The organism is Pseudomonas sp. WAC2, assembly GCF_030403525.1.
GTDB classification, from domain to species: Bacteria; Pseudomonadota; Gammaproteobacteria; order Pseudomonadales; family Pseudomonadaceae; genus Chryseomonas; species Chryseomonas luteola.
In genome coordinates this window covers 1-339,116 of record NZ_JAUEPD010000006.1, presented here as the reverse complement: position 1 = coordinate 339,116, position 339,116 = coordinate 1, and the positions used below count along the sequence as shown (strand labels likewise).

The following is a 339,116-nucleotide window of genomic DNA, read 5'->3' as shown; positions in this document are numbered from 1 at the left end:
TAGCGCCGTAGGGCCCCAGCCATTCCAGTCGCTTGATGTAGGTATCGCGGCGGAAATCGCCCTGCGCATCGAAATCGGTTACCGGAAAGGACAGCAATCCGGATGAAAGGGTGTGCTTGAGTTCTTGTGGAGTCATTTTTGTTGCACCTTGCTTGATGGCGTACGTGGCTAAAGAATAACCGTTACTTGTTGTACGACATCGTATGACTATGGAAAGCAAAGTGCAACCTAGACGAGAGTCTATGTCTGAGTGAAAAGGCGCAATCTAGAGCAAGTGGCTGAAACAAAAGAATAATTTCTTACAATTAGACGTTCAGCAGGCGCTATGACTCGGCTGCATGGAGAACCTAGCTGCTTTTAAGCAATTGGTAGAGCTGGCCTCCTCCCAGCCCTGTCTACAGGCAACATGGCGATTTACGCTTCCAACCGATTAACTATTGCCCAGTACCTTGCCGCACGGCTGTAATTACCCTTCCCGTTAAAGCAACTCCTCCATCAGGGCATTGCCGCGCCGTATTGCCTGTGGTGGCATGCCGAAGCCACGTATAAAGGCCTCTCGCATATGGCGGCGATCACGAAAGCCGGTTTCCTTGGCAATCACATCCAATGAATGACGACTTTGCTCGATCATGAGTCGAGCCGCTTCCAGGCGAAGACTCTCGATAGCCTTGGCAGGTGATTGGCCAGTTTCCGCAGTAAAGACACGGCTGAACTGACGCGGGCTGAGGTAAACGGATTCGGCCAGCCCTTCCACGCTCAAAGGGCGGCTCAGGTGTTGTCGGGCATAGTTCAGGGCGTTCTGGATACGATCAGACTTAGGTGCAAGGTTTAGCATTTCGGAATGCTGACTCTGACCACCGGCACGTCGTTGGTGCATGACCAGCTTGTGTGCTACCGACCGGGCAACCTCATTACCCAAATCCTTTTCCACGATTGCAAGTGTCAGATCAAGCCCTGCCGTCATCCCGGCTGACGTCCACATCGGACCGTCCGTGATATAGATACGGTCTTCCTCGACACGGATATCAGGATAACGCCGCTGCAACTCCCGTGCATATGCCCAGTGGGTGGTCGCACGTCGTCCCGCCAGTAATCCAGCTTCCGCCAGTACAAAGCCACCGGTACAAATTGCGGTCATCCGGCGCGCCTGGGTACTGGCGTCCTGAATAAAACCAAGCACAGCGTCAGGTGATGGTGCAGCCAGTGGATTGTTTACCCCCGCCACGATCCAGGTATCCGCCTGGCTATGGGGTCCGAGCGCATGGGAACCCACCGTCAGGCCAAGCGAGGAGCGGACCTCGCCACCCTCCAGCGAGAAGTTCTCGACTTCGTAGAACGGCTCGCCTGCCACCACGTTGGCATATTCGAAAACCGTTTGCGTCGCCAGTGAAAGGATCTGGAACCCGTTTGACAGTATGTAGCCTACCCGGTGCATGATCGTCTCCCTGACGATGTCCTGAAAACGCACCATAAACGTCATTTAGGTCGCGGTCAATTCACTGCATGATGCCTCCACACCCACCCAAACGGAGCAGCATCATGAACACTCTTCATCAAGGCACTGCACTCATCACTGGCGCCTCTTCCGGTATCGGCGCGGTATACGCCGAGCAATTGGCCCGTCGCGGTTATGACCTGATTCTGGTTGCCCGCAACCGTGAGCGACTCAACACTCAGGCCGAGCGCATTGCCACGCTGACCGGACGAGCTATGGAGGTCCTGCCTGCCGATCTCAACGATAAATCATCTTTAGCAGCCGTTGAGGCAAAGCTCAAGGAAGACGCCAGCATCACCCTTTTGGTGAACAACGCGGGAATCGGTACTCACACCCCATTGCTCGGAAGCGATGTCGAGCAGATGGTGCGAATGATTGACCTGAACGTGACGGCACTCACTCGCCTTACCTACGCTGCCGTTCCGGGATTCGTCCACCGCGGCAAGGGCGCCATTATCAATATCTCCTCCATCGTCAGCCTTGCACCAGAGATCCTCAATGGCGTCTACGGCGGTAGCAAGGCGTACGTGACGGCGTTCTCTCAGTCTCTGAACCATGAGCTGGCCGACAAAGGCATCCGCGTACAGGCCGTACTGCCCGGCGCTACGGCCACTGAATTCTGGGATATCGGCGGTCTGCCGCTGGAAAACCTCGACAAAGGCATCGTCATGTCACCGGAAGACCTGGTGAAAGCAGCGCTGGCCGGCTTTGACCAGGGCGAGCTGATCACCATTCCCTCGTTGCACGCCCTCGAACGCTGGGAAGCCCTTGAAGCGGCCCGCCAGGCCTTGGCCACGCAGCTCTCCAGCAATACGCCTGCCTCCCGCTACGCCTCGTACTGATCACTTCTACATTCAACCAGGAGACTTCACCATGAACACAAGCGGAAACACTATCTTCATCACTGGCGGTACGTCTGGTATTGGTCGTGCACTGGGCGAAGCCTTTCATCAACGTGGGAACAAGGTCATCGTTGCGGGCAGACGCCAAGCACTGCTCGATGAAGTCGCCAGGGCTAATCCCGGTATCGACACCATCGCGCTGGATATCAACGATCCCGAGCAGATCAAAGCCGTTGCTCAAACAGTCATCGAACGCCACCCTACCCTTAACATCATCATCAACAATGCCGGCGTCATGCCGTTCGATAATGCGGCCTCCGGCGCACTGGACGATGAACAGGCGTGCAGCTGCTCACGACCAACCTCCTGGGTCCGGTCAGGGTCAGTGCTGCATTTGTAGAACATCTAAAGCGGCAGCCCGAAGCGTACATCATCAACAACAGTTCGATTCTGGCCTATGTACCGCTGGCAGTTACCGCACTGTACTCCGCCACCAAGGCGGCGATTCACTCTTATAGCCTGTCGCAGCGCTTCATGCTTCGGGATACGTCAGTAAAGGTGCTGGAAATCGCACCGCCATGGGTCGATACCGATCTCATTCACAAGAGTGGTGATCCACGCGCCATGCCGCTGGATGAATTCATTACAGAGATCCTGGAGAAGCTGCAAAGCGCTGAAACGGAAGTCATTGTCGATCGTGTTGCGGCCTTCCGCGCCAATCCCGGCCCTAGTGAACATGCCTTGGTAGAGCAATTCAACCAAGCCCTGATCGCCAATCCCATTCCTGTCGGCTGACCATGCTAATCAGGCCACTCGTCACGGGTGGCCTGAATGATTCACTGGAGACGCTCATGAAAGGTCTTATCGTCTCACCCACCTTACTTGCGCTGCGGTCCTTGAGTTTTGCGTATTTCGTCCAGGCGGTAGGTGCTCTGTCCGTGGTTGGCTGTCTGCAGCAAATTTCCCAGGAATGGGCGCTGACCGATACCCAAAGCGCTTACCTGATCTCCCTGTTTGGCATCACCTTTGCTCTGGCTGCGCCCCTGCTGCAGGTCGTTCAGGGACATCTACCCAGACGGCGGCAGGTTCTGCTTGGCCTGGGCCTGTTCAGCAGCGCTTCGCTTCTATTCGCACTGGCGCCAAATTACGGCGTGCTGGTGCTGGCTCGCGTTCTTATGGGATTGGGCGCAGGCTTTATCGGTCCGGTATTGGGTACACTGGGCTCAGCTCTGGTTGACCAGGCCCAGCAAGGCCGCGCCATTGCCATTGTATTGTTGGGATTGAGCGTGGCGGGGATGGCAGGCATTCCCTTGGCCGCCTGGATTGCTCAGCATTGGGGCGTACGCTCGCTTTATCTGATGCTGAGCGTCGCGGGCTTCATGACTGCCCTTCTGATTGCCCGATTCGTTCCCGACCATGTGCAAGGTGAGCGCATTGCGGTTTCAACGGTTGTATCCCTGCTCACACGCCTTGGTACGCTCAGTACCTTTCTGGTGGTGTTTTTCATCACTTCAGGCGTGTTTTCTACCTATGCGTTTCTGTCCCCCATCATCCGCGATGTGTATCACGGTGGGCCAGAAGACGTGTCTGTTGCCCTGGCCGTGCTGGGCATAGCGGGCGTAGCAGCCAACCTGTTCGTGACACGGGCTGCCGGACGTTACAGTGCAGAGCATATGCTTCTGTCCGGAATCAGCCTCCTGGCCTTAACACTTCTACTCTTGGGATACGGTCCCGCTCGCCTGGGCTGGCTGCTGCCTGTGCTGGTTTTGTGGGCGTTCGCTACGGATGTGGTATGGCCGTCACAGCAACGGCGGGTAGTCGAGCGTATGCCGGAACGACGCGGTATCGCCCTGGCGTTGACAGCATCCTTTATGTTCTGCGGCATCGGATTTGGATCGGCAGTGGCAGGCTGGGTCTATCCTGCCTATGGCTATACAGGCGTGCTAAGCACCTCATTACTGTTCTTTGTTATGGCAACTGTCTGCCTTGCGGTGTCATACAATCGGACCAGGGCCGCTATTCCAGTAGCGTAAATCCTTATGAAAGGTTGAACACAACATCCAACCCTGCAAGACCTACCGTAGGAGAGCCGTATGGATACGATGATACTCAAACCGACTTCAGAAGCGGATGTGCCCTTTCTTCTCGATTTGAGGGGACGCGCGCTCGTACCTTAGAAGTCGCAGCCGGTATGCAGCGCTCCCAAGAGGAGCACAAGGCGCGGGTACGGGCGCACCTTGAAAGCGGTCAACTGGTATTGCTCGAGAACACACCCATAGGGCTCATCAAGGTAGTGAAATCGGACCGTGCGTGGACTGCTTCAGCTCCAAATCATCCCGGAGCAACAGGGCAACGGTATTGCCACTACCCTGGTGACAAATCTGTTGCATGAAGCGCGGTGTGCATCTATACCGGTGGCCTTGACCGTACTCTAGAACAACCCAGCCAAGCGGCTTTACGAACGGCTCGGCTTTTCCGTAACCGGGGAGCGGGAGTTTGTATACGAGATGCAGGCGGGATAGTACGGCACCGTAAAAGACGGTCAAAAATGAAAAGCCGCCCCGGAGGGCGGCCTTCGCGGTTACACCTTGAACTGATCCATTAGGGTCTGTTGATGGTTGGCCAGAGCATTCAGCGATTGGCTGACCCGAGCGGACTCTTCCGCCTGCTCTGAAAGCGACTCTGTTACCTCACGGATACCGCTGACGTTACGGTTAACTTCTTCTGCCACGGCGCTCTGCTCTTCAGCGGCGCTGGCAATCTGGAGGTTCATTTCGGTAATGACCGAGACGGCGTCACCGATCTGACGCAGGGCCGACACGGCTTTACCTACATGCTCGACGTTACCCTGAGCCTGCCGGTGACCATCGTGCATGGAATCCACTACGCTCCGCGTACCCTTCTGCAACCCTTCGATCACCTGACGAATCTCCTCGACCGACTCCTGGGTCCGCTTGGCAAGGCCACGCACCTCATCGGCCACGACCGCAAAGCCTCGGCCCGCATCACCAGCCCGTGCCGCTTCGATAGCAGCGTTCAGCGCCAACAGATTGGTCTGCTCGGCAACACCCCGGATGACCTCCAAAACGCTGCCAATCTGCTCGCTGCTTTCCGCCAGACCTTCGACCTGACTCATGGACGCGCTCATATCAGCTGCCAGCTTTTCGATGCTGCGCGTGGTCTCGGTAATGATGTCCAGACCTTCATGGGTCGCATGGTCAGCGCCACGCGCAGCCTCTGCGGCCTGCGCAGCATTGCGCGCGACATCGTGGGCCGTGGCGCTCATCTCGTGAGATGCCGTTGCAACCTGCTCCACCTCGTGGAACTGGTGCTGCATGCCCTCACTTGTACGAGTCGCAATGGCCGCAGACTGGTCCGCCGTTGTACGCGCATCCTGAACCGAGCGCTTTACGTCCGCAATAATGGGTTGGAGCTTGTCGAGGAACCGGTTGAACCAGCCCGCCAACTGTCCCAATTCGTCCTGCTTGGCATATCCCAGGCGGCGGGTCAGGTCACCCTCACCACTGGCGATGTCCTTGAGCATGGCGGCAACGGCCAGAATCGGCCGGGTTACGCTGCGGGCAGCGAACCACATCAATACCAGACCGCTCAGCACCGCAATCAGGCCCACCACAACCGAGAACACACTGTCGGAAACGCGCCGTTCGTCCAGCTCATCGGATAGTTGAATGGCACGGGACAGAACCAGCTTCTTGGGCGCCTCAAGCAGGATGCCCCACGGCTTGGCTTCCGGGATGGGCCTGATCGGCTCGATGACACGTACCAGATCATCATGGGACAACATGGCAGACTCTCCTGTCGCCAAAGCCTGCTTCAGCTCACCTGCCTGGCTGGCATAGATCTTGTCCAGGGACTCTCCCAACCGCTTGGCATCCAGGCTGTGACCCGCCAGGAGACCAGCTGGGCTGATGATGCTGACCTCGCCCTCCCCCTTGTACAGCTTGTCGCTGGCTTTTTCGGCAATCTGCTGAAGTGTGTTCAGGCTGATATCAATGCCGATAACACCGGTCACCTTGCCGTTTTGCTCGATAGGCAGGGCGATGCTGGTCATCAGGACCTGCTGCTCATTCACCTCATCGAAATAAGGGTCCAGCAGACAGGCCTTACGCGTATCACGAGGACAAGTGTACCAGGCGTTATAGGCTGCACCACTCGGCCCGGGAGTCGTCTTGGTAAGCTCCTCCTCGGTCATCGATTCGAAATCGAATGTTCCCGGCTCCCCTTGAGACCAGTACAAGGCAAAACGGCCACTTGCGTTGCTGCTTTCCTCTTCCGCATTGATGAACTGTCTGTCCTGTCCGTCTAGTGCGTTGGGTTCGAAGGCAATGTACAGCCCCAACAGGTCAGGGCGTGCCTTGAGTGCGTTACCCACTACCTCAACCAGCTCCTGACGCAATTCACGGGCACTGATAGCCCCTCTTGCCTGCTGCTCACTCAGCAGCTTGACCTGGCCTGACAGGCCCAGTCCGTAGTGATAGGCACTCATGAAGTCTCGCTGGATGCGCAGCGCCTGGGCTTCGCCTGAGGTTTGCAAGCGAAGCTCCGCGGACTGCTCAAGCATGCTGGAACTGGTCTGCTTGACCACCTCACCGCTACGCTTGGCCTGGTAAAGAGACGCACCGACCAGCAGTGTCACAATAGCCAGCAGGCATAAGCCTGCCAGCGCAGTGATCTTCAGCTGGATTGAAAGACGGTTGAACATAGTAAAGGCCTGATTAAATTGATGCCTTTGCTATCGGCCTACTCCCGCTGCGCTTGATTAGATTATTCCTATGAAGGATTTAAACATTCCTATTGCAGGGTTACGGTTTAACCTTGATGGCCCGAAGCCTTCGGCCATCCACCGGCCAATACCTTGTACACCTGCACCAGATCCGTCGAGACGCGGGTAGCACTGTCCACCAGGGCGCTTTGAGTCTGGATCAGCTCACGCTGGACATTCAGCACGTTGATGAAATCAATGGCGCCTTCCTTGTAGCGCGCCTGGGCTGTTTCCAGCGCGATACGGTTTTGACTGACCGCTTGTGCAAGCGCCGCATGGTGACGTTGCTCAGCACTGTAGGACGTCAGTGCATCGTCTACTTCATGCCAGGCAGCCAATACGGTGCGTCGGTAATTCAAAGCCGCTTCCTGCTGCTGACGTTCGCGCAGCTCCAGCGTGCCGGTCAGGCGTCCACCTTGGAAAATAGGCAGGTAAAGGCTGGGACCGATCGAGAACTGGCGGGCGCTCCATAAACCGAGATTAGAGCCTTCCAGTGCCTGGAAGCCAAAATTGCCGCCCAGGCTGATGCGTGGATAGAAATCCGCCTGGGCCACGCCTACGGCTGCTGTAGCCTGATGCAGAGCTGCTTCGGCCTTCTGGATATCCGGACGACGACGGGCAAGCTCCGACGGCAACCCCACCGGTACGGCTGACGGCGGCTCTGGCAAGTCTCGCGGCTGCCCCAACTCCTGGCCGAGCGCATGGGGCTCCTGGCCAAGCAGATAACTCAAGGCATTGATGAGACGGGCCTCCTCTGCCTCTAGCAACGGAATACGGGCTTCGATCGTGGCCACCTGGGCAGCCGAGTTGGCAGTATCCAGGTTGGTTGTTACACCATTCTCAAAACGGGTTTTGGTAAGTGCCTGACTTTGCCTGGCAATATCCAGGTTCTGCCGGGTAACCGCCAACGTTGCCTGAACACCCCGCAGACGCAGGTAGTCCGCTGCGGTTTCTGTCGCAATGCTCAAGGCGACGCCATTCCGTTCAGCCTCGCTCAAGGCAACGCCTGCGTTGGCAGCCTCCAGGGTACGCCTGACATGGCCCCAAAGGTCTACCTCCCAGCTCGCCTTAAGACCGTACTGCCAAAGGTTGAAGTCGGACTTTCCATTATTGCCCGAGGCATCCATAAGGCCTTGCTCGCTGTTGCGTGCACGTTGGTAGCCTCCTGTGGCCGAGACGTCTGGCAGTACATCGGCACCGGCAACCTGCAGCAGCGAACGACTCTGCTCGAAGCGGCTGCTGGCAAGGGCCAGGTCCAGGTTGGTGGAGGCGGCCCGCTCAACGAGTGAGGTCAGGAGTGGATCGTTGAACTGTGTCCACCACGCCTTTTCAATGGGATGGCTAACCGTCACGCTACCAACGGCCTGTGATGGGCCTTGCCAAGCCTTGGGCAGGACCGCCTCAGGTTTATGAAAATCAGGTCCCACGCTGCATCCGGAAAGCACGGCCAACGTGATAGCCAATAGGGAGCGGCGCATCAGTGAACCTCTCCCTGCGTATCGACAGTCGCCACCACCGACAACCCTACACGCAGATTGGCAACGGCTGGCTGATCAGGCTCGAACACGATCTTGACCGGGACCCGCTGGGCGACCTTGGTAAAGTTGCCGGTGGCGTTATCGGGTGCAATCGCTGAAAACGCAAGCCCCGTAGCGGGTGCGAGACTGTCGATATGGCCATGCAGGACCTGATCAGGGAAAACATCAACCCGCACATCGACCGGCTGATTGGCCTGCATCCTCCCCAGCTGCGTCTCACGGAAATTCGCAACCACATAGGCTTCACTGACCGGTACCACGGCAAGCAACGGTTTGCCCGGAGCCACGTAGGCACCTACCCGAACCGAGCGTTGGGCAATCACGCCATCGCGAGGCGCTACGATATGAGTATATGACACATTCAGGTCGGCTTGTTCGCGTGCTGCTTCGGCCTTTGCTTGAGACGCGGCCGCTACATCACGCTGTGCCTTGAGTACTGCCAGATGCTTCTGGGCAGCGACACGGGCAGCACTGTCCCGGTCCCTGGCGGCCTGCCATTGCAGGAGTTCGGCCTCAGCCTTCTGCTGCTCCTCGACGGTACCGGCCCCTGCCCTGGACAGGTTGCGATAGCGCTTGGCATTGGCCTGGGCGAATGAAAGGGACGCATCAGTGGCACGTACCGTCGCCGCTGCCTGATCGATGATGGCAGCCTGACGATCGATTTCAGCAGTCAGGTTAGCCACCTCGGCCGCAGCAGCCTTCACAGCCGCCTGAGCCGAAGCCTGCGCCGCCACGAAATCCCGGTCGTCGATACGGGCCAACAATTGGCCTGCCTTGACTGGCTGGTTATCCGAGACAAGCACCTCGGACACCAAACCTGCGATCTTGGGCGCGACCAGTACTGAATCAGCGGTGATAAAAGCATCGTCTGTGCTTTGCGTTCCATCATTCTGGGCGACATGGACACAGGCATACAGGGCGCCAAGCACAACGGCGACGCCGACAAGAGAAAACGCGGTTTTATGACTCATGGCATTACCGGAGGTTGAGGTGGATAAGCCCGCTTGGGCAGGGTCAGCAGGACCAGCAGCATGAATGCCGCGACGCCGATCAGCGCCAGATAGGCGTCGCTGAACGACAGGACGAACGCCTGCTCGCGAACGCGGTGGCTCAAGGCCGACATCGAGTCGTTGGTCAGCAGAGGTGATAGCTGGGCCTGCGCCGACCCGAGCCGGTCAAGCAGGACATTGGAATGAAAGTGCTCACGCACCGTGATGAAATGCTCCAGCAGCGCCGCACCGATTACAGAGAAAAGACCCCGTACGGTATTGACGGTGGCAGAGGCAAAAGGACCTTCAATAGGCTGTACCACACCCGTGGCGCACATGAGCAGCGGAACCACAATCATCGGCTGCGCCAGGGTCTGCAGGATTTGCAGGATATAGAAATCGTCCCGAATCCAGTCGCTTGTCAGCTGTGAGCCACCCAGGCAGGCCAGCGTCATCAGGCCAAGGCCACAGGCAATGACCCAACGGGAGTCCACCCAGTTGCGATTGATGACAGTGGCTACCAACGGCGCCATAAGAAGCTGTGGCAAGGCGATCATCAGAGCAATCGGCATGGTTTGCAGGGGACGGTAGTCATGCACGTGGGCTAGATAAGCGGACGGAATCGCCACACCCGACATGCCCAAGATCAGAAAACTGGCCAACGTAATAATGCCGAACGAGAAATTGCGTCGACTGAGCAATTGCAGCTTTACCAGCGGAAGCGGGTGAAACCACTCGTTGATCAGAAACAGAGGAAACAGGATGGCAGCGCCGATGAACAACGTGCGGATCAGTGGCGAAGCCAGCCAGTCCAGCCGCTCCCCCTGCATCAGGGCAATCACAAACATAGCCACACTTCCACACCCAAGCAGTGCACCCAGCCAGTCGGCTTGTTTGAAGCGCTCAAGGCGCAGCGGGTCCTGCGGCAAGCCATAAGCGATACAGGCGGCGGCGATCAGGCAGGAAGGCACCACCTGCCAGAACACCAGATGCCAGTCCAGATAATCCGTCCAGACGGCAGCCAGCGGTACAGCAAGGTTTGGGCCGAACGTCGCGGTCAGGGCATAGGCTGAAAGACCATACAACTTGATATGCCAGGGCAGGAAGCGTAGCGCCGCCGTCATCAGGAGCGGCGGCAATGCCCCTCCGGCCAATCCCTGGAGGACGCGTAGAAACAGCAGCGATGGCAGATCCGGTGCAAACGGACACAGCAATCCCAGGAAGGCAAACGCCAGTGTAACCCCGATAGCAAATCGGCGCAGCGAGAACGTGACCGCCAGCCACGGTGAAATGAGCATCGCCGACACCTCGGCGGCTCCGTACAATGCGCTGATCCAGGTGCCTTCGTCATGACCGATTCCAAATACGCCCCGTATATCTGCAAGGGCGATTTCCGTTACGCGGTCATTGAGACCTGAAGTCAACGCTGCAATCAGGACGCCGATAAGTCCAATAGCCAAACGCCAGCCAAAGGGTGCTGGAGCTGGCGCCGGTGGCGCAGTAGGAGACATAGAATTTCCAGAAACGAAAGGGCTCGAAACTGAGCCTATGGTGCAGAAGCAATATGCGGTACAGTGTACCGAACAGTGATACATAGGACAATATCCATGACGACCTCTGAGCCGGAACGTGGTGCCATTCAGGTCATTTCACGGGCCGCGGCCATCCTTCGGTGCCTTGAAAATGAACCCGCAGGGCTAAGCCTTGGCGCTATCGCCAAACGCATCGACCTGCCCCGCTCCACCGTGCAGCGGCTGGTGGATGCACTGGCATTGGAGCAGCTGCTCGAGGTTCATGGCGCTGGCGGCGTGCGGTTAGGACCAGCCCTGATCCGGTTGGCGTCCCGGAGCCATGGCGATATCACCCAGCGGGTGCGCCCCTTTCTGGAAGAGTTGTCCAAGCACACCGGCGAGACGGCTGTACTGGTGCATGCCAATCGCGCTGAATTGATGGTGCTGCACTCGGTTATATCCAGTCAGGAACTACGAGTAGCACCCACCCCCGGTAACTTTCTGGCCATTCACGCTACTTCGGGTGGAAAAATGCTGCTGTCGGGCATGACGGACAGCGTAGTAACCCAGCTGCTTGGGCCCGAGCTAAAAGTGCTTACCCACAAGACACTTTCCACCCTGCCCGCCTTGCTCGATGAATTGCAGCAGATTCGGGAGGATGGCTTTTCCTATGATCGCGAAGAGCACATGCTGGGTGTCCATGCCATGGCTATCGGCATTGAAACGCCTCAGGGCAGGTATGCCATTTCCCTGGTTGGCCCTGCCTGGCGGATGGAGGCAAATGACGAGGGCCTGCGCCGCGCGTTAACAGATTGCCGTAACGCACTAGCCGACGCGCTGCGTAGCCCTCAGGTCGATCATCCGCCGGCTGGATGAGTCAGGCGAGTTCTGTACCTTCTGCAACCAATGGATCGACTCCAGCATTTTTGTCGGCCAACTGAAGCACCTCGCTGATTGCCTGACTGACAATGCTCGGGTGGTCTTCAGGATTGAAATGTCGCCCGCCGGGAATGGATACCAGAGAGGCGTTCAGCTCAGCTGCCAACTGCTGGCCCGAAGCGAACGTAATGGAGTCCGAATCTCCCCAGACGATCCGCTTGGGCCCACGGATGATGGACAGTTTCCCCGCCAGTGCCTGGGTGTCTTTCGAGTCCAGACAACTGATCTGATGCGCAAAGGCCTTGGGGCCGATGGTTCGCGAGTACGGCTGCCAATGCAGGCTGATCGACTCCTGGCGGCGAGCCTCATTATCGTGTCCCAGGTTGTACACACCGCTTAAAAAGAGTGGCTTGAACAGACTGGGTGGAAGCTGTTCGATGACCGACGCCTTGAGTTTGGCCAGGCGCACCGTAGGAACGGGCCAGTTGTCATACGCGACGCTATCGACTAGCACCAATCCGCTACTAAGCTCAGGATGCCTGACCAGGAGTTCCTGAAGTACGCCCCCGCCCAGATCATGTCCGACGAAGACGGCTTGGGTGATATTCATGTGCTGCAGCCAGTCGTACAGGTAGTCCGCTTGTTTGGGGAGCGAAATGTCGCGCTCAAGGCCCTCTTCCATCGACCAGCCAAAGCCCACCAGCTCCCAGGCAAGGCAACGCACACCCGGCTTACAGACCTGTGGAATCACATAACGCCACAGACGTGGATGAGTAGGAATACCATGTACCATGATGACGGGTACTGCACCTGGGTCGGAATCACCGTGCTCCTCCCACCGCATAGTGATGCCATTGACGAGGGCTGTACGAATAAGCTCGGGCGCTGCCTGCTCATTCGCATCGATTGACGCCTCATTGGCACTCGGCTTGAGCAACGCGCTACCCAGCCCCAACGCCGCTGCAGCCGACACCATACTGCGCAGTCCTCCACGGGGCATGGCCAGTGCACAGGCTGCCGCCACGCTACTCAAGATCAAGCGTTTCTTGTCGAAATTGAAAGATGACTTGTTCATGTGACCTCCAAACCTGTTCAAGGTGTGGGCCACAATATGAGACCGGAGGTTCCGGTCAGAACCAGAGAGACGACAAAGGGCGTGTACTGGCAAGGCAGACAACACCCTCTGAATAATCGGAGCCTAACGCTGAAAGGCGCCGTGTAGGACCTTACTGGTTAGGCGCGTGGCCATATTTCTTGATGAACTGCTTTTCCATTTCCTGGCAGGACTGCTGAATCGAGAGACGCTCCCCTGAGCCAGCGGCGGCAGCATCAGCGCGCTGATGACAGGCTTCGATCGTACTCCGTTCGTTGGCTTCAACCTGAGGCGAAGGTCCGCGGGTAAAGAGATAGATCATGCCGCCAAACAGTGCGAAGGCAAAGGCAATGGCACCGACGGTCATCCAGAGGCAACCGGCCTTACTGGGCGGCGGCTCGGGCTCATCGGTATTGAGATGGGTATGGGGGCTTTTATCTTCTTTCACAACGGGACCTCTAGCCGTGGGAACGCGAATCTAGCATGTCTTTAACGCTTCGATAACTGAAAGGATGTGCAGGTTCTCCTTATCCTGTCCTGGTCAGCCCATAAACCAGCGGCTGATGACTGTACGCTTGGGCCTGGAGGCGTTTGCGATGACGAAACCACACCCTGCAGAACGCAACGGCCAGTAGCACCTCTGCCAAATCGCCACCGTAGTACATCCATTGAGCGGCAGATTCGATCTCGGTACGCGCATAACCAAGCCCACGGGGATAACCAAACCCGTACATGATCTTGGCCAGCCCTGCATGGGCGGCCATTGCGATGAACAGCACAACCAGCCGCAGGCGCAGCGTAGGCCGATGAGGCGCGGAATCAGGTCCGGCAATGGCCCAGGTAAACAGATACCCCGACAGGATAAAGTGCAGATGCAGCCAGGTATGAACCCATGGGCTGCTCTGGCTTAGCGCAAAAAATGAGGTCAGATACAGAACATACATACCGCCTATATCCAGAAGCGCCGCCGTAATCGGATGAGTCAGCACACGCATGAAGCGCGTCGCCAACAGGCGAACCAGTACCCGTGCCGTATCAATGGGTATAGTACGCAGTACCAGCGTACCCGGTGCGCCAAATACCAGGCCCAGCGGCGCAAACATGCCCAGCAGAAGGTGCTGGAGCATATGTCCGCGAAGGTCCTGATGAGCAAAGCTCGATACCGGTGGCATGAAGGCGACTACGATCAGGACGATGCCAACCGCAAAGCTGAGCGTACGCCAGCCGGACCATGTCCGCCCTTGTCGCTGCAAGCAGATTACACCGAAGCAGTAGAACAACCAGACGATGATAGCCAGCAGGATCGGGAATACCGCTACGTGGCCCGGCCCCAGGAAATAGGCATGCATTATCAGCAAGGCTCCTAGGGGTTATGGTCTGACGTAGGTGCGTCGGGCTCTTCTCAGGAATAAAAGGCCAATCAGCAGCAATACGATACCTGCGAGGTTCCAGAGCAGGTCATACAGCATTAGATTGTCGACGTATCGGACCTGATGCAAGCGCAGGACTTTGTGATCGATCAGGCCATCGAACAGTTGAAATGCCCCCATCCCCATGAAGAAGCCGGCCCAGGCCTGAGATTTGGCAAAGGCTTTACGCTCCCGCAGTTCGGCCACCATGAAAAACCCGACAATAATCAGAATGAGTTCGGCCGAATGCAGGATGCCATCGGAAAGCAAGGCGAAAGCGCCCGTGCCACGATCCACAAAATGATGCCAGGCCAAGACCTGGTGAAAAATGATTTCATCGATGGCGGCCATGAAGCCGATCCCAATAAGCAACGCAGCTGTCAGGGATCGGCGCGCCAGAAGCGTGGCTGATGTTCCGGTAGCCATGAGCATTCCTTCTTGTCTCGGTCACTCACTCGTCTTATCCAGTGGTCTGGACAAGCCTCTGTGAAGTAAGACGCAAGACAAGCGGGATCGTTCGAGGAAAGCCACTGGTTCAGCGCAGGCAGCAATTACCTGTCAGGCGATTTATTACTCTACTCGTATGGCGGAATGCACATCCTTGCTTTCAATCCATCCTTCCACCGGCTGCTGATCACCCGTAGAGATCTGGATCTTTTTCCAGCGCTTGTATTCACGCGTATCCACTACCCGTACGGATGTGCCAGCTGCCAGACGAGTCTGCACATTCCCCCGCCGAGCCGCTGCTGTGTCATACACAACAGGCCATTTACGCACCAACACGTTGTCTGTCTGCACATGCCAGGTTTGCTCAGGCCCGGCTTCACGAAACGAGACTTCAGCCGCGTGCACTGTGATCGAGGAGAAAGAGGCACCCAAAAAAGCCAGGCTTAACATGAGGGTTTGCGTGGCCTTCAGCCTGTGATTCGGGTGTTTCCTTGGGGTTACCATTAAGTCGCTCCATGCAATGATGGCGCTATGACAGTGTTCTATGCAGCAGGTTCGATGCAATTAATCATTATTTGAATGAATTAAGAAAGGCGGTACGGATCATAGCCGTAAGAACGCTGGCATCGAGCCTGGCCCTGATCCTGCCAAGCTGCCATGATGAGTCAAAACAACAAGGACGCAGCGGTTACCGTGCTACAGATACTGTCCATCACGACCCCTATCTTCATCCTGATTGGTCTTGGCTTTTTTGCCTCCAAGAGCGGCATTCTAGTGCGGGAGCAGATCCGTGGCTTGGGTAGCTTCGTCATCACATTCGCGATGCCGGCCCTGATCATCCGGGCGTTATCCGAAAGCCCGATCGATCAGGTGTTCAATAAATCCTATCTGATCGCCTACGCGGTAGGATCGCTTTTGGTATTCACCGGCGGCTTTTGCTTTACCCGCTACAAGCTCAAACAGACCCTGGATGTCAGCGCCATTACAGGCATGGGCATGTCTGTGTCCAACAGTGGCTTCATTGGCTATCCGATTGCCGTATTGGTACTGGGACAACCGGCTGCGGTAGCGTTGGCCCTCAACATGCTGGTGGAAAACATGCTGATGATTCCATTGGCGCTGGCGCTGGCTGAAGCCAGTCGCTCCAGCGAAGGCGGTGTGTTGAAAGTGCTCTTGGACATCGTCAAGCGACTGGGCAAGAACCCGATGATCATTGCGATTCTTGTCGGGCTCCTGCTGTCGGCGCTACAGATCAAACTGCCTATCGCGATCTATACGGTGATCGACATGCTGGCCCACGCCTCGGCGCCCACTGCGCTCTTTGTAATTGGCGCCACGCTGTATGGCCTGAAGGCAAAAGGCATGCTGGTCGACGTCGGCCGGATTGCGGGCAGCAAACTCATTCTGCATCCGCTGGCCGTCTTTCTGATGACCCTGATGCTGCCCTCCATTGATCCAACGCTCAAGCTCGCAGCCGTTTTGTTCGCCAGCGCGCCGATGATGAGTATTTATCCGATCATAGGACAACGCTATGGACTGGAAGGCCGTTGCGCGGCTGCGCTTATGGTTGCCACTACCGCTTCATTCTTAACGATCAGCGCCCTGCTTATGTTTATCAGCCCTGTACCGTGACGCGGGGCCGCAGCGGAAAATAAAACGCCTTGGGGATATCCAGGAGCCAATGCAGGTCTCATGTGTAGACTCGATCATTGGAGGACGAGATGAATATCAAAGCACTATCGGCCGTTGTAGCCATCAGCGCATCCCTTGCAAGCGGTGCCCTCTTCGCCCAGCAAGCCGCTGGCGATCACCAGCCTTCCAACAGCAAGTACCAGTCCGAAGTAATGAAAAAGGCACCTAATCAGTCAGAAGATGCCACCGTCAAGGACCCGAACAGCAACAACGAATATAAGGTAGGCAGCGAAGCGCCTGATAAATATCAGCGTGATACCTACCGAATCAAGGATTGGAAAGCCCACGGCCTGAGCGCTCCCGAAGAGAACCAGCACTGGGTCAAGATCGGTAACGATTATGTGCTCCTGAAAGACACCGAAGGCGCGATCATCAAGATCGTCAAAGGGCAGGACTCGAAGAAGTAACAGCGGGCTGATCAAGCCTGTCAGTACTACGCATAAGGGCCGGAACAGTCACCGGCCCTTATTGTTTGCACTCTTCATACGTTTGGCCTTTATCGACTTACTCCTTAGCCTGCGCCTTTGTCTATCAGCTAAATCAGGCGAGCACCTACCAGAATGTCCGCCACGGCCTGAAAGGTCGCTTCCGGCACCCCTTCTCCGGCTGTCCGCTGGGCAATGCGCTCAGCCAGTCCTCCGTTGACCGCATAAGGGAGCCGCAACTGTTGTGCGTCCTGAATCATTTGTTGGGATTGCTCGGGTTCTGCACGGCAGACGATGACCGGCACCGGTGTCTCGCCCCTGACATATCTCAACCCTACGACCCACTGCCCAGGCGCACCAATAATGAGCGAGGCATGCTGCAGGCCACGCTTGGCTGAAAGGCTCTGCATGTCGCGGCGTAACCGCTGGCGCTCACGCTTGACCATCGGGTTGCCGTCAGTGTCTTTGAGTTCGCGCTTCTGTTCGCTCTTGGTCATGCGCATTTCCCGGGCAAAGAGCCAGCGCTGCATCAGCACATCGAAACCGCCTACGATCAAAAAAGCGATGATAGCCGTGATGACCAACGGTTTTAGAAGCCCCAGGAACGTGGCATACAGGCAGGAGGTACCGCAGTAGGAAGACTCCATTAGCCGCTGCAGCCCCAGCCGGTAGACGATGATGAACGCCACCGCCATTGCGCAGAGCTTGATAAGCGCCTTCAGAAATTCGATAACGCTGCGCATGGAAAAAATACGCTTGAAGCCGGCAACCGGATCGATCCGTTCATACGTTGGCTTCACCGGCTCGGCCGAAAAGACCATACCGCGCATGACTACAATATTCGTCAGAATCACTGTGACTACCGTGACAGCAAACAGCGGTAACGTAGCGGCCATCAGGACATCAAGCCCCAGCATTTGCAGCCTTGGCCAGACCTGGGTGAATGGCTCGACGTAGATTCGGCCTGCCTCAAGCAACAGCGCCTCCACACGCGCCTCGATATCGGGCGCTATCACGACCACGCACAGGGTGCAGGCCAGGATAACCATACCGGTTACCAGATCCTGGCTTTTGGGTAGCTGCCCTTTCTTACGTGCATCACGCAGTTTCTTGGCTGAGGCCGGGAGGGATTTTTCCTCAGTCTGCTGACTCATGACACCACTACCTGAAAGCGCCTGTTCATTGCCCTAGCCCTCAGAGACGGCCTGTTCCAACCAGTCGAACACCTCATACAGGCTACCCAGCTCCGATAACATGAGCGGCACAAGGAAGGATGCGTAAAGCATCATCAAGAACGAAAACAGCAGATTCTTTACCGGGAGAGACAGATCGAATACATGCAGCTGGGGGGCCATACGGGAGAGATAGGCCAGCATCATGTCAGCCACTAGCAGCGCCACGACAATGGGTGCGATCAGCAACACCCCGATCTGCATCACACGGTCCAGTATCCGCACGATCTCCAGCGCCGTGTTTTCTACCACGATCGGGCTAAAGGTCAGGGTCGGCCAGAGGCCATAGCTGCGGTAATACCCATCCACCATGAGCGTAAAGCCCCCAGACATGAAAAACAGTGTGATCAGGGTAACCGTCAGGAGCGTGGAGGAAATGCTCGTCTCACCGGCGCCCAGTGGATCTACCAATTGGGCCATGGTAGACCCGCGCTGAAGATCGACCAGCTCACCTGCAACCTCTGCAGCCCAGAACGGAATACCGAAGGCAAGACCAATCACCAAGCCAATCGCCATTTCCTTGATCAGCAGCCCTGCAATGGCAAAACCAGTCGGTGCGTCTGCCAGCGAAAGCCCGGCATAGATGACTGGCGCCACCGGAATGGCCAGCACGACGGCTACCGCCGAACGGATCATGCCGGTCAGTCCCAGGCGATTGAATGCCGGACTGATAATGACCATGCCCAACGCCCGTGCTACTGCCAGGCCAAAGGCCGCGAGGAAGGGGTAGACATAGTCCAGAAGCGCCTGGGCAACGGCAAAATTCACGTCAGTGCCTTACCGTGTCCAGGCTGCGAAATTATCGAGCATCCGTTCGGCCAACTGCCCCACTTGCCCGGCCAGAAGCGGGCCGACCAGGATCAGCACAAGCAGCACAGCCACCAGCTTGACGGCCTGCGGCAGCGTTTGATCCTGAATCTGTGTAAGAGCCTGCATGAGCCCTACCCCAAAGCCGATCACGATGGCGACGATCAGAGCCGGCGCCGACAGGAGCAACACGGTAAGCAGTGACTCCTTCATCAAGGAAAGAAACAGATCCTGTCCCACCTCAGCCTCCGTAACTCATGATCAATCCGTGCATCAGGCGTGACCATCCTTCAACCGCCACGAACAGGAAAATTTTCAGGGGAATGGAAATCAACGTAGGCGACACCATCATCATGCCCATGGCCATGAGGGCATTGGAGACGATCAGGTCAATCACCAGAAACGGGATATATAAAAGAAAGCCGATCTCAAATGCGCGGGTCAGCTCCGAACTGACAAAGGCGGGAATGAGTACAACCAGATCATCGTCCCGTAAGTCTGCCCGCGCTTCCTCCGACCAGATGCTCTCTGTCGCCTGCATGAAGAATGCGCGCTCATTATCATTGGCGAACCTCGAAAGATGGTTCTGCAATGGCTGGCGAAGCGCTCCAGCGGCTGCTTTGACACCGTCCACGCTCTCCAAACTGATCGGTTGATGCTCCAGCTGCCGGTACATCTCACCTACCAGCGGAGTGGTCACATACACGGTCAGAATCAAAGCAATACCGTACAAGACGAGGTTCGGCGGCGTTTGCTGAATGCCCAAGGCGTTGCGGATCAGAAACAAGACGACAGAGATCTTGAGAAATCCCGTCATCGTGACGACTGCAAGTGGAACCAGCCCGATCGTCGCAACAACAATGATGATCTCAATCAGGTTGGGCTGAAATTCATCCATGCGTTGATAGGCTCGTGATCCGTACGCCTAGCCCTTCGCCAATCCTGACCAGGGTACCGCGGCCGAGTCGGCGGCCGTTCACAGTGATTTCAACGGCCTCATCAGTCGAGTCCGGAAACGCAAGGATGCTTCCTTCCGACAGCGCCTTTACCTCACCTAGCGGCAACTCCAGCCGCCCCGCCTCACATACCAATGTAACAGGCACCTCCCCTAATGGATCATCCTCGGCGGTTGTTTTATGCATGGACGTATCACTCATGTCCCATTCCTTACTGACAGACGTTAAAACCAATGCGGTTTGCAGCTGGTATCCCGAGGCCACTCCTGCCAGAGGCGCCCTGAGCCGGTTTTCAACCGATATCCAGGCGCCCTGGTTCGAGCGCAGCATCACTACATCACCAGGCTGTAAACCTTGCAGTTCACTCAGGCGCACCTGCTGGCTGCCGATGCAGAGCGTTACGGGGAGCCGCAGCTGAGAAAGAGGCAAATCACTGGCAGGAAATGTTTGATCGAGGCATGGCAAGAGCGGACCAAGGGTTATGGCTGAAAGATCCAGCATCACGGGATAGGTCTTGTCCCGCAGCGTTACCTGAAACAAGAGCCGTATGGGATGAGGAATGTCCACGGGACCGGCTGCGAACCGAATGGAGAATCCGGTGGATTGCTCAATGGGCTGAATAGAGGTCAGGAGCGCCTGCTCGATCAGCAAGGCCCGGAAGCGCGCCGGAGCGCCGATGCCCTCCAGTAGCGCTCCGCCAAGTGCCTGAGCCAGCGATGATGGCAGCTGCAGACAGGCTGGCTGCTCATCGAACATGAGCGGAAACGATAAGGCGGACTGGATGGGCTGGGAGTTCCATGCAAGCCGAACGCTGACGGGATGACCTGTAATCTTTCCCTGCCAGTCTTCACGCGAGCGATACACACGATTGGCAAGCCTGACGTCTTCGAGTGTGACAAGGGGAAACACCAGAGGGGCAACCTCTTCACTCGTGCAAAACTCATCACCAGCTGATGTATCGGTCATCCACATCACGGGGCCTTCCTGGCTTGCGGGCGATCTTCCGTCTCGATATCAGCCTGCATCTCTTCTGCAAGACGCACGTTTTTATGCTCATTGGCCAGTAAAAGGCTGACGGCCTGCCTCGCTTTCCAGCACTGGTTACGCGTCTGCAGGGCTTCGCTACGCCTGAGCAGCGCCATGGCATGCTGCTCGTCCAGTCGGCGGAGTTCGTCCTCCAGATCCATCCGACGTCCGGTCAATGCCTTGAGCGCCTCGTCCACCTGCTGTACTTCACGATGCCCAAAGGCTCCATGAGCCAGAGTGGCCATCAGCTGCGCCTCCTGCTGATGCTGGTCGACGCAATGGGCGTGATGCTGTTTCCGGGCATTTGCAGCTGCCTTCTGCGCCTCGCTGGAGCGCTGTGTAGCAGCTGCCAGTGCTGCCATGGCACGTTCTTCACGCCGTGTGCGCAACGCAATCAACACATTCAGACGGCTTCTGGAATGGGTCATGATGCAAGGCTCGCCAAGCGCCGCACGGTTTCGGCGAACGCCGCGCGTTCCTCGGTAGGCTGCCGTAAAAAGGCTTCGATCGCGCCCTGTTGCGTAATGGCTTGATCTGTCATGGCGTCGCTGCCAGTCGTGTATTCACCCACCTTGAGCAGTAACTCGATGTCGGCATAGCGCGCCATCAGTTCACGTACCTGGCCCGCCCATCGGCGGTGCGCCTCGGACGCAACCGTGTCCATCAAACGGCTACGACTACGCAACACGTCGATGGCTGGGAAATGATTGCGTTGAGCCAACTCTGCACTCAGCACGATGTGTCCATCCAGAATGGACTTGGTTTCTTCGGCGACGGGATCAAGGGTGCCGTCCCCTTCAGTCAGGACGGTATACAACGCGGTGATCGTTCCGTGCGGCCCGGGGCCTGCCCGTTCGAGCAGCCGTGGCAATGCGGCAAAGAAGGATGGCGGGTACCCTCGTCGAGTAGGCGGCTCCCCTGCCGCCAGGCCGATCTCCCGCTGCGCACGGGCATACCGGGTAATGCTGTCCATGAGCAGCAATACATTCTTGCCCTGGTCACGGTAATACTCGGCAACGCTGGTCGCCACGTAGGCGGCCTTGACGCGCTCGATGGCAGGCCGATCCGAGGTAGCCACCACCGCTACGGTACGCGCCCGTGCCCGCCTGCCCAATTGAACATCCAGCAGTTCGCGCACTTCGCGGCCACGCTCGCCAATCAATCCCAGAACAATGATGTCCGCCTCGGTACCTTTGACAATACTGGCCAGCAGAGAAGACTTGCCGATACCGGGTTCACCAAAAATCCCGACGCGCTGACCCCGGGCAACCGTCATGAGTCCATCAATGGCACGAATACCTAATTGCAAGGGCTCCTTAATCAGGCTTCGCTCAAACGGCGCTGGCGGCTCGGCCTGAAGCGGATAGCGGCGCGTATCATGCCTATCAGCTGTTCTTTCGACACGATCCAGCCGCTCGCCGGTCGGACTGATAACCGCACCGAGCAAATGATCACCTACGGTGATTGTCATCGCCTGACCGGTGGAGATGACTTCTGTCCGGGTCGACATACCCTCCAACTCACCCACCGGTGTCAGCAGCGCCTCGTCATGCTCGAAGCCGATGACTTCAGCGGGAATCGTGCGTCCCGTGAGCGGGTCGCGTAGGTAGCAAAGTTCGCCAACCCGAGCCTGGGTCAACATGGCGTGCACCATGATCCCGCGAATACACTTCACACGTCCGCGTACCGGACGCGACTCTGCCCGATCCAGGCGCGCTTTCAAGCTGGGGATGATCGTCTGGAGATCTAACACTTCCAACACCGACTCCTGCATTACACCGCCTCAGACTCGCCAGGGCTGACCAAGGCGATACGAAGCGCCTCCAGTTGCATGTCCAGGCTGGCATCCACCACAGCGACAGGACTGGCGATAACGCATTGAGTCGCTGTGAGCTGGGCATCGGGCTCGACGCGAAACGAGGCTGATGGTCCAGCCCCCTCCAGCAGCATTGCTTCCACGTGGGCCACATGCTCTGGCGCTACCCTCACAGTTATCGAGTGCTGACCGCGAAAGGTCGTCAGGGCTTCGCGAGCGAGACGGGCCACCAGCTCGCCGGGCTCAAACTGGCCCAGAACGCGGCGGACCACATCCAGAGCGAGGTCGGTCAAAGCCTCCGGCAGACTGGCCAAATACTGGTCCATCTGGCGGGTGGTATTCACCAGGATCTTGTTTGCCGCCTCGATGCCGGCGCGCTGGCCTTCAGCGTAGCCTTGAGTGCGGGCGGCATCGACTTGCGCCTGTGTACTGGCCAGCAGGGCATCCGCTTCCTGTCGGGCCTGCTCGAGAAACGTGTAGCCATCCATCCATTGGGCGGCCTCAGCTTGCCGAAGAATGGTTTGGGTAGGTTGACGGGGCAGTTCGCTCAAGAAGCCTTCCTCACTGTTGCATAGGCCTGAACGTGCGGCGCTATACGCCTGACGATGGCGGGCCCGCGTTGCAGCAGGTCCGTCGAAAGCGCGCGGCTGTAGACAGGCTCATCCGTCGCCTTCAGTCGCAGCCAGGCGGCGAGCGAGGTAGGTTGAGCGGCCAGCCAGGCGGCAATACAGGCCTCTCCATCCAGCTGAACGGCCCGCTCCAGTTCATCGAGATCGGTCAGAACGGTGGAGGTGCTGGTCAGGTCGGCATTGGTTACGGCCAGGGCAAATAAGTTCTCACCAAAGCGCGCTTTCAGCGCACGCAAGGCCGACGCTCTGATCTCCTGGGTGAAGGAGCGTCCATGAAGGACCACTCCACACGGCACCGCCAGTGCAGCAAAGTGTTCCGGGGCTAGTAACGCAATGGCCAAGTCCTCTTCAACGGGCGGCTCTACCTCATTTAATGGCGGCAGCGCGAAGTGATCCTGGAACAAACGCTCAAGTCGAGACTGAAACCGTTGTTCGGCCTGGATGGCAGCCACGATGGAATACTCGCCCCACTCACTGAAGCACTCAGCAACGTGCTTGCCGTGTACGAAGCGCAAAGGGTTGGTCTTGAAGAGGCTCCACCCGTTTTCACCACGAAACAACGGCAGTTCTGCAGACTGTGTCAGGCTCATTTCAATGGCACCAATTCGTAGGGTTGAGTACGCCGGGACTGCCACACTACGTAAACCAGTGAAGTGGCCAGCGCCAGCACGAGGAAAAGCAGCCCGCCCATGATCCAGGCGGCCTTGCCGACGTTCGACTGAAGCATCCAGACCCCCATGAACGAAGCCAGGGGTTCGCCCTCTTGGGAGCCTTCGACCCGCTTGACCGCCTCGACCGGTACGACTGAAACGTTCTGATAAGTCAGGCCCGAAATGCCATTAGCGACCAGAGTCTTGATCTGTGGAATCAGCGGATTGATATCGAGCCCCGGTTCATACCGGATAAAAACCGATGCGGAAGATGGCGTGACATTGCGTTTAAGCAGGTCATTATCGGGCAATACCACATGCACCCGGGCCGACAGCACTCCATCGACCTGCGATACGGTATGCGAGAGCTCTTCGCTCAGGGCATAGATCATCTGAGCACGCTCCTGAACAGGCGAAGACACCAGCCCATTGCTCTTGAATACATCGCCCAGGTTGGCAAAGGATTGCCCTGGCAAGCCGGCTTCGTCGAGGATATGCATGGCCTCGGCAAAGCGTGCCTCGTCTACCTTGACGGTAAGACGGCCGTCCTTCTGAACGACGCGTTCAGCAGAAATGCCGCGCCGCAACAACTCCGCCACCATGCTGTTCGCATCGCGTTCTGAGAGGTTGGTATACAGGTCCGTTTTACATCCCTGCAGCAACGCCACCAGCGTGAGCAGTACTACCGCTTTTGCAAACCATCCGTTCCAACCGGTCATCTTATTGACCACGCAGCAGGGTATTGGCCGCCCCGGAAACCTGGGTCGCGCCTCGGACAACCATCTGGGTTTCGATCGAATGATCGAACATGCGGCTCAGTGCGGTGACAACCTTGTCCATCTGGCTGTCCGGAAGCGCCGTGCCTTCGGCCTGGGGGCTACGGAGCACCGGGCTGAAAGTCTGCGTCTGATCGACACCGCCATTGGCCCGTTCAGCGAAGCGATGGGAACGATCCAGAAAGCCATCCAGCCGCTCCATCAATCCCTGGCTCAGTTGAGCCGGGCTTGCTCCCTGAGGAAGGCCCTGCGCATGCATCGCCATGTGCTCGAAGAGATTCTGGGCAGCCTGCGCGGCAGGTTCCGGCATGGGCTGCGGGGCTACAGGAGGAATACTGACAGTCATGAATATCTCCAGACACACGTCGATAATGCACAGGGCCGCCAGACTTACTCGTCCGACATCGCCTCGTTCAGGATTTCGTTCGCACGGGGCATGATGATCATCTGCCCGGCGACGGTCACCGCACCGTCCACTAACTGCTGGGTGAACTCTTCATCGGTCATGCCGGTATCAGACGACTCGAGCGCAGCGTCGAATGTCTGCTCGCTGTTAGTGACGCTGCCGGTACTGCTGTTATCTATGGGTGCTGTTGCCATGTCCTTCTCCTTGTCTGTGAGGGCCAAAAGGCCAGATGTTCAACCCTGTCCGCTAAAGACTTCGGTTTCCGCGCCGCCCCGAAAGATACGAATGCCCTGGCTTTTTCCCCTCGAAATAACGGGCCTTTCCAGGCCTTCGAGACTGCGCTGCACATAGCCAATGTAGGCAGGCGGCCCGGATACGCTCAGAACCGAGCGGCCGGGGTTGAGCTGTATCGATACGTTCTCGCCTACCAGGCCCAGCTGGTCGAGCACGCCTCTCAAAGCCTTCTGATCGAACCGGCGGGTATCGATGATCTGACTGATCAGCTCGCGGTTGGCGTTCACATGCAGGGCGCTGCCGTCGTAGTACCAGACCAGCCCTTGGGTGGCGCTGATACGCGAGAGAAACTCACCCGCGTGCTCCGCCCGCACATGACCCTGTACCCGGCCCTTGACCTGATCGGACAAGACCACGGGCAATGACAGATTGCGGCCGAACTCCATCAGTACGCCGCGTACATCCTGATCAATCACAACGTAGTGATAGGGCTGGTCCAGCCAGGCAGGTTTCGCTGTCTGTGCCCAGCCATCAAGCGCAACCCCTGCAAGCGCAAGCAGGCAACACAGTGAACGTAAACAGCGAGCGGTAAAAACAGGCAACGGCATGGCTTGCTCGTTCTTCTTCATCTCTTCCATACCCGGCTCGATGCCACATACGACTCGAACCGATGGCAGACAGTGATCCATCCCTGTACGAAGCAAACCAAACGACGACTCCGGCTTATCCTTTATCCGGAACGTTCGGACACTTTCTCGATGCCCCGAGTATGGTGAGGCTTTGTGACAAGCCCGTTGCAAGTCACCCAATGAGTGTTGTCTGTATCACAGAACCAGGGCGGTACAGGATAAGCCTCAAACACAGCCGGGCGCTGTCATCGCGCTGTCATGTTTGTCCGGCCAAATGCGCAGGATGTGGCTCTTTGCAGTCAAAACATGGAGTGTGATTTTGCCTACCTCCCGCCCTATCCGGCTTGCCCTGGCTGTTTTGTGCTCCTGGCTGGCCGGTTGCAGCTCCGCACCTTCCAATCCCCACTCTGATCTTCAGCTGGACAAACTGGCATCCGACATCGAACGCCGGGGCGACCCTGCCACCGCGTCGGCCCTGTATGCACGCGCGGCTCAACAGCAGCAGGACGCTCCCGCGTTCATTCGTCTGGGTAATGCCCGGCTTGGCAGCGGAGATGCCAACGGTGCCGCCCAGGCCTTTCGCGAGGCTTTGATAAAGGAACCCCATAATCCCGACGCGCTGTTGGGATTTGGTAGTGCCCAGCTACGACTCGGCAATGCCAGCAGTGCGGCCAATGCACTGAAGGAAGTTGCCCCGCTCAAGAGAACGGCCAGCACCTATAGCAAGCTGGGCACGGCCTACAGTCTGTTGGGCCAGTCAGCCGCAGCGGAAACAGCCTTTTCCCAGGCGCTTGAATTGGCGCCCGGCAATCTGGACATCCAAAGCAATCAGGCCGTGGCCATGGCGTTGGGAGGCTCACCGGATCGTGCCGTCACACGGCTGCGTGAAGTCACCCGCTCCCCTCTGGCCATGCCAGGCCATTACCGCAACCTGCTTCTGGCACTGGTACTGGCCGGTCACGAGCAGGAGGCTACGGGCTTGGTCATTCCCCAAACGACACCGGCTCAAAAAGCCCGACTGCTCGAACAGGCCCGGCAGATCAAGTCCTTGCGCGACCCGATGCAACGCGCCCAGGCGGTAGGGCTTATCGCCACTTAACCCAATTAAAAATGTTCGCCAGAACCGATCTGACGAACATCATCACATTCCGGCAGCGTTACGGTTTGCCGCTTCCTGTTCGAGCCGTTGCCGCCTGATGTCATCGGCGGTGTGGCCGGTGATATAAGCTTCTGCCGCACGCGCTACCGGAGCGGCCATGGCAGGTCCCATTGGACGACCACGCTGTAGGTCAGTAGGTCGCTCGATCATTCTAGCCAGATTAAGCGCATTGGCGCAGCCCATGGGTAAACGATCGGGCGCTGCCGCCGTTTCGGGACTCAAGCACACACGGGGCACCCATACCGCCTGACCGTTGCGATCAGCCAGACGGACATAATCCGATGCATAGGACACCGGCTCCAGTGAGCACCCCGCCAGCAGCATGACAGCCGCGCCGAGCACAGCAAGAGAGTGTCTTGAATCAATCCACATAAAACCCAAACTCCGAGTAAGGCTTGGTGGGCACGGTAGACGTTCGCGCCAAGTGCTGTGCAGGATTGGACGCGCTCGGATCAAGTGGCGTAGCCAGCGTGTGGTCTGACTCAGGCTCGACAAGGTACGGCGTGATCAGAATGACCAGTTCGGTTTCGTTGCGCTGAAAGCGTTTGGATTGGAACAATGCGCCCAGGATCGGAACGTCACCCAGCATGGGAAGCTTGTCCATGTCCTGCGCGCTGTTGCGCTGGAAAAGACCGGCAATGGCAAATGTCTGACCACTGCCTACCTCAACACGCGTATCAGCCCGCCGGACCTGGAACGTTGGCACACTGGTGCCCGCTATCTGCACGGCACTGGTCGTTGAAAGACTGCTGACCTCGGGGCGAACCTGCATAGCAATACGCCCACTGGGAAGCAGCGTAGGCGTAAAGAGCAGCGATACACCAAATGGCTTGTATTCAATACCTACCAAGTCACGACTTACAGGAACCGGTACCGGCACTTCGCCCCCTGCTAGGAAACTGGCCGTTTGCCCCGTTACCGCCGTGATGTTTGGCTCTGCCAGAATTTCGAGAATGCCGTTACTTTGCAGCGCATCGAGTAGCACATCGATATTGGCGCTGCCGGAGCTGTAACCTGCCGAGATCAGATTCGTGGCCCCGGCTACTGCCGACTGTGCCAGCGGACCGCCTGTCACCAGCCCGAACGAAAACGAACCACGGGTAATGAGCGCATTCCAGTTCACCCCATACCGCAGCAACTGCTCGCGTGATACCTCGGCGAAACGTACCCGGATATTGACCTGGGGCGACTCAGGATACGTCGTGGTGTTCAGGGGTGGCGGGCCACCGGCTGGTGTCTGGCTATCGAGTAACGCATTTACATCCAGCGCCGACGCAACGTCCTGGGTGGTTCCCTTGGCTATCAGCCGCTTGCCGGATTGCGCCACCGAAACGCTGCTGCCTGGCTGCAATGCCTGTACGGTCTCCTTGATCGGCCCGACATTGGGCTGCACCTTGAGCTGCCAGGTGCCTTGAATGTCCTCGCTTGCACTCAGGGCAATCAGATTAGTTTCGCCACTGGTCTTGCCATAGACATACACCACTCCCGGCGAGACAACGCGCAGATCGGCAATGGCAGGATCAGCGACAAATACCGACTCTACCGGCGCCTTGAATTTCACAATCTGGCCCTCCCCTGTGGCGAGGTAAAGCACACGCCCCTCAGGACTCGCCCCCTCAACAGGTTGCGCAACGGCCCACCCGGGAGCCAGCCAGCCGCCGGACAGTAAAAGACAACCGAAACCAATAATCAGCCATTGCTTTAACGTCGGTCTCGGCACATATCCTGCCTGCCGGTAATCCTCAAACACCCTCACCATCCTTTCTGTTCCCTTACAGCGGTTGTGGAGCCGTCAACGATTCCGTTACGGAGTGTGGCAAGGCCGCATTGGCCTCCGGTAGCGTGAGCGTCGTCAGAGACTGCACGGTGAATTCCCGGGTCAGGTCCTGGTAGCACAGCACGGGAACATCCAGATCATGCCGGGTCAGCAACTGCCGGAGCGGGCGACGGATATCCGCCGTCACCATGACCACCGGATTCAGATCATGGCTGGCAGCGTCATATGCGTGCTGAAGCTGGATCGTAATGGTGCGGGTCAATTCGGGTGGCAGTACCGTAGGGCGGCCTTTATCACTGCGGCGCAGTGGCGCCCGTACTGCCTCCTCCAAATCCCGGGAAAAGACATAGGCCGAAATGACGCGATGACTGTCGGCGTACGCATAGCAAATCTGCCGGGCTAGCGCAGCACGGACGTGCTCGGTCAGAATGGGCGTATCCAGATCACGCGGTGCCCACTCCACAATCGCCTCAAGAATGGCGCGGCGGTTGCGGATGGAAATATGCTCACTGACCAGCCGCCTCAGCACATCCGCGATTCGCTGCAAGGGCAGCACACGGAGGGCCTCCTTAACGAGCTCGGGATATTGCTCTTCCATCTCGGTCAGGATCTGACGGGCCTCCTGGATACCCAGGAATTCAGCCGCATAGCGGCGTAAGGTCTGATCCATGCAGGCGTCAAACGTCTGCGCCAGATCCAGATGCCCTACCCCAGCCTCTACCAACGTGGCAGCCTGTTGTGCATCCACCCACAGGGCAGGCTTACGGCGTAACAACGGGGCCGAGGCTGTATGCTCGATTGCCAGCAGTTCGAGATGAACTTCATCGTCCTGCAGCAGCACCGCATCAGGGCGGATAGCTCCCTCCATGACGGGCACGCCCTCCAGATCAATCCTGAACCGCTCCGCCACGGCGTTGCGGTCAATGCGCAAGCCAATACAGGGAAGCTCGACACCCAAGTCCTCACTGATCTCGTAACGAGTACTGTCCAATCGCTGCCTGAGCGTATTGAGCGAGAGCTGTGCCACATGGGCTTCACTAATCCATAGCGTAATGCGGAAATGACCCGTGTCCTCCACGTCTTGTATTGGCTCAGCCGTAACCTCACGTGGTTCCGGCTCCTCCTGAGCAGCCGGAACTTGTTCCGCGATCTGTTTACGCCGATGCATGTAGAAGGCCGTTCCGCCCAGGACCAGCGAAATGGCGATGAATACAGGCGCCGGGAATCCCGGAATAAACGCAACGCCCAGCAGAATGGCAGACGTCAGTGCCAGAGCCCGCTGGTTGGCGCCTAGTTGACTAATAATTTCCGTGCCGAGATCCGTCTCTGCATCGGTTGTGACGCGCGTGACTACCGTGCCTGCGGCAACCGCAATCAACAGGGCAGGAATCTGGGCGATCAACCCATCGCCTACGGTTAACAGCGAATAGGTATGCACCGCCTCGCCAAAGGGCATGCCCCGCTTGATCATACCGATCAGCAAGCCACCCAGCAGGTTCACGCACAGGATGACCAATCCGGCGATCGCATCTCCTTTCACGAATTTCATGGCACCGTCCATGGCCCCATAGAGCTGGCTTTCCCGCTCCAGGCGTGAGCGACGCCGACGGGCTTCGGCCTGATCGATATCACCATTACGCAGATCGTTGTCGATACTCATCTGCTTGCCTGGCATCGCATCCAGAGTAAAGCGAGCCGCCACCTCGGCCACCCGCTCGGCGCCCTTGGTGATAACGATGAACTGCGCCACGGTAATGATCAGAAAAACTACCAGGCCAATGACCACCTCACCGGCAATCACGAAATTGCCAAATGCCTCGACAATATCCCCCGCTTCTCCGTTGAGCAGGATCAACCGGGTAGTGGTAATGGAAAGCGACAGGCGAAACAGCGTACTGAGCAGAATTACCGGCGGGAGTGCAGAGAAATCCACTGAATGCGACACGTAGAACGCAACGACCAGAACCAGCAGACTGAACGCGATATTGATGCCGATAAGCACATCGACCATTACTGTGGGTAGCGGGATGATCATCATCACGATGGCCAGCATCATGAACAGTGCAATGACGATATCGGTACGCTGTGAAGCCATTACAGCCAGGCGGTTCAATCTGGCGAGCACGTTACGGCCCTCCGACTATCCAGATATTCACGAAAACAGCGTCGTGCCTCGTCTTTGGCACCCAACGCCCATAATGCGCGGCTACGCAGAAACTTGAGCGGCATGCTTGGCCCTTCAAGCTGCTCCAGCCTTCCGATAGCAGCCAGTGCCCGCTCCCCATCACCAGTGGCAATAAAGCCATTGGTGAGCGTACGCAGCAAAGCGGTATCTGCCGGGTCGATCTGAATAGCCAGAAGCAGATAGATCAGCGCTCGTCGCTGTTGTCCGCTGCGTAGATACAGAGCGCCAAGCGAGTGCAGCAGCTGTACTGCCTCGCGATCCTGTACGTTCATAAATCGTCGATCTCGCTCAACCGCATCCCAAGCTCCCGACGTTGCTGGATTTCCTGCTCAAGCAGGCTGGCAGCAAGTGCTTTGATCTCCGGCTCGGCGTCCAGCCGAGGCAACACCGTATCAATGATGTGTTCCAGCACCTGAAGCGAATGGCCAGGGCTGAAGATGCCAGGGTCGTTAACGGGAGGGCCGATCAGCTCCGCCAGCTCGTTACGCAGGGATTTGAATGGAGTCCGGTTGCGCAGGCGCAGCAGCGAATCGAACACCTCACTCTGCCTGGCCCTGGCAACCGAGCTGGCCCGACGTAAGGATTCGCTGGACGCCTCTTCAGGCCGCTGCAGATCCAGCGGTCGGCTGGTATCGATTCTCATCGAAAAGGCCTCCCACCCAGGGGTTGTGTAAGCAATGGCAGCGTCATAGCGTCAGGGCAAACTCGTGGCCGTTGCGACTCAGGACAATCCGCTGCGGCTCTATCCCCTTGAGCACCCAGCCGTCGTCCAGCGATGCGCCGGGGTAAAGACGTGTACCAGACTCACTAACCACATAAGGATCCTGTCCCAGCCATACCGCCTGGAACCTGACACGGGGAGAAACCGGCGCCTTGCGTAGCGTGACCGAGCTGACCAGTACATGGCTGCTGCCATATTCACCATCGAACCACTTCTGGATATCGACCCAGGCTGGCTGCTGAGCAGTATCAATTTCACCAGAGAGCATCAGATGACGGCCTTGCGATTCGACATGCACCGAAGAAAGTCCAGCGGCCTCAAGTCGGGACAGCAATTGCCGGGCAACCTGATTGTCCCGCACTACGGGCTCCTGACCAGCGCCGCTGTCGAGTGCCGGGCTAACTGGCGCGTTGGCAATAGGCAATAAGCGATCTTCGGCTTCGCTGGTGCCAATCAGCGTATACAGGCCTAGCAATACCGCCGCGCCAAAAAGTGCCATCATACCGGCGTGGGTAACAGGCCATCGTTTGGGAGGCGCAACCAACTTTGTCAGCGGAGCAGATAAGCGGATTCGAGCCTCCCCAACGGATAACTCGACCGGTAATGGCAGGCGCAGCCCCTTGCCCAAAGGGATTCGTTTTTCAGCCGTGAGTACATCACCTCCAACTGCCTCAACGGCAACTGTATTTTTCTCCAGACGCAACACGGCATGGCGAGGCGCAACGCCTGCATCCCTGAGCACCAGATCCACCTCGTCGGAGGCGCCCAGGCAATAGGCAGGTTCATCCAGCGATACCGATACGCCGGTATGCAGTCCCGCAATGACCTCAAGAGTAGGCACTGCAGGTTTTGAGCCGGGAAGAGAAGACATTGCGGACATCATTGTTTTGCCTGACCCGGCACGCATGGCAAGGCCAGCCTGCATGCAGGTCCAATCTGGAAAGCTGTCTGAACAAACAGACGGCGCCATAAGGCGCCGCCCGTCCACACCTTAGTTCTGAGGACGCTGTTTGGTCGCGTCAAGCTCAGTTTTCTTCTCGGTGGTGATCTCAGTGATCTTCGCGGATTTTTCGATGGCGGCATCGAAAGCGGCAGTCATTTTGTCGATAGCAGCGTCGGAAGAACTGGTGCTGGTCGGAGTAACATTACTCATATCAATATCTCCTTATTGAAAGAAATTAGACATGCGCCAACTGCTACTACACGGCTGCAGAGAAGAGCATATTTCCAGCAACGTCCTGATTCTTTCGAACCCCAATCGCTGCCAGACGAGTGAATGTTGCCCCGCAAGGCATGAACATTTAATTACACGAATATTAAGAGTTATAAATAGCTGCAAACCGACCCTTCATATAATGAGCTTTAATGTCTTAACACCATGATTTCCAAGCAATTAAGGATTCTTTGTCACTTTATCGGTCAAGATTGCAACGCACTAATTATGCGAACAGATTCACTAAACAGCATATTCAAACAGTTAATTGAGTAAATATTTGTAAATAAACGCTAACTAGCAGATGCTTATATATGAACTGAGCGAGTATTGCTTTGTATAAAGTATTACTCGCTTAGCAAACAGCATAGGAATAAGATTTGGCAATGCCCCGCATATGAATTGAAAATAGAGCCTTTCAGTCATCGAAACGGAACATATTCCATTCAACCAATGCGTTAGTCTGTTAACCCTTATTTAATCCACCGTATGCGTACATATTGGGAGTGACCGTTTACCACTCAACGCTTTTGATAAGTAGACGAGACTAACGCTCGCGCCACGGCGGTCGAGTCCCCACGGGCCGTCCTGGGGCTGCGCTTACGGTCGGGCGCGGTTTTAAGGTACAGCCCCAGGCGCGGAATGATTTCCTGGCGGGGTACCTTGTCCGAGCGCTCAGCCTGAGCGTTTTCTGCATCAAACTCTTCGAGCGCATCGACCCGCGGCCACGGCTGCTTCTCATCCAGTGAAACAAAAATCGGCAGATTGGCGTGAGGCATGGCGTCATAACGAGGGCTTTTGGAGAAATACAGCATCACGCGCGGATGGGGCGCAATAGGACGGTAGCGATGCAGTTCGGCCTTCGCATCCAGAAACCCCAACGCCTTGAGCTCAAGCCTCAGATTGCGTTCCTTGTCCATATCAGCCTTGGCCACGGCATCAGCCAGCTGCGTTTCGATCTTTTCGATCACATCCTTGACAGGGATGCTTTCGGGGGCCGCCGTTTTGCCCGCCCAGGTGAACAGGATACGCCGTGGCACCCCTTCAAACACCTGGATATGGCGTTCGATCTGCTTGATGACGATCGGCAGCTTGAGAATGCTCCGAAGATGCTTTCCCTTGGATAGAGATTTCAGGTTCATGGAGGCCGTTTCCTGAGCCAGAACCTCAAGAAAACGATCACGTGCGGCATTGGCCTCGCGGGCGTACTCCAGCACTGACTGCGAAACGCCGATCCACCCTGGAAGCCGCATGACGGTACTAGGGTGCTGCCCCTCCTCCTGCTCGAATTGCAGGATGGCCTTTTTCGCAGCCTCGATGGCAGGCTCACCCACTAGCTCCATCGGAGTGATTTTAGTCTGGCCTTTGGGCTCCTTGTTGATGGGAAGCAACCAGACTTGTGCATGAACCACCGCCGAAGGCCACGTTGCGTTGAAGGCTCGCTGAGCCTCTACCATTTCCTGCCACGCTTCGCGCACGTCAGTGATCATGGGCACCTCTTTCCTCAATAAGTAATACCAACAGTCATTATAGCCGTCTTATCCCAATCTGACCGATTAAACATATTCACAATCAGATAAAGCCCTTGTCGATGCGCCTATTAACCTGCATTAAGCTGCAACAGGCTGGGAATCCGGCTCGCTTACTTATTATCAGGCTGGTATTACAAGACAGTATTCCGTTTACCTCTCTAGTTAGCTTCAACGTATCGTTTGATCGGCTCCGTCATCGTTTTGCAAGGGATAAAAGGTACTCACGTTCGTCGCTTCCAAGGCACTTTTTCTTTTCCAAACTATCGGTCATTAAGCAAGGCATACATTTGCTGACCTTGCCCTTTTCACATTCGAATCGGTACGAGCTTATGCTCAGGCCGATGGTGATACGCCGTGACATGAGGAGTCTTGAGATGTGCAGCCCCATTTATTTCAGCCGCTATTCACTGCGGAACCTGCTCATCATCATTGATTGCTTCCCGGCAAGAACTTCCCCTCTGGGCCCTTGATGGAACGGGCCCTTTCGCGGCAGCGAGCTGTTCAAAGCTCGTTTTGGCCCGCTCTGCGGGCCTTCTTTTTTCTACATGTTCAGACGACATTTACAATGCTCACGCCCAGGAGCCCGCGCATGCCGCATGATTGGCTCATGATGCTTTCAGGCACGCTGCGACCTGGGCAAGGCTCGATATACATGGGAGCTGTCCCTTATGTTCAAACTCGCTTACGCCCCTTACAAAACCTGGACGACTATTCCTTCGCTCGGCATTCGCATGCACGCCCGCACCTGGCTAGCCCATGAAGACGATCCACATCAGGTTCCAATCATCCTGATTCATGGCTTGGCGCTTTCAAGCCGCTATATGGTCCCGCTGGGGAGACGTCTCGCATCGATGGGTCATGACGTCATGGCACCCGATTTGCCCGGTTTCGGGCGTTCGCCTGCGCCGCGGATGTCCAAGTGGCCGGCAGGCCCGGATGTTAGAGAGCAGTCGAATCATCTGCTGGCCTGGATGGACGTCAACGGAATCCACAAGGCGGTGCTGTGTGGCAACTCCGTAGGCGTACAAATCGCCGTTGAAATTGCGGCACGCTTTCCGGATAGAGTGGAGCGCCTGATCCTGATCGCACCTACGCCAGACCCGGCCTATCGGACACCGGCGCGGCAGTATGCCCGCCTCGTCTTGAACATGCCGTTCGAGGCACCCTCGATCAACCCGCTAATGCACATAGAGTATCTTTCCAATGGCCTGCCACGCATGGTTCAGCAGCTTCGCAGAACGGTGGACGACCCCATAGAAAACCGTCTGTCCCACGTGCATGTTCCTGCCCTTGTAATCCGTGGCCAATACGACAAGACCCTTACCCAGCAGTGGGCAGAGGAATTCACCAGTCTACTTCCCAACGGCAAACTGGTGGTTGTAGAAGGCGCGGCGCACAACGCGCATTACACCGCCGCGCCGCTCATGTCGCAGCTGGTCCATCGGTTCATCACCGGTCGTTTCGATACCCGGGCAACCGACATGAGTAATGAAATTGTCGTCTCTGGCATGGATCAGGGTCGTGATCGGCTGGCGCCAGCCAAATTATTATCACCTCGCATGCACGGCCTTCTGGACTATGCCTCTGCAGGCCTCTGTCTGGCGTTGGCAGGTGTCAACGAGTGGGGACCGCGCACCCGCCAACTGTTTGCCGTTGCAGGACTTTCAACCGCAACCTACAGCCTTCTGACCAACTACGAGTATGGTCTGGTGCGCAAGCTGCCCATGACGGTTCATCTCAATATCGATACCTGCAGCGGATTGAAGCTCCTTCTGGCCGCCGCTACCTTGCTTCGCGGCGAGCCCGTAACCGGACGCTGGGCCGTTGCGGCTCAAGGTACGTTCAATCTGCTGGCTGTGGCGGCAACACGAGTTCCAATGGGCCCGGCTCGCCTGGTACCGGTGCAAAACCTGAGCCTCTGCGCTCCTACGGACTACCACCCGGCTACCGCCGATGAGAACACCTACTCCCAATGACGTAAAACGCAGCTCACAACTTACAGGGAGACATGGCGCCTGCGCCTAGCCACAACAGGCATAGGAGGCGCAACCAGGCGAGCTGAACCGTGGAGTTGCCCAACGATAGGCGTTGGGCAACTCGTTACCTTCGAACGTCATGAACTCCATACGGGCCGCAAGGGAGCCATTTACCAGGCGCATCCACAGCTCGGCTGGAAGCGTGTTGAAGTAGCTGTCCATATCCGACTGCGACTGCCATTGGCCATACACCAACCAGCAGTTTTCCTCTTCCGGCGATGGCATGACGGTAAAGGTGAGACACTTCTGCCCTGGATAAGGCAATCCCCTGAGACATGCCCTGAGGGCTGCGGAGCGTCCGGTGCGGGCATGGATCAAGAGCAACGATGTACAAGGCGATGCGGACATGAGTCCTCCTCCGAGATGAAGTGCCACGGGTTGAAACCGGAAGCCCTTAATAAGGGCTCGCGGTCGGCCTGACGATAATCTCGCTTACGTCCACTTCAGCAGGCTGTTCAATTGCAAACGCAATGGCACGCGCGATGGACTCCGGTGAAATAGCCCCTCGGCGAAACGCGTCCATGGCTGCCTGAGCGGTTGGATCGGTGATGGTGTCAGCCAGCTCAGACTCCGTTACCCCGGGCGAGATCACAGTGACGCGGATATCGGCCCCTACCTCCTGACGCAACCCTTCGGAAATGGCCCTGACGGCAAACTTGGTTGCACAGTAAACCGCGGCAGTAGGGCTGACAGCATGCCCGCCAATCGAAGACAGATTGATGAACTGTCCGCTACGCTGCTGTTGCATGACCGGCAAGCCCGCCGCTATCCCGTGGAGCACGCCCCGAATGTTTACATCGATCATGCGATTCCACTCGTCAACCTTGAGCGCTTCAAGCTTGGAAAGCGGCATCACACCCGCATTGTTGACCAGTACATCCAGACGTCCGCCCTGCTGCTGAGCGAACTGCACAAACGACTCCATATCTTCCAATGCGGTAACGTCGAGCCGGCGGTAGTCAGCCTTGCCGCCCTGAGCCCTGATTTCAGCTGCCAGCGTTTCAAGCCGCTCTGTACGACGCGCCCCTAGAATGACGAAGCCGCCCTGTGCTGCCAGATACCGTGCGGTTGCTTCGCCAATGCCACTGCTTGCGCCGGTAATTGCGATGACCTTGCCTTCTAGACCTTTCATACGAATCTCCTTGCCTGTCAGTGAGAGCGGCCAGTGTTGCCGCGTTAGTGACAAGGCTAGAGCCGAAGGGCATTCAGACGTTAGACGGATCCTGCTCGCTTCTTGCCTGATCCTGCACGGAGAAGAATGCAGTGGGCCAGGGAGCGCCTATCCAACACGATTATTCGGGCTCTGCAGGCAAGGTTGGACTACGCTGGCTTTCACAATCCTGCGGACCGCGGGCATACCATGACAGGATCAGGCAAGAAGTCAGCAGAATTGATATAACCCTGCATTGCCACTTTTGGTTATCGTGACGCCTGACTTGATCGGTACGCCTGTGCACGCCGATACAATGGGAACCGCTAGCTTCAGGGGATCAGCATGGACTGTGTAACGCATGAATCCACTCATAGTCGAGACACGCTTCAGCAGCAGGAACTGGCAGCGCTGATCGATCAGCTTACGTTGACCGATGGCGCTCATACCACCCGGATCGACGATCTCTGCTTGATGCGTGCAAGCCAGCCCTCAGACCCTGTGCATGGGATCAGCAACCCCAGCTTCTGTGTCATCGCACAGGGTCGCAAGCAGGTTACGCTTGGCGATGAATGCTTTACCTATGACCCGCTGTATTACCTGGTGGGCTCTGTCTCGCTTCCTGTGACCGGCCAGATTATCGAGGCTACCCCCGAGCGCCCCTATCTCTGTATTCGGATCAACCTGGACCCGGCAGAAATTACCCGCCTGATAGCCGACGCCGGCCCGACAGGTGTTCCCGTCGTACCAGCTCACCGGGGCCTGTACGTCGAGCGCGTGGACAATGCCATGCTCGATGCCGTAACTCGACTGGTTCGTCTCTTGCAGACCCCGCGTGACGCGGCGATGTTGGCCCCTCTGGTGCTACGGGAAATCTACTATCGGCTACTGCGAAGCCCGCAGGGATATCGGCTGTACGAAATGGCAATGACGAACAGCCAAACCCACCGCGTGAATCGCGCCATCAACTGGTTGAATCAGAACTACATCGAGCCGTTGAAAATCGATGAGCTGGCCCGGCGCGTCAATCTGAGCCCTTCAACGCTGCATCATCGCTTCAAGGCGGTGACTGCAATGAGTCCACTGCAATATCAGAAGCAGCTACGCCTTCAGGAAGCCAAGCGCCTGATGCTCCATGAGGGCATCGATTGCTCGTCGGCAGCGCACCGGGTGGGTTATGAAAGCCCCTCCCAATTTAGCCGCGAATACAGCCGGTTGTTTGGCGCGCCGCCCATGAAGGATATGGCCCGCTTAAGAGCGAGCGCGTAGTAACACCTGACGTCCTACCGCCTGCACTCAGAACCTTGCGCGTACCTAGCACGGCAGGCTACCCGGCGGGATTAGACCTTTGTCTAACCAATAGCAATGACCTATCGGTCAAACCCAGCATTTCTCTGCTCCGCTCTTATCAATCAGGTCATTACGCCACTATAGGGCGCTTGTACCCTGGGTTTGAGCTTAATCGACACCCTTAAAAGCTTGTAAGAGAATGTTTCCAGCGAAGGGTTTCCTTACAGGAGTCTTGGCGAAACTCGTAAGATACGACAACTTACCGCCTCCAAGAAAAAGGCGTCGTTGACATCGCAGGTAAGCACTGTTAAAAATTTCGCCATCTAGTCGTATGATGTCTTACGACTCAAAATAATACTAATAACCAGGAAACTGACATGGCGACCAGTTCTGTAGAGAATCAGCGTTTGAACCGTATCCTTCTCACCGGCGCCGCAGGCGGTCTCGGGAAGGTACTCCGCGAAGCCCTCCGCCCTTACGCTGAAGTGATTCGGCTTTCCGATATCGCCAACATGGCACCCGCTGAAGGCCCCCATGAAGAAGTCGTTCCGTGCGACCTTTCTGACAAAGCCGCCGTCGATGAGCTCGTCAAAGGTGTAGATGCGATTCTGCATTTTGGCGGGGTTTCGGTTGAGCGTCCTTTCGAGGAAATCCTAGAAGCCAACATCAAAGGCGTCTTCCACATTTACGAAGCGGCACGCCGCCATGGCGTCAAGCGCGTCATCTTCGCCAGCTCGAACCACGTCATCGGCTTTTACAAGCAGACCGAACGTATCGATGCCAGCTCGCCGCGCCGCCCAGACAGCTACTACGGGCTGTCCAAATCCTATGGTGAAGACGTCGCCAGCTTCTACTTTGATCGCTATGGCATCGAAACTGTCAGCATCCGTATCGGTTCCTCCTTCCCCGAGCCACAGAACCGCCGCATGCTGGCTACCTGGCTGAGCTACAACGATCTGACCAATCTGATCGCCCGCTCCCTGTTCACGCCCAATGTTGGCCACACCGTCGTGTTTGGAGCGTCCAAGAACCGTGACGTGTGGTGGGATAACCGCCTGGCCGCTCACTTGGGCTGGGAGCCACAGGACTCCTCCGAGCAGTTCCGCGAGAAAGTCGAAGCAGAGCCGGCTCCGGCTGCGGATGATCCGTCCATGGTGTATCAGGGCGGCGCTTTCGTTGCCTCGGGTCCGTTTGAATAAGTACGCCGTTGCTTGCGATGGATCAGGACGATCGGACTGAACAAGAGAGATAAGAATGATGCAAGCTGAACTGATTCTGGATGCCCGCAACGGTACGGGAGAAAGCCCGGTCTGGAACCCACGGGAACAGGCGCTCTACTGGGTCGATATCCCTGCTCGCACCCTCAACCGCTGGAGTGCTGCCGATGGCAGCACCCGCGCCTGGCTGGCTCCGGAAATGATCGCCTGCGTGGCACGCTATGACGGCAGTGACACTGCATGGTTGGCAGGCCTTGAGAGCGGTCTGTTCAAGGTAGAGATCACCGACGGAGACACCTTGCAAGCCACAGCCCTGGCCAACGTGACGCACCCGACCGGAAACATGCGTTTCAATGATGGACGCTGTGACCGCCAGGGTCGCTTCTGGGCGGGAACTATGGTCATGGATATGGCAGCTGCAACACCGGCGGGAAAGCTATACCGCTTCCCTGAGCAACACTCGACCGCAGCCGATGGCCTGACCCCGATTCTGGAAGATCTCATCGTGCCTAATGGCCTGGGCTTCAGCCCGGACGGCCGGACCATGTACCTGTCTGACTCTCACCCCAATGCACAGCTGATCTGGGCATTCGACTACGACACGGATACCGGCACGCCCCACAATCGTCGTCTGTTCGTTGACATGAACAATCATCCCGGTCGCCCTGACGGCGCGGCGGTGGATGAAGACGGTTGCTATTGGATCTGCGGTAATGATGCTGGCCAGATCCATCGCTTTACCCCGGATGGGAAGCTGGATCGTTCGCTGACCGTACCGGTAAAAAAACCGGCCATGTGCGCCTTTGGCGGACCGGGCCTGGATACGCTGTTCGTCACCTCCATCCGACCTGGCGGTGATCTATCTGATCAACCTCTGGCGGGCGGTGTGTTTGCCTTGAGGCCTGGCGTGAAAGGCCTGGAAGAGCCGACGTTCAGAGGATAGAACAACGCCTTCTACTACCGCTGTACTCCTCATAACAAAGACAAGATGTACTAAGGAGTTATCTCATGAATTTCAAACGTAACCTGTTGGCCGCTGCATGCTGTGCGCTTCTGACTCCCGCGATCGCACTGGCTGATATCACCCTGAAGTCTTCGGACGTTCACCCGGCGGGCTACCCGACGGTCGTTGCCGTCGACAACATGGGCAAGAAACTCAAGAAGGAGACCGACGGCGAACTCAGCATTCGCATGTTCCCCGGCGGTGTTCTGGGTAGCGAAAAGGAAGTGGTCGAGCAGGTTCAGCTGGGCGCGATTCAGATGGCTCGCATTTCCATCGGCTCGGTAGGCCCAGTGGTACCGGAAGTCAACGTATTCAACCTGCCCTTCGTCTTCCGCGACGAAGCACATATGCGCAAAGTGATTGATGGTGAGGTAGGCCAGGAGTTGCTGGATACCGTAACCAACTCCAACTTCAATCTCGTGGCCCTGGGTTGGATGGATGGCGGTACCCGCCATCTGTACACCAAAAAGCCGGTGCGCAATATGAATGATCTTAAGGGCATGAAGATCCGCGTTATCGGCAACCCTATCTTTGTCGATACATTGAACGCTATGGGCGGTAACGGTATCGCCATGGCTACAGGAGAGATCTACAGTGCACTTCAAACTGGCGTGATCGACGGTGCGGAAAACAATCCGCCTACCGTAGTAACCCAAAACCATTATCAAGTTGCCAAGTACTATACCCAGACCGGCCACCTGATCCTCCCGGAGATGCTGGTGATGTCCAAGGCTACTTGGAACAAGCTGACACCTGATCAACAGGCATTGGTCAAGAAAACCGCACGTGAAGCTCAGATGGAAGAGCGGGAACTGTGGGACAAATACAACGCAGAAAGCGTTACCAAGCTAAAAGCTGCTGGTGTGGAATTCATTGACATTGATCGTAAGCCTTTCGCTGATGCAACCGCGCCTGTACGAGAAAAATACAGCCAGCAATATGGCCCCAAATTCGCTGCGCTGGTTCAGCGTATCGAAGCGGTGCAATAACGCCTGAGCGTCATAACAAAAACAGACATTGCCCTGCCCGCTCCGAAATATTCGTAGCGGGCTTGAGGCCGCTATGGAGCTTTCTATGAAACATGCTCTTCTGCGCGTTAATGATGCGATTTATACCTGTTGCGTGTGGGTGGCGGGTCTGTCAATTCTCGCAATTGCACTCATCATCCCTTGGGGTATTTTTGCTCGTTACGTGTTGGGTACCGGCTCGTCCTGGCCTGAGCCGATCGCCATTCTGCTCATGTCGATATTTACCTTTATCGGTGCAGCCCCTAGCTACCGAGCCGGGGCACATATGGCGGTAGCCATGTTCACGGATCGCCTGCCACCGCTACTCAAGAAATACGATGCGGTGCTCGTCAATCTGTTAATGGCCATTGTCAGCTTGTTTATGACCATTTGGGGCATCAAGCTGTGTCAGGCTACTTGGTATCAGTTCACGAGCGACCTTTCATGGCTCCGCGTGGGCATAGCGTATGCACCAATCCCTATTGGCGGTGCCCTGACATTCTGGTTCGTCTTAGAAAAAATCGTATTTGGCGACCAAAGCCACCGTCGCGTCATTCAGTACGATACGGTTGAAGAAGCTGCTGAAGGAGCTGCCTGATATGGACGCCTTTGTTCTACTCGGCAGTTTTATACTGCTCATCGTACTGGGGATGCCTGTAGCTTATGCCTTGGGGCTGTCTGCACTTATCGGCGCCTGGTGGATCGACATCCCTTTTGATGCCTTGATGATCCAGATCGCAGGTGGCATCAACAAGTTTTCATTGCTTGCCATTCCTTTCTTCGTACTTGCAGGCGCCATCATGGCGGAGGGGGGCATGTCTCGACGACTCGTTGAATGTGCTAACGTACTGGTAGGGTTTATCCGTGGTGGGCTTTCACTGGTAAACATTCTGGCATCAACCTTCTTTGGCGCCATTTCAGGCTCCTCACTGGCAGATACTGCGTCGGTTGGCTCCGTCTTGATTCCAGAGATGGAAAAGAAGGGCTATCCGCGTGATTATGCCACTGCGGTCACCGTCAGCGGCTCCATCCAGGCATTGCTCACTCCGCCCAGCCATAACTCTGTACTGTACTCCCTGGCAGCAGGCGGTACAGTTTCCATCGGCTCGCTGTTTATTGCAGGTATTGGCCCGGGCCTTTTGCTCAGCGCCATCATGATGGGAATGTGCTTGTTCTTCGCCAAGAAGCGCAATTACCCCAAGGGCGAAGTTATTCCGCTCAAGCAAGCCATCAAGATCTGTATCGAAGCACTTTGGGGCATGATGACTATGGTCATCATTCTAGGCGGCATCCTGTCCGGCATCTTTACGGCCACCGAATCTGCTGCCGTTGCAGTGCTCTGGGCGTTCTTTGTCACGATGTTCATCTATCGCGACTACAAGTGGAGCGAGCTGCCTAAGCTGATGCACCGTACGGTTCGGACCGTCTCGATCGTGATGATCCTGATCGCCTTTGCCTCAAGCTTCGGCTATATCATGACACTGATGCAGATTCCGTCGGATATCACCGCAGCGCTTATGAACATCTCGGATAATCGTTATGTGATCCTGATGTGCGTGAACGTCATGCTGCTGATTCTCGGCACCGTTATGGACATGGCGCCACTGATCCTGATTCTGACCCCGATCCTGCTTCCGGTGATGCTTCAGATTGGTGTAGACCCGGTCCATTTCGGCATGATCATGCTGGTCAACCTGGGTATCGGTCTGATCACCCCACCGGTAGGCGGCGTGCTGTTCGTGGGCGCAGCTGTAGGCAAGGTGACTATCGAGCAAACCGTAAAGGCACTGTTGCCGTTCTATGTAGCCCTGTTTGCTGCCCTGATGGCCGTAACCTATATCCCCGCAATCTCTCTCTTCCTACCCAGCCTGATGGGTAACTGATCCATCGCATGACTGCTGGTCTCATCGGGACCAGCAGCCCCTCTCTACTGCCGACTGGCAGCTCATCGGATCACCCCTGCAATTCGCTTCGTTTCCCCGCAATTTTTCCTATAGTGAACGTGCCATTATTGATAGCCTTTCAGTACGTTAATGCCTGCATTAATGGCCTGAGCCTGTTGAACCTATAAGAACGATAAAGCCCCACCCGGAGGATGCCTTGATGCAACATGCCGAACGGCTGCCTGCCGCTCTCATCGATGAGGGGCAGTATCGTCTGCTCGTGGAAGCCGTTTCTGACTACGCGATTTTCATGCTGGATCCGGACGGTTTCGTAGCAAGCTGGAATCCCGGCGCTCGCCGCTTCAAAGGGTACGAGACAGCAGAAATCCTCGGTCATCACTTTTCGTGCTTCTATACCGCTGAGGACTTGCTGACCGGCCTACCCGGCCGGGCACTTGAGCAGGCCCGCTGTGAAGGCCGGTTCGAGCAGGAAGGCTGGCGTGTACGCAAGGATGGCACACGCTTCTGGGCGCATGTTGTAATCGACCCTATCCGTAACGCACAAGGCACGCTGTTGGGCTTTGCCAAGGTGACGCGCGACCTTACCGAGCGAAAGGCGGCGGAAGACGCCTTGAGAAAAAGTGAAGAGCAGTTCCGCCTGCTGGTTCAAGGCGTCTCCGATTATGCCCTTTACATGCTGGACCCGACCGGTCAGGTGACTAGCTGGAATGCCGGTGCCGAGAAGATCAAGGGTTACACCCCACAGGAAATCATCGGTCAGCATTTCTCACGCTTCTACACCCCTGAAGATCGGGAAGCAGGCCTGCCCCAACAGGGGCTGGAAACGGCTCAACGTGAGGGTCGTTTTGAAAAGGAAGGCTGGCGAATCCGCAAGGACGGTACACGCTTTTGGGCCAATGTTGTCATCGATGCAATAAGGGACGACAACGGCACCCTCCTCGGCTACGCCAAGGTCACCCGTGACATCACCGAGAAACGGGAAACCCAACTGGCTCTGGAGCAAGCCCGGGAGGCCCTGTTCCAGTCACAGAAGATGGAAGCCCTGGGCCAGCTGACCGGTGGGATTGCCCACGACTTCAACAACCTGCTCATGGTGTTCATTGGCTGCCTTGAGCTGGTTCGCAAGCGTCTGCCGGATGATCCCAAGGTTACACCGCTGCTCGACAATGCCATCCAGGGGGCACAGCGAGGCGTTTCTCTGACCCAGCGCATGCTGGCCTTCGCACGCCGTCAGGAACTGAATCCGGAGACCATTGAGCTGCCTACTCTGGTCCGCGGTATGGCCGAACTGCTTCAGCGCTCCCTGGGCCCGTCGATCAAGATCGAAACCCGCTTTCCGCTGATTCTCAGACCCGCCCACGCCGACACCAATCAATTGGAGCTAGCCCTGCTCAACCTAGCCATGAATGCACGAGACGCCATGCCAGAGGGCGGCTCCATCATCATCTCGGCCCGTGATGAACTGATCTCCCAAGGCCATCCCAGCCACTTGAAACCGGGGGCCTACGTCTGCCTATCGGTACAGGACACCGGCCAGGGAATGGATGAAGACACATTGTCCCGCGCCATGGAGCCTTTCTTTACCACCAAGGGCATCGGCAAGGGAACGGGGCTTGGACTGTCCATGGTGCACGGCCTTACCGAACAATCCGGTGGCAGGCTCATCCTCAAAAGCCGGCTGGGCGAAGGCACTACAGCCGAAATCTGGTTACCCGCCGCGCACGTATCTGATGCCGGCATGCAGACCACTGACGATCCTCTACCCGCGCCGTCAACAGACAAACCCGCAAATACCTTTCATATTCTGGTGGTAGACGATGACCCACTTGTTCTGACCAGTACCGCCGCCATGCTGGAGGATCTCGGAAATACCGTTTACAAGGCCTCTAGTGGTGCCCAGGCGCTCGATATATTGAGGAAGGCATACCCTCTTGTGGACTTGGTCATTACCGACCAAGCCATGCCTTACATGAGCGGCACTCAATTGGCAGAGGCCATACGGGCTAATTGGGCGGACCTTCCCATAGTGCTCGCATCAGGGTATGCCGAGTTGCCAGCAACGCTTTCGGTTGATCTGCACAAGCTAGCTAAGCCCTTCCGCCTGGAAGAGCTGGCCAAGGCCATTGATCAGGCCATGCGTCCGGACGCCATAGCCTCGGCTTGATGCTCTCACGCCGGGTGGCCATCGCACACCCGGCCTTCCATCGGCTCGATACCTTTCAATAGAAACTCCACACCAGCGAAACAGCTCCTATAAAACGTATCCGAATCAATAACCTGATCTGGATTACCACCCTCTTCTCAGCTTATACCTCATTCGCCTTAACCTGACATGGCAAGTATCGCCTCACATTCAGCAGGAAGCCGCACAGTCGAATAGAGCATTAAATCTGTCTTGCGGAGTTATCTATGGATGCTCAGTGTGAAGTTTGTTATTCAATTTTCCCTCCCATCGAGAACCCCAACCGAAGCGGGATGCTTCAGGTTGACGACACCCATCAACTCTATTGGGAGGAGTCCGGCAATCCTGAGGGGTTACCCGTCGTCTATCTGCACGGCGGACCTGGCGAAGGGGCCCCGCCCTCCAAGCGCCAATTCTGGGACCCAGACTATTACCGCATCATCCTCTTCGATCAGCGTGGCGCGTTACGCTCCACTCCCCTGGCCGAGGTTAAAAACAACACGACCCAGCATCTGATCGATGACATCGAGACCCTGAGGGAGATGCTCGGCATTGACAAATGGCTTGTCAGTGGCGGCTCATGGGGAACCACCCTGGCACTTGCTTATGGCGAAGCCCATCCTGAACGTTGCCTGGGTTTTGTCCTGCGTGGCATCTTTCTGGGCACAACCGACGAGATCAACTGGTTCGTTTACGGTATGCGCCTGTTTTTCCCAAAGGCCCATGAAGACTTCGTCAAATGGCTACCGGAGGAGGAACAAGGCGACCTGTTGGAAGCCTATTGCAAGCGAGTGATCTCGGAAGACAAAAATGTCCGGAAGGAGGCCGCCCGTTACTGGGTAAAATATTCCGGCAGCTGTGCGCTGCTGCGCCATGATCCTGAAGGCGTTGAAGAGCAAGCCGCTGACGATACGACCATGATGGGCATGGGTATCCTGGATCCGTATTACTTCAAGCACAGCATGTTTCTGGAAGACGACCAGTTGCTTCGCAACATTGACCGTATCAACCACCTGCCGTGCGCCATTGTGCAAGGTGGGCACGATATGATCGCAACGCCTCATGCTGCCTATCGGCTGCACAAATCCTGGCCTGGCTCCGTGTTGAATATGGTGCCTGATGCAGGCCACTCACCAATGGAACCCGGAACGCTGAGTGGGCTGATCCAGGCGTTCGAAGTCTTCAAGAAGACCGGCGACTTCCACCAGCCTTGATAGCTCTGTCACGACACAGATACCGCTGGAGCGCTTGCAATAGACCACGCCACACAAGACCTGTGGCGTGGTCTAGGCTGCTGGCAGGGTTTGCCACACCGGCAACCACACGGCAAGCCTTTCTAGAGAGCAGTTAGAACATTAATCCATACCCCATCGGATACAGAGGTTTGCGGTTGCCTTCCTGGCTGGTTGAGTGACGGTTGATTACCTGTTCCATGGAAAGCGGCAGATCAAACGGTAGCTTGCCTTTGAAGCGGGTCGGATTGACTACCGCGTCCAGAAGGATCTCGTCGGATACACCAAAGTTGCCGATCAGGGCGCCTACCTTCCCCTCAAGCTTGGTCAGCACGGCCGGACGATCCAGATACACACTTACAACGGTCGGCACACCCTTTGCGCTGGCAGCCTTGATCTGGATAAGGTCTGGATTGTCCTCCGGGTAGTCCAACGAACCCTCATGCTGCATGCTTCCGAACAGATAATTCGGATGTAAGAGCTCGTAGGGCGCTGTGGAACGCATGATCGCAACGTCCGCCTTGTCCAGCGAATCCACGACATTCAGACCGGCCTTTTGCGCCGCAGTGGCATCGACGTTATACAGATAAACGTTTCGGCCCTGGCCGATAGGCAGCAATTTGCGGTTCTTGAGCAGTACCAGCGAGTTCTTTTGCGCGTCATCTGCCAGTTGCTGATGCTCTGCACTGCCTACAACCTCAGCGGCCTTGGATTCATCCACATACGGATTCTCGAAGAGTCCCTGCTCGAACTTCTGCTTCATGATGCGGATGACCGCCTCGTCCACACGACGCTCGGACACAAGCCCCTGCTTGACTGCACTTACTACGAGACTGCTGTCATCCACTCCGCCAAGCTGGTCGACCCCGGCGTTGATGGCCTTGGCGGTACGCTCAAGCTCAGTCAACGACTCGACACCCCAGGGCATTCCCAGCGAGAACGGCTCACCCGGCTTGCTGCCGTTCTGGCAAGCCTCGTTACAGTCTTTGGTGATCAGCCAGTCGCTCACGACGACGCCCTTAAAGCCATAGCGGTCCCGCAGGAGATCCTGCAACAGGAAGCGATTGAATCCTGCTCCCACCTGCTCTTCAATCGGCCGTCCCTGGTGAGAGGCGTTCTGCAGAATCGAATAGGTCGGCATGACGGAGCCTACATTCGCCTCGAATGCCCCTATGAACGGAACGATATGCTGGCGAATGTCCTTGCCGTAGAAATCCGCGTATTTGCCATAGGCATTGTGGCTGTCCCAGCCATCCTTCGCCTCTCCATAGCCTACCCAGTGCTTGACCACCGTCACCACACTGCCAGGGTTTAGGAAATTACCATTCTGCATGCCTTGAACATAGGCGCGAACCAGACGCTTGGCCAACTGGGCATCCTGTCCGAAGGTACCACTGCCGCGGGGCCAACGCGGCTCGGTATAGAGATCCGCCTGTGGAGATAGCGCCACGTTGATGCCTACCGCGCGATACTCATCGCGTACGACCTCGGCAAAGGTCTTGACGACCTTAGCGTCCCCAATGGCGCCCAACCCCAAGGCTTCCGGCCATTTGGAGAACGAACCGGACTGGTTGCTGGCGCCTGGTGTGTAGAGGAAAGAGTTACGGGGGTCGGTGCTGATGCTCAGGGGAATCGCCAGCCGCGATTGTTCAGCCAAGACTTGCAGCGCATTGTTCTGTTTGGCGAAATTCTCGGGGTCTGTATCCAGGCGCGTGATATAGGTGTTTACCTTCTTGGTTTCGATCGTCTTGGCAATCGCCTCCTGATCATAGACGGCACCGCCACCCAGCCCACCGGCATCCGCTACGGTCGGAAAGGTGCCATGCATCATGGCTCCTGCCTTCTCCTCAAGCGTCATCCAGGTAACCAGATTGCGGGCACGGTCCTCGGCAGGCAGTCGCCAATCCTCATAACGATCCAGCCGACCGTTACGGTTCATGTCCTTGAACTGCAAGCCGCCCACCGTTAGTACAGGCAGGTCTTTCTGCTCAAGTGTTACACCGTGCGAAGAAATACCTTGCGCCGAGACTCCTGTCGCCAGTGTGGCTAAGCTGATTAAAGCAGCGGCCTTTTTCATCGAACCCTCTCTTTTCCTTGTTATTGGTTAACGTAGCGCACTAATGATCTAGGGCACTGGAACTATAGAGCAGGTTTTACGAATCCGCTTGCTAACCGCACCGATTTGTCTGGCGCAGGTATTTCAACAAGCTTATCTATGTCTTGGCGCGCCCCAGAATCTGGTCCATTACCCTGTCCGTCTTAACGGCTTCCCGCGCCAGCGCAGCGTAGTCACGCTCACCTCGAATATGCGCATTCATACCCAGCACGTGATACCACTGGATATGCTCAGGGTGCTGGATGTACTCGCTAACGGTTTCTTCAGCGTCCAGCCGGACCGGCTCATCACCAAATACTGAAAAGAGAATACGCCCCCGACTGCCAATGATTTCGACTCGATCTTCATGGCGGTCAGCCACAAAATTCCAGCACCCCATGCCGAGCGCGCCGGATGAGAAACGCCAGCTTGCAACTACTGCATCTTCCGCCGCATAGAGCCCTGCCTGTCTTGCAGTGAAACCGCTTACAGCCACGATATCGCCCAACAGGTACTGGAACAGGTCAAGGCCATGACTGGCCAGATCGGCAAAGTATCCACCCCCTGCGACAGCCGGGTCGGTTCGCCAGTTGGCCTGCTGCTCCAGATCTTTTTGCGAAGGCGGCTTTATCAAGCTCCAGGTCAGCTGCCTGACCTCGCCAATATGGCCCTGCGTCAGCCATTCGCGTATCCGCTGAAACCGGGGCAGTGACCGACGGTAATACGATACGAAAAGATGGCGACCAGCCTTGTCGAATGCCTGCTGCATCTCCTCGCTCTGCGTACTACTGAGCGCCATCGGCTTTTCGACACAGCAATGTTTGCCTGCAGCGGCCACCTGCATGCTGTAGGCATGATGGCTATCGGGAGGCGTTGCGATATAAACAGCGTCCACGTCTGGATCATCGATCAAGACCTGCGCATCGGTGTATACCCGCGCAATGCCATGACGCGCCGCATAATCGGTGACTGCCTCGGCACGGCGGCCCATCACCGCTACCAGCGCAGAGCCAGGCGCCTTGTAAAAGGCTGGCCCGCTTTTCCGCTCCGTCACATCCCCACAGCCAATCATTCCCCAGCGCACAACATCCATGAATTCTCTCCCGTTTAAGGAATCAATAGGTTCGGCACCTTTTTCTCTTGTCTTCGTGCGATACGACCACGCAGACTCAGGACTACCGTATAAAACAGGTGTGTCGGAATAGTAGTCACTGCATCCTATGCTGCGAACTGTTAGTTGGTAACGGCGCGGTGACAAACCATCTGCCCAGGCATACAGCACGTTCGGCATAGACAATCCATCCGCAACAAGAAGCGAGCCACGATGACCAGCAGCCAACGCCCGGTAGCGGGCCTCTCCTTACCTAAACCCATTATCGAGCGGGCCGAAGCCCTTTTGCAGCAAGGTGGTCGTCGCCTGCTGGGAATCGCTGGCCCACCGGGTGCTGGCAAGTCGACCGTGGCGGATCTGCTGGCGGCTGAGCTGGGCACGCAAGCATTGGTCGTACCCATGGACGGCTTTCATCTGGCCAATCGGGAGTTGGCTCGCCTTGGCCGCGCGGAACGCAAAGGGGCACCGGATACGTTCGATGTGTATGGATACCGGGCCCTGCTGGAGCGTCTCAGGCACCAGCAGGCAGACGAAACGGTCTACGCGCCCTCGTTTCATCGTGACATCGAGGAAGCCATTGCCGGATCGATTCCAGTCTCATCCGAAGTGTCGCTGATCATCAGTGAGGGAAACTATCTGCTACTTGATGAGGGCCCCTGGCAACCCGTGGCCGAACTGTTCGACGAGTGCTGGTACGTTGCTGTCGACCCTGATGAACGCCGTACCCGGCTGATAGAGCGCCATATGCATTTTGGGCGAAGCCGCGAAGCTGCTCAGGCCTGGGTTGAGCAGACCGATGAGCCCAACGCTCTGCGTATCGACCAGTACAAGGATCGAGCCCATCTTCAGATTCCCTGGTCTGATGGACCGGCCCGGTAAGTGAGCTGCGTAATGAATCAAGGACCTGGCTGATGCGTTTCAGACAGGTTCGTGAGGTAGTAGTCACTAGAATAACATCCCCAACAAAGACGCTTTGACCGCCGCCTCCGCCTTATTGGATGCATGAAGTTTCCGCATGGCATTTACCAAGTGAAATTTAACGGTACGCTCGTCGATATTAAGAATCAGTCCAACTTCGATATACGTCTTGCCTACGGCTGTCCATTTGAGAACTTCCCGCTCACGGCAAGTTAGTTCACTCGTACATTCAGGCATGGTTTTCGGAGCTAGAAAACGCACCATTGAAGAATGAACAAGCGTAGTCAGCCATATAAGCTTGGCTTCTTTTTCATCGAGTTCTGTAACGGTAAGTTTTTCCGAAGAACGAACCAGCGACAACAGCCCCATCGTCCCAAACTGCCCTCGCGACGACAGGCACCAGCCATGCCGAATGTCATGCTGCATCGCCTCTTCCCAGAAATCATGCTCCACCGCTGGTTGCTCCGCTGACCAGATCAGAGGGGACTGTTCCCGGATACCGTGCCGTACGGTTGGGTCGATACAGTAATAATTATTAGCTACATACTTACTTTTCCAGGCATCAGGAAATGTTGTAAGAAGTTCTATTTTTGGGCTAGAAACAGGAAGTGGCGCCTGAAGGCCATAAGAACAGAATTGAAACCCCAGACCTGAAATGATCTTTCCAAGCTCATTGAACAATTGATGTTCGGATTTAGCCGCGGAGCATAAAGAGAGATAATCCTCACGCCAGTCTTTCACATTACTTCAACCTTTGTAAAAGATGCCCAAATGGGCAGTGGTTTGTTTCTAACAGGCTCCGTACCATCATCTATTGGTGATGACTTAATTATTGCGAAACAACTTGTAAGGTGATGAATCTTGGTCGATTTAGGTATTCTTTCGTCGCATCCCAAGGGCGCTGCCATGTCTTTATTAGCACCAGATCATTTCATCCGCATGTCTTACAAGGAGTTCAGCGACGTCACCTTTTACCAATACATGGCCTGGATGGACATGGATCTCGTCGAAGAGCTGCACAGCCTTGGAATAGACGCCGCTTCTGCCGGATTTTGCGAATGGGCCAGCACGACACATTCACCCTCCATCAGCATTGGCTGGACCTGGTTTAGACAAAGTTCAATTGGAAGTCCCTACCTTGCTCCCGGTGGAATCAGCACCAATCTGATGCTGCGATGTGCAACCGGTTACGATCTGGGGCCACGAGCAACAGAAGAACTACTAATATCCTGGCTCTCTCGACAAAACTGGCAGTCCGGAATTCCAGTCACCTTATAAGCAGACCTGTCCAGATGGGCAGCTGTCCAAAAAAACGTCGCTCTCTTGTAATGGAGTAAAGACACTTACGGAGATGCGATATGCTTAATATGGTAACAGGGACGGTTAAAGATTTAAAACCGGCCATGGCACAGGCCCTTTCGGTATATCGATACAACATTTTTGTTGAAAAGATGGGTTGGCCTCTCGAGTGTCAGGAAGGTAATGAACAAGATGAGTTCGACCGTGAAGACACCCTTTATGTAGTGGCACATGACAGCAACAACGAAGTCTGTGGCTGCGCCCGCTTACTGCCTACCCATAAACCGTATCTGCTGGGTGAAGTTTTCCCCGAACTAATGGAAGGCGCGGCCTTACCGCACTCTTCCGATATTTGGGAACTGTCTCGCTTTGCCTTGAGCACCCCTAAAAATAAAGTATTAACCGCTGCGCAATCATGGCAAAACAATATCGCCTTGATGTCAAAAGTAGTTGATGCTGCAAGTGCTCGGGGAGCGCACCGCCTGATCGCTTTTTCCGGTGTTGGCAACGAAAGACTGCTCAAACGTGCCGGCCTGAATATTCACCGTATTTCCAAACCACATCTTATTGATAACAAACCGGTCGTCGCTTTCTGGATAGAAATCGACAACCAGACAAGAAATGCATTAGGTCTTCAATAAAACGACCTGATTGCCATGCGTGCTTAATAAAAAGATGGATAGACCAATCAATAAAAGGACGTTGATAAAAAGGCCCTAGTTTGGCTTTAAAAACACATCAGGTGATCCCTGCCTTTCAACACCTGAAAGCCAGCTTGACCTTGAACATACGCTTCCCAATCATTTAGATGACTTAAACTCATGACTCAGGCAATCAGATCTTATTCCAGCCGTACAGCAGACAAATTTGTCGTCCGTCTTCCTGAAGGAATGCGCGATCATATTGCGGATGTAGCCCGTCACCATCACCGGAGCATGAACTCAGAAATTATCGCTCGCCTTGAGCAGAGCTTGATCCAGAATGGTGAAATGGACGGTAGCGCCAGAATGCGGCTGGATAGCCCTGAGCTGAGCGCCCATGAACGCGAACTGCTGCAGCGCTTCAGGGGCTTGTCAGGACGTCAGCAGAACGCCTTGATTTCACTGATCGCCGATAACGCAGCGACAGCAGCACGCGAATAGGCACTCTTATCCGGGCCTGTCTTCCGCCATAAAGGCGGGTCCGGATCTTTTCAGGTACAGCCCAAGGCTCATCCCTACCTCCCCAGCCCCGCCCTAGGTTCATCCCCTCTAAAAACAAGCGAACCGCAGATGACAACAGCGCCGCATTATCTATAATTGGATTCTGCCTTTGCTCTCTTCTTGTCATCTTTAACAGGCTGCAATGTTTGCTTGCTTCTTCGCCCTTGCGTGCCTGTATGTTCAGAGGCTTTCGCCATGCGCGTCTTTTACTTTCTCTTGATTCTTACCACTGGTCTTGCATTTCTCTGGTTATCACTCTCTGATATCCCCGGCCTTATCACGTTCTCGTGAATACTTCTGGTGCCTGGGCTTTATCAGGCGCCAGGCTAACCTCACCTTAAGCACCACCTGACCGTAGCGCACGATGTTGCTGATAGCGCCCCAGCAACGTACCTATCGCGACAACGATCAGCGCGCCTGTTACACCCGCTGCGTAATGCGCCCATGAAGGCAAGGCAGGCAGGCTGGTATCGGCCACCGCCATTCCACCCGCAATCCAGCCCAACAGCGCCGCGCCCAATTTGATGATGATTGGAAAACGCTCCATCAGGCGCAACACCAGCTTGCTCCCCCAAATAATGATCGGGATGCTGACCACGATTCCAAAAATGACCAGTTCGAGCTGGCCATGGGACGCCCCTGCCACCGCCACAACGTTATCCAGGCTCATAAGCGCATCTGCCACGATAATGGTCCAGATAGCGCCCAGCAGTTTCGGGCTTGCCTTCAAATCAGCATGTTCGTCCTCACCCTCGGGCAGCATCAGTTTTACACCGATCCAGGCGAGCAGCAGCGCACCAACTAGCTTGAGATAAGGCAACGTCAGCAATTCAAGAGCGAAAAAGATCAATACGATCCTGAGCAGGATGGCACCGAGCGCACCGCCCAGAATGGCTTTATTTCGCTGCGCCTCGGGCAGTTTTCTACAAGCCAATGCAATTACCACGGCATTGTCGCCACCCAGGAGGATATCGATCAGAATGATCTCCCCAACAGCAAGCCAAAGATCAGGATTATTCATTAGCTCATTCAACATTATCTCCCTTGAAACAAGGACGGCCGTAAGGTGCCGGAGCCAGAAGACGCGGAGTCTGCCGGTGAGGATTTACACCTCTTGTGGAGCCTCAATGTATCCAAAGGTTTCATGAAGAAGTGCAGACGACTGGAAAGAACACCTGCTGCCGAGGTCATACGCCTATCCCTACAACGCATCGTGGATGACATTACCGCTACAAGGAGCTCTTGTGGAACCGCTGAAAATCGCCACATTCAATGTGAATGGCCTGCAGGCACGACGTGCTCATCTGCTCGAATGGCTACACCGTGAATCCCCTGACATTGTGTGTTTGCAGGAATTGAAAATGGCTGATGCCAGTTTTCCTGTCGATGAGATCCAGCATGCCGGTTACGGTGCGTTATGGCAGGGCCAGAAGTCCTGGAATGGAGTGGCTATCCTGGCAAAGGGCGAAATGCCCCTGGAAAGTCGACGCGGCCTCCCGGGTAATGAGAACGACCCCCAGAGCCGTTATCTGGAAGCGGTCGCTCATGGAGTCGTCGTGGGTTGCCTGTATCTTCCCAATGGCAACCCACAACCAGGTCCTAAATTTGACTACAAGCTGGATTGGTTTAGAAAGCTGAATGCTCATGCGGCCCAGCTGCAGGCAAGTGGTCATCCGGTCGTTCTTGCAGGCGACTACAATGTCATTCCTACAGATGAAGATATCTATAGCACGCGCTCCTGGCAGAAAGATGCGTTATTGCAACCGGAAAGCCGAGCCTGCTTCGAGCAGCTTCTGGAACAAGGCTGGACCGATGCCCTGCGCACCTGCCACCCTAACGAGCGCATCTATACATTCTGGGATTATTTCCGCCAGCATTGGCAGAAAAACTCGGGCATGCGTATCGATCATCTCCTGCTCAGTGCATCACTCGCGCCACGCCTGCTGGATGCCGGTGTAGACCGCTGGGTACGTGACCAGCCCCATGCCAGTGATCACGCTCCTACCTGGATTACGCTCAAGGCTCCATAGACGAAGACACGATTCGGTCATGGACACCATGCTACATTCGAGATCTGTCCATCGCCGCAAAACAGACCGTGACTCAGCCTACCCTCCTATCGGACCGTTTGCTATTAAGCCCGCTCCTGCCAAGTGATGCGCCACGCATTCAGTTTCTGGCCAATTCGCCTCTGATTGCCGATGTAACGGCGCACATTCCCCATCCGTATCCCGACGGATTGGCCGAATCATGGATCGCTACTCACACCGCTCGCTGGGAAGCCGGCGAGCTGGCTGCCTTTGGCATTCGATTGCAACAGACAGAGCAGCTGATTGGCGTCATTTCGCTGAATCATATCCGTGACCGACGCGCTATCGTTGCCTATTGGATCGGCGTGGATTACTGGAATCAGGGATACGGCTCCGAAGCCTGCAAGGCTATTGCAGACTTTGGCTTTCAAACGCTGGACCTGATCGAGATGCGCGGCAATCACCTTGCGCGCAATCCTGCCTCAGGCAGAGTTCTGGTCAAGAGCGGCTTCGAGTATCTGTTTTCCAAAACCGCTTCTCTAGGTTTGAAAACGGAAGACGAAATGATGATGTTCTATCGACTCACCCGTAGCCCACAAGGTGAGGCAGCCAGCGTCTGAACGGATGCCCTACGGGGCAGGCCGGACGGCATCCGTGTTAGAGGTCAATGCGCTACTTCGTCGAGCTCATTGCTTTTGATCCGCGTCAGCCGCCCTTCGAACAGGCGATACACCTGATCGGCCACATCAATCAGTGCAGGCCGGTGCGATACGGCAATTATGGTAATACCAGGGGTTAGCGCTTTCAGGGTATGGCTGATCGCGGCTTCGGACTCAGGGTCTAGCGCACTGGTGGCCTCATCCAGAATCAACAAACGAGGGTTATGCGCCAGGGCACGGGCAATAACGATACGCTGACGCTGCCCACCTGAAAGACGTCCGCCCCGCTCCCCTACGACAGCATTCATACCGCCCGTGAGTTTTTCCACGAACTCCCATGCTCCGGCCTGCTTCAGCGCCCGCTCGGCATCAGCAGCCGTAAGTTCGGGATCACCCAGCGTAACGTTAGCCAGAACGGTGTCATGCAACAGTAAGGTTTCCTGCGGCACATAGCCAATCAGGCGACGCCATTGGCGCTTGTCGAGCTCCTCAATCGGAACACTGTCGATCAGGACACGTCCAGACTGGGCAGCCAACAGCGCACATATCAGATCCAGAATGGTGGTCTTTCCCGAGCCAGACGGCCCGATAAGACTGGTGAATGTTCCGACCGGAATAGTAAGGTCCACCTCGCTCAGGATCGGTTTGCTTCCGTAATGAAAGGACACCTGCTCGAACACGATAGCGCTTTTCAGAGACGGTGTGCGGGTGCCGCCATTGGGCTCAGCATCCGCCAGCGCCGCGTTGATGGAATCCTGTAACGCCCAATAGGCGCTCTCCTGTGCGGCCATCCGATGATAGCGCTGCTGTGCCTTGTGAAGCAGACCCAGTACCCGCACCACCAGAAAGATGAGCACCATGACAGACGACAGAGGCAGATTCCAGACCACTAGCGCCGCATACAACCCAGCGGCTGCCAGGATGGCAAGCATGGGCTCCTGAAGCGCACGCAACGCTTCACGGCTCATGACCTCACGTTCCATCGCCTTGTTGAGCTCGGCTGCCTGATGCCGAAGCAGCGAATCGGCAATGTCATAACGCGCCATGGCTTTGAGCGGCTTGACCGACCCCAGCGTATCGGTCAGATGAGCCAGCAGCTCGCGCATGAGACTGGTCTGACTCTTGCCGGCGCGCCGGGACGTCTTTACCAGGCGCTGCAGGGCCATCAGGAGAAAGCCTCCAAGGATGAGCGAAACCAGCGTTGCCTTCCACGAAACGATGAACGCAATGACGGCATACACCACCGCCTGGATGACCAGCGCCAACATGTTGGCCGCATGCTCATACCCTGTCGAGGCACGGTAGGCTTCGGTCGCTACAGCATTGGCCAGCGCACCGGCAGGCTGACGCAGGTAATATTCCCAGCGACTCCCCAGCAACGCACGAATCAGATCGATTCGAAGGTCAGTGGCCACATGGGCTACGGCATAACCGACCTGACGGTTACCCAAGAGCACCAATGTACTGCTCAGCGTCAGCCCAACAACGATCACGACCAGCATCGTTACCAGTGTAGGCTCAAGACCCACCAGCCCAAGGACATGAATGACCTTATTGGCCAAGTCAGAATGCGCCTGATCACCCAGGGCAATAGAGAGTAGCGGCAGTAAGGTCGTCAAGCCGACCCCTTCCGCGATACCTGCCAGCAGCAGGCTTATCAACATCAGAAACGTACGCACCGGGTAAGCCCGGCCGTAAGCAAAAAGAATCCGCATGGTATATCCGTTAGCGATGGGCTCGGTTAACTGGATAGAGAGCGCACGGCTCAACCTATCGCCAGACTACAAAGGGGTAATCCAGCTCCGTATCCCTGTGAGCCTATAGCTTGGTTCATAAACTCTCGATCTGCCTTACCCCTGTGAAAGCGGCGTAAGGCAGACACGTCAGCCGACTTGCGCCACGGTCGAAAACACATCACGTAGCGTTGCAAAGGCAGCAATGATCTGGTCGATCTGTTCTGGCGTATGAGCGGCGCTAACACTGCAGCGAACCAGCGCATCCCCGTTGGGGCTGGCCGGAGGCAGCACCAGATTCACATAAACGCCCTGCTCGATCAGCGCTTCCCAGAAGGCCACGCCCTCCTTGGGCGAACCCAGCATGACCGGAATGACAGGACTCGGCCTTGAACTTACCCGATAGCCTAACGCCGACAATCCCTTGTGCAGCTGTCGTGCATTGTCCCAAAGCTGCGTTCTAAGCTCGGGACGGGTACGCAGGCTACGTAACGCCGTACGCACGGAGGCAATCACTGAAGGCGAAGGTGACGCTGTAAAGATATAAGGGCGACTTGCATAACGAAGCAGATCGAACTCAGCGTGCTGGCTTGCTGCAAAGCCGCCAATCGCACCCAGACTCTTGCTGAACGTACCCAGGATGACATCTACTTCGTCCTCGACGCCCAGCTCCTCGGCCAGACCGCGGCCGTTGGCACCCAGCACCCCAACGGAATGCGCTTCATCAACCAGCAGATATCCGCCCAGACGACGCTTGATCTCGACGATCTCCTTGAGTGGCGCCTGATCACCCATCATGCTGTAGATGCCTTCTACAATGATGATCGCATCACGGGCCTTTTCGCCCAGGCGAAGCATGCGCTTTTCCAGGTCGGCGGCATCGTTATGCCGGAAGCGAATGACCTGTGCCCCACCCATGCGGCAGGCATCATAGATACTGGCATGGCAATCGGCATCCAGCAGGACGATGTCGTCCGGCCCCGCCAGGGTGCCGATAATGCCTAGGTTGGCCAGATAGCCTGTCGAGAATACGATGACCGAGCGGCGCTGAAAGAAATCACCTAATTCCTCTTCAAGTGCCATGTGGCTGCCGTAGCTGCCATTAGCCATGCGCGAGCCGGTCGTACCAGTGCCTTCATGTTCCAACGCCTGCTGGGCAGCCTTGATGCATTCAGCATCGAAGGTCAACCCCAGGTAATTGTTGGTTCCCGCAAGCACTACACGCCACTGCCCAATACGTCCTTCAGTAGGTGTATAGATTTCGTCGATGCGCGTACCAAAGGGACTGGGCTCCGCCTGGATCAGAGCGGTACGTTCCTGTGCCAGCTTGTTGAACTTATCGAACAGTGCCATCTGCAGGCTCCAGCAAGGCGATGACAGCATGTGCCAGTTGCGCGGGGGTTCGGACGTCGGTCAGGACATTGAGCGGGATGGAGATATCGAACTCGTCTTCCATTTCCATCAGAAGATCCATGACCTTGATGGAGTCCAGGCCAAGCTCCTGAATCAGATCTATGTCGGGATGAATAGGCGTACCGGGAGGCGCAAGGCGATTGAGGTAAGCAAAGATCTTTTCTAGTATTTTTTCTTGGGATGTCATGACTAAGTCCCTAAACGGAATGAATGCCCTAGGCCTTTCAAAAACTACGCTCTTGCAAAGCCTTTTCCAGCAGGATATTTGGATGCCATCCCAGTGCCTGCTCAACGGCTGCATTACTGCATGACCAGTCAGGATGTCTCAACTCACCTACCTTGGCGGGTGTCAGCATGGGTGCACGTCGTGTCAGGCGGGAAAGGGACAGATTGACCTGTGCCATTCCCTCAAGCACTGCGGCAGGCACAGTAACCTTACGCACCGGCCCTTGGCGAACTCTTTTAGCAATCTCGGCAATGCTCTGCCAGTCATAGCCGCCAGGATGACCATCACTGAGTTCATAGGTAGCCGAGTGTACCTGTGAGGCACCGACCCAGGCCACCACAGCGCGAACGAGATCTTCCACATGGATGAATGACAAGCGTGCGGATTGCTCACCCAGCGTCAATAGCCAGCCACGCAGCAACCACTGGAATAGTGGCCGTATCTCCTTGTCGCCAGGCCCATAGACCGCGGTAGGTCTGAATACCGTAACCGGAAGGTCGCCGGCCCGTTGCTGGATAGCCTGCTCTGCCTCACGTTTGGAGGCTGCATACCAGGACAACTCTGGATGCCGAGCCGCTAAAGAAGACATCAAAAGAAACCGCCGGCCTGCGCCAATCCGCCGTACAGCCTCCATCAGATGGGCGCTACCGTCGACGTTGATCCGGTTGAACTGATCGGGAGTGCTGCCTCTAACGGCACCGGCAAGGTGGATAACAATACCCGCCCCGTCTACCAGACGCTCCAGTGAGTCAGGCTCCTCAAGCGAACCCTTAATCCAGGTGACGCCGTCGCAGGGGCCGTCTTCGCGTCGGTTTAGAGCGCGTACCGTGAGATTCGCTTCAACCAGACGCTTGCGCAAGATGGTTCCGATGAAGCCTGTCGCCCCCGTGAGGGCGACAACCTGAGCGGTCAAAGGCTTATCCAGCAGCAAGAGAGAGGCCGCAATCAGCCTCGATCTGCTGGATAAACCGCTTGCGTGCCTCGGCTCGCGAGGGCTTGCCGGATGACGTACGCGGTAATGAATGGGGCGGCACCAGCTCCACCCGGCAGGTAAGGCCAAACTCGCTGTTGATGAGCTTGGTCAGCGAATGAGCAAAATGCTCACGCTGTTCCGTATCCATGATACGGCACTGAACCTGGACGATGACCTGAGGCTCTTCTTCGCCTGGGATAAGAAAGGCAATGACATCCCCAGGACGAATATCCGGCTGACATTCGGCCAGGTACTCAATGTCCTGAGGCCAAATATTACGTCCGCGCACAATGATCAGGTCTTTGCGGCGACCGGTAATATAAAGCTCACCCTTGGAGAGATAGCCCAGATCTCCTGTATCCAGCCCATCACCTTCAGGGCTCATGACTGCCTGGGTAGACTCTTCGTCGCAGAAATATCCCGACATCAGGCTCGGCCCTTTCAAGGTAATACGACCGATTGCACGCTCAGGTAAGGCATGTCCATTGTCATCACGGATTTCAAGCGTATGTCCGGGCAGGGCCGCACCACAATTGACAAAGCTGCTGGCGTTGCTGTCCGGCCCGTCGAAAGGAATGGCCTGGGAATGGTGCTCAAGCTCCCAGCGATTGATACGGTCCGTCTGGATACCGGTATCACGACGCGCGAAGCTGACGCCCAGGGTGCTCTCCGCCAGTCCATAACAGGGCAAAAACGCCTTGCGATCAAAGCCCGTCCGTTCAAACTGCATGGCGAAACGGTTCAACACCTCTGCCCTAATGGGCTCGGCGCCAATACCTGCGATGCGCCAGCTGGACAGGTCAAAACGCTCCATATCGCTTTCGCGAACACGGCGCGTGCAAATGTCGTAACCAAAAGGAGGCGCAAACGAAATCGTACCGCGGTTCTGGCTGATCAGACTCAGCCACTGCCTGGGACGCATGGCAAAGTCCTGGGTCCGCAGATAGTCAACGGACAGCTGGGACGCCATCGGGCCAAGGACAAATCCGACCAACCCCATGTCATGATAGAACGGTAACCACGAGACGCAGCGATCACCCGGCTGAACGCCCAGCCCATCTCGCGTAATGCCTTGCAGATTCGCCATCACAGCCCGCTGCGTTACAACGACACCACGGGGGAAACGGGTACTGCCAGAGGTGTACTGCAAATACGCAACCTCATCGGCACGGGAAGGCACCAACTCGACTGCTGGCAGCGTGCGCAGGGAGAGCTCCTTGGCCGTACCGATGAATCGCATCGGCTGCTCAGCAGCCTCCTCGGCAAACTTGACCAACTCGGCCGGTGCGAATACGGCAGAGGCCTCGCAACTCTTGAGAAGTCCCTTGAGTTTCTTGACGTAGATATCGTGACTGCCTAGCCCCGAGGGAATCGGCAGCGGAACGGGCACAAAGCCACCGTACTGACAGCCGTAGAAAACCTCCATAAAAGACAGGTCGGTGTCGGCGATCAGGGCAACCCGGTCTCCCCGCTCAAGTCCCAAACCATGAAGCCTTTTAGCGACCTTGAGAGCCTCTCTTCTGAGGGCACCGTACTGTACAACAGCCGTCAGGCGGCAACGGCCATCATAGAAATTCAGCCCTGTCTCCCCTTCAGCTGCATAATCAAGCGCTTCCGACAACGTCGAGAAATCAGCCAGGCGCTGGGGTAAACCATGTTGAGTTAGTGTTGCAGACATGTACAGTTCGGCCATCCCTTTGGTCCTGCTCTCAGCACATCGCATGCAGCGGGCCGATCAGCAAGGCCAGCAATGCATCAGTTCATCACGTAATTTAACGCTGTCGACCTTTTGAAACTCAATTGATGAATTCAACTGAGGGGGTCCTGGCCAGGCACTATCACTGAACTCCCGGTCAGCCCAAGTACGGGGACTGTTGTAACGAGGTATTACATGAAAATGGACGTCTGGATCGACCATCATTAACATTAGATAGTTCAGTTTGTCGTAGTTGAAAACACTTTTTAAAGTATTTTCTATATCGACAGTAACGTTCTTCAGTTCTGCAAATGCCGCCGGACTCAATTCGGCAAATGCCGTGACCCGCTCCTTGGCGATCAATACCAGAGAGCCTAATGTTACCTGCTGGGGTCGCAACAGCACGGACCAGTAGCGGTAATCACGAATCACCGTATCAGGAGCGCCAAACTTCTTCATGGTGGCGTTCAACGCATCAGTCGATTCCATCCAGATCCCATTGATCATCGTATGATTAGGTTCGGCTACGGAAGTTAAATGTTTATGCGCTGCTTTGAAAGCCTATTCTTAGCATTAATTCTTGTTATTTTTTGAAACATTCGCAATACCATAAGCGCATAATCATGCTTTAGGAAGAAGAACGAGTGTATGTAAGGAAGCATGTTTCTAGCGCAATCCGAAGCATTATTGTTCAGCTAATCAAGCTAAAGGTCTTCATGTGGATCAACTTACTTCCGGGATCAAACAAACAATTGAAGTCAGGCCGGTTGGCAGCAAGGCGGATATGGCGACTTTTATCGGTTTCCCGGGCCGCCTCTACAAGAGCGATCCGAACTGGGTCGAACCTTTGCATTTCGAGCGCCACGAGCACCTCTCTCGAAAAAATCCCGTATTCGAACATTTGAAATGGCGGGCCTGGATCGCCTGGTCAGGTCATGAGCCGGTAGGACGTATCACGGCGCAGGTAGACACGCTCCATCGAGAGCGCCATGGTCAGGACACCGGTCACTTCGGCATGCTCGAAGCCATTAATGATCCGACCGTCTTTCAGACACTGATCGATACGGCTGAAGCCTGGCTGCTTGAGCAAGGCGCTCATCGTATTACAGGCCCCTTCAGCTTGACCATCAATGAGGAGAGTGGACTTCTCGTCGAAGGCTTCGATACACCGCCGATGTTCATGATGGGCCACGGCCACCCCTACTACAGCCAGCAGCTGGAGAACAATGGCTACCAGCCCGCTGCCGATCTTCTAGCGTACTGGATGCGTACGGACGAGCTCAACTTCACGCCGACCATGCGCCGTATGATGGATCGCTACCGTGGGCGTGTTCACATCCGAACGCTGGACCGTAGCCGTTTCGCCGAAGAAATGCAGACGCTGCGCGACATTTTCAACGATGCCTGGGCTAATAACTGGGGCTTCGTTCCCTTTACCGAAGCCGAGTTCCGGGAGATGGGTAACAACCTCAAGCTGCTGGTGCCCGATGACCTGCTGTACATTGCTGAAGTAGATGGCAAGCCCAGCGCATTCATCATTGCCCTGCCCAATCTGAATGAAGTGATCAGGCCACTCAACGGCAAACTCCTGCCCTTTGGTTGGCTGCGTCTGCTGTGGCGACTCAAGATTCGCAAGCCAACCACGGCTCGTGTACCGTTGATGGGGGTACGCCAGGAGCATCAATTCAGCCGCCTTGGCCCTACGCTGGCATTGCTTCTGATCGAAGCGCTCAAACCACCCTTCGTCAGGCACGGCCTTGAAGCCCTGGAGATGTCCTGGATTCTAGAAAGCAATACCGGCATGCGCACTATTCTCGAGCAGATTGGCACCCACCAATACAAGCGATACCGCGTCTATGAAAAGCAGCTATGAATCCAAACCCTTTTCGGCACTGGTTCTGGCCGCTGACCGACATGACGGGGACGCAGTGGCAACGGCGGCCGGTGTGGACTGTAAGGCATTGGCAACCGTAGGCGGCATTCCGATGGTTCGCCGTGTAACTAGCACCCTGCGCTCAAGCCCTCTGGTGGAGCGCATTACGCTCATAGGCCCTACCCGCGCCCTGTTGCGCCAGGAACCTCAGATAGAAGCATGGCTGCAAGCCGGTGAAATCAACTGGCTGAGCCATGCGAACTCCCCCAGCGCCAGCGCCGCGCTGGGCCTTGAGGCGGAGGATCCAACGCAACCGGTGTTATTGACGACTGCCGACCATGCGCTGCTGACGCCAGATATGGTGGACTACTTCCTGACCGAGGCCCGGCGCAGCGGATGTGACTTTATAGTAGGCGTCGCTCGCCTGGAAACAGTCAAGGCGCGCTTTCCCGGAAATCGCCGCACGGCGATCAAGCTCAAGGACGGCCCTTTTTGTGGCTGTAATTTATTTGCATTCATGACGGAGCGCGGCCATCAGCTGGCCCCTTTTTGGCGGCGTATCGAGCAGGAGCGCAAGCGACCATGGCGAGTCATTACAGGCGCCCTGGGCTGGACAGCAGTGCTTCGTTACCTGGCGGGGACGTTGACCCTGGAGCAGGCACTGGAGCGGTTGTCACGTAAACTGGATATGCGAATTGGCGCGGTGGTGCTGCCCTTCGCCGAAGCCGCAGTCGATGTGGATACGCCGGCGGACCGCCAACTGGTAGAGACGATCCTGGCGGAAAGAGTCGGGAGTGAAGCGGCTCAGTGTTGAGCCGCTGCTGATGTCGCCATCTGCCACGTATGCACCTTATGCTTGGCAGCTTCGAGATCCTGGGGAAAATCCAGCTCGCCCCAGCTCAGCCCCTCAATAGACTGTACGAAAACCTGGCCGGTCTGCTGAGCGATTTCATCGATAATACTCAAATACCAGCGCTGCAGGGCTTCCGGCCTACGCATGTTGTCTTCAAGCGCCTTGTGAAACAGAGCGGCTCCCTCCGGCTGGAAGTACATCATGCCGATTGATTCACCATTGACCGTTGGCAACGGCAACGTCTTGCCCACACGCATCAGCTGATCGCCTTCGAGACAGACCTTCATATCATCACTGTCATAGGAAGGCTTGCGGTCGATAGCCAATGTGATGGGGCGCGGCGACGCACTCAGAAGACGCTTGAGTACCGGCAGATCAAACAGCGTATCGCCATTGAGTAGCAGAAAAGCATCCCGCATGGCCTCTCGCGCCATCCAGCAACTGGCCAGGTTATCCGCCACCTCATAAAAAGGGTTAAACAGCGTGTGGATGACGCCTGCACCATAACGGTCACCCAATACGCGCTCTACCTGACCCGCCTCATAGCCTACGACAACCGTAATATCTTCTATTCCAGCCGCCATCAATCCGTCGATTTGCCACTCAATTACCGTCCGGCCTTCGAGTTCTATAAGGCACTTGGGCTTGCTTTCGGTATAAGGAAGAAGCCGACGTCCTTGCCCTGCACTCAAAATAATTGCCCGACGGGGCTCGTTCCGTTCAAGATTCAATGCCGTCTCCTAACAGGAAGGAACTTAACCACCTCGAAGCAGCCAAACTCGGCCACAACATTTAAGGATGGTTTTTCAGCCAGTTACGTATGAATAAGCGGTATAGTAACCAGCGGGTGTTTTGGAACCACAGAAGGCTCCAGAGTTCATGCGTTTAATTGAGCGTTATATTATCTCTGAAATATGCCGTCCATTAATGGTCATGGTGGGAATTCTCACCTTTATCTTTGCCAGCTATTCCTCGGAGCGTTATCTGGCTGAGGCGGCAAATGGCACGTTGGCACTGAGTGTCGTTCTGGATATCGTCTATTACAAGGTACTTATTGCGCTCGAAGTGCTTGTCCCTGTAGCGCTTTATGTCGCGGTCGTCCTGAGCCTGGGACGTTTGTACCACGATACGGAAATGACGGCTATTGCTGCATCAGGTGTCAGCCCGCTGCGCCTGTATAAAGCCATCCTGTTGATTGCGCTGCCCGTTGCGATCGCCGTTGCCTGTCTTTCCCTCTATGGCCGACCCTGGGCATATGACAACGCCTATCGACTTGAACAGCAGTCCAGAACGGATCTGGACGTCAATCATTTGCAGGCCGAACGCTTCAACGTCAATGAAGACAATGGCCGGATGATCCTGGCAAAACACATCGAGCCTGACTCAGGCGCGTTAAAGGATGTGCTGATCTATGACAGCGGCGCAGAAAGAGCCCACCTTTTCAGGGCCCGCCAAGCATTGATTACAGACCCTAATCCGGAAGACCCTGTTCTGTCCTTAGAACAGGGTACTGCCTACTCATTGGAGCGCAAGGGCAGCCGGGACCAGACCATGCTTTTCAAGAATATGACCCTGCACCTGGCGCCGGTTGCACAAACAGCCGAGTATCGCCGCAAGGCCGCACCCAGCAGTGCCCTCGCAACTTCGTCAGCCTTATCTGATCAAGCAGAGCTGCAATGGCGCCAGACCCGAGGCATCACCACCCTACTGTTGGCACTTTTTGCCATACCACTTAGCTATACCGCTCCCCGCAAGGGCCGTTTTGCGAGAATGCTACCGGTCACGGCGGCATTTGCTCTGGTTTTCTATGCCAGCGACATTTGCCGGAGCATGGTTGGCAATGGCTCGTTGCCCCTCTTTCCCGGCATGTGGCTGATCCCTATTCTCATGATGCTGGCGCTGTTTGTCGCCATCCGGCGGGACGTAGGCAAGAAGCGGATCCGCACGGCATGAAGATCATTGATAAATACCTGTTGCAGTCCCTCTTCATGGGCTTCATAGCTGCTGCCGCATTGTTACTGCCACTGTTCAGTACCCTGGACCTTGTCGGGGAGCTTGATGATATTGGCGGAGATTACCGGCTTGTCCAGGCCATTGAGGTAGTCGCCATGACGCTGCCTCGACGCATGGTAGAACTCGGCCCCTTCATTGCCTTGCTGGGCGGTATCGCTGCACTAGGGCAGCTGGCTCTGACGCAAGAGCTCAACACGCTGCGTGCTGCTGGCATCTCTGCTGCTCGTATCGGACTGAGTACCGTGTTAGCCGGCGCGCTGCTTGCGGTAGCACTGGCGGCAGTCGATGAGTTTGCTGCCTCGCCTCTTCAGCAAAGCGCTATTCAGCTACGTGCACATGCCATTGCCTCAGTCGAAGGGAACGGCAAGGATGGCAGCATCTGGGGGCGTAAGGACCAGCAGTTCGTTCGTGTAGGCGGGCTGCGCCTGGGACGGATTCCTACCCATATCGAAGTGTTCACCTTTGACGGCAACCAGATACTCACGGAATATCTGTTCGCTAACTATGCCGACATTCAGCCCAAGGGGATATGGCAGCTGCATGATGTGACGGTAAAGCGCTGGGTCGATGGTGACGAGACGGTCGAGCACATGGATCAGATGATTTGGCAATCAGTGCTGCCTGAAACACGCCTGCAGGAGGTTGCGCTTCCGGCGTACAGTCTTTCCTCCCGGCAGCTTTACCACTACATCGAATTCCTGAAGGGCACCGCGCAACCAGCGGCCCAGTATGAAGTGGCCTTATGGGAAAAGCTTGGAACACCTTTGCTGACCCTGGCCATGATACTGCTGGCCGTGCCTTTTTCATTTAGCCAGGTACGCTCCACCGGGCTGGGCGGCAAGCTGGCCCTTGGCGCAGTGACGGGGCTGCTGGTTTATCTGACTAATCAGATTATTGTAAACCTCGGCATTCTGTTCGGACTTGTTCCTGTTCTGGTGGGAACCGTTCCGGCGCTGTTAATGCTGGTATTCTCGATGAGCCTGATTTTTCGGTTCGACAGAAAACGATAAGGCGGTACGAAAGGCTGCCAAACAGGCTGCGGCCCTCGTCAGACAGGGCTCGCAAGGCTTAATAATTTAAATAACACATCCATTGCGTGGACTAAGGCAGAACTTATGACGATACAGGTCCATCTGGTAGGCCGTTGCGAGGTGATCTTGTGGGGCCTGACCTCACGGGAGCGGCTGCGAAGAATCCTGAAAAAATTTCCCAAGGCGCATCTGGCCAGCCCCGGCGAAGCGCTTCCTGCTGAAGGTGATGTTCTGCTGCTGCGCGAGGATTACCTTTACGATGACCGGGTATTGAGAGGATTGCTGGATACCCAAGACGTTGCCTTGCAGGACCCTCGGGATGGCGCGGTTGTCGCGGCCCGACTCTCCGCCTCGCGCTTGTCTGGCGTGGCCGACCTGAATGCACCTGCTGTCGCTCAGCTACGTCCTGCGCAACCTGACACCGTAGCCTCCGGCCTACAGACCCAGCTGCGCAAGTTCGATCAGCCTTGGGTAGCAAGAATCACCCAAAGCAACCGCCAGCATCTGGAAAAGTCCTTGTTCAATGGTGCGTACAAGGGTGTAACGGACTTTATCACCCGCGGCGTCTGGCCTGTGCCAGCACGCTGGGTAACTCACCTGTGTGTTCATCTGGGCCTGAGCCCCAACCACGTCACGACCGCCAGTTATGTGCTGGCCATCCTGGCCGGTTGGTGGTTCTGGAACGGGCAGTTCGGCCTGGGGCTGATCGCAGGCTGGATCATGACCTTTCTCGACACCGTGGACGGCAAACTTGCCCGCGTAACGGTAACCTCGACCCGCTTTGGCAATATTTTCGACCACGCCCTCGACATTGTGCATCCCCCGCTCTGGTATATCGCCTGGGGTATGGGGCTTGCTGCAACCTGGAGCTACAGCCTGCCGCTTTCTTTAGTGTTCTGGGCCATCTTTATTGGCTATGTAGCAGGACGCCTGTGCGAAGGCTCGTTCAAGTTTGCCGCCCCTTTTTCAATGTTCCTCTGGAAACCCTTCGACTCGCTGAACCGACTGGTTACGGCCCGTCGCAATCCCAACCTCTTGCTGCTCACGCTGGCATGGGCTGCTGGGGCCAGTGATATGGGCCTGCTACTGGTGGCAGCCTGGACAGTTATTTCGACGCTTGTTCTGGCGTGGCGCGTCATATGGGCCATTACGTTGCGGCGACGCGGTGCAGAATTGCAGCCGTGGTTAAGCCAGATCGATCTCAAAGCTGAAGGGCATCGTCCGGTGGTTCGGCTGTTTGCTCCCCGCTCCGGGCTAGCCGATGCCTGAATACGAACTTCCCGTACCGAAACGGATCGGGATACTCATGAATCCATTGAGCGGTCGTGTTCGTCGACGTCTGCAGCCTTTACGTGCATCAATTGCCACCCTGCCTGGTGTCATGTTGCATGAGGCTTCAGAACCAGCGGATATTACCCGCGCGCTGCTTCAATGGCAGGGAAACTCACCAGAACTTGTGGTTGTAATCGGTGGCGACGGCACGTTACAAGCCGTCCTGACGGCTCTGCTGCAAACGTCTTCCACGCCCTTACCTGCCTTGTTGGTAATTGCCGGTGGCACCACAAACATGAGTGCCGCCGACCTGGGCACACGGGCGAAACCTGAGGCCGTACTGAAGGCCTTGCGCGCCTGGCTGGAGGGCCAGGGAGCGGCGCCGCGCCAGGTGGAGCGGGCCGCGCTAAAAGTCGTGGGCGACGAGACGAACGGGCCACAGTACGGAATGTTTTTCGGCACGGGAGCGATTCTGAGCGGTGTCCGGTATTTTCATCAGCATGTTCGCCCAACGGGTGTACGCGGTGCGCTAGGCCCTGCCCTGGCCTTTATCCGTATGCTGCTGTCGCTGCTGCGCAGCAAACCCCATCCACTTCTCCCAGCCACACCCGCGTCACTGAGAACCGATACGCATGACTGGAGTAGCAGCTGGCTTCTGGTACTCGCGTCAACGCTCGATAATCTGTTGATCGGCTGCCGCCCGTATTGGGGCACCGAAGCGGCTCCTATGCATTTCACAGCCGTCGAGCATCAGCCGCGACGGCTGATGCGCGTCCTACCGTTCCTGCTGTGCGGTCGCGGCAAATCGGTCGCGCATGAGCGGGACGGCTATATCAGTCGTAACCTCAGTACGCTCAGTCTTGAGGGCAGCTCACATTTTCTTCTGGACGGCGAACAGTTCGAGGCTACTTGCCCGATTCGTCTTTCAACCACCGCTCCCCTGCGCTTTCTAACTTACTGAGGCCGGCCATGCCAGATCTTGCCCCGCTCCCCCGTCCTTCACCGGCATTGCTTGAGGTGATCGCCAGGCAAAGCGGGCAACCGGTACGCCAGGAACTCGATTGCCTGTGTGAAGCGGTCCAGAGAAGGTTTGGCGCGTCCGTTGTTGGCGTACTGTTTTATGGCTCCTGCCTGCGAAGTGGCAATCCGGCCGAAGGCATCGTTGACCTGTATGCCGTTGTCGATAGTTACGCAGAGGTACATGCCAATGCGCTGCTTAGGGCCGCTAATGCATGGCTACCGCCTAATGTCTTCATGCTTCAAGCCCGAACGCCAGAAGGAGAAGTGCTGCAAACCAAATGCGCTGTGCTCTCGCTGAAGGATCTGGAGCGCGGCACTGCCCGCTGGTTCCAGAGCTATCTATGGGGCCGGTTTGCGCAGCCGTCTCGCCTGGTGTACTGCCGGGACGACACGATACGGCAGCGTATTTATCAGGCACTGGGCTACGCCGTCTTGAGGTTAGTGGAACAAACACTGCCCTCGATGCCGGAACGCTTTAGCAGTGAACAGTTATGGCAAACGGGCCTTGCCTTGAGCTACGGTACTGAACTGCGTCCAGAAGCCGCAAGCCGGCCTGCCGAGCTGGTTCATTATGATAAAACCTACTACCGTCAGTTAACGGCAGCCGTTGTCAGTGACTTTTCCGGCATGCATCGAATAGCGTCTGAAGAGAATCTTTATTCGCATATGCCTTCCCGCGAGCGCTTGCAGCAAAGCCGACAGATGTGGAGCACCCGGCGGCGTCAGGGACGAATGCTGAATATTCTTCGGCTGATGAAGTCTGTTTTCACATTCGAGAATGGAGTGGATTACATCGCCTGGAAGCTGGAACGGCATATGGGCCGGCCAATCGAGGTAACGCCTCGGCTGCGCCGCTACCCGCTGATCTTCGGTTGGCCGTTGCTGTGGCGGTTATTGAGGGAACGTCGTTTACGCTAAATCGAACGCAAGCGGAGCGCTCTTCGTTTGCATCAGGAACCATGCGGCACTGCCTACGAGGTGAAGAGTGGAAAAGACCCAGGACAACGCCACGCTGTCTACTCAGAAACGTAAACGCAAAAAGCACCGCCCCAGTGTGGCGATCGGTCTATGGATCATCAAGCGCCTAGAAAAAGCGATCAAGCACTACTCTAAGGTAGAAACGACACCCTTTATCGATGCCGGCCAGTTTGCCTGGGTGCCTGAATTGGAAACCCATTGGGAAACGATTCGTGCCGAGCTGAACGAAGTCCTGCAAAACAAGCACAAGATTCCTAATTTTCAGGACATCTCCAAGGACCAGAAAAACATCACCCAGGATGATCGCTGGAAAACCTTCTTCCTGTACGGATACGGCTACAAGATGGATGGCAACTGCCTGCGCTGCCCGGAGACTACTCGCATCATCGAGTCCATCCCAGGCATGTTCACGGCGTTCTTTTCCATTCTGGAGCCTGGAAAGCACATCCCATTGCACCGCGGTCCCTACAACGGACTGCTCCGGGCTCACCTAGGGCTAGTCGTCCCCGAGCCGAAAGAAAAGTGCCGTATTGAGGTGGGCGGCGAGACCCGGCACTGGGAAACCGGTAAGTGCATGATCTTTGACGACACCTACCGGCATCAGGTCTGGAACGAGACCGATGGTGTTCGCGTAGTACTGTTCCTGGACATTCAACGACCCCTGGCTTGGCCGGGCTCGCTGCTTAATCGGATCATCCTCCGATTGATTCGCTGGTCACCCTTCATTCAGGATGCGCGGCGCAACCATCGCGCCTGGGAACGTGGTTTGGAGCCGTAACGATAGAATAACGGCTCGGCGTTTCCTGGCGTCGAGCCGCCACTCAAACGTAGTTATTCATCCAGCAATTTCTGAGCATCGTCCCACGCAGCAAGATTGCGACGTGCTTCCTGAACGAATGGGCTCCGCTTTACTGCACCTAAAAACAGGTCGCCCAAGAGCCGTCCCGGGAGGCGCAATGGCCGTTTGAACTGGATTAGTAGCACGACCCGCGTCTGATCGGTTTCATTCCAGACCTCATGGGGATAGGTGTCATCGAACACGATACATTTGCCATCATCCCAATGGACCATTTCATCCCCTACCTGAATGCGGCAGTTTTCACGTGGAGTAGGCGTCAGCAGTCCCAAGTGACACGTCATGATGCGCTTGGTCACTCCGGTATGCCGCGGAATGTGCGCACCCGGCGTCAGGATAGAAAAGAAAGCACTGTTCAGACCAGGCACTACAGACAAGGCCTCGGTGGTCTTTGGGCAACGCAGGCAGTTTTCTTCGATCTTGTAGCCATACCCCCACAGAAAATAGGAGCGCCAGCTATTACCCTCGGCGATCCTGCGGTGATCAGGCGAAATATCGCGAAGCGCAGGAATTGAATCCATGCCCTTCAAGAGCTGTTGTACCTCCTGTCGTATACCCTCCCAATGCTGTTCCAGCGAGGCCGTCCAGGGAAACAGCTGCTTATCGAATACAGGCGGATCGCCGACCAGAGAATTTTTGGCCAGATAGCTGTTAAGCGCGGGCCGCAGCTTTTTACCGGTCCGGTAGAGGGCGCTGCGTTTGACTTTTGTTTTAGCGGCAACAGGAGGTGCGGCGTTGGTCATTGTACGTGTGTCCTGACGGTATTCGATGCGGCCCAGCGGACCGCCTGCATGTATGCCTAGATGCGATTTGCCGACAAGGCCCGCTCGCCTGTAATCACAGCCCGTACGGCCTCGATAGCACGCTGGCGCGAGGTAGCCATAAGCGCTGGCGACAGACCTGGCACTTGATCAAGTCCCTGCGGCAAAGGCAAAAGCCCCAGCGCTACATGAACTTCCTCGATTCTTCGCTCACGCTTGATGAGTCCTTCCTCTACAAGACTGTCGTAGAGTCGTCCGGTCTTGTTCTGCTGCCGGGGCGTGCCACGGCTACCTGCCACCCGGTCAATCACGCCCAGCTTGCGTTCAAGCGCATGATGCACACGTGCCTTGAAATGGCGCCGTACCGGTAATGGGAAAACTGCAACCGGTTTGCCGGTCAGGGCAGCCTCCGTCAGCATCGAGACACTTTCGCCGGTCACGATGAAGGCATCGGCCAACGCCAGCAATGCCCGGTAGGGATTATCGCTACCCTTTTCAAAACGGTAACACCAGTGCGGCGTCTCGATGGCCTCTAATAGCGACTGGGTAACCGGCTCTGCGGTACGGGGGCTTGTAGAAATCAGAAGCGATCCCCCCTTGGCCCCGACAGCAGCGCTGGCCTGGGCACCCAGTGCTCGCCCTGCGGCCTTGTCCAGTTCGTAAGGAATACTGCTTCCCCCTACCAACATGGCGACCCAGGGCCGCGGCAGATGCGCAAAACGCTCTTTCCAGACCGCCAGCTCTTGGTCAGACGGTATCTGATTCTGGATAAAGGGCACAGGTAAATCCACTACGTTGTCCCGCAGTGGCAGGCTGTATTGAGGTGTGGTCAGGACCAGATCAAAGCTGGATAACGGTGCGCGTGGGCGCCCAACGACTACCAGACGGCTCCGCCCTTCGGAACGGCGCTGGATCCAGTGCGCCACCGGGGCTGTACGCCGGCCCGAACTCAAGACAAGATCCGGCCAGGGCGCGGCAAGACCCGGCGCGGACTGAGCCATCTTGCCCTGCAACAAGGCACCCGGCACATACTTGGCCGGCTTGAACCGCGTTTCCTTGCATTCATATGGCCAGCCAAGCGACTCGGCAATGGCAACCAGCTGTGCATTATCGCCCGCATGTTGGCCCAGCAGTACCCACACCTTGGGCAGCGCCTCTGCCCGTCGGGAACGTAACGGGAAGTCCGCCAGATAACGCTGCAAAGTGCCGTTACCGTCTTCGCAGTCAAGCTGCCAGCAACGATCTGGATAGCGCTGGGACACACGGCGCAGCAGTGCCCGCCATCCCTTGATTGAGCTGATGAGTGACTCATCCGTCCCCAGTCCTGCCCGGATGTAGACAAAACTACGACTAAGTCTGAACAGCCGGTCCACGAGCCAGGGCACATCTTCCGGTGGCAGATGCTCAAGACCACTGACCGCCAAAAGGTCATGGCTGGGCAGGTCTGGTTGGCGCAATTGCTCGAAGCGGTAGTGAGTCGTAGCCAGTGAGTCCTTATGAACATCGGTCCAGTGCCCTACGAAGGCGATATCGTTGCCACTCAGTGCGCTTGCAAAGGACAAGACATCCGATGGCAGAGACGCAGGAGGCGACGCCAGCGTCTGACAGGCTGCGTTGAAGCCCGAGCTCGGACTCGCCATGGTGTAAGGCTCGTAACCTTTAGCATTGGCCGCCTGCTCAAGGCTCAGGAAATACTCGGCATACGGGTTGATCTGATAGGAGTATTGCTCAGGTGTTGGCCGCCAGGGCTGCAAGTGCAGTGTGGTGTAGTGCAGCAATCTGGAACGGCCATGCTCATACTCAAGGTCACGCGCATGCCAGACGGGGTCGAGCTGTCCCCATAGGCCGGGCTTCTCGGCAGCCTGGGCGTGCAAAGCCTTCTTGCTTTCACAACGTGCCTTTTCAAAATTCCAGACCTCGATCATGCGCTCGCAATCGATCAAGGCGACGGCCGTGTCGTTTGGGGTTAACGCCAGATAACCATGCTCACCCATAGGTTGATCAAAGAGGTCCGCCGGATCAGCCGTATAGATCTGATCCACATCGTTATAAATGGCGCGCCCGTGACGTCCGGCCAGATCCGGAATGGCAAATCGATAATTCGTAAACCCGGTACGCCAGCGGCTTTCATCGAAGCCCGGCAGACGGGTCATGCGGTAGACCTCGTAACGCCGGTTAGGACTGCGTACCTGTTCCAACGAATACACGAAGATCCGCTCGGCGCGGTATTGTGCTGGCTCGGTTCCCAGGAAAATGCGTACAGCTGGCCGCTCGGGCGCCCCTGCCCTTGCTTCCAGCACAATCGGCACAATATTCGGAACCGCCATAGGCGCATGGGCTGCCTGACTACCGGATGTTCCGGCCGAAGCGGTGGAGGGAGACACTCGTTTTTTTTCCGAACGGGGCAGTTTCCACTTACGTATAGCGCGCGGCGCTTTCCAAGCGAAGAAAGTCATGCGTCCTCTTATGCTTCGATCTGAGGCAGAACAGCTGTACAACCTGCCTTGGTTGCTAACGGAAGAACTATAGTTCCCCTGTTCGGGTTGAACAGGTTTCTGCATACATTAAAAACTCATGGCTGGCCCTTTGTTGTCACTGCTTTTTCTATACTGCCAGCCCGTGAAGCCAACCCGCGTTCTATCAGCGATTCGTGTTGCAGACAACCGCTTTTGCGCGTTTGCGCGTAGCGCTGGCATGTACCTTGAACATCCGGTCAGGTTTATCACGCTCACTCTATAAGAGGCTATTCCATCCCATGCTGAAAAAATCCCTCGCAAGCGCGCTAGGACTGGCAGGTCTGCTGGGCGGGCTTACCGCAGCGCCCCAGGTATCTGCAGCGGAAAAACCCATTGCGCCCAAAGTCATGCTAATCGCTATGTTTGGCCCGGAAGCCAAGACTTGGATCGAGCAACTCAAGCTCGATAGGAAGGTGCCGGTCGAAGGGCTGTCTGCCGAGTATCCGGATGTGCTCTGTAATGAGGCGCAGGTGTGTCTGATGACGACCGCAATGGGGCACACCAATGCCGCGGCCTCGACCATGGCATTGGCCTTCTCGCCCAAGTTCGATCTGCGCAAGACCTATTTTCTGGTCGCTGGTATTGCAGGAATCAACCCACACGAGGGCACCATTGGCACTACGGCATGGGCGCACTATCTCGTGGACTTCGGCATCCAATGGGAGCTGGACGCTCGAGAAGCTCCGGCTGACTGGAAAGGTGGCTACCTGGGTATCAATACGCGTCATCCCACTCAAAAGCCTCCTCTGGACTACAAGACCGAAGTGTTCGAGGTTAACCAGAAGCTGATGGAAAAGGCTTATGCCCTTTCCAAGGACGTCAAGCTCATCGAAAGCCCCGAGTCTACTGCGTGGCGCAAGAAGTACAACTATGCGCCCGCCAACCAGCCTCCTGTGGTTACCCGCTGTGACACCGTCGCCGGCGATACCTGGTTCTCCGGTACGCTGCTCTCCCAGCGCGCCGAAGAATGGACGCGTACGCTGACGGATGGAAAAGGCCGTTACTGCACTACGCAGCAAGAAGACAACGCCACTTACGAGGCGCTGCTACGGGCCAGCCGTACGGGCCGTGTCGATATCCAGCGCCTGGCCGTAGTGCGTGGCGGCTCTGACTTCGATCGCCCTTACGAGGGTTATTCAGATGTTGAAAACCTGATCGATTACGCCAAGCAAGGCGGCTTTGAACCTGCCTTGGAAAACCTGTTCCGTACAGGCAATCCTCTGGTACAGGACATCGTTAAGAACTGGATTACCTGGGAAAAAGGCGTTCCCTCCTCCTGATTAATGAAAACAGGACCGGGCATAGATGTTCGGTCCTGTCAGTCATCCTAGCCGCACCGTTAACGTGCAGTGTCGCCCGTAAACGGACCATTCCCGTAACCATTCCAGAAATCGGTTCGCATAGAGACTGAACCAATGCCAGATCATCCCCTACTCCCTGCCTCAACACCTTTGTACCAAAAGCCTGACACGCCTGTAGTCATAGCCTAAGCGCCCGGTCATAACCGTTTCGCCAGTATGAACCAATCGCTATTGGCATCTCGCTTGCAAAACTGCCTGTAACTGTTGCGCCCTACTATCAAGCATATACGAGGCGCACAGACAGACATTCATGTTGGCCTGAGAGAGCGTGATGCAAACGTGCAAAACGGAAACTCCTATCGATCAATCAGCCCGGATGGCACTCGATGCCCTTCGCCAGCTGGTGGCACAGCATTCGGCATTTCCGGAACGACCTCTGCCTCCGGAGCGTGATCTGGCTGCTGGCTTTGGCGTTAGCCGTCGCTCGGTTCGCCGCGCCCTTTCAGTGCTTGAAGCAGAAGGACAGGTGTGGCGCCGCCAGGGCAAAGGCACCTTTGTAGGCCCAACCCCACCCAGTGCGTCCCTGAGCTTTACCAAGCTGTCCAGCCGAACCAACTTCATCGAAATCATGGAGGCCCGCCTTTACCTGGAACCTGCTCTTGCCTCACTGGCTGCCATTCGCGCCAGCGGCGAGCAGATGGCAATGCTGCGGAGGCTCGCTGAACGTACCGGCCAACAACTCAATGCCCAGACGCCCGATGCAGAAGCACTGGAACTCTGGGACAGTGCCTTTCATAGAGGCATTGCGGAAGCCGCTGGCAACCGACTGATGCTGGATATCTTCGAAATGTTCGATGCCATTCGCCTGGACTCTGTTTGGCGCGACCTGCGCCAGCGTGCCCGCAACACTGACCGCATGCATGCGTATAGCCATGATCACGACGACATTGTGTCCGCGATCGAACAGCGTGACCCCGGCAAGGCGGCGATGGCCATGCGTGGCCATTTGCGTGCGTTGCAACAGGCGCTCGATACCGTTATCCATCACGATCTGGTGAACAGTTTATGAGCGAATCCCCATGCTCTGTATTGAGTATCCGTAACCTGACCGTTCGCTTCAAAGGTGCAGCGGCCAATGTGGTGGATGGCTTGTCATTCGACATTGCGCCGGGTCGAACCCTGGCCATTGTTGGTGAGTCCGGCTGCGGCAAGAGCGTAACATCCATGGCGCTGATGGGGCTTCTACCGGATAGCGCCCAAGTGCATGCCGATACTTCGACCTTCCTTGGTGAACCTTTGCTGGCAATGACTGAGCAGCGTCGCCTGGATATACGCGGTAACCGCCTGGCAATGATCTTTCAGGAACCCATGACGTCACTCAATCCGGCATTCACCATAGGTGATCAGATCACCGAGAGCGTCGTGCGTCACCAAAACCTGTCTCCCCAACAAGCCCGCCGCCGGGCATTGGAGATGCTGGAAAAAGTCCGTATACCCGCAGCGGCTCAACGGCTGGAGGCTTTTCCCCACGAATTGTCAGGTGGTATGCGCCAGCGGGCCATGATTGCCATGGCGCTTGCTAACGACCCAGCCCTCATCATTGCCGATGAACCAACCACTGCACTGGATGTAACCATTCAGGCGCAGATTCTTTCCCTGATCGCAAACCTGCAAGCCGAAACCGGAACAGCCATGATGCTGATTACCCATGATTTGGGCGTCGTTGCAGAAGTAGCTGACGATGTAGCGGTCATGTATGCGGGCCAGGTTGTCGAAAGCGGTCCCGTTACTGCGCTGTTCGATGACCCTCAGCACCCCTATACCATTGGCCTGATGGGCTCGATGCCCTCGATGGGCCCGCGTGAAGATCGCTTGGCCACCATTGCCGGCCGTGTTCCCACGCCTGCAGAAATGCCCAGTGGCTGCCGCTTTGCCAGCCGCTGCCCTTTTGTGATTCAGGCGTGCCGCGCAGATCGTCCCCCGCTACGCGAGATCACACCAGGGCATCTGGCAGCATGCATTCGTACACCGCTGGAGCAGCACTTGGGAGTTAGCGCATGAAAACGCCCGAACGCCCTATTCTTGAAGGCCTTCATCTGACCAAACACTTCACGTCATCTACAGGCTTTCTGCAACGCAAGAAGGCTCCTGTTCAAGCCGTCACGGATGTTTCCCTGTCGATCAGACGAGGCGAGACATTAGCCTTGGTAGGCGAGTCGGGCTCCGGCAAGTCAACCCTGGGGCGATTGCTGCTCAACCTGCTGGCGCCTACCGCTGGCGATGTCATCTACGAAGGCAGAAACCTGGGAAACCTGCCTGCGGATAAGCTCCGGCAGGCAAGGCGGGAATTGCAGATCATCTTTCAGGACCCCTTTGCCTCACTCAACCCCCGGATGACAGTGGCCTCTATCATTGGCGAACCCATCTGGCTGCACACCGATAGCCACCGCGCAGATCGCGCAGCACGAGTAGCAGAACTCTTGCATACCGTGGGCCTGGCCCCTGAACATGCCAACCGTTATCCCCATGAGTTTTCCGGTGGGCAACGCCAGCGTATCGGTATTGCTCGTGCCTTGGCCTCCAATCCACGCTTGATCCTAGGGGATGAACCGGTTTCGGCATTGGATGTGTCGGTCCAGGCGCAGGTCGTCAATTTGCTGGAAGACCTCAAGCATCAGTTTGGGCTGACACTGCTTATCGTCGCCCATGGACTGGCCGTGATCCGCCATATGAGCGACAGAGTCGCCGTGATGTATCTCGGGGAGATCGTGGAGCTGGCCGAGGTCGATACACTGTTCGAAACGCCACTTCACCCGTATACACAAGCGCTGATGGCCGCTGTGCCTGTCAGCCACCCCGGTCTGCGACGGGCTCGCCCCGTATTGGGTGGGGATATGCCAAGCCCGGCCAATCCACCGCCCGGTTGCCGTTTTCACACGCGCTGCCCCCATGCCCGCCCCCTCTGCAGAGAGGCAAAACCTGTTTTTGAATCTGTCGAAGGGGCGCGTCAGGTTGCCTGCCATTTCTGGCGCGAAGTTGCGAATGCCGGTGCAGGAAATTTGATTGTGCCAGCTCCCAGCCCCGCCTTCTCCCAACGCCTTCATCTATTCAAAAGCCATCAGCCCCTTGCCCTGGAGAGCCAGCCTTGAATCCTGTACGCCTGTTGACTGGAGCCTTGTTATTGACGATCGGCACTACGGCATTTGCCGAAACCATCCTGCGCATCGGCATCCAGGACGACCCGGATGTTCTGGATCCGCACCGTTCACGAACCTATTCGGGACGTCTGGTATACACCGCCCTGTGCGACAAACTGGTGGATGTTGCGCCGGACCTAACCTTTGTACCGCAACTGGCCACAGGCTGGAGCTGGAGCGACGACAACCTAACCCTAACCATGACGTTACGTGAAGGTGTGACCTTTCATGATGGCGAAGCCTTTGATGCCGCCGCGGTCAAATTTAATCTGGACCGAGCTCGTACCTTGCCCGATTCACTGCGCAAGAGCGAACTGGCCTCTATCGAACACGTGGATGTAATCGATTCCAAGACCGTAGCGATCAAGGTGAAGCAACCGGATGCTACCCTAATTGCCCAGCTTTCCGACCGGGCCGGCATGATGCTTGCCCCCAACGCCTCACAAGGCGATGTCGGGTCCAAACCTGTCTGCTCCGGACCCTATAAATTCGTGCAGCGCGTACAGCAGGATCGCATCGTGCTGGAGCGCTTCGATCATTACTGGAACAAGCAGGCCTATCACTTTGATAAAGTGATTTTCCTGCCCATACCTGATACGTCGGTTCGTCTCGCAAACTTGCGCTCTGGAGACCTGGACATCGTCGAACGTGTTGCTCCCACGGACATCAAGGCGGTCAAGGATGACCGGAATCTTACGGTCTACAACACGCCCGGCCTGGGGTATATGCAACTGATGGTCAATGTCGCCAATGGTGACAAAGCCAAAAATCCGTTGGGACGTGACAAGCGTGTCCGCAAGGCCTTCGAGCTGGCAATGGACCGGGACGCTATCAACCAGGTGGTATTCGAAGGGCTCTACGCGCCGGGCAATCAACCCTTTCCACAAAGTAGCCCCTATTTCGATAAGGAGCTACCACTCCCCTCGCGAGACATTGCCAAGAGCCAGGCGCTGCTGGCGGAAGCAGGCGTGAAGCTCCCGGTAAACGTTGAGCTCAAGGTTGGCAATACACCTGTCTCTCAGCAGGTAGGCCAAATTATCCAGGCGATGACGTCCGAAGCAGGCTTCAACGTCAATCTGGTCGCCACTGAGTACGCGACGCTTCTTAACGAGCAGCAATCCGGAAACTTCCAGGTAGGTATGAGCGCCTGGTCCGGTCGTCCTGATCCAGATGGCAACCTCCATCAGTTCGTGACCTGCAAGGGAAACCAGAACGATGGCCATTACTGCAATCCAAAGCTGGATGAGCTGCTTAATAAGGCACGTACTGTCAATGACCAGGCCCAGCGTCAGGATCTGTACCGCCAGGCGATGACCATCGTGGCGGACGAAGCGCCGAACATTTACCTCTACTTCGAGCCTCGACTGATTGTGGCGAATCGCAAGGTGACAGGGTATGTCTCCAACCCGGACGGACTGATCCGCCTGGCCAACGTGTCATTCGCGCAATGATCGATACGGCCCGCTGCAGTAAACCGCACGGGCCGGTAATCCACGAGGGTTATGCATGCTGACGTTCATCCTTCGCCGCCTGTTCAGTGCCATCCCAACACTGATTCTGGTCTCGCTCTTTGTCTTCACGCTGCAAAAACTGCTGCCCGGCGATCCGGTGCTGGCCATGGCTGGGGAGGAGCGCGACCCTGCTGTCATCGAATACTTAAGAGACAAGTATCGTCTTAACGATCCCGTACCGGTTCAATACCTGAACTGGGTGGGCAATGTCTTGAAAGGTGATTTCGGTACTTCCTTGCGCACCGAGCAACCGGTGACCGCGCTTATCGTCTCGAAACTGCCAGTCACCCTGGAATTGTCGGTTTTCGCCTTGCTGATTGCGCTGTTGATAGGTATCCCCACCGGTATTCTCTCGGCGGTGCGTAAAGGGAGCGCGGTAGATTACAGTGCGAACATCGTTGCCCTTTCTGGCATCTCCATTCCGCACTTCTGGCTGGGGATACTGCTCATCATGGTGTTTGCGGTAAAGCTGCGCTGGCTGCCTGCCTCCGGTTTCGTACCGTTCAGTGAAAACCCGCTGCAAAACCTTAAAACCTTGTTGTTACCGGCCTTCGTGTTGGGTGCAGGTCTTTCCGGAACCCTGATGCGTCATACCCGCAGCGCCATGCTTGAAGTGCTGCGCTCAGACTATGTGCGGACAGCGCGCGCGAAAGGGCTGTTTCCCAGAACAGTCATTCTCAAGCACGCCTTTCGTAACGCGCTGATGCCCATCGTGACGCTGACTACACTGCTGTTCGGCGAACTGCTTGGGGGCGCAGTCCTGACTGAGCAGGTGTTCAGTATTCCCGGCTTCGGCAAGATGATCGTCGATGCCGTTTTCAACCGGGACTATGCCGTGGTGCAAGGGGTAGTGCTGTGCGTAGCCATTGGATTCGTGTTGATGAATCTGCTGGCCGATGTGCTCTATCGCCTGATCAACCCGCGCCTGAGGACTGCCGCATGAATGCCATTGCCACCCCTCTTCTCCCTGTCATACAGCCTCGTCTACAGTCTCGTTTCCTAGCAAAGTTTTTGAAGAACAAGGGTGCTGTTATCGGTGCAACTATCCTCTTGTTATTTGTCCTGGCAGCTGTTCTGGCACCCTGGATTGCGCCCCATGATCCACTCAAGGCGAACTTTCTGGCCGTTCGCAAGGCACCTTCGGCCCTGTATTGGCTAGGCACGGATGAGCTGGGCCGCGACCTGTTCTCACGCCTGCTCTGGGGTGCGCGCAGCTCGTTGCTGGCGGGTGGAGTATCGGTCGCCATCGCCATGGCCATCGGTGTTCCGCTAGGTCTTATAGCTGGCTATTTTGGGGGCGCGCTGGATGCCCTTATTTCCCGGATCATGGAAGCACTGCTGTCTTGTCCGTTTCTGGTGCTGGCTATCGCGCTGGGGGCATTTCTTGGCCCTAGCCTGACTAATGCCATGATCGCCATTGGCCTGTCTGCCATGCCTATCTTTGCGCGCCTGACGCGCGGACAGGTCCTTTCGATTAAACATGAGGACTACCTGGAAGGTGCCCGCGCCATTGGCCTGCCGGATCGCTGGATCATTCTGCGCTATGTGTTACCGAATGTCCTTTCGCCGCTGGTAGTCCAGGCAACCCTGACCATTGCCTCAGCCATTCTCGCAGAAGCGAGTCTGTCGTTCCTGGGCCTTGGCCAGCAACCGCCAGCGCCCTCCTGGGGCTCCATGCTCAACACAGCCAAGAATTTCATGGAACAGGCGCCCTGGATGTCTATTGCTCCAGGCGTGGCCATCTATATCACGGTGCTGTGCTTCAACCTGCTGGGCGACGGCTTGCGCGATGCGCTGGATCCCAAAGACTAACCGTCAGACAAGAAGAGAGTGATCCCATGTTCGATCATCTGGATTATAGCCAGCCTTACGCCTCTGCCCGCTCCCCTGTCATGGGACGGAACATGGTAGCGGCCTCCCAGCCACTGGCTGCCCAGGCAGGCCTGGACATGCTGCGCCGTGGCGGTAATGCGGTAGATGCGGCAATTGCTGCTGCCATGGTGCTTACGGTAGTAGAGCCAACAGGGTGTGGTATCGGCAGTGATGCCTTTGCCATCGTCTGGGATGGCAAAACATTACAGGGCCTGAATGCCTCTGGACGCGCACCGGCAGCGTGGTCGCCCCAGTATTTTGCAGGGCACAAACACATGCCGGAGCGCGGCTGGAATGCAGTGACCGTGCCCGGTGCGGTTTCCGCCTGGGTCGGGCTTTCCGAGCGTTACGGCAAGCTGCCTTTCACCACGGTGGCTGAACCTGCCATACGCTATGCGCGAGAGGGTTACCAGGTAACGCCTATCATTGCTGAACTCTGGCAGCGAGGCGGTCAGCTCCTGAAAGATCAGCCCGGCTTTGCCGAGTGTTTTCTCCCCGATGGCCGAGCCCCCAAAGCCGGGCAGAAGATTCAACTCAGGGACCATGCCAAAACGCTGGAGCTGATCGCCGAAACCCGCGGCGAAGCGTTCTATCGAGGCGCCCTGGCCGAAGCCATGGTTGCTCATGCCAGAGCCAACAACAGCGTTATGAGCCTGGATGACCTGGGCAATCACTCAATTGACTGGATCGATACCCTATCCACGCCCTTTGCAGGCGCCATGGTCCATGAGTTGCCTCCTAACAGCCAGGGCATCGCTACGCTCAGCGGCCTGGGGATTCTGGAGGCCATCGGTATTGGCGATCATCCTGTCGACAGCCCCGAAACCCTGCATGTGGTATTGGAAGCGATGAAGCTGGCCCTGGCGGACCTCAATCATCACATTACAGATCGGGACCATATGCGCGTTCTGGCTCACCATCTGCTTGACCCAGCCTATCTAAAGGAGCGCGCCAGGCTGATCGGCGAGACTGCTGCTGACCCAGGCCATGGCTCGCCCAAGCCCGGCGGTACGGTGTACCTGTCAGCGGCAGATGAAAGCGGCATGATGGTGTCGTTCATTCAATCCAACTACATGGGTTTTGGCTCCGGCGTAGTGGTTCCAGGCACGGGAATCAGCCTGCAAAACCGCGGGGCGGGCTTTTCTCTGGACCCAGAACACGTCAACACCGTCGCTCCCGGTAAGCGTCCCTTCCACACCATCATCCCCGGTTTTGCCATGAATGCCGACGGCACGCCGTTGATGTCGTTCGGCCTTATGGGCGGTCCCATGCAGGCGCAGGGACACTTGCAGATGATGTTGCGTATCCTGCGCTACAAGCAGAACCCGCAGGCGGCGGCCGACGCGCCCCGCTGGCGGATCGAGTCAGGTCGGAAGGTTGCCGTTGAGCGACAGTTCGACTCACAGACCGTAGCTGCCCTACGCGCCAAAGGACATGATATCCAGGTTGAGGCACCAAGCGGCGTGTTTGCATTCGGTGGTGCTCAGATCATTCAGAAAACGGCCGATGGTTATGTCGGTGGCTCTGATCCACGCAAGGACGGTCAGGCCGTCGCGTTCTGACCTTGCCGGAGGGAGGCCGCGCAGGCCTTCCTCCCATTCCTTACACCTGATCGAGCCTTAGCTCATTCCAGGTCTTCACGAAGGTGCTAGTCCTGATAGTTTTCTTCTTCTGCATAAGCGAACTGGATGAATCGCTTGGCCTCGTCGAGGCTGCCGACGCGCTTGACGCAGCGTGTGCCCATTCTGATTTCATAACAGCTGCCGCCAGTCGCATCTGCGCATTCGAACACGTAGTAACCATTGGAACTGCTGACGACTTTCTCTTGCATGAGTGCGCTCCCTTTCTCAGGACGGTGAATTCGTTATCGTCACGCCCTCAGTACATGCAATTGGGCGCCCTTTTAATGGGACCGAAATATTCCCTGGCAATTCGCTTCAATCACGGCAACGACCTTTTTGTTCATACAACAGGTTTATGCTCAATCTGGTACAGGCAACCGTCGTGCCTTAACCGTCGCTGGAGGATTTTCCTACTAATCACTGGTCTCGGCAGCTCCGCCCGAATCTGGCTGCTGGCCCATGTGAGTAAACTGAAGACGACTGGCCAAGTTAGCGCTGCTGTGTTTGTTTCGCTCCGTCACCGATCAGTTTTTCTAATATCACCGTGCCACAGCACCAAAAGAGCGCACCATTAAGCGAAGCGCATCACACTTCATCACCCGCATTGTGTTAAATGATATTGATTTTCATTCAATACAGGGTCTACTCTGAATGGGCTTTGCGATAGTAATGAACACTTACTTTTAATGCGTTATTACTGCTTTTAAATTATAAAGGCTAAGCCGTTTGATAATGGCATATAGCTAACTATTAATATCAAACTACCGTGAGAGCCCGGCGAGGCATATATCCCGACAACATGTTGGGTTATTGCAGAATTGTTTAATCAATTGCCGAGGTTCCATTCGTGAATAATCCATTGCATTCGTATGCGGCCATTACTGCATACCCTTCCGCTCGCCTACAGGATGATCAGGCGACTTCGCATCTTTTCAACGAAAAGAATGCGCAGGCCTATGAAAGCCTTATGGTTCAAGGGGCTGAATGTATAAAGGAAACATTGCTCGGTATCGATAAGCCTTATACCGGCATATTGCCGCATGAACTAAAGCGGCAGTTCGACGAAGTGAATCTGGATGAAAAACTGGGTAACGTCAACGAGGCACTGGAAGAATTAAAAGCGTTGTACCTGAAAGATGCTGTTTACTTCCATCATCCTCACTATGTTGCTCATCTTAATTGTCCTATTGTTATTCCGGCTATTCTTGCCGAACTGGTACTTTCTTCTATCAATTCCTCACTGGACACATGGGATCAAAGTGCCGGCGGCACGTATATCGAACAAAAGTTGATTGACTGGACGGCTGAGCGCATCGGCCTGGGCAGCGAAGCCGATGGGGTGTTTACCAGTGGTGGTACTCAGTCCAACCTGATGGCCATGCTGTTGGCCCGTGATCATGTGTGCAACCGTCAGCCCGGTCACGCCAGCAACAAGACGCAAGGCTTGCCGACCGATTTCAAACGCCTGCGCATCCTGTCATCCGAGGTCAGTCATTTCAGCGTACAGAAATCCGCGGCCATCCTGGGCCTGGGCTATGACGCCGTGATACCGGTACGCAGCGATGCGCGCAAGAAAATGGACTTGAGCGATCTGCGCCGCGTGCTGGAAGAATGCGAAGCCGAAGGGCTGATTCCGATGGCGGTAGTGGCTACTGCCGGTACTACGGATTTCGGCAGCATCGATCCATTGGAAGACATCGCGGCAATCTGTCGCGAAAAAAAAATCTGGATGCATGTCGATGCCGCCTACGGTGGCGGACTGCTGATTTCGCCTAAATACCGTAACCGTCTGACCGGTATCGAACATGCCGACTCGGTCACCATCGATTACCACAAATCATTCTTCCAGCCGGTCAGTTGCAGTGCGTTTCTGGTACGGGATCGTCGAGAGCTGGGCCATGTCACCTGCCATGCCGATTATCTGAACCCCAAGAGCCAGACCCAGGAAGGCACACCCAACCTCGTTAACAAGAGCATTCAGACTACACGCCGCTTTGATGCGCTCAAGCTCTGGATGACGTTGCGCACCATGGGTGCGAATGCCTTGGGTAGCTTGTTCGATCACGTAATCGACTTGACTCGCGCAACCTATCCGCTTATCGAGCGTGACCCACGCTTCGACATTGCCCATGTTCCTGAACTGAGCACCCTGGTCTTCCGCTATATCCCCGAGGAGCCGCTGAGTGCCGAGCAGATCGATGCGACCAATGCAGCCATTCGCAAAGCGCTCTCTCGTAGCGGACGCGCCATCGTCGCGGGCACCAAGGTAGGCGGCCAGCAGTACCTCAAGTTCACCCTGCTCAACCCCATGACCACCCTGGACGACCTGCGAGGCATTCTCGACGCCATCAAGCATGAAGGTGCCCGTTACGTTAACCAACAATCTGCCCTGGCCACGTGCTGATCTGGAGAACCACCATGACGGCTTCAACCTACGATTTCATCGCGATTGGTGTTGGCCCCTTCAACCTGGGCTTGGCGTGCCTGACTGCTCCCATCGACGAGCTCAATGGGTTGTTTCTCGACAAGAACGAGTGCTTCGATTGGCATCCCGGCATGATGCTGGAATCTGCAACCCTGCAGACGCCCTTCCTGGCCGATCTGGTCACCCTGGCGGACCCGACCAGCCCGTTCAGCTTCCTGAATTATCTTAAATCCACAGGCCGCATTTATGCGTTCTACATCAAGGAAGACTTCTTCCTGATGCGCCGCGAGTACAACCAGTACTGCCAATGGGTCATCGATCGGCTGCCCAATATCGAGTTCAACCGATACGTCGAACGTATCGACCATGATCCGGCAACCGGTCTCTATACGGTGAACTGTACCTGCACCAAAACAGGAGAACGCCTGGTTTATCAGGCGCGCCGTCTGGTCCTGGGAACTGGCACGTCACCCTACATCCCTGACTGCTGCCAGGACGCCAGCAGCCACTTGTCCCACACGTCGACCTACCTGACCGACAAACAGGCTCTACAGGCAAAAAGCACCATTACGCTGATCGGCAGCGGTCAGAGCGCGGCGGAGATCTACTATGACCTCTTGCAGGAAATCGACACGCGCGAGTACACCCTGAACTGGATCACCCGCTCGCCTCGCTTCTTCCCGCTGGAATACAGCAAGCTGACCCTGGAGATGACATCGCCCGAGTACATCGACTACTTCCATCAGCTGCCTACCCACAAGCGTGACGCCTTGATGCGCAGTCAGAAGGGGCTCTACAAGGGGATCAACAGCGCCCTGATCAATGACATCTACGACCTGCTGTACAACAAGAGCCTATGCGGTCCGGTCAGGACCAACCTGCTTACTAACACGGAACTGCAGGACTGCCGCTACGATGAGCGTACCGGCACCTTTACGCTTACCTTGTTTCAGGAGGAACAGGAGAGCCGCTATACGCTTCAGACTGACGGGCTGGTATTATCCACTGGGTATTGCTACAGAACTCCTCCTTTCCTTCAAGGGTTACGCTCACGCCTGCGCTTCGATGAGCGTGGCCGCTTCGCCGTCAATCGAAACTATACGATTGATACCGCCGGCCAGGAGATCTTCGTCCAGAACGCCGAGCTTCATACGCATGGCCTGGTAACGCCCGACCTGGGTATGGCGTGCTACCGCAACGCCTATATCATTCGCGAGATGCTTGGCCGCGAACATTACCCCGTCGAACGCAAGATCGCCTTCCAGCAGTTCACGGCGCCCTCTTCGACACTGCTCCAGCCGGAGCCGGCCAAGACATGACGCTGCGTACCTCGTTGATCGCCATGACGGCCCTGGCCGTCATCAGCGATACCATGCTGATTCCGTTCTATCCGCAGTACTTTGCCAGCCGTTTCGGTGAAACGCGGCCGGAGCATGTGGGGGCCTATCTGGCCGCCATCTGCTTTACGGTCATGCTCGCGCTGCCCCTCTGGGCGCGCGTGGCGCGGCGGGTGCACCCGATCCGGCTGCTGATCTGGACGCAGCTCGCCGCCGGGTTGCTGTGCCTGTACTGCTATTGGGCATCGGCGCTCCTGGAGTTCTGGCTTGTCTCGCTGGGGATGATCGTGTTCAAGGGCAGCTACCTGCTCATGTACCCCTACGTGATGAGCCTGGAGGACTCCAGGAACCATACCCATACCATCGGCATGCTGTCGGTTGTCGTTCACTTCGGCGCCATCCTCGGCGCCGTGGTGGGCGGCCTGGTCCTTCAGGTACTGGAGCCACGAGATGTCTTTGTGGTAATGGCCGCGGGGGATTTTCTGCAAATGGCGATCTGCCTGCGCCTGCTACGGCGGGAACCACCCCATGCCAAGCCGGAACAAGCCATTACGAACCGTACCGGCAAGGCATGGCCTATCTACCGGCTCTGCCTGCTGATGCTGCTGTTCTATTTCAGCGGCTACCTGGTAAAGCCGTTCTTTACGGTGTACTGGGAGCAGGTCGCTCAGCTGGACCACGCCGCCCTGACCGGACTGGTGTACGCCATTCCTGGTGGCATGGCCCTGCTCGGACTCTGGCTGAACCGGCGTACCGGCAGCCGACAACAGGCCCTGAGCGGTGCGCTGCTGCTGGGTGTGTGCGGCCTGCTGCTTCAGGCTGGTGAGCAGACCGCCCTGATCCTGACTGGCCGCTGCCTGTATGGCTGGGCCATGTTCCAGGTCACGGTACGACTGGATGCCCTGCTCTTCGAGCTGAGCACGCCCGATGCGTATGCCGCTGACTTCAGCAAGATCAATTTCTTTCAACAACTCGGTGTAGTGGGCTCGTCCTTTGCGGCGGGGTCCCTGGTCAGCACGTTTGGCCTGACTGTGCCCTTTCTGATCGGCGCGGCGGGCTTTGCCCTGACCGCCCTTGCCTATCCGCTGCTGGTCCGCACGGCCCAGCCCACAACAACACCTGTTATCGACAAGGGGGTCTGATATGACTGCCATTGCCTTGCAAACACCCATCGATACCCGCCCGTGCTTTAGCAAGCCACAGCATGGACTCGGCCACTTCAGCCTGCGCCCACTCAGCCTGCCAGAGGATACGGCGCGACTACATGATTGGCTGACTCGTGACTATGCACGCTTCTGGGGGATGCAGAATGCGACCCAGGCAGAAGTGGAAACATTCTACCGCGACCTCATGGCCTCTCCTCATGCCAACGCCTACCTGGGTTTACATGATGGCGCACCGGCTTTCCTGGTCGAATGCTATATGCCGCTTCATGACCCGGTAGGCCAGCACTACGACGTGAAGCCCGGTGACCGGGGCATGCATTTTCTTGTCGCGCCGTGCGAGAAACCTGTTTCAGGTTTCACCCTGGCCGTGATGCGAACCATCATGGAATTCATTTTCAGTGATCCCTTTGCCCGCCGCGTTGTCGTCGAGCCCGATGTCCGTAACGACAAGATCCACGTGCTCAATCAGCGTGTCGGTTTCGAGTACGACCGTGTCATTCAACTGGGCGAAAAAACTGCCCACCTCGCCTTCTGCACTCGCGAGCACTACGCCGCCAGCCTTGTAATGGAGAACCGCCCATGAACCAGATGATCACTACTCTGCCCACCGCCACGCCCGGTCAAGCCGCATTGCACCTGACCCCCGAACGTTGGAGCAAGGTCAATCGCCTGCTCGTGCGCAAAGCCCTGGCGGAATTTGCCCATGAAAAGCTTATCGAGCCGGCCTTGATCGCGTCTGAAAACGGTTGGGAGCATTACCGTCTGGACAATGGCAATCCGGCACTGGAGTACCGCTTCCGAGCTTGCAAGCTGGCGCTTGATCATTGGCTGATCGACACCGCCTCGATCGAAAAGACGCAGGACGGCAACGCTGCGCCGCTGGATGCGCTGGAGTTCATCATCGAGTTCAAGGATCAACTGGGTATTCAGGAAAGCATGATGCCGGTCTATCTGGACGAGATCAGCAGCACGCTGTATGGCAGCGCCTACAAGCATGCCAAACCAGGATTAACTGCCGAAGAACTCACCCGTGCTGACTTCCAGTCCGTAGAAACCGGTATGATGGAAGGCCACCCGGGGTTCGTCGCGAACAATGGCCGCATGGGCTTCGACGCGAACGATTACCGCGCCTATGCACCTGAAGCCGCCTCCCCGATCCAGTTGGTCTGGCTCGCTGTACGCAAGACCAAGGCAACGTTCTCATCGTTATCGGACCTGAGCTATGAACGCCTGCTCGAGGAGGAACTAGGCAGCCAGACGGTTGCTGATTTCACTGCTCAGCTGACCGAACAGGGCTTGAATCCGAACAATTACCTCTTCATGCCGGCTCACCCGTGGCAGTGGTTCAACAAGCTTTCCATGGCCTTCTCGGCCGATGTTGCCAACCGCAATATCGTCTGTCTGGGCTTTGGGGAGGATCAGTACCTGGCGCAGCAGTCGATCCGCACCTTCTTCAACGCAAGCCACCCTGAAAAGCGTTATGTGAAAACGGCACTGTCCATTCTGAACATGGGCTTCATGCGCGGTCTGTCGCCTTACTACATGCTGGCGACGCCTGCTATCAACGAGTGGCTGAAAGCATTGATTGAAAGCGATCCGTTTTTGACCGAAAACGGCTTCAGTATCTTGCGTGAAGTAGCCTCGGTGGGCTATCGCAACCACTACTACGAGACGGCACTGGTCAACGATACCCCTTACAAGAAGATGCTCTCCGCCCTGTGGCGCGAAAGTCCGGTTCCACAACTAAAGCCCGGCCAACGCCTGATGACTATGGCCTCGCTGCTGCATCTGGACGCCCAGGGCGACTCGCTCCTCACGGCGCTGATCGCCTCCTCCGGCGTGGATACGGACACCTGGTTGCGCCGCTATCTCAACGCCTACCTGACGCCCCTGCTGCACTGTTTCTATGCTCACGATCTGGTGTATATGCCTCACGGGGAGAACCTGATTCTGGTGCTGGATAACAACGTTCCGTCGCGGGCAATCATGAAAGACATTGCGGAAGAGATCGCCGTGCTGAACCCTGATGCCAAGCTGCCGGAAAAGATCAAGCGATTGGCCGTCTCTGTACCCGAAGAGCTGAAAATCCTGTCGCTCTTCACCGACGTGTTCGACTGCTTCTTCCGCTACATGAGCGCCATTCTGGTGGAAAAAGCCGACTACGCTGAAGACCGTTTCTGGTCGCTGGTAGCCGAGTGCGTCAGCACCTATCAGCAGAGCCACCCTCAATATGCCGAGAAATTTGCCCGATACGACCTGTTTGCGCCCGAGTTCATCCGCTCCTGCCTGAACCGTCTTCAATTGGGCAACAACCAACAGATGGTCAATCTGGCAGATCCGGCTGGAAACCTGAAGCTTGCCGGAACCTTGATCAATCCGATCGCACCATTTAAGCGTTAACGCGAATAAATCCGCTACGGCTGCCTGCACAGACAGCCGTAGCGGACAGAATGGGAAACCGTAGAAACAGCCAGACGTTGCACCCGTTAATGGTATCTCCACGCAGTGCGCTTAGGGTGTAACACCTTCTGCATCACTACTGATGTCGCGTTGTGTTAATTGGATCAAGTAACTTACAGGTGTACGTTCGTCCACCCATAAAGCGAAGTGTCCTGAAATTTGAGAAAATACGGGATTGCGCATGAAGCGCGCCTGATCTGGGCTGGCAAAGCTATGAATGGTGTTATCGAAGAGCCTAAAGCTTTGCTTGAAGGCCACTGGCTTGTCTTGATTGAAGATGATCCACTTCTGCAAAGTATTTTATCGGGCTTCGTGGAAGAACTGGGCGGTCGTGTCAGCAGCTTCGAGACGGCTGATGATGCGTTGGTTTACATGCTCAGTGCAGGTGAAAAACCCTCTCTGGTCGTCACCGATCATCTGGTGCCTGGGCAGATCAAGGGCGCCGAGCTGGCAACCATGGTTGGCGCACGCTGGCCAGGTCTTTCGGTCATTGTGACCACCGGACGTGACCTGGAGACCATTCCTGAGCTACCAGACGGCATGCTTTATCTGCAGAAACCATGGGATCTGGTGCAGATGAAAAAAGCCATTATCCAGATGCTAAATAAAACATCCGTCAGTCTTTGAATAAAGCCTATGGCTACAGTAGGACTAATTCGCTTGTTTTGAGCGCCCGTTAAAGAGACCAAGCGCGCAGTCTTGCCCTTGCCTACCCTTCCTCTTTCCGAGCAAGACGAACTTCCACTACTTGTGGAAGTGACACGCTATGACAGTGCCGGTCGACATTACCTTTCCGAGCAGACCGCCATGATGAGAGACACTGCCACCCACATGTCGCCTGCTCAATAGTAAGGGTCGGTGGCAGACCACCGCGCTTGGGAAACCGCCTCTACAGTTCAGAACGGTAGCGTTTGATACCACCAGGCCACCTATCCTCACTATCCTAATAATCCGTGCGCCTGCTCTTTCCTGCCCGTTGCGAATCCCTTTCCTCTGGAGCGTGATCATGACCCAGGCAGCACCCGGTTCCGTCGACACCCATACGTTGCGAAAAGTCATTGCCGCCGCCTCGATCGGTAATTTCGTCGAGTGGTTCGACTTTGCCATCTATGGCTTTCTTGCAACGATCATTGCCGAGCAATTCTTTCCCAGCGGCGACGCGAAAGCCGCTTTGCTCAAGACCTTTGCCGTATTCGCCGTCGCCTTTGCCTTCCGGCCATTGGGCGGCATCGTTTTCGGCATGCTGGGCGATCGGATCGGCCGCAAGAAGATACTGGCCCTGACAATCCTGATGATGGCCGGTGCCACGACGTTGATAGGCCTGTTACCTACCTATGCCGCCATAGGCATGGCCGCTCCGCTACTGCTGACCGTTATCCGATGCGTCCAGGGATTCTCGGCCGGAGGCGAATACGCTGGTGCCTGCGCCTATGTCATGGAGCATGCACCACGGGAAAAACGCGCCACGTACGGAAGTTTCGTACCCGTATCGACGTTCTCGGCCTTTGCCTGTGCAGCCGTATTGGCCTACGGTCTGGATGCTACGCTTACCAAAGACGCCATGGCCAGCTGGGGCTGGCGTATACCCTTTCTTATTGCAGCGCCTCTGGGCCTCGTAGGCCTATATTTGAGGTTGCGGCTAGGCGAGACCCCGGCGTTCCAGTCTGTCGAGGCTCAACACGCAGTAGCACATGCGCCACTGCGTGAAACGCTCAAGTCCAATGGCGGAGCTATCTGTCGGCTGGGCGCGTTTATTTCCGTAACGGCCCTGTCCTTCTACATGTTCACAACCTACTTTGCGACTTACCTGCAGGTAGCCGGTGGGCTTGATCGCGCCTCCGCCCTTCTGGTTACCGTCATTGCCCTGGTTTTTGCAGCCATGCTATGCCCATTCGCAGGTCTCTTTTCAGACAGGGTCGGGCGCAAGGCTACAGTATTTACAACCTGTACCTTACTGATCGTTGTGGTCTATCCGTCGTTCTGGATGGCCAGCTCAGGCAACCTGCTGCTGTCGGTTCTGGGTGTACTGCTGTTGGCCGTCGGAGCGGTACTGTCCGGTGTCGTCACCGCTGCACTGCTGTCTGAAGTCTTCCCCACCCGGACGCGTTACACCGCCTCAGCCATTACCTACAACATGGCTTATACCGTTTTCGGCGGTACTGCGCCTCTAATGGCAACCTATTTGATTGCACAGAGCGGTAGCAACCTGGCACCAGCGTTCTATCTCATCGCGATATCCGTAATGGCGTTGATCGGAGGTCTGCTGCTACCCGAGACGTCAAAGGTTGAACTGAGCGAGGTAACCGGGCGTGTGCCCGCTGCGGAGACGGCTTCCTTGACCAGCATAACCACCTGAGACGCTTTCAGCGTCAGGCGGCAAACCTGTCCATCGCCTGAACGTTTGTCAGCCTTTGTAACGACCAGGGAACAGGACGTCTCGCAGTGGAGTCCCCTTTAGATACCGATTGGTTCTATATGGAGATAACACACGATGAAAGCCCTGCATGAACCACTAATGGCCACACGCAAGTCCCAGCAGTCACTCAATGAGCCTAATGTACAGGGAACCGAGCGCACCCTTTCCCTTGTAGGTGGTAGCTTACTCCTGGCAGGCGGCCTGCGCCGTGGCGGTCTTCTGGGGCTGGCACAAATGGCCTTGGGCGCACTGGTAACAGCCCGTGGCGTCACTGGTCGTTGCAAGGCCAAGGCAGCGCTTACGCCTACACCATACGAATCGCTTCTGCAGGAAGAGTACGGCTGGACCAATGCCGAAGCAATTTCCCGCACGATTACCATTGGCAAACCGCGTGCCGAGGTCTACGACTTCGTACGCAGCATTGAAAATCTCCCCCTCTTCCTGCGTCGCCTCGAACGCGTCCAGCAGATGGACGCCACTCACTATCGCTGGGTTGCGGTAGGCCCACAGAATCGGACAGTAGAATGGAATGCGTTCCTAGAGGAAGAGATTCCGCAGGAACGTATTGTCTGGAGCACCGAATCCACGGCATACCTTCAGCATAAAGCCACCCTCACCTTCAGAGATGCCCCCAACGGCATGGGAACGGAGTTGCAGGTCGTTCTGGCGTGCGAACCGCCAGCCGGCCGGGTGGGTTATGCCGCAGCCAGTCTGATCAGCCAATTCTCGGGACGTGAGCTTAATCTTGATTTGCGTCGCCTGAAGCAGCTCCTAGAGACCGGCGAGATTACCAACAATCTCATGAGGACAGGTGCTGTCGAACGGGTCCCGGTGGATGAAGTGTCAGCAACCGTACCGTTGGAAGGCGAAGTGATCAGCGAGCCGCGCACTATCGCGTCACATACCGATGAGACTCGTCAGGGAGGGGCTTACTAATGCGCGCGCTCACCTGGCAAGCCCCTAACGTTCTTCAAGTAGAAACCGTACCGGACCCGGAAATCGTTAATCCACGCGATGTCATTCTTCGCGTCACGATGTCGTCAGTATGCGGCTCCGACCTTCACCTACTAGGCGGTTACGTGCCGGCCATGAAGCCGGGAGACATCATCGGCCATGAATTCATGGGTGAAGTAGTTGAAGTTGGCTCCGGCATTAGCCAATTCAAGAAGGGTGATCGCGTTGTTACCATATCCATTATAGGGTGCGGCAACTGCGAACACTGTCAGCGTAGCGATTTTTCCTGCTGCGACAACTCCAACCCGAATCCGGAAACGACAGATCTGGCCTACGGTCAACCGTGCTGCGGCATTATTGGTTACAGCCATGCCTTTGGCGGATATGCGGGAAGCCATGCGACGTATATCCGCGTGCCCTTTGCCGACGTCAACCTGTTCAAGGTGCCCGACGGCGTTACCAATGAGCAGGCAGTCTTTGTGTCGGACGCTGCGCCGACTGGCTATTTTGCTGCCGATAATGCCGATATCCAGCGGGGCGATACTGTCGCCGTCTGGGGCTGTGGCGGTGTTGGCCAGATGGCCATTCGCATCGCCTACCTAATGGGTGCCGAACGGGTTATTGCTATCGACCGCTTCGCCTCTCGCCTTGAACTGGCCGAGAAGAAGGCCGGGGCGATTACCATCAATTACGAAACCACGAATGTCCACGAAGCCTTGCTGGAGTTGACCGGTGGGCGCGGGCCGGACCGCTGCATCGACTGCGTCGGCATGGAAGCGCACGGCACCGAGCTGGATTATGTATACGACAAGACTAAACAACTGATGCACCTGCACACTGAGCGCGGCACTGTGCTTCGTCAGGCCATTCGGGCCTGTCGCAAAGGCGGGACGGTATCCGTGGTGGGTGTTTACGGCGGCCTCCTGGACAAATTCCCCATGGGCGCCATCGTCAACAAAGCCCTTACGGTTCGCTCCGGCCAGCAGCCAGGCCAGCGGTATGCCAATAAGCTGTTCGAGCACATTCAGAAAGGCGAGCTGGATCCGTCCTACCTGCTGACGCACCCGATGAGTCTGGAAGATTCACCGCGCGGTTATGCCATGTTCAAGGAAAAGACCGAGGACTGCATGCGCGCGGTATTCATGCCGTAAATGGGAGTTGTGCATGGACGACGAGAAGGATCACCCACCTCCAGAACCCACCAAGCTGACCCAGTCCAAAGAGCGCTGGGTCAGTGAGGGGCGCTATCTGACAGGCCGTATTTCACGGCCCGAAGAGGAGCGTTTACCGCCCGGTCAGCATCTGGTCAAGAACTGGCCCATACTGGATCTGGGCGTCAGGCCCACCGTTACTCGGGAACGTTGGCAGCTAAACGTAATCGGCGCAGTGAAAAACCCGCAGAACTGGAACTGGGATGCCTTCATGGCGCAACCCCAGTCTCGGTTGGTCAGCGATATTCACTGTGTAACCAGCTGGTCTCGCTACGACAATCAATGGCAGGGTGTAACCACGCAGGACCTGCTGGATCGTGTACAGCCGCACCCGGACGCGCGTTTTGTACTGCTCTACTCCAACGACGGGTATACCACCAACCTGACGCTGGAGGATTTCGCAGCTCAGGGTGCCCTGCTTGCCCATTCCTGGGAAGGCAATCCCCTCTCAACCGAGCATGGGGGGCCGGTACGCCTGATCGTACCCCACCTGTACTTCTGGAAAAGTGCCAAGTGGATCAGGCGAATCCAGTTTCGGGTCAGCGATGTGCCCGGCTATTGGGAAGAACGCGGGTACCACAATCGTGGTGATCCCTGGCAGGAAGAACGTTATTCCGACGATGAGTGATGCCTTCAGGCATCACTCACTCCTGTTTTCATCAAGGGAAGTTGGCCTGTAATGCCCTTTCCAAATCGTCAGGCTTGAACGGCTTGGCCAGAACCGGCCGATTTTTCCACTCTTCCGGCAACCCGTAGGCCCCATAACCAGTAGAGAACATAAAGGGGATGTCGCGCGCGGCCAGCTGCTCGGCAATCGGAAAAATTTCACGGCCACCTACATTCACATCCAGAATGGCCAGATCGAAGGTTTCTGAGCTGGCCAGCCGCATGCCTTCATCAAAATCAGCCGCGCTACCTGCTACGTCGTAGCCAAGCTCATCCAGGATATCTTCAAGCAGCATGGCGATCAGTGTTTCGTCTTCGACAAGCAAGACACGTTTACGGGTAGTGGTCAAACGAAGCTTCCTTTGGGCCTGACCTGCAGGCACAACAGCGGGATGGATAAATGACATTCGAGGCCTTGCGGTACGAATGTAGTTACGACGCGCCCTTTCAGTTCACGCGTAATGCTGCGATCGATCAGGCGAGAGCCAAAGCCTTTGGTCTGGGGAGTCTCGACAGTGGGACCGTCGCGCTCCAGCCAGCTGAGTTCCAGGCAATCATGCCCCGTATGTTCATCTTTACCGACATACCACTCCAGCTGCAAGCGCCCTTCCGGGACGGAGAGTGCACCGTATTTTGCGGCATTGGTGATAAGTTCATGAAAGACCATGGCCAAGGCCAGTGCTTCTCGGGGCTCAAGCGCATAATCACTGCCAAGAAGCGCAATGCGGTCAGACTTTTCCTGCTCAGTATAAGGTGCAATCTCCTGCTCGATTACCGCTCGGAGTTGAGCCCCTTGCCATTGCTCATGGGTCAGCAGGTCGTGGGCCTTGCTCAAAGCCAGCAAACGGGCATCGAATGTTTCGCGGAATCGAGACTCGGCATTTGCACTACGCAGGCTATAGGTTGCAATGGACTGCACCGTCATCAGCGTGTTTTTCACCCGGTGGTTCAACTCGTTGATAAGCTCACGCTGCTGAGCCTCCGCCTTCTTGTGGCGGCTGATATCTACACACATGTTGACGGCGCCAGTGATTTCACCTTGCGCGTTACGCAAGGGGGACGGGTACGCCGCAAACGGAACACGCGAGCCATCCTGCCGCAGAATAAAGCCCTCTCCGCCCTGTATGGCCTCACCGTTGTTAAGCACTGAGGCCATGAAGCATTCATCATGGTTCAGCTCACGACCATCCGGCCACTGCATCTTCCAAGAGCCGCACCACTGGGCCTTACCCAATCGGGGACGATACCCCCAAAGCTCCACTGCGGCTTCGTTGTAAAAGGTCAGGTAACCCTTCGCGTCGGTGGTGTAAACGGCCACGGCAAGCCCATCGAGCAGCTCACTCAAATGCCGCTCGCTTTCGCGCACGGCTTGCTCGTCTTTTATCCGCTGGGTGATGTTATGGGTCACGGCCAGATGAACTCTACGACCATCCGGCAGGCGCAGCGGAACCGCATGGGTTTCCATGTTTACCCGGGAGCCAGCCAAGCCAATGATGTCGTAGGTCCAGCTGAGCTGCTCACCGTTGCACACGCGCAGGTGATTCGCGATCCATATCTCCCGATGCTCGGGCACGATGAGATCGAATACGCAAGACCCCTGTACCGCTTCAAGGCAGTCGGCCTCAATCATGGCAAGGCCGGCCCCGTTCATCTGCATCAGCGAGCCGTCTTCGGTTACGATCTTGATGCACTCGGGCGTTGCATCAACGATAGCCTGTAAAAAGGCCTGACTTTCCTGCAGTCTTCGCTCGCTTTCCTTGCGCTCGGTGATGTCCTGAAAACAATTGATGGCGCCCTGGATCTGTCCGACCTCATTAAAAATCGGCGAGATGTTAACCAGCACCCAACGCTTATGCCCCAGCAGGTTCTGAACCTGCAACTCATGGTCGCGCACCGGAGCACCAGAGCGCAGCACACTGGCCATAGGCGACTCTTCCGGTCGCATCACGCGCCCGTCGGCATGGAAAACCCGGTCGATTCCAATGTAGTAGGTTTCACCAGGAACGAGCTCCCGTCCCCACAATTCTGCCGCCTTGCGGTTGTAGCGAACAATGGCTCCCGTCGCGTCACACACGAACGCAGCGGCAGGCAGAAGCTCGAAGACCATGTCGTTCAAGATATCTGATGATAGCGGTGGCATTGAAGCAGGATCAGGGGAAGAGACTTCCAGCGTGCAGTTCATAATCCAGGAGGTGCTCAACAAGCCGGCCATAAAAGGTCTGTATTTTACAGTTTTGTGCCTTAAGCGCGTCATGCCCGTCTCGACAAATGGTCATTAACCGATCAAAGGATTATCGCCTCGTCGGAACAAGCGAACCGATTTGCCATTTTCTGCTTCAAACATGGCGTATTGATGTTGAGGCCGTTATGCAAGCTAAGCAATTTTCCCTGGCAGACTGGCACCGCATACTTTTCGGCGAAACACCTTGGACGTTTCTGATAGAAGTAGTCATTCGGGCTGGGCTGACTTATGTTCTGATTATGATGGCCATGCGACTCCTGGGACGACGCGTGGCCTCCCAATATACCCTCTTCGAACTTTCCGTGGTCGTTACCCTGGCCGGTGCGATTGGTGTACCACTACAGTCTCAAGAGCGCGGAATGTTACCGCCTCTGATCATCATGGCAGGCGTCATTATCTTCCAACGAGTGACTGCGCGCCTGACCATGCGCCATCCCAAGGTAAACCATGCCGTCTCGGGCAGTGTGATGACTGCCATCACCAATGGGCGACTGGAACTGGCTGTCTTGCGAAAGACTGTCCTGTCTCGAGAAAAAATCTTTGCACTACTGCGCATGCGCAATATTCAGCACCTGGGCCAGCTCAGCCGCGTCTATATCGAGCCTTCCGGCTCCATTTCCATCGTGCTGACTGACCAGCCCTGCCCTGGGCTTTCTATTATTCCGGAGATCGACACCGAGTTGCGGGAAGCAGTAGCCAGCCGGGACCATTTTTCCTGTACGAGCTGCGGGTACACACTCAAGACTCAGCAAGAACCGCAATGTGCCTGCGAATACTGTAAGGCTGAGCGCTGGATGCCAGCCGCTGTAGAGCTGGAGGACTGAATGCTGAACGTTACATCCTGGGATTGGCACCGTATTCTGCTGGGCGATACGCAGTGGTCGTTCATGATTGAGGTGGTGCTGCGTACCGGTGTGATCTACCTGCTTCTGCTCATGATGATGCGCATGATGGGCCGCCGTGTCGCCGCTCAACTCAGCATCTCGGAACTGGCCGTCATGATTACGCTGGGTGCGGCGATTGGTGTGCCCCTGCAGACACCTGAAAAAGGCATCCTGCCTGCTGCGGTCCTCTTGCTGACGGCTCTGATTTTTCAGCGAGGCCTGTCGTTTCTGTCATTCAAGAGACGCTCGGTAGAAGTGGCGACCCAGGGGGACTCAACCATTCTCGTCAAGGATGGCCGTCTGGTCATCGACAACATGGTCAAGGCCCGCCTCTCGCCCGAACGTATTCACTCGGAGCTGCGCGCGCAGAATATCCAGCATCTGGGCGAGGTTCGCCGTGTCTACCTGGAGTCATCCGGCCACTTCAGCCTGATTAAATACCGTACGCCGCACTATGGACTCTGGCTGCTGCCAACGCCAGACGATGAAATGAGTGAGCGTATCCAGGTCAATAGCCACTATGCCTGCTCACGATGTGGTCACGTAACAGAGTGCAACCCTGCGCCTGAAGATCAGGAGTGCGACTGCTGCGGCAACAAGGAATGGCTACCTGCTGTGAGGCGTCTAGGGGTAAAGATGCAGGAGAAAGAAGACGATCAGAAAGCGTCGGAGTAACCCTACCGCATGCCAGACAATGATAATTGTGGAGAACTTTCAAACGTGCGCAGCCTTCTATTTCTCATAGGTGGTCGACAGCCCTACTGGGTGTGATCTTAACCATACGCAACAGGGCCTCTCCATCATGAAAGATTATGAGCAAATATTTGACCAACCTGAGTCCATTACGGGTGCCAGTGCAGCCGATGAACTGGATTGCATTATCGTGGGCGCAGGGCCAGCGGGCCTTACAGCTGCCATCTACCTGGCACGCTTTCACCGCAAGACGCTGATCGTCGACGACGGTGCCAGTCGTGCCGCCTTGATTCCCCTCTCTCATAACTATCCCGGTTTTCCACCCGGCATTTCGGGCAAAGGTCTGCTGGAGCGTTTGCGGGAGCAGGCAACGACCTATGGTGCCCGTTTCGAAAATGCCCGAGTCGATGACATCCAGCAGCGCCCGGAAGGCTTTGAAGTGTTCTTCAACGGTCAGAGCGTGTTGACGCGTCGCGTATTGCTGGCCACCGGTATACAGGATGAATTGCCCGATATGCCTAGCGTGTACGAAGCCATCGCAGCATCCTCTGTACGCTTGTGCTCGATCTGTGACGGTTACGAAATCAACGGTGACAACGTGGCAGTGTATGGCGAGGCGGAGTGCGCCATCTCACACGCCGTATTCCTGCGCACGTTTACGAACCGGGTGACTGTCGTCATACATGGAGAGCCGAAGGCCTGTGAAGAAGCGTTTGCTCTGGCCGAGCACTATGACATTCGTTTGATCAGCGACCGTGTAGAAGGCATCCGCCTGCTGGAAGACCAGCAGGTAGAACTCAGGACCTGCAAGGGCGAGATCCATCGGTTCGACATTGTTTACCCGTCTTTGGGTTCTAGAGTCCGTTCCGAGCTGGCCATACGCCTGGGCGCCGAAGCAGACGATACGGGAGCATTAATTGTTGATGAACACTTGCGTACTTCTATTCCAGGCCTGTATGCCGCAGGCGATGTCGTCAAATCACTCAAGCAGATCAGCGTAGCGACCGGCCACGCCGCGCTCTGTTCGACGGCCATTCATAACAGTCTTGAGACCAATCCCTGGACAGCTAGGAACGCGGCACCGACACGGTGAGCAGGCAACAAAAAGGGCCAACCGTGTGGTTGGCCCTCGATACAACAGAATGCTTACTTCTTGGCGGTTTCACCGGCTTCGGAACGCGCCATGAACGCCATGGTGACTTCCGGCAGATGCTCTCTCACCCACTCGGCCATGGCAATTTCCTGCGGCAGGATCTGCTCGCACACTCGCTTGGTTTCAAGATCGCCAGCCGCTTCGGCGGCAGAGATCAGCACGGTGTACATGGCGATCTCGACGTTCTCAAAGACATAACTGGCCATGGACCCCTTGACCACTTCGTCAGTCATGAACATGCCGCCCATCGCTTGCCCCATGGCCATGAACTTACCGGTAAAGTCCTTCATGGTGGAGGGGCTGGTCCCTAGACGGGTCAGGCAGCCTTCAATCAGCTGAAGCTGGGACTGGGTTTCTTCAATGTGCTGCTGAATACGGGCGGAGAGCTTAGGATAATTCTCAAGACGCTCCAGCTGGCCCTTCAGCATTTTGTCTGCCTGCTGTTCCATGCCGTGGGCATCTTTGAGCCAGTCGATCAGATGTTCTTGACGAGTAGTCATGTCTCTTCACCTTTTGGTCAGGGTAGAAGTTAGTTAAGCGAAGCGAGCTTTCCAATTTAAGCGGCTAAATCCGAAATACATAAGCGGCTGTTATTACTTAAAGTTTTACAACTCTTGTATTAAGTAATGCACAACGCCTTAGTTTCTTCGCTATCCACTTCTGTTTAGTCAACTGCCCTTCTCACAAAGTTCTCGCCAACCATCGCATTATGACCGGCTGAAAAATACATACCCACAGACATAATACCCTTAAATCGCATTCTAGAGCGTTCCGTCAGTAATGAAGCGCCATATGTCCATAGCGAGACGACTTTAATTTATACAAGATTTATACAACAGATCTAGTAGACTCTTTAGTCATAAATGGACTAATCAAATCTAAAAATAAAGTTTCCTCAAAGTACATTCCACTGGTCAGTTATTTTGTGACGAGAGGAATGCTATGACGCCTCAAGAGTCCATCCTCAGGTGCCACTATTGTGTGCAACCGTGACTATTACTGACGAGGCGATAAAGGGAATTAACCCTCTCCCGAAGCGATTAAACCTGGGGGACAAGATGGATACATTTGCTGGACTTCTGGATATGAAAGGCACGCCGCTGGATAAGCAGCGGTTTACCTGGCGTGAAATGGCCACTCGGCCGATCAGCAAGTTGGATGACGATGCGACGACTCGCATCCGCATCATTCTCATGAACGGCATCGAAACCGAGGCCCTTCGGCTCAAGCATATCGGCGCGCGATTCCACAAGGAGCTGCAACCTCATCTGGCCCATATCCGCCGCGTAGAGCAGCATCAGGCTACCGCCATCAACTGGCTGATCTCGGGTGACCACTCCCCGCTGGAAACGACCATTGCCTACGAGCAGGTGGCTATTGAAGTCACGGCGGCAGTCGCCCAGAACGAGCCTGATCCCTACCAGGCACAGTCATACCGCTTCGGACTTCTGGAAGACTTCGATCACCTGTATCGCTACTCGGCCATGTACGACCGACTGGAGGGCAAGGATCCGAACAATATCCTACAAGGGTACACGGACATCATTCCGGGTCGTCCGACCAGCCAGCATCACCGGAATCCCAGTGACGATGTACGCGACAGCTATGACAAAACCACCGCGCAGCTGATCACCAAGATTCATGCGGCGATGATTACCAGTTCGGAATACCAGACTCACGACTATTACATGAACGTCGGCAACACCTTTGCCGATCCGGTTGCACGTGCGCTGTATGCCGAAATCGCTTCGGTTGAAGAGCAGCATGTGACCCAATACGAGTCCCTCATGGATGCCAGCGAAACCTTTATGGAAAAATGGCTGGTACATGAGGCGATGGAAGTCTATGCCTACGCAAGCTGTGCCGAACAGGAAGAGAACCCGCGCATCAAGGCCTTGTGGGAGCGCTTCCTGGATTACGAACTGGGTCATTTGGAATTTGCCTGCGACCTGTTCAAAAAGTACGAGCGTCGCGATCCGGCTGAAGTGCTGGTTGGCGAGCTGCCCAAAATGCGCCCCTTGAAGCGCAACCGCGACTTTGTACGCGAGACCCTTTCGAAAGAAATCGACCTGCGCGCCCACGGTATTCACTACGTACCGAAGGAGAAGGAAGATAAGGCCTCTCTGGATTATCGCAACCACCTCAACTCAGAGGGTATCCCGGCGGATATTGCCTCGGCAGGTTATATCTGGACACCCGGTACCGAACTCTTCCGTAAACCTTGAGGACTTGCCATGACTACTTCTGCACCCATGGGGTTGAATCGCACCGGCGCACAGATGTCCCCCGAGGACACCAAAAGACAAATTGAGGCTACTGAGCAGTTCCGCCAGGATATCCCCCCAGGCGATGCCTCGCGCATTACTGAAGAGCGCGTCAAGTTCATTCGTGAGCATGAGGCTATTGATGAGCAGGTCGGCTCCGTTCCTCCACCCGGCTCGATGAAAGGCGTACTGAAAACAGGCTTGGACAAGATGATGGGTAAAAACCCTGAACTGCTTCTCGACAAGCTGGGCGAGCGCCTAGCCTACGAGCGCACCGGGGTTCGTCTGTATGAAGCCTTCATTGCCAAGGTCGTTGCAGCACCCGATGCCCGCCCGGAGCTTCTGGAAACGCTCAGGACTATCCAGCAGCAGGAAGCCGAGCACATGCAGCTGTTGCGTGAGTCCATCGAAACACTGGGTGCGGACCCTACCGCCATGACGCCCTGCGCCCATGTCTCTGGCACCATGGCTCAGGGGATTATCCAGGTACTGACCGATCCCAGAACCAACATGGCGCAATGCCTCAATGCCATGCTGACCATCGAGCTGACAGACAATGCTGCATGGGAGTTGCTGATCGAGCTGGCTCGCCAGGCGAACCATCCCAATATTGCTTCCAGCTTCGAAGTGCCCATGCGCCATGAGGAAGAACACCTCGTCAAGATCAAGACGATGTTGCGTGACGAACTCAAGGCCCAGCTCAGCTGATTGAGTATTGCCTTAACAAAAGGCCCGCATGATGCGGGCCTTTTGTTTGGTCTCAGGAATACGGGGTGACAGGTAAGGCTCGCTTGTGATGCGAACCGCTGTAGTATTTGAAAATAACCTGATAGGCATGGTCACTGACCTTCTTGCCTTCAAGGAAATCATCGATTTCGGCGTAGCTGATGCCAAACGCCTCTTCGTCCGGCTTGCCGGGCGACAGTGATTCCAGATCTGCCGTGGGCACCTTGTGCACAAGATTGTCAGGCGCACCCAGGTATTCGCAAATCATGCGTACACGGCGCTTGTTCAACCCATGCAGCGGAGTCAGGTCGCAGGCACCGTCGCCAAACTTCGTGTAGAACCCCATCAGTGCTTCAGCACCATGGTCAGTCCCGATAACCAGCCCCTTGCGGGCCCCCGCCACCGCATACTGGGCAATCATACGCTGACGCGCCTTGACATTGCCCATGACGAAATCCTGCTGCCCTTCATCACGAAAGGCCAGTTTGCTATCCTGCAAGCCCTGCAGCATCCCGTCGGTAGCCGGCTTGATATTCACGGTCAGCACTTCGTCCGCCTGAATGAAGCCCAATGCGCGCTGGGCATCTTCTTCATCCTTCTGCACACCATAGGGCAGCCGCATGGCAATGAAGCGGGCATTGTGACCTTCACTACGAGCCTGCTCGACGGCCAATTGGGCGAGACGGCCGGCAGTCGAGGAGTCTACCCCTCCGCTAATGCCCAGCACATAGGCCTCCATGCCGGTCTTGATCAGGTAATCCTTGAGAAACTTGATACGCAGCTCGGCCTCACGCTGGGCATCGAATTCGGTGGGTATTTCGAGTGCCTTGATAATGTCACGCTGAATGGATTCGTAATCGTCTGACATGCGTTTAGCCTCTCTCTCCGCGTAATAGTCGTGCATGGAATAATGGAATATTCGTCAAACTGTAGACGGCTGCTGCCAATTGCACGTCCTCCCGGCCACCAAAGAACCGTTCGGTTCGGGAGAAGACAGCCAGCTCGCCCTGATAACGAAAGCCCCAGCCAAAGCATACGGTGCCAGGGGGTATTCCATCTACTCCATCCGGGCCTGCAAGCCCCGTGTTAGAGATGGCGACCGCTGCATCACTGTCATGCAGGGCACCGATGGCCATTTCCCGTGCCACCTCTTCACTTGTCAGGTTGAACGTATCGATCGTGTACGGGTGAACACCCAGCAAACGCTGCTTTGCAGCAGGAGAATAAACGACATAACCGGCATCAAGACAGGATCCGCTGCCTGGAATTTCAGACAGCAGGTGAATGACCCGCCCTGCCGTGCAGGACTCGGCTGTCACCAGCAGCATGTCGTACTCTTTCAAATAATCGAGAACCGGTTGGATATCTGACCTCATGGATGCTCCCACGAAACGAAGTGCGCATTTTCGTTATGAAAGGCAGCCGCCGCGCAAGTTCGATTGGAAGAAGCATACGTACCGTCAGGTGCGCTTCAAATCGTCAGGCACATCCACGTCACGATAGATGCCGGGATCACTGCACTCTACCCAGCGTAGCTTACCTTGCCCAAACAGCCCTCGCCCGCCACGGTCGCCCGTGAGAGCACACAACGCCTTGAAGTAACGACGGCCAAACGCCACCGGATTGCCGGCCACCGGAGTGCCGGCCACCGGGTTACCAGCCACAGGAGTGCCGTCTGGAGAATTACTGGATGCTTGTGAAACGCTGTTCTTTAAAGGGCAGAACGGCACGGCAATTACGTCCTCTGACACCACCTCGGCTATCTGGCGGAACGTCTCCGGCTGTACAAACGGCATGTCGCCCAAGGCGATCAACCAGCCCCGATGATTTGGCTCGGCCGCAATCGCCTGCGCCAGTGTTTCGCCCATCCCCTGGGTTTGTACGGCCAGTACGTCAAAGCCTTCGCGTCTGGCGAGTGCCGCCACCTCTCCATTATTCGGTCGGGTCACGACCACCTGCCGCTGCCCGATACCCTTGAGATTGCGCAAGGTTTGCTGAAGCACGCGGGTCGACTCGCCTACCCCAGTTTCATACCTGGCCAGCAGCTTGTCAGTCCCGCCCTGGGCGCGAAAGCGACTGCCCTGCCCGGCCGCCATCACGATCACGCATAGCGAATCAGCCACGTCAGGCCACTTGATCGACAACAGGCTTGGGCTGTTTCTTTTGTGTCAGCGCAACACCATTTTTTACAGCGACCACTTCGGCCAGCAGTGAAACAGCAATCTCGGCTGGCGTATGGCTACCGATATGCAGGCCAATAGGGCCGTGCAAGCGATTGATTTCATCCTCGCTCAAATCAAACAAGGCCAAGCGTTCCCGACGCTTGCGACTGTTACCCAACGAGCCCAGCGCGCCGACATAGAAAGCCGAGGACTTGAGCGCGGTTAGAAGCGCCATGTCATCCAGACGCGGATCGTGAGTCAGCGCCACGATCGCCGTCCGCTCATCAGGAACAATGGAAAGCACCGCATCGTCTGGCATACCCGGGACGAAACGCGCCTTTGAAGTCTCCCAGCCGTGGTTGAATTCCTGCCGCGGATCGCAGATCAACACGTCGAAATCCAGCATATGAGCCATTTCGGAAACGTAGCGGGACAGCTGACCTGCGCCAATCAACAGCAATCGCCAACGCGGGCCATAAACGACACGCAAGGTCTGCCCATCCAGATGCAAGGCGTCGTCCGCCTGCGCCGGAAATAACTGAACGGCTCCGGTGCCGAGCTCAAGCTGCCGGGCCACCAGCTCGTGATTGTCACAGCGGCTCAGTAGATCGGCAATCCACTGCGGATCACCTAAAGGCTCCTGCACCAAACGCAGCGTTCCGCCACAGGGAAGCCCGAACCGAGCGGCTTCCTCCTGCGTCACACCGTAGGTGATGAGTTCTATTCCGGTTTCGGGAATCCGGCCATCATGCATGCGTGCAATCAGATCATCTTCGATGCAGCCGCCAGAAACCGAGCCGGCAGCACGACCATCGTCCCGCAGAGCCAACATGGCACCCGGTGGACGCGGGGAGCTTCCCCAGGTCTGAACCACTGTAAACAACACAACGCGATGCCCTTCCCGACGCCAAGCCAAGGCGCTGCGCAACACGCTCGAATCCACACTATCCATTCAATTCACTCAATCGGTAAGCCAGGAGGCCATGCGCTGCCAGTGTATAGCAGGCGCGCTTTGCCTCGACAGTCACGGGTAGAGCCTTTGAAACGTATCTGGTTCCCCGTCCGTCATGGCGCTTTGGAACCTCGGACGCAGCGGCCAACTCAAAACTGGAAAGCACACACCTGGAGGTAACCGGTATGCCACGTTCGATTTGGAAAGGCGCCGTCAGTTTTGGACTGGTCAATATTCCGGTTTCCCTGGTATCCGCCACCTCCAGCCATGGAATCGATTTCGACTGGCTGGACAAGCGCAGCATGGACCCGGTGGGCTACAAGCGCGTCAACAAGAATACGGGCAAAGAGGTCTCCCGGGAAAACATCGTCAAAGGTATCGAGCACGAGAAAGGCGAGTATGTCGTGCTTAGCGACGAGGAGATTCACAACGCCCTGCCGGAAGCCACCCAGACGATCGACATTCTGGCGTTTGTAGAGGCCAGCGAGATTTCCATCCTGCACTTCGAAAAGCCCTATTTTCTGGCCCCTGAAAAACACAGCGAGAAGGTATACATCCTTTTGCGAGAGACACTCAAACGCACCGGCAAGGTTGGCGTAGCCAACGTCGTGATGCACACCAAGCAGCACCTTGCTGTGATCATGCCCTTGGGCGATACGCTCGTGCTCAACACCTTGCGCTGGGCCAACGAGGTTCGCTCAGCCGAGGACGTGGGTCTTGAAGACCTGGACGTCAAGGTGTCCAAGCGCGAGATCGACATGGCCGAGCGCCTGGTTGAAGACATGACCGAGTCGTGGGATCCGGAACAATACCACGACACCTTCGAAGACAACGTCATGAAGCTGGTTGAGCGCAAGGTGCGTGAGGGCAAGCTCGAAACGCTTGAAGCGCCTGAACAGGAAGCACCCAAACGTACGGCCGATGTCATTGACCTTACCGAGCTGCTCAAACGTAGCCTGAGAGGCACACGCACGCCGCCCGAGAACGACGACGAAAAAGCCCAACTCGCCAAGGCAAAGCCAAAGCGCACCAGCACCACCCGACGTTCGTCAGGTACCGCCTCACCCAAAGGCCGTAAAGCAGCCAAATAAGGAACCCGGCCATGGCTAACCCGTTGAGCGAGTACTCCCGTAAGCGAAACTTCAAGGTGACTGCAGAGCCTGAAGGCAATGCGCCCCACGCGCGCACCTCGCCCGAAGCGCTACAGTTCGTCATTCAGAAACATGATGCACGCCGGCTGCATTATGACTTTCGTTTGGAGCTGGACGGCACCTTGAAGAGTTGGGCCATTCCCAAAGGTCCCAGCTATGACCCCAAGGAAAAGCGCCTGGCTGTTCACGTTGAGGATCATCCGATCGAATACGGCACCTTTGAAGGCAGCATTCCAGAAGGCGAGTACGGTGGCGGAGACGTCATCGTCTGGGATCGTGGCATTTGGATACCCCATGGCGATGCAGCTACCGATTATGCGGCGGGCAAGCTCAAGTTCGAGCTGCAAGGCGACAAGCTCAAGGGCAACTGGACGCTGGTACGCACGCGCCTGCATGGCAACGGCAACAAGGAGCAGTGGCTGCTGATCAAGGAAAAAGACGCTGACGCCAAACCTCATAGCGAATATGACGTAACCGAGGCTCTACCTGACAGTGTACTGAGCGAGAAGACTTTACCGCGACTGGGCAAAACAGCGGCGCCTGTTGCCAAGGCAGCAGAGCCAGCAAAACCCAGGCGGCCCCGTACCACGGCGGCAAAGGCAACATCTTCCGCTGCGCCTTTGGCACTGCCTGAAATGGTCGAAGCCCAACTGGCCACGCTGGTCGACGCGCCCCCAGCAGGCGATTGGCTCTATGAAATCAAGTTTGACGGGTATCGCCTGTTGACCCGTATTGATGATGGCAAGGTCAGCTTTATCACACGCAACGGCAAGGACTGGACCCATCGTCTGCCAGAACAGGCAAAGGCTCTCTCAGCACTTAGCCTGGATAATGGTTGGCTTGATGGCGAAATTATCGTACTCGACGACAATGGCGTCTCTGATTTCCAGGCCCTGCAAAACGCTTTCGATACCGGCCGAAACACCACCATCCTCTACTACCTGTTCGATATGCCGTTCTGTAACGGTACGGACCTGCGCAGTTATCCACTCGAAGAACGTCGTCGTGCTCTCAAAGCCGTACTGGATACCACCCAGTCTAACGTCATACGGTATTCGGAAGCCTTCGACGTACCCGCCGACAAGATACTGGAAAGTGCCTGCGCCATTGGCCTGGAAGGCGTCATTGGAAAACGTGCTGGCAGCCCGTATACCTCCAGGCGCAGCAACGACTGGATCAAGCTTAAGTGCAAGCGCCGGCAGGAGTTCGTCATTGGCGGCTATACCCAACCCCAGGGAGCAAGAAGTCATTTTGGCGCGCTGCTGATCGGCCTGCATGACAAGGACGGCTCACTACGCTTTGCAGGAAAGATCGGAACGGGATTTACCCGGGAAAGCCTGGCTGCACTCCATGAGCATATGCAGCCCTACACAACTGACACCTCCCCCTTTAAGAACCCGCCTCGGGGTGCTCAAGCCCGCGGCGTTACGTGGCTCAAGCCGGAATTACTGTGTGAAGTAGCGTTTGCAGCCATCACCAACGACGGAATTGTACGCCAGGGTGTTTTCCATGGGTTGCGGCAAGACAAGCCGGCTCAGGATATTGGGCTCGAACAGGCGCAGGTCGTCCCGCGCAAGGCTTCGTCCCTTGCGCCAAAGAAAGCGTTAGCCTCAACGAAAAAAGAGGGCGCTGAAGTCGCAGGCGTGCGCATCAGCCACCCAGAGCGCGTTATCGATCCGTCTTCAAAAACCACCAAGCTAGGCGTCGCAGAGTACTATGAGCGTATTGCGCCATGGATGTTGCCGCACCTAAAAAACCGGCCGGTTGCCTTGGTACGGACTCCTGAAGGCATCAAAGGCGAACAGATATTCCAGAAGCACAAGCAAACCCTGGCAATCCCGCATATCCGCGAATTGGACCCGGCTCTGGATCCAGGCCATGCACCGCTTATGGTGATTGACAGCCTTGAGGCACTGCTGGGTGCTGCGCAGATGGGCACGGTAGAACTGCACACGTGGAACGCCAGGGCTGACCAGATCGGTAAACCGGATCGCATGATCTTTGATCTTGATCCTGATCCCAAACTGCCCTGGAAACAGATGCTGGAGGCAACGGAGCTGTTGCTGACCCTACTGGATGAGCTGGGCTTCAAAGCCTTTATCAAGACTAGTGGCGGCAAGGGCCTGCACATTGTTGTTCCTCTGGAACGCAGAGATGACTGGGATAGCGTGAAAGACTTTGCACAGGCCATTGCTCAGCATATGGCGGCGGTTATTCCAGAGCGCTTCTCCGCCAAGATGGGCGCGCAGAACAGAGTCGGCAAGATCTTTATCGATTACCTGCGCAATCGCGAAGGTGCTACCACGGTATCGGCCTATTCGCTACGGGCACGCCCGGGTCTGGGCGTATCGGTCCCTATAGGCCGTGAGGAGCTGAAAACACTTGAACGAGGCGACCAGTGGACACTGGAAACGCTGTTCGACCATTTGGATCATCGGCAAGATGATCCTTGGGCAGATTACGCAACCGTGCGCCAGAGGATTACCGCTGCGCAGCGAAAAACGTTAGGTATGGAGTAAATGATTCGCCTGTACTGTTGATGTGCCTCAAAAGCGCCCAATATCAGTTCGGCATTATGCGAGGTAGTGGCCTCGCACGAGGAACAGCGATATGACGACGCTCAATACCCGCACCCTAGAGGAAAAAAGCGCCTCTGCGCAGGAGTGGGCCGCCTGGCCCCGATTTGCCGGAATTCCGGAAGTCGATGCCAATCATTTGGTCCCGCCAGGTCGACGGGCCGTAATCATTGCGCCTCATTCGGATGACGAAATTCTGGGCTGTGGCGGCTTGTTGGCCCAGCTTGCCGAGCTGGGGCGCAAAGTTCTTTTAGTCAGCGTAACGCGGGGTGAATACAAGCAAGGACTGGGCAGCCAACCGGTTTTCCATGTACCTACCCTGCCGGAAAGTCGTGAAGCCAGCCGACGGCTGTGCCTGGAGTCCGTAGACATCTGCCGGCTGGACTTTTCCGACGGCATCGCCAGCAATGAAGAACAACGGCTTAGCGAACAACTGGCGGCACTCATCAAGTCGACCGATACGGTGTTCACCGCCTGGCGCGAGGATGGTCATGCCGATCACGAAGCGACAGGCCGTGCCGCCAGCTTTGCCTGTGTAGTCACAGGGGCTCGCTGTATTGAAGTGCCGCTTTGGGCATGGCAATGGCTCCGTCCGGGTGATGATCGCTTTCCCTGGGAGCGGGCCCGACGGCTGCCGCTGGATGAGTCCAGTCTTGCCGCTAAGCGCTATGCTGTCGAGGCGTTCAACACAGCCAACGGCCTGGCGCCGGAGCCTATCCTGCCATCCCATGTATTGTCGCGCCTGTTTCGGCCCTGGGAGATCTTTCTGGTTTGAGCGCTACCGGTTACGGTCAAGCAACTGCATGCGAGGCAAGGCGAAATGCCAACGGATCGCGGCAAGGCGAATAAGAAGCACCACTAGCATTCCAACGCCTGTGACCAGCTCTGCCGGCAGCGCCAAGCGGTTCAGCCCGATGTATACCAGCGAGCCGAGAATACAGGGTGTGGCGTAGATCTCCTTATGAAAGATCAGTGGAATGTCATTGCAGATAATGTCTCGGATGACACCACCGGCCACACCGGTCATGACACCCATAATGACGGCTGTGCTCAAAGGCACCTGCTGACGCAGGGCGACTTCCGTTCCGATCACGGTAAACACTGCCAGACCAAATGCATCGGCGATCAGAAGCGCTTTTTCCGGTATCGGTCGCGTCAGACGTACCCACAGCACCGTACCTAAAGTGGCAAAGACAACTACTGCAATGTAGGTGTCGTCCCGTATCCAGCTTACCGGATGCAACCCTAGAATCACGTCCCGCAGGGTTCCGCCACCCAGTGCGGTTACCAGGGCCACTACCAGAACACCAAACAGATCCATTGCTTTGCGCCCGGCCATCAGGGCGCCGGTAATAGCGAAAACGGCAACGCCAAATAGATCGCACAGATAAAACAGCGAAACCATCGAGGGCTCCATCAGAGAGTAAAGAAGTCACCAGGCGTTGTTCCGAACTGCGCTCGAAACGCAGCGATAAAGGCTGACGGCGAATCATAGCCGCAACTCAAGGCTACCGCCGTGACACTGTCTCCTCGCTCAAGCAGGGTCAGCGCGCTTAGCAGACGCAGCTTCTGCCGCCAGGCTCTGAAGGTAAGACCGGTTTCCCGCTGAAAATGTCTACTCAGGGTTTTTTCGGAAGCCCCCAGCAGTAACGCCCATTCCGCCAGGGTGCGCTGATCATCCGGCGCTTGCTGCAAGTGTTCACACAATCGGCGCAGTCGAGCATCTGCTGGTAATGGCAGCGATAACGCCATATGAGGCGCGATTGCCAGTTGATCGATCAGCACCTCGACCAGGCGTCCTTCGCTGCCTTCTTCATCGTACTCGACAGGAAAGGTCGTAAACGTTCGTATCAGTTCGCGCAACAGCAAACTGACGCTCAGTACCCGACACTCGGCCCCCCGGTTCGGCAATAGCTGCGGTCCTAGGTAGAGGCTGCGCATTTCAGCCTCGGCTGAAGAGCGCACCTCATGCTCCAGCCCCGCCGGAATCCACACGGCCCGCTGAGGAGGTGCGACAAAACTACCCGCGCGAGTGTGCACCGAAAGCACCCCCTTGATGGCATAGGAGAGCTGCGCCCATGGATGACTATGCCAAGGCGTCCAGGAGCCACGTGCCAGCGACTCGGCCCGGGCATAAACCGGGCGAGGCAGCGCTTTGAGAGAAGGAATCTGCCGGCGTAACTCAGCGGATTGTCCGTTAGGCGACATTGAAAGCCTTTTTGACGTTAGTCGGAATAATCACACCACAGTAGACTGCGAAGTCAGACTCAACAACTGTTCGAGAGATGTGAATGGCTCGTCCACGCTTTTTACCCGACAACTTTACGTTGTACCTGATAGCAACCGTCACGTTGGCTAGCATTTTTCCCTGTAGCGGAACCGCTGCCGGGGTACTCAATGTGATCACCAACATCGCCATTGGCCTGTTGTTTTTCCTGCATGGCGCCAAGCTGTCACGCGAGGCCATTGTAGCGGGCGTTACCCACTGGCGCCTTCATCTCCTGATCTTCTGCTGCACCTTCCTGTTATTCCCGCTGCTGGGCTGGGCGCTCAAGCCGCTGCTTTCGCCCCTCGTCACGCCTGAGCTTTACATGGGCGTACTGTATATGTGTGCCCTACCGGCAACCGTACAGTCTTCCATCGCCTTTGTTTCGATGGGCCGCGGCAACGTGCCTGCCGCCGTGTGCAGTGCCTCGGCGTCCAGCCTGATTGGTGTGTTCCTGACGCCGCTACTGGTAAGCCTGCTGCTGGACACGCAAAGCAGTGGAGACACCAATGGCATGTCCACCCTAGATGCCATTACCAAGATTTTCCTTCAGCTTCTGGTTCCCTTTATTGCGGGTCAAATCCTGCGCCGCTGGATTGGCGGATGGGTCGACAAACACAAGTCCAGCCTCAAGTTTGTCGATCAGGGTTCCATTCTGCTCGTTGTCTATACCGCGTTTAGTGCTGCTATTCTCGAAGGCCTCTGGTCATCCATTCCACTGACCGCTTTGCTGGGTCTTGCTGCAGTCTGCTCGGTAATCCTCACCCTGGCGCTGCTGATCACCCGCTATACGGCGCGCCTGTTGGGCTTTAACAAGGAAGACGAAATTACAGTAGTGTTCTGCGGATCCAAGAAGAGTCTGGCGACCGGCGTTCCGATGGCCAAGGTGTTGTTCGCTGGCAGTAGCATGGGTGCCATTCTGCTACCCATTATGCTGTTCCATCAGATCCAGCTGATGGTGTGTGCGGTATTGGCACAGCGCTACGGGCGGCGTGAAGAGACAACCGCCAGTGAAACCAAGGTAGCCAAGGCGCACTGAATTCTTTTGCTTCACCTATAAAAAAGGCCGGTCACTGCCGGCCTTTTTTATGTATTACGTAAATCAGTCTTGCCTTACTGGTGAGCGCATGGTCACCCACTCTTCCGCTGCTGTCGGGTGAATACCGATGGTGTCATCAAAGCAGCTTTTGGTTGCACCGGCCTTGAGAGCCACTGCCAGACACTGGATCTGCTCGGGAGCATCGGGCCCGACCATATGGCAACCCAGCACCCTATCAGTCTCGGCGTCTACGACCAGCTTCATGAGCGTACGCTCCGTCTCATTGGTCAGGCTGAGCTTGGTAGGCTTGAAGGTCGTCTGGAAAATCCTAAGCTTGTAGCCCTTTTCACGGGCCTGCTCTTCACTCAGTCCTACCGTTCCGACGTTAGGCAGGCTGTAAACCGCGCTAGCGATGAGGTTGTAATCAAGTGGTTTGTAACTTTCAGGCTTGTACAGGCTGCGAGCCAGCGTCATGGCCTCTGCCAGGGCAACAGGCGTCAGCTGCACACGGCCAATGATATCCCCAATCGCATACACTGAGGGCTCCGTGGTCTGGAAGGTTTCATCCACCTTCACAAAGCCACGTTCATCGAGCTCGACGCCAACGTTTTCCAGGCCCAGGTTATCCAGCATGGGGCGACGGCCTGTCGCATAGAACACGCAGTCAGTTTCCTGAACACGGCCATCCTTGAGCGTAACCTTCAAACTGCCATCGCTCTGCTTGTCGATACGGGCAATTTCCGCATTAAATTGCAGATCGTGGCCTCGCTTGAGCAATTCATCCCGCAGATGCACCCGTACGCAGTCATCAAACCCGCGCAGGAATAACTCCTTGCGGTACATGAGAGTCGCCTTCACACCCAGGCCGTGAAAGATCGATGCAAATTCAATCGCGATATAACCGCCACCCACGATGATCATTCGCTCGGGCAGCTTATCCAGATAAAAGGCTTCATTGGACGTGATGATGTGTTCACGGCCAGGCAACTCAGGCACTGACGGCCAACCGCCGGTAGCGATGAGGATTCGCTCGGTGGTGTAGCGCTTGCCCGTTACCTCGACAGTATGCGCATCAATGATTCGCGCATGGTCTTCCAGCAGTGTCACACCGCTGTTGATGAGCAATGCACGATAGATGCCGTTCAGTCGACGAATCTCATGGTCTTTATTGGCTAGCAGATTCTGCCAATCGAACCCCTGTTCCTCGACCTTCCAGCCATAACTGCGCGACTGCCTGAACTCGTCGTGGAACGAAGCCCCGTAGACGAAATACTTTTTCGGCATACAGCCGACGTTTACGCAGGTGCCGCCCAAGTAGCGGCTTTCCGCTACGGCCACGCGAGCACCAAAATCGGCGGAAAAACGCGCTGCACGAACACCGCCCGAACCCGCACCGATGATAAAAAGGTCAAAATCGTATGTCATGACGAATCCTGATCGGCTCAACTGCTCACCAGCTTAACGCACCTGCATCGCTGCTGACGAAAATACTGTTGCCTTAAACGACAGAAGCCACCCTAAGGTGGCTTCTGTCAAACACAGGCTAACAAGGAGATCAGAGCTCCTTGTAGACGTTCTCGAAGCAGAAGTTGGTTGCTTCAACGAAGCCTTCCGCACTACCGCAGTCGAAACGCTGACCCTTGAACTTGTAAGCCAGAACACAACCGTCCTGAGCCTGCTTCATCAGGGCATCAGTAATCTGGATTTCACCGCCCTTGCCCGGCTCGGTCTGCTCGATCAGGTCAAAAATATCAGGCGTCAGGATGTAACGGCCAATGATCGCCAGGTTGGAAGGTGCATCTTCCGGCTTAGGCTTCTCAACCATGTTGTTCACACGGTAGATGTCATCACGGATCATTTCGCCCGAGATCACACCGTACTTGTGTGTTTCGTTCGCAGGTACTTCCTGGATAGCCACGATGGAGCAGCGGAACTGGTTGTACAGCTTGACCATCTGCTTCAGAACGCCATCGCCTTCGAGGTTCAGGCACAGGTCGTCCGCCAGCACAACGGCGAACGGCTCGTCACCGATCAGAGGACGGCCAGTCAAGATGGCATGACCCAGACCTTTCATTTCGATCTGACGGGTATAAGAGAAGGAGCATTCGTCGATCAGGCGGCGAATCCCTGTCAGATACTTTTCCTTCGCGGTGTTCTTGATCTGGCTTTCCAGCTCGTAGCTGATATCGAAATGGTCTTCCAGAGAGCGCTTGCCACGCCCGGTGACCATAGCAATTTGCTTGAGCCCAGCGTCGAGTGCCTCTTCAACGGCGTACTGGACCAGGGGCTTGTTCACGATGGGCAGCATTTCCTTCGGCATCGCTTTGGTTGCTGGAAGAAAGCGAGTGCCGTAGCCGGCGGCCGGGAACAGACATTTGGTGATCATGGGCGTCCTTTGATCTGTGGGAGCAATACTATGGCAGTCTAAACAGCCGTTCATCGGGTTACAATGCTCAGCATGAGGCTCTCAGTGACCGATTAAATGGACGTCTAAAAGCGCTCGACCCCGAGCGTTGGGAGATCCGACCACGAAAGCGCCCAGCGGTTCGATTATAAAGCGCTTTTCCGCAGACGAGATATGATGAGTAGTGAACTCGTTGGCACCACCACCGTCGAAGACAAGCTGCTTCAGATGGTTAGACAAGGGATCAAACGATCTATTATGAAAAAATGGATTCCTCTTTTCGCTACCGCATTGCTGGTAGGCTGCGCCAGTAAATCCCCTCAACTTACTCAGGAAGAACTGCATCTGCTCACCCAGAATGACCTCCTCCAGGCAAAGATGCTTGTAGTATCCGGAGGGGAAGATGAACTCAAACTGGCTGACGCCTTGCTCAATCGCGCCTCGATGCAAACCGACAAAGCTGAAGAAGGCACCGGCGAGATCGAGTTCTACAAGGCGCTGGTAATGATCAAGCAAGGCCCGCAAGCAGATGACGTGCTGTCCCTGCTGGAAACCTCAGCCAAGAAAGAGTATCCGCTGGCCTATGCAATGCTCTATCAGGTCTATTCCAAGCCTTACCTGGTAACTGAAGCAGACCCTATTCGAGCGGAAACCTACAAGGACAGCTACAGCGATCTTGACGTTGCCAAGAGCGGCTATCCTTCTTTCGAGAAGGCATTGGTATTGGTGGAGCGTCTGAGCAGTGACAAGCCTTCCGAAACAGCGGCCATGACTCACTGACGACGTTCAAGCCGGTTGGTTGTAGAGCCCGGCGTCCGTTCAATTTCGATTCCGCCAGGGTATTCCGTGCTCTGGCGAATCGAGCCTCGCTGTTCATACTGTCCGCTGGAATAAGAGCGGTACTCCCGAACCGTTCCACGCGGGACAGCCTGGCCACCGTATAGATTATAGTGCTGGCTACGCTGCTGCGTCTCGATGCTTCCGGACGCTCCGGGGCTTATATAGGTTCGGGGTATCGCACGTCTATCAAACTCGTCTGCAATACCTGTATTGGCGGCCAACACCAACGCCAGCCCAAGCCCGCACGTTGCTATTTTAAATACACTCATTTCGATCTCCTGCCCTTCCTCCACATTAAGACCTCTACGAAAGGGCCTGTTCAAACCATTGGTCCCGTCGCACACCTTTTCAGTTTTTCGGTGGTACCGGGTAGGACCTGTGAAGCCAGGAGGGCGTTCGTAGACAGAGTATTCTGGAGGACTCAACAAAGTCCCAACAAAGGCTTTCTATAGACGAAAAAAAGAAAGGGATACGAGAAGGAGTGGATCGTGAGATATCGATTGCACGTTCGTGCCTCCGTTAGAGGCCGCTATAGCCGATACGATTCAGGAATATCCAATCAACAGCTAGAGAAATTCTAGCGGCCTACCAAGCGCAGGCCGCTAGCGGGAAAGCACATATCACATGGAGCGTGATGCGCGCTGTGGCTCTTGTTCCTGATGCTTGGAAGACATGTGATCGGCTTCTTCCTTAACACGATTTGTCGCCTGATCAGCCAGATCCTGCCCTACTTCAGCTGCCTTGGCATAACCCTGCTCGGCTTTCATCTTCACTTTGTCAGTGATCCGATCACTGGTCTTACCCATCAAGCGATTTTCACGCTCGGTTGCAGGCAAAGTCGCTCCAAGTAGCGCACCTACTGCAATCCCAATGGCACCCAGCGCCAACGGCTGCTCTTCCAGCATATACTGGAAACCACTTTTGGCCTTGGCCGTCTGGCTACGCATGGTTTCGGATGCAGTCTGAGCTTTTTCGCTTACAGTCTGACGGGCTGAACTTATGGAGTCAGACGTACTGCTGCGCATGTCCGCAGCCTTCTCCTTAAAGCCCTGAGTTTGCGTTCTCATACTGTCTGTCTTGTCATGTACCGCGCCGGACATACTGTTGACCTTGTCGTGTAATGTGTCGCTCAGGCCTGAAGCTTTGTCCCTTAGCGAATCGACGATACCAGTGGAAGACGTGCCTGTAGAAGACATGCTCGCATTGGTATAGGCCTGACTGCGATTCTGACCCATCATCATCCACATGAGCCCAACCGAGGTAAGCAGTGTCGGCACCGGGTTCGCCTTGATGGTCGAGCCCAGATTATTGATAAATTCGCCTCCATTGCCCTTGGCATAGGTCATTGCCTTGTCAAGCAACTCGCCGGGAGAAAGGCGGCTTTCCAGCGCATTCACGATATCGTTGATACTGTCACGCTGCTGATCGATTTCACGCTCAAGAGTCGCAGGATCTTTTTGCGATTCAGCGTCTAGTCGGCTATGGGTATCGGTGCTCATGCTACTTTCCCCTTCACGGCTTCTTTATCTTTCTGCATGCTATTAATGGTTCGCTCTGGCTTGAACGCCGCAGGGTCAAGTTTCTTCTTGCCCGCAGATACCATTATCAGACCCACTATGCACACCACACCGCCCACGATCAGGGCGGCCAACCAGGGTGCCATGACCTGGCTCAGCCCAAGAACGGCTGAAAGCAGCAGCATGATAAAACCGGCCATCAAAACAATACCGCCTGATGCCATGCTGATTGTGGCAGCCTTGGTAGTATTCAAGGCTTCGGTAATCTCAGCCTTGGCTAGTGCTAATTCCTTGGTAAACAGAGAAGGCACTTCGCGTGTCAGCTGACGCACTAGACCTGCAATCGAGGTTGAATTTGAATCGATGCCAGTCTCTTCTTGATAGGTAGCATCACGTAGGTTCGGTTGTTCTTTCATGATTACAGACCTCCGTTAGTGTCCTTCTTGGTATTGCCTAGCGCTGTGGTTGATGCACGATCAGGATCAAGCGCGGGGGAACCATAGGGTGGGGTATCGCCCAAGTCGGATGTAGGCACTGGACGGACAATTGAGGTAGTGGCCGTGGTATCACCTTTAGGCGACTGGGAGGTACTGTTCTGATAGGTGCTTTCCTGTTCGGCGATAACAGGTGTGCTGGTCTGGGATGCCGGATCTATAGTCCGCGTGCCATCTGAATGCTCAAAGCCACCCATACCGGCATGGTTAACCGAAGATGTAGTTCCCATGGCCGCACTGGAGCCCATTACACGACAGGATGTTTCCTTGTCGCTCTCGCCCAGCGTTGGCGGTGTGGTTGTGGTTTCACCCGTTGCACCTGCCCGAGCGGTATAGGACGAACCGGAGGACAGATCGGAACCTACTCCGGAGCCGCTGGTGTTCGAGGACGACATCTCCATGCCGGAGGTATCGGCTTTGCGGCTGCTGGCCTTGGCGAAGCGAGACAGTCCAAAGCCAATAGCGATGCTGCTGGTCAAAAAGAGTGCCGGGTTTTCACGGGCCAGTCGGCCTGCTTCCTGGATCAACTCGTCAGCGCTTTTGCCACGTAGCGTATCAGCTAGCCCGGCCATGCTTTGGGCGATATCGGAGACATAGCCTGAAAGACCGGCACGATCCTGGTCGCTCAGCTCCGACGCTGCCGCTTTGAAACTGTTAGCGACGGTTTCGATTTCATTGGCGGCTTTGTCGCTGTAACGATCAATCTGACCTTTACCTTGCACCATTGCATTGTCCGCCACACTCCGGGCCTTATCTTTCATGGCTTCGGCCTGTTCTTGGGCAGACGGCATACTCTGCTGCTGGCTTTCTCGAGTATTACTCTCGTAGGGTGATGTCATAGCTTGGTCCCACCATTTTTACGTTTTTCCGCACAATAGCGGCTGGTAAGCGCAGCGGTGACTCAAAAGACATAAAACTGCGCGTTAATAAGGTGACTTCAGCGGCACGGAGGAGTTCGTTTCGATTTTGTCAAGTAGCACTATTCACGATAACCGGCATCGGTATACGCCGCCTTTAAAGGTTTTTCTGTGAAATGTTGGAAAAATCGATTACCTCTGGTTTTCGCATCAATGCGTCATACCCCAGCTGCACATAGGGCTGGTCAGTACTGACCAAGGTGCGGACAATAGCGGCCCTCTTCCAAGACAAGGATGTGCTATGCCTATTATTCGCCTAAAAATTGCCGCCGCCTGCCTGCTCAACCCAGCAAACGAATTACTCGTGGTACGTAAACGACATACCCGATTCTTCATGTTGCCTGGCGGCAAACTGGAGTCAGGCGAGAGCGGTCTCGAAGCACTTGCACGAGAGATTCAGGAAGAATTGAATCTGCTGCTGGATACCGAGATCTGTCAGCCGCTCGGCCTCTTCCAGGCGCCCGCTGCCAACGAGCCAGACACCATGATTGAGGCTGAGCTTTTCATGGCTTATGTAGATACACCCTCGCTGGCTGTAGCGGCGGAGCTTGAGGCGCTGGCCTGGATACCGCTGACACCACCTTATGAGGTTGCTCTGGCGCCCCTGCTGTCTAAACACGTTCTACCGCTATTGCAGCGGAATACGGGCCTTTCCCCTGCGAACCGACAGGCATAGCGAGAGTCAAGAGTCTACGCCTGTCGTTCCTGCAAAGAAGAGTCCTATGAGCACACTGCCTATCCATATCGATGTCTGGAGCGATTACGTCTGCCCATTCTGTTATCTGGAATTGCCGCTGCTCGATCAGCTGAAGGCGCATTATGGCGACAGGCTGACCGTTACATGGCATGCCTTCGAATTGAGACCAGACCCCATCCCAACCCTTATCCCGGATAGCCATTACTTACGCAGCACATGGGCGCGAGCGGTATATCCCATGGCGGAAGAACGGGGATTGACATTGCGCCTGCCTCCCGTGCAACCCCGTAGCCGACGAGCACTGGAAGTGGCTGAACATGCCCGGCAATCTGGACAGTTCGATGCCATGCATCGAGGGATATTCAAGGCCTTTTTTGAACAAGGGCGCGACATCGGTCGTGACGACATACTGCTGGATATTGCGAACCTGCAGGGCATCGATACATTCGAATTAGGTGTGGCGCTTGAAGAAAATCGCCATACCCAGAGCGTGCTCGACGATGAAGCGCTGGCCCAGACACTGGGTATTACAGCGGTACCCACCTTACTAATCCGTCTGGAAGGCCAAGCCTACGAAGAGGCAACCCAGCTTAGCGGCGCGGTGGACTATGAGCGTCTCACACGGGCAATCGAGACGCTCACGACTCAACGCTGAGCCTGCTAGCGTTGAGCTGCCGGTGAGGTTTCCGGAAAGAGGACATCCGTGAACCCGAACCGGGAAAAGTCAGTGATACGCGACGGGTAGAGCCGCCCGATCAAATGATCGTACTCGTGCTGAACCACGCGCGCATGAAAACCTTCAGCGATCCGATCAATCGTTTCGCCTCTCGCGTCCACTGCCTCGTAACGGATACGGGCATACCGATCAACGACACCGCGCAGGCCGGGGATGGAAAGGCAGCCTTCCCACCCCTCCTCCATCTCTTGTGACAACGGCGTTATCACAGGATTGATAACAACGGTTTGGGGCACTGCCGGTGCATCCGGGTAGCGTTCGCTGCTGTCGAAGCCCATTACGAACAACTGCAGATCCACGCCGATCTGCGGAGCAGCCAAACCCACACCACCAGCTTGTTCCATAGTCTCGAACATATCCGCCACCAGCGCATCCAACTCCTGGCTGCCAATCATGGATGCCGGCACAGGCTTGGCGATGCGCAACAAGCGCTCATCACCCATTCTCACCAGTTCACGAATCATTTCTGCCTCCGTCAATGTTCAGGTGAGGCGGCTATCAATCGTCCGTCTCAGGTAATTCGATCCTGTCGTCGTATATAACGATCAGCCCCTGTTTGTACAAACCGCCAATGGCCTTCTTGAACGTCCCCTTGCTGACGCCGAACAGCTTGCTGATCAGTTCTGGCGAGCTTTTGTCGCTGACTTCGAGAACGCCATTGCGGGCTTTAGCCAGCCCAAGTATCTGCTGACCCAGCGCATCGACAGCCTGACGTCCCAACGGTTGCAGGGAAAGACTGATCTTTCCATCGGGGCGCACGTCCTTGATAAAGCCCTTTTCCTGCATACCGCTGCGCAGAAATTTGAAGACCTCATTTTGATGAATGAGTCCCCAATGCTTCCCTTCGATAATGGCCTTGAAGCCCATGGGCGTTTGTTCGGCCACCAGCAGATCGACTGCCTGACCGCTTGTGTAAGACGCCGGTACGGTATCCAGGTATCGATCCAGCCGCGCCGTTGCGGTAATTCGGTGGGTGCGCTGATCTATATAGACATAGACCACGCAGTAATCCCCAACCTGCAACGGGCGCTTTTCTTCTGAGTGCGGCAGCAACAGGTCCTTGGGTAGGCCCCAATCCAGAAAAATTCCGATACGGTTGACCTCGACCACTTTCAGACTGGCGAACTGCCCTACCTGAACCTTGGGCTTTTGAGTCGTCGCAATGATCCGATCTTCACTGTCGAGATAAACGAATACATTGATCCAATCACCCGCCTCGGTGGGCTGATCCTTCGGGATATAGCGGTTCGGCAACAGGATTTCACCGTCCTGCTCGGCATCCAGATATAAGCCAAAGTCCGTCCGCTTGATAATTTGCAGACTATTAAAACGCCCGATTAAAGCCATGCTAGTACCTCATTGAGAAGCCACTATCATACCTGACATATTCTGCTCAACCGATAAACCATGAAATGCCCTGGCAAAAGGGCTAGACAAAATCTTCGAAAGCGTTACAGTGCCTGCACTGTGTTGCACGTGTACCGTTTATCGGCGAGGCCATGGCCACGCTTAGCAGTGGTGACTCTTTGCACTCAGTTGCAGCCTGGGCAGTTCCAGCGCTGTCAAAAATCTTTGTTCAGGGAGCAATCCATGTCTACTCGCCAAACCGGTACCGTCAAGTGGTTCAACGATGAAAAAGGCTTCGGCTTCATCACTCCGCAGAGCGGCCCGGACGTTTTCGTACACTACCGTGCCATTCAGAGCACTGGCTTTAAGAGCCTGAAGGAAGGTCAAGCTGTTTCCTTCCTGGTCGTGCAAGGCCAGAAGGGCCTGCAGGCTGATGAGGTTCAGGTAGTCTAACTACCCCGACTTCTCGAAAAAGCCCCGCTGCAAAGCTGGGCTTTTTTTATGCCTGCACGACAGACAACAGGATGATATATGCTTCGTAAACTGGGACTCGTTCTGCTTCTGACCCTATCAGGATGTGCGGTGTTTCCAGGCGATCAGGTCGCCCCTACACCAGCGCCCATCGCTTCGCCGTCTTTCGCCCGTCCTGGATTACACGTGGAATTCAATTTCTACCGTGGCGAACCCGACGATGGGGATGCCCGATCCATTCCAGTAGCGCGTGAAGGCCTGGAACCGGCCCTCATCCAGGCATTGCAGACCTCGGAGCTCTTCAGTCATTACAGCCTGGCGCCTGATCGTGCCGAGCCTGGTGATTACGTACTCAAGTTGAAGCTATACAACCACAGCGCCATGGCAGCTTCTGTTGCTAGCGGCATGCTTACCGGCGCAACGCTATTTATTGTCCCCGGCGTGGCCAAGGACAACTTTACCCTGACAGGCGAGTTATTCGACCCTAGCCTGCACCCAGTTGCCCGGCACCGTAACGATGATTCCATCAAGACCTGGATGGGTATCTGGTTTCTTCCCTTCATGGGACATACAACCGGCGAAGCGATTACCGATACCTTTACTCGGCAGGTCAACGAGCTGCTAAAGACCTTGATAGCTGAGCAGCCAACGTTTCAGACACTGCAATGACCGTTGGCCGAAAACATTGAACGGGTCTGTATAAGTTCAGTCACACCTTATGAGCCATTCATAACCACGCAATGCGAGGTGAGCCATGACTGAACAAACGCGAAATGCCGAAAACGAAAAAAGAGATCAAGCAGAAAAGCCACGCCGCACAGAACATGCCCAAGTGGATTCGGAGCGTAACCCGCCCTCTCCCAACAGCCCTGATCGCATGAAAGACGGCACGGGTTATAACTGAGAAAGGGCGCGTATGCGCCCTTCTTCATTCAAGCCCTATTTTCAGCACTTCCCCTTCTGACGAATCCGTTAATACGTACAGATAACCATCAGGTCCCTGGCGAACGTCCCGGATACGTGCCCCTTTTTCTTCCAGCAAACGCTCTTCATGAACAACCTTGTCACCCTCTAGCTGCAGCCGGATCAGACTCTCTTGAGCAAGAGCGCCAATGAAGAGGCTGTTTTTCCAGGCGGGAAACCGATCGGCTGAGTAAAAGGCCATGCCGCTGACGCCCGGCGACTTCTCCCATACATACAATGGCTGCTCTGTCCCTGGTACGTCCTTGCCCTTTGCTTCCGGAATGGGTGTATAGGAGTAGTTGATCCCGTGGGTAGCCAAAGGCCAACCATAGTTTTTACCTGCCAGCGGAATATTGACCTCATCTCCTCCACGAGGCCCATGCTCATTCGTCCAGACCTGTCCGGTCCAGGGATTCAGGGCCGCGCCCTGCTGGTTGCGATGCCCATAGGACCAGATCTCCGGGCGAGCACCTGACTGGCCTACAAAGGGGTTATCGTTCGGAACGGTGCCATCGGCCTTGATGCGAACAAGCTTGCCCTGGAGCTTATCGAGCTCCTGCGCCGTGATACGCTGGTTGTTCTCACCCAGCGCAATGAATAGATAGCCCTGCTGATCAAACACCAGCCGCGAGCCGAAATGCGCACCGGTAGAAAGTTTGGGCTCTTGCCTGAAAATCACGGTAAAGCCTTCCACACGGGTCATGTCAGCAGAGAGCGTGCCTCGCCCAACCGCCGTACCAGCCTTGTCATCCTCGCCTCCCCCTTCGGAGTAGCTGAGATAAATAAGACGATCTTCAGCAAAAGAAGGAGACAAAGCCACGTCCATCAAGCCGCCCTGGCTGCGATTGTAGACATCTGGCAAGCCTGCAATAGGGTTAGATACAGAGCCGTCGCTATTGAGTACACGTAGGCGCCCGGGCCGCTCGGTTACCAGCATTTCCTTTTGATCAGGCAAAAAAGCCAGCCCCCACGGATAGTCCAGGCCTTTCTTGATGACCGTAACGCTAACCTTGCCTTTCTCACTTGGATAGGTAGCGACCTGTCCCTGAGCAATGACTACATTACTTATCAGTAACACGCCCACTGCCAACGCCCACTTAAACATAGTGTTCCCCCTTTTTAACCGGAGAACTGACTGTAGCGCTTTACTTCGGCTAAAAAGGCCCACTCACATAGACAGTTACAATAAGCGAGTGCTTACAGACGTAGTCCGTTTCGGCACCTTTGAACAGGGATGGTATTACCCTATAACAGATCAGTACTATGAAAGCAGTGTTAGCGATTCAGGTTGCAGGGGTTAATCAGGGAAGAGGAGCCGTGATCAGCGTCGACTCCTGCATTGGACGTTGCCATTACCGACTTGACTATATGGACTACGGCAAAGACAAGCGTTCAATGCATAGAATTTAAGTAGGGTTAGCGACGACGTGCGCGACGACGCTGCTCTTCTGCCAAACGCTCCCGCTCGCGGCTGCGCACAGGAATAGGCTGAAGACGCGGCTGATCAGCCAGGCCCAGCGCCTCGATCAATTTGGACGCCAGCTCTTGAATACGTTCTTTCATCACCGATCTCCTGAGATCTACTACCTGTAATACAAAGACTACGTGTCTGCCGGAAAATTGCCTGAATAACGCACTCAACAGATTATCGGCAGGCTTACCTTAATATTGAGTCAATTTTGCCCTATTCAATTCCAGAACTATTGCCCCAGCCGTAACACTATATTTCGCTTAACCCAAACGGCCTGTGCGCTACGTTGCAAACAGACAAGCATGCAACCAGAGCGTGTTTCTGAAGGACTAAACAGTAGTGCTCTGGAAGAGGCAGTATTCATGCGTGTTCCGCTTTCACCCTGGTTGGTCATCTTTGCGATCGCTCTGAGTATCGGGGCGTGTACCCGCGTCGGTTTTGCCTATAAGCACCTCAATACGCTTATACCGTGGTCGATGAATGATTACCTCGACATGAACTCCGAGCAGCGTCGTTGGTTTGACGAACGGTTGGCGGACCATCTGCGTTGGCACTGTAGCCACGAGCTGCCTCGCTATCTGGAGTGGATGGATGGCATCAAGACTATGGTGCGTAACCAGCAGGTATCCCCAGTAACGATCAGGGCTCGCATGGATGAACTCAAACAGGCTGTCGATACCCTGGCGGTTGAAATAACACCGACCAGTACCGATCTGTTAAAACAGCTGACCGATCAGCAGGTCGCAGAGCTGAAGGAAGAGCTGGACCGTGACATCAGGGACCGTCGTAAAAAGTACCTCGACCCTTCTCGCGGCGAACAGATTCGAGATCGGGCCGCTCGTATGGAGGAACGCATCAGCTTCTGGACAGGCTCGCTCAATCCGGCTCAGAAAGACCGAATCATGCAATGGTCGGTGCAACTTGGTGATCAAAATCAGGCCTGGGTCGGCAATCGGATTCAGTGGCAGCGAGAACTGCTCGAGGCCTTGCAACATCGCGGCGAGCCAGATTTCCCACAGCGCGTCAAACAGCTGCTGCAGGATCGGGAAAGCCTGTGGACGCCTGCTTACCGGGAAAGCTTTTCGAAAACTCAGGAGGCAGCGATTTCGCTTATTGACGACGTGTACAAAACCACGGATGAAACACAGCGTAATCAGATCGTCAGTCGATTAACGGATATACAAAAAGACCTTGAACCTCAACGGTGCGATAGAACGAAAAATTAGCACGATCAGCGGAACTGTTGAGTAATTACCTGAGGTCTTATTCCTAAGTTTGTAATATTGGTCAAAATTTAACCGACGAATGACCTTTTCCAATTCGGCTAGATCGATATTATTCCCCTGAGCCTGTTTTACGTGCCTGAGTGCCCTGGCTCCTCCTGTCATAACAAGAACGTAGCGTGTTCCACGTGGCGGACTTTTTGAATATTAACTACCTGCTCAACCACGGATGAATGTTGACGTCAGGCATTGCTTTGGCCTCTGGCTGTTTGCCTGCTAGTGCAGGCTGCTGAGCAATCGCCGCTCCTGTTAAACCTAGGGGAGTGAAACCCATGCCAAACCCTTCATGGCTTGTTTTTATTGTGGCGGCTCTTGCCTCCGGTACTGCTACAGCCCAGACGCTCTTGCAGCGTGACCTGGGCGGCTTCGATATGACACTGGGAACGACCCAGACGCGCACTATGGCCCAGGGGCTCGTCAAGCCTTCTAACGGCGCAGTAAATGGCGGTCTGGATTTCACCCATGACACTGGCTTGTACTTTGGCCAGTGGACGGCGAACAGCGGATCCTCCGCAGATAACCTGTCCATTGAAATGGATACTTATGCGGGCTACAAGCATCGCTTTGCCAGCAGCGGATACGGTTATGAATTCGGTCTGATCAATTATGATCACGTCACGCAGGACGTAGAACCCAGCCGGGAAATCTACTCTGGTATTAGCATCTTCGGTAGCCGCTTTGGCGCGGCGTTCGCCAATGATCCCGACCGTAGCAACACATCTCTTTACGCGGACCTGGGTACTACTCCGATTCTCGGAATGGGCCTTTCCATGCGTTATGGAAATTACATGCTGAACTCGCCGGTGACGCTGGCAAGTGGCGACATGGTTCGCTCGTATAATGATTGGTCGGTAAATCTGACCCGCAAATGGGCTGACACCCAGTTCAACTTTTCTTACACCGGAACCAGTCTTCAGGGACAGGATTGCTCATCCTATTCAGGACACAACGCCTACTGCGATACCGCTTTATTGCTAAAGGCGTCGCACCCTCTGTTTTAAGTCATCCAGCGGTCATAGGACCGCTGGATGCAATAGGTTAAAGGCTGGTTTTGAAAACACTACTCAATTGATGGAACTGCTCTGAGAGGCTTTTCAAACGCTGGCTTTCATGCTCAAGCCCTTCCGCTTCTAAAGCATTCTTTTCGGTGATTGTCCGTACAGAGTAGAGGTGTTTACTTACCTCGCCAGTGACTTCAACCTGATGACAGGAGGTAGCTGCTACTTGCGCATTGATATCGTTAATGGCACGGATGTCGTCGGAGATCAATTGCAAGGACTGAGCGCTCTTGTGCACATCGCTAGCGCAGCGAACCGCGCGCTCTCGGCTTTCCTGCATGGCTTCTACTGCACTTCTGCTTCCCATCTGCAATGAGCCAATGATGTTTTCGATCTCTGAGGTCGAGGCCGCTGTCTTCTGCGCCAATGCCCGCACCTCATCTGCCACCACCGCAAACCCTCGACCCTGATCTCCAGCCCGGGCCGCCTCGATGGCTGCGTTAAGCGCCAGAAGGTTAGTTTGCTCGGCAATCGCTTTAATAACTTCCAGCACTTTTCCGATCTGTTGAGAGTGAGCGGCCAAAGCGCGCATTTCCTCATCGGTTCCCTCAAGATGCTCAGCCAGAAGACTGAACTCCTTTTGCATGGCATTCAGGTCGGTACTGCCTTTATAAGCACGCTCAGTCGCCTGGCCGGCTACTTGAGCAGCCTGCTGAGCCTGTTCAGCAGCCACACCGATTGTAGCGCCCATCTGATCAATAGCAGATGAAACCTTAGTAATTTGCTCATGCTGTATGCGTGAGCCCTCACGCATGTGAGAAGTGGCTTTAGCCATACCCTCACCTGCAACAGAGAGCCCTTGGCTGTTAGAAACGACACTTCCAACAGTGTGGTCGAGCGAGTCAAGAAATCCGTTGAACCGGTCTGTCAGTTCGTTTTTCAGTGAAATCCGATAGCTCAGATCAACCGCCTGACCATGACGTGTCAGATAGTTTACTGCCAGTAACAAGGATTCACTGACAACCGCCTGCTTACGGGTATGAAGCGACAGATAGATAAGAATGGCGCTTTCCAACACCACATAAAACGCATGCAGGAAAATAACGCCCCATGTTTCGCTACGATGGATGACATGCAGATCCCATCCTGACGCTTGGATTGCATAAAATGCAACATGATGAACAGCGATAACGCCCGCCGCTATGAGAATAGGTAACCAGTCCCGGTAATACACCAGAAACGCCAACAGTACAAAGACGCCGAAGTGCATTTCTTCCATGCCTCGCAAGAGGTGGATCTGCAATGCAGCAAAACCCATGAATACAACGGCTATGGTGCAACGCATCAGGCGTGAGCCGGGTGCAACGCTATAAAGCACTGTGGGCAAAGCAGCCAGTGCTCCACCGACAAGCAGGGCCTGCGTAAGACTTCCTTCCCAGTAGGTCAGGCAGAGCGAATAGACGAACATGACCCAAACCACAGCCAACATCAACTTATCGGCCTTGCGGTAGTAAGTAGTTAGGGAGTAAACGGACTCGGACACAGGCATGCCCTCTACCAAGAAATAATTGTTTAATGGGTCGACACAGTCGTGTCGTAGGAGGTATCGACCTGCTGCCTGAATTTATTGAGTAAGCGCCTAATTAAACTTATCTAATCACGACAAATGGCAAAGTAATGAGCACACTATTCATAAACGCTGCTTACGCCTGTCTGTGCAAGGTAGGCGTCACCTCGAATCAGCAGTAGCCGGGCCTTTTGCTCTTCCTCTGGTTCTAGGGCGATCAGCGTCTTGAACTTACCGGCCACCCAGGCCGCAATCGGTACGCCATTTCTGAACAGCAGCCGATTCCCCATGACCGCAGGAACCTTGGCTCCAGGTAGCAGTGTACCGGCAAGATTGAGTGGGTCTACGGCGGCAATACGCACATAGCGTTCAGTTGCGGCACGTGTTCGCACGGCGCGTAGTAGCGCAACAGCTTCCGGCAAGGCGAACTGCTCACCGGAAAGACCCGCTATGAAACGCCCACCGCGTATATCTCCTCGCGCTTCGAGACGGTGATAGATGCGCAGCAGTTCGCGCCAGGGCGGCAAGGCGTCTGCCTCCCGTGCCAGCAGGTGCCAGCTGATGACGCCATATCGCCTCAGCAACACCCAGGCAATGTGCTCCATGACGTCATCACTCCAGCGTGGGGGTTTGGATACCTGCTGCACGGCTTCTGCTGCAGGCCGCCGAATCAATGCCCAGCGGCCTGCATCGTCCATCCCGCCATACAGCGGCACCCTGCCCCGACGACTCGTGGTACGGCTGCCTCGCTTGGCGGCTGGCAGTAATAACGCCCTTAGTCCGGCAAAGCTGTCTGCATTGACCATCCCTGTATTGACCAACTCGCCCAAGGCATTTTCCAGCTCTGTCCGCAACAAACGGGCTTCGCTCATCAGTTCGTCAAAAAACAGCGCGCCGCGACGGGACAGGACATCCATGACCTTTTGTGCCTTAGGTGAAAGCTCCGGCTCGGCCGAATGAGCAGACAGCGCATTCCAGACAGCCAAGTCGCGTCTGGGCAGTAGCATAACAGGAGAAGCCCGTACAGGTCCGCCAGCAGCCTTGCTCACGAGATCCAGACGCATCCACACCATACGCCCGCTACGACACAGATCATCCAGCCAATGAAAGCCATAATCCGGCAGGCGCGCAGGTAATATCTCTCTTTCCCAGCCTGCAGCAGCCACCTGATACCCTTCCAGCTGGGTCAGTACCGCTGACAAGGCTTCGATCCCTCTGGCCTGGGTCTCAGGTGTGACGTGCTGCCAGTCAAACAGGAACTGCATGAAATCCGTACAACTCACCGGCTCGATCTCACGACGTAGCCGGTTGACGGTATAGCGGTGGATGCGAGCCAGCAGATGACGCTCACACCATTCCTCTTCAGCAGCGACAGGCGTGAAACGCCCCCGCAAGACATAACCTTCCCGCTCCAGTGCAGCGAGTGCCACCATGAGCTCTGAGGCTGAAAGTCCCATGTGCTGGCTCAGCGTTGTTAACGTCAGCGGACCAAAGCCTGTCAGCCGGGCACGTATGAGCTCTACCAGCGCCTTTTCCCGAGTGCATATCTCATTAAGTTCGACAGGCAGTGAGCCATCAGGATCACGTGTCATTCCCGGATAAACCAGTTCCAAAAGGCGTACACGCTCAACCGGGGCCCAAAAGACCTGATGTGGGGTAACGACATGGCATACCCGACCTGCCTTGAGTAACTTGGCCAGAAACGGTTTCCAGCTGTTTTGCGCAGACATCTCTTTTTCAGTCATGCACCCCAGTCCTGTGAGCGCTTCGTGCAGCTCATCGGCATCACGTGCCTGCGGCCAGGCCTGCTCCCGTACTGAGTCAATCGCCTCGGCATCGAGCGCACCCAGGTCATCGCCAGTCGCGGAATCCAACCAACGCCGATTCATCACAGCCAGCGTTCTGCGCTCCTCTAAAGGAGCATCGTCCAGAAAGGCATAGGGGCGTGCGGTAAGAATTTCGGCTGCAAGGGGTGACGGTGCAGGCAGATCGCAGACCTTTGTCGCGACCGTACCCGCTTCGATATTCCCGAGCAGCTCCAGCCAGGCGCGGCTATCCATGGATACCTGTAGGCAGTCATGCAGGGTCTGCTTGACCAGCGGATGCTCGGGAACCTCACGCTCGCCAACAATGTTTTCCAGACAAGCCACCTGATCGGGAAAGACGGTTGCCAGCAGATCATCGCTGCGCATCCGCTGGACCTGAGTCGCGACCTTCCGACCTGCCGTGAACCGCGGCAAGGCCAATGCGGTAGTGGCATTCCAGCGCCAGCGAATGCCAAAAAGCGGTGCCTCAAGCAGGGCCTGTATAAGAATGTGCTCCGCACTTGCTGAGTGCAGGTACCGCCACACCTCTTCCAGCGGAAAACTATGGCTCGTAGAGAGCGAAAGGATGAGAGCATCCTCTGTCGCCGCCGCTTGCAGCTCCACATTGAAACGGCGGCAGAATCGCTTGCGCAGCGCCAGTCCCCAGGCTCGGTTCACACGGCTTCCATAAATCGAATGGATGACAAGCTGCATGCCGCCTGCCTCATCGAAAAACCGTTCCATTACCAACGTCTGCCGGGTCGGTAACGCACCCAGCATCTGTCGAGCACGTCCCAGATAGTCGACGATCTGCTCAGCCGCCGCCGCTGGAAGCTCTTTTTCCACTTTCAGCCATTCGATGACCGACGCCGTATCGGATAAGCGTAGCTCCAGCTCATGACGCAAGCGCGAAACACCGTGTGAGAGCTCATCTGTTCTCCCAGGTGCTTCGCCGTGCCAAAATGGAATATTGGGCGGCTGACCCTGTGCGTCCTCAACGCGGACACGTCCACTTTCGATCTTGAGAATTCGATAGGACGTATTGCCCAGCTGAAAGATATCGCCAACCAGTCTCTCGACCGCGAAGTCCTCATTGACCGTCCCGATCCCATGCCCCTGCGGCTCCAGCACGACAGAATAATCGCCGGTTTCAGGAATGGTCCCACCGCTCATGACCGCAGTCATCTTGCCACCACGACGACCGCGCAAGAGCCCGTTCACGGCGTCGCGGTGCACATAGGCGGTCCGAACACCTCGCCGATGGCTATAGCCTTCACACAGCATCGTCACTACCGCGTTGAAGTCAGTTCGTGACAGTGCCGCATAGGGCTCGGCACATCGGACCAGCGTAAACAAGGCGTCCTCGTCCCACTCACGGCATGCGGTTTCCGCTACGACCTGTTGTGCCAGCACATCCAGCGGCTGCCTAGGAATAACCAACGTATCCATTTCGCCACGTCGGATGCAATCAAGCAGCGCTGCACATTCGATCAGATCATCCCGAGACGTTGGGAACAATCGCCCTTTCGGAATCCCTTCGACATGGTGACCCGAGCGGCCTACACGCTGAAGAAAAGCGGCAATGGAGCGAGGTGACCCGATCTGGCAGACCAGATCAACCTCACCAATATCGATGCCCAATTCCAGCGATGCGGTTGCTACAAGCACCTTGAGTTCGCCACGCTTGAGGCGCTGTTCGGCGTCGAGGCGCTGCTCCTTGGCCAGACTGCCATGGTGGGCGGCCACTGCCCGACTGCCGAGCCGGTCCGTCAGATGCCTGGCCATGCGCTCGGCCATACGGCGCGTATTGACGAAAATCAGCGTCGTTCGATGGGCCTCAGCCTGCTCGGCCAGACGATCATAAAGCCCTTCCCACGCTTCATTGGACATCACAGGCTGCAGCGGAGCGGGCGGTACTTCAAGAGCAAGATCCCGAACACGATCATGGCCGATATCAACGACCGCACAAGGTCTTTCCTGCCCTACTCTATCGCACCCCACCAGAAAGCGCGCGACGGCGCCGATAGGCTTTTGTGTAGCCGACAATCCAATACGCACCAGAGACCGCTCGCATAAGGCCTCCAGGCGCGCAAGAGAAAGGCTCAGATGACTGCCCCGCTTTCCGTCGGCGATGGCATGAATCTCATCCACAATGACGCTGCGGACCGTACGTAGAAGCACGCGTCCAGAGTCTGAACCCAGCAATACATAAAGCGACTCTGGCGTCGTCACCAGGATGTGTGGCGGCCGTTTACGCATGGCATTACGCTCGCGCTGCGGTGTATCGCCTGTTCTGACGGCCGTTCGGATCGCTACAGGCGGCAAACCACATTGTTCAAGCTCAGCCGTGATACCTGCGAGCGGCTTTTCCAGATTGATTCGAATATCGTTCGATAACGCCTTGAGCGGTGAAACGTAAACAACCCAGGTCTCATCCGGCAAGGCACCGTTGTGTTCAACACCCAGGCGTACCAGGTCATCGATTGCCGCCATAAAGGCTGTCAGGGTCTTGCCAGAGCCGGTAGGCGCTGCGACCAACGTCGACTGTCCTGCCCTGATGGCAGGCCAGGCATGCTGCTGGGCTTGGGTTGGATAGGCGAAGGTACGCGAGAACCAGGACTGCACGGCAGGATGAAAACCTGCCAGAGTCTCTTGGCTGGAAGCGGGACGTAAAGGATAAGTCATGACCCCACTATGGGAGCGACTTCGATAACAGACAAGGCGGTATAAACGAAGCCGGACGAGTGGATTTCTCCACTTCGCCCGGCTTAGTAACAGACGATTGCATCAAGCCTTCTGACTCAATTGTCTGCCAGCGACAGCGGTCGCGCGACTGACTCGAGTGACTTGCGTTCGGCTGCCACGCCCCAGATCGACTGCACTATCCCTGCTGCAATCATGAGGCTAGCGCCAATGGCGTAGCCATAGAAGACGTTGACTCGGCTACCACTCTCAATCAGCTGACCAAACAGGGTTGGGCCAATAATTCCACCAAGTCCCGTACCAAAGGCGTAGAACACTGCAATCGCCAAGGCGCGGATTTCCAACGGGAACGTTTCAGCAACGGTCAGATAAGCCGAGCTGGCTGCCGCCGATGCAAAGAAGAAGATAACCATCCAGGCAATCGTCTGAGTCGTTGCATCCAGCATACCCTGCTGGAACATATAGCCCGTGATGATGAGCAGGACACCTGAAATAGCGTAGGTGGAGCTAATCATAATCCGGCGGCCAACTACGTCGAACAGTCGCCCCAGGAGCAGTGGACCACAGAAATTACCGAGCGCAAATGGCAGTACATACCAGCCGACATTTTCTGAGGGTACATCATAGAAATCTGTCAGTACCAACGCATAGGTAAAGAAGATTGCATTGTAGAAAAAGGCCTGAGCTGTCAGTAGGGTCATGCCTACCAATGCGCGTTGGCGATGCACGACAAACAAGCTCTGGAAGACTTCTTTGAGCGGCGTATGGTCCCGACCGCGCATGCGCAAATGGAATTTGGGATCGACCGGCTCAAGCTTGTAGCCTTCGGCTTCGAAGCGTTTTTCGATGTTATCGACAATGCGCTTGGCCTCTTCCGGCTCATTATGAATCATGAGCCAGCGCGGGCTTTCGGGTATCCACATGCGCATGAATAGAATGATCAACCCGAGCGCCGCTCCAATGCCAAAGCACACTCTCCACCCCAGGTCGCCTGGAAGCAGTTCGGGGTCTAGAAACACAATGGAGCCCATGGCACCCAGGGCTGCACCTACCCAGAACGAGCCGTTGATCGTCAGGTCAACCCAGCCGCGATAACGCGCTGGCGTAAATTCCTGAATAGTGGAATTGATGGCGGTGTACTCGCCTCCAATGCCTGCGCCTGTCAGGAAGCGGAACAGCAGAAAGCTCCACAGGTTCCAGGAAAACGCCGTCAGAAACGTTGCACCTACATAGAGAAACAGTGTGATGAAAAAGAGCTTGCGACGCCCTAGCCGGTCCGTCAGCCAGCCAAAAAATAACGCACCCAAAACTGCACCGGCGATGTAAACGCCACCTGCCAATCCAACATCAGCATTGGTCAACTGAAGCGCGGGACTCGCCTTCAAGGCGCCCGCTACCGAACCCGCCAGCGTGACCTCAAGACCATCGAGGATCCAGGTAATACCCAAGGCCATGACCAACAGGGTATGAAAGCGCCCCCAGGGCAGGCGGTCGAGCCGGGCCGGAAGGTTGGTTTCGTAAATGTGCTCGTGCAGTTTTTTGCCAGAAGGGGAATCCGTCTCTTGGACAGCGGAAACATCTGAGGCCGCCATATTTCTTGTCCTCACTATTTTTATAAAGGGGCCGCACAGCGATGCGACTGGCACTTTTGTACAGCTCGTCTACAAATTGAGAGCTAGGTCATACAAAACTAGTTCAGCGAGGCGCTACGCAACTCGTCGAGAAACAGCGAGTCCGAGAAAAGCTTTTTTTAAAAAAAGAACTATTGCGCTATCGGGATAGAGAAAATAACTAATGAAAACAATGATTCGCGGCACCTCTGCGGCTTTTTTAGCCTGCATCTTTCCGCTCACAGGGCAGGCATTCGAATTTGATGGGTACGGACGTGTTGGTATAGGGGGTGCTGATGCAGGCGGTAAGCAGTCCTGCTTTCAGCTTCCGGGGGCACCTGCCAAATACCGCTTGGGTAACGAGTGCGAGACCTACTGGGAGCTGGAGGGTCACCAGGAACTGTACAAGGGCGCTGACGGGACGCTCTGGAAGCTGCACGGCATGGCAAGCCTTTACAATGTCTATGACCAGTCGCCAACGTTTAGCGGCGACAATGGCAATGTCCGCTTGCCGCAAATCTGGACCAGTCTGGCGTTGCCCGAACTGAACGGCGGTGGCCTCTGGTTCGGTCGCCGCTACTACAAGCGTCACGACATTCACATCAATGACTTCTACTACTGGAACCCAAGCGGCACAGGCGCGGGTATCGAGGACTATGGCCTGGGTGACACGGGACTACGCCTGAGCTATGCCTTCTCCCGAGAAGACAATATCGAACAGAAGCACAAGGCCAGCCGACACGACATCAACCTGGGCGGCATCAAGGCCAACAAGGACGCCGAGATTGAAATTGGCCTGAGCTACATTCAGAAAGCCGGACATGTTGAAGACTCGCATAGCGGCTGGTCCATCTCAGCCGAACATAAGCAGGTGAACTTCTTTGGTGGCGAAAACCGGTTTACGGTTCAATATGGCGAAGGTCCCGGCATCGGGCTTGGCCAGACCGGTAACGTACAAGCCGACAAGGATGTAAAGAGCATAAGGGTCCTTGAATCGCCCCGCTGGCAGATTACCCCGCGTTTTGGCGGAATGCTGCTGGCATTGGTACAGCGTGACCGCGCGCCTAACAACGCTGGCCAGACCTGGTACTCCTTTGGTGTCCGTCCGTCCTATGCATTCAGCGAGCATTTCAAGCTGTTGGTAGAAGCAGGCCATGATCAGATCGATCCTGAAGAAGGCGGCACACGCAAATTGACCAAGTTCACCGTGGCGCCCACCCTTGCGTTAGGCGGGATGGGCCTGATGGATCGTCCCGAAATCCGATTCTATTGGACTTATGCGCAGTGGAACCGCGCCGCTCAGCTAAGCGCAGCGCAAGACACCGCGCTGTCTGATTCAGGAGCATTTGGCTCTCAGCGTCACGGCTCAAACTTCGGCGTGCAGCTGGAAACCTGGTGGTAAAGCAGTAGCGTTATAGCCGTATCCTGGCATTAGCCCCCGATACGGCTATAAGCCTTCTACCATCCAGAAACAATCGATCTTAACCGCCCCTATTCTAGAAAGAACTTTAAGTTTCTCTCCGGGTCCGTTCTACGAAGCCCACCTCCGGCATCTGTCGGAACGACCTGGAGATAACGTCATGAGCCATCTCGCCCGCGAGATGAACACTGTGGATGCCTTCGCTCTCGACACCCCTGGCTGCCTCATCGAACGCTTTAAACGGGTTCGATCCGCTACTGAAAAGCTTTGTGCTCCCCTTCAGACCGAAGACTACCTGATTCAAAGCATGCCAGACGTCAGTCCGCCCAAGTGGCATCTGGCCCACGTGACCTGGTTTTTCGAAGCGTTCATTCTCAAGCCCTTCCTGTCGGGCTACAAGACGCTGGATCCCGCCTACGATTACCTGTTCAACTCCTATTACGAAACCCATGGCACCCCATTCCCACGAGCCAAGCGCGGACTGATCTCCCGTCCAACCGTTGTAGAGGTCTATGGCTTTCGCCAATGGGTCGATCAGGCCATGCTCGAACTGCTAAACCATCTGCCGGAACAGCATGCTGAAGAAATCGCCCGTCGCACAGAACTCGGGCTACACCATGAGCAGCAACATCAGGAGCTGCTGCTCATGGACATCAAGCACATCCTGGCCCAGAACCCTCTCCATCCGGTATATCGGCACGACCTCAAGCCAGCCATACACGCTGATCCCACTCCGCTGACATGGCATTCATACCTGGCTGGCGTACGCCACATAGGCCATAGCGGTGACGGTTTTGCCTTTGATTGCGAGACACCATGCCACCGCGTCTTTGTCGATGAGTTTCAGCTGGCGAGTCGCCTAGTCACCAACGGTGAGTACATGGCCTTTATCGAAGATCAGGGCTATAGCCGCAGTGATCTCTGGCTATCCGACGGTTTCAGCCAGGTGCGGCAGGCCGGTTGGCAGGCACCGCTCTACTGGCAAAAGCTGGATGGCCGCTGGTACGCCATGGGATTAAGCGGCCTGCAACCTGTCGATGAGCAGGCTCCCGTCTGTCACCTGAGCTTTTACGAGGCGGATGCATACGCCAGTTGGGCCGGCGCCCGCCTGCCAACCGAAGCCGAATGGGAAGTGGCCGCCGCCGGTCTTTCACGTACAGGCAACTTTGTCGAGCAGGACCATCTCTCGCCTGTGGCCTGTAGGACTCACACGCCCGATCAACCCTGCCAGCTGTTTGGGGACGTTTGGGAATGGACCGGCAGTGCCTATCGCCCCTACCCCGGCTTCAAGCCGCTGGATGGCAGTCTGGGCGAGTACAACGGCAAATTCATGTCCGGGCAGATGGTCTTGCGGGGCGGCTGTTGCGCTACCCCTGCCGATCATATTCGCGCGACCTACCGTAACTTCTTCTACCCAGCCATGCGTTGGCAATTTGCCGGCCTTCGCCTTGCCAAGGAGATCTGATCATGGCTCTAGCGGTTCGCTTCTACGATCAACAACCGGACGTCGCCAGCGACTCCCTACGTGAAGATGTCCTGAATGGTTTGGCAGCCGAACCCAAGGCCATTCCGCCCAAGTACTTCTATGATCAGCGCGGCTCCGAACTGTTCGAAGCTATTACCGGTACGCCAGAGTACTACCCGACTCGTACTGAAGAGCGCATCCTGACCGAAGCGGCTGGCGATATCGCTGCTATTGCAGGCTCCGGCATGACGCTCATGGAACTGGGCAGTGGTGCCAGCCGCAAGATTCGGCTCCTGCTGGAAGCCCTGCGTCCTCAAAGCTACCTGGGTGTGGACATTTCCCGAGACTTTCTTCTGTCCAGCACGCACCGCCTGGCCGCCGACTACCCCTGGCTGGACGTAAGTGCGCTGTGCACGGATTTCACACAGTCGATGGAGCTTCCACAAACGCTGGGAAAAGCGCCCGTGCTGGCCTTTTTTCCCGGTTCGAGCATTGGCAACTTCACGCCAACCCAGGCATGTGCCTTTCTGCGTAACCTCCATCGATTGCTGCCACCGGGCAGCGGGCTGTTGATCGGTGTGGATCTGGTCAAAAGCAAGGCCCGCCTGGAGGCGGCCTATAACGATGCTGAGGGCATTACCGCGGCGTTCAACCTCAATCTGCTGGAGCGTATCCGTCGCGAGATGGATACCGACCTTGATCCTTCGCGCTTTAGCCACTACGCCTTTTACAATGAACAGCAGTCTCGCATTGAAATGCATCTGGTCAGCCGCCGCGCCCAGACGATTCGTGTCGAAGACCAGCGCTTCATGTTTCGTCAGGGCGAAACGCTGCACACCGAAAACTCTTATAAATACAGTTTGAAAGGATTTGAAACCTTGAGCCGGGAAGCTGGCTTTTCCCCAATAGCCGTATGGAAAGATCCCGCGGCCCTCTTTAGCGTGCACTATCTGGGACGATAGCGCTCAAGCAGCGGTCAGCCGCGTCGTTAAGAGCTGACCGTTAGGGTACTCATGATGCCGATGCGCCACTCTGGCGCAGATGCCTAGGCTAAGCTATTCCTATAGTTGTACTAAACCGTTGCGATTACTAACTGTTTAGTGGAAATGAGCTGTAGAGCGCTCATGCGAAAGTATGGGTGTGTTATTTAGCAGACATGTCTGCAGGATTTAGCTTATGAGTAATGGCGCTGCCCTTCCGCCTAATGAAACAGAGCGCTTGGCTGCTTTGCGCAGTTCAAACTTGCTGGACAGCCCAGCTGACCCCGCATTTGACCACATAGCCGAAATTGCTACCGAACTCTTCGACGTGCCTATCGCCATCGTTTCGCTGGTGGATGAGCATCGACAATGGTTCAAGTCTATCCGCGGACTCGACGCGCAGGAAACGCCTCGGGATATCTCGTTTTGCTCTCATGCCATCCTGGATGAAAACATCATGCAGGTGCGTGATGCACAGACCGACCCACGGTTCAAGGATAATCCACTGGTAACCGGTAACCCTGGCATACGCTTCTATGCCGGCATCCCGTTACGGACCCACGAAGGTCTGGCCTTAGGCACCTTATGCCTGATAGATACCAACCCACGGTCTGAGCTCAGTGGTGCCCAGGTACGACTCCTCAGTAAATTACGTGATATGCTAATGGAGCGCATCGAGACGCTGCGTTCACTCAGCTACGTAGACCCTATTACCCAGCTGCCTAACCGCAGCCGTCTGCTCGAAGACGCCGAATCGATGCTGCGCAGCTCCGAAGAGCTACTCGCCGTATCCATGGACGTGTTCGACCCGTTCTATCTCAATGGCCTGCTCAATGCGCTGGGCCAGGACCACTACGAAGGACTGCTCCAGTCCATCAAGGAGCGACTGCTTTCCCTGCTGCCCTCGGGAATACGGCTGTACTCCATCGGTACGGCCCGCTTTGCATTTCTGGTCCACGGCATGACCGATCTGCAAGGCAAGGAAGTGCTTGATTGCATTGAGCGCGGCATGACAGGACTTATCGACTACAACGGCATCCCGATTGAAACCCGTCCCGGTCTGGGGATTCTCAAGCTCAAGCCCGGCGACACCCGCGACTGGCTGAGGGCGCTGATCTCGACGGCCGATGTAGCCCGCGAACGTCGAATGGGGAGCCGTTATTACGACTCGGCCCATGATCTTGCTCAGCAACGGGCTTTTGCCCTGTTGAGCAGCCTGCCGGTCGCCCTGCACAGCGAAGGTCAGCTCTCCCTGTTTTATCAGCCTCGCGTAGACCTCAAGTCGGGCACCTGCCGCTGCGTGGAAGCCCTGTTGCGCTGGGCTCATCCCAAGCTGGGCGCCATTGGGCCTACCGAATTCATAGCACTGGCTGAGAAAACGGCCCTGATTCGCTCCATCAGTTACTGGGTCATCGATGCTGTCTTGAGCCAGTATGCGCTTTGGAAAGCAGACGGCCATTGTTTCAATGTGTCGATCAATATTTCATCCCACGACCTGGACGATCCAGACTTTGCCGAACGTGTAGCGGAGAAGATGGCCAAACATGGCGTACCGCCCTCCTGCGTGGAGTTCGAGGTGACGGAAAACTCGCTCATGTGCAATTTTGAGAATGCTCGAACCCAGTTGGACGCACTCAGGCACCTGGGGTCATCCATCTCGATCGATGATTTTGGAACGGGATACAACAATCTGATCTATCTCCGCCAGATACCGACGGATTACATCAAGATCGATCAGAGCTTCATTCGCTGCCTACCGGGCGATGACAAGGACGCGCTGATCGTTCGTACCATGGTGGAGCTCGCGCATGGATTGGGGTATGAAGTCACCGCAGAAGGCGTGGAAACGCCGGAAATCCTGGATAGTGTACTGGCGCTAGGCTGTGACGAAGGCCAGGGCTACCACATTGCCAAACCCATGGGTGCGCTTGAGCTTGAGCACTGGCTCAGGCGACCCGTAACACCTCAGACCTCTGGCCAGGGCGGCTCGCCTTTCTCCTCGTCTTACGCAACGAACTAACCCTGATACGAAATTGGCCCTGTAATCAACAGGGCCAATTCGTTTATTCCGCGTCCGTCTTCTTACGCCGTAGAGGCGCCATGCCATCCTGGCTGACCACCTTTGAAGCGCTGGGGCGCTTGGGCCGCGGCGATGTCTTGGCTTTCGTCACTGGCTTCTTAGTGTCGGTCTTTTTCTTCTTGGTGCTGGCAGCCTTGCCAGACGCCTTGAGCTTCTTCGGCCCTTGATAGGTGCCTTTAAGCGGTTGCACCACGCGCCGCTCGAAACGCAGTTTCAGGTAGCGTTCGATGCTGGACATCAGGTTCCAGTCGGTATGGCAGATCAGCGAAATCGCCGTACCCGCCTCGCCGGCACGTCCGGTACGGCCAATACGGTGGACATACTCATCCCCGCTGCGCGGCATATCAAAGTTAATGACCAGATCCATGCCTTCCACATCCAAGCCACGGGCCGCTACATCCGTAGCAACCAGCACGGACACGGCGCCCTGCTTCAAGCGCTCCATCGCCAGCTTGCGGTCTTTCTGGTCCTTTTCGCCATGCAGAACGAAAACCTTGATGTTGCTGGCGGTCAACACGCCACCCAGGCGGTCGGCCTGTACACGGGTATTGGTAAAGACAATGGCCTTGCGATAGGTCTCGTGGGCCAGCAACCATTGCAGCAGGCGCTCCTTGTGAGCCACGTCATCGGCAGTGATGATCTGCTGGGTGACCGCCTCGTTGAGTTCCCCGGTGCGATCAAGCATGAGCACTTCCGGCTCACGCAGGACATGTTCTATGACAGTACGCAGGGAGCTACCGCCGCTGGTAGCCGAGAACAGCAACGTTTGTCGGGACTCTGAAGTGCACGCGTCGGCCAGTTTAAGCACATCTTCAGAGAAGCCCATGTCAAGCATCCGGTCGGCTTCGTCCAGGACGAGAAAATCGACATCGTCCAACTCAAGGCTACCGCCATTCAGATGCTCGATCAGCCGTCCGGGCGTTCCGATAAGAATCTCGGGATTCTTGCGCATCGCCGCGGCCTGCTCCTTGAACCCCTCACCTCCGGTAATGAGTCCGGCCTTTAGAAACGTGAACTGGGCAAACCGCTCGACTTCCTTGAGCGTCTGCTGGGCCAGCTCGCGGGTAGGCAACAATATCAACACCCGAGCACCCACCTGGGGTTTGGGCTCGGACAACAGACGATGCAGAATCGGCAGGACAAAGGCAGCCGTCTTGCCACTGCCGGTACGGGCAGTCACACGCAGGTCTCGCCCATCCAGTGCCGGGCCGATGGCGGCCTCCTGAACCGGCGTGGGCTTTTTGAATTTCAGCGTGTCCAGTGCCTTGAGCAGACGCTCGTGCAGGTCGAAATCGGAAAACAAGGACGCATACCTCAAAGAAAATCGTAGTTCTGCTGTATAGCCTACCGGTTACGCAACAAAATCGCTGCCTTATTTAGAGCAACGGATGTTTCAGCTTCCCAATGGGTAGCTCATCGACGTGGCAGTAGACGGCTTGTAGATCAGCTGCCAGCTGACGCGCACGTCCAACGCGAACCGGAGCACGCTCGGTATCGATGACAAGGACAGACGCATCAAGACGAGGCAATGAGGTCCAGGCGCGTACCCGGCCATCGGTCATCACAACGATACTTACCGGCTCATTGCCGAGACGACGCTGGTGTTGCTTTAGCCACTCATGTGCGTGCTTCAGGGATTCAAGCAAGGGAGTACCGCCCCCTGCACCCAGGTCTTCAAGCCAACCCGGAACCTGCTGACTGGCTCGACGAGCCTGGGCAAGCCAGTGCGGCTGTACGCCTGTTGCGCCCAGCACCGCTACGCTTGCCCGTGCACGGTAAGCCTGCTCGAGAAAACCCAGCAATACACCTTTGGCTTGCACCAAGGCGCCATGACGTCGCATGGACGCCGAGGCATCGACAATGAACAACCAATGCTCTCGTGGCGACTGAGAGCGAGGCCGGCGTATCAGGTCAGCCTCACGTAGAGGAAGCCCCTTCAGCAGAGTCGGTACCCAGGCAACTGCCCCTGCCTCACCTGTGCGAGAAGCACCGTGCCGACCACTACTGGCATTCCCCGGTAAAGGTCGAGCATCCGCCACTTGGGTTACACGCGGGCGAATGCTCAGCGCTTTTTTGGCCAACCCTCACCTGAGCGTTTTTCGCCAATCGCCGTCGCCTGAGGCGGTAGCTCACCCCATTGCCCTTCACTCTTCGAATGGCTTGAAGAGGGTTCGGAGACGGGACGATCAGAAGATGGCGGTGGCGGTAACTCCGAAAGGGGTTGCTGTCGTCGGCGATGACGCAACGCGAACTCTTCCACCGCATCGATATCATCTTCAGTAATCATTTCGTTACCGCGCCAAGCCGCATGGGCGCGTGCTGCCCTTAGCCATACCAGATCCGCACGCATACCATCCACTGCCGCTGCAAAACAGCGCTCGGCAATACGCGACAGCGACAGATCATCCAGTGCGACCCTTGCCAACCGGCTACGTGCAGCTTGGCAGCGCTCGACAAGGTCCGCCTGGCTTCCGGCCCAACTGGCAATAAAACCAGGCGGATCAAGGTCGAACGCCAGACGGCGGCGCATGATCTCGGCTCGCTCCGCTGGCGCAGGATGGGCATTCAGCACCACATTGAAACCAAACCGATCCAGTAATTGGGGGCGTAACTCCCCCTCCTCCGGGTTCATGGTGCCAATCAGTACAAAGCGCGCCGGATGTCGATGGGAAATCCCGTCGCGCTCCACAGTGTTTACACCACTGGCGGCTACGTCCAACAACAGGTCAACCAGATGATCCGGCAGCAGATTGACCTCATCCACATACAATACTCCGCCGTCCGCCTTGGCCAACACGCCAGGTGAAAATGCAGCGCGCTTTTCACCCAGGGCGGCGTTCAGGTCGAGTGTGCCGGTAATACGCTCTTCACTGGCCCCCAATGGCAAGGTCACGAATGAACCACCCGGCATCAGAGCGGCCACGCCGCGAGCCAGGGTGGACTTTGCCATACCGCGCGGACCTTCGATCAATACCCCACCGATACCCGGATCAATGGCATTGAGGCACAGCGCCAACTTCAAGGAGTCAGCTCCTACAATGGCAGCCAAAGGAAATTGCAGAGTATCAGTCATAGAAGGCTCATTAATGGGCTGGTATTATAAGGAAACACCTACTCAGTTTTCCTCGCTGTCCATCAGAATGTTTTCCAGCGCTTCCCGATAATGCCCCGGCTCCTGCCAGAGCCCGCGTTGCTGGGCCTCCAGCAATCGCTCGGTCATTTCTCGCAAGGCATCAGGATTGTGTTGCTGGATGAATTCGCGGGTGGCCGGATCGAGCACATAGGCATCGGCCAACAGCGCATACTGGTGGTCATCGATCAACGCTGTCGTGGCGTCGAAGGCAAACAGATAGTCCACCGTGGCCGCCAGCTCAAAGGCACCTTTATATCCATGCCGCTTCACGCCATCGATCCATTTGGGATTAGCAGCCCGGGAACGAATGACGCGGTTGAGTTCTTCCTTGAGTGTACGGATACGAGGCGACTCCGGCTGACTGTGGTCGCCGTGATAAGACGCTACTGCCTCGCCCTGCAGTGTTTCTGCGGCGGCCAGCATTCCACCCTGGAACTGGTAGTAGTCGTCCGAATCCAGCAGATCGTGCTCACGGTTATCCTGGTTGTGCAAGACAGCCTGTAGATGGCCGAGCCGCTCGACAAAGCGCTCCCGTGCAGGCGTGCCTGGGTCGTCTGCGCCATAGGCGTAGCCGCCCCAATTAAGGTATACCTCCGCCAGATCGTCGCGAGATTGCCACTGACGCTCATCGATCGGGCCTTGCAGACCCGCCCCATAGGCGCCGGGCTTGGAACCAAATACCCGCCAGCCAGCTTGGCGCCGCGCCTCGTCAGTCGCCAACCCCTTCGCTTCGAGGACACGCTGCTCATCACGGACCCGGGCGGCCAATGGATTCATATCGTCCGGCTCGTCCAGCGCTGCCACCGCCTGCACCGCAGCATCAAATAGCCTAATCAGGTTGGCGAAGGCGTCACGGAAAAAACCCGAAACCCGCAACGTGACGTCTACACGCGGCCGGTCCAGGATTGTCAAAGGCAGGATCTCGAAATCACTGACACGCTGGCTACCCGCCTGCCAGACGGGGCGCACGCCCAGCAATGCCATGGCCTGGGCGATATCGTCGCCACCTGTTCGCATGGTAGCGGTTCCCCAAACGGACAGCCCCAGCTGCCGCAGGTAATCGCCATGATCCTGCAAATGACGCTCCAGCAAGAGGCTGGCTGATTGCCAACCGATCCGCCATGCCGTTTGGGTTGGCAGGTTGCGGACGTCTACCGAATAGAAGTTGCGGCCCGTAGGTAACACATCCAGACGGCCTCGACTAGGTGCTCCGCTAGCGCCTGCCGGGACAAACCGTCCTGCCAATGCACTGATGATTCCTGCGATTTCCGCCGGACCGCAGGCGTCAAGAAGCGGTGCTATATGGCTTTTGAGCTGGGCCAGCACCAGCCCCGCATAGGGCCACTGCGCCTCATTCAACTCACCACCCAGTGCCTGCTCAATCAGTCGACCGGCCAGTAATTCCAGGCGCTCACGCGTGTCACCGGCGATACGCCAAGGCTCCGTACTGACTGCCCGTAACGCTTCAGGGTACGGCCCAGGCCAGGGCTCTCCCAACGCAGCATCAAGGGGATCAATATTCAGGTCCAGGTCTTTAGCCAATGCCTGAAGCAGGCTGGCATTACCGCCCTGCCCGTTACCGCGGGGAATACGAACCAACGCCAGCAAGGTATCAAGCCGCAGGCGCTCCTGCGGAGACTCACCAAAGATATGGAGCCCGTCGCGGATTTGCGATTCCTTCAGCTCGCACAGGTAGGCGTCTACCTTGGGTAACCAGTCTTCGGGCGCTTCGGTATCCGAGAGTTTCAGCTCCTGGTCCAGACTGGAGCGGCGTAACAGCTTCGCGATATCGCCTTGCAGCTCGCGGGCGCGACGCGGATCAAGCAGTTGCGCTTCATAGAACTCATCGGCAAGCCGCTCAAGATCGCGCAAAGGTCCATAGCTCTCGGCGCGCGTCAGCGGAGGCATCAGATGATCGATGATAACCGCCTGGGTACGACGCTTGGCCTGCGCCCCTTCGCCCGGATCATTGACAATGAAAGGATAAATGTTGGGCGTCGGGCCAAGCACGGCATCCGGCCAACAGGTTTCAGACAGACCAACACCCTTCCCTGGAAGCCACTCAAGGTTGCCATGCTTGCCGACATGCACCAGCGCATGGGCGCGATAGACGTGCCTCAGCCAAAAATAGAACGCCAGATACCCGTGCGGCGGTACAAGGTCCGGATCGTGGTAAACCGCACTGGGATCAAGGTGATAGCCCCGCGCCGGCTGGATACCTACAAACGTCAGTCCGAACCGCAGCCCAGCAACCATCATGCGGCCGCGGCGAAACATGGGGTCCTGCTCGGGATCGCCCCAGCGTTCCCGCACCGCGTCCTGGTTCACCTGCGGCAATTCGGCGAAAAAGCGCAGGTAGTCCTCCATCCCCAGGCTTTGATGGCATGGCCGTAGATCCAGGCTTCCCAGGTCATTCGTCACGCCGCCCAGGAGAGAATGGACCAGGGCCGTTCCGCTCTCGGGCAGGCCTTCGACCGGATACCCTTCGGTCTCCAGCGCTTTGAGAATATTGAGTGCAGCGGCAGGCGTGTCCAGCCCTACACCATTACCAATCCGGCCGTCCCGGGTCGGGTAATTGGCCAGGATCAGGGCGGTACGCTTTTCACTATTTGGCAATCGAGCCAACATGATCCAGCGCCGAGCCAGTTCAGCCACAAACGCCATTCGCTCATGAACGGGCTGATAACACACCACATCGCTCTGGCTGCGCTCATCTCGCCAGGCCAGACCCTTAAAACTTACGGGGCGCGTGATGATCCGCCCATCCAGTTCCGGTAAGGCAATGTGCATCGCCAGATCGCGTGGGCCAAGTCCTTGGGCATTCTCCCGCCATCCCGACTCGTTATCCTGGGCACAAATAGCCTGTAATACCGGCACATCGCGACGGAACGGGCGAAGATGAGGAGAATCCGGATTGGACTGGGCAAAACCTGTCGTATTGATGATCAGCTCGGTCTCTGTCGCCTCCAGCAGTGCCTCGACCTCAGCAAGGCACTCCGGCTCCTTGAGACTGGCTACGGCAACAGGTAACGGATTGATCCCTTGAGCTATCAACGCTTCGCAGAACGTATCGATGAACCCTGTATTGGCCGCTTGTAGATGACTGCGGTAGAACAACAGGGCCGCTACCGGCCCATCCTCCTGCCAACGCCGCTGCCACGAGCCCAGCGCCTTTTCTTTATCACGCTCTGGCGCATACACCGCAACACGCGGTAGCGGCTGAGGCTCGACCCACATCGTCTCACGTCCAAACCATCGCTGGCCGATGAAGCGATACAGCATGCGGGCATTATCCATGCCGCCCTGTCGCAGGTACTGCCAGATCCGCTCGGCATCCTCAACGGAAGAGTTACCCAACGCCATTAGCTCAGGATCGGGTTTGTCATCTCCGGGTACAAGAATCAGCCTGGCACCTTGTGCGGCCAGCTGGGCCAACTGATCTACACCGTAGCGCCAGTACGCCGCGCCGCCCAGCAACGAGACAATGATGACCTTGGCATGCTGAAGCACCTCATCGGTATACAGATCGACCGAGGCGTGATTCATCAGCTGCATGGGGTTGGCCAGGCGCAGGCTTGGAAAGTCCTCAGGCAGCCCGCGCGCCGCTTCGGCCAGCAGCGCTAGATGAGAATCGGCACTGCACAGGATCACCAGGTCGCCCGGGGTCTGTGCAAGATGAGCGATTCCGTCGTCGGGCGTAAAGCCGCCGGGCTGAGTCCTGAGGAGATGCATCGTATTAAGCCAGTACGCTGCGGAGTTCAGCGCTGATGGCAGCCTGATCCAGATCCTGGCCAATCACGACCAGACGTGTCTGCCGAACCTCATCCACCTTCCAGGCACGATCGAAGTGCTTGTCGAAGCGGGTACCTACCCCTTGCACCAGCAGGCGCATCGGCTTGGCCTTGATGGCGACGAAGCCCTTGATACGCAGGATGCCGTGGCGCTGCACCAGCCCGGTCAATGCGTCCAGCAAGACACTCTCCTCCACCTCTGGCAGATCGACCGCAAACGAGTCGAATTCGTCATGATCATGCTCCTCATGAGGCTCATGGTCGTGATGCGTCTTTCGCGCGTCGATATGCAGCTCAGCCTCGGCATTCAGCCCCAGCAGGACAGACAACGGCAGCTGTCCGTTGCTGGCTTCAATGATTTTGACGGACGCCGGCAGTTCGCTTTCGATCTGGCTACGGACGGCCGCCAGGGCCATTTGCGGCATCTGGTCTACCTTGTTCAGGATGACCAGATCGGCACTTGCCAGTTGATCCTCGAACAGCTCATGCAGTGGGGACTCATGATCCAGATTCGGGTCCAGCTGACGCTGGGCATCGACCTTTTCGGGATAGGCCGCAAACGTACCCAGGGCAACCGCCGGGCTATCCACCACGGTGACAACGGCATCCACGGTGCACGCATTACGGATTTCCGGCCACTGGAAGGCTTGCACGAGTGGCTTGGGCAGCGCCAGACCAGACGTCTCGATCAGGATGTGGTCGATATCGGCACGTCGGGCCACCAGGTCGCGCATCACCGGAAAGAACTCTTCCTGCACGGTGCAGCACAGACAGCCGTTAGCCAGCTCGAATACCCGGCCTGCGGCTTCTTCTTCGGTACATCCGATGCTGCACTGCTTCAGGATTTCACCGTCGATACCCAGCTCACCGAACTCATTCACAATGACAGCGATGCGCCGCCCCTGGGCATTTTCCAGAATATGGCGCAGCAATGTGGTTTTGCCGGCGCCGAGAAAGCCGGTAATGATTGTGACAGGAATCTTGGCCAAGGTTTTCATGAGCTGCCTTATGAAAAAGGGACAGGCAGGCATGACGAAGACGCGCTCATACGCAGTCCAGACGCCACATCGGATCACCCCGCCCGGTTGTCGGAAAGAATACGGCTCACACGTGCAGCCGCATTCTGAAATGTGTTCAAGGCAGGTCTCCTGGCTCACGGCAACGCTTCTCGCCTTCCCGCCCAAGAGCAGTGGCTTCCTGAAAAGCATCGATTAAACAACCGTTTACAGTTGCGGGGGCAGCTGCGGTCTCGCACCGCATTCCCTCTTAGCTTTGGTCATGTGCCAAAGCACCCTGAAGGCGCAAAGGCTACGAGCGACACTCTGGAGTGTCAATCGATGAAGTTGACGCTTCGCCCGTGTTCGTGGTCTGCTTGCGCCTGATTTCAGGTGTCGCCACGCGGTTCGTGGCGGTGAAACGGGAAGCCGGTTCAAGTCCGGCACTGCCCCCGCAACGGTACGTGAGTGTAGATCGATATCCACTGTGCTCGGCTGTAGAGCATGGGAAGGCCGATCTTGCAGGCGTTGGAGCCCCTTGCTCCACCCCCTTCACAAGTCCGGAGACCGGCCTGATTGACGATTGAGCAACCCGCGGTGGGCGGGCGCAGCTGAATGGCGTGGCGCGCAAGCGACCGCGCCTTCGTGCGTTCCCTCATCCTCGCCACACTCCTAGGAGGGAATCCATGAATAGCCAATCCCTGTCTCATGTGCCTACGGCATCCGGCACCCTGACTCAACGCCTGACTGCCGCCGCCCTGGCGTGCGTGTTGGGAGCAGGCCTGGTCTTTCTAGCCGGCTTCTCACACATCGACGCCCTTCATAATGGCGCTCATGACACCCGTCATAGTGAAGGCTTCCCCTGCCATTGAGGCTGTGACATGTACAAACGGATTGCCTTTACAGCCAGCTTTGCCGGACTACTGGCGGCACTGCTCCTGAGCGTGCTGCAGGGTCTTTGGATCACGCCGCTTATCCTGGAAGCCGAAACCTATGAGGTAGCGGGTGAAGCGCACGCGCATGCCGCTGACACGCCTGCTCACCACCATGACGACGAGGCCTGGGCGCCTGAAGACGGCTGGCAACGAACGCTTTCGACACTCGGCGGCAACCTGGTCGTTGCGGTTGGATTCAGCCTGATATTGGCAGGCCTGTTTACGCTACGAGCCCCGCGCCACGCCTGGCATGGCTTGCTTTGGGGCGCTACCGGCTATCTGACCTTTTGTCTTGCGCCCTCCCTGGGGCTGCCACCGGAACTGCCCGGCACCGCAGCGGCTGAACTGACCGCACGGCAAGGCTGGTGGATCGGCACCGCGGCTGCCACAGCCTGCGCCCTGGCCCTGCTATTTTTCACCCGCCATAGGGTGTTGCGTCTGGCCGCATTGGCCCTTTTGGCGCTGCCCCATATAATTGGCGCACCACAACCTGCCGAACAGGCAAGCCTGGCCCCTGAATCCCTGCAGCAACATTTCCAGTTGGCAGCACTTGTCTCCAATGCCGTTTTCTGGATTGTGCTGGGCTGGCTGAGCGCCTGGTTCTACACCCGTGATACAGCTGAGAACACCTGATGACTTTAAGTAACAGCGCACCCGCCATTCTCGTCGTGGGGCATGGCACTCGCAGCAGGCCGGGCGTCGAAGAGTTCTTCCGCCTCGCCGAACACCTCAAGAGCCGCTTTCCGGATCGTCTGTGCACCACAGGCTTTCTCGAATTCGCCCGCCCGACCATTGCTGAAGGCCTTAACAAGCTGATCGCAGAAGGTGCTCGCAACATTACCGCCATTCCTGGCATGCTGATGGCCGCCGGCCATGCCAAGAACGACATTCCCAGCGAACTCAACGAGTTCATGGCCGCGAACCCGGAAGTCAAGATCACCTACGGAGTGGAACTGGGCGTCAACGCCAAAATGATGCGCGCTGCACGCGATCGTATCGAGGCGGCCGAAGCGCAGTTTGGCGATGGTTACCGTCGCGATGAAACCCTCCTGGTCGTTGTCGGGCGAGGCGCGTCCGATGCTGACGCCAACTCCAACATCACCAAGATCACGCGCTTCCTGTGGGAAGGCATGGGCTTCGCCTGGGCCGAGACCTGCTATTCCGGCGTAACCAAGCCGCTGGTAGCCGACGCGCTGCCTGTCGTGCATCGCCTGGGCTACCGCAATGTCATCGTATTCCCCTACTTCCTTTTCACAGGACGCCTGATCGATCGCATCTATGCAGACGTAGATGCCTATGCCGAGGCGCATCCCGAGGTACGGGTTGTCAAGGCCGGTTATCTCAACGACCATCCCTTGGTCATCGAGGCGTTGGTGGACAAACTCCATGAAACCGAGGAAGGCACTGGCAACATGAACTGCCAGCTTTGCCATTACCGCGAGCAGATCATCGGCTTCGAAGACCGTGTCGGTGCTCCCCAGTTCGGACACCACCACCATGTGCGCGGTATTGGCACCGATGCCGATCATGACCACCACCATCATCACCATCATCACCATCATGGTCATGACCATGGCCACAGTCATGATCATGCTCTGTCACCTGCCCAGGCAGCGCCGCTCAAAGGTGTTCAGAAACTGACCCCGGCGGATTGATTGCATGCCCTTCGATTATCAGCGCGACCCGGAGGCCATCGAGCGTCAGTCCTTTGAACAGATCAGGACATTGACCGACCTCAGCCGCTTCGACCCTGACCAGGCGCAGATTGCCATGCGCCTGGTGCACACCTGTGGCGAACCGGAGATTGTGGAAGCACTGCACTTCAGCCCACATGCCATGGAAGCCGGTCTTGCCGCCGTGGAGGCGCAGGCCTCTATCCTCTGTGATGTCGAAATGGTCAGGCACGGCCTGACCCGACGCCTGTTCGGTGAACGTCCCTTATGCTTTCTGAATGACGAGCGTGTCCCGGCGCTGGCAAAAGCAACGGGTGAAACGCGCAGCATGGCGGCGCTGTCGCTGTGGGAGCCCTATCTGCCCGGCAGCATTGTAGTCATTGGCAACGCCCCGACAGCCCTGTTCAGACTGCTTGAGCACTTGGAAACGGGTGGCCCCAGGCCCGCCCTTATCATCGGGATGCCGGTTGGCTTCATTGGTGCAGCAGAATCCAAGGATGCGCTCATGGCTCATGGGCAAGCACTCGGCATCGAGTGGATAGCACTCAGTGGCCGACGGGGCGGCAGCGCGTTGGCCGCCGCTACGCTCAATGCACTGGCACGTGTGCAGCAAGGGATACGCTGGTGAGCGAACGAACCTGGAATGGCCCTACGCTGGAGGTCATCGGCCTTGGGCTCGCAGGCGAAGCCCTTTCGGCCGAGGCGCGACAGGCACTGGACTCGGCTGAGCTGGTTATTGGTGCACCGCGTCATTTCGAAGCGCTTGAGCAGCAAGGTCTCGCTGTTCCTCATCGAGCCTATTTTCCAAGCCCGTTTTCAGCGCTCTGGTCGCTTCTGGCAGAGCACTCCGGCCAGCGCATCGTCCTGCTTGCCTCTGGCGACCCGCTTTTTTATGGCCTTGGCGGACATCTGCGCAAGCACCTCACCGCTGAAAAGCTTCGCTTTTATCCGGCAGTGTCCAGTATCCAGGCCACCTTTGCCCGGATCGGCCAACCCTGGCAAGAGGCTGAAGTGGTCAGCCTGCATGGTCGTCCCCTTTCCAGTCTGCGCGCCGCCCTGAAGGTCAACCGCTGGTTTGCAACGCTCACCGATGCCCACAGCCATCCTGCCGCGATCGCAGACGAGCTGGTTGCCGGAGGCTTTGGTGATTCCACCGTTTGGGTAGCAGAAAACCTAGGCACCCATGAGGAACGTGTGTCCACTCATACGGCCAGCCTTCTCAGTGAGTCGACTGAAGTCTTTTCTCCCTTGAACGTCGTGATCTTCAGGACTCAAGGTGCAGGTGGCGTACTGCCTGAATTCCCGGGCATCACCGACGCCGCGTTCAGCACAGACGGTGACGAGGCCGGCAGAGGTCTGCTGACCAAGCGCGAGGTACGGCTGTGTGTTCTTTCGCTGCTTGAGCCCCGTGCAGGTGATATCGGCTGGGATATTGGTGCAGGGTGTGGTGGCGTAGCGGTGGAATGGGCCCGATGGAACCCCTATGGGCAGGTTCATGCCCTGGAGTATCACGCCGAGCGACTCACCCATCTTGCTACGAACCGTGACCGCTTCGGCGTCGTCAAGAATCTGCATATTCATGAAGGCCGTGCGCCTGAGCATATCGCTAAACTGCCATCGCCGACCGTCGTATTTGTAGGCGGTGGCGGCCGTGATCTGGCTGCGATTCTTGACGCATGCTGGGCTCGACTCCCGTCAGGAGGACGCCTGATTGCCAGTGCCGTCACCGAGGATGCGCGTATGGCCTTGCATGGTTTTTCACAAATTGAGCCTGCCCAGGACGACGAATGGATTCAGCTGGCCGTTTCCAGAGGCGACCGTCTCGCCGGTCAACGCCTCATGCGCCCGCACCTGCCTGTACTTCTTTTCAAGCGAATCAAACCATGACTGGTACACTTTATGGCATCGGTGTCGGCCCCGGCGACCCCGAGCTGCTTACCTTCAAGGCTGCCCGCCTGATCCGGCAGTGTCCGGTAGTAGCCTATATTGCCAATCAGCAAGGTGCCTCCCAGGCGCGGGTCATTGCCCAGGAACACCTGATCGATCAGCTGGAGCTGCCTATTTACATGCCGTTCGAGCGTCAGCGCGATGCGGCGCTCTCTGTCTATGATCAAGCTGCTGCTGATATTGCCCATCGGCTTGAGCGTGGGCAGGACGTGGCGGTTCTATGCGAAGGCGATCCTCTACTGTTTGGCAGCTTCATCTATCTACATGACCGGCTGGGCGAACGGTTTCCCTGCCAAATTGTGCCGGGCATCAGTTCGATCATGGCCGCCGCCGCTGCAGCGCGTCACCCGCTGACGCGACTCGAACAAAGCCTGCGCATCCTACCCGCCACTGCCGGCCCGGAGCGGCTGGCCAGCGCCCTGCATGAGCCCGGACCGCTCGTGATCATGAAACCCGGCCGCCAGTACGGTGAAATCATGCGCTTGCTGCGACGTACCGGACGTGACGCTGATAGCGTTTATGTCGAATACGCCAGCCGTGACACACAGCGGATCATTCGATGCCATGAAGCGATGCCTGATGGAGAACAAGGCCCCTACTTTGCCTTATTCCTAATCGGGGCACAGCCATGCTGACCATCGTCAGTCTGACGGATGCCGGCGCTGCGCTCGCTCAACGCTTGCAGTTACTGGACCGAAGTGCCGAGTGGCTGCATCGTCCTCAGCCTTTTATCGAAACCGTACAGCAACGCTTCCAGGCCGGACATCGGTTGGCATTGATCTGTGCCAGCGGTATCGCCGTACGCACCCTGGCGCCGGTGTTGCAAGACAAGTACCGCGACCCGCCGGTGCTGGTGTTGGATGAAGCCGGTCGGTTCATCCTTCCCCTGCTGTCCGGCCATGAAGGCGGCGCCAACGCCTGGGCGCAGGAATGGGCGGAGCAGCTGCAGGCTCAATGCGTTATCACCAGTGCCCGGCGCTACACCCGTCCTCTCTACATTGCTGGCCTGGGATGCGAGCGAGGCTGCCCGGAATTAGTTCTGCATACACTGATGACAGAAACCCTGGCTGCCCATTCGCTGACCGTAGCCGACATCAATGGCTTCGCCAGCATCGCATTGAAACACGACGAAGTCGGCATGCTGGCATTGGCTGAAACATTAAATGTACCTATTCGGTTTTTCGAAACCGACACGCTCAACCGGTACGAAAACCAGCTCACTCAACGCTCCGCTATCGTTTTTCGCGAAACGGGCTGCTATGGCGTGGCAGAGGCAGCGGCCCTTGCAATGGCCGAGCAGGTAACGGGCGGTCCGGCCGAGCTGATCATTCCCAAACACAAGAACGCCCGTGCGACCTTTGCTCTTGCACGCGCCTATCAGGATCCTTCATGACTGGACGTTTAGTTATCATCGGTACCGGCCCAGGCGGGCTGGAGCACTTGAGCCCCGCTGCCAGCCGCGCGCTGGAAGGCGCTACAGACCTGGTTGCCTACCCGCTCTACGTCGACCTGCTCGGCGAGATCGTGGCCGGCAAGGCACGTCACGATAGCCCGCTGGGTGATGAAATCGGCCGTGCCCGCCGCTCCCTGGAGCTGGCCGCCGAAGGCCGAAGCGTGGCGCTGATTTCCAGCGGAGATGCAGGCATCTATGCCATGGCGACTCTGGTGTTCGAGCTACTGGAGCACGAGGCGCTGCCCGCCTGGCACGAGGTGGAGATTGCCGTAGTGCCCGGCATTTCAGCCCTGCAAGCCTGCGCCAGCCGTGTGGGCGCCCCACTGGCCCACGATTTCTGCACCATCTCGCTTTCAGACTTGCTCACTCCTTGGGAAACCATCGAGACACGCATCCGTGCGGCAGGTCTGGGCGATTTTGTGGTGGCCTTCTACAACCCGGTCTCCCAAAAGCGTACCTGGCAGTTGGCACGTGCCCGTGAGCTGTTACTGGAAAAACGTCCAGCAGACACGCCTGTCATTATCGGTCGCAACGTCACCCGGGCAACAGAGCAGATCACTGTCACTACACTAGGCGAACTGGACCCAGCGCAGGTCGATATGCTGACCATTGTGCTGGTGGGCAACAGCGAAACCCGCCGAGTTGGCCAATGGGTGTACACGCCCCGCGGCTATGCCAAAAAACTGGGAGCCGATGCATGACGGTTTATTTCATCGGCGCCGGTCCTGGCGACCCTGAGCTGATCACCATCAAAGGCCAGCGACTGATTCACAGCTGCCCGGTCATTCTCTATGCAGGCTCCCTGGTCCCCGAGGCTGTTCTCCAAGGCAACACAGCCGAACAAGTCATCAATACTGCCGAACTTCATCTGGCGGAAATCATGACGCTGATCGAAGCTGCCCACGCCAAGGGCCAGGATGTAGCACGCGTGCATTCAGGCGACCCGTCACTCTATGGCGCAATTGGCGAACAGATTCGCCGTTTACGTGAGCTGGACATTCCGTTCGAAGTGATACCGGGCGTCACAGCCACGTCTGCTTGCGCTGCCTTGCTCGGTACAGAGCTGACGCTCCCGGATATCTCTCAAACCATTATTCTCACGCGCTATGCAGGCAAGACAGCCATGCCCGAAGGTGAGCAACTGCCAGACCTTGCTCGGCATGGCGCAACCCTTGCCATACACCTGGGAATCAACCGACTGCACAAGATTGTCGAGGACCTGATCCCGCACTATGGCGCCGATTGCCCGGTGGCTGTGGTGCACCGAGCTACCTGGCCGGATCAGGACTGGGTAATGGGTACGCTGGAAGACATCCTGGCTAAGGTTCGCGCCAAAGGCTTCCACCGCACGGCGCTGATTATTGTCGGGCGTGTGCTGGCACCAGATGATTTTTCCGAATCCTTTCTTTACCGGGAGGACAAGGCTCATGTATATCGTCCGGCATACAAGCGTCGCAAGAAAGCCAGCGAGGAGCCGCCTGCATGAGACCGTTCACCTGCCCGTTCGTCCATTCCAAACCTGACGCACTCATGTCAGTGGTGGGCTGAAGGACGCCTCAACGCCCATGCGCGAGGAATCTCCCGAGCGTAAAGGTCCGCTGCGCAGCGGCTTTACAACAGGCAGCTGCGCCACGGCCACAAGCCTGGCAGCGGCACGCCTGCTCTTGCGTGGCGAAACCTGTGACGCCTTGACTATCGACTTGCCCAAGGGCGGGAAAACCCTTCTGCTTCGCATCGAGCATTGCGAGCGTAGTGCTACGGGTGCCACCGCCTCGATCATCAAGGATGCTGGAGATGACCCGGACGTTACCCATGGCGCACGGGTTTTCGCTCAGGTCGAGCTGACGGCCGAGCCCGGTATTATCTTTCTAGCAGGTCCTGGTGTTGGCACAGTAACCCGACCAGGTCTGGTACTGGAGGTTGGTGAGCCCGCTATCAACCCGGTACCCCGGCAGATGATGCGCCACCATCTGGAGCGGCTCGCCCTTGAGGCTGGCTACCCTGGCGGGTTCCAAGTGACTATCAGCATTGAAAACGGTGAGGTATTGGCGCAAAAGACCATGAATGCCCGCCTGGGCATCCTGGGAGGGCTGTCGATTCTGGGTACCAGCGGCATCGTTCGTCCCTTTTCCTGCGCAGCCTATATCGCCTCAATTCAGCAGGCTATTGATGTTGCCCGCGCCAACGGGGAGTCTCACCTGGCTGCGTGTACCGGCAATGCCAGCGAGGCGGCCATGCGGACCCACTTCGGTCTGCCTGAAATTGCCTTGATCGAGATGGGAGATTTTGTCGGCGCGGTCTTAAAACATACTAAGCGCGTTCCAGTGCCACGACTGTCTCTCTGTGGCGGTTTTGGCAAGATCAGCAAATTGGCAGCCGGACACATGGATCTCCACAGCCGTAGCTCCAGCATAGACCTGCCCTGGCTGGCTGAGCAGGCGGCAGCTCTCGGCGCAGGCGCCACCTTGCAAGCGGCTATTGCTTCCTGCACTACCAGTCAACAGGCGCTCAAGCTTTCCCATGAGGCCGGTTTCCTCCTGGCTGACCATATCTGCCGACTCGCTCGTAATGTGGCGCTCAGTAAACTGCCCGCTGCCACGGCACTGGACGTTTTTGCCATCGACCGCGCCGGCAATCTGATGGGAAGCGCGTCTTGAAGAAAATTCTGCTGCTGGGCGGCACTCGCGAAGGTCTGCGCCTTGCCTATCAGCTTCCCGCTGATGCCATCTATAGCCTGGCTGGCCTGGGTCAGATACCCGATGACTTACCCTGCCGCTGCCACGTGGGTGGCTTTGGCGGTATCGATGGGCTGGTTCGTTTCATTCATGAACAACGAATTGATTTGCTGCTCGATCTAACCCATCCTTACGCTGAACAGATCAGCCGACATGCTCAGAAAGCCGCTAGACAAACAGGTACCCCATACTGGGTGCTGCATCGTTCGGCCTGGCATCCTTGTGCGGGTGATGACTGGCGGGAATGGCATCACTGGCCCGATCTGACGGCCCAGCTTTATCCCTTTGCCCGCGTCCTGATGGCGCTCGGACGAGAGCCGCTAACCCATATCGATGAGATACCCCCTCACCAGCATTGGTGGGTTCGCTGCCTGGTCACTTCGAAGCAGACTCGTTCCAACGTTACGCTCCTGAACGCACGAGGACCATTCCAGATAGAAGACGAATACACCTTGTTGAAAGATCAAGAGATCGAGGTGATTGTATGCAAGAACAGCGGCAGCAGCGCCACCGAGGCTAAACTGATCGCTGCGCGCGACTTGAAAATTCCTGTCCTGATGCGTGCTCGCCCCCCATTGCCACAGGCGGACCAGACATTTACTGCAATCGATTCCCTGATGACGGCGCTAGGCCTAGGCCAGTAGTCAGGACTGAGCAATATCTGCATCGGCAACAGGCGCATCTTCGCCTCGGGCCCGTACATGAATCGCTGCAAAGGGCTCGTTCTGTACCAACTCGATCAGCGATTCTTTTACCAACTCCAAGATAGCCATGAATGTCACCACCACACCTAAACGGCCTTCTTCGACGGTAAAAAAGGCAATAAAGGGTACGAACTGCCCCCCCTTGAGGCGTTCGAGCACATCGCTCATGCGCTCACGAGTCGATAAGACTTCCCGTGATACCTGATGGCTCTCGAAGAGATCCGCCCGCCGCATAACCTCACTCATGGCCAGCATCAGCTCGTTCAGACCCACATCCGGCAGGAGCTTGCGCGCCTTGGCGTCAGGTGCCGGTAAAGTAGGTACGGTAATGTCACGCCCTACCCGAGGCAAAGTATCTATATCCTCAGCAGCTTTTTTGAAGCGCTCGTACTCCTGCAACCGGCGAATCAATTCAGCTCGAGGGTCATCCTCTTCCTCTTCTACCTCCGAAGAGCGAGGCAGCAACATGCGCGACTTAATCTCCGCCAGCATGGCTGCCATGACCAGATACTCTGCAGCAAGCTCCAGACGAACCGATTTCATGAGTTCGACATAACCCATGTACTGCCGCGTGATCTCGGCCACTGGAATGTCAAGAATATCGATATTCTGTTTGCGGATCAGATAAAGCAGCAGGTCAAGCGGTCCCTCAAAGGCTTCGAGGAAGACCTCCAGCGCATCTGGCGGGATATACAAGTCCTGTGGCAGCTCGGTAAAAGCCTGCCCGTAAACCAGCGGTACTGCCGCCTCTATGCGTGCCGAAGGCTCGTTCACGTCAGGACTGCCTGGCTCGCTCATGCACGCTCACGCTCAAACGGCTCTGGATCACCAGCGCCAACACGTAGAACTTCCGGCTCGCTGTCGGTCAGGCTGACCACCGTAGAGGGCTCAAGTCCCCCCATTCCACCATCAATGATCAGGTCAACGAGATGGTCCAGCTGGTCTCTCATCTCATAAGGGTCGGATAGCGACTCTTTCTCGCCGGGCATGATAAGGCTGACACTCATCAGCGGCTCCCCCAGCTCTTCCAGAAGCGCCTGAGTAATTGGATGTTCGGGCACTCGCACACCAATGGTACGGCGCTTGGGATGCAGCAGAATGCGTGGCACCTCACGGGTGGCGTTGAGAATAAAGGTATAGGGCCCTGGCGTATGCGCCTTGATCAGTCGAAAGGTGCTCGTGTCGACCTTGGCATACAAACCAAGCTCGGAAAGATCGCGGCATACCAGAGTGAAGTTGTGCTTGTCGTCCAGCTGGCGAATTCGCCGGATGCGTTCTACGGCATTTTTCTCACCGATCCGACAGCCCAATGCATAGGACGAGTCGGTGGGATAGGCGATCACGCCGCCGCTTTGAATGATATCCACGGCTTGACGGATCAGCCTCGGCTGGGGATTTTGCGGATGTATCTCGATGTACTGGCTCACGTTGGCTCCTGACTGGCTGGGTAGATGGCATGGCCGAATCGTGCCCACAGCGGAGGCAGGTCTTCAGGGACCGGGCGGTACATGCCCAGGTCAGACCAGTCACTCGGTGTATGGAAATCACTTCCGGCACTGACCATCAGACCAAATTCACGCGCCAGAATTGCCAACATGCCAACCTGTTCGGCCGGTTGGACTCCATTGACTACCTCTAGGGCATGCCCACCGGCCATGATGAAGTCACCGATCAGCTTGCGCCGTTTAGTCCGTGTAAAGTCATAAGCCAATGGATGAGCCAGACTGATCCACGCCTTGGCCGCACGCAGGGTTGTGACTGTTTCCTCCAGGGTCGGCCAGTGCTGCTTGACATCACCGATCTTGCCTCCGCCCAGCCATTTGCGGAATGCTTCGCCCCTGTCCTTCACATAACCTGCCTGCACTAGAAACTCAGCGAAATGAGGGCGGGAAGGCGCATTACGGCTATCACCTAGCGCCTGCTGAATAGCCTGAGCACCTTCAAGCGCCCCCGGCATGCCCTTGGCAGCCAAACGTCGATCAATTTCTTCGGCCCGCGCCCAACGCCCCGTGTAAAGGGCCTCCAGCGCCTGCTTCAAGTCTGGAGAGTCGCTGTCAAAGCCGTAGCCCAATACATGGATGGTCGCGCCGCCCCAGGTACAGGAGAGTTCAACGCCTGTCAGCAACGTCAATCCCAGCTTATCGGCCGTCTGTCGCGCCTCGGCAAATCCTTCCAAGGTGTCATGATCGGTCAGGGCCAGTAACCGAACGCCCCGCTCATAGGCGCGTGCAACCACCTCGGCCGGGGCCAATGTCCCATCGGAAGCCGTACTGTGGCAGTGCAGATCGACACGCATCCTGGTTCCTCGTCTTGATTCGTCTGTTATTATGCCCGGATGTCTTGGCTCCGGCTGCTTAAATGAAACAACTTATCGATTTCATCCCCCTGCTTCTGTTCTTCATCGTCTTCAAGCTTGAACCTCGAACCGTCGAGTTCGCAGGTCATGCTTTCTCACTGGGCGGCATCTTTAGTGCAACAGCAGTTCTGATCATTGCGTCAGTCATCGTCTATGGCATCCTTTTCATCCAGCAGCGACGTCTGGAGAAAGGCCAATGGCTGACGCTGGTGGCCTGTCTGGTGTTTGGTGGCATGACCCTGGCGTTCCACAGCGAAACCTTCCTGAAATGGAAAGCGCCTGTGGTCAACTGGCTGTTTGCCCTGGCCTTCATCGGCAGTCATTTCATTGGTGACAAACCGCTGATCGAGCGGATGCTGGGCCATGCCATGACCCTGCCCCATGCGATCTGGGTACGCCTCAACATTGCCTGGATCATCTTCTTCTTGGTCTGCGGCTTTGCCAATTTGTTCGTCGCCTTTACGTTCGAGAGCATCTGGGTGGACTTCAAGGTGTTTGGCAGCCTGGGCATGACGCTGCTCTTCATGATTGGTCAGGGCATTTACCTGTCCAAGCATCTGCATGACAGCGACTCCAAGAAATCCTAGAACCGCTGAAGTCTTCATACAGCTGCCGGCCTGTCATACGTCGGTAGCCTGCTTCCGGTTCCCGACGAGCCTAACGTAATGAGCCAAATTCTTCTGATCGATGACGATCGTGAGCTTTGCGATCTGCTAAGTGCTTGGTTGCAGCAGGAAGGATTCGAAGTGCGCGCCAGCCACGATGGCGTGACTGCACGCCAGGAACTGGCTGCCCACACCCCTTCTGCAGTAGTACTGGACGTCATGCTGCCTGATGGAAGTGGTCTGGAGCTGCTCAAGCAGCTACGCAGCGACTACCCCGAGCTACCTGTCGTGATGCTGTCCGGCCGTGGCGAACCCCTGGATCGCATCCTGGGCCTGGAGCTGGGCGCGGATGACTATCTGGCCAAACCCTGCGACCCGCGAGAGCTGACTGCGCGCCTGCGCGCCGTTCTACGCCGCAGCCATCCGGCGCAGCCCGCAGCCCGTTTACAGCTGGGTGATCTGTCATTAAGCGTTGCCCGAGGCGTCGCTAACATCGGCGAGCACGAGGTCAACCTGACACTTACCGAGAGCCGCATTCTGGAAGCCCTGCTTCGCCAACCCAGTGACCCTCTCGATAAACAGGCTCTGGCCCAGATTGCCCTGGGACGTAAGCTTACGCTTTACGATCGCAGCCTCGACATGCATGTCAGCAATCTGCGCAAGAAACTGGGTGCCCATGCGGATGGCAGACCCCGCATCATGGCCATTAGAGGCCGCGGCTATTACTACAGTGAATAGCCGGCACGGTACTGACACAGTTTACTGACTGCGTATTTACCCAAGCTTTACCTTGATTGACGGCGCCTGACCTTGCCTCCGCTAAAGTGGACTCATCCGGTCGATACCGGCTCTCAAAAAGGAGAACCTTATGCGCAAGATGATTCCCGCCCTGCTGTTCGCTTCCCTGCTGCCTACTTTATCTTTTGCAGCGCCTGCGCCAGCCGATGACATGCCGCCGCCCCCGCCCGGCATGCATATGGACGGTTCCAAGGGACATCGCGACATGATGGGCGGCCCGTTCCGGGAACTTGATCTGACGCCTGAGCAGCACCGTACTATCGGTAAGCTGATGGGTCAGGAGATGCACGATCGCCAGGACATCATTCACAAGTACTTGGACAAGCTGCCAGAAAAAGAGCGCCAGGCCATGAAGGATGAGCTCAAGGCCAACCGCGAAAAGACGCAGAAGACCATTCGCGATCAGCTCACGCCTGATCAGCGCAAAAAGTTCGACGAGCTGGCCAAGAAGCAGGAACAGCGCAAAGCGGAATGGGCTGAATTCCAGCAGTGGAAGAAAGAACACAAATCCAATTGATGCCTAAAACTGCCCAGCCCAGCTGGGCAGTTTTCCATCCAAACCAGGGTTCCACATGGTATTGAGAACATTGTTCTGGCGAATATTCGGTACCTTCTGGCTGGCAATCCTGTCGGCAGTCGGCCTGACCATGCTCCTGGGGCATATTCTCGATCAGGACTCCTGGATCCTTTCTCGCCATCCCGGTCTTCAACAACTGCCCGCCAAGTGGGTCGAGCGCTACGAGCATGAAGGCGAGGATGCAGCCCAACGACTGCTTGAGCACCGTAAGCGCCGCTTTGGCGTCGACATACAGGTACTGGGCGAGAACGGGACGCCACTGGTGCCCGGCACCCTCCCCCCGCATGTCATGGAAATGGAAAAACGCGGCCCCAGAAGACCGCCGCCCTGGCGCCGGATTACTACGGAATATACCAGCAGCGAAAGCGGGCGCAGTTACCTGTTTATTTACCATATCCCACTGCCCGAGCTGAATGCCTGGCGGCGCGATTCAGTGCTCTTCCCTATCAGTGTATTGGTCATTGCCTTTGTGGTTCTGACGCTGTTCAGTCTGCTATTAACGCTGGCGATTACCCGACCCTTGAACCGCCTGCGCAGCGCTGTGCATGATCTGGGACGTACGGCCTATCAGCAGGACAGCCTTGCCAAGCTTTCTCGGCGAAGAGACGAGTTTGGCGTACTGGCGCAGGACTTCAACCGAATGGGCGACCGCCTGCAAAGTCTCATAGTCAGCCAGCGTCAACTGCTTCGAGACGTCTCTCACGAGTTACGCTCGCCTCTTGCCCGACTTCGCATTGCCCTTGCGCTGGCCGAGCGCGCGACCCCTGAAGATCGCGCCGCCATGTGGCCCAGGCTGGAACAGGAATGCAATCGTCTGGAAACGCTGATCGGTGAGATCCTGGCGCTGGCCCGCCTGGACGGCGAATCTGGCGACAGGGCAGACATCCCTCTGAATGCACTCATCGAACACCTGTGCGATGACGCTCAGCTGACCGCACCCGAGCAGCGGATCGAGGTAAATGTACCCGCCACCCTGATGCTGCACGGATGGCCTGATTTGCTCGAACGCGCCATCGATAACCTGATCCGTAATGCACTGCGCTTCAATCCACCTGAAACGCCTCTGGAAATTACAGCCCACCAGACCGGGGAAACACTAACTATCGCAGTGCGCGATCACGGCTCAGGGGTGGCGAATGAAGACCTACCACGGTTGGGCGAACCCTTTTATCGTGCGGCCAACCAGACGAGTCAGGGTTACGGCCTGGGCCTGGCCATCGCCCGGCGCGCGGTCGAGCGACATGGGGGAAAGCTCGTGTTCGCCAACCATCCCGAGGGTGGGTTCGTCGCCACACTGGAGCTTCCCGCAAGCCTGATTACGCCGGCCAAGTCTTGACGAATTGCTTCGTTTCCAACGCTACCGGCTTGCGCGGAGTAACGTCCGGCGTCCCCAGGTAAATGAAACCGACGATTTCCTCGTGAGCACCAATGCCCAGTCCTTCGCGTACGACAGGATCATGCGTGAGATCGCCGGAGCGCCATATAGCGCCTAACCCCATGGCATAAGCTGCCAACTCCAGACCGTGAGCGGCACATCCTGCTGCCAGGATCTGCTCCTGCGCAGGTACTTTAGGGTGCTCTTGAATGCAGGCCACAGCCACCACCAGCAAAGGCGCACGCATAGGCATGTTGCGCGCCTTGGCCAAGGCTTCGGGCGGACTCTCTGGGCGTTGAGCCAGAACCGCCCTTGAAAACAACTCGCCCAGCGCCTGGCGCCCTTCCCCCTGAATCGTCAGGAAGCGCCAGGGGCGCAACTGCTTATGATCGGGCGCCCTTAACGCGGCAGCAAAGAGGGTTTCCAATTGCTCTGCCGTAGGGGCGGGCTCGGTCAAGCGAGCAACGGAAACGCGGTTGAGCAGCACATCGAGTGCATCCATGAACACCTCTTTTCATCAAAACGATCGTTGTTGTACAGACCGGCTGAATTGTGCCATTACTCCATGCCAAACTTCTGCTCATCGGTAACAAGTAAAGACTTTGGACGAGAATAACGACCTCAGCTAAGATCGCGCTCGCCAGCGACGCTATTCTGGCACAGCTCTTTGCAAGACTTTTTGAGGGTTACTATGGCATCACTTTTTCTTCCAGATGGTTCGACTCTATGAAGTTTCTGACCCATCGACACGCCAACAGCCCATCCGAGTACCTAGGCGAATACTATTCTCGCGCATTGGCCTATCTTGCCCTGGCAGCTACCATTGCCGCAGGCGCCTATGCCCACCACTTCGCATACAACATTTTGTGGCTGGTGCCTTACACGCTGCTGTATCCCCATGTGGCTCAACAGGTCAGCATACGCTTCCGCCGCAACCGCAACCAGGAAACCGACCTGATCCTGCTGTTCATCGACTCGGTGCATGCGGGTATCAGCATTCTGCTGCTGGGCTTTTCGCTGGTACCCAGCTTCATGGTCCTGCTGCTATTGACGTTTACCTCCCTGCTGATGGGAGGGGGTCGCTATGCTGCTATTGCATTGCTGACAGCCTTCAGCGCTCTACTGGCGACCAGTGCGGTCGCGCTGGAGCACATCGAACCGCACACACCGCTTCTGGTTACCTTTGTCAGTATCGTAGGCACCAGTCTGCACCTCTGCATGACAGCGTACTTCATGTATGAACAGCGGCTTCGCCTGCGCCAGGCGCAGGAAGAACTCAAGCTTGAACATGAAAAAGCCGCGAACCTGGCCCACAATCTTTCCAAGTACCTACCTTCTCAAGTATGGGAGTCGATCTTTACCGGCAAAAAGAACGTCATTCTGGAGACCCAGCGTAAAAAGCTCACCGTGTTCTTTTCCGACATCAAAGGGTTTACGGAGCTGTCCGAAGAGCTTGAAGCCGAAGCGCTGACGGACATGCTCAACAACTACCTCAACGAGATGTCGAAAATTGCCATCAAGTACGGTGGTACGATCGACAAATTCGTAGGGGACTGCGTCATGGTGTTCTTTGGTGATCCCAATACCCAAGGCGCGAAGAAGGACGCGGTTGCAGCGGTATCCATGGCCATCGCCATGCGCAAGCACATGAAAGTTCTCAGGCAGCAGTGGCGTAGCCAGGGCATTACCAAGCCTCTGGAAATCCGAATGGGCCTCAATACGGGTTACTGCACGGTCGGTAACTTCGGTGCCAGCACACGGATGGACTACACGATCATCGGCCGTGAAGTAAACCTTGCCAGCCGGCTTGAAAGTGCGGCCGATGCCGGGGAAATTCTGATCAGCCATGAGACCTACTCGTTGATCAAGGACGTCATCATGTGCCGGGATAAAAGCCAGATCAGCGTAAAGGGCTTCAGCCGCCCGGTTCAGATCTATCAGGTCGTGGATTTCCGCCGTGATCTGGGCGCTTCACCCAGTTACATGGAGCATGAAGCCCCAGGCTTTTCCATGTACCTGGATACCAATAGCATCCAGAACTATGACAAGGAAAAAGTCATCCAGGCCTTGCAGCAGGCTGCTGAAAAGCTGCGAGACAAAGTCATTCTCTGACTCAGGGGCAGCGCATTGCTGCCCCCCTTTCCTACCGACTGATTCGGTACACCACCTCATCAAGCCGGATCACCCTCTGCCGGGCGAATTTGGCGTTTTCCGCCAGTACATCATTGCGCTCCAGACAGGTCAGCCCCCAAGCAGAGCCATATAAGGCATGGAGTTCGTGCTCTGACACTGAAAACGGCGGGCCCGCGCGCTGGTCCTGGTCATATTCAAGAGTTACGAGGAGTCCCTTCGCCTTGGCTGGCATAAGCCTGCCCATTTGCTTAACGTAAGAAGGTCTCATGTTTTCCGGCAAGGCAATTAAAGCTGCTCGGTCATAGAAGCCAGCGCATGCCGCCACTTGCTCTGCGCCTACCTTGAAGAAATCACCTTGCACAATTTCATAAGGTCCCGCCTTGTAGAGCACCAGATCACCGCGCTTTTCCTGCATCGGGCTTAGTCCCTGCTCGGCAAAGAATGACTCGACCGCCACCTGGGAGAGTTCAATGCCCACGACCTGATAGCCCTGCTCTGCCAGCCAGACCATATCCATTGTTTTTCCACAAAGCGGAACCAGTACGCGCGACCCGGCAGCTAGCTCCAGTGACGCCCAGTTTCGTGTGAGATAAGCACTGACTTCAGGCACGTGAAAACCGATCTCGTTGCGCTCCCACTTGGATATCCAGAATGCTGCTTCCACATGACCTCCTTGCTGATAACTAGACAGTAGGCATCCAACACCCGAAAACAAAAAGCCCCGGCACAAGGCCAGGGCTTTTTGCAGATCACACTGCTTAGTCTTCGCGATAACGACGCAGACGCAGCGGCTTGCCACCTACACGCGTATCTTTCAGACGATTCAGCAGCCCTTCAAGTCCCTCTTCCGGCAACTCGATCAGGCTGAAGGATTCACGGATCTGAATACGACCAATCGCCTCGCGTTGAACGCCACCCTCATTAAGGATAGCACCCAGCAGGTTTTTGGCAGCGATGCCATCACGTGCACCAAGGGCTGTACGGCAACGCACGCGACCCTCCGGCAGTGGCGCCATCGGACGACGATCACGTGGCTCGCCACGCTCACTGCGACCACCACTGCTCTGACGCTCGCCACGATCGGAGCGAGGCGCCGGTGTCAGCGGCTGCTCACGGCGAACCGTGTCGATATCCAGCGCACGGCCAGCAGTCAGCTTGGCCAATACCGCAGCGGCCAATGTTGTCGGATCACACTGCAGACGCTCGCACAGCTCGTCACGCAGCGCACCGCGGTTTTCTTCTGCGTCCGCGAGTAGCGCACCCAGACTGTCCGCCAGGCGGGAAATGCGGGCTTCCAGTACCGCTTCGGCATCAGGCAGGCGAATCTCGCCAACCTTCTGACCTGTTACACGCTCGATGACCTGCAGCATGCGACGCTCACGCGGCGTTACTAGCAGCAGCGCACGACCTTCACGACCGGCACGACCTGTACGACCGATACGGTGTACGTAGGACTCTGGGTCATAGGGCATGTCGATGTTCAGTACGTGCGTGATACGAGACACGTCCAGACCCCGCGCAGCAACGTCTGTTGCAACCACGATATCCAGCGATCCGTCCTTGAGCGACTCGATTACTTTTTCTCGCTGAGCCTGGGGCATGTCGCCGTTCAAGGCACTGACGCGATAGCCTTGACGCTCGAGCATTTCAGCCATGTCCAGCGTGGCTTGCTTGGTACGCACGAAAGCAATCAGGGCATCGAAGTTTTCCACTTCCAGCAGACGCAGCACGGAGGCTGGCTTCTGATCAGCGTGAACCATCAGGTGAGCCTGTTCGATACGGGCAACTGTCTGGGTCTTGGCTGCAATGCGGATGTGCTTGGGCTCTTTCAGATGACGCTCGGCGATCGCACGGATCGACGGCGGCAGCGTAGCGGAGAACAGCACGGTCTGACGCGACTCAGGCATCGCTTCGAAAATGAATTCGAGATCGTCCATGAAGCCCAGCTTGAGCATTTCATCCGCCTCGTCGAGTACAAGACGTCCAACAGTGGACAGTATCTTGTCATCCCGACGAAGGTGATCACACAGGCGGCCCGGCGTAGCAACCAGAACCTGAGCGCCCAAACGCAGCGTACGCAGTTGTGGGCCCATGGGCGCGCCACCGTATAAAGCAACGACCTTAACGCCCGGCATTTCTGTTGAGTAGGTTTCGCAGGCTGTTGCCACTTGCAGGGCCAGCTCACGGGTTGGCACCAATATCAGGACCTGTGGCTCACGGCGAGCAGGGTCGATACGGGACAGCAACGGAAGCGCAAAAGCGGCTGTCTTGCCAGTACCCGTTTGAGCCTGGCCGATCATGTCGTGGCCAGCCAGAATGACTGGAATCGACTGGGCCTGAATAGGAGAAGGTTCTTCGTAGCCAACGGACTTGATTGCCGCCAGTACGTTAGGATTAAGATCGAGAGCGGCGAAACCGCCGATTTCCTGGGTCATTGTCTTGCCTCTGTACATCGCAAAGACCCAAGACCTAGTGCTGCTAATTTCCGATAGACCGAAGTCACCCAGGCAGACGAGGTGAGGATTTGCGAATGAGTAAATTACGTGGTGTTACATCTGGAATAGTTCGCACTGCAAGGCTATGGCCGGTGCGAACCGGGAAAATGCAGTTCCTGAACGGAAAGGTCTGAAAAGACCGAGGCGTATCATACCGGAAAACTCAGGATTAGCCCAGCCTTTCTCAAAAATGCTTTCAAGGCTAAGCATTTAGCTCGCCGGACGAATCAGATCGACCAGATGGCCCAGTGAGTAACCAGTCTTCTCCTCCATGGCACCGACACGTACCGACAGTCCGCTCCGGTCCAGGGTTTGCTCGAAGCTGGCCGGCACCAGAATGATGACATTGCCCTCAGGCACCGGGCACTCCCAATAGTGGTGCCTGAACATGCCGCGCAGGAATGCAGATCCCAGGGGCTTGTCGTCGGTACTGCTCCACTGGTTGATGATGAGCCAGCCACCAGGATTGAGGCGGCTCTGGCAGCCTGTCAGAAACCCCCATGCCAAGTGAGCGGCTGAGGGGCCTACATCCGTATAGAGGTCGACGAAAATCAGATCGGCTGGCTCGCAGCTGTCCAGCAGATCCATCGCATCGCCAATGCGGATATGCAGGCGCGGATCGTCACCAAGACCGAAATACTGTCGAGCCAGCGGCGGTACCGCTTCGCGCAGCTCGATTGCCTCGACATCCTGCAATGGCAGATGATCAAGGCAGGCACGCGTCAGTGTTCCGGCACCCAAGCCCATGAATACCGCCCGCCGTGGTTCAGGATGGCAAAGCGCGCCCATCAGCATGGCCCGGCCATACTCATATTCCAGCCAGCCGGGATTGGCAGTCGATACGCAACTCTGCTCGATTTCGTCTCCAAACTCGAGAAAGCGGTATTCCCCTGCTTCCACGACTCGAATACGACCATGTTCGTCGTGTACTTCCGCCAGTAACCGCTCCTGAGTATCCATGTCGACTCCTTTATACAGAGCACACCATCTTAGGCAGACTGATATAGCACGTCTATCAGCGCCAAAGGCTGTTAATCGGTTAACATGCCTGCCCGATTGGATAATCCGTAAAGCAAGTAGCCATCATGACTCAACCTTGGAGCCCTGACAGCTGGAGAGCACTGCCCATCCAGCAACAACCCGTCTACCCCGATGCCAAGCGTTTAAACGACGTCGAGCGTACTCTGGCCGGTTTTCCACCGCTTGTATTTGCAGGTGAAGCCCGTGAATTGCGTCGCCAGTTTGCCGAAGTTACCCATGGCCGGGCGTTTCTGCTTCAGGGCGGTGACTGCGCGGAGAGCTTTGCGGAGTTCTCCGCCGGCAAGATTCGCGATACGTTCAAGGTGCTGCTACAGATGGCCGTGGTGATGACCTTTGCCGCCGGGTGCCCTGTGGTCAAGGTGGGTCGCATGGCCGGCCAGTTCGCCAAGCCTCGCTCTTCAGGTGAAGAAACCCAGGATGGCGTCACGCTGCCAGCCTATCGCGGCGACATCGTCAATGGCATCACCTTTGATGAAGCCAACCGCGTACCGGATCCTCAGCGTCTGCTGCAGGCCTATCACCAGGCGACGGCAACCCTGAATCTGTTGCGTGCCTTCGCCCAGGGCGGCTTTGCCGACTTGCATCAGGTACATAAATGGAACCTAGACTTCATTGCGAACTCGGCTTTGGCCGAGCGCTACCATCAACTGGCGGACCGTATTGACGAAACTCTCGCTTTCATGCGTGCCTGCGGACTGGAAAGCGCACCGCAGCTTAAGGAAACCAGCTTCTTTACCGCTCACGAAGCCCTGCTACTCAATTATGAAGAGGCGTTTGTCCGTCGTGACAGCCTGACGGGTGACTGGTATGACTGCTCTGCGCACATGCTCTGGATAGGCGACCGTACCCGCCAGCCCGACGGCGCGCATGTGGAGTTCCTGCGGGGTGTCAATAACCCGATCGGCGTAAAGGTTGGACCGACGACATCAACGGAAGACCTGATACGCCTCATCGATACGCTGAACCCGGACAACGATCCTGGCCGTCTGAATTTGATCGTACGGATGGGTGCCAACAAGGTGGGTGATCACCTGCCTCGCCTGATTCAGGCTGTACAAAAAGAGGGCCGCCTGGTGCTCTGGAGTTCGGACCCGATGCATGGCAACACGATCAAGGCCTCCAGTGGCTACAAGACACGTGACTTTGCCAGCGTTCTATCGGAAGTTCGCGAGTTCTTCCAGGTGCATCAAGCTGAAGGCAGTTACGCGGGCGGCATTCACATCGAGATGACCGGCCAGAACGTGACTGAGTGCATTGGGGGTGCGCGACCTATTACCGAGGCCGGCCTGTGCGACCGTTACCATACCCATTGTGACCCACGTCTGAATGCCGACCAGTCTCTGGAACTGGCCTTCATGATTGCGGAAACCCTCAAGCAGGTCCGCCGCTGACCTCAGCCAGTGGTGCCTTGAGCACCGCTGCACTGCCATGCAGACTGATCTCCGCCAAGCCAAGCCAGTTGGCCAACTGGCGGAGATTGGTTGCCAGCGAATGACCAGCCTCCTCGCTCAAGTGTCCCTCCTCACCATGCAGGGCATGTACCGCCAACCGGTCATGGGCGCGCTCAGCCCGTAGATCTACCCGTGCAACCAGGCGCTCATTGAAGAGAAAAGGCAAGACATAGTAGCCATACACTCGCTTATGAGCAGGCGTATAGAGCTCCAGCCGATACTTGAAATTGAACAATCGCTCCGTACGGGCGCGCTCCCAAATGAGCGAGTCAAAAGGTGATAACAGCGCGCTCACGTGTCGCGCGCGCAGGGATTGCTGCGGCTCGCCAAGGCTAAAGGCCGGCTTTTTCCAGCCCTCTACAGTCAGCATCAGCAGCTCGCCGGATTCTACCAATTCTGCGATACGCACCTTGGCATCAGCAGGATCGAGCCGGTAATAATCTCGTAGGTCCTTTTCGGTCGCCACCCCCATGGCTGCTGCGCTTCGGCGGATCAACTCGCGCTGGGCCTCCGCCTCACTCAGTAGCGGTTTTTCTCGTATGGCCTTTGGGATCACCCTTTCAGGCAGATCGTATAGACGTTCAAAGCCACGCCTGCCTGCCACCGTTACTTCTCCAGCCGCAAATAACCATTCGAGTGCCTTTTTTTCGACGCTCCAGTCCCACCAGGGTCCCGCCTTGCCGACTCGGGTCGTCAGGCTTCCCGCGCCAAGCGCGCCCCGTTCCCGTACCGCCTGTAGCACCGCTTCAATCACGGCGCGCTGCTCACGCCCAACCCGTGCCAGCTCCCGATAGATGCCTCGCCCCTGAGCGGCCCGCTCCATACGCCAGCGCATCAGCGGATAATCCTCCATAGGCATCAGGGAGGCTTCATGCCCCCAACACTCGAAGAGCTGGTGCGGTTTATCCAATGACCATGCCATCTCATCCAGAAGTTTTCGGGGATAGAACCCAAGCCGTGAAAATAATGGAAGGTAATGTGACCGCACGAGCGCATTGACCGAGTCGATCTGCAGGATGCACAAGCGCTTCATTAACGCTTCGATATGCCGATGCCGCACCTCGCCCCTGGGCTTGAAGCCGTAAAAGCCTTGGGCCGTCAGGGCGAGTCGGCGAGCCTCTTTCAACGACAGGGACAAAGGGACAGACATGATGAATTCCAAGGGCCAGGTACGGACACCCTAGTCAACCCTCTGCCAGACATCAACGTGAAAACGGTCCCTCCCAGAACCATTTGGAACCCTCCCGCTCTGCATCCGCCCGGCTCAAGCCCAGATCCTTCAAGGCGTCATCACTTAACATCGCCAGGGTTTGGCGTTGCCTGGCCTGCTCACGCCAAGCCCTGATGACTCCATGTGTTTTCTGCCAGAACAAGAGAGCCGATATTTTGCGGCGCGCACTATCGAAAGCCTGGATAACCTCATGAGCGTTCATACTGATACCTCCTCTTCATGTAGTGGCATCATTCTTGGCCCGCGTCTAAGATCAATCCAACGAATAGTTCTGATGCCTTGCATTCAGGAGATTGATGCTTTGAGCCTTTTCCCCAGCATTGACAGTGAACTCTTGCGCACCTTTATCGCCATTGCTGACAGCGGTGGCTTCACGCGTGCGGCCGAGGTCGTCAACCGAACCCAATCTGCCGTTAGCATGCAGATGAAACGTCTCGAGGAGGATATCGTTCAACGTCAGCTGTTCGATCGAGAGGGACGCCAGGTTCGCCTCACGGCTGAGGGTCAGGTGCTGCTGGGATACGCTCGCCGTATCATGGCGTTGCACAGTGAAGTGCTGAATACGTTACGCGAGCCCCATATGGTAGGTACCGTTCGCATCGGGACTCCCGATGATTACGTTATGCGCTTTCTGCCCGGCATTCTGTCACGCTTTGCTCAGGCCTATCCGCTTGTGCAAGTCGAAGTTCAGTGCGAGACATCAGCGCAGCTGTTGCAGCGGCATGACCTTGATCTGAGCATCGTGACCTGCGAGCCCGGCCACGAAATCGGTCAGTTCCTTAGAGAAGAACCCGTTCGCTGGATGCAGGCCATTGGCAGCTCCGCTCTTGAGCGAAGCCCGTTGCCTGTAGCGGTCTTCAATCATGGCTGTTTTTGCCGTCTATGGATGTGCAATGCCCTGGAGACAGCGGGCATCGATTACCGGGTTGCCTATAGCAGCCACAGCCTGTCGGCCATCCTGGCCATGACCGGCACCGGCCTTGCCGTAACCGCGCAATTGCACAGCCTGGCTACGCCAGAACTGGAAATCATCAACGAGGAAGAGGCCGGTCTGCCCCGCCTGCCCTCCGCCCGGATCATGCTGGTTCGTAATTCGAACACTGAGTCCCAGGTTACGGAGGCCTTCGCAAACTTCATTGTCGAAGGCTTCCGTCTTGGCTGATCATTTGAGCGCAAGCAATATGGCGCATACCAGAAGAAAACCACAAAACAGCCCACGCAGCAGACGCTCCGGCAAGGCGTGGGCCATTCTTACACCCCACCCGACGCTGAAGAAACCACCGATTGCCAGTGGTATGCCAATAAGCCAGTCGACCTCATGGTGAATCGCATAGGTTGCCAGCGTAATGCTGGTGGCCGGGAGCGCCATGGTTAGCGAGAGCCCCTGCGCTACGACCTGGGACAAGCCGAAGACACTCGTCAACATGGGGGTCGCAATCACCGCGCCGCCTACGCCGAAGAGACCTCCTACCAGACCGGCAAACACGCCCAGCACTGCCAACCAGGCGACTCCAGGTGGATTGGTCACCGTATGGCTCTTCATGCGCAGCTGCCAGAGATTGTAGGCCACAAGAAACAGCAGGAAGACTACAAAGCCTTTTCTCATCAGGTTTGCATCCAGCCCTACCGCCAGCATCGCCCCTGCAATGGCTGACAGGATACCCGCTCCCGAGAGAATACCTGCACGGCGCCAATCGATGCGATTGCGTTGGTTGTACTTGATGATTGACACCAGCACATTAGGAACGACCATGACCAACGCTGTGCCTTGTGCCAACTGCTGATCGAGCCCGAAGAGCAGCCCCAGCACAGGGATCGCAATCAGACCACCCCCAATTCCAAAAAGACCACCCACTACGCCCAGAACACTACCCAGCAGGATATCAAGCACAATCGCCGTTACATCCATACATCATCCTGTCCATCACTGTGCTTTGGGCCAACGAAACACGGCCCACAAAAAAGCCCGGCATCAGCCGGGCTCTTGTGACACTCGCCGATCAAACCTTGGCGCGTGACTTGTACTCGTTGGTACGAGTATCGATTTCGATATGGTCGCCGATATCGCAGAACTCGGAAACTTTCAGCTCGAAACCGGTGTTCAGACGAGCAGTCTTCATCACCTTGCCAGACGTATCACCACGAACAGCCGGCTCGGTGTAAGCGATCTGACGAACGATAGTGGTCGGCATCTCGATGGAAATTACACGATCATTGTAGAAAACAGCTTCGCAGACGTCAGTCATGCCGTCTTCGATGTAGTTAACCGCATCGCCCAGGTCGTCTTTTTCGATCTCGTACTGGTTGTATTCATTGTCCATGAACACGTACAGCGGATCGGCGAAGTAGGAGTAGGTTACTTCCTTGCGATCCAGAATGACTGGTTCCAGCTTGTCGTCAGCACGGAATACCGTTTCGGTACTGCTGCCGGAAAGCAGGCTCTTCAGCTTCATCTTGACCACTGCAGCGTTACGGCCGGACTTGTTGTACTCAGCCTTCTGGATGACCCAGGGAGCGTTGTCGATCATGGCCACTTGGCCGGCACGGAACTCTTGTGCGGTTTTCATGCGGTTATCCGTTTGGAAGAAGATAGAAAATCAAGCGCCGTATAATAGCCGCTCTGTATGGAATTGTACTAGCGTTGACGCCAAGTCATTGAGTTCACTCTGTCGGGCACACCAGTTTTCCGCATGAGCGGTCATTTCGGCTTCATGTTTTGACCATTCACGCCAGGCCTGCCCAAGAGATCCTTCTCCGTTCCATGCGTGCCATAGCGTACGCGTAGCTATCTGCGCAGCCGGGCTTGCTCCGACGAGATACCGGTCCAGGAACGCATCCAGCTTGAGCATATGGGCACGCTCTTCCTGCGGATAGATATGCCAGATAAAGGGTCGACCAGCCCACTGCGCTCGAATGAATGACTCCTCGCCCCGTGCAGCATTGAAGTCGCAGCACCATAAGAGCAGGTCATAGTCATCCTGCTGGCGGAACGGAACAATGCAGAGCCGCAATGCGCCTCGGTGATATTCCTCGCCTGCCTTTAACGCTTCAGCCTCCAGCCACTGGGACACGTTGCTTAATACACGGCCTTCAGGAATGAGCAGCAAGGTGGGCTTAGCGCCCTGGGCTAGTTCATCCAACCACTCCGATAGTGCTGGAATCTCATAGCTGAATAATGAAAGGATGCGCTCGCTAGGCGTCTGGGTAACGCCCAGGGCAGCCAGAAACTGTGCCCGTGCGTCAGTAGACGCCTGAAAGTGCAAACGCTTATCGAGCAGGTCCTGCTCTCTGAGCAGCCCTCCCGTTCCCTGAGTGAAGCCGGGAAAGAAAAAGTATTTCTGCATCCCCTGCTGCGGCGATGGAAGGCGATGGCAGCTCTCCACCCAGGCTTCGGCGCTTAGGTATTCAAGGTTGATCCAGAGGGGATGGGAGGCACGTCGAACCATTGCGTCGATGTAGGGAGCCGGCAATGGACAGCCAAACGCTTCGACAACGACATCTGCCGGAATGACATCGTCGGGCCATACGGCTGTCCACCGATGCACTTCGACGCCCAGATGACGCTGGACAGGATCATTACTAATGCCTGCGGCTGGATGAATACGTGCAAAGGACGACCAATCATCCACCCACAAGCGTACCTGCTGACCATGCTCGGCTACCAGCTGACGCGCAAGGCGCCATGTCACACCAATGTCGCCATAATTATCGACGACACTGCAAAAGATATCCCACGAAGCGTTCATTCACCCTCACTGCTCAGCGGATGACGCACTCAGCGTCACAACCGGACGGCATTTAGCCAGACACAGCGCTCAGGTCAACCAGAAATGAGGGAAACAGACAGATGCTATCAAAACGCCATTCGTCCTGAGAAAAAATCGTTCGGTCAGAAGGCGCCAGATAGACCTTTAAGCAGTGGGAATAGCCGCCGATAATTTGCACTGGTTCACAAAATGAATCGAGTGGATTAAGGAAATCAAATTCAAGGCATGGCTGCGACTGGACAGACTGTTTTCAAGACACGGATCGCAGGCGGTAGTGGGGCAACTCTATTATGGCGGCCCTTGATGACGCTTTTATTTCCAAGTGCCTTATCCATTGCACCTCACGCCGCTGGGTGCACCAGAAATAAACGCGGCAAAGCCCAGATGCTTTGCAAACAGGAGCAATACCAGAATGGCTACACTGCCCGTTACTGAGATCGTTTCCACAGGTACCAGTGGTCGTGAAGACGTTTCCACGCTAATTCGTCATTACGATTTGCAAAATTTCCGCTACGCTGAGATTCAGACTGTACAGAATCTGAATAAAGCGTTGGCCGAATGGCCTCTTCTCCTGGAGACGCTTCAGGTCGTACTACCGACTCAAGAGCAAGCCAAACTGAAGAATGCCTCATAAAATATGCACGTTATAGCCGTCCAGGGAATACGGGGCGGCTGTGGAACCACCTCAGTAGCCGCAGGCCTGGCAGCTAGTCTAGCCACCTTACAGAAGCATGTTCTGCTGATTGATCTTTGCCCCAGCAATCTACTGGGACTGCACTTTGGCTTATCCGTTACAGAGGATGCCGGATGGGCACAGGCCCTCGCCGAAGGCTACCCCTGGCAAAGCACCGCTTTCCTTTATAAGGAGAACATCTGGCTGCTGCCCTTTGGTCGTCCGACCTCGCTGTCCCATCTACATGAGCTGGCTGCAGACTGGTTGCCTACATCCCTGCGCACACTTGCGATGCCGGACGATACCTATGTGATTTTTGACGTGCCACAGCATTCGAGCTTTCGCGAGGCACTAGGTCAGATTACGGACCTGCAATGGATTCAAATCGTGCAGGCTGACCCGGCCTGCCATGCCCTGATTAATCAGCAATCACTGGTCGGCCAGCTGAATACACCCAACCGCTTCTGGCTGGTGAACCGTTACCAACCCGCTTACAAGCTCTCTCGGGATCTCATACAACTCTGGCGCCTGGTCCTGGGCAAAACACTGATTTCAACCATCATCCACGAGGATGAAGCTGTACGCGAGGCCCTGGCCCTGAAGCGGCCGCTCGCAGATAGCGCTCCGGCCTCTCTGGCCAGCCACAATTTCCTCTCGCTGGCTACATGGAGCGTGGCGCAGGCAGGCGCCACATGATCCTGGCACCGGCTGCCAAATCCTGGCTTTCGCTGTACTACCACAAGAGCCGTGAGCGCCATCGCGCGCCGGTTGCCTTACTGATGACGGCATTGTGGCTACTGGGCTGGACATTCCTGCGATTCGAGCGCCCCACCTGGCAATGGGTCGCCATCAACTGGCGTGCGCTGTACCCTCAGTTATCCACGCGGCGCCTGGGCAATCCTCTCAGAACTGTCATGCAAAGTATCTGGCTTATTCTGGTCAGGCCCGTCAATGGCAAAGGTCCCGATTACCTGGCTGCTCTCTCCAAGGGTTTTCAACGATTTCCTGCCCTGCTTGAGCACCGGCGTCGCCTCTATCGTTCAGCCGCACGTCTGCCGGAACGTTTGCCACTCGCTACTCTGAAGGAAGAGACCTGGTCGTCTCTTTCGGTTAGAACGAAATGTATCTTAGGTGGTGCCTTTGCGCTTATTGCCACGCCGCTTTTACTGCTTTGCGTAACGCAGCCATTCGAGATCGGCCAGCAGATCGTTTTTATCGCCATGCTATGGGCGCTGGCAATGGTCATTCGCAAGATGCCGGGGCGCTTCCCGACGTTAGCGCTTATCATCCTTTCGCTGCTCGTATCGTGTCGGTATTTCTGGTGGCGCTATACGCAGACGCTAAACTGGGAAAATCCGCTGGATGTCATCTGCGGCCTGCTCCTGTTGCTGGCAGAAACTTATTCCTGGTTGGTACTGATCCTTGGGTACTTCCAGACAATCTGGCCGCTGGATCGCAAGCCCTATCCGCTCCCCCTCAACATTGCCGAATGGCCTTCGGTCGATATTTATATTCCCACCTATAACGAAGACCTGTCTGTCGTTCGGTCGACGGTACTGGCCTCCCTGGGTATCGACTGGCCAAAAGACAAGCTGAACATCTACATTCTTGATGACGGTAAACGGGAGTCATTTCGCCAGTTTGCCGCGGAAGTTGGGGTGCACTATCTGATTCGCTCGGATAATCGCCACGCCAAGGCAGGCAATCTGAATGCGGCCATGAAAGTCACCAAAGGTGATTTCCTGGTGATCTTTGACTGCGACCATATTCCGACCAGCTCTTTTCTACAGATGACCATGGGCTGGTTCCTGAAAAGCCCAAAGTTGGGCGTTATGCAGACGCCTCACCATTTTCTGTCGCCAGACCCCTTCGAGCGCAACCTGGGTAACTTCCGGCGTACGCCGAACGAGAACACCCTGTTTTACGGTCTGGTCCAGAACGGAAACGACATGTGGGACGCCACGTTCTTCTGCGGCTCCTGCGCCATTTTGCGGCGCACCGCCGTGGAAAGCATTGGTGGTTTCGCCGTGGAAACTGTAACCGAGGATGCCCACACGTCCCTGCGTCTGCACCGCAACGGCTGGACGTCCGCTTATATTCGTATTCCCCAGGCGGCAGGACTCGCTACTGAAAGCCTGTCAGCCCATATCGGCCAGCGAATTCGCTGGGCGCGGGGCATGGTGCAGATCTTCCGCCTGGACAATCCGCTGATGGGCAAAGGCCTCTCGCTTCCCCAGCGACTCTGCTACTGCAACGCAATGCTGCATTTTCTCGCTGGCGTGCCTAGGCTCATCTACCTGCTTTCACCATTGGCCTTCCTGATCCTGCATGCGTATATCCTGTATGCCCCGGCGCTGCTGATTCTGCTGTTCGTTCTGCCTCACATCGCCCATGCCAGCATTACCAATTCGCGCATCCAGGGTCGGTACCGTTATTCCTTCTGGAGCGAGATCTACGAGACGGTGCTGTCCTGGTACATCGCCCGGCCTACCACAGTGGCGCTGATCAATCCGCACAAGGGTAAATTCAACGTAACGGCTAAAGGGGGACTGGTTGAGGAAAACGTCTTTGACTGGACGATCTCGAAGTCCTTTCTGTTCCTGGCTGGATTGAATGTGGTAGGCCTGCTGTTTGGTGTCTATCGTTACGTTACCGGCCCAGCCGTCGAACAAGGCACTGTCATCATCAGCATGCTCTGGACCGTCTATAACCTGATTATCCTCGGAGGCGCCATTGCAGTTGCCGCAGAAGTTCGTCAGGTTCGTCGCACCCATCGCGTCGACTTGAGACTACCTGCCGCCATACGCCTGACGGGCGGCCACGTTTATGCATGTACGCTGACGGACTACTCCGACGGCGGTGTGGGACTGGAGCTGCCGCCAGAGCTGGACCTCAAGTCGGACGAGCAGATCTTTTTGCAACTAAAGCGCGGCCTTGAGGAGTACAGCTTTGCCACTCGCGTTCGGAACCAGCGAGGCCGGGTTGCAGGGCTAGAGCTTGATCCGATGGATGTTCAGACACGCATCAATTTTGTGCAGTGTACGTTTGCACGTGCCGACACTTGGGCCCAATGGCAGGAAAGTTTCGTGCAAGACAGTCCGCTACGCAGCATCCTGGCCATTATCCGGGTCGGATTATCAGGTTATAAACGCATGCTGCAGCACTCCCCCAGGCTTTCCCGTCCTCTTATCAAGGGCTCGGTGTGGCTGGTGGAGAAACTCGTGTCGTTCATACCTGTAACCCCTGTCCTACCGCCAAAACGAACACAACAGCAAGGATAAGCATGAAAGGCGTAATCCGCTTTCTCATCGCAGCGGCTCTGCTGGCCTGCGCCCCCTGGACTACCGCGGCGCCTACGGTTGCGCCTGCTCCCAACACGACACCCGTTGCCCCACCGGTACAGGAGCGGCAGCTGGGCTTCAATCAGATCTCATCAGCGGGAAACCTGACGACCCGTAATGTCTTGAGAAATCTCTACGCATCGTTTGGGTTACGTAGCGATGAGGTCGTCACAGGCGCTCGACTCCATCTGGTGTATACCCCCTCGCCGGCGCTGATTCCGGTGCAGTCGCACCTGAAAGTCTATCTGAACAATGAGTTGATGGGGGTATTGCCTATCAATCAGGCGGATCTGGGCAAGGAAATTACTCGGGATCTACCGCTCGATGCCCAGTTTATTTCTGATTACAACAACGTGCGCTTTGAGTTGGTTGGCCACTATGCCCCCATTTGCGAAGACCCGCTGCACTCCAGCCTATGGGTTGACTTCAGCGCGAAAAGCCAGCTGCTCCTGAGCACTCAGGCACTAAAGATCCAGAATGACTTATCCAAATTACCAGAGCCCTTTTTCGATCAGCGCGACCCGGCGGCCCTGAGCGTTCCATTCATCTTTGCAGATCGGCCTAACAGTGCCGAGCAGACTGCTGGGGCAGTAATGGCGTCCTGGTTTGGAACGCTGAGCGGCTGGCGAGGCGCCAGCTTTCCAACCTCATTTGGACGCCTGCCCTCTCAAGGCAATGCCGTTGTGTTTGCAACGAATGCACAGTTGCCTGCATTGATTGAAGGCCATGCGGAGGTGACAGCACCGACCATTGAGATTGTCGAGAATCCGCAAAATCCTTATGGGAAGCTGTTACTGATCCTTGGGCGTGACGACAACGACCTGCTGACTGCAGCGAAAGCTGTCGCCCTGGGCGCTGTTACGCTACGAGGGCAATCCACCACCGTGGACTCTCTGCAAACCCTGGCACCCCGCCAACCCTACGATGCCCCAAATTGGGTTTCACTGGATCGCCCTACTCGATTGGGCGAGCTAATGGATTATCCCAACCAGCTGGAAGTCACCGGCATGGTGCCGCGACCGGTTACGCTGGCGTTCAATATTCCGCCGGACCTGTTCGTGTGGCGTAATCGCGGTATCCCGCTGGATCTTAAATACCGCTACACGCCCCCGCTCCGTGACGATACAGCCCTGTTGACGGTCAACGCCAACAACCAGTTCATCAAGGCCTTTACGCTGAGCAAGAATGCCAACCAGAGCATGGGCGGTGTTAATCTGCCGATTCTTAACGAAAATCTGCTAGGGACCAGTACCGGCTTTCAAGTGCCGTCACTCAAGCTAGGGGCTCGCAATGAGCTGCGTTTTGATTTTTCTTTCGGCGCCTTCCCGGCCAATGGCGACAATACCAGCTGTACCACGACGCTTCCGCTCAATGTTCAAGCCGCAATCGATCCGGACTCGACCATTGATTTTTCTTCGCTCTATCACTACAAGGCCATGCCCGATCTACGCGCCTTTGTCAGTGCCGGATATCCCTTTACTCGCCTTGCCGATCTATCCCAGACGCAGGTAATGATGCCCTCGCAGCCAACGCCGGAACAGACAGGCCTTTTGTTTACGTTGATGGGACGCATGGGGGCCATTACAGGCTATCCCGCGACACAGGTCTCCATTGGTGATGATTGGTCAGCCGTAAAGAAAGGCGAACGCGACGTTCTGATAATAGGTGAAATTCCCGAGCAGGCTCGGACCGAGTTGGACAAGAATATGACAGCGTTCGTGGATGAGACCCGAACGTCGCTCATGCTTCCCAACCGCAAGACATCCCGCCTTGAGTCACCGCTACAGGACACCGGGTCTGCCATGGCAGACACACAATTGCAAACGTCGTCGTCGGGGCCGATCTCGGCGCTGGTCGGGTTTGAATCCCCATACGCCAGCTCGCGCAGCGTAGTCGCTCTGATGGGTTATGGCGAAAACAGCTATCAGCAGCTGCAAGAGGCCTTGAGCCAGAATACCGGGCTTGAGAATGTCACCGGGTCCGTCAGTCTTTTCCGCGGAGACCGGATCGACAGTCATATCGTAGGAGAGCCTTACTACGTAGGTAGCCTGCCCTGGTGGCTGCTTCTCTGGTATCACCTGTCCGCACATCCGCTACTACTGGCATTCATTGCAATCGTGACCACACTGATATTGGCTGCCCTGCTCTGGAATGTCCTCCGCTGGCTGGCGCGCCGTCGCCTGCAGGAACAGGAGTAACCTTCATGAAAAAAGTGCTTGCCTCCCTCTGTCTGATCAGTCTCGCCAGCCCCGTCTCGGCTGCCTGCCAGTGGCCGGCTTGGGAAAGTTTCAAGCGCGGGTTCATCGAAAATGGCAGGGTGATTGATCGCAGCGACGAGCGCGCAATTACGACATCGGAGGGGCAATCCTACGCGCTCTTTTTCGCCCTGGTAGCAGGTGACCGAACCACGTTTCAGCGTTTAGTCAACTGGACGCAGGGCAACCTGAGCCAGGGAGACTTTTCCAAACACCTGCCCGCCTGGCTCTGGGGGCGTGCGGAAAACGGCAACTTTCAAATACTGGATGACAACGCAGCTTCCGATGCCGACCTCTGGATTGCCTACAGCCTTCAGGAAGCCTCGCGCCTCTGGCGAATTCACCACTACCAGACGTTATCCAACCGGCTTCTTCAGCAGGTCGAAAAGCAAGAAGTCGCGCGAATCGAGGGGCTTGGTCCCATGCTTTTGCCCGCCCCGGTCGGTTTTACCGACGAGGACAGCTGGACGCTAAATCCTAGCTACACGCCGCTCTTTTTGCTCAGCAGCTTCGCATACAAGCATCCGGAAGGCCCCTGGCAAGGCATGATTGCCCCTACGCTGCGACTGCTGAACGAAACCGCACCCAAAGGCTTTGCACCCGACTGGATTGACTGGCGATCAGGCGCCTGGCATGGCTCCGAGCGGAGCGGCTGGCAAGGCAGTTATAACGCCATTCGTGTTTACCTGTGGGCAGGTATGCAGGCGCCTGGATCAGCCGGCCGGGATAGCCTGCTTTCGCGCTTTCAGCCCATGCAGACTTATATCTCGCAACGGGGGTACCCGCCCGAAGAGGTCAATGCCGAGACAGGGACTACTCAAAACCGCGGGCCTTTAGGCTTCTCGGCAGCTGTACTTCCGCTTCTGGCAAGCCTGGGTGACAAGGCGGCTCTCGACGCTCAGCTAACCCGTTTGAAGCAGGAGCCGCTCGAGGCAGATGCCTATTATGGCAATGTCCTGTCGCTGTTTGGACGAGGCTGGCAAGAAGGTCGCTTCCGCTTCAACGTTCATGGTGAATTGCAGTTGCCGGATACCGCTGCATGCCCACGCTGATTGTTCTGCTGTCTCTTCTATTGGTTAGCCTGTCGGCCCAGGCCGAGGGGCCCGTTACGCCGGAGGATCGGCTAATGGCGCAAGTCAGGGCTGGCGAGGCGCGTAACAAAGATGACCTGATCGAAGACAGCCTTTACCGCCTCTTCAAAGTTGCACCTGATCATCCGGAAGGCTTGGCTGCCCTCGCCCGCCTGAGGTTAAGACAGAACAAGCCGCAGGAAGCACAGGCCGCACTGGAACATCTGGAGAAGGTTGCTCCAGGTTCGCAGGCGTTGAGTCTGGTACGGCTTGATATCGAGCTTGATCAGCCACAGAAAAAATCGCAGCTTCTTCAAGCCAGGCTGCTCGCACGGGCGGGTCGCTATGACGAAGCCCTGAAGCTATACGATGAGCTATTCAAGCCAGGCCTGCCGTCGCCGGAATACGAGCTGGAATACTGGCAAGCGGTTGCCAATACGCCGCAGGGTCATACCAGAGCCCTACAGGGAATTCAGTCGCTGGTAAACCGCTATCCACAAAGTGGCAACTATCGGCTGGCGCTGGTCAGACAGCGACTTGATCTGAATCCGTATGATCCAGAAGCCTACAAGGATCTGGAAAAGCTCAGTCAGGACCCCTACGCCCGCCAGGGCGCCTCTGCTGTATGGCTGGACCAGCTTCAGCGAATGCCAGTTGAAGATCGGGCTGTCACGCTCTGGAAGCGTTACCTTGAGTCCTACCCGGATGCAGCTCCTATTGCCCGCGAGGGGTTAGCCGCGCAGCACCAACTGCTGGCAAACCCAGCGTTCAGAGCCAAACAGAGGGCGCAGCAGCTCCTGGAGCAAGACTCGCAGGACTATGCTGCTATCGAGCGCGCCCTGCAGCAGGCCCTCAAGGGCTTTCCCAATGATTCAGATGCGTTAGGCAATCTGGGAAGACTACGGCAGCGCGAAGGTAGGCATCGAGAAGCGTTGGCGTTTTACCAGCAGGCCCTGGCCAGCGAACAAAACATCGACCAGCGAGCCAAGTGGCAGAACCTGATTGCAACAGCCCAATTCTGGGCAACCCTCAATGACGGGGATACTGCACTGCGTGCAGGCAATTACACTGCAGCGACAAAGGCCTACCAGAACGCTGCCAGACTGCAACCTCGCGCCGTAGAGCCCTTGACGGGCCTTGCCGATGTCTATGCAGCGCAGGGCGATACGAACAGAGCCGAGCAGACCTACAAGCGGGCGCTGGCCTATGACCGTCGAAACGGTCCAGCACTACGCGGCCTCATCAACCTTTATCTTCAGCAAAACCAGATCGACACGGCCAAATCTCTCATCGCCTCCCTTCCCCAGGATCAGCGTCAACGTTATATACCTGAGTTGAACCGGATTCAGGCGAACATCTTGTCGCGCGAGGCCGATGCCCATGCCGCCAAAGGTCAATGGGCAACCGCTGAGCACAAGCTGACAGAAGCCCTTGAGCTGCAGCCGCAGGATCCCTGGCTGGCCTATAATCTTGCCAGAGCGCGCGCAGCACTGGGTAATCCAAAGGCAGAAGACGCCTTTGCAAATCAACTGCGTCAGCGCTCCACTGATCCGGTCCTGCGGTATGCCCATGCGCTCTTTCTCGACAGTCAGAACCAGGCGCAACGGGCGCTTGATAGCCTGCGTCAAGTCCCTGCCAACCAGTGGAGTGAGGATATGCACAGCCTTGCCTATCGACTAGATTATGGCCTGACTCTGGCTCAAGCGCGCGATTTAAACAATCAGGGCCGCACCCAGGATGCGACCGCCCTGCTTGAAAAGGCACGTACGCGCTTTCCCAAGGAAGCGGGTATTCCTCTCCTGCTGGGCGAGTGGTCGGTATTAGGTGGACATCCTGGCGAGGCCAAACGTTATTACCGTGCAGCTCAGGTACTTGAGCCCGACAATATAGAAGCCGGACTCAGCCTGGCAGAGCTTGCCCATCAGCAGAGCCTTGATATCCAGGCACGGCGCCAGCTGGCCGAGCTGTCCTCCAAAGCAGCCACTGCAGGACAACAACGTCGAATGGCCAATTTGTGGTCGGAACTGGGAGAGCCGGAGAAAGCCGCTGCCTACATGGCTGCCGCGCTAGAGGTCGAGACCCGTGATCCGCTCCTATGGCGCGACGCGGCGAGGCTCGCCAGGCGCAATCAACAGCCGGACCTGGCGCTTGATCGCTATCGCCAGGCCATGCGCACAAGCAACATGGGCGATCCGGGCGAAAACGATGCGCAGTTCACCTGGCAAACCCGAGTACAACCTGATGACGACTGGCTCAAACGCAGCATTCGCAGCGATACCGCTGAGCTTTATCAACAGCAGACCGCTACTGCGACACTGCAGTATGACGCATGGGACAGTTCAGGCACACCGGGTATATCGGACCTCAAGGCCCATGATCTACGCTTTGAAGCTGATCATCCCCTCAGGGATGGCAAAGGCTTTTTCCGGGCGGAAACCATTACGATGGATAATGGCAGCCTGGGAAACATTATTGAGCAGAACAACTTTGGAAGTGTCGCCCTCTGCCAGACCCGTGAGGAATGCAGTCGCGGGCATGTCAATCAACGCGCCCAAGGTACCAGCCTGGCTGTTGGCTGGCGTGGGCAGGACACCCAGTGGGACGTAGGTACTACGCCCCTGGGGTTTCCAGTACAGGATATCGTGGGAGGTGTACGCCTGAGCGGCGATCTTGAGTCCCTTGGCTGGACAATGGATATCTCCCGCCGCGCCCTGTCCACGTCCTTATTAGCCTATGCAGGTACTGAAGACCCTCGCACAGGCAAAACCTGGGGTGGCGTCCGTACCAATGGGGTATCGCTTGGTTTAAGCTACGACCAGGGCGGCTTCTACGGCATCTGGTCGAGCCTGCAGGCCCATCGCCTGACGGGTAAAAACGTGGAAAGCAATGATCGCCTGCGCCTGATGAGCGGAATCTACTTTCGCCTGATCGACGAACCCAATCGACGCCTGCGGGTTGGCAGTAACGTCATGTACTGGCACTTCAAGGAAAACCTGAGCGGTTATACGTTCGGCCAGGGAGGCTATTATAGCCCACAGCAATACCTGTCCTACTCTGTCCCGATCAACTTTGCGCAACGCTGGGATGCTTGGTCGTTTTACGCCGAAGCATCAGCCAGCTACTCGTGGGTGAAAGAGGATGATGCGGATTACTTCCCGACAAAGTCCGCCTGGCAGCGCGGAGCAGGAAATCCTGTACTGACGGGAGGCCGCAGCAAAGGCCTTGGCTATCGAGCCAGCTTTTCGCTGGAGCGTCGTCTTTCGCCCAGCTGGTTCATTGGTACATCTGCCGGAATCGAGCGCTCTGTGGGGAGCGACTACAAACCCAACCAGGCACTCCTGTACCTGCGCTACAGTTTTGCTCCCTGGGAAGGCGATCTCAGGATGCCGCCCGAGCCACTTCAGGAATATGCACAGTTCAATTAAACCCAGGCCAGCCTGAAAGAGATTTTCAGGAACCCTGGGCATCTGGGTCAGTCCCTTCCCTGTAACCAACAGCCCGCCTGCTCTCGTTGAACAGGCACAGCGCTGACCCTGGATGATCCACAGGAGTGAGACATGACCCAATCCCAAAACGAAAATCGCCGCATCGTAATGGCCTCGCGCCCGCAAGGCGCACCGACGCAAGAGAACTTTCGTCTGGAGCGCGAGCCTCGCCCTGAGCCAAAAGACGGTGAAGTATTGCTGCGCACGGTCTACCTGTCTCTCGACCCCTATATGAGGGGCCGGATGAGCGATGCGAAATCTTATGCCGATCCGATGCAAGTGGGCGATGTGATGGTGGGAGGCACGGTTTGCCGCGTGGAAAGCTCCCGACATCCGGATTACAAGGAAGGCGAATGGGTATTAGCTGCTAATGGCTGGCAGGATTATGCCGTCTCCAATGGCGATGGTCTCAACAAGCTCGGCGATAATCCGGAGCATCCCTCTTGGTCATTGGGCGTTCTTGGAATGCCTGGTTTTACTGCTTACATGGGGCTGCTTGATATTGGACAGCCCAAGGAGGGTGAAACCGTTGTGGTTGCCGCGGCCACCGGTCCCGTTGGCTCGACGGTGGGACAGATTGCCAAGCTCAAGGGCTGCCGCGTTGTAGGAATCGCGGGCGGAGCCGAAAAATGCCAGCATGCCGTAGAAGCCCTGGGCTTTGATGAATGCATCGACCACCGGAGTGAGCATTTTGCCGAGGCACTGGCCAAGGCCTGCCCCAAAGGTATTGATGTATATTTCGAAAACGTAGGCGGCAAGGTATTCGATGCGGTTCTGCCTCTCCTGAACACCAAGGCACGCGTACCGGTGTGCGGTCTGATCGCCACTTACAACAAGGATCCAAAGGATCTGCCTGACGGCAAGGATCGCCTCCCGATGCTGGAGGCTACGTTCCTGCACAAGCGCATTCGCATGCAAGGCTTCATCATCACCATGGACTACGGCGACCGTTACGGTGAGTTCCTGGAAAACATGACGCCCTGGGTAAGTGAAGGCAAGATCAAATATCGCGAACAGATCGTGGACGGCCTGGAGAATGCTCCTGACGCGTTTACGGGCCTCCTGGAAGGCAAGAACTTTGGCAAGCTGGTCGTCCGGGTCGGCAACGACTGAAGCTAGCGCCAGAAAGGCCAGCCGTACATTACGACTGGCCTTTCTCGCTTACTTTCCCCGCTCCGGATACTTGATCCAGCTTTTACCATCCAGCCTCAAATAATGCGTGTTGTTGAAACGCATCATCACACTGCCTTCGTTTTCCGCCACCACATGATCCAGCTGCGGCAGGCTGGTAATGACCGCATTCAGGTCGAAATTCGGATTTTTCCAGGCAGCGCCATCCACCAGGTGATTGATCAATTCCGACAACGCAAAGTAGCTGGCAGGCGTACGGATATGAACAGGCGCCCCACTCAACGTCGCCTTGGCATTGATGAGTTTGACGCCGGCCGGAATGTGCGTCACGGTAGGGCTTGGAATTTCTCGCATTCCCTTGATCTGCATGAGATCGCCTCGCAATGCGGCGCCATGCTCGGACACGATCACCAGCAGAACCGGCTTTCCAGAAGCCTGGAGGCGATCAATAAATCCGCTCAGGTCATCTAGTACGTTCTGCAGACGCGGCTTGTATTCTGCTGTGACCGTCTTGCCGGACGTTGGATCAATGACCCGATTCCCGTCGTGCAACGAGATCGTGTTATAGAACATCGCCTCGCGCGCTGACGCATTGTCTAGCCGCTGTTGCCACCATTTGGAGAGCACTTGTCCATCACGGTAAATGGGCGAGCCATCAAAGCCCGTCATGACAGGCCGCAAGTCCCCAAACGGGAAAAGAGTCGCCTGCATATCACCGTTGTCTTTGACCTGCCCGATCAGATTATCGAAGCGACCGGTATGGTTCATGACCATGGCCTCGTCAAAACCCAACTGCTTGAGATTTTCGAAGAGAAAGCACTGCTTGCTGGCAGGCTGATATAACCCGGCATTAGGCAACTGGCCGCAGCTCGCTCGAAGCAGCCTCAATACAGCTGGTCCGCTGTAAGTAGCGGCCGAATTGAAGTCATCAAACAGCACGTCCATCTTGTTCCAGAGCGGATGCTGACTGAGTCCGACATCCTCCATGTCGTCCCAGGCCAACGAGCAGATATTCAGGATCAGCACGTCAAAGGGGGCCGCGTCGCTACCTAGAGCTGGAGGGAACTGGCTGACCAGAGTGCTCTGATGGGTATAAAAATCACTGAGTGTTGCATTGAGATTGGTGTCGGTTGGCTCTACCGTTCCGCCCGCCACCGGCCTGGGCACAGGCGACGCCTGTCCTCCAGGCTGTACAGCCGTGGTTGGGACGTCTACAAGTGTTGGTCCCGCGGCAGGGTTTGATGAACGCCAGAAGGTTGTCTGGCCAGCAATCAGAATCGCTACCAAGGCTACAACCGTTACCGCCGTGAAACGTATCCACTGACTGAAGAACAGGTACCCCACCAACAGCACGAGACCTGCGGCCAGCCAGGAAGTATTAATGAACCGCCCTACCAGCTCAAGGATATAGTCAAAGCTGAACGCCGATATCTCAGCAGACTGGGCAAAGAGCCGGCTGACAGGGGGTAGCCAGGTGTCATATAGATAAAGCGACACGCCAATGGGAATCGCCACGACATGCCTCAGACGGTGCAGCCATACCGGCGGCAGCGGCACCAACAGAAAAGCCGCAAAGGCCAAATTCTCCAACGCATGAAAATTTAGCAGGCCTTGCCAGACCAGCACGAATTTGGTGAGGAAGTAATAATTCCAGAAGCCCAACCCTCGCCAGTATTGAAGCGCGGTGGGTGGCGGCAGCAGTGGTCTATCGGTCATAAACACATCTTCAATCAAGGCGTCCTGCCCGCTCAAGGCGATAGCGAGGCGTAGTCGAATGGATGACGGAGCATAAACGTCCGTCAGGTTTACTGATTACCCCGCCCTTTTGTCTCGCCATCACGAATCTTGCCCCCTTTAAGCTCTATCGAGGGTTTCAGGTAACGAGGCCTTTGTGTCTTGTGAAATATCCAATCCAGTATGGCCTTCCAAGCCGAGCGCAGCAAAAAACCCGCCAGAAAGGCCAGAATGCCGGTCAGAATGATGGCGTAGTGAAACAGCTCATCGCTCATGGGTTGCAGTCCTCTTTACCATAAGCGAAACACGCCTCAATACAGGCTGTGGCTCACCTGATTCGGGAGAGACATCTTTGATGTCAGCCGGCTCGGCAATACCTTTGAGCCGGAAGGCAAGGTCATCCGTATAGTCATGCTGGGCCGGTAGCGCATTCATTCGACTCAGCTCCAGCCCCAACCGCTCGGCGCTGTCATAAATCTCGACACTCGATGCCAGCGTATCGACAGAAACACGAAAAATATTTCGCAAGGCCGGTTCGATATCGTTAAGGCGACACGCAAACAGATACAGGTACAAGCTTTGCTCGACCACCGTCACGAAATCGCCACGACGCTTCATGTCGCACTGTGCCAATAGATCCAGAGCGGTCAGACCATGGGCGGGCTTGAGCTTTAATACCATGCCGGGCAGCTCATCCTGTACGATGCGCTCCAGCTCGGCCTGTACACTGCCAATAAAAGTCTCTGCAGCCACATAGCCACGCATGAATTGGGGACGTAATGCCTGCAGGAGCTTATCGAAGTCCGTATCGCCCGTTCGCCGATAAATCTGTCCTTGTACACTTTGCAACTGACTAAAGAAACGGGATACATCGTTCAGGTACGGCACAACGAGGTTGGTACCCGCTGAAAAGAACAGCCGTTCATCCACGTGGCGAAGACACTGACTGATTTCACGAATCACAATCTTGAGCCGATTGCCTCGGGCAGCGCGTAAGCCATGGATCTGTCTTGCGAGTTCCTCTACCTTGCCCGCAGTTGCAATGCCCAGCACTACCGTAGCGGCATGGGCGCCATGGGCTGCATTAAGCAGATCTTCCAGTGAGTCAAACAGCTGCCAATGCCGGGAGGGTGCCTGTCGGCCTGCCAAGCATTCTCGCCAGGCCAGAACCACCTCGTCATCACGGTTACTGGTAGACACCTCCACATCAGCGGCATTGGCCAGTCGCAGGCCGGACTCACTCAGCTCAAGTGAGAAGTCAGCATGAAAAACACCACCCTCCCCGCTACGCCAGTGATCAATATGGTAATGCACATGAAAGGCATGACGCTCCATTTCACCCAGGCCGGATAACTCATCACTCAGCGGCGCCAGACGTGTCCGCTGCTGGACACCATCTCCTACCCCAATCATGAGCCATGTAGCCTTGTGCTTACGGACCCATCCGGTCAGATGAGTTAGCCGCTTTTTCAGCGCAGCCTCGGTCAGACTGTCCAATTGGCGAACATCGTACTGCACCACGATCAGCCGGCCGGCCAACCTGCCATACCATTCAAGCTCTTCGGTCAACCGCTCCAGCCAGCGCTCATGGTTCTGTTCAGCTAGCGTATAAAACCGGACGTTAGTTTTATGAGCCAGCAGAACGTCGATCCAGCTGTCCTTGGGCCGGTCAGGCAATACGCAAATTGACGATACGTCCGAAGCCTGCTCATGGAGGGTTGACAGCAGCAGCGTATCGGCCACCAGTGCCTGGTTAACCAACAACCAATACAGGCCTGGCTGGCGCATATGGCCATATTGTTGAGGTAGGGAATGAATAGCGAGGTGCAAACTGTTCGCCTTTGCCTGAAGATAAACACAGCATTGCAGACAACCCAGCGAACATCCAGTTGGCTACACGCCACAATCCCGGTTTTTGACAGTACCCAGGGGAAAAAGTCAGCCTAGCCATTCAATAGCCAGCAAATTGGCAAACAATAGTCGAGCGATTAAGCAGCGACCTCATAACCGCACCTACCACCATCCTTCCCGTACAGCCTTCAGGCCATCAGAAGTTTTGGCCATAAAAGGCAAGTCGCGGCGGACATGTCGCCACGACACGCTGCGGCTTGAGTCAACAGCGTCGGTGAAACAACCCCTTTCTTGATCTAAATCAAGACGTAAGACAGGAAAAGAAGATCTGACAAACGGTCAAGCCGTGCGGGAATGTTTGGGAAATTCCGTATCTAATACTCATCACGGAAAACGCTGCTCTTTGATCATGAAGTCACTTCTTCACCTGTCGGATCTCTCGCTTGGACGCTACCAGGTCAATACAGTGGTCGATTGCGATGGTAGCCTGACCATTACTGCAGCTCCTGTAACGGGGAATTCTCCGCTCACCTGGAAGCTGACCTCAGCGCAAGTCCAGAACCCTTTGCTGATGGACACTGTGCTAACAGACATAGAGCGTGAACTTCGCAAACCACCTTCTTTCAGCGAACCCTGCCTGCCAGATCTGACACTCGCAACTTACGCCCCAAGCGCTCGGTATCTAAAACGCTGACATCCTGCCCGTATATTCGGCAGAAATTTCACCCAGAATGCACAAAACCCCTGGAGCTTTCGCTCTCAGGGGTTTTGTTAATCTGGCGGTGAGGGTGGGATTCGAACCCACGATACGATTTCTCGTATACACACTTTCCAGGCGTGCTCCTTCAACCGCTCGGACACCTCACCAGAATTTATCTCAACGTCTGCGTCGTTGAGGTGCGCTACTATATCCATGTAGTTTTGAAATGGCAAATTTTTTTTAATGTATTCATGCATTTAAATCAGAAAGCCCAGTTCATGCGTGACCAAGCAGTCAACCAAACGGCTTTACGTGACTCGAAACAGTCGTTACGTTCGCCACAATATTAATAACGACAACGGCTCACTCATGAACGCACTTATTTCTTATCGCTATGAATCCCCTGTTGCAACGCTTACGCTGAATAACGGCAAGGTCAATGCGCTCTCGCCAGCTGTTATCGATGCGCTGAACGAGGCCCTCGATCAGGCCGAAAAGGACAAAGCCATTGTGGTCATTACAGGCCAACCGGGAATCCTCTCCGGGGGCTTCGATCTGAAGGTCATGATGAGCGGCCCGCAGCAGGCGATCGACCTAGTCACAATGGGGTCTCGTCTGTCACGCCGTCTGTTGTCCCACCCCTTCCCCGTGATAGTTGCATGCGGTGGTCATGCCGTTGCCAAAGGTGCCTTCCTGTTACTGTCGGCGGACTACCGGATTGGCGTCAAAGGCGCCTTTACCATAGGGCTGAATGAAGTCGCCATTGGTATGACAATGCATCAGGCGGGTATTGAAATCGCACGCGACCGGTTGCCCCGTCCCGCCTTTCAACGAGCCGTGATTGGTGCTGAAATGTTTTCACCTGAAGCGGCTGTCGAAGCAGGCTTTCTGGATGAAGTCGTAGCGCCAGAAGCGTTGGAAGACGCTGTTCACCGCGCCGCTATGCGCCTGAGCAAGCTCAACATGTCAGCCCATGGGAACACGAAGGTAAAGGCCAGAGCGCCATTACTGTCCGCACTGGATGACGCTATCGCCCTGGACGCCCAACACTTCGGCCGCGCCTGACAATCATCAGACAAACGGCACGCTGTCACGAAACCTCTGTGAAACGCGTCTATAACAGTGAAAAGACGCTGTACAGCGCTCCTTTTAATCGCTAAACACCATTAAGTAGGAGATTTAGAAAAGCTTTAGATCTAAACAGGCTGTAACTTGCGACCTAGTCTCGACTCAATGTGATATGGCCCTTGCGAGGGCCATAATAAATGCCGACAGAGCAATCGAGCTTCTCCCTATAAGAAGAAAGGGCTTGAGTCATGTTAAGAGAACCGACACCCAAGTGGCGGCAAGCGAGTCTTGTGCTGATCATCACCACCATCGTACTTGTACTTCCCAACCTGACCCGCCTGCTGGGGGGCTGATTATCCTGTGGCAGGCAGCCACCATGCCAGCATCAGCGGCAAGAACCCAAACGCCAGTATGGTTGAACACAATACGAGACTGGCTACTTCCTGGGGAGACCGGTTAGCGCGTAGGGCATAGAGATAGTTGAAAACCGCTACGGGCATGGATGACTGGGTGACGAGGACAGCATGGGCCAGAGGTGGCAGATGTAGCGCCCAACCCACCAGCCAGCCCACAAGAGCACCCAGACATAGCCGGATTCCACCGAATAGGAAGCCGGACCCCAGGTGTTGTGGCCGTATGCTGGCCAGTGACACGCCCAGCGTAATAAGCATGAGCGGAATGGCAAGGCCGGACATGAGGTCGACGGTATTGGCAATCCAGCGCGGCAGTTGGGCATCAAGCATCATGAGTGATAATGCAATCGCTACGCTGATCATGATGGGATTTCCCAGCAGCATCTTGAGCGAGCGCTCGCCGGACATCCAGAAGATCCCTAAACTGAAATTACCGATCGACAAGACCAGATAAAATGCCACGGCCAGCGTCATGCCTTGCTCGCCAAACGCATACAGGCACACCGGCAAGCCCATGTTGCCTACATTGGGAAACATGAATGCCGGGGCTAATACCTTCCAGTCTCGCTTGAAGACACGGGCAAGCCCATAGGCTGCCAACCCCATGATCGCGCAGATAACCACGCAGGCCAGGGCCATTTGCCCAAAGCTGTGCTTGTCGATGTGTGCATGCCCCAGTGTCGCCAGGACCAAACAGGGAGAGGCTACGTTGAAGACCAGGCGGGAGATGAAGTCAGTGGGATATTCATAGCCCCAGCGCTTCCAGAAATAGCCGATACCTGCGCCAATGAGCACAGGCGCCATGACCGCGAATAACTCTGACAGCATGCCTTTCTCCCCTGAATCAAGAGTTCATTATGCCCTCTTGGGCAAGAACGGGGAGTAGTAAATCGGTAGTGCAGGACGTGAGATCAAACGGAGCATATGGCAGAAACTAAAATGAGGCATGACACGAACGGCCATGCCTCGACGTCAGGATCAGGTCCTCCTGATTTCCTGGGTTACGCCCCAGCCATCCAACGTTCCGCCAAGAGGACTGACGACGGCCTCAAGATCAGACTCGAAATCGTCAATTGTCGTATAGGTAGCAAACATGACCTTACTGACCTGTAAGTGCCACCCGCCCTCTTCGTGTGGGATTATCTGAGCGTTCAACGACTCTCCCTTGAATTGACATGCGGCCTCTCGGGCCTGTTTTTCATCAGGAAAAATAGCGAAGAAATCGATGGGATGTATGCGTGAGAAGTCGAAACCACCCTCCTTCATCTGCCGGAGCACAGTAAGGCTTACATCATCGGAGATGTTTAAAGGCATAGGGCACCTCCTGCTCATTGAATGGGATTTTTAGTTAATGCGATAGAGCGTGATAGAGGCGTTGCAACGGTGATCGCCGGTATCAGCGAAGCCACCCGCAGAGCCCTTTCAACTAAAAGAACGCCAACACAAACGCCTGACGTATAGCATTGCACACAACTAAAAGAGAGCTTTGAGGCGGCACCGGTTCCTTGGATAGCGACGAGTGGTGCGTGCCCTGCAAATGATCACAGGGCACCTTCCGAAAGTATCAGGCGTTGGAAGTCTTGCCAATGGCGCCTAGTACATATTGAGGCAGCGCAAAGGCACCAATATGGATGTCGGCATTGTAATAGCGCGTAACAATGCCGGAGACTGCGAACCGTTCGCGTAGGGTATCTACCGGCACGAAACGTTTGCCAGCGTCTCGGCTGCCCCAGGCAAAGGTCATCGCGCCGCCAATGTAGGTCGGTACGGCAGCCTGATAAAAATGCCAGTCAGCAAAGAGCCCGTTGACCCGGCTTGCTGTGGTCTTCACTTCGTCAAGCTGCATGAAGGGCGTGCCGTTCTGCGTGACCAGGATTCCACCTTCATTCAGGCAGCGATGGCAGGCCTGATAAAAGTTTTCCGAGAACAGTACTTCACCCGGGCCGATGGGATCGGTCGAGTCGGAAATGATCACGTCGAAACGGTCAGTGGTATTTGCCACGAAGCGCATACCGTCATCGATGACAAGGTTGAGACGCGAGTCGTCAAATGCGCCATTGGAGTGATTGGGCAGATAGGTTTTGCACATGTCGACCACGGCCGCATCGATTTCCACCATGGTGATGTGCTCGACACTCTTGTGCTTGGCCACTTCACGCAGGATGCCGCCGTCACCGCCACCGATGATCAGGACACGCTTGGCCTGACCATGGGCAAACAACGGCACATGGGTAAGCATCTCGTGGTAAATGAACTCATCGGCTTCGGTCGTCTGGATTACGCCGTCCAGCGCCATGACGCGTCCCATGCGGGCATTCTTGAAAATAACGAGTTGCTGGTGCTCGGTACGAACCTCATGGAGCAGCTCGTCCATGCGAAAGCGTTGGCCATAGCCGTCATATAGAGTTTCTAGATAATCTTTCATTGAGAGGTCTCCCGTTCCTCGGATGGGCGGAACGGAAAACGCCCGCCCTGGAAAAGGCGGGCATTGTAAGGGCAATGCGTGACGGTCTCCAGACGCGTTCTATTACCCTTTATGCGTTGGCGCCGATACGGACGTACTTCCGCGAGGACCCGCAAGCCCCCAGGCAATCAGCCCCACGACTGGCAGAATGATGATAAGCAGTGTCCAGAAGATCTTCTTGTTACTGGTGCTGTCGCTGCGAATGACGCTGACGATAGCCCAGATATCCAGCAAGAAGACGATGAAACCGATGACACCGCCTATAGTTGAGTTAATCATGGGTGCTCTCCAATTCAGTTCCGGTAAAATTGGGACTGCGCACCCGAGGCGGTAGTTCGCCTTAAACGACCGAATGTCGCTGATATCCCTTTTGTCAGAGCGTCAGAGGGTCGATTTCAGCAAAGCTTTTCACGCAAGGGTGACCGGCCAGCTCGCCGCCCTCGCGAACCAGGCCACAGGTTTTCATACCGGCAGACCGGGCAGCATCCAGCTCCTCGACAACATCCGATAAGAAGAGAATTTCATCTGCCTGATGCGTGGTTGCGCTGGCGATACGGCTATAGGAAGCGGCTTCACGCTTGCCTCCGGTCATCGTATCGAAGTAGCCGGAAAACAGCGGCGTCAGGTCTCCAGCCTCGGAACAACCGAAGATGAGCTTTTGCGCCTGTACAGAGCCGGAAGAATAGACGTAAAGCGCAATCCCCAGCGCATGCCAGCGCCGAAGGGCTTCGACGGCATCCGGATAGACGTGCCCTTTCAGCTCGCCGGCCTTGTAACCCTGTGCCCAGATCATGCCCTGCAAGGCCTTGAGCGGTGTAGCCTTACGATCCTCAGCGATCCAGCCCAGCAGAATCTCGATGACGCGCTCGGTATCGGCAGTCAGCTCCCCGGCCTCGGCGCGCACCGCATCCAGCTGCTCTGCCACTGCCACCTCCTGAGCATGCTCACGCACATAGCCCGGCAGATGCTTGGCCGCAAAAGGAAACAGGACATCAAAGACAAAGCTGACCGCGCTGGTCGTGCCCTCGATATCGGTCAGGATAGCGCGAATGGTCATGCATCTGCCTCCAGGCGTGGAAAACGGGAAGCAATGTCTTCCCCGGTGAACTGGGCGATCCATCCCTCAGGATTATTGAACAGCCGGATCGCAACGAAGTTAGGCTCTTCGCTCATATCGAACCAGTGCGGTGTACCGGAGGGCACTGAAATCAGGTCATTCTTCTCGCACAGTACGGCATAGATATATTCGCCGATATGCAAGGTAAAGAGGCCACGCCCGGCCACGAAAAAGCGGACCTCATCCTCTGCATGACGATGCTCGTTCAGAAACTTGGCGCGCAGCTCGGCTTTCTGAGGATGATCAGCCTTCATGCTGATCACATCCACGGTCTGATAGCCGCGTTCCTGGATAAGACGATCGATCTCGGGACGATAGGCAGCAATCACTTCTTCCTGGCTCGCCCCCGGCGCTACAGGCGCCGTGGCCTGCCAGCGTTCGAATCGAACGCCTACTTCGGCCAGCGTTGCCGCGATATGATCACCCTGGGTAAGCACCTTGTTGGGCTGCTCGGGATGGGACTCATGGTAGACAGTCAGGCGGCTCATGTCCGGATACTCAATATTTTAAGTTCACATTCGAAAAGAAACTCGAACGCCTCGATCTGGCGCAAGGCATCGCTCATACGAGCCCCCCAAGTATAGAGGCCATGACCACGAATCAAATACCCCACGCAGTCTGGATGCGTGTCGAGCCATGTCTGAACATGCATGGCAAGCCGGGCGATGTCCTGATCGTTTTCAAAGATCGGCACCAGTACCCTGCCCTCGTGGGTCGTGATACCGCTGAAGGCCTTCTGCAGCTCATAGTCATGCAGTACCAGCGCCTCGTCGGCAACCATCCGGGACAGAACCGTGGCATTAACCGAATGCGTATGCAGCACCGCGCCAATCTCCGGCTTCCATCGATACAGCTGGGTATGCAGCAGCGTTTCGGCCGACGGCTTCTTGCCGGGCTCCAGGCTATTACCTTCCAGGTCCGTCACGAGCACATCATCCAGGCCCAACTGTCCCTTGTGCTTGCCTGAGACTGTAAGCAACGCGCGGGTCTCGGACAGCCGGGCAGAGTAATTGCTACTGGTTGCTGGAGACCATCCCCGACTGTAGAGAAACTGACCCGCCTCAATGATTTGCTGCGCCAGCAGCTCCCGATGATTCATCATGATGTCGATCTTCCAAACGCGTAATGATCATGCATGCCCCCACCAGCGCTGCCAGGCTGGCGAAGCCGAATGTCCAGGCAGGACCCAACACCTGCCAGCTATAACCGGAGTAAAACGCCCCCAAGGCGCCTCCGGTTCCCGACAGTGCAGCATACAGTGCCTGCCCCTGCCCTTGATGTCTGTTTCCGAAACGGCGCTGGATGAAATGGATCGCCGATGCATGAAAACAACCAAATGTAGCCGCATGAATGACCTGGGCAAAGAGCAGAACCCCCAGGTGATCGGCAAGATGACCCAACAGCAGCCAGCGCAGCGCTGCAAGCAGAAAGCTGGCCGCAAGTACCTGTCTCAGGCTGAACAGGGTCAACAAACGAGGCATGACCAAAAAGATCAGCACCTCCGCCACAACCCCTACTGCCCACAAGAGACCGATCGTGCCGCGAGCATAACCCAGGTTTTCCAGGTGTATCGTTAGAAAGGTGTAATAAGGCCCATGGGAGAGCTGCATGAGGCAGGCCCCCAAATAAAAAGCCATGACGCCCGGTTGACGCAGACAACCTATGAGTCCGCCTTCGCTTCCGCTGTTTTCCAGTTTTACCGCAAGAGGCGACGGAACCCAGATACTGCCTATGACAATACCGGCCATGATGACCAGCAGGCCGGCTGGGTACAGATCAAGACTGAAATGCTCGAACAGCTTGCCCAGCCCTACCACTGCTGCAATAAACCCGACGGATCCCCAGAGGCGAACGCGGCTATACAGCGAAGCCTGTTCACGCAGGTGTGCCAGGGTAATGGCTTCAAACTGTGGCAGCACCGCGTGCCAGAAGAACGCATGGGCCGCCATGACCAGTGCCAGCCAGGCGTAGCTATGACTGAGGTAAATCCCTGCAAAGCAAATGAGCGTGCAGCAGGCGCCGAAACGAACAATGGTCAACCGCTTACCGGTACGGTCGCCCAGCCACCCCCAGAGATTGGGCGCCAAGCAGCGCATCAGCATGGGAATAGCGACCAGTTGACCGATATGCTCGCTGGAAAACCCCAAATGATGAAAGTAGAGTGACAGAAACGGCGCCGTTGCGCCCAACAAGGCGAAGTAGAAGAAATAGAAGCTGGACAGACGCCAATAAGGAATCGGCATTGACTCATGTGTATTCATGCAGTACCCGAGTAGGCCGGTACAGCTGATCAGCGGCGTGCCTATTCATGCAGCTGCCCTCAACGGGCAGGCTGCAGTTGAACCTGTCTATAGGCTGATAAGCCCGCAATCAGAGCTGACCCAGGACAGGCGTTCCTACGTGTACATCCGCATTCTGGGCACGATGTCGCAGGTAGTGATCCATCAGGACGAGCGCCATCATCGCCTCGGCAATCGGGGTGGCCCGAATACCAACGCAAGGATCGTGGCGGCCCTTGGTTATCACATCAACGGGCTGGCCATTCACATCAATGGAGCGGCCAGACGTGGTAATGCTTGAGGTAGGCTTGAGCGCCAGATGCGCTACGATCGGCTGCCCGGAGGAAATGCCTCCCAGTACACCGCCGGCGTTGTTGCTGAGAAAGCCTTCGGGGGTCAGCTCATCGCGGTGCTCGGTGCCCCGCTGCGCTACACTGGCAAATCCGGCACCAATCTCAACGCCTTTCACGGCGTTGACGCTCATGAGTGCATAAGCCAGCTCGGCATCCAGGCGATCGAAAATCGGCTCACCCAGGCCCGGCGGAACGCCGTCGGCCACGACCGTGACCCGGGCACCTACCGAGTCCTGATCGCGACGCAGCTGATCCATGTACGCTTCCAGCTCTGGCACCTTGTCTGGATCAGGACAGAAGAACGCATTCTCCTCCACACTATCCCAGGTCTTGAACGGAATTTCGATAGGACCGAGCTGGCTCATGTAGCCCCGGACACGGATGCCCTTGGTCGCCAGAAACTTCTTGGCAATGGCGCCAGCCGCAACCCGCATGGATGTTTCACGAGCAGAGCTGCGGCCACCGCCACGGTAGTCACGCAACCCGTATTTATGGTGATAGGTATAGTCCGCGTGAGCTGGGCGGAACAGGTCCTTGATGGCAGAGTAGTCCTTTGACTTCTGGTCGGTGTTGCGAATCAGCAAAGCGATAGGCGTACCCGTGGTGACGCCTTCGAACACGCCAGACAGGATCTCGACCTCATCCGGCTCCTGGCGCTGGGTAGTATGCCGACTGGTGCCCGGCTTGCGACGGTCCAGATCATGTTGAAGGTCAGCCAACGCCAACGGCAGCCCCGGTGGGCATCCGTCTACAATCGCGACCAGCCCGGGCCCATGGCTCTCGCCAGCCGTGGTAACAGTGAACAATGTGCCAAAGGTATTGCCGGACATGTCGCAAAGCTCCGCAGAATCGATGGACCGGAGCCTATCCAGCGCCGGCACAGAAAGCGAACGAGTATACCTTCTGGCTTTCCCGAGTTCATCTTTAGAACCCTAACCGTTACGCTGCGTCCAATTACGGGTTACCGGAACCGTCCGGTGCCCTTTGTTTATGGTCATGAGTGTTGTGATGTCCCGTCTGCTTGTTCTGCTGTGTTGCCTTCTGACGCTACCCGCATTCGCGGCCAGGGGGCCGATCCTGTATCACCCTATCAACCTTGAGACGGCCAACGGAACGCTGTATGGCAGCTTGGTCATGCCGGAAAGTCACAAGCCACAGCCGGTAGCTCTTATCATTGCAGGTTCCGGGCCTACAGACCGTGACGGCAATAACCCCATGGCGCGTAACTTTGCCTTGAAACGCCTGGCCGAGGCCCTGGCTGAGAACGGTCTTGCCAGCGTTCGCTATGACAAGCGTGGCGTTGCACAAAGTACGCCTGCTGCGCCACGGGAAGAAGACTTGAGCGTCCCACGCTATGTTGCAGATATCGTCGCGTGGTCGAAAAAGCTCCACTCAGACCCGCGTTTTACAAAACTGATCCTGATCGGCCATAGCGAAGGCGCCCTCATGGCCAGCCTCGCTGCCAACGATGCAGATGCCGATGCCCTGATTACCTTGTCGGGAAGTGGCCGCCCCATCGACGACGTGTTGCGCGAGCAGTTAGCAACCAAGCTATCCCCTCCGCTGCTGGCCAGCGCACAATGGATCATGGATCAGCTGGATAAAGGCCAGATGCAGCTTCAGGTACCGGAGCCCCTGATGGTACTGTTCCGCCCCAGCGTTCAGCCTTACCTGATCACCCTCTTCCGGGAGAATCCCGCCCTGGCCTTCGCTCAGGTCAAGGCTCCGGCATTGATCATCCAGGGCAAGCATGACATTCAGGTAGACATCAAGGATGCCGAGGCGCTTAAACGGGCAAGGCCCGAGGCCGAGCTGGCACTGATTCCCGGCATGAATCATATGCTCAGAATCACGCCAGCCAATGTCGAAGCTCAGCTTTCCACCTACAACAACCCCAATCTTCCATTAGCGGGCGAATTGGTGGAGCGAATGACCGCCTTCATTCAGGAAAAAGTCTCTAGTCCACGCTAATTTGGCCGATATAGCGATTTGAATTACCCCATGCGGAGGTAGAAAAGGATCGCGGCTATGACTGAAACCGATATTGAAGAACCCACTACCGCCGAGGAAACCGCCCCTGAGAAGCAGACGCATCCCTGGGCCGAGCTCGGACCGGAACATTTTTACCTGCTGCGTCTGACACCATTGCCCACGGATCGTATTACCGGGCCTCGCCCGCTGCGCTTTGTGCAGTTTGGCAAGGCCGAACGGCATGGAGACGATCTGAGCGTTTTGTCGTTGAGCATTCAGCTGCCCGGACAGCGCGTTCACCGTGATCAAAACTTCCTGAATATCTGGGCTGATCACGAGAACAAAGAGATCCGCTTCACCGCCGAACCCGGCGGACTTGAAGGCGGACTGTTGCAAGTCGAACCATCCAATCGTGGCGTGGGACGCTTTCTGTTGGCCCAGGGAATTGCATGGGCCAAGGCCAAATGGGGGCACTACAAGGTGGCCAACCTTGACCTGCCAGCCCGTGATGGATTCGTAGAAGATATGCGCAAGCGCCGCGACCATGCGCTGGAAGCCCAGGGCTTTACCCTTACCTATCTTGAAGGGCAAACACTCAAGGCCATTTGCAGCGCGCCCAAGGCCAGCGAGCTGAAAAGCGAATGGAACATGGATAAGGTGCAAGTGCTTTCTCTGCTGGATGTAGGTAGCATGCTGGAACAGGCCGACAAGAACCTGCATGAGCGTGACCTCAGCCTGTTCAAGCTGCAGGAGCAGATTGCCGCCTACCGTCGTGACGACGCGGGCCTCAAGTTCACCATGGCGTGCCTGACGGCGTTCTGTCTCTTCGAGGCCGGGCTGCTGATCTGGATGGTGTTTCATTGAGCCAAAAGGCTTCAGGCGTTACAGCTACGCCTGAAGCCGATGTTTTCGGCACATGCTTACCGGGGATTGAAAACCCTCTTTCCACGGCGGGCCGATCCAGGGATAAAAGCTATGCTTTGGTTAAATCTCCGACCGCATTGTGGGCACTTTAGCGTCCAAGTGTTTTCATGAGCATCAACAATCACCAACGCTGACCGTTGCGCTGCAACTCCAACCGGCGGATGAACTCCTCCAGGATCAATGCATACAGATCATCCTTCAGGACGGCATCCTCGATCCCTGAGTCGATATTGGGATTGTCGTTGACCTCAATGACCGCCATTCGCTCGCCCGCCTGCTTGAGGTCAACGCCGTACAGGCCGTCGCCGATAAGGTTGGCAGTACGAACCGCCAGCTCGACCACTTCATGAGGTGCCTCCTGAATCGGTACGGTACGAAAGTCACCACTGCTCTCGACCGCACCGGCGCTGTGATCGTAGATCTGCCAATGCCCTTTCGACATGAAGTACTGACAGGCAAAGATCGGCTCCTGGTTGAGCACGCCTATGCGCCAGTCATAGTCGGTATAAAAGAACTCCTGGGCCAGGAGCAGTACGGAGCGCTCGAACAACTCGGCGCTCGCCTTGTTCAACTCCTCCTGATTGGAGACCTTCATAACGCCACGCGAGAACGAGCCATCCGGAATCTTTAGCACCAGCGGAAAGCCCAGCCGCTCCCCTACCGTTGCCAACTGGGCGGCATTGTCCTTGTACAGGATTTCCGTCTTGGGCATGTCCAGCTTGTGTGCTTTGAGCAAATCCGCCAGATAGACTTTATTGGTGCATCGCAGGATCGAGCGGGGATCATCCATTACCACCAACCCCTCGCTTTCCGCTTTTTTGGCGAAACGATACGTGTGGTGATCAATGGCAGTTGTCTCACGGATAAACAGCGCATCGAACTCCGAAAGACGCGAGTAATCCTTTTTCTCGATCAACTCAACATCGATTCCCAGACGTTTGCCAATCCGGACAAAGCTCTTCAGAGCCTTGGCATCAGAAGGCGGGAACGCTTCTTTCGGGTCATGCAGAATGGCCATTTCGAAACGATATTTTTCTCTTACGCGCGGCTTGAGCCAGACCTGCCGACTAAAACCATCCAGGGCATTGGCAAAAAGGTCTTCCTGAGCTTCGTGCAGCTTGTGTATGGCTCCCAGCTTGACGCCCCCAATATGCCAGCCCTCACGATTGCGGCGAAAATCCACGAGCAGCAGTGGACTGGGGAAGGCTTCAAACAGCTGGCGGGCCAGATCCTGCAAGGCTTCGATATCGGTTCGCCCAAAGTACAGGGTCAACGTGAATCCATCAGCACTGGCGTAGGGATGGCCTTTCAAGGCCTTGCTCAACAACCTGTCGAGATCTTCCAGAGCCAAGTTATAGATGGATTTACGGGAGAGCTCACTGATGGTGCGAACGGAGGGAATTACCTTGTGACCCCGGGCCTCTGCCAGTAATGAGCAGTAATACCCGTGCCCCAGGTACTTCTGGTTACGGCACAGGTTGATGACCTGCACGCGCTTGCCGTTATCTTGCTCATTTGACTGCTCAAGGTATTCCTGGGCAGTGATAACGTCTTCGCTCGGATAATAGGATGACCAATCCTCCTTGCGCTCGACGATGATATACAGCTTGCTCACGACACCTCCTCGGTGCAGATAATCGCCTTGGGAGCCTATTACCAACGTTCCTGTCAAACGACTCAGGTTCGGTCTGTACCAATAAGGTGGACAGACGAAAACTACGTAACACAGCCTCCATTAACCGCGGCTTAACCGCACTGCTGAGGACCGAGCGACTGTCTCTGAGGCGCTTGACCTGGCTAGGGATTCACACAAATGAATTTCACGCTACGCCCTGCTGTTCATGAGGACCTCAACGCACTGGTTGAGCTGGAGAAACGGTGCTTTAAATACGACCGCCTTTCGCGGCGCAATTTCCAATGGATGCTGACTCGAGCCAATGCCTCTCTCACGCTGGTGGAAGAGACTGGAAATACCCTGGGGTACGCCTTGGTTCTGTTTCACCAAAACACCTCCCTGGCGCGGCTGTATTCCATTGCCATCGACCCGGCAGCTCGAGGGCACAAGCTTGGGCAGCGCCTGCTCGAGGCGGCGGAGGCCTGTGCCATTGAGCGGGACTGTGCGTACATGCGTCTGGAGGTGCGCCCGGACAATACTGCAGCCATTGCCCTGTATGAACGCAATGGCTATCTCCCTTTTGCAACCGTCGATGACTATTACGAAGATCACAGTCAGGCGCTGCGCTTCGAGAAACGTATCCGGCAGCCCGGTGAAGGCCGGCTACGCAAGGTACCCTTCTATAGACAGACCACGGATTTCACTTGCGGCCCGGCCTCGCTTCTGATGGCCATGGGCGCGCTGGAGCCTGGACGCCCGCTGGAGCGCTGGGAAGAGTTACGTCTCTGGCGTGAGGCTACCACCATTTACATGACTGCCGGCCACGGTGGCTGCGGGCCACACGGCTTGGCCCTGGCCGCCCGACGCCGCGGCTTTCGTGTGAAGTTGCAGGTTAACACCCGCGGCCCTCTTTTCCTGGAAGGCGTACGCAGCGAAGAAAAACGTGACGTGATGCGGCTGGTGCATGAGGACTTCAGCCGGGAACTCAAACAGACTGATATTGAACGCCTGATTCGAACAAAGCTGAATATTCCACAAATCATTGCCGACGGTGGTCTGCCATTGGTGTTGATCAGCAGCTTTCGCCTTATCCAGACCAAAGGCCCTCACTGGATCGCTGTAACCGGTTGCGACGAAGACTTCATTTACTTCCACGACCCAGACGTAGACCATAGCCAACATCGTCGGGAGCTGGACTGCCAACACATTCCGGTCAGTCATGCCGAGTTCGACAAACTCAGCCGCTTCGGCAAGAGCAAGCTGCGGGCTGCGGTGATCCTGTATCCTCCAGCCCCAGTGAAAAAGCCGGCAGCGTAAGGCAGTAGCGTACCGCTTCAGCGCCATAAGCCGGCTTCAATTTTAAGGTAGAAAAAGACGCTTGGTAACAACATTGACGCTGTTTCTAAAACGGAGCTCCTATGAGCACTTGGGTTCTTCTTGTGGTGACCCTTTTGAATACAACCAATCCTCATACCGATAAGGGCAGCTCGCCCATGGTCGCCATGCAGGAGTTCAATTCCCAGAAGACCTGCATGGATGCGCGGACCCAGCTGATAAAAATGAACCCCTCCATTAGTGCGTCCTGCGTTCTCAAGTAACCAGCTCCTCTGACATAGCATGGTAATCTGCCGCAAAAGCGGCTAGGACGCCTGTCAGACGAGTTCTGGCAAATGAGTCAGCACACTCGACACCCTTTTCGGGTAATTTCCACCGTTTTGTATGCTGCTGGCGGTACGCTGCCGGATACATGCTGCACGAAACGCTCTGGATCATCGAAAGGAAGCTGCCTGAGCGCCTCCGGGCTGAGCGTCCACCATTGAGACGCCAATAATCGTTCAATAAGCTCAGGCGCAAAGCGGTATCGAATGATCCTGGCCGGAGAACCCCCTACGATGGCATAAGGCGGCACATCCTTAGTAACCAGTGCTCGGGCAGCGATAACCGCACCGGTACCCACCGAGAGCCCATCCATAATCATGGCATCACGGCCAATCCATACATCATGGCCAATGACGCTCATCTTCTGCCTGCCTTGGTAAGGTAGCCCCGCCTCATCGGACGCGAACGGATGAGAAGTTGCCCAATGAACGGGATGGGTATCCCGCTCCTGTCCGATCAGAACGTTGTTGCCAATCGAGCAAAAACGCCCGATAGACTGGACCAGATATAGCTCGCTGCCGCCTCGAATATAGGTATAGGCTCCAACAGAAAGATGACGGGCAGCCACATCCACAGGACCGATCGAAACATGCTCTTCCAGTAGCAATGTGGTTCTGCTACTGAGGCCAAGAGGTCCGTTCGACAGCTTGCAGCCCTGCTTTCTGAGCCAGCGTTTCCAGTAGGCATTTCTGAATTCTTTTATCACGGCACCCTCTCAACCACCCGACACGCAAGCTGGAGCGTTGGCTTGACCCAGACACTCCGTCGCTAGCTAGTATTACCCAGGTTGCACCGTCAAAGGTAAAAAGCGTCCCGGCCTATCGTATGGTCAGATGCTTGTCATCCAGCGAAGTTACCGCGTTGATCGGATGATCCGACGTCAGAAAGGCACGCATGTCCGCCCCGCTGGGTTGTTGATAGATACGAAGCCCAAACTCCGGCAGGATCGCCAGCAAATGATCGAAAATATCGCTCTGGATATTCTCGTACTGCGCCCAGATCACCGTATTGGTAAAGCAGTACACCTCCAGGGGTAAACCGCTGGAAGTAGGATCGAGCTGGCGAACCAGTAGGGTCATGTCCTGCCGAAGCCCGGGATGACTACGCAGGTAACGCTCCACATATACCCGAAATGTACCCAGGTTGGTAATGCGACGCGTGTTGACAGGCTCCTGACCGCGCTCAGCCAGCTTATCATTCCACTCCTTCAGCTCCTTCTGCTTGTTGTCCAGGTAGTCCGCCAGCAAGCTGAAACGATGCAGATGTCGATACTCATCACCATCGATGAAATGCACGCTCTGCTGATCCAGAAACAGGCTGCGCTTGATGCGGCGACCGCCGGATTCTTGCATGCCGCGGTAGTTCTTGAACGCGTCGGAGATGAATCGCTTGGTAGGAATCGTGGTAATCGTCTTGTCGAAGTTCTGCACTTTAACCGTGTGCAAAGCGATATCGATGACATCCCCACTGGCGTTGAGCTGGGGCATCTCTATCCAGTCACCGATGCGCACGATGTCCCCGGATGAGATCTGTACGCTGGCCACCAGTGACAGGAGCGTATCCTGGAAGATCAATAGCAGCACAGCAGCCATCGCGCCCAGTCCAGACAGAAGAATCAATGGCGAGCGATCAATCAGCGTGGCGATGATCAGAATGGATGCCAGGCAGAATATGCCGATCTTGAGGACCTGGATGTACCCCTTGATCGGCCGAAATCGCGCATCGGGACGGCGCTGGTAAACCGCATTGACAATATCGAGCAGATTACTGATCGCCAACACGATAGTAAGGATAATGAACGCGCTACACACGTTCCCAACTACTGTGACCAACGCCTCCGGCAGGCCGGGCACTGCGAGTATACCTGTCGAAAGGATCAAAGCTGGCACGACATTAGCCAGGCGCGCGATCATCGGGGTATTGGTGACCTCGCTTTTAAGACCCAGCGAAGCACTGCTTAATAGCCGGTAAACACCCTTCACTAGAATACGCTTCACAATCCAGTTACATAACCAGGCAGCCAGCAGCAGCAAGGTCAGGCAGAACAGCGTGTAGAGCTCGGGATAGTTCCTGAGCCAGTTTAACGAGGCATCTAGATAAGTAGTCATAATCTTTGCTTTTTAGAGTCGCACCATCCTGATCCGGACGGCGGGGAGGCGTTACGGTAGCAAAATGCAACCGGCTTCTGTATGACCGGCGACAAACCGGCGTTACCTGACCCGGCATGGCCGTATCGTTGAGTCGCTAAAGACATTTCGGAGGAAGCGGACTATGCTGCGGTGGCCTTTTCCGTATAACCACAACACCACGGACCCGGCCATGACTCGACCTTTGCGCAAACGCGATCCGTCGTATGAACTGATGGACGACCTTAGCGGCCATTCGGTGATCTACCGCGAGCACGGTTTCCCCTGCCCTCTGGTTCGCTGGCATTTTCACAAGGAATACGAGCTGCATCTGATCATAGCCAGCTCGGGCACAGCCTTCATTGGCGACTATATCGGCAGCTTTTATCCTTACAGCCTGTTCTTGACCGGTCCTAACCTGCCCCATAACTGGATCAGCCAAGTAGCGGAAGGTGAGGTCGTCGACAAGCGCGACATGCTGGTTAACTTTACCGATGAGACGCTTGAAAACGCGGCGACAGTCTTTCCTGAACTCAATGCACTGAACCCGCTGCTTGAGCGCGCCCGTTTCGGCATTCAGTTCCACTGTTCGCGCACCATCAATGAATCGGCAGATCTTCTGCAGCGTATTGCCGAGACGCGGGGTGCCAGCCGTCTGGGTCACTTTTTCGTACTGATGGAACTGCTGGCGACCTGTGAGGATTATCACCTGCTGAGCGGCGCGCCGATTCGTTCGGAAGACGACGAACATACGCTGGACCGTACCAACAAGGCGCTTAACTTCATCTTCGAACGCTACACCAGTGAGCTCACGCTTGAGGAAGCAGCAGAGCACCTGGGCATGACGCCTACCTATTTTTCCCGCTTCTTTCGCAAGGCTACCGGGCGGTGCTTTATTGAATTTGTGAACAGCCTGCGTATCAGCAAATCCTGCGAGCTGTTATCGCAAAGCGAAAAGGCCGTGACAGACGTCTGTTTCGAGTCAGGCTTCAATAACATTTCCAATTTCAATCGCCGCTTCCAGCAAATGAAAGGCATGACGCCTACGCATTATCGGCGCCTCACGGTAAAACGCTTGACCGAGCAGAACGTATAAACCGGGTCCAGGCGACTGCTCATTGCCTGCCAATACCTTGCAATTTCTGTCACGCAGGCTCAACGCCAAAAACGCGCCAAGCCCTACTGCAGAGCGTTCTGTTGCTATTTCACACGCAAAAATCACTCGCTAACAAGTGCAAAAAAGTATCAGTCTGAGTGTGTTTTCGCATTTGTCTACCGCTTAACTTAAGAGGTGTAATCAATCGAACACGCTCCTCCTGTTTCGCAGTCTGGGGGTTAAAACAACAATAAGAGCTTCTGTCGCTACGGCGCAGAAGGGAGTGCGACATGAACATGCTATTGAAAGCGCTTTTCGCTACAGCCGGAATTTGTGCCGTCACCTATGCTCAGGCCGCCACGGTCACCATCGCCACCGTTAACAACAGCGATATGATTCGGATGCAACGGCTCTCCAAAACCTTTGAAGAGCAGCATCCGGATATCAAACTCAATTGGGTAGTCCTTGAAGAAAACGTACTTCGCCAACGCCTGACGACTGACATTGCCACGCAGGGCGGTCAATTCGATGTGCTGACCATTGGCATGTACGAAACCGGTCTCTGGGGCGCCAAAGGCTGGCTGGAACCTATGAAAGACCTGCCAGCCGACTATGATGTAAACGATCTGTTTCCTTCGGTACGAGAAGGTTTGTCCGTCAAGGGCACGCTGTATGCCTTGCCGTTCTATGCGGAAAGCTCAATTACCTACTACCGTAAGGACCTCTTCAAGGACGCCGGGCTGACCATGCCCGAGCAGCCAACCTGGGAACAGCTCGGTGGATTTGCCGCCAAACTTCACCATCCTGACAAGGATCAGTATGGCATTTGCCTGCGCGGCAAGGCTGGCTGGGGTGAAAACATGGCGCTGATCGGCACCATGGCCAATGCGTTCGGTGCACGCTGGTTCGATGAAAAGTGGCAGCCGGAATTCACTGGCCCGGAATGGACCAAGGCCGCCAACTTTTATGTCGATACGATGAAGAAGTACGGCCCTCCCGGTGCGTCCAGCAACGGCTTCAACGAAAACCTGGCGCTGTTCAACAGCGGCAAGTGCGCCCTATGGGTGGATGCCAGCGTGGCCGGGTCTTTTACGACCGATAAATCGCAAAGCAAGGTGGCTGACCAGGTGGGCTTTGCCGCCTCCCCAACGCAGGTAACCGATAAAGGTTCGTCTTGGCTTTATGCTTGGTCCCTGGCGATTCCTTCCAGCTCCAAAAACAAGGAAGCTGCACAGTCCTTTGTGACATGGGCGACGTCCAAGCAATACGCCACCTTGGTAGCTGACAAGGAAGGTATTGCCAACGTCCCGCCAGGTACGCGCAAGTCTACATACAGCGAGGCCTATATGCAGGCCGCACCCTTCGCCAAGGTATCCCTGTCCATGCTGGAAAAGGCCGACCCGGCGCATCCCGCTGCCAAGCCTGTTCCTTATGTGGGTATTCAGTACGTAACCATTCCTGAGTTCCAGGCTATCGGCACCTCGGTGGGCAAGTTGTTCTCGGCGGCACTGACCGGACAGATGCCCGTGCAACAGGCGTTGCAGGCTGCCCAGCAGTCGACCTCTCGCGAAATGAAACGCGCGGGTTATCCCAAATAGCTTAACCGGTTCGGCGTGGCCGTAATGGCTGCGCCGCTTCAGGACAAGCCTGGCCTGACAGCTCTCTGGATGGCCGCCCTGTAGACCTCTCGCTGCAACGGTTCGGAGCGACTGTCATGAGTACAACCACGTTGAAAAGCCCCGTCTCTACCCAGGCACGAGCTCGTGAGCACACCGCCCGCAAGCGCCGGACCAGCCCCGGCTGGTTTCTGGTCAGCCCGTCGGTCCTGCTACTTCTGCTCTGGATGATCGTGCCACTGGGCATGACCATCTACTTCTCGCTAATTCGCTATAACCTGCTCTACCCCGGTGAGAATGACTTTGTCGGTCTGGAGAATTTCGAATACTTCATCACCGACACCGGTTTCATGCCGGGCATGACCAACACCCTGCTACTGGTGGGCAGTGTCTTGTTGATCAGTGTGATACTGGGCGTACTGATTTCAGCGCTTCTGGAAGCCACCGAGTTCTGGGGGCGCGGGATTGTACGGGTCTTGCTGATTTCCCCTTTCTTCATCATGCCTACCGTCAGCGCACTGATTTGGAAGAACCTCATCTTCCATCCGGTTTCAGGCATTCTCGCCGCCGTCTGGAAGTTTTTTGGCGCACAGCCAATCGACTGGCTGGCAAATTATCCATTGCTGTCGATCATCTTGATCGTGTCCTGGCAATGGCTGCCCTTCGCCATTCTTATCCTGATGACCGCCATGCAGTCGCTTGATCAGGAGCAGAAAGAAGCAGCACGGCTGGACGGCGCCGGCCCGCTTGCCATTTTTTGGCACCTCACCCTGCCCCATCTGGCGCGTCCCATTGCCGTCGTGGTGATGATCGAAACGATCTTTCTACTTTCGGTCTTCGCTGAGATCTTTACCACCACCAGTGGCGGCCCTGGCTTCGCGTCTACCAACCTTGCGTATCTGATCTATAACCAGGCACTTCTGCAATTCGATGTAGGCATGGCCTCGGCAGGCGGATTGATCGCTGTCGTGATCGCCAACATTGCCGCCATCATCCTGGTTCGGATGCTTGGCAAGAACCTGACCCAACAGTGAGGATGCGACCATGATGACGCTCAAGCAATCTCGTCGCCTGCACAGTGCCATTCTCGGCACGCTGGCCTGGATCATTGCGCTGGTGCTGTTCTTTCCAATCTTCTGGATGATCCTCACCAGCTTCAAGACTGAAATCGATGCCTTTGCAACCCCTCCGCAGTTCATCTTCATGCCCACGCTGGAGAATTATCTGCACATTCAGGAGCGCAGCGATTACTTTCATTTTGCCTGGAACTCCGTCGCTATCTCCTTTGGTTCTACGGTGCTGGGCTTACTGCTGGCGGTTCCAGCGGCGTACTCCATGGCCTTCCATGAGACGCGCCTGACCAAGCAGACATTGCTCTGGATGCTTTCGACCAAGATGTTACCGGCCGTAGGCGTTCTCATGCCGATCTACCTGATGACCAAGAGCCTGGGCCTGCTCGATACCAAGCTTTCGCTGATCATCATCTATACGCTGATCAACCTGCCCATCATGGTCTGGATGGTCTACACCTACTTTAAGGATATTCCCAAGGACATCCTGGAAGCCGCTCGCCTGGATGGCGCCACCACCTTTCAGGAAATCGTCAGGGTTCTTCTGCCCATCAGCAAAGGGGGCCTGGCGTCGACGGTCCTGCTGTCGCTAATCCTGTGCTGGAACGAAGCGTTCTGGTCACTCAACCTCACATCGTCCAACGCCGCGCCACTGACTGCCCTGATCGCGTCCTACTCAAGTCCGGAAGGCTTGTTCTGGGCCAAGCTGTCTGCCGTCTCGACACTGGCCTGCGCACCTATCCTGATTTTCGGCTGGATCAGTCAGAAGCAACTCGTACGCGGCCTGTCCTTCGGCGCCGTCAAATAAGAACAAGAGGATTTTCCATGGCTACGTTAAAGATTCGTAACCTGCGTAAAGGCTTTGACTCCATCGAGATCATCAAGGGTGTCGACCTGGATATCAACGACCGTGAATTCGTGGTGTTTGTCGGTCCTTCCGGTTGCGGCAAGTCCACGCTGCTGCGCCTGATTGCCGGCCTTGAAGATGTCACCAGCGGCACCATCGAGCTGGACGGCCGTGACATTACCGAAGTCAGCCCCGCCAAACGGGATCTGGCCATGGTGTTCCAGACCTATGCGCTTTACCCCCATATGACGGTGCGCAAGAACATGTCGTTCGCGCTGGATCTGGCGGGAATTGCCAAAAGCGAAATAGAGAAGAAAGTTGACGAGGCGGCACGTATCCTCGAATTGGGTCATTTGCTTGAACGCAAGCCCCGCCAGCTCTCCGGCGGCCAACGCCAGCGTGTCGCCATTGGCCGCGCCATCGTACGCAATCCAAAGGTCTTTCTCTTCGACGAGCCCCTGTCCAACCTGGACGCTGCCTTGCGTGTCCAGATGCGCCTGGAACTGGCCAGGCTGCACCAGGAACTCAAGGCGACCATGATCTATGTCACCCACGATCAGGTCGAAGCCATGACGCTGGCAACCAAAGTGGTAGTGCTCAACGGCGGCCGTATCGAACAGGTCGGCTCGCCGCTGGACCTCTACCATCACCCTGCCAATCTCTTCGTCGCAGGTTTTCTGGGCACACCCAAGATGGGCTTCCTGAAAGCCAAGGTCATCCATACCAGCGCTCAGGTGACGGAAATCGAGCTGGCCAGCGGACCTCGACTGCGTCTGCCACGTGACGGCAGAGCATTGGCAGTCGGCCACGAAGTCACCCTAGGTATTCGTCCTGAGCATCTCGTCATAGACCCTCATGGTCAGCTGCCCGTGGTCACGGACGTAACCGAGCGCCTGGGCAGCGATACGTACTGTCACATGACCACGCCGTCTGACGAACCCCTCACCGTACGCGTACCGGGAGACTTTTCCGGTGCCTATGGCGAGCGGCTCAAGCTGGCCGTTGATGTGAGCCACTGTCATCTCTTCGATGAGCATGGGCAGGCCGTAAGCCGTGCCCTGCAACAAGCCGCCTGATCAACTGAATTCGCGTGGCTCAATAGGGCCACACCTGGAGACACCTGCATGAAACTCAATCGCCAGAATCTTGCACAGCTGACAGACCCGATCCGCACGCCAAGCTACGTGCCATGTCAGACCCGGCATGGCATTGCTCACATCGGCGTTGGTGGCTTTCATCGAGCCCATCAGGCCATCTATACCGAAGCCCTTCTCAATCAGGGCGAGGCGCTGGACTGGTCCATTTGTGGGGTGGGATTGCGCAGTGAAGACCGCGCCATGCGCGACACTCTAGCCGAGCAGGACTATCTCTATACGCTTTTCGAGCTGGGCGACACGCCAGATCTTGAAGTCCGTGTTGTGGGGGCAATCAGCGAGATGCTGCTGGCAGAAGACAGTGCCCAGGCACTGATCAATAAACTGGCCCATCACCATATTCGCATCGTTTCGCTGACCATCACCGAGGGCGGCTACTGCATGGACGATAGCACCGGCGAGTTCAACGATGAACTTCCGCTGGTCCAGCATGACATCGCCCACCCGGAGGATCCTAAAACGGTTTTCGGATTTCTGCTGGCGGCCTTGTGCAAACGCCGTTGCGAAGGCATACCCCCTTTCACCATCATGTCCTGCGACAACATTCCTCATAATGGCGACGTCACCCGGCGAATGCTGCTGTCCTTTACCAAACTGGTAGACAAGGAGCTGGCGGACTGGATCGCCAAAAACGTCTCCTTTCCTAACGCGATGGTCGACCGTATCACCCCTATGACCAGCACCGCGCACAAGCAAAAGCTAAAGGACAGCTACGGCATCGAAGATGCCTGGCCGGTTGCGTGTGAGCCCTTCATGCAATGGGTACTGGAAGACAAATTCGTCAATGGCCGACCGGCTTGGGAAAAGGTAGGTGTTCAGTTCACTGACGACGTTACGCCCTATGAGGAGATGAAAATCAAGCTGCTCAATGGCAGCCATCTTGCCCTTACCTACCTGGGTTTTCTCAAGGGATATCGTTTTGTTCACGAGACCATGAATGACCCACTATTCGTTCAGTACATTCGTGATTACATGAACAAGGATGTTACCCCGCAGCTCGCCCCTGTTCCCGGTATTGATCTGGAAGCCTACAAGGACAAGCTGATCGAGCGCTTTTCCAACCAGGCGATTGCCGATCAGCTGGAGCGCGTCTGCTCGGATGGATCGTCCAAGTTTCCCAAGTTCACCATTCCCACTATCAATCGTCTGATTGCCGACAAGCAGAACCTGGATCGCGCCTCCCTCGTCGTGGCCGCCTGGGCGCTTTATCTCAAAGGCGTAGACGAGCGCGGTGAAACCTATCGTATTCCTGATCCCCGCGCCGACTTCTGCCAGTCCCTGGTCAGAAACGATCAGCGCCTAACCGAGCAGCTGCTGGGGGTTGAAGAAATCTTTGGAACCTCTATTCCAAAGTCCGCCGCTTTTATTGCCTCCTTCGAACGTAACCTCGCCAGCCTGAAAACCTTAGGCGTAGAGAAAACCCTGGAAAATCTTCTGAAGTCAGACAGGTGATCCCTAGGCTCTAGAGACAAACGCGTCCGGAGCCTCTCAGTACGAACAACAGCGAGACTACACATGTTTCTTGGTATTGATTGCGGTACACAAGGCACCAAGGCCGTCATTCTCGACTCAGCTACGGGCCAGATCCTGGGGGAAGGCTCCGCGGCCCACGACATGGTCAGCGGGCCCAACGGTCGTCGTGAGCAGTTGCCTGAACAGTGGGTCCAGGCATTTGAAACGGCTACACAGCAAGCACTCGCTCATGCTGGCCTGCCAGGAAACGCTCTCCGGGGTATCGGAATATCAGGTCAACAACATGGGCTGGTATTACTTGACAGTGAAGGCCAAGTGCTCCGCCCTGCCAAGCTGTGGTGCGACACCGAGTCAACACTAGAGAACGAGGAGCTGCTTGATTACCTGGGCGGGCCTGCCGGTTCGCTGGAACGTCTTGGTATAGCCATTGCGCCGGGCTATACCGTATCCAAGCTTCGATGGACACAAAAATACTTTCCCGACCTCTTCGCCCGCATCGCTCATATTCTGCTTCCCCATGACTACCTGAATTACTGGCTCACCGGCCGTTGCTGTACCGAGTTTGGCGATGCGTCAGGGACAGGCTACTTCGATGTGCGGTCCCGGCAGTGGGATAACGACCTGCTTCTGCACCTTGATCCGACTGGACGCTTGATGAAGGCTCTGCCTGAACTCATCGAGGCCCATCAGCCTGTCGGCACGCTGCTTCCACCGGTTGCCAAGCGGCTGGGTCTGAATGAGCACGTCATCGTGTCCAGTGGCGGTGGGGATAACATGATGGGAGCAATCGGCACCGGAAACAGTCAGGAAGGCCTTATTACCATGAGCCTGGGCACTTCCGGAACGGTATACGCCTACTCTGCTAGCCCCCGCGTCAGCCCGCATGCATCTGTCGCAACGTTTTGCTCTTCGACTGGCGGCTGGCTGCCGCTGATCTGCACCATGAACCTGACAAACGCAAGCGGCGCGCTACGCGAGCTTTTGGACATCGACCTGCATACCTTCAACCGCCTTGTCGAACAGGCACCCATTGGGGCTGAGGGTATTACGGTTCTACCTTTCCTGAACGGCGAGCGCGTCCCTTCCCTGCCTACTGCTACGGCGAGCCTGCTGGGCCTGACCGCCTCCAACCTTACCCGTGCCAACCTGTGCCGTGCGATGATCGAAGGCGTAACCTTTGGCCTGCGCTATGGGCTGGACTTGCTGCGCGACACCGGCATGCACAGCCAGACCATTCGCCTGATTGGCGGAGGAGCCAAAAGCCCTGTCTGGCGGCAGCTGGTGGCAGATATCATGGATACGCCGGTCATCAGCACCCTTCACACCGAAGCGGCGGCCCTTGGCGGTGCCATACAGGCAGCATGGTGCTGGTCTTCTCAGCATGACTCGGCAGACACCCTTGAATCGCTGAGCAAACGCTGCGTGCAGCTGGACGAAGCATCGCACGTCTCTCCTGATCCCGACCGTGCGCGTGCCTATGAAGCTGTCTACCAGCGTTATCGGCACCAGCTCCATGCCTTGCATGGCGAAGTACTTGGCATCCATTAGTCTTTAAAAGATGAACCTCCTACTGCCGAGCCCGTCCTATTAGATAGGCACGTCAAAAAACATGAGGATGTGGTATGCAAGTCCAAGTGAACACCAATCAGATCGAAGGCAGTGCCGAGCTGCAAGAATGGGTAGGTTCTGCTGTTGTCGATCGCCTGGAGCGTTTCGAAGATCTCTTGACCCGCGTTGAAATTCACTTGAGCGATGAGAATGCTCAAAAATCCGGAGCGGAAGATAAGCGTTGTCAGATCGAAGCCCGTCCCAAGGGGTACCGCTCGATCTCAGTGACTCATAAAGCCGAAGCGCTAGACCTTGCCGTAGATGGCGCTGCAGAAAAAATGCGACACGCCCTTGAACACCTCACCGGAAAACTTGATGCAAAGGTTACGTCTACCGGCCACATCGACGACCCGATTAATCTGGAAGATTCACAGGAATTTACCGACTCGCTTCTGCAGGACGACTTCCTGGCCAAGCAGGCAGCGTTAGGTAAGGAATAACGTATCTCCTACCTTGCCGCGGGAGAGAATTGTTTCCTCCCGCGGCTTTCTTATCGATAGTGTCCAGCCTGGCTATACTGCGACTTCATCTCAGTCAATGTATTAGTTCATCATGGATACGCAGGTTCGAGTTGCTCTCATCGGTTATGGCTTTGTAGGGGAAATCTTTCATGCCCCTCTCATCGAAAGCGTCGATGGCCTTCTTCTGACGCATATTGCCTCTCGCCAGCTCGATAAGATTCGCTCTCAACGCCCTCATACCAATGTCATCAGTGATTATCACGCTGCAGTAACGCATCCTGAGGTCGATCTGGTGGTCCTGGCCACGCCCAACGATACCCATGCAACACTGGCTGAAGCAGCCTTGCGAGCGGGTAAGCATGTTGTGGTGGACAAGCCCTTTACACTGACGCTTCACGAAGCACGCCAGCTGGCAGACATTGCTCAGGCAGAAAATAGATTTCTGTCCGTTTTTCAGAATCGCCGCTGGGACAGTGACTTCCTGGGCGCTCAGGAGCTGATAAACAGCAATCGTTTGGGTGAGATCGCCGTGTATGAATCGCGTATCGAACGCTTCCGGCCCGAGGTTAGGCAACGCTGGCGTGAAAGTGATGGACCGGGCAGCGGCCTGTGGTACGACCTGGGGCCGCATTTGGCGGATCAGGCACTCTGCCTGTTTGGTGTACCGCACCGTGTAACTGCCCAGCTTGTAAAGCAGCGGCAAGGCGCACTGGCGGATGACTGGTTTCACGTCGTACTCGACTATGGACGTACTCAGGCGATCCTGCAGGCCGGAATGTTGAGCGCTGGAGGATCGCCCCGTTTCATGATCCAGGGTACACAGGCCAGCTGGCTGAAGCGTGGCGCTGATCGTCAGGAGGACGCATTACGTCAGGGTATTTTGCCGGGCGGAGAACATTGGGGCCTGGATGAGGATGCCGGACAGCTGTTCTATGCCGACGGCACTCAAGAGCTTGTAGCGGTGCCCACAGGGGATCATCGTCGTTATTACCAAGGCGTGATCAGTGCGTTACGGGGTGAGGCAGAAAACCCGGTTACGCCAGCCCAGGCGTGCTCACTCATGGCTGTCATCGAGGCTGTCCAGCGCTCTGCAAAAAAAGGGATCAGCGTTGTGCCCGACTTTAGCGAAGCCGAGCGCAACGCTTGGCGCTGATCAGCGAGCCCGCGATTCCAGGGTCTCGGCAATACGCGCCGGGACCGCTTCCAATGCCGTCTTAACCTTGCGGGTCATTCGACGCTCGATGAATTCAAAACTGAGCCATGACAACACGAGAATGATCGGCAAGCACAGCAGCAGGGTTTCATAGGGATTCAACCCCACCTGATGATGTAGCCAGTAGTCGCCCAGCCATAGGACGATGACGTGGATGAGATAGACCGAGTAGGACCAATCACCCAACGCCTTGAGAACCCGATTACCCGCAAACAGTGGCTCCATTGCGATGCAGCTGGCTACCAGCAAGGCGCTGAAAACACCCCAAGTCAGCAAACGCCAGTCATTACCGGCATCAAAATGCAGAATCGTGGCTATCGAAAATCCTGCAACCAGTGGCGCTAACTTCAGACTTTGCGGTATGAACCCCTTTCGGTACAGCACACCGATACCCATGCCCAACAAGAACTCATACATGATGGGATTATGGTAGAAATGGCTGATAAAAGGCTGCTCTGCTGACGCAACGCTGACCCCAACCACCAGAAGCGATACAACCCAGAGTCGCCAGCGTTCCGGCACTTTGAATGACAGTGCAAACAGCAGATAGAACAGCATTTCATAATTTAACGTCCATCCTACCGGCAGCGTGGGATACAAACCGAATCCTCCGGGATTCTGGCTCGGAATGAAAAACAGCGATAGCAATAGCTCCTTGCTTGCCACTCCATAAACAGGCATCACATCCGCCGCAAAATAAATGATGGCAGCGGTAATACCGGTATAAAGCCAATAGGCGGGCACTATTCGCGCGATCCTATTCACCATGAACCGGAACGTGGGCATGGCTCGACCTGCTGTCGAGATATAGATCACGAACCCACTGAGCACAAAAAAGATATCGACTCCCACTTGCCCTCGCGTCGAGAGCAGATGGCCGACCAGGGTGTCGGACCGGAAATCAAAGAAGACCTGCATGAAGTGATGAAACACCACGAGCCAGGCTGCCAGAGCCCTTAGCGCTTGAAGCGAAACCAACATTGAAAGCGTTTGCCTCCTTGAAGCCCATTGATGCGGATAGGACTGCTGCAGCATCAGCCGCTCTGACAGCACATTTTCGGTACTGATTAGGCAACGCTGACCTGTTCAGACAAACCTTAGAGGCTATATCCGCCCAGGGTCGACTCTCATCGACCCTCAGGGTTTCAAGTTTTGGCCCGCTTCATGACAGAAGTCACAAGCGAGCGCATCATTATGCTTTTGGCTTAGCCGAAATCCGCCACGCTCTGTGAATCTTGCTGTTCCGTGCAAAATCCGGATCAAGTGTCTCTTGCGTAATCTCTTCTACCTGGTAGCGTGCTGAGAGCGAAGCATCCAGCTCAAACTTTCGGAAGTTGTTCGAAAAATAGAGGAGGCCTCCCCGGGCAAGCCGAGCCATGGCCATATCGATCAGTGAAACGTGATCACGCTGAACATCGAACACGCCCTCCATACGCTTGGAGTTGGAGAAGGTTGGCGGATCGATAAAGATCAGATCGTACTCTCCCCGGTTCTCATCGAGCCACTCCATGACATTGGCTTGTTCCAGACGATGCTTGTCAGAGAAGCCATTGAGCGCCAGATTGCGACGTCCCCAGTCCAGATAGGTCCGTGACATGTCTACGCTGGTGGTGCTGCGGGCACCGCCAACCGCTGCATGTACAGTCGCCGTCGCGGTGTAACAGAACAGGTTCAGGAAACGCTTGCCAGCGGACTCCTGCTGGATACGCAAGCGCAAGGGTCGATGATCCAGGAACAGGCCGGTGTCCAGATAATCGGTCAGGTTGACCAGAAGCTTCACACCCCCTTCGATCACCTCCATAAAGTGACCCTGCGCAGCCTGACGCTCGTACTGCTTCTTACCAGTCTGGCGCTCGCGACGCTTCACGACCACACGAGAAGGATCAACATTCAGCGCCTGCGGAATGGCTGCCAATGCGTCCAACAACCGCGACTGCGCCTTTTCCGGGTCGATAGTCTTCGGCGGTGCGTATTCCTGCACATGAACCCAGTCACGGTACAGATCGACGGCAACAGCGTACTCGGGCATGTCCGCGTCATACACGCGATAACACTCGATCTCTTCCTTACGCGCCCATTTGGAAAGTTGCTTCAGGTTCTTTTGCAGGCGATTGGCAAACATCTGCCCGCCTTCGCTCAGCTTGGCAGGTTCCGCTGCTACCTGCGCCTCATCACGGGATTTTGACGATGTGGAAGAACGTTCACCAGTCACAAATTGCCGTGGTTCGATCTCGAACATGAGCAGCTTGCAAGGCAGTGCACCGTTCCAGAATGCATATTGCTTGTGGCTGCGGATACCCATGCGCTTGCCCAGCTCCGGTGCTCCCGTAAACACACCGGCACGCCAGTTCAAGCAACTCATGCGCAGACGCTCACCCAGGTTCTGATAGAGATACAGCAGGCTTGCCTCATCCCCTAGGCGCTCGCCATAGGGTGGGTTGCAGATGACCAGACCAGTCTGGTTCTTATCTGGTCGCGGTTCAAAACTCGCTACTTCTCCCTGATAAACCTTGATCCAGTCGCCCAGCCCTGCCCGTTCGATATTATTGCGGGCGGGTTGAATAAGCCGAGGGTCTGCTTCATACCCGCGAATCCATAGCGGTGGACGCGCAAGCCCGGCGACAGCTCGATCCTCGGCCTCGTCAATCAAGCGATTCCACACCGCCGGGATATGCCCCAACCAGTTCGAGAACCCCCAATGTTCCCGCTTCAGATTGGGCGCGATGTCCGCAGCCATCAACCCTGCCTCAACAAGGAACGTCCCTACCCCACACATCGGGTCAGCCAACGCGCCGCCCTGCGCGGCCAGTTGCGGCCAGCCCGCACGAATCAGAATGGCCGCCGCCAGATTTTCCTTGAGCGGTGCAGCACCCTGCTGCAGACGGTAACCTCGCTGGTGCAGGCTGTGTCCGGACAAATCCAGCGATACCGTCGCTTCACCTCGATCCAGATGAACGTGAATGCGAACGTCCGGCCGCACCTTGTCAATCGACGGACGCTGCCCCGATACCCTGCGCAGCCCATCGACAATAGCGTCCTTAACCTTGAGCGCGCCGAAATGTGTGTTATCAATCCCCGAACCCTTTCCGGAAAATTCAACGGCCAATGTCCCGTTGGGCTCAAGGTGTTCGCTCCAATCAATAGCCGCCACCCCGTCGTAAAGGGTATCGGCATTGGTTACTGTAAAGCGCGACAGTACCAACAGCACCCGGTTTGCCAAACGTGACCAGAGGCAAAGCCGATAGGCTGTTTCCAGCGTGCCCTGTCCACGTATGGCAGAGACCTGAGCGCGTGCCTGCTCCAGACCAAGCGCTTGTGCCTCGTCCAATAGCAGCCCGTCCAGCCCTTTAGGGCACGTCAGAAACAATTCGTATTGATTGGTCATGAATCGTCATTACTCATTGATGGCAGGTTTACTGACCGGCCAGAAAACTGAAAACCATAAAAAGCCCTATTACATAAGGCTTTGACTGTTAGGACCGGCCTGGTACAGGTCTTTCTTAGCCGGTCGTTATGGTTAGATTTGATAAAAACACTATGGTTATGCCAAAACGATCATTCACATAGCTGTAACCATTGGTTAGAACTTAACCAATCCCGATTCGCAATGAGCGGGATGAGAAGCGTCACGCCGGCAACGCTTCCACGAGGCCCAAGGGCCATTGGAAAAACAGTCAACAAACGAGGGCAACACCCTATGAGAAGACTTAAGCGTGATCCGATGGAACGAGCTTTTCAACGTGGTTATCAGCACGGCGTTAGCGGAAAATCCCGCGATCTTTGCCCCTTTAACCATCAAAAAATCCGCCAGGCCTGGATGAACGGCTGGCGCGAAGGCCGCGGCGACCACTGGGATGGCTTCATCGGCACAGCAGGTATTCATCGCTTAAATCAACTCAACGTAGCAGGCTGATACAACCTAATTCGTTTTGGATGGGTGACTTAACGCCCTCAAACAGATCGCACTGGTGAACACCAGATACGCCTCCAACGAGGCACAGGGCTCCTTAAGGAGCCCTTTTGATTGTCGAAGCGATAGCATCTACCGACTCGCGAATGAGTGCCGGTCCCTTGTAAATGAAGCCGGTATAGATTTGAACCAGGCTCGCACCCGCCGCTATCTTCTGCTCTGCGTGGATACCCTCGGTAATGCCGCCTGCCGCAATAATGGGCAGTTTGCCCTTTAGCTCCGACGCCAGCACACGTACCGTATGCGTACTCTTATCACGCACCGGCGCACCGGAAAGACCGCCCGCCTCGGCAGCATAGGGAAAATTCTCCACGCCGTCCCGGCTCAGAGTCGTGTTCGTCGCGATGATCGCGTCCATGCCTGCCTGATGAATGGCATGAGCTACCAGTACAGTCTCTTCATCCGTCATGTCCGGCGCGATCTTGATGGCAATCGGCACTCGCTTGCCGTAACGCACCGCCAGATCCTCCTGACGAAGCCGAAGCGCTTCCAGAAGCGCTTTGAGCGAGTCACCAAATTGCAGGCTGCGCAGTCCGGGTGTATTGGGCGAGCTGACGTTGACGGTCACGTAGCTGGCATGCGCATAGACCTTGTCCAGGCATAGCAGATAATCGTCAGCGGCACGCTCGACAGGCGTATCGAAATTCTTGCCGATATTGATTCCAAGAATGCCTTTGTACCGGGAGGCCCGAACCCGCTGAATCAGATGGTCGACGCCCAGGTTATTGAACCCCATGCGATTAATGATGGCCTCAGCCTGGGGAATACGGAACAGTCGTGGCCGAGGGTTACCCGGCTGTGGCCTTGGCGTTACCGTACCCACCTCGACAAAACCGAACCCCAACTGTGAAAAACCGTCGATGGCAGCACCGTTTTTATCCAGTCCAGCCGCCAGGCCTACAGGGTTGGCGAACTCCAGCCCCATGACCGTGACGGGGAACGAAGGCTGGCGATGAAACAGGCCATTGAGACCCAGCCTGCCACCAGCACCAATCAGATCAAGGGTCAGATCGTGGGACGTTTCCGGAGAAAGCTTGAACAGTAGGTTACGAACCGTGGAGTACATGGGCAAGGGCTGTTCGAATGGAAGGACCGCCCATTATACAGCTCAACAAGTCGCGAGTCTCTCCATGCCCGTAGTGGGAATAAGCCGTACAGCTCTTTTGTAATTGCAAAGCAGTTATCAGTAACGAACTGAACAAGTTATAAAATGTCAGAATAAAAAGAGTATTTTTCAAAACCCGCTCGTATTTGGCTGGTGCCTTTCAACGTGTGCTCTACTTCCCCGGGTTATTCCAACCGTTCGGAAGAAAATCGCGCAGACTTTCCTATGCATGCCATAGTGAATTGTTAGTGCAATCAGTGAATCTTTATCAGTCGGCAGGGTCCGATGGCCCGCCGTTTATCAACGGGTCTTTGAATACGAATGGAGCGCCAGTGAATTGTCCCACGGAGGGAAAATGAGCCCGCGGAATGCGCTAAGCCTCAGTGCTCGGTTCATGGCGCTTACCCAGCGCTTGAAACTTGGTCAGTCGGCCAGTCGAGTGCTGCATCGCGCCAGCCGTCTGGATCTTGATTTTCAGCCACTCCCGAAGGATGTCGAAAGCATCTGGTGGGATGAAGGGCTTCCCCTGTATCAATTGATTTCCCTGTCACGTGGAGCACTTTCAGGTCCGGTTCAGGAAGACAAGGCGCCTGCCTATGAGCTTCTCAGCCAGCTCATCAAGACGCGGCAGATCAATTACTCCAGCTTCGACCTGCGCTGGATCAACGGCGTCTATACACGCCACCCCGCCGTCAGCACGGTCTCGGCGAGCAGCTTTGAAGAGCTGGCCGCTACACCCTACTGTCGCCGCCATGTACGCATTATCAGTTATCGCGACTTTGAGTCCACACTGGGCCAGGCCCTGGCAGGAAACCGCTTTTCACTGCAGCTTCGTGAAGCGAGCTGGCGCGGCTCACGGCTGTTCTGGTATGGCGATGAGCAGCAGGTTTGCGCTTTTGCAGGCGCAGTAGCCTATGCACGCTTAAGAGGCCTTGAATATCTACTGCCCGCAGAATTGACGACCTATCAGCTCGATCCGGCTGCGGTAGAGACACTCGGTGAAGCCTTCCATGTACTTGCCGTACCTTCGGAGTGCTGGAACGAGCGAGGGTTTGTAAAACTACTGATTGATAACGCCATTCCCTATGCCCGACTTACTCTTCCCGGACACCCGGAGCAGCTAGAATGGCTTCTGCTGCCCCGTCAGTCACCGTTAAGCGATGCGCTAGGTCAGGGACTCAAATTGGCAGGCGCTCCCGATCTGTTGGTTCGCCTACGCCAGATTGGAGCGATTCCTGATGAAAGGACACCCACAGCGCCGTTACCGCCTGAAGAATCAGGCGGTGCTTGAGGCGACCGGTTGAAAGCGTTGCCCTGCCTGTAAAAACAAGCCAAAGGCTTGAGATTGACCGCTGAAGAGATCGTCTTCTTTCCAATGTACCGCCCGATGCTCCAGCTCTGCCAGAAAAGCAGGCCATCCGGCCGGCCCGGAGTCAGGAACATGACTTAGATAATGAGTTGCAGCCCGAATCAATGGCTCATCACTACTAGCCACATAGCGGGCAATCATCTTGCCGCCGAGCCGTGACCCTTCAAGCACATAGGCATATCCCCAAAGGGTGGCCTCATTACTGCAGGCCTGCAAAGGCTTATATTCAGGTACAGACACACCCAGCATGGCCAAATCTTCGGCCAACGCAAACCGACGCCGACGCTGCTTCCAGTCAGGCATCATCGCTTCGATGCCGGAGGACTCAAGCATCTCCTCCATGGGAAACAAGGCCCATGCATGGGCAACCAGAAACGTCTGGTAGCCATCCAGATCCGTTAGTCGATAGGACGAAAACAAGGCGTCCACCTGCTGATGCAATTCGCCACCGGCCTGTCGTAAACGCTCACGAATAGAGGACGTACTCATGTCTGCTGTACTACTTTCAAGGGATTGGAGCCTTTCAGGGCTGAATGAACCTTGTTCGCCAGGTCATTCTCTCGAAAGGGCTTGGGCACGATGAAATATTCCTGCTCGTCCAGCTCACCGAGTTCGGCGTATCCGGTAATGAAAACTACGGGAAGATCGGGCTGGCGTTGACGCAACGTCCGGGCGAGCTCGGCGCCGTTCATGCCCGGCATGGCAAAGTCAGCCAGCAACAGATCAATCTTGGCCGTACGCTCTATCACCGCCAATGCAGCAAAACCGTTCTGCGCCTCGATGACGCTATATCCCAGCTCCTGAAGCAGCGTTGCGGTAACCTCCCGAACAGCACTGTCATCATCAACCAGCAGGATCGTACGCCTGGGCCCATCCATGCGGCTCTCGGAGGCTGCCTGGATATCCGACGCCGCATCATCCAACTCCACCTCGGCGCGGGGTAGAAATACTTTGACTTCGGTGCCTACACCCAATTCGGTTTCGATGCGCACTCCACCACCGGATTGCTTGGCAAAACCAAACACCTGAGCAAGCCCCAGGCCAGAGCCCTTGCCTACTTCCTTGGTAGTGAAGAACGGCTCGAATGCCTTGGCCAGCACCTCATCTGTCATACCCGTGCCAGAATCCCGCACGGACATCATGACGTAATCGCCCGGCTCTGGCTCTTCAGGCCGCGAAGGTGCGGCTGTAATCGTCTGGTTGGCCGTGGTCAGACGCAGCGACCCGCCTACGCTCATGGCATCCCGAGCATTAATTGCCAGATTCAGGATGATCAACTCGATCTGGGTCGGATCGACCAAGGCATGCCAAAGCCCCGGCTCCAGGGAGGTCTCAATCCACACGCTGCCGCCCATGGTGCTTTGCAACAAGGCCAGCATGCTGTTGACCGTCTCGTTCAATTCAACAGGCTTTGGCGCAAGGCGCTGGCGTCGTGAAAACGCCAATAACTGACCAATCAGCTTGGCGCCTCGCTCTCCCGCCTCGCGAACATTCTGCAAACGCGAAGGCAATTTTTCTAAAGTGCCCTTTTCCAGATCGCGCCCCATGAACGCCGCACTGCTGAGAATGACAGTCAATAGATTGTTGAAGTCATGCGCAACACCGGCCGTAAGCTGACCCACGGCTTCCAGGCGCTGCATTTGCTGCAGCGTCGCCTCTACGCGCTCCCGCTCATTGATCTGCTCACGCAACTGCCGGTTGGCTGTCGCCAGTTCTTCCATGGCATCCACTTCGGCGGTGATGTCGCGCCCCGAGCCATACAACTTTCCATCTTCGGGCACAGCCGTCCAGGAAATCCAGCGATAGCTGCCGTCTCGATGCTGAATACGATTAACGAACCGGTTGGTTATCCGGCCGTTACTAACACTGTTCAGCTCAGCCTGGGTAATGCTGCGATCATCACTATGCACCAGCTCAATGAACGGCTTGTCGATCAAGGCCTGGCGATCCCATCCTAGGGTCTCAGCCCAGGCCGGGTTCAATGCCAACAGACGACCTTGTGATCCGGTTACGATCAACAGGCCTCGTGACAGATCCCAGGTACGGTCGCGCTCGCGTGTACGTTCCTGTACACGTTCGCCCAGCAAGGTATTGAGTTGCTCCAGCGCTTCGGTGGCCCGCTTCTGCTGGGTGATATCCATCATTACCCCGAGCAGGCGGGTGCAGATGCCATCCTCGAAGAATGCCTTGCCTCTCGCCTCGATCCAGCGCTGTCCTCCAGTAGGGAGAGAAATCCGGTATTCCGCATGATATTCCTGATCATTGCTGTGCTCGGTAGCACGGCGGACCGCGTCAAACATCTTCTGGACTTCGTCCGGATGCCCCAGTCGAGCAAACAACTCCAAATCGACCTGTGCGTCCGAAGGCAAGTCGAACATGGCCTTGCAGCGCTCGTCCCACAGCAGGCAGTTGGTCTCGGGTTGAAGCTCCCACATGCCCAGGCGCGCCGCATCGATTGCCAGCCGGGAGCGCACTTCAAGCGTTTGCAGAGCCTCTTCGGCCTTGCGGCGCTCCCGTCGTTCATGCACAACAGTCAATGCACGCTCTACGGAAGTAGAAAGCAGCTCCAGACTCTGCTTGAGCACGTAGTCATTCGCGCCCAGGCGCATCATCTCGACGGCATGTGCCTCACCAAAAATGCCGGAAACAAAGATGAACGGCGTATCGGGAGCCGCCACGCGCGCCACTTTGAGCGCCTCGGCTCCAGAGAAGCCAGGCAGGATGATATCCGACAGGATAAGATCGAACGGCTGGCCGCACAGTGCTGCGTCAAGCCCCGCTCGGTCATACACAACCGTTGGCTCAAGACTAAAGCCGTTGCGCTCCAGTTCGATAAGGATCAGCTCGACGTCGAGCTTGCTATCCTCGACCAACAATATCTTGATGCGTTTCGGTAAGGACATATTGCTTCGCCGAGCAGGTTCCACGAGCATGGAACGTGAAATCAGGCCGTTCGGGTCATCTGCAGTATAGGATTTGATAAGGACCTCTCTATGAGCCAGGGCGACGGGTTAGACGGAACGAACCGGGCGGCGGCTCGTTGAGCACAGCCCAAAAGATGCCTAGGTCGCTGATGGCCGCTACGAAATCACGGAACTCGACAGGTTTTACCACATAAGCATTGACACCGAGCTGATAGGCCCGCTCCAGATCAGGCTCCTCGCGAGAAGAGGTCAGCATTACAACCGGTATGCTGCGCAATGACGGGGTATCACGCACTTCTTTGAGCACCTCAAGGCCATCGACCTTGGGTAATTTCAAGTCCAGCAGTATTACCGCCGGATTTCCCTCAAGTCGCTCAGCATGAGCGCCCCGGCGCATGAGATAGTCCAACGCCTCGGCACCGTCGCGCAGAACAATGACCTCGTTGGCCAACTGGCTCCGTTCAAGCGCAACCAGCGTCAGCTCGAGATCGTGCGGATTATCCTCGATCAGAAGAATCGGCTTAAGCATAGAAGGAGTCTCAACGTTTCTGTGTGGAAAGGGGGCGCTGTTTCGGTAAAGCAAAATAGAACGTGGCACCTGTGCCCGGCTCGCCCTCAGCCCAGACCCTGCCATCATGGCGTTCTATGATACGGCGGACAGTGGCAAGGCCGATACCGATGCCTTCGAACTCGTCCATATGGTGCAGTCGCTGGAAGACGCCGAACAGCTTGCCCACGTAATCCATGTTGAATCCGACCCCGTTATCTCTGACATGGAAAATGTCTTCCTTGTCGGTTGATTCTGAGCCGATCTCGATAACCGCTTGCTCGCGGTTGCGGGTGTACTTGATCGCGTTGGAAATCAGGTTGCGGAGCGCCAGATGAATAAAAGCCGCATCTGCAATGACCATCGGCAATGGCTCGACCTTCCACGCGATGTTGCGCCCGGCAAAGTCAGGCGCCATCTCCTGACGAATCGCTTCGATCAAGGCTGCGACATTGACATCGGAATAGCGGATCGCAGCCCTTCCCATCTGGGAAAAGCTCAGCAGATTATCAACTAGGGTTCCGGCAAATCGTGCTGAAACGCCAATGTTCTCAAGGAAGCGCGCTCCACGATCAGAAAGCTTGTCGCCCTCAAAGTCATTGAGCAGCTCTGCGTAACCCGCGATGTGCCGCAGAGGCGCACGCAGGTCATGTGAGACACTATAAGAAAAGGCTTCAAGCTCTTTATTGGTTCGCTTGAGCTCCTCCGCCAATTCAGCCAGTTCTTCAGCCTTGCGCAAGACGATACCGCGAACAGCATTACGCAGCTCGATGCTGCCCTCGATCTCGAGTGGGTCCCACGGCAACGAGAAGCCCCGGACGGTTTCCTGCCATGTGCTAAAGCTCAGACGGGGGTTGAGCATCCCATTGTCCTGCACCGCCTTGTGCGGCGGTCCGGCCCAATTGACGACCTGAATCTGCTCAGGCCTGAACCAGATCAGGTAATGGGAGTGAAGCTCGGAAATCGGCACCGCCAGCAAACCGGCAACATAGCCGCCCAACTCCAGCTCGGGAATATCGCGTGTCACATTGTTGGTATGAAAATCATCTTCAACGTGCGTCGAGAGCCACATCACCAACGACTCGACGACCGAACGCGGGGGCGTCTGACCAATCAGGTCACAGCGCTCAGCCGACACGATAGCGCCACCCGATGCACTGGCGAACCGGAGGAAAACATCAGGCATTTCGGCAATGCCCTCGATCACACTATCGCGGTCAGCCATTGCGGCCAGCAGCTGCACGATCATCTGCCGAAGCGACAAACGACGATCAGATAGTTTATGGGACTCGCCTGCCTCGATCTGCAAGGACAGCATACGCCCCAGGAGCTCACAGCCAGTGCGTTTCTGGAAACTGACCGGCTTTGACCCCGCATCGTGGCAGGAAATCAGCCCCCAGAGTTCATTGTCCACCAGAATGGAAATGGACATAGAGGCCTGCGTCCCCATGTTACGCATGTACTGGATATGCACTGGCGACACGCTGCGTAGCATTGCAAAGCTCAAGTCCAGCGGGCGCCCCGTTTCTGGATTGACGGAAGGCTCGATGATGGAGGGCTTGTAATAGGCGTCCTGAATGACGCGAATCCGGTTTTCACGATAGAGCCGACGCGCCTGAGCCGGAATATCCGACTCGGGAAAGACATGGCCAAGGTAGCGATCGTAGCCCTCGTCTGCCTCTTCGGCAATCACCTGGCCGTGGCCGTCGCGATCAAAGCGATACGCCAGTACGCGGCCGAACTGCGTAATGCGTTTAACCTCTCGCACCGCCAACAGACAAAGCGCCTCGATGGACTCGGCATGCTGCAGCTGCTCGACAAAGGTACGCACCAACGGGTACATCGTCGTGTAGGCCATTGCCGCCGTGCCGGCCGCTTCGAACTCGGCGATCAATACATCATCGAAACGATGCACGAACATGGCAAAACGGTAGCTGTTATCGCCAAGCCGCAAGGTTACATCACCTAGATAGAAGGGATTGTGGTCCTCGACGACCAGCTCTTTCAGCCGCTCGGACAGATCCGTCTCTGGCAGAAAATCACTCAGGCACTTTCCTAGCAGATCGGCAGGGCTGGCACACAGATAATCCTGTACGTTTTGGCTAACCTGAGTAATCGTCAGGCTCGGCTCGCTCAGGGCCAGCAGAAACCCATGTGGCTGGATACTACCGGGAATGTGTATCGGTTCTTTCGCACATTCCGTCAGCGTGCTGGCTGGAAGCGAGGAACTGGGATTGTCGGCGACGGCCAAGCATCCTCTCCTGTCGTTACGTATGGATGTTTTATCTATGCCTATTGTGCCTGCATAGGTACGTTATTGTACAAGTGTGATTGATCGGGATAGCGCTAAAGATCTATGATCCGCCCGCTAGAGCTTTCCTGTTGTACATGTCTTGTCAAACAGTGCTGGTGGACTACGGAACTATTAGTTGCCTAGGGTAAGTCGAAACGGCTGAATCATCCCAAGGAGCAAGTTATCCATGTTCGCGCGCCTCGCCCCTGCTTTGCTGCTAGCTACCCTGACACATTCGGCATTGGCTGCCGATGCCGCCTATGGTCCACGCCTGGAAGGTTTCGAATACGCTTACCCGGTAAGTGAGTTTGAGTTCACATCCCAAAATCAACGCCTGCAAATGGCTTACATCGATGTGAAGCCTACCGCAACACCTAACGGGCGTACCGTGGTGCTGATGCATGGAAAGAACTTTTGTGCCGGAACCTGGGAAACGACCATAGCCCAACTGAGCGGGGCCGGTTATCGGGTCGTAGCGCCGGACCAGATTGGTTTTTGTAAATCCACCAAACCTGAACACTATCAATATACCTTTCAGCAGCTGGCGGTGAATACCCACGCGCTTCTCGAGCATCTGGGTGTAGACAAGGTCACAGTTTTAGGTCATTCCACCGGCGGCATGCTGGCTACCCGCTATGCCCTGCTCTACCCCAGCCAGGTCGAGCAACTGGTCATGGTTAACCCCATTGGCCTTGAAGATTGGAAGACCAAAGGTGTGCCTTACCGTAGTGTTGACCAATGGTACGAGCGGGAGCTGAAAACAAGCGCCGAAGGTATTCGCAAGTACGAGCAGAACACCTATTACGCCGGCCAGTGGAAGCCTGAATACGATCGCTGGGTCGATATGCTGGCCGGGCTGTATCGTGGTGAGGGCAAGCAGGTCGTAGCCTGGAACTCGGCCCTGCTGTACGACATGATCTATACCCAGCCTGTGGTCTATGAATTTGATCAGCTGCGCATGCCAACCCTGCTCATGATAGGCACCAAGGACAATACCGCCATTGGCAAGGACGCAGCCACTCCAGAAGCACAGAAGGCACTGGGTGACTATACGACCCTAGGCAAGCAGACAGCCAAGACAATTCCCCATGCCACACTAGTCGAATTTGATGACATGGGACATGCACCACAAATCCAGGATCCCGAGCGCTTTCACAAGGCGCTGCTCAAAGGATTGGCTGAAATTAAATAAGCTTATAAAAAACCCCGCCGAGGCGGGGTTTTTTATCGATGGTGCGACTTACATCGTCGAACTCGTGGCAGAACCCAGACTAGCCAAGTCCATTAGTTCACGGGCTGCCACCGCATACATGGCGAAATCCTTTCCGCTGGCGGCACGCACATCACTGAGCATACCTCTCCAGCGTTCCACCATGGTACGGTTGTGCTCCATCCATAGGGCCAGCCGCGCAGCGTTATCTTCAGGTGCCTCAGGCATCTGCAAAACCGCAATCGTGATGATGCGCTGCTGTGCATCCAGTTCATCTCTGAACGCTTCACGCGCCAATGCTTGCCAGGCATTTTCAACCGGCAACTCGTTGAGCTGTTGCTGATACCAGGTCAGGTCGAGCGCATTGCCAACAGCGAACCAGGTAGAGGCCACCTGAATTGGGTCATGCCCGGTCACGTCAGCCGCCTGGATGATGGGCAAAAGCGTGTAGATATGCGTCGTACCCGCCACCACACGCGCCAGTAGCTCCGGCGTACCCTGATCGATGTAATGCTGATACCGCCCTTCCCACTGGCTGCGTGGCTCGCCCTCGAGCAGTTCGTTCAAACGAACGCCCAGCGCGGCAATACGTGGCCCGAAGTGAGCAACATCACGCGCAGCATCCAGCTCACCGCGACGGCTGCGCAGGAACCAGCGCGTCGCACGACGCCCCAAGCGCATCAATTCATCCATCAGACTCAACTGAACATCTGCCGGAACCTTATAGTCTAGCGCTTCGATCTGACGCCACCAATGAGGCAAATGCAGGACATCTCGCATCACAACATAGGCACGCGTGATATCCGCCGCGCTCATGGCGGTGGACTCCTTGAGGCGCTGGATAAAGGTGATACCCATATGGTTGATCAGATCGTTGGCGATCTGGGTACTCACGATCTCGCGCTTCAGACGATGCCGCTGCATCGCCTCGCCAAACTCCTCAGTCAGGCGCTGCGGGAACGCAGTATGCATGTCGCGGCTAAGGTACTCATCGTCCGGCACGCTCGACTTGAGCAATTGCTCCTTCAAATCGATCTTGCTGTAGGAGATCAGCACCGAAAGCTCGGCGCGGGTCAGGCCTATACCCTGGCTGGCGCGCTCTGTCAGAACATCATCAGAGGGCAGGAACTCCAATGCGCGGTCAAGTTTGCCACGGCCTTCCAGGTCCACGATGAGACGCTTGTACTCCATGAGATGCGTCCGTGCACGACGCTCCGCCAGAGACAGCGCTTGGGTTTGCATGTAATTGTTGTTGACGACCAGCTCACCGACTTCATCGGTCATCTCGCCCATAAGCTGATTACGCTGTTTCAGGGTCATGTCGCCAGAGGACACCACATCGCCCAAGAGAATCTTGATGTTGACCTCATGGTCAGAGCAGTCCACGCCGCCGGCATTATCAATGAAGTCGGTATTGCACGCGCCACCATTGAGACCATACTCGACCCGTGCCAGCTGGCTCATGCCCAGGTTACCGCCCTCACCTACCACCTTGGCGCGAAGCTCGTTGCCGTTCACCCGTAGCGCATCGTTGGCCTTGTCTCCGATATCCGCATGGGATTCGAAGCTGGCCTTGACGTAAGTACCGATACCGCCGTTCCAGATAAGATCGACCGGAGCCTTGAGCAGTGCATGAATCAGCTCGTTGGGCGTCAGCTGATCGGCCTGGATATCGAAGCGTTCCTTCATCTGCGGCGAAATTTCAATTCGCTTGGCACTACGCGAGAAAATGCCGCCACCCTCGGAAATCAGGCTGGCGTCATAGTCCGTCCAGCTGGAGCGTGGCAGGTCAAACAGACGCTGGCGCTCGGCAAAGCTGCGGGCAGCGTCGGGGTTTGGGTCGATAAAGATATGCAAATGGTTGAATGCCGCCACCAGCTGAAGGCTTTCCGAACGCAACAGACCATTGCCAAAAACATCGCCCGCCATATCGCCGATACCCAGCACGGTGACCGGGTCTTTCTGGACGTCAATGCCCCGCTCGCGAAAATGCCGCTGTACGCTAACCCAGGCACCCCGCGAGGTAATACCCATTTTCTTGTGGTCGTAACCTGCCGAACCGCCAGAAGCGAACGCATCACCCAGCCAGAAGCCGTATTCAGCCGCAATACTATTGGCAATGTCCGAGAAGGTCGCCGTGCCTTTATCGGCTGCCACGACCAGATAGGGATCGTCATCGTCCTGACGCACAACACCCGCTGGCGGAACGATTTCACCCTCTTTCAGGTTGTCCGTGATATCCAGCAAACCGGAAATGAAGATGCGGTAGCACGCAATTGCCTCGGCCAGGATTTCATCCCGGCTACCGCCTACAGGCAGACGCCGCGGTACGAATCCACCTTTTGCTCCTACCGGTACGATTACCGAGTTCTTAACCTGCTGCGCCTTTACCAGGCCCAGCACCTCTGTACGGTAATCCTCTTCCCGATCCGACCAACGCAGACCGCCACGAGCAACCTTGCCGCCTCGCAGGTGGACGCCTTCCACACGTGGCGAGTAAACGAAAATCTCAAATCGCGGTACAGGCTTGGGCAGTTCGGGAATTGCACGCGGATTGAACTTGAAGCTGAAATAGCCCTTGGGCTGTCCATTTTCGTCTGGCTGGTAAAAGTTGGTTCGCAGCGTTGCCTTGATCAGATCCAGGTAACGACGCAGGATACGGTCTTCGTTGAGCACTGCCACGTTATCCAGTGCTGCAAGGATTGCCTGCTCCAAACGCTGTTGCTTGTCTTCCAGATCTTCCGGACTCATGCGGCGCGCCAGATAGAAGCGCATACGGAACAGGCGTGTCAGCTCGCGTGCAATGTCCACATGATTGTTCAGCGTACTGGCAATGTAGCCAACGTCGAACCCAATGCGAATCTGCTTGAGATAACGCGCGTAGGCACGTAGCAGGGCCACATCACGCCAGGGCAGCCCGGCCGTCAGGACCAGCCGGTTAAAGGAGTCATTCTCGGCGCTGCCATTGACGATATGGATGAACGCATCCTGGAAGGTGTCGTTGAGCTGTTGCAGGTCCACATGCAACCCTGCCACCGTGGTAAAGGCAAAATCGTGGATCCAGTATTCACGCCCATCTTTCTTGCGCAGGTGATAAGGAAACTCACCCAGTACGCGCAAGCCAAGGTTTTCAAGGATTGGCAGCACATCTGACAAGGCCAGCGGCGTATCCGCATGATAGAGCTTGCAATGCAGGACATTGTCGCCGCCGCTGTAACCGAGCGGCTGATAGAAGCTCATGATCAGCGGGCGGCTTTCCGACAGGTTCAGCAGATGCCGCATGTCCACCACCGCCAGATGCGGCGCGAAACGCTCACGATAACCGGCCGGGAAACCCTGAGGGAAATCGGCCAGTACAGCTGTACCCTGCGCCTCGCCCAAGGTATCGATGATCAGGCTGGCATAGTCGTCCTTCCAAGACCGGCACGCCTGTACCATTTCCTTTTCAATACGCGAAGGATCAATTTCCGGTTTCTGGCCTGGATCGATACGTAGAATGAACTGAACACGCGCCAGAACGGATTCGGAGAAATAGGTCCAGAACTCGCAGTCGGTGCCATGCAAGCGCTCCATAAGGATCTGCTGCATGCGCTGACGGACCTCGGTGGAATAAATGTCGCGCGGTACATAGGCCAGGCAGTAATAGAAGCGTCCGTAGGGATCGCGGCGCAGGAAGACGCGAACCTTGTTGCGCTCCTGGATCTGCACAATGGACATCGCCGTAGCGAAAAGATCATCTACCGGTGTCTGGAAGAGATCATCACGAGGCAGTGCTTCAAGCACCTGCGCCAGTTCCTTGCCCAAGTGTGCACTGGCACCGAAATCCGCCCGACGTCTGACTTCCGCCGCCTTGCGCCGGATAAAGGGAATGGCTTCGACGCTCTGGTTATAGACGTTGGAGGTATATAACCCCATAAACCGGTGTTCACGAATGACATGCCCCTGTTCGTCGCACTGACGGATAGAGACAAAATCGGGATAGGCCGGACGATGTACACGGCTTGGCAACGCAGCTTTGGCAAACGAGAGCAGCAACGGCTCACGGAAATACTGCAGCGACTCGGTCTGGATATGAGCGTCTTCGGCAGTAAGGCCTATGCGCAGCTGCCGCGAAAGCCCCAGCAGAGAGGACTCGTCATAGAAGATGCGGCCACCCTCACCCTCGTTCTCGACGGTAAACTCTTCATATCCCAAGAACGTGAAGTGGTTGTCGTTGAGCCAGGCCAGGAAGGTCTTCACCTCGTCCAGCTCTTCTGCTGCCACATTTGGCCCCGCCATGGTGTCCAGCTGATCGAGCAGATGCGCTACACGCTGTTTCATGGGGTTGAAATCGTTCACGGCCAGGCGCACCTCGCCCAGCACTTCAAGCAGGGCTGATTCAAGCGCCTTCATGTCACTGGCTGAAGCACAGCGATCGATCTCAAGAAAAATGACTGATTCCTGGCTGACTCCCTCTCCCTGGGTACCTTTGGGCAGTACCTCCAGCAGACGGCCTGTCTCATCACGGCGTACGCTCAGTACACTGTTCTGCAGAGTATGTACGCTGTGTCCGGATCGATTGATCTGCATGCGGACCGAGTCAACCAGGAACGGGATATCGGCATGCAGGACCTCTACCGCCGTGTGGGCAGACTGCCAGCCATGCCGCTCGTATTCAGGGTTGAATACATTGACCTGCGGCTGAGCCGGATTGAAACGCTCCAACAAGCGCCAGGCCGAGAGTACACAACCAACAAGGTCCGAAAGACGGCGCTGGGTCAGTTCTTCCAACGCGACAATTCCGAAGAACTGGTCAGCGAAGGGTGTCAGCCTGGAGAGCGTCGGCTCGTCCACATGCTGAGCAAGAGCAAGGTGTAACTGGTGTTGAAAGTCCGCTTTGCTGGCAGCGGTAAAAAACGCCATGGTTGTACTCCATCTGGGCTTTATTCGTTTTTTGCACGCCTGGTGCCTACATACAAGGACGAGGACCCAGGGTGTTCAGCTCGAGTTCAACTTTATTGCAACTGAAGCCCCTGACATTTTTGGCAGCAGCGACTTCAGCCGGGTAAAAGCTTAAAACGAAGCTGCCGCCGCTGCATTCGGTGCCGCGACATCTTCGTTCATACCTGTTGCAGATGGGGTTTGGGAAAGGGCTGGCGCAGCGTTTGCCGCTGCGCCAGAGCGATTACTTCGAGGAGGGAATCTGGAGCGCCGGCGTCACACCGGTCGTGTTATTCAAAAGGCTGTCGGTTGCGGTTTGCAGGAAGGCATCCAGCTTGTGCTGCATGGCAGAGGCCTTGTCCGCATCATTGACCACTTCCACACGGCGGATAGCGCCCAACTCGTATCGATACAGGCGTGCGTCAAGATCCTTGGGCTTCACCAGAATATCGTCACCCGACACGATAGCCACGGTCTGCTCGCCTCCTGACGGCTTGATAACCGCAACACCAGGATCGCCTGCTGGCAGGTCCAGCAAATCCCGGCCCCAGCATTGATGGCGGGCCGGTTCGCCCAAGCGCCCGAGGATGGTGGGCACTATGTCGATCTGGCTACCAATCGTATCGCGGCGGCTGCCAAAGGTTTCCTGTACGCCAGGCCCAATCAACAGCAGCGGTACGTTGAAGCGGAAAAGATCCATTTCCGTCAACTGTTCCGGCGCACCAAAACCGTGGTCGCCCACAATGACGAACAGCGTGTCCTTGAAATAGGGCTGCTTGCGCGCCTCGGCAAAGAACTGGCCCAGCGACCAGTCCGCGTAGCGCATCGCTGTCAGATGCTCGTCCAGCGAACCGTGTCCGGTTACACGCTCAACCGGCAGGTCTTTGGGTAACGCGTAAGGGGTGTGATTAGAAAGAGTTTGCAGCAGGGCATAAAACGGCTTGCCCTGCTTTTCGAGCTTGCTGAGTTCTTCAGCCGAGCGGGCAAACATGTCCTGGTCAGAGACACCCCAGGTTGGATCGATAAAGACCGGATTGACAAAGTCGTCACGCCCTACGAAAGAGGTCATACCCTGGTTGCTAAAGAAGCCAGACTGATTGTCCCAGGCGAAACTTCCGTTGTAGACATAGACATCATTATAGCCGCGCGGGCTGAGCATCTGCGGCAGTCCCGAAAACTTGTTACTGCCCTCTGGCATCCGCATGAGGTATTCGAAAGCCGGCAAGTTCGGGAAGCATGCCATGGTGGCAAACATCCCCTGGTGGGTGTGAGTGCCGTTGGAAAAGAAACGGGTAAACAGCAGGCCGTCCTTGCTTAGCGCATCGAAATTGGGCGTGATGTTATCCGTACTGCCCAGCGCACCAATGTACCGGCCCGCCATGCTCTCCATCAGAACGACGACAACATTGCGTACACCCGGCAGCCTGGTTTCGGGCGCCGGTGTATAGTCGCGACGAATGGCAGCGGTATCGGCATCCACCAGCTGATCACGAGGTGTGAGCAACATGCTGCGTACGGTCTTCAGCGCCTCATCCTCGGGCAGGGTCGCTTTCCAGGTGTTGTCCCGATGGTCAGAGAAGGAGTGCTCTGCCGCGTTGATAAGCGTCAGAGTGCCATTGAGCCCCAGATGATTGGCAAACATCGACTCCGTTGTATAGGCATCCCCCCAGCGCAACGGTGGGCCATGGCGCAGCGTGCCACGTACGGCAACGACCGCCACCAGCAGACAGACTACGAATACCGCGCCCCGCGCATACCAGGCAGGTGAAGCGACCGGGCGGGCTCCCGTGCTGTCCGAAGCGACAACCTTCGGCCGCGTCGCCCGCTCGATACGATGAAACATCCATCCCAGCAATAACGCTGCTACCAGCCAGGCCAGCAGAAGGCGAACAACAGGAAAGCCGTACCAGATCATACTGAATACGGTCTTGAGGTCTTCCTGCATGTACTGGAACACCAAGCCGTTCAGGCGCTGATGAAATTCTCGGTAGAAGTTCAGCTCCACCACACCCAGGAACAGGCAAAGGCTTGCAGCGACCGTAAGCCAGACGCAGTGCAGGCGGCGAGCCGCCATGGCACGCACGCTGAGCAGTGAAAGCAGTAGCGGCACACAGATGTATGCAATCAGGCGCAGGTCGAAGCGGGCACCGTTGATAAACGCCTCGATGAACTCGCCGGCAGGCGTATCGCCAATGGATTCATGATTGTAAGCCAGCAAGGCCAGCCGCAGCAGGGCGAACATGACCAGCAAGGCCAGCGCACTCCCCAGCGTAAAGGCCAGATGACTGGCAATGGTTGGCTGTATAGGCCTGCGCCCTGGATTAGCGGGTCGTTTGGCGTCCGGTTGTTGCATTGTTTAAGCGCCTTCTTTGGTGCGTTGGAGTTTCAGGATGCGGTTGCGTCCCTGCTCGGATAGCAGAAAACTGCCGTCAGGTGATGGCAGAAGGGTCTGGGCAGAGCGAAGATGACTTAGAACCACATGCTCTTTGCCCTGTCGATCGAGCAGCAGCAGCCGGGCCATGTGCGTGGCGTCTTCCGTAATCCAAACACCCTCCGTGGTACACACCATAAAGCCAGGCGCATTCAAACCGGTGAGCACTATAGGGTCCTGGCCATCGGCTTGCCATTGGTGGATTTCACCCTTCTGCTTTTCGAGATAGAACAGCGAACCGTCCGGGCAAGGTGCGACGGCTTCTGCCTGATCAAGGCCCTGCCGCAGAATGGTCACCGCCTGGGTGCTTGGGTCATAGCGCAGCAATCGCCCGTTGCCATGCAAATCTTCGATGGCGTAGAGGTAGTGTCCGTCGGTTGAGACTTCTTCGACATCATTACCCATGAACAGCTCGCGTCTTTGATCGCCCTTTTGCCAGATGACGGGATGTCGGTCGGCCTCCTGGCTATACACCACCCCCCCTTGAAAGAAGGTCAGACCATCAGGCTTGGAAAGACCTTCGACATAAGGATTTAGCATCCCATCGGGAGAAAGCGTCATGATTCTTCCCTTTCCATCCTGGAACTCTTCCGTTACATACAGAGTGCCTGCCTCATCCCTGATCAGCGCACTGACGTGAGGAATATCCTGGCGGTAAATTGAGTACTCCCAACCATTAGCGGCCTGGACAGGGAAGAAGTGTTTCCAAAGTGGAACGCAGGCCGCTGCAATCAGCGCAATACCTGCAATAGCAGCCAGCTTTCCGGCGCGCCTATTCAGCGTCATTGATACGAAACCCGTTCAAAAAGCGTAAGAATGCCGGATCAGGAATCAAAATTTCGTCAAAATACCGCCTGCAGCCTTTGCAAGACCATTGATCTTCCGTGTGCTAGCCAAACGCCGCTAGAGGTTAGGTGTAGTGCATGGGAATGGATTAAAGTAACGCTCTGCCGAGGCTTTCATCCTTGCCATTTTTCCAGGAAGTATTAATGGAACACCGTGAAGCGCTGATCTCGCTACGCAATTACCTATCCAGCCAGATCCTAGGCCAGGAAAAGCTTATCGAGCGTTTGTTGATCGCACTGCTCGCCGACGGGCATCTTCTTGTAGAAGGCGCTCCCGGACTTGCGAAAACCAAGGCAATCAAAGATCTCGCCGACGGACTGGAAGCCGAGTTTCATCGTATCCAGTTCACTCCGGACCTATTACCGGCCGACATTACCGGTACAGAGATCTATCGAGCCGACAGCGGTAACTTCGAATTCCAGCGCGGCCCTATCTTTCACCATCTCGTGTTGGCAGACGAGATCAACCGAGCACCGGCCAAGGTACAGTCCGCCCTGCTGGAAGCCATGGCGGAGCGCCAGGTCAGTATTGGCCGTACCACCTATGACCTACCGCCGTTGTTCCTGGTCATGGCTACACAAAATCCTATCGAACAGGAAGGAACCTACCCGCTGCCGGAGGCCCAGCTCGACCGGTTCCTCATGCATGTCAAGATTGGTTACCCGGATTCCAGCGTTGAACGACGGATCCTGGCGCAGGCACGAGGCGAGGCATTACACGGGGAAACGAAGGCGCCTAATCAGGTGACGCAGGAGGCCATCTTTGCGGCCAGACGGGAGGTTGTTTCGCTGTATATGGCCGACGCGGTCGAGGAGTATCTTGTCCAGCTCATAATGGCGACACGGACACCGGCACGCTTCGATGCCGAACTGGCACAGTGGCTCAGCTATGGGTCGAGTCCGCGGGGCTCCATCGCGCTGGATCGTTGCTCTCGCGCACATGCCTGGCTTGCGGGACGGGATTTCGTCAGTCCGGAAGACATCCAGGCGGTACTGTTCGACGTTCTGCGACACCGCATAATCCTCTCCTTCGAGGCCGAAGCGGCCGGCGTCGACCATGATCGCGTAGTGCAACGTATTCTCGACGTTGTGGCCGTTGCATAGCACCATGGGCACGCCGCGCAGCGTCAGTATCAGCCTGACCGAGCTGATCGACATGAGACACCGCGTTCCAGAGGTCAAACTGTTTGCGGCCGCCGGGCGACGCAGCCCGCTCATTGGCGTTCACCATTCACGCCTACGGGGTCGCGGCGTGGACTTCGATCAGGTACGGGTGTATCAACCAGGCGACGACGTCCGCACCATCGACTGGCGTGTGACCGCCAGAAGCCGCGAGCCACATACCAAGCTGTTTCACGAGGAGCGTGAGCGCCCTGTCTATCTGCTGATTGAACAGAGCCAGCGCTTGTTCTTTGGCTCAGAGCGCGTGTTCAAATCGGTATTAGTGGCACAGGCAGCCGCCCTAATCGGCTGGTCCGTACTGGGTCACAGCGACCGCGTTGGCGGCATGGTTTTTGGTGATGACGGCTTTCACGACGTGCGTCCCCGGCGCAGCAAGCAAAACCTGCTGAGGTTGTTCGATCATCTGATCAAGGCCAATCACAGTCTTATGGACCAGACCGAACCCAAACTTCCGAGCGACGCCTTTTCATTGGTGCTGCGGCGCGCACGTGAAGTACTGCGTCCAGGCAGCATGGCATTGATCCTATGCGATGAGCGTAGCCTGAGCGAGGCCGCGGAGCAGCAACTGGCCCTGGCGTCTCGCCATACGGACCTGGTTCTGTTACCGGTCTCCGATCCGCTGGACCACCGTTTACCAGCAGCCGGATTTCTTCGCTTCGCCCAGCACGACACCGAGCTTGAAATCGACACCCTGAACGGCACGCTGTCGAACGCCTACCTGCAGCAGGCAAAACAGCGTCGGGAGCGCTGGACACGCCTAAGCCAGCGACTGGGTATCCCGCTGCTTCCGCTTTCTACTTCCCACGACCTGATTGAGCAGCTGCGCAAGCATCTGCACCAGCATCAGCCTGGCTACCAGCAATGAACCCGCTCGATCAATTGGCCCCTCTGGTCAGGCCCGAGCCCGTTTCGCTCTGGCCGTTGGCACCCGGCTGGTGGATAGCGCTGGTCATGTTAGTGGCGTTACCTACTGCAGCATTCATGGTATGGCGGCATCGGCGCCAGACGTCTGTGGAACAGCCTGTTTCAGAAGAAGAGCAACTGGAGGGGCCTCGCCGGGCGGCACTGCTTGAGCTGGCACAAATGCCCCGTCCCTATGGCGAATCCGCCGGGCCCTGGCTGCAAAGTCTCAATGCCCTGCTCAAACGGCTGTGCATGACCCGCTATCCCGACAGCCACTGCCAGACATTGAGCGGGCGCGCCTGGCTGGCCTTTCTCGACACCCGGTGTACGGCAGCTGGCCTGACACGCTGGATGGTCTTGGTAGAAGGCGCTTATCGCCCGGACTGCCGGTTGGACGACAAGACCATCGATGGCCTTTACGCCGCGGTCAGCATATGGATTCGCAAACATGTTTGAATTTGCCTGGCCGTGGATATTTTTCCTGGCACCCTTGCCCTGGGTGGCCAGGCTGATATTGCCGCCTACGCAAAGCCAGGAGTCAGCACTCAAGGTCAGTTTTCTGAAAGAACTTGAGCACCTTGCAGGACACCGCGCCCATACACGTCTGCCTGCCCTGAAGCGGCAGTTGCCGTTTGTATTGATCTGGGTGCTGCTTCTGGCAGCAACAGCTCGTCCCCAATGGGTGGGTTCACCCCTTCCGCTTCCTACCAGTGGCCGAGACATCTTGCTGGCCGTTGACGTGTCTGGCTCCATGGATTATCCCGACATGACCTGGAAGGGAGAAGACATCAGCCGCCTCACCCTGGTAAAGCATCTGATCGGCGATTTTATCGAAGGCCGCACGGGTGATCGCATCGGTCTTATCCTCTTTGGTTCGCAAGCTTATGTGCAGGCGCCGCTCACCTTTGATCGCCGGACGGTCCATGCCCTGCTCGATGAGGCCCTAGTAGGTATTGCAGGCAAGAACACCGCTATCGGTGATGCCATTGGCCTGGCGGTAAAGCATTTGAGGATGCGTCCGGAAAATAGTCGAGTCATGGTCTTGATTACGGATGGCGCCAATAACGGTGGCCGCGTCGATCCACTGATCGCTGCTCGCCTGGCCGCCGAAGAGCATGTACGGATCTATGCCATCGGGATTGGTGCCGACCCACAACAGGCCAGTCTCTCGAGCCTATTCGGTTTCAGCAGCCTGGATCTGGATGAGGACACACTAAAAGCCATTGCCAAGGAAACCGGAGGCCGCTATTTCCGTGCCCGTTCGCAGGAAGAGCTGTCTGCCATCTCGAATGAACTCAACAGCTTCGAGCCGATTGCACAACAGCCCACCCGTGTACGTCCAGCCAAAGCGCTCTTTTACTGGCCACTGAGTCTTGCTCTTCTGACCAGCCTGATCGCCGCTGCCTTGCATATCTGGCCGAAACCCTGGCGGCGTATTCCCCGGCTGCGTGCCTACGCACAGGCGCGCGGGAGGAGACAGACATGATGTCGCTGATTCCACACCTGTCGCGTCCTCTCTGGCTTCTGGCATTCCCCGTGCTGCTCTGGCTACTCTGGAAGCTGTGGCATCGTCCGCGTCGCGTAGGACATTGGCAACGGCTTTTGCCAACGGCATTTCACGAATGGCTGCTGACCACACCGTCCAGAGATACCCAACGCCTTCCGTTGTTACTGTTTAGTCTTGGCGCTGCGCTGGCAATCCTGGCATTGAGCGGCCCCAGCTGGCAGCGCGCCGAGCAGCCGGCTTATACACGTACCGATCCGCTGGTTATCGTGCTCGACATGACACCGGACATGCTGGCTTCGGACGTTTCCCCTTCTCGCCTGACTCAGGCCCAGCACACTATTCTGGACCTGCTGGCGGCTCGTCGGGATGCTGAAACTGCCATTGTCGTCTATGCCGGCAGCAGTCATGTCCTGGTCCCGCTGACCAACGATCTGCATACAGCACAAAACCTGCTGGAAGCCGTGCGTCCGGCGATCATGCCAGAAGCCGGCGAGCGTGCGGACTTAGCGGTACGCCAAGCACTGCTGCTACTCCGGCAAGGCAGCGGTACAGGAGGACGAGTCCTACTGATAACCAGCCAGCTCAGCACCCAGGAACAGAAAGGCATACGTGAAGCGCTGTCCAGCTATCGGGTTCCCTTGCTTATGCTGGGTATGGGGACACTTGAAGGTGCGCCGATGGCGCGGGAAGAAGGCGGCTATCTGACCGACAATCAGGGTAATATTCTGCTGTCACGCCTGGATGAGGCTACCTTGCTCCGCTTCGCTCAATCGGTGGGTGCGCAGTATCAGCGCCAACAGCCCAATGAGCGTGACCTCCGCGCGTTGGGTCTGCTCGACACACCAGACACCGTAGCCGAGCGACAAGAACAGGTACGCCTGGATGCCTGGGTCGACCAAGGCTACTGGCTGCTTATCCCCGTGCTGATTCTGGCTGCATGCGCAGGGCGAAAAGGCTGGCTCTTGTGTATACCGCTTTTGCTGTTTGTCATGCCACCTCCCGCTCACGCGTTTGCGTTCGAAGATCTCTGGTTGCGCAAGGATCAGCAAGGCGCCCGTTTGCTTGAAGCACAACGTCCTGACGAAGCCGCTCGACGGTTCGAGAATCGTGAATGGCGTGGTGTCGCCCAATACGAAGCAGGTCAATATGAAGAGGCTGCCAAAACCTTTGCCCAGGGCAACAGTGCGGTAGATCACTACAACCGCGCTAACGCCCTGGCCAAAGCCGGTCAATTGACTGGCGCGCTGGACGCTTATGACCAAGCACTCAGGCTGCAAAGCAATTTTCCCAAGGCCCTCCATAACAGAGCCCTGGTAGAAGCCTTGCTCAAACAGCAACAGGAACAGGCAACCGCTCAGGACACCACGCCCAATGAAGCAGGAAGTGACGACCAGCACAGTCAGTCCGACACCCAAGCCCAACCCTCACCGCAGAACAGTGACGCCACTGATGAGCCAAAGGCTGCGTCGAACCATGACGAATCAGGGCAGCCCGTTGGCCAAACCCCAGGCGAAGCCAGCGATAGCGAGGCCGTCGAGACCGAGGAAGAGAACGACGACCTTCTGTCCCAGCCTCACTCGAACGTACTGAGCGAGGAACGCAGGCAGTCACTGGAACAATGGCTAAGGGAAATACCAGACGATCCCGCAGAGTTGTTACGCCGCAAGTTCTGGTATCAGCAGCAACAAAAACAGGAAAATAGAACACCATGAGCCTAGTCCGTATTGCGCTCACCCTGCTTCTGCTGGTCAGCCTGGCTGGCTGGGGGGCAGACTTTACGGCTCGCGTGGACCATACCCAACTCGTACCTGGCGAGACCTTCGAGCTTGTCCTCGAATCAAGCGATCCGACGCTTTTCGGCAAACCGGATCTGTCCCCTCTGGAACCCCAGTTCGATATTCTCGGCACACGCCAGATCAACCAGTTGAGTACGGGACCCGATCAAAGCGAGCCTATCACCCGCTGGATCGTGACGCTTCAACCGCGGCAGCGCGGAATCGTAGTGATTCCCCCGCTGACCCTCAGTGGGGTGCGAAGCCAGCCGATTACGCTGCATGTCAACGAAACGTCGACACTCACCCCCAGCGCCCAGAACCTTGAGCCGGTCTTTATCGATGCTACGGTAGATCAAGAAACCGTTTATGTGCAGGCGCAGCTGGTCCTGACGCTACGCATCCTCCATTCCGTACCGCTTTACGATGACAGTAACCTCAGTACGCTGAGCATGCCATCAGCGCGCGTCGAGCCCTTGGGAGAGCCCAGGACGTATGAGCAGACCATTGGCGGCGTGAGACATGGTGTTATCGAGATCCGCTATGCCATTTTTCCGCAGCAAAGCGGTCCATTACGCATTCCCAGCCTGTCGTTCAGTGCCACGGCGGTTGATACCTCAACCAGTGGTCAGCAGTCGTCTCCGTTCAGCTCAAGGCCGGGTCGGGTAATACGCGTGGATACCAGCGAGATTCCCATTCAGGTCAAAGCCAAGCCTGCCGATTATCCTGCTGACGCACCCTGGCTACCGGCACGCCATATCGAGCTGAGCGAAGCGTGGAATCCCCAACCGGAAGAAGCGCGCCAGGGCGCCGTATTGACACGCCACCTTCTTCTCAAGGCAGAAGGCCTGTCCAGTGCACAGCTGCCGCCTCTGCCGCAGCCGACTGTAGACGGGCTTCGCCGCTATCCAGACCAGGCCAAGCTGACCAACGAAGTGCAGGACCAAAGCCTGGTCGGCAGTCGCGAGGAGCGGGAGGCGCTCGTACCCAACCGGAGCGGCGACATCACTCTACCTGCTCTGGAAGTTGTCTGGTGGAACACTCGGACCGACCAACTTGAGCGTACACAGCTACCTGCCCATACCCTTACCGTCGCTGCCGACCCGGCCCTAATGTCACCATCCCCAGGACAGGCCTCTACCAGTGTGAACGGGAAGCGACTACCTCTCTGGCCATGGCAGCTGGCCAGTTTTATTCTGCTTCTAACCACACTGTTGGGTTTCGGGCTATGGTGGCGAGCCCGCCAACTGCCCGCCATTATTAAAATGGCTCCTGCCGGCCCGAGCCCACGCACGCTGCTCGATGATTTGCGACGCGCCTGCCAGGCTAACGATCCGCATGCCACGCGTCAGGCGCTCGATGCCTGGGCTCGACAACAGCCAGAAACCCTGGCAGAAATGGCAGCCCGCTTCGATCCGCTTTCTGTCGCTCTGGATGACCTTAACGGCGCGCTTTACAGCGAAAGCGGACAGCACTGGCAAGGCGAGACACTGTGGCAGGCGTTCCAGGCTTTACCGCCCTCTACACAGCCCGTACAACAGGAGCCTGGCTCACTGCCACCGCTATACCCGCGCTGATGGTCCGGACGCAACGCCTCGACCACACGCCTGAACAGGAACACCATGCGTATTCTTCATACTTCCGACTGGCATCTTGGCCAGACTCTTCATGGTCAGGATCGCGACTTCGAGCACGCCTGTTTTCTCGATTGGCTGTTGGCACAACTCAAGACGCGCCGCCCCGATGCCCTGCTCATCGCTGGCGACGTCTTCGACACGATCAACCCGCCGGTCAAGGCGCAGGAGCGCCTCTATGACTTTATCGTACAGGCACACCTGGCGCTTCCTACGCTAACGGTGGTGATGATTGCAGGCAACCATGACTCCGGAGCCCGGATCGAACTTCCCGCTCCGCTCATGCGCAGCCTGCGGACCCATGCGTTAGGCCGAGTGCTTTGGCTGGATGACGGCTCGCTGGATGCCAGGCGGCTAATGGTTCCGCTTACCGATGCAAACGGCGCGATTAGAGCCTGGTGCCTAGCCCTACCTTTTTTACGACCGGCAGAAGTAACAGGGGGAAGTGACGGTACCTATATGGAGGGTATCGCCAAGGTACACGCAGAGCTGATTGCCCACGCTGAAACACGTCGCACACCAGGCCAGGCTCTTATCGCCATGAGCCACGCACACCTGGCGGGAGGCCAGATATCGGAGGATTCAGAGCGCAACATTATTGTTGGTAATGCCGAAGCTCAACCTGCCTCTCTGTTTCCCCCAAGCATTGCCTATGTGGCATTGGGTCATTTGCATAAGCCGCAAAAGGTAGCCAAGCAGGAGCGTATCCGGTACAGCGGATCTCCCCTTCCCCTCTCGTTCGCGGAAATGGACTATCCTCACCAGATTCTTGATGTTCAGTTCGAAGGAGAAGCGCTCAAGACTGTCGAGAGCATTCGGATCCCGCGAGCCGTGGACATGGTGCGCCTGGGCCCTGCACCACTGGCAGATATCCTTGAGCATCTCAAAAGCCAATCCGAAATCGACCTCTTCAATACCCCCGAAAGCCACTTGGCTCCCTGGCTCGAAGTCAGAGTCATACTCGACGCACCCCAACCCGATCTACGGCAGCGGCTGGAGTCTGCTCTTGAAAGAAAATCGCTGCGCCTCGTACGGATCGGCGTGCAATACGCGGGAGCCGTCAGTACTTCCAGCGAGTCGCCGGAGCTGGTGGCGCTGGAGCAACTGACGCCACAAGAGCTTTTCAGCCGTGCCTGGCAGGATACCTATGGGCAAGTGCCAGAATCGTCCACACTGGACGATTTTGCCCAGTTGCTTGAAGACATCGCACTGGGAGAACAGGCATGAAGATTCTGGCCGTTCGCCTGAAAAACCTCGCCTCTCTTGCCGGCCCGCATGAGCTGGACTTCACCGCTGAACCCCTTGCCAGCACCGGCTTGTTTGCCATTACCGGCCCAACCGGTTCAGGCAAGAGCACACTGCTGGATGCCCTTTCGCTAGGGCTGTTTGGTGAGGTGCCACGCCTTAGCAATGTGCGCAAGGAAGCCAAGGTGCCAGACGGCGATAACGAGATTGCTACAGGCGATCCGCGTACCCTTCTTCGCCGCGGTAGCGGTGCAGGCTATGCTGAAGTGGACTTTCTGGGTATCGACGGTTACCGCTACCGTGCACGCTGGGAAGCCAATCGCGCTCGAGACAGAGCGGATGGAAAGCTGCAGCCCAGCCGCCAGAGCCTGCGGAACCTGGACACGCAGCAGCTGTTGGCAGCCGACAAGAAAGCCGAATTCAAAACCCAGCTTGAGCAGCGCCTGGGCCTTACCTTTGAACAGTTCACCCGCGCAGTGCTACTGGCGCAAAGCGAGTTCAGCGCCTTTCTGAAAGCGGACGACAACGGCCGCAGCGAACTCTTGGAAAAACTGACCGATACTGCGATCTATAGCCAGCTTGGCCGACGCGCCTTCGAACGGGCGAAACAGGCTCGGCAATCCCTTGATCAACTGGAACAGCAAGCAGGTGGTATCCGCCCCCTGGACGACGCTGGCCGCACAGCACTCGAAACCCAATGCCAGAGCACGCTGGAAGTCTTGGCCCGCATTCAGGTCGAGCTTGGTGAGGTGGAACAGCAGCAGCGCTGGTTAAGGGATTTGAAGCGATTGGAGCAGGAACTTGCTCAGGCCCAGACAACGCGTACAACAGTGCAGCAGCAACACGATGAGCATACAGAGGTGCGCCAGACGCTTCATTGGCTTGATCAGTTGCTACCACAGCGTCATCGCTATCAGCAGAAGGCGCAGCTTGAGCATGACATGGGCCAGCTGGCGGCCCACCTCATACAGCTTGAACAGCAGAAGCAAGCGCTTGAACAACGCCTGGACGAGTTGACAGAACGCCAGCAGCACGCTCAAACCCGTCGCCAAACCGCGGAAGAAGCCCTGCATCAAAGTGCCGATTCACTGCAACAGGCTTTTCAGGAAGAGAACGACCTCAGCCGCCTCAAGATCGACGTCCAGCAGACCCGCGAGGCGTGGCGTCAAGAAGACTCGTTTCAACGCGAATCCCTGACAAGGATCAATGCCTTGGCAACTACCGAGGTGGAGCAACGTCAGGCACTGGAGCAGATAGCCACACAGCTCCAGGCAAGCGAGACACTGTCAGCATTATGTGATGCCTGGTCAGCCTACCGCCCCCGCCTTCAGCAGAACCTGCAGCTCGGCGAGCGCTTGGCGGGGTCCCGCCTGCGCATTCCCCAGTTACAGGCTGCTGTAAAAAAAGCCCAGGAAGAGGCCGATACTTATCAGACAGCCATCCAGACGCTCCAGCAGGAATCCGGCGCGGAAGGCAACCTGAGCGAGCAAATCCAGGCGCTGACGCAACAGCAACAGGCCAGCCGCCCCCTGCTCAGCTCACTGGAACGACTCATCTATCTCTGGCAACAAGGAGAAGAGCTCGAAGGCTATTGGCTCAGTAATCAGGAAAAGCAGACAGCGCTCTTGCAGGAGCGGGCCCACACCATAGCCGAGGGTAAACGCGCCGCTGCAGAGCACGCCGAAGCCGAGCGCGACCTCAAGCTCACCCTTGCCGTACTTGAGCGGCAACGGCTGATGCGCAGCGTAAGCGTGGAAAAGCTGCGTGCCCAACTCGTAGAAGGCGAGCCCTGCCCTGTGTGCGGCAGCCAGGAGCATCCTTTTCATCAGGAGAGTGTTCTGGCAAAGGCTATAGCCTCCCATGAAGCTCGGGAAGAAGAGCAGGCTCGACTGCATGTGCAACGGCTGTACGAACGCCTGATTGGTCTACGAAGCGCTGTTGCCGGTCTGAATGAACGACTCAAGGATCTCAAGCAGCAAGAAGAACAGCTGACCGCACAGCAGTTGGGAATACATGAGCAGCTGCGAGGCCATCCGGAAGGCAAGACACTTCTCGCCCAACCTGAGGAGCATCGCTCTTTCTGGCTGAACGAACAATTGACAGCACTCAGCAAGCGCATCCAGACCGAAGAAACGCGCCTGCAGTTCCTATTGAATCATCAGCAAAAAATCGATGGCTTACAGGAGCGTTGGCAAACCGCCCGCGAGCGTAGCCAGCAGGCCGCATGGGAGTTGGAAGAACACCTGAAAGCCATCCAGCAGGATGAGCTTCGACACGCTCAGGAGCTGGCTGAGCTCACTGCACTACTGCCTGCACCCTGGCTGGAACATTGGCAACAGCAGCCCCAGTCTACGTTTACGCGCCTGGAAGCGCTTATAGAAGCCCGACACCATCACCTGCTACGCAAACAGGAGCTGGAAAAGACGTTGACGACCTGCACGTTCGACCTCGAGCGTGAGCGTTATCAACAGCAGACCAGACTTCAGCAGCACGAAAAGCTTTCCAGTCTGCTGGCAACACTGGAAGAACAATTGACGAGTGGTCAGCTGCGCCTTCAGACAACATTGGGTGAACATGCCAGCCCCCATGCCTGGCAACAGGCGTTGAACCAATCCGTTGAACAGGCACGCCAAGCAGAGAGTCAAGCCAGGGAAGCCTGGAGTGAGGCCAATCTGAGCCATGAGCAATTACGCCATACTGTTGAGCTCAAGCGAGGCGAAGCGCAAAAGCTGGACTCCGCACATGGTCTACTTCTCGTCGAGCTTGAGGCCTGGCAGGCCCAGCACAGTACGCTTGACGAGACACTGCTGACTCGACTGCTGGGTATCAATGACCGTGAGCACACTGCCTTACGCCAGCAGATGCAGACCCTGGAACGGGCTGTCAATGAGGCTGACGTGGTCGTTCAAGAGCGTGAAAAACGTCTGGCAGCCCACCGGACCGAGCGGTCCGACATTCCTGAGCAGGAGACACTGGAGCAGCGCTGGACAGAGCTGAGCCAACTCAACCAGGCCTCTCAGGAACGCCATGCCGAACTACGGGCTGAAATCGCTGAAGACAACCGTCGGCGCACACAAAGCGCTGAGTTGCTGAACGCGATCGGGAGCGCTCGCGCGGAGTACCTGCGCTGGGCCAGGCTGGACGAGCTGATCGGCTCTGCCGATGGTCATACCTTCCGCAAGATTGCTCAAGGCTACAATCTGGATCTGCTGATCCATCATGCCAATGCTCAACTCCAGCAGCTGGTCCGCCGCTATCGGCTCAAGCGAGGCGGCAGTGCGCTAGGGCTCTTGGTTATGGATACCGAAATGGGCGATGAGCTGCGCTCGGTACATTCTCTGTCCGGTGGAGAAACATTTCTCGTTTCACTGGCACTGGCCCTCGGTCTCGCCTCCATGGCGTCGACTAACCTGAAGATCGAGTCGCTGTTTATTGATGAAGGCTTTGGCAGCCTTGACCCTGATTCGCTACAGCTTGCCATGGACGCGTTGGACGGACTACAGGCTCAAGGCCGCAAGGTTGCTGTCATTTCCCATGTCCAGGAAATGCATGAGCGTATTCCTGTCCAGGTACAGGTATGCAAACAGGGCAACGGACTGAGCACGTTAAGAATCCAGGGGCCGACGCCTCGCTTTATTGACTAAGCCATGCTGCCAGGCATCACCGTCCAGTGGCGCTCACACGAACCGAGCGTCACTCGTGATCGTTTTATTTTTTTCAAACGTCTGGCTATCCGCTGGGCGCACATCCGGGAGCAGTGACTGAAGCACGATTCCTTTAGGAAACGTTTCTTAAACGTATGTCCTACAGGTTTTTGCGGTTTCGAACAGATTGCAATCAGCCCCGCTGACGGGTCAGCTGTACGGCGATTGGCGCAAAGGTATCTCATGTCGATACCCAAGCGTTATGGAGCGACACCAGGGAAAGTCCGCGCGACCAGAATGCTAGGAAAGAATAAACATCACTTATGGCAGAAGCGTGCAAGCGGTAGCGAACTCGCCGGAACTGTCACGGCAAGCGCCCGCCTGCTCATCACTCTATAGGCATCAGCCGGAAGTAGCAGGCCCATCCTTCAGGCCTGCTACCCAAGCATTTACGTTATGCCAAGCTCTTGCTTACCACTTCATACACATCGCTCGAGAGCTGACCGCTTGCCATGATCCGCTCCAGTTCCCCACGCATGAGTTGCTGGCGGGATTCATCGTACTTGCGCCAGCGGGTCAACGGCGTTAGCAGGCGGGATGCAATCTGCGGATTCAAGGCATTGAGCGTAATGATCTGATCAGCCAGGAAGCGATAACCGCTGCCGTCCTTTTGATGGAAATTAATCAGGTTCTGGTTGGCGAAGGCGCCGATAAGTGCACGAACCTTGTTGGGGTTCTTCAAGGTGAAGGCAGGATGCCCCATCAATGCCTTGACGCGGTCCAAACCACCCGGACGGTAACTGGCCGCCTGCACACTGAACCAGGAGTCCATGACAAGCGGATCATTCTTGTAGCGCTCGGCAAAGCGCTCCAGCACCTCGGTCTTCTCTGCCTCGAAGTCGGAGTTTACCAAGGCTGACAGCGCCGCCAGGCGTTCCGTCATGTTGTCACAGTTGTCGAACTGCTCCTGAGCCGCTGCAACCACTTCCGGCTTGCGGCTCAGCATGAGATAGCCTAGTGCGATGTTCTGCAAACTGCGGCGGGCAATATGATCCGCCTGGGCAACATACGGCGTATTGCGTGAGGTTTCGCGGTTCGCCTGATAGCGCTTCCAAAGCGGCTCATACAACGCCTTAACCAACTCATTACGAGCGAAGTCACGGGCAGCATGGATAGCATCGATATCGGCGACCTCAGACAGCTCGACCAGATACGCCTCCGTTGGAAGCGCCAGCATTTCTGCCACCATAGCCTGATCCAGGCGCTCGTCTTCCAGTACCGTGCGCAGCGCCTCGACAAGACGCTGGTCGAGTACCATCACCTCACCCTTCTGCTGTTGAACGATCAGCTCCTGCAAGACCTGTACAGCCAGTTGCTGACCAGCATCCCAACGATTGAACCCGTCGGAATCGTGCTGCATGAGGAACATCAGCTGCTCACGCGTATAGGGGAAGCTAAGCTTGACCGGTGCGGAGAATCCGCGCAGCAATGAGGGCAGCGGTTTTTCCGTAATACCTTCGAACGTAAAGGACTGCTCGGCCTCGGTTACGGCAATCACGCGATCCGTTACAGCGTCTTCCGTCTCACCAGCAAGGCGTAGCGGCAATTCTTGCCCTTGCCCTCCCAACAGCCCTAACTTGACCGGAATTACGAAGGGCTCCTTGGTGGGCTGGCCAGGGGTTGGCGGGCAGCTCTGGCGGAAGGTCAGCGTATAGGTTTTGGCCTGTTCATCAAAGGCTTCAGCCACCTCCAGACGCGGTGTACCGGACTGGCTGTACCAGCTTTTGAACTGAGTGAAGTCGGCGTCGTTAGCATCTTCCAAGGCCTTGACGAAATCCTCGACAGTGACCGCCTGGCCATCATGGCGCTCGAAGTACAGATCGGTCCCCTTGCGGAAACCATCTGCACCTAACAGGGTGTGCAGCATGCGCACCACCTCAGCACCCTTTTCATAGACAGTCAGGGTGTAGAAATTGGAGATCTCGATAAAGGAATCCGGGCGCACCGGGTGTGCCATCGGACCGGCGTCCTCTGCGAACTGATTGGTCCGTAGAAAAGCCACGTCCTCGATACGCTTGACTGTTTCCGAGTTCATGTCGGAGGAGAATCCGGCATCACGGAATACGGTGAAGCCTTCCTTCAGGGACAGCTGGAACCAGTCACGGCAAGTGACACGGTTACCCGACCAGTTATGGAAGTATTCATGGGCAACGATAGCCTCGACCCGCTGATGCGCGGCGTCTGTGGCAGTGTCCGGGCTTGCCAGAACAGCGCTGGAATTGAAAATGTTCAGCCCTTTGTTTTCCATGGCGCCCATGTTGAAGTCGTTCACCGCAACGATCATGAAAATATCCAGATCGTACTCGCGGCCATAGACTTCCTCATCCCAGCGCATTGAGCGCTTGAGGCTGTCCATGGCATGCTGCAGCTTGCCTATGTTTTCCGGCTCCACATAGATCCGCAGGGCTACGTCGCGTCCGCTTCCTGTGGTGTATGTATCCTCAATACACCAGAGGTCACCGGCTACCAGCGCGAACAGGTAGGACGGCTTCTTGAAGGGATCTTCCCAGGTCGCCCAGTGACGTCCGCCCTCTTCCTCACCGTTGGCAATCGGATTGCCATTGGAAAGCAGGATCGGATACTTGACCTTGTCCGCCTTGATGGTTGTGGTAAATACGCTCATCACATCCGGGCGGTCGAGGTAGTAGGTGATCTTGCGGAAACCCTCGGCCTCGCACTGCGTACAGAACATCTTGCCAGAGGTATACAGGCCTTCCAGCGCCGTATTGGTTTCCGGATGGATGCGTACAGTGGTGCTGAGAGTGAAGTTGTTGCCACAGGGCTGGATCGTCAGGTGATCGGACTCGATCTGATACTCATTAGGCGTCTGGGGCTCGGCATTGACCGATAGGCTCAACAGCTCAAGCTCTTCCCCCTGCAAAACAAGGGGTGGCAGACCGGCGCCTCGGTCAGGGTTACGCCGCATATGCAACTCGGCATGAACGAGCGTATGGTCATCGAACAGCTCGAACGTGAGATGCGTCTCGTCAATGAGGTACTCAGGGGCCTGATAGTCCTTGAGATGTATCGTCTTCGGTTGCTCGGTGCGCATGACGTAACCCTTATGCTAATTCACGACGGCGGTTGTACCGCGGCGGCTTAATGATGCACGGCCAGCTGGTAAGCTGTGTATTTGCGAATATTAATGACCCCGGTATCAAACATCAGATATTGACCCTTGATACCAAGCAGTGTGCCTTCTACTACAGGCGTCTTCTCCAGATCGTGGCTAACAATCTTGGCGGGATACACCGTAACCGGATAATGAATCTGAAGCGGCTCCATGTCGACTATTGGTTGGATCGCCTGCAGGCCAAAACGCTCCTGAAGCACGTGCATCCCTTGCGCACAGGCATCCAGAATCTGGTCGCGCAGCGCAGCGAGGTCCGCCTGCTCTGCCTCTCCCTTGAGCATAGCGCGCCAGTTGGTGCGGTCTCCTACCTGGCTACGAAAAAGATCCTCCACCAGACCCGATTGCTGCCGGGTAGCCACACGCAAGATGGCTAGCGCCTGATGAGCACCCTGGTCGATCCAGCGAGTAGGTATCTGATTGGCACGCGTAATACCGACCTTAAGCCCTGAGGAGTTGGCCAAGTAGACGATATGGGGCGTCATGCAAAAAGACTCTCCCCACTCCGGCTCGCGACAGGTGCCATGCTCGAAATGGCACTTCTCAGGACTCATCATGCAGCTATCGCACTGGGCAAGGGAGGTAAAACAGGGATAACAGTAACCCTGACCGAAGCTCTTCTTGGTCTTGCGGCCACAATGGGTGCAATGGATTTCACCCAGGTACTCCAGACGGATTCTTTCGCCAATCAGCGGATTGACGGGAACCTCTGTTTCGCCCAGGCGAAACGAATACTGCACGGGCTCGCCGAGACGCACCGTCATCTTGCTTAGCGCGCCGCGCCCTAACTCTGTCATGGTGTTGCACTACCTTTTAAAATGAAAGCGCCACGGCTGTAGGGCCGCGGCGCTTGGAACTGCGGTGATGCGAAGATCAGTGAATCGCGTCGGACTTGAAGAGAAGATTGGGAATCGGCTCGGACTTTGAGCTGCATTCCTGTGGTCCCATGTAGCCGACTCGCTGGTCCTCCGGGACATGCCTGGCCTCATAGGCAATGACTGCCTGCAAACTGAGCTCGACCTGCTCGCGCGTCAGCTTGCGGCCATCCGGCCATTTACCGATTTCTACGGCGCGTTTTAGGTTCTCGTAGATTTCCGGCGTGATGTTATCGAGCATCTGGGCAAAGGGTGTGGACATGCTCCCGCTCCTGCTAAGTAGAAATACCGGCAAATAAAGGCTTAAGTGTAGCGGGAGGCGAATGCTTGCGCACAGCCATCCGGCAAGGCATGGCCCCTCCTGCAAGAAGCCATGCAAATATTCTATTTGGCGTCGGGCTGCGTTATTTTCAACTGCTGCGGCTGGGCATCTTTCACCGCAATCGGCTTGCTAAGCGCAACCCACTCACCTGACGTCGGATTTCCCTGTCGAGAGATACGCGCAACCAGCTGAACCTGATCAAAACCTGACAGCTTCAGCTGCGGCATCATCGCATCTGCGTCACTCAGCGATACCCTGGCAGGCAGGTCCGCTACTGTCAGACGCTTTACTGCCAATGGCATGGGTGGCCCTGATACAGCGCGGGCAAACACGAACACGGTATCACTCGCCTTGACACGTGAGCTCACGCCTGGATCAAGACTTACCGTGACGCTCAGGGTAGCTGATTGAGTAGCACTGACTGAAGATGCAGCTTCGCCGCTAGCGGCCATATAGCGCCGGGCCCGCTCGATACCACTTTGGATAGCCTTACGGGACGGATCACCAGTAGGCAGCTGATCGACCAAGGTTTGCCAATGAGTGATTGCACCGGCGTAATCCTTCTGCTCGAACGCCGCTATGCCCAGGAGCCCAAGCGTAGTCACCTCCTTGGGATTGGCCTTGAGCGCTTCGTCAGCCAACGTCTTGACCTCCGGGGTCAAGACTTTACCGTCCGCAAAATACTGCGCCTGCGCCAGCTGCCCTAGCAGCTCAGGTTGACGTCCGGCCTGCTGGACTGCCTGGGTAAACGCATGAGCAGCCTCGCTAAAACGCTCCTGGCTCATATAGGTACGACCCAGCAGATACCAGCCTTCAGAAGACTCAGGCTGGACGGCAACCGCGCGCTCTAGCCGGGAAGTCATTTCATCCATGGAGCGCGGCGGCTGGCTGAACTCGCGAGTGAGCTCGACCCGGTCGCTGGCACCCCAATGCAGGTAGAGTCCAAGCCCAACGAGCGGAACGATTAACGCCACAATCAACGGCGCAGCGCGCCCGCCTTTAGCGCTTGTGGCGTCAGTGTCTGCCTGCTGAGTGTCGGAAAGCAGCTCACGTGTAGCTTCGGAGCGGGCTTCTTCCCACTGCTCAGCAGTCAACAAGCCTGCAGCGTGTTGCTGGGAGAGCTCTGTCAGTCGCTCCTCGTAAAGCTCAACGTTGACGGCGGCACGGTCTTTACCAGAGGCAACGTGCTGACGGCGTATCGCGGGAATCAGGAGGAAGCCCAAGGCAACGAGCAGCAGCAGCCCTATGGCGAGCCAGAAATCGATCATCAGGAATCTTTCTTTTTCAGAAGTGATGCAAGGCGTGCCTGCTCATCGGCAGACAATGGAGCATTGGATGGCAAGGTTTGTTGCTGGCGACGTCGAACAATGATCAGGATGATACAGAACCCTAAGATTAAAAACGCAGCCGGCCCATACCAAAGCAGCCAGGTCCGCTGTTCAACAGGCGGCCTGTACATGACGAACTCACCATATCGCGCCACCAGATAGTTGATGATCTGCTCATCGCTTTTACCTTCGCTCATCAGACGATGAATCTCTCCTCGCAAATCAGCGGCGATGGGTGCATTCGAGTCGGCAAGGTCCTGGTTCTGGCACTTCGGGCAGCGCAATTCACGCGTCAGTGCTTGAAAGCGCTCGCGCTCGGCATCGTTTGTGTACGCGAAGGTTTCGATGGCGGCCTGTGCAACGCCTATCCATACAAACAGCAATAATAACGATGCTCCTATCCGGCGGATCATGGCGCCTCCATGAGCTGCTGGTAACGCGGCGCCAGCTCATCACGCCACACCTGTTGGCTTACAATGCCTACATGTTTGTAGCGGATGACGCCTTTGCTATCGATCAGATAGGTTTCCGGTGCGCCGTATACACCCAAGTCCAGACCCAGGCTGCCTTTGTCATCGCGAACGTTGAGCTGATAAGGGTTGTGGAATTCCTTCAGCCACCTTAATGCGCTGGCATTATCGTCCTTGTAATTGATGCCGTAGATGGTGATGCCCTGATCCTTGAGCGTATTCAGAACAGGATGCTCCTCCCGGCATGCGACACACCAGGTGCCCCATACATTGACCAGGGCTGGCTTGCCTTGAAAATCAATCTGAGTCAGGGTTCGGCCGGGGTCGTCAACAGCAGGCAATGAGAACGCCGGCAGTGGTTTGTCGATCAGTGCGGACGGTAGCTCGGATGGATTCAGATACAGGCCCTTGAACAAAAAGCCAGCCATGGCGAGAAAAAGGACGAGTGGAATCAGCAGAACCAGGCGACGCTTCATGCCTGCGCCTCCTTGAGCCCCAGGGACCGACTGGCACGCTGGCGCACCTTGAGTCGATAACGTTTGTCCGACATGGAAAGTAGTCCACCTAGCGCCATCAGCACGCCTCCCAGCCATATCCAGCGTACGAATGGCTTGATATGGATGCGGACTGCCCAGGCCCCGTCTTCCAACGGCTCACCAAGCGCCACGTATAAATCACGCATAAGCCCTGCATCGATGCCTGCCTCGGTCATGACCGAGCGCTGTACTACATAAAGACGCTTTTCCGGATGCAGAACCGCAACATTCTGATTGCCTTTCGAGACCCGCAGAGTGCCATAGTCCGACTTGAAGTTAGGCCCCTCGAAATGCTGAGCGCCATCGAAAATGAAGTGATAACCTGCCAGCTCGACCGACTCCCCTGGCACCATGCGCAGGTCGCGCTCAGCGGAGAACTGGGTAGAGAGCACTATCCCTAATGCCGACACCGCAAGCCCCAGATGGGCAGCCTGCATCCCCCAGTAACTGCGGCCGAGGCTGCGAATACCCTTGAGCCAACCTTTATGGCGCGTCTTGTCCTGGAGATCGCGAAGGCCAGCCAGTACAACCCAGGACGCCAACGAGCACGCCGCCAGCACCACCCAATGAAAGTCGCCCAGCATGAACGCTGCCAGCACGCCGAGAACAACGCTGACAATAAGTATTGGCATGAGCATGCCCTGCAACCAGCGCACAGGGGTGCTCTTCCAGCGCACCAGTACGCCGATTGCCAGTGCAATCATCAGTATGACCATTAGCGGTACAAACAGGGCATTGAAATAAGGCGGACCAACAGACAGCTTGGCACCGCTTAGCGCATCAATGACCAGCGGATACAGCGTACCTAGCAGGATCATGGACGCCGCTACGACCAGAATGAGGTTATTGATCAGCAGGAGCGTTTCCCGAGACCACAACTCAAATCCAACCTGACTTTTAACAACAGGTGCCCGCAGGGCAAACAGGGTTAACGAGCTGCCTACCACGACCAGAAGGAAGGCAAGGATAAACACCCCACGGGTGGGATCTGAAGCAAACGCATGGACAGAGGTCAGCACGCCTGAGCGAACCAGGAACGTACCCAGAAGACTCAAGGAAAACGCAGCAATTGCTAGCAATACCGTCCAGCTCTTGAAGACTCCACGTTTTTCCGTGACGGACAACGAATGGATAAGCGCTGTCCCGACCAGCCACGGCATGAATGATGCGTTTTCTACCGGGTCCCAGAACCACCAGCCCCCCCAACCCAGCTCGTAATAGGACCACCAGGAACCCAGGACAATACCAATACCTAGGAATGTCCAGGCCACCAGCGTCCAAGGCCGGGACCAGCGGGCCCAGGCCGCGTCTAGACGCCCGCCCAGCAAGGCCGCGATGGCAAAGGCAAAGGCGACGGAAAACCCCACGTAGCCCATATACAACATAGGCGGGTGCACAATCAGCCCAACATCCTGCAACAAGGGATTCAGGTCATTTCCATCCACAGGCGACTGGGGCAGCAGGCGTGAGAATGGATTGGACGTCATGATCAGGAACAATAAGAAACCTGAGCTGATCATTCCCATGATGGACAGGACCCGCGTCAGCATGTCTTCGGGCAATTGCCGGGAGAAGATGGAAACAGCAAACGTCCAGCCGCCAAGGATCAGAGCCCATAGCAGCAGCGATCCCTCATGCGCACCCCAGACTGCACTGAATTTGTAGTACCAGGGCAATAGACTGTTTGAGTTCTCCGCCACATAGGTCACTGAGAAGTCGTTCGTCAGGAATGACCAGGTCAGGCAGCCAAATGAAAAAAGAAGGAAAGCGAATTGTCCCCAGGCCGCCGGCCGCGCAAGCCCCATCCATTGCCGGTTGCCTCGCCATGTGCCCAGCAAGGGAAACGTCGACTGGACCACAGCCATGCACAGCGCAAGTATCAGAGCCAGGTGGCCTAGTTCAGGAATCATGAATTTCTCGCATTACACTAAAAACAAAAATGCAGAGCCCGGCAGCATCAGCTGCCCTTCTGGTTACTAAACTGCTGGTAGGCGCCACTGTCCTTGAGGGCCTTGGTTACTTCAGGCGGCATGTAATTTTCGTCGTGCTTTGCCAACACTTCGTCGGCATCGAGCACACCGGATGCATCGAGCTTGCCTAACGCGACGATCCCCTGCCCTTCGCGAAACAGATCCGGCAGGATGCCATGGTACCTGATGGAAATGTGTTGAACGCCATCACTCACGATGAAGCGCACATCGAGCGAGTCGGCCGATCGCTGGAGAGAGCCCCGCTCGACCATACCGCCCGCCCTGATACGAGTGCCCACGGGGGCTTCCCCCGAAACGATCTGGCTGGGCGTGTAGAACAGGTTGATGTTCTGTTGCAATGCCGACAAAGCCAGGGCCACGGCGACCCCAACGCCAGCCAGAATCGCCAGAATGATCAAAAGACGTTTTTTACGGACAGCATTCACGGGTTCATCTCCCGACGCAGGCGGCGTGCTTCGCTCTGCAGATAACGACGGTGTGCCAGCCGTGGCATCACGATATTGATTATCAGGACCAGTGCAGTGATTCCATAAGCTGACCATACATAAGGTCCGTGATGACCCATGGCCAGAAACTCGCTTATCGAATGAAGCGTCATGTTTTACCCCTTTTACCAAGGCTCTCTTCAACCACTGCCTTGGCCCAAGACGTTCGTGATTCGCGGCGTAAGATTTCAAGACGCATGCGCATCAGGACAACAGCGCCGAAGAAACAATAAAAACCAACCACCATTATCAGAAGCGGAAGCCACATCTCGATGGGCATTGCCGGTTTTTCGGTAAGCGTGAACGTGGCAGGCTGATGTAGGGTGTTCCACCATTCAACGCTGTATTTAATGATTGGCAGGTTGATAACACCTACGATGGCGAGTACCGCGCAGGCCTTGGCCGAACTTTCCCGATTGGAAATAGCCTGCCCCAACGCAATGATGCCGAAATACAGGAACAGCAGGATTAACATGGAAGTCAGCCGTGCATCCCACACCCACCAGGCACCCCAGGTTGGCTTGCCCCATATCGACCCGGTTACCAGCGCAACAAAAGTCATCCAGGCGCCTACGGGCGCTGCGCATTTGAGTGCAACATCGGCCAGCTTCATTTTCCAGACCAGGCTTACTACCCCGGCAATTGCCAGAAGCAGATACCCCGACTGCGCCAAAAATGCAGCAGGTACATGGATATAGATGATGCGAAAGCTATTACCCTGCTGATAATCCTGCGGCGCAAAGACCAGGCCCCATACCGTGCCTACTATAACGAAGCATGCCGCCGCCCACGCCAGGATGGGCAACCACCGGCTACTGATCTCGTAAAACCATTTGGGCGAGCCCAGTTTATGAAAAAACGTCCACTTCATGACTGTTCCACATTATTCACCCACACTGATCCGTAACCCAGCGCCAATAGCGAACGGAGAGAACGTCAGCGATAAAACCATCAAACTTCCCAGCCACAAAAGCTGTCCTGCGGCGGGCATTCCATGAAGAGAGGCTTGCAATGCACCGCTGCCCAGAATGAGCACCGGAATGTAAAGCGGAAGAATAAGCAGAGCCAGCAGCAACCCGCCCCGCTTGAGCCCTACAGTCAGCGCTGCACCTACAGCACCCAGCAAACTCAGTACAGGCGTACCGAGCAGCAACGATAGCAGCAGCACCCCCAAACACTGGACAGGAAGCCCTAGCATGAGCGCCAGGACAGGCGAGAGCACGATTAGCGCCAGCCCGGTAAACATCCAGTGCGCCATCACCTTGGCTAATACCAGAACAAAGAGTGGATGCGGCGAGAGCACCCATTGCTCAAGTGAGCCGTCTTCAAAATCGCTACGAAACAGGCCGTCCAGCGAAAGCAATACCGCCAACAAGGCAGCGACCCAAATCAACCCTGGCGACAGCTCTTTCAACAGCTGGCTTTCAGGTCCCACCGCCAGGGGAAACAGGGCAATCACGATCGCAAAGAACACCAACGGATTGGTCAGCTCCACCGGGCGTCGGCATAGCAGTAGCGCTTCACGTTTAAGCAGAAGCACGAAGAGCCCGCTCATGAGACTCCCTGCCCTAGCTCTAGCTGGCGATAGCGCGTCGGCGTTTGCGTCATTTGATGATGCGTAGTAAACACCACTGCTCCACCCTGTTCACAGTGCTGGCTCAAATGCCGCTCAAGATGCTCCACCGCTTGGCGGTCGAGAGCCGTAAACGGCTCATCGAGTATCCACAAGGCAGGAGGGTCAAGATACAGGCGAGCCAATGCGACACGACGCTGTTGTCCGGCAGAGAGCGTATGGCAGGGAACATCCTCGAAGCCAGACAGCCCTACGCTGTCCAGAGCCTGCCAGATCGCTTCCCGAGTGGCGGGCTTGTTCAAAGCGCACAACCAAGTAAGGTTTTCCTCGGCAGTCAGGAGTCCCTTGATTCCAGTCGCATGGCCAAGCCAGAATAACTGGCTGAACGGCTCGTGTCGCTGCCTACCAGCCAGACGCACCTCACCGGCCGTTGGAGCCATAAGCCCTGCCAGAAGACGTAGCAGACTGGTTTTACCGCTGCCATTCGGCCCCATTATCTGCAGCATTTCACCAGATTCGAGCACAAGATCCAGCTGCTCGAACAGCACGCGCTCGTCACGCTCACAGGTGAGCGCAACGGCTTCAAGACAAGGGGGTATCACTACACGCAACCATTGGCATCAAGTCGGAACGGAATCGGCCGCTATAGTAGGCTGGAAACAAGACCAAGCCCGTCAATTGGCCAGCATTATACACATCACGCCAGCCTGGACGACCGACTGCATGAAACTATCAGAGTGGCTACATGGCTGACATAGGCACTATCCGCCCCGCTTCTGCCCCAGTTGTCCCAACGCGGGCAGCGTTACCCGCCGAGCCGGTCGTGCGGATTACCTTGCCGACAGAAAGCCCTCTGCTGCCCGGCGAAACAGCCCAGGCGCAAGTTGTTGCCCTTAAGCAGAGCCTGCAGAGTTTTCAGTTATTGCTGCAGTTGACGCTTGCCAATGGACGTCAACTTACCCTACCGGCGGAAAGCACTTCACCCCTGCCAACCGGTTCGCTACTAAACATCATGGCGTTATCGTCTACCCGCCTGGCTGTACAGATCGAGGCCAAGGCAGAGACGCCTTTGAAAAGCCTGGATACCAAAGCGCTTCCGCCAGGCACCCTGCTGCAGACGCGAGTGGTAAGCAGTCAACCAGCCGACGCCTCTGAGGGGCAGATATCCTTCAAATCCGTTGTGACATTGCTCAACGGTGCCCTTGCAGGCAAACAACTGATAATCGAATCGCTAGATGCCCTTAAGCCCGGCAGCCTGATAACGGTTGCGGTACGCGATGTACAGCAGGTTGCTCTGGTGCCCTCCAGCGGAAGACTCGATCAGATTGAGCTGGGACACCAGTTGACGGCTCAGTTCCAGCGACAAGGCTCGCTGGCCCAATTGTTTCAAGCTCTGCCGCTACTCACGGACTCGCCCGCCACGCGCGGCGTGTTGCGCGATACGCTTGGTCAGCTGCTCGCCTCCGTACCCGAGGTTGAAGAACTCAAGAACCCGGATGTCGTAAAAACCTTGTTCGAGCGAAGCGGCATTTTGCTGGAGCGACACCTTATTTCAGGTGAGACCGAACGGCTGCCGCAGGATTACAAGACACTCCTGCTCCGCCTAATCGGTCAACTGAGCCAGACTACAACTACTTCGGCCACTTTTCCTCCTCAAGCCACGATGCCAAACCTGCCAGGAAGCCTGCGTAATGCTCTAACGGCATTAGGGCAAGGGAACCCCAAACATGCTGCGTTGAGCTTTCCTCTGCCGTCACGGATAGTTAGCTCGCTGCTGCAGGAAGGCATAGAGCTTGAAGAGTTGCTCAAGTTGGCAACAGCAGCCCTATCACGCCTGCAAACTCATCAGCTGTCTGGCGTTGAACAGACACAGCATTACTCGGACGGGTCCATGCTGCTTACCTGGCAAGGGGAACTCCCCATGCGTAACGGTGAGCGCATCACCTGCCTGCAATACAAGCTGCAGGAGGAACGCCCTTCCAAAAGCGCTAGCGAACTGCGTGACAGCATCTGGAAGCTCGACCTTGCCTTTGATCTTGAGCCGCTCGGCAATATGCAGGTCGAGGCCAAACTTGCTCGCGGTACGCTTTCGAGCCAGTTCTGGGCCGAGCAGAAGGAAACCGCCGCGCTCATTACCCATGAGCTGGAGCATTTCAAGGAGCGATTGCTGGAGGCCGGGCTTCTGGTAGGCGAGCTGCAATGCACGCTGGGAAAACCGGTGCGTGGACTACGCACGCACATTGAAGAACGCTGGATAGATGAAAACGCATGACTACTTCGAAGCAGGCTATCGCACTGGTCTATGACGGCCAGACCGCTCCCACCCTAACAGCCAAAGGCGATGCAGATCTTGCCGAAGCCATCCTGGCGTTGGCCAGAGAGCACGAAATCCCTATCTATGAGAACGCTGACCTGGTACGCCTGCTGGCACGCCTTGAGCTTGGCGATGCCATTCCTGAAGCGCTGTACCGCACGATTGCCGAGATCATCGCGTTCGCCTGGTATCTGAAAGGCAAGCATCCGCAAAACATGCCCTGCAGGCAGGAAGGCCCCACCCTACCGGCGCTACCCGTCAAATACTGAGCACTTTATCCTGAGCATAAAAAAGCCATCAGTAAATAACTGATGGCTTTTCGGTAAATGAAGAAATGCGAAAGGCCTGTCGGATATAACGCCAGACCTTATGACAGGCGTGCAAAGCACACTCTGTCAGGATTGCTGACGCGCCTTATGCATCTTGCTGATCAGCTCGGCCTCGGCTCGTGAAAGCCCGCAGGACTGGGTCAGATCATCGACGCTGGCACCCAGTCCCACAAGACGGGCAGCCTGACTGAACGACAGGCTTGCCGGATCGCTTTGTTCGATACGAGTCAGCCTGTCAGGCAGGGGTCCAACAATCTCATTGATCTCATGCAATTGCTCCCCCATACGGACCGTGCCGGCCTGATAGGTTTCCAGCCGCTTGGCTAGAGCCCTCAAGCGCTTTTCGGTTGTTTCCTCATGCTGGGCAAGCTTTGACGCCTGCCGTTTAAGCTCCTGCCATAGCAGAAAGCAAGCACCTGCCAGCCCGAGACAAATGAACACCAGCACGATCAACGCTGCCAACATTAGATACTTTCCAACTCAGACCATTCTTCTTCGCTCATCATCTTATCCAATTCGACAAGAATCAGCAGCTCGCCGTTCTTGTTGCAAACGCCCTGGATAAACTTGGCGGATTCATCGTTACCCACGTTTGGCGCGGTTTCGATTTCAGACTGACGTAAATAAACGACTTCAGCCACGCTGTCGACAAGAATACCAACGACTTGCTTGTCGGCCTCGATAATCACGATACGGGTGTTATCCGTGATCTCGGCAGAGTCCAGGCCAAAACGCTGACGTGTATCAATTACCGTCACGACATTACCGCGCAGGTTGATGATACCCAGCACGTAGCTTGGAGCACCTGGCACCGGTGCTATTTCCGTATAGCGCAGCACTTCCTGAACCTGCATGACATTGATACCGTACGTCTCGTTGTCCAGACGGAAGGTCACCCACTGCAGGATTGGATCTTCGGAACCTTGTGCAGACGTTTTCTTCATTTTCCCAGCCTCGTTGATACCGCCTTGGCGGTCTTGGCGGTCTTCCCGCCTTGGTTGATCCAGAATCGACCCCTTAAGCGTAGGCCAACCCTTCTATTGTTTCCTTTGCTTTGCAGCACCGCTTTCAATCAGCGCCGCAAGCGCCGATACATCCAGCAAGGCACACATATGCTCAATTACCGTTCCCGCCAGCCATGGCCGCTGGGATCGTTGCGTTCGCCACTTGACCTCGGCAGGGTCCAGGCGTATCGAACGACTGACCTGATGTACCGCAATTCCCCAGTCATACCCTTCAACCGAGATAACGAACCGGAGGCCTTCCTTGAAGTCTTCGCGGTAGCGCTCTGGCATGACCCAGCGCGCGGCATCCAATACCTTCAAATTACCCTGCGGGCTGGGCAGGATGCCCAGGAACCAATCGGACTGACCAAACAATGGCGTCAGCTCGCGGCCTTCCAGTGAATGAATCGTTCCCAAACATATCAGCGGCACAGCAAGGGTCAGCCCCGCCACGTCGAACAACAGACATTCAAACGGCTCTTCAGCCCATTCCGGCCTTCCGTCGTCGCTTACCTTGAAAGGCTGCACCTGCTGCTCGACAGCCTTAACAGTTCTTAACGGAATAACGGTATCGACAACTTTTTCCGGCTCTGCCACTACAGGCTTAACAACCGGCACCACAGGCAGGCTGGCGGGCTCGGCAAGCTTCTGGGCAGGCGTTTCCCTGACTTGGGCATCGCGTGCCTTCTCCTCACGTACAGCCGCCTCGAACTCGTCCAAAGACACGCTCTGAGCCGTAGGCACAACAGGATCAGGCGCAGCCACGGGTACCACTTCAACCAACGAGACGATAACCGCCTCATGCTGGAGGACGGCAGGCGTCTCTACCGGCAGCTCGAGTGTCGCCTCCATCAGCAGCGCATCCAGATAGGACTGCAAAGCCAGCTGTGGACGAATTTCAGTGCTAGTAGAACGGTTCATGTCACGTATCACACTTCAAGATTGAAGAAACTATCGGCTGGATACCGCAAAAACTTGAGTACTGCATCACTATGTCTTCACGCGACGTTCATTGAGGCAGGCTGCATATCAAGCAGATGCTTAAGCAACGCCCTATATGCAATGACACCACGACTATTCGCATCGTTCTGCGAGGGGGTTACCCCTGCACGGCTGGCATCCCGCAGCTTGGTATCGATGGGAATGAACGCTTGCCACAGGTGCTCGACATAATTGTCCCGGAGGTACTTAAGCGTCCCCAGCGAAGCCTGGGTACGCCGGTCGAACAGCGTCGGTACGATCGTGTAAGGAAGCGCCTGCTTTCTGGAGCGGTTGATCATGGCCAATGTATTGACCATGCGCTCCAATCCCTTGATCGCCAGAAATTCCGTTTGCACGGGAATGACCAACTGCTGGCTTGCCGCCAATGCATTGACCATCAGAATGCCCAACAAGGGCGGACTGTCGATCAGGGCATAATCAAAATCATTCCACAACTGCGCGAGGCTTTTGGAAATCACCAGCCCCATGCCATTCTGTCCTGGCGATTGCCGCTCCAAGGTCGCCAGCGCTGTACTGGCCGGCAGCATTGAGATGCGCTCATGGCTGGTCGGTAGCAGAAGTTGTTTGGGTAGCCCGTCCGGAACCTGCCCCTGATGCAGGAACAGTTCGAAGGCGCTGCGCTCCAGTCGATCCGGATCCTGTCCAAAATAACTCGTCAAGGAACCATGGGGGTCAAGATCGACTATCAGGACACGCTTGCCCGAGTCAGCCAGAAGCCCTGCCAGCGAAACAGACGTTGTTGTCTTGCCTACCCCGCCCTTTTGATTGGCTATTGCCCAAACTCTCACGTTCTACCCTCCCCAGGCAGCGTACTGCATTGCCAAGGCCAAGCCGCTGGACATACCAGCGGCGAAGATTTGACAGCGATTAGTTCTACCGCTTACTTGGAGGGAGCAGGTGCACTTTGCGTGCCATTTCTGCCAGAAGCGGAGCGCTCCTGAAAACCACTCACGCCACGGTGAATGTCGACATTTCGTGAAATGAGCAACACCACCCGACGGTTCCGCGCCCTGCCCTCAGGGGTGGAGTTATCTGCTATTGGTTGATAGCTGCCATACCCGACCACAGCGAGCCGTTCGGGTGTAACGCCATCACCAATCAGCAGCCGAGCAATACTGGCGGATCGCGCCGCTGAAAGCTCCCAGTTGGTAGGATATTGGGGCGTACTGATGGGAATATTGTCAGTAAACCCTTCTACTTGAATCGGGTTCTTGTAAGGCGCCAGAATTTTGGCAACCTTCGCCATCAAGCCAAAGGCTGGATCGCCTGGAATGGCATCCCCGCTAGGAAAAAGCAGATTGGAATTCAGCTCGATTTCCAACCAGGTCTCGGTTGCCCTTAGAGTCATCTGATCTGAATTGATGAGATCGCCAAAGGCGTTCTGCATACTAGTTGCTATCTGCTCAAGCGGATCGACTGCTTGAGTAGTCGCCGGCGCGTTATCTGATGCAGGCGTATTCTGCTCGATGGTAGGCTGAACGCTGCGAGGCACCTGATCCCCAATGGGAATAGGTTTCATGGAGCGGTCCGGCTCTGTAAAGATACCGGTCAGCGTCTCGGATAGAATCTTGTACTTGCCCTCATTGATGGATGAGATGGAATACATCACAACAAAGAAGGCAAACAGCAAGGTGATGAAATCCGCGTAGGACACCAGCCAGCGTTCGTGATTTTCATGCTCCTCGTGTCGACGGCGACGCATCGGTTACTCCATGAAGCCTTGCAGCTTGAGTTCGATGGAACGAGGGTTTTCACCTTCGCCAATAGACAGCAAACCTTCTAGAAGCATTTCTCGGTAGCGAGTTTGACGCAGCACCATGCCTTTGAGCTTGTTGGCAATCGGAAGCAGTAACAGGTTAGCGAATGCAACCCCATAAATTGTGGCTACGAATGCAACAGCAATCCCGTTACCCAGCTGGGAGGGGTTTGCCAAGTTCTGCATGACATGGATAAGCCCCATCACGGCACCGATGATACCAATAGTAGGCGCATACCCACCCATGGCCTCGAACAGCTTGGCCGCCTGGATATCACGATCTTCCTGGCCATACATATCGACCTCTAGGATACTGCGAATGGCTTCAGGCTCGGCGCCATCGACCAGTAGCTGCAGACCTTTGCGGGCGAATGGATCACGTTCGGCATCCACGAGCGGCTCAAGCCCCAGCAGACCTTCCTTACGGGCGGACATGCTCCAGCCAATGATGCGATTGATACCGGCTGGCATGTCGACTCTTGGCGGCAGGAAAACCCAACTAAGCATTGTCAGGGAACGCTTGAGAACACGGATAGGCGTCTGCAGCATGGCTGCACCGCATGTGCCGCCCAGTACGATCAGGGCAGCAGGCCCGTTGAGTAGAGCGGCGATGGTGCCGCCCTCAAGAAAATTACCTCCAATGATGGCGATAAAGGCCAACAGGATGCCAATCAGGCTCAAGACATCCACACATCATCTCCCTAAGGCATGGCAGCAAGCCAAAACCTGTCAAATTCAAATCCGGCGCCGCTCCTGTCTAGCAAGAGCGGTACCATTACATGCACGCGTCAGTAATGTGTCGACCGATGTCGTCAAGACTGTAGACGGCATCTGCCAGATTTGCCTTGACCACGGCCATGGGCATGCCATAAATCACGCAGCTGGCCTCGTCCTGCGCCCAGATCTGGCTACCAGCCTGCTTGAGCAGGCGAGCACCTTCACGGCCATCGGAGCCCATGCCGGTCAGCACCACCGCCAATACCTTGTCCGGGAAAACCTTGGCCGCCGAGCCAAAGGTGATATCTACGCAGGGCTTGTAATTCAGTCGCTCATCGCCCGGCAATATCTTCACGCCGCCACGCCCATCCAACATCATCTGCTTGCCGCCAGGCGCCAGTAGCGCCAGCCCAGGACGAAGCTGATCGCCATCCTCAGCTTCCTTAACAGAAATCTTGCACAATTTGTCCAGACGCTCTGCAAACGCCTTGGTAAAGGCGGCAGGCATGTGCTGAATCAGCACGATTGGCGCTGGAAAGTTGGCAGGCAATTGGGTCAGTACCCGTTGCAACGCCACAGGACCACCGGTCGACGTACCGATGGCCACCAGCTTGTAATTCTTGCGCCGTGGCGCAGCACTGGTCACCGACGCTGAAGCCGAGGAGCCTGCCGGATGTGCCGAAGCAGTCCGCGCCGCCGGGCGAGGGGTTGTCGAGGTGGGTGCAGGCGCATGGGCCGACACATTTCCAGACGATAACCGGCGGTTGCTACGCGCAATGGTATGGATCTTCTCGCACAACAAGCGCTTTACGCTCTCGGGATGGCGGGAAATATCCTCGAAATTCTTGGGTAGATAATCTACCGCACCCGCATCCAGCGCATCGAGCGTAACCCGAGCGCCTTCATGCGTCAGCGACGAAAACATCAGAACAGGCGTCGGGCACTTCTGCATGATGTGCCGAACGGCCGTAATGCCATCCATGAAGGGCATTTCATAATCCATGGTAACAACGTCGGGTTTCAACGCCATCACCTGATCAATCCCTTCACGCCCATTGGTCGCCGTACCGACGACCGTAATATTGGGATCACCCGCCAGGATTTCAGTCAAACGGCGGCGGAAGAAACCCGAATCATCCACCACCAACACTCTTACAGCCATATGACACTCCTAACGGCGGGGCTTCGACTCAAATACCGCGGCGCGCGTAGCGCTTGAGCATGCTCGGTACGTCAAGGATCAATGCGATCCGGCCATCACCTGTAATGGTAGCTCCCGACATACCCGGCGTTCCTTGCAACATCTTGCCTAATGGCTTGATGACTACTTCTTCCTGACCTACCAGTTGATCCACAACAAAACCGATGCGTTGCGTACCGACCGACAGGATAACAACGTGACCTTCCTGCTGTTGCTCATCGTAAGCCGCATCCTTGACCAGCCAGCGCTTGAGGTAGAACAGCGGCAGTGCTTTGTCGCGAACCACGACCACTTCCTGACCGTCGACCACATTGGTGCGCGAGAGGTCCAGGTGGAAGATCTCGTTCACGTTGACCAGTGGGAATGCAAAGGCCTGATCGCCCAGCATTACCATCAGGGTTGGCATAATCGCCAGGGTCAGCGGGACCTTGATCACAATCTTGGAGCCCTGCCCCTTGTTGGAGAAGACGTTTACCGTGCCGTTAAGCTGGGTAATCTTGGTCTTCACCACGTCCATGCCCACACCGCGACCGGAAATATCGGAGATTTCGGTCTTGGTTGAAAAGCCTGGTGCAAAGATCAGGTTGTAGCATTCAAGATCGGTCAGACGTTCCGCCGCATCCTTGTCGAGCAGGCCTTTTTCAACAGCCTTGGCGCGCAGAGCGTTGGGGTCCATCCCTTTGCCATCGTCGGAAATGGCCAACAGGATATGATCGCCCTCCTGCTCCGCAGACAGAACGACACGGCCGGCACGGGCTTTGCCATTCTTCTCGCGCTCGGCGGGCTCCTCGATTCCATGGTCAACCGCGTTGCGCACCAAGTGCACCAGCGGGTCAGCCAAGGCCTCTACCAGGTTCTTGTCGAGGTCGGTTTCTTCACCCACAAGCTCAAGGTTGATTTCTTTCTTCAGGTTGCGTGCCAAATCACGAACCAGACGCGGGAAGCGTCCGAATACTTTCTTGATTGGCTGCATGCGCGTCTTCATGACCGAGGTCTGAAGATCCGCTGTCACAACGTCCAAGTTTGATACAGCCTTGGCCATGGCCTCATCGCCGCTGTTCAGCCCAAGACGAACCAGACGATTACGCACCAGCACCAGCTCGCCGACCATGTTCATGATCTCGTCGAGACGGGCGGTGTCCACACGCACGGTTGTTTCAGCTTCGCTGGCAGGCTTCTCGCCTGCCGGGGCAGCCGCCGCACGTGGTTCAGCCTTCGGTGCTGCGCTGACCGCCGGTGCTGGGGCCGCTGCAGGCTGGGGCTTCGCCACAGGAGCAGATACCGCCTTGGCAACCGGAGCGGGTGCTACAGGAGCAGCCGCAACACCACCATCGAAACGGCCTTTTCCATGCAGCTCATCCAGCAGAGATTCGAACTCGTCATCCGTGATTTCATCACCTGACTTGGCTACCGGTGCAGCAGCCTTGACAGGTTCGGACGGCGCTGCAACAGCAGCATCAAACTTACCTTTGCCGTGCAGCTGATCCAGCAGGGATTCAAACTCGTCATCCGTGATCTCGTCACCTGACTTGGCTACCGGAGCAGCAGCCTTGGCAGGCTCGGACGGCGCTGCAACAGCAGCATCAAACTTACCTTTGCCGTGCAGCTGATCCAGCAGGGATTCAAACTCGTCATCGGTGATTTCGTCGCCAGATGCAGGTACGGCCGAGCCAACGGCTGCCACAGGTGCAGGCTCATTCCCGATTGCATCGAGGAGTCGGTCAAACTCATCGTCACTTACATCACTGGCAGCAGGTGCCTGGGCAGCAACCACAGGGGCCTGAACCAGCTCCACAACAACGGGAACAGGTTCGGCGCCTTCAGGCTCCGCCAGACGTGCCAAGGCAGCCAGCAGCTCAGGAGTAGCCGGTGTCGGCTCAGTACGCTCACGTACCTGGCCGAACATTTCGTTTACCGTATCCAGAGCTTGAAGGACAACATCCATCAGCTCGGCATCAACGCGGCGCTCACCCTTACGCAGGATGTCGAACACGTTTTCGGCAATGTGGCAGCACTCAACAAGGGCGTGCAGCTGGAGGAAGCCTGCCCCTCCCTTTACCGTGTGGAATCCACGGAAGATGGCGTTGAGAAGATTCATATCATCCGGGCGGCTTTCGAGTTCCACCAATTGCTCGGACAACAATTCGAGAATCTCGCCGGCCTCTACCAGGAAATCCTGGAGGATTTCTTCATCGGCGTCGAAGCTCATTCATGCACTCTCCAAAAAGGCCAGGTTTAGAAACCAAGGCTGGACAGAAGGTCATCTACGTCATCCTGGCTGGATACGACGTCTTCTCTTTTATCGGCATGAATCTGCGGACCTTCACCCTTCGAAGACTTTTCTTTTTGAATTTCTTCGATGGCCTTGACGTGGTCGTGGCTAATTCCTGCATAACGATCCACCTGACCGGCCATACGGACCAGCTTGACGAGATCGCGCTCGACTTGTGTGACAAGGTTCGTCACACGCTTGATGACTTGACCGGTAAGATCCTGGTAGTCCTGAGCCAGCAGGATGTCGTTCAGCAGTGAAGACAGCTTGTGTGCGTCCTCATCGCTGCGCCCCAAAAACGCACCGACGCGCTTAGCCAGCTCGCGGAACTCCTCGGCACTGAGCTCGCGCCGCATGAAGCGGCCCCACTCGGCGTGGAGGTCATGAGCATCCTTACCAAATGATTCGATAAGCGGTGTGCTGGCATCGACCAAGTCCATGGTACGGTTGGCAGCACGCTCCGTCATTTCCACAACGTAGCTTAGGCGATCGGTAGCGTCTGCAATGTTTGTGACTTCATTGGCATAGGACGCCTGGGGATCGATCTGGAAGTTGACGATCGCGTTGTGCAACTCTCGCGTCAGCTTGCCGATTTCCTGATACAGACCACGATCTCGCACCTGATTGAGCTCATTGATGAGCTGCACTGCCTGGCTGAAATTGCCATTCTCAAGGCTGGCAACCAGCTCTTGGGCATGCTTTTTCAGGGTCGATTCCAGGTCTTCGAATGATTTACTGCCAAGGTCCATAACATCCTCGAGATGGTTATCAGCCGTTGACCCGCTCAAAGATCTTGTCGATCTTTTCTTTGAGCACCTGGGCAGTAAACGGCTTTACAACGTAACCATTCACACCCGCTTGAGCTGCCTCGACAATTTGTTCGCGCTTGGCTTCGGCCGTTACCATCAGAACAGGCAGGTTCTTCAGGCGTGCATCGGCACGGACTTCCCGTAGCAGGTCGATACCGGTCATGCCGGGCATGTTCCAGTCCGTTACCAGGAAGTCGAAGTTGCCGCTTTGCAGCATCGGCAACGCCGTCAAGCCATCATCGGCCTCGGTAGTGTTGGTGAACCCCAGATCTCGCAGCAGATTCTTGATGATGCGTCTCATGGTGGAGAAATCGTCCACGATGAGAATTTTCATATCTTTGTCCAAGTCGACCTCCATCCTTACCCCAGACATGCCTCTTCAAAGGCATGCCATACATGCTTAGTGTTTTGCCTTAGCGCGAACGCCATTCAGCCAGACGAGCCCGCAAACGTGCTGCGCACTGACTGTGCAGTTGACAGACTCGGGATTCACTTACCCCAAGCACCTCTCCGATTTCCTTTAGGTTCAACTCCTCGTCGTAATACAGCGACAAGACGAGACGCTCACGCTCTGGAAGATTGGCAATGGCTTCCGCCAGGGCCCGCTTGAAACGCTCATCTTCCAGTCCTCGACCTGGCTCGAAATCATGGGCTCCGCTCTCCTCGAGACCGTGCTCACCCTCTTCCATCAAGTCATCGAAGCTAAACAGACGACTCCCCAATGTGTCATTGAGAATGCCGTAATATTCTTCAAGGCTTACACCAAGTTCGGCAGCAACTTCAGGATCTTTAGCGTCACGACCAGTTCTTGCTTCAACAGCACGAATCGCGTCGGCCACCATACGGCTGTTACGGTGCACCGAACGAGGTGCCCAATCACCTTTGCGAACCTCGTCCAGCATGGCTCCGCGGATACGGATACCGGCATAGGTTTCAAAGCTTGCACCTTTGCCGGCATCGTATTTCTTAGAGGCCTCAAGCAGGCCGATCATGCCGGCCTGCATAAGATCCTCCACCTGTACATTGGCAGGCAGACGCGCCAGCAGGTGATAGGCAATGCGCTTGACCAGCGGCGCATACTGATTGATCAGTTGCTCCTGCTGTGAATGGGTCTGAGATTTACTGTACATACGGAGACCGCTGGACGCTGTCATACATTTGGCCCTACAGTGGGTTGCACCAATCGTTCGACGAAAAACTCCAAGTGACCGCGTGGGTTGGCCGGCAAGGGCCAAGCGTCCACCTTCTGGGCAATGGCCCGGAAAGCCAGAGCGGCTTTAGAGCGCGGGTATGCTTCGTATACGGACCGCTGCTTCTGGACGGCTTTCCGTACACATTCATCAAAAGGAACCGCACCCACATACTGCAGAGCCACATCCAGGAAACGGTCAGTTACCTTGGTCAGCTTAGCAAAGAGATTGCGACCTTCCTGGGGCGTCAATGCCATATTCGCCAGTACGCGAAACCGCGTGATTCCATGATCGCGGTTGAACATCTTGATAAGCGCATAAGCGTCCGTGATCGAAGTAGGCTCGTCACAAACCACCAGAAGCACCTCCTGGGCAGCCCGTACAAAGCTCACAACCGAATCACCGATGCCGGCAGCCGTATCGACAACAAGCACATCGATATCGTTGCTGATGTCACTGAATGCCTGGATCAGACCGGCATGTTGAAGAGACGACAACTGCACCATGGCTTGCGCACCGGAAGCGGCCGGAACGACCCGGATACCGCCAGGGCCTTGCAAAATCACGTCGCGAAGATCACATTTACCTTCGATCACATCGGCGAGTGTCTGCTTCGGAGTCAACCCGAGCAAAACGTCGACGTTTGCCAAGCCCAAGTCGGCATCGAGCAACATGACACGTCGGCCCAGTTCAGCCAACGCTAGCGAAAGGTTTACCGAAACGTTGGTTTTCCCAACGCCTCCCTTGCCGCCTGTCACTGCAATTACCTGTACGGGATGCATACCCATTGCTGTACACCTATGAAAAACCAGCCAGCCCGTAGAGGGCACTTATGGTGTAGCCAGATCGTTATGCTAACGAGCCAGCTGGCACTAAACCTGAAGCGTGTACTGCTTTCTGACACTACGACGCCTGTAAACCTTCTGTTGCAAAAACCTTACCCAACTTGCAAAAAACTGTAACTTAACCGACGCGCTTGACCGGCTTTTGATAGAGCTCGGCAAACATATCCGCCATGGTTTCCTCTGCAGGCTCCTCGGTCAGCTGACGATTGACTGCACGGCTAACCAGCTGATGCTTGCGCGCAATATGCAGGTCGTCAGGGATGCGAGGACCGTCGGAGAGATAGGCTACCGGGATATGATGGCCAATGGCTATACTGAGCGCTTCACCTAACGTCGCGGATTCATCCAGTTTGGTCAGAACACAACCAGCCAGACCGCACCCCTTGTAGTTGTGATAAGCCGCTTTCAGCACTTGGCTCTGGCTGGTTACAGCCATAACCAGATAGTTGCGAATCTTCAGTTTCTCATTAGCCAGCGCTTCCAGCTGCAGACGCAGGGAGGGGTCATTGGCCGGGATACCTGCCGTATCGATCAGGACCATACGCTTGCGAGCCAGTGGCTCAAGCGCCTGAGCCAGCGACTGACGTGGATCTACAACGGTAACCGGCACATCGAGAATATGACCCAACGTCTTGATTTGCTCTTGGGCGCCGATGCGATGGCTATCCATGGTGACCAGCGCAAGACTTTGCGCGCCATACTTCAGAACATAGCTCGCTGCCATTTTGGACAGCGTAGTGGTCTTACCCGATCCGGCAGGACCGACGAACGCGACGATACCGCCCTCTTCCAGCAGATCAACCTGGGGCGTGTCAATTGCCTGAGTCAGATGGGCCAGCAACATACGCCAGGCCTGACGTGGCTCGTTCACACTTGCCACACGTGCCATCAGATCACGGCACAGATCAGCCGGAAGCCCCATGCGCTGCAGGCGGCGCCAGAAATTTGCTTCGTCTGGACGCTTGTCCTGCATCTGCCCCCAAGCGATGGAGCCCAGCTGCACTTCGATCAGCTCACGCAGTCCGGTAATTTCGGAGCGCATGGCATCCAACGCGCGGCGCTCTTCGGCAGAAGGCGCTGCGGCAACGGCAGGTGCCGGTTGGGCAACTTTGGGCTCGGAGATAACGGGTTCCTGGCGAGCGCTGATCTGTTCACTGCCAAAGAGTTGACTGGCGTTGGCTTGCGGCACAGCGATGCTCTGGTTAGGCGAGCGAATGGCCAGCTCGGCATGGGCTTCGGCGATACGCACTTGGGTTTTACGCAGCTCGGCTTCCAGCGCAACATTCGGCGCAGTGGGAGTCGGCGCTTGATAATCCAGGGCAGCGGTCAGCTCAATGCCACCGGCAACACGGCGATTGCTCAGGATCGCGGCATCTGCACCCAGTTCGTCACGAACCATTTTCATGGCTTGACGCATATCAGCAGCAAAAAAGCGTTTAACTTGCATGGTTCAAACCTCAGCCGTTCTGGCCAACCGTTGCGATAATGGTGACTTGTTTGTTATCCGGAATTTCCTGATAAGCCAGCACAGACATCGTGGGAACTGCCATTCTCGCGAAGCGGGACATCATCCCGCGAATCGCACCAGCTACCAGTAACACGACTGGCTTACCCATCATTTCTTGACGCTGTGCTGCATCTACCAGAGAGCGTTGCAATTTCTCGGCCATTCCTGGTTCCAGGAACATGCCATCTTCAACCCCCTGTCCGGCCTTCTGCATACCATTAAGCAACATCTGTTCCAATCTCGGTTCCAGCGTGATAACAGGCAGCTCGGGCTCCAGTCCAATGATGTTCTGGACGATTGCACGGGACAGCGCCACACGAACCGACGAAACCATGACGGCGGGATCTTGACTACGCGGCGCCACATTCGCAATAGCCTCAGCAATCGTACGAACATCACGTACCGAGACCTGCTCCTGCAGCAATTGCTGCAATACCTTAAGAAGCGTAGACAAGGAAATCATGCTTGGCACCAGTTCTTCGGCCAGCTTGGGCGAACTCTTGGCCAGAAGCTGCAGTAATTGCTGCACTTCTTCATGCCCCAACAGCTCGTGGGCATGCTTTTGGAGAACCTGGTTGAGGTGGGTCGCAACGACCGTGCTGGCATCGACCACGGTATAGCCCAGGGACTGCGCCTGATCACGCTGACTGACGTCAATCCAAACCGCATCAAGGCCAAACGCCGGATCTTTGGCAATCACACCATTCAACGTGCCGAATACCTGACCCGGGTTGATAGCCAGTTCGCGGTCCGGATAGATTTCGGCTTCCGCAACATTCACGCCCATCAACGTCAAACGATAAGCATTGGGCATCAGTTCCAGGTTGTCGCGAATATGCACAGCGGGCATAAGGAAGCCAAGATCCTGGGACAGCTTTTTGCGAACACCCTTAATACGCGTTAGCAGCTCACCGCCCTGGTTGCGATCCACCAGGGGAATCAGGCGATAACCTACTTCCAGGCCAACCATGTCGACAGGCGTTACGTCATCCCAACCTAGCTCCTTGGTTTCAGCGGGGCGCTGTACGGGGGCCAGCTCCTGCTGACGCTTAGACTCCAATTCTACTGCTTGCTTTGCTTTTCTCTGACGATCCCAGATCATATAGGCGGCACCAGCCGCCAGAAAACCCAGGCCCAGAAACGGCACATGTGGCATGCCGGGAACCAGTCCCATGGCGATAATGATACAAGCTGAGACCATAAGCGCTTTGGGCGAGGCGAACATCTGTCGGTTGATCTGCTGACCCATGTCTTCCGAAGAAGAAACACGCGTCACCATAATGGCCGCTGCAACGGACAACAGCAGCGAAGGCACCTGTGCTACCAGACCGTCACCAATAGTCAGCAGCGCATAGATACGACCAGCGTCAGCAATACTCAAGTTATGCTGCAACATACCGATAGCAATGCCGCCAAACAGGTTGATGAACAGAACCAACAAACCGGCAACGGCGTCGCCACGCACGAATTTACTCGCACCATCCATAGAGCCGTAGAAATCAGCCTCCTGCCCTACTTCGGCACGACGCTTCTTGGCTTCGGCCTGATCGATCACACCAGCATTGAGGTCGGCATCGATGGCCATCTGCTTACCGGGCATGGCATCCAGGGTAAAGCGTGCTGATACTTCAGAAATACGACCGGCACCCTTGGTCACTACAACAAAGTTGATGATCATGAGGATGGCGAACACAACTGCACCGACGATGTAGTTGCCGCCAACAACAACGTCACCAAAGGCCTGAATCACCTTACCGGCAGCGGCATGTCCATCATGACCATGCAAAAGAACGACACGTGTAGACGCCACGTTCAACGCCAGGCGCAACAACGTGGCCACGAGCAGAATCGTCGGAAACACCGCAAAGTCTAAGGGCCGTAGCGCATAAACGCTTACCAGCAATACCACGATCGATAGCGCAATATTAAAGGTAAACAGCACGTCCAGCAGAAACGGCGGAATCGGCAATGTCATCATGCCGAGCATGGCCAGAACCAATATCGGTACAGCCAGGTTACCGCGGCTCAGGCTGCGAACATTGGTCAACATTTGCCCGTGATTAACTTTCACAGTCGTTCCTCTTGAATGCCTTGCATATCAATCTTTTGACGTCAGAGCGTCTTGATACAGGCTATTCAGCAAGCAACGGGCCAAGTTCCTTTTTTGTTTGAATTTGTTGCGTTTGCGCCTGTTATATCGGCCTGCCAGGCTGTTTTCTTGAGGTCGGCCTTTAGCCACTGTTGATACGAGCGCCGTAATAAGGAAACCTGAACACGCATATGAGGTCCCTTCACAAGACGCGCATAAAGTGGATAACAGGAGAACCCGATGAAAAAATGGATTGCCGTAACGCTGATGTCAGCAGGACTCGCTGGTATGGCCCAGGCGGATGACGCCGTGACTGTTCCATTAAATATCGCAACAGAGAAAGGTCCGGGCGAAAGTGTAGGCAGCGTCACCATCGTAAGGACTGACTACGGCTTGGTATTTACACCTGAGCTAAAAGGTCTGGAGCCAGGGGCACATGGATTCCATATTCATGCCAAACCCAGCTGTGACGCTGCAGAAGTCGATGGCAAGAACACACCGGCAGGCGCCGCAGGCGGTCACTGGGACCCTGAGAATACCGGCAAGCATGACGCTCCCTGGGGCGACGGCCATAAAGGTGATCTGCCCGCCCTTTATGTCACAAGCGACGGAACAGCCTCACAGCCTGTGCTGGCGCCGCGTCTCAAGGACTTGAATGAAATCAAAGGTCACGCCCTCATGGTTCACGTAGGCGGCGATAACCACTCGGATCATCCCAAACCGCTAGGCGGTGGTGGAGCCCGGATGGCGTGCGGGGTTATCAAGTAACAAAAAGGCCCCGTTCAGCGGGGCCTTTTCTTATCTACTCGTCACGCCGTAATTCCGGCGGGATAGGCGGCTCATGCGGTTGCTCTGGACGCCGACCCTGACCAGCCTTGTACTGCTTGAGCTGATAAACGTAGGCCAGCACTTGCGCCACAGCGATGTAAAGCCCTGCCGGAATCTCTTTATCGATATCAGTGGAATAGTACACTGCTCGCGCCAGGGCGGGTGATTCAAGCGTCGTAACAGCGTGCTCCTGGGCAAGCTCACGAATCTTCAATGCCACAAAGTCGCTACCCTTGGCTACCAGGATCGGCGCCCCACCGGTTGCAGCGTCATACTTTAGCGCCACAGCATAATGTGTTGGGTTGGTGATAATGACGTCGGCCTCTGGCACGGCGGTCATCATGCGACGTTGCGCCATTTCGCGCTGCATCTGGCGCATCCGCCCTTTTACTTCGGGCTTGCCTTCGCTGTCCTTGTATTCATCCTTGATCTGCTGCTTGGTCATCATCAGCTTTTTCTTGTTGCTATACCATTGGAACGGTACGTCAATAGCTGCGATAAGTAATAGCCCTAAAGACACCATCAACGCTGCATGCCCCGCCACTTTTATACTATGGATAATGGCACTGCCCAAAGGCTCCTTTGCAATGGACAGCAAAGCATCACGCTCGGACAAGAGAACCATGATCGCAATGGTGAGCAGCAGAACGAACTTGGCCAGCGCCTTGCCCAACTCCATCAGCGCATGGGTCGAAAACATGCGCTTGAGTCCTGAAAGAGGGTTCATTCGACTGAACTTGGGCTGAAGGGATTTGCTGGAAAACAAAAAGCCTCCCAGTGCAATTGGACCAATAACGGCAGCTAGCACAAGGACGAGAAAAACCGGCATCATGCCCAGCATGGCGGTCTTGCCTGACATCAACAGCATGATTCCCATGTTCCGCTCATCCAGAACGGCTTCGCGGTTCAGTGAAAAACTGCCACGCATCAGATCCAGCAATGCATCTCCCAGGATCGACCCAAACGCTAGAAGCGCTATGAGCCCTCCCATTACAACCGTCAGCGTGCCAAGCTCACGGGATCGGGGTAACTGCCCTTCCTCGCGCGCCTCTCGCTTACGTTTGTCGGTAGGTTCCTCTGTACGGTCTTCACTACTGGATTCGTCCGACATGACGACCTCCTGCCTATCGCGCCCGCACCAGCTCTCGGAGCCATTGCAGCGCTTCAGTGACTAATGATTCGTAGTGCGAAAAGATATCCGCTGTACCAATCCAGATAATGACCAAACCCAGCGACACGGTTAGGGGCATGCCAATGGAAAAAATGTTGAGTTGAGGCGCTGCGCGGGTCATTACGCCAAAAGCTAGGTTCACGACCAGCAATGCTGTAATGGCAGGCAAGACCAGTAATACGCCGGCACCAAGCACCCAACTCAACTTACCGGCCAGCTCCCAGAAATGGCCAACAGACAGCAACTGACCAACCGGTAGCGTGGTAAAGCTTTCCGCCAGGATTTCCATGACGATCAGGTGTCCGTTCATGGACAGGAACAATAGCGTCACCAGTACGTTGAAGAACTGCCCCAGCACAGGCACCGAAATCCCATTGGCCGGATCGACCATTGATGCAAAGCTAAGTCCTGCCTGGGTGGAGAGCAGTTGCCCAGCAATCACGAAGACGTGAAAGAACAGCTGGAGGCTAAAACCCATCAGAGCGCCAATCAGGATCTGCTCTGCAATCAGCGGCAAGGCCTGTACGCTCACGGCATCGACCTGCGGCATGGGGGGCAGCGTAGGCACCAGCAGAGCGGTAAAGGCCAGTGCCATATAGAGCTTTACGCGCGCGGGAACCATGTTGGTCCCGATGATAGGCATCGTCATAAAGACGGCAGCAATACGGAACAGAGGCAGCAGGAACGTACCGACCCAGCCGCCAATCTGCGCATCACTCAGCTCAAGCATGATTTAACCAATCAACATCGGAACATTGGTGATCATGTTGCGCATGAACTCCATCAGCTCACGGGTGAGCCAAGGCCCTAGGACAATCAGCGTCAACAACGTGACAATCAGTCGAGGTAGAAAACTCAAGGTCTGCTCGTTGATCTGTGTAGCGGCCTGGAACATTGAAACCACCAGGCCCACCAGCAAGCTCGGCACGATCAGAATGCCTACAAGCAATGCAGTCAACCAGAGCGCTTGCCGAAACAGATCTACGGCTACTTCAGGCGTCATGGGGTATCTCCTCTTAGACAGTACCGAAGCTGCCAGCCAGCGTACCCATGATCAACGACCAACCGTCAACCAGCACGAACAGCATCAGCTTGAACGGTAACGAGATGATCATCGGTGAAAGCATCATCATGCCCATCCCCATCAGCACGCTGGCTACCACGAGGTCAATTACCAGGAATGGAATAAAGATCATGAAGCCGATCTGGAAGGCTGTTTTCAATTCGGATGTCACAAAGGCCGGAACCACGATCGTCAGCGGCGCCTGATCAGGTGTGGCGATGTCCGTACGCTTGGATAGCCGCATGAACATGTCTAGATCGGATTGCCGGGTCTGCGCCAACATGAAGTCCTTGATTGGCCCCTCTGCCCGCGCAATTGCATCCTGGGCCGTCAGCTGCTCATTCATATAGGGCTGCAAGGCATCGTTATTGATGCGATCAAAGACCGGCGCCATGATGAACAATGTCAGGAACAGTGCCAGTCCGATCAACACCTGGTTTGACGGCGTTGTCTGCAAGCCCAGGGCTTGGCGGAGAATGGCGAATACAATGATGATCCGTGTAAAGCTGGTCATTAGCATGACAAACGCTGGAATGAAACTCAGCGCCGTCATGATCAGCAGAATCTGCAGGCTGACAGAGTACTCCTGCTGGCCGTTGGCGTTTGTACTCATGGTAATAGCGGAAATGGACAACGGATTGTTAGCCCCATTTTCCTGCCCAAACGCCAAAGGTGCCGCCAGTGCCACCAGCACAAGCAGGCAATTACGAAGCAAACGAAGATTGGATTTCAACAACGTCGTAAACACACCGCTTGTACCAGTCAGCACCAGTTCATTCTCCGCACCACTCGCGCGAAAGACTTCAATGAGTCGAATCTCATGACTTATCCTTTGGGTCGCGGCTGATCAGCTCGAAAAGCCGTTGAGCAAACTCTGGCGAAGCCGGTTGCTCATCGGCCAGGCGAACCGGTTCCTTCATTACATGCAAGGGAGTAATGCGCCCAGCCGTGAGTCCTACGAGTATTTGCTCCTGCCCTACCTGCACCAGCACCAGCCTCTCTCGTGGCCCCAGATGCTGAGTGGCTACCAATTTGATAGCGTTATTGCCACGCGGCCCCACCTGCTGTACCCGACGGATAAGCCAGGCCAGCCCGAAGATCAGGCCAATAATCAGCAGCAGACCCAACACAAGCTGAGTCAGCTGTGATCCCATATTGGTTGACGGTGCGGCTGTTTCAGCCGCCTGGGAGACAAGCGGCAAGGCAGCCAGTAGAGCAATGAGCATTCGCATAAGGTCAGCGTAGTTTCTTGATACGTTCACTGGGGCTGATGACATCGGTCAGCCGGATACCGAACTTCTCGTTAACCACCACCACCTCGCCGTGAGCAATCAAGGTACCGTTGACCAGTACATCGAGCGGCTCTCCCGCCAGGCGATCAAGCTCAATAACCGAGCCTTGATTCAGTTGTAGCAGGTTCCGGATGGAAATGTCGGTATGGCCGACTTCCATCGAAATCATGACAGGAATGTCCAGAATCACATCCAGGTTCGGACCTTCCATACCTGTAATCTGCTGATTGTTACCTTGGATCCCGGCAAATTCCTCTACAGGCGCGCGAGAAGCCGGGTTCGAGCCCTGAGCCATCATCGCATCGATTTCATCTTGATTGGAGTCGCCTGCCTCTGCCATCGCCGCGGCCCACTCATCAGCCAGAGCCTGTTCTTCGCTGTTGGTGTTTTGATCTGCCATCTTAACCTCAATCTAAAACGGTGAGCCTACGGCTCGAAAGAAATAAAAGCATTCCGTCAAAATCGCGTCAGCGAGAGTTCTTGACCGGTTCAATGATTTGCAAGGCCAGGTTTCCTTTACGAGCCCCCATCTTTACTTTGAAAGTTGGCATACCATTGGCGCGCATCAGCATTTCCTCCGGCATCTCAACCGGAATTACATCGCCAGGCTGCATATGCAGGATGTCACGTAGCCTGAGCTGACGACGCACCACCGTCGCTTCCAGCGGTACACGGATATCCAGAAGGTCCTCGCGCATAGCCTTGACCCAACGCTCGTCCTGGTCATCCACATCCGACTGGAAGCCGGCGTCCAGCATTTCGCGGATAGGCTCGATCATTGAGTATGGCATGGCGATATGAAGCTCACCGCCACCGCCATCCAGCTCGATGCTGAACGAGCTGACCACTACCACCTCGTTCGGACTGACAATGTTTGCCATGGCCGGGTTGACTTCGGAGTTGATGTACTCGAACTGACACGCCAACATTGCGCCCCAGGCCTCTTTAAGGTCAACGAAGCACTGGTCAAGCACCATGCGTACAACACGCAGCTCGGTCGGCGTAAACTCACGACCTTCAATCTTGGCGTGACGGCCATCGCCACCAAAGAAGTTGTCTACCAGCTTGAACACCAACTTGGCATCCAGAATAAACAGTGCCGTACCACGCAAAGGCTTGATCTTCACCATGTTCAAGCTGGTCGGTACATACAGCGAGCGAACATACTCACCGAATTTCAAGACCTGCACACCCCCTACGGACACGTCAGCCGAGCGACGAAGCAGGTTGAACATGCTGACCCGGGTATAGCGGGCAAAGCGCTCGTTGATCATCTCCAATGTCGGCATCCGCCCACGGACGATACGATCCTGGCTGGTCAGGTCATATCCCCTGACCGAGCCTGTGGGCGCTATAGGATCCGTTTCGACAAGACCATCATCGACTCCGTGAAGAAGCGCGTCGATTTCATCCTGAGACAGTAAATCTTGTACAGACATGGCAATCCCTATTGCAGGACGAAGTTAGTGAACAAAACCTGCTCGACCGTAGGTTGACCCACCTGCTTCTGAGCAAGCTCCTGAATCTTGGAAGTTGCCTGTTGACGTAGCAACTCCTTGCCAACCGGCGTCAATAAGGCGTCATAACTCTGGGCAGAAAGCAGCATGACCAGTTGATTGCGTACCTGGGGCAAATGAGCCTTGAGTTCATCCATCTTTGCCTGATCGCGTCCCATCAGCGCCACACCCACCTGCATATAACGCTGCCTGCCGTTCACATTGAAGTTGACCACAAAAGACGGCGTTAATTTTTCGTAGATGGCAGGCAGTCGGACAGGAGTGGTAGGCTCCGCCTTTGCGGCCTCGGCATCATGAACCTTCTTGTTCATAATGAACCATGTTGCACCTACCGAAGCCCCTATCGTCAACAACAATGCGACCACGATAATGATGATGAGCTTGAGCTTGCCTTTGCCAGCGGGTTTGGCCGCGTCATCAGCCGCTTGTTCTTTCTTGGCCATGCTTACATCCGTAATTGAGTGAACCGCCTACAGCCCTAAAACGCAGAGGGAATAACAGCAGTTTTGTTGATACATTCATCTTTAGCCAATCGCTTAAGGCGTAGCCGTCAGATTCGCCCTTGGTAAGACGGACCTCATCACCTGCGGGAGGCGTCCCGGTCAAGCGTAGAAGTCCACCACTCCATCATTTCTCTTTATTGTGTGCGCTACCGTCTCACTTGAGGTACCTGCCACTTCATCAATCGCACGATCTTCGCTACCTGACCCAGTATTCGAAGACCGTCGCCCTCCGGTTCCCGTGTCCTGCTGTGCTGCCTGCCAGTTACGATGCGCTGATTGATCCGAGACGTTTACATCAAGCGTCATCCCCTGCTGCACAAACATGTCTCGTAAGCGATAAGACTGGCTATCGAGTGCATCACGAACATCCGCATGCGGACTAGCAAAAGTGACCTGAGCCTGGTCGTTAGTCATATCGATACGAACTTCAAGACGCCCCAACCCGGCCGGTTCGAGCCGAATGTCAGCACTCCTGAGGTTCTGACTCGACATCCACATGACTCGATCAATTACACCTTCATGCCAGTCGGACTGATTCATTGCCAGCGGTTGACCCGGCACTGTAGGCGCAACGGGACGAGCCGTCTGCACAGGCGTTCCCATTGTCTGGGACAAGCTATTCAGCTTGTCTGCAAAGGTCTCGTTTCGACCGTCAGGCAAGGCCCTATCATCGATATCTTTTAACCCCTGCAATGCTTCAAGGGCGGCCTCACCCTCAGTAGGCTGACTTTGAGTGGCCGCAGCCAGAAGAGCACTTACAACCTCGGCCTGTTTAGAGGAGCCTTGACTTGTATTGGCCTGAGCAGTGCCAGATGCTGTATCGGTAGTCTGAAGTAGCTTACTACCGGCCTGGGCCAGCAGCTGGCCAGCAGTCTCATCAGAAGAGGCAGCCTGGCCATTCGAGGAAGCCACCTGATCCAGCCCCTGTGGAAGCGCTGACGCAATACCCGATGTCAGCGTATCTTCCGTCAGGGACGTCAAAGAGCTGACAGCGTTTGAAACTGGCAAAGGCGCCACTTCCGCAGGCAGGGTTCCAGTCATGCCAAGCAGCAATAACGGGTCCAGCTGCGCGTCTGGAACAGATGCGTGCTCATCGGCTACCGGCAAGGCCTTGCCGCTATCGGCAGATCCAGAGGTCTCTTTCTGCTTTACGTCTGAAGAAACGGACTCGCCAGTCTGGCTGTCGTTAACCTTGCTATCGTGACGCGATGCGGAAGCCTCGCGCTTCACGGACTTTGTATCCGCATCGCGAGTACGCACCTCATTACGAGCAGGCTGTTGCTCTTTGGCATAAACATCCGAGAAACGTGGGGTATCGCTGCGAGTTGAATCAGCGGGCTTGAACGGCGCTTTGAACGCGGTCTTGGCCGAGCTGATATCAGGCGTCGACGACAAAATGAAGTCAGAGGCGACAGCCATAAAATTGCTCCAGTTAAGGTATCTGGAGCTAGAGAAGCAAACGCTGGGCCAGCTTTAAGAAAAACGGCTGAAAATCACGCGTGCCGTTGCCGTTCCGACTTGAACAGAATGCGCACAATGGCAAACTCGCGCTGAACGCTTTCGATCTTTTCATCTATAACGGCCAAGGGAGCGTTTCGACGGGCAGCTTCCTCCAAGTCCCGGCAAAGATTTGTCAGAACGACGGCGCCCATGTTACTGGAGCTTCCCTTGAAGCTGTGAGCCACATGCCGAAGCTGTACCAGCTCCTGTTCGGCATAGGCCTCCTTCAACGCACGGATACGCTCTTCCGAGTCGGAAATATAGGTGTCGAGCAGATTACCGTACTCGTCCTCCATAATTTCCTGCAGGGCAAGCAGAGTATCGGTATCTAAATGTGGCAATGACATGGTAAGACTCACTCATCAGGCCGAAGGTGCCAGACGAAATGGCAAAGTAACATGAGGATGAAACGTAAGAGCTCTGCTACACAACGCTGACATATCAAGCCCTCCGTTAGGAGTTAGGTTAAACAAACCTTCTGTCGGTGCGATTTTGGCAAAGCTGGCACTCTAATGGCACCCCTGGAACACAATAATTTGTTCTAAAGCGCTCATTACTACTGTTTATATCAGTGGACTTACGCTGGAAGGCGCTCTGGTAATTGCTCTTTTACCAGACTTTGGAAGGTAAACATAAGCCTGACGTCAAAATTCCAACGAACGAGCAATAGAGGATCTATGTTGCTGGAAATTTGGCTGCTAACCGTCAGGATCTCTTTTAGAAGGTTTAGCAAGAAATAAAAAGGGCCAGCAAAACGGCCGGCCCTTTTTCCTTACATCCGAACCCGTTGCAAAAGCCGTTGGGAAAACTCATCCATCTGCTTCTGCTCTCGCTTATCTTCAACCAGCCGCTGTTCCTGGCGATATTTCTCTACCAGCTTTTTCAAACCTTCCAAGCGTGCGTATCGTTGCTGCCAGGATTGGCGTGCCTTTTCGACAACATCGCGGTGCCAGTTAGTGCTCCGCTCCTGCTGCGCAATGGCATCCTCCAACTGACTGAGGAAACGCTGATAACCGATCATCCACTGGCCTGACACACCCTGACTTCCCGCATTCAGCCATTGCTTGTGGTAATCGTCCCGGTAGCGCTGCAGGTCAGCAAGTTTTTGCTCTGCCTGCATCAGTTGTGTCTGACACTTACCTAATTGCCGAGCAGCGTCCCGCTCCTCCTGCTCACTCATATCTATCACTGGGGTCAACCGCTCAGCACGACCTTTCATGATTCATCAGCTCTCCAGCAATACGCCTAGATTTTGCCCGCTCTGCTCGAGCGACTCGCTTTCATTCAGTCCTTGGCGCAAGTACTGCTGCATCGCAGGGTAGCGCTTGATTGCCTGGTCAGTTTCAGGATCGCCGCCTGGTACATAGGCGCCCACACTGATCAAATCGCGGCTTTGCTGGAAGCGAGACCACAACTGTTTCATACGCTGGGCATTACGCAAATGCTCAGGACTTACGACCTGCGGCATCACTCGGCTGATCGACGCTTCAATGTCAATGGCAGGATAATGGCCTTCTTCCGCCAGACGGCGGGACAAAACAAAGTGACCATCCAACACCCCTCGCGCCGCATCAGCGATCGGGTCCTGCTGATCATCACCCTCTGAGAGTACAGTGTAGAACGCCGTGATCGAACCACCACCCTTTTCAGCATTACCCGCGCGCTCCACCAAGCTGGGCAGCTTGGCAAACACGGATGGCGGATAACCCTTTGTCGCTGGCGGCTCACCAATAGCCAGTGCGATTTCACGCTGAGCCTGTGCATACCGGGTCAGAGAGTCCATCAGCAACAGAACGTTTTTACCCTTGTCACGAAAATACTCTGCAATACGTGTGCAATACATGGCTGCACGCAGACGCAGCAGAGGCGCATCATCCGCTGGCGAGGCAACAACGACGGAACGCTTGATGCCCTCTTCGCCCAAGATGTGCTCGATAAATTCCTTAACCTCACGACCCCGCTCACCGATCAGCCCGACAACGATAATGTCCGCCTTGGTAAAGCGGGTCATCATGCCGAGCAGCACGCTCTTACCAACACCAGTACCGGCAAACAGTCCAAGACGCTGGCCGCGTCCTACCGTCAACAAACCATTGATACTGCGCACACCAACATCAAGCGGCTCATGAATAGGCTCACGCTTGAGCGGGTTGATGGTCGGACCGTCGATCGGCACCCAATCCTCGGCGCGCATCCGCCCTTTGCCATCAAGGGCATTACCCAACCCATCGAGCACACGCCCTAACATCGACATTCCCATCGGCAGGCGTCCGGTATCAGGCAGGGGCACGACACGCGCCCCAGGGGCAATACCTGCCAGACTGCCAATCGGCATCAAAAAGGTTCTATCACCTGAAAACCCCATGACCTCGGCTTCTACCTGAGCATGTTGGTAGGTACCGCCATTGATGACCCGGCAGCGACTTCCGACTGCAGCACGCAAGCCTTCTGCCTCAAGCGTCAAACCTACCATGCGCAGCAGACGCCCTTCGATTACGGGCTCACCCGGGAGGCTTACCGCGTCAATATAACCACCCAGTCGACGTTGGAAACTCAGGCGATCAAGATGCATCAGCAGCATCCTCCAAAGGAATATGCAGGTCAGGGTCGGCAGGCTGTGTAGCCTGATGGCGTTGCTGTTCCATAATCTGCGTCAGTGCCTGGGCCAGTCGCGTTTCAATACTTGCATCGATTACGCTGTTCTCGCTTTCGATACGGCAACCACCCGGCAGCAGGTTTTCATCTTCCAACAGCTTCCAACGCTCATCGTGCCGATCACGCAGGGCCTTCACCAAATCGAAGTCCTGCGGGTTGAGATGAATGCGGATATTCTCAGCCCCCATAGGCAGAAGCTTCAGCGCCTCACGCAGGATACGTTGCAGCTGAGTAGAATCGTCTTTTAACTCACGCTGGATCACTTGTTTGGTGACATGCTCAACCAGACGAACCAACGCCTGCTCCAGCTCGCGATCCTGCTGGGCGATTGGCTCGAGCAGCTGCTCCATAACGATTTCCAGACTTCGCAGCTTGGCTGTCAATGCTACTTCAGCCTCTTGCCGCGCTCTTACCTGCCCGGAGTGAAAACCATCGCGCTCACCGGCAGTGAAGCCTTCGTTGTAAGCCTCTTGCCGAATGGCCTCTAGCTCTTCCAACGTCAACGGCTTGACTTCCTCTACCGGAACGTCTTCAACGGTGACGGTTTCCTCTTCCGCTACTTCCGGCTCTGGATCAGGCTCAACGGCCACGTCTTCAACATGGTTGCTATCCAGATCAGGCAAAAGCCATCGCTCGAAGATACTGACTTCCTTCGCGCGAATCAGATCGCTAGCGCCCTCTTTGTTCATGACTCACCTGACAGAAAAGCTACGGTATGCCAGGTAGATAGCAAAGCTTGGGCCAACTCAGAATAAAAAAAGCCCGACCACTGCAAATACACAGTGACCGGGCTCAAAACCCACTTGATGATTTACACCATTTCTTCGCCGCCCTTGGCACCCAGGACGATCTCGCCAGCCTCAGCCATACGGCGGGCCACTGCGATAACCTCCTTCTGCGCCCCCTCCACTTCGGAGATACGAACCGGGCCACGGGACTCCAAGTCATCACGCAGCAACTCGCCTGCCCGCTTGGACATGTTACGGAAGAACTTGTCCTTGATCCCATCATCTGCGCCCTTGAGCGCCAGGACCAGGATATCGGACGAGACTTCACGCAGCAGCGCCTGAATACCCCGATCATCCACATCGACCAAGTTGCCGAAGACAAACATAAGGTCTTCAATCTGAGCAGACAGCGCATCGTCCACTTCGCGAATAGCGTCCATGAGCGGAGCCTCAACCGCGCTATCCAGGTAGTTCATGATGTCGGCTGCACGCTTCACGCCACCCAGCGTCGTACGGGCGGAGCTTGCACTACCCGAGAACTGCTTCTCCAGAATCATATTCAATTCTTTCAGTGCTGCTGGCTGGACCGTATTCAGCGAAGACACCCGCAGGATAATGTCCAACCGAATCTTCTGATCAAAATGCGCCAGAACTTCGGCAGCCTGATCCGCATCCAGGTAAGCCACTACAATCGCCTGGATTTGTGGGTGCTCGTAACGGATGACATCCGCGACCGCACGAGGCTCCATCCACTTGAGGCTATCCAGGCCGCTCGTATTACCACCCAACAGGATCCGGTCGATCAGACCGTTAGCCTTGTCTTCGCCCAGGGCCTGGGTCAGCATCTTGCGGATATAACCGTCAGTGCCTACACCCAGGCTGGTCTGCTCACCTACCACTTCGATAAAGTTGCCCAGTACATGCTCGGCCTGGTCACGACTAATGTTACGCACTTGAGCCATCGCAGTACCGACGCGCTGTACTTCTTTCGGGCCCAGGTGACGCAGGATCTGGGCAGCGTCTGCCTCACCCAGGGAGAGCAGCAGAACAGCGGCTTTATCGACATTGCTCATGCTGTTGAATTCACTCGTCGGCATTGATCCAGTCCCTCACAACTTGGGCAACCAGGCCCGGGTCTTCAGTCACCAATTGCTTGATGGCATTGAGTTGTACTTCGTAGTTTTCGCTAGGTCCAGGCAACATCAGCGCTGCAGGACTTGCCAGACTTACCTTGTCATCGGCCAGATCACCACCACCCAGGCCACCCGCTCCACTACCCGCCAAATCTCCAGCACCACCCATACCATCAGCCAGTGCCAAGTCCTTGCTCTTGTTGGTACCTGCCAGGTTGTTCAGAACAGGGCGCAGGACACCAAACACCAGGACCAGGATAAACAGCACACCCAGACCTTGCTTAACGACATCCCAGAACCAGGGCTGCGAGTAGAAGGGAATACTTTCCACATCATCAGCAGCGATCGGAGCAAAGGGAGCGTTGATCACGCTAACACTATCACCACGACTTGCATCGAAACCTACCGCGTCTTGCACCAGGCGAGTAAAGCGAGCCAGGTCATCCGCACTCCAGGGCGTATGACTTACCTGCCCTGTCGCTGCATCCAATTTCACTTGATCATCCAACACTACCGCTACAGAGAGACGACGTACTCGACCTTGCTGCTGGCGGGTGTAGCTGATACTGCGATCCAACTCATAATTACGTGTGCTTTGGTCACGCTTGTCTGTCGGATAAGGCACTGTCGCCGGCAGACCTGTCTTCGGATCAGTAATGAACTGATCATTAGGGTCACGAATCGGCTGACCCGGTGCCGTGAAGTTAGCACCCGCCGCCGCTGTTGCGTTCTCAGGTGCAGTGGCTGGTCCAGGTGGCTGATTCGACAACGCTCCCGGCACACCCTGCGGCCCGCCGCCGGCAGTTTGACGCTGTTCGGTATTGATCTGCTCGCTGCGCAGTGCAGGCTGATCAGGGTTAAACTGCTCGGACGTTGACTCAACCGCATTGAAATCTACATCTGCCGATACTTCTGCCTTGAAGCGACCGTTTCCTACGATTGGCTGCATCATGTTTTGCACACGTTGAGTCAATGTGCTTTCGATGCGGTTCGTATAATCCAGCTGCTTACCTGCAACACTGAACTCAGACTGGTTCAGCTGATCCGACAGCAGCTGTCCCTTCTGATCGACTACCGTTACCTGAGACTTCGTCAACTCTGGAACACTGGTAGCAACCAGATTAACGATCGCCATTACTTGCCCAGTTTCCAAGGTACGGCCTGGATACAACTCGACCAGAACCGAAGCCGTCGGCTTGCGTTCATCCCGTACGAATACAGAACTCTTCGGAATCGCCAAGTGAACACGTGCACTTTTAATGCCATTCAAGCTGGCAATCGTACGAGACAATTCACCTTCAAGGCCGCGACGGTAATTTGCCGCTTCCATGAATTGGCTGGTTCCCAGAGGCTGCTCCTTGTCCAACAGCTCGAAACCAACGATACCGTCAGTAGGCGCTACGCCAGCGCTGGCCATTTTCAAGCGAGCACGGCCCAGATCGTCCGCCTTTACCAACAAGGCACCGGTATTAGGGTCAACCTTGTAATTGATATCGGCTGAAGTCAGTGCTTCAACTACCTGATTGGCATCCAGGCCTGACATGCTGCCATACAATGGACGGTAATCAGGCTGCTGTGACCACAGCACTACTGCAAACCCTAAGGCAACGCTGGCAGCCAAGCCAACCATAAGGCCTACCTGACGCAAGATCGGCATTTCAGACAGGTTGTCTAGAAAGCCCAGGCCCGGAAAAGGCTTCTTGGATGCGCCAGAGGCGTCTACCTTAGCGGGAACCTGATTATTGAGGGCGGTGTCGGCCATTCAATCTATCCTCAGATAGGCATCTGCATAATGTCTTGGTAGGCCTGGACCATCTTGTTACGGACTTGGGTCATGGCCTGGAAGGAAACGCTAGCTTTCTGCGAGGCAATCATGACTTCCGTCAGATCGACGCCGCCTTGACCAAGCTCGAACGCTGTGGCCATCTCATTGGAAACCTTTTGCGTCTCGTTGACTTTACGGACAGCCTGTCCAAGTAAATCCGGAAAGCTGGGAACATTTGCAGCACCCTCAACACCGACAGGGCTCGCAACGGGCTTTCGCGCCATTGCCTCTGTCTGCATGGAGCGCATCTCCAGCATTAAACGATTGAACTCAACACCTTGAACCATTTCACCCTCCAACCAGCGCGGATTTTTGACGCCGCGCTTTTAGCTATACCTTGATGTAGCAATGGCGATGCCAAGTTTTGTCTGTCAGCTGAAATTGGCTGACAAAACCGGCTTGGCGCCAGGTTTCAATCACTAACAAGGCTAGAGCAATTAACAGGCCAGAAAGGCTTTTGGGCGAGGGCAGCCTAGCCTTGGATTGAGGCCAGGCGCCTAGGAGAGGAGATGGTTTGGACACCTTGCAAAAAACGCAATCAATAAGACGCGGCGAGATAACTATCTTGTGCCAAAAGAATAGCTACAGTCCATTAGCTATAAGCACGGCTTTGTCAATTGATTGTCAGGACATCAGCATTCTTTTCCAGAATTGCGGGGCCGATACCCTTTACCTCTATCAACTCGTCAATAGCCTGGAACGGGCCGTGCGTATTACGGTAATCAACGATAGCTTTCGCCTTGGCAGCTCCAATACCTTTAAGTCCCTTGTCCAGCGTAGCGGCATCTGCCGTGTTGATATTAACCTTACTGGAGGAAACAGACCCAAAAGATCTGGACACCTCTGGAGAGGTTCGCGCGATAGGCATGGGTTTAGGTAACTGGTAATGCAGCGGATCACCGTACGTCTCAGCATAGGCAACAGAAGTGAGCGTAAAATGAGTAAAACAGACGGCAATACGAAATAATAGAAGTGCGCGCATAAATAGACATCCTTTTCCAAGCGCATAATTGACGTTCAACTACAGAAGAGTTTAAGCCTGTATCCTTGGCCTCGCTCCAAATTAAATGCATATGCTACCAACCACTCACGCCTTATCAAAAAGGCTAACTACTGGCAGCATTACATATTACTGCTACGCACTTACCTGATTGGGCGCATTTTTCGCGCGAATAGCGCTCGCAGCTATCAATGCATTAAGGGAGTCATTAACCCCTGCCTTCCAATCGCTTGGATCAATACCAAACCGTTTCTTAAGCAACGTGCTGTCCAGCACCGAATAGGAGGGACGACGCGCTGGTGTAGGAAAGTCAGCAGTCGTAATTCCATTCACCTTGGGAAGCTTATTGATAAGCCCTTTCTCAAGCGCAACATCAAGAATATACCGCGCGAACCCACACCAGGTAACAGCATCGCTACCCCCATAATGGTAGAGACCAAATAACCTGGAATCATCAATAGTGGAGATACGATTAGCCACTAAAAGCAAGGCATCTGCAATATGTCCCGCATAAGTTGGCGTCCCCTGCTGATCATCTACTACCTGTAGCTTGTCTCGCTCCGAGGCCAGACGGAGCATGGTTTTCATAAAGTTATTTCCATGCTCGCTAAACACCCAAGCCGTTCTCATGATGACATGATTTGGACAGGCATCCTGAATACGATACTCGCCTTCCAGCTTGGTCGCCCCGTATACACCTGATGGCCCTACGGGATCATTAGGTGTATACGGAACGGAAGCATCGCCCGAAAATACATAATCGGTAGAGATATGTAGTATCGAACAGCCATGCTCACGGCAAAGCTTGGCTAGCGTAGCAGGACCCTTGATATTGGCGCGTGCCGCCACATCAGGCTCCATTTCCGCCTTGTCAACTGAAGTATAGGCTGCAGCGTTTATCAGCACAGATGGCTTGAAACGCTGCAGGTGCTCGGCCACAGAGCGCTCGTCTGCAATGTCCAACGTGGCACGACCATGCGCCTCCCACGCCAAGTCACTGCGCCTCAAGCGATCAATCAGGCATTGTCCTACCTGACCATTTCCCCCTGCGACCATGACTCTCATTTATAAAGCTCCACCAAGCGTAGGCCTTGAGCATCCTTGGCTGACAACTGAGGATCAGAGATCTTCCAGTCAATACCCAAATCAGGATCATTCCAGATCAAGCATCCTTCAGCGGAAGGATCATAATAGTCAGTACATTTATATTCAAAATCCGCTGTCTCAGAAAGAACAACGAAACCATGAGCAAGCCCTGGCGGAATCCAAAGCTGCCGCTTGTTATCTTCAGAAAGAATTTCCGCAACCCAGCGACCAAACGTAGGCGAATCCTGGCGGATATCAACAGCCACATCCAACACTTCGCCTTTCACGCAACGAACGAGCTTTCCTTGCGGACGGCTTCGCTGAAAATGCAGGCCACGCAACACACCTCTCGTTGAGCGTGAATGATTGTCCTGCACAAAAGGCAACGTTATGCCTGCCAGCTCCGCATAGCGATCGGCTTGAAACGTTTCTAAAAAGAACCCCCGCGAGTCGCCAAAGACTCGCGGTTGAATGATCTTTACGTCTGCAATGATCGTATCGATCACTTCCATCATCGATCTCCTGCAATCAAGCGGGCCAGATATTGACCATAGCCTGTCTTGCTCAGGGCCTCGGCCTGCAGCGCTACCTGCTCGCGAGTAACCCACCCCTTCTGAAAGGCGATCTCTTCAAGGCAGGCAACCTTTAGGCCCTGACGCTTTTCGATGGTCTGGACAAAATGCCCAGCCTCCAGTAACGCATCATGAGTCCCGGTATCAAGCCAAGCGAAGCCGCGGCCAAGAACGGAAACGTTCAAATCGCCACGACGCAAGTACTCATTATTGACATCGGTAATTTCAAGCTCACCACGGGGTGACGGCTTGATATTGGCTGCAATTTCAAGTACGTCGTTATCGTAGAAGTAAAGACCAGTCACTGCATAGTTGGACTTAGGCTTTTTAGGCTTCTCTTCGATGCTGATGGCTTTGCCATTTTCATCGAATTCAACGACACCGAAACGCTCTGGATCAGCAGTGTAATAACCAAATACAGTTGCGCCCTGTTCACGAGACGCAGCGTTTATAAGTGTTTCGCTGAAATGCTGACCATAAAATATGTTGTCACCCAGAACAAGACAGACATTATCCTGACCAACAAACTTGGATCCAATTATAAACGCCTGAGCTAGTCCATCGGGACTTGGCTGCTCCGCATAACTAAGCTCGATACCATATTGACTACCATCACCCAGCATGCGCTTGAAGCCCGGCAAGTCTGTCGGTGTAGAGATTATGAGAATCTCTCGAATACCGGCCAGCATTAACACCGACAAAGGATAATAAATCATCGGCTTATCGTAGACAGGCAGTGACTGCTTCGAAACTCCAAGCGTGATTGGGTGCAAACGGGTTCCTGAACCACCCGCCAGCAATATCCCTTTATATTTCTTCATTAGGTATCCCTCTCAATCGATATAGGCTTAAGGATATAAACTTACTAACCCTGGCTGAAAATCAAACAGCTTCACCCAATCGCTCGAGACGGTAAGCACCAGAAAGAACGCGCTGCCACCAGGAACGGTTGTCAAGGTACCATTGAACAGTTTTGCGTAGCCCTGTTTCAAAGCTTTCCTGAGGAACCCAACCAAGCTCCGACTCAATCTTGCTGGCATCAATCGCGTAGCGCAGGTCATGGCCTGGCCGGTCTTTCACGAAAGTAATCAAATCGCGGTAGGCTGTGATACCGGCTGGCTTTTCAGGTGCCAACTCTTCGAGCAAATCACAAATAGCTTCTACCACTTCCAAGTTACGCTTTTCGTTATGCCCACCGATGTTATAGGTCTCACCTATAACACCCTTGGTTACAACGGTGTAGAGCGCACGGGCATGGTCTTCAACGAACAGCCAATCACGGATCTGTGAGCCGTCACCATATACGGGCAACTGCTTGCCATGCATGGCGTTCAGAATAACGTGAGGAATCAATTTTTCCGGGAAGTGGAACGGTCCGTAGTTATTCGAACAATTAGTGATCAGCACCGGCAATCCATAGGTGCGTCCCCACGCGCGTACCAAATGGTCACTGCCTGCCTTGCTGGCTGAATAAGGGGAGCTTGGCGCATAAGGTGTCGTTTCGGTAAACAAGTCATTCGTGCCATGCAGATCGCCGAACACCTCATCTGTAGAAATATGATGGAAGCGGAACGCTTCTTTCCGGTCGGCATTGAGCCCAGACCAATAGGCACGAGCCACTTCTAGAATAGTTCCGGTCCCCAAAACGTTGGTCCGAATGAACTCAGCCGGCCCTTCGATAGAGCGATCCACATGTGACTCGGCAGCAAGGTGCATCACCGCATCGGGCTGAAATGAATCGAAGACAGTTTTTAGGGCAGGTGCATCGCAGATGTCGACCTGATGAAACTCATACCGATCAGATGACGCGACTTCATTTAGCGACTCAAGGTTGCCTGCGTAAGTCAGTTTGTCGACGTTTGCCACATTACAATTCGTCTCGTTGATCAAAAAACGGACCACTGCAGAACCAATGAAACCCGCACCACCAGTTACCAGCACTTTCATCCTGAACCTGCCTTTTTAAACGCCTGCGCCAGTTAGCAAAACGCGCAAGGCACAGCTAAAAAATCATAAATTCCTGTTAAGCAGCCAATACAGCTCAACAGGCGTCTCGTTCCTTAAATTTAGAACGCAAGCCCTAAGGCTGATGAATAGCACCACCCGCCATCAAGACCTGACTTAAACAGCTTTGACTTAGAAAAGTTTCCGCGAAGAAAGAAAAACTTAACTCAATGTGCTCATCGTCAAAAAATTTTTCCTAAAATGTTCTTAATTGCATCTATGCTGATCTATATTTTATTTTACGTACTCAATAAAGGCGAAAGGATAGTTAACACGAGCTACTTATCATCTGTCTCGACGGCTTTGTACGTATAACCAATCGACGATCTCGCCCTGTGGTACATATCCCGCTACGGTTTCGCGCAATAACTGCCTTATGCGAGAATAATCATCTGCCTGCACCGCTGACTTTAGATCAGCCAGCATTAGCTTGAAGGCATCCCAAGACACGAAGTCCTCACTAGCCCGCATGATCATTGGATGCTCTGTAGGCAAGACGTTGTCACCAATCAGCAGCTCCTCGTAGAGCTTCTCCCCCGGGCGCAGACCAGTGAACTCAACGGCAATATCTCCGTGGGGATTTTTCTCCGAACGGACTGTCATACCCGAGAGATTGATCATCTTTTCCGCCAGCTCCACGATCTTGACTGGCTCACCCATATCAAGTACGAATACATCCCCTCCTGCACCCATGGACCCCGCCTGAATGACGAGCTGAGCCGCCTCGGGAATGGTCATGAAAAAACGTGTAATACCAGGATGCGTCACGGTTACCGGACCGCCCTTGCGAATTTGCGCGCGAAACAGCGGTATTACAGAGCCAGAGGACCCCAAGACGTTACCGAAACGAACCATGGTAAAGCGCGTCTTATTGACCCGATGAATTGCACCTTGCTCTCCAAACAGTGTTGGAGCAGATTCTTGACTCAAGGCCTGTAGCACCATTTCTGCAAGCCGCTTGCTACTCCCCATCACATTCGTCGGTCGTACAGCCTTATCAGTGGAGACTAAAACAAAGTGCTCGACGCCTGCCTGAATGGCCGCCTCCGCAGTATTAACGGTACCGAATACATTGTTCAGCACGCCTTCGACAATATTGTGCTCAACTATAGGAACATGCTTGTACGCAGCGGCATGATAAATAGTATTGACTTTCCATGACCTCAAAATGTGCAGCAAGTGTTTATTGTTGCGCACCGACCCTAGAATCGGAACTAGAGAAATGGGCAAGGATTCGCGCTCTATAGCACCCGCCAACTCCTGATGAATGCTATAGAGATTAAACTCCGAGTGATCGAATAGAATTAGCCCTAATGGACCCTGGCCCATAATCTGGCGGCATAGTTCAGAGCCAATCGATCCACCCGCTCCGGTGACTAAAACAACCTTACCGCGAATACAACGCTCAAAAAGCGCCTGGTTCGGTGCAACCTGATCCCGTCCGAGCAAGTCTGCAATATCAACTTCCTGAATATCCTCGACCTTGACTTTGCCGCTAGCCAGATCGGTAATACCCGGAACAGTACGAACATGCAAAGGATAAGGTTCCAGCTGAGCCAATACCTCACGCCGGCGAGCACGTGAAGATGAAGGGATAGCTAACAATACCTCTTCCGCCCCGGTTTCGTTGAGCATCTGCTGAATATGTTTAGGGCGGTAAACTTTAAGTCCAGCAATAACACGACAGGCAATACTCTTGTCGTCATCGATGAACGCAACAGGTCGCATTGCACGCCCCGCACGGAGTGCAGCGACTAACTGATTACCAGCCGAGCCAGCCCCATAAATCGCGACCCTAGGCAGTCCAGTCTGCTGGCGCATAAAGGGAACACTGGTCAATGCCGCATACCAATCGCCGAGAAAGTACTGTCTAATGGCCAAGCGTAGCCCGCCAATCATGAACAAGCTCAACCACCAGAAGTTGAAGATCATCGACCTTGGAACAATCTCGGGCTTGTCCTGATACCAGTAGATCACTAGGGACAACACTAACACCGAAAGCGTAACAGCCTTGGCAATAGCCATCATTGCGTCATAGCCCAAGTAACGCATGACTGCACGGTACATACCAAAGCGGATGAACAGTGGGATACATATTACTGGAGCCGAAGCAAACAGCCAGGCGTGACCACTAAAGGGTTCGATACTTTCAGAGGATCCAAGACGTATGAAGAAGGCGAGCCATAAAGCGACCCAGATCAGAATCAGATCTGTAGCTATTTGAACAATACGCTTTTTACGACGACTTAAGCTGACTAATCGCTCGCGTAGCATAACTACAGCTCCCTCAAATCCTTTACCAATCCTACCAATATGATCTATCGAGGGCTTTCCGGCCTTCCTGCCTCATAACGAACGGCAAGAAAGATCAAGGGAACGTAGGCAAAAGCCACGCCTATAACTCCCGATAGATAACCTGTACCAACCAAAAGTGCCGTAGGTATAAGCAAAATAGTATTGATTAACAGAACGGCCAACGTGACGGGGCGATGCCCATTATGAAAGCGTGCAGCAGACTGGTATGCGTGACTTCTATGAGCCTCATAAGCCTTTTCGCCTCTGAGCAAGCGACGAAACAGCGTAAAGGAGGCATCCGTTACAAATACACCTAATAAGATAATCCATGCCACAAAAAAAGCCGGATCAAGCCGTGCAGCCAGGATAGAAAGACATCCTAAAATGATTCCTAAAAACCCACTGCCCGCGTCCCCCATAAAAATTCTAGCGGGCGGAAAATTCAGAATCAAAAAGCCTAAGACGGCAGCCACTAACAGCAACGGGAGCCATGCAATGGCACCGTGTCCGGTAATCCAGAATAGAGCGGCACCGCCTGCTCCTACGCAAATCGCCTCGACACTTGCAATGCCATCAATCCCATCCATGAAATTATAGAGATTAAGCAGCCAGACCAGATAAAACAACGCAAACGCGTTGCCCAACCAGCCAAAGTTAATAGCCGTATTATTAATCATGACCGTTGGAAATCCTTGCAACCACCAGAGCCCCCAAGCAGCGCAAGCAAAATGCCCGAGCAGCCTCCACCTGGCCGCAATATGACCATGGTCATCAATAAAACCAATTAGAGCAACGCCACATGCCGCACCGAGCAACGCGACAAGATCCGTCCAATAGAGATTGGCGCCAATAAATTGCCAGACCAAGGTGGCGATAGAAAACACGATAACTATAGCTAAGCCACCACCCCGGGGCGTAGGAATAGAGTGAGAGCTACGCACACTAGGAATATCCATAAGATGTCCCTTTAACGCATAACGCCGAACGTAATGTGTCATAGCCCAAGACGCGACGACCGTGCAGACAGCCAAAAATAGCGTCATTAGCTTTCCTTGCTTCTCAAAAAATCAATTGCAGTAGCTTGGAGAGCATCGTTCACAGCTACAGGCGGCCGCCAACCGGTGATATCAAGGCTCTTGGAAATATCGACTTGCAAAGAGCGGCATACTCGCTGAGATAACGCACCCTTCCCCAGAAGGGTTGCACCAACCTCTACCAATCCTCGAGGTACAGGAATCAACCTTATGGGACGCTCTAAAAATCGGGCTAGGCGCTTAAGCAGTTCAGTAGTAGAAAGATCTTCTCCATCACTCACCATAAAGGTCTGACCGGCAGCAGCCGGATGAAAAAGGCATGTTGAAATGAAATCCACCAAGTTGTTGACCGAAACCAGGCTGCGACGATTATCGATAGCACCCAACGGCAATGGAATGCCTTTGTCTAACCAACGTAGCATAGTAAGAAAATTGGCTTTTACGCCTGGCCCATATACCAGTACCGGACGAATAATGGTGACATCCATTACTCCATTTCTTGCCAGCTCCATAAGCTGCTGTTCGGCAGTCCATTTTGAAATGGCATAGGCATCGGAAGGCTGGGGTGCGTCTAAGGGAGAAAAAGGTTGTTCGGGTACCGTCTCGTCACCGTTGACCTTTACCGAGCTGACAAAGACAAACCGTCGCACCCCATGGGCAGCCGCCAGACGCGCAAGCTTCATCGTTCCGTCGACATTTACCCGCTGGTACTCACCCAGCCCCTGCCCTGGCTTTTCGTGCATGGCATGAACCTTAGCCGCGCAATGGACGACACTCTCGACACGATGGCGTCGAAAAGCACTAGCATCCAGACTTGTAAAATCCGCTTGCCAGGGCTGTACAAGATCGCTTGCAGTCTCGATTGTCATACGAGACATTGCCACAACCTCATGTCCCTGCTGATTTAACGCCGAGACAAGATTAGAGCCTACAAAGCCGGCTGCCCCGGTTACCAGAACTCTAGCCATCTACCGGTACAGCCCTAGCAATATGAAGAGAGCTAAAGCGATCCGATCCGTTAGCTTCCGCCTAGTCTTATTGACCTCAACCAGTAAACGAATCGCGCTTAAACGTTCTTTCTTTAAGACGATATGGGCGATACCCGGTGTATCTTCTAGACCAAGACAGCGGATGATCTTCCGCGACTCGTCTCGGTACCACCCACCTTTTATGCGCTTGATTCGGCTCAAGGCTGAGCGGACACCTACATTGGCTCCCACAACATTACCTCCATGCTGTCTATACAGAACAGAAGGCCACGAATCGATACACCATTGCGCCCCAGAGCTACGACCATACGCGTAAATGAGCCAATCATGAAGCGCGACCTCATTGACAGCCGACCAATTTTCTTCCATGAACGCTTGTAAACGCTGAGCAAAGGCCCTACCCATCACGTAGGAACATCCGGGACCAGCCGCCTCAAAAAGGTAATCATAAGCGCGCATTGGCTGCGCCTTATCCAGCAGACGTTGCCGACCATCCTCCCAAAATGCCAAGACATTACCCGAATAGACCTCAGCTTGCCGTTCGATCAGTACTTGGTGAGCTCTAATCAATTTATTCTCAAGCCAGATATCGTCTTGGTCAGCCAAGGCCAGATAGTCAAATCCAGAAATGTCTATATCGCGTATCAAGCGATAGAAGTTCTTGGCTGCCCCGCCAAACCGCTCGATCTGTGGCAAAACACATATGCGAGAATTTTTAGAGGCAAGCGAAAGTACATGCTCATATGTTTTATCAGACGAGATGTCGACACTGATAAATACGACGACATCTACATGCCGCTGCTCGAGAATACTAGAAAGCTGGTCGTCAATCCAAAGCATGCCGTTGTAAGCTGCAAGCGCCACGGCGAACCGCGGCCGCCTAAGCATCATTTACAAACCGCCTACTTGCACATAATTTCAGGCCATCGAGCAGCCCTTTGACTCCCGCCCTGGCATAGGCGAGCCGACTGCCTTTTTGCGTTGCAACAAGTATTAGTTGGTGACATATCCCTTGCACTCCTTCCTTAACAATTAAAAGGATAGGAATATGCTTCAACCCCGCAAGGATAAAAACATTACGTAGACGGTAATAACGGCGGAACGGCGAATGGACAGGCACTTTCCAGCGACCAAAGGACAAGGTGTCGTCCCCAATTTTGTGCTCCATCAGGGCATCGGGGACTACAAAAATCTCGTACCCCTTCGAGACGGCACGCAGGCACCACTCCGTATCAACATAATCAATAAACAGTGCCTGCTGTAATAAACCCACATCATTCAGAACATGAACAGGAACCAAAGTGCCTGAAGAAATACAACAAGATACCTGTATAGGTTCAGAGGCGCTTGATGGAATGATTTTCCGCACTAAACCTAATCTATCGATCCGAATAACAGGATAGTAGAAACCAAGCTCGGAGTCCCGATAAATTGGACCGACAGCGCCAACTCGATGTCTAAGCGATAGCCTATCGAACTCTTGGCTAAGCGAAGCGATCATACCTTCAGGCACCACGCTGTCCTGATCGAAAAAAATGATCCCGTCAGCGCCTGCTACTATTGCTTTTTGAATACCGATATTCTGAGCCTTGGCAATACCCACATTGCTTTCACATTGATGAACTTGCGCGATTTCAGAAAGTTCATCGAGTTCTTCGACGCCAAGCGATGCATTATCCACAAGCATGATAGCATGAACTTGACGAGCAATTAGCGTCAGCTGCCTATAGAGAGCTACCATGTCGGGATGATACGTAACAACGACCGCAACTATTACCTTCAGCATCATCCTGACCTAAATTTTCCGTCCGCCCTAGTATCCGGACCATATCTGTGTTGCTGCCCTTTGATAGAGAAAGGCGTAAATTGTTCCAAGTAAAGCCTGCCGCAAAAGCCATGACCGGCTAGAAGCAAACAAGCGCAACACATCAGTCATAGCCGAGCGGGTATGACCTATCAGGCTTTCTTAATAATGATGCAAAGCAAGCCTAAAGATTGGAGAGAGTGACCAAAGCCCGGCAAGAAAATTATTCAAAAAAGGTGACGGACACCTTATTAGTGAGAACTGCAACACGTTTCTTATTTTTGCCTGCATCTTTTCACCGTATGCGCCTAAGAGATACTCTGCCGTCCAGCCAGTTGGTGCGACACTAGACCAGTTTCCAACCGGATGATGCTGTAAGTTAACCATCTATATTTGTTTGATAACTCCAGCAACAGAGTTTGCTAGGAACAATCTTAACTGGTCTCTCGGTCACAAAACTCATGCCCAATAATGAGGATGGTACTAACTCAATGCATCTAGGCAATTCTTCAGCACTCAACGATATCTATTTATCGATTAAATGTTCATCACCTCTCGGCCTTCTGGGATGGCAGGATGTAAGACAACGCTACAAGAGATCTGCACTAGGTCCATTCTGGCTAACAGTTAGTATGGGCGTGATGACCGGCACCATGAGACTGGCCTTCGGCAATATTTAGGCCGGAAATTCTGCTCATGGATGAGTGGCTTTCGGCAGAGGACGAAGGCTTTTAACATAGGGGGAGGCAAGAATCAAGGAAATGATCAGCGCCAACAAGATTCTGGTCATAGCCAGGTATTCGCGGGAGCTAATTGAAAAAGTATGCAACCATGCCATCTGGTTGGAGCATAGAACAGTAAAGATGATTGGACCTGCAAAAGATGTTACAGAAGCATATTTCAGCTGAATGAATGCCATGCCTCTAGCAGAAAACCCTGCTCATTATCATTTAACATAATTTATATAAATATTAGGCTATACAGCAGTCAACCAGGACGGATGTATTAAATGCGACTCTTGAGCAAAATTTTAAACACGCTGGTATTTCAAGCAGCAAATAACTACTTAAAGCTTCAATCATATCAGAACTGGAAAAAGTCAAAAAAATTCAAAGAACAAATTATTTTAGACAAGCCTTATGAAGGGCAAAAAATAATGCTCCTCGCACTATACGAGAAAGGCATTCTAAGAAATGACGTCATTGGCCTTCTTCAAAGCGCGAAGAAACAAGGCATATATACGATCTGTGTTAACACACTAAAAATAACCAATATAGAAAAGCACAAAGACATCATTGATTGCTACATTGACAAGCATAACTACGGCCGGGACTTCGGCAGTTATAAAACTGGTTTTGAGCACCTTTTCAGGAGAGGCATGCAGAAAGACTGCCCTCGCCTTCTTATGATCAATGACAGCATATTTTTCAGCTCCAAGCATATCGATAAATTCTTGGAGGAAATGCTTGAGAGCAAAATAGAAGCACTGGGTGCAACTGAAAACTTTGAAATAGAGCATCATCTTGGCTCATTCTGTATAGCCCTTGATAAAAAGATACTCAATAACGAAGTATTTCAAAATTATTGGAAGAACTACGAGCTGACCGATGTACGACCAGATGTCATCAAGCGCGGGGAAATGGTACTTTCCAAGACATTAAAGCGAGTAGTGACGTCACCTGATCAGTTCAAGGCGCTGTACGACTCAACACGTATTGCCAAAGTCCTGGAAACTCACACAGACCTAATCGACAGCCTGGTTACGCTATCCAGAGCATCCGAGCTTTTACCCTGGCCCACGTATTCTTCAGGAATCATGGTAAAAGGGCTTACAAAAAAATATCTTTATAGCAACCATAAGCTGATGCGCTTATGGGGCAAAGACGTTAAAAGCAATGAGATTGAAGATTTTGGGATGAACTTCGTTATGTCTACTAGATCCTTAGCAGGCTTCGTTTATAAGCACTTGGAAGATTTAGACCTAACATACGATGACGTTTATAAAACCATCTGTATAGAAGCGATAGCCCACTTTGTCGAAACATTCTCCAGAGGCTCGCAGATTCATCAAAATAATATCTTTCTGCATCATATTGGCATGCCACTAATAAAGCTTGACGGGCTTTATCGGGGGATGTTTATCGCTCGCGATGTTGAAAGCCTCGCTCAGGATCTAGACGGTCACCAAGTAGACGAATTTAGGCAGCTTATGTATTCACGCCCGTTTGGCGGGAACGTGTTTTTCGGCTGGAAGCGTGCCGCATTTTATAGAGGCCTGATATGAAATTCAAAAATATATTTCTTTATATTGGAATGGATAAAACTGGCAGCTCTCGCCTTCAGAGCTGCTTCGAACAATTGGAGCTGAGCGGCACGTTCGAAAACATGACTTATCCTGCAACTATAGCTGATGGCGACTTTCGAACGATACGAGGCGGTAATGCGATGTCATTTTCTATGGCTGCCCCAAAGCGTTCTGCAAAGCGCGTATAGAAGCCAAAATCAAACAGCGATTAAGTAGAGCTAGCAGTGAAAAGGATCAACTGCTGCTGTCTTGTGAACATTTTTCCTCTGTAGAAAAGGAGCTCCTTAGCCGAACCCTTATGCACGCTAAAGCAGTACAGTTCTAATATTTCGCTTATTATTGCAGCTAGACACATAAGCGAACTGACTTATTCAAGCTATAACCAGTACATTAAAAGACATGCAGCCACCTATGATATAATTAGTTTCCGAATGAATTCTACCTAGCAATAGCCAAAACCCTGAAAAACTGGATACTGGAACTCAAGACATTTATGTACTGCTGTACAAAAAACGGGCTTCTTGGTGACTTTCTTTACTAAAAAATATATTGAAATAGGCGGAGCTTAACAATTTAACTGCGAACAGACCGCTAGATTTATGAAAACGCGCCTTATCTAGAAAAAGATAAAAATGACAGCCGCGCCATCAATGTCTTTATTAGACAGAATGAAAAATAGAGCTAGCAGCACAGCAACTCTCGAAAGCGGACACCCATGAATTTGAAGACAAGCAGACCGAAATTATAAAACAGAAGCCCCTTATAGCCTTGGAGGAAATTGGCAAATATTCAAGCCAGCCTAGGTTCTTAAAGAATTACAAGCCAATCCTATCACCATATAAAGAGCGTTTCGACCCAATACATTATCTTCTTATCAAGCAGGATGTTTTGCGAGAAAATGCCCCTGAAGAAAATTATAAAACTCTTGGCACTTATGAAATCAGAACACCTGCCTTAATTAGACTGGCGAAACGGATTACCACTCGATCCATTTTCTTTAATGAATTTTACTTTATAAAACTCATCTTTCGAAAATTATATAAAAATATAATTATGAATCAGTGAAAATAAAATATTTTCACCTTGAAATAAACTAATAATCAAAAACAAGAAGCCAAATTATCACTTAAAAAAGATCAAAGATTTATGATCCATATTAGCTTACGCATGCAATCAGCGGCATATAAATAAATCAAAAGCCATCAAATGAAAACACATTACAAAAAAATCGCTGCTTATATTTAAATTAATTTAAATCATATAATCTATAACCAGGATCTAAATAACCAAGACACAAGCTTCATATTTACCTTTTTATTTTAAAACAAGGTATTCATGCAAAACATCTTAAACAAAAACACACTTACTCAAAACAATCCAAATACATTCTTTATTAAAAGCTAAAGTACATATTCTGCATTCACTACCAGATATTAAAGGTAAGCTTTTTACCTCCCGCAAAATAAACTAAGCCTTATAAAATAATAATATGCCTATTCATCGCCCTAGCGGAGTGCTCAAATTTTGCAATAGTCCCGCTTACCACCAAACCTCAAGAATTTCTCCAAGACGATAAAAAATCGATAAAATCAGCCTTAATCTAGTCTTGGATAGATAGTTAAAAGTCTTGATGAGAGCAGTAGCCAATTAGCAACATTGTTTAGTAAAGTTATTAGTTAATAATAGGATACGGTGATACATCAGCGCACCATGGCAAAAATCCTAGAATGGCTCGCTGCACACCGTCTTTGCAATTAGATACAAATTGTTCGCTTGGACTCAGAATTTTGAAATTTAGAACTCATAGTATTCCGCGCCAATGCGATTCGAAGACTATAAATAAAGAGCCAAGGCTAGACACTCGCTATAAATTCCGTGGCTTAAACAGCTGACAACATGACGCACCCCGCCTACTGTGTCGCGTTTGAGATACTAAACAACTTACAGATATAAGGCGGACAAATCTTGCGTCTCTTTATCCGTAATGGAGCATTGCGATATGGTCTACCCCATCAAGCTTTAACGCTACCAAGATTACTCCAGCTCATTGACACGATCTCGCAACTCTTTACCTGGCTTAAAGTGCGGAACATATTTCCCATCCAACGTTACAGACTCTCCTGTCTTAGGGTTTCGACCTGTACGAGGTGAACGATAATGCAAAGAGAAGCTGCCGAAGCCTCGTATTTCAATACGATCTCCGGTTGAAAGCGCTTGAGCCATTTGCTCAAGCATTGTCTTGATAGCCAGCTCAACATCGCGAGATGACAGCTGCCCCTGCTCCGAAACGATACGTTCGATCAACTCCGACTTGGTCATGGAATTTTCCTTCTTTTTCAAGCGGCTAGATCATTTTTAACTCTTTTAGCATGACCGCTTGGCTTTGAAAAGCATGTAGCCAACAAAAGGCTGTAAATTTATTTGACGCTAGACATACAACCCTTTAGATCTGAGAAGCTTTTTTCAGGCAATAAAAAAGGGTGGCCTAAGCCACCCTTTTCTTAGAAAACCTAAGGTGATTAACCCTGGTTTTCCATCTGCGCCTTGATCAGGTCACCGATAGTAGTCGGGCCTGCGCTCGGCTCCTGCTTGTTACGCAGGGAAGTCATCGCTTCCTTCTCATCGTCAACATCCTTAGATTTGACGGAAAGGCTGATCACGCGGCTCTTACGATCGATGCTGATGATCTTGGCTTCAACTTCGTCGCCTTCCTTCAGAACGTTACGCGCATCTTCAACGCGATCACGGCTGATTTCAGAAGCCTTCAGAACGCCTTCGATCTCATGGCCCAGAGTGATGATGGCGCCCTTGGCGTCAACTTCCTTCACAGTACCACGAACGATGGTGCCCTTCTCGTTCAGAGCAGCGTAGCTGGAGAACGGATCGTCTTCCAACTGCTTGATGCCCAGAGAAATGCGCTCACGCTCAGGATCAACGGACAGGATAACGGTATCCAGCTCATCACCCTTCTTGAAGCGGCGTACGGCTTCTTCGCCCGGCTCGTTCCAAGAAATATCGGACAGGTGAACTAGACCGTCTATGCCACCATCCAGACCAATGAAAATACCGAAGTCAGTGATGGACTTGATAGTACCGGAGATACGATCGCCCTTGTTGAACTGACCGGAGAACTCTTCCCATGGGTTCGGACGGCACTGCTTGATACCCAGAGAGATACGACGACGTTCTTCGTCGATATCCAGAACCATAACTTCCACTTCGTCGCCAACCTGTACGACTTTGGACGGGTGGATGTTTTTGTTGGTCCAATCCATTTCGGATACGTGTACCAGACCTTCAACGCCTTCTTCCAGCTCAGCGAAGCAGCCGTAATCAGTCAGGTTAGTAACACGAGCCTGAACACGTGTACCTTCTGGGTAACGCGCCTTGATAGCAACCCATGGGTCTTCGCCCAGCTGCTTCAGGCCCAGGGATACGCGGTTACGCTCGCGATCAAACTTCAGAACCTTAACGTCGATCTCGTCACCAACATTAACGATTTCGGAAGGATGCTTGATACGCTTCCATGCCATGTCAGTGATGTGGAGCAGGCCATCTACGCCGCCCAGATCAACGAACGCACCGTAGTCGGTGAGGTTCTTGACGATACCGCGAACCTGCTGACCTTCCTGCAAGGACTCCAACAGCGCTTCACGCTCGGCACTGTTCTCAGCCTCAAGAACGCTACGGCGAGAAACAACAACGTTGTTGCGCTTCTGGTCAAGCTTGATGACCTTGAACTCTAGCTCTTTGCCTTCCAGGTGGGCAGTGTCACGCACAGGACGGACATCAACCAGGGAGCCTGGCAGGAAAGCACGGATGCCGCTAACGTCAACAGTGAAACCACCCTTGACCTTACCGTTGATAACACCCTTGACCACTTCGTCAGCGTTGAACGCAGCTTCCAGGACCAGCCAGGACTCAGCGCGCTTGGCTTTCTCGCGAGACACTTTGGTTTCGCCGAAACCGTCTTCCACGGCATCGAGAGCCACATGGACTTCATCGCCCACGTTGATGGTCAGCTCGCCTTGTTCGTTGTAGAACTGCTCGAGCGGAACAAGACCCTCAGATTTCAGGCCAGTGTCGACAACTACCCAGTCACCATCGATGGAAACCACAGTACCTGTGATGATGGCACCCGGTTGCATGTCGAGGGATTTCAGACTTTCTTCAAAGAGTTCTGCGAAGCTTTCGCTCATGTTTATACCTGTAATGTTGGGTACACGATGCACCCGATCTACCGCATCACCAGCCAATGCGGGGTTCGTTATCAATATCCAGCAGACAGGTTGAGACTGGTTCCTGCCTGCCTTCACCAAATATCCCAGGATAGGATAGTTTGGCTGTCATCCTGCCAGGTCACGCTCGGCGGCCAATGCGAGGATGTGGTCGAGCACTTGTTCAATCGAGAGATTCGTCGAATCCAGGACAATGGCATCATCTGCCGGCTTGAGTGGAGCGACGGTGCGCTGAGTATCACGCTCGTCGCGCTCACGAATCTCTTCGAGGAGACCCGGCAAAGTAACACTTTCGCCCTTTTTCTTCAACTGAAGATAGCGCCGTCTGGCGCGTTCTTCGGCGCTAGCGGTCAGAAATATCTTTAATTCCGCATCTGGGAAAACCACGGTTCCCATATCCCGACCATCCGCAATAAGGCCAGGCGCCTCGCGAAAGGCTTTCTGTCGCTGCAACAACGCTTCACGTACAGCCGGCAGGATCGCCACCTGTGAAGCGCCTGCCCCGATATCTTCGGTTCGAATGAAGTCGGTAACATCCTCCCCCTCTAGGACAATGCGCTGACCATGCTCATGCCCAGCCTGGAATTGCACGTCCAGATACGCCGCCAACGCCTTGAGTGACTCTTCATTCGTCAGGTCAACGCCATGGTTGCGCGCTGCGAAGGCCAGCAGGCGATAAAGCGCTCCGGAGTCCAGTAGATTCCAGCCCAGACGGCGGGAAAGAAGTGCCGCGATAGTGCCCTTCCCAGAGCCTCCAGGCCCATCGACTGTAATAACCGGAGCGGTACTCATCATACGGAAGCCTCTTCTTTCACACGAATCCCAGCTTTAGCTGCCAGTTCAAGAAAGCCGGGAAAGGAAGTTGCAACATTTGCACAATCACGGATTCGTATCGGTGCGCTCGCTCGCAGCGAGGCCACACTAAACGCCATTGCGATGCGATGATCACCATGACTTTCCACATCTCCGCCACCCATGGAGCCGCCCTCGATCACGATTCCATCAGGCGTAGGAGTAGCACTTACACCCAGTACTTTCAAACCATCGGCCATGACCTGAATACGGTCAGACTCCTTGACACGCAACTCTTCCGCACCTCGCAGAACGGTACGCCCCTGAGCACAACTGGCGGCAACAAACAGAACCGGGAACTCATCAATTGCCAGCGGCACCAACGCTTCCGGTATTTCGATTCCCTTCAACGTAGCTGAACGGACGCGCAGATCAGCTACAGGTTCTCCCCCTACCTCACGCTGATTCTCAAGCGTAATGTCGCCACCCATCAGGCGCAGGATATCGATGACCCCGGTACGAGTAGGATTGATACCCACGTGTTCAAGAACCAACTCGGAGTTTTCCGCAATGCTTCCGGCCACCAGGAAAAAAGCTGCCGAGGAAATATCTGCAGGTACTTCGATACGATTGGCAGTGAGCGTGGAGCCCGAGCGCACTCTTGCCACATTACCTTCTACCGTCACCGGATAACCAAACCCCTGCAACATTCGCTCGGTGTGATCACGCGTCGGAGCAGGCTCAGTAACCGATGTCTCCCCTTCGGCATACAGGCCTGCCAGCAATAGGCAGGACTTAACCTGGGCGCTGGCCATGGGCATGTCGTAATGGATACCTTTGAGCTTCTGTCCGCCGCGAATGGTCATCGGTGGCCGTCCCTGCTCTGCTGTTTCGATAACAGCCCCCATCTCCCGCAATGGATCGGCAACCCGGTTCATGGGGCGCTTGGAGAGCGAGGCATCACCGGTCAGGGTGGTATCAAATGCCTGAGCGGAAAGAATCCCGGACAACAGTCGCATTGAGGTGCCTGAATTTCCTAGGTATAGCGGACCTGCAGGCGCTTTGAGGCCATGCAATCCCACACCATGAATGGTTACACGACCATTGGTGGGCCCCTCGATGACGACCCCCATATCACGGAACGCCTGCAGCGTAGCGAGGGCATCCTCACCCTCAAGGAACCCTTCCACCTCTGTCGTTCCATCCGCCAGGGAGCCCAGCATGATTGATCGATGCGAAATGGACTTATCTCCGGGCACTCGAACGCGTCCGGACAACGAGCCGCCAGGATTGGCGATATAGGTAAGATCTTTAGTTTGCATAGCGTCCACATAGGCCCGGCGGGCCAGTATTTTGCCGAAATGCTCGCGGGCAACCCGGGCGCGGGTAAAGACACCCAGCAGCTGATGCCCATCCTGTGTAATGACAGCCTGACGCAATGCATCCAGGTCGTCACGAAATGTATCCAGTGTCCGCAGTACGGCTTCCCGGTTGGCTAGAAAAATATCGTGCCACATGACCGGATCACTGCCAGCGATACGGGTGAAGTCTCGAAAGCCACCAGCGGCATAACGAAATATCTCAAGGTTCTCACTACGCTGGGCGAGCGAATCAACCAGGGTAAAAGCCAGCAGATGCGGCAAGTGACTGGTTGCAGCCAACACCTCATCATGGTGGTCAACCGTCATGTATTCAACGTCAGCACCCAGTGCCCGCCAAAGTAGATCAATATTTGCAAGCGCCTCAGCATCCGCCTCATCAAGGGGTGTAAGAATGACTTTGTGCCGCTTGAATAGCTGACCATTAGCCGCCGTAACACCACTCTTTTCAGAACCAGCGATTGGATGCCCTGGGACGAAGCGGAACGCTTTGCCGGCAAAGGCCTTTCTGGCTGCCCGGGCAACGCTACCTTTTGCACTCCCAACATCGGTCAGCACAGCCTGGCCGATGTCGAGAGCCGCAAGCTCTGCAAGGACTCGTTCCATGGCAAGAATGGGAACCGCCAACTGGATAACGTCTGCATTCTGACAAGCAACGGCCAGCTCTGCCTCAGCGCTATCAACAACCTCTAACTCAACCGCTAGACGCCGTGTTTCTCTATCCCGATCTACGCCGACCACTTCATGAAACAGGCCGCTCTCCTTCATGCCCTTGGCAAACGAGCCGCCAATCAGTCCAAGTCCTACTACGACGAGACGACCAAACAGGGGGACCTTTTGCGATTCAACCACGAGCCAGCACCTTGGCAAGCGCCTCAAGGAAACGACTGTTTTCCTCTTTCGTACCAATAGAAACACGAAGGAATGTTGGCATGCCGTATCCAGCGACCGGACGGACAATCACACCCTCTTGCAGCAATGCCTGATAAACAGGCGCGGCCGGTTGCCCGAGATCAACGGCGATAAAGTTTCCCTTAGAAGGAATCCAGGAAAGTCCCAGCTGCTGAAAACGCTGCTCAAACTGAGCCATTCCCTCGTCATTGACCTGACGACTTTTGGCCAAGTAATCAGCGTCATCCATAGCCGCGCATGCTGCAACCAAGGCAAGGCTGTTGACATTGAAAGGCTGTCGTACGCGATTCAGTACATCCGCAATCTCCGCTGAGGAAATGGCATACCCCACCCGTAACGAGGCCAAGCCATAAGCCTTGGAGAATGTACGTGAAACCAGGAGATTGGAGTGGCCCGCCAGATAGCTCAAACCATCCGGCAACTCGTCTCCCTCGGCATACTCAATATAGGCTTCATCAAGCACCACCAACACATTCTCGGGTACCGCCTTCAGAAAGGCCGCCAAAGCGCGTGGACCAAACCAGGTACCTGTTGGGTTATTGGGATTAGCCAAAAAGACGATTCGCGTATGCTCGTCGATAGCCTTGAGCATCGCATCCAGATCATGCCCCCAATTCACCGCGGGAACTGCACGACCTTCGGCACCAATTGCCTGCGTCACCAGAGGATATACGGCAAATGCATGCTCGCTAAATACCGCATTAAGACCAGGAGCTAGGTAAGCGCGTGCAACCAACTCGAGAATATCGTTAGAACCGTTGCCTAAGGTTATCTGATCGATATTGATGCCGCATCGACTGGCAATTTTCTGCTTGAGCTCAAACCCATTGCCATCCGGGTAACGTGTCAGCTCAGCCAGCTCGGCTCTTATCGCCTCAGTTGCCTTGGGACTCGGGCCTAATGGATTTTCATTGCTCGCCAACTTGACGATACGCTGAGGATCCAGTCCCAATTCGCGCGCCAACTCATCGACTGGCTTGCCTGGAACATAAGGTGAAAGTTTCTGCACGCCTGGCAGGGCTTGCGCTAGAAAATCGCAGCTCATTGTAACCTCATAATGGCCGGGCTCCCGGCACCCATTAAACGAATGGGTGCCATGGTAGACCATGCAGCCACGGGAACCCAGCCCAAGGCACAGGATTACTCAACAACAACCGATCTACATGAGTAATACTCATCACCTTGATGCAAGGTAATCAGCCACTTCAAAAGGCCAGAAAAAAGGGCGCCGTAATTGCTCACGTCGCCCTTTTCTATTACCCCAAGGTAGCCAAGAGCTTTTCCCACTCCTTGTTTTCTTTCTTGGATACTCCCCCGAGCAGCTCTATGGCCTGACGCAAGCGGAAGCGTGTGAGGTCGGGACCAAGAATTTCCATAGCATCAAGGACCGAGACAGAGCTGGCCTGTCCAGTGATAGCTGCAAACATCAATGGCATCACGTCTCGCAGCTTGAGCTCAAGTCCCTCGGCCACACCTTGAATACATGCCGTAATATTATCCTTGGTCCACTGCCGTAGCGATTCCAACTTCCAGAGAATCAGCTGCATTACCTGCCGCACCTGATCTGGAGAAAGCTTCTTGTGAGCAAACAATCCCGCATCTAGTGGCAAAGCGCCAGCAAAAAAGAAACTGGCCAGCGGTGCAATCTGACTGAAGGTTTCAACACGCCCTTGTACGTGAGGCGCGATCTTCATCAGGTAGTCAGGGTTGAGCGCCCATTTCTGAACCTCGGCAGCAAATGCCTCCACGCTCAGCTCACGGATCCACTGTCCGTTTAGCCAAGTCAGTTTTTCAATGTCGAAAATAGGGCCGCCAAGCGAGATACGATTGATATCGAAGTGCTCGATCATCTCAGCCAACGTGAACTTTTCACGCTCGTCCGGCATTGACCAACCCATCCGGCCCAAGTAGTTCAACATGGCCTGGGGCAAATATCCCATACGCTCATAGAACGTTACGGACGTCGGGTTCTTGCGCTTGGAAAGCTTGCTCTTGTCTGGATTACGCAGCAGCGGCATATAGCACAGTGCGGGTTGCTCCCAGCCAAAGTATTCGTACAGCTTGATGAGCTTGGGTGCGGAAGGCAGCCACTCTTCGCCACGCAAAACGTGAGTAATGCCCATCAGGTGGTCATCGACCACGTTAGCCAGGAAGTATGTCGGCAAGCCGTCTGCCTTCATTAGAACCTGCATGTCCATGCGGTCCCACGGAATTTCGACATTGCCGCGCAGCATATCCGGCACGACGCAGATGCCTTCTGTTGGCACCTTCATTCGTATGACATGAGACTTACCCTCAGCAATACGACGCTGCGCCTCGGCAGGATCGATATGCATGCAGTGTCCATCATAACGGGGCGTTTCCTTGCGGGCCGTCTGCTCGGCACGCACCTGATCAAGACGCTCGGCCGAGCAGAAGCATGGGAACGCATGTCCCTTGGAGACAAGCTCGTCGGAGTACTTCTTATAAATCTCACCCCGCTCACTCTGACGATAAGGTCCATGTGGACCTCCTACGTCAGGACCCTCGTCCCATTCGATACCCAGCCAACGTAGCGCATCATAGATCTGCTGTTCAGACTCACGCGTAGAGCGAAGCTGATCGGTATCCTCGATACGCAGGATGAACTGACCGCCATGCTGACGAGCAAAGCAGAGATTGAACAAGGCGATGTAAGCGGTACCGACATGGGGATCGCCAGTAGGCGACGGTGCGATACGCGTGCGAACAGTGGTCATGGGAGGTCTCGACACAGAACAATACAAAAGGAGATGGTAGCAGCGGGCAAGCCTTGGCTTCCAGCGCCGAAAACACAAAGGCCCGGCTTTAGGACCGGGCCTTTGTGTTTGACACTCACTCAAGCCGCCATGAGGCGCTCACGCAGTTGCTGGATTTCATCACGCAGTTTGGCTGCGGCTTCAAATTCCAGATCACGCGCCAGCTTGAGCATACGCTCTTCAAGCTGAGCGATCCGCTTGGTGATATCTGCCGGTGAACGCAGCTCGGCCTCATAACGACCGCTGTCCTCGGCTGCCTTGGCGGCACGACGCTTACCGCGGGCACCCGGAACAGCCGCACCTTCCATGATATCGCGGATATCCTTCTTGATTCCCTTGGGCACAATGCCGTTAGCCTCGTTAAAGGCCAATTGCTTGGCTCGGCGCCGCTCTGTTTCATCAATGGCACGCTGCATGGAGCCTGTCATCGAATCGGCATAGAGAATCGCCTTGCCGCTCAGGTTACGTGCTGCACGACCAATCGTCTGGATAAGAGAACGCTCTGAACGCAAGAAGCCTTCCTTGTCAGCATCCAAGATCGCAACCAGCGAAACCTCCGGCATATCCAGTCCCTCACGGAGCAGGTTGATACCGACGAGCACATCGAACGTTCCCATTCGGAGATCGCGAATGATCTCTACCCGCTCTACCGTATCGATGTCAGAGTGCAAATAGCGAACCCGAACATCATGATCGGCCAGATAGTCCGTCAGGTCTTCAGCCATACGCTTGGTAAGGGTTGTCACCAGAACGCGCTCATCCTTGGCTACTCGCAAGCGGATTTCAGAAAGCAGATCATCTACCTGTGTCGTTGCCGGGCGGATTTCAATCTCCGGATCGACCAGGCCTGTCGGGCGCACCACCTGTTCAATAACACGGCCGGCATGCTCTGCTTCATAAGGCCCTGGCGTTGCTGATACAAATATGGTTTGCGGACTCCCCGCTTCCCACTCCTCGAATCGCAGCGGGCGATTATCCAGAGCCGAAGGCAGTCGGAAGCCATACTCGACCAGCGTCTCTTTGCGTGAGCGATCGCCTTTGAACATTGCCCCTATCTGCGGCACGGTTACGTGAGATTCGTCGATCACCAGCAGCGCATCAGAAGGTAGATAGTCATACAGGGTTGGCGGCGGCTCACCCGGAGCACGCCCGGACAGATACCGTGAGTAGTTTTCGATGCCATTGCAGTAACCCAGCTCCATGATCATTTCCAGATCAAAGCGGGTTCGCTGTTCAAGTCGCTGCGCCTCAAGCAGGCGGTTTTGCGTACGCAGGAACTCCAGCCGATCCTTGAGCTCCGCCTTGATATGCTCAATGGCCTCAAGCAGCGTATCGCGTGGCGTGGCGTAATGCGTCTTGGGATAGAAGGTAAAACGCGGCAGCTTTCTGATGACCTCCCCCGTCAAGGGATCGAAGGCAGAAAGATTTTCCACCTCGTCATCAAATAGTTCTACGCGAATAGCCTCAAGGTCAGACTCAGCCGGGTAAATATCGATCACATCACCACGCACCCGAAACGTTGCACGGGAGAACTCCATATCGTTGCGCGAATACTGCAATTCAGTCAGACGCCGTAGCAGCGTGCGCTGGTCGATACGGTCTCCGCGATCCAGATGCAGCACCATCTTGAGGTAAGCCTTGGGATCGCCCAGGCCGTAGATGGAGGATACTGACGCTACGATGATTGCATCACGGCGCTCCAATAATGCCTTGGTTGCCGACAGTCGCATCTGCTCAATGTGGTCGTTGATAGACGAATCCTTCTCGATAAAGGTATCCGAGGAAGGCACATAGGCTTCTGGCTGATAGTAGTCATAGTAAGAGACGAAGTACTCGACGGCATTATCAGGAAAAAAGGCCTTGAATTCGCCGTACAGCTGAGCCGCCAATGTTTTATTGGGCGCCAATACGATCGTGGGTCGCTGAATCTGAGCGATGACGTTGGCGATACTGAAGGTTTTGCCCGAACCGGTCACACCCAGCAAGGTTTGATGTGACAGGCCAGCATTGATCCCTTCGACCATCTGGCGAATCGCCTCCGGCTGATCACCAGCCGGGGTATAACGTGTAGACAATTGAAATGCAGACATGAGCTTCCTCAAGAGGAGATGCAAAGAGCCATCCTGCCCGAGATGCACCCCAAATAACCAACACGAATTCAGCGTTTCGTTGTCTGTACTCCTGGAATGACATTGCTATCCAGACTCTTTTAGATGCGTCCTGACAGCATATTTTTCAAGCATTGAACATTAGTCTAGTTACTGCCAGGCGGAACCTGTTTTTTGTCGCCCCGACAGACGATGCCCGCTATACTGTCACCCCGCTTGCGCACAACGGCAATCGGGTCTTGTGCGTGTTTTCATTCTTCTAAATCGAGCTTGCGCACAATGAGTTTGTTCTCTGCCGTCGAAATGGCTGCCCGCGATCCAATCCTGGGCCTAAACGAAGCCTTCAATGCCGATGCCCGCCCTACCAAGGTTAACCTGGGCGTTGGTGTCTATTACGACGAGCAGGGCCGCATCCCCCTGCTACGCGCCGTGGAAGAAGCGGAAAAGAAACGCATTGTAGCCCGCGCGCCGCGTGGATACCTGCCCATTGACGGTATTGCCGCTTATGACGAAGCAGTGCAAACCCTGCTGTTCGGTCAGGGCTCTCCAGTGATCAGTGAAGGCCGTGTTGCTACCATTCAGGCATTGGGTGGAACCGGTGCATTAAAGGTTGGCGCTGATTTTCTCAAGCGTCTCCTGCCTGATGCTACGGTAGCCATCAGTGATCCGAGCTGGGAGAACCATCGTGCCCTATTCGAGGCGGCAGGCTTCCCTGTACAAAACTATCGCTACTACCATGCTGCCACGAATGGCCTGAACCGCGGCGGCCTGCTGGAAGACCTTAACGCCCTTCCTCCGCATTCCATTGTGGTATTGCATGCATGCTGCCATAACCCGACCGGTGTCGATCTGCAGTTGGACGACTGGAAGGAAGTGCTGGAAGTCATCAAGACGCGCGAGCACGTGCCCTTCCTGGATATCGCTTATCAGGGATTTGGCGATGGCATCGAGGAAGATGCTGCAGCTGTCCGCCTGTTTGCCGAATCAGGTCTGACCTTTTTCGTTTCTAGCTCGTTCTCAAAATCATTTTCTCTCTATGGCGAGCGCGTCGGCGCACTTTCGATCGTAACGGCCGATCGCGAGGAAACCGCTCGAGTGCTGTCGCAAGTCAAGCGTGTGGTACGCACCAATTACTCCAATCCGCCGACGCACGGTGCCACGATCGTTGCGACTGTTCTGCGCGATCCAGAGCTACGCGCAATGTGGGAGGCCGAACTGGCAGAAATGCGTGATCGCATTCGTAGCATGCGCCACGCCCTGGTGGAAGGGCTCAGTGCAGCCGGTGCCAAACGCGATTTCAGCTTCGTCAATGAACAGCGCGGCATGTTCTCTTATTCAGGGCTGACGACCGACCAAGTTGATCGCCTGAAAGCTGAGTTTGGTATCTACGCGGTAGGAACTGGCAGAATCTGTGTAGCGGCACTGAACAGGAACAATCTGGACGCGGTTATCAAGGCTATCGCCGAAGTTCTCTAAGCGTGTTTTTTGTCTAAGGAGAAGTGTTGACTTCTCCTTAGCAATCAGTAAGATACGTTTCGTTGTTCCGCGATAGCTCAGTCGGTAGAGCAAATGACTGTTAATCATTGGGTCCCTGGTTCGAGTCCAGGTCGCGGAGCCAAATTCAAAACCCAGCCAGTGGCTGGGTTTTTTTATGGGCGCAGCCAGGCTTCATGCGGTAGCGTTCATGCAGAAATTCAATGGCGATCAAGCGCCCCGTGTTTTCCTTTTACTGTACACTCCCGCCCTTTTTGCAAACTCTGCTTTGCAATCAGGTGCTGCCATAGCCAGTCGCCTGCACTGTAAAACCCTTCACTGGCAATACCGGTGAGCACTATCCGAGTCTGGAACCTATCACCAGACCCTTGCTGCCCTAGTTGGACCTTTTGTTTATGACTGCCGTCTCCCTCCCTCCGGAACAACCGACCGCCTCGCAGGGGCAATCTACAGCAGAGCAAGCCACCACGGCGGAAAAGCCCCACCTGAACCGGGTACTAAAACCCAGGCATCTGAACATGATTGCCATTGGGGGCTCGATCGGCACAGGACTTTTCGTTGCGTCAGGCGCGACCATCGCCTCAGCAGGTCCTGGTGGTGCCCTGCTCGCCTATGCCCTGATTGGTCTAATGGTGTATTTCCTCATGACGAGCCTCGGCGAGATGGCGGCCTATATGCCCGTCTCAGGTTCCTTTAGCACCTATGGAAGCCGCTTCGTTGAAGATGGTTTTGGCTTCGCCCTGGGTTGGAACTATTGGTATAACTGGGCGGTGACGATTGCAGCCGAGCTTGTCGCTGCGCAGCTGATCATGAGCTTCTGGTTTCCGGATGTTCCCGGAATCATCTGGAGCGCGGGCTTTCTTGCCTTGATGTTTCTGCTCAATGTCTTTTCAGCGCGCGGATTTGGAGAAAGCGAATTCTGGTTTGCCTTGATCAAGGTACTGACGGTAGTTATCTTTATTGGCATTGGCCTCGCCAGCATCTTCGGCATCATGCACGGCGTTGAAGCCCCGGGTTTCTCCAACTTCACGCTTGGTGAAGCGCCTTTCGTGGGTGGTCTTCAGGCCATGGTAGGTGTGGCCATGATTGCAGGCTTTTCCTTCCAGGGAACCGAGCTAATTGGCGTGGCAGCAGGTGAGTCCGAAAATCCGAAAAAGAACATTCCGATCGCTATCCGTCAGGTTTTCTGGCGCATTCTGATGTTCTACATTCTGGCGATCTTTGTGATTGCCATGCTGATCCCTTATACCGACCCACGCTTGCTGCAAAACGAAGCCAGTGATATTAGCGTTTCCCCGTTTACGCTGCTGTTTGAACGTGCAGGCTTCGCTGCTGCAGCTGGCGTCATGAATGCTGTCATTCTTTCTGCCATTCTGTCTGCCGGAACTTCTGGCATGTACGCCTCGACGCGCATGCTGTTTAGCCTGGCCGAGCAGGGTAAAGCCCCCCGTCTGTTTGCCAAGGTCTCGCGAAACGGCATTCCACGTAATGCTCTGTACGCGACTACACTGGTAGGCGCCCTGTGCTTTTTGACTTCGATTGTTGGCGATAAGGTGCTTTATACCTGGCTTCTGAATACCTCAGGCATGTGTGGCTTCATTGCCTGGCTGGGTATTGCCATTTCCCATTATCGATTCCGCAAAGGCTATGTCGCTCAGGGTGGAAGACTCGAAGACCTGCCCTACCGCGCTAAACTCTTCCCCTTCGGGCCGCTGCTTGCATTCGCTTTGTGCCTATTCATTACCATGGGGCAGAACTACACGGCACTGATTGGCGAGCAGATCGACTGGGCAGGTCTGGCAGCAACCTACATCAGCATTCCTCTGTTCCTGCTGATCTGGCTGGGCTACCGCTTCAAGCACCGCAGCCGACTGGTTCGGTACAAAGAGATGGACCTGAGCTCTAGTGATTGACGCCTTTGACCCCGGCTCATGGCCGGGGTCTAGCTGGCATAGAGATAGGCTTCGATATCAATACCGGCCTCACGCATCTGTGCAAGCTTGTAACGCAGGGTGCGTGCACTGATACCCAGCCGATCAGCCGCTTCCTTACGCCTTCCTCGCTCAGCACGTAACGTTTCCATGATGACCTCGAATTCACGGCGACGCAGGTCATCCCCCAACGCTCCCGCAGTTAGTGTTTCATCAAGAGCGGTAGAACTTAAAGGCGCTTTGACTGCAGCCTCTGGCGGGGCGATATCACGCGCAAAAAATCCGGGAGCACTGTCAAGGCATAAGTCTTCAGGCTCAATGGTACCCGCCTGCTGCAGAATCAAGGCTCGCTGAACTGCATTATCCAATTCACGAACATTTCCCGGCCAACCGTAGTGCTGAAGCAGCCTGGCAGCCCCTTCCGAAAATACAATGCCGCTCTGCCCTGCCCTGGCGGCATGCTTTTTCAAAAGTCGCTCCGCAAGCGGCAGAATATCTGCAGGGCGCTCACGAAGCGGTCGCCATGCCAGGGGAAAAACAGACAGTCGATAATACAGGTCTTCTCGAAAGCGCCCGGCGGCTACTTCAGAAGAAAGGTCCCGGTTAGTGGTTGCCAACACTCGAATATCCACCTGCTTGGGTTTGCGCGCACCAACACGCTCTACTTCTCGCTCTTGAAGCACCCGCAGAAGTTTGGCCTGTAACCCTAGCGGCATCTCGGATACTTCATCCAGCAGGATAGTGCCACCATCAGCCAACTCGAACTTGCCTGGCTGTGAAGCGATGGCACCGGTAAAAGCGCCCTTCTCATGACCAAACAAGGTGGCTTCAAGCATGTTATCCGGGATGGCTGCGCAGTTGATGGCTACAAAAGGTCCGGCTGTACGCGTTGATTGCAGATGGATATAACGAGCCAATACTTCTTTCCCTGTACCGGATTCGCCAGAAATCAGCACGGTTGAGTCACTTTTTGCAACCCGGGCCGCCAAGGCCAGGAGCTGACGACTTGCCGGCTCCTGGGCAACAGGACTGTCTTGTTCATCAGCGGCTGAATGACTTACATAACGCTCGACTCGCTCCAGCAGCACCCGAGGGTCGAATGGCTTGACCAGATAATCCACAGCGCCTTGCCGCATAGCATCCACCGCACGCTGAATGGAGCCAAACGCGGTCATCAGTAGGACCGGTACATGCCATTGTCTCTGCTGAATACATGCCATGAGCTGATGACCATCCATACCGCCCATGTTCACATCACTGATGACCAGCCCATAAGCGCTCTGACCCAGTGCTACCAGTGCAGACTCTGCACTGTCGACCGAGTCGAAGTCGAAGCCACCGATCTCTAGCGTATCCTCCAGTGCTTCGCGCAGGGCTGCATCGTCTTCTACCAACAGAATACGAGCGCTCATAGGGGATTCCCCATCAGCACCAATCGCGGTCCATGAAGCGGCAAGACAAATGTCATACAGGTTCCCCTGCCTGGCCTGGAGCGAATCAACAGGTCGCCGTGGTGAGCCTTGGCTACGGTCCTGGCTACAGTCATGCCAAGGCCGGTTCCCATGGGTTTGGTGGTGAAAAATGGCTCGCCAAGCCGCTTTACTGTTTCAACGGTCATACCGGGGCCGCTGTCGCTGATGGACAACATCAGGGTGTCCTGCCTGGCGTACGCGTGAATCTTGTACCGCGCGGTCTTGCCTGCGGCCTGCACAGCGTTATGGACAACATTCATGACTGCACCTACAAATGTGTCCCGGTTACAAAGCACTTCTCCTACAAATGCATCGCATTGCCATCGCAATTGCAGATCTTCCAGGTAGGGATTGGCAATTGATTGGATGGCAGCGAACAACTGAACGGGAGAAACTCGGTCATTGAGCGGCAGCTCACCGCGCGCAAAGATCAACATATCCTGAACCTGGTTCTCAAGCTCATGGAGGCGATCTTTGAGTCGGCCGGCAAATCGTTGCTGCTGCTCGAATGGCAGGGATCGCTCAGACAGGTGACCTGCATACAACATGGCGGCAGATAAAGGTGTACGAATTTGATGCGCAAGCGAAGCAACCATGCGCCCCATGGAGGATAAGCGCTCATGGCGGGCCAGCTGCTCTTGAAGGCGGCGCGTTTCAGTCATATCGCTCAGCATGATGAGCTGACCGGGTTCACCGTCCAGCGAGCGTGTCGCCAATGACACCCGACGACCACTTTTGAGTGATACCTCATGCCCATCATCTTTGCGAGGCGCGAAGCAGCGACCGATAACGTCCCGCCAAAGCGTCCCTACCAGCGGCTCGCCTAGTAGAGCGACTGCAATAGGATTGGCCTCGCAGACAACGCCCTGCCCATCCAGAATGATGATGCCCGCCGGAAGGATATCGAGAAGGCTTTGCAATCGATTAGCCAACCGCTCCTTCTCCGCCAACTCCCGAACACGCTGGGCGGTTTCACGTGCAAGCTCACCCTTCAAATCAGATAGACGATTTTCAAGCCAGCCATACGGCTCATTGAACAGATCGGAGATAGGTTCAAACAGAACACTAGCCTGCTCAAGTGTTCGTCTGACGTCATCCGTAGAAGGCGTATTAGAAGGAACCGGCGTTACAGATGAACTCATGCGGTACTCTCTGTTTAATGACAGGAAGTCGTCACCAAACAGAGAGTGTGCAAGCTGCGTGCCGTTAGTAGAGCCGCCTCAGAGGCAAGCGTTACTCCTCATCCGCCAGTTCGTCCTCACGGCGACCCATACCATACTTGCGCATCTTTTCGACTAGGGTAGTACGCCTGATACGCAAGCGCTCGGCCGCCCGAGCGACCACACCGCCAGCATCATCAAGGGCTTGCTGGATAAGGCTTTGCTCAAGATTCGCCAGATAATCCTTGAGATCCAGCCCTTCTGACGGCAGTAGTGCAGAGGATGCTGCCGGACCCGGAAGACTGGCTAGCGCTACCGCTTCCCGCTCTTCAAGTTCTTCACGCAAGGACGTGGTCATTGCGTCGTTTTCATCTTCTACGTAACGGAATTTCTGTGGCAGCTCAGCTACACCGATAACGCCATAGGGATGCATGATCGCCAGTCGCTCAACCAGATTAGCAAGCTCACGCACGTTACCCGGCCAGCTGTGCCGGCACAGCGACATGATAGCCGCCGAGTTAAAGCGGATGGAGCCGCGCTTTTCATGCTCCATACGGGAAATCAACTCATTGATGAGCAGCGGAATATCTTCTGCACGATCCCGCAGGGGCGGCATATCGATCGGAAAAACGTTAAGACGATAGAACAAGTCCTCACGGAAGGACCCCTCCTCGATCATCTTCTCGAGATTCTTGTGAGTTGCTGCAATGATGCGCACATCGACTGTTTGAGTCTTGTTACTGCCCACACGCTCGTAGGTACGCTCCTGCAACACACGCAATAACTTGACCTGCATGTTGAGAGGCATATCGCCGATCTCGTCCAGAAACAGCGTACCGGTGTTGGCCAGCTCGAACCGCCCGGCGCGGTTGGTAATGGCACCAGTAAACGCACCCTTCTCATGACCGAACAGCTCACTTTCCAGCAATTCAGCCGGAATAGCGCCGCAGTTCACTGGAACAAAAGGGCCGTCTTTACGTTTTGAATGGAAATGCAGGTTGCGCGCAACAACCTCCTTACCTGTACCTGACTCACCGAGAATCAAGACACTGGCTTCGGTATCCGCGACTTGCTGCATCATCTTCCGCACGCCCTGAATGGCGCGGCTAGTGCCGACCAGACTACGGAAAAGATTGGGCTCACGCTGGCGTCCGCGGTCTCGCGCCTGATCATACATATCTCGATAGACCTGAGCGCGATGGAGCGAGTCGAGCAGCTGGTTGTATTTAACCGGAACCGCTAAGGTCGCCAGGATGCGCCGCCGGACATCATCCGGCCAGTCGCTGTACGTGACAGCACCCAGCAATAGAATAGGGAGGACCTCGTCAAACGCTGCAAGCTTTTTTAGCAGCTCGACGCTCCCCCCCTGCGCGTCGATCTGGCCCAGCAAAACACACAGTACCGCTCGACTACTTTCAAACGACTCGACAGCCTGCTCCCAATCAGCGCTCGTACAGGCGACATGCTCTTCGCCTAGAAAGGCCAGAATGACGGCAAGATCGTGGCGACGCTTCGCGTCATCTTCTATCAGGAGGATTTTAGTTTCACGCCACATCTTCAATTATTCCCTTTCCGCCAAAGACCACTAACAGGCATAGCCCTAGTAAAGTCAAAAGTGGGAACAGAGTCAATTTTATGACGTGTTTTTCTTACTTTAAATTTATTCCGCTGGTCGTATTCTTAGCCAAATAACTTGTAAACATTGGCCGCTTTCTTAGAACGCTTCATGCGAGACGCTTCTTTTGCAACTTCATTACGTTGCATACGACTTGCGTATATTAGCTTTCCATAAAAAGCCAATAACTGCTCCAAACTTAAACGTAAAGCATAATCATTACGCGGCTGCTCTTGCATTGCCTCATCTATATAAAGGCGGCAGGCAAAGTCCAGCGGCCCTATGGCATCCCAGTCTTGATTATCGAGCGCGGCAGCCAAGGCTTCCCGCGTCTCGTCTATTCGTTTGATTGCCAGTGACATAACCCGATCTCCAATGCTCTCAGGCTGCGGGTGCGATACCGTCCCAACCCTCTTTGATGGTACGCAGAAGCTTGGCAACTTCATCAATCTTGGCCATATCGTTCTTACGGTTTGCCTCGATCAGACTGGTTGTCATGTATACATAAAGTTCGTTTAGGTTACTGGCGATCTGTCCGCCCTTTTCGGGATCCAAAGCCTCTCGAAGGCCGCCAATGATATCGATGGCCTTGCCAATCAGAACCCCTTTTTCCGCGATCTGGCCGCGACTCATGGCACCTTTAGCCTGCGCGAGCCGCGACAAACCACCTTCCATCAACATCTGGATGAGTCGATGGGGGCTCGCTTCCAATACTTGAGCCTGAGTGCTGACCTGCTGATAGTGGCGCATGGCCGATTGCGTATACATGGAATGAATTCCTCACGTATAAATTTGATGTAGATAATGTCGGCCTTAAACGCGAAAGCTTTAAAAGAAGATGCGAACTTTTGCTGACAACTAGAATCAAGTGGCTATCGGCAGACGTAAATGGCTGGACATAAAGAGCAGGTAGACCACTCTTTATGCCCAGCATGAACAGCACCCTAATGATCAGTCAGGTAGCCACGCATCGCGCCATGCTTCAAGACGACTACCATTCAGCATCCAGTCCCTCAGGACCGCTTCACGAAGCGCGTCACCCGCCTTGGCCGTAGCATCCATATCGGACAGATGCATGCGAATGGCATCCACCCAGGCCTTTGTCTCGTTTTGCACGAATGTTACGGGCAAGCCAGAACGGAAGGTCACGATATCAGTACAGATGACCGGGAACCCACAAGCCCCATACTCCAGCAAACGCAGATTCGTTTTACATTCGTTAAAGCGATTCTGTTCCAAAGGTGCCAATGCCAAGTCCAGATTCAAACTAGCCATCTTTTCAGGATAAGGTTCGATAGGCACAGGCTTGTGAAACTCTTTGATATAGGGGCGCAGTTTTTCAGGGCACATACCCATGAAGATCCAGTCCACCTCATCCGCCAACTCCTTGAGCACATCAGCAAGAAGTTCTAGATCCCCTGTATGGCTGGTACCGCCAATCCAACCCACACGTGGCTTAGGTCCAATACGTCGCTCTGCCTTTAGGTTACCCCACCAGTCTACTGGTAAGTAGTTAGGCATCACACGTATATCACGGTGATACTTAGAGAACGCTTCAGCCAAAGGTGCTGTTGAAGCAACGAAGCGATCAACTCTATCCAAAACAACCTGAATCAGTTTGTCCACATCTTTGGGCATGGCATTTCTATGAATGCTCTTTTTAGGGACATCTACATAGTAGTCATCCATATCAATGACACGGAAGGCTTTTGAAAACGCATACCGGCCCTCTTCGATCTGATTGATGCCTTGAGGTGTAAACTGCCGCTGATACAAAATTACATCTGGGTCAAAACGCTCAAGCTCCGCAGGGGACAGCATCGCCTTATCAACAATCGCGCCATCAACAAGCATTGCTTCCTGCATGGCTCTAAAGGGCTGACGATGCCGATAGTGTCCACATCCTCCTGCATCGGAGGGGTGTACTAACAGTCTTGGCAAAGAGCTTGTACCAATTTTGCTCCACTCGCGCGCCTTCTCATAAGCCAACTCGAAGCCAAAGCCATCCAGAGAAAGGTTCTGGTTATACGCAGTATCGCGTGCCAATAGCGGAAGCCACTTTTCATACAGAGCATGTCGCTCAGCCTGTAAAGAGCGGTACTGATCATAGTTATTGCTGCGATTGTCATCGCCACCCCATTGGGTCAGCAAAGCGTAGGGCGTCCAGACAGTTAAATAGCCCTCTGCCTTAATCTTAAGGCAAAGATCCAGATCAGCGTAACCAGCCTTAAATACGACTTCATCCTGGCCTTCGACTTGCTCATAGACAGAGCGTCTAATCAGCATACAATCCGAACTGACCACACTATAGTTCTGGTCAGTCACCAAGCGCTCCATATAACCTGATGCATTGGCTGACTCACCTACATGCACAGCGCCCACCGGACCACGCAGACCAAGAATCATTCCAGCATGACGAACTAATCCAGTAGGAAACAGAACTTTAGCGCCGACAATTCCTACTTCTGGCCTTAATGCATGATTGAGCATCTCGTCCAGCCAAGAAGACTGAGTAATTTCTATATCTGGTGATAACAATAGAATATAGTCACCCTTTGCTTCTCGGCAAAGCTGATTCTGGATAACAGCTGTCTCCAGACTTTTTTCATACAGCTTTATGGAAAGTCTTGGCAAAGCAAGTTTTTTCAACTCATTCAACCATCCAACCGTAGACTTCGGGCAACTTCTGTCAGCTCCGACCATAAGTTCAAAATAAGCATACGATGTCCTAGACAGCAAGCTTTCGAGACATCTTTCCAAACTAGCCTGGGTCGTTCTTGCAGTAATTACAATAGATACAAGAGGCTGCGCTTCATGACCATAAATAAGCCGATAACGACCCTCGTCAAGGCTCAAAACACGAGCGTGGTCATAACCACGGTTCAATAGATGACGTGCAAGGATAGTTTGTTCCTCAGAGGATGCGCCAAACGCAGGCTTTTCTACACTTAAAAGCGCCTCATCGACATGGCCAATGCCAGCCAAACCATTGCTTTCAATGAAACGCGTCAGCAAATCGAACTCATAGGCTTGATCAAATGCTGGGTCGAAACCGCCCAGTTCGATGAACTTCGCTTTTTTCATGAGCCAGTGAGTTGCCATAACCCCAGGGTAGCTCAAGAAATAATCCAGACTAAATGCAGGTCGTAGCGCAGCTGCAGCAAGAGAACCATCCTCCTCCTTATAAAGGCTATCGGCATAAACAGCCTGACAGTCGGGTACAGCAATTAGCTCTTGGGCCATTGTCAGCAAACCGAACGGTGTAAACGTCTCACCAGCCTGTACCGTCAGGATCCAATCACAATGTGTATTAACGATTTCACGGTTCGCATCATTGATAAAACCAGCTTCTGGTTTTATGAAACGCAAACCATCAGAGCCAGAATCCTTGGGTAAATCCAAAGGAGATAACACGGTGATATCGAAGTTCTGGTAGAAACAGTCATTCAAACTCTGTAACGTCTCAATTATCTTATTGATATTTCCGTCACGATCTAAAACAACAACACCAAACCTTGGTCCACCGTAACTCTCTTGCAGGCTCTTCTCAACAAGCTTTAATGACAATACCGTTGGTGCTCTCCGTGACAGCCAAAACCTCAAAGCTGCATCAGCACCTATATTGTCGAACTCGCTTGTACGCTCAACTTTTACGCACTGATAAAAATCTTCATCTGTTTTAATCAAGCCGGCTTTTTGCATTAAGCCTTTCAGCGCCTGAGTAGTACCTATAACGCCTACATCAGGCACCTGCTTTGGGGTACAGCCGTGCTTTTCAATAAAAACCTGAGCCGCTGCCTCGACAATTTTTAAATGACTTTCTTTACCAGAAATAGTGGATTGCTCTTGCGACCACTCATCTTCGCCAAAATAATCCCAAGACTTATCAATATCAGCAAAATACCAGTAAGGAGGATGTAAATCAGCCTTGATTATTTCATAAGTATGATCAACATGCTCTAAAGCATTGTAATAACGGCTGTCCATCAGCCCAACGGCTTCAAGGCAACGCTTTGAGTAATAGGAAAAAGCTCCTACAATTCCACCATATAAAGGAATTTTTATATCTCTATAAACAAGGATTGCTTTCGGATTTGGCAGCATGGCCTTTCCAATCTTATTCGCGACCCCATGTTGACTATAATTCAAATGCTCTATACCACTAATTTTTGAGGCTTTTATATACTCTTCAAAAACCGCGTGATCCGTTATATAAATATCATCTTCAATCAAAAAAACATGATCAATCCCACGCTCAATGAAACGTGACAGCGCATCATTCTTGGATGCACCAACACCTTTATTTACTTCATGATGAACAAATTCATCAACCTCTATGTTATCAAAAACAGCATGATACTTGCCGTCATTCACAACAATAAAGTAATCAACCTTATCTTTAGGAATACTGTTATATAGCCTCAGAAAAGAGTCTGGTCGATTATAGGTAACTATTGCGCAACCAATCGTTTCGCCGTTGATCATGATGACCCCTGAAGAGATATATCATTGCGCGTCAACAATATGAGATGACGCACTTCTGATCACCTCTCATGCACTATGCATGCCAGAGCCCTTCAAACTATAAAATCCGCATAATAAAAAACCCGGCAAGCCGGGTTTTTTATTATCAAGCGAAATTACTCTTTTCTGTTGTTAAGTGCATTTAGCGTAGTCAGCACGCTAGTGCTTGTTGCGTTCAACTGAGCAACCAAAGAGTCCATGGCATTGTATTTCGCACTAAGTGCAGTTTGAAGGTTTTCAATACGCAAATCCAAGGCATCTTGCTGATCAGACAAGCTGTCCAAAGTACTCTGGAGGCTGGTTTCCCTATTATCCAAGATTCCTTTTGACGCTGTATAACTATCCACTTTGTCGTCCAGACGCTTCAGAATACCCGTATCGCCCGTAAAGAAACCGGAAACGGCGGAGTAGTTCTCCGTCAGCGCCTTGTCCAACTTCGTGCTGTTGACCTCAAGCGTACCATCTTGCTTGGTCATAATACCCAGCTGAGACAACATGCTAATACCTGTAGAGCTTGAGCTCTGGGTATTTACCAGCTCATTACGGATATCACTGAGCAAACTACGAACAGTGGCATCACCAGTCAGAGCAGCAGCCGAAGTGGTGGTCGAGCTAGAAGAGACGGTGGAAGATACTTTAGTCAGAGAGCTCGTGGTACTTATCAGAGCATTGTATGCATCCACAAAGGTCTGAACAGATTTTTTAAGCCCTTCCTTGTCGGTGGAAACTTCAACTGTAGAAGAACCGGTACTTACCAGGTTTACAGTCAAGCCACTAATCGTTTTATCCAGCGTATTGCTGGCGCTGGTCATGGCCAACCCGTCAATCGTAAAGCTGGCGTCCTTGGGTCGTGCATCTACAAAACCGCTCACCAAGTTGCCGTTAGCATCCTTGGTTTGGACGGTGCCATCTACCTGGAAGGAAGACAGGGCGCTGTCCTGAGTGGAAATGGACAAGTCGGTGCCTGCCCCTGTAGTCGTCGAGCTCAATACCAGACGGCTACCATTGGCGTCACTCAAGATGTTGGCGGTGATACCCTTGGTTTGCAGCTGCTGATTGATAGCGTCACGTACACCCGTAAGCGATGCTCCCGCCGGAATATCAATGTCGTATGACGCTCCCGCACCTGAGGCCGAGCCTTGAGTAATGGTCAGCTTACCGGCAGCCGAGGTTGTGGCATCAGTTGCCATGACCTGCGTCGCCACTTTGGAGCTGGAGGCCAGATTACTGACGTTAAGCTTGTAAGAGCCATTTACCGCGCTATTGCTTGACGTAACCGTGGCTATTTTTTCATCAGACGATTTTGCACTTAAACCAACGAAAGAAGACGTTGTGTTAAGTTTGCTCATTGCTGATTGAAAGGTCTCCAAAGCGCTTTTGAGGCTACCAATAGCCGAAAGCGTGGTTTGGGTCTTCTTGGTTTGCGTATCAATCTGGTTTTGCTTCGGTGCTTTTTCAGCATTGACCAAAGCTGTAACGATAGATTTGGTATCAATTCCCGTACCGATACCGCTAACTGATGTGCCTGCCATATTAGTCCCGCCTCAACAAACTTTTGACTGTGTAGCCACTGTTATCATTGCCCAAGCATTAATCAGGCCAGTCACTAGACCTTGTCTTGAATTAATGCTGGATTTTCACTCTTCAGGCTCTGTGCCAGCTTGAGAGCTTCTTCCGAGGGCAACTGCCGAATGAGTTCACCACTTGCCTTGGCAATGACCTTTACGACTACCGCACCGGTACTGTCGTCGATGGAGAACTCAAGGTTTCGCTGCACCGAGTCAACAAACTCTTGAATACTTTTTACAGCCTGCTCAAGTGTTTCGCCGTCCGGCTTTGTCTTTTCAGCCTTAGGCGAAGTTACATCCTTCGATAGTTGAGTTTCGCTGGAGTCTGTATTTGCTTTGCTGGCGTTTCCGCTGTGAGCGTAAGCCGTGTTCAGTCTGACATTCATGTCCATGCCATCACCTCACAAACAAGAAAACGAGGAGATGCTTTCGCATCCCCTCGTTTCCCTTGCATCAAACACTCATTAGTTGAGCAGCTTGAGCACAGCGTTCGGCAGCTGGTTGGCCTGGGCCAGAACAGCGGTCGAAGCCTGCTGCAGGGTCTGCTGCTTGGTCATTTCTGACGTTTCGGCAGCAAAGTCAGCGTCCTGCACACGGCTACGTGCGGAGGTAGCATTTTCTGCGATGTTCTGCAGGTTGGAGATGGTGCTGGTCATACGGTTCTGTACCGCACCCAGGTCAGCGCGCTTGGCGTTGATAGTGTCCATCGCCGCGTCGATTGCCGATACGGCAGCATCAACGTTGGTGTGCGCAGCAGAGTTGGCACCGGTGATGCTGATGGCAGAGCCTACGCCCAGAGCATCGGCACCAAAACCACCTGAGCCCAGGTCGATGCTGATCACTTCGTTAGTACCCGTGTTGGCACCTACCTGGAAGTCAAACTTGCCAGCGCCGTTCAGCAGGGCAGTATCCTTACCAAACTTGGTAGTGGTAGAGATACGAGTCAGTTCTTCGCTCATCGCGGTGAATTCAGCGTTCAGAGCGGTACGGTCTTTTTCGCTGTTGCTGTCGTTACGGGACTGCAGGGCCAGTTCGCGCATACGCTGCAGAATGTTGGTGGACTCTTGCAGAGCACCTTCAGCAGTCTGGGCGATGGAGATGCCGTCGTTGGCGTTCTTGACCGCAACGTTCAGACCACGGATCTGGCTGGTCAGACGGTTGGCGATCTGCAGGCCAGCCGCATCGTCTTTGGCGCTGTTGATTTTCAGGCCAGAGGACAGGCGCTGCATGGAGTTGCTCAGGCTGTCGGAAGCGCGGTTCAGGTTCTTCTGAACGGACAGGGAGGCAACGTTAGTGTTTACGGTCATAGCCATGATGAGATACTCACAAAAGTCATTTGATTGATACCCCGGCCTGGCAGTTGCCTCAGTGGCCTGGAGAACCTACGTCTAAGTTATCGGCGTTTGCTCAATTTGCTTTAGGAGAATTTTCTTCAGTGTTTCCCAAGCAATTGGCTAACTTCGCCACCCCACCTGTTTATAACAGATGGCCTAAACTGGTTACTCTCTATTTCGGCTCTATACTGATTTACTTTAGAAGAAACCTACTTTATTAATCAGCCGACCAAATTATTCGAAAAGTTGACACTTCTTATTTAAAAGCCAATTAAATGACTAGCCTTCAGCAACTAATAACCTCAACTTATGAGCCTTGTAAGACAGCACAACAGAGGTCATTTGACTGAAACAAGAGCGTCTAAGAAGCTCTTAGAAGGCGGCAAGACAGAGATCTGGTAGAAGATAAGTTCAGCAGCGCCAGCGGCCTAAATGCCGTGCCCTGCTCTCTGGAGCCCCTGCCGCTGGCAGAAAACTTCGGCAACCAAACACACAAACAAAAAGGGGGATGCTTTCGCATCCCCCTTTTCTCTTGCATCAAACACTCATTAGTTGAGCAGCTTGAGCACAGCGTTCGGCAGCTGGTTAGCCTGGGCCAGAACAGCGGTCGAAGCCTGCTGCAGGGTCTGCTGCTTGGTCATTTCTGACGTTTCGGCAGCAAAGTCAGCGTCCTGCACACGGCTACGTGCGGAGGTAGCATTTTCTGCGATGTTCTGCAGGTTGGAGATGGTGCTGGTCATACGGTTCTGTACCGCACCCAGGTCAGCGCGCTTGGCGTTGATAGTGTCCATCGCCGCGTCGATTGCCGATACGGCAGCATCAACGT

The 339,116-nt window shown here is 55.4% G+C and carries 305 protein-coding genes, 2 tRNA genes, 2 pseudogenes and 2 riboswitches; of the genes and pseudogenes, 127 read left to right on the top strand and 182 right to left on the bottom strand.

Annotated elements, in window-relative coordinates; all coding sequences use genetic code 11:
- Both QWJ10_RS15500 and QWJ10_RS15495 read right to left on the bottom strand, forming a co-directional pair.
- Positions 1-136: pseudogene (locus tag QWJ10_RS15500) on the bottom strand (5-dehydro-4-deoxyglucarate dehydratase); the annotation flags it as partial.
- A 342-nt stretch (positions 137-478) separates the two neighbouring features.
- Positions 479-1,435 (bottom strand): GlxA family transcriptional regulator, encoded by a 957-nt coding sequence (locus QWJ10_RS15495; RefSeq protein ID WP_289927809.1) that lies wholly within the window; start codon positions 1,433-1,435, stop codon positions 479-481.
- 104 nt (positions 1,436-1,539) lie between these two features.
- Between QWJ10_RS15495 and QWJ10_RS15490 the strand changes: the two genes are divergently transcribed.
- The 4 genes and pseudogenes from QWJ10_RS15490 to QWJ10_RS15470 all read left to right on the top strand — a co-directional run bounded on the left by QWJ10_RS15490 (position 1,540) and on the right by QWJ10_RS15470 (position 4,729).
- On the top strand, positions 1,540-2,337 hold the full coding sequence (locus QWJ10_RS15490; protein ID WP_289927807.1) for an SDR family oxidoreductase: 798 nt from the start codon (positions 1,540-1,542) through the stop codon (positions 2,335-2,337).
- Positions 2,338-2,368: 31 nt separating this feature from the next.
- A pseudogene (locus QWJ10_RS23180) lies at positions 2,369-3,132 on the top strand (SDR family NAD(P)-dependent oxidoreductase).
- A gap of 56 nt (positions 3,133-3,188) precedes the next feature.
- Positions 3,189-4,370, top strand: coding sequence for an MFS transporter (locus QWJ10_RS15475; protein WP_289927801.1), 1,182 nt, complete (start codon positions 3,189-3,191; stop codon positions 4,368-4,370).
- A gap of 158 nt (positions 4,371-4,528) precedes the next feature.
- Entirely contained in the window at positions 4,529-4,729 is a 201-nt protein-coding gene (locus QWJ10_RS15470; RefSeq protein WP_289927799.1) for a hypothetical protein, read from the top strand.
- Between the two features lie 189 nt (positions 4,730-4,918).
- Here QWJ10_RS15470 and QWJ10_RS15465 read toward each other — a convergent pair whose 3' ends face one another.
- The 4 genes from QWJ10_RS15465 to QWJ10_RS15450 all read right to left on the bottom strand — a co-directional run bounded on the left by QWJ10_RS15465 (position 4,919) and on the right by QWJ10_RS15450 (position 11,158).
- On the bottom strand, positions 4,919-7,060 hold the full coding sequence (locus QWJ10_RS15465) for a methyl-accepting chemotaxis protein (RefSeq protein ID WP_289927796.1): 2,142 nt from the start codon (positions 7,058-7,060) through the stop codon (positions 4,919-4,921).
- 107 nt (positions 7,061-7,167) lie between these two features.
- Complete coding sequence (locus QWJ10_RS15460) at positions 7,168-8,598, bottom strand: efflux transporter outer membrane subunit (RefSeq protein WP_289927793.1); 1,431 nt, start codon at positions 8,596-8,598, stop codon at positions 7,168-7,170.
- Positions 8,598-9,629 (bottom strand): HlyD family secretion protein, encoded by a 1,032-nt coding sequence (locus QWJ10_RS15455; RefSeq protein ID WP_289927791.1) that lies wholly within the window; start codon positions 9,627-9,629, stop codon positions 8,598-8,600. Before QWJ10_RS15455 ends, QWJ10_RS15460 begins: the two co-directional genes overlap by 1 nt.
- On the bottom strand, positions 9,626-11,158 hold the full coding sequence (locus QWJ10_RS15450) for an MFS transporter (RefSeq protein WP_289927768.1): 1,533 nt from the start codon (positions 11,156-11,158) through the stop codon (positions 9,626-9,628). The genes QWJ10_RS15455 and QWJ10_RS15450 overlap by 4 nt, the downstream gene beginning before the upstream one ends.
- Positions 11,159-11,254: 96 nt before the next feature.
- On the opposite strand from QWJ10_RS15450, the gene QWJ10_RS15445 reads away from it, so the two are divergent.
- Positions 11,255-12,034 carry an IclR family transcriptional regulator gene (locus QWJ10_RS15445; protein ID WP_122042642.1) on the top strand — a complete coding sequence of 260 codons (780 nt, stop codon included), beginning with the start codon at positions 11,255-11,257 and terminating at the stop codon, positions 12,032-12,034.
- Position 12,035: 1 nt separating this feature from the next.
- Here the strand turns inward: QWJ10_RS15445 and QWJ10_RS15440 are convergent, their stop codons facing one another.
- The 5 genes from QWJ10_RS15440 to QWJ10_RS15420 form a co-directional block, all read right to left on the bottom strand.
- A complete protein-coding gene (locus QWJ10_RS15440) occupies positions 12,036-13,112 on the bottom strand; it encodes an alpha/beta hydrolase (protein ID WP_286788609.1) in 1,077 nt (358 codons plus the stop codon).
- Between the two features lie 151 nt (positions 13,113-13,263).
- A complete protein-coding gene (locus QWJ10_RS15435; RefSeq protein ID WP_122042644.1) occupies positions 13,264-13,578 on the bottom strand; it encodes a hypothetical protein in 315 nt (104 codons plus the stop codon).
- 79 nt (positions 13,579-13,657) lie between these two features.
- Positions 13,658-14,479: a cytochrome c oxidase assembly protein gene (locus QWJ10_RS15430; protein ID WP_289927764.1), complete on the bottom strand. Its 822-nt coding sequence runs from the start codon at positions 14,477-14,479 to the stop codon at positions 13,658-13,660.
- 21 nt (positions 14,480-14,500) lie between these two features.
- A complete protein-coding gene (locus QWJ10_RS15425; protein WP_289927762.1) occupies positions 14,501-14,965 on the bottom strand; it encodes a DUF2243 domain-containing protein in 465 nt (154 codons plus the stop codon).
- Between the two features lie 144 nt (positions 14,966-15,109).
- Positions 15,110-15,436 (bottom strand): hypothetical protein, encoded by a 327-nt coding sequence (locus QWJ10_RS15420; RefSeq protein WP_289927760.1) that lies wholly within the window; start codon positions 15,434-15,436, stop codon positions 15,110-15,112.
- A 243-nt stretch (positions 15,437-15,679) separates the two neighbouring features.
- Between QWJ10_RS15420 and QWJ10_RS15415 the strand changes: the two genes are divergently transcribed.
- Both QWJ10_RS15415 and QWJ10_RS15410 read left to right on the top strand, forming a co-directional pair.
- A complete protein-coding gene (locus QWJ10_RS15415) occupies positions 15,680-16,618 on the top strand; it encodes an AEC family transporter (protein ID WP_289927826.1) in 939 nt (312 codons plus the stop codon).
- Positions 16,619-16,707: 89 nt separating this feature from the next.
- Positions 16,708-17,085: an RcnB family protein gene (locus tag QWJ10_RS15410; protein ID WP_010798182.1), complete on the top strand. Its 378-nt coding sequence runs from the start codon at positions 16,708-16,710 to the stop codon at positions 17,083-17,085.
- 128 nt (positions 17,086-17,213) lie between these two features.
- On the opposite strand, the gene QWJ10_RS15405 is transcribed toward QWJ10_RS15410, so the two are convergent.
- The 13 genes from QWJ10_RS15405 to QWJ10_RS15345 form a co-directional block, all read right to left on the bottom strand.
- Positions 17,214-18,257, bottom strand: coding sequence for an EscU/YscU/HrcU family type III secretion system export apparatus switch protein (locus QWJ10_RS15405; protein WP_289927757.1), 1,044 nt, complete (start codon positions 18,255-18,257; stop codon positions 17,214-17,216).
- 33 nt (positions 18,258-18,290) lie between these two features.
- Positions 18,291-19,103, bottom strand: a complete 813-nt coding sequence (gene sctT / locus QWJ10_RS15400) for a type III secretion system export apparatus subunit SctT (protein WP_125889065.1) — start codon at positions 19,101-19,103, stop codon at positions 18,291-18,293.
- A 9-nt stretch (positions 19,104-19,112) separates the two neighbouring features.
- Positions 19,113-19,382 (bottom strand): flagellar biosynthetic protein FliQ, encoded by a 270-nt coding sequence (locus QWJ10_RS15395; RefSeq protein ID WP_010798179.1) that lies wholly within the window; start codon positions 19,380-19,382, stop codon positions 19,113-19,115.
- Position 19,383: 1 nt separating this feature from the next.
- Positions 19,384-20,040, bottom strand: coding sequence for a type III secretion system export apparatus subunit SctR (gene sctR, locus QWJ10_RS15390; protein WP_010798178.1), 657 nt, complete (start codon positions 20,038-20,040; stop codon positions 19,384-19,386).
- Positions 20,033-21,070, bottom strand: coding sequence for a type III secretion system cytoplasmic ring protein SctQ (sctQ, locus tag QWJ10_RS15385; protein ID WP_289927825.1), 1,038 nt, complete (start codon positions 21,068-21,070; stop codon positions 20,033-20,035). The genes sctR and sctQ overlap by 8 nt, the downstream gene beginning before the upstream one ends.
- A complete protein-coding gene (locus QWJ10_RS15380; protein ID WP_289927751.1) occupies positions 21,070-21,552 on the bottom strand; it encodes a hypothetical protein in 483 nt (160 codons plus the stop codon). The genes sctQ and QWJ10_RS15380 overlap by 1 nt, the downstream gene beginning before the upstream one ends.
- Complete coding sequence (locus QWJ10_RS15375; protein ID WP_289927749.1) at positions 21,549-22,898, bottom strand: FliI/YscN family ATPase; 1,350 nt, start codon at positions 22,896-22,898, stop codon at positions 21,549-21,551. The genes QWJ10_RS15380 and QWJ10_RS15375 overlap by 4 nt, the downstream gene beginning before the upstream one ends.
- Positions 22,898-23,491 (bottom strand): type III secretion system stator protein SctL, encoded by a 594-nt coding sequence (gene sctL / locus QWJ10_RS15370; RefSeq protein WP_289927747.1) that lies wholly within the window; start codon positions 23,489-23,491, stop codon positions 22,898-22,900. The genes QWJ10_RS15375 and sctL overlap by 1 nt, the downstream gene beginning before the upstream one ends.
- On the bottom strand, positions 23,488-24,159 hold the full coding sequence (locus tag QWJ10_RS15365) for a hypothetical protein (RefSeq protein ID WP_289927746.1): 672 nt from the start codon (positions 24,157-24,159) through the stop codon (positions 23,488-23,490). The genes sctL and QWJ10_RS15365 overlap by 4 nt, the downstream gene beginning before the upstream one ends.
- The gene (gene sctJ / locus QWJ10_RS15360) at positions 24,156-24,938 is read right to left on the bottom strand and encodes a type III secretion system inner membrane ring lipoprotein SctJ (RefSeq protein ID WP_289927745.1); all 783 of its coding nucleotides are present in this window, start codon (positions 24,936-24,938) and stop codon (positions 24,156-24,158) included. The genes QWJ10_RS15365 and sctJ overlap by 4 nt, the downstream gene beginning before the upstream one ends.
- Position 24,939: 1 nt before the next feature.
- A complete protein-coding gene (locus QWJ10_RS15355) occupies positions 24,940-25,260 on the bottom strand; it encodes a hypothetical protein (protein WP_354669630.1) in 321 nt (106 codons plus the stop codon).
- Between the two features lie 125 nt (positions 25,261-25,385).
- Positions 25,386-25,595 (bottom strand): hypothetical protein, encoded by a 210-nt coding sequence (locus QWJ10_RS15350; RefSeq protein WP_010798170.1) that lies wholly within the window; start codon positions 25,593-25,595, stop codon positions 25,386-25,388.
- A gap of 39 nt (positions 25,596-25,634) precedes the next feature.
- On the bottom strand, positions 25,635-26,339 hold the full coding sequence (locus QWJ10_RS15345) for a type III secretion protein (protein ID WP_289927741.1): 705 nt from the start codon (positions 26,337-26,339) through the stop codon (positions 25,635-25,637).
- 244 nt (positions 26,340-26,583) lie between these two features.
- On the opposite strand from QWJ10_RS15345, the gene QWJ10_RS15340 reads away from it, so the two are divergent.
- Complete coding sequence (locus QWJ10_RS15340; protein WP_289927740.1) at positions 26,584-27,363, top strand: tetratricopeptide repeat protein; 780 nt, start codon at positions 26,584-26,586, stop codon at positions 27,361-27,363.
- 42 nt (positions 27,364-27,405) lie between these two features.
- Here the strand turns inward: QWJ10_RS15340 and QWJ10_RS15335 are convergent, their stop codons facing one another.
- From QWJ10_RS15335 to QWJ10_RS15300, 8 genes are all read right to left on the bottom strand, one after another.
- Positions 27,406-27,795, bottom strand: coding sequence for a CpaD family pilus assembly lipoprotein (locus QWJ10_RS15335; RefSeq protein WP_289927737.1), 390 nt, complete (start codon positions 27,793-27,795; stop codon positions 27,406-27,408).
- Entirely contained in the window at positions 27,785-29,017 is a 1,233-nt protein-coding gene (locus QWJ10_RS15330) for a type II and III secretion system protein family protein (RefSeq protein WP_289927824.1), read from the bottom strand. Before QWJ10_RS15330 ends, QWJ10_RS15335 begins: the two co-directional genes overlap by 11 nt.
- A gap of 178 nt (positions 29,018-29,195) precedes the next feature.
- Positions 29,196-31,295 (bottom strand): type III secretion system export apparatus subunit SctV, encoded by a 2,100-nt coding sequence (gene sctV / locus QWJ10_RS15325; RefSeq protein ID WP_289927822.1) that lies wholly within the window; start codon positions 31,293-31,295, stop codon positions 29,196-29,198.
- A gap of 14 nt (positions 31,296-31,309) precedes the next feature.
- The gene (locus QWJ10_RS15320; RefSeq protein WP_122042659.1) at positions 31,310-31,657 is read right to left on the bottom strand and encodes a type III secretion protein; all 348 of its coding nucleotides are present in this window, start codon (positions 31,655-31,657) and stop codon (positions 31,310-31,312) included.
- Positions 31,654-32,028, bottom strand: coding sequence for a hypothetical protein (locus QWJ10_RS15315; RefSeq protein ID WP_125889054.1), 375 nt, complete (start codon positions 32,026-32,028; stop codon positions 31,654-31,656). The genes QWJ10_RS15320 and QWJ10_RS15315 overlap by 4 nt, the downstream gene beginning before the upstream one ends.
- A gap of 43 nt (positions 32,029-32,071) precedes the next feature.
- On the bottom strand, positions 32,072-32,977 hold the full coding sequence (locus tag QWJ10_RS15310) for an FHA domain-containing protein (RefSeq protein ID WP_289927731.1): 906 nt from the start codon (positions 32,975-32,977) through the stop codon (positions 32,072-32,074).
- Between the two features lie 120 nt (positions 32,978-33,097).
- Entirely contained in the window at positions 33,098-33,259 is a 162-nt protein-coding gene (locus QWJ10_RS15305) for a hypothetical protein (RefSeq protein ID WP_010798161.1), read from the bottom strand.
- Between the two features lie 581 nt (positions 33,260-33,840).
- Positions 33,841-34,809, bottom strand: coding sequence for a DNA replication terminus site-binding protein (locus QWJ10_RS15300; RefSeq protein ID WP_122042661.1), 969 nt, complete (start codon positions 34,807-34,809; stop codon positions 33,841-33,843).
- 710 nt (positions 34,810-35,519) lie between these two features.
- On the opposite strand from QWJ10_RS15300, the gene QWJ10_RS15295 reads away from it, so the two are divergent.
- Positions 35,520-36,827 (top strand): alpha/beta hydrolase, encoded by a 1,308-nt coding sequence (locus tag QWJ10_RS15295; protein ID WP_289927726.1) that lies wholly within the window; start codon positions 35,520-35,522, stop codon positions 36,825-36,827.
- Positions 36,828-36,872: 45 nt separating this feature from the next.
- Here the strand turns inward: QWJ10_RS15295 and QWJ10_RS15290 are convergent, their stop codons facing one another.
- Both QWJ10_RS15290 and QWJ10_RS15285 read right to left on the bottom strand, forming a co-directional pair.
- Positions 36,873-37,235 (bottom strand): hypothetical protein, encoded by a 363-nt coding sequence (locus tag QWJ10_RS15290; RefSeq protein ID WP_125889051.1) that lies wholly within the window; start codon positions 37,233-37,235, stop codon positions 36,873-36,875.
- A gap of 46 nt (positions 37,236-37,281) precedes the next feature.
- Positions 37,282-38,019: an SDR family oxidoreductase gene (locus tag QWJ10_RS15285; RefSeq protein WP_197870392.1), complete on the bottom strand. Its 738-nt coding sequence runs from the start codon at positions 38,017-38,019 to the stop codon at positions 37,282-37,284.
- A 363-nt stretch (positions 38,020-38,382) separates the two neighbouring features.
- Between QWJ10_RS15285 and QWJ10_RS15280 the strand changes: the two genes are divergently transcribed.
- The 8 genes from QWJ10_RS15280 to pip all read left to right on the top strand — a co-directional run bounded on the left by QWJ10_RS15280 (position 38,383) and on the right by pip (position 47,854).
- On the top strand, positions 38,383-39,306 hold the full coding sequence (locus QWJ10_RS15280; protein WP_289927722.1) for an AraC family transcriptional regulator: 924 nt from the start codon (positions 38,383-38,385) through the stop codon (positions 39,304-39,306).
- A 398-nt stretch (positions 39,307-39,704) separates the two neighbouring features.
- Entirely contained in the window at positions 39,705-40,526 is an 822-nt protein-coding gene (locus QWJ10_RS15275) for an NAD(P)-dependent oxidoreductase (protein WP_010798155.1), read from the top strand.
- 58 nt (positions 40,527-40,584) lie between these two features.
- Positions 40,585-41,487 carry an SMP-30/gluconolactonase/LRE family protein gene (locus QWJ10_RS15270; protein ID WP_197870749.1) on the top strand — a complete coding sequence of 301 codons (903 nt, stop codon included), beginning with the start codon at positions 40,585-40,587 and terminating at the stop codon, positions 41,485-41,487.
- A gap of 65 nt (positions 41,488-41,552) precedes the next feature.
- On the top strand, positions 41,553-42,536 hold the full coding sequence (locus tag QWJ10_RS15265) for a TRAP transporter substrate-binding protein (protein ID WP_125889049.1): 984 nt from the start codon (positions 41,553-41,555) through the stop codon (positions 42,534-42,536).
- 85 nt (positions 42,537-42,621) lie between these two features.
- On the top strand, positions 42,622-43,152 hold the full coding sequence (locus QWJ10_RS15260; RefSeq protein WP_125889048.1) for a TRAP transporter small permease: 531 nt from the start codon (positions 42,622-42,624) through the stop codon (positions 43,150-43,152).
- Between the two features lies 1 nt (position 43,153).
- Complete coding sequence (locus tag QWJ10_RS15255; RefSeq protein ID WP_197870386.1) at positions 43,154-44,437, top strand: TRAP transporter large permease; 1,284 nt, start codon at positions 43,154-43,156, stop codon at positions 44,435-44,437.
- A 220-nt stretch (positions 44,438-44,657) separates the two neighbouring features.
- Complete coding sequence (locus QWJ10_RS15250) at positions 44,658-46,622, top strand: PAS domain S-box protein (RefSeq protein ID WP_289927714.1); 1,965 nt, start codon at positions 44,658-44,660, stop codon at positions 46,620-46,622.
- A gap of 245 nt (positions 46,623-46,867) precedes the next feature.
- Positions 46,868-47,854 (top strand): prolyl aminopeptidase, encoded by a 987-nt coding sequence (pip, locus tag QWJ10_RS15245; protein WP_289927711.1) that lies wholly within the window; start codon positions 46,868-46,870, stop codon positions 47,852-47,854.
- 133 nt (positions 47,855-47,987) lie between these two features.
- Here pip and QWJ10_RS15240 read toward each other — a convergent pair whose 3' ends face one another.
- Both QWJ10_RS15240 and QWJ10_RS15235 read right to left on the bottom strand, forming a co-directional pair.
- On the bottom strand, positions 47,988-49,949 hold the full coding sequence (locus QWJ10_RS15240; protein ID WP_289927710.1) for a glycoside hydrolase family 3 N-terminal domain-containing protein: 1,962 nt from the start codon (positions 49,947-49,949) through the stop codon (positions 47,988-47,990).
- A 136-nt stretch (positions 49,950-50,085) separates the two neighbouring features.
- Positions 50,086-51,060, bottom strand: a complete 975-nt coding sequence (locus QWJ10_RS15235) for a Gfo/Idh/MocA family oxidoreductase (protein ID WP_289927707.1) — start codon at positions 51,058-51,060, stop codon at positions 50,086-50,088.
- A gap of 231 nt (positions 51,061-51,291) precedes the next feature.
- Between QWJ10_RS15235 and QWJ10_RS15230 the strand changes: the two genes are divergently transcribed.
- Complete coding sequence (locus QWJ10_RS15230) at positions 51,292-51,957, top strand: nucleoside/nucleotide kinase family protein (protein ID WP_289927704.1); 666 nt, start codon at positions 51,292-51,294, stop codon at positions 51,955-51,957.
- 66 nt (positions 51,958-52,023) lie between these two features.
- Here the strand turns inward: QWJ10_RS15230 and QWJ10_RS15225 are convergent, their stop codons facing one another.
- Complete coding sequence (locus tag QWJ10_RS15225; protein WP_289927701.1) at positions 52,024-52,737, bottom strand: LuxR family transcriptional regulator; 714 nt, start codon at positions 52,735-52,737, stop codon at positions 52,024-52,026.
- 120 nt (positions 52,738-52,857) lie between these two features.
- Here QWJ10_RS15225 and QWJ10_RS15220 point away from each other — a divergent pair, with 120 nt between their 5' ends.
- The 3 genes from QWJ10_RS15220 to QWJ10_RS15210 all read left to right on the top strand — a co-directional run bounded on the left by QWJ10_RS15220 (position 52,858) and on the right by QWJ10_RS15210 (position 54,437).
- Positions 52,858-53,274 (top strand): DUF4902 domain-containing protein, encoded by a 417-nt coding sequence (locus QWJ10_RS15220; protein ID WP_083397884.1) that lies wholly within the window; start codon positions 52,858-52,860, stop codon positions 53,272-53,274.
- 80 nt (positions 53,275-53,354) lie between these two features.
- The gene (locus QWJ10_RS15215) at positions 53,355-53,936 is read left to right on the top strand and encodes an acyl-homoserine-lactone synthase (protein ID WP_010798143.1); all 582 of its coding nucleotides are present in this window, start codon (positions 53,355-53,357) and stop codon (positions 53,934-53,936) included.
- Between the two features lie 180 nt (positions 53,937-54,116).
- On the top strand, positions 54,117-54,437 hold the full coding sequence (locus tag QWJ10_RS15210) for an Arc family DNA-binding protein (protein ID WP_010798142.1): 321 nt from the start codon (positions 54,117-54,119) through the stop codon (positions 54,435-54,437).
- Positions 54,438-54,834: 397 nt separating this feature from the next.
- Here the strand turns inward: QWJ10_RS15210 and QWJ10_RS15205 are convergent, their stop codons facing one another.
- The gene (locus QWJ10_RS15205) at positions 54,835-55,530 is read right to left on the bottom strand and encodes a TerC family protein (protein ID WP_208825641.1); all 696 of its coding nucleotides are present in this window, start codon (positions 55,528-55,530) and stop codon (positions 54,835-54,837) included.
- A gap of 211 nt (positions 55,531-55,741) precedes the next feature.
- On the opposite strand from QWJ10_RS15205, the gene QWJ10_RS15200 reads away from it, so the two are divergent.
- Positions 55,742-56,527 carry an exodeoxyribonuclease III gene (locus QWJ10_RS15200; RefSeq protein WP_289927689.1) on the top strand — a complete coding sequence of 262 codons (786 nt, stop codon included), beginning with the start codon at positions 55,742-55,744 and terminating at the stop codon, positions 56,525-56,527.
- A 68-nt stretch (positions 56,528-56,595) separates the two neighbouring features.
- Positions 56,596-57,147 (top strand): GNAT family N-acetyltransferase, encoded by a 552-nt coding sequence (locus QWJ10_RS15195; protein ID WP_289927685.1) that lies wholly within the window; start codon positions 56,596-56,598, stop codon positions 57,145-57,147.
- A 44-nt stretch (positions 57,148-57,191) separates the two neighbouring features.
- Here the strand turns inward: QWJ10_RS15195 and QWJ10_RS15190 are convergent, their stop codons facing one another.
- From QWJ10_RS15190 to QWJ10_RS15165, 6 genes are all read right to left on the bottom strand, one after another.
- Positions 57,192-58,901, bottom strand: a complete 1,710-nt coding sequence (locus QWJ10_RS15190) for an ABC transporter ATP-binding protein (RefSeq protein WP_289927684.1) — start codon at positions 58,899-58,901, stop codon at positions 57,192-57,194.
- Positions 58,902-59,069: 168 nt separating this feature from the next.
- Positions 59,070-60,272 carry an aminotransferase class I/II-fold pyridoxal phosphate-dependent enzyme gene (locus QWJ10_RS15185; RefSeq protein WP_289927681.1) on the bottom strand — a complete coding sequence of 401 codons (1,203 nt, stop codon included), beginning with the start codon at positions 60,270-60,272 and terminating at the stop codon, positions 59,070-59,072.
- Positions 60,256-60,519, bottom strand: a complete 264-nt coding sequence (locus tag QWJ10_RS15180) for an acyl carrier protein (protein ID WP_010798135.1) — start codon at positions 60,517-60,519, stop codon at positions 60,256-60,258. The genes QWJ10_RS15185 and QWJ10_RS15180 overlap by 17 nt, the downstream gene beginning before the upstream one ends.
- Positions 60,520-60,556: 37 nt before the next feature.
- Complete coding sequence (locus QWJ10_RS15175) at positions 60,557-61,471, bottom strand: NAD-dependent epimerase/dehydratase family protein (RefSeq protein WP_289927676.1); 915 nt, start codon at positions 61,469-61,471, stop codon at positions 60,557-60,559.
- A gap of 4 nt (positions 61,472-61,475) precedes the next feature.
- Complete coding sequence (locus tag QWJ10_RS15170) at positions 61,476-63,224, bottom strand: fatty acyl-AMP ligase (RefSeq protein WP_289927673.1); 1,749 nt, start codon at positions 63,222-63,224, stop codon at positions 61,476-61,478.
- Between the two features lie 42 nt (positions 63,225-63,266).
- Positions 63,267-63,716, bottom strand: a complete 450-nt coding sequence (locus QWJ10_RS15165) for an HIT family protein (RefSeq protein WP_289927670.1) — start codon at positions 63,714-63,716, stop codon at positions 63,267-63,269.
- Positions 63,717-63,945: 229 nt separating this feature from the next.
- On the opposite strand from QWJ10_RS15165, the gene QWJ10_RS15160 reads away from it, so the two are divergent.
- Together QWJ10_RS15160 and QWJ10_RS15155 are read left to right on the top strand one after the other, a co-directional pair.
- Complete coding sequence (locus QWJ10_RS15160; protein ID WP_289927667.1) at positions 63,946-65,100, top strand: N-acetyltransferase; 1,155 nt, start codon at positions 63,946-63,948, stop codon at positions 65,098-65,100.
- The gene (locus QWJ10_RS15155; protein ID WP_197870362.1) at positions 65,084-65,914 is read left to right on the top strand and encodes a nucleotidyltransferase family protein; all 831 of its coding nucleotides are present in this window, start codon (positions 65,084-65,086) and stop codon (positions 65,912-65,914) included. The genes QWJ10_RS15160 and QWJ10_RS15155 overlap by 17 nt, the downstream gene beginning before the upstream one ends.
- On the opposite strand, the gene QWJ10_RS15150 is transcribed toward QWJ10_RS15155, so the two are convergent.
- On the bottom strand, positions 65,905-66,684 hold the full coding sequence (locus tag QWJ10_RS15150; protein ID WP_258019786.1) for a phosphocholine cytidylyltransferase family protein: 780 nt from the start codon (positions 66,682-66,684) through the stop codon (positions 65,905-65,907). The genes QWJ10_RS15155 and QWJ10_RS15150 overlap by 10 nt on opposite strands.
- 148 nt (positions 66,685-66,832) lie before the next feature.
- Here QWJ10_RS15150 and lptF point away from each other — a divergent pair, with 148 nt between their 5' ends.
- The 6 genes from lptF to QWJ10_RS15120 all read left to right on the top strand — a co-directional run bounded on the left by lptF (position 66,833) and on the right by QWJ10_RS15120 (position 73,045).
- Positions 66,833-67,906, top strand: coding sequence for an LPS export ABC transporter permease LptF (lptF, locus tag QWJ10_RS15145; protein ID WP_289927659.1), 1,074 nt, complete (start codon positions 66,833-66,835; stop codon positions 67,904-67,906).
- Entirely contained in the window at positions 67,903-68,976 is a 1,074-nt protein-coding gene (lptG, locus tag QWJ10_RS15140) for an LPS export ABC transporter permease LptG (protein ID WP_019367194.1), read from the top strand. The genes lptF and lptG overlap by 4 nt, the downstream gene beginning before the upstream one ends.
- 105 nt (positions 68,977-69,081) lie before the next feature.
- Complete coding sequence (locus tag QWJ10_RS15135) at positions 69,082-70,266, top strand: CDP-alcohol phosphatidyltransferase family protein (protein ID WP_289927656.1); 1,185 nt, start codon at positions 69,082-69,084, stop codon at positions 70,264-70,266.
- Between the two features lie 37 nt (positions 70,267-70,303).
- Positions 70,304-71,230 (top strand): diacylglycerol kinase family protein, encoded by a 927-nt coding sequence (locus QWJ10_RS15130; protein ID WP_258019785.1) that lies wholly within the window; start codon positions 70,304-70,306, stop codon positions 71,228-71,230.
- An 8-nt stretch (positions 71,231-71,238) separates the two neighbouring features.
- Positions 71,239-72,207, top strand: a complete 969-nt coding sequence (locus tag QWJ10_RS15125) for a hypothetical protein (RefSeq protein ID WP_019367197.1) — start codon at positions 71,239-71,241, stop codon at positions 72,205-72,207.
- Between the two features lie 67 nt (positions 72,208-72,274).
- A complete protein-coding gene (locus QWJ10_RS15120; protein WP_010798123.1) occupies positions 72,275-73,045 on the top strand; it encodes an aspartyl/asparaginyl beta-hydroxylase domain-containing protein in 771 nt (256 codons plus the stop codon).
- 53 nt (positions 73,046-73,098) lie between these two features.
- Here the strand turns inward: QWJ10_RS15120 and QWJ10_RS15115 are convergent, their stop codons facing one another.
- Together QWJ10_RS15115 and QWJ10_RS15110 are read right to left on the bottom strand one after the other, a co-directional pair.
- Complete coding sequence (locus tag QWJ10_RS15115) at positions 73,099-73,866, bottom strand: aspartyl/asparaginyl beta-hydroxylase domain-containing protein (RefSeq protein ID WP_219652070.1); 768 nt, start codon at positions 73,864-73,866, stop codon at positions 73,099-73,101.
- Between the two features lie 56 nt (positions 73,867-73,922).
- The gene (locus QWJ10_RS15110; RefSeq protein ID WP_289927647.1) at positions 73,923-76,340 is read right to left on the bottom strand and encodes an ELM1/GtrOC1 family putative glycosyltransferase; all 2,418 of its coding nucleotides are present in this window, start codon (positions 76,338-76,340) and stop codon (positions 73,923-73,925) included.
- Positions 76,341-76,639: 299 nt separating this feature from the next.
- Here QWJ10_RS15110 and QWJ10_RS15105 point away from each other — a divergent pair, with 299 nt between their 5' ends.
- The 8 genes from QWJ10_RS15105 (at position 76,640) to QWJ10_RS15070 (ending at position 85,843) form a co-directional block, all read left to right on the top strand.
- Entirely contained in the window at positions 76,640-77,680 is a 1,041-nt protein-coding gene (locus QWJ10_RS15105; protein WP_289927646.1) for a purine nucleoside permease, read from the top strand.
- Positions 77,681-78,032: 352 nt separating this feature from the next.
- Positions 78,033-78,770 carry an FCD domain-containing protein gene (locus QWJ10_RS15100; RefSeq protein WP_019367201.1) on the top strand — a complete coding sequence of 246 codons (738 nt, stop codon included), beginning with the start codon at positions 78,033-78,035 and terminating at the stop codon, positions 78,768-78,770.
- Positions 78,767-79,762 carry an ABC transporter ATP-binding protein gene (locus QWJ10_RS15095; protein WP_289927643.1) on the top strand — a complete coding sequence of 332 codons (996 nt, stop codon included), beginning with the start codon at positions 78,767-78,769 and terminating at the stop codon, positions 79,760-79,762. The genes QWJ10_RS15100 and QWJ10_RS15095 overlap by 4 nt, the downstream gene beginning before the upstream one ends.
- Positions 79,759-80,850, top strand: a complete 1,092-nt coding sequence (locus tag QWJ10_RS15090) for an oligopeptide/dipeptide ABC transporter ATP-binding protein (protein WP_289927640.1) — start codon at positions 79,759-79,761, stop codon at positions 80,848-80,850. Before QWJ10_RS15095 ends, QWJ10_RS15090 begins: the two co-directional genes overlap by 4 nt.
- Positions 80,847-82,349: an ABC transporter substrate-binding protein gene (locus tag QWJ10_RS15085; RefSeq protein ID WP_289927638.1), complete on the top strand. Its 1,503-nt coding sequence runs from the start codon at positions 80,847-80,849 to the stop codon at positions 82,347-82,349. Before QWJ10_RS15090 ends, QWJ10_RS15085 begins: the two co-directional genes overlap by 4 nt.
- 55 nt (positions 82,350-82,404) lie before the next feature.
- The gene (locus tag QWJ10_RS15080; RefSeq protein ID WP_197870346.1) at positions 82,405-83,352 is read left to right on the top strand and encodes an ABC transporter permease; all 948 of its coding nucleotides are present in this window, start codon (positions 82,405-82,407) and stop codon (positions 83,350-83,352) included.
- Positions 83,349-84,221: an ABC transporter permease gene (locus tag QWJ10_RS15075; protein WP_289927636.1), complete on the top strand. Its 873-nt coding sequence runs from the start codon at positions 83,349-83,351 to the stop codon at positions 84,219-84,221. Before QWJ10_RS15080 ends, QWJ10_RS15075 begins: the two co-directional genes overlap by 4 nt.
- A 26-nt stretch (positions 84,222-84,247) precedes the next feature.
- Positions 84,248-85,843, top strand: coding sequence for a gamma-glutamyltransferase family protein (locus tag QWJ10_RS15070; protein ID WP_289927634.1), 1,596 nt, complete (start codon positions 84,248-84,250; stop codon positions 85,841-85,843).
- A gap of 86 nt (positions 85,844-85,929) precedes the next feature.
- Here the strand turns inward: QWJ10_RS15070 and QWJ10_RS15065 are convergent, their stop codons facing one another.
- Positions 85,930-86,112, bottom strand: coding sequence for a hypothetical protein (locus QWJ10_RS15065; protein WP_010798112.1), 183 nt, complete (start codon positions 86,110-86,112; stop codon positions 85,930-85,932).
- Positions 86,113-86,750: 638 nt separating this feature from the next.
- Here QWJ10_RS15065 and QWJ10_RS15060 point away from each other — a divergent pair.
- The 10 genes from QWJ10_RS15060 (at position 86,751) to QWJ10_RS15015 (ending at position 98,500) form a co-directional block, all read left to right on the top strand.
- Positions 86,751-88,307 carry an aspartate aminotransferase family protein gene (locus tag QWJ10_RS15060; RefSeq protein ID WP_289927631.1) on the top strand — a complete coding sequence of 519 codons (1,557 nt, stop codon included), beginning with the start codon at positions 86,751-86,753 and terminating at the stop codon, positions 88,305-88,307.
- 14 nt (positions 88,308-88,321) lie between these two features.
- Positions 88,322-89,647, top strand: coding sequence for a lysine N(6)-hydroxylase/L-ornithine N(5)-oxygenase family protein (locus QWJ10_RS15055; protein ID WP_010798110.1), 1,326 nt, complete (start codon positions 88,322-88,324; stop codon positions 89,645-89,647).
- Positions 89,644-90,807, top strand: coding sequence for an MFS transporter (locus QWJ10_RS15050; protein ID WP_289927626.1), 1,164 nt, complete (start codon positions 89,644-89,646; stop codon positions 90,805-90,807). The genes QWJ10_RS15055 and QWJ10_RS15050 overlap by 4 nt, the downstream gene beginning before the upstream one ends.
- A gap of 1 nt (position 90,808) precedes the next feature.
- Complete coding sequence (locus tag QWJ10_RS15045) at positions 90,809-91,414, top strand: GNAT family N-acetyltransferase (protein ID WP_125889020.1); 606 nt, start codon at positions 90,809-90,811, stop codon at positions 91,412-91,414.
- Positions 91,411-93,231 carry an IucA/IucC family siderophore biosynthesis protein gene (locus tag QWJ10_RS15040; protein ID WP_289927623.1) on the top strand — a complete coding sequence of 607 codons (1,821 nt, stop codon included), beginning with the start codon at positions 91,411-91,413 and terminating at the stop codon, positions 93,229-93,231. The genes QWJ10_RS15045 and QWJ10_RS15040 overlap by 4 nt, the downstream gene beginning before the upstream one ends.
- Positions 93,232-93,504: 273 nt before the next feature.
- Positions 93,505-93,918, top strand: a complete 414-nt coding sequence (locus tag QWJ10_RS15035; protein ID WP_010798106.1) for a response regulator — start codon at positions 93,505-93,507, stop codon at positions 93,916-93,918.
- Between the two features lie 379 nt (positions 93,919-94,297).
- Complete coding sequence (locus QWJ10_RS15030) at positions 94,298-95,647, top strand: MFS transporter (protein WP_197870332.1); 1,350 nt, start codon at positions 94,298-94,300, stop codon at positions 95,645-95,647.
- 135 nt (positions 95,648-95,782) lie between these two features.
- Positions 95,783-96,643, top strand: coding sequence for an SRPBCC family protein (locus QWJ10_RS15025; protein ID WP_197870330.1), 861 nt, complete (start codon positions 95,783-95,785; stop codon positions 96,641-96,643).
- The gene (locus QWJ10_RS15020; protein WP_010798103.1) at positions 96,643-97,812 is read left to right on the top strand and encodes a zinc-dependent alcohol dehydrogenase; all 1,170 of its coding nucleotides are present in this window, start codon (positions 96,643-96,645) and stop codon (positions 97,810-97,812) included. Before QWJ10_RS15025 ends, QWJ10_RS15020 begins: the two co-directional genes overlap by 1 nt.
- A gap of 13 nt (positions 97,813-97,825) precedes the next feature.
- A complete protein-coding gene (locus QWJ10_RS15015; RefSeq protein ID WP_125889015.1) occupies positions 97,826-98,500 on the top strand; it encodes a sulfite oxidase-like oxidoreductase in 675 nt (224 codons plus the stop codon).
- 31 nt (positions 98,501-98,531) lie between these two features.
- On the opposite strand, the gene QWJ10_RS15010 is transcribed toward QWJ10_RS15015, so the two are convergent.
- Positions 98,532-98,888 carry a response regulator gene (locus QWJ10_RS15010; RefSeq protein WP_019365010.1) on the bottom strand — a complete coding sequence of 119 codons (357 nt, stop codon included), beginning with the start codon at positions 98,886-98,888 and terminating at the stop codon, positions 98,532-98,534.
- Positions 98,885-100,645, bottom strand: a complete 1,761-nt coding sequence (locus QWJ10_RS15005; protein ID WP_289927821.1) for a PAS domain S-box protein — start codon at positions 100,643-100,645, stop codon at positions 98,885-98,887. The genes QWJ10_RS15010 and QWJ10_RS15005 overlap by 4 nt, the downstream gene beginning before the upstream one ends.
- A 260-nt stretch (positions 100,646-100,905) precedes the next feature.
- On the opposite strand from QWJ10_RS15005, the gene QWJ10_RS15000 reads away from it, so the two are divergent.
- The 3 genes from QWJ10_RS15000 (at position 100,906) to QWJ10_RS14990 (ending at position 103,450) form a co-directional block, all read left to right on the top strand.
- Positions 100,906-101,604, top strand: a complete 699-nt coding sequence (locus QWJ10_RS15000; RefSeq protein WP_260466412.1) for a YetF domain-containing protein — start codon at positions 100,906-100,908, stop codon at positions 101,602-101,604.
- The gene (locus tag QWJ10_RS14995) at positions 101,605-102,339 is read left to right on the top strand and encodes a YetF domain-containing protein (RefSeq protein WP_125889012.1); all 735 of its coding nucleotides are present in this window, start codon (positions 101,605-101,607) and stop codon (positions 102,337-102,339) included.
- Between the two features lie 127 nt (positions 102,340-102,466).
- Positions 102,467-103,450, top strand: a complete 984-nt coding sequence (locus QWJ10_RS14990) for an NAD(P)/FAD-dependent oxidoreductase (RefSeq protein WP_125889011.1) — start codon at positions 102,467-102,469, stop codon at positions 103,448-103,450.
- 53 nt (positions 103,451-103,503) lie between these two features.
- On the opposite strand, the gene QWJ10_RS14985 is transcribed toward QWJ10_RS14990, so the two are convergent.
- Positions 103,504-104,010 (bottom strand): ferritin-like domain-containing protein, encoded by a 507-nt coding sequence (locus QWJ10_RS14985; RefSeq protein ID WP_010798096.1) that lies wholly within the window; start codon positions 104,008-104,010, stop codon positions 103,504-103,506.
- A gap of 558 nt (positions 104,011-104,568) precedes the next feature.
- Between QWJ10_RS14985 and QWJ10_RS14980 the strand changes: the two genes are divergently transcribed.
- Positions 104,569-105,735 carry a hypothetical protein gene (locus QWJ10_RS14980; RefSeq protein WP_289927604.1) on the top strand — a complete coding sequence of 389 codons (1,167 nt, stop codon included), beginning with the start codon at positions 104,569-104,571 and terminating at the stop codon, positions 105,733-105,735.
- A 9-nt stretch (positions 105,736-105,744) separates the two neighbouring features.
- Entirely contained in the window at positions 105,745-106,482 is a 738-nt protein-coding gene (locus QWJ10_RS14975; protein WP_019365018.1) for a ferritin-like domain-containing protein, read from the top strand.
- Positions 106,483-106,534: 52 nt separating this feature from the next.
- Here the strand turns inward: QWJ10_RS14975 and nadE are convergent, their stop codons facing one another.
- The 4 genes from nadE to QWJ10_RS14955 all read right to left on the bottom strand — a co-directional run bounded on the left by nadE (position 106,535) and on the right by QWJ10_RS14955 (position 109,614).
- Positions 106,535-107,368, bottom strand: coding sequence for an ammonia-dependent NAD(+) synthetase (nadE, locus tag QWJ10_RS14970; protein ID WP_122042709.1), 834 nt, complete (start codon positions 107,366-107,368; stop codon positions 106,535-106,537).
- A gap of 4 nt (positions 107,369-107,372) precedes the next feature.
- Positions 107,373-107,876: a CinA family protein gene (locus QWJ10_RS14965; protein ID WP_033352115.1), complete on the bottom strand. Its 504-nt coding sequence runs from the start codon at positions 107,874-107,876 to the stop codon at positions 107,373-107,375.
- Between the two features lie 84 nt (positions 107,877-107,960).
- Positions 107,961-108,623 (bottom strand): nucleotidyltransferase family protein, encoded by a 663-nt coding sequence (locus tag QWJ10_RS14960; protein WP_289927599.1) that lies wholly within the window; start codon positions 108,621-108,623, stop codon positions 107,961-107,963.
- Position 108,624: 1 nt separating this feature from the next.
- Complete coding sequence (locus QWJ10_RS14955) at positions 108,625-109,614, bottom strand: XdhC family protein (RefSeq protein ID WP_289927596.1); 990 nt, start codon at positions 109,612-109,614, stop codon at positions 108,625-108,627.
- 185 nt (positions 109,615-109,799) lie between these two features.
- Here QWJ10_RS14955 and QWJ10_RS14950 point away from each other — a divergent pair, with 185 nt between their 5' ends.
- From QWJ10_RS14950 to QWJ10_RS14940, 3 genes are all read left to right on the top strand, one after another.
- A complete protein-coding gene (locus QWJ10_RS14950) occupies positions 109,800-110,705 on the top strand; it encodes a Ku protein (RefSeq protein WP_289927594.1) in 906 nt (301 codons plus the stop codon).
- 11 nt (positions 110,706-110,716) lie between these two features.
- Entirely contained in the window at positions 110,717-113,284 is a 2,568-nt protein-coding gene (ligD, locus tag QWJ10_RS14945) for a DNA ligase D (RefSeq protein ID WP_289927591.1), read from the top strand.
- Between the two features lie 91 nt (positions 113,285-113,375).
- The gene (locus QWJ10_RS14940) at positions 113,376-114,116 is read left to right on the top strand and encodes a PIG-L family deacetylase (RefSeq protein ID WP_197870313.1); all 741 of its coding nucleotides are present in this window, start codon (positions 113,376-113,378) and stop codon (positions 114,114-114,116) included.
- Positions 114,117-114,119: 3 nt separating this feature from the next.
- Here the strand turns inward: QWJ10_RS14940 and QWJ10_RS14935 are convergent, their stop codons facing one another.
- A complete protein-coding gene (locus tag QWJ10_RS14935; RefSeq protein ID WP_010798086.1) occupies positions 114,120-114,746 on the bottom strand; it encodes a trimeric intracellular cation channel family protein in 627 nt (208 codons plus the stop codon).
- 11 nt (positions 114,747-114,757) lie between these two features.
- Complete coding sequence (locus QWJ10_RS14930; protein WP_019365026.1) at positions 114,758-115,549, bottom strand: helix-turn-helix transcriptional regulator; 792 nt, start codon at positions 115,547-115,549, stop codon at positions 114,758-114,760.
- Positions 115,550-115,632: 83 nt separating this feature from the next.
- On the opposite strand from QWJ10_RS14930, the gene QWJ10_RS14925 reads away from it, so the two are divergent.
- Entirely contained in the window at positions 115,633-116,646 is a 1,014-nt protein-coding gene (locus QWJ10_RS14925) for a bile acid:sodium symporter family protein (protein ID WP_019365027.1), read from the top strand.
- A gap of 63 nt (positions 116,647-116,709) precedes the next feature.
- Here QWJ10_RS14925 and gorA read toward each other — a convergent pair whose 3' ends face one another.
- Together gorA and galU are read right to left on the bottom strand one after the other, a co-directional pair.
- Positions 116,710-118,071, bottom strand: coding sequence for a glutathione-disulfide reductase (gene gorA / locus QWJ10_RS14920; protein WP_019365028.1), 1,362 nt, complete (start codon positions 118,069-118,071; stop codon positions 116,710-116,712).
- A gap of 130 nt (positions 118,072-118,201) precedes the next feature.
- Positions 118,202-119,032: a UTP--glucose-1-phosphate uridylyltransferase GalU gene (galU, locus tag QWJ10_RS14915; RefSeq protein WP_010798082.1), complete on the bottom strand. Its 831-nt coding sequence runs from the start codon at positions 119,030-119,032 to the stop codon at positions 118,202-118,204.
- A 276-nt stretch (positions 119,033-119,308) separates the two neighbouring features.
- Between galU and QWJ10_RS14910 the strand changes: the two genes are divergently transcribed.
- A complete protein-coding gene (locus QWJ10_RS14910; RefSeq protein WP_100217730.1) occupies positions 119,309-119,830 on the top strand; it encodes a hypothetical protein in 522 nt (173 codons plus the stop codon).
- Here the strand turns inward: QWJ10_RS14910 and QWJ10_RS14905 are convergent.
- The 4 genes from QWJ10_RS14905 to QWJ10_RS14890 all read right to left on the bottom strand — a co-directional run bounded on the left by QWJ10_RS14905 (position 119,824) and on the right by QWJ10_RS14890 (position 122,692).
- Positions 119,824-120,159, bottom strand: coding sequence for a hypothetical protein (locus QWJ10_RS14905; protein WP_219652046.1), 336 nt, complete (start codon positions 120,157-120,159; stop codon positions 119,824-119,826). The two genes, QWJ10_RS14910 and QWJ10_RS14905, sit on opposite strands and share 7 nt — an antisense overlap.
- Before the next feature lie 351 nt (positions 120,160-120,510).
- A complete protein-coding gene (locus tag QWJ10_RS14900; RefSeq protein ID WP_289927581.1) occupies positions 120,511-121,389 on the bottom strand; it encodes a DUF3618 domain-containing protein in 879 nt (292 codons plus the stop codon).
- Positions 121,386-121,823 (bottom strand): phage holin family protein, encoded by a 438-nt coding sequence (locus QWJ10_RS14895; protein ID WP_289927579.1) that lies wholly within the window; start codon positions 121,821-121,823, stop codon positions 121,386-121,388. The genes QWJ10_RS14900 and QWJ10_RS14895 overlap by 4 nt, the downstream gene beginning before the upstream one ends.
- A gap of 2 nt (positions 121,824-121,825) precedes the next feature.
- Positions 121,826-122,692, bottom strand: a complete 867-nt coding sequence (locus tag QWJ10_RS14890; RefSeq protein ID WP_019365031.1) for a hypothetical protein — start codon at positions 122,690-122,692, stop codon at positions 121,826-121,828.
- A 367-nt stretch (positions 122,693-123,059) separates the two neighbouring features.
- On the opposite strand from QWJ10_RS14890, the gene QWJ10_RS14885 reads away from it, so the two are divergent.
- Together QWJ10_RS14885 and QWJ10_RS14880 are read left to right on the top strand one after the other, a co-directional pair.
- Positions 123,060-123,494, top strand: a complete 435-nt coding sequence (locus tag QWJ10_RS14885; RefSeq protein WP_289927574.1) for an NUDIX domain-containing protein — start codon at positions 123,060-123,062, stop codon at positions 123,492-123,494.
- A 46-nt stretch (positions 123,495-123,540) separates the two neighbouring features.
- The gene (locus QWJ10_RS14880) at positions 123,541-124,170 is read left to right on the top strand and encodes a DsbA family oxidoreductase (protein ID WP_122042720.1); all 630 of its coding nucleotides are present in this window, start codon (positions 123,541-123,543) and stop codon (positions 124,168-124,170) included.
- A 5-nt stretch (positions 124,171-124,175) separates the two neighbouring features.
- On the opposite strand, the gene def is transcribed toward QWJ10_RS14880, so the two are convergent.
- Positions 124,176-124,715: a peptide deformylase gene (def, locus tag QWJ10_RS14875; protein WP_122042721.1), complete on the bottom strand. Its 540-nt coding sequence runs from the start codon at positions 124,713-124,715 to the stop codon at positions 124,176-124,178.
- A gap of 34 nt (positions 124,716-124,749) precedes the next feature.
- The gene (locus QWJ10_RS14870) at positions 124,750-125,598 is read right to left on the bottom strand and encodes a S1-like domain-containing RNA-binding protein (RefSeq protein ID WP_019365034.1); all 849 of its coding nucleotides are present in this window, start codon (positions 125,596-125,598) and stop codon (positions 124,750-124,752) included.
- A gap of 243 nt (positions 125,599-125,841) precedes the next feature.
- On the opposite strand from QWJ10_RS14870, the gene QWJ10_RS14865 reads away from it, so the two are divergent.
- From QWJ10_RS14865 to QWJ10_RS14855, 3 genes are all read left to right on the top strand, one after another.
- Complete coding sequence (locus QWJ10_RS14865; RefSeq protein WP_010798072.1) at positions 125,842-126,051, top strand: cold-shock protein; 210 nt, start codon at positions 125,842-125,844, stop codon at positions 126,049-126,051.
- A gap of 78 nt (positions 126,052-126,129) precedes the next feature.
- Positions 126,130-126,738, top strand: coding sequence for a hypothetical protein (locus tag QWJ10_RS14860; RefSeq protein ID WP_019365035.1), 609 nt, complete (start codon positions 126,130-126,132; stop codon positions 126,736-126,738).
- A gap of 85 nt (positions 126,739-126,823) precedes the next feature.
- Positions 126,824-126,973 carry a hypothetical protein gene (locus QWJ10_RS14855; protein WP_010798070.1) on the top strand — a complete coding sequence of 50 codons (150 nt, stop codon included), beginning with the start codon at positions 126,824-126,826 and terminating at the stop codon, positions 126,971-126,973.
- A gap of 24 nt (positions 126,974-126,997) precedes the next feature.
- On the opposite strand, the gene QWJ10_RS14850 is transcribed toward QWJ10_RS14855, so the two are convergent.
- Entirely contained in the window at positions 126,998-128,137 is a 1,140-nt protein-coding gene (locus QWJ10_RS14850; RefSeq protein ID WP_289927566.1) for a PQQ-dependent sugar dehydrogenase, read from the bottom strand.
- Between the two features lie 311 nt (positions 128,138-128,448).
- On the bottom strand, positions 128,449-128,595 hold the full coding sequence (locus tag QWJ10_RS14845; protein ID WP_010798068.1) for a PA1414 family protein: 147 nt from the start codon (positions 128,593-128,595) through the stop codon (positions 128,449-128,451).
- 210 nt (positions 128,596-128,805) lie between these two features.
- Between QWJ10_RS14845 and QWJ10_RS14840 the strand changes: the two genes are divergently transcribed.
- Both QWJ10_RS14840 and QWJ10_RS14835 read left to right on the top strand, forming a co-directional pair.
- A complete protein-coding gene (locus QWJ10_RS14840) occupies positions 128,806-129,729 on the top strand; it encodes a DUF6279 family lipoprotein (RefSeq protein WP_197870301.1) in 924 nt (307 codons plus the stop codon).
- A 329-nt stretch (positions 129,730-130,058) separates the two neighbouring features.
- On the top strand, positions 130,059-130,787 hold the full coding sequence (locus QWJ10_RS14835) for a TorF family putative porin (protein WP_074825426.1): 729 nt from the start codon (positions 130,059-130,061) through the stop codon (positions 130,785-130,787).
- A gap of 37 nt (positions 130,788-130,824) precedes the next feature.
- Here QWJ10_RS14835 and QWJ10_RS14830 read toward each other — a convergent pair whose 3' ends face one another.
- From QWJ10_RS14830 to QWJ10_RS14820, 3 genes are all read right to left on the bottom strand, one after another.
- On the bottom strand, positions 130,825-132,327 hold the full coding sequence (locus QWJ10_RS14830) for a methyl-accepting chemotaxis protein (protein ID WP_289927560.1): 1,503 nt from the start codon (positions 132,325-132,327) through the stop codon (positions 130,825-130,827).
- 143 nt (positions 132,328-132,470) lie between these two features.
- On the bottom strand, positions 132,471-136,841 hold the full coding sequence (locus tag QWJ10_RS14825) for a DEAD/DEAH box helicase (RefSeq protein WP_289927558.1): 4,371 nt from the start codon (positions 136,839-136,841) through the stop codon (positions 132,471-132,473).
- Between the two features lie 116 nt (positions 136,842-136,957).
- Entirely contained in the window at positions 136,958-138,451 is a 1,494-nt protein-coding gene (locus tag QWJ10_RS14820) for an MFS transporter (RefSeq protein ID WP_289927556.1), read from the bottom strand.
- Positions 138,452-138,653: 202 nt separating this feature from the next.
- Here QWJ10_RS14820 and QWJ10_RS14815 point away from each other — a divergent pair, with 202 nt between their 5' ends.
- The 4 genes from QWJ10_RS14815 to QWJ10_RS14800 all read left to right on the top strand — a co-directional run bounded on the left by QWJ10_RS14815 (position 138,654) and on the right by QWJ10_RS14800 (position 144,354).
- On the top strand, positions 138,654-139,871 hold the full coding sequence (locus QWJ10_RS14815) for a carbohydrate porin (protein ID WP_289927554.1): 1,218 nt from the start codon (positions 138,654-138,656) through the stop codon (positions 139,869-139,871).
- 178 nt (positions 139,872-140,049) lie between these two features.
- On the top strand, positions 140,050-141,354 hold the full coding sequence (egtB, locus tag QWJ10_RS14810; RefSeq protein WP_289927553.1) for an ergothioneine biosynthesis protein EgtB: 1,305 nt from the start codon (positions 140,050-140,052) through the stop codon (positions 141,352-141,354).
- A 2-nt stretch (positions 141,355-141,356) separates the two neighbouring features.
- Positions 141,357-142,316 (top strand): L-histidine N(alpha)-methyltransferase, encoded by a 960-nt coding sequence (gene egtD, locus QWJ10_RS14805; RefSeq protein ID WP_289927552.1) that lies wholly within the window; start codon positions 141,357-141,359, stop codon positions 142,314-142,316.
- Between the two features lie 214 nt (positions 142,317-142,530).
- On the top strand, positions 142,531-144,354 hold the full coding sequence (locus QWJ10_RS14800) for a sensor domain-containing phosphodiesterase (RefSeq protein WP_289927551.1): 1,824 nt from the start codon (positions 142,531-142,533) through the stop codon (positions 144,352-144,354).
- Positions 144,355-144,397: 43 nt separating this feature from the next.
- Here QWJ10_RS14800 and QWJ10_RS14795 read toward each other — a convergent pair whose 3' ends face one another.
- The 5 genes from QWJ10_RS14795 to cobW are packed head-to-tail and all read right to left on the bottom strand — an operon-like array spanning position 144,398 to position 152,336.
- Entirely contained in the window at positions 144,398-145,732 is a 1,335-nt protein-coding gene (locus QWJ10_RS14795) for a DEAD/DEAH box helicase (protein WP_085985626.1), read from the bottom strand.
- A 58-nt stretch (positions 145,733-145,790) separates the two neighbouring features.
- Positions 145,791-146,495, bottom strand: coding sequence for a VWA domain-containing protein (locus tag QWJ10_RS14790; protein ID WP_289927546.1), 705 nt, complete (start codon positions 146,493-146,495; stop codon positions 145,791-145,793).
- Complete coding sequence (locus QWJ10_RS14785) at positions 146,477-147,487, bottom strand: AAA family ATPase (RefSeq protein ID WP_125887989.1); 1,011 nt, start codon at positions 147,485-147,487, stop codon at positions 146,477-146,479. Before QWJ10_RS14785 ends, QWJ10_RS14790 begins: the two co-directional genes overlap by 19 nt.
- Positions 147,488-147,529: 42 nt before the next feature.
- Positions 147,530-151,279, bottom strand: a complete 3,750-nt coding sequence (gene cobN, locus QWJ10_RS14780; RefSeq protein WP_289927543.1) for a cobaltochelatase subunit CobN — start codon at positions 151,277-151,279, stop codon at positions 147,530-147,532.
- Positions 151,280-151,283: 4 nt separating this feature from the next.
- A complete protein-coding gene (gene cobW, locus QWJ10_RS14775) occupies positions 151,284-152,336 on the bottom strand; it encodes a cobalamin biosynthesis protein CobW (RefSeq protein ID WP_289927541.1) in 1,053 nt (350 codons plus the stop codon).
- 122 nt (positions 152,337-152,458) lie between these two features.
- Positions 152,459-152,649: riboswitch (cobalamin riboswitch) on the bottom strand.
- Between the two features lie 58 nt (positions 152,650-152,707).
- A riboswitch (cobalamin riboswitch) is annotated at positions 152,708-152,924 on the top strand.
- Positions 152,925-153,019: 95 nt separating this feature from the next.
- Here cobW and QWJ10_RS14770 point away from each other — a divergent pair.
- The 11 genes from QWJ10_RS14770 (at position 153,020) to QWJ10_RS14720 (ending at position 161,720) form a co-directional block, all read left to right on the top strand.
- The gene (locus QWJ10_RS14770; RefSeq protein ID WP_019365051.1) at positions 153,020-153,205 is read left to right on the top strand and encodes a CbtB-domain containing protein; all 186 of its coding nucleotides are present in this window, start codon (positions 153,020-153,022) and stop codon (positions 153,203-153,205) included.
- A 9-nt stretch (positions 153,206-153,214) separates the two neighbouring features.
- On the top strand, positions 153,215-153,901 hold the full coding sequence (locus QWJ10_RS14765) for a CbtA family protein (RefSeq protein WP_019365052.1): 687 nt from the start codon (positions 153,215-153,217) through the stop codon (positions 153,899-153,901).
- Positions 153,901-154,923: a sirohydrochlorin chelatase gene (locus QWJ10_RS14760; RefSeq protein WP_125887986.1), complete on the top strand. Its 1,023-nt coding sequence runs from the start codon at positions 153,901-153,903 to the stop codon at positions 154,921-154,923. Before QWJ10_RS14765 ends, QWJ10_RS14760 begins: the two co-directional genes overlap by 1 nt.
- Positions 154,924-154,927: 4 nt before the next feature.
- Entirely contained in the window at positions 154,928-155,569 is a 642-nt protein-coding gene (locus QWJ10_RS14755) for a precorrin-8X methylmutase (protein WP_019365054.1), read from the top strand.
- Complete coding sequence (gene cbiE / locus QWJ10_RS14750; protein ID WP_019365055.1) at positions 155,566-156,828, top strand: precorrin-6y C5,15-methyltransferase (decarboxylating) subunit CbiE; 1,263 nt, start codon at positions 155,566-155,568, stop codon at positions 156,826-156,828. The genes QWJ10_RS14755 and cbiE overlap by 4 nt, the downstream gene beginning before the upstream one ends.
- Complete coding sequence (gene cobI / locus QWJ10_RS14745) at positions 156,825-157,523, top strand: precorrin-2 C(20)-methyltransferase (RefSeq protein WP_162997640.1); 699 nt, start codon at positions 156,825-156,827, stop codon at positions 157,521-157,523. The genes cbiE and cobI overlap by 4 nt, the downstream gene beginning before the upstream one ends.
- On the top strand, positions 157,517-158,281 hold the full coding sequence (locus QWJ10_RS14740) for a cobalamin biosynthesis protein (RefSeq protein ID WP_289927529.1): 765 nt from the start codon (positions 157,517-157,519) through the stop codon (positions 158,279-158,281). Before cobI ends, QWJ10_RS14740 begins: the two co-directional genes overlap by 7 nt.
- Positions 158,278-159,042 (top strand): precorrin-3B C(17)-methyltransferase, encoded by a 765-nt coding sequence (gene cobJ, locus QWJ10_RS14735; protein ID WP_122042739.1) that lies wholly within the window; start codon positions 158,278-158,280, stop codon positions 159,040-159,042. The genes QWJ10_RS14740 and cobJ overlap by 4 nt, the downstream gene beginning before the upstream one ends.
- Positions 159,039-159,827, top strand: a complete 789-nt coding sequence (gene cobM / locus QWJ10_RS14730; protein WP_122042741.1) for a precorrin-4 C(11)-methyltransferase — start codon at positions 159,039-159,041, stop codon at positions 159,825-159,827. Before cobJ ends, cobM begins: the two co-directional genes overlap by 4 nt.
- A gap of 79 nt (positions 159,828-159,906) precedes the next feature.
- Positions 159,907-160,998, top strand: a complete 1,092-nt coding sequence (locus QWJ10_RS14725; RefSeq protein WP_122042742.1) for a cobalt-precorrin-5B (C(1))-methyltransferase — start codon at positions 159,907-159,909, stop codon at positions 160,996-160,998.
- Complete coding sequence (locus tag QWJ10_RS14720; RefSeq protein ID WP_289927524.1) at positions 160,995-161,720, top strand: cobalt-precorrin-6A reductase; 726 nt, start codon at positions 160,995-160,997, stop codon at positions 161,718-161,720. The genes QWJ10_RS14725 and QWJ10_RS14720 overlap by 4 nt, the downstream gene beginning before the upstream one ends.
- Here QWJ10_RS14720 and QWJ10_RS14715 read toward each other — a convergent pair whose 3' ends face one another.
- The 3 genes from QWJ10_RS14715 to QWJ10_RS14705 form a co-directional block, all read right to left on the bottom strand.
- On the bottom strand, positions 161,721-162,455 hold the full coding sequence (locus tag QWJ10_RS14715) for a ScpA family protein (protein WP_289927820.1): 735 nt from the start codon (positions 162,453-162,455) through the stop codon (positions 161,721-161,723).
- Between the two features lie 119 nt (positions 162,456-162,574).
- Positions 162,575-163,207 carry an L-threonylcarbamoyladenylate synthase gene (locus QWJ10_RS14710; RefSeq protein ID WP_010798039.1) on the bottom strand — a complete coding sequence of 211 codons (633 nt, stop codon included), beginning with the start codon at positions 163,205-163,207 and terminating at the stop codon, positions 162,575-162,577.
- Positions 163,204-164,076, bottom strand: a complete 873-nt coding sequence (locus tag QWJ10_RS14705) for a PHP domain-containing protein (protein ID WP_010798038.1) — start codon at positions 164,074-164,076, stop codon at positions 163,204-163,206. Before QWJ10_RS14705 ends, QWJ10_RS14710 begins: the two co-directional genes overlap by 4 nt.
- 62 nt (positions 164,077-164,138) lie before the next feature.
- Here QWJ10_RS14705 and QWJ10_RS14700 point away from each other — a divergent pair, with 62 nt between their 5' ends.
- The 4 genes from QWJ10_RS14700 to QWJ10_RS14685 all read left to right on the top strand — a co-directional run bounded on the left by QWJ10_RS14700 (position 164,139) and on the right by QWJ10_RS14685 (position 167,452).
- Positions 164,139-164,723, top strand: coding sequence for a septation protein A (locus QWJ10_RS14700; RefSeq protein ID WP_150347566.1), 585 nt, complete (start codon positions 164,139-164,141; stop codon positions 164,721-164,723).
- A gap of 78 nt (positions 164,724-164,801) precedes the next feature.
- A complete protein-coding gene (locus QWJ10_RS14695) occupies positions 164,802-165,479 on the top strand; it encodes a response regulator transcription factor (protein WP_010798036.1) in 678 nt (225 codons plus the stop codon).
- A 130-nt stretch (positions 165,480-165,609) separates the two neighbouring features.
- Complete coding sequence (locus QWJ10_RS14690) at positions 165,610-166,056, top strand: hypothetical protein (protein ID WP_019365065.1); 447 nt, start codon at positions 165,610-165,612, stop codon at positions 166,054-166,056.
- 61 nt (positions 166,057-166,117) lie between these two features.
- Positions 166,118-167,452, top strand: a complete 1,335-nt coding sequence (locus QWJ10_RS14685) for a HAMP domain-containing sensor histidine kinase (protein ID WP_289927819.1) — start codon at positions 166,118-166,120, stop codon at positions 167,450-167,452.
- Here the strand turns inward: QWJ10_RS14685 and QWJ10_RS14680 are convergent.
- Positions 167,433-167,993: an NAD(P)H nitroreductase gene (locus QWJ10_RS14680; RefSeq protein WP_289927517.1), complete on the bottom strand. Its 561-nt coding sequence runs from the start codon at positions 167,991-167,993 to the stop codon at positions 167,433-167,435. The two genes, QWJ10_RS14685 and QWJ10_RS14680, sit on opposite strands and share 20 nt — an antisense overlap.
- 224 nt (positions 167,994-168,217) lie before the next feature.
- Between QWJ10_RS14680 and QWJ10_RS14675 the strand changes: the two genes are divergently transcribed.
- Complete coding sequence (locus QWJ10_RS14675; protein ID WP_010798032.1) at positions 168,218-169,603, top strand: adenylate/guanylate cyclase domain-containing protein; 1,386 nt, start codon at positions 168,218-168,220, stop codon at positions 169,601-169,603.
- A gap of 31 nt (positions 169,604-169,634) precedes the next feature.
- Here the strand turns inward: QWJ10_RS14675 and QWJ10_RS14670 are convergent, their stop codons facing one another.
- From QWJ10_RS14670 to QWJ10_RS14660, 3 genes are all read right to left on the bottom strand, one after another.
- Positions 169,635-170,288 carry a thiopurine S-methyltransferase gene (locus QWJ10_RS14670; protein ID WP_289927515.1) on the bottom strand — a complete coding sequence of 218 codons (654 nt, stop codon included), beginning with the start codon at positions 170,286-170,288 and terminating at the stop codon, positions 169,635-169,637.
- A gap of 94 nt (positions 170,289-170,382) precedes the next feature.
- Positions 170,383-172,077: a DEAD/DEAH box helicase gene (locus QWJ10_RS14665; protein ID WP_230382133.1), complete on the bottom strand. Its 1,695-nt coding sequence runs from the start codon at positions 172,075-172,077 to the stop codon at positions 170,383-170,385.
- 252 nt (positions 172,078-172,329) lie between these two features.
- On the bottom strand, positions 172,330-173,079 hold the full coding sequence (locus QWJ10_RS14660) for a spermidine synthase (RefSeq protein WP_010798029.1): 750 nt from the start codon (positions 173,077-173,079) through the stop codon (positions 172,330-172,332).
- A 125-nt stretch (positions 173,080-173,204) separates the two neighbouring features.
- Between QWJ10_RS14660 and QWJ10_RS14655 the strand changes: the two genes are divergently transcribed.
- On the top strand, positions 173,205-174,551 hold the full coding sequence (locus QWJ10_RS14655) for a class II 3-deoxy-7-phosphoheptulonate synthase (protein WP_125887972.1): 1,347 nt from the start codon (positions 173,205-173,207) through the stop codon (positions 174,549-174,551).
- On the opposite strand, the gene QWJ10_RS14650 is transcribed toward QWJ10_RS14655, so the two are convergent.
- Both QWJ10_RS14650 and QWJ10_RS14645 read right to left on the bottom strand, forming a co-directional pair.
- Complete coding sequence (locus QWJ10_RS14650) at positions 174,532-175,761, bottom strand: winged helix-turn-helix domain-containing protein (protein WP_289927509.1); 1,230 nt, start codon at positions 175,759-175,761, stop codon at positions 174,532-174,534. The two genes, QWJ10_RS14655 and QWJ10_RS14650, sit on opposite strands and share 20 nt — an antisense overlap.
- 52 nt (positions 175,762-175,813) lie before the next feature.
- On the bottom strand, positions 175,814-176,044 hold the full coding sequence (locus QWJ10_RS14645) for a DUF1127 domain-containing protein (RefSeq protein ID WP_010798026.1): 231 nt from the start codon (positions 176,042-176,044) through the stop codon (positions 175,814-175,816).
- Between the two features lie 99 nt (positions 176,045-176,143).
- Between QWJ10_RS14645 and QWJ10_RS14640 the strand changes: the two genes are divergently transcribed.
- The gene (locus tag QWJ10_RS14640; protein WP_010798025.1) at positions 176,144-177,004 is read left to right on the top strand and encodes a LysR substrate-binding domain-containing protein; all 861 of its coding nucleotides are present in this window, start codon (positions 176,144-176,146) and stop codon (positions 177,002-177,004) included.
- Here QWJ10_RS14640 and QWJ10_RS14635 read toward each other — a convergent pair whose 3' ends face one another.
- From QWJ10_RS14635 to earP, 3 genes are all read right to left on the bottom strand, one after another.
- A complete protein-coding gene (locus tag QWJ10_RS14635; protein ID WP_150347574.1) occupies positions 177,005-177,751 on the bottom strand; it encodes a sulfite exporter TauE/SafE family protein in 747 nt (248 codons plus the stop codon).
- A gap of 91 nt (positions 177,752-177,842) precedes the next feature.
- The gene (efp, locus tag QWJ10_RS14630; protein WP_010798023.1) at positions 177,843-178,409 is read right to left on the bottom strand and encodes an elongation factor P; all 567 of its coding nucleotides are present in this window, start codon (positions 178,407-178,409) and stop codon (positions 177,843-177,845) included.
- A gap of 30 nt (positions 178,410-178,439) precedes the next feature.
- Complete coding sequence (gene earP, locus QWJ10_RS14625; protein ID WP_289927504.1) at positions 178,440-179,588, bottom strand: elongation factor P maturation arginine rhamnosyltransferase EarP; 1,149 nt, start codon at positions 179,586-179,588, stop codon at positions 178,440-178,442.
- 433 nt (positions 179,589-180,021) lie between these two features.
- Here earP and bcsR point away from each other — a divergent pair, with 433 nt between their 5' ends.
- From bcsR to QWJ10_RS14590, 7 genes are all read left to right on the top strand, one after another.
- Positions 180,022-180,243 carry a BcsR/BcsP family cellulose biosynthesis protein gene (gene bcsR / locus QWJ10_RS14620; RefSeq protein WP_197870256.1) on the top strand — a complete coding sequence of 74 codons (222 nt, stop codon included), beginning with the start codon at positions 180,022-180,024 and terminating at the stop codon, positions 180,241-180,243.
- A 3-nt stretch (positions 180,244-180,246) separates the two neighbouring features.
- A complete protein-coding gene (gene bcsQ / locus QWJ10_RS14615; protein WP_289927501.1) occupies positions 180,247-180,978 on the top strand; it encodes a cellulose biosynthesis protein BcsQ in 732 nt (243 codons plus the stop codon).
- Positions 180,975-183,563, top strand: coding sequence for a UDP-forming cellulose synthase catalytic subunit (gene bcsA, locus QWJ10_RS14610; protein ID WP_289927499.1), 2,589 nt, complete (start codon positions 180,975-180,977; stop codon positions 183,561-183,563). The genes bcsQ and bcsA overlap by 4 nt, the downstream gene beginning before the upstream one ends.
- Before the next feature lie 2 nt (positions 183,564-183,565).
- On the top strand, positions 183,566-185,821 hold the full coding sequence (gene bcsB, locus QWJ10_RS14605) for a cellulose biosynthesis cyclic di-GMP-binding regulatory protein BcsB (RefSeq protein ID WP_289927497.1): 2,256 nt from the start codon (positions 183,566-183,568) through the stop codon (positions 185,819-185,821).
- Between the two features lie 5 nt (positions 185,822-185,826).
- Positions 185,827-186,930, top strand: coding sequence for a cellulose synthase complex periplasmic endoglucanase BcsZ (gene bcsZ / locus QWJ10_RS14600; RefSeq protein WP_125887966.1), 1,104 nt, complete (start codon positions 185,827-185,829; stop codon positions 186,928-186,930).
- Complete coding sequence (gene bcsC / locus QWJ10_RS14595) at positions 186,918-190,373, top strand: cellulose synthase complex outer membrane protein BcsC (RefSeq protein ID WP_289927492.1); 3,456 nt, start codon at positions 186,918-186,920, stop codon at positions 190,371-190,373. The genes bcsZ and bcsC overlap by 13 nt, the downstream gene beginning before the upstream one ends.
- A 132-nt stretch (positions 190,374-190,505) precedes the next feature.
- Positions 190,506-191,546: an NADP-dependent oxidoreductase gene (locus tag QWJ10_RS14590; RefSeq protein ID WP_019365081.1), complete on the top strand. Its 1,041-nt coding sequence runs from the start codon at positions 190,506-190,508 to the stop codon at positions 191,544-191,546.
- Between the two features lie 48 nt (positions 191,547-191,594).
- Here QWJ10_RS14590 and bcsG read toward each other — a convergent pair whose 3' ends face one another.
- The 4 genes from bcsG to QWJ10_RS14570 all read right to left on the bottom strand — a co-directional run bounded on the left by bcsG (position 191,595) and on the right by QWJ10_RS14570 (position 196,016).
- Positions 191,595-193,280 (bottom strand): cellulose biosynthesis protein BcsG, encoded by a 1,686-nt coding sequence (bcsG, locus tag QWJ10_RS14585; RefSeq protein WP_289927489.1) that lies wholly within the window; start codon positions 193,278-193,280, stop codon positions 191,595-191,597.
- Positions 193,281-193,369: 89 nt separating this feature from the next.
- The gene (locus tag QWJ10_RS14580) at positions 193,370-193,573 is read right to left on the bottom strand and encodes a hypothetical protein (protein ID WP_010798013.1); all 204 of its coding nucleotides are present in this window, start codon (positions 193,571-193,573) and stop codon (positions 193,370-193,372) included.
- Positions 193,563-195,128 (bottom strand): cellulose biosynthesis protein BcsE, encoded by a 1,566-nt coding sequence (gene bcsE / locus QWJ10_RS14575; protein ID WP_289927487.1) that lies wholly within the window; start codon positions 195,126-195,128, stop codon positions 193,563-193,565. The genes QWJ10_RS14580 and bcsE overlap by 11 nt, the downstream gene beginning before the upstream one ends.
- Before the next feature lie 798 nt (positions 195,129-195,926).
- Positions 195,927-196,016, bottom strand: a tRNA-Ser gene (locus QWJ10_RS14570).
- A 202-nt stretch (positions 196,017-196,218) separates the two neighbouring features.
- Between QWJ10_RS14570 and QWJ10_RS14565 the strand changes: the two genes are divergently transcribed.
- A complete protein-coding gene (locus tag QWJ10_RS14565) occupies positions 196,219-196,914 on the top strand; it encodes a crotonase/enoyl-CoA hydratase family protein (protein ID WP_289927484.1) in 696 nt (231 codons plus the stop codon).
- A 356-nt stretch (positions 196,915-197,270) separates the two neighbouring features.
- On the opposite strand, the gene QWJ10_RS14560 is transcribed toward QWJ10_RS14565, so the two are convergent.
- The 9 genes from QWJ10_RS14560 to aroC all read right to left on the bottom strand — a co-directional run bounded on the left by QWJ10_RS14560 (position 197,271) and on the right by aroC (position 204,373).
- A complete protein-coding gene (locus QWJ10_RS14560; RefSeq protein WP_125887960.1) occupies positions 197,271-198,158 on the bottom strand; it encodes an AEC family transporter in 888 nt (295 codons plus the stop codon).
- Between the two features lie 150 nt (positions 198,159-198,308).
- A complete protein-coding gene (locus QWJ10_RS14555) occupies positions 198,309-198,644 on the bottom strand; it encodes a ribonuclease E inhibitor RraB (protein WP_010798007.1) in 336 nt (111 codons plus the stop codon).
- 250 nt (positions 198,645-198,894) lie between these two features.
- Positions 198,895-199,755 carry a polyamine aminopropyltransferase gene (gene speE, locus QWJ10_RS14550; protein ID WP_019365086.1) on the bottom strand — a complete coding sequence of 287 codons (861 nt, stop codon included), beginning with the start codon at positions 199,753-199,755 and terminating at the stop codon, positions 198,895-198,897.
- A 102-nt stretch (positions 199,756-199,857) separates the two neighbouring features.
- Positions 199,858-200,073, bottom strand: a complete 216-nt coding sequence (locus QWJ10_RS14545) for a PLD nuclease N-terminal domain-containing protein (RefSeq protein ID WP_010798005.1) — start codon at positions 200,071-200,073, stop codon at positions 199,858-199,860.
- Between the two features lie 94 nt (positions 200,074-200,167).
- Entirely contained in the window at positions 200,168-200,851 is a 684-nt protein-coding gene (gene mtnC, locus QWJ10_RS14540; protein WP_019365087.1) for an acireductone synthase, read from the bottom strand.
- Entirely contained in the window at positions 200,848-201,399 is a 552-nt protein-coding gene (locus tag QWJ10_RS14535; RefSeq protein WP_019365088.1) for an acireductone dioxygenase, read from the bottom strand. The genes mtnC and QWJ10_RS14535 overlap by 4 nt, the downstream gene beginning before the upstream one ends.
- On the bottom strand, positions 201,396-202,013 hold the full coding sequence (locus QWJ10_RS14530; protein WP_019365089.1) for a methylthioribulose 1-phosphate dehydratase: 618 nt from the start codon (positions 202,011-202,013) through the stop codon (positions 201,396-201,398). Before QWJ10_RS14530 ends, QWJ10_RS14535 begins: the two co-directional genes overlap by 4 nt.
- Positions 201,973-203,154: an MFS transporter gene (locus tag QWJ10_RS14525; protein WP_289927818.1), complete on the bottom strand. Its 1,182-nt coding sequence runs from the start codon at positions 203,152-203,154 to the stop codon at positions 201,973-201,975. The genes QWJ10_RS14530 and QWJ10_RS14525 overlap by 41 nt, the downstream gene beginning before the upstream one ends.
- Before the next feature lie 127 nt (positions 203,155-203,281).
- A complete protein-coding gene (gene aroC, locus QWJ10_RS14520) occupies positions 203,282-204,373 on the bottom strand; it encodes a chorismate synthase (RefSeq protein WP_019365091.1) in 1,092 nt (363 codons plus the stop codon).
- A gap of 175 nt (positions 204,374-204,548) precedes the next feature.
- Here aroC and QWJ10_RS14515 point away from each other — a divergent pair, with 175 nt between their 5' ends.
- Both QWJ10_RS14515 and QWJ10_RS14510 read left to right on the top strand, forming a co-directional pair.
- Complete coding sequence (locus QWJ10_RS14515) at positions 204,549-205,514, top strand: alpha/beta fold hydrolase (protein WP_289927817.1); 966 nt, start codon at positions 204,549-204,551, stop codon at positions 205,512-205,514.
- A 57-nt stretch (positions 205,515-205,571) separates the two neighbouring features.
- Positions 205,572-206,378: a hypothetical protein gene (locus tag QWJ10_RS14510; protein ID WP_289927473.1), complete on the top strand. Its 807-nt coding sequence runs from the start codon at positions 205,572-205,574 to the stop codon at positions 206,376-206,378.
- Between the two features lie 181 nt (positions 206,379-206,559).
- On the opposite strand, the gene QWJ10_RS14505 is transcribed toward QWJ10_RS14510, so the two are convergent.
- The gene (locus QWJ10_RS14505) at positions 206,560-208,053 is read right to left on the bottom strand and encodes a RimK family alpha-L-glutamate ligase (protein ID WP_019365094.1); all 1,494 of its coding nucleotides are present in this window, start codon (positions 208,051-208,053) and stop codon (positions 206,560-206,562) included.
- A 198-nt stretch (positions 208,054-208,251) separates the two neighbouring features.
- On the opposite strand from QWJ10_RS14505, the gene QWJ10_RS14500 reads away from it, so the two are divergent.
- Both QWJ10_RS14500 and QWJ10_RS14495 read left to right on the top strand, forming a co-directional pair.
- Positions 208,252-209,370: a GNAT family N-acetyltransferase/peptidase C39 family protein gene (locus tag QWJ10_RS14500; RefSeq protein ID WP_289927471.1), complete on the top strand. Its 1,119-nt coding sequence runs from the start codon at positions 208,252-208,254 to the stop codon at positions 209,368-209,370.
- 101 nt (positions 209,371-209,471) lie between these two features.
- Positions 209,472-209,651, top strand: coding sequence for a hypothetical protein (locus tag QWJ10_RS14495; protein WP_010797995.1), 180 nt, complete (start codon positions 209,472-209,474; stop codon positions 209,649-209,651).
- Between the two features lie 77 nt (positions 209,652-209,728).
- Here QWJ10_RS14495 and QWJ10_RS14490 read toward each other — a convergent pair whose 3' ends face one another.
- A complete protein-coding gene (locus tag QWJ10_RS14490; RefSeq protein WP_289927816.1) occupies positions 209,729-210,415 on the bottom strand; it encodes a CatB-related O-acetyltransferase in 687 nt (228 codons plus the stop codon).
- Positions 210,416-210,530: 115 nt separating this feature from the next.
- Entirely contained in the window at positions 210,531-211,820 is a 1,290-nt protein-coding gene (locus QWJ10_RS14485; protein WP_010797993.1) for a mechanosensitive ion channel family protein, read from the bottom strand.
- A 211-nt stretch (positions 211,821-212,031) separates the two neighbouring features.
- Between QWJ10_RS14485 and QWJ10_RS14480 the strand changes: the two genes are divergently transcribed.
- From QWJ10_RS14480 to QWJ10_RS14440, 9 genes are all read left to right on the top strand, one after another.
- Positions 212,032-212,934, top strand: a complete 903-nt coding sequence (locus QWJ10_RS14480) for a helix-turn-helix domain-containing protein (RefSeq protein ID WP_037030876.1) — start codon at positions 212,032-212,034, stop codon at positions 212,932-212,934.
- Between the two features lie 290 nt (positions 212,935-213,224).
- On the top strand, positions 213,225-214,532 hold the full coding sequence (locus QWJ10_RS14475) for a sugar ABC transporter substrate-binding protein (RefSeq protein ID WP_019365099.1): 1,308 nt from the start codon (positions 213,225-213,227) through the stop codon (positions 214,530-214,532).
- Between the two features lie 116 nt (positions 214,533-214,648).
- Complete coding sequence (locus tag QWJ10_RS14470) at positions 214,649-215,584, top strand: sugar ABC transporter permease (protein WP_289927462.1); 936 nt, start codon at positions 214,649-214,651, stop codon at positions 215,582-215,584.
- Between the two features lie 10 nt (positions 215,585-215,594).
- Positions 215,595-216,428 (top strand): carbohydrate ABC transporter permease, encoded by an 834-nt coding sequence (locus tag QWJ10_RS14465; protein ID WP_122042811.1) that lies wholly within the window; start codon positions 215,595-215,597, stop codon positions 216,426-216,428.
- A 17-nt stretch (positions 216,429-216,445) separates the two neighbouring features.
- Positions 216,446-217,543 (top strand): sn-glycerol-3-phosphate ABC transporter ATP-binding protein UgpC, encoded by a 1,098-nt coding sequence (gene ugpC, locus QWJ10_RS14460; protein ID WP_197870222.1) that lies wholly within the window; start codon positions 216,446-216,448, stop codon positions 217,541-217,543.
- Positions 217,544-217,591: 48 nt separating this feature from the next.
- Positions 217,592-219,073: a mannitol dehydrogenase family protein gene (locus QWJ10_RS14455; protein WP_239380554.1), complete on the top strand. Its 1,482-nt coding sequence runs from the start codon at positions 217,592-217,594 to the stop codon at positions 219,071-219,073.
- Between the two features lie 63 nt (positions 219,074-219,136).
- Positions 219,137-220,642, top strand: a complete 1,506-nt coding sequence (xylB, locus tag QWJ10_RS14450; RefSeq protein ID WP_289927445.1) for a xylulokinase — start codon at positions 219,137-219,139, stop codon at positions 220,640-220,642.
- 74 nt (positions 220,643-220,716) lie between these two features.
- Positions 220,717-221,142 (top strand): HPF/RaiA family ribosome-associated protein, encoded by a 426-nt coding sequence (locus QWJ10_RS14445; RefSeq protein WP_010797985.1) that lies wholly within the window; start codon positions 220,717-220,719, stop codon positions 221,140-221,142.
- A gap of 112 nt (positions 221,143-221,254) precedes the next feature.
- Positions 221,255-222,316 (top strand): oxidoreductase, encoded by a 1,062-nt coding sequence (locus tag QWJ10_RS14440; RefSeq protein ID WP_289927443.1) that lies wholly within the window; start codon positions 221,255-221,257, stop codon positions 222,314-222,316.
- Here the strand turns inward: QWJ10_RS14440 and QWJ10_RS14435 are convergent, their stop codons facing one another.
- Entirely contained in the window at positions 222,317-223,357 is a 1,041-nt protein-coding gene (locus QWJ10_RS14435) for an acyltransferase (RefSeq protein WP_289927441.1), read from the bottom strand.
- 211 nt (positions 223,358-223,568) lie between these two features.
- Positions 223,569-225,761 (bottom strand): bifunctional 23S rRNA (guanine(2069)-N(7))-methyltransferase RlmK/23S rRNA (guanine(2445)-N(2))-methyltransferase RlmL, encoded by a 2,193-nt coding sequence (gene rlmKL / locus QWJ10_RS14430; protein ID WP_289927439.1) that lies wholly within the window; start codon positions 225,759-225,761, stop codon positions 223,569-223,571.
- A 312-nt stretch (positions 225,762-226,073) separates the two neighbouring features.
- Here rlmKL and rmf point away from each other — a divergent pair, with 312 nt between their 5' ends.
- Positions 226,074-226,289 carry a ribosome modulation factor gene (rmf, locus tag QWJ10_RS14425; protein WP_010797981.1) on the top strand — a complete coding sequence of 72 codons (216 nt, stop codon included), beginning with the start codon at positions 226,074-226,076 and terminating at the stop codon, positions 226,287-226,289.
- Between the two features lie 94 nt (positions 226,290-226,383).
- Here the strand turns inward: rmf and QWJ10_RS14420 are convergent, their stop codons facing one another.
- Positions 226,384-227,412, bottom strand: a complete 1,029-nt coding sequence (locus QWJ10_RS14420; protein ID WP_289927431.1) for a quinone-dependent dihydroorotate dehydrogenase — start codon at positions 227,410-227,412, stop codon at positions 226,384-226,386.
- Between the two features lie 394 nt (positions 227,413-227,806).
- Here QWJ10_RS14420 and QWJ10_RS14415 point away from each other — a divergent pair, with 394 nt between their 5' ends.
- Positions 227,807-228,742 carry a hypothetical protein gene (locus QWJ10_RS14415; protein WP_181123578.1) on the top strand — a complete coding sequence of 312 codons (936 nt, stop codon included), beginning with the start codon at positions 227,807-227,809 and terminating at the stop codon, positions 228,740-228,742.
- Here QWJ10_RS14415 and QWJ10_RS14410 read toward each other — a convergent pair.
- The 4 genes from QWJ10_RS14410 to QWJ10_RS14395 form a co-directional block, all read right to left on the bottom strand.
- The gene (locus tag QWJ10_RS14410) at positions 228,728-229,309 is read right to left on the bottom strand and encodes a biliverdin-producing heme oxygenase (protein ID WP_289927421.1); all 582 of its coding nucleotides are present in this window, start codon (positions 229,307-229,309) and stop codon (positions 228,728-228,730) included. The genes QWJ10_RS14415 and QWJ10_RS14410 overlap by 15 nt on opposite strands.
- Complete coding sequence (locus QWJ10_RS14405; protein WP_289927419.1) at positions 229,306-231,723, bottom strand: response regulator; 2,418 nt, start codon at positions 231,721-231,723, stop codon at positions 229,306-229,308. The genes QWJ10_RS14410 and QWJ10_RS14405 overlap by 4 nt, the downstream gene beginning before the upstream one ends.
- A gap of 88 nt (positions 231,724-231,811) precedes the next feature.
- Positions 231,812-232,273, bottom strand: a complete 462-nt coding sequence (locus QWJ10_RS14400) for a response regulator (protein WP_019365111.1) — start codon at positions 232,271-232,273, stop codon at positions 231,812-231,814.
- 10 nt (positions 232,274-232,283) lie between these two features.
- Entirely contained in the window at positions 232,284-234,542 is a 2,259-nt protein-coding gene (locus tag QWJ10_RS14395) for an ATP-binding protein (protein WP_289927416.1), read from the bottom strand.
- A 229-nt stretch (positions 234,543-234,771) separates the two neighbouring features.
- On the opposite strand from QWJ10_RS14395, the gene QWJ10_RS14390 reads away from it, so the two are divergent.
- Complete coding sequence (locus QWJ10_RS14390; RefSeq protein ID WP_289927414.1) at positions 234,772-235,776, top strand: alpha/beta hydrolase; 1,005 nt, start codon at positions 234,772-234,774, stop codon at positions 235,774-235,776.
- A gap of 48 nt (positions 235,777-235,824) precedes the next feature.
- Here QWJ10_RS14390 and QWJ10_RS14385 read toward each other — a convergent pair whose 3' ends face one another.
- The 3 genes from QWJ10_RS14385 to QWJ10_RS14375 all read right to left on the bottom strand — a co-directional run bounded on the left by QWJ10_RS14385 (position 235,825) and on the right by QWJ10_RS14375 (position 243,931).
- Positions 235,825-240,696: an NAD-glutamate dehydrogenase gene (locus QWJ10_RS14385; RefSeq protein ID WP_289927412.1), complete on the bottom strand. Its 4,872-nt coding sequence runs from the start codon at positions 240,694-240,696 to the stop codon at positions 235,825-235,827.
- A 262-nt stretch (positions 240,697-240,958) separates the two neighbouring features.
- Positions 240,959-243,067 (bottom strand): LTA synthase family protein, encoded by a 2,109-nt coding sequence (locus QWJ10_RS14380; protein ID WP_125887937.1) that lies wholly within the window; start codon positions 243,065-243,067, stop codon positions 240,959-240,961.
- 3 nt (positions 243,068-243,070) lie between these two features.
- Complete coding sequence (locus QWJ10_RS14375) at positions 243,071-243,931, bottom strand: hypothetical protein (RefSeq protein ID WP_289927408.1); 861 nt, start codon at positions 243,929-243,931, stop codon at positions 243,071-243,073.
- A gap of 203 nt (positions 243,932-244,134) precedes the next feature.
- Here QWJ10_RS14375 and QWJ10_RS14370 point away from each other — a divergent pair, with 203 nt between their 5' ends.
- Genes QWJ10_RS14370 through QWJ10_RS14335 form a run of 8 tightly spaced genes read left to right on the top strand, consistent with a single transcriptional unit; the run spans position 244,135 to position 255,877 of the window.
- Positions 244,135-245,094 (top strand): MoxR family ATPase, encoded by a 960-nt coding sequence (locus QWJ10_RS14370; protein WP_125887936.1) that lies wholly within the window; start codon positions 244,135-244,137, stop codon positions 245,092-245,094.
- Between the two features lie 4 nt (positions 245,095-245,098).
- Positions 245,099-246,037, top strand: coding sequence for a DUF58 domain-containing protein (locus QWJ10_RS14365; RefSeq protein WP_289927405.1), 939 nt, complete (start codon positions 245,099-245,101; stop codon positions 246,035-246,037).
- Positions 246,034-246,531, top strand: a complete 498-nt coding sequence (locus tag QWJ10_RS14360) for a DUF4381 domain-containing protein (protein ID WP_125887934.1) — start codon at positions 246,034-246,036, stop codon at positions 246,529-246,531. The genes QWJ10_RS14365 and QWJ10_RS14360 overlap by 4 nt, the downstream gene beginning before the upstream one ends.
- Complete coding sequence (locus tag QWJ10_RS14355) at positions 246,524-247,561, top strand: VWA domain-containing protein (RefSeq protein ID WP_289927397.1); 1,038 nt, start codon at positions 246,524-246,526, stop codon at positions 247,559-247,561. Before QWJ10_RS14360 ends, QWJ10_RS14355 begins: the two co-directional genes overlap by 8 nt.
- A complete protein-coding gene (locus QWJ10_RS14350) occupies positions 247,561-249,294 on the top strand; it encodes a VWA domain-containing protein (protein WP_289927815.1) in 1,734 nt (577 codons plus the stop codon). The genes QWJ10_RS14355 and QWJ10_RS14350 overlap by 1 nt, the downstream gene beginning before the upstream one ends.
- Positions 249,291-250,931, top strand: a complete 1,641-nt coding sequence (locus tag QWJ10_RS14345; RefSeq protein WP_197870198.1) for a BatD family protein — start codon at positions 249,291-249,293, stop codon at positions 250,929-250,931. Before QWJ10_RS14350 ends, QWJ10_RS14345 begins: the two co-directional genes overlap by 4 nt.
- Positions 250,932-250,976: 45 nt before the next feature.
- Positions 250,977-252,215: an exonuclease SbcCD subunit D C-terminal domain-containing protein gene (locus QWJ10_RS14340; protein ID WP_289927395.1), complete on the top strand. Its 1,239-nt coding sequence runs from the start codon at positions 250,977-250,979 to the stop codon at positions 252,213-252,215.
- Positions 252,212-255,877 (top strand): AAA family ATPase, encoded by a 3,666-nt coding sequence (locus QWJ10_RS14335; protein ID WP_289927393.1) that lies wholly within the window; start codon positions 252,212-252,214, stop codon positions 255,875-255,877. The genes QWJ10_RS14340 and QWJ10_RS14335 overlap by 4 nt, the downstream gene beginning before the upstream one ends.
- A 454-nt stretch (positions 255,878-256,331) precedes the next feature.
- Here the strand turns inward: QWJ10_RS14335 and pepN are convergent, their stop codons facing one another.
- The 12 genes from pepN to ccmA form a co-directional block, all read right to left on the bottom strand.
- Positions 256,332-258,989, bottom strand: a complete 2,658-nt coding sequence (gene pepN / locus QWJ10_RS14330) for an aminopeptidase N (protein WP_289927391.1) — start codon at positions 258,987-258,989, stop codon at positions 256,332-256,334.
- A gap of 47 nt (positions 258,990-259,036) precedes the next feature.
- The gene (locus QWJ10_RS14325; RefSeq protein ID WP_289927388.1) at positions 259,037-259,864 is read right to left on the bottom strand and encodes a DUF2797 domain-containing protein; all 828 of its coding nucleotides are present in this window, start codon (positions 259,862-259,864) and stop codon (positions 259,037-259,039) included.
- Positions 259,865-259,940: 76 nt separating this feature from the next.
- Positions 259,941-260,204 (bottom strand): DUF1315 family protein, encoded by a 264-nt coding sequence (locus QWJ10_RS14320; protein ID WP_010797960.1) that lies wholly within the window; start codon positions 260,202-260,204, stop codon positions 259,941-259,943.
- Between the two features lie 122 nt (positions 260,205-260,326).
- Entirely contained in the window at positions 260,327-261,532 is a 1,206-nt protein-coding gene (gene ccmI, locus QWJ10_RS14315) for a c-type cytochrome biogenesis protein CcmI (RefSeq protein ID WP_197870188.1), read from the bottom strand.
- Positions 261,532-262,005, bottom strand: coding sequence for a cytochrome c-type biogenesis protein (locus tag QWJ10_RS14310; RefSeq protein WP_197870186.1), 474 nt, complete (start codon positions 262,003-262,005; stop codon positions 261,532-261,534). Before QWJ10_RS14310 ends, ccmI begins: the two co-directional genes overlap by 1 nt.
- Positions 262,002-262,538: a DsbE family thiol:disulfide interchange protein gene (locus QWJ10_RS14305; RefSeq protein WP_125887926.1), complete on the bottom strand. Its 537-nt coding sequence runs from the start codon at positions 262,536-262,538 to the stop codon at positions 262,002-262,004. Before QWJ10_RS14305 ends, QWJ10_RS14310 begins: the two co-directional genes overlap by 4 nt.
- Positions 262,535-264,508, bottom strand: a complete 1,974-nt coding sequence (locus tag QWJ10_RS14300) for a heme lyase CcmF/NrfE family subunit (protein ID WP_197870184.1) — start codon at positions 264,506-264,508, stop codon at positions 262,535-262,537. The genes QWJ10_RS14305 and QWJ10_RS14300 overlap by 4 nt, the downstream gene beginning before the upstream one ends.
- A 47-nt stretch (positions 264,509-264,555) precedes the next feature.
- Entirely contained in the window at positions 264,556-265,014 is a 459-nt protein-coding gene (ccmE, locus tag QWJ10_RS14295; protein WP_122042860.1) for a cytochrome c maturation protein CcmE, read from the bottom strand.
- Positions 265,011-265,187 (bottom strand): heme exporter protein CcmD, encoded by a 177-nt coding sequence (gene ccmD, locus QWJ10_RS14290; RefSeq protein WP_289927379.1) that lies wholly within the window; start codon positions 265,185-265,187, stop codon positions 265,011-265,013. Before ccmD ends, ccmE begins: the two co-directional genes overlap by 4 nt.
- Positions 265,184-265,945, bottom strand: coding sequence for a heme ABC transporter permease (locus QWJ10_RS14285; RefSeq protein WP_197870182.1), 762 nt, complete (start codon positions 265,943-265,945; stop codon positions 265,184-265,186). The genes ccmD and QWJ10_RS14285 overlap by 4 nt, the downstream gene beginning before the upstream one ends.
- A gap of 12 nt (positions 265,946-265,957) precedes the next feature.
- Complete coding sequence (gene ccmB / locus QWJ10_RS14280) at positions 265,958-266,629, bottom strand: heme exporter protein CcmB (protein WP_197870180.1); 672 nt, start codon at positions 266,627-266,629, stop codon at positions 265,958-265,960.
- Positions 266,626-267,249 (bottom strand): cytochrome c biogenesis heme-transporting ATPase CcmA, encoded by a 624-nt coding sequence (ccmA, locus tag QWJ10_RS14275; RefSeq protein ID WP_197870179.1) that lies wholly within the window; start codon positions 267,247-267,249, stop codon positions 266,626-266,628. The genes ccmB and ccmA overlap by 4 nt, the downstream gene beginning before the upstream one ends.
- A 143-nt stretch (positions 267,250-267,392) precedes the next feature.
- Between ccmA and QWJ10_RS14270 the strand changes: the two genes are divergently transcribed.
- Positions 267,393-268,919 carry a flagellar hook-length control protein FliK gene (locus QWJ10_RS14270; protein ID WP_289927372.1) on the top strand — a complete coding sequence of 509 codons (1,527 nt, stop codon included), beginning with the start codon at positions 267,393-267,395 and terminating at the stop codon, positions 268,917-268,919.
- Complete coding sequence (locus tag QWJ10_RS14265) at positions 268,916-269,230, top strand: EscU/YscU/HrcU family type III secretion system export apparatus switch protein (protein ID WP_019365135.1); 315 nt, start codon at positions 268,916-268,918, stop codon at positions 269,228-269,230. The genes QWJ10_RS14270 and QWJ10_RS14265 overlap by 4 nt, the downstream gene beginning before the upstream one ends.
- Positions 269,231-269,356: 126 nt before the next feature.
- Here the strand turns inward: QWJ10_RS14265 and QWJ10_RS14260 are convergent, their stop codons facing one another.
- From QWJ10_RS14260 to flhA, 14 genes are all read right to left on the bottom strand, one after another.
- Positions 269,357-269,755, bottom strand: a complete 399-nt coding sequence (locus QWJ10_RS14260) for a DUF2802 domain-containing protein (protein WP_122042871.1) — start codon at positions 269,753-269,755, stop codon at positions 269,357-269,359.
- On the bottom strand, positions 269,755-270,234 hold the full coding sequence (locus QWJ10_RS14255) for a chemotaxis protein CheW (protein ID WP_010797947.1): 480 nt from the start codon (positions 270,232-270,234) through the stop codon (positions 269,755-269,757). The genes QWJ10_RS14260 and QWJ10_RS14255 overlap by 1 nt, the downstream gene beginning before the upstream one ends.
- Before the next feature lie 93 nt (positions 270,235-270,327).
- Positions 270,328-271,215, bottom strand: a complete 888-nt coding sequence (locus QWJ10_RS14250; RefSeq protein WP_289927365.1) for a CheW domain-containing protein — start codon at positions 271,213-271,215, stop codon at positions 270,328-270,330.
- Between the two features lie 77 nt (positions 271,216-271,292).
- A complete protein-coding gene (locus tag QWJ10_RS14245) occupies positions 271,293-272,084 on the bottom strand; it encodes a ParA family protein (RefSeq protein ID WP_289927363.1) in 792 nt (263 codons plus the stop codon).
- A gap of 92 nt (positions 272,085-272,176) precedes the next feature.
- The gene (gene motD / locus QWJ10_RS14240) at positions 272,177-272,998 is read right to left on the bottom strand and encodes a flagellar motor protein MotD (RefSeq protein WP_010797944.1); all 822 of its coding nucleotides are present in this window, start codon (positions 272,996-272,998) and stop codon (positions 272,177-272,179) included.
- 3 nt (positions 272,999-273,001) lie between these two features.
- Complete coding sequence (locus tag QWJ10_RS14235; RefSeq protein ID WP_010797943.1) at positions 273,002-273,742, bottom strand: flagellar motor protein; 741 nt, start codon at positions 273,740-273,742, stop codon at positions 273,002-273,004.
- Between the two features lie 85 nt (positions 273,743-273,827).
- On the bottom strand, positions 273,828-274,931 hold the full coding sequence (locus QWJ10_RS14230) for a chemotaxis response regulator protein-glutamate methylesterase (RefSeq protein WP_289927359.1): 1,104 nt from the start codon (positions 274,929-274,931) through the stop codon (positions 273,828-273,830).
- 28 nt (positions 274,932-274,959) lie between these two features.
- On the bottom strand, positions 274,960-277,179 hold the full coding sequence (locus QWJ10_RS14225; RefSeq protein WP_289927357.1) for a chemotaxis protein CheA: 2,220 nt from the start codon (positions 277,177-277,179) through the stop codon (positions 274,960-274,962).
- A gap of 26 nt (positions 277,180-277,205) precedes the next feature.
- Positions 277,206-277,991, bottom strand: a complete 786-nt coding sequence (locus tag QWJ10_RS14220) for a protein phosphatase CheZ (protein WP_019365142.1) — start codon at positions 277,989-277,991, stop codon at positions 277,206-277,208.
- Between the two features lie 19 nt (positions 277,992-278,010).
- Complete coding sequence (locus tag QWJ10_RS14215; protein ID WP_173869067.1) at positions 278,011-278,385, bottom strand: chemotaxis response regulator CheY; 375 nt, start codon at positions 278,383-278,385, stop codon at positions 278,011-278,013.
- A gap of 79 nt (positions 278,386-278,464) precedes the next feature.
- A complete protein-coding gene (gene fliA / locus QWJ10_RS14210) occupies positions 278,465-279,205 on the bottom strand; it encodes an RNA polymerase sigma factor FliA (RefSeq protein WP_019365144.1) in 741 nt (246 codons plus the stop codon).
- Positions 279,202-280,029: a flagellar synthesis regulator FleN gene (fleN, locus tag QWJ10_RS14205; RefSeq protein ID WP_010797937.1), complete on the bottom strand. Its 828-nt coding sequence runs from the start codon at positions 280,027-280,029 to the stop codon at positions 279,202-279,204. Before fleN ends, fliA begins: the two co-directional genes overlap by 4 nt.
- Before the next feature lie 175 nt (positions 280,030-280,204).
- Positions 280,205-281,533 carry a flagellar biosynthesis protein FlhF gene (gene flhF / locus QWJ10_RS14200; protein ID WP_289927350.1) on the bottom strand — a complete coding sequence of 443 codons (1,329 nt, stop codon included), beginning with the start codon at positions 281,531-281,533 and terminating at the stop codon, positions 280,205-280,207.
- Between the two features lie 10 nt (positions 281,534-281,543).
- Positions 281,544-283,643, bottom strand: a complete 2,100-nt coding sequence (gene flhA, locus QWJ10_RS14195) for a flagellar biosynthesis protein FlhA (protein WP_289927814.1) — start codon at positions 283,641-283,643, stop codon at positions 281,544-281,546.
- 279 nt (positions 283,644-283,922) lie between these two features.
- On the opposite strand from flhA, the gene sodC reads away from it, so the two are divergent.
- Positions 283,923-284,450 (top strand): superoxide dismutase family protein, encoded by a 528-nt coding sequence (gene sodC, locus QWJ10_RS14190; protein WP_197870163.1) that lies wholly within the window; start codon positions 283,923-283,925, stop codon positions 284,448-284,450.
- A 34-nt stretch (positions 284,451-284,484) separates the two neighbouring features.
- Here the strand turns inward: sodC and flhB are convergent, their stop codons facing one another.
- The 26 genes from flhB to QWJ10_RS14060 form a co-directional block, all read right to left on the bottom strand.
- Complete coding sequence (gene flhB, locus QWJ10_RS14185; protein ID WP_289927344.1) at positions 284,485-285,621, bottom strand: flagellar biosynthesis protein FlhB; 1,137 nt, start codon at positions 285,619-285,621, stop codon at positions 284,485-284,487.
- Between the two features lie 13 nt (positions 285,622-285,634).
- A complete protein-coding gene (fliR, locus tag QWJ10_RS14180) occupies positions 285,635-286,411 on the bottom strand; it encodes a flagellar biosynthetic protein FliR (protein ID WP_289927342.1) in 777 nt (258 codons plus the stop codon).
- A gap of 3 nt (positions 286,412-286,414) precedes the next feature.
- A complete protein-coding gene (gene fliQ, locus QWJ10_RS14175; RefSeq protein WP_010797931.1) occupies positions 286,415-286,684 on the bottom strand; it encodes a flagellar biosynthesis protein FliQ in 270 nt (89 codons plus the stop codon).
- 13 nt (positions 286,685-286,697) lie between these two features.
- Positions 286,698-287,444: a flagellar type III secretion system pore protein FliP gene (gene fliP / locus QWJ10_RS14170; protein ID WP_230382139.1), complete on the bottom strand. Its 747-nt coding sequence runs from the start codon at positions 287,442-287,444 to the stop codon at positions 286,698-286,700.
- Between the two features lie 118 nt (positions 287,445-287,562).
- Positions 287,563-287,976 (bottom strand): flagellar biosynthetic protein FliO, encoded by a 414-nt coding sequence (gene fliO, locus QWJ10_RS14165; protein ID WP_026003851.1) that lies wholly within the window; start codon positions 287,974-287,976, stop codon positions 287,563-287,565.
- Positions 287,977-287,980: 4 nt separating this feature from the next.
- Positions 287,981-288,436, bottom strand: a complete 456-nt coding sequence (fliN, locus tag QWJ10_RS14160; RefSeq protein ID WP_010797928.1) for a flagellar motor switch protein FliN — start codon at positions 288,434-288,436, stop codon at positions 287,981-287,983.
- A 67-nt stretch (positions 288,437-288,503) separates the two neighbouring features.
- On the bottom strand, positions 288,504-289,475 hold the full coding sequence (gene fliM / locus QWJ10_RS14155; RefSeq protein ID WP_010797927.1) for a flagellar motor switch protein FliM: 972 nt from the start codon (positions 289,473-289,475) through the stop codon (positions 288,504-288,506).
- An 8-nt stretch (positions 289,476-289,483) separates the two neighbouring features.
- On the bottom strand, positions 289,484-289,996 hold the full coding sequence (gene fliL / locus QWJ10_RS14150) for a flagellar basal body-associated protein FliL (protein ID WP_010797926.1): 513 nt from the start codon (positions 289,994-289,996) through the stop codon (positions 289,484-289,486).
- A gap of 159 nt (positions 289,997-290,155) precedes the next feature.
- Positions 290,156-291,475, bottom strand: a complete 1,320-nt coding sequence (locus QWJ10_RS14145; RefSeq protein ID WP_289927335.1) for a flagellar hook-length control protein FliK — start codon at positions 291,473-291,475, stop codon at positions 290,156-290,158.
- A 74-nt stretch (positions 291,476-291,549) separates the two neighbouring features.
- A complete protein-coding gene (locus QWJ10_RS14140) occupies positions 291,550-291,903 on the bottom strand; it encodes an Hpt domain-containing protein (RefSeq protein WP_122042893.1) in 354 nt (117 codons plus the stop codon).
- Between the two features lie 425 nt (positions 291,904-292,328).
- Positions 292,329-292,775, bottom strand: coding sequence for a flagellar export protein FliJ (gene fliJ / locus QWJ10_RS14135; protein ID WP_010797923.1), 447 nt, complete (start codon positions 292,773-292,775; stop codon positions 292,329-292,331).
- Between the two features lie 6 nt (positions 292,776-292,781).
- Positions 292,782-294,128, bottom strand: coding sequence for a flagellar protein export ATPase FliI (gene fliI / locus QWJ10_RS14130; RefSeq protein ID WP_010797922.1), 1,347 nt, complete (start codon positions 294,126-294,128; stop codon positions 292,782-292,784).
- Positions 294,118-294,900 carry a flagellar assembly protein FliH gene (fliH, locus tag QWJ10_RS14125; RefSeq protein WP_125887911.1) on the bottom strand — a complete coding sequence of 261 codons (783 nt, stop codon included), beginning with the start codon at positions 294,898-294,900 and terminating at the stop codon, positions 294,118-294,120. Before fliH ends, fliI begins: the two co-directional genes overlap by 11 nt.
- Positions 294,901-295,022: 122 nt before the next feature.
- Positions 295,023-296,036, bottom strand: a complete 1,014-nt coding sequence (gene fliG / locus QWJ10_RS14120) for a flagellar motor switch protein FliG (protein WP_010797920.1) — start codon at positions 296,034-296,036, stop codon at positions 295,023-295,025.
- Complete coding sequence (gene fliF / locus QWJ10_RS14115; RefSeq protein WP_125887910.1) at positions 296,023-297,834, bottom strand: flagellar basal-body MS-ring/collar protein FliF; 1,812 nt, start codon at positions 297,832-297,834, stop codon at positions 296,023-296,025. Before fliF ends, fliG begins: the two co-directional genes overlap by 14 nt.
- 11 nt (positions 297,835-297,845) lie before the next feature.
- Entirely contained in the window at positions 297,846-298,184 is a 339-nt protein-coding gene (gene fliE / locus QWJ10_RS14110) for a flagellar hook-basal body complex protein FliE (protein WP_010797918.1), read from the bottom strand.
- A 326-nt stretch (positions 298,185-298,510) separates the two neighbouring features.
- On the bottom strand, positions 298,511-298,879 hold the full coding sequence (locus QWJ10_RS14105; RefSeq protein WP_256680589.1) for a ComEA family DNA-binding protein: 369 nt from the start codon (positions 298,877-298,879) through the stop codon (positions 298,511-298,513).
- 153 nt (positions 298,880-299,032) lie between these two features.
- Complete coding sequence (gene rfbD / locus QWJ10_RS14100) at positions 299,033-299,962, bottom strand: dTDP-4-dehydrorhamnose reductase (RefSeq protein ID WP_289927323.1); 930 nt, start codon at positions 299,960-299,962, stop codon at positions 299,033-299,035.
- Positions 299,959-300,495 (bottom strand): dTDP-4-dehydrorhamnose 3,5-epimerase, encoded by a 537-nt coding sequence (gene rfbC / locus QWJ10_RS14095; protein WP_010797915.1) that lies wholly within the window; start codon positions 300,493-300,495, stop codon positions 299,959-299,961. Before rfbC ends, rfbD begins: the two co-directional genes overlap by 4 nt.
- Entirely contained in the window at positions 300,495-301,376 is an 882-nt protein-coding gene (gene rfbA / locus QWJ10_RS14090) for a glucose-1-phosphate thymidylyltransferase RfbA (protein WP_289927322.1), read from the bottom strand. Before rfbA ends, rfbC begins: the two co-directional genes overlap by 1 nt.
- 61 nt (positions 301,377-301,437) lie before the next feature.
- Entirely contained in the window at positions 301,438-302,502 is a 1,065-nt protein-coding gene (rfbB, locus tag QWJ10_RS14085; RefSeq protein WP_289927319.1) for a dTDP-glucose 4,6-dehydratase, read from the bottom strand.
- Between the two features lie 342 nt (positions 302,503-302,844).
- Positions 302,845-304,833: a nucleoside-diphosphate sugar epimerase/dehydratase gene (locus QWJ10_RS14080; RefSeq protein WP_289927316.1), complete on the bottom strand. Its 1,989-nt coding sequence runs from the start codon at positions 304,831-304,833 to the stop codon at positions 302,845-302,847.
- Positions 304,834-304,877: 44 nt separating this feature from the next.
- Positions 304,878-305,897 (bottom strand): glycosyltransferase family 4 protein, encoded by a 1,020-nt coding sequence (locus QWJ10_RS14075; RefSeq protein ID WP_289927314.1) that lies wholly within the window; start codon positions 305,895-305,897, stop codon positions 304,878-304,880.
- On the bottom strand, positions 305,897-306,856 hold the full coding sequence (locus QWJ10_RS14070; protein ID WP_289927312.1) for an SDR family oxidoreductase: 960 nt from the start codon (positions 306,854-306,856) through the stop codon (positions 305,897-305,899). Before QWJ10_RS14070 ends, QWJ10_RS14075 begins: the two co-directional genes overlap by 1 nt.
- The gene (locus tag QWJ10_RS14065) at positions 306,857-307,741 is read right to left on the bottom strand and encodes a glycosyltransferase (protein WP_289927310.1); all 885 of its coding nucleotides are present in this window, start codon (positions 307,739-307,741) and stop codon (positions 306,857-306,859) included.
- A gap of 16 nt (positions 307,742-307,757) precedes the next feature.
- Complete coding sequence (locus tag QWJ10_RS14060; protein ID WP_289927307.1) at positions 307,758-308,666, bottom strand: glycosyltransferase family 2 protein; 909 nt, start codon at positions 308,664-308,666, stop codon at positions 307,758-307,760.
- Positions 308,667-309,690: 1,024 nt separating this feature from the next.
- On the opposite strand from QWJ10_RS14060, the gene QWJ10_RS14055 reads away from it, so the two are divergent.
- Complete coding sequence (locus QWJ10_RS14055) at positions 309,691-310,965, top strand: rhamnan synthesis F family protein (protein WP_289927305.1); 1,275 nt, start codon at positions 309,691-309,693, stop codon at positions 310,963-310,965.
- A gap of 2,055 nt (positions 310,966-313,020) precedes the next feature.
- Here QWJ10_RS14055 and ihfB read toward each other — a convergent pair.
- The 7 genes from ihfB to uvrB form a co-directional block, all read right to left on the bottom strand.
- A complete protein-coding gene (gene ihfB, locus QWJ10_RS14050) occupies positions 313,021-313,305 on the bottom strand; it encodes an integration host factor subunit beta (RefSeq protein WP_289927301.1) in 285 nt (94 codons plus the stop codon).
- A 200-nt stretch (positions 313,306-313,505) separates the two neighbouring features.
- Positions 313,506-315,185, bottom strand: a complete 1,680-nt coding sequence (rpsA, locus tag QWJ10_RS14045; RefSeq protein ID WP_010797902.1) for a 30S ribosomal protein S1 — start codon at positions 315,183-315,185, stop codon at positions 313,506-313,508.
- 147 nt (positions 315,186-315,332) lie between these two features.
- Positions 315,333-316,019: a (d)CMP kinase gene (gene cmk / locus QWJ10_RS14040; protein WP_074825215.1), complete on the bottom strand. Its 687-nt coding sequence runs from the start codon at positions 316,017-316,019 to the stop codon at positions 315,333-315,335.
- Positions 316,016-318,223, bottom strand: coding sequence for a bifunctional prephenate dehydrogenase/3-phosphoshikimate 1-carboxyvinyltransferase (locus tag QWJ10_RS14035; protein ID WP_289927811.1), 2,208 nt, complete (start codon positions 318,221-318,223; stop codon positions 316,016-316,018). Before QWJ10_RS14035 ends, cmk begins: the two co-directional genes overlap by 4 nt.
- Positions 318,224-318,239: 16 nt before the next feature.
- Positions 318,240-319,352 (bottom strand): histidinol-phosphate transaminase, encoded by a 1,113-nt coding sequence (gene hisC / locus QWJ10_RS14030; protein ID WP_289927295.1) that lies wholly within the window; start codon positions 319,350-319,352, stop codon positions 318,240-318,242.
- Between the two features lie 211 nt (positions 319,353-319,563).
- Positions 319,564-321,045: a glutamate--tRNA ligase gene (gene gltX / locus QWJ10_RS14025; RefSeq protein WP_289927294.1), complete on the bottom strand. Its 1,482-nt coding sequence runs from the start codon at positions 321,043-321,045 to the stop codon at positions 319,564-319,566.
- Between the two features lie 119 nt (positions 321,046-321,164).
- The gene (gene uvrB / locus QWJ10_RS14020) at positions 321,165-323,174 is read right to left on the bottom strand and encodes an excinuclease ABC subunit UvrB (RefSeq protein WP_289927291.1); all 2,010 of its coding nucleotides are present in this window, start codon (positions 323,172-323,174) and stop codon (positions 321,165-321,167) included.
- A 297-nt stretch (positions 323,175-323,471) separates the two neighbouring features.
- Between uvrB and QWJ10_RS14015 the strand changes: the two genes are divergently transcribed.
- From QWJ10_RS14015 to QWJ10_RS14005, 3 genes are all read left to right on the top strand, one after another.
- Positions 323,472-324,668, top strand: a complete 1,197-nt coding sequence (locus QWJ10_RS14015) for an amino acid aminotransferase (protein WP_289927289.1) — start codon at positions 323,472-323,474, stop codon at positions 324,666-324,668.
- A gap of 66 nt (positions 324,669-324,734) precedes the next feature.
- A tRNA-Asn gene (locus QWJ10_RS14010) sits at positions 324,735-324,810 on the top strand.
- 271 nt (positions 324,811-325,081) lie between these two features.
- Positions 325,082-326,599 (top strand): amino acid permease, encoded by a 1,518-nt coding sequence (locus QWJ10_RS14005; protein ID WP_010797895.1) that lies wholly within the window; start codon positions 325,082-325,084, stop codon positions 326,597-326,599.
- Between the two features lie 29 nt (positions 326,600-326,628).
- Here the strand turns inward: QWJ10_RS14005 and QWJ10_RS14000 are convergent, their stop codons facing one another.
- The 10 genes from QWJ10_RS14000 to QWJ10_RS13955 all read right to left on the bottom strand — a co-directional run.
- A complete protein-coding gene (locus QWJ10_RS14000) occupies positions 326,629-328,029 on the bottom strand; it encodes a sigma-54 dependent transcriptional regulator (protein ID WP_289927284.1) in 1,401 nt (466 codons plus the stop codon).
- Positions 328,026-329,231: an ATP-binding protein gene (locus QWJ10_RS13995; RefSeq protein ID WP_289927282.1), complete on the bottom strand. Its 1,206-nt coding sequence runs from the start codon at positions 329,229-329,231 to the stop codon at positions 328,026-328,028. The genes QWJ10_RS14000 and QWJ10_RS13995 overlap by 4 nt, the downstream gene beginning before the upstream one ends.
- A 91-nt stretch (positions 329,232-329,322) precedes the next feature.
- Entirely contained in the window at positions 329,323-330,804 is a 1,482-nt protein-coding gene (locus QWJ10_RS13990) for a sigma-54 dependent transcriptional regulator (protein ID WP_019365174.1), read from the bottom strand.
- A 125-nt stretch (positions 330,805-330,929) separates the two neighbouring features.
- A complete protein-coding gene (locus QWJ10_RS13985) occupies positions 330,930-331,226 on the bottom strand; it encodes a flagellar protein FliT (RefSeq protein WP_074825197.1) in 297 nt (98 codons plus the stop codon).
- A gap of 19 nt (positions 331,227-331,245) precedes the next feature.
- Positions 331,246-331,632 carry a flagellar export chaperone FliS gene (gene fliS, locus QWJ10_RS13980; protein ID WP_286788745.1) on the bottom strand — a complete coding sequence of 129 codons (387 nt, stop codon included), beginning with the start codon at positions 331,630-331,632 and terminating at the stop codon, positions 331,246-331,248.
- A 183-nt stretch (positions 331,633-331,815) separates the two neighbouring features.
- Complete coding sequence (locus QWJ10_RS13975; protein WP_289927273.1) at positions 331,816-335,349, bottom strand: glycosyltransferase; 3,534 nt, start codon at positions 335,347-335,349, stop codon at positions 331,816-331,818.
- Between the two features lie 155 nt (positions 335,350-335,504).
- Positions 335,505-336,920, bottom strand: coding sequence for a flagellar filament capping protein FliD (gene fliD / locus QWJ10_RS13970; RefSeq protein WP_289927271.1), 1,416 nt, complete (start codon positions 336,918-336,920; stop codon positions 335,505-335,507).
- Between the two features lie 74 nt (positions 336,921-336,994).
- A complete protein-coding gene (locus QWJ10_RS13965; RefSeq protein WP_289927269.1) occupies positions 336,995-337,348 on the bottom strand; it encodes a flagellar protein FlaG in 354 nt (117 codons plus the stop codon).
- 72 nt (positions 337,349-337,420) lie between these two features.
- Positions 337,421-338,269, bottom strand: a complete 849-nt coding sequence (locus tag QWJ10_RS13960) for a flagellin domain-containing protein (protein ID WP_289927267.1) — start codon at positions 338,267-338,269, stop codon at positions 337,421-337,423.
- A 569-nt stretch (positions 338,270-338,838) separates the two neighbouring features.
- Positions 338,839-339,116: flagellin (locus tag QWJ10_RS13955; RefSeq protein ID WP_289927265.1), on the bottom strand; the 278-nt coding region annotated here is incomplete at its 5' end.

Excerpts from the sequence above, each read along its gene's own strand:
- bcsC (WP_289927492.1), top strand. The coding sequence starts at position 186,918 with ATGCCCACGCTGATTGTTCTGCTGTCTCTTCTATTGGTTAGCCTGTCG.
- QWJ10_RS14820 (WP_289927556.1), bottom strand. The coding sequence starts at position 138,451 with ATGGCGGCCTCAGATGTTTCCGCTGTCCAAGAGACGGATTCCCCTTCT.
- QWJ10_RS14895 (WP_289927579.1), bottom strand. The coding sequence starts at position 121,823 with ATGAAAGAACAACCGAACCTACGTGATGCTACCTATCAAGAAGAGACT.
- QWJ10_RS14700 (WP_150347566.1), top strand. The coding sequence starts at position 164,139 with ATGAAACAACTTATCGATTTCATCCCCCTGCTTCTGTTCTTCATCGTC.
- QWJ10_RS15295 (WP_289927726.1), top strand. The coding sequence starts at position 35,520 with ATGTTCAAACTCGCTTACGCCCCTTACAAAACCTGGACGACTATTCCT.
- rfbB (WP_289927319.1), bottom strand. The coding sequence starts at position 302,502 with ATGAAAGTGCTGGTAACTGGTGGTGCGGGTTTCATTGGTTCTGCAGTG.
- QWJ10_RS14355 (WP_289927397.1), top strand. The coding sequence starts at position 246,524 with ATGTTTGAATTTGCCTGGCCGTGGATATTTTTCCTGGCACCCTTGCCC.
- fliD (WP_289927271.1), bottom strand. The coding sequence starts at position 336,920 with ATGGCAGGCACATCAGTTAGCGGTATCGGTACGGGAATTGATACCAAA.
- bcsZ (WP_125887966.1), top strand. The coding sequence starts at position 185,827 with ATGAAAAAAGTGCTTGCCTCCCTCTGTCTGATCAGTCTCGCCAGCCCC.
- QWJ10_RS14800 (WP_289927551.1), top strand. The coding sequence starts at position 142,531 with ATGAGTAATGGCGCTGCCCTTCCGCCTAATGAAACAGAGCGCTTGGCT.
- QWJ10_RS14930 (WP_019365026.1), bottom strand. The coding sequence starts at position 115,549 with ATGTCGCCTAACGGACAATCCGCTGAGTTACGCCGGCAGATTCCTTCT.
- QWJ10_RS13975 (WP_289927273.1), bottom strand. The coding sequence starts at position 335,349 with ATGATCAACGGCGAAACGATTGGTTGCGCAATAGTTACCTATAATCGA.
- QWJ10_RS15100 (WP_019367201.1), top strand. The coding sequence starts at position 78,033 with ATGCAAACGTGCAAAACGGAAACTCCTATCGATCAATCAGCCCGGATG.
- fliJ (WP_010797923.1), bottom strand. The coding sequence starts at position 292,775 with ATGAAAGGTCGTGCTGAGCGGTTGACCCCAGTGATAGATATGAGTGAG.
- QWJ10_RS14455 (WP_239380554.1), top strand. The coding sequence starts at position 217,592 with ATGAAACTCAATCGCCAGAATCTTGCACAGCTGACAGACCCGATCCGC.
- QWJ10_RS14785 (WP_125887989.1), bottom strand. The coding sequence starts at position 147,487 with ATGACTGATACTCTGCAATTTCCTTTGGCTGCCATTGTAGGAGCTGAC.
- QWJ10_RS14285 (WP_197870182.1), bottom strand. The coding sequence starts at position 265,945 with ATGAAGTGGACGTTTTTTCATAAACTGGGCTCGCCCAAATGGTTTTAC.
- fliA (WP_019365144.1), bottom strand. The coding sequence starts at position 279,205 with ATGACAGCGTCCAGCGGTCTCCGTATGTACAGTAAATCTCAGACCCAT.
- QWJ10_RS14840 (WP_197870301.1), top strand. The coding sequence starts at position 128,806 with ATGCAACCAGAGCGTGTTTCTGAAGGACTAAACAGTAGTGCTCTGGAA.
- pepN (WP_289927391.1), bottom strand. The coding sequence starts at position 258,989 with ATGCGCACCGAGCAACCGAAGACGATACATCTCAAGGACTATCAGGCC.
- hisC (WP_289927295.1), bottom strand. The coding sequence starts at position 319,352 with ATGAGCTGCGATTTTCTAGCGCAAGCCCTGCCAGGCGTGCAGAAACTT.
- fliM (WP_010797927.1), bottom strand. The coding sequence starts at position 289,475 with ATGTCTGTACAAGATTTACTGTCTCAGGATGAAATCGACGCGCTTCTT.
- QWJ10_RS14510 (WP_289927473.1), top strand. The coding sequence starts at position 205,572 with ATGACTGAAACCGATATTGAAGAACCCACTACCGCCGAGGAAACCGCC.
- QWJ10_RS14740 (WP_289927529.1), top strand. The coding sequence starts at position 157,517 with ATGCTGACCATCGTCAGTCTGACGGATGCCGGCGCTGCGCTCGCTCAA.
- QWJ10_RS15020 (WP_010798103.1), top strand. The coding sequence starts at position 96,643 with ATGCGCGCGCTCACCTGGCAAGCCCCTAACGTTCTTCAAGTAGAAACC.
- QWJ10_RS14825 (WP_289927558.1), bottom strand. The coding sequence starts at position 136,841 with ATGACTTATCCTTTACGTCCCGCTTCCAGCCAAGAGACTCTGGCAGGT.
- sodC (WP_197870163.1), top strand. The coding sequence starts at position 283,923 with ATGAAAAAATGGATTGCCGTAACGCTGATGTCAGCAGGACTCGCTGGT.
- QWJ10_RS14000 (WP_289927284.1), bottom strand. The coding sequence starts at position 328,029 with ATGAGCGCTCGTATTCTGTTGGTAGAAGACGATGCAGCCCTGCGCGAA.
- rmf (WP_010797981.1), top strand. The coding sequence starts at position 226,074 with ATGAGAAGACTTAAGCGTGATCCGATGGAACGAGCTTTTCAACGTGGT.
- ccmI (WP_197870188.1), bottom strand. The coding sequence starts at position 261,532 with ATGATCGATTTCTGGCTCGCCATAGGGCTGCTGCTGCTCGTTGCCTTG.
- ihfB (WP_289927301.1), bottom strand. The coding sequence starts at position 313,305 with ATGACCAAGTCGGAGTTGATCGAACGTATCGTTTCGGAGCAGGGGCAG.
- def (WP_122042721.1), bottom strand. The coding sequence starts at position 124,715 with ATGATTCGTGAACTGGTGAGAATGGGTGATGAGCGCTTGTTGCGCATC.
- QWJ10_RS15015 (WP_125889015.1), top strand. The coding sequence starts at position 97,826 with ATGGACGACGAGAAGGATCACCCACCTCCAGAACCCACCAAGCTGACC.
- bcsB (WP_289927497.1), top strand. The coding sequence starts at position 183,566 with ATGAAAGGCGTAATCCGCTTTCTCATCGCAGCGGCTCTGCTGGCCTGC.
- QWJ10_RS14475 (WP_019365099.1), top strand. The coding sequence starts at position 213,225 with ATGAACATGCTATTGAAAGCGCTTTTCGCTACAGCCGGAATTTGTGCC.
- QWJ10_RS14765 (WP_019365052.1), top strand. The coding sequence starts at position 153,215 with ATGTACAAACGGATTGCCTTTACAGCCAGCTTTGCCGGACTACTGGCG.
- QWJ10_RS15065 (WP_010798112.1), bottom strand. The coding sequence starts at position 86,112 with ATGCAAGAGAAAGTCGTCAGCAGTTCCAATGGTTACTACGTGTTCGAA.
- QWJ10_RS14530 (WP_019365089.1), bottom strand. The coding sequence starts at position 202,013 with ATGATGAATCATCGGGAGCTGCTGGCGCAGCAAATCATTGAGGCGGGT.
- QWJ10_RS14075 (WP_289927314.1), bottom strand. The coding sequence starts at position 305,897 with ATGACGCTATTTTTGGCTGTCTGCACGGTCGTCGCGTCTTGGGCTATG.
- QWJ10_RS14590 (WP_019365081.1), top strand. The coding sequence starts at position 190,506 with ATGACCCAATCCCAAAACGAAAATCGCCGCATCGTAATGGCCTCGCGC.
- fliE (WP_010797918.1), bottom strand. The coding sequence starts at position 298,184 with ATGGTTCAAGGTGTTGAGTTCAATCGTTTAATGCTGGAGATGCGCTCC.
- QWJ10_RS14440 (WP_289927443.1), top strand. The coding sequence starts at position 221,255 with ATGGATACGCAGGTTCGAGTTGCTCTCATCGGTTATGGCTTTGTAGGG.
- QWJ10_RS14925 (WP_019365027.1), top strand. The coding sequence starts at position 115,633 with ATGGCTCGTCCACGCTTTTTACCCGACAACTTTACGTTGTACCTGATA.
- aroC (WP_019365091.1), bottom strand. The coding sequence starts at position 204,373 with ATGTCCGGCAATACCTTTGGCACATTGTTCACTGTTACCACGGCTGGC.
- QWJ10_RS14695 (WP_010798036.1), top strand. The coding sequence starts at position 164,802 with ATGAGCCAAATTCTTCTGATCGATGACGATCGTGAGCTTTGCGATCTG.
- QWJ10_RS15380 (WP_289927751.1), bottom strand. The coding sequence starts at position 21,552 with ATGACCCATTCCAGAAGCCGTCTGAATGTGTTGATTGCGTTGCGCACA.
- QWJ10_RS15375 (WP_289927749.1), bottom strand. The coding sequence starts at position 22,898 with ATGCAGGAGTCGGTGTTGGAAGTGTTAGATCTCCAGACGATCATCCCC.
- QWJ10_RS14070 (WP_289927312.1), bottom strand. The coding sequence starts at position 306,856 with ATGGCTAGAGTTCTGGTAACCGGGGCAGCCGGCTTTGTAGGCTCTAAT.
- QWJ10_RS14580 (WP_010798013.1), bottom strand. The coding sequence starts at position 193,573 with ATGAGCGATGAGCTGTTTCACTACGCCATCATTCTGACCGGCATTCTG.
- QWJ10_RS14270 (WP_289927372.1), top strand. The coding sequence starts at position 267,393 with ATGGCTGACATAGGCACTATCCGCCCCGCTTCTGCCCCAGTTGTCCCA.
- QWJ10_RS14955 (WP_289927596.1), bottom strand. The coding sequence starts at position 109,614 with ATGGATAGTGTGGATTCGAGCGTGTTGCGCAGCGCCTTGGCTTGGCGT.
- QWJ10_RS14675 (WP_010798032.1), top strand. The coding sequence starts at position 168,218 with ATGAAGTTTCTGACCCATCGACACGCCAACAGCCCATCCGAGTACCTA.
- QWJ10_RS13985 (WP_074825197.1), bottom strand. The coding sequence starts at position 331,226 with ATGTCACTGGCAATCAAACGAATAGACGAGACGCGGGAAGCCTTGGCT.
- QWJ10_RS15110 (WP_289927647.1), bottom strand. The coding sequence starts at position 76,340 with ATGACTTTCTTCGCTTGGAAAGCGCCGCGCGCTATACGTAAGTGGAAA.
- QWJ10_RS15250 (WP_289927714.1), top strand. The coding sequence starts at position 44,658 with ATGCAACATGCCGAACGGCTGCCTGCCGCTCTCATCGATGAGGGGCAG.
- QWJ10_RS15420 (WP_289927760.1), bottom strand. The coding sequence starts at position 15,436 with ATGTTAAGCCTGGCTTTTTTGGGTGCCTCTTTCTCCTCGATCACAGTG.
- rfbA (WP_289927322.1), bottom strand. The coding sequence starts at position 301,376 with ATGAAGAAATATAAAGGGATATTGCTGGCGGGTGGTTCAGGAACCCGT.
- QWJ10_RS15495 (WP_289927809.1), bottom strand. The coding sequence starts at position 1,435 with ATGCACCGGGTAGGCTACATACTGTCAAACGGGTTCCAGATCCTTTCA.
- QWJ10_RS15270 (WP_197870749.1), top strand. The coding sequence starts at position 40,585 with ATGCAAGCTGAACTGATTCTGGATGCCCGCAACGGTACGGGAGAAAGC.
- QWJ10_RS15450 (WP_289927768.1), bottom strand. The coding sequence starts at position 11,158 with ATGTCTCCTACTGCGCCACCGGCGCCAGCTCCAGCACCCTTTGGCTGG.
- QWJ10_RS13960 (WP_289927267.1), bottom strand. The coding sequence starts at position 338,269 with ATGGCTATGACCGTAAACACTAACGTTGCCTCCCTGTCCGTTCAGAAG.
- QWJ10_RS14420 (WP_289927431.1), bottom strand. The coding sequence starts at position 227,412 with ATGTACTCCACGGTTCGTAACCTACTGTTCAAGCTTTCTCCGGAAACG.
- QWJ10_RS15215 (WP_010798143.1), top strand. The coding sequence starts at position 53,355 with ATGCTTAATATGGTAACAGGGACGGTTAAAGATTTAAAACCGGCCATG.
- QWJ10_RS14445 (WP_010797985.1), top strand. The coding sequence starts at position 220,717 with ATGCAAGTCCAAGTGAACACCAATCAGATCGAAGGCAGTGCCGAGCTG.
- QWJ10_RS15305 (WP_010798161.1), bottom strand. The coding sequence starts at position 33,259 with ATGAGTAATGTTACTCCGACCAGCACCAGTTCTTCCGACGCTGCTATC.
- QWJ10_RS15365 (WP_289927746.1), bottom strand. The coding sequence starts at position 24,159 with ATGAGCCTGACACAGTCTGCAGAACTGCCGTTGTTTCGTGGTGAAAAC.
- QWJ10_RS14855 (WP_010798070.1), top strand. The coding sequence starts at position 126,824 with ATGACTGAACAAACGCGAAATGCCGAAAACGAAAAAAGAGATCAAGCA.
- QWJ10_RS14525 (WP_289927818.1), bottom strand. The coding sequence starts at position 203,154 with ATGCCGATTCCTTATTGGCGTCTGTCCAGCTTCTATTTCTTCTACTTC.
- QWJ10_RS15095 (WP_289927643.1), top strand. The coding sequence starts at position 78,767 with ATGAGCGAATCCCCATGCTCTGTATTGAGTATCCGTAACCTGACCGTT.
- QWJ10_RS14770 (WP_019365051.1), top strand. The coding sequence starts at position 153,020 with ATGAATAGCCAATCCCTGTCTCATGTGCCTACGGCATCCGGCACCCTG.
- QWJ10_RS15130 (WP_258019785.1), top strand. The coding sequence starts at position 70,304 with ATGAATCCATTGAGCGGTCGTGTTCGTCGACGTCTGCAGCCTTTACGT.
- QWJ10_RS14405 (WP_289927419.1), bottom strand. The coding sequence starts at position 231,723 with ATGTCCTTACCGAAACGCATCAAGATATTGTTGGTCGAGGATAGCAAG.
- QWJ10_RS14215 (WP_173869067.1), bottom strand. The coding sequence starts at position 278,385 with ATGAAAATTCTCATCGTGGACGATTTCTCCACCATGAGACGCATCATC.
- QWJ10_RS14555 (WP_010798007.1), bottom strand. The coding sequence starts at position 198,644 with ATGCCTTTAAACATCTCCGATGATGTAAGCCTTACTGTGCTCCGGCAG.
- cobW (WP_289927541.1), bottom strand. The coding sequence starts at position 152,336 with ATGAAAACCTTGGCCAAGATTCCTGTCACAATCATTACCGGCTTTCTC.
- fliN (WP_010797928.1), bottom strand. The coding sequence starts at position 288,436 with ATGGCAGATCAAAACACCAACAGCGAAGAACAGGCTCTGGCTGATGAG.
- QWJ10_RS15105 (WP_289927646.1), top strand. The coding sequence starts at position 76,640 with ATGCTGAAAAAATCCCTCGCAAGCGCGCTAGGACTGGCAGGTCTGCTG.
- QWJ10_RS14140 (WP_122042893.1), bottom strand. The coding sequence starts at position 291,903 with ATGTCATTGCCACATTTAGATACCGATACTCTGCTTGCCCTGCAGGAA.
- QWJ10_RS14760 (WP_125887986.1), top strand. The coding sequence starts at position 153,901 with ATGACTTTAAGTAACAGCGCACCCGCCATTCTCGTCGTGGGGCATGGC.
- fliS (WP_286788745.1), bottom strand. The coding sequence starts at position 331,632 with ATGTATACGCAATCGGCCATGCGCCACTATCAGCAGGTCAGCACTCAG.
- fliR (WP_289927342.1), bottom strand. The coding sequence starts at position 286,411 with ATGCTTGAGCTGAGTGATGCGCAGATTGGCGGCTGGGTCGGTACGTTC.
- QWJ10_RS14415 (WP_181123578.1), top strand. The coding sequence starts at position 227,807 with ATGAGCCCGCGGAATGCGCTAAGCCTCAGTGCTCGGTTCATGGCGCTT.
- QWJ10_RS14885 (WP_289927574.1), top strand. The coding sequence starts at position 123,060 with ATGCCTATTATTCGCCTAAAAATTGCCGCCGCCTGCCTGCTCAACCCA.
- xylB (WP_289927445.1), top strand. The coding sequence starts at position 219,137 with ATGTTTCTTGGTATTGATTGCGGTACACAAGGCACCAAGGCCGTCATT.
- QWJ10_RS14835 (WP_074825426.1), top strand. The coding sequence starts at position 130,059 with ATGCCAAACCCTTCATGGCTTGTTTTTATTGTGGCGGCTCTTGCCTCC.
- egtD (WP_289927552.1), top strand. The coding sequence starts at position 141,357 with ATGGCTCTAGCGGTTCGCTTCTACGATCAACAACCGGACGTCGCCAGC.
- bcsQ (WP_289927501.1), top strand. The coding sequence starts at position 180,247 with ATGCACGTTATAGCCGTCCAGGGAATACGGGGCGGCTGTGGAACCACC.
- QWJ10_RS14380 (WP_125887937.1), bottom strand. The coding sequence starts at position 243,067 with ATGCAACAACCGGACGCCAAACGACCCGCTAATCCAGGGCGCAGGCCT.
- rpsA (WP_010797902.1), bottom strand. The coding sequence starts at position 315,185 with ATGAGCGAAAGCTTCGCAGAACTCTTTGAAGAAAGTCTGAAATCCCTC.
- QWJ10_RS14990 (WP_125889011.1), top strand. The coding sequence starts at position 102,467 with ATGAAAGATTATGAGCAAATATTTGACCAACCTGAGTCCATTACGGGT.
- QWJ10_RS14860 (WP_019365035.1), top strand. The coding sequence starts at position 126,130 with ATGCTTCGTAAACTGGGACTCGTTCTGCTTCTGACCCTATCAGGATGT.
- QWJ10_RS14060 (WP_289927307.1), bottom strand. The coding sequence starts at position 308,666 with ATGATGCTGAAGGTAATAGTTGCGGTCGTTGTTACGTATCATCCCGAC.
- QWJ10_RS14370 (WP_125887936.1), top strand. The coding sequence starts at position 244,135 with ATGGAACACCGTGAAGCGCTGATCTCGCTACGCAATTACCTATCCAGC.
- QWJ10_RS14965 (WP_033352115.1), bottom strand. The coding sequence starts at position 107,876 with ATGAGGTCAGATATCCAACCGGTTCTCGATTATTTGAAAGAGTACGAC.
- QWJ10_RS14660 (WP_010798029.1), bottom strand. The coding sequence starts at position 173,079 with ATGGATACTCAGGAGCGGTTACTGGCGGAAGTACACGACGAACATGGT.
- lptF (WP_289927659.1), top strand. The coding sequence starts at position 66,833 with ATGCGTTTAATTGAGCGTTATATTATCTCTGAAATATGCCGTCCATTA.
- cmk (WP_074825215.1), bottom strand. The coding sequence starts at position 316,019 with ATGATGAGTACCGCTCCGGTTATTACAGTCGATGGGCCTGGAGGCTCT.
- QWJ10_RS15180 (WP_010798135.1), bottom strand. The coding sequence starts at position 60,519 with ATGACATCCCAAGAAAAAATACTAGAAAAGATCTTTGCTTACCTCAAT.
- QWJ10_RS14975 (WP_019365018.1), top strand. The coding sequence starts at position 105,745 with ATGACTACTTCTGCACCCATGGGGTTGAATCGCACCGGCGCACAGATG.
- QWJ10_RS15050 (WP_289927626.1), top strand. The coding sequence starts at position 89,644 with ATGACGCTGCGTACCTCGTTGATCGCCATGACGGCCCTGGCCGTCATC.
- QWJ10_RS15030 (WP_197870332.1), top strand. The coding sequence starts at position 94,298 with ATGACCCAGGCAGCACCCGGTTCCGTCGACACCCATACGTTGCGAAAA.
- QWJ10_RS14080 (WP_289927316.1), bottom strand. The coding sequence starts at position 304,833 with ATGCTACGCGAGCGATTAGTCAGCTTAAGTCGTCGTAAAAAGCGTATT.
- gltX (WP_289927294.1), bottom strand. The coding sequence starts at position 321,045 with ATGACCACTGTTCGCACGCGTATCGCACCGTCGCCTACTGGCGATCCC.
- QWJ10_RS14890 (WP_019365031.1), bottom strand. The coding sequence starts at position 122,692 with ATGCCGTCTGCCCAAGAACAGGCCGAAGCCATGAAAGATAAGGCCCGG.
- QWJ10_RS15260 (WP_125889048.1), top strand. The coding sequence starts at position 42,622 with ATGAAACATGCTCTTCTGCGCGTTAATGATGCGATTTATACCTGTTGC.
- QWJ10_RS15185 (WP_289927681.1), bottom strand. The coding sequence starts at position 60,272 with ATGGCACTGTTCGATAAGTTCAACAAGCTGGCACAGGAACGTACCGCT.
- QWJ10_RS15255 (WP_197870386.1), top strand. The coding sequence starts at position 43,154 with ATGGACGCCTTTGTTCTACTCGGCAGTTTTATACTGCTCATCGTACTG.
- QWJ10_RS14980 (WP_289927604.1), top strand. The coding sequence starts at position 104,569 with ATGGATACATTTGCTGGACTTCTGGATATGAAAGGCACGCCGCTGGAT.
- QWJ10_RS13995 (WP_289927282.1), bottom strand. The coding sequence starts at position 329,231 with ATGAGTTCATCTGTAACGCCGGTTCCTTCTAATACGCCTTCTACGGAT.
- QWJ10_RS15165 (WP_289927670.1), bottom strand. The coding sequence starts at position 63,716 with ATGGAATCGACTGATGCGTTGAACGCCACCATGAAGAAGTTTGGCGCT.
- flhA (WP_289927814.1), bottom strand. The coding sequence starts at position 283,643 with ATGTTGACCAATGTTCGCAGCCTGAGCCGCGGTAACCTGGCTGTACCG.
- fliQ (WP_010797931.1), bottom strand. The coding sequence starts at position 286,684 with ATGACGCCTGAAGTAGCCGTAGATCTGTTTCGGCAAGCGCTCTGGTTG.
- QWJ10_RS14320 (WP_010797960.1), bottom strand. The coding sequence starts at position 260,204 with ATGTCCACACCCTTTGCCCAGATGCTCGATAACATCACGCCGGAAATC.
- QWJ10_RS15350 (WP_010798170.1), bottom strand. The coding sequence starts at position 25,595 with ATGGCAACAGCACCCATAGATAACAGCAGTACCGGCAGCGTCACTAAC.
- QWJ10_RS15465 (WP_289927796.1), bottom strand. The coding sequence starts at position 7,060 with ATGTTCAACCGTCTTTCAATCCAGCTGAAGATCACTGCGCTGGCAGGC.
- QWJ10_RS14055 (WP_289927305.1), top strand. The coding sequence starts at position 309,691 with ATGCGACTCTTGAGCAAAATTTTAAACACGCTGGTATTTCAAGCAGCA.
- QWJ10_RS14500 (WP_289927471.1), top strand. The coding sequence starts at position 208,252 with ATGAATTTCACGCTACGCCCTGCTGTTCATGAGGACCTCAACGCACTG.
- egtB (WP_289927553.1), top strand. The coding sequence starts at position 140,050 with ATGAGCCATCTCGCCCGCGAGATGAACACTGTGGATGCCTTCGCTCTC.
- QWJ10_RS15335 (WP_289927737.1), bottom strand. The coding sequence starts at position 27,795 with ATGTGGATTGATTCAAGACACTCTCTTGCTGTGCTCGGCGCGGCTGTC.
- bcsG (WP_289927489.1), bottom strand. The coding sequence starts at position 193,280 with ATGACCGATAGACCACTGCTGCCGCCACCCACCGCGCTTCAATACTGG.
- flhF (WP_289927350.1), bottom strand. The coding sequence starts at position 281,533 with ATGCAAGTTAAACGCTTTTTTGCTGCTGATATGCGTCAAGCCATGAAA.
- earP (WP_289927504.1), bottom strand. The coding sequence starts at position 179,588 with ATGAACGCTTCGTGGGATATCTTTTGCAGTGTCGTCGATAATTATGGC.
- QWJ10_RS14495 (WP_010797995.1), top strand. The coding sequence starts at position 209,472 with ATGAGCACTTGGGTTCTTCTTGTGGTGACCCTTTTGAATACAACCAAT.
- QWJ10_RS15405 (WP_289927757.1), bottom strand. The coding sequence starts at position 18,257 with ATGAGTCAGCAGACTGAGGAAAAATCCCTCCCGGCCTCAGCCAAGAAA.
- ugpC (WP_197870222.1), top strand. The coding sequence starts at position 216,446 with ATGGCTACGTTAAAGATTCGTAACCTGCGTAAAGGCTTTGACTCCATC.
- ccmB (WP_197870180.1), bottom strand. The coding sequence starts at position 266,629 with ATGAGCGGGCTCTTCGTGCTTCTGCTTAAACGTGAAGCGCTACTGCTA.
- QWJ10_RS14680 (WP_289927517.1), bottom strand. The coding sequence starts at position 167,993 with ATGGATGCACTCGATGTGCTGCTCAACCGCGTTTCCGTTGCTCGCTTG.
- QWJ10_RS14265 (WP_019365135.1), top strand. The coding sequence starts at position 268,916 with ATGACTACTTCGAAGCAGGCTATCGCACTGGTCTATGACGGCCAGACC.
- QWJ10_RS15475 (WP_289927801.1), top strand. The coding sequence starts at position 3,189 with ATGAAAGGTCTTATCGTCTCACCCACCTTACTTGCGCTGCGGTCCTTG.
- QWJ10_RS15320 (WP_122042659.1), bottom strand. The coding sequence starts at position 31,657 with ATGAACGTACAGGATCGCGAGGCAGTACAGCTGCTGCACTCGCTTGGC.
- QWJ10_RS15240 (WP_289927710.1), bottom strand. The coding sequence starts at position 49,949 with ATGAAAAAGGCCGCTGCTTTAATCAGCTTAGCCACACTGGCGACAGGA.
- QWJ10_RS15440 (WP_286788609.1), bottom strand. The coding sequence starts at position 13,112 with ATGAACAAGTCATCTTTCAATTTCGACAAGAAACGCTTGATCTTGAGT.
- QWJ10_RS14230 (WP_289927359.1), bottom strand. The coding sequence starts at position 274,931 with ATGGCTGTAAGAGTGTTGGTGGTGGATGATTCGGGTTTCTTCCGCCGC.
- ligD (WP_289927591.1), top strand. The coding sequence starts at position 110,717 with ATGGCTAACCCGTTGAGCGAGTACTCCCGTAAGCGAAACTTCAAGGTG.
- galU (WP_010798082.1), bottom strand. The coding sequence starts at position 119,032 with ATGATCACCAAATGTCTGTTCCCGGCCGCCGGCTACGGCACTCGCTTT.
- QWJ10_RS14345 (WP_197870198.1), top strand. The coding sequence starts at position 249,291 with ATGAGCCTAGTCCGTATTGCGCTCACCCTGCTTCTGCTGGTCAGCCTG.
- sctQ (WP_289927825.1), bottom strand. The coding sequence starts at position 21,070 with ATGTGGATGACCGATACATCAGCTGGTGATGAGTTTTGCACGAGTGAA.
- QWJ10_RS14845 (WP_010798068.1), bottom strand. The coding sequence starts at position 128,595 with ATGAAAGAACGTATTCAAGAGCTGGCGTCCAAATTGATCGAGGCGCTG.
- QWJ10_RS14755 (WP_019365054.1), top strand. The coding sequence starts at position 154,928 with ATGCCCTTCGATTATCAGCGCGACCCGGAGGCCATCGAGCGTCAGTCC.
- QWJ10_RS15135 (WP_289927656.1), top strand. The coding sequence starts at position 69,082 with ATGACGATACAGGTCCATCTGGTAGGCCGTTGCGAGGTGATCTTGTGG.
- QWJ10_RS15430 (WP_289927764.1), bottom strand. The coding sequence starts at position 14,479 with ATGCATGCCTATTTCCTGGGGCCGGGCCACGTAGCGGTATTCCCGATC.
- QWJ10_RS14485 (WP_010797993.1), bottom strand. The coding sequence starts at position 211,820 with ATGACTACTTATCTAGATGCCTCGTTAAACTGGCTCAGGAACTATCCC.
- QWJ10_RS14880 (WP_122042720.1), top strand. The coding sequence starts at position 123,541 with ATGAGCACACTGCCTATCCATATCGATGTCTGGAGCGATTACGTCTGC.
- QWJ10_RS14565 (WP_289927484.1), top strand. The coding sequence starts at position 196,219 with ATGAACGCACTTATTTCTTATCGCTATGAATCCCCTGTTGCAACGCTT.
- QWJ10_RS15005 (WP_289927821.1), bottom strand. The coding sequence starts at position 100,645 with ATGGTCTTCGAGCTTCTGCCTGCCGCTGCGTTCGTGTGTGACGCGACG.
- fliI (WP_010797922.1), bottom strand. The coding sequence starts at position 294,128 with ATGCATCTTGATCGCCTGAGTTTCCAACGTCGACTGGGTGGTTATATT.
- sctJ (WP_289927745.1), bottom strand. The coding sequence starts at position 24,938 with ATGACCGGTTGGAACGGATGGTTTGCAAAAGCGGTAGTACTGCTCACG.
- QWJ10_RS14390 (WP_289927414.1), top strand. The coding sequence starts at position 234,772 with ATGTTCGCGCGCCTCGCCCCTGCTTTGCTGCTAGCTACCCTGACACAT.
- QWJ10_RS14435 (WP_289927441.1), bottom strand. The coding sequence starts at position 223,357 with ATGTTGGTTTCGCTTCAAGCGCTAAGGGCTCTGGCAGCCTGGCTCGTG.
- QWJ10_RS14225 (WP_289927357.1), bottom strand. The coding sequence starts at position 277,179 with ATGAGCTTCGACGCCGATGAAGAAATCCTCCAGGATTTCCTGGTAGAG.
- cobI (WP_162997640.1), top strand. The coding sequence starts at position 156,825 with ATGACTGGTACACTTTATGGCATCGGTGTCGGCCCCGGCGACCCCGAG.
- bcsR (WP_197870256.1), top strand. The coding sequence starts at position 180,022 with ATGGCTACACTGCCCGTTACTGAGATCGTTTCCACAGGTACCAGTGGT.
- QWJ10_RS15070 (WP_289927634.1), top strand. The coding sequence starts at position 84,248 with ATGTTCGATCATCTGGATTATAGCCAGCCTTACGCCTCTGCCCGCTCC.
- QWJ10_RS14905 (WP_219652046.1), bottom strand. The coding sequence starts at position 120,159 with ATGAGTGTATTTAAAATAGCAACGTGCGGGCTTGGGCTGGCGTTGGTG.
- QWJ10_RS14465 (WP_122042811.1), top strand. The coding sequence starts at position 215,595 with ATGATGACGCTCAAGCAATCTCGTCGCCTGCACAGTGCCATTCTCGGC.
- QWJ10_RS14950 (WP_289927594.1), top strand. The coding sequence starts at position 109,800 with ATGCCACGTTCGATTTGGAAAGGCGCCGTCAGTTTTGGACTGGTCAAT.
- fliO (WP_026003851.1), bottom strand. The coding sequence starts at position 287,976 with ATGCGAATGCTCATTGCTCTACTGGCTGCCTTGCCGCTTGTCTCCCAG.
- QWJ10_RS14255 (WP_010797947.1), bottom strand. The coding sequence starts at position 270,234 with ATGAAGAAAACGTCTGCACAAGGTTCCGAAGATCCAATCCTGCAGTGG.
- QWJ10_RS15410 (WP_010798182.1), top strand. The coding sequence starts at position 16,708 with ATGAATATCAAAGCACTATCGGCCGTTGTAGCCATCAGCGCATCCCTT.
- QWJ10_RS14260 (WP_122042871.1), bottom strand. The coding sequence starts at position 269,755 with ATGTTGGCAGCGTTGATCGTGCTGGTGTTCATTTGTCTCGGGCTGGCA.
- QWJ10_RS15190 (WP_289927684.1), bottom strand. The coding sequence starts at position 58,901 with ATGCGGATTCTTTTTGCTTACGGCCGGGCTTACCCGGTGCGTACGTTT.
- fliH (WP_125887911.1), bottom strand. The coding sequence starts at position 294,900 with ATGAACAAAGAGGGCGCTAGCGATCTGATTCGCGCGAAGGAAGTCAGT.
- QWJ10_RS14470 (WP_289927462.1), top strand. The coding sequence starts at position 214,649 with ATGAGTACAACCACGTTGAAAAGCCCCGTCTCTACCCAGGCACGAGCT.
- motD (WP_010797944.1), bottom strand. The coding sequence starts at position 272,998 with ATGCGTCGCCGTCGACACGAGGAGCATGAAAATCACGAACGCTGGCTG.
- cobJ (WP_122042739.1), top strand. The coding sequence starts at position 158,278 with ATGACTGGACGTTTAGTTATCATCGGTACCGGCCCAGGCGGGCTGGAG.
- QWJ10_RS14635 (WP_150347574.1), bottom strand. The coding sequence starts at position 177,751 with ATGGATGTAACGGCGATTGTGCTTGATATCCTGCTGGGTAGTGTTCTG.
- cobM (WP_122042741.1), top strand. The coding sequence starts at position 159,039 with ATGACGGTTTATTTCATCGGCGCCGGTCCTGGCGACCCTGAGCTGATC.
- QWJ10_RS15315 (WP_125889054.1), bottom strand. The coding sequence starts at position 32,028 with ATGAGAATCGATACCAGCCGACCGCTGGATCTGCAGCGGCCTGAAGAG.
- QWJ10_RS15455 (WP_289927791.1), bottom strand. The coding sequence starts at position 9,629 with ATGAGTCATAAAACCGCGTTTTCTCTTGTCGGCGTCGCCGTTGTGCTT.
- QWJ10_RS14145 (WP_289927335.1), bottom strand. The coding sequence starts at position 291,475 with ATGGCTGTCGCCTCTGACTTCATTTTGTCGTCGACGCCTGATATCAGC.
- QWJ10_RS14310 (WP_197870186.1), bottom strand. The coding sequence starts at position 262,005 with ATGATCCGCCGGATAGGAGCATCGTTATTATTGCTGTTTGTATGGATA.
- rlmKL (WP_289927439.1), bottom strand. The coding sequence starts at position 225,761 with ATGACCAATCAATACGAATTGTTTCTGACGTGCCCTAAAGGGCTGGAC.
- QWJ10_RS14725 (WP_122042742.1), top strand. The coding sequence starts at position 159,907 with ATGCGCGAGGAATCTCCCGAGCGTAAAGGTCCGCTGCGCAGCGGCTTT.
- fliG (WP_010797920.1), bottom strand. The coding sequence starts at position 296,036 with ATGCCGACGAGTGAATTCAACAGCATGAGCAATGTCGATAAAGCCGCT.
- QWJ10_RS15355 (WP_354669630.1), bottom strand. The coding sequence starts at position 25,260 with ATGGCGATGCATGCGCAGGGCCTTCCTCAGGGAGCAAGCCCGGCTCAA.
- QWJ10_RS15000 (WP_260466412.1), top strand. The coding sequence starts at position 100,906 with ATGCAAGCTAAGCAATTTTCCCTGGCAGACTGGCACCGCATACTTTTC.
- sctR (WP_010798178.1), bottom strand. The coding sequence starts at position 20,040 with ATGGATGAATTTCAGCCCAACCTGATTGAGATCATCATTGTTGTTGCG.
- QWJ10_RS15040 (WP_289927623.1), top strand. The coding sequence starts at position 91,411 with ATGAACCAGATGATCACTACTCTGCCCACCGCCACGCCCGGTCAAGCC.
- QWJ10_RS14545 (WP_010798005.1), bottom strand. The coding sequence starts at position 200,073 with ATGATTAACTCAACTATAGGCGGTGTCATCGGTTTCATCGTCTTCTTG.
- QWJ10_RS15280 (WP_289927722.1), top strand. The coding sequence starts at position 38,383 with ATGGACTGTGTAACGCATGAATCCACTCATAGTCGAGACACGCTTCAG.
- uvrB (WP_289927291.1), bottom strand. The coding sequence starts at position 323,174 with ATGTCTGCATTTCAATTGTCTACACGTTATACCCCGGCTGGTGATCAG.
- cobN (WP_289927543.1), bottom strand. The coding sequence starts at position 151,279 with ATGCATCTCCTCAGGACTCAGCCCGGCGGCTTTACGCCCGACGACGGA.
- QWJ10_RS14560 (WP_125887960.1), bottom strand. The coding sequence starts at position 198,158 with ATGCTGTCAGAGTTATTCGCGGTCATGGCGCCTGTGCTCATTGGCGCA.
- QWJ10_RS15080 (WP_197870346.1), top strand. The coding sequence starts at position 82,405 with ATGCTGACGTTCATCCTTCGCCGCCTGTTCAGTGCCATCCCAACACTG.
- QWJ10_RS15055 (WP_010798110.1), top strand. The coding sequence starts at position 88,322 with ATGACGGCTTCAACCTACGATTTCATCGCGATTGGTGTTGGCCCCTTC.
- QWJ10_RS15300 (WP_122042661.1), bottom strand. The coding sequence starts at position 34,809 with ATGATCACTGACGTGCGCGAAGCGTGGCAGGAAATGGTAGAGGCTCAG.
- QWJ10_RS15125 (WP_019367197.1), top strand. The coding sequence starts at position 71,239 with ATGCCAGATCTTGCCCCGCTCCCCCGTCCTTCACCGGCATTGCTTGAG.
- QWJ10_RS15445 (WP_122042642.1), top strand. The coding sequence starts at position 11,255 with ATGACGACCTCTGAGCCGGAACGTGGTGCCATTCAGGTCATTTCACGG.
- QWJ10_RS14305 (WP_125887926.1), bottom strand. The coding sequence starts at position 262,538 with ATGAAGCGTCGCCTGGTTCTGCTGATTCCACTCGTCCTTTTTCTCGCC.
- pip (WP_289927711.1), top strand. The coding sequence starts at position 46,868 with ATGGATGCTCAGTGTGAAGTTTGTTATTCAATTTTCCCTCCCATCGAG.
- fleN (WP_010797937.1), bottom strand. The coding sequence starts at position 280,029 with ATGGGTATGCATCCCGTACAGGTAATTGCAGTGACAGGCGGCAAGGGA.
- lptG (WP_019367194.1), top strand. The coding sequence starts at position 67,903 with ATGAAGATCATTGATAAATACCTGTTGCAGTCCCTCTTCATGGGCTTC.
- QWJ10_RS14645 (WP_010798026.1), bottom strand. The coding sequence starts at position 176,044 with ATGAACGCTCATGAGGTTATCCAGGCTTTCGATAGTGCGCGCCGCAAA.
- QWJ10_RS15490 (WP_289927807.1), top strand. The coding sequence starts at position 1,540 with ATGAACACTCTTCATCAAGGCACTGCACTCATCACTGGCGCCTCTTCC.
- QWJ10_RS14105 (WP_256680589.1), bottom strand. The coding sequence starts at position 298,879 with ATGCGCGCACTTCTATTATTTCGTATTGCCGTCTGTTTTACTCATTTT.
- QWJ10_RS14365 (WP_289927405.1), top strand. The coding sequence starts at position 245,099 with ATGGGCACGCCGCGCAGCGTCAGTATCAGCCTGACCGAGCTGATCGAC.
- rfbD (WP_289927323.1), bottom strand. The coding sequence starts at position 299,962 with ATGAGAGTCATGGTCGCAGGGGGAAATGGTCAGGTAGGACAATGCCTG.
- QWJ10_RS14935 (WP_010798086.1), bottom strand. The coding sequence starts at position 114,746 with ATGGTTTCGCTGTTTTATCTGTGCGATCTATTTGGCGTTGCCGTTTTC.
- QWJ10_RS15285 (WP_197870392.1), bottom strand. The coding sequence starts at position 38,019 with ATGAAAGGTCTAGAAGGCAAGGTCATCGCAATTACCGGCGCAAGCAGT.
- QWJ10_RS14300 (WP_197870184.1), bottom strand. The coding sequence starts at position 264,508 with ATGATTCCTGAACTAGGCCACCTGGCTCTGATACTTGCGCTGTGCATG.
- QWJ10_RS14985 (WP_010798096.1), bottom strand. The coding sequence starts at position 104,010 with ATGACTACTCGTCAAGAACATCTGATCGACTGGCTCAAAGATGCCCAC.
- QWJ10_RS14940 (WP_197870313.1), top strand. The coding sequence starts at position 113,376 with ATGACGACGCTCAATACCCGCACCCTAGAGGAAAAAAGCGCCTCTGCG.
- QWJ10_RS14220 (WP_019365142.1), bottom strand. The coding sequence starts at position 277,991 with ATGGACCTTGGCAGTAAATCATTCGAAGACCTGGAATCGACCCTGAAA.
- QWJ10_RS15210 (WP_010798142.1), top strand. The coding sequence starts at position 54,117 with ATGACTCAGGCAATCAGATCTTATTCCAGCCGTACAGCAGACAAATTT.
- QWJ10_RS14655 (WP_125887972.1), top strand. The coding sequence starts at position 173,205 with ATGACTCAACCTTGGAGCCCTGACAGCTGGAGAGCACTGCCCATCCAG.
- QWJ10_RS14350 (WP_289927815.1), top strand. The coding sequence starts at position 247,561 with ATGTCGCTGATTCCACACCTGTCGCGTCCTCTCTGGCTTCTGGCATTC.
- QWJ10_RS15230 (WP_289927704.1), top strand. The coding sequence starts at position 51,292 with ATGACCAGCAGCCAACGCCCGGTAGCGGGCCTCTCCTTACCTAAACCC.
- QWJ10_RS15275 (WP_010798155.1), top strand. The coding sequence starts at position 39,705 with ATGGCGACCAGTTCTGTAGAGAATCAGCGTTTGAACCGTATCCTTCTC.
- QWJ10_RS15470 (WP_289927799.1), top strand. The coding sequence starts at position 4,529 with ATGCAGCGCTCCCAAGAGGAGCACAAGGCGCGGGTACGGGCGCACCTT.
- QWJ10_RS15155 (WP_197870362.1), top strand. The coding sequence starts at position 65,084 with ATGAAAAGCAGCTATGAATCCAAACCCTTTTCGGCACTGGTTCTGGCC.
- QWJ10_RS15290 (WP_125889051.1), bottom strand. The coding sequence starts at position 37,235 with ATGTCCGCATCGCCTTGTACATCGTTGCTCTTGATCCATGCCCGCACC.
- speE (WP_019365086.1), bottom strand. The coding sequence starts at position 199,755 with ATGAAAGATTATCTAGAAACTCTATATGACGGCTATGGCCAACGCTTT.
- QWJ10_RS14360 (WP_125887934.1), top strand. The coding sequence starts at position 246,034 with ATGAACCCGCTCGATCAATTGGCCCCTCTGGTCAGGCCCGAGCCCGTT.
- QWJ10_RS15115 (WP_219652070.1), bottom strand. The coding sequence starts at position 73,866 with ATGACCAACGCCGCACCTCCTGTTGCCGCTAAAACAAAAGTCAAACGC.
- QWJ10_RS14325 (WP_289927388.1), bottom strand. The coding sequence starts at position 259,864 with ATGACAGAGTTAGGGCGCGGCGCGCTAAGCAAGATGACGGTGCGTCTC.
- QWJ10_RS15090 (WP_289927640.1), top strand. The coding sequence starts at position 79,759 with ATGAAAACGCCCGAACGCCCTATTCTTGAAGGCCTTCATCTGACCAAA.
- QWJ10_RS14250 (WP_289927365.1), bottom strand. The coding sequence starts at position 271,215 with ATGAACCGTTCTACTAGCACTGAAATTCGTCCACAGCTGGCTTTGCAG.
- QWJ10_RS15035 (WP_010798106.1), top strand. The coding sequence starts at position 93,505 with ATGAATGGTGTTATCGAAGAGCCTAAAGCTTTGCTTGAAGGCCACTGG.
- QWJ10_RS14665 (WP_230382133.1), bottom strand. The coding sequence starts at position 172,077 with ATGTACAGAGGCAAGACAATGACCCAGGAAATCGGCGGTTTCGCCGCT.
- QWJ10_RS14900 (WP_289927581.1), bottom strand. The coding sequence starts at position 121,389 with ATGAGCACCGATACCCATAGCCGACTAGACGCTGAATCGCAAAAAGAT.
- QWJ10_RS14340 (WP_289927395.1), top strand. The coding sequence starts at position 250,977 with ATGCGTATTCTTCATACTTCCGACTGGCATCTTGGCCAGACTCTTCAT.
- sctV (WP_289927822.1), bottom strand. The coding sequence starts at position 31,295 with ATGGCTTCACAGCGTACCGATATCGTCATTGCACTGTTCATGATGCTG.
- QWJ10_RS14865 (WP_010798072.1), top strand. The coding sequence starts at position 125,842 with ATGTCTACTCGCCAAACCGGTACCGTCAAGTGGTTCAACGATGAAAAA.
- QWJ10_RS14410 (WP_289927421.1), bottom strand. The coding sequence starts at position 229,309 with ATGAGTACGTCCTCTATTCGTGAGCGTTTACGACAGGCCGGTGGCGAA.
- QWJ10_RS15425 (WP_289927762.1), bottom strand. The coding sequence starts at position 14,965 with ATGGCTACCGGAACATCAGCCACGCTTCTGGCGCGCCGATCCCTGACA.
- QWJ10_RS14910 (WP_100217730.1), top strand. The coding sequence starts at position 119,309 with ATGAAAAAATGGATTCCTCTTTTCGCTACCGCATTGCTGGTAGGCTGC.
- QWJ10_RS15045 (WP_125889020.1), top strand. The coding sequence starts at position 90,809 with ATGACTGCCATTGCCTTGCAAACACCCATCGATACCCGCCCGTGCTTT.
- QWJ10_RS14535 (WP_019365088.1), bottom strand. The coding sequence starts at position 201,399 with ATGAGCCGCCTGACTGTCTACCATGAGTCCCATCCCGAGCAGCCCAAC.
- fliF (WP_125887910.1), bottom strand. The coding sequence starts at position 297,834 with ATGGCCGACACCGCCCTCAATAATCAGGTTCCCGCTAAGGTAGACGCC.
- bcsA (WP_289927499.1), top strand. The coding sequence starts at position 180,975 with ATGATCCTGGCACCGGCTGCCAAATCCTGGCTTTCGCTGTACTACCAC.
- QWJ10_RS14335 (WP_289927393.1), top strand. The coding sequence starts at position 252,212 with ATGAAGATTCTGGCCGTTCGCCTGAAAAACCTCGCCTCTCTTGCCGGC.
- fliL (WP_010797926.1), bottom strand. The coding sequence starts at position 289,996 with ATGGCCAAGAAAGAACAAGCGGCTGATGACGCGGCCAAACCCGCTGGC.
- QWJ10_RS14690 (WP_019365065.1), top strand. The coding sequence starts at position 165,610 with ATGCGCAAGATGATTCCCGCCCTGCTGTTCGCTTCCCTGCTGCCTACT.
- nadE (WP_122042709.1), bottom strand. The coding sequence starts at position 107,368 with ATGTCAGACGATTACGAATCCATTCAGCGTGACATTATCAAGGCACTC.
- QWJ10_RS14400 (WP_019365111.1), bottom strand. The coding sequence starts at position 232,273 with ATGCTTAAGCCGATTCTTCTGATCGAGGATAATCCGCACGATCTCGAG.
- QWJ10_RS15265 (WP_125889049.1), top strand. The coding sequence starts at position 41,553 with ATGAATTTCAAACGTAACCTGTTGGCCGCTGCATGCTGTGCGCTTCTG.
- QWJ10_RS15025 (WP_197870330.1), top strand. The coding sequence starts at position 95,783 with ATGAAAGCCCTGCATGAACCACTAATGGCCACACGCAAGTCCCAGCAG.
- QWJ10_RS14850 (WP_289927566.1), bottom strand. The coding sequence starts at position 128,137 with ATGTTTAAGTGGGCGTTGGCAGTGGGCGTGTTACTGATAAGTAATGTA.
- QWJ10_RS14480 (WP_037030876.1), top strand. The coding sequence starts at position 212,032 with ATGACTCGACCTTTGCGCAAACGCGATCCGTCGTATGAACTGATGGAC.
- ccmD (WP_289927379.1), bottom strand. The coding sequence starts at position 265,187 with ATGACGCTTCATTCGATAAGCGAGTTTCTGGCCATGGGTCATCACGGA.
- QWJ10_RS14385 (WP_289927412.1), bottom strand. The coding sequence starts at position 240,696 with ATGGCGTTTTTTACCGCTGCCAGCAAAGCGGACTTTCAACACCAGTTA.
- QWJ10_RS14995 (WP_125889012.1), top strand. The coding sequence starts at position 101,605 with ATGCTGAACGTTACATCCTGGGATTGGCACCGTATTCTGCTGGGCGAT.
- gorA (WP_019365028.1), bottom strand. The coding sequence starts at position 118,071 with ATGACATACGATTTTGACCTTTTTATCATCGGTGCGGGTTCGGGCGGT.
- QWJ10_RS14375 (WP_289927408.1), bottom strand. The coding sequence starts at position 243,931 with ATGACGCTGAATAGGCGCGCCGGAAAGCTGGCTGCTATTGCAGGTATT.
- QWJ10_RS14650 (WP_289927509.1), bottom strand. The coding sequence starts at position 175,761 with ATGTCTGTCCCTTTGTCCCTGTCGTTGAAAGAGGCTCGCCGACTCGCC.
- flhB (WP_289927344.1), bottom strand. The coding sequence starts at position 285,621 with ATGTCGGACGAATCCAGTAGTGAAGACCGTACAGAGGAACCTACCGAC.
- QWJ10_RS13990 (WP_019365174.1), bottom strand. The coding sequence starts at position 330,804 with ATGTGGCGTGAAACTAAAATCCTCCTGATAGAAGATGACGCGAAGCGT.
- QWJ10_RS15310 (WP_289927731.1), bottom strand. The coding sequence starts at position 32,977 with ATGTCTTCTCTTCCCGGCTCAAAACCTGCAGTGCCTACTCTTGAGGTC.
- QWJ10_RS15170 (WP_289927673.1), bottom strand. The coding sequence starts at position 63,224 with ATGGCCGAACTGTACATGTCTGCAACACTAACTCAACATGGTTTACCC.
- QWJ10_RS13965 (WP_289927269.1), bottom strand. The coding sequence starts at position 337,348 with ATGGACATGAATGTCAGACTGAACACGGCTTACGCTCACAGCGGAAAC.
- QWJ10_RS14705 (WP_010798038.1), bottom strand. The coding sequence starts at position 164,076 with ATGCGTGTCGATCTGCACTGCCACAGTACGGCTTCCGATGGGACATTG.
- QWJ10_RS15460 (WP_289927793.1), bottom strand. The coding sequence starts at position 8,598 with ATGCGCCGCTCCCTATTGGCTATCACGTTGGCCGTGCTTTCCGGATGC.
- mtnC (WP_019365087.1), bottom strand. The coding sequence starts at position 200,851 with ATGACCATTCGCGCTATCCTGACCGATATCGAGGGCACGACCAGCGCG.
- QWJ10_RS14815 (WP_289927554.1), top strand. The coding sequence starts at position 138,654 with ATGAAAACAATGATTCGCGGCACCTCTGCGGCTTTTTTAGCCTGCATC.
- rfbC (WP_010797915.1), bottom strand. The coding sequence starts at position 300,495 with ATGGAAGTGATCGATACGATCATTGCAGACGTAAAGATCATTCAACCG.
- efp (WP_010798023.1), bottom strand. The coding sequence starts at position 178,409 with ATGAAAACCGCACAAGAGTTCCGTGCCGGCCAAGTGGCCATGATCGAC.
- QWJ10_RS15235 (WP_289927707.1), bottom strand. The coding sequence starts at position 51,060 with ATGGATGTTGTGCGCTGGGGAATGATTGGCTGTGGGGATGTGACGGAG.
- QWJ10_RS14005 (WP_010797895.1), top strand. The coding sequence starts at position 325,082 with ATGACTGCCGTCTCCCTCCCTCCGGAACAACCGACCGCCTCGCAGGGG.
- QWJ10_RS14870 (WP_019365034.1), bottom strand. The coding sequence starts at position 125,598 with ATGGCTTTAATCGGGCGTTTTAATAGTCTGCAAATTATCAAGCGGACG.
- QWJ10_RS15075 (WP_289927636.1), top strand. The coding sequence starts at position 83,349 with ATGAATGCCATTGCCACCCCTCTTCTCCCTGTCATACAGCCTCGTCTA.
- QWJ10_RS14015 (WP_289927289.1), top strand. The coding sequence starts at position 323,472 with ATGAGTTTGTTCTCTGCCGTCGAAATGGCTGCCCGCGATCCAATCCTG.